This is a genomic window from Porphyromonas vaginalis, from assembly GCF_958301595.1.
Classification (GTDB): Bacteria; Bacteroidota; Bacteroidia; order Bacteroidales; family Porphyromonadaceae; genus Porphyromonas; species Porphyromonas vaginalis.
Genome location: NZ_CATQJU010000001.1, coordinates 346,030 through 807,402 on the forward strand (window position 1 = coordinate 346,030; position 461,373 = coordinate 807,402).

At 52.5% G+C, this 461,373-nt stretch carries 352 protein-coding genes, 14 tRNA genes, 3 rRNA genes and 5 pseudogenes (2 of these 374 cut by a window edge); 184 read left to right on the forward strand and 190 right to left on the reverse strand.

Annotation, left to right across the window (positions count from 1 at the left end):
• From fabD to Q2J34_RS01375, 4 genes are all read left to right on the forward strand, one after another.
• Window positions 1–420, forward strand: partial view of an ACP S-malonyltransferase gene (gene fabD, locus Q2J34_RS01360; RefSeq protein ID WP_298889042.1) — the end only. 471 nt of this gene lie to the left of the window's left edge; only the last 420 of its 891 coding nucleotides appear in the window; its start codon lies beyond the left edge, outside the window; the stop codon is at window positions 418–420.
• Window positions 421–517: 97 nt separating this feature from the next.
• The gene (cdd, locus tag Q2J34_RS01365; RefSeq protein ID WP_298889044.1) at window positions 518–997 is read left to right on the forward strand and encodes a cytidine deaminase; all 480 of its coding nucleotides are present in this window, start codon (window positions 518–520) and stop codon (window positions 995–997) included.
• Window positions 998–1,043: 46 nt separating this feature from the next.
• Window positions 1,044–1,682, forward strand: a complete 639-nt coding sequence (locus tag Q2J34_RS01370; RefSeq protein WP_298889046.1) for a cytidylate kinase-like family protein — start codon at window positions 1,044–1,046, stop codon at window positions 1,680–1,682.
• 7 nt (window positions 1,683–1,689) lie between these two features.
• Window positions 1,690–2,115, forward strand: a complete 426-nt coding sequence (locus Q2J34_RS01375) for a DUF695 domain-containing protein (RefSeq protein WP_013760930.1) — start codon at window positions 1,690–1,692, stop codon at window positions 2,113–2,115.
• 122 nt (window positions 2,116–2,237) lie between these two features.
• Here the strand turns inward: Q2J34_RS01375 and Q2J34_RS01380 are convergent, their stop codons facing one another.
• From Q2J34_RS01380 to Q2J34_RS01390, 3 genes are read right to left on the reverse strand one after another with little or no spacing between them, the layout of a single operon-like run.
• The gene (locus Q2J34_RS01380; protein ID WP_298889048.1) at window positions 2,238–2,924 is read right to left on the reverse strand and encodes an RluA family pseudouridine synthase; all 687 of its coding nucleotides are present in this window, start codon (window positions 2,922–2,924) and stop codon (window positions 2,238–2,240) included.
• Window positions 2,925–2,943: 19 nt separating this feature from the next.
• Entirely contained in the window at window positions 2,944–3,693 is a 750-nt protein-coding gene (fabG, locus tag Q2J34_RS01385) for a 3-oxoacyl-[acyl-carrier-protein] reductase (RefSeq protein ID WP_298889050.1), read from the reverse strand.
• Window positions 3,694–3,698: 5 nt separating this feature from the next.
• The gene (locus Q2J34_RS01390) at window positions 3,699–4,316 is read right to left on the reverse strand and encodes a TetR/AcrR family transcriptional regulator (protein ID WP_298889052.1); all 618 of its coding nucleotides are present in this window, start codon (window positions 4,314–4,316) and stop codon (window positions 3,699–3,701) included.
• 107 nt (window positions 4,317–4,423) lie between these two features.
• On the opposite strand from Q2J34_RS01390, the gene Q2J34_RS01395 reads away from it, so the two are divergent.
• Window positions 4,424–5,584 (forward strand): sensor histidine kinase, encoded by a 1,161-nt coding sequence (locus tag Q2J34_RS01395; RefSeq protein WP_298889054.1) that lies wholly within the window; start codon window positions 4,424–4,426, stop codon window positions 5,582–5,584.
• Window positions 5,585–6,611: 1,027 nt separating this feature from the next.
• Here the strand turns inward: Q2J34_RS01395 and Q2J34_RS01400 are convergent.
• Complete coding sequence (locus tag Q2J34_RS01400) at window positions 6,612–7,130, reverse strand: CD225/dispanin family protein (RefSeq protein ID WP_300969088.1); 519 nt, start codon at window positions 7,128–7,130, stop codon at window positions 6,612–6,614.
• A gap of 289 nt (window positions 7,131–7,419) precedes the next feature.
• On the opposite strand from Q2J34_RS01400, the gene rsmA reads away from it, so the two are divergent.
• Both rsmA and Q2J34_RS01410 read left to right on the forward strand, forming a co-directional pair.
• Complete coding sequence (gene rsmA / locus Q2J34_RS01405; protein ID WP_300969089.1) at window positions 7,420–8,235, forward strand: 16S rRNA (adenine(1518)-N(6)/adenine(1519)-N(6))-dimethyltransferase RsmA; 816 nt, start codon at window positions 7,420–7,422, stop codon at window positions 8,233–8,235.
• Between the two features lie 11 nt (window positions 8,236–8,246).
• Window positions 8,247–9,938, forward strand: a complete 1,692-nt coding sequence (locus tag Q2J34_RS01410) for an alkaline phosphatase (RefSeq protein WP_300969090.1) — start codon at window positions 8,247–8,249, stop codon at window positions 9,936–9,938.
• On the opposite strand, the gene Q2J34_RS01415 is transcribed toward Q2J34_RS01410, so the two are convergent.
• From Q2J34_RS01415 to Q2J34_RS01470, 12 genes are all read right to left on the reverse strand, one after another.
• The gene (locus Q2J34_RS01415) at window positions 9,939–10,859 is read right to left on the reverse strand and encodes a DMT family transporter (RefSeq protein WP_298889063.1); all 921 of its coding nucleotides are present in this window, start codon (window positions 10,857–10,859) and stop codon (window positions 9,939–9,941) included.
• 123 nt (window positions 10,860–10,982) lie between these two features.
• The gene (locus tag Q2J34_RS01420) at window positions 10,983–11,843 is read right to left on the reverse strand and encodes a sigma-70 family RNA polymerase sigma factor (RefSeq protein ID WP_004331078.1); all 861 of its coding nucleotides are present in this window, start codon (window positions 11,841–11,843) and stop codon (window positions 10,983–10,985) included.
• A gap of 315 nt (window positions 11,844–12,158) precedes the next feature.
• Window positions 12,159–14,513, reverse strand: coding sequence for a transglycosylase domain-containing protein (locus Q2J34_RS01425; RefSeq protein WP_300969091.1), 2,355 nt, complete (start codon window positions 14,511–14,513; stop codon window positions 12,159–12,161).
• Between the two features lie 75 nt (window positions 14,514–14,588).
• Entirely contained in the window at window positions 14,589–16,628 is a 2,040-nt protein-coding gene (locus Q2J34_RS01430) for a fructose-1,6-bisphosphatase (protein ID WP_300969092.1), read from the reverse strand.
• 219 nt (window positions 16,629–16,847) lie between these two features.
• Window positions 16,848–17,363 (reverse strand): PIN domain-containing protein, encoded by a 516-nt coding sequence (locus Q2J34_RS01435; protein WP_300969093.1) that lies wholly within the window; start codon window positions 17,361–17,363, stop codon window positions 16,848–16,850.
• Entirely contained in the window at window positions 17,360–18,427 is a 1,068-nt protein-coding gene (locus Q2J34_RS01440; protein WP_300969094.1) for a helix-turn-helix domain-containing protein, read from the reverse strand. The genes Q2J34_RS01435 and Q2J34_RS01440 overlap by 4 nt, the downstream gene beginning before the upstream one ends.
• Window positions 18,428–19,930: 1,503 nt before the next feature.
• Complete coding sequence (locus tag Q2J34_RS01445) at window positions 19,931–22,171, reverse strand: cytochrome c biogenesis protein CcsA (protein WP_300969095.1); 2,241 nt, start codon at window positions 22,169–22,171, stop codon at window positions 19,931–19,933.
• 26 nt (window positions 22,172–22,197) lie between these two features.
• Window positions 22,198–23,766 carry a di-heme oxidoredictase family protein gene (locus tag Q2J34_RS01450; RefSeq protein WP_300969096.1) on the reverse strand — a complete coding sequence of 523 codons (1,569 nt, stop codon included), beginning with the start codon at window positions 23,764–23,766 and terminating at the stop codon, window positions 22,198–22,200.
• Between the two features lie 130 nt (window positions 23,767–23,896).
• The gene (locus tag Q2J34_RS01455) at window positions 23,897–25,495 is read right to left on the reverse strand and encodes a di-heme oxidoredictase family protein (RefSeq protein ID WP_300969097.1); all 1,599 of its coding nucleotides are present in this window, start codon (window positions 25,493–25,495) and stop codon (window positions 23,897–23,899) included.
• Between the two features lie 87 nt (window positions 25,496–25,582).
• The gene (locus tag Q2J34_RS01460; protein WP_298888520.1) at window positions 25,583–26,728 is read right to left on the reverse strand and encodes an imelysin family protein; all 1,146 of its coding nucleotides are present in this window, start codon (window positions 26,726–26,728) and stop codon (window positions 25,583–25,585) included.
• A 31-nt stretch (window positions 26,729–26,759) separates the two neighbouring features.
• A complete protein-coding gene (locus Q2J34_RS01465; RefSeq protein WP_300969098.1) occupies window positions 26,760–28,058 on the reverse strand; it encodes a hypothetical protein in 1,299 nt (432 codons plus the stop codon).
• Window positions 28,059–28,691: 633 nt separating this feature from the next.
• Window positions 28,692–30,125: an IS3 family transposase gene (locus Q2J34_RS01470; RefSeq protein ID WP_300969099.1), complete on the reverse strand. Its 1,434-nt coding sequence runs from the start codon at window positions 30,123–30,125 to the stop codon at window positions 28,692–28,694.
• 448 nt (window positions 30,126–30,573) lie between these two features.
• Between Q2J34_RS01470 and Q2J34_RS01475 the strand changes: the two genes are divergently transcribed.
• Window positions 30,574–33,708 carry a hypothetical protein gene (locus tag Q2J34_RS01475; protein WP_300969100.1) on the forward strand — a complete coding sequence of 1,045 codons (3,135 nt, stop codon included), beginning with the start codon at window positions 30,574–30,576 and terminating at the stop codon, window positions 33,706–33,708.
• Between the two features lie 490 nt (window positions 33,709–34,198).
• Here the strand turns inward: Q2J34_RS01475 and Q2J34_RS01480 are convergent, their stop codons facing one another.
• From Q2J34_RS01480 to Q2J34_RS01540, 14 genes and pseudogenes are all read right to left on the reverse strand, one after another.
• Window positions 34,199–35,395 (reverse strand): acetate/propionate family kinase, encoded by a 1,197-nt coding sequence (locus tag Q2J34_RS01480; protein WP_298889103.1) that lies wholly within the window; start codon window positions 35,393–35,395, stop codon window positions 34,199–34,201.
• A gap of 34 nt (window positions 35,396–35,429) precedes the next feature.
• On the reverse strand, window positions 35,430–36,437 hold the full coding sequence (pta, locus tag Q2J34_RS01485; RefSeq protein WP_298889101.1) for a phosphate acetyltransferase: 1,008 nt from the start codon (window positions 36,435–36,437) through the stop codon (window positions 35,430–35,432).
• 558 nt (window positions 36,438–36,995) lie between these two features.
• Complete coding sequence (locus Q2J34_RS01490) at window positions 36,996–37,616, reverse strand: DUF2284 domain-containing protein (protein ID WP_300969101.1); 621 nt, start codon at window positions 37,614–37,616, stop codon at window positions 36,996–36,998.
• On the reverse strand, window positions 37,609–39,315 hold the full coding sequence (locus Q2J34_RS01495) for an AMP-binding protein (protein ID WP_300969102.1): 1,707 nt from the start codon (window positions 39,313–39,315) through the stop codon (window positions 37,609–37,611). Before Q2J34_RS01495 ends, Q2J34_RS01490 begins: the two co-directional genes overlap by 8 nt.
• A 208-nt stretch (window positions 39,316–39,523) precedes the next feature.
• A complete protein-coding gene (locus Q2J34_RS01500) occupies window positions 39,524–41,029 on the reverse strand; it encodes a leucine-rich repeat domain-containing protein (protein WP_300969103.1) in 1,506 nt (501 codons plus the stop codon).
• 36 nt (window positions 41,030–41,065) lie between these two features.
• Window positions 41,066–42,664, reverse strand: a complete 1,599-nt coding sequence (locus tag Q2J34_RS01505; RefSeq protein ID WP_300969104.1) for a hypothetical protein — start codon at window positions 42,662–42,664, stop codon at window positions 41,066–41,068.
• 26 nt (window positions 42,665–42,690) lie between these two features.
• The gene (locus Q2J34_RS01510) at window positions 42,691–43,968 is read right to left on the reverse strand and encodes an Ig-like domain-containing protein (RefSeq protein WP_300969105.1); all 1,278 of its coding nucleotides are present in this window, start codon (window positions 43,966–43,968) and stop codon (window positions 42,691–42,693) included.
• Window positions 43,969–44,328: 360 nt separating this feature from the next.
• Window positions 44,329–45,216 carry a glycosyltransferase family 2 protein gene (locus Q2J34_RS01515; RefSeq protein WP_300969106.1) on the reverse strand — a complete coding sequence of 296 codons (888 nt, stop codon included), beginning with the start codon at window positions 45,214–45,216 and terminating at the stop codon, window positions 44,329–44,331.
• Between the two features lie 322 nt (window positions 45,217–45,538).
• Window positions 45,539–46,360, reverse strand: a complete 822-nt coding sequence (panB, locus tag Q2J34_RS01520; RefSeq protein WP_296953884.1) for a 3-methyl-2-oxobutanoate hydroxymethyltransferase — start codon at window positions 46,358–46,360, stop codon at window positions 45,539–45,541.
• A gap of 37 nt (window positions 46,361–46,397) precedes the next feature.
• Window positions 46,398–47,918 carry a glutamine-hydrolyzing GMP synthase gene (gene guaA, locus Q2J34_RS01525; RefSeq protein WP_300969107.1) on the reverse strand — a complete coding sequence of 507 codons (1,521 nt, stop codon included), beginning with the start codon at window positions 47,916–47,918 and terminating at the stop codon, window positions 46,398–46,400.
• Window positions 47,919–47,961: 43 nt separating this feature from the next.
• A complete protein-coding gene (ychF, locus tag Q2J34_RS01530; protein ID WP_296928743.1) occupies window positions 47,962–49,065 on the reverse strand; it encodes a redox-regulated ATPase YchF in 1,104 nt (367 codons plus the stop codon).
• Between the two features lie 216 nt (window positions 49,066–49,281).
• A complete protein-coding gene (locus tag Q2J34_RS01535) occupies window positions 49,282–51,561 on the reverse strand; it encodes an InlB B-repeat-containing protein (protein ID WP_300969108.1) in 2,280 nt (759 codons plus the stop codon).
• 143 nt (window positions 51,562–51,704) lie between these two features.
• Window positions 51,705–51,851: pseudogene (locus Q2J34_RS09910) on the reverse strand (IS30 family transposase); the annotation flags it as partial.
• 99 nt (window positions 51,852–51,950) lie between these two features.
• Complete coding sequence (locus tag Q2J34_RS01540; protein ID WP_300969109.1) at window positions 51,951–52,451, reverse strand: hypothetical protein; 501 nt, start codon at window positions 52,449–52,451, stop codon at window positions 51,951–51,953.
• 613 nt (window positions 52,452–53,064) lie between these two features.
• Here Q2J34_RS01540 and Q2J34_RS01545 point away from each other — a divergent pair.
• From Q2J34_RS01545 to Q2J34_RS01555, 3 genes are read left to right on the forward strand one after another with little or no spacing between them, the layout of a single operon-like run.
• Window positions 53,065–55,689: a DNA gyrase/topoisomerase IV subunit A gene (locus tag Q2J34_RS01545; RefSeq protein ID WP_300969110.1), complete on the forward strand. Its 2,625-nt coding sequence runs from the start codon at window positions 53,065–53,067 to the stop codon at window positions 55,687–55,689.
• Between the two features lie 17 nt (window positions 55,690–55,706).
• Window positions 55,707–56,630: a DUF3316 domain-containing protein gene (locus Q2J34_RS01550; RefSeq protein WP_300969111.1), complete on the forward strand. Its 924-nt coding sequence runs from the start codon at window positions 55,707–55,709 to the stop codon at window positions 56,628–56,630.
• Window positions 56,627–57,682, forward strand: coding sequence for a S41 family peptidase (locus Q2J34_RS01555; protein WP_300969112.1), 1,056 nt, complete (start codon window positions 56,627–56,629; stop codon window positions 57,680–57,682). The genes Q2J34_RS01550 and Q2J34_RS01555 overlap by 4 nt, the downstream gene beginning before the upstream one ends.
• Before the next feature lie 95 nt (window positions 57,683–57,777).
• On the opposite strand, the gene Q2J34_RS01560 is transcribed toward Q2J34_RS01555, so the two are convergent.
• Window positions 57,778–57,851, reverse strand: a tRNA-Arg gene (locus Q2J34_RS01560).
• Between the two features lie 449 nt (window positions 57,852–58,300).
• On the opposite strand from Q2J34_RS01560, the gene Q2J34_RS01565 reads away from it, so the two are divergent.
• The 3 genes from Q2J34_RS01565 (at window position 58,301) to Q2J34_RS01575 (ending at window position 64,866) form a co-directional block, all read left to right on the forward strand.
• Complete coding sequence (locus Q2J34_RS01565) at window positions 58,301–60,931, forward strand: leucine-rich repeat domain-containing protein (protein WP_300969113.1); 2,631 nt, start codon at window positions 58,301–58,303, stop codon at window positions 60,929–60,931.
• 842 nt (window positions 60,932–61,773) lie between these two features.
• A complete protein-coding gene (gene rho, locus Q2J34_RS01570; protein ID WP_300969114.1) occupies window positions 61,774–63,648 on the forward strand; it encodes a transcription termination factor Rho in 1,875 nt (624 codons plus the stop codon).
• Window positions 63,649–63,843: 195 nt separating this feature from the next.
• Window positions 63,844–64,866 carry an HU domain-containing protein gene (locus Q2J34_RS01575; protein WP_300969115.1) on the forward strand — a complete coding sequence of 341 codons (1,023 nt, stop codon included), beginning with the start codon at window positions 63,844–63,846 and terminating at the stop codon, window positions 64,864–64,866.
• Between the two features lie 51 nt (window positions 64,867–64,917).
• Here Q2J34_RS01575 and cls read toward each other — a convergent pair whose 3' ends face one another.
• The 3 genes from cls to Q2J34_RS01590 are packed head-to-tail and all read right to left on the reverse strand — an operon-like array spanning window position 64,918 to window position 68,163.
• Window positions 64,918–66,324 (reverse strand): cardiolipin synthase, encoded by a 1,407-nt coding sequence (gene cls / locus Q2J34_RS01580; protein ID WP_300969116.1) that lies wholly within the window; start codon window positions 66,322–66,324, stop codon window positions 64,918–64,920.
• A 2-nt stretch (window positions 66,325–66,326) separates the two neighbouring features.
• A complete protein-coding gene (locus Q2J34_RS01585; protein ID WP_293965076.1) occupies window positions 66,327–66,773 on the reverse strand; it encodes an acyl-CoA thioesterase in 447 nt (148 codons plus the stop codon).
• 49 nt (window positions 66,774–66,822) lie between these two features.
• A complete protein-coding gene (locus tag Q2J34_RS01590) occupies window positions 66,823–68,163 on the reverse strand; it encodes a U32 family peptidase (RefSeq protein ID WP_300969117.1) in 1,341 nt (446 codons plus the stop codon).
• A 133-nt stretch (window positions 68,164–68,296) separates the two neighbouring features.
• Between Q2J34_RS01590 and Q2J34_RS01595 the strand changes: the two genes are divergently transcribed.
• Entirely contained in the window at window positions 68,297–70,786 is a 2,490-nt protein-coding gene (locus tag Q2J34_RS01595; protein WP_300969118.1) for a patatin-like phospholipase family protein, read from the forward strand.
• A 127-nt stretch (window positions 70,787–70,913) separates the two neighbouring features.
• Here Q2J34_RS01595 and rplS read toward each other — a convergent pair whose 3' ends face one another.
• Window positions 70,914–71,279 carry a 50S ribosomal protein L19 gene (gene rplS, locus Q2J34_RS01600; RefSeq protein WP_300969119.1) on the reverse strand — a complete coding sequence of 122 codons (366 nt, stop codon included), beginning with the start codon at window positions 71,277–71,279 and terminating at the stop codon, window positions 70,914–70,916.
• Between the two features lie 1,161 nt (window positions 71,280–72,440).
• On the opposite strand from rplS, the gene Q2J34_RS01605 reads away from it, so the two are divergent.
• From Q2J34_RS01605 to Q2J34_RS01695, 19 genes are all read left to right on the forward strand, one after another.
• Window positions 72,441–73,094 carry a PASTA domain-containing protein gene (locus tag Q2J34_RS01605; RefSeq protein ID WP_300969120.1) on the forward strand — a complete coding sequence of 218 codons (654 nt, stop codon included), beginning with the start codon at window positions 72,441–72,443 and terminating at the stop codon, window positions 73,092–73,094.
• Window positions 73,078–74,202, forward strand: coding sequence for an RluA family pseudouridine synthase (locus Q2J34_RS01610; RefSeq protein ID WP_300969121.1), 1,125 nt, complete (start codon window positions 73,078–73,080; stop codon window positions 74,200–74,202). Before Q2J34_RS01605 ends, Q2J34_RS01610 begins: the two co-directional genes overlap by 17 nt.
• A gap of 30 nt (window positions 74,203–74,232) precedes the next feature.
• The gene (locus tag Q2J34_RS01615; RefSeq protein WP_300969122.1) at window positions 74,233–75,222 is read left to right on the forward strand and encodes a D-alanine--D-alanine ligase family protein; all 990 of its coding nucleotides are present in this window, start codon (window positions 74,233–74,235) and stop codon (window positions 75,220–75,222) included.
• Entirely contained in the window at window positions 75,219–76,397 is a 1,179-nt protein-coding gene (locus Q2J34_RS01620; protein WP_300969123.1) for an acyltransferase, read from the forward strand. Before Q2J34_RS01615 ends, Q2J34_RS01620 begins: the two co-directional genes overlap by 4 nt.
• 140 nt (window positions 76,398–76,537) lie before the next feature.
• Window positions 76,538–77,989 carry a trigger factor gene (locus Q2J34_RS01625; protein ID WP_300969124.1) on the forward strand — a complete coding sequence of 484 codons (1,452 nt, stop codon included), beginning with the start codon at window positions 76,538–76,540 and terminating at the stop codon, window positions 77,987–77,989.
• 520 nt (window positions 77,990–78,509) lie between these two features.
• Window positions 78,510–82,331 (forward strand): DNA polymerase III subunit alpha, encoded by a 3,822-nt coding sequence (dnaE, locus tag Q2J34_RS01630; protein WP_422763793.1) that lies wholly within the window; start codon window positions 78,510–78,512, stop codon window positions 82,329–82,331.
• Window positions 82,332–82,385: 54 nt separating this feature from the next.
• Entirely contained in the window at window positions 82,386–82,703 is a 318-nt protein-coding gene (gene trxA / locus Q2J34_RS01635) for a thioredoxin (protein ID WP_293965491.1), read from the forward strand.
• 1,052 nt (window positions 82,704–83,755) lie between these two features.
• Window positions 83,756–90,442: an InlB B-repeat-containing protein gene (locus Q2J34_RS01640; RefSeq protein ID WP_300969126.1), complete on the forward strand. Its 6,687-nt coding sequence runs from the start codon at window positions 83,756–83,758 to the stop codon at window positions 90,440–90,442.
• 245 nt (window positions 90,443–90,687) lie between these two features.
• The gene (locus Q2J34_RS01645) at window positions 90,688–91,209 is read left to right on the forward strand and encodes a dihydrofolate reductase (protein WP_300969127.1); all 522 of its coding nucleotides are present in this window, start codon (window positions 90,688–90,690) and stop codon (window positions 91,207–91,209) included.
• Complete coding sequence (hisS, locus tag Q2J34_RS01650; RefSeq protein ID WP_300969128.1) at window positions 91,202–92,581, forward strand: histidine--tRNA ligase; 1,380 nt, start codon at window positions 91,202–91,204, stop codon at window positions 92,579–92,581. The genes Q2J34_RS01645 and hisS overlap by 8 nt, the downstream gene beginning before the upstream one ends.
• A gap of 247 nt (window positions 92,582–92,828) precedes the next feature.
• Window positions 92,829–93,419, forward strand: a complete 591-nt coding sequence (locus Q2J34_RS01655) for a BamJ family beta-barrel-assembly machinery protein (RefSeq protein ID WP_299368762.1) — start codon at window positions 92,829–92,831, stop codon at window positions 93,417–93,419.
• Window positions 93,420–93,432: 13 nt separating this feature from the next.
• Window positions 93,433–94,158: a BamJ family beta-barrel-assembly machinery protein gene (locus tag Q2J34_RS01660; protein ID WP_300969129.1), complete on the forward strand. Its 726-nt coding sequence runs from the start codon at window positions 93,433–93,435 to the stop codon at window positions 94,156–94,158.
• A 44-nt stretch (window positions 94,159–94,202) separates the two neighbouring features.
• On the forward strand, window positions 94,203–95,060 hold the full coding sequence (locus Q2J34_RS01665; protein ID WP_300969130.1) for a BamJ family beta-barrel-assembly machinery protein: 858 nt from the start codon (window positions 94,203–94,205) through the stop codon (window positions 95,058–95,060).
• A gap of 248 nt (window positions 95,061–95,308) precedes the next feature.
• On the forward strand, window positions 95,309–96,517 hold the full coding sequence (locus tag Q2J34_RS01670) for an aminotransferase class I/II-fold pyridoxal phosphate-dependent enzyme (RefSeq protein ID WP_300969131.1): 1,209 nt from the start codon (window positions 95,309–95,311) through the stop codon (window positions 96,515–96,517).
• Between the two features lie 5 nt (window positions 96,518–96,522).
• The gene (locus Q2J34_RS01675; RefSeq protein ID WP_300969132.1) at window positions 96,523–97,236 is read left to right on the forward strand and encodes a pimeloyl-ACP methyl esterase BioG family protein; all 714 of its coding nucleotides are present in this window, start codon (window positions 96,523–96,525) and stop codon (window positions 97,234–97,236) included.
• Between the two features lie 40 nt (window positions 97,237–97,276).
• Window positions 97,277–98,050 (forward strand): methyltransferase domain-containing protein, encoded by a 774-nt coding sequence (locus Q2J34_RS01680; protein ID WP_300969133.1) that lies wholly within the window; start codon window positions 97,277–97,279, stop codon window positions 98,048–98,050.
• Complete coding sequence (locus Q2J34_RS01685) at window positions 98,047–99,075, forward strand: TlpA disulfide reductase family protein (protein WP_300969134.1); 1,029 nt, start codon at window positions 98,047–98,049, stop codon at window positions 99,073–99,075. The genes Q2J34_RS01680 and Q2J34_RS01685 overlap by 4 nt, the downstream gene beginning before the upstream one ends.
• A 172-nt stretch (window positions 99,076–99,247) precedes the next feature.
• Window positions 99,248–99,320: transfer RNA gene (locus Q2J34_RS01690), tRNA-Thr, on the forward strand.
• A 114-nt stretch (window positions 99,321–99,434) separates the two neighbouring features.
• Window positions 99,435–100,211 carry a murein L,D-transpeptidase catalytic domain family protein gene (locus tag Q2J34_RS01695; protein WP_300969135.1) on the forward strand — a complete coding sequence of 259 codons (777 nt, stop codon included), beginning with the start codon at window positions 99,435–99,437 and terminating at the stop codon, window positions 100,209–100,211.
• On the opposite strand, the gene Q2J34_RS01700 is transcribed toward Q2J34_RS01695, so the two are convergent.
• The 5 genes from Q2J34_RS01700 to Q2J34_RS01720 are packed head-to-tail and all read right to left on the reverse strand — an operon-like array spanning window position 100,208 to window position 105,901.
• Window positions 100,208–101,836, reverse strand: a complete 1,629-nt coding sequence (locus Q2J34_RS01700; RefSeq protein WP_300969136.1) for a glycosyltransferase — start codon at window positions 101,834–101,836, stop codon at window positions 100,208–100,210. The two genes, Q2J34_RS01695 and Q2J34_RS01700, sit on opposite strands and share 4 nt — an antisense overlap.
• Window positions 101,829–102,425 (reverse strand): peptidase, encoded by a 597-nt coding sequence (locus tag Q2J34_RS01705; RefSeq protein WP_300969137.1) that lies wholly within the window; start codon window positions 102,423–102,425, stop codon window positions 101,829–101,831. The genes Q2J34_RS01700 and Q2J34_RS01705 overlap by 8 nt, the downstream gene beginning before the upstream one ends.
• On the reverse strand, window positions 102,418–103,233 hold the full coding sequence (locus tag Q2J34_RS01710; protein ID WP_298888466.1) for a purine nucleoside phosphorylase I, inosine and guanosine-specific: 816 nt from the start codon (window positions 103,231–103,233) through the stop codon (window positions 102,418–102,420). The genes Q2J34_RS01705 and Q2J34_RS01710 overlap by 8 nt, the downstream gene beginning before the upstream one ends.
• A 31-nt stretch (window positions 103,234–103,264) precedes the next feature.
• Window positions 103,265–104,536 (reverse strand): amidohydrolase, encoded by a 1,272-nt coding sequence (locus tag Q2J34_RS01715; protein ID WP_300969138.1) that lies wholly within the window; start codon window positions 104,534–104,536, stop codon window positions 103,265–103,267.
• A gap of 6 nt (window positions 104,537–104,542) precedes the next feature.
• Window positions 104,543–105,901 carry a dipeptidase gene (locus Q2J34_RS01720; protein WP_300969139.1) on the reverse strand — a complete coding sequence of 453 codons (1,359 nt, stop codon included), beginning with the start codon at window positions 105,899–105,901 and terminating at the stop codon, window positions 104,543–104,545.
• A 280-nt stretch (window positions 105,902–106,181) separates the two neighbouring features.
• On the opposite strand from Q2J34_RS01720, the gene Q2J34_RS01725 reads away from it, so the two are divergent.
• The 19 genes from Q2J34_RS01725 (at window position 106,182) to Q2J34_RS01815 (ending at window position 131,334) form a co-directional block, all read left to right on the forward strand.
• Window positions 106,182–107,090 (forward strand): NYN domain-containing protein, encoded by a 909-nt coding sequence (locus Q2J34_RS01725; protein WP_300969140.1) that lies wholly within the window; start codon window positions 106,182–106,184, stop codon window positions 107,088–107,090.
• Window positions 107,091–107,710: 620 nt separating this feature from the next.
• Window positions 107,711–108,376 carry a hypothetical protein gene (locus Q2J34_RS01730; protein WP_300969141.1) on the forward strand — a complete coding sequence of 222 codons (666 nt, stop codon included), beginning with the start codon at window positions 107,711–107,713 and terminating at the stop codon, window positions 108,374–108,376.
• Between the two features lie 274 nt (window positions 108,377–108,650).
• Window positions 108,651–110,444: a phosphoethanolamine transferase gene (locus tag Q2J34_RS01735; RefSeq protein WP_300969142.1), complete on the forward strand. Its 1,794-nt coding sequence runs from the start codon at window positions 108,651–108,653 to the stop codon at window positions 110,442–110,444.
• A 167-nt stretch (window positions 110,445–110,611) separates the two neighbouring features.
• On the forward strand, window positions 110,612–112,093 hold the full coding sequence (locus Q2J34_RS01740) for a sulfatase-like hydrolase/transferase (protein WP_300969143.1): 1,482 nt from the start codon (window positions 110,612–110,614) through the stop codon (window positions 112,091–112,093).
• The gene (hpf, locus tag Q2J34_RS01745; protein ID WP_298886338.1) at window positions 112,087–113,298 is read left to right on the forward strand and encodes a ribosome hibernation-promoting factor, HPF/YfiA family; all 1,212 of its coding nucleotides are present in this window, start codon (window positions 112,087–112,089) and stop codon (window positions 113,296–113,298) included. Before Q2J34_RS01740 ends, hpf begins: the two co-directional genes overlap by 7 nt.
• Before the next feature lie 253 nt (window positions 113,299–113,551).
• Window positions 113,552–113,634, forward strand: a tRNA-Tyr gene (locus Q2J34_RS01750).
• Between the two features lie 11 nt (window positions 113,635–113,645).
• Window positions 113,646–113,717: transfer RNA gene (locus Q2J34_RS01755), tRNA-Thr, on the forward strand.
• A gap of 99 nt (window positions 113,718–113,816) precedes the next feature.
• Complete coding sequence (gene tuf, locus Q2J34_RS01760) at window positions 113,817–115,004, forward strand: elongation factor Tu (protein WP_300969144.1); 1,188 nt, start codon at window positions 113,817–113,819, stop codon at window positions 115,002–115,004.
• A 267-nt stretch (window positions 115,005–115,271) separates the two neighbouring features.
• A tRNA-Trp gene (locus Q2J34_RS01765) sits at window positions 115,272–115,344 on the forward strand.
• A gap of 19 nt (window positions 115,345–115,363) precedes the next feature.
• Window positions 115,364–115,564 (forward strand): preprotein translocase subunit SecE, encoded by a 201-nt coding sequence (gene secE / locus Q2J34_RS01770; RefSeq protein ID WP_298886346.1) that lies wholly within the window; start codon window positions 115,364–115,366, stop codon window positions 115,562–115,564.
• A 226-nt stretch (window positions 115,565–115,790) separates the two neighbouring features.
• On the forward strand, window positions 115,791–116,333 hold the full coding sequence (nusG, locus tag Q2J34_RS01775; RefSeq protein ID WP_374041881.1) for a transcription termination/antitermination protein NusG: 543 nt from the start codon (window positions 115,791–115,793) through the stop codon (window positions 116,331–116,333).
• 188 nt (window positions 116,334–116,521) lie between these two features.
• Window positions 116,522–116,965 carry a 50S ribosomal protein L11 gene (gene rplK, locus Q2J34_RS01780; protein ID WP_293964014.1) on the forward strand — a complete coding sequence of 148 codons (444 nt, stop codon included), beginning with the start codon at window positions 116,522–116,524 and terminating at the stop codon, window positions 116,963–116,965.
• 15 nt (window positions 116,966–116,980) lie between these two features.
• Window positions 116,981–117,685 (forward strand): 50S ribosomal protein L1, encoded by a 705-nt coding sequence (gene rplA / locus Q2J34_RS01785; RefSeq protein WP_298886349.1) that lies wholly within the window; start codon window positions 116,981–116,983, stop codon window positions 117,683–117,685.
• Window positions 117,686–117,713: 28 nt separating this feature from the next.
• Window positions 117,714–118,244, forward strand: a complete 531-nt coding sequence (rplJ, locus tag Q2J34_RS01790) for a 50S ribosomal protein L10 (RefSeq protein ID WP_298886351.1) — start codon at window positions 117,714–117,716, stop codon at window positions 118,242–118,244.
• A 50-nt stretch (window positions 118,245–118,294) separates the two neighbouring features.
• Window positions 118,295–118,669: a 50S ribosomal protein L7/L12 gene (gene rplL / locus Q2J34_RS01795; RefSeq protein ID WP_293964019.1), complete on the forward strand. Its 375-nt coding sequence runs from the start codon at window positions 118,295–118,297 to the stop codon at window positions 118,667–118,669.
• A 333-nt stretch (window positions 118,670–119,002) separates the two neighbouring features.
• On the forward strand, window positions 119,003–122,845 hold the full coding sequence (gene rpoB / locus Q2J34_RS01800) for a DNA-directed RNA polymerase subunit beta (protein ID WP_298886353.1): 3,843 nt from the start codon (window positions 119,003–119,005) through the stop codon (window positions 122,843–122,845).
• Window positions 122,846–122,889: 44 nt separating this feature from the next.
• Window positions 122,890–127,239, forward strand: coding sequence for a DNA-directed RNA polymerase subunit beta' (gene rpoC, locus Q2J34_RS01805; protein ID WP_298886356.1), 4,350 nt, complete (start codon window positions 122,890–122,892; stop codon window positions 127,237–127,239).
• A gap of 334 nt (window positions 127,240–127,573) precedes the next feature.
• Window positions 127,574–129,001 carry a hypothetical protein gene (locus Q2J34_RS01810; RefSeq protein WP_298886359.1) on the forward strand — a complete coding sequence of 476 codons (1,428 nt, stop codon included), beginning with the start codon at window positions 127,574–127,576 and terminating at the stop codon, window positions 128,999–129,001.
• Window positions 129,002–129,777: 776 nt separating this feature from the next.
• Complete coding sequence (locus Q2J34_RS01815; protein WP_300969145.1) at window positions 129,778–131,334, forward strand: S41 family peptidase; 1,557 nt, start codon at window positions 129,778–129,780, stop codon at window positions 131,332–131,334.
• 37 nt (window positions 131,335–131,371) lie between these two features.
• Here Q2J34_RS01815 and Q2J34_RS01820 read toward each other — a convergent pair whose 3' ends face one another.
• The 4 genes from Q2J34_RS01820 to Q2J34_RS01835 form a co-directional block, all read right to left on the reverse strand.
• Complete coding sequence (locus Q2J34_RS01820) at window positions 131,372–132,781, reverse strand: CotH kinase family protein (RefSeq protein WP_298888275.1); 1,410 nt, start codon at window positions 132,779–132,781, stop codon at window positions 131,372–131,374.
• A 37-nt stretch (window positions 132,782–132,818) separates the two neighbouring features.
• A complete protein-coding gene (locus Q2J34_RS01825; RefSeq protein ID WP_298888277.1) occupies window positions 132,819–134,084 on the reverse strand; it encodes a glycosyltransferase family protein in 1,266 nt (421 codons plus the stop codon).
• A gap of 153 nt (window positions 134,085–134,237) precedes the next feature.
• Window positions 134,238–134,720, reverse strand: a complete 483-nt coding sequence (locus Q2J34_RS01830; RefSeq protein WP_298888279.1) for a hypothetical protein — start codon at window positions 134,718–134,720, stop codon at window positions 134,238–134,240.
• Window positions 134,707–135,453, reverse strand: coding sequence for a glycosyltransferase family 2 protein (locus Q2J34_RS01835; protein WP_298888281.1), 747 nt, complete (start codon window positions 135,451–135,453; stop codon window positions 134,707–134,709). Before Q2J34_RS01835 ends, Q2J34_RS01830 begins: the two co-directional genes overlap by 14 nt.
• Window positions 135,454–136,269: 816 nt before the next feature.
• On the opposite strand from Q2J34_RS01835, the gene Q2J34_RS01840 reads away from it, so the two are divergent.
• Window positions 136,270–137,403 (forward strand): ISAs1 family transposase, encoded by a 1,134-nt coding sequence (locus Q2J34_RS01840; RefSeq protein ID WP_300970142.1) that lies wholly within the window; start codon window positions 136,270–136,272, stop codon window positions 137,401–137,403.
• Between the two features lie 123 nt (window positions 137,404–137,526).
• Window positions 137,527–138,840 carry a PepSY-like domain-containing protein gene (locus Q2J34_RS01845; protein WP_300969146.1) on the forward strand — a complete coding sequence of 438 codons (1,314 nt, stop codon included), beginning with the start codon at window positions 137,527–137,529 and terminating at the stop codon, window positions 138,838–138,840.
• 374 nt (window positions 138,841–139,214) lie between these two features.
• On the opposite strand, the gene Q2J34_RS01850 is transcribed toward Q2J34_RS01845, so the two are convergent.
• Genes Q2J34_RS01850 through Q2J34_RS01860 form a run of 3 tightly spaced genes read right to left on the reverse strand, consistent with a single transcriptional unit; the run spans window position 139,215 to window position 142,086 of the window.
• Window positions 139,215–139,703, reverse strand: a complete 489-nt coding sequence (locus Q2J34_RS01850; RefSeq protein WP_300969147.1) for a gliding motility lipoprotein GldH — start codon at window positions 139,701–139,703, stop codon at window positions 139,215–139,217.
• Between the two features lie 27 nt (window positions 139,704–139,730).
• Window positions 139,731–141,035: a PSP1 domain-containing protein gene (locus Q2J34_RS01855; RefSeq protein ID WP_298888287.1), complete on the reverse strand. Its 1,305-nt coding sequence runs from the start codon at window positions 141,033–141,035 to the stop codon at window positions 139,731–139,733.
• A 34-nt stretch (window positions 141,036–141,069) separates the two neighbouring features.
• Complete coding sequence (locus tag Q2J34_RS01860) at window positions 141,070–142,086, reverse strand: YitT family protein (protein WP_298888289.1); 1,017 nt, start codon at window positions 142,084–142,086, stop codon at window positions 141,070–141,072.
• Window positions 142,087–142,251: 165 nt separating this feature from the next.
• On the opposite strand from Q2J34_RS01860, the gene Q2J34_RS01865 reads away from it, so the two are divergent.
• Entirely contained in the window at window positions 142,252–143,001 is a 750-nt protein-coding gene (locus tag Q2J34_RS01865) for an NADAR family protein (RefSeq protein ID WP_300969148.1), read from the forward strand.
• An 86-nt stretch (window positions 143,002–143,087) separates the two neighbouring features.
• On the opposite strand, the gene Q2J34_RS01870 is transcribed toward Q2J34_RS01865, so the two are convergent.
• Window positions 143,088–143,160, reverse strand: a tRNA-Pro gene (locus tag Q2J34_RS01870).
• A 184-nt stretch (window positions 143,161–143,344) separates the two neighbouring features.
• Between Q2J34_RS01870 and Q2J34_RS01875 the strand changes: the two genes are divergently transcribed.
• Both Q2J34_RS01875 and Q2J34_RS01880 read left to right on the forward strand, forming a co-directional pair.
• Complete coding sequence (locus Q2J34_RS01875) at window positions 143,345–143,854, forward strand: hypothetical protein (RefSeq protein ID WP_300969149.1); 510 nt, start codon at window positions 143,345–143,347, stop codon at window positions 143,852–143,854.
• 285 nt (window positions 143,855–144,139) lie between these two features.
• Window positions 144,140–145,747, forward strand: coding sequence for a leucine-rich repeat domain-containing protein (locus Q2J34_RS01880; RefSeq protein ID WP_298888295.1), 1,608 nt, complete (start codon window positions 144,140–144,142; stop codon window positions 145,745–145,747).
• A gap of 278 nt (window positions 145,748–146,025) precedes the next feature.
• Here Q2J34_RS01880 and Q2J34_RS01885 read toward each other — a convergent pair whose 3' ends face one another.
• Window positions 146,026–147,639, reverse strand: a complete 1,614-nt coding sequence (locus Q2J34_RS01885; protein WP_300969150.1) for a T9SS type A sorting domain-containing protein — start codon at window positions 147,637–147,639, stop codon at window positions 146,026–146,028.
• Window positions 147,640–147,859: 220 nt separating this feature from the next.
• On the opposite strand from Q2J34_RS01885, the gene Q2J34_RS01890 reads away from it, so the two are divergent.
• The 14 genes from Q2J34_RS01890 to imm40 all read left to right on the forward strand — a co-directional run bounded on the left by Q2J34_RS01890 (window position 147,860) and on the right by imm40 (window position 160,907).
• Window positions 147,860–148,873 carry a PCMD domain-containing protein gene (locus Q2J34_RS01890; protein WP_300969151.1) on the forward strand — a complete coding sequence of 338 codons (1,014 nt, stop codon included), beginning with the start codon at window positions 147,860–147,862 and terminating at the stop codon, window positions 148,871–148,873.
• A gap of 12 nt (window positions 148,874–148,885) precedes the next feature.
• A complete protein-coding gene (locus tag Q2J34_RS01895) occupies window positions 148,886–149,644 on the forward strand; it encodes a porin family protein (RefSeq protein WP_298888301.1) in 759 nt (252 codons plus the stop codon).
• A gap of 158 nt (window positions 149,645–149,802) precedes the next feature.
• A complete protein-coding gene (locus tag Q2J34_RS01900; protein ID WP_298888303.1) occupies window positions 149,803–150,558 on the forward strand; it encodes a polyprenol monophosphomannose synthase in 756 nt (251 codons plus the stop codon).
• Window position 150,559: 1 nt separating this feature from the next.
• Window positions 150,560–151,915: a dihydroorotase gene (locus Q2J34_RS01905; protein WP_300969152.1), complete on the forward strand. Its 1,356-nt coding sequence runs from the start codon at window positions 150,560–150,562 to the stop codon at window positions 151,913–151,915.
• A gap of 174 nt (window positions 151,916–152,089) precedes the next feature.
• Window positions 152,090–152,506 carry a methylmalonyl-CoA epimerase gene (mce, locus tag Q2J34_RS01910; protein WP_007366055.1) on the forward strand — a complete coding sequence of 139 codons (417 nt, stop codon included), beginning with the start codon at window positions 152,090–152,092 and terminating at the stop codon, window positions 152,504–152,506.
• 33 nt (window positions 152,507–152,539) lie between these two features.
• Window positions 152,540–154,093, forward strand: coding sequence for an acyl-CoA carboxylase subunit beta (locus Q2J34_RS01915; protein ID WP_299367176.1), 1,554 nt, complete (start codon window positions 152,540–152,542; stop codon window positions 154,091–154,093).
• 12 nt (window positions 154,094–154,105) lie between these two features.
• A complete protein-coding gene (locus Q2J34_RS01920; protein ID WP_300969153.1) occupies window positions 154,106–154,339 on the forward strand; it encodes a hypothetical protein in 234 nt (77 codons plus the stop codon).
• A gap of 65 nt (window positions 154,340–154,404) precedes the next feature.
• Window positions 154,405–154,842 (forward strand): acyl-CoA carboxylase biotin carboxyl carrier protein subunit, encoded by a 438-nt coding sequence (locus tag Q2J34_RS01925; RefSeq protein WP_300969154.1) that lies wholly within the window; start codon window positions 154,405–154,407, stop codon window positions 154,840–154,842.
• 200 nt (window positions 154,843–155,042) lie between these two features.
• Entirely contained in the window at window positions 155,043–156,113 is a 1,071-nt protein-coding gene (locus Q2J34_RS01930) for a hypothetical protein (RefSeq protein ID WP_300969155.1), read from the forward strand.
• 253 nt (window positions 156,114–156,366) lie between these two features.
• On the forward strand, window positions 156,367–156,846 hold the full coding sequence (locus Q2J34_RS01935; protein WP_300969156.1) for a thioredoxin family protein: 480 nt from the start codon (window positions 156,367–156,369) through the stop codon (window positions 156,844–156,846).
• Window positions 156,847–156,885: 39 nt separating this feature from the next.
• A complete protein-coding gene (gene tpx / locus Q2J34_RS01940) occupies window positions 156,886–157,410 on the forward strand; it encodes a thiol peroxidase (RefSeq protein ID WP_299367161.1) in 525 nt (174 codons plus the stop codon).
• Between the two features lie 290 nt (window positions 157,411–157,700).
• Window positions 157,701–158,690 (forward strand): AAA family ATPase, encoded by a 990-nt coding sequence (locus Q2J34_RS01945; RefSeq protein ID WP_298888322.1) that lies wholly within the window; start codon window positions 157,701–157,703, stop codon window positions 158,688–158,690.
• A gap of 128 nt (window positions 158,691–158,818) precedes the next feature.
• Window positions 158,819–159,691, forward strand: coding sequence for a DUF58 domain-containing protein (locus Q2J34_RS01950; RefSeq protein WP_300969157.1), 873 nt, complete (start codon window positions 158,819–158,821; stop codon window positions 159,689–159,691).
• An 865-nt stretch (window positions 159,692–160,556) separates the two neighbouring features.
• Entirely contained in the window at window positions 160,557–160,907 is a 351-nt protein-coding gene (imm40, locus tag Q2J34_RS01955; RefSeq protein ID WP_300969158.1) for an Imm40 family immunity protein, read from the forward strand.
• 314 nt (window positions 160,908–161,221) lie between these two features.
• Here the strand turns inward: imm40 and Q2J34_RS09940 are convergent.
• Window positions 161,222–161,497 (reverse strand): annotated as a pseudogene (locus Q2J34_RS09940) (DUF4372 domain-containing protein); the annotation flags it as partial.
• 15 nt (window positions 161,498–161,512) lie between these two features.
• Here Q2J34_RS09940 and Q2J34_RS01965 point away from each other — a divergent pair.
• The 9 genes and pseudogenes from Q2J34_RS01965 (at window position 161,513) to Q2J34_RS02005 (ending at window position 170,419) form a co-directional block, all read left to right on the forward strand.
• The gene (locus Q2J34_RS01965) at window positions 161,513–161,812 is read left to right on the forward strand and encodes a hypothetical protein (protein ID WP_300969159.1); all 300 of its coding nucleotides are present in this window, start codon (window positions 161,513–161,515) and stop codon (window positions 161,810–161,812) included.
• A gap of 62 nt (window positions 161,813–161,874) precedes the next feature.
• Entirely contained in the window at window positions 161,875–162,459 is a 585-nt protein-coding gene (locus Q2J34_RS01970; protein ID WP_300969160.1) for an SMI1/KNR4 family protein, read from the forward strand.
• 155 nt (window positions 162,460–162,614) lie between these two features.
• Window positions 162,615–162,902: pseudogene (locus Q2J34_RS09915) on the forward strand (RHS repeat domain-containing protein); the annotation flags it as partial.
• Window positions 162,903–163,531: 629 nt separating this feature from the next.
• On the forward strand, window positions 163,532–164,683 hold the full coding sequence (locus tag Q2J34_RS01980) for an IS4 family transposase (RefSeq protein ID WP_300969083.1): 1,152 nt from the start codon (window positions 163,532–163,534) through the stop codon (window positions 164,681–164,683).
• Window positions 164,684–165,036: 353 nt separating this feature from the next.
• Window positions 165,037–165,987, forward strand: coding sequence for a hypothetical protein (locus Q2J34_RS01985; protein ID WP_300969162.1), 951 nt, complete (start codon window positions 165,037–165,039; stop codon window positions 165,985–165,987).
• Window positions 165,984–166,964, forward strand: a complete 981-nt coding sequence (locus Q2J34_RS01990) for a vWA domain-containing protein (protein WP_300969163.1) — start codon at window positions 165,984–165,986, stop codon at window positions 166,962–166,964. The genes Q2J34_RS01985 and Q2J34_RS01990 overlap by 4 nt, the downstream gene beginning before the upstream one ends.
• A complete protein-coding gene (locus Q2J34_RS01995; RefSeq protein WP_297114596.1) occupies window positions 166,961–167,989 on the forward strand; it encodes a VWA domain-containing protein in 1,029 nt (342 codons plus the stop codon). The genes Q2J34_RS01990 and Q2J34_RS01995 overlap by 4 nt, the downstream gene beginning before the upstream one ends.
• On the forward strand, window positions 167,979–168,638 hold the full coding sequence (locus tag Q2J34_RS02000) for a tetratricopeptide repeat protein (RefSeq protein ID WP_298888097.1): 660 nt from the start codon (window positions 167,979–167,981) through the stop codon (window positions 168,636–168,638). The genes Q2J34_RS01995 and Q2J34_RS02000 overlap by 11 nt, the downstream gene beginning before the upstream one ends.
• Window positions 168,638–170,419 (forward strand): BatD family protein, encoded by a 1,782-nt coding sequence (locus tag Q2J34_RS02005; RefSeq protein ID WP_300969164.1) that lies wholly within the window; start codon window positions 168,638–168,640, stop codon window positions 170,417–170,419. The genes Q2J34_RS02000 and Q2J34_RS02005 overlap by 1 nt, the downstream gene beginning before the upstream one ends.
• A gap of 254 nt (window positions 170,420–170,673) precedes the next feature.
• Here Q2J34_RS02005 and Q2J34_RS02010 read toward each other — a convergent pair whose 3' ends face one another.
• Complete coding sequence (locus tag Q2J34_RS02010) at window positions 170,674–171,225, reverse strand: hypothetical protein (RefSeq protein ID WP_300969165.1); 552 nt, start codon at window positions 171,223–171,225, stop codon at window positions 170,674–170,676.
• Window positions 171,226–171,384: 159 nt separating this feature from the next.
• Between Q2J34_RS02010 and proS the strand changes: the two genes are divergently transcribed.
• Genes proS through Q2J34_RS02025 form a run of 3 tightly spaced genes read left to right on the forward strand, consistent with a single transcriptional unit; the run spans window position 171,385 to window position 174,904 of the window.
• Window positions 171,385–172,869 (forward strand): proline--tRNA ligase, encoded by a 1,485-nt coding sequence (gene proS, locus Q2J34_RS02015; protein ID WP_273474722.1) that lies wholly within the window; start codon window positions 171,385–171,387, stop codon window positions 172,867–172,869.
• Between the two features lie 17 nt (window positions 172,870–172,886).
• Window positions 172,887–173,540 (forward strand): 7-cyano-7-deazaguanine synthase QueC, encoded by a 654-nt coding sequence (gene queC / locus Q2J34_RS02020; RefSeq protein WP_300970143.1) that lies wholly within the window; start codon window positions 172,887–172,889, stop codon window positions 173,538–173,540.
• An 8-nt stretch (window positions 173,541–173,548) separates the two neighbouring features.
• Complete coding sequence (locus Q2J34_RS02025; RefSeq protein ID WP_300969166.1) at window positions 173,549–174,904, forward strand: ATP-dependent DNA helicase; 1,356 nt, start codon at window positions 173,549–173,551, stop codon at window positions 174,902–174,904.
• A 29-nt stretch (window positions 174,905–174,933) separates the two neighbouring features.
• Here Q2J34_RS02025 and Q2J34_RS02030 read toward each other — a convergent pair whose 3' ends face one another.
• Both Q2J34_RS02030 and glgP read right to left on the reverse strand, forming a co-directional pair.
• Entirely contained in the window at window positions 174,934–176,403 is a 1,470-nt protein-coding gene (locus tag Q2J34_RS02030; RefSeq protein ID WP_298887749.1) for a metallophosphoesterase family protein, read from the reverse strand.
• Window positions 176,404–176,623: 220 nt separating this feature from the next.
• Window positions 176,624–179,197: an alpha-glucan family phosphorylase gene (gene glgP, locus Q2J34_RS02035; protein ID WP_298887751.1), complete on the reverse strand. Its 2,574-nt coding sequence runs from the start codon at window positions 179,195–179,197 to the stop codon at window positions 176,624–176,626.
• Window positions 179,198–179,631: 434 nt separating this feature from the next.
• Here glgP and Q2J34_RS02040 point away from each other — a divergent pair, with 434 nt between their 5' ends.
• Window positions 179,632–180,651, forward strand: coding sequence for a hypothetical protein (locus Q2J34_RS02040; protein ID WP_298887754.1), 1,020 nt, complete (start codon window positions 179,632–179,634; stop codon window positions 180,649–180,651).
• 147 nt (window positions 180,652–180,798) lie between these two features.
• On the opposite strand, the gene Q2J34_RS02045 is transcribed toward Q2J34_RS02040, so the two are convergent.
• The 15 genes from Q2J34_RS02045 to Q2J34_RS02115 form a co-directional block, all read right to left on the reverse strand.
• Window positions 180,799–181,644 (reverse strand): 3-hydroxybutyryl-CoA dehydrogenase, encoded by an 846-nt coding sequence (locus Q2J34_RS02045; RefSeq protein ID WP_298887757.1) that lies wholly within the window; start codon window positions 181,642–181,644, stop codon window positions 180,799–180,801.
• Window positions 181,645–181,701: 57 nt separating this feature from the next.
• A complete protein-coding gene (locus Q2J34_RS02050; RefSeq protein ID WP_298887760.1) occupies window positions 181,702–182,481 on the reverse strand; it encodes an enoyl-CoA hydratase-related protein in 780 nt (259 codons plus the stop codon).
• 17 nt (window positions 182,482–182,498) lie between these two features.
• On the reverse strand, window positions 182,499–183,509 hold the full coding sequence (locus tag Q2J34_RS02055) for an electron transfer flavoprotein subunit alpha/FixB family protein (protein WP_298887763.1): 1,011 nt from the start codon (window positions 183,507–183,509) through the stop codon (window positions 182,499–182,501).
• A gap of 1 nt (window position 183,510) precedes the next feature.
• Complete coding sequence (locus tag Q2J34_RS02060) at window positions 183,511–184,296, reverse strand: electron transfer flavoprotein subunit beta/FixA family protein (protein ID WP_298887766.1); 786 nt, start codon at window positions 184,294–184,296, stop codon at window positions 183,511–183,513.
• Between the two features lie 27 nt (window positions 184,297–184,323).
• Window positions 184,324–185,463, reverse strand: coding sequence for an acyl-CoA dehydrogenase (locus Q2J34_RS02065; protein ID WP_297117568.1), 1,140 nt, complete (start codon window positions 185,461–185,463; stop codon window positions 184,324–184,326).
• A 91-nt stretch (window positions 185,464–185,554) separates the two neighbouring features.
• Window positions 185,555–186,223, reverse strand: coding sequence for a 3-oxoacid CoA-transferase subunit B (locus tag Q2J34_RS02070; RefSeq protein WP_025882796.1), 669 nt, complete (start codon window positions 186,221–186,223; stop codon window positions 185,555–185,557).
• Between the two features lie 56 nt (window positions 186,224–186,279).
• On the reverse strand, window positions 186,280–187,077 hold the full coding sequence (gene kamE / locus Q2J34_RS02075) for a lysine 5,6-aminomutase subunit beta (protein ID WP_298887776.1): 798 nt from the start codon (window positions 187,075–187,077) through the stop codon (window positions 186,280–186,282).
• Entirely contained in the window at window positions 187,074–188,645 is a 1,572-nt protein-coding gene (gene kamD, locus Q2J34_RS02080) for a lysine 5,6-aminomutase subunit alpha (protein ID WP_300969168.1), read from the reverse strand. The genes kamE and kamD overlap by 4 nt, the downstream gene beginning before the upstream one ends.
• The gene (gene kamC, locus Q2J34_RS02085) at window positions 188,632–190,035 is read right to left on the reverse strand and encodes a lysine 5,6-aminomutase reactivase ATPase KamC (RefSeq protein ID WP_300969169.1); all 1,404 of its coding nucleotides are present in this window, start codon (window positions 190,033–190,035) and stop codon (window positions 188,632–188,634) included. Before kamC ends, kamD begins: the two co-directional genes overlap by 14 nt.
• Window positions 190,032–191,048: a lysine 5,6-aminomutase reactivase subunit KamB gene (kamB, locus tag Q2J34_RS02090; protein ID WP_300969170.1), complete on the reverse strand. Its 1,017-nt coding sequence runs from the start codon at window positions 191,046–191,048 to the stop codon at window positions 190,032–190,034. The genes kamC and kamB overlap by 4 nt, the downstream gene beginning before the upstream one ends.
• Before the next feature lie 53 nt (window positions 191,049–191,101).
• On the reverse strand, window positions 191,102–192,367 hold the full coding sequence (kamA, locus tag Q2J34_RS02095; RefSeq protein ID WP_296929724.1) for a lysine 2,3-aminomutase: 1,266 nt from the start codon (window positions 192,365–192,367) through the stop codon (window positions 191,102–191,104).
• A gap of 92 nt (window positions 192,368–192,459) precedes the next feature.
• Window positions 192,460–193,503, reverse strand: coding sequence for an L-erythro-3,5-diaminohexanoate dehydrogenase (kdd, locus tag Q2J34_RS02100; RefSeq protein ID WP_300969171.1), 1,044 nt, complete (start codon window positions 193,501–193,503; stop codon window positions 192,460–192,462).
• A 64-nt stretch (window positions 193,504–193,567) separates the two neighbouring features.
• Window positions 193,568–194,395, reverse strand: coding sequence for a 3-keto-5-aminohexanoate cleavage enzyme (kce, locus tag Q2J34_RS02105; RefSeq protein WP_004330807.1), 828 nt, complete (start codon window positions 194,393–194,395; stop codon window positions 193,568–193,570).
• A gap of 31 nt (window positions 194,396–194,426) precedes the next feature.
• Window positions 194,427–194,819 carry a 3-aminobutyryl-CoA ammonia lyase gene (kal, locus tag Q2J34_RS02110; protein ID WP_004330786.1) on the reverse strand — a complete coding sequence of 131 codons (393 nt, stop codon included), beginning with the start codon at window positions 194,817–194,819 and terminating at the stop codon, window positions 194,427–194,429.
• A 110-nt stretch (window positions 194,820–194,929) separates the two neighbouring features.
• A complete protein-coding gene (locus tag Q2J34_RS02115; RefSeq protein WP_013760113.1) occupies window positions 194,930–195,574 on the reverse strand; it encodes a CoA transferase subunit A in 645 nt (214 codons plus the stop codon).
• A gap of 872 nt (window positions 195,575–196,446) precedes the next feature.
• Here Q2J34_RS02115 and Q2J34_RS02120 point away from each other — a divergent pair.
• The 21 genes from Q2J34_RS02120 (at window position 196,447) to Q2J34_RS02220 (ending at window position 224,247) form a co-directional block, all read left to right on the forward strand.
• On the forward strand, window positions 196,447–197,490 hold the full coding sequence (locus Q2J34_RS02120) for a glycosyltransferase (RefSeq protein WP_298887793.1): 1,044 nt from the start codon (window positions 196,447–196,449) through the stop codon (window positions 197,488–197,490).
• On the forward strand, window positions 197,487–198,557 hold the full coding sequence (locus Q2J34_RS02125) for an EpsG family protein (protein ID WP_300969172.1): 1,071 nt from the start codon (window positions 197,487–197,489) through the stop codon (window positions 198,555–198,557). Before Q2J34_RS02120 ends, Q2J34_RS02125 begins: the two co-directional genes overlap by 4 nt.
• Window positions 198,551–199,732 carry a glycosyltransferase family 4 protein gene (locus Q2J34_RS02130; RefSeq protein ID WP_298887797.1) on the forward strand — a complete coding sequence of 394 codons (1,182 nt, stop codon included), beginning with the start codon at window positions 198,551–198,553 and terminating at the stop codon, window positions 199,730–199,732. The genes Q2J34_RS02125 and Q2J34_RS02130 overlap by 7 nt, the downstream gene beginning before the upstream one ends.
• A gap of 75 nt (window positions 199,733–199,807) precedes the next feature.
• Window positions 199,808–200,608, forward strand: a complete 801-nt coding sequence (locus Q2J34_RS02135) for a glycosyltransferase family 2 protein (protein ID WP_298887799.1) — start codon at window positions 199,808–199,810, stop codon at window positions 200,606–200,608.
• Window positions 200,605–201,600 carry a glycosyltransferase family 2 protein gene (locus tag Q2J34_RS02140; RefSeq protein WP_298887801.1) on the forward strand — a complete coding sequence of 332 codons (996 nt, stop codon included), beginning with the start codon at window positions 200,605–200,607 and terminating at the stop codon, window positions 201,598–201,600. The genes Q2J34_RS02135 and Q2J34_RS02140 overlap by 4 nt, the downstream gene beginning before the upstream one ends.
• A 6-nt stretch (window positions 201,601–201,606) precedes the next feature.
• Window positions 201,607–202,275, forward strand: coding sequence for a sugar transferase (locus Q2J34_RS02145; protein WP_298887804.1), 669 nt, complete (start codon window positions 201,607–201,609; stop codon window positions 202,273–202,275).
• 157 nt (window positions 202,276–202,432) lie between these two features.
• Window positions 202,433–203,020 (forward strand): RNA polymerase sigma factor, encoded by a 588-nt coding sequence (locus Q2J34_RS02150; protein ID WP_298887806.1) that lies wholly within the window; start codon window positions 202,433–202,435, stop codon window positions 203,018–203,020.
• An 85-nt stretch (window positions 203,021–203,105) separates the two neighbouring features.
• Window positions 203,106–203,240, forward strand: coding sequence for a hypothetical protein (locus tag Q2J34_RS02155; protein WP_298887808.1), 135 nt, complete (start codon window positions 203,106–203,108; stop codon window positions 203,238–203,240).
• A 217-nt stretch (window positions 203,241–203,457) separates the two neighbouring features.
• Entirely contained in the window at window positions 203,458–205,452 is a 1,995-nt protein-coding gene (locus tag Q2J34_RS02160; RefSeq protein ID WP_298887810.1) for a urocanate hydratase, read from the forward strand.
• Window positions 205,453–205,549: 97 nt separating this feature from the next.
• Window positions 205,550–208,237, forward strand: coding sequence for a calcium-translocating P-type ATPase, PMCA-type (locus tag Q2J34_RS02165; RefSeq protein ID WP_298887812.1), 2,688 nt, complete (start codon window positions 205,550–205,552; stop codon window positions 208,235–208,237).
• Window positions 208,238–208,362: 125 nt separating this feature from the next.
• Window positions 208,363–211,200, forward strand: coding sequence for an excinuclease ABC subunit UvrA (gene uvrA, locus Q2J34_RS02170; RefSeq protein WP_298887814.1), 2,838 nt, complete (start codon window positions 208,363–208,365; stop codon window positions 211,198–211,200).
• A gap of 6 nt (window positions 211,201–211,206) precedes the next feature.
• Window positions 211,207–211,590 carry a MerR family transcriptional regulator gene (locus Q2J34_RS02175; protein ID WP_298887816.1) on the forward strand — a complete coding sequence of 128 codons (384 nt, stop codon included), beginning with the start codon at window positions 211,207–211,209 and terminating at the stop codon, window positions 211,588–211,590.
• Between the two features lie 136 nt (window positions 211,591–211,726).
• Window positions 211,727–214,321, forward strand: coding sequence for a DNA mismatch repair protein MutS (mutS, locus tag Q2J34_RS02180; protein ID WP_298887831.1), 2,595 nt, complete (start codon window positions 211,727–211,729; stop codon window positions 214,319–214,321).
• Between the two features lie 325 nt (window positions 214,322–214,646).
• Entirely contained in the window at window positions 214,647–216,209 is a 1,563-nt protein-coding gene (locus Q2J34_RS02185; protein ID WP_298544399.1) for a DUF4301 family protein, read from the forward strand.
• Between the two features lie 51 nt (window positions 216,210–216,260).
• On the forward strand, window positions 216,261–218,051 hold the full coding sequence (locus tag Q2J34_RS02190; RefSeq protein WP_300969174.1) for an aminopeptidase P family protein: 1,791 nt from the start codon (window positions 216,261–216,263) through the stop codon (window positions 218,049–218,051).
• A 5-nt stretch (window positions 218,052–218,056) separates the two neighbouring features.
• Entirely contained in the window at window positions 218,057–218,620 is a 564-nt protein-coding gene (locus Q2J34_RS02195) for a gamma carbonic anhydrase family protein (RefSeq protein ID WP_298887821.1), read from the forward strand.
• Between the two features lie 30 nt (window positions 218,621–218,650).
• Window positions 218,651–219,316, forward strand: coding sequence for a fructose-6-phosphate aldolase (gene fsa, locus Q2J34_RS02200; protein ID WP_298887822.1), 666 nt, complete (start codon window positions 218,651–218,653; stop codon window positions 219,314–219,316).
• Between the two features lie 419 nt (window positions 219,317–219,735).
• Window positions 219,736–220,839, forward strand: a complete 1,104-nt coding sequence (locus Q2J34_RS02205) for an IS4 family transposase (RefSeq protein ID WP_300969175.1) — start codon at window positions 219,736–219,738, stop codon at window positions 220,837–220,839.
• Window positions 220,840–220,927: 88 nt separating this feature from the next.
• Window positions 220,928–222,031, forward strand: a complete 1,104-nt coding sequence (locus Q2J34_RS02210; protein WP_300969175.1) for an IS4 family transposase — start codon at window positions 220,928–220,930, stop codon at window positions 222,029–222,031.
• An 88-nt stretch (window positions 222,032–222,119) separates the two neighbouring features.
• Complete coding sequence (locus Q2J34_RS02215; RefSeq protein WP_300969083.1) at window positions 222,120–223,271, forward strand: IS4 family transposase; 1,152 nt, start codon at window positions 222,120–222,122, stop codon at window positions 223,269–223,271.
• A gap of 343 nt (window positions 223,272–223,614) precedes the next feature.
• Complete coding sequence (locus tag Q2J34_RS02220; protein WP_298887824.1) at window positions 223,615–224,247, forward strand: MarC family protein; 633 nt, start codon at window positions 223,615–223,617, stop codon at window positions 224,245–224,247.
• A gap of 118 nt (window positions 224,248–224,365) precedes the next feature.
• On the opposite strand, the gene Q2J34_RS02225 is transcribed toward Q2J34_RS02220, so the two are convergent.
• From Q2J34_RS02225 to Q2J34_RS02250, 6 genes are all read right to left on the reverse strand, one after another.
• Window positions 224,366–226,666 carry a leucine-rich repeat domain-containing protein gene (locus tag Q2J34_RS02225; RefSeq protein ID WP_298887827.1) on the reverse strand — a complete coding sequence of 767 codons (2,301 nt, stop codon included), beginning with the start codon at window positions 226,664–226,666 and terminating at the stop codon, window positions 224,366–224,368.
• A gap of 12 nt (window positions 226,667–226,678) precedes the next feature.
• A complete protein-coding gene (locus tag Q2J34_RS02230) occupies window positions 226,679–229,195 on the reverse strand; it encodes a T9SS type A sorting domain-containing protein (protein ID WP_298887829.1) in 2,517 nt (838 codons plus the stop codon).
• 403 nt (window positions 229,196–229,598) lie between these two features.
• Window positions 229,599–234,923, reverse strand: coding sequence for a hypothetical protein (locus Q2J34_RS02235; protein ID WP_298886311.1), 5,325 nt, complete (start codon window positions 234,921–234,923; stop codon window positions 229,599–229,601).
• Window positions 234,924–234,971: 48 nt separating this feature from the next.
• The gene (locus Q2J34_RS02240) at window positions 234,972–236,294 is read right to left on the reverse strand and encodes a hypothetical protein (RefSeq protein ID WP_298886308.1); all 1,323 of its coding nucleotides are present in this window, start codon (window positions 236,292–236,294) and stop codon (window positions 234,972–234,974) included.
• Between the two features lie 28 nt (window positions 236,295–236,322).
• Window positions 236,323–237,318, reverse strand: a complete 996-nt coding sequence (locus Q2J34_RS02245; RefSeq protein WP_298886306.1) for a FimB/Mfa2 family fimbrial subunit — start codon at window positions 237,316–237,318, stop codon at window positions 236,323–236,325.
• 119 nt (window positions 237,319–237,437) lie between these two features.
• Entirely contained in the window at window positions 237,438–238,952 is a 1,515-nt protein-coding gene (locus Q2J34_RS02250) for an Mfa1 family fimbria major subunit (protein ID WP_298886303.1), read from the reverse strand.
• Between the two features lie 640 nt (window positions 238,953–239,592).
• Here Q2J34_RS02250 and megL point away from each other — a divergent pair.
• A complete protein-coding gene (gene megL / locus Q2J34_RS02255; protein ID WP_298886300.1) occupies window positions 239,593–240,795 on the forward strand; it encodes a methionine gamma-lyase in 1,203 nt (400 codons plus the stop codon).
• A gap of 854 nt (window positions 240,796–241,649) precedes the next feature.
• Here megL and Q2J34_RS02260 read toward each other — a convergent pair.
• From Q2J34_RS02260 to Q2J34_RS02325, 14 genes are all read right to left on the reverse strand, one after another.
• Window positions 241,650–242,219 carry a 5-formyltetrahydrofolate cyclo-ligase gene (locus tag Q2J34_RS02260; protein ID WP_300969176.1) on the reverse strand — a complete coding sequence of 190 codons (570 nt, stop codon included), beginning with the start codon at window positions 242,217–242,219 and terminating at the stop codon, window positions 241,650–241,652.
• Between the two features lie 14 nt (window positions 242,220–242,233).
• The gene (locus Q2J34_RS02265; RefSeq protein WP_300969177.1) at window positions 242,234–243,826 is read right to left on the reverse strand and encodes a S41 family peptidase; all 1,593 of its coding nucleotides are present in this window, start codon (window positions 243,824–243,826) and stop codon (window positions 242,234–242,236) included.
• A 37-nt stretch (window positions 243,827–243,863) separates the two neighbouring features.
• Window positions 243,864–244,349, reverse strand: a complete 486-nt coding sequence (locus tag Q2J34_RS02270; protein ID WP_298886648.1) for a deoxycytidylate deaminase — start codon at window positions 244,347–244,349, stop codon at window positions 243,864–243,866.
• Window positions 244,350–244,564: 215 nt separating this feature from the next.
• On the reverse strand, window positions 244,565–245,305 hold the full coding sequence (locus tag Q2J34_RS02275) for an SIMPL domain-containing protein (RefSeq protein ID WP_298886645.1): 741 nt from the start codon (window positions 245,303–245,305) through the stop codon (window positions 244,565–244,567).
• Between the two features lie 56 nt (window positions 245,306–245,361).
• Entirely contained in the window at window positions 245,362–246,309 is a 948-nt protein-coding gene (gene trxB / locus Q2J34_RS02280; protein ID WP_298886642.1) for a thioredoxin-disulfide reductase, read from the reverse strand.
• A 241-nt stretch (window positions 246,310–246,550) separates the two neighbouring features.
• Window positions 246,551–247,132, reverse strand: coding sequence for an electron transport complex subunit RsxA (gene rsxA, locus Q2J34_RS02285; protein WP_298886639.1), 582 nt, complete (start codon window positions 247,130–247,132; stop codon window positions 246,551–246,553).
• Window positions 247,133–247,196: 64 nt separating this feature from the next.
• Entirely contained in the window at window positions 247,197–247,787 is a 591-nt protein-coding gene (locus Q2J34_RS02290) for an RnfABCDGE type electron transport complex subunit E (protein WP_298886637.1), read from the reverse strand.
• 9 nt (window positions 247,788–247,796) lie between these two features.
• Window positions 247,797–248,945 (reverse strand): FMN-binding protein, encoded by a 1,149-nt coding sequence (locus Q2J34_RS02295; protein WP_300969178.1) that lies wholly within the window; start codon window positions 248,943–248,945, stop codon window positions 247,797–247,799.
• Window positions 248,942–249,931: an RnfABCDGE type electron transport complex subunit D gene (locus tag Q2J34_RS02300; protein ID WP_300969179.1), complete on the reverse strand. Its 990-nt coding sequence runs from the start codon at window positions 249,929–249,931 to the stop codon at window positions 248,942–248,944. The genes Q2J34_RS02295 and Q2J34_RS02300 overlap by 4 nt, the downstream gene beginning before the upstream one ends.
• Window positions 249,932–249,983: 52 nt before the next feature.
• Window positions 249,984–251,336 carry an electron transport complex subunit RsxC gene (gene rsxC, locus Q2J34_RS02305; RefSeq protein ID WP_300969180.1) on the reverse strand — a complete coding sequence of 451 codons (1,353 nt, stop codon included), beginning with the start codon at window positions 251,334–251,336 and terminating at the stop codon, window positions 249,984–249,986.
• Window positions 251,337–251,345: 9 nt separating this feature from the next.
• Window positions 251,346–252,281 carry a Fe-S cluster domain-containing protein gene (locus Q2J34_RS02310; protein WP_300969181.1) on the reverse strand — a complete coding sequence of 312 codons (936 nt, stop codon included), beginning with the start codon at window positions 252,279–252,281 and terminating at the stop codon, window positions 251,346–251,348.
• Between the two features lie 16 nt (window positions 252,282–252,297).
• Window positions 252,298–252,720, reverse strand: a complete 423-nt coding sequence (locus tag Q2J34_RS02315) for a SoxR reducing system RseC family protein (RefSeq protein WP_298886622.1) — start codon at window positions 252,718–252,720, stop codon at window positions 252,298–252,300.
• A 127-nt stretch (window positions 252,721–252,847) separates the two neighbouring features.
• Window positions 252,848–253,876, reverse strand: coding sequence for an aminotransferase class I/II-fold pyridoxal phosphate-dependent enzyme (locus tag Q2J34_RS02320; protein WP_298886619.1), 1,029 nt, complete (start codon window positions 253,874–253,876; stop codon window positions 252,848–252,850).
• Window positions 253,877–253,904: 28 nt separating this feature from the next.
• Window positions 253,905–255,221: a glycoside hydrolase family 3 protein gene (locus Q2J34_RS02325; protein ID WP_298886616.1), complete on the reverse strand. Its 1,317-nt coding sequence runs from the start codon at window positions 255,219–255,221 to the stop codon at window positions 253,905–253,907.
• Window positions 255,222–255,684: 463 nt separating this feature from the next.
• Here Q2J34_RS02325 and Q2J34_RS02330 point away from each other — a divergent pair, with 463 nt between their 5' ends.
• The 5 genes from Q2J34_RS02330 to Q2J34_RS02350 all read left to right on the forward strand — a co-directional run bounded on the left by Q2J34_RS02330 (window position 255,685) and on the right by Q2J34_RS02350 (window position 262,783).
• On the forward strand, window positions 255,685–256,656 hold the full coding sequence (locus Q2J34_RS02330) for an IS30 family transposase (protein WP_300969182.1): 972 nt from the start codon (window positions 255,685–255,687) through the stop codon (window positions 256,654–256,656).
• Between the two features lie 125 nt (window positions 256,657–256,781).
• Window positions 256,782–256,866 (forward strand) — tRNA-Ser (locus Q2J34_RS02335).
• 294 nt (window positions 256,867–257,160) lie between these two features.
• Window positions 257,161–259,524 carry a TonB-dependent receptor gene (locus Q2J34_RS02340; protein ID WP_300969183.1) on the forward strand — a complete coding sequence of 788 codons (2,364 nt, stop codon included), beginning with the start codon at window positions 257,161–257,163 and terminating at the stop codon, window positions 259,522–259,524.
• 37 nt (window positions 259,525–259,561) lie between these two features.
• Window positions 259,562–260,992 (forward strand): hypothetical protein, encoded by a 1,431-nt coding sequence (locus tag Q2J34_RS02345; RefSeq protein ID WP_300969184.1) that lies wholly within the window; start codon window positions 259,562–259,564, stop codon window positions 260,990–260,992.
• Between the two features lie 753 nt (window positions 260,993–261,745).
• Complete coding sequence (locus Q2J34_RS02350; protein WP_300969017.1) at window positions 261,746–262,783, forward strand: IS110 family transposase; 1,038 nt, start codon at window positions 261,746–261,748, stop codon at window positions 262,781–262,783.
• Window positions 262,784–263,506: 723 nt separating this feature from the next.
• On the opposite strand, the gene Q2J34_RS02355 is transcribed toward Q2J34_RS02350, so the two are convergent.
• The 10 genes from Q2J34_RS02355 to Q2J34_RS02400 form a co-directional block, all read right to left on the reverse strand.
• On the reverse strand, window positions 263,507–267,229 hold the full coding sequence (locus tag Q2J34_RS02355) for a hypothetical protein (RefSeq protein ID WP_300969185.1): 3,723 nt from the start codon (window positions 267,227–267,229) through the stop codon (window positions 263,507–263,509).
• Between the two features lie 116 nt (window positions 267,230–267,345).
• Window positions 267,346–268,248, reverse strand: a complete 903-nt coding sequence (locus Q2J34_RS02360; protein WP_298889654.1) for a FimB/Mfa2 family fimbrial subunit — start codon at window positions 268,246–268,248, stop codon at window positions 267,346–267,348.
• A 277-nt stretch (window positions 268,249–268,525) separates the two neighbouring features.
• A complete protein-coding gene (locus Q2J34_RS02365; RefSeq protein WP_300969186.1) occupies window positions 268,526–269,662 on the reverse strand; it encodes a hypothetical protein in 1,137 nt (378 codons plus the stop codon).
• Between the two features lie 203 nt (window positions 269,663–269,865).
• Entirely contained in the window at window positions 269,866–270,936 is a 1,071-nt protein-coding gene (locus tag Q2J34_RS02370; RefSeq protein WP_300969187.1) for a hypothetical protein, read from the reverse strand.
• A 179-nt stretch (window positions 270,937–271,115) separates the two neighbouring features.
• Window positions 271,116–271,262: a hypothetical protein gene (locus tag Q2J34_RS02375; protein WP_300969188.1), complete on the reverse strand. Its 147-nt coding sequence runs from the start codon at window positions 271,260–271,262 to the stop codon at window positions 271,116–271,118.
• 848 nt (window positions 271,263–272,110) lie between these two features.
• Window positions 272,111–272,221, reverse strand: a 5S ribosomal RNA gene (gene rrf, locus Q2J34_RS02380).
• Window positions 272,222–272,350: 129 nt separating this feature from the next.
• Window positions 272,351–275,229, reverse strand: a 23S ribosomal RNA gene (locus Q2J34_RS02385).
• 212 nt (window positions 275,230–275,441) lie between these two features.
• A tRNA-Ala gene (locus Q2J34_RS02390) sits at window positions 275,442–275,515 on the reverse strand.
• A gap of 41 nt (window positions 275,516–275,556) precedes the next feature.
• Window positions 275,557–275,630 (reverse strand) — tRNA-Ile (locus Q2J34_RS02395).
• Between the two features lie 362 nt (window positions 275,631–275,992).
• Window positions 275,993–277,521: ribosomal RNA gene (locus Q2J34_RS02400) — 16S ribosomal RNA — on the reverse strand.
• Together the 16S, 23S and 5S rRNA genes with 2 tRNA genes alongside form the textbook arrangement of a ribosomal RNA operon.
• Before the next feature lie 2,001 nt (window positions 277,522–279,522).
• On the opposite strand from Q2J34_RS02400, the gene Q2J34_RS02405 reads away from it, so the two are divergent.
• Window positions 279,523–279,596, forward strand: a tRNA-Met gene (locus Q2J34_RS02405).
• A gap of 320 nt (window positions 279,597–279,916) precedes the next feature.
• Here the strand turns inward: Q2J34_RS02405 and Q2J34_RS02410 are convergent.
• The 7 genes from Q2J34_RS02410 to Q2J34_RS02440 form a co-directional block, all read right to left on the reverse strand.
• Complete coding sequence (locus tag Q2J34_RS02410; protein WP_004331687.1) at window positions 279,917–280,294, reverse strand: RidA family protein; 378 nt, start codon at window positions 280,292–280,294, stop codon at window positions 279,917–279,919.
• Between the two features lie 28 nt (window positions 280,295–280,322).
• Window positions 280,323–281,066 (reverse strand): 23S rRNA (guanosine(2251)-2'-O)-methyltransferase RlmB, encoded by a 744-nt coding sequence (gene rlmB / locus Q2J34_RS02415; protein WP_298887645.1) that lies wholly within the window; start codon window positions 281,064–281,066, stop codon window positions 280,323–280,325.
• On the reverse strand, window positions 281,059–282,741 hold the full coding sequence (locus tag Q2J34_RS02420; protein ID WP_298887642.1) for a DNA repair protein RecN: 1,683 nt from the start codon (window positions 282,739–282,741) through the stop codon (window positions 281,059–281,061). The genes rlmB and Q2J34_RS02420 overlap by 8 nt, the downstream gene beginning before the upstream one ends.
• Before the next feature lie 9 nt (window positions 282,742–282,750).
• A complete protein-coding gene (porD, locus tag Q2J34_RS02425; RefSeq protein WP_298887639.1) occupies window positions 282,751–283,632 on the reverse strand; it encodes a type IX secretion system protein PorD in 882 nt (293 codons plus the stop codon).
• A 223-nt stretch (window positions 283,633–283,855) separates the two neighbouring features.
• Entirely contained in the window at window positions 283,856–285,085 is a 1,230-nt protein-coding gene (coaBC, locus tag Q2J34_RS02430; protein WP_300969189.1) for a bifunctional phosphopantothenoylcysteine decarboxylase/phosphopantothenate--cysteine ligase CoaBC, read from the reverse strand.
• A 27-nt stretch (window positions 285,086–285,112) separates the two neighbouring features.
• Window positions 285,113–285,880: a 3'-5' exonuclease gene (locus tag Q2J34_RS02435; RefSeq protein WP_298887634.1), complete on the reverse strand. Its 768-nt coding sequence runs from the start codon at window positions 285,878–285,880 to the stop codon at window positions 285,113–285,115.
• 22 nt (window positions 285,881–285,902) lie between these two features.
• Window positions 285,903–287,111 carry a DNA polymerase III subunit beta gene (locus Q2J34_RS02440; RefSeq protein WP_298887632.1) on the reverse strand — a complete coding sequence of 403 codons (1,209 nt, stop codon included), beginning with the start codon at window positions 287,109–287,111 and terminating at the stop codon, window positions 285,903–285,905.
• 240 nt (window positions 287,112–287,351) lie between these two features.
• Here Q2J34_RS02440 and Q2J34_RS02445 point away from each other — a divergent pair, with 240 nt between their 5' ends.
• Window positions 287,352–288,551: a saccharopine dehydrogenase family protein gene (locus Q2J34_RS02445; RefSeq protein WP_298887630.1), complete on the forward strand. Its 1,200-nt coding sequence runs from the start codon at window positions 287,352–287,354 to the stop codon at window positions 288,549–288,551.
• A gap of 75 nt (window positions 288,552–288,626) precedes the next feature.
• On the opposite strand, the gene Q2J34_RS02450 is transcribed toward Q2J34_RS02445, so the two are convergent.
• The 13 genes from Q2J34_RS02450 to Q2J34_RS02510 all read right to left on the reverse strand — a co-directional run bounded on the left by Q2J34_RS02450 (window position 288,627) and on the right by Q2J34_RS02510 (window position 308,146).
• A complete protein-coding gene (locus tag Q2J34_RS02450; protein ID WP_300969190.1) occupies window positions 288,627–290,669 on the reverse strand; it encodes an alpha amylase C-terminal domain-containing protein in 2,043 nt (680 codons plus the stop codon).
• 2 nt (window positions 290,670–290,671) lie between these two features.
• Window positions 290,672–293,056, reverse strand: a complete 2,385-nt coding sequence (locus Q2J34_RS02455; protein WP_300969191.1) for a cation:proton antiporter — start codon at window positions 293,054–293,056, stop codon at window positions 290,672–290,674.
• 424 nt (window positions 293,057–293,480) lie between these two features.
• Window positions 293,481–295,532, reverse strand: a complete 2,052-nt coding sequence (locus tag Q2J34_RS02460; RefSeq protein ID WP_300969192.1) for a putative porin — start codon at window positions 295,530–295,532, stop codon at window positions 293,481–293,483.
• Complete coding sequence (locus tag Q2J34_RS02465) at window positions 295,529–295,996, reverse strand: Rieske (2Fe-2S) protein (RefSeq protein ID WP_300969193.1); 468 nt, start codon at window positions 295,994–295,996, stop codon at window positions 295,529–295,531. The genes Q2J34_RS02460 and Q2J34_RS02465 overlap by 4 nt, the downstream gene beginning before the upstream one ends.
• A gap of 24 nt (window positions 295,997–296,020) precedes the next feature.
• Window positions 296,021–296,443 carry a hypothetical protein gene (locus Q2J34_RS02470; RefSeq protein WP_298887619.1) on the reverse strand — a complete coding sequence of 141 codons (423 nt, stop codon included), beginning with the start codon at window positions 296,441–296,443 and terminating at the stop codon, window positions 296,021–296,023.
• 37 nt (window positions 296,444–296,480) lie between these two features.
• Window positions 296,481–297,137 (reverse strand): orotate phosphoribosyltransferase, encoded by a 657-nt coding sequence (gene pyrE, locus Q2J34_RS02475; protein ID WP_298887617.1) that lies wholly within the window; start codon window positions 297,135–297,137, stop codon window positions 296,481–296,483.
• A gap of 202 nt (window positions 297,138–297,339) precedes the next feature.
• Entirely contained in the window at window positions 297,340–300,270 is a 2,931-nt protein-coding gene (gene secDF / locus Q2J34_RS02480; protein WP_298887615.1) for a protein translocase subunit SecDF, read from the reverse strand.
• 195 nt (window positions 300,271–300,465) lie between these two features.
• Window positions 300,466–300,538: transfer RNA gene (locus Q2J34_RS02485), tRNA-Gly, on the reverse strand.
• A 561-nt stretch (window positions 300,539–301,099) separates the two neighbouring features.
• A complete protein-coding gene (locus Q2J34_RS02490) occupies window positions 301,100–301,657 on the reverse strand; it encodes a Fe-S-containing hydro-lyase (protein WP_298888540.1) in 558 nt (185 codons plus the stop codon).
• A gap of 11 nt (window positions 301,658–301,668) precedes the next feature.
• Window positions 301,669–302,511 (reverse strand): fumarate hydratase, encoded by an 843-nt coding sequence (locus tag Q2J34_RS02495; protein ID WP_298888538.1) that lies wholly within the window; start codon window positions 302,509–302,511, stop codon window positions 301,669–301,671.
• A 38-nt stretch (window positions 302,512–302,549) separates the two neighbouring features.
• Window positions 302,550–304,889 carry a trypsin-like serine protease gene (locus tag Q2J34_RS02500; protein WP_298888536.1) on the reverse strand — a complete coding sequence of 780 codons (2,340 nt, stop codon included), beginning with the start codon at window positions 304,887–304,889 and terminating at the stop codon, window positions 302,550–302,552.
• Between the two features lie 169 nt (window positions 304,890–305,058).
• Entirely contained in the window at window positions 305,059–306,864 is a 1,806-nt protein-coding gene (gene dnaX / locus Q2J34_RS02505) for a DNA polymerase III subunit gamma/tau (protein WP_298887666.1), read from the reverse strand.
• A complete protein-coding gene (locus Q2J34_RS02510; protein ID WP_298887669.1) occupies window positions 306,857–308,146 on the reverse strand; it encodes an AI-2E family transporter in 1,290 nt (429 codons plus the stop codon). Before Q2J34_RS02510 ends, dnaX begins: the two co-directional genes overlap by 8 nt.
• A 104-nt stretch (window positions 308,147–308,250) precedes the next feature.
• Here Q2J34_RS02510 and Q2J34_RS02515 point away from each other — a divergent pair, with 104 nt between their 5' ends.
• The 4 genes from Q2J34_RS02515 (at window position 308,251) to Q2J34_RS02530 (ending at window position 313,272) form a co-directional block, all read left to right on the forward strand.
• On the forward strand, window positions 308,251–310,167 hold the full coding sequence (locus tag Q2J34_RS02515) for a DUF389 domain-containing protein (protein WP_298887671.1): 1,917 nt from the start codon (window positions 308,251–308,253) through the stop codon (window positions 310,165–310,167).
• Between the two features lie 41 nt (window positions 310,168–310,208).
• The gene (locus tag Q2J34_RS02520) at window positions 310,209–312,320 is read left to right on the forward strand and encodes a S46 family peptidase (protein ID WP_298887673.1); all 2,112 of its coding nucleotides are present in this window, start codon (window positions 310,209–310,211) and stop codon (window positions 312,318–312,320) included.
• Window positions 312,321–312,448: 128 nt separating this feature from the next.
• Window positions 312,449–313,132 carry a tRNA (guanosine(37)-N1)-methyltransferase TrmD gene (trmD, locus tag Q2J34_RS02525; protein WP_298887675.1) on the forward strand — a complete coding sequence of 228 codons (684 nt, stop codon included), beginning with the start codon at window positions 312,449–312,451 and terminating at the stop codon, window positions 313,130–313,132.
• A 62-nt stretch (window positions 313,133–313,194) separates the two neighbouring features.
• Window positions 313,195–313,272: transfer RNA gene (locus tag Q2J34_RS02530), tRNA-Pro, on the forward strand.
• Window positions 313,273–313,511: 239 nt separating this feature from the next.
• Here Q2J34_RS02530 and Q2J34_RS02535 read toward each other — a convergent pair.
• On the reverse strand, window positions 313,512–314,729 hold the full coding sequence (locus Q2J34_RS02535) for an ISL3 family transposase (RefSeq protein WP_422763822.1): 1,218 nt from the start codon (window positions 314,727–314,729) through the stop codon (window positions 313,512–313,514).
• Window positions 314,730–314,828: 99 nt separating this feature from the next.
• On the opposite strand from Q2J34_RS02535, the gene Q2J34_RS02540 reads away from it, so the two are divergent.
• The 19 genes and pseudogenes from Q2J34_RS02540 to Q2J34_RS02630 all read left to right on the forward strand — a co-directional run bounded on the left by Q2J34_RS02540 (window position 314,829) and on the right by Q2J34_RS02630 (window position 340,316).
• Window positions 314,829–315,188: an ISAs1 family transposase gene (locus Q2J34_RS02540; protein ID WP_300969194.1), complete on the forward strand. Its 360-nt coding sequence runs from the start codon at window positions 314,829–314,831 to the stop codon at window positions 315,186–315,188.
• A 111-nt stretch (window positions 315,189–315,299) separates the two neighbouring features.
• Window positions 315,300–315,388, forward strand: a tRNA-Leu gene (locus Q2J34_RS02545).
• An 84-nt stretch (window positions 315,389–315,472) separates the two neighbouring features.
• Window positions 315,473–316,294, forward strand: a complete 822-nt coding sequence (locus tag Q2J34_RS02550) for a glycogen/starch synthase (RefSeq protein WP_298889822.1) — start codon at window positions 315,473–315,475, stop codon at window positions 316,292–316,294.
• A 377-nt stretch (window positions 316,295–316,671) separates the two neighbouring features.
• Window positions 316,672–318,537: a 2-oxoacid:acceptor oxidoreductase subunit alpha gene (locus Q2J34_RS02555; RefSeq protein ID WP_300969195.1), complete on the forward strand. Its 1,866-nt coding sequence runs from the start codon at window positions 316,672–316,674 to the stop codon at window positions 318,535–318,537.
• 14 nt (window positions 318,538–318,551) lie between these two features.
• Window positions 318,552–319,595, forward strand: a complete 1,044-nt coding sequence (locus Q2J34_RS02560; protein ID WP_298889818.1) for a 2-oxoacid:ferredoxin oxidoreductase subunit beta — start codon at window positions 318,552–318,554, stop codon at window positions 319,593–319,595.
• 219 nt (window positions 319,596–319,814) lie between these two features.
• A complete protein-coding gene (leuS, locus tag Q2J34_RS02565; protein ID WP_300969196.1) occupies window positions 319,815–322,631 on the forward strand; it encodes a leucine--tRNA ligase in 2,817 nt (938 codons plus the stop codon).
• 84 nt (window positions 322,632–322,715) lie between these two features.
• Entirely contained in the window at window positions 322,716–323,693 is a 978-nt protein-coding gene (locus Q2J34_RS02570; RefSeq protein WP_300969197.1) for a YitT family protein, read from the forward strand.
• Window positions 323,694–323,711: 18 nt separating this feature from the next.
• The gene (locus Q2J34_RS02575; protein WP_300969198.1) at window positions 323,712–324,098 is read left to right on the forward strand and encodes a DUF2752 domain-containing protein; all 387 of its coding nucleotides are present in this window, start codon (window positions 323,712–323,714) and stop codon (window positions 324,096–324,098) included.
• A gap of 17 nt (window positions 324,099–324,115) precedes the next feature.
• A complete protein-coding gene (locus tag Q2J34_RS02580) occupies window positions 324,116–325,213 on the forward strand; it encodes a phosphatase PAP2 family protein (protein WP_300969199.1) in 1,098 nt (365 codons plus the stop codon).
• A 789-nt stretch (window positions 325,214–326,002) separates the two neighbouring features.
• Window positions 326,003–328,465: an outer membrane beta-barrel family protein gene (locus tag Q2J34_RS02585; protein ID WP_254654955.1), complete on the forward strand. Its 2,463-nt coding sequence runs from the start codon at window positions 326,003–326,005 to the stop codon at window positions 328,463–328,465.
• Window positions 328,431–328,616, forward strand: a pseudogene (locus Q2J34_RS02590) (RteC domain-containing protein); the annotation flags it as partial. The gene Q2J34_RS02585 and the pseudogene Q2J34_RS02590, both read left to right, overlap by 35 nt.
• Window positions 328,617–329,010: 394 nt before the next feature.
• Window positions 329,011–330,690 (forward strand): putative transporter, encoded by a 1,680-nt coding sequence (locus Q2J34_RS02595; RefSeq protein WP_300969200.1) that lies wholly within the window; start codon window positions 329,011–329,013, stop codon window positions 330,688–330,690.
• Between the two features lie 3 nt (window positions 330,691–330,693).
• The gene (gene lptB, locus Q2J34_RS02600) at window positions 330,694–331,497 is read left to right on the forward strand and encodes an LPS export ABC transporter ATP-binding protein (RefSeq protein WP_300969201.1); all 804 of its coding nucleotides are present in this window, start codon (window positions 330,694–330,696) and stop codon (window positions 331,495–331,497) included.
• A gap of 168 nt (window positions 331,498–331,665) precedes the next feature.
• Window positions 331,666–333,537 carry a methylmalonyl-CoA mutase small subunit gene (gene mutA, locus Q2J34_RS02605; protein WP_300969202.1) on the forward strand — a complete coding sequence of 624 codons (1,872 nt, stop codon included), beginning with the start codon at window positions 331,666–331,668 and terminating at the stop codon, window positions 333,535–333,537.
• A 24-nt stretch (window positions 333,538–333,561) separates the two neighbouring features.
• Complete coding sequence (gene scpA / locus Q2J34_RS02610) at window positions 333,562–335,718, forward strand: methylmalonyl-CoA mutase (RefSeq protein WP_293964298.1); 2,157 nt, start codon at window positions 333,562–333,564, stop codon at window positions 335,716–335,718.
• Window positions 335,719–336,212: 494 nt separating this feature from the next.
• Window positions 336,213–336,285, forward strand: a tRNA-Lys gene (locus Q2J34_RS02615).
• 160 nt (window positions 336,286–336,445) lie between these two features.
• Window positions 336,446–337,303 carry a deoxyribonuclease IV gene (gene nfo, locus Q2J34_RS02620; RefSeq protein ID WP_298889804.1) on the forward strand — a complete coding sequence of 286 codons (858 nt, stop codon included), beginning with the start codon at window positions 336,446–336,448 and terminating at the stop codon, window positions 337,301–337,303.
• 6 nt (window positions 337,304–337,309) lie between these two features.
• Complete coding sequence (locus Q2J34_RS02625) at window positions 337,310–337,912, forward strand: L-threonylcarbamoyladenylate synthase (protein ID WP_298889802.1); 603 nt, start codon at window positions 337,310–337,312, stop codon at window positions 337,910–337,912.
• Window positions 337,913–337,934: 22 nt separating this feature from the next.
• Window positions 337,935–340,316 (forward strand): Ig-like domain-containing domain, encoded by a 2,382-nt coding sequence (locus Q2J34_RS02630; protein ID WP_300969203.1) that lies wholly within the window; start codon window positions 337,935–337,937, stop codon window positions 340,314–340,316.
• Window positions 340,317–340,754: 438 nt separating this feature from the next.
• Here Q2J34_RS02630 and Q2J34_RS02635 read toward each other — a convergent pair whose 3' ends face one another.
• Genes Q2J34_RS02635 through Q2J34_RS02660 form a run of 6 tightly spaced genes read right to left on the reverse strand, consistent with a single transcriptional unit; the run spans window position 340,755 to window position 346,064 of the window.
• Window positions 340,755–341,741 carry a GNAT family N-acetyltransferase gene (locus Q2J34_RS02635; protein ID WP_298889076.1) on the reverse strand — a complete coding sequence of 329 codons (987 nt, stop codon included), beginning with the start codon at window positions 341,739–341,741 and terminating at the stop codon, window positions 340,755–340,757.
• Window positions 341,742–341,743: 2 nt separating this feature from the next.
• Window positions 341,744–342,685, reverse strand: coding sequence for a DUF2156 domain-containing protein (locus Q2J34_RS02640; protein WP_300969204.1), 942 nt, complete (start codon window positions 342,683–342,685; stop codon window positions 341,744–341,746).
• Window positions 342,686–342,695: 10 nt separating this feature from the next.
• Entirely contained in the window at window positions 342,696–343,115 is a 420-nt protein-coding gene (locus Q2J34_RS02645; RefSeq protein WP_300969205.1) for a SufE family protein, read from the reverse strand.
• 16 nt (window positions 343,116–343,131) lie between these two features.
• Complete coding sequence (locus tag Q2J34_RS02650; protein WP_298889677.1) at window positions 343,132–344,124, reverse strand: M28 family peptidase; 993 nt, start codon at window positions 344,122–344,124, stop codon at window positions 343,132–343,134.
• 21 nt (window positions 344,125–344,145) lie between these two features.
• Complete coding sequence (locus Q2J34_RS02655; RefSeq protein WP_298889679.1) at window positions 344,146–344,694, reverse strand: cob(I)yrinic acid a,c-diamide adenosyltransferase; 549 nt, start codon at window positions 344,692–344,694, stop codon at window positions 344,146–344,148.
• Window positions 344,694–346,064: a M48 family metalloprotease gene (locus Q2J34_RS02660; protein WP_298889681.1), complete on the reverse strand. Its 1,371-nt coding sequence runs from the start codon at window positions 346,062–346,064 to the stop codon at window positions 344,694–344,696. The genes Q2J34_RS02655 and Q2J34_RS02660 overlap by 1 nt, the downstream gene beginning before the upstream one ends.
• Window positions 346,065–346,450: 386 nt before the next feature.
• Here Q2J34_RS02660 and Q2J34_RS02665 point away from each other — a divergent pair, with 386 nt between their 5' ends.
• On the forward strand, window positions 346,451–347,197 hold the full coding sequence (locus Q2J34_RS02665; protein ID WP_298889683.1) for a hypothetical protein: 747 nt from the start codon (window positions 346,451–346,453) through the stop codon (window positions 347,195–347,197).
• A gap of 2 nt (window positions 347,198–347,199) precedes the next feature.
• On the forward strand, window positions 347,200–348,345 hold the full coding sequence (locus Q2J34_RS02670; RefSeq protein ID WP_298889685.1) for a zinc ribbon domain-containing protein: 1,146 nt from the start codon (window positions 347,200–347,202) through the stop codon (window positions 348,343–348,345).
• Window positions 348,346–348,742: 397 nt separating this feature from the next.
• Here the strand turns inward: Q2J34_RS02670 and Q2J34_RS02675 are convergent, their stop codons facing one another.
• Window positions 348,743–349,984: a WG repeat-containing protein gene (locus Q2J34_RS02675; RefSeq protein WP_298889687.1), complete on the reverse strand. Its 1,242-nt coding sequence runs from the start codon at window positions 349,982–349,984 to the stop codon at window positions 348,743–348,745.
• A 589-nt stretch (window positions 349,985–350,573) separates the two neighbouring features.
• Between Q2J34_RS02675 and Q2J34_RS02680 the strand changes: the two genes are divergently transcribed.
• Complete coding sequence (locus Q2J34_RS02680) at window positions 350,574–351,791, forward strand: ISL3 family transposase (protein ID WP_422763822.1); 1,218 nt, start codon at window positions 350,574–350,576, stop codon at window positions 351,789–351,791.
• On the opposite strand, the gene Q2J34_RS02685 is transcribed toward Q2J34_RS02680, so the two are convergent.
• Window positions 351,741–352,577 carry an ISAs1 family transposase gene (locus Q2J34_RS02685; protein ID WP_300969206.1) on the reverse strand — a complete coding sequence of 279 codons (837 nt, stop codon included), beginning with the start codon at window positions 352,575–352,577 and terminating at the stop codon, window positions 351,741–351,743. The genes Q2J34_RS02680 and Q2J34_RS02685 overlap by 51 nt on opposite strands.
• 559 nt (window positions 352,578–353,136) lie before the next feature.
• Between Q2J34_RS02685 and Q2J34_RS02690 the strand changes: the two genes are divergently transcribed.
• The 3 genes from Q2J34_RS02690 (at window position 353,137) to rbr (ending at window position 354,624) form a co-directional block, all read left to right on the forward strand.
• Window positions 353,137–353,667: a YceD family protein gene (locus tag Q2J34_RS02690; protein ID WP_298888837.1), complete on the forward strand. Its 531-nt coding sequence runs from the start codon at window positions 353,137–353,139 to the stop codon at window positions 353,665–353,667.
• 15 nt (window positions 353,668–353,682) lie between these two features.
• Complete coding sequence (rpmF, locus tag Q2J34_RS02695) at window positions 353,683–353,865, forward strand: 50S ribosomal protein L32 (protein WP_004331464.1); 183 nt, start codon at window positions 353,683–353,685, stop codon at window positions 353,863–353,865.
• Window positions 353,866–354,042: 177 nt separating this feature from the next.
• Window positions 354,043–354,624 carry a rubrerythrin gene (rbr, locus tag Q2J34_RS02700; protein ID WP_298888834.1) on the forward strand — a complete coding sequence of 194 codons (582 nt, stop codon included), beginning with the start codon at window positions 354,043–354,045 and terminating at the stop codon, window positions 354,622–354,624.
• 101 nt (window positions 354,625–354,725) lie between these two features.
• On the opposite strand, the gene Q2J34_RS02705 is transcribed toward rbr, so the two are convergent.
• The 5 genes from Q2J34_RS02705 to recA all read right to left on the reverse strand — a co-directional run bounded on the left by Q2J34_RS02705 (window position 354,726) and on the right by recA (window position 360,184).
• Window positions 354,726–355,991, reverse strand: a complete 1,266-nt coding sequence (locus Q2J34_RS02705; RefSeq protein ID WP_298888832.1) for a glycosyltransferase — start codon at window positions 355,989–355,991, stop codon at window positions 354,726–354,728.
• A gap of 13 nt (window positions 355,992–356,004) precedes the next feature.
• Window positions 356,005–357,396 carry a UDP-2,3-diacetamido-2,3-dideoxy-alpha-D-glucuronate deacetylase VimE gene (gene vimE, locus Q2J34_RS02710; RefSeq protein WP_300969207.1) on the reverse strand — a complete coding sequence of 464 codons (1,392 nt, stop codon included), beginning with the start codon at window positions 357,394–357,396 and terminating at the stop codon, window positions 356,005–356,007.
• Window positions 357,397–357,426: 30 nt separating this feature from the next.
• Complete coding sequence (locus Q2J34_RS02715) at window positions 357,427–358,449, reverse strand: GNAT family N-acetyltransferase (RefSeq protein WP_298888828.1); 1,023 nt, start codon at window positions 358,447–358,449, stop codon at window positions 357,427–357,429.
• Entirely contained in the window at window positions 358,446–358,925 is a 480-nt protein-coding gene (locus Q2J34_RS02720) for an A1S_2505 family phage non-structural protein (RefSeq protein ID WP_298888826.1), read from the reverse strand. The genes Q2J34_RS02715 and Q2J34_RS02720 overlap by 4 nt, the downstream gene beginning before the upstream one ends.
• A gap of 122 nt (window positions 358,926–359,047) precedes the next feature.
• The gene (recA, locus tag Q2J34_RS02725) at window positions 359,048–360,184 is read right to left on the reverse strand and encodes a recombinase RecA (protein WP_300969208.1); all 1,137 of its coding nucleotides are present in this window, start codon (window positions 360,182–360,184) and stop codon (window positions 359,048–359,050) included.
• Between the two features lie 753 nt (window positions 360,185–360,937).
• Here recA and Q2J34_RS02730 point away from each other — a divergent pair.
• Together Q2J34_RS02730 and Q2J34_RS02735 are read left to right on the forward strand one after the other, a co-directional pair.
• Complete coding sequence (locus Q2J34_RS02730) at window positions 360,938–361,462, forward strand: hypothetical protein (RefSeq protein WP_298888822.1); 525 nt, start codon at window positions 360,938–360,940, stop codon at window positions 361,460–361,462.
• The gene (locus tag Q2J34_RS02735; RefSeq protein WP_298888820.1) at window positions 361,462–363,537 is read left to right on the forward strand and encodes a hypothetical protein; all 2,076 of its coding nucleotides are present in this window, start codon (window positions 361,462–361,464) and stop codon (window positions 363,535–363,537) included. Before Q2J34_RS02730 ends, Q2J34_RS02735 begins: the two co-directional genes overlap by 1 nt.
• Window positions 363,538–364,040: 503 nt before the next feature.
• Here Q2J34_RS02735 and rplQ read toward each other — a convergent pair.
• From rplQ to Q2J34_RS02910, 35 genes are all read right to left on the reverse strand, one after another.
• Complete coding sequence (rplQ, locus tag Q2J34_RS02740) at window positions 364,041–364,532, reverse strand: 50S ribosomal protein L17 (RefSeq protein WP_298888818.1); 492 nt, start codon at window positions 364,530–364,532, stop codon at window positions 364,041–364,043.
• An 8-nt stretch (window positions 364,533–364,540) separates the two neighbouring features.
• Window positions 364,541–365,533, reverse strand: coding sequence for a DNA-directed RNA polymerase subunit alpha (locus tag Q2J34_RS02745; protein ID WP_298888816.1), 993 nt, complete (start codon window positions 365,531–365,533; stop codon window positions 364,541–364,543).
• Window positions 365,534–365,544: 11 nt separating this feature from the next.
• Window positions 365,545–366,150 carry a 30S ribosomal protein S4 gene (gene rpsD, locus Q2J34_RS02750; RefSeq protein WP_293965506.1) on the reverse strand — a complete coding sequence of 202 codons (606 nt, stop codon included), beginning with the start codon at window positions 366,148–366,150 and terminating at the stop codon, window positions 365,545–365,547.
• Between the two features lie 414 nt (window positions 366,151–366,564).
• Entirely contained in the window at window positions 366,565–366,951 is a 387-nt protein-coding gene (gene rpsK, locus Q2J34_RS02755; RefSeq protein WP_007365587.1) for a 30S ribosomal protein S11, read from the reverse strand.
• Window positions 366,952–366,963: 12 nt separating this feature from the next.
• Window positions 366,964–367,344 (reverse strand): 30S ribosomal protein S13, encoded by a 381-nt coding sequence (gene rpsM, locus Q2J34_RS02760; protein ID WP_293965509.1) that lies wholly within the window; start codon window positions 367,342–367,344, stop codon window positions 366,964–366,966.
• Between the two features lie 83 nt (window positions 367,345–367,427).
• The gene (ykgO, locus tag Q2J34_RS02765) at window positions 367,428–367,544 is read right to left on the reverse strand and encodes a type B 50S ribosomal protein L36 (RefSeq protein ID WP_004331524.1); all 117 of its coding nucleotides are present in this window, start codon (window positions 367,542–367,544) and stop codon (window positions 367,428–367,430) included.
• A 35-nt stretch (window positions 367,545–367,579) separates the two neighbouring features.
• Window positions 367,580–367,798 (reverse strand): translation initiation factor IF-1, encoded by a 219-nt coding sequence (gene infA / locus Q2J34_RS02770; RefSeq protein ID WP_004331513.1) that lies wholly within the window; start codon window positions 367,796–367,798, stop codon window positions 367,580–367,582.
• A 1-nt stretch (window position 367,799) separates the two neighbouring features.
• Window positions 367,800–368,591 carry a type I methionyl aminopeptidase gene (gene map / locus Q2J34_RS02775; protein ID WP_298888811.1) on the reverse strand — a complete coding sequence of 264 codons (792 nt, stop codon included), beginning with the start codon at window positions 368,589–368,591 and terminating at the stop codon, window positions 367,800–367,802.
• A gap of 43 nt (window positions 368,592–368,634) precedes the next feature.
• Window positions 368,635–369,981: a preprotein translocase subunit SecY gene (gene secY / locus Q2J34_RS02780; RefSeq protein ID WP_298888809.1), complete on the reverse strand. Its 1,347-nt coding sequence runs from the start codon at window positions 369,979–369,981 to the stop codon at window positions 368,635–368,637.
• Window positions 369,982–369,992: 11 nt separating this feature from the next.
• The gene (gene rplO, locus Q2J34_RS02785) at window positions 369,993–370,454 is read right to left on the reverse strand and encodes a 50S ribosomal protein L15 (protein WP_004331553.1); all 462 of its coding nucleotides are present in this window, start codon (window positions 370,452–370,454) and stop codon (window positions 369,993–369,995) included.
• 23 nt (window positions 370,455–370,477) lie between these two features.
• Window positions 370,478–370,654, reverse strand: a complete 177-nt coding sequence (rpmD, locus tag Q2J34_RS02790; protein WP_293964705.1) for a 50S ribosomal protein L30 — start codon at window positions 370,652–370,654, stop codon at window positions 370,478–370,480.
• 24 nt (window positions 370,655–370,678) lie between these two features.
• Window positions 370,679–371,197: a 30S ribosomal protein S5 gene (gene rpsE / locus Q2J34_RS02795; protein ID WP_004331511.1), complete on the reverse strand. Its 519-nt coding sequence runs from the start codon at window positions 371,195–371,197 to the stop codon at window positions 370,679–370,681.
• A gap of 15 nt (window positions 371,198–371,212) precedes the next feature.
• Window positions 371,213–371,557, reverse strand: coding sequence for a 50S ribosomal protein L18 (gene rplR, locus Q2J34_RS02800; protein ID WP_293964706.1), 345 nt, complete (start codon window positions 371,555–371,557; stop codon window positions 371,213–371,215).
• 30 nt (window positions 371,558–371,587) lie between these two features.
• Window positions 371,588–372,139, reverse strand: a complete 552-nt coding sequence (gene rplF, locus Q2J34_RS02805) for a 50S ribosomal protein L6 (protein WP_298888805.1) — start codon at window positions 372,137–372,139, stop codon at window positions 371,588–371,590.
• 21 nt (window positions 372,140–372,160) lie between these two features.
• A complete protein-coding gene (gene rpsH / locus Q2J34_RS02810; RefSeq protein WP_004331545.1) occupies window positions 372,161–372,556 on the reverse strand; it encodes a 30S ribosomal protein S8 in 396 nt (131 codons plus the stop codon).
• Between the two features lie 488 nt (window positions 372,557–373,044).
• Window positions 373,045–373,323 (reverse strand): 30S ribosomal protein S14, encoded by a 279-nt coding sequence (gene rpsN, locus Q2J34_RS02815; RefSeq protein ID WP_293964708.1) that lies wholly within the window; start codon window positions 373,321–373,323, stop codon window positions 373,045–373,047.
• Between the two features lie 15 nt (window positions 373,324–373,338).
• Window positions 373,339–373,893: a 50S ribosomal protein L5 gene (rplE, locus tag Q2J34_RS02820; RefSeq protein WP_293964709.1), complete on the reverse strand. Its 555-nt coding sequence runs from the start codon at window positions 373,891–373,893 to the stop codon at window positions 373,339–373,341.
• A gap of 2 nt (window positions 373,894–373,895) precedes the next feature.
• On the reverse strand, window positions 373,896–374,216 hold the full coding sequence (gene rplX, locus Q2J34_RS02825; protein WP_298888802.1) for a 50S ribosomal protein L24: 321 nt from the start codon (window positions 374,214–374,216) through the stop codon (window positions 373,896–373,898).
• An 18-nt stretch (window positions 374,217–374,234) separates the two neighbouring features.
• Complete coding sequence (gene rplN, locus Q2J34_RS02830) at window positions 374,235–374,600, reverse strand: 50S ribosomal protein L14 (protein WP_004331555.1); 366 nt, start codon at window positions 374,598–374,600, stop codon at window positions 374,235–374,237.
• A 3-nt stretch (window positions 374,601–374,603) separates the two neighbouring features.
• The gene (gene rpsQ / locus Q2J34_RS02835; RefSeq protein ID WP_298888799.1) at window positions 374,604–374,858 is read right to left on the reverse strand and encodes a 30S ribosomal protein S17; all 255 of its coding nucleotides are present in this window, start codon (window positions 374,856–374,858) and stop codon (window positions 374,604–374,606) included.
• Between the two features lie 25 nt (window positions 374,859–374,883).
• Window positions 374,884–375,078: a 50S ribosomal protein L29 gene (gene rpmC, locus Q2J34_RS02840; RefSeq protein ID WP_293964713.1), complete on the reverse strand. Its 195-nt coding sequence runs from the start codon at window positions 375,076–375,078 to the stop codon at window positions 374,884–374,886.
• A 21-nt stretch (window positions 375,079–375,099) separates the two neighbouring features.
• Entirely contained in the window at window positions 375,100–375,534 is a 435-nt protein-coding gene (gene rplP, locus Q2J34_RS02845; protein WP_004331541.1) for a 50S ribosomal protein L16, read from the reverse strand.
• Between the two features lie 15 nt (window positions 375,535–375,549).
• A complete protein-coding gene (rpsC, locus tag Q2J34_RS02850; RefSeq protein ID WP_293964715.1) occupies window positions 375,550–376,296 on the reverse strand; it encodes a 30S ribosomal protein S3 in 747 nt (248 codons plus the stop codon).
• A 5-nt stretch (window positions 376,297–376,301) separates the two neighbouring features.
• Window positions 376,302–376,715, reverse strand: coding sequence for a 50S ribosomal protein L22 (gene rplV, locus Q2J34_RS02855; RefSeq protein WP_298888797.1), 414 nt, complete (start codon window positions 376,713–376,715; stop codon window positions 376,302–376,304).
• A gap of 41 nt (window positions 376,716–376,756) precedes the next feature.
• Complete coding sequence (gene rpsS, locus Q2J34_RS02860) at window positions 376,757–377,020, reverse strand: 30S ribosomal protein S19 (RefSeq protein WP_298888796.1); 264 nt, start codon at window positions 377,018–377,020, stop codon at window positions 376,757–376,759.
• 31 nt (window positions 377,021–377,051) lie between these two features.
• Window positions 377,052–377,882, reverse strand: a complete 831-nt coding sequence (rplB, locus tag Q2J34_RS02865) for a 50S ribosomal protein L2 (RefSeq protein ID WP_298888794.1) — start codon at window positions 377,880–377,882, stop codon at window positions 377,052–377,054.
• A gap of 3 nt (window positions 377,883–377,885) precedes the next feature.
• Window positions 377,886–378,179: a 50S ribosomal protein L23 gene (gene rplW, locus Q2J34_RS02870; RefSeq protein WP_007365572.1), complete on the reverse strand. Its 294-nt coding sequence runs from the start codon at window positions 378,177–378,179 to the stop codon at window positions 377,886–377,888.
• 27 nt (window positions 378,180–378,206) lie between these two features.
• On the reverse strand, window positions 378,207–378,830 hold the full coding sequence (gene rplD / locus Q2J34_RS02875; RefSeq protein ID WP_007365605.1) for a 50S ribosomal protein L4: 624 nt from the start codon (window positions 378,828–378,830) through the stop codon (window positions 378,207–378,209).
• On the reverse strand, window positions 378,830–379,447 hold the full coding sequence (gene rplC, locus Q2J34_RS02880; RefSeq protein ID WP_007365559.1) for a 50S ribosomal protein L3: 618 nt from the start codon (window positions 379,445–379,447) through the stop codon (window positions 378,830–378,832). Before rplC ends, rplD begins: the two co-directional genes overlap by 1 nt.
• A 21-nt stretch (window positions 379,448–379,468) precedes the next feature.
• Window positions 379,469–379,774, reverse strand: coding sequence for a 30S ribosomal protein S10 (gene rpsJ, locus Q2J34_RS02885; protein WP_004331517.1), 306 nt, complete (start codon window positions 379,772–379,774; stop codon window positions 379,469–379,471).
• Window positions 379,775–379,792: 18 nt separating this feature from the next.
• Window positions 379,793–381,916, reverse strand: a complete 2,124-nt coding sequence (gene fusA, locus Q2J34_RS02890; RefSeq protein WP_300969209.1) for an elongation factor G — start codon at window positions 381,914–381,916, stop codon at window positions 379,793–379,795.
• Between the two features lie 21 nt (window positions 381,917–381,937).
• A complete protein-coding gene (gene rpsG / locus Q2J34_RS02895) occupies window positions 381,938–382,414 on the reverse strand; it encodes a 30S ribosomal protein S7 (protein WP_004331548.1) in 477 nt (158 codons plus the stop codon).
• Between the two features lie 377 nt (window positions 382,415–382,791).
• Complete coding sequence (rpsL, locus tag Q2J34_RS02900; RefSeq protein WP_004331537.1) at window positions 382,792–383,169, reverse strand: 30S ribosomal protein S12; 378 nt, start codon at window positions 383,167–383,169, stop codon at window positions 382,792–382,794.
• Window positions 383,170–383,489: 320 nt separating this feature from the next.
• Window positions 383,490–385,175, reverse strand: coding sequence for an IS1182 family transposase (locus tag Q2J34_RS02905; RefSeq protein WP_300969006.1), 1,686 nt, complete (start codon window positions 385,173–385,175; stop codon window positions 383,490–383,492).
• A gap of 435 nt (window positions 385,176–385,610) precedes the next feature.
• A complete protein-coding gene (locus Q2J34_RS02910) occupies window positions 385,611–386,429 on the reverse strand; it encodes a leucine-rich repeat domain-containing protein (RefSeq protein WP_298888787.1) in 819 nt (272 codons plus the stop codon).
• 825 nt (window positions 386,430–387,254) lie between these two features.
• On the opposite strand from Q2J34_RS02910, the gene Q2J34_RS02915 reads away from it, so the two are divergent.
• The 8 genes and pseudogenes from Q2J34_RS02915 to Q2J34_RS02945 all read left to right on the forward strand — a co-directional run bounded on the left by Q2J34_RS02915 (window position 387,255) and on the right by Q2J34_RS02945 (window position 395,397).
• Window positions 387,255–388,205, forward strand: coding sequence for a transglycosylase SLT domain-containing protein (locus Q2J34_RS02915; protein ID WP_300969210.1), 951 nt, complete (start codon window positions 387,255–387,257; stop codon window positions 388,203–388,205).
• A pseudogene (locus Q2J34_RS02920) lies at window positions 388,189–389,634 on the forward strand (ABC-F family ATP-binding cassette domain-containing protein); the annotation flags it as partial. The gene Q2J34_RS02915 and the pseudogene Q2J34_RS02920, both read left to right, overlap by 17 nt.
• 54 nt (window positions 389,635–389,688) lie before the next feature.
• A complete protein-coding gene (locus Q2J34_RS09920; protein WP_422764144.1) occupies window positions 389,689–390,090 on the forward strand; it encodes a hypothetical protein in 402 nt (133 codons plus the stop codon).
• Window positions 390,087–391,334 carry an ABC transporter permease gene (locus Q2J34_RS02925; RefSeq protein ID WP_300969212.1) on the forward strand — a complete coding sequence of 416 codons (1,248 nt, stop codon included), beginning with the start codon at window positions 390,087–390,089 and terminating at the stop codon, window positions 391,332–391,334. Before Q2J34_RS09920 ends, Q2J34_RS02925 begins: the two co-directional genes overlap by 4 nt.
• 12 nt (window positions 391,335–391,346) lie before the next feature.
• Window positions 391,347–392,267 (forward strand): urea transporter, encoded by a 921-nt coding sequence (locus tag Q2J34_RS02930; RefSeq protein ID WP_300969213.1) that lies wholly within the window; start codon window positions 391,347–391,349, stop codon window positions 392,265–392,267.
• 94 nt (window positions 392,268–392,361) lie between these two features.
• On the forward strand, window positions 392,362–393,366 hold the full coding sequence (gene gap / locus Q2J34_RS02935) for a type I glyceraldehyde-3-phosphate dehydrogenase (RefSeq protein ID WP_298888777.1): 1,005 nt from the start codon (window positions 392,362–392,364) through the stop codon (window positions 393,364–393,366).
• A 196-nt stretch (window positions 393,367–393,562) separates the two neighbouring features.
• Entirely contained in the window at window positions 393,563–394,879 is a 1,317-nt protein-coding gene (locus Q2J34_RS02940; protein WP_300969214.1) for a DEAD/DEAH box helicase, read from the forward strand.
• A gap of 8 nt (window positions 394,880–394,887) precedes the next feature.
• On the forward strand, window positions 394,888–395,397 hold the full coding sequence (locus tag Q2J34_RS02945; RefSeq protein ID WP_300969215.1) for a metallophosphoesterase family protein: 510 nt from the start codon (window positions 394,888–394,890) through the stop codon (window positions 395,395–395,397).
• 488 nt (window positions 395,398–395,885) lie between these two features.
• Here Q2J34_RS02945 and Q2J34_RS02950 read toward each other — a convergent pair whose 3' ends face one another.
• The 3 genes from Q2J34_RS02950 to Q2J34_RS02960 form a co-directional block, all read right to left on the reverse strand.
• Window positions 395,886–396,491, reverse strand: coding sequence for a response regulator transcription factor (locus Q2J34_RS02950; RefSeq protein WP_300969216.1), 606 nt, complete (start codon window positions 396,489–396,491; stop codon window positions 395,886–395,888).
• A gap of 13 nt (window positions 396,492–396,504) precedes the next feature.
• A complete protein-coding gene (locus tag Q2J34_RS02955; protein WP_300969217.1) occupies window positions 396,505–397,227 on the reverse strand; it encodes a hemerythrin domain-containing protein in 723 nt (240 codons plus the stop codon).
• Between the two features lie 241 nt (window positions 397,228–397,468).
• The gene (locus Q2J34_RS02960) at window positions 397,469–398,488 is read right to left on the reverse strand and encodes a branched-chain amino acid aminotransferase (protein WP_298888766.1); all 1,020 of its coding nucleotides are present in this window, start codon (window positions 398,486–398,488) and stop codon (window positions 397,469–397,471) included.
• Window positions 398,489–399,229: 741 nt separating this feature from the next.
• On the opposite strand from Q2J34_RS02960, the gene Q2J34_RS02965 reads away from it, so the two are divergent.
• The 10 genes from Q2J34_RS02965 to Q2J34_RS03010 all read left to right on the forward strand — a co-directional run bounded on the left by Q2J34_RS02965 (window position 399,230) and on the right by Q2J34_RS03010 (window position 409,685).
• Window positions 399,230–400,171 (forward strand): glucosaminidase domain-containing protein, encoded by a 942-nt coding sequence (locus tag Q2J34_RS02965; RefSeq protein ID WP_300970145.1) that lies wholly within the window; start codon window positions 399,230–399,232, stop codon window positions 400,169–400,171.
• A 42-nt stretch (window positions 400,172–400,213) separates the two neighbouring features.
• Window positions 400,214–401,374, forward strand: a complete 1,161-nt coding sequence (locus tag Q2J34_RS02970; RefSeq protein WP_300969218.1) for an AIR synthase related protein — start codon at window positions 400,214–400,216, stop codon at window positions 401,372–401,374.
• Between the two features lie 32 nt (window positions 401,375–401,406).
• A complete protein-coding gene (gene prfA / locus Q2J34_RS02975) occupies window positions 401,407–402,513 on the forward strand; it encodes a peptide chain release factor 1 (protein ID WP_300969219.1) in 1,107 nt (368 codons plus the stop codon).
• A gap of 109 nt (window positions 402,514–402,622) precedes the next feature.
• On the forward strand, window positions 402,623–403,456 hold the full coding sequence (gene pyrF / locus Q2J34_RS02980; protein WP_298888756.1) for an orotidine-5'-phosphate decarboxylase: 834 nt from the start codon (window positions 402,623–402,625) through the stop codon (window positions 403,454–403,456).
• Window positions 403,457–403,469: 13 nt separating this feature from the next.
• A complete protein-coding gene (gene lpxD / locus Q2J34_RS02985; protein WP_300969220.1) occupies window positions 403,470–404,498 on the forward strand; it encodes a UDP-3-O-(3-hydroxymyristoyl)glucosamine N-acyltransferase in 1,029 nt (342 codons plus the stop codon).
• Between the two features lie 31 nt (window positions 404,499–404,529).
• Entirely contained in the window at window positions 404,530–405,912 is a 1,383-nt protein-coding gene (locus Q2J34_RS02990) for a bifunctional UDP-3-O-[3-hydroxymyristoyl] N-acetylglucosamine deacetylase/3-hydroxyacyl-ACP dehydratase (RefSeq protein WP_300969221.1), read from the forward strand.
• A 17-nt stretch (window positions 405,913–405,929) separates the two neighbouring features.
• Window positions 405,930–406,721: an acyl-ACP--UDP-N-acetylglucosamine O-acyltransferase gene (gene lpxA, locus Q2J34_RS02995; protein ID WP_300969222.1), complete on the forward strand. Its 792-nt coding sequence runs from the start codon at window positions 405,930–405,932 to the stop codon at window positions 406,719–406,721.
• Between the two features lie 65 nt (window positions 406,722–406,786).
• Window positions 406,787–408,319, forward strand: a complete 1,533-nt coding sequence (locus Q2J34_RS03000) for an NAD(P)H-hydrate dehydratase (RefSeq protein WP_300969223.1) — start codon at window positions 406,787–406,789, stop codon at window positions 408,317–408,319.
• A gap of 31 nt (window positions 408,320–408,350) precedes the next feature.
• A complete protein-coding gene (locus Q2J34_RS03005) occupies window positions 408,351–409,046 on the forward strand; it encodes a DUF4230 domain-containing protein (RefSeq protein ID WP_300969224.1) in 696 nt (231 codons plus the stop codon).
• A 12-nt stretch (window positions 409,047–409,058) separates the two neighbouring features.
• Window positions 409,059–409,685 carry a DUF4230 domain-containing protein gene (locus Q2J34_RS03010; RefSeq protein WP_300969225.1) on the forward strand — a complete coding sequence of 209 codons (627 nt, stop codon included), beginning with the start codon at window positions 409,059–409,061 and terminating at the stop codon, window positions 409,683–409,685.
• Between the two features lie 377 nt (window positions 409,686–410,062).
• On the opposite strand, the gene Q2J34_RS03015 is transcribed toward Q2J34_RS03010, so the two are convergent.
• The 10 genes from Q2J34_RS03015 to Q2J34_RS03060 form a co-directional block, all read right to left on the reverse strand.
• Window positions 410,063–411,658, reverse strand: coding sequence for a T9SS type A sorting domain-containing protein (locus tag Q2J34_RS03015; RefSeq protein ID WP_298888740.1), 1,596 nt, complete (start codon window positions 411,656–411,658; stop codon window positions 410,063–410,065).
• Window positions 411,659–412,095: 437 nt separating this feature from the next.
• Entirely contained in the window at window positions 412,096–412,665 is a 570-nt protein-coding gene (locus Q2J34_RS03020; RefSeq protein ID WP_300969226.1) for a cob(I)yrinic acid a,c-diamide adenosyltransferase, read from the reverse strand.
• Between the two features lie 30 nt (window positions 412,666–412,695).
• Window positions 412,696–413,145 carry a hypothetical protein gene (locus tag Q2J34_RS03025; protein ID WP_300969227.1) on the reverse strand — a complete coding sequence of 150 codons (450 nt, stop codon included), beginning with the start codon at window positions 413,143–413,145 and terminating at the stop codon, window positions 412,696–412,698.
• A 99-nt stretch (window positions 413,146–413,244) separates the two neighbouring features.
• Window positions 413,245–413,652, reverse strand: a complete 408-nt coding sequence (locus Q2J34_RS03030; RefSeq protein ID WP_300969228.1) for an MliC family protein — start codon at window positions 413,650–413,652, stop codon at window positions 413,245–413,247.
• Window positions 413,653–413,690: 38 nt separating this feature from the next.
• Window positions 413,691–414,917, reverse strand: coding sequence for an MFS transporter (locus Q2J34_RS03035; protein WP_300969229.1), 1,227 nt, complete (start codon window positions 414,915–414,917; stop codon window positions 413,691–413,693).
• Between the two features lie 233 nt (window positions 414,918–415,150).
• Window positions 415,151–417,361, reverse strand: a complete 2,211-nt coding sequence (locus tag Q2J34_RS03040) for a polyribonucleotide nucleotidyltransferase (protein ID WP_300969230.1) — start codon at window positions 417,359–417,361, stop codon at window positions 415,151–415,153.
• 245 nt (window positions 417,362–417,606) lie between these two features.
• Window positions 417,607–419,841, reverse strand: a complete 2,235-nt coding sequence (locus Q2J34_RS03045) for a hypothetical protein (protein WP_300969231.1) — start codon at window positions 419,839–419,841, stop codon at window positions 417,607–417,609.
• Between the two features lie 96 nt (window positions 419,842–419,937).
• Window positions 419,938–422,103, reverse strand: coding sequence for a choice-of-anchor J domain-containing protein (locus Q2J34_RS03050; protein ID WP_298888725.1), 2,166 nt, complete (start codon window positions 422,101–422,103; stop codon window positions 419,938–419,940).
• Between the two features lie 114 nt (window positions 422,104–422,217).
• On the reverse strand, window positions 422,218–425,370 hold the full coding sequence (locus Q2J34_RS03055) for a hypothetical protein (RefSeq protein ID WP_300969232.1): 3,153 nt from the start codon (window positions 425,368–425,370) through the stop codon (window positions 422,218–422,220).
• Between the two features lie 107 nt (window positions 425,371–425,477).
• Window positions 425,478–427,223 carry an InlB B-repeat-containing protein gene (locus Q2J34_RS03060; RefSeq protein ID WP_300969233.1) on the reverse strand — a complete coding sequence of 582 codons (1,746 nt, stop codon included), beginning with the start codon at window positions 427,221–427,223 and terminating at the stop codon, window positions 425,478–425,480.
• A gap of 973 nt (window positions 427,224–428,196) precedes the next feature.
• Between Q2J34_RS03060 and Q2J34_RS03065 the strand changes: the two genes are divergently transcribed.
• Window positions 428,197–429,036 carry a hypothetical protein gene (locus Q2J34_RS03065; protein WP_298889206.1) on the forward strand — a complete coding sequence of 280 codons (840 nt, stop codon included), beginning with the start codon at window positions 428,197–428,199 and terminating at the stop codon, window positions 429,034–429,036.
• A gap of 103 nt (window positions 429,037–429,139) precedes the next feature.
• Here the strand turns inward: Q2J34_RS03065 and Q2J34_RS03070 are convergent, their stop codons facing one another.
• Genes Q2J34_RS03070 through Q2J34_RS03090 form a run of 5 tightly spaced genes read right to left on the reverse strand, consistent with a single transcriptional unit; the run spans window position 429,140 to window position 434,214 of the window.
• Window positions 429,140–429,919 carry a UDP-2,3-diacylglucosamine diphosphatase gene (locus Q2J34_RS03070; RefSeq protein ID WP_300969234.1) on the reverse strand — a complete coding sequence of 260 codons (780 nt, stop codon included), beginning with the start codon at window positions 429,917–429,919 and terminating at the stop codon, window positions 429,140–429,142.
• A gap of 26 nt (window positions 429,920–429,945) precedes the next feature.
• Entirely contained in the window at window positions 429,946–430,260 is a 315-nt protein-coding gene (locus Q2J34_RS03075; RefSeq protein ID WP_273474341.1) for a metal-sulfur cluster assembly factor, read from the reverse strand.
• A gap of 6 nt (window positions 430,261–430,266) precedes the next feature.
• Window positions 430,267–432,429, reverse strand: coding sequence for a S46 family peptidase (locus tag Q2J34_RS03080; protein ID WP_300969235.1), 2,163 nt, complete (start codon window positions 432,427–432,429; stop codon window positions 430,267–430,269).
• Window positions 432,430–432,467: 38 nt separating this feature from the next.
• Complete coding sequence (locus tag Q2J34_RS03085) at window positions 432,468–432,941, reverse strand: CYTH domain-containing protein (RefSeq protein ID WP_300969236.1); 474 nt, start codon at window positions 432,939–432,941, stop codon at window positions 432,468–432,470.
• Window positions 432,942–432,948: 7 nt separating this feature from the next.
• Window positions 432,949–434,214 (reverse strand): DUF2027 domain-containing protein, encoded by a 1,266-nt coding sequence (locus tag Q2J34_RS03090; RefSeq protein WP_300969237.1) that lies wholly within the window; start codon window positions 434,212–434,214, stop codon window positions 432,949–432,951.
• Between the two features lie 136 nt (window positions 434,215–434,350).
• Between Q2J34_RS03090 and gmd the strand changes: the two genes are divergently transcribed.
• The 8 genes from gmd to Q2J34_RS03130 all read left to right on the forward strand — a co-directional run bounded on the left by gmd (window position 434,351) and on the right by Q2J34_RS03130 (window position 444,107).
• Window positions 434,351–435,427, forward strand: coding sequence for a GDP-mannose 4,6-dehydratase (gmd, locus tag Q2J34_RS03095; protein ID WP_300969238.1), 1,077 nt, complete (start codon window positions 434,351–434,353; stop codon window positions 435,425–435,427).
• The gene (locus tag Q2J34_RS03100) at window positions 435,424–436,506 is read left to right on the forward strand and encodes a GDP-L-fucose synthase family protein (protein ID WP_300969239.1); all 1,083 of its coding nucleotides are present in this window, start codon (window positions 435,424–435,426) and stop codon (window positions 436,504–436,506) included. The genes gmd and Q2J34_RS03100 overlap by 4 nt, the downstream gene beginning before the upstream one ends.
• Before the next feature lie 26 nt (window positions 436,507–436,532).
• Window positions 436,533–438,077, forward strand: coding sequence for a T9SS response regulator signal transducer PorX (gene porX, locus Q2J34_RS03105; RefSeq protein WP_300969240.1), 1,545 nt, complete (start codon window positions 436,533–436,535; stop codon window positions 438,075–438,077).
• 13 nt (window positions 438,078–438,090) lie between these two features.
• Window positions 438,091–438,516, forward strand: coding sequence for a tRNA (adenosine(37)-N6)-threonylcarbamoyltransferase complex ATPase subunit type 1 TsaE (tsaE, locus tag Q2J34_RS03110; RefSeq protein ID WP_273474533.1), 426 nt, complete (start codon window positions 438,091–438,093; stop codon window positions 438,514–438,516).
• Between the two features lie 976 nt (window positions 438,517–439,492).
• Window positions 439,493–440,551: a helix-turn-helix transcriptional regulator gene (locus Q2J34_RS03115; RefSeq protein WP_300969241.1), complete on the forward strand. Its 1,059-nt coding sequence runs from the start codon at window positions 439,493–439,495 to the stop codon at window positions 440,549–440,551.
• Window positions 440,552–440,610: 59 nt separating this feature from the next.
• Window positions 440,611–441,435: a WG repeat-containing protein gene (locus Q2J34_RS03120; protein WP_300969242.1), complete on the forward strand. Its 825-nt coding sequence runs from the start codon at window positions 440,611–440,613 to the stop codon at window positions 441,433–441,435.
• Window positions 441,436–441,855: 420 nt separating this feature from the next.
• Window positions 441,856–443,274, forward strand: coding sequence for a reverse transcriptase domain-containing protein (locus Q2J34_RS03125; protein WP_300969243.1), 1,419 nt, complete (start codon window positions 441,856–441,858; stop codon window positions 443,272–443,274).
• Window positions 443,275–443,279: 5 nt separating this feature from the next.
• The gene (locus Q2J34_RS03130; protein WP_300969244.1) at window positions 443,280–444,107 is read left to right on the forward strand and encodes a hypothetical protein; all 828 of its coding nucleotides are present in this window, start codon (window positions 443,280–443,282) and stop codon (window positions 444,105–444,107) included.
• Between the two features lie 160 nt (window positions 444,108–444,267).
• On the opposite strand, the gene Q2J34_RS03135 is transcribed toward Q2J34_RS03130, so the two are convergent.
• Window positions 444,268–444,720 (reverse strand): PepSY-like domain-containing protein, encoded by a 453-nt coding sequence (locus Q2J34_RS03135; RefSeq protein ID WP_300969245.1) that lies wholly within the window; start codon window positions 444,718–444,720, stop codon window positions 444,268–444,270.
• A 159-nt stretch (window positions 444,721–444,879) separates the two neighbouring features.
• On the opposite strand from Q2J34_RS03135, the gene rbfA reads away from it, so the two are divergent.
• From rbfA to Q2J34_RS03160, 5 genes are read left to right on the forward strand one after another with little or no spacing between them, the layout of a single operon-like run.
• Window positions 444,880–445,215, forward strand: coding sequence for a 30S ribosome-binding factor RbfA (gene rbfA / locus Q2J34_RS03140; RefSeq protein WP_025883509.1), 336 nt, complete (start codon window positions 444,880–444,882; stop codon window positions 445,213–445,215).
• 39 nt (window positions 445,216–445,254) lie between these two features.
• Window positions 445,255–446,469, forward strand: a complete 1,215-nt coding sequence (locus tag Q2J34_RS03145; protein ID WP_300969246.1) for an FtsX-like permease family protein — start codon at window positions 445,255–445,257, stop codon at window positions 446,467–446,469.
• A gap of 4 nt (window positions 446,470–446,473) precedes the next feature.
• Entirely contained in the window at window positions 446,474–447,052 is a 579-nt protein-coding gene (locus Q2J34_RS03150; protein ID WP_300969247.1) for a DUF4924 family protein, read from the forward strand.
• Window positions 447,049–447,951, forward strand: coding sequence for a dTDP-4-dehydrorhamnose reductase (rfbD, locus tag Q2J34_RS03155; RefSeq protein WP_300969248.1), 903 nt, complete (start codon window positions 447,049–447,051; stop codon window positions 447,949–447,951). The genes Q2J34_RS03150 and rfbD overlap by 4 nt, the downstream gene beginning before the upstream one ends.
• Window positions 447,952–449,283: an MATE family efflux transporter gene (locus Q2J34_RS03160; protein WP_300969249.1), complete on the forward strand. Its 1,332-nt coding sequence runs from the start codon at window positions 447,952–447,954 to the stop codon at window positions 449,281–449,283.
• Here the strand turns inward: Q2J34_RS03160 and Q2J34_RS03165 are convergent.
• The 4 genes from Q2J34_RS03165 to Q2J34_RS03180 all read right to left on the reverse strand — a co-directional run bounded on the left by Q2J34_RS03165 (window position 449,276) and on the right by Q2J34_RS03180 (window position 455,791).
• Complete coding sequence (locus Q2J34_RS03165; protein ID WP_298889266.1) at window positions 449,276–450,805, reverse strand: Ig-like domain-containing protein; 1,530 nt, start codon at window positions 450,803–450,805, stop codon at window positions 449,276–449,278. The two genes, Q2J34_RS03160 and Q2J34_RS03165, sit on opposite strands and share 8 nt — an antisense overlap.
• A gap of 24 nt (window positions 450,806–450,829) precedes the next feature.
• On the reverse strand, window positions 450,830–452,371 hold the full coding sequence (locus Q2J34_RS03170) for an Ig-like domain-containing protein (protein WP_298889268.1): 1,542 nt from the start codon (window positions 452,369–452,371) through the stop codon (window positions 450,830–450,832).
• A gap of 99 nt (window positions 452,372–452,470) precedes the next feature.
• Window positions 452,471–454,048: a hypothetical protein gene (locus Q2J34_RS03175; RefSeq protein ID WP_300969250.1), complete on the reverse strand. Its 1,578-nt coding sequence runs from the start codon at window positions 454,046–454,048 to the stop codon at window positions 452,471–452,473.
• Window positions 454,049–454,573: 525 nt separating this feature from the next.
• Window positions 454,574–455,791, reverse strand: a complete 1,218-nt coding sequence (locus Q2J34_RS03180) for a porin (RefSeq protein WP_300969251.1) — start codon at window positions 455,789–455,791, stop codon at window positions 454,574–454,576.
• Window positions 455,792–456,327: 536 nt separating this feature from the next.
• On the opposite strand from Q2J34_RS03180, the gene Q2J34_RS03185 reads away from it, so the two are divergent.
• From Q2J34_RS03185 to Q2J34_RS03215, 7 genes are all read left to right on the forward strand, one after another.
• Window positions 456,328–457,056, forward strand: coding sequence for a pyridoxine 5'-phosphate synthase (locus Q2J34_RS03185; RefSeq protein ID WP_300969252.1), 729 nt, complete (start codon window positions 456,328–456,330; stop codon window positions 457,054–457,056).
• A gap of 23 nt (window positions 457,057–457,079) precedes the next feature.
• On the forward strand, window positions 457,080–457,754 hold the full coding sequence (locus tag Q2J34_RS03190; protein ID WP_300969253.1) for a MotA/TolQ/ExbB proton channel family protein: 675 nt from the start codon (window positions 457,080–457,082) through the stop codon (window positions 457,752–457,754).
• Window positions 457,755–457,786: 32 nt separating this feature from the next.
• Window positions 457,787–458,236 carry an ExbD/TolR family protein gene (locus tag Q2J34_RS03195; RefSeq protein ID WP_298889279.1) on the forward strand — a complete coding sequence of 150 codons (450 nt, stop codon included), beginning with the start codon at window positions 457,787–457,789 and terminating at the stop codon, window positions 458,234–458,236.
• Window positions 458,229–459,017: an energy transducer TonB family protein gene (locus Q2J34_RS03200; protein ID WP_300969254.1), complete on the forward strand. Its 789-nt coding sequence runs from the start codon at window positions 458,229–458,231 to the stop codon at window positions 459,015–459,017. The genes Q2J34_RS03195 and Q2J34_RS03200 overlap by 8 nt, the downstream gene beginning before the upstream one ends.
• A gap of 67 nt (window positions 459,018–459,084) precedes the next feature.
• Window positions 459,085–459,633 (forward strand): DJ-1 family glyoxalase III, encoded by a 549-nt coding sequence (locus Q2J34_RS03205; protein WP_300969255.1) that lies wholly within the window; start codon window positions 459,085–459,087, stop codon window positions 459,631–459,633.
• Window positions 459,634–459,712: 79 nt separating this feature from the next.
• Window positions 459,713–460,849, forward strand: coding sequence for an ABC transporter permease (locus tag Q2J34_RS03210; RefSeq protein ID WP_298889285.1), 1,137 nt, complete (start codon window positions 459,713–459,715; stop codon window positions 460,847–460,849).
• A 17-nt stretch (window positions 460,850–460,866) separates the two neighbouring features.
• Window positions 460,867–461,373, forward strand: partial view of an ABC transporter permease gene (locus Q2J34_RS03215; protein WP_298889286.1) — the start only. It continues 609 nt past the right edge of the window; the window shows 507 of its 1,116 coding nt (coding positions 1–507); its start codon is at window positions 460,867–460,869; its stop codon lies beyond the right edge, outside the window.

Consider the following 461,373-nt stretch of genomic DNA (forward strand, 5'->3'; position numbering starts at 1 on the left):
AACTGCTCGGGTCAGGTAGTCATCTCTGGCACTATGGAGGGTATCGCTGAGGCTTGCGAGCAGCTCAAGGCTGCGGGGGCTAAGCGTGCGCTACCGCTCAAGGTGGGCGGAGCTTTTCACTCACCTCTTATGCAGCCCGCCAAGGAGCGTCTGCAGCGTGCTATCGAGTCAACGACCTTTGCCGCACCAATCTGCCCGATCTATCAGAATGTAGACGCTCGCCCTCATACCGATGTGGAGGAGATCAAGGCCAATCTGATCGCTCAGCTTACGGCTCCCGTACGCTGGACGAAGAGTGTCGAGGCGATGGTTGCCGATGGTGCTACGCACTTCGTAGAGCTAGGACCTGGCAAAGTCTTAGCAGGTCTTATCGGTCGTATCGCAAGCGATGTGACCTGTGAGAGCTTGGCAACGATCTAATGAATCTTTGCAAGAACTAAGGAGAGGACAAGTTCGGCTAGTCATCTAGTTGAGCTTGTCCTCTAGTTTTCATTCAGACATCTAAGTAGATAGTATTATGAGCGATAAGGAGTTACTAATACCCTACACGCGGCTACCCCGCTCGGAGTGGCCAGAGGTTTACGGACGTCTCGAGGAGGCTGCCGTAGAGGCTACCCGCCGGTCGTATGCCCCGTATAGTCACTTTCACGTAGGAGCTGCGGCACTGCTAGAGGACGGCGAGATCGTGCTGGGGTGCAATCAGGAGAATGCCTCCTTCTCGCCCACGCTCTGTGCTGAGCGAACGGCGCTCTACGCCATCGGGGCGCACCACCCAGGAGCTGTCGTGGAGCGGATGATGATCGTCGCTGAGACAGAGGGCAAGCGTGTCGAGGCGATCTCCCCCTGCGGCGTGTGCCGACAGGTGATGATGGAGGCTGCCAAGCGACAGGGCAAGCCCTTTGAGATAATCCTCTGCGGACCTGACGAAGCTATCGTTATCAGCGACTGCCGGCTCCTCTTGCCCTTTGCCTTTGATGGTTCAGATATTCCCTCGTAGGGCTAAGCGCGCCCACCATTTGTAGAGACCTATTTTCCATTAGTATATGGCTTATCGCATCATTACGATCAGTAGACAGTATGGCTGCGGAGCTCGCACCATAGGGCGTCAGCTCTCGGAGCAACTCGGCTTGACCTATTACGACAAGGAGCTCATCCGCATGATCGCTGAGGAGAGTGGCTATGCTGCCGACTATGTCGAGGAGCAGAGCGAGTACGCCTCGACATCGGGACTGGACTTCATGCCGATGTCTCACGGAGCGCTCTTCTCCGTACCTATGACGGGACTCGTCGAGACACCTTCGGTGACCCGCTATCTCAACGATTTTATCCTCAAGATAGCTGAAGAGGGTCCCTGCGTCATCATCGGGCGCAGTGCCGACTACATCTTACGAGACCGGGACGACGTGCTCAACGTATTCCTCTATGCCGATGTCGAGGCACGTATCAAGACGCTCCTACAGCGAGGCGACGAAGCGACAGAAGACGAAGCGCGCAAGCGCATTGAGCAGTCCGACCGAGCACGCCGCAAGAACTACAAGCAGATGACCAATAGGGAGTGGGGCGAGTCGACCAACTACCACCTCTGCCTCAATACGGGAGCCTTCGGAGCGCCCTGCTGTACCGACATCATCGCGCACGCCTACCAGCTTCCCTGCGGTGGTGTGACCATTGGCAAAAAGTAAACCCACTATGCGACTGACGGACAATTGGTTCAACGGCTTGGCCGAGAGCGAAGCTGGCCAGACGGCTCACCTGCATGTGCGTGATGAGCTGGAAGAGTTTCGCGCTACGGGCAAGTACCGCTTTGTGATCGAGATCGCTTACCCCTTTGATGGCGAGGGCATAGAGCCATCTGATACGGACACCGCACAGATAGAGGCGGTCGACGAACTGCTACAGACCGCTATGGAGCGGGACAAGATGGCGATCCTCGCAGCTTCTATCCTAGAGCCTGGGCGCAAAGTGTGGCTCTATGTGAGCCGCACGTACGACCCCTTCTTCGATCGTCTCGAGGAGGTGCTGGCGGAGCTGCCCCTCCTGCCACTACAGTTTGAGGTAGTCCAGGACTCCGACTGGAGCTACTACCAGGAGCTACTGGACAAGCTACAGCCGTAGCCTAACAAACCACCCATATCCACAAATGCAAAAGGAGACTGTTGCAAAAGTCAACAGTCTCAAAAGGAGAGCCTCACACTAGGTGAAACTCTCCTTTTATTTTGTCTCGTCGGCTTGCTAAGTTACTTCGTATGGCTCAGCAAAGACCAAATAGCGTCGTCCTCAGGGTACGGCGCGACGACCTCTATATGCTCATGAGTGACGGGGTGCTCGAAGCTTAAGATACGCGCATGGAGCGAGATACCACCATCCTTGTTGCTCCGTGGAGCACCATACTTGAGGTCCCCCTTGATCGGGTAGCCCATGTGGCTCAGCTGCGTACGTATCTGATGATGCCGCCCCGTATGTAGCGTCACGGCCAGCAGACTGTAGCGGTCGCCCACGGCGAGACGCTCGTAGGTAAGCCAGGCGCGCTTAGCCTCAGCGTGAGGCTCCGTCACGACGTAGCTCTTGTTTTGCTTGCGATTGCGATAGAGCAGATCCTTAGCCTCGCCCGCTTTCTGGGGAAAAGCTCCACAGACCACAGCGTGGTAGACTTTGTGGATCTCTCGTCGCTGAAACATAGCGTTGAGCCGTGCCAGAGCCTTCGAAGTCTTGGCAAAAAGTACCGCTCCCGACGTCGGTCTATCGATACGATGCGTGACCCCAACGAACGCCCGCCCAGGCTTGTCGTACTTATCGATGAGATAGCGCTCGACAAGCTCCGAGAGCGGTGTATCGCCCGTGCTGTCACCCTGTACGAGCATCCCCGCTGGCTTATTGACGATGAGGAGATGATTGTCCTCGTAGAGGATCTGTAGGTCAGGCATCGGTCTGCTTACTAAGGTATTACATATTCATACCGCCGCAGCAGGAGAGCACCTGTCCTGTCATGTAGGAGGAGAGGTCGCTCGCGAGGAAGAGTGCCACATTGGCCACATCCTCAGGCTTGCCACCACGACGTAGCGGGATCTGCTTAGCCCACTCCTTGCGCACCTCCTCGCTGAGGACGGCCGTCATATCGCTCTCGATGAAGCCCGGAGCGATGCTGTTGGCACGGATACCGCGTGAGCCGAGCTCCTTAGCAACGCTCTTAGCCAGTGCGATCATACCAGCCTTAGAGGCGGAGTAGTTCACCTGACCCGCATTGCCCGATACACCGACGACGCTCGCCATGTTGATGATGCTACCCTGACGCTGCTTCATCATGACGGGAGCTGCGGCGTGGATCATATTGAAGGCGGACTTTAAGTTGACATTGATCACCGCATCCCACTGCTGCTCCGTCATACGCAGGAGCAGACCGTCACGGGTGATGCCAGCATTATTGACTAGGACATCTAGCTTGCCAAAGTCAGCGACGATCTGCTCCACGAGCTGATGCGCAGCCTCAAAGTCTGCCGCATTGCTCTCGTAGGTGCGTATCGTGACATCGCACTCCTTGGCTAGCTGAGCGTAGTAATCCTTTGCTTCGTCGGCAACCTTGAGGTCACTAATAGCTACATGGCATCCAGCCTCTGCATACTTCGTGGCAATCGCCTTGCCGATACCACGTGCTGCTCCGGTGATCAGAGCCACTTTGTCCTGAAGTAGTTTCATAGATTCTATTGAGTTATAGGTTTTGTATTTGCATGATTGGTCAGTCCCTGTCTGAGTAGTTGCTTCATCGCAGCGATGATGCGTAGGTAGTCCTCCTTACCATACTCATGGTGGTAGCGATTGATGTAAGGTGCCTCCAGACTCTTGAAGCTCTTGAGGAGTAGGTAGGCTGTCGAGTTGATATCTGGGACAAGTAGCTCTCCTCGATCGTGTCCCTCCTGCAGGATCCGCTTGAGCATATCGTACTCGCTCTGGTCATACTTGAGGCGAAGGCGCTCGATGTTGAAAGTGTCGCTAAAGAAGCTCGCATTGTGTTCACCCTGCCTCTGCACCGTCTTCTGGATCAGCTGCAGATGATTGTCCAGCAACACCATCAGCTTAGTAATCGCATCACCCGGACGAGACAGTACCTCACTCAGCGACTGGCTCATCAGACTGATCTCCCGCTCTATGACCGCCATAAGCAGCGCCTGCTTGTCCTTATAATAAGTATAGACCGTGCGCCGACTGCACCCCACAGCCTCTGCAATAGCGACCATGGTCGTCTCCTCGACTCCTTGCTGCACAAAGAGCGTGTGAGCCATTTGGACGATGCGCTGGCGCGTGTGTTGTGTAGAGGTCATAAGTGCGTGATCGATAATAAAAGCGTGAGATATTCGTTACAAAGATACAGCTTTGCGCCGAATGTACCCTTTGGGATCGAGCGCACGCCATTCTAATCCTCACCCACATGTCATCCTCCAGGAGATTACTCGGCTCCCTGCCTACCAATATACTACTTGTCGTGCTGGCGCTCGTCGTGGCACTCCTCCCGCTCATCCTCTCGGAGCCACTCGTGAGACGCATGGCCGACGAGGAGCGACTCAAGATGCAGACCTGGGCCGAGGCAACCGAGTGCATAGCTAGCCAAAGTGACGAGCAGCTCAATGCCCTAGCCCTCCAAATCTTAGAGTCAAACACCACCATACCGCTCATCCTCACAGACAGCCTCGGGAATATCCTAGGATACAAAAACATTGACTCCGTGGCGGTCGCTCGTGACTCGACCTATCTGGAGAAGCGGCTCACAGCTTTTCGCTCTGGCTACGCACCCATCGAGATTGACTTAGGTACCGCTGGGCGCCAATACCTTTACTACAGCGACAGCAGTAATCTGAGGCGGTTGCTACGCTTCCCCTATCTGCAGACAGGTATCTTCATCCTCTACATCATCATCCTCGTCCTCACCATTCGTAGCCTACTGCACTGGGAGCAGGACCGTATATGGGTCGGACTCAGCAAGGAGACCGCCCACCAGCTCGGCACGCCCATCTCCTCGCTTATGGCGTGGACCGAACTGCTCAAGAGCTACGACCTCCCCCCCGAGATCATCGAGAGCATCGGCCAAGATGTCAATCGCCTCGAGCTGATCGCCCACCGTTTCCAAAAAGTCGGCAGCCTACCCGAGCTCACCCCCATAGAGCTCAACGGACTGGTCGCCACCTCCGTGCAATACCTCTCACGACGCATCTCCAGACAGGTAGAGATCGTCTTTGAGCCAGCACCCGAGGAGCTCTACTGCCTCATCACGCCCGACCTCATGAGCTGGGTCGTGGAGAACATCGTTAAGAACGGCGTCGACGCGATGGACGGCAAGGGCACGATCACCATCACCACGGAGGCTCACGGCAAGAACGCCTACCTCGAGATCACCGACACGGGCCGTGGTATGACACGCGCCACGCAGCGGATGATCTTCAAGCCAGGCTTCACCACCAAGGAGCGTGGCTGGGGGCTCGGCTTATCGCTCGCACGTCGCATCATACGTCACTACTTCCGCGGGCGCATCTACGTCAAGCGCTCCGAGCTACAAGTCGGTACCACCTTCCGGATCACCCTCCCCCTGCAGTAGCTCCCCTAGCCCACCCCCCTCGCCTTCTTTTCGGCCAAAAGTTGAAACGAAACACGGCCAAAAGTGGAAACGCCGAAAGAGAGCTTTCCGGTTTAAGCTGATAGCGAGCGGGTTAGAGCGAGAACCTCTGGAGTGTATCAATGACGCTTCCTAGAGAAGCAACGCTGCTGTGCGGGAGGCTAAAAGTTCTCACGTGTAAAATTCCAAACAGCTAGCTGGGAAGCAAAAATTCTCCACGTAGGCGCAAAATAAAACTTCGGAAGAATGAAATGAAACTTCGGAGGAATGAAATCATAAGTCCGAAGAATTTTCCTGCGCCTCACTGGATAATCAGAGATCTCCACTGGGGTATTTTCGATTTCCTCCATAGAGTAGTTGATGAGCTTATTATATATAATGTGTCCACCCAGCTCTCCAAACTCTAGCCTCCAATCTCTAACTCCTAACCTCTAATCTCCATTTACATATCTTTACGGGGAAATTTGTCCGATCCCCTCCTTTCTCGAATATCCACTTGGATATTTTTCATTTTCCACGTGGGCGTCAAAAAATTCCTCCGAAGTTTCATTTCATTCTTCCGAAGTTTCATTTCATTCCTCCGAAGTTTCATTTGATTCCTCCGAGGAATTTTTTCTTTTCCACGTGGGCATTTCGAAATATCCACGTGGAAATCACTTTTCCCCGACACAGCACCATTTTAATATGTAGTCTGTTCTAAATTATTGTAATGAGCTGGCGTCGGATTTCGCCAGCCAGACTGACGCATTATAATCGCACTTTCAGGAGCTGCACATAACGACAAGCGAGGAATAGAGAGGTCGATAAGCTCATTGTATACAATGCGTCAGCCCTGCTTGATATGTCCTTTCAGACTTTTGTCGGACAGGAATAAAAAATATCCACGTGAGAAATTGGGACGTTTCTCACGTGGATATCTGAAAGCGGTTGTTTTGTAGTCAGAATGCCCGACGAGACCTGATTAGTTGCTCTCGGTGGCAAGCCACCTGTCGGATAGCTAAGAGGCTGTCTACAAAGCTGCCGAGACTGCCGACGTAGCAGCAATAGCTATGGCTACGAAGATAGCTATGGAAATACCTATGCACACAGCAGCTGCAATGGCAAGCCCCCTAGCCCACTGAAGCGACTTGCGACTTGCGTTCTCAGCCTCTGCGTAGTTGCCTCTATCATAGTGTGTAGAGACCTGTATCGAGTAGATAAGCGGTATGATCCCTAGCGGAAAGAAGAATAAGACGCAGAGGATGCTCCACACAAGGTTGTCGGGTGGCATTGCGGGTCGGTTTTGTGGCTGCATGGGGTTGCCATAGCCATACGGGGTGCCGTAAGCCGGAGCTCCTGCGTAAGGATTGGGACCAGGTGCTTGGTACCCAAAGAGGGGACGTAGCTCATCCAGAGTCTGAGCGGTACAAGCATCGCTCATTCCATCGACGCGTATTATAGTCTGGGGAGTAATCCTTCGTGCGGACAACTCCTCAAGCGTGTAGGGACCTAGTTCTTGTCCATTGCAGACGATGTAGTACAGCCTCATGCTTCTAGTTTATTTTATGATTTATATGAGCGAGATCGCAAAGCTTAGCGAAGCTCAGAATCTCTTTTTTGGGCTCAATCTATGTTCTTCGTACGCAAAGGTATGTAATCACTTGGACTTATACAATAGTGCTAGATGCTGCTTGTCGGGGTAGCAATAGCACGCTCGAAAGATGTGTCTCCCTCTACTCTCTAATCTCTAATCTCTAATTTCTAACCTCTAATCTCTAGTCTCCCCTCTCCCTTGACGGAAAAGTTGTACTTTTGGCACAACAACGAGCGAAAGAACTATGGATTCTGTACGAGCGAAGAAATATCTGGGGCAGCACTTTCTCACGGATCGTGGTGCAGCACAGCGCATTGCCGACTCGATCGCCGACTATCTCGGTACGCCGATACTAGAGGTGGGCCCTGGCATGGGCGTCCTGACGCAGCCACTCCTAGAGGCGGGGCACGACCTGCAGGTGATCGACATAGATCACGAGAGTATCGAATATCTGCACCAGCACTTTCCGCAATTGAGCCAGGAGGGGCGGATCATCGAGGGGGACTTTCTCAAGCTCCCCGCTGAGGAGCTGATACCTGGTCGGGCGGACACGCCTTTTGTGGTGATCGGCAACTATCCGTACAATATCTCTTCGCAGATCTTCTTTCGCATCCTAGAGCTACGCGAGCGCATCCCTGCTGTAGCGGGTATGCTACAGCACGAGGTGGCACAGCGGCTGTGTGCCTCGCCTGGAGGGCGTGACTACGGCATCCTGAGCGTCTTGCTCCAGTGCTGGTACGACTGCGACTACCTCTTTAAGGTGTCTAAGCGTGACTTCAATCCACCGCCCAAGGTAGATGGCGGCGTTATGATCGCACGACGAAATAGTCGCACCGCACTACCCTGCGATGAGGCTAACTTCAAGCGGGTGGTCAAAACCGCCTTCGGACAGCGTCGGAAGATGCTACGCAATGCCTTGATGTCGCTCTTTGGCAAGGAGTTCCCCTACGCTGATCATGAGATCTTCACGCTTCGTGCGGAGCGTCTCTCGGTAGAGGACTTCATCGGCCTCACCTTAATGTACGAAGCTCTACCAACTGACAACCTAACAACACCTTAAATACAACCTTTATGAAAAGCATCCTACGTATCTTACTGCTGCTCCTCCCCACGCTCTCACTGCTGGGGCAGCAAAAGGAGTACCCCCTACCAGAGCGACCTGCGAAGAATGTGATCCTCCTTATCTCAGACGGCACCTCGCTACCGACAGTCTCACTGGCACGCTGGTACCAGAGGGCGCTCGACCCTCAGGCGCAGCACCTATCGCTCGACCCTTACCTCTCGGGGAGTGTCATCACCTACTGCTCCAATGCGCCTATCGGGGACTCGGCTCCGACCACCTCTTGCTATATGACGGGAGTTCCTTCGATCGATGGCTTTATCGCGACCTATCCGTACAGCGAGCCACACAATGACTTGGTACCGCTCGACTCTTCGTGGGCTTATCGACCTGTCGTGACCCTTTTGGAGGCTGCCAAGCAGAAGCAAGGCAAGCGTATCGGGGTCGTCTGTACGTGCGAATTTCCCCACGCTACGCCAGCAGACTGCACGGCTCACTCGTCCTCTCGTAAGCTCTACAAGAGCATCGTGCCACAGATGGTGGACAATGGCGTGGACCTCCTCCTAGGCGGTGGTACCTCGCTGATGACGAGCGAACTAAAGGAGCGTCTGAACCGCCAGGGCATAGCACTTTACCTCGATGATCTCGCAGCTATGCGGGTGCATCGAGGGGGCGGTATGTGGGCACTCTTCGACAAGATGGATATGCCGTACGACCTGGACAGGCGTTCGCTGGGAGACACGCTGCGCTATCCTTCGCTGGCTGAGATGACAGAGACGGCGATCCGTAATCTGGAGAACCCTAACGGCTTCGTGCTGATGGTCGAGGGTAGCAAGGTAGACTGGGCGGCTCACGCCAACGATCCCGTGACGATGGCTACAGAGTTTCTAGCTTTTGACAAGGCGGTTGCCGTGGCGCTGGACTATGCACAGCGGGACGGGAATACGATCGTCCTCGTGACGGCAGATCATGGTAATAGTGGTATGAGCATCGGTCGTGTGGATCGGGGCTATGCGCGTCTGACACTCGATGAACTGATCATGCCGCTGACACGCTTTCGCTATAGCTCGGTAGAGCTGGGTCGCAAGACGAGCCAGACGGCTCTCTCACACTTGGCCGACAGTCTCTACAGCTGGAGCGGTATACGTCCTTCGGATGAGGAGCTGGCGGAGATCAATGCTGTCGAGGACTATGCCTGCTCGACACTCTCGGCTGAGCAACGCAAGGCGAAGTATGCGGAGCTGGGCTGGAGCCAGAAGTATCGTCTGAAGGAGTACTTTGTGGACTGGATGAAGCGTCACCTGCTCATTGGCTTTACAACGCATGGGCATACAGGCGAAGAGGTCTTTCTCGCTAGCTACACGCCACAGCAGTTGACACCGATCAGAGGTTGTGTGACCAACATTGATCTGCATAACTATATGCGTACGCAACTGGGGCTGGAGCAGACAATGCTGGAGCTGTCGGAGGAGTACTATGCGCCACACGATGCGCTCTTTCCTCAGGCTCAGTATGAGATAACGGGCGACCAGCCCGAGGAGAAGCGAATCACGATCCACTACAAGGGACACGCGATCGAGCTACGCGCCTACCAGCGCAGAGCATGGGTTGACGGGGTGGAGCAAGAACTCCCGACGCCTGTTGTCTACGTCTCCGAGACGAACAAGTTTTACCTCTCTCGTAGCTTGGTGCGCCAGCTTTAGCTATACCTGCTTGAGTCGACGCATCAGTAGCGGCGACACGACTAGTAGCAGGACCGCTAGCAGGACGACGCCGATGCCGACACCTTGACCTAGGGAGAGTTCCTCGCCTAGAGCTAGTGCCCCGACGATGACGGCTGTGAGTGGTTCCAGCGCGCCCATGATAGCGGTCGGCGTGGAACCTATTCGCTGTACCGCCCAGACGAGCGTGATATTAGCGCAGACGGTCGGGATGAGTGCTAGCAGGGCGGTATAGATCCATTGCGTCGTATTGTCTAGGAGGAGGTTGGCGCCAGTCGCTTTGCAAAAGAGCGCAAAGAGTATGGCCGAAAGTCCCATGACGTAGGTGGTCAGCTTGAAGCTGCTCATCGGCTCTAGGCGAGAGTGCCGAAGGATCACGATGTAGGTGGCGTAGCAAAAGCCTGAAAAAAGTACCGTAAGCAACGGCCTGAGCGGTATGGAGGTCACATCTGACTCGAAGAAGCCAGAGATGAGCGATACGCCACCTAAAGCTAAGAGGACAGCCAGCCCCTGCAGTACATTGATCCGCTGACGAAAGACGACAAACATGAGTAGCACCACAAATGTTGGGTAGCTGAAGTGTAGCACCGTAGCGACTCCGGACGGCATGTGCTGGTAGCCCTCGATGAGCAGGAAGGAGGAGAAGAAGTACAAGACAGACAAGGCAAGCAGGATCAAGAAGCTTCGCCACGATACCCGTAGCGACTCTCTACGTATCACGACGATGCTACCGACGATGAGTGCTGCAATGAGAAAGCGGTACATCAGCACGGTCCCCTCTGCCACGCCCTGCGACAGCACGGGTATGCTCAGCAGAGGTATCAGTCCAAAGGTGGCCGATGAGATGAGTCCCATCAGATAGCCCAGCCAGTCGGTCGAGGGGGTAGTTGTCTTGTCTGTCATATAATATGAGATTATTGGGTCGTATAGAAAGGAGCCTCATTGCTCTAGTTACAATCGTACGCTAGACCAATGAGGCTCTTTATATGATAGCGTGATATGCGCCTCTGCTATCGAGCGAGACGACTATCCAAGATATGCCTTTAGGTATTCGCAGCGGTCAGACTGCTTGAGACGGCGGATCGCTTTCTCCTTGATCTGACGCACACGCTCACGAGAGAGCTTGGTGCGCTCACCGATCTCCTCGAGAGTCATCTCAGGACAACCGATGCCGAAGAAGCAGCGTAGCACCTCCGCCTCACGATCTCCCAGCTGATCCAGGATACGATCTATCTCCGCAGAGAGAGACTCGTTGATCAGACTGCTATCGGTCGAGGGCGTGTCTTCATTGACCAGGACGTCTAGCATGTTATTGTCCTCACCCTCTACAAAGGGAGCGTCGAGCGACTGATGCTTGCCCTGCACCTTGAGTGCCTCACGGATCTTGTCCTCGGGGAGCTCCAGCTCAGCAGCTATCTCCTGCGGACTAGGACGACGACCATTGAGCTGCTCGAACTTGACGATCGCCTTATTCATCTTCTGCTGCAGTCCCACCTGATTGAGCGGCAGACGCACGATGCGTGACTGCTCTGCTAGTGCCTGCAGGATAGACTGACGGATCCACCATACAGCGTAGGAGATGAACTTAAATCCACGTGTCTCGTCAAACTTCTCGGCCGCCTTGATCATTCCAATGTTTCCCTCATTGATCAGGTCAGGAAGGCTCAGGCCTTGGTTCTGATATTGCTTTGCCACAGAGACGACAAACCGGAGGTTGGCCTCCACCAGCTTGTTCAATGCACGCCGATTACCACGATGTATCTCACGCGCCAGCTCCACTTCCTCTTCGGGAGATATGAGGCTCGTTCGCCCGATCTCTTGGAGGTAACGATCCAGCGACGCACTCTCACGATTGGTGATCGACTGATTGATTTTTAATTGTCTCATTGCCATGGCTATACTCGATTTAAAGGGTTAACTCTACAATACGTTCACGCACTCCAATCATCCACAGAAGAGCGCTGTACGCAAAGGGGTACAAATACTCAGTGTACTCAAACCGGTTGCAAAGGTCGTAAAAACAAATGACATGAACGACATTTGTAAGATACATTAACCTTTGAAGGTCTAAGCAATACTCTTTTGAAGCTCCTAGAGAGCGTTGGTTTAAGTCTCTAGAGGTAGCAACAGCTCCATCTCTCTGGTCTTTAGAGAGCCAAACGTCTAAAAGTTTATTTCATCACTCTAAGGTCGACTCCATAATCACTCTAAGATATCCTCCATAACGTCGTCGACAGCATCATCGACAGCGTCGCTCAGAGACTCGTGTAGGTCGACCGTTGCCTGCTCGCCACATGGAGAGAAGCCCGCAGGCACGTTAAATGGCGTACTCGCCGAGTAGCCCAGCGATGGGTCTGCGTAGACAGCCTTCATAAAGTAGCCAAAGACGGGCAGAGCAGCCGAGGCTCCCTGACCATACGCCATGGAGCGGAAGTGTATCGAGCGCTCCTCGCCACCGACCCAGCAACCGGCCACGATCTCTGGAGAGAAGCCGACGAACCAACCATCGCTGTTGCGCTGTGTCGTACCCGTCTTACCACCCAGAGGCATCGTCAGATTGTGTCGGAAGCGCAGTCGGCCACCCGTACCGCCATCAACCACGGCACGCATCATGTCGAGCATCTGCAGGGCTGCTCGTGCGGGAAGTACCTCCGTAAGATTGGCCGTAAAGGTCGCCACCACATTGCCATAACGATCCTCGATACGAGTCACAGGAATCGGATCAACGCGGATACCTTGATTGACAAAAGCACTGTATGCCGCCACCATCTCGCTGACCGTCACATCGGGCGTACCGAGAGCCACCGAGACGACAGGGTCTATGTCACCCTTGATGCCGAAGGAGTGGAGCAGTCGAACAAAGGTGTAGGGTGATGTGCGCCCCATCAGGTAGGCCGTGACCCAGTTAGAGGAGTTTTGCAGTCCCCACTTGATCGAGACCATCTCGCCCACCCGCTTAGCTCCAGTATTGCGCGGCGTCCACGCCTTGCCATTTGCATCATAGAGCGTGATCGGCTGATGCATCACCTGCTCACAGGGAGAGATACCCTGTATCATGCTGAGGGAGTAGAGAAAAGGCTTGATCGTCGACCCCACCTGTCGTCGTCCCTGCGAGACCATATCATACTTAAACGTGCGGAAGTCCACATCTCCGACATAAGCCAGGATATTACCATTGTGCGGATTCATCGCCATGAAGCCCGTATGGAGGAAGCGCTTGTAGTATAGTACCGAGTCGCGAGGAGTCATCTCCTTGTCGACCCAGCCGTTGTAGCTCCAGACGCGCATCTTGCGCTTTTGGTCAAAGGTCTTGCGTATCTCCTCAGGCGACATGCCAAGCTTCTTGAGTGAGCGCCAGCGATCCGTGTTGTGTAGCGCACGCTCGATAGCATCTTTGCGTTGCTGTGCTGTCAGGTCGCTACTGTAAGGAGCCAGCTTAGAGCCCCGCATCTCACGATCGAAGTTAGGCTGTACGAACTCGCTCATGTGCTTCTGTACCGCCTCCTCAGCGTACTGCTGCATACGGCTATCTATCGTGCCGTAGATCTTGAGTCCATCGGCATAGAGATCGTAGTGAGATCCGTCAGACTTCTTGTTCTTCTGACACCACCCATAGATCGGCTGTGTCTCCCAGAGGAGCGAGTCGATAGCGTACTGCTCTTGATTCCACTGCGAGTAGTCACTTCTCTTAGGCTTCTTGGCCGTCAGTAGGAGGCGCACGAACTCTCTATAATAAGGAGCCAAACCATCGGAGTGCGTATTGCTGGTGAAGTTGAGATGTATCGGCTCAGCCATGGCAGTCGTGTAGGTCTCCTCGGAGATGTATCCTGCTTTCTTCATCTGTAGGAGTACCGTGTTGCGACGATTCAGCGGCGCCTCGCTGTCGGCGTGCAGGACAGGGTTGTAGAGCGAGGGGTTCTTGCACATACCCACCAGCATCGCTGACTCGTTTAGGTTCAGCTCTGAGGGCTTCTTGCCAAAGTAAGTCTGCGCAGCCGATCGGATACCGATAGCGTTGTAGAGGAAGTCAAACTGATTGAGATACATCGCTATGATCTCCTCCTTGGTGTAGTTGCGCTCCAGCTTGATCGCTATAACCCACTCGATCGGTTTCTGCAGGAGGCGCTGCAACGTCGATTTAGCATGAGGCGAGTATAGTTGCTTAGCCAGCTGCTGTGTGATGGTACTACCTCCACCACTAGCGGTATGGCGCAGCACACCACGCTTGATCACGGCACGCCCCACGCCTCGGATATCGACACCCGAGTGCTTGTAAAAACGCACATCCTCCGTAGCTACTAGAGCCTGCACCAGAGGCTCCGCCAGCTCGTCATAGCTCACGTAGATGCGATTTGTCGAGCCGTGCGCGTAGGATCCTAGTTGCACACCATCGTCCGAGATGAGCACAGAGGCATACTTGTCGATAGGGTTTTGCAACTGCTCCACATCAGGCATATAGCCTATGACTCCGTGCCAGATCAATATGAATATGATTAAGACCAAAGTCCAAAAGGCTCCAAAGAGCCACCACAGCACCTTGATGATCTTTCCTTTCATACGAAAGAGTTTTTCTACTATAATATAAGAGTGAGAAGCCGACTGACGCAGCTCAGAGAGACAACCTCCGAGACATTACTTCGCATGGATCTGAGGGAGAGATTTGCGTTCCTTGATCAGGCCAGCGTTGAAAGCGTGGAGGAGTTTCTCCAGATCGTCCACCTGCTGCTGTAGGTCAGCGCCCACATCAGTGTCGGCCACCAGCATGCGGTGTGTCGTGCGCTCTGAGATGACCGTCACGCTCTTGATATCCTCCATCAGCTCTACCGCACGGCGCATCGTCGTAAAGGGCTCGTGCTGCACCAGCTGCATACCTTGCGAATTATAGATCAAAGTGTAGCCTGCGATGCCCGTACTGCTCTGATAGGCTCGGCTAAAGCCCCCATCGATGATCATCAGCTTGCCACCAGCTGCGATAGGCTTCTCGCCCTTGGCCACCTTGACCGGGACATGCCCGTTGATCACGTGACAGTCTTCGCCCTCTAGGCCAAACTCACGGAGGATCATCTCGATCGTCTCTCGATCCTGGCGATACTTAAAGTAGTAGCCCTTCGTCTCCGTATGGGTCTTCTTGTCAGCAACGAAGTAACGCTCGAAGGTGGTCATAGCAGACTTGTCAAAGAGTGGCGAGTCGGGGCCGCACCAGAGGTAGAAGATATAGTCCACGGCAGCCTCATGCTTCGGATGACTATGCCTAGAGGGATGCGCCAGGCGCACCACACGATCTATCTCATCTAGTAGCGCACGACCACGTAAGGGCTGCGAGTCGAGGACACGCACCGCCTTGAGTTGTCCCGAGGCATCTAGCGGCATCGAGGCGTGGTAGAGCAGGTTGCCGTTGCACACGAGGTACATACTACCGAGTCGATAGAAAGCGTCTATATGCGTATGAAGTCGCTCACTCGTAGCGAAGGAGCGGCGCAAGCGATCCATCACCTCCTCCTCTTGAGGCGTGAGACGATAAGGATCCTTCGGATCGATCGTGGGGAAGTTCATATCGAGCATCTCATGCACACCATAGTCTTCGTTGGGATTGGTATGCGAGAGATCGACCGTGCCAGCCTCAAAGTCTATCTTGTGGAGTAGGTCACGCTCCTGCATCTGCCACTCCGGGTGGCGAGCGATCAACTGATGCTCCAGCTTGAACTGGATAATGCTGATCGCCTTGTGCATCTGGCTAATCAGGTAAATGCCCTTCTCATCGTACGAAGCATCTGAGTCTCCCAGCTTGGGCTTAAAGTAAGTACACGGATCACCCGCATAGACCTCACTAGCTAAGCGAGATAGTGGCATCAAGTTGATCCCGTATCCATCCTCGATAGTGTCTAGATTGGCATAGCGCAGAGCGATACGTATGACGCAGGCTATGCACGCATCATTGCCCGCTGCAGCACCCATCCAGAGCATATCGTGATTGCCCCACTGTATATCTACATTGTGGTAGTCTAGGAGCGTATCCATGATGTACTGAGCACCAGGACCACGGTCGTAGATGTCGCCCACGATGTGGAGGCGATCTATGACAAGACGCTTGATCGTTGCTGAGATAGCGCAGATGAAGTCCTCCGCCTTGCCCGTAGAGATGATTGTAGAGATGATGCTAGAGATGTAAGCCGACTTGTTGGGGTTGACCCCGTCCTCGTGTAATAGCTCCTGGATAATGTAGCTATACTGGGGCGGTAGCGCCTTGCGCACCTTCGAGCGGGTGTACTTCTCCCCCACCTTACGGCACACCTTGACGAGGCGATTGAGCGTCACCTTGTACCACTCCTCGTTAATTTGGTCCGCCTCGTGGAGCTGCTCCAGCTTAGCTTGCGGATAGTATATCAGCGTAGCTAGCTCACGCATCTGTAGCTCCATCATCTGCCCAGCAAAGACCTCGCGTATCTTACGCATCACGCTGCCGGAGGCATTCTTCAGCACATGATCGAAGGCCTCATGCTCACCATGCACATCTGCGAGAAAGTGCTCCGTACCCTTCGGAAGGCTTAGGATAGCCTGTAGATTGATGATCTCTGTAGAGACCTCGGCAGAGTTGCGAAACTGGTTAGAGAGGAGCTGGAGGTACCTCAAGTCGTCCTTTGCAGCCTGTATGTCAGTCTTGTCTTGCATCATGTCTATCTATTACTAGGGATATAACACGCCTCAAAGTTACTAAATAAAAGAAGACCGCGCGCCAAGTCGTGAGGTGCTAGTCTCGCATACTGGGCTGCCCGATGTCAGGATGCACTGCCGGCACTTCCGTCCTCACAGGAGACTGTTGACTTTTGCAACAGCCCTCATAGATCGCTCCTCGTATCAGAGGTCTAGATGTTACGATGCTTTGGGGTAGTCTCAAGAGTTGCTCCATAGGGTTAGACGCTTGTCTATTTCATCTTTTGGCAAGCGGGTATTTCTGCTGAAGAGCTGTTGTAGCTTTTGGCAGGCGGTACTATGAGAGAGTATGCCTTGCTCGACTAGCTGGTCGAAAATATATAGTATGCCTCGGACGTCAATGTCCATCTCTTTAGCACTGCGCATCATCTTCTTGTCTCCAGTGAGTACGGTCGCGCTTAGCGTGATGCCTTGGTAGAGTACGGTGCAGTCTGTGAAGGAGAGCCCCTTGCGTTGTCTCTCGTCAAAGAATTGATACACCTGGGCCATAAAGCCTGGGGTGTCGAACTGCTCGACGATTAGTCCGCCTATGTCGTCGAGATAGGCTCTCTGCTGTTTGTCTCTCAGCTCGTGAAGTACAAATATATTGGTGTGTACCTGGTATCCTAACTGCAGAAAGTCTTTGTAGAGGTCTAAGTCGATTAAGTCTATAAAGATGTTTGTGTCGCTAACGACAACGAGCTGTGTCTGACTCATATATTGGCGTTTAGCAGATTGACGACTTGATCGGCTGGTATGCCTGCCTCTTGGAGATAGCTTTGAGCTTTAGCTTGGGTTATTAAGTCTAGGTCTAGCGCTTTGATGACCAGTCTTGCGAAGCGGTTACTCTGAGGCTCTACATACCTACTCCTCTCTAAGATCTCTCGTAGCTCTTCGGACTTATTCTTCTTGATAAAATACCCTCTGCAATTACTCTGAGATATGAGCTGCATCTCACTTAAACGATATACGATAGCATCAATAGAGATGCCGTAGGTACTTTGTAACTCTATAAGTTCGGAGATGGAAAATCTCTTCCTGCGACCTCCAAAAAACGCTCTGATGATGTCGTCTGGGAGTAACAGATGACTAGCAAATGCGGTGCAGAGCCTCTCGCCTTCTTTCTCAGAGATAGTCTCTAGGGAGCTTTTCAGGAGGAGGTGAGCGAATTCATGCAGTAAGGTCAGTCGCTTTCGTTCGGTACTCTCTATATTACTATTGTATGCGATGACGGGTATGACCTCATTGGCTAAGAAGCTAACCCCATCGAAGCCTTTTTTGCCAGCTACACCAATGACTTTGATGCCCATGGTCTCGAGTAGATTGGAGACATTTGATATGGGGGATAGACCTAACTGATAAAGTTGTCGAACTTGCTTTGCAACCTCTTCGATGTCTGCGGGTGATGCGATGACGTCTCTAGTTATTGCGTCTCTATCGAAGGAGGTCTTGACATCCATGATCTCCTCTAGCTCTAGGTAATTCTCTAGCTGTCTCTCGATTTTCTGCCAGATCTTTTTGTCCTCTTTGCTGGAGAAGGCTTTTATCTTTCTAAAGTTTACTGACTCAATTATAGGGGTGTCTTGGTAGACGAAGTAGTCTATGGGTAGGTCAAGAGCTTCCGATAGTGCTATGAGTGTAGCACCTGTAATCTCTTTACCTCCTCGCTCTAAGTTACTGATATGAGTATGAGACACTCCGACTTTGTCTGCAAGCTCTCTTAAGGTCATACCCCTCAAGGCTCGTCCTTTTCTGATTCGTTCTCCAGTTGACCGCTCCATACGTTTTAGTTCTTTTGTTTCCACTTGGTGTAAACGCTTTCGTTTACAAAGGTAGCAATAAACTCCGAGTCTGTAAACAAGAAGAGGGGCGAAAACTAGATTTTAGAAGTTAGAGGAAAGGGCTAATTCCTGTTTTGAGGTGCTGGTGCTAGTCTAGACTGAAGCTGTCTAGTGAAATGAGCCCCGCCCGAAAGCGCGATTATGGTACGTTACTCCTGTCTGGGCAAATTCGACCCTCACTCGTTACAATAATTTAGAACTGGCTACATATCGATACGGGACTGTGTCGGGGAAAATGGATTTCCACGTGGATATTTCGAAATGCCCACGTGGAGAATAAAAAATTCCTCGGAGGAATGAAATGAAACTTCGGAAGAATCAAATGAAACTTCGGAAGAATCAAAACGCCCCCACGTGGAAAATAAAAAATATCCACGTGGAGATTTGAGATTCCCCACGTGGATATTCGATAAAGGAGGGAATCGGACAAATTCCCCTGTAAAGATATGTTATTAGAGGTTAGAGGGCAGAGGTGACTCCCCACGAAGACTGTTGCAAAAGTCAACAGTCTCACAATCTTGCTTGCAAGATTGTCTAGACTTTGCAGAAAGGATGAAGCGCAAGGTGCTGAGGGTGAGGTCTGAAGGGAGCATACCTACGTATGTGACCGAAGCCGAATCCCGAAAGCAACACAGCGATTCGCCTTTATGCAACAGTCTCCCACGAAGTTTTTCCCTACATTTGTACGCAGGGTGCGCTTGACACTGGCATGTACGGTTATAAAGAGAGATTATGAAGGGTGGTTTAATAAGTTGGTTCGTTTGCATTTCCTCTGTATGCCTTACCATTACTATTGTATTGGGATGTTCCAGTAGGAAGTATGTAGGTATGAACGCGGCTGACTGTACGAGAGAACTCAACAGCTTCCTTTGCGAAGAGTTTAAGCGCGAATATGATGGCGATTTCGATTCTATTAAATATGACATCAGATTCTTTGTAGCTCTATACCTACAAGAAAATGGGAACGTCGATTCAATAGAGGTACTGTTGAGCAATCTCAATAGCTTCAATATCAATGAAGATAGAATAGTAAATAAGCTGCGGAAGAAAAAGTACACGTGTGTGGCTTATGTCTTTTATAGATCTGAGATAAAGCCTGAAAGGATCACTTATCCTTTCAGTCCGAAGTTGCCTACGGATCGTGATAAATAAAAATCTGCTCACCTGACGGAGGAGCGATGCTCGCATGGAGGAAAAAAATCTCCACGGAGGAATTAGTTTTTTCCTCCGTGGAGTGGATTTATCGCTTCGTAAGGGGAGACTGTTGCAAAAGTCAACAGTCTCACAATCTTGCAAGCAAGATTGTCTAGACTTTGCAGAAAGGATGAAGCGCAAGGCGCTGAGGGTGAGGTCTGAAGGGAGCATACCTCCGTATGTGACCGAAGCCGAATCCCGAAAGCAACACAGCGATTCGCCTTTATGCAACAGTCTCAATAGGGAGCATCAAGCGTAGCTGTGCATCCCGCCGAGGAAGAAGTTGACCCCGAAATAGGTGACCAGCACCGACACGAAAGCGATCAAGAGATAGACATGCAGGAACCTCTGCGAGCGGAAGCAGCGCAGCGACTCGCAGTGTAGTGGCAGGGCGTAGATGATGAGCGTGATGAGTGCCCACACCTCTTTGGGGTCCCAGCTCCAGTAGCGGCCCCACGAGACATTGGCCCAGACGGCTCCGATGAAGATACCGATAGCCAGTAGCGCGACCGCTGGATAGAGGAGTAGTCTACTGAGTGCCTCTAGGTGCGTCCCGACGGTGGAGCGTCGCGACAGGATCAGCGCCATGCAACTATTGAGCATCATAAAGGCCAAGAGACTATACGCTATCATGATGACCAGCACATGGATGCTCAGTAGCGGCGAGTGAAGCACTGGCATCAGCGGGGTGATCTGCGGATTGCTACCCCCAAAGGAGGCAACCAAGAGCGACAAACCGCCCATGAGCAGACCAAAGGGGATCAGTACCCGATGCTTGCGCCCGGCGAGGATGGTCAGTAGCAGTACGATCCAGGCTAAGGCTTGCATCGTCTCAAAGCCATTGCTCAGCGGCACATAGCCCGAGACGATCCAGCGCAGGATCACCATCAGGGTTAGGTAGAGCATACTGCCGTAGATGATGATCCAGATGCCCCACTTGACAAATGGTGGATCCACGAGTCGCCCCACGGAGAGCTGATAGGCCGTCCAGATGAAGAGCAAGATACCAACGGTGGCGAGTATCTTAGCGAGGAGTCCGATAAAAGGCGAGAGCTGGTTGTAGTAGATCTCGGAGCGAAAGCGCACAGCCGAGGGACAGCTCTCACCGCCCTCCTTGAGCTGGTACTGACGGAGCTTGACGAGGAAGTTTTGCGCCTCGTCCCATTGCTGCATGACGACCAGTTCGCTGAGGTAGTTAAAGCTCTTGCGTACGAAGGTCCACTGATCTAGCGGCATCTCTGCGGGTAGGTCGGTAGAGGCCGGATGGTACCACGCGATACTCCCATGGCTCTGTACGGGGAAGATCGCAAGCGACTCCCCTAGCCCTAAGCTCTGTATCACCTGACACTTCTCATGTGCCTCAAAGAGGGCCTTGCGTCCGGGCTGGTCGGGGTGCTGTATGTAGTTGTCCAGCAGAGCCTCCAAGCGGTAGTTACCCTGTGGATCAAAGAACTGTAAGTAGCTCACCCGCTGCCCCTCATAGCACTCGAGCAGCTTGCGTATGCTCCTATCTTTGATCCGTATCATCGGCTCATTGACCCAACTGTCATAGTAAAAGATCCAGCCCGCCAAGACTTGCTCGGCAGAATAGCCTCGGTAGCTACTGCGTCCATAGAGCTTCTCGGTAAACTCCTGTGCGTAGGTCTCTAGGGGACAGACTCGGTTGTTGTACAGGATATGCAACTCGCCCAAGCTTTTCGCCACACTAGCGGGGATCGTCTTGGGGAGTGGCGTCGCAGGAGTTTTTGCCTCTGCCGAGAGCGTACCACCAGCGAGGAGTATCAGGAGCATCGCCACGGGAGAGACGAGAGCCTGCTTGAGGAGCTGTCTCACCTTATGACGGCGCGCGTACATACCCCCTACGAGACTGATCGCTAGGAGCGCATAGCCTAGGTAAGTGATGGCAATGCCCCACGGATCGTAAGCGATGGAGAGGATCGAGGAGGTCGTCTCTGGGTCGTAGCCTGACTGATAGAAGCGATAGAATCGGTAGCGGAAGATGCGATTCATCGAGACAGCACCACGAAGGCTCTTCGATCGCTCTTTGTCCTGAATGATGAGATTGCTCTGGTAGTCTAGCGGGAATTGGGTCCCTGTGTAGTAGGTCAGATCAAAGCGCTCCAAAGCGACCTCAAAGGGGAGGGTCAGTGTCTCTCCCTGCTCACTCTGATAGCTATCCGTAGGGCTGGCACCCTCCTGGAGCTTGATCCGTCCATGTATGGCAGTCCAGCTAGTCACGCCAGCACCCAGCAAGATGACCAGCAGTGAGACGTGGATCATCCAGATCCATAAGCGTCTGTAGAGCTTAGCCCGTAAGATATAAAGTAGTCCAGCACAGGAGAGTAGCACCCACAAGATGGTAAAGAGCGGGGAGCCATACCAATGCTCCTGCACGAAGGGCGTACCGTAAAGCTTTTCAACCACAGTGGCTGCCGCAAGGACAGCCACCGTGATGAGTAGTAGTATGAAGGGGAGCTTGCGCCACACCATATTTATATAGTATCTAGTGTGTGAAGCTATACAGCATTGATAAACTTGACAACCGCCTCACGATCCTTGCGATTGAGCTTGCGAAACTTCTCTACGGTAAAGCGAGCATCACTATTCTTAGCTCCATGCCACATGATCGCCTCGATCACATTGCGTGCTCGGCAGTCGTGCAGACGATCCTGGTGACCTGAAGCCTTCTGGCTCAGACCACGTCCCCAGAGCGGAGTGGTACGGCACCAACCTGTGCGGATATCGTTTTGCATGTGGAGCTTATGCTGGATTAGGTCGGTGTAAGGCCAGATCTTTTGCTTAGGATAGCGTGGCATAGCCTTCTTGCCACCCTCGGTCAGTCCATACACATCCACGACGACATCGTCGCCCGTAGTCCAAGAGGGACGGTGGCAAGTGGCACAGCCTATCTCGGTGAAGAGCTGCTTACCACGCTGCACATCGGGTGCGTCGATATCTCTCGCAGCTGGCACCGCAAGACCACGTATCCACACCATCAGATCGTAGCAAGCCTGTGCGTCCATCTCGACGGGCAGGTCTGTAGCTGTAAAGAAGTCGTAAATATCCTTCTCCACATTGCCTGACTTCTTGCGCTCTGGGAAGTATTTGTAAAACTGTGCCTGCACCTCGGGGTCTTTGCTTGCCGTCCGTGCGTAAGCCTCAGGTATGTAGAACTTACGAAACATCGGCGTGATGATGTTGGTTACCTCCCATAGGCTCACATTGGCAGAGAGCTTGGTAAAGTCACACGCATAGTCAAAGCGCATCGGGTGCCCTGCCGCGTCTACCCCCGTGGGGGCGAAGTCGTTGCCTGCCCAAATGGCGGGATTGAGCGGGGTATGCGGAGCCTCCTTGATATACTGCTGACGTATATCCTCATCGCTGATCGCATCGAGTAGACCCGTGCCGTAGATGCCGATGGTAGACTCAAGCGTGACGACCGCCTGATCTATTGGATAGGGCTTACCATTCACCTCCAAAGGGGAGTAGAGCGCCTCTGCGGGCAGGTGTACCTCAGGATAGATGAGGTCGTAGGTCTCGCCATCGTCAAACTTATTGCCCCACTCGTCCGTGTAGGGGAGCCAGTCGATAGTCATCTTCTTTTCGTCGATCATCGGCTTGAAGGGAGGTAGTGCAGCTGTCATAGGCACTAAGCCGAGCGAAGTAGCTATATTACCCTCTTTGTCCGTAACGATGATGAGGCAGCCATTGCCCATCTGCTCACTATTGTAGCGTGTGACGCGCCTACCATGTCCATAGCCGGGGTGACAAGCCTCACACGAAGTGCGATGATATAGAGGTCCCAACCCCGTAAAGGTGAGACCAGGTACATCGCCAGCAGCGTGCGCCGTCTCAAAGCGACGCTCGCCTTGCTTGAAGTTGGCATCTAGCCCAGCCAGAGCGATAGCCTCCGTGGGCTGCTCGAAGCAGGAGGAGGTGTTGTTGAAAGTAGTGCCGAGCTTACCTCCACTGTAGTACTCCTCGCTGAGCGTCTGAGGCGTGTCGCTACCACACTCCCGCTGACAAGCTGGTAAGCTAGCAAGGATGAGTGCTAGTAGAGCTAGCTGTGTAGTTAAGTGCTTCATAAGGATAAAGTGTTTGGGTGTATGTGTCTCCCCTCCCCTGACAGCTCATATCTATCATCATAATCTATTGCTTTGGCAAATGCTGGCTCAGGAGAGGGGTAGAAGTTAGTTAGAGTTTAGACTTTAGAGATTAGATCGACTCGATGAAGGTGACGACAGCCTTGCGCTCCTCCTTGCTGAGCTTGCGAAACTTCTCAATAGCGGGCCGAGCATCACTAGTCTTAGCACCGTGCCACATGATCGCCTCGATCACGGTACGTGCACGGCAGTCGTGTAGACGATCGCTAGCTCCAGTAGCCTTCATGCTCAGGCCACGCCCCCACAGTGGAGTGGTACGACACCAACCTGTGCGAATATTGTTCTTCATCTGTAGCTGGTGCTGGATCATATCGGTGTAGGGCCAGATCTTCTGATGCGGGTAGCGTGGCAGGAGACTAGCACGAGCACCTACGAAGAAATTGTTCGGGTCACGGATCTGATCTTCGCCCGTGGTCCAGGTAGGACGGTGGCAGGTAGCGCAGCCCATCTCCTCAAAGAGCTTCTTACCCTGTTGGAACTCTTTGCTATCAGCATCTCGTGCCGACGGGACGGCTAGTCCGCGGTGCCATACCATGAAGTCGATATACTCCTCGTCGGTCATATCGGCAGGGAGCTCGCTAGAGGTTAGGTAGTCGTAGATGTCCTTCTTGACATCACCGCTCTTCCGCCACTCTGGATAGTAGGTATAAAACTTAGCCTGTACCTCGGGATCTTCGGAAGCTACCTTAGCATAGGTAGGGGTCATATAGTGGTAGCGACGATCACTACGAGTTACGTTGGTGATGTTCCAGATAGCATTAGCTCCAGGGCCATCCTGTATGCTACCACGTGTCAAGCCATAGGTGTAGCGGGGCAGGTACTTAGTGCCGTCACCCTGCTTTTTATTGACGTAGTACCTAACGAAGTCTCCGTCCTTCCAGATAGCGGGGTTGAGGTTGGCACCATGCTTTTCCTCCGTCTGATACTGAGCACGGAGGTCTTCGTCACTGATAGCGTCGAGCAGACCCGTGCCATAGATACCGATGGTGCTCTCGAGGCGGACGCGTAGATCGGAGTATGGGATATCCTTGCCCTTGGCCTGTAGAGGCACATAGAAGGCATCCTCAGGTATGGTCACCTCTGGGTAAATGAGGTCGTAGGTCTCGCCATCGTCAAACTTATTGCCCCACTCATCTGTGTAGGGGAGCCAGTCTATCTTGATCTTACGCTCATCAAGTGGTGCCTTAAAGGGTGGCGCAGCTTGCGTCTGAGGCATACCTGTGAGGGAGGATAGGTAGTTGTCGTTCTGATCCGTGAGGACGAGTAGATAGCCGTTACCTATGATGTTCGAGTTGTACTCGGTCTGTCTAGCACCATGACCGTAGCCAGGGTGGCAAGCGATACAGCTAGCACGTAGCCATAGGGGTCCTAAGCCACGCAGCGGGAAGTTTGGATCGGTAGAGGTGTCAAAGGGATTCTCGAAGAGTCGCTCTCCCCGCTTAAATCTAGCGACCAAACCAGCCTCCTCTACGGCAGGGGTAAACTGCTCGTAACAGGTGGCCGTGTTATTGAACGCGGTGCCTAGCTTTCCTCCGCTGTAATACTGCTCTTCGTATGGATTCGTTTCGCTTGGATCTGGACAATCAGAGCTACATGCACTCAGGAGAGCCAGACAGCCTATCAGGCTACATATACTTAATACCTTGTTCATAACAACTTCCTCTTAAATACTATCATACATCTGCAGGCATCCACTCTAGGGATTAAGCCTGCAGATGTTATGACGGTTGGTTATTGATTACTTCTGTACAGCCTCAATAGCTGCATCGATCTTCTCAAGGAGCGCATTGCACGCCTCGATGGCGGGCTTGGTTGCTTCCTTGGTTAGGTTATTGCGGAAGGGTGCTGGCATAGCAGCTACCGTCTTGATCGCATTATCTATAGCAGAGCGGATCTCCTTGTCTAGCTCGGGGTGATGCTGAGCCATGTAGCTAGCCATAGAGTGCTTGTGGGCAGTGCCGTCGAGAGAGCCGTAGTAAGCATTGCGGACGCTACGGAGGTTGTCTGTGAAGTCCTCAATAGAGTTCCAGCTGTACCAAGACTCCACGTCTAGGACGTTGCCAGAGTTGACAGGGTCAGTAATCTTCGTGTTACCCACCTCATCGGTTATGTCGCTCGCACCTTGTAGGATCTGTACGAAGGCATCCTTCTGGCTCTTGTAGGTCGTATTGCCCTGCTCACCAGCGGCTATCATGATCTCGCCATAGTCCATTGTGGGGAGGAGCTCAGCATCCTCGAGGGTCTTCTTCTTAGCTGCGGTGATCTTGTCTACACCAGCCCAGCTAGCCTCTAGACGAGTAGCCTGACGAGCTAGATCCTCAGCAACAGCCGCATTGTAGATGCGCTCAGGCTCTGTGATCTCAGCAACCTTGCGAGGCTTACTATCTCTAAAGATCATGTACTCCACTGCGTGGAAGCCTAGTAGACCATAACCTAGAGAAGCGAAGCCCTTGGCATCCGGACCCTCCTCCTTGAGCTCATTAAGGAGGTCTTCGTTCTGAAGGATGTTGTCTAGCTGATTCTTTTGCAGAGGCCAAGAGTCAATGTGCGGGTCGATATTGTAGTCGCCAGCCGCACCAAAGAGGATAGCCTCGCTTAGCTCCCAGTATGCACGTGCCTCAACCCACTTCTTGCAAGCCTTGTCGACCAGCTCTTGGGAGGGACTCTTCATCAACTCCTGGCAGATACCCGAGAGCTCGATAGTATTGTCTGCTAGAGACTTGTAGGTGGGGACTACGACTCCGTGGACAAACTGCTCGAGGATGGCTGTCTGCTCTGGATCGAGCTGCTTTGCCTTGGGTTCGTCGCTCTCTTGACAAGAGACCAGGATGACGCCCACAACTGAGAGAAGGAGCATCTTAAAAATGTTGGTGTACTTATTCATAGTTGACTGTATTGTGTTGAATTAAAAGAGTCTAGAAGTGAAACATGCCAAAGTAGGCGATACCGAGGCTGATCGTCGGCTCATCGTTGAACTGCTTGTGCAGCATACGATGACTATACTCAGCCTTGATGACGATCTCAGGGATCGGGTAGTAGTTCAGTCCGACGGTAAACTTCTGTCGCTCCCACTCCGGCTCGTCGGTCATACTAGGTACTACTTGAAACATGGAGTCGTAGTAGTCATACCGTCCGAAGAGGTAGAGGCGCTGCTTGAGCTGACGTAGCTTGGCCGAGGCTGAGAAGAGATCATATCCACCCTCCAGGCCAGCAGCTAGAGCCGCCTTGGCAACACTATTCTTGGGTGAGGGTGAGTCCTTGCGGGTCGTACGATTAGCCTTCGTGATCTCCATCGAGTCGCCTAGATGTCCGTAGTCCACATTGCCTCGCAAGATAAGCTGCGAATTGGCATACTGGAAGTCAAAAGCTCCGATACAGACGAGACCCTTGATATGGTCATACTTATTTGTCGCATTGAGCGTGTTGCGACCGCTCGTCCCGACGTAGCCGCTCAGGCTGAGACGCAGGTTGCGCACCGAGTAGTTGTCCACGCGCATAGCGCAGGCATAGTTTGTCGCCATCTTAAACTCGTAGGGACTCCCCGCACCGCCATGGATCCAGTCCTTATTGTTAAAGCGGTCAGCATCTAGCCCGGCGATGCCCATCACCTCGTAACGCCAGTTGGGCAGCTTACCCCACAGGCCTATACCCGTCTCATGCCATGTGCAGGGCAGGATCGTGTTCTCACCCTCGGGGCGGTAGACCGTAAAGAACTCCGTCGGCATGTGATACGCATTGGTTGCTCCGACAGGCACCACCATGTGTCCGATGCGCAGGTTGAGCGCTGGTGAAAAGCTCTTCTGTAGCCAAAACTGCTCGAGAGCCACCTCTCCACCGCGCTCTATCTCAGACTCGTACTCACCAGTCTCCTCCTCTTCGATCTCGACAGCACTCTCCGTGCCACCATGCTCAAACTCGATCTCAGAGCCTAGAGACCAACCATGACCAAAATCATAACCAACGAAGAAAACAACATGTGGCAAGTCTACCTGCCCGAAGCTACGAGCATCTTTGTAGAGTGCCGCATCGGTGTAGCGCTTGAAGTTATTACTGTAAAACATCCTCGATGCGACAGCCTCTCCATACCCACCTAAGGTGAGTCGACGAGGAGTTGGCGAGGGAGCCTGTGATAATGTGTCCACAGTCTGCGCCTCTGATAGCTGTACGGTGCAAAGTACGAGACCACAGAGGAGATACGATATGAATCGTTTCATATATTATTATAGCGTGTTTGACATCCGAGTGAATCAAACGCAGGGGGAGCCTCATCAGCCACCCTTACATTGTTTAGTGTACCTCAAGATGGGTATAGCGGAGGGTAAATCGAAGAGAATCAGGGGAACGAATCCTCTACTACGCGACATCTTGTGGAGCCTGCCGACGATCCGACAGATTTCCACCACAAAGGTACGGCAGGGGCTTACAATGACTCACGGCAAGAGATAGCATATTGTAGGTATATCGACAGCGAGTAACAATCGTTCAATACTATCTGTTAGGTAATCCACTGAAATAATCGAGCGATAACAAGGCCCGTTTTCTCTAGCTATACACTCATCCAGAGGCTCTTGCTGCCGATTTGCACTGAGATGTGGCAGCATTTAGACCTATCTCTAGGAGAAGAGGACATTTCCAACGCTGGAAAGATAAATTTCCTAGGTAGGAAAACTAGATTTCCTAGGGAGGAAAGGAAAAGTTCCTACGTTGGAACTAAAGAGTTCCTACGCTGGAACTAAAGAGTTCCTCCCTTGGAACTGTCCTCTTCCTGAAAAAAGTACACAGTTGGGAAGGTATTACTGAGATGGTACTCGGGTCATTTTTGTTAGTCCTGTGAGTGTACTCATTTGTTAGTTTTGCTCTTGCTGGGGTACACGACTTGTGGTCGTTTTTACTGCGGAGGTACACAAAGATAGGTCTTTGTGTGGAGTTAAGCGGCATGAGCTCGGAGATTTGAGGCTCGGAGCTTTTGGTGAATTGTTCTTAGATGTCTGTTTCTTAGAGGGTTGTGTGGTTATAGGGTTGGGGTAATCTGGTATGAGCATCTGCATCGGAGTCTTCTTGTTGATGGCTCGATGAGGACGCGCTGTGTTATAGAGAGCAATCGTTTGCGAGAGGATCTCTCGAACTTGATCTATGGGCTTATCCTCGAAGTTGTAGAGCCAGTCGTTCTTGATGATCCCGTTAAGTCGCTCTGCCATAGCGTTGTGGAGAGGGTTGCCTGTCTGGGTGACACTGGTTACGATGCCTAGGCTGGCCTCGTAGTCGGTCATCTGCTTGGAGACATATTGACAGCCTCGGTCGCTATGGAAGATGAGCCCTTTGAGGTCAAAGCCATGCTTCTGGTAGAAGTCAACGGTCTGTCTTAGTGCGTTGTAGGGGCCCTCTGTGGAGAGCGTGGGCTGCAGGTCAAAGCCGGTGATGATGCGGCTATAAGCGTCCATCGTCAGGGAGAGATATGCGAAGCCCCCTAAACATTTGACGTAGGTTATGTCTGAGACGGTGAGCCGGCAATGGTCTGTGGCGATGTATTTAGGGGTGGTGTTCAGGTGGTCTTGGAAGCCGTGATTGACCACGCCCTTGGTCGTCTGGGGTGGACGCTTGCGCTTGCGACTTCTCAGTAGCATGTCGTTGGCTCCTAATACTTTGTATAGCCAGTCGCGACCTACTTGGAAGGTCCCTTTGAAGTATTCGTTGGCACACTGCTGGAGGGTGTCTACGCCTGCTTTGGGGAGTTGACCGCGCACATACTGGCAATAGTGTAGGACGGAGGCTACTTTGACATCTTCGTCTTGCTCTGTGAAGGTGTGCTTGTAGTAGCCTTTGCGGCTGACTTCTAGTAGCTGACAAAGGTAGGTTATGGAGAGCTTTTGACCTCTCACTTTGGCGGATTCAAGCGTTTTCACGGCTGCAAATCGGTCTTTTTTTTTTAGATCAATATGGTAGCGATTCAAGACCTCTTCGAGTAGTGTCTTATTGACTAAGGCCTTGCTCTCAGCCTGGAAGAGGGCTGCTTTGAGGCGAGCGTTTTCGCGCTTGAGTTCTGCGTACTCTGGATCTACGTCTTTGTTCTTGTTTGTCTTGCTCATAGTGCTACTGCTGCTTTGGTTGGGTAACTCTACTCCAAAGGTACGCAACCAATTTCGAATGGTGCGTGTGGTAATGCCGTAGCGCTGGCTGGTCGTGGCGATGCTCTCGCCAGTGGCTAGGAGGTCATCAATGACTCTCCACTTGAAATCTAGGGGATATCCCTTTCGTCCTCGGTTACTTTTTTCTTCTTTCATAGTTGTTGGGGTTGGCTTCCCAACTGTGTACTATTTCAGGAGAGGACAAACTAAAAAGTTCCAAGAGGGGAACTATTTTTGGAACTCATATATAGCAGAGAATCAGTTCGGTAAAAGAACCTCAGTCGTTCCAGAGTTCGCATCGTAAGCTCCTGGGAAGAAACTGTTGCAACAGCCAACAGCCAAAGGCTAACCGCCAACGGCCAAAAGCCAACAGCCAACCACCAACTTATCACCAACAACACACTAGCACTTAGCAAGTTAAGCACACTCCGATGTCCGATGTTGATAAATCGGCAGACGAAATCTGTCCGATAGTGATAAGTCAATAGGCGAAAGATGTCCGATATTGATAAGAGATTTAGCACCGTCTGTGACTACTTTTGTGGCAAACAATGAGGGTGACGATTGCCCCCAATATACATTCACTTCAAAAACTATTACAGTAATGAAACAGAAACTACTACATCAATCACTCATCGTGACACTCGTCACGATGCTCTTACTGCTGGCAGGCTCCTCAGTCTCCGCACAGGAGAGCTACGATCTCGTGATCGCTGGTGTGCGAGTCACCTCGGCGAACTGCTCCTACCTCTCCGCCATCCCTGGCGTCACGGGCGAAGTCCGCTACAACCCCACCACCAAGACGCTCTTCCTCAAGGATGCCTCCATCGCTGTAGGAAAACCATGCGGTATATCGTCATACGATGAGCTGACTTGTGTCGTCGAGGGGAAGGTCTCCATCTCTTCTAATGGTGGGCAAGCAATGGCGTTCTATAGCAATGCCATTATAAAAGGGAATGGACAGCTCACTCTAAAGTCTTCAGAACAATCTGGTATCTATACTGGGGCTGCTCTACTTATTGAGAGTTGTACAGTCTATGCCGAAGGCCATTTTTCGGGAATCACAGGCGACGATGGCGCGTCTCTTAGAATCAGATATGCTTCCGTCACGGCAAAGGGCTCCTATGGCTCCATCGACGACCTCGAAAACTTCACCCTCGAGGGGAGTGATATCTTGAAACCCGCAGGGGCTGTCTGGGATTACAGCAAGAACGCCGTCTGCGATGCCTCGGGCAACGTCATCAAGGACGAGGTGGTTATCGCTGTATCCAGACTCGAGATAGCTGGCGTGAAGGTCACCTCGGCGAACTGCTCCGACCTCTCGGTCATCCCTGGCGTCAAGGGCAAAGTCAGCTACGACCCTACCACCAAGACGCTCACCCTCGAGGATGCCACCATCGATGTAGGAGATCCTAATGGCATAGATGCTTCTGATGAGCTGACTTGTGTCGTCAAGGGGGAGGTCTCCATCACTTCTAATAATCGGAGCGCAATGATGCTCCAGAGCAATGCCATTATAAAAGGGAATGGACAGCTCACTCTAAAGTCTCGAGAAAGTTGTGGTATCTTTATGGAAGCTCTACTTATTGAGGGTTGTACAGTCTATGCCGAAGGCGAATGGGGAATCGCAGGCGAAGGTGGCTCTGGTGGCGAGTCTCTTACAATCAGAAATGCTTCCGTCACGGCAAAGGGCACCGAGGCTTCCATCGGCAGCTTCAGAAACTTCACTCTCGAGGGTTGTTCGATCACGAAACCCGCAGGGGCTGTCTGGAATGCCGACAAGCACGCCGTCTGCGATGCTTCGGGCAACTTCATCACCGACGAGGTGGTTATCGCACCTGTAGAGGAGTACGGACTCAAGATAGCCGGCGTGTGGGTCAACTCGGCGAACTGCTCCGACCTCTCCGTCATCCCTGGCGTCACGGGCAAAGTGAGCTACGACCCTACCACCAAGACGCTCACCCTCGAGGATGCCTCCATCGATGTAGGAGAAAAACATCTAGGTATATCTCCATCAGGTGAGCTGACTTGTGTCGTCAAGGGGAAGGTCTCCATCACTTCTAATTGGAACGCAATGGTGTTCTATAAGAATGCCATTATAAAAGGGAATGGACAGCTCTCTATAAAGTCTTCAGAAAGATGTGTTATCTATACTGAGGCTGCTCTACTTATTGAGGGTTGTACAGTCTATGCCGAAGGCGTTTTCGGAATTGCAGGCAAGGATGGCTCGTCTGGCGAGTCTCTTACAATCAGAAATGCTTTCGTCACGGCAAAGGGCCGCGGCAGAGGCTCCATCTGCGACCTCGCAAACTTCACTCTCGAGGGGTGTGAGATCACGAAACCCGCAGGGGCTGTCTGGAATGCCGACGAGCACGCCGTCTGCGATGCCTCGGGCAACGTCATCACCGACGAGGTGGTCATCACACCTGTAGAGGAGTACGGACTCCAGATAGCCGGCGTGAAGGTTACCTCGGCGAACTACTCCGACCTCACCGCCATCCCTGGCGTCAAGGGCAAAGTCAGCTACGACCCCGCCACCAAGACGCTCTACCTCGAGGATGCCTCCATCGATGTAGGAGGAAAACGTCAAGGTATAAGGTCAAACGATGAGCTGACTTGTGTCGTCAAGGGGAAGGTCTCCATCACTTCTGATAATTGGAATGCAATGGAGCTCCATAAGAATGCCGTTATAAAAGGGAATGGACAGCTCACTATAAAGTCTTCAGGAGAATGTGGTATCTATACTAAGGCTGCTCTACTTATTGAGGGTTGTACAGTCTATGCCGAAGGCAAATGGGGAATCGCTGGCTACGATGGCTCGTTTGGCGAGTCTCTTACAATCAGAAATGCTTCCGTCACGGCAAAGGGTAGCACCGAAGGCTCCATCTGCGACCTCACAAACTTCACTCTTGATGGCTGTTCGATCACGAAACCCGCAGGGGCTGTCTGGAATGCCGACGAGCACGCCGTCTGCGATGCCTCGGGCAACGTCATCACCGACGAAGTGGTCATCACACCTGTACCTGTAGAGGAGTACGGCCTCAATATAGCCGGCGTGGAGGTCACCTCGGCGAACTGCTCCGACCTCACCGTCATCCCTGGCGTCAAGGGCAAAGTCAGCTACGACCCCACCACCAAGACGCTCACCCTCGAGGATGCCTCCATCGAAGGTATATGGTCAAAAGATGAGCTGACTTGTGTCGTCAAGGGGAAGGTCTCCATCACTTCTAAGAATGATTGGAGCGCAATGGAGTTCGATAAGAATGCCATTATAAAAGGGAATGGACAGCTCACTCTAAAGTCTAAAGAAAGAGCTGGGATCCATCTACCCGCTTCTCTACTTATTGAGGGTTGTACAGTCTATGCCGAGGGCAATTGGGGAATCGCTGGCGAGTCTCTTACAATCAGAAATGCTTCCGTCACGGCAAAGGGCACCGAGGGTTCCATCTGCGCCCTCGCAAACCTCAAGCTCGAGGGGTGCGAGATCACGAAACCCGCAGGGGCTGTCTGGAATGCTGAAGCGAAAGCCGTCTGCGATGCCTCGGGCAACGTCATCACCGACGAGGTGGTCATCAGCCCGAAGGGTGGCACGGCGATCGACTTCGTCACGCCAGAATTGCAACCCGCGGATGGTGCTATCTACGATATAAACGGCGTCCTACGCTCCGAGCCACTCGATGAGCTACCCACAGGTGTTTACATCGTCGGTGGCCAGAAGGTCATGCATGTACGGAGATAGCTTTTGGCTGTTGGGCATTGGCCTTTGGCCGTTAGCTGTTGGCCGTTGGCTAGGAACACGAGCAGAGCACTCCGATAGCTCCGATGGCTCTGATGGCTCCGATCATTCCGATAGCTCTAGCCAACAGCCAAACTACAGACATTGTCACGCTTTGACACAACGGACGCACAGATCGTGCGTCCCTACAGGGTGCAGTAACGGACGCTGTAGCTGTAGCTCTAGCCAACAGCCAAAGGCTAAAAGCCAACAAAAAATAGCTGTTAGTAGTTCTGAGGGGAGTGCGTAGCCAGTCGGCACGCAAGTTCCGCAACTACGCCTCCTCTCAGTTTTCCACCGCTACTAGACTTAGTCGTTGGTGAACGCGCAGACCGATGGGTCGCATCTCGATGGTCTGCGAAGTTTGGGTTATATAATAAGGTAGGGGCGAACATCTGTGGATGTCCGCCCCTACTTTTATGTTGTCGTCTTGTGACGAGCTCGTTGGCTCACTTTACTTGACGAGATCCATCGTGTCGCGTGCTATCATCAGCTCCTCGTCGGTCGGGACGCAGATGACGGTCACACGGCTAGAGGGCTTAGAGAGTACCTTCTCTTCGCCACGGCTAGAGCGATTGACTGCTGAGTCAAACTCAACGCCCATAAACTCTAGTCCAGAGACTACTGACTCACGAGTCGTCTGGTCGTTCTCGCCGACACCGCCCGTGAAGACGATGACATCGACACCACCCATAGCTGCTGCGTAGGCTCCGATGTACTTCTTGATACGGTAGCGATACATCTCGAGCGCAAGCTTAGCGCGCTCGTTGCCAGCCTCGGATGCCTGCTCTACGTCACGCATATCGGATGAGACACCGCTGATGCCGAGTACACCGCTCTTCTTATTGACCATCGTCGAGAAGTCGCTCGGGGTCATCTTCTCATGCTCCATGATAAAGGGTACGATACCTGGGTCGATGCTTCCGCAGCGAGTGCCCATCATCAGACCATCCGTAGGGGTCAAGCCCATAGAGGTGTCGAGGACCTTACCATTGCATACGGCTGCGATCGAAGCACCATTGCCGATATGGCAGGTGATGATGCGTGTCTTGTCAAAGTCCTTGCCAAGAATCTCGCAAGCACGATGGCTGATGTAGCGGTGGCTCGTGCCGTGGAAACCGTAACGACGTACCCCGTACTTCTCATAGTACTCGTAGGGTAGCGCATACATATAGGTGTATGCGGGCATCGTCTGGTGGAAGGCGGTGTCGAAGACAGCTACCTGCTGCACCTTCGGGAGGAGCTTCGTGATAGCGTCGATACCCTTCAGTGAGGGTGGGTTGTGTAGAGGAGCGAGGTCAGAGACACGCTTCACCTGCTCGATCACCTCGTCATTGATGAGGACGCTCTTATTGATCGCCTCACCACCATGTACGAGACGGTGACCCACAGCCTCGATCTGGTCGACACTGTCTAGGACAGCGTACTCAGACTTCGTCAGGATCTCGAGGATAAACTCGACAGCCACCGTGTGCTCAGGTAGCGGACGGTCTATCTGCACCTTCTTGCCGTCGGTCGTCTTAAACTTGATGAAAGAGTCGGGCAGGCCGAGCTTCTCAATACCACCTGAAGCGAGAATACGAGCCTCAGGCATATCATATAGTGAATACTTGACAGACGAGCTGCCACAGTTAAGGACTAGTACGATCATAATGTATCTTTAGTAAAGGGAAGGGGGTGATGAATTACTTCTTAGCTGCGATAGCCTGGTTGCAAGTGATCGTGATCACGTTGTAGACATCGTCTACAGAGCAGCCACGGCTAAGGTCATTGACTGGAGCAGCCATACCCTGTAGGATAGGACCGACAGCGGTAGCACGACCGAGGCGCTCGACGAGCTTGTAAGCGACATTGCCCACCTCTAGGTTCGGGAAGACGAGGACGTTTGCCTTACCAGCCACGGGGCTCTCAGGAGCCTTGAGCTCAGCGATCTTGCTCACGATGGCTGCGTCTGCCTGTAGCTCACCATCGATGAGCAGGTCAGGAGCCATCTCCTTAGCAATCTTGTAAGCCTCCGTAACCTTGTCAATCATCTCGCTCTTGGCAGAGCCCTTTGTAGAGTAGCTCAGGAGGGCAATGCGTGGCTCCATGTCGCCGATGCTACGAGCCGTGTCAGCAGAAGCGATAGCGATCTGTGCGAGCTCGTTGCTGTCAGGATTGGGCGTGACGGCGCAGTCTGCAAAGATGAAGAAGCCGTCCTCGCCATACTCCTTGAGCGGAGAGAAGATGAGGAATGCGCCACTGACCACCTTGAGTCCTGGGCGTGTCTTGATGAGCTGGAGTGCGGGGCGGAGCACGTTGCCCGTCGTGTTGTGTGCACCAGCTACCTCACCATCAGCATCGCCAGACTTGATCATTAGGCAGGCAAGGTAAAGCGGATTGACCACTAGCTCGTCAGCCTGCTCACGGGTCATGCCCTTAGCTTTGCGTAGCTCCATCAGGAGGTCACGATAAGCCTCACGGCGTGCGTGGTTTTGTGGGTCGATGATCTCAGCCTGGTCAATGTGCTTAAGTCCTAGCTCAGCAGCCTTAGCCTGGATCTCGGCGGGGTTGCCTAGGAGGATGATGTGAGCGATGCCGTCAGCGATGATGCGATCAGCAGCTTGGAGGGTGCGAGGCTCGAGACCCTCGGGGAGTACAATGCGCTGCTTGTTAGCCTTAGCGCGCTGTACGTTCTTTTGAAGTAGTTCCATAGAGGTGTATGATAAGTTTATATTGTTGTGCAGTCTTTAGCTCCGCAAAGTTACAAAATAAAGAGCAGAGCCTCTACGACTCGAACGCATTGTGCAGGGCTGACGCATTATAATCGCTCTTTCAGGAGCTACACCTTAGCAACAAGCAAGAAATAGATGAGCTCATTATATATTAATGTATCACCCCTGCCCTCTAATCTCTAACCTCTAATCCCTATTTACATATCTTTACAGGGAAATTCGTCCGATCCCCTCCTTTCTCGAATATCCACGTGGGGAATCTCAAATCTCCACGTGGATGTTTTTATTTTTCCACGTGGGCGTGATTCATTTCTTCCGAAGTTTCATTTGATTCTTCCGAAGTTTCATTTCATTCCTCCGAGGAATTTTTTCTTTTCCACGTGGGCATTTCGAAATATCCACGTGGAAATCACTTTTCCCCGACACAGCCCCATATCGATATGTAGCTAGTTATAAATTATTGTAACAAGCAGGCGTCGAATTTACCCAGACAGGAGTGACGCATTGTGTTACGATGGTGCCCCCCCCTCCTAACCTCTAATATCTAACCACTAATCTCTCAAAACTCTCCGCAGGGATCGGATCTGCCGAGAGGAGTGCCGAGACCATCGTGAGGTAGCGTGGCGGATGCCCCTCCTGGCCCCACACCATCGGGATGCCAGCCAGTCGCTCTGTGGTACCACTCAGGTCGAAGCCCCACGACTCGAGCGACGAGCGCATCTGGTCGGGATGACGGCAAGGATCGCCAGCACTGCGTGTACAGGCTTGTGGCTGGCAGAGCCGACAGCGACCAGCCGTAAAGAGCCGACTCCCCGCATGCTGTCGCTCTAGCTGATAGAGGAGCGGATCAATCCGATCCCGCACGGCACCCATCAGGCGAAAGCAGTAGTCCCCCACCTCGTCAGGCAGACACGCCGCCCACGACTGTTCGTCGGGCGTGACACGATGCACGAGGATATGCGCATAGCGGTAGCTCCCCAGAGCCTCACGTACATCAAAGGTAAAGGGCGGGCAAGACCAATTGGTCAAGTAAGTGGGACAATGCTCGCACAGAGCGAAGAAGCGATCTGGGTCGAAGTACTCCGCCATATAGTCCGCTAGAGGCAGCTGACGGAGCGTCCCCTCGATGTGATAAGTTGGCTCAGCGATGCTACCCATTGGTCTGCGACACCTCAATGCCATCCTTATATAGGTGTCTCTTGATGCTGCGCTTGGGCGACTTGATGAAGGGAGTCCTCTGCAGAACGAACTTGGTTACCATCTCGTAGGAGCCTAGCTTAGCATTGAGCTGCTTACGCTGATCTTTGATCTGCTCCCACGCCTCTTCGATAGTTATCCCCGCCTGCTTGGCTGCCAGTTCGTCGGGATAGACAAGAGCCTCGAGACGGCCATTCTTCTGATAGACTAGACTCTCCGCTACAAAGTGGAGGTTATTGAGCTTCGCCTCGATCTCTTCGGGGTAGATGTTTTGACCATTAGCCCCTAGGATCATCGTCTTGGAGCGACCAAGGATAAAAAGATTACCCCGCTTGTCCAGACGCCCTAGGTCACCCGTACGCATCCAGCCGTCGGTGGTGAAGAGGTGCTTATTGATCTCGGGAAGCTTGTTGTAGCCAAGGCAGACGTTGTCACCGCGTACCTGTATCTCGCCGACGCCTGGAGCTAGGGGCTGGTCAAAGTCTTCTGGCACCTCGATGCGTATCTCCATGTGTGGCAGGGCGCGACCCGCAGAGAGTGGCACCCAGTGGCGATGGTTGCTATAAGAGATGAGCGGAGCGCACTCGGTCATGCCGTAGCCGACAGTGAGCGGGAAGCCGATACGATGTAGGAAGGCGGCGACCTCCGTAGAGAGTGGTGCCCCACCAACGATTACCTCGCGGAAGTTACCCCCGAGCCCGTCGGTGAGCTTCTTGCGGATCACTCGGTAGACCAGCTTGCGTAGGAGCGGTATACGTAGGAGTGTCTTGATGGTGGAGCGCTCTATGACAGGCACGATAGACTGCTTGTAGATTTTCTCCAAGATGAGCGGCACGGAGATGATCAGCACAGGGCGTATCTCAGCAAAGGCTTTCATCAAGATTTTGGGCGAAGGCACCTTGCCTAGGATATGCGTGTGGACACCTATGTAAAGGGCTGCGAGCATATTGAAGGCGCAACTGTACGTGTGTGCCAGCGGGAGGAAGCAGATGATCTGCTCGCCACTATACATAAGGTCGAGCTTTTGCGCATAGAGGGCATTGCCTGCTAGATTGCCCGCAGTGATCAGTACCCCCTTGCTAAAGCCGGTCGTCCCTGAGGTATAGTTAATCACGACCAACTCATCATTGCCCACCTCAGGGTAGACGATGTCAGAGCGACGGAAACCCTTGGGATAAAAGCGCGCCACAAAGGGGGCAAAGGGAAGAAGCTGCTTGTAGTCGTATGGCATTCCCGAGCGAGCATAGCGCCACGTGATCTTCTTGAGGTCAAAGATAGTCTGCACCATCGGGAGATCCTCCTCAGGATTGAGCTTCGCCAAAATGAGGTCATCGATAAAGAGAAGCTTCGCCTCGCTATGATTGATGATCGTCTTAGCGTCCTCGGCATTGAAGTCCTGCAGTATCGGGACGATCACAGCTCCGTAAGTGATTGTAGCCATGAAGATGACGCACCAGTGGACCGAGTCGGCGCCCATCAGAGCGATGCGGTCGCCACGCTGTATGCCAGTCTCCTTATATATATAGTGTAGATGCGCTATCTGTAGTGCTAAGTCGCGATAAGATATGGTGTAGCCGGTGGCGTAGTCCGAGAGAGCTGGCTGTCGGAAGTGCTCTCTGAAGCTCGCCTCGTAGGCCTTGATGAGATTGTCTGGATACATAGATGCTATCTCCTGTTGTGTAAGCGTGTGGCGCAAAGTTACGAAATAGAACCCTAACCCTAAGTTTCACCACCGTTGACAAGTCAGTACCCGATACGTGCTAGAGTCCTAGCAAGTATCGGGTACTCTGTATTGTGTACGCCTAGGAGATGTAGCACTCGTAGGCGAGGCTCATCAGCTGGCGTACAGAGATTACTCAAGCAATGAGTTAGTCAAGTACGACCTTGTAACTCTTGCCTGCGATGCTGAGGATATAGGCTCCTGCAGGGAGTGCCTCACGAGAGATCTGTACCATCGGAGAGCGCAGAGAGTTGACCCTCGTCAGGAGCTGTCCCTGAGCGTCAAAGAGCGTTACCACCGTGCGTGGTGCCAGTTCCTCTACTCGTATAGCCGTCGGTGTACAGGTGATCTGTAGCTCGTCTGAGCTTGTGGGGGTAGCCACATGGGTAGGCGTTGAGCCCTCGTACTCGACAGCTCCGTTCATAAAGTCTAGTGGATCAGCACCATTGACATCGTAGGGCTTCCAGCCCATCTCCTTGAGCTTAGCAACCTGTAGGGTATTGCACACATTGCCATTTGGAGACTTTGTATTCACAACATAAAAAGCACCCCATAGCTCGTCACCCTCGTCTTCGGGCATTGTCTTGCACCGTGGCATCTTATCTATAACCTGCTGCATGGCCTGCTCTGAGATGTTGTTCTCAAAGATAGAGAGGTAGTGCAGTTCCTCAAGCATAGAGAGGTCTAGTGAGGTGATCTCGTTGAGGTGAAGCGTGAGCTCCTCTAGGTTCGTGTTTTTGCTCAGGTCAAGCTTAGTCAACTTGTTTTGCTCGACCTCTAGGATCTCTAGATTGGACAGAGGGGTCACGTCTATCTCCTTGAGTTCGTTGTCGTAGATACTTAGGTAGGTGAGACCTGGCGTCTTGCTGAGGTCTATCTTGGTGAGATAATTCGCTCCGATAGATAGCCACTCTAGGTCTGGCGTAGGTGTGAGATCGATCTCTGAGAGCTGTGCCTTGCATAGGTAGAGAGATGCTAGTGCTGGCGTGAGGCTCAAGTCTACAGAGGGGATCAACGTAAAGGAGAAGTCTAGCTCTTCCATATCTTCACATTTAGTCTGCTTGACGCTCCTGAGTTGCTCGTTAAACGATGTCACAAGTACCTTCAGCTTCTCGAAGCTGGATAGATCGAGCTCCTGAAGTGCAGTGTACTGTATGAGGAGAACCTCGCAGTTGTTCTTCTCCAAGGTTGGGAAAGTCACATCCGTCAGCTCTTCACACTCATAGATTCTGATATACTTCGGTGTCGTTGCCTTAGACAGGTCTATACTGATAGGAGACGTTTGTGTATATGACTTTTCAAATCGAATAGCTTCGATCTCTCCGTAGATATGTACCATCTGGGTCTTTTCGTCTAGAGTAAAGGTCTCTATCTCAGGTCCCATATAGAAGATATCTGTGTAGTCCTCTGGACGAGTAGAGTTTCGTCCTAGTCTCTCGTTGTCTTGGCAAACGCCATCACCATTGATGTCGATCCAAGCGTTACCAGCTGGAGCAAAGGCACCGATGTTGATCTCCTTGTCTTTAGTCTCTGTCAGCTCTATCGTGATGCTCTCACCAGTCGTTGGGGCATCTGTAGTCTGAGCGCGCAGCTCAGGAGCAGCCGTAAGCGTCACAAGAGCTGCTGATAGGAATAGGGTATTCAGTCGTTTCATAAGTTATAGTGTTATATGTGATAGTTAGTCGTATAGTTAGTCAGCCATAGGCAATAGTCGATAGCTGTAAGAGGCTCCCGTGAGCGGGGAGACTATCTGTATCAGTAGTATGGATCCTAGTGATGACTGCGGTATCTGATAGTGACCAGATGCAGAGACCACACCAAGAGCTATGAGTTCACCCTGAGGTGTGTAGACGGCGATCTGATGATGAGCCATATCGGGCATCTCTAGGCGTCCCTCACTACTCACACGTAGCTGGTGTGGGTGCGTGGGGAGTGGATCCTGTATAGCTGTGTGCACTCCTAGCGGATCAGTAAACTGTATATAGGAGCCACGGAAGAGATCTGGATTGCTGAGATCGGGGCCAAAGAGTGCCAGCGTCTTACCATCTTGGCTAATGCAGGGCCACCCGAGCACCATCTCACCATGATCATCTAAAGAGTAATACTTTTCCATTGGTATCCCAGTACGATGCTTGATCCAGAGAGCGAAATTCTCCTTTTCGCCACTCTTGGGATCGATGCGATAGCAGTGGTAGAAGGACTTCGCCTCCTCGATACAGAGGAGCGAGCCATCGTCAAGAGCTTCCGTCGCAGTGTAGCCCTCATACTTAGTCAGCACCTCACCACGCTGCTCTCGTAGATCCCAGTAGCCAGGCATCAAGACCTGATCTATGGCACCACTCTCCTGGTCTAGTACCAGTTGCCGAGCGGCAAAGAGGATACGCTGCGTCGAAGGAGAGTAGTAGCACCTCATCGGGTCGAGCATAGGCTTCTTGCTGTAGGCTAGCAGGGCTTTCTCCCAGATGCCGTAGGCTCTCTCCCACGCCTGATCACTATCGTAGTCTTCACGCTTAGGCTGAGGGCCTGGCTTCTTTTTATCTAGATTGAAGAAGAGAGACTCTCCTGGGAAGGTATATTCAGTCGCCACACTTTGCCCCTCTGGGATAGTCCACTGGATCAGTCGTGGGTGGTAGCTGTCAGCATTGACCTGTCGCCCTATCAGAGTCATCCCATCGGGCGAGAGAGCTAGCACAGAGGTGCCCTCGGGCTTTCCTCCGAGCGCATCTTCGGCAGGGATGGATAGCGGTGTGATAGTAAAGTCTCCCTGCGCCGTACGATTGGCAACAAAGGGACGCATATCTCTCTTCAGCGGATCTTGAGGCTTCATATTGCCCACCATACGATCCACCCGCTGTGAGACACCCGTGATCTCTATCATAGGGTAGTCGCTATCAGGAGAGCTGATGGCAACCTCCTGCCCCGTGTGAGAGATGCAGATCGTCGTCTTCCTATCCTTTTGATATACGATATCTCCCTCGTCGGAGACATACTTGACGTCTATCTCAGTGCCGGCATTGCTCTTTTGCCAGATACACTTCTTTAGCTCAGTGTCATACACATAGGCAGCCTGACTATAGTAGTAGGCAGCCCATATATAGCGACCACTGGGAGAGACCCCTCTGACATACGCCTTGGTCTCGAGCGAGCCATCGACAGTCAAGTCCTGCGGAGGGGTCTTGACACCCTTGTAGGTAGTCTGGGCTGAGAGACTCAGCGCAGAGGTCACGAGGAGTACGCCCCAGAGTAGCGAGCAGATAACCCGCTGCTGTAGTAATCTAGTTGGTTGCATATTCAGAGATTACGCTGGTGAGGAGCTTAAGACTCTTTTGGGAAGAGGTACATCTGATAGACGTAGTCATCCTGTCCTAGTCTAACGAGCGTCACGCGGCAACGGTCTCCGTGAGCGTTGTAGACGTCTATGACGTTCTCGCCTGAAACGGTATAGTTCTTGTCAAAACCATTGTTAGCCAAGTACTGCTTGAATTCTTGCGAACGCAGGTCTCGCTCACTAGAGAGGCAGAGCAGCTGAGTTATAATCAGACCAAAGCCAGAGGCATCCTTGCTAGGTGCAACATAGAAGGCGGACTCAAGGTTCGTCTTCTGAATATTTGACTCTTCTGTGCGGAAGAAGAGGTGCGTATCCTTGGGCGATTCGTTTTGTCGATAGGTGCGTAGTGCAAGCTTCTCCTCAAAGGCCTTAAACTGCTCGATATCTTTGGTTCGCAAAGCGTCTAGAGAGGGGAAGTCTTTGACGTTAGAAAGTATCCCATGCTTTGCTTGCACTAGAGGATTGGAGTTAATTCGCTTGGCAAACTCTATAAACATGACCGTGCCGAGCTTTTCATTAGGCATATCCATCATCGAGACAGTCACTTTGGGGTCACTTTTGAGCGTAGCACGCAGACCCTTCTTGACATCTCCGAGGTAGTTGCTCACCTCGGCCTCCTGTACTTCACCAAAGCCAAGCTGGTAGAGCATCGCTTGGGTGCGCTTGCAGTCAGATACAGACTCCTTGCTATAGGCGAGGATTAAGTCGGCGTCATCAGCAATGCTTATACCATAGACCACAGCAGGAATGGTGGTCAGCCCCTCTCCGTAGAAGCCCGATGGACGATAGTCAACCTCCTGCTGGGTACGTCCTAGCTTTTGCTCATACGCAATCACCTCGGCGTCCTCTATCCTCTCATCGTCATTGCGAGGAATCCCGAACTTGAGCATCGGTAGCTCTTGAGGTACTTGTATGGGAGCCTCTTTGACAGTCACGGGGACACTCTTTGTAGCCTCACCTGCCTGTACGATCACAGTCGTCTCTCCGACAGCGACTCCAGTCACAAGCCCCTGCGCATCAACGGTTGCGATCGCGGGATTCTTACTTTGATAAGTGACAGAGACCTCCTTAGGAGAGACCTTTACAGAGAGCTGCTCGCTCTTACCTACAATCAGGGAGAGACTCTCAGGCGAGACCGTAATGGTGGTCTGCTTCGGCTCTGGCTTCGGCTCTGGCTTTGGAGGTGTGGGTGTAGGAGAACTACAAGCACTGATAAGGAATGTCACGACGAGGGTGACGAGTAGAAGGGAATGGTTTGGTTTCATATAATTTGTTGTTGTGTGAATGTGTCCTTACATATCCGCTAAGTTATATCTTTTTTTCTCAACCTGCAAGCACTTGACACACATTTCTCTGCTAATTTTCAATTTTGCAGGGCTGAAAGGAGCAAAGCGATGAGGCTGTAAACAGCTTCCTCGTTGCTTCGAGATGCTTTTGTTACAGAAGAAGATGATATCCTTCTGACTATTTTCAAATTATTGCTGTCGGGTAAAAGTTTTTCAGCGGAAGAAGAGTCTTTTGCTCAAGGGGGGGAATCAAAAATAGAAAACTCAACCGCTTCAATTCTACAGTTGAGCTCCCTTGACGTGCCCTTTCAGACTTTTATCGGACAGCAATAAAAGGAATTAGTCTCGAAGGGTGCAGAGATGGAGGAGCTTGTAGAGGGCGAAGAGACGTAGCGAGGGATGGCGCGAGGTGAGTTGACGACGTAGTAAGGGCTTGAAGAGCGGAGCTAATGCGCCGAGCAGCGGTACGAGACTAGCGCGCTCTAGTCGCAGGTAGAGCTGGAGGAGACGTATCGGATAGGGTGCGAGCAGGGTACGGTGTCGGTAGAGATTCTCCACATAACGCTCGGTGGTGTCGAGGAATTGGTCGCTACTCTCCTTGAGCGCATGGATGACGGGGTTGTCGATATGCGTGATGGTGATACCCCGCTCGGCTAGTCGATAGCCGAAGTAAGCGTCTTCGTAGCCCATACCCATCTGCGTGGGGAAGCCCTCCTCCAGAAAGATGTGACGAGGGATCATAAAGCTCATACTGACGAAGGCATCTGCCGGCGCCTGCTGTCGCTCGGCGAGGCTACGTGTCTCGACCTTGTGTCCATACTTATAGCGCAAGAGCCTGTCTCTGGAGGGCCGCTCAGTAGGATAGCAAAAGCCCCCTACCACTACCCTATCGCTATGCGCTGCCTGCAGGTAGTCCACAACGAAGCGGGCAGAGGCAGGCATCGTGTCTGAGTCGATGATGAGGAGCTGGTCTCCCTGGGCTTGCTGCGCCAGGTAGTTGCGCATGCGCCCCGCTCCGAGATGTGTCGTGGGGCGGACAAGCCGTATGAGACCCTCCCGCTGGAGGGTGTCGTAGAGCTGAGCGTAGTGAGGGTCGGAGGAGTCGTCCCCGAGGATGATCTCCCCCTCTATATGCGCCTGCTGCAGCTGATGGTGCAGAACCTCTACGAGCGGACGGCAGTCGTAGTTGCGTGTGGGGATCAAGATGGAGATTTGCTTCGCTGACATAAAATAGCTAGAGGGAGATAATTTCTTTGCGCAAGCAGAAGGCGCTCCACAAAAGTACTCATTTCGGGCTGTATAGACACAAAAAGAGGCGAAGGCACTACCAGCCAGTAGGGTTGATGGTGCCTTCGTTATGTATTCGTATAGTCTGTGATGACTAGCCTAGCCCCTGCAAATCATGTAACCCGATAAGATGAATAACGACTTGCAGGGATGCCCAGCTCGTTCGTCCCCACAAAAAGCTACTCGTCTCAATGCTCTACAACGGACGCACGAGCCGTGCGTCCCTACATATCGCTACTCGTGAGATTTTGCGGAGTTGAGACTAGTAAGACTCCTCCTCGTTCGGGAAGTCTTGGCTCTTGACATCCGCTATGTAGTGCTGTACCGCCTCGGTCATGATAGAGCCAATGTCGGCGTAGCGACGCAAGAAGCGCGGGCTAAAGCCTTGCGTGATGCCGAGCATGTCGTGCATGACGAGGACTTGTCCGTCTACCCCACCTCCAGCTCCGATGCCGATGACAGGGATTGTTAGCTCAGAGGCGACCTTGGTGGCTAGCGGTGCTGGGATCTTCTCCAGTACGAGCGCAAAGCAACCCAGCTCCTCGAGGAGATGGGCATCGGCCAGCAGCTTGTCAGCCTCCGCCTGCTCCTTAGCACGAACAGCGTAAGAGCCAAACTTATTGATCGACTGAGGCGTGAGCCCGAGGTGCCCCATAATCGGGATACCAGCCGAGAGGATACGCTCTACCGACTCACGGATCTCGCTACCGCCCTCTATCTTGATCGCATCAGCATGGGTAATCTTCATCACCTTGATCGCACTCTCTAGAGCGATTTTAGAGTTGCCCTGATAAGAGCCAAAGGGAAGGTCAACGACGACCAGCGCACGCTGCACCGCTTTCATCACGCTCTTGCCATGGTATATCATCTGGTCGAGCGTGATAGGTAGCGTAGTCACATTACCCGCCATCACATTACTGGCAGAGTCGCCTACGAGGATCACATCCATACCGGCAGCATCGATGATCTGTGCTGCTGAGTAGTCGTAAGCGGTGAGCATGGAGATCTTCTCCCCACGCTCTTTCATCTCGAGTAGTCGTCGGGTGGTCACCTTGCGACTATCCGTAGCTTGATAAGTGGACATATTGATTTAGATATTAAATAGTAGACTGAGCGAAGCGTTACTCCCACTCAATCGTTGCGGGTGGCTTTGACGACACATCGTAGCAGACGCGATTGACGCCACGCACCTTGTTTATGATTTCGTTAGAGACCTCTGCGAGGAAGTCGTACGGCAGCCGAGCCCAGTCAGCACTCATCGCATCGACGCTCGTCACCGCACGCAGTGCCACCGTGTACTCATAGGTGCGCTCGTCACCCATGACGCCCACGCTCTGCACCGGCAGTAGGATAGCTCCCGCCTGCCACACCTCATCGTAGAGGTTGTACTTGCGGAGCATGTCGGTGTATATCTTGTCAGCCTTCTGGAGGATAGTCACCTTCTCAGGAGTCACCTCGCCCAGCACACGAATGCCTAGACCAGGACCTGGGAAGGGATGACGAAAGATCATGTGTCGTGGCATAGCGAGTGCCAAGCCGACACGACGCACCTCATCCTTAAAGAGATGCTTCAGCGGCTCCACCAGCTTTAGGTGCATACGCTCAGGCAGTCCGCCCACATTATGATGGCTCTTGATTACCTTGCCCGTGATGTTGATAGACTCGATGATGTCCGGGTAAATAGTTCCCTGCCCCAGCCAACGAGCCTGCGGAAGCTTCTTAGCCTCAGCCTCAAAGACCTCGATGAAGTCCCGGCCGATCACCTTACGCTTAGCCTCCGGATCACGAATGCCTGCTAGGTCTCCGAGGAACTTCGCACTCGCATCGACCTTGATACAGCCCAGCCCGAGAGCCTTGTAGTCTGCCAAGATCTGCTCCGCCTCGCCTAGTCGCATCAGCCCATGATCCACAAAGATGCAGGTGAGCTGATCACCGATAGCACGATGCAGGAGGACCGCTGCGACCGAACTGTCCACACCTCCGCTGAGCGCCATGATGACCTGCTCGTCACCTACCTGCGCCCGGATCGAGGCGATGCTGCTCTCGATGAAAGACTCGGACGACCACTCGCCCTTGATGCCACAGAGCGTGACAAAGTTGTCGAGAAGCTTCGTACCCTCCTCACTATGATGTATCTCTGGGTGAAACTGTACGCCCCACGTCTCCTCACCCTCTATCCTATAAGCGGCATACTGCACCGAGGGAGTCGAGGCGATCACCTTAAAGCCCTCAGGAAGACGTGTGATCGTATCCCCGTGCGACATCCAGACTGTGTGCTGTGGCGAGAGTCCCGCGAGTAGCGGGTCGCCCTTGTCCACCAGTTGCAGCGTAGAGGCTCCGTACTCACGAGTATTGGAGTTCTCCACAGAGCCTCCATTCTGATGCACCATCAACTGCGCTCCATAGCAGATACCCAAGATCGGTAGTCGTCCACGGATGGCTGCTATGTCTGCGGTAAAAGCCTCCTCAGCATAGACCGAGTATGGGCTTCCCGAGAGGATGATGCCACGAACGCCCGTCAGGTCTGTCGGGATCTTGTTGTAAGGGACTATCTCACAGTAAGTGTTGAGGTCTCTCAGACGACGACCTATGAGCTGTGTGGTCTGCGACCCAAAGTCTGCGATAATTATTTTGTCCGGCATAGGTTGATTTCTATTTCGGTGTTAATACTTTGTACTAGAAGTGCTATACGTTGAAGCGGAAGTGCATGATGTCGCCGTCCTGCACGACGTAGTCCTTGCCCTCGACCGCCATACGGCCAGCCTCCTTGACAGCCGTTTCGGAGCCGTAGTGCACGTAGTCCTCATACTTGATCACCTCAGCACGTATGAAGCCACGCTCGAAGTCGGTGTGTATGATGCCCGCACACTGAGGAGCCTTGCTTCCCTTGACAAAAGTCCAGGCACGGCACTCATCAGCACCAGCCGTAAAGAAGGTCTCGAGGTTGAGCAACTTGTAGGCGGCACGGATCAAGCGGTTGACGCCCGTCTCCTCTAGCCCTAGCTCCTGTAGGAAGAGCTGACGCTCCTCATACTCCTCCAGCTCTGCTATCTCGCTCTCGATATGCGCCGATACGACCAGTAGCTCCGCATCCTCGTGAGCGATAGCCTGGCGAACGGCCTCCACATAAGCGTTGCCCGTGGCGGCACTCGCCTCGTCGACATTGCAGACGTAGAGGACAGGCTTAGCCGTTAGGAGGAAAAGGTCGCGCAGCGCCTGCTCCTCGTCCTTATTTTCAGGCGTCACCGAGCGAGCGTTAAGCCCTTGCAGTAGTGCCTCCTCGATACGCTTGAGGAGTGCCACTCGGATCTTCGCCTGCTTGTCGCCACCCGTCTGAGCCTGTCGCTCGGATTTCTTGAGCTGCGTCTGCACCGTCTCCAGATCCTTGAGCTGAAGCTCCGTGTCGATGATCTCCTTGTCCCGCACCGGATCTACGGAGCCGTCGACATGCGTGATGTTGTCATCGTCGAAGCAACGCAGCAAGTGTATGATCGCATCGGTCTCGCGGATGTTGGAGAGGAACTTATTACCTAGTCCCTCGCCTTGGCTAGCACCCTTGACCAGTCCCGCTATGTCGACAATCTCCACCGTGGCAGGCACCGTCCGCTTAGGATGCTCCATCTCGACCAACTTATTGAGACGCTCATCCGGCACGGTGATAACCCCGACGTTGGGTTCGATCGTGCAGAAGGGGAAGTTGGCCGACTGCGCCTTAGCGTTCGACAAGCAGTTAAACAAAGTGGACTTACCGACGTTGGGTAGTCCTACGATACCGCACTGTAGCGACATATATTATAGGGATAAGTATACAACGTGACGAAGCCTCGCTCTCGTGTCAGCTCGGCTCTCCTGCAAAGGTACTAATTATCTTGCTGTCGGAGGGTTTAGAAGTTAGAGGTTAGAAGTTAAAGATTAGACTCTAGAAGCACTAGAGCCACTAGAAGCACTAGCCCTTCTAACCTCTAATCAAAAAGGGGCGAACCGTCGTTCGCCCCTTTTTTGATTCTAGTGCCTTACCACTACTCGGTAAGTCTCGCCCGCTACGCAGACTAGGTAAACCCCGTCCGCATAGGGTGTCAGGTCAATCTGTAGCACGCCTCGACCATCGGCACGACCCGCATAGAGCCGTTCGCCCGTCATGCTGTGCAGCGTCACCTCGCTGGCAGGTGCTACACCCTCCACAACTAGGTGGTCAGTCGCGGGGTTCGGGTAGAGCTGGGTTTGCTGCGTGATGGTCGTCTCCACGCCCGTGTGATCCACAAAGGTCGCCTTGATGGTCACATTATCCGTGACGACCACCTTCTTCGTCGTAAGGATATCCGCACTATTAGCGGTGAGAGCCGTCAGCTTGTAGCCAGTAGCGGGTATAGCTTCTATGGTCAGCTCTGTGCCGTAGGCAACTGTATTAAGGTTGCTAGCACCTGTGATAGTGACGGAGCCTCCGCGAGTTGACTCATCAGTTACAACAAAAGTAGGCTTATCTGCTCCTGTATAGTCGTACCATATATCGCGATAACGATCCCGCCTGAACTGAGTATTCCAGCCTTTAGCTTTGGCGATCTCTACATGGTCCGAGAGGCAAACGTTTCCTTCACGCTCACTCGTCTCATTAAACACTCTAAAAAGTCCCACCTCTTTACCTTGTAAGTCTGGCAAACTATTGACCAGCTTAGTCATCTTGCGCTCCTTAATCTGATTGATATCACAAATCAGTGAGTCGATGCTAGGACTGTTTGATAGATCTATTTCTCTTAGGAGGTTGTCACTGCAGTTAAGCGTTGTCAAACCTCTCTGATCTGACAGGTCTAAGCTAGTCAGCTGGTTTCTGGAGCAGTTAAGCTCTGTCAAAGAAGTACAGCCAGACAAGTCCAAGCTGCTCACATAATTTATGCTACAGTCCAGCTTGGTCAGTGAAGCACAGCCCGATACCTTCAGGCTGCTCAGCATATTGTTGTTGCACTCAAGCGTCGTCAGGGAAGTACAGCCTGAGACATCCAAGCTGGTCAATCTCTCAAGCTTCCAGTCGAACTCTTTGAGCGATCTACAGTTAGAGAGATTTATACTCGTCAGCGGATTCACATTGCAGTGAAGGATTGTCAAGGCGGTACAGCCCGACGCGTCCAAACTGGTCAGTTGACTTCTAGAGCAGTAAAGCTCTGCCAAGGCGGTACATCCCGAAAGATTTAAGCTAGTCAGCTGCCCCCAACCACAACTTAGCTTGGTCAAGGCCGTACAGCCCGATACGTCTAAGCTAGTCAAGTTGCCTTCGCGCCAAGTAAACTCCGTTAGCGATGTACAGTTGGATAGATTTAGATTTGTTAGCGGATTCCTAGTGCAGTCCAGCTTGGTCAAGGCCGTACAGCCCGAGAGATCTAGGCTGGTCAGTTGATTGCTAGAGCATTTAAGCTCTGTCAGTGCGGTACAGCCAGACACATTCAAGCGAGTTAACTTACCACTGGTCACAGACAACTTCTTTAACGATCTACAGTTAGAGAGATCTACACTTACCAGCGGATTTCTAGTGCAGTCAAGCCATGTCAAGGCCGTACAGCCTGACAAGTTCAAGGTGGTTAGCTGATTACTATTGCAGGCAAGCCCTGTCAAGGTGGTACAGCCTGACACGTTCAAGGTGGTTAGCTGATTGCTTTGGCAGGCAAGCGTTGTCAAGGAGGGACAGCTTGACACGTCCATGCTGGTCAACTGATTATAATTGCAGTTAAGCGTTGTCAAGGAGAGACAGCTTGACACATCCAAGCTGGTCAACTGATTGGTTTCGCAATTGAGCGTTGTCAAGGAAGGCGCGTTTGACAAGTCTAGGCTAGTTAGCTGATTCCACTGGCACTCAAGCTTTATCAAGGCTGTACAGCCCGAGACGTTCAAGCTGGTCAGCTCATTCTGGAAACATCCGAGCTCTGTCAAAGCAGTACAACCCGAGACATTCAAGCTAGTCAGTGGGTTTTTCTGGCAGTGAATAGTGGTCAAAGAGGTACAGTCCGACAGCTTCAAGCTGTCCAACTTATTGAAGGCGCAGTCAAGCGTAGTCACATCGCCTCTTATGACGACCGTCTGGCTAGTGAGTGTATAGAATCTCTTAAACTCGTCTATCCGAGGAGCTTCTTGAACTCCCTCGATGGTGACATTACCTTTCGCCTCGATGCCCAGTCCGATTTTCTCTCCGACAGCCTTGGATGTGGTCATGGTGATGACGCCTTCGGCGGGGAGCGTGGTGGAGGAGAGGAGCGTGGCTAGAAGAGCGAAGAGCCAGATGCGGAGTTGTTTGCTCATAGCATAGCTAGAGATTAGATGTTAGAAGTAAGGGAGAGCGGTGAGGGCTCTGCCGTGTGAGTCGTATCTTCTGCGAAGTTATACCTTTATTTCGAGTTGAGCAAGGGTTTAGAGGTTAGAGATTAGAACGTACATTCCACCCGCTAATGCAATTTCTCAAGAATGATGTTTTTGAGGACTTCATTGGGTGTCTTATAGTTTAGGTTTTTACGGGGTCTATTGTTTAGTAGGTTCTGAAAGCGTCTAAGGTCAGCGTCAGTTAAGTCTTCGAAAGTAGAGGACTTACGTATTTTCCACTCCAAATTGTATTTTGGAGTGGAAAATACGCATAACCACATTGTCCCGACGGGGGGGCAATGTGGTTGTAATCGTTAGGACTAGTATAAATCTTAGAGAACTCTTTTAAGCGTCACAATAATCTCAGACCCAGGTGTCCTATAGCAAGTCAATTCATCTGCAGTAAAGCTTTTTATGAGCCAATAGCCATGCAAAAACCGCTTTACCGAGTTTACCATATCTAAGTTTCCTGAGTATTCAGACATATCTGCCTTAAACTTGATGTAGAAATTTCCTACAGAGTAGGAAAATGGTGTTGTATACTCCCAGAAATCTCTACTGGGCGGTTCAGACCAATTGTCTTCAATCATTGGGAGTGTCGCCTCTCCTACTGAATCAGAGAAAAAGATAACCTTGCATGGATGAGTTTCTCCATACTCCGTATCTGTTATGGTTCCCTCCCAGTGTGTTCCTGCGAGCTGCGGTATCTTGCTGACAGGCTCCTTATTGTCCTTATGGCAGGAGGGGAAAGCTCCTAAGGCAACTCCTAGTAGAGCTATTGTCAAGATAGCTTTGAGTTTCTTTTTAAGCATACTATTTATTGAGTTTTTCATACTACGACAAAGGTACAAAAGCTTTTTGGACTAAACCCTGTTTTGGTGCTGGGGAAATTCGAGGCTAGATTGCAACAATAATTTAGAGTTGGGAACATATCGATACGAGGCTATGTCGGTGAAAAGTGATTTCCACGTGGATATTTCGAAATCCCCACGTGGAGAATAAAAAATTCTTCGGAGGAATCAAATGAAACTTCGGAGGAATGAAATGAAACTTCGGAAGAAATGATTCGCGCCCACGTGGGGAATAAAAAATATCCACGTGGAGATTTGAGATTTCCCACGTGGATACTCGAGAAAGAAGGGAATCGGACGAATTCCCCCGTAAAGATATGTAAATAGAGATTAGAGGGCAGAGATTAGAGATCCGATCACTCTGATAGCTCCGATGGTTCCGATAGCTAACAGCCAACAGCTAACAGCCAACAGCTAATCCATGGCGGACACATTATATAATGAGCTCATCTATTCCCTCGCTTGTTGCTCATGTGTAGCTCCTGACAGAGCGATTATAATGCGTTAGCCCTAACGGGGATTGGGTAGATTGATTGCCTTTGGCAGAAATGTTGTACCTTCGTAACGGCACCAGCCGAACGGATACCGAACTAATATGGATCAAGACAATCGCGACATAGAGCAAGAGCAGGAGATGGAGCAGACCTCTCCGACAGATATAGATGCGGCATCGACCAGTGCCGACCCGAGCGACGAGGGCTACGTGGCTCCCGAAGAGGAGGAGGGCGACGGACACCTGCACTCCCTCGGCGGGATGTACCGTCACTGGTTCCTCGACTACGCATCGTACGTAATCCTAGAGCGTGCGGTGCCTCACATCGAGGACGGACTCAAGCCGGTGCAGCGACGGGTGCTCTACACGATGCACCTGATGGAAAACGGCACCCTCCACAAGGTGGCTAAGATCGTGGGTGCTACGATGGCTTACCACCCACACGGTGACGCCTCGATCAACGATGCTTTGGTACAGCTCGGTCAGAAGGGCTATCTCATCGACACGCAGGGTAACTGGGGTAACATACTCACGGGCGACGAGGCGGCTGCTGGGCGATACATCGAGGCTAAGCTCTCTAACTTTGCCCTCGAGATACTCTTTGGCGACAAAATTACCCCCTGGATGAAGAGCTACGACGGCAAGTCACGCGAGCCAGTTTACCTGCCCGCCCGCTTCCCCCTACTGCTAGCGCAAGGTGCCGAGGGCATCGCCGTGGGTCTCTCCTGCAAGATCCTACCGCACAATCCCAAGGAACTGATCGAGGCTGCCTGCGCTTACCTGCGTGGAGAGCCTTTTACCCTCTACCCTGACTTCCCCACGGGCGGTATCATCGACGTGGATCGCTACAGCGATGGTAAGCGTGGCGGACAGGTCAAGAGCCGTGCACGCATCGAGCGTATCGAGGATCGTGTGCTGAGTGTGCGTGATCTACCCTTTGGCAAAACAACCTCGACGCTCATTGACTCGATCCTCAAGGCCAACGACAAGGGGCTGATCAAGATCAAGCGCATAGACGATATGACCGCCGAGACGGCCGACATACGCATCTACCTACCCGTAGGGGTCTCGGCCGATAAGACGATCGACGGGCTCTACGCCTTCACCGATTGTGAGGTCTCTATCTCGCCGAATGCTTGTGTCATCGAGGACGACAAACCACGCTTCCTCGGTGTGAGCGACCTGCTACGTCACTCGGTGGAGCATACACGTGGTCTGCTGCAGGAGGATCTGCGTCTACAGCTACACGACCGTCAGGAGGAGTATATGGGTGCTTCGCTAGAGCGGCTCTTCATCGAGCATCGTATCTATAAGTTACGTCCCTTTGAGGAGGCTCCTGATCAGCAGACCGCTCTGGACGTCATTCGCAAGGCTCTAGAGCCTATTGTGGGAGACTCTTTACTAAGGCCCATCACGGACGATGACTTAGCACGCCTCCTAGAGATCAAGATGGCGCGGATCCTCAAGTTTAACCTAGAGAAAAACGAGCAACTCATCCTACGTCTCACTGAGGAGATGGCGCAGATACAGCACCACCTAGACCATATCACCGACTACACGATACACTACTACCACTCTCTGCTAGAGGAGTATGGTGCTGGCTGGGAGCGACGCACACAGATCGGGCACTTCGGAACGATTGAGGCTACGAAGGTGGTTGAGGAGAACCTCAAGCTCTACATAGATCGCAAGATGGGCTTCGCCGGGACTGGCATCAAGGGCGGAGAGTATGTGTGTGACTGTAGCGAGATAGATGATATGATCGTCTTCTTCCGTGACGGCACCTATACGATTACGAAGATTGAGGAGAAGAAGTTCCTCGGCAAGGAGCGTGTCCTACATATTAATAAGTATGTGCGCGGCGACAAGCGCACGATCTACAATGCGATCTATCTGGATGGCAAGACGAAGACCTCGTTTATCAAGCGCTTTCACGTATCAGCCAGTGTGCGTGACCGTGAGTACGACTTGACGATGGGTACGCCAGGCAGCAAGGTGCTCTACTTCTCAGCCAATCCCAATGGAGAGGCGGAGAGCGTGACGATCAAACTGCTCCGCGGAGGCACCTCGCGACGCATCCTCTTCTTTGACAAAGACTTTGCAGACATTGCGATCAAGGGACGCACCGCCAAGGGCAACATCGTGACGCGCGCTCCGATCGAGCGCATATCCCTGAAGGAGCAGGGCGGCTCGACCCTCGGAGGTCGCAAGGTGTGGTTTGACCCAGATGTGAACCGCATCAACTACAACGACCAGGGAGACTACCTAGGCGAGTTTGAGTCTAGCGACCGCATCCTCGTCATTCTGCCTTCGGAGCAGGTCTACACGACCGACTTTGGCGAGAGCAACCACTTTGCCGAGTCGCCCAAGGTCATCGAGAAGTATGACCCCGACAAGGTCTGGAGCGTCATCTACACCACACCGGAGGGGGTTACCTACATCAAGCGTGTCTCTATGCCAGATAGGAAGAAGCCACAACCGATCATAGAGCCCGAGGAGCAGCTCCTGGCACTGACCGATGAGGCTGAGGCGCAGTTTACCCTGATCACGAAGCCGCAAGGACGCAAGAAGGCGGCAACGATCGAGATCGCTGTGACTGAGTACGAGCCGCTCAAGAAGATCTCCGCACGCGGCAAGCGAATCACGGCACTACCTATCGACAGCTTCGAAAAGGTTGAGTCCGTAACTGACGAGACGGAGGAGGCGGAAGAGCTAACCGACGAATAAGCTAAGCGACACGATCTATGAGACAAAGATTACGACAGATACTGCTAGCCCTTTGCGTGGGGCTATCCCTGATGGGTACGGGCCGCTCGCTCTCTGCGCAAGAGGCGGATACGACGGCCACTACTACCACGACTACTACAACTACCACGACTGCCACTACGCCCTACCGGTTGCTTTACCTATCGCACGAATTTCGCTTCGGGTGGAACAAGTTATATAATGAGTACCTCTCACCGCTCTACTACCATGGTCAGTCGCTGGGCTACCGACTCTCGTCAGAGGCGCCGCTCACGCAGTCGCACCCCGAGTGGCTTGTCATGCAGAGCACGCAGCTAGCCTATGCGCAGCTCCTCAACCCGGCACGCACGAGTGCCACCCGGCACCTTGCTTTCGACACGAAGTGGAGCTTCGTGCATCAGTGGCGTCTGCCCTTTGGGATGGTCGTGGGCGTAGGTCCTGGCGTCCTAGTCGAGGGAGCTACCTCTTACAACGGGCGCAACCAAAACAACCCAGCCGATCAGCAGCTCAATGGCGACCTGACGGCACAAGCCTTGGTAGCCTACCGACTACGCATCGGGTGGTTCGTCGCTGACCTGCGCCTGCAGATGACTTCGGCACTGGTGGGTCTAGGCTTCGCACCTTATTATAATGAGTCTTACCTGCAGGCTTACTACTACGACAAGATCATCAATCACTTTGCCCTGCACACTTTCGGCCGGCGCCACTACTACCAGATAGGCGCGTCTCTCGACATCCCTGTATGGCGCATCATGACCCTGCGCATGACCTACGACTACACCGACTCAGCCAGACGTATCCACTCCATCTATCGAGGCTTCTCGGGGCACTATCTAGGAGTGGGTCTAGCCACTTACTTCCGCCCCTTCAGAGGCTACCAAGAGGTACATAATGCCAACCACACGACTGCTATCAGCTTATGAATCTAACGAGACTACATAGCGGGCTGGTCGGCCTGCTACTCTTACCCCTACTGCTAGCCTGCACACCAGAGCCAAAGGAGCAGAGATACACCCGAGACTATCAGACGAACTTTACCGCACTCTGGACAATCCTAGACGAGGGGTACTGCTTCTTTGACGACAAGCTCCCCGCCGCTGGCGACACGACCTGGAGCGACCTCAAGGAGATCTACACGCCGCTGGTACAGCAGTGCCAGTCGGAGGATGAGTTCTTCGACCTGATGGTAGAGCTGATGCGTCACCTCAAGGATGGGCATGTAAACCTCTTCGCACCTTTTGATGTAGGGGGGTGGAACATTTATGAGGGTTCTAGACATTGCCTCGATAGTCGCATACGCAACCTTTACCTGCGACCTCACGCACGTCGTGCTGGCTCTATCTACTATACGCCTATCACCTACAATGGACACGCTGCTGACTCGATCGGCTATATGGTGATCCCCTCTTTCTCATCGGCCATCTCCTTGGCTCATCTACACGCTGTCTTTACCAGGCTGGCGCACTGTCGTGGCTTGATCATCGATATGCGTAGCAATGGTGGCGGACTGCTGAGCAATGCGGATCGTCTGGCTAGCGTCTTGATTCCCTCCGACACGGTCGTAGGCTATATGAGTACGAAGACTGGCCCTGGGCACCAAGACTTCGGTCCGCTCAAAGAGATCAAGCTCGCTCGTGCGCCCATCAGTTGGCAGCGCCCTACGGTGATCCTCGTGGATCGTGGCACTTACAGCGCAGCTAACTCGCTGGTCGCTTATGTCAAGGGGACAACCCACCACGTCCTCTTCATGGGGGATCGTACGGGTGGCGGTGGTGGCTTACCTCGCAGCAGCGAACTGCCCAACGGCTGGTGGCTACGCTACTCCTCCTCGCGTATGTACAACGCTCAGCAGCAAAGCATCGAGGGAGGCATCGAGCCGCACATCATCCAGGAGCAGACAGACGAAGCAACGGCGCAGCAACAAGATGCGCTCATCGAGCGTGCTATCACGATACTCCTCGCAGCAACGAAGTAGCCCACCGCTCACATCTGGAGACTATTGACTTTTGCAACAGTCTCATCGGACCTATACACGCAAAAAGAGCCTCCCATCTCGGGAGGCTCTTTTTGTGACCGCGGCAGGATTCAAACCTGCAACCCTTTGATCCGTAGTCAAAAGCTCTATTCAGTTGAGCTACGCGGCCGATGAAAACTAAACCCTTAAAAAACGACAAACAAGGGGGTTGAAACAATCGGAAGCTCACAAGTGTGAGGCGTTCCTCCCCGTTTGCAGATGCAAAGGTACAACATTTTTCGGAACCTGCAAGTCTTTTCCGCAAAAAACTTTCGACACAGAGAGCAGCCGCCTCCGAAAAACGGCACCAAACAACCAGAGCTACAACGGAATAACCCGTGTCACGACTTCCATTTTCCAAATATCTCAGTCCCCTCTACCGTTGCTCCTTAGAGATCCCCACTCCCCTACAACCATCGTGAGGCTCAACTAATCGTATATAGGTATTCACTCTAGAGCAAATCAGTATAGTTAGGTATTTTCGACAGGAAGAATAGCCCGTAACTTTGCATAGATAAAGGGGAGCTCACAGAGTTGCACCGCTCCCCGATCACCTACTATTCAAATAAACATTTATCTATGCAACAGAAACGACTACGTTTTAGCACATTACTCTTATGCCTCCTGCTCCCGCTCATCGGGCAGCTGCAGGCGCAGACCATAGACTTGGGAGACTTTGCCAATCCCTCGTCACACTTCGACCAGGACATCGGGCAGACGGCGCCCTTTGACTTTGATTACCTCAGCAGCGTCACCCAGCAGATCTATACCGCTGCGGAGCTACAAGGACTAGCGGGCAAGGAGATCACCAAGCTCGCCTTCCAGATCTATCTGTCTGATGGCGAGTCCTACAACACGGAGTACACCAACGACCTCCAGATCTACCTCACCAACGTATCCGACGACCACTTTGAGCCAGTAGCTGGCAAGTATCACTGGCTACCTATCAATGCCGAGCAGGATCTCTACATGAGGAAGACGATCACGCTTGACCTGATGGACTTAACGGTCAATGGTAATCGCGAGACCTCAAAGGCTGGTGTGGACTATCACACGCTAGAGCTAGAGCTAGACAAGCCTTTTGTTTACACAGGGCAGTCTATCCTCCTCTCCGTACGCTCTAAGGCCAGTAAGTCTGCTGTCGAGGGTTCAGTCAGATCCTTTATCGAGTTCTGCAGCTATCCTAAGAATGTCAAAGAGATGCCCGTCCGCACGATCAATAAAGTGACAGACGAAGCTATCAGCGAAGGCTTCGTTGGTGTACTCGGTGAGACCGCTGCTTGTGGACAGAAGGATCGTGCCGTGATGCGTATCACCTTCCGCGATGCCAGCACGCCTCAGCCTAGTTACGACCCGATACACCCTGTCGTACAGCTCACCGAGGCTGGTTCACTGGCTAAGTTGATGCAGGGGATGGATCTCCTCAAGTGCCAGTCCATCACGGTGTCTGGTCCGATGAATGCAGAGGACTGCAAGACAATCCGAGACAACATGGGCAATCTGACAGAGATCAACATCGCAGATGCGACCTTTGCCGAGGATCAGCTCCCCGAGTCGGCCTTTTGCACTATGCCACTCGTTCGCAAGGTGACACTACCCCTCACCCTCAAGGTGGTTGGCGAGAGTGCTCTAGCTCAGATGTATAAGCTGGAGGAGGTTGTCCTAGGCAGTCAGGTGACTAAGATATGCGATAGTGCCTTTGCGAAGAATAGCAGTCTCACCAAGCTCAGTCCGATGCCTGCGCTCACCTCTATTGGCAAACTTGCTTTTAAGGATTGTACCGCACTCACCACATTCCCCTGGCCTGAGACACTGACGACGCTAGACACGGAGAGCTTCTCTGGCTCTGGGCTTACCGAGGTGCGCCTGCCCAATGTTGCTATCATACCTAGCACCTGCTTCGCCAGCTGTAAGGCTCTTGCTAAAGTGTATCTCGGAGCCAAGACGACAGAGGTTATGTATGGCGCATTTGCTCAGTGTACGGCACTGACAGATATTACTGTCGAGGCGGTGCAGCCGCCTAAGGCTCACATCAAAGCCTTCAATGGACTCAAGCCTGCGAACATCAGCACCATCAATCTCTTCGTACCTAATGATGCGCAAGAGGCCTACAAGGCGGCTAATGTTTGGAAGGGATTCCACATCGCTCCCATCCCAGGCACAGAGCCACAGGTCAAGAAGTATCTCCTCACCTATCGTGTCATCGGAGAGCATGGTACCCTAACGGCCACAACGGCTACAGGCGTAGCAATACCTTCGCATACAGAGGTCGAGGAGCATACGCCCGTCACCTTTACCGCAGACCCTGACCGTGACTACGTCGTCAAGAGCTTTAAGATCAATGGTAAAGAGACTCCTATGACCGCTGGTGAGCAAAACATCAAGACGCATGTGTTCAACATCGAAGAAGTCTCTGAGGTAACCGTCGAGTTCGTCCATCGTCCCTATACGGTCACTTACTCTGTACGAGACAATGTGGGAGGTACGATCACAGCCACCTACAAGGGGCAGGCTCTCGAATCAGGAGCTACGACAGCTGCTGGGGAGTCTGAGGCAATCATCTTCACCGCACATCCCGCAGAGCACTACCACGTCAAGAAGTGGGTCGTCAACGGTCAGGAGGGACCCAAGCCTGCTGAAAATAATCAGTGGCAAGTGATCTCTGGCAAGGACTACGTCGTCGAGGTTATCTTCGAGCGCGACAAGGTATACTATATGGTCGATGTATCACAGGAGGGCAATGGTGGTCCCATCTACCTAGAGGTAGGTGGCGTACGTAGTGCACTCAATAGCAAAGTGCCTGAGAATATGGACATCCGCGTCTATGTCGAGCCCGACGAGGGCTACCGTCTAGACCACTGGATGGTCAATAGGGAGCGCATCAACCCTGTCGACGGCTCACTAGAGTACACCACCAAGGCAACTAAGGATCTACGCATCGTAGCCTACTACGCCAAGGAGGAAGAGGGCAACGCCATCGACGCTCCTACGACAGCCAATGCCAACGTAACCATCGCCCTAGAGGGTCAGACGATTACCCTAACCAGCAATACGGATAATGCTCTCGGCACCATCGCTCTCTACGACTACGATGGTCGTCTCATCGAGCAGCGCACCGTAGCCGACAAGCTCTGCACGCTCACCGCACCACAGTCTGGCATGTACCTGCTCTCTATCGGCACAACCACTGCAAAGGTCTGTGTCAAGTAAGGTGCTTATGTAGCACTCACATCAAAGCCCCCTACCCTTACTATGTAGGAGGCAACCCGTCAGGACGCACGGACGTGTCACCCACTCATGGGGTAGGCGCGATCCGTGCGTCCTTTATTGAGACTGTTGCAAAGTCAACAGTCTCACAATCTTGCTTGCAAGATTGTCTAGACTTTGCAGAAAGGATGAAGCGCAAGGCGCTGAGGGTGAGGTCTGAAGGGAACATACCTCCGTATGTAACCGAAGCCGAAAGCAACACAGCAATTCGCCTTTATGCAACAGTCTCTTTTTATTATGGCTGTCCGACTACGCTATTTCGACCCATCTACAGTTTCCTACCTATGAAACTCCAGTTTCACCCATGTAAGACTCTTACCGGACAGCAATGTTTTTATGGGAGGAGGGATTAGAGATTAGAAGACAGAGGCGGGGGATGCTCCATCTGAACACTTTTTCGTACCTTTGCCTCTAGAAGTGGATGAGTCACTAGATCGACGCACTCCTAGGCTGTACAGATATTAGAGTTGCACGATACGATACAGCTTGTATGGAGAGGCTTAGGATCTGCTACGGAGGTAGCTCTGGCTCTGCATCGACCTAGATAATAACGACCGAGCAGAGCGTCCCATATCACACAGGACTGACCCATCACTCAGCCTATTCACACATTACACACCTTACTTAGGTCGACCATCGTGCTAGCCTGCTGTCTCGCCACAGCACCTGCTAGATCGTTGATTCCGTTGCCTCTATCATCTTGCTTGTAGCTCTCCAAAGCTCAGCATGGTAGCCCTTTGCAACAAGTCGTAAGGTGCATTTATCCAGCATAACATCAGTACATCATGCAGAAGTACACCATCGTAGATCTCAATGGTATGACGGAGGATCAACTCAAAGAGATTGCCTCCCAACTAGAGATTACCAAGATGGCCTCCGAAAAGAAAGAGGTCATATACCAAATTCTAGACGCTCAGGCAGAGGCTGTAGCTACCCAGACGGTCGAGCAGCAGCAGAGCAACAAGCGCAAAGAGCGACAGAGCAACTCCCGCAATAACAAAGCCAATAAAGAGGAGAAAAAGGACGCCAAAGACGAGAGCAACAAGCCTGAGCAAAAGAACAAATCAAACTCTCGACAGAACAAGCGCACCGCTAAGACGGACAAGGCAGACGCAACCAACCAGCCCTCTGAGATAGATCGCCAAGAGGCTATCGCTATCGTCGAGGAGGCTGCCGCTACACAGTCTGAGGAGAAGGGCACTAAGCGCAACAATAACCAGCGCAATAATAAGGAGCGCAACAACCGCAATAACAAGCGTCAGGAGCCTGCCAATCAGTCTGACAAATCTGACAAGGAGGAGAAGCGTACTCAAGCTAAGCAAGACGCAGAGGAGGAGCAGCAGGAGGAGACGCCTATGGTCTTTACCCATCCCGACGCAGACTCACTACTGGGCGAGGTGCTGGGCGAGTCCCACAATGATCACAGGGGTCACAAAGAGGCTGAGGCAGACTCTGACGAGCCAGCACAAAAGGGTAAGCAGCAACACAACAAGAGCAAAGAGGTCGAGGAGGAAGAGACTTCATACGACTTCTCCAATATCCTGACCGCTAGCGGACTGCTAGAGGTGTCGCAAGAGGGATACGGCTTCCTCCGTAGCTCAGACTACAACTACTTCCCCTCACCTGACGACATCTACGTCCCTATAGACATCATCAAGAAGTGGCACCTCAAGACGGGTGATGTCGTCGAGGGTAGCATACGTCCACCGAAGGGTAGCGAAAAGTACTTCCTACTACAGAACATCCTACTCGTCAATGGTCGCCACCCCAAGGACAATCTGGATCGGGTCTCCTTTGACATGCTGACGCCTCTCTTCCCAGAGGACAAGTTTAAGCTAGAGTCGCAGGGCATTGCTGCTGTCTACGACAAGACCGCCATGCGCATCGTGGATCTGGTCACCCCCATCGGCAAGGGACAGCGTGGACTCATCGTCGCTCAGCCTAAGACCGGTAAGACGATGCTACTCAAGGACATTGCCAATGCGATCTCTGCCAATCATCCTGAGGTCTACATGATCATCCTCCTGATCGACGAGCGCCCTGAGGAGGTGACCGATATGGCGCGCAATGTCAATGCTGAGGTGGTTGCCTCGACCTTTGATGAGCCTGCCGACCACCACGTGAAGCTCGCTGAGCTGGTACTCGCCAAGGCTAAGAGTATGGTCGAGAGTGGTCACGATGTGCTCATCATGCTAGACTCGATCACACGCCTCGCACGTGCTTACAATACGGTACAGCCTACCTCGGGCAAGATCCTCTCAGGAGGTATCGAGGCGAATGCGCTGCAAAAGCCGAAGCGATTCTTCGGAGCTGCGCGCAACATCGAGCACGGCGGTAGTCTCACCATCTTAGCGACGGCTCTGACCGAGACGGGCTCTAAGATGGATGACGTCATCTTTGAGGAGTTCAAGGGTGCTGGCAATATGGAGCTACAGCTTGATCGTCGCCTGTCCAACAAGCGTATCTTCCCCGCTATCGACATCCTCGCTAGTAGCACCCGTCGTGATGACCTCCTACTAGACTCGACGACGCTACAGCGCATGTGGATCCTACGCAACCACCTATCGGACATGAATACGGTAGAGGCGATGGAGTTCCTCAAGCAGCGCATCGAGCTGACGGAGACCAACTTGGAGTTCCTCGCCTCAATGAACGACTAGGTCTCGATGAGTCACTAGCCGCCAAAGAGTTAACGACAACTATCCGCACTTCCGCTCCGCACCACATGCTCCAGTTCGTGGAGATTGCTTAACTTTGTGGTGAGGAGCGGGAGTCTTCTACCTCCCCTTCTCGAGGGTGCTACACATGTAGCCTCTCTCGACTCGTAATCATCCACTCTTAGCCTGTACATCTCAATGTATCGCATCGGAGATATCTTAGAGCAAGCTCTACTACTGCACGACTGCGTCGTACTCCCTACGATAGGAGCCTTCATCGTGGAGCAAACGCCTCCACTCTATGACAAGGATCTCAATGTCATCACGCCTGCAGGGCAGCGCATCTCATTCAACGCCTCTCTAGTAGATCGTGACGGCATCCTAGACAGTTGCTACGCACGCACCCTAGGACTATCTGTACGCAGAGCGCGCCTAGTGGTAGACTCCGACGTGACCGTGATCAGGCACCAGCTATATCAGTCTGGCTCCCTGACCATCGGCTCCAACCTCGGCACCCTCACACTGCAGGAGAGCGGCGAGCTACTCTTTACTCCCGTACAGGAGCGACAAGGGCTGAGATCGATACACTCTTACGGGCTCTATCCTCAGAGTTGCTTGCTCCCAGCCGTCGCACCAGTCGATCATGTCGCTACGGCGCCTGCCAGTGAGACGAAGAGTGATCGGAAGTATTGGACGATACGTATCAATCGGACTGCGGCCAATTGGGCTGCAGCGGGTGCTATCTGCTTCCTCTGCCTACTACCCATCAGCTCTGACAGTAATCCTGATCGTTACAGTGCGGGCTTCGTCCCCTACGGCTGGCTCGACGAGGCAAGCGTGGTGACGCCAGAGCAAAAGCAAGCCAAGCCCAGCATAGCTCTAGCTCCAAAAGCTGAAACACAGGAAGAGATCGTCTCTACGACTCCTGAGCATGCCGCATCCTCGTCTCTAGTTATCACGCACGACGAAGCTTTACAGCAAGGAAGCCACGCTGTCGTCGTTGGAGTTTTCAAGGGGCCCAAGCGTGCAGAGCAATTTATCGAAGAGGCAGCGGCAGACCAGACTCAGGCCGAAGGAATCTCCCTACAGATCATCCAGGAGTCCTCTCGCTGTCTCGTCATCGCAGGCATCAGTTCCTCTGAGGAGCGTGCAGGCGAGCTACGTCGCTCCGTCTCCGCGCTATCCGACAGCTTCGCTGGAGCGTGGATCTACGCACTTTAGTAGCGTTTTTACCGCCACTACACGAACTCTTAAACAAGCGATAAGAGCCTCTCATATCAGAGGCGTAAGCAGACGCATCACGCCATGAGTGATACGTCTCCACAACCTATTGCGTCGTGGGACTACCCTACGACACTGAGCGAGTGTTGTCTCAAAGCTATCGACAAACTGCTGTGCGACCGCCGATGAGTAGGCAATGGTGGTCAGATCGAAGTTGTACTCAAAGCTTCTAAAGTCTAGGTAGGGTGTCCCCGTCACCACACGCTCCTTATCGATCACCGCATAAGTAGCCTCACGTAGGCCGTCATAGTAGTATATCTCCACGCCAGCCCGTAGCAAGTCGGTAAAGAAGGCGTGCGAAGCCTTAGAAGCCAGCCAGCTACGACCACGGCGAGGAAGAATCACTCGTACCTGCACCCCTGAGAGCGCCGTGGAGATCAGAGCCTGCTGTATGCTAGAGGTGGGGATCAAGACTGGCGACTCGATGTAGAGCGACTGACGCGCCTGCAGGAAGGCATGCGTGAAGATCATCTCTAGCGAGGGGAATTCGTCCGTAGGGTGCGTCGGGAAGATCTGCATCTTGATCGGATCGGCCGTCGTCACGGTAGCGGAGCTCTGCTGTGGCGAGAGCAGTTGTTGTGTCGCCACGTACCAGTCTAGAGCAAAGCTGTACTCCAGTTGCCGTACCACGGCACCAGTCATACGCAGATGAGTCGTCGCCAGTGGTTGCGCCCCTTGAGGCAAATGCTGCAGCTCCGAGAGTAGCACGTTGCCCCCTGTAAAGCCTACGGCACCATCCACCACCACGAGGTTACGATGGTTGCGATAGTTCACGCGGCTCGTAAGCAGCCGAAAGCGTACGGGGAGAAAGGCAGCGACCTCTCCGCCCAACTGCTCCATCCGCTTGCGATAGCGTCGACTCAAGCTTCGTGACCCCACGTCGTCGTAGAGCCAGTAGAGAACTACCCCCTCCTGAATGCGCTCTGCGAGTAGATCTAGCAAAGCGTCCAGCCACAAGCCCTCCTCGATGCGGTACAGCTCGATGTAGACATAGTGCTGCGCCTGTGCGATAGCTTCCCGACAAGCCTCAAGCCACTCGCGACTATCGTCGTAGTGCGTCAGCTCATTAGTCGTGGTCAGGGGCGTATCGGTCAGTCGCTCGATGAGAGCGGATAGCGATGCGAGCTTACGATCGGCGACCTCCTCGACCTCCGTGCTAGGCAGCGACTTAGTCTCTACAGGAGCATCCGAGAGCGACCGTCTCACCTCCACATCGATCAGCTGCTTGCGTCTCAGCGAGTAGCCGAAGATGATGTAGAGCAGGAGTCCCACGACTGGTAGAAAGATGACGACCAGCAACCACGGAATCGAAGAGACCGCACTGCGCTCCTCCCCTAGCACGATCACTATGCCCCCAATGACAGAGAGCAGGTAAAGGAGGAAGAGGAGCTCAGCCATCGCTAGAGGATCGTTAAGTCATACGGATGACTCTCGCTGTAAGCTTCAGCACGAGCCATGATACCTTCAAAACACTCTCCACGGGTTGTCCGTCCGTTCTGCACTGCGACCGCCTCGACCACGCCCGAAGCGCACTTCACACCGTCACTACGTACGATGACCTGGTCGAAGATGAGCTTTACCCCCTCACGTCTGGCACGCAGTGCCGTGTGAAAGGTATCGCCACTCCGTAGCGAGCGATGATAGGTTATAGAGACCTTGTAAACGAAGAGGTCAAGGCCCAAATCGTGCATCTCAGCAAAGCTATCGCCCAGTGCCAGCCAAAACTCGTGGCGGGTGTGCTCCATGTAGCACTGATAGTTGCTATTGTTGACCACGCCCTGGAGGTCGCACTCATAGTCTCGCACCTTGAGCGTGAGACCATACTGATATTTGATTGGTTGTTTCATCTGATATAGTTGTTTCTTTAGTGAAAATGGTTATTCCTAGTTTTATTCCCTACCCCCTGAAGTGCTGTACCTCCGTACGCTCTCTAAAGAGGTAGAGCCGGTCATTCGCCCGCACCTTACGGGGTACAGGGATGGAGATGCGTTGCCCCTTAGTAGCACGAGAGACCGGCTCCAACTCGTAGCGCATCTCCGAGAGCGTCATATCGACCACGCCCGTCGTCGGCCCGATGATCAGGATGCGATCGTCCAGTGCCAGCTCGCCACTCTCCACCTCTATCTCGGCGACTCCTATCTTGCTAAAGTACTTAACAATGTGAGCCACGTACTCCTTCTCACGCACAGCACTAGAGCCAGCAAAAGGTGTCCACTCGCCCAGCCGCTGTCCGAGATAGTAACCATCCCAAAAGCCTCTGTTGAAAACCTCCCGTAGCCGTTCGTCCCACTGCACTATCCGAGCCTCATCGTAAGTGCCCGCACAGACAGCGTCTATAGCCTCGCGGTAGCACTGCACCACCGTAGAGACATACTCCGGGCCACGAGCGCGACCCTCTATCTTAAAGACCGTGACACCCGCCAGCATCATCTTATTGATGAAGTGGATCGTCTTCAGATCCTTAGGCGACATAATGTTTGGGTGCGTCACCTCTAGCTCGACCCCCTGACGATCATCGTAGACGCGGTAGCCACGGCGACAGATCTGTGCACAGCTACCCCGATTGGCACTCGTATCTTGATGGTGCAGACTCAGATAGCACTTGCCCGAGACCGCCATGCAGAGCGCCCCGTGGGCAAACATCTCTATCTCCACCAGCCGTCCCGACGGCCCGACGATATGCTCCTCCGCTATCTTACGTCTGATCTCTGCCACCTGATCTAGATTCAGCTCACGAGCCAAGACCACCACATCGGCAAACTGTGCGTAGAAGCGCAAAGCCTCCCAGTTGCTAATGTTGAGCTGTGTAGAGAGATGCACCTCCAGCCCCAGGCGATGCGCCTCCATCAGGGTCGCCACATCGGCAGCGATCACCGCCGTAATCTGTGCCTGCTGCGCATGGTAGAGGATCTCGCGAAGTAGCGTCAGGTCCTCATCGTAGATGATCGTATTGACCGTCAGGTAGCTCTTCACACCACTCCTCCGGCAGGTCTCCACGATACGGTAGAGGTCATCTGTCGTAAAGTTGTAGGCAGACTTAGCCCGCATGTTGAGCGCCTCAATGCCAAAGTATATGCTATTCGCTCCAGCACGTATCGCAGCACTCAAGCTCTCATACGACCCCACAGGAGCCATCACCTCATAGCGGCTAGGGTCACGCAGCTCCTCGGGGAGCGTCACCAACTCACGCTTTATGATCGAGTCGGTCGTCTCTATTCTCTCTGCACGTTCATTCATAGGGACAAAGATACAAACTTACCCTCAAGCGACCGCATCCGTCGATCCACACGCTAGTACTTCAGTTTGCCAAAAAGCGTACATTTGTACCCCACCCTATCCATTGCTTACGCTCCCAAATGACGCACGACCTATGATTTCGCGTATCTATACAAAACAATCATCGATCCTACTCACTAGCCTAATCTTATGTATCATAGCTCTCTGCACTCCTACCACGATGCAGGGGCAGCAGAGCGACCACGTCTGCGACAGTACTCAGATGCGCTGCGGCTTAGTACTCAGTGGCGGTGGAGCTAAGGGACTAGCACACATCGCGCTCCTCGAGCTGATCGACTCACTGCAGATACAGGTGGACTACCTCTCTGGCACCTCTATGGGTGCCGTCGTGGGCGGTCTCTACGCGACGGGCTACAGTGCTGCCGAGATCAAAGAGATGGTGCGTCAGGAAGACTGGGGGCGTGTCTTGAGCAATCGTCTACCTTATGACAAGGTAGATATGTGTGAGAAGGAGGACTACGGGACTTACACCCTAGAGTTTCCCATCCGTCGAGGTGTCCCTAAGATTCCCTCTTCACTTATTGAGGGGCAGTACCTGATGGAGGTGCTGATGCGCTACACCTTCCCCGTGCGGCATATCAAAGAGTATAACCAGATGCCTATACCGCTACAGCTCGTAGCTTCAGATGCTGGGAGTGGCGGAGCCTACGTGATGACCTCTGGGTCGTTACCACTCTCTATACGAGCTAGTCTAGCGATCCCCGCCGTCTTCGCACCCGCCATTGTCGATGGCAAGCTCCTAGTCGATGGCGGTCTCGATCGCAACTTTCCCGTCGAGGAGGTGCGTGCTATGGGAGCAACCTTCGTCATCGGCAGCTATACGGGAGCTAGATTGCGAAATGCGGAGGAGCTAGAGCACAGCTCTATCGGTGTCATCCAGCAGTCTTATGCACTCCTGACCAAAAAGGAGGTAGAGCGTCAGGTAAGTCAAGTAGACGTAATGCTAGACTTCTCTCAAGCACTCAGAGACTACACCTCGGCAGACTTTAGTCAGCGTGATCGGATCATAGCCCTCGCTGAGGCAGAGGCTCACAAGCTCTTGCCTCAGCTCATCGCGCTTAAGGCGCAGCAAGTCGCACAGGGCATCAACTATCAGAAGCGACAGCTCGTCACGGTCTCCATCCCGATCCAGCAGGTCAAGATCACGGATCAGTGGGGTGCGCCCCTAGAGCAAGCCGAGACGGAGTTCATTCGTAGCGTGATCGGGGAGGATCTCTCGCTCCTCGACTCCGTAGACCTCCTCCAGCAGCGCATCGACATGCTCATGGGCTACAACCGCTATGCGCAGGTATACTATACCTATGAGTCAGACTCGACTGCCACGGGGAGCAACGAGGTGAACACACTACACTTCTTTGTCAAAAAGAAGCCACAAGCGCTCCTCCGCGTCGGAGCTTACTACGACCCTTACGAGTCTGCAAACATCATCCTCAACACCTCACTCAGAGACCTACTCCTATCTAACTCACACCTCTCAGCCAAGCTCGCCATATCTCAGTACCCCAAGCTGCGGGCTAGCTACTACAAGTGGTTTGACGATAGCTACTCCTACTGGGTCAGTCCCTACATCTCCCTACGTCTGGATCGCAATGACGACCTCCATCTACGCTACCTCTCGCAGATAGAGAACCATACCGAGGCAACCTTCTATCAGGGCTCCATAGCCACTGGCTTGAAGATGGGCTATGCCCTGTCACCTCAGTCTGAGATAACACTCGGCGTCCAGTACGGATTGATGTATCTGTGGCAACCGCAGACGCCCTTTGCCCATGAGACGACAGGAGCAGCACAGGCGGCCAACCTTGAGCCAATACCCTTCAACTACTTCAACCAGCTCATGCAGGCTAACAAGCGACCTAAGCTAAGCTACCGCCACGGCACCTGGACGATGAACCTAGCTTACCAGCAAAACAGCTTGAATCGGAAGGCTTTTGCTACACGAGGTAATCACCTAGCCCTAACGGCTGAGCTGACGCTAAAGAACGCCTACGCGCTCTCCCCACTCCCTGATGATGCCACGGAGAGCCAGAAGCAGATTCACAATATGCTCAATCCCGAGGAAAGTTTATCCCCCCAACAGGGGCCTCTACTACATCTCTCGATCTATGAGCATGTAGTCGCTCCACTGGGCCGGAGGGTAGCACTACATGGTCGCATCTTCGGCGGGGTCAACTTAGACCTCGGCAAGCCTTGGCTGGAGAGCTTTCACTACGACAGTTACCTCTTCTTGAGTCAGAAGTTTCACCTCGGGGGCTTTGCCAATCTGGGTGTGGACAATCAGACAATCTTCTCAGGGCTACGATACAGAGAGTACCCTGTCAACAATCTCGCAGCACTCTATCTAGGCATCCAGTACACCCCGATCAAGTCTCTCTACATCACGCCACACGTCAGTGTCGGCATGGACATTCAGGCTCCCAATGTGCGGAACAGTGACCTCCTCTATGGAGCAGGCATAGATCTCGACTACGACTCCCTGATAGGTCCTATCAAACTCTCTTTCAGTCGGTCGAACGTCCTCCGTGCCTCACGCTTCTTCTTTAGCCTCGGCTATGCTTTCTGATAGCTGTGTACACCCTGTAAGAGCAGCTACCGACCATGGAACGATGATGAGATCACACCATGAGACATAAAAAGAGGCACCCCGATGGGATGCCTCTTTTTATTTGTTTTGGAGCTAGCGACGTCTGTTACTTAACGCTGGCAGAGAGGGTGCGACGCTCACGGATGCGAGCAGCCTTACCACGTAGGTTGCGTAGATAGTAGAGCTTAGCGCGACGTACCTTACCGTGACGCTCTACGTGGATCTCCTCGATAAAGGGGCTGTTGAACGGGAAGATACGCTCTACGCCCACACCGTCTGAGATCTTGCGTACGGTGAAGCGACGCTGGTCGCCATGACCGCTGATGCGGATGACCGTACCACGAAACTTCTGGATACGCTCCTTGTTACCCTCCTTAATACGGTAGTCCACGACGATCGTGTCACCGGGGGCAAACTTAGGTAGCTGCTTGCCACTCTTAAAGTCTTCTTCGACTAGCTTGATAAAGTCCATAATGCTGTATTACTTTTTTGATTAGCTATGAGCTAAACGCAATATACACAGGCGACTGGTGAGACCTAGATCTAGTGGCTCGGTCTCTCTTCCTGCCAGAGATTACGCAAAGCTGACGGCAAAGGTACAAAAATCTTGGGAACAAACAACTACCTCCACCGAACGAGCACAGGACTGACGCATCATAATCGCTCTGTCAGGAGCTACACATGAGCGATAGGCAAGACATAGATGAGGTCACTATATATAATGTATCCGCCATGGATTAGCTGTTGGCTGTTAGCTATTGGCTGTTAGCTATCGGAACCATCGGAACCATCGGAACCATCGGAGCTATCAGAGTGATCGGATCTCTAATCTCTAACTTCTAATCTCTGCCCTCTAACCTCTAATCCCTATTTACATATCTTTACGGGGAAATTCGTCCGATCCCCTCCTTTCTCGAATATCCACGTGGGGAATCTCAAATCTCCACGTGGATGTTTTTTATTTTCCACGTGGGGGCGTTTTGATTCCTCCGAAGTTTCATTTCATTCTTCCGAAGTTTCATTTCATTCCTCCGAAGAATTTTTTATTCTCCACGTGGGGATTTTGAAATATCCACGTGGAAATCACTTTTCCCCGACACAGCCCCGTATCGATATGTAGTCAGATCTAAATTATTGCAATGAGCCGGCGTTGGATTTTCCCAGCTAGGGCTTACGCATTATGATCGTTCTGTCAGGAGCGACACAGGAGCGACAAGCATGAAGTAGATAAGTGCATTATGTATAATGTGTCAGCCATGGATTGGCTATTGGCTGTTAGCTATTGGGACCATCGGAGCTATCAGAGTGATCGGATCTCTAACTTCTAACCTCTAATTTCTATAATGTATCAGCCATGCGAACGAACACACGTCCCACTCCATGTCTTACCCTAATGGAGACTGTTGCATAAAGGCGAATCGCTGTGTTGCTTTCGGGATTCGGCTTCGGTCACATACGGAGGTATGCTCCCTTCAGACCTCACCCTAAGCGCCTTGCGCTTCATCCTTTCTGCAAAGTCAGGACAATCTTGCTAGCAAGATTGTGAGACTGTTGACTTTGCAACAGTCCCTAATGATGCGACACTATCAAATTATCGTTACCTTTGCATAGTCTCCGCTAATAGATATACCCTATGCGACGTCCTACCATACTGATCCACATTGGTCTGATGATCCTAGCGTCAGTCATCATTGTCGTCCTGGCACTCGTCTGGATGAATCTCTTCACACGCCACGGATCATCTGTCGAGATACCTGACATATATGGCCTCCCTGCAAGCGAGGCGGTGAGCCTTCTAGACAAAGCTGATCTGCGCTACGAGGTGATCGACTCGGTCTACACCACAGAAGTACCCAAGGGGGCGGTCTACGACTTAAGCCCTAAGGCGGGGAGTCGGGTCAAAGCGGGACGTATCATCTTCCTCACGCTCAACGCTTCCTCCCCTCGCAACGCCATCATCCCCTCGCTCGTCGATGTATCCGAGCGACAAGCACGAGCGCGTCTCGTCAGCCTTGGCTTCGAAAACATCACCCCTAGTTACGTAGCGGGGTCCTTTGATAACCTAGTCATGGGCGTGCAGTTACCCTCAGGACAGGCCCTTGCTCCGGGTACCCGCGTACCGCTCGCCACGCCACTCATACTCCTGGTCTCTGTGGCTACTAGTGACAGCATACCGCATGGAGCTTTCACACCTTACGACTCGATCTCGGGAGCGGGTGGATACGTTGCCCCCTCCGACTCGACCACACACTCTCTAGAGCCTGACGAGGATGAGTCCTGGATGTAATCCCGATAGGGAGTCACTTTCCCTCGAGGAGCAGGAGCTAGAGGCTGACCTCATCGCTACCGACGAGGAGGATCAGTGGGTCGCAGGGGCACACGGCGAGGAGCTTTACGAGCATTACCGTGTACAGGTAGATCCCGGGCAGACACCGCTACGCATCGACCGCTTTCTAGTGGATCGTATGCCACACACTTCGCGCCATCGTATACAGCTTGCCGCCAAGGCGGGACTCATCTGGGTGGATGGCGAACCTGTCAAGAGCAACTACAAAGTCAAGCCCCAGGAGACCATCACGATGATGCTGGCGCATCCGAAGCAGGACTGGTCGATCACACCGGAGGATATACCGCTCGACATAGTCTATGAGGACGATCAGCTGCTCGTGGTCAACAAGCCCGCAGGCATGGTTGTACACCCTGGTCACGGCAACTACAGTGGCACACTCGTCCACGCGCTTGCTTACTACTTACGCAACGACCCGCTCTATGATCCGAACGATGCTTCCGTAGGTCTGGTGCACCGCATTGACAAAGATACCAGCGGGCTACTCCTCGTGGCGAAGCGTACGGAGGCTAAGATACGACTGGCGAGACAGTTCTTCCTCAAAACTACGGGACGACGCTACCAAGCACTCGTCTGGGGCAAGCTTGACCAACCGCAGGGGACGATCGAGGGCAATATAGCCCGTGATCCACGAGACCGGACCCGCATGACCGTCTACCCCCCAACGAGTGAGATAGGCAAGCCGGCCGTGACGCACTACACGCAGCTGGAGCGACTGGGCTTTGTGACGCTCATAGCGTGTGAACTGGAGACGGGGCGCACCCACCAAATACGTGCTCACATGAAGTCTATCGACCACCCGCTCTTTGGCGATGAGCGCTATGGCGGTGACCAGATCCTGTGGGGGCAGCGCACCAGCTCCTACCAGCAGTTTGTCAATAACTGTCTCAAGATCTGTCCCCGCCAAGCATTGCACGCTGAGACACTCGCCTTCGACCACCCCGTGACGGGTGAGCGGATGCACTTCTCGGCACCACTGCCCGACGATATGAGCCAGCTCATAGACAAGTGGAGACGCTATGTAGCACCGCTCGAACTCTCTAACTAAAAGAACCATTGCAATATCCCATCATACCTTATGGACAAACCCAATATTGCGATCATCTGTGGCGGATACTCTGGCGAGGCGGAGGTCTCGCAGCGTAGTGCCCAGACGATCCTCAAGCAGATTGATCAAACCCTCTTCACTCCCTATCTAGTCACCATCACGGCCGACGCGTGGAGCGTGACAGACGCTGAGGGGAAGGCGGGAACGATAGATCGTGCACTGGTCGCACGCTTTGGCGCAACCGAAGTGACCTTCGCACTAGCTTACATTACCATCCACGGCACCCCTGGAGAGAATGGTCTCCTACAGGGTTACCTAGACATGCTCGGCATCCCCTACACTACAGGTGGTGTGCTCTGCGAGGCTTTGACCTTTAATAAGGAGGCGTGCAACGCTTACCTAGCGCATCACGGCTTGCGCATCGCTCGCTCCCACTGCCTCCGCAATCACACCCAACAGCTCTCACCCGAAGAGCAACAGTTGATCGAGTCTCGTCTGCGCCTACCGCTTTTTGTCAAGCCCAACACCGGAGGCTCCAGCATCGCTACAACGCGCATTGACCAGTGGGAGCAGCTGCCATCAGCCGTGGCGGACGCTTACACCGCAGCACCCGACGTCCTCGTCGAGGAGTGCATCGTCGGCACCGAGGTGACCTGCGGATGCGTGATCCTACCCGACGACTCTTTTGCCCTACCTGTCACAGAGGTGGTGGCACACGACACTTTCTTCGACTATGACGCTAAGTACTACGGCAAGAGCGATGAGATAACCCCCGCACGCATCTCGCCAGAGCTGACACAGCGCGTACAGGAGACCTCGCTGACGATCGCCCACCTACTAGACTGCTACGGCTTCGTACGTATAGACTACATCATCGAGGCGGACGGCATCCCCACGCTTCTAGAGGTCAACACGACCCCGGGCATGACGGAGGCCAGCTTCATCCCGCAGCAGGTACATGCAGCTGGCCTACAGCTGAGCGACCTCATCACACGTATCATCAAGAGCAAACTATCATGACCACACACACAGCCCCACAGCCGTACGAGTACGACTCTATACGTCCCTACCTCGACGAGGAGGTGCCAGCTGTCGTTGCCCAGCTAGCCAACCAACCTGAGCTACGTCACGTTCTATCGGCACTGCTCTCTGAGGAGGAGACGACTGCGCTCCTACAGCACCTAAAGAGCATCCAGAGTGTTGATGCTTTTAAGGAACTCATCTCCTACCCCCTCGTAGTCAAGCTGGCGAAGCAGACCACTTTCTCCGTATCCCTTAGCGGAGCCAGTAGACTAGGCGGAGATCTGCCCACGACCTTTGTCACAAACCACAGAGACATCATACTCGACTCCGCATTTCTCAACCTAGTCATGCGAGAGCGCAACTATCTGATGCCACGCATCGCTATCGGCGACAACCTCTTCGGCAGGCCGTGGATCGAGGCAGTCGTCAAGCTCAACGACTCTTTTGTCGTGCGTCGCTCGCTACCGATCCGGCAGATGCTCCTAGCCGCTCAAGCGCTCTCTGCCTTTATCGACCAGAGCATACAGCAAGATCACAAGTCGGTATGGATCGCCCAGCGTGAGGGCCGTGCCAAGGACAATAGCGACCAGACACAGCCGAGCGTTCTCAAGATGATCGCTTCCTCGCAAAGCAGCGACCCGCTGACCCAGCTGATGCGGGTCAACATCGCCCCCACCACTATCAGCTACGAGTACGACCCTTGCGACATTCTCAAGGCGTGCGAGCTACTCTGGCGCAAGCATCACCCCAACGAGCAGTATGTCAAGGGGGGCGAGGAGGACTTGCTCAATATGAAGACAGGTCTACTCGGCTACAAGGGACGCGTACACTTTGCCGTTGGCACGCGTCTCAACGAGCTGATCACGCCTGAGCTAGAGGCTGAGCTACGAGCCCTACCCAAGCAGCAACTCTACCCGCGCATCGCCACGATCATCGACACGGAGCTACATAGCAACTACCGCCTATACCCGATCAACTACATCGCTTACGACCTCCTCCACCCTGACAAGGCGCACCCGAAGGAGCTCTACAGCGAAGCTGACAAGGAGAAGACGCTCCGCTACCTCGATGAGCAGATTGCTAAAGCACCGACTGACGCTTACAGCACCGACGAACTGCGCACGCAGCTCCTCCAGATGTATGCCCAGCCGCTGATCAATGGTCAGAACTAGCGGTTGGCTGGAGCTATCGGAATGGTCAGACTCTAATCTCTAGCCTCTAACCTCTGATATCTAATCTCTAACTTCTAATCTCTTTTTTCGTACCTTTGTCCTCTATAACTAAATATACACGCATATAGCATCTTAGTCCTATGAACATATCACACGAGCTTAAGGAAGATCAGGTTCTCTTGAACATCACGCTCACCAGTGACGAAATTAAAGAGAAAGTCACCGATCAGTTGAAGCAGCTGCGCAAGACAACTGAAACGCCAGGATTCCGCCCAGGCAAGACCCCAGCAGCACTCATTGAGAAGAAGTACGGTCAGGCTGTGCGCTTTAACGTTGTCAGCAGAGCCACATCCGATGAGGCCGTTAACTATCTTAAGGAGCAGGGCATTAAGACGATCGGCGGTCTGCTCATGGAGCAAGACGACAATAGCTATACGCCTGAGCAGACAGACTACCAGCTACAGATATCGACGGGACTGCTCCCTCAGTTCCCCCAGACGATCGATAGTAGCGTGACACTCCCCCACTACACCGTCCAGGTCGACGATGCCGAGATCGATCAGATGATCAACAACGCTCAGGCGAGTGCTGGCGAGCGCTCCGAGGTCGAGGACGTACAGGAGAAAGATATCCTCTACGTCTCTGTACAGGAGCTAGACGACAAGGGCAAGCACGCCTCTGAGGGCATCGCGCTTGAGGAGAGCTTCCTCATGCCACAATATGTGACCAATGAGGAGGTTCGCGCAGAGATCCTAAAGGCACACAAGGGTGACACGCTCACCATAGACCTACAGAAGGCTTATGACGGCAGCGAGGTCGAGATCGCCTCTTTCCTCCAGATCAAGCAGGAGGAGGTCAAGGATCACACGAACCCCTTTGAGATCAAGATCAACCGCATCCTACGCAACACACCACACGCTATCGATGAGAAACTCTTTAAGCTGATGCTCGGCCCAACGACCGAGGTGACTACCGAGGAGGGACTCAGAGCTGAGCTAAAGCACATGCAGGAGTCGCGCAACGCATCGATGGCTAACGATGTCTTTACCACGGTCGTCTCCAAGTATGTCGTCGAGCAGATCCAGGGGCTGCCCTTCTCTGACAAGCACCTAGCCCTCCTACTCAACGAAAAGACAGAGGAGGAGACTCAGGAGGAGTACGACAAGCGCATCAACCAGGTTATGCCTTACGTGCGCTACCAGTGCATGATCGCCGAGCTCATCAAGCAGCTAGACGTTGAGGTCTCCGAAGGACTGGTTCGTCAGATCGTCAGAGAGGGTGTCATGAGACAAGTACAAGCTGCTGGTCTCGGTCAGCTACTCTCCAACGATGAATTCATCGAGAGCCTCGTCAACAATACGATGGAGCAGCACAGTGAGCAGCTCTTTGCCGCTAAGGAGCAGGCCAAGGAGCAGGCTCTCGCAGCAAAGGTTAAGGAGCTAGTCACGCTCGACGAGCAGGAGCCTCTCTCTGTCGACGAGCTTTATAAGGTACACACCAAGCTCCAAAGGGAGATCAACGCGCTACTCAAGTTTCAGGACGAGGAGCCAGAGGACGAGGAGAGCGAAGAGTCAGCACCAGAAGAGGAGTAGTCTAGTACTACAACCATACATACCGATAGCGGGATTATCTCACGATGGTGAGGTGGTCCCGCTATCTCTTTGTCCCAAAGATTGTACTCAGAGAGATGCTGTAGAGGGAGGAATGTGCAAAGCCGTCTTCCTAGTAGATAGACTATGCAAAGGTAATATGCCTCCCCCCAGTGCTCTGCGCTCCAGTGTACTCTGTGTCTGTCTGTAGCCTGCAAGCACTTCCATAGACCACAAAGAGAAGCAACGCCACAAAACGATCAACATCTGCCCAGTCCCAAACGGCACCGCCCGTCAAACTTGGGTTGAAATAGTCCCCGTTAAAACAACGGACGCAGTAACGATTTGGCGCAACGGACGCACAGATCGTGCGTCCCGACAAGACGACACATTACGGAGGTTCGTCAGGGATCATTTGCGGCGAATAGTGTATCTTTGTAGGGAGGATTTGCGGGGGCATCGTTGCTCCCGAGAGAGCGACCCGAAGCTCGCTCGTACCTCTTTACATCTCACGCTCAGTCTCATGAATCACACTCCCGACACTCCCCATAGTCCCTCGGCTGGGACACGTATGTACGTACCGCTGCACGTTCACTCGCACTACTCTATACTAGATGGTATGGCGCCCGTCGAGAAGCTCGTCGACAAGGCGGTCGCCTGCGGTATGCCGGGCATTGCGCTCACCGATCATGGTGCTATGTATGGCATCAAGAACTTTACCAACTATGCCAACGATAAGATCAACGGCGACAAGCTCGCCCAGATCAAGTCGCTCCGCAAGCAGATCAAAGAGCTAGAAGCCGATGCGTCTAACGCAGACGAGATCGCACGCATCGAAGGGGAGATCAAGACGATCGAGCAGAGCCTCTTCAAGGCGATCATAGGCTGTGAGGTGTACGTAGCGCGCCGTTCGCTCGAGCTGAAGGACAAAGATGCCAAAGATCCCGACAACCCCACCCGCAGCATAGACCGCAGCGGCTACCACCTGATACTCCTAGCTAAGAATCTCCAGGGTTACCGCAACCTCATCAAGATGGTCTCCATAGCGTGGGAGCATGGTGAGTATTACAAGCCGCGTATCGACAAGAAGCTGCTAGCAGAGCATCACGAGGGGGTCATCGCCTCCAGTGCTTGCCTCGGCGGCGAGATCGCACAGCACATCCTGCACGGGCGTCTCGATGAGGCGCGCCAGACGGCACTGTGGTACAAGGAGACCTTCGGTGAGGACTACTACCTAGAGATCATGCTCCATCCGAATAGCGACTCGCCGAGTGGTCAGGAGACCTACCGCAAGCAGCTACAAGTAGCTCAGGAGGTGATCAAGATGGGACAAGAGCTGGGCATCAAGGTCATTGCGACGAACGACACCCACTTCCTCAACGAAGAAGATGCCGAGGCGCACGATCACCTGATCTGTATGACGACCAATACGCCCATCTCCGATCCTAATCGTATGCGCTACACCAAGCAGGAGTGGCTCAAGTCGCCCGAGGAGATGACGGCAATCTTTGCCGACTACCCAGACGTACTGGAGAACACGCTAGAGGTGTGCAACAAGGTGGAGTACTACAGCATCGACCACGCTCCGCTGATGCCTCACTTCGAGTTGCCCGAGGGCTTTGCTAGCGAAGACGACTACCTGCGCCACCTCACCTACGAGGGAGCCAAGAAGCGCTACGGAGACCCCGTCCCCCCAGAGGTGCAGGAGCGCATCGACATGGAGCTGGGCGTGATACAGAACATGGGCTTCCCCGGCTACTTCCTCGTCGTGCAGGACTTCATCGCAGCAGCCCGGCAGCTAGGCGTGCGCGTCGGTCCCGGTCGTGGGTCCGCAGCTGGCTCTGCGGTCGCTTACTGCCTTTCGATCACCCAGATTGAGCCGATCAAGTACGGCTTGCTCTTCGAGCGTTTTCTCAATCCCGACCGTATCTCCATGCCCGATATCGACATTGACTTTGACGATAAGAACCGCTGGCGTGTCCTCGAGTGGGTCACCAATAAGTATGGTCGCGATCATGTCTCCAACATCATCACGCTCACCACGATGGCGACAAAAGGGGCGATCAAAGGGGTGGCACGCGTCGAGGAGCTGCCGCTAGACCAAGCCAATAGGCTCTGCAAGCTCATCCCCGATAGAGCACCCGAGGGAGTCAAGCACCTCAACCTCGAGTGGATGGTGCAAAACAACCAAGAGTTTCGCGAGGCATCCGTTAGTCAGAACGAGCAGCTAGCCAATACGATCCGCTATGCCCGTCAGCTAGAGGGTACAGCCAGTACCACGGGCGTACATGCCTGCGGAGTCATCATCAGCGGTCCGCCCGTCAGCGATGTCGTCCCCCTCTCTACCGCCATCGACCCAGACACCAACGAGCGCAAGCTGGTAGCGCAGTACGAGGGTAAGGTGATCGAGCCCACGGGACTGATCAAGATGGACTTCCTCGGTCTGCAGACCCTCAGCATCATCAACGATGCCCTAGAAAACATCAAGATGAGCTACGGCATAGACCTAGACATCGACACGATCCCCGTCGACGATCCCAAGACCTTCGACCTATACTCACGCGGCGACACCGTCGGCACCTTCCAGTTTGAGAGCCCAGGCATGCGCAAGTACCTACAGCAGCTAGAGCCGACCGAGTTTAAGGATCTAGTCGCTATGAATGCGCTCTACCGCCCAGGGCCTATGGACAATATCCCCACCTTCATCGAGCGCAAGCATGGTCGTCAGGAGATCACCTACGACCTACCCGAGATGGAGCCTTACCTCAAGGACACTTACGGCATCACCGTCTATCAGGAGCAGGTGATGATCCTCTCTCGTGTGCTGGGCGACTTCACACGAGGCGACAGCGATAGCCTCCGTAAGGCGATGGGTAAGAAGAAGGAAAAAGAGATGGCCAAGTACCGCATCAAGTTTGTCGAAAACGGGGTCGCCAAGGGGCATCCACGTGACACCCTCGAGCGCATCTACGACGGATGGCAGAAGTTTGCCAGCTACGCCTTCAACAAGAGTCACTCCGTCTGCTACGCCTGGGTCGCCTACCAGACCGCTTACCTCAAGGCGCACTACCCCGCACAGTTTATGGCAGCACTACTGACCTGCAACCAAAACAAGTCCGACAAGCTCACCAAGTACCTCGAGGAGGTGCAGCACATGGGACTAGAGGTCAAGGGGCCAGACGTCAACGAGAGCTTCTCCGCCTTCTCGGCAAACAAAGAGGGCGTCATACGCTTTGGCCTCGGAGGTATCTCACACGTCGGGCTATCCGTCGCTGAGGCTATCATACAGGAGCGCGAGGAGCATGGCCCCTACCAAGACGTGTACGACTTCTTCCAGCGCACCGACCTGAGCAACTGCTCACGACGTGCGCTCGAGGCACTCATCCTGTCAGGTGCCTTCGACAACTTTGGCATCGAGCGAGAGGTTTACTTCGCACCCATCGCTAAGAGTAACGCGAGCAGCCTCTCCTATGGCAAGGACGAGACCTTCCTCACAGCACTCATGCAGTACGGCAAGATCCTCGAGAGCGAGCGCACGCAGGTGCAGGCCTCACTCTTTGGCGATAGCGACCCCAGTGTCAAGCTTCCCAAGCCAATGCCCCCCAAGGATGTGGAGCCATGGAGCCATCTAGAGCGACTCACCAAGGAGCAGACCTATATAGGTATGTACCTGAGCGCCCACCCGCTAGACCCTTACGCCTTCATCATCGAGAACATCTGCAACTGCCCCGCCTCCGATCTAGAGCACTTTGCCGAGCTAGGGCTCACGCAGCTCACCAGCGCCGGGCTAGTCACCAAGGTGCGTCAAGGCATTAGCAAGAAAAACCAACCTTACGCCATTATCCAGATCGAAGACACCTCTGGCACGGGCGAGATACCGCTCTTTGGGCAGGATTACGTAAATTTCGGTAACTTTGCACAGGAAGGACTAGCCATCTTAGCGAAGATGAGCGTCACGCCAAGCCGATACGATCCAAATCGCCTCTACCGCACTGTGCAGAGCATGCAGCTCCTCTCAGACATCACTGAGGATGCCTTCAGGAGCATCCAGCTGACGATCAATCTGAGTCAGGGCGCCGATGCCACCCCAACGGTTGCATACGAAGAGGGTGCCGACGGCGAAGAGGAGATACTCGACCGCCCCAACACCCTCGAGGGTGCTATCGAGCTGGGCAACGCAATCAAGGATCACCCTGGTAAGACGGAGCTAGAGATAACCTTCTGCTCCTCTATGGTACCCTACACGACCACCATGTATGCACCCAGCATAGAGCCCGGCAAGTGGCTCCTAGAGATCGTCAAGAAGTACCAGATCCAGTGTACCGTACAGACGGCTAAGGGATAGTCCCCACCTATTATATAGAAGACATTTCATACTAACTCTAAATACACAAGAACTATGGCAATGGAAATAACAGATGCAAATATAGCCGGTCTAATGGCTGAGGGCAAACCGATGATCCTAGACTTCTGGGCTACCTGGTGTGGTCCCTGTCAGATGATCGGCCCGATGATTGAAGAGCTCGCTGAGGAGTTCGACGGCAAGATCATCATCGGCAAGGTCAACGTCGACGAAAACAGCGACCTGCCCAGTCAGTACGGCATCCGCAACATCCCAACGATCCTCTTCTTCAAGGGCGGTGAGATGGTGAGCAAGCTCGTCGGCGCACAGAGCAAAGCTAAGCTACAGGAGGAGGCACAGAAGCTCCTCGACTAGTCACCGCGATAGTCGTCGGCGGACAGCGCCCGTCGTCACGGCGTAACGACCCGACGTGTAACGATTTATAGGGACGCACGAGACGTATAGCGATCTGTAGGGACGCACGGCTCGTGCGTCCGTTGTATCAAAGCGATACGAGTAACCCGTTGTATGGACGCACGGATGTATCTAGTCGGATGTGCGTCCCTACAAGACGACATCTCCCCTCTAATCTCTAACCTCTAACCTCTAACCACTAATCTCTATTTACATATCTTTACGGGGAAGTTCGTCCGATTCCCTCCTTTCTCGAATATCCACGTGGAAAACCTCAAATCTCCACGTGGATATTTTTCTTTTTCCACGTGGAGGCGAATCATTTCTTCCGAAGTTTCATTTCATTCCTCCGAAGTTTCATTTCATTCCTCCGAGGAATTTTTTATTCTCCACGTGGATATTTCAAAATCTCCACGTGGAAATCACTTTTCCCCGACAGAGCCTCGTATCGATATGTACCCAACTCTAAATTATTGTTGCGTCCCAACCTCCACTCGGAGGGCGTCCATCGTTGTACAGCAAAACGAGTAACCCGCTGTAGTGACGCACGGCCAGTGTCTAGTCGGAGAGTGTCCGTCTCCACTGCGTCTCTGTCACCCCACGGCACCCGCCCCCACTGTGTCCTGTAGGGACGCACGATCTGTGCGTCCGTTGTCGGACGAAAGTTACAGCATCGTGGCCTTGACGGGGACGGACGCACAGATCGTGCGTCCCTACAGTAGTCGTTTCGGCGAGTCCGTTGTATCAAAGGTTACAGCATCTAGTCATTATACGTCCCTGTCAAAGGTTACGATGCCCAGCTTTTACGATGCAAGCTATTCGTTTGCCTCCTTCCGATGGCTCTAGCTAACAGCCAAAGGTCAACAGCTAACAGCTAATTTCTAACCTCTTGCTCAACTCAAAATAAAGGTATAACTTCGCAGAAAATATAACTCACACGGCAGAGCCCTCTCCGCTCCCCATCACGCTAGCACTAATCACTAACTACTAATCACTAACTACTTAACCACGCTATGAGCAAGCAACTACGTATCTGGCTCTTCGTCCTCCTCGGCTCGCTCCTCATCTCCACCTCCCTCCTCGCCGAAGGCGTCATCACCATGACCACCTCCAGACCTATCGGAGAGCCAATCGGATTGGCCATCCAAGCCAATGGTGGCGTCACCATCAAGGGAGCTCAAGAGTTTAGGCAAATGAGTAGGTACGGTTACAAGTACTACAAATTCAAAAGCCAAACCATCATCATTCAAGGCGATGTGACAGAGCTGAAATGCGATAATAATAAACTGACCAGCTTGGACGTATCGGGCTGTACTTCTTTGACAAAGCTTGAGTGCTACAACAATCAACTGACCAGTTTAGACTTGTCGAAAAACACAGCCTTGATAATGCTTAATTGTTCTACTAATCAACTTACTAGCTTGGATGTGTCGGATTGTACCGCCTTGACATCTCTTGACTGCGGGAGCAATCAGCTGACCAGCTTGGATGTGTCGGATTGTACCGCCTTGACATCTCTTGACTGCGGGAGCAATCAGCTGACCAGCTTGGACGTGTCGCAAAACAGGGTTTTGAAAACCCTTTTATGTGCAGGTAAAAGTGGGAAAACAGGTATCTTGAGTCACTTAAATGTTTCTGGATGTATCGCCTTGACAACGCTTGACTGCTCCAGCAATCAACTGACCAGCTTGGACGTCTCAGACTGTACTGCCTTAACAAAACTTGAGTGCTACAACAACCCATTAACTAGCATTAATCTTTCGGGATGCCAGTCGCTGAAGGAATTCTCGTGGACTAGAGGCAAACTGACCAGCTTAGATGTATCGGGCTGTACCGCCTTGACAAGGCTTTACTGCGGGGGTAATCAACTGACCAGCTTGAATGTCTCGGACTGTCCAGCCTTGACAGAGCTGAATTGCATAGAGAATCAACTGACCAGTTTAGACGCATCAAGCTGTACCGCCTTGACTGAGCTTTCCTGCTCCAGCAACCCACTGACTAGTATCAACCTATCGAGTTGCCAGTCACTAAAGGAATTCTCGTGGACTAGAGACAAACTGACCAGTTTGAACGTCTCGGGCTGCACCGCATTGACAACGCTTTACTGCTACAACAATCAACTGACCAGCTTGGACGTATCGGGCTGTACCGCCTTGACAGAGCTTGAGTGCGGGGGAAATCAACTGACCAGCCTGAACGTCACTGGCTGTACTGCTTTGACTGATCTTCGCTGCTACAAAAATCAACTGAGCAGCTTACCTCTATCAGCTTGCATTAGCTTGACGAATCTTGGTTGTTACGACAATCAACTAACCAGCTTAGACGTATCAGATTGCAGGAGTCTGAAATCGCTGAGCTGTGCAAGAAACAAAATTAAGAGTGCTGAGATGTCTCAGCTTATCAACAGCCTGCCCAATCGAAGAGGGTATGAATATGGATCCCTCTATGTAGTTGACAAGAGTGCTCCCACAGAAGAGAACTTCTGCTATCAATATGATATGAATGTGGCTAGGTATAAAAACTGGTCATCATCATACCCTGGAGAACCCAATCGAACCTGCTCTGTAACGAAGACGCTCGAGGGAAAAGGAACTCTATCTATTACGGGAGCTACAGACTTAGGCGTAGTAGCCTATGGAACAGAGCTGACAGTCGTAGCGACACCTGATAAAAACTATGAATTGGTCGCGCTCACTGCCAATGGAGTAGATATAACGGCAACAAAGAAGTTTGTAGTCAAGGATGATGTCATCGTCAAGGCCGTTTTCAAGGGAAATGACTTTAAAGTTAGCTTAGAGCAAGATGGTGAAGGCGATCTCTCAGTCACTGGAGTTGACAATCTCGACGAAGTTCCCTATGGTACGGAGCTGACGATCATTGCAAATCCTAAAAAGGGGTACGAGCTAACATCTCTTATAGCTAATGGTATAAATATCACAGAGACGAAAAAGGTGACCGTAAGAGGGAACCTCACCATTAAGGCTACCTTTACCCAAAAGACAAGAAACTTTGTCGTTTCGCTGACGAAGGAGGGCGAAGGTACGATTACCGCTACAGGTGCAGATGATCTCAGTGCTGTGGCTTACGGCACGGAGCTGACGATCAATGCTACGCCAGCTGAGGGGTATGAGCTTACTGCGCTTACTGCCAATGGAACGGATATCCTCGCTTCCAAAAAGGTGACTATCCAAGGAGCTACCGAGGTAAAAGCGACCTTTACCCAAAAGATACGAAACTTTGTCGTTACGCTGACGAAGGAGGGTGAAGGTACGACTACCGCTACAGGTGCAGAGGATCTGAAGGCTGTGCCCTACGGTACGGAGCTGACAATTAACGCCACGCCCGCAGAGGGGTATGAGCTTACTGCGCTTACTGCCAATGGCACGGATATCCTAGCTTCCCAAAAGGTGACTATCAAAGAGGCGGTCGAGGTTAAGGCGACCTTTAGCATTAAGCACTTCGCTGTCACGCTAACGCAAGAGGGCGAGGGTAAGGTTAATGCGACTGGTGCGAAGGATCTCACGGCTGTGCCTTATGGTACTGAACTAATAATTGAAGCTACACCAGCAGAGGGGTATGAGCTAACTGCTCTTACTGCCAATGGAACGGATATCCTAGCTTCTAAAAAGGTGCCTGTCAAGGAGGCTGTCGAGGTTAAGGCGACCTTCGCGAAGAAGACGTTTGCCGTCACACTAGAGAAGGTTGGCGAGGGAGAGTTCTCTACCACAGGCACAGACAATCTCAAGAAAGTTCCTTATGGCACGGAGTTGACAATTATTGCGACTCCTGCAGAGGGCTATGAGTTGACATCCATTGTGGCTGATGGTGTAAACATTACTGCTACGAAGAAGATCGTTGTCAAGGACAACCTAACTGTCAAGGCAACTTTCACGAAGAAGAGCTTCGCCGTCTCTCTAACTAAGGAGGGCGAGGGTACGATCACTGCGACAGGTGCTAGCAACCTCAACTCAGTCGCTTACGGCACAGAGTTGACGATCGTCGCTACGCCAGCCAAGGGCTACGAGCTGACTGCGCTTACTGCCAATGGCACGGATATCCTCGCAACGAAGAAGATCGTTGTCGAGGGCAACCTAACCGTCAAGGCGACCTTTGCGAAGAAGAGCTTCGCAGTCTCTCTAACTAAGGAGGGTGAGGGTACGATTACCGCTACGGGTGCTAGCAACCTCAACTCTGTCGCTTACGGCACGGAGTTGACGATCAACGCTACACCAGCTGAGGGCTATGAACTCGTATCCATTACGGCTAATGGTACTGATATCACAGCGACGAAGAAGATCGTTGTTAAGGACAACCTGACTGTCAAGGCAACCTTTGCGAAGAAGAGCTTTGCAGTCTCTCTAACTAAGGAGGGTGAGGGTACGATCACTGCGACGGGTGCTAGCAACCTCAACTCTGTCGCTTACGGCACGGAGTTGACGATTGTCGCTACGCCAGCCGAGGGTTACGAACTAACAGCTCTCACGGCCAACGGAACGGATATCCTCGCTACGAAGAAGATCGTTGTCAAGGACAGCCTAACTGTCACGGCAACCTTCACGAAGAAGAGCTTCGCCGTCTCTCTAACTAAGGAGGGTGAAGGTACAATCACCGCAACGGGTGCAGATGGTCTCAATGCTGTGGCTTACGGCACAGAGTTGACCATCAACGCTACACCTGCTATGGGTTACGAACTTCAATCTCTCGTTGCTGGAGGTGTAGACATCACAGCTACAAAGAAGATCGTTGTTAAGGACAACCTGACCGTCAAGGCAACCTTCACGAAGAAGAGCTTTGCTGTCACCTTCGCTAAGGAGGGTGATGGTACCGTCACCGCTGCAGGTGCTACGAGTTTGGATGCTGTGGCTTACGGCACGGAGTTGACGATTGTCGCTACGCCTGCAGAGGGGTATGAACTAACTGCGCTTACTGCCAATGGCACGGATATCCTCGCTACGAAGAAGGTCGTTGTCGAGGGCAACCTGACCGTCAAGGCAACCTTCACGAAGAAGAGCTTCGCCGTCTCTCTAACTAAGGAGGGTGAGGGTATGATCTCCGCTACGGGTGCTAGCAACCTCAACTCAGTCGCTTACGGCACGGAGCTGACGATCGTTGCGACTCCAGCCGAGGGTTACGAGCTGACTGCGCTTACTGCCAATGGCACGGACATCCTCGCAACGAAGAAGATCGTTGTCAAGGATAACCTAACCGTCAAAGCAACCTTCACGAAGAAGAGCTTTGCCGTCTCTCTAACTAAGGAGGGCGAGGGTACGATCACTGCGACAGGTGCCACCAGTTTGAATGCTGTGGCTTACGGCACGGAGTTGACGATTGTCGCTACGCCAGCCAAGGGCTACGAGCTAACGGCACTCACTGCCAATGGCACGGACATCCTCGCTACGAAGAAGATCGTTGTCAAGGAGAACCTAACCGTCAAGGCGATCTTCACGAAGAAGAGTTTCGCCGTCTCTCTAACTAAGGAGGGCGAGGGTACAATCACAGCTACGGGTGCTAGCAGTTTGAATGCTGTGGCTTACGGTACGGAGTTGACCATCAACGCGACACCTGCTATGGGTTACGAACTTCAATCTCTCGTTGCTGGTGGTGTAGACATCACAGCTACAAAGAAGATCGTTGTCAAGGGCAACCTGACCGTCAAGGCAACCTTCTCTAAGAAGAGCTTCGCCGTCTCTCTAACTAAGGAGGGTGAAGGTACAATCACCGCAACGGGTGCTAGCAACCTTAACTCAGTCGCTTACGGCACAGAGTTGACGATTGTTGCTACCCCTGCCGAGGGTTACGAACTCGTATCCATTACGGCTGGTGGTACGGATATCACAGCTTCCAAGAAGGTAGTCGTGACTGGCAACCTAACCGTCAAGGCGACCTTTGCTAAGAAGAACTTCGCCGTCTCTCTAACTAAGGAGGGCGAGGGTAGAATCTCCGCTACGGGTGCTAGCAACCTCAACTCTGTCGCTTACGGCACGGAGTTGACCATCAACGCTACCCCAGCTGAGGGCTACGAGCTCGTATCCATCACGGCTAATGGTACTGACATCACAGCTACCAAGAAGGTAGTCGTCACGGATAATATGGCTGTCAAGGCAACCTTCACGAAGAAGAGCTTCGCTGTCTCTCTAACTAAGGAGGGCGAGGGTACGATCTCCGCAACGGGTGCCACCAGTTTGAATACTGTCGCTTACGGCACAGAGTTGACGATCAATGCTACCCCTGCCAAGGGTTACGAACTGACGGCTCTCACAGCCAACGGTACGGACATCCTTGCTACGAAGAAGATCGTTGTCACGGATAATATGACCGTCAAGGCGACCTTTGCTAAGAAGAACTTCGCAGTCTCTCTAACTAAGGAGGGCGAGGGTGCGATATCCGCTACGGGCGCCAGCAGTTTGAATGCTGTGGCTTACGGCACGGAGTTGACGATTGTCGCTACGCCAGCTAAGGGCTACGAACTGACGGCTCTCACTGCCAACGGCACGGATATCCTCGCTACGAAGAAGATCGTTGTCACGGATAACCTCACCGTCAAGGCAACCTTCACGAAGAAGTACTTCGCCGTCTCTCTGACTAAGGAGGGTGAGGGCACGATCTCAGCTACGGGAGCAGATAATCTCAGTGCTGTGGCTTACGGTACGGAGCTGACGATCAATGCGACACCAGCCAAGGGCTACGAACTTGTATCCATTACGGCTGGTGGTACGGATATCACAGCTAGCAAGAAGGTAGTTGTGACTGGCAACCTGACCGTCAAGGCGACCTTCGCTAAGAAGAACTTCGCCGTCTCTCTAACTAAGGAGGGTGAGGGTACGATCACCGCAACGGGTGCTAGCAACCTTAACTCAGTCGCTTACGGCACAGAGTTGACCATCAATGCGACACCTGCTATGGGTTACGAACTTCAATCTCTCGTTGCTGGTGGTGCTGATATCACAGCGACGAAGAAGGTCGTTGTCAAGGATAACCTAACTGTCAAAGCGACCTTTGCTAAGAAAGTCTTCGCCGTCTCTCTAACTAAGGAGGGTGAGGGTACGATCACCGCAACGGGTGCCAGCGACCTCAACTCAGTCGCTTACGGCACAGAGTTGACGATTGTTGCTACGCCAGCCGAGGGTTACGAACTTACTGCGCTTACTGCCAATGGCTCGGATATCCTCGCTACGAAGAAGGTCGTCGTCGAGGGCAACCTGACCGTCAAGGCAACCTTTGAGAAGAAGACGTTTGCAGTGACGCTGACTAGCAACGATCATGGAGATATCACGATCGCTGAGCCAGTAGACCTTAAGGCAGTGCCGTATGGTACGACTCTGACGGTGAAGGCTACAGGCAAGAATGCGCAGTGCGTACTGACGGAGCTGACGGCCAACGGCGAGGATATCCTGGCTACCCGGAGCTTTGTGGTCGCAGATGTGACGGAGGTCAAGGCTACGTTTGTGGATCACACAGGCGTGGAGACGACCGTCACGCAGCAGACCCAGCTTTACCCGAACCCAGCGACTGACTATGTCATCGTGGAGGGTGTAGCTCCTGCCAGCGAAGTGACGCTGCACAGCATGACTGGCGAGCGACTCTATGCGGGTCGTGCCGATGGTCGAGGCACACTGCAGATTGACCTGACACCCTATGCGGACGGGGTTTACCTAGTCTGCGTAGCGGGCGAGACTTACCGAGTGGTGGTAAGACACTAGAATCAAAAAAGGGGCGAACGATGGTTCGCCCCTTTTTGATTAGAGATTAGACTTTAGAAGTTAGAGATTAGACTTTAGATATTAGAGGCTAGAGATTAGAGGGCTAGTGGCACTAGTGGGGCTAGTGCTTCTAGTGGCACTAGATTTTCTAGAATCTAACTTCTAATCTCTAACCTCTAATTTCTAACCTCTCTCCTCTAATCTCTAATTTTCGTACCTTAGCTCCCAAATTAGTTTGTCTGAGTATGGAGATATGGATTATAGTGGCGACGGCGCGTGACCGTGCGATAGGGCGTGATGGCACTATGCCGTGGCGTCTGAGTGATGATTTGCGCCGATTTAAGGCGGCTACGACGGGACACGCGGTCATCATGGGGCGACACACTTGGGACTCCATCGGAGCTCGTCCACTGCCCAACCGCTGCAACATCGTGGTCTCTCGCACCTTGACCGAGGGCGATGCCGAGACACACTATGTCACCTCCACGCTAGAGCAGGCACTACAGCATTGCCAGCAGGCGGGCTACGAGCGCGTCTACATCATGGGGGGCGGGATGCTCTACAAGAGTGGCCTACCCTACGCTACGCACCTGAACTTGACAATGGTCGACACAGTCGTGCCGGATGCTGACACACATTTCCCAGAGATCAACCTAGCGGAGTGGTCCAAGCTCGAGGAGACGCACTATCCAACTGATGAGCGCAATGACTACCCCGTAACACAAACGCTATACAAACGAATCGCAACGGCTAAACGCTATGAGTAAACCTTCGATACCTAAGGGAACAAGAGACTTCGGTGCTGAGGAGATGCGCCGACGCAACTATATATTTGATACGATACGCTCTGTCTTCGCGCTCTACGGCTTCGAGCAGATCGAGACGCCCGCTATGGAGCAGCTGACTACGCTCACGGGCAAATATGGTGTAGAGGGAGACCGACTACTCTTTAAGATCCTCAACTCGGGCGACTATAAGGCGGGGATTGACGCAGAGACCTTTGCTGAGGAGTCTCCCGCAGCGTTGGCGGCTCGTCTTTGTGACCGTGGGCTACGCTACGATCTAACCGTACCCTTCGCTCGCTATGTGGTGATGCACCGCAACGAACTGACCTTCCCCTTCAAGCGCTACCAGATGCAACCCGTATGGCGTGCCGACAGACCGCAGAAGGGTCGCTATCGCGAGTTTTACCAGTGCGATGCCGATGTCATCGGTACCGACTCGCTGATGCCGGAGGTGGACTTTGTCTATATGATCGACGAAGTCTTCCGTCGGCTGGATCTGCGTACCACACTACTACTCAACAACCGCAAGATACTGGCGGGGATTGCTGAGGTGATCAAGGCTCCTGACAGGCTAGCGCAGTTGACCATCTGTATGGACAAGCTGGACAAGACCTCTGCGGAGGCTGTTTTGGCGGATCTCGTCGAGAGTGGCTTTGATCCCGACTTGCTAGAACCCGTTCGCAAGGTGCTGACGCTAGAGGGGAGCAATCGGGACAAGGTGACAACGCTCCGACAGCTACTCGATGACTCTGAGATAGGGCTCAAGGGGCTGGAAGAGCTCGAGTACGTCCTGGATCATGTCGACACGAGCGACCTGATGACGGAGCTAACCTTCTCGCCTTCGCTGGCACGTGGTCTGGACTACTACACAGGCGCTATCCTAGAGGTTAAGTCGCTCGATGCGCCGATGGGATCTATCTCCGGTGGTGGACGCTACGACAATCTGACGGGTATCTTTGGGCTGGATGGTGTCTCAGGCGTGGGCGTCTCCTTTGGCGCAGAGCGTATCTACGACATCATGCTTTCGCTGGGTAAGTTTGAGACCGCGATGGCTCCCGAAGAGCGCATCTTCATCGTCAACTTTGGCGAGGAGGAGCTGCAGAAACTACTTCCCACAGCGCGCCAGCTACGCCGGGCGGGACTCCCGACGGAGGTCTACCCCTCAGCGGACAAGATGAAGAAACAGCTCTCCTATGCCAACAGCAGAGGCTGTCGCTACGTCATCATCGCGGGGAGTCAAGAGCTGAGCGACGGCAAGGTCTCGATCAAGGATATGACCCTCGGCACGCAGCAGGAGTGTCCGCTCGACGAGATCGTATCTCGCCTGAGGGAGTCACTCTCCGCTAGTCATTAGAATGCTCATCTCGAGATTGTTGCAAAAGTCAACAGTCTCACAATCTTGCAAGCAAGATTGTCCTGACTTTGCAGAAAGGATGAAGCGCAAGGCACTGAGGGTGAGGTCTGAAGGGAGCATACCTCCGTATGTGACCGAAGCCAAATCCCGAAAGCAACACAGCGATTCGCCTTTATACAATAGTCTCATCTCATGGAGAATTGCTACCTTTGCAGGAGTATTTCTCAACTAAAGATAGAATATCCCCATGCCACAAGACGAAGTAAGCTACGCACTAGGCCTAAGCATCGGCCAGAACTTCAAAGCATCCGGAATCAAGGCGATCACCTCTGAAGACTTTATCGCAGGTCTCCAGGACGCTCTCGCTGAGCGTGAGCCACAGATGACCACCGAACGAGCTCGTGAGGTGATCAACCAGCTATTCACGCGCTTGCAACAGGAGGAGGCAGAGCTCAACGCTGCTGCTGGCAAGGAGTACCAAGAGATCATGCGCCACAAGAGTGGTGTCGTGACGCTCCCCAGTGGACTACAATACGAGATCATCAAGGAGGGCAAGGGTGCTAAGCCTAAGGCTACTGACAAGGTGCGCGTACACTACCACGGCACACTCATCAATGGCGTCGTCTTCGACAGCTCCGTAGAGCGTGGTGAGCCGGCTGAGTTCCCGCTCAATGCGGTCATCCCAGGCTGGACGCAGATCCTACAGCTGATGCCCGTGGGCAGTAAGTGGCGCGTCGTGATACCCTCCGAGCTAGCCTACGGTAGCCGTGGTGCTGGTGACGTGATCCGCCCCAATATGACGCTGATCTTCGAGATCGAGCTACTAGACATCGTATAGACACATTACAGCTATGACACATCGCATTTTAACTCTTGCGCTGACGCTACTTGTAGGCGTAGGCGTACTCACGGCTGCAGAGCCTCCACGTCTCATCACATCGGCTGATACAGCAGCCTATGCGCTAGGCGTCGCTAATGGTATCGGCTTTGCCCAGAATCTCTCCCAGATGCCTGGCGATCCAGTGAATAAGGAGTTACTCCTAGCGGGCTTTTCGGCTGCTCTTCTAGAGCAACCTACCGTTATGACCAATGAGGAGGCGCAAGCTTTTCTCTCTAAGTACTTCCAGCAGCTCCAAGAGCAGCAGATGCAGGAGACAAAGGAGAAGAACGAGGCCTTCCTCGAGAGCAATGGGAAGCGTCCCGAGGTCAAAACGACCCAGAGCGGACTACAATATGAGATCATCAAGGAGGGCAAGGGACCTCGTCCTACGGTCGAGGACACAGTCCGTGTGCACTACACGGGTACGCTCATCGACGGCTCTAAGTTTGACAGCTCCATAGATCGTGGCGAGCCTACCAAGTTTGGACTCTTGCAAGTAATCCCAGGCTGGACCGAGGGTCTATGCTTACTCCCTGAGGGCAGCAAGGCTAAGCTCTACATCCCCGCACGTCTTGCGTACGGTGAGCGTGGAGCAGGCGGTATGATCCCGCCTTATGCTACGCTGATCTTCGAGATCGAGCTACTAGAGGTGATCAAGGGCGAGCCTATTCCTCTAGCTACTCCAACGGACAAATAGTCCGAACGATACATCGCAAACAAATATCCTAAATACAACTTACAATGAAGAAATCAATCCTCTCACTCCTCGCAGTGGTTGCAATGGTCTGTGCCTTTGCCAGCTGTAATAAGACAGCTCAGAAGAGTGAAACCAACAATGAGCTATCTGCCATGAGCGATAGCGTAGCTATGATCCAGGGTTATATGACTGGTCAGCAGCTAGGTCAGCAGTTTATGATGATGGCTATGCAGGGCATGCCTGTAGACTCGATGGAGTTCCTCAAGGGCTTCAAGGAGGGTATCGCTGACACGACCAAGTTCTCTTACTTCGCAGGACAGATCCAGGGTGTCCAGACCGCTATAGGCCTCGCCAAAGAGGGCCTCGATGCTAAGCTCTTTACTCAGTACCTTGAGTATGCTCTCAAGGGCGATACGACCAAGATGACAATGGATCAAGAGGCTGCGTATAACTACATCCAGAACTACATCAATAAGAAGCAGGAGATCGACAACAAGGAGAAGTTCGGCAAGAACATCGATGCTGGCAAGAAGGCCATCGAGGACTTTGCTAAGCAGGACGGCGTCATCACGACAAAGTCAGGTCTCGCTTATCGCTACGCTACGAAGGGTACTGGCAAGTCTCCCGTAGATGGTGACAAGGTCAAGGTAACTTACCGTGGCACACTCATCGACGGCACCGAGTTTGACAAGAGCGAGGAGCCTATCGAGTTCGGAGTCAATCAGGTTATCCCAGGCTGGACGGAGCTTCTTAAGCTGATGAAGGTTGGCGATCAAGTAACCGCTTACATTCCTTACGACCTAGCTTACGGTGCTAACGGTAGTGGGTCTACCATCGAGCCTTACTCTACGCTCATCTTTGACGTGACTCTCTTAGAGGTAAACCCCGCAGAGAAGAAGTAATCAGCGCGACGCTCAGTCGCCACGCATGACGACTCAATAGGTTCATGCGTCTGACTAATCTGGACCTACACAGTATCTATCGTTGGCACACGTCGTGCTACTAGATCCTGTGTAGGTCTATTCATAAGAATGGAGGGAGGGAGCATACCTCCGTATGTGACCGAAGCCGAATCCCGAAAGCAACACAGCGATTCGCCTTTATGCAAAAGTCCTCTCTGACGAAACGCACGCCACACCAACTAAGGTCTATGTCTCACTTCGAGTCACATATAAAGCAGATCCTCGCCACGCTACGGGACGAGCAGGCACTCCGCACACTAACCCCTATTGAGCCTCTAGAGGATGGTCGCTACAGAGCGCCCGATGACGCGCACCCACAACCACTCATCAACCTCAACAGCAACGACTACCTAGCTCTCCACGACGCTACCTGTCACTTTGCTGGGGAGACCGACCTGACCAACAGCCTAGAGAGGCTCTCAGCGAAGGAGATAGGCTCTACCTCTTCGCGTCTGCTCTCGGGAGATCGTGCGGTGATGCACCAGCTCGAGGGACTCATCGCTGAGTCGCTACAGCACGAGGCTGCTTTGCTCTTTAACAGTGGCTACCATGCTAACGTAGGCATCCTCCCAGCACTCAAACTCCCTGGCATGGTGGTGCTAGCAGACAAGCTGATCCACGCCAGTATGATCGACGGGATACGACTCTCAGGCTTGCCCTTCGAGCGCTTTCGCCACAACGATGTGACCAATCTCCAGCGTCTCATCGAGAAGCATCACAGCTCCGAGAGCTGCCAGCACATCATCGTCTTGGCCGAGAGCATCTACAGCATGGATGGTGATCTGGCTCCGCTAGAAGAGTTCGTGGGCCTCAAGAAGCGATACCCCAAGGTAGCACTCTATATAGACGAAGCGCACGCCATCGGCGTACGTGGAGCTCATGGCTATGGGCTGTGCGAAGAGCTGGGCTTACTTCCCGAGATCGATCTCCTTGTCGGCACCTTTGGCAAGGCTCTCGGATCTATGGGCGCTTATGTGGCTTGCTCTGAGGCGGTACGCACACTACTCATCACACGCTCCCGAAGCCTCATCTACTCGACCATGCTGCCCCCGCTCATCATTCAGTGGATACTAGCCGTCTGGCAAGCGCTCCCCACCCTCACACAGCGCAGAGCGCACCTAGCTGAGCTACAGCAACTACTGACCGACGAGCTGGCCTCACTCCCTGAGCAACTGCTACCCACTCCGCACAGCCACATCATACCACTCCTCTGCGGGAGTCGTGAGCGAGCCAGAGCCGTGGCGCAAGCTCTGCACGAGGAGGGTTACTTCATCCGCCCCATCATGTCTCCGACCGTACCTGTCGGCTCCGAGCGACTGAGGATCTCACTGACCGCTGGACTGACCTCGTCAGATGTCAGTCGGCTCTGCCAAGTCATCCTAGCACACCTTGCCTAGAGCTTATGCAGTACACCTTCCAGCGAAACAGTGACCAGGCTCCCGCTCGCCAACTCATCATATACTTCTGCGGATGGGGCATGACGCCTGCCACGGTCTCACACCTGACCTTGCCTGACCAGTGCGACTTACTCGCACTGTACGACTATCGCTCCCTCGAGCTGAGCAACGATCTCGCAGACTTACCCTGGGACTCCTACCAGGCGGTCTCCATCGTAGCCTGGTCGCTAGGTGTCTGGGCTGCCGAGCAGGTTGTGCCGCACTGGTCTATACTACCCAGCGCACGGCGTCTGATAGCGGTCGCTGGCTCGCCCTACCCTATGCACGACCAGTGGGGTATACCCAGAGCGATCTTTATAGGAACGCTAGAAGGACTAACCGACGAAAACCGCCAGCGCTTCAACCGCCGTATGTGTGGCGGCAAGCGATACAAGCAGCTCTACGACATCCTCTCCGAGCGGGCCACCACAGAGCTTCGCGACGAACTGCAAGCGGTCTACGACAGTCTAGCCACTTCTGAAGAGCCCGAGACAACGCCCCACACTCGCCTAGCGTGGGATCTGGCGATCATCGGAGAGCGCGATCAGATCTTCCCTGCGAAAAACCTCTCCACGCTATGGGAGGCAGTCCATGTCCCCACCCTACTACTCCCCGACGGGTACCACTATCTCTTTGACCTATGGCACTCGTGGAGAGAGCTGTGGACAGGCATCGAGTAAACCAGTGAGTCCTACCATTCATCCACCCCACCCAGCATCTATGACCTCTCTCGCCCATCAGTTCGACCGTGCAGCAGCCCATTACAACGAGGCAGCCGAGCCACAGCGACTCGTCATCGATCGGCTCGTGCAGCTACTTGAAGAGCATCTACCTAAGGCAAAGCGTCACTTTGCTCATGCCTTTGAGATGGGTACGGGCTCTGGTCTACTGACGAAGCGTATAGATCAGCTCGTAGAGGTCGACCATTGGACCCTCGCCGACCTATCCCCAGCACTCCTAGCTCAGGTTCCTAAACTGAGAGACCCGCACCCCGAGCTACGTGTGGGAGACGCTTCCGAGCTCTCTCTAGAGGGGCTCGGTGTCGATCTCTTTGTCTCCAGTAGCGCCATACAGTGGCTCGCCGACCCATGCGCCTACTTAGCGCGCACCATCCACGAGCTCTCAGCACGGGCTACCGTAGCCGTCAGCACCTTCGGCCCAGACAACCTCCTCGAGCTACGACAGCTCACAGGGCAAGGACTACACTACCCCTCGCTAGCCAACTGGCACAGCACGCTGCAGGAGCTTGGCTACTCCTACGAGATCCATGCGGAGCAACTCGTCATCCCCTTTGCCGATCCTCTAGCCGTATTACAACATCTGCGCCATACCGGCACAGCACAGCTACCCAATGCGCCGCAACAAATACACACATCGAGGCAGCTCAGAGACTTTACGAATAAATATATTGCTAACTTTGCAGACGAGTCAGGTCGAGTCACACTCACCTTTCACCCGGTCTATGTCATCATCAACAAACAACCTATAATATGAAACGAACTCTATCCCTCTCCTCTCTGCTGGTCGTACTAGGCTCGCTCTTAGTGCTAAGCAGCTGTAATCGCGACAAGAAGACGACGCTACAGCTCCACGGGCTCGAGGGCAATCTATCTGGTCTGACAGCTTATCTCTACGACGAGGCTGACCCTAAGATGCCGATCGACAGTATTGTCATCCAGGACACAGTCGCCAGCCTGTCTCTAGACAACCTGCAGAAAGGGTACCTCTACCTCCTCTCTTGTGAGGGTACGCAGCTCAACGCTCAGTTTGTCTACGAGGGGACCTCTCTAGACTACAACCTCAGCGATGGACGAGTCAGTGGCTCTCCCGCCAACGATGCGTGCAACGCCTTCGAGCAAGACATTATGGTCATCATGCAGGCCGACTCTATCGATCGGGCTGCTGGTCAGGAGATAGTCCGTAAGTATGTTGCAGAGCAAAAAGACAACCCCCTCGTACTACGTGCTATGCAGTATGCTATGTACCTCTTTGACGACCTCTCTGAGTTTCAACAGCCTCTTGAGGAGATGGGCGAAAACGTCAAGCGACTCCCAAGCTATACCTCGCTAAAAGAGCTGATCCAAGGGATGATCAATACGAAAGCCGGCAAGCCCTTTGCAGACTTTTCGGGCATCACCACAGATGGTGAGCAGGTCAAGCTTTCAGACTACGTCGGTCAGGGGCAGTATGCGCTCGTTGACTTCTGGGCCTCTTGGTGTGGTCCTTGCCGTCACGAGATACCCACGCTCATCCAGATGCACAAGAAGTACAAGGACAAGGGTCTGCTCGTACTCGGTGTCGGTGTATGGGAGGATAGCCACGAGACCCATCTACAGGCTGTCAAGGAGCTACAGATCCCCTACCCACAGATCTACGATGAGCAAAACAATCACGCTACCTCACTGTACGGCATCATGGGTATCCCTCAGATTATGCTCATAGGGCCTGACGGAGTCATTATGCAGCGCGATCTTCGCGGAGAGCAGATCGATCAGATACTCAGCGAGATATACAAGTAGTCGACAGACTCTCACGCAAATAAGGTCCGGCAAGACTTGCATATTAAGAAAATTGTCGTACCTTTGTGATCCGGGCGAGTGCCACACGGCCAGCTCCCTGTGAATCCCCCAGGGCTTGACCGCAGCAAGGGTAGCGGGTTGTAGCGGCGCGATGTGGATTGCTCGCCCTTTTGCCTCTTTAGCTCAGTTGGTAGAGCACGTGATTTGTAATCTCGGGGTCGTTGGTTCGAGTCCGACAAGAGGCTCTCTCACAAGGCTAGTCCTAGAGACCATATCTACAATTGACGAGCAGATTGCTAAGCTTAGCAGTCTGCTCGTTTTTTCGTACCTTTGGCACGTTAATGAGCCTTTTACTAGATATGCATACGCTTCACAGCTCTTCACTTAGATGGTTGATAATCTTGATGATACTCGTGCCTAGCTACGTAGCTGGGTCTGATGTCTCGCTGTGGGACATACCGCCTACGGGACACCGTGTGACGGTCGTACCTACCTCTGCAGAGCGACAGCAGATCAATCAGCTCTACCAGCAGATGGGACTGGAGGGGAGGCTCTCGTTTGAGGCTTTTAGTCTTGGCGTGCGGGGATACAATCAGATCTCAAACAAGCATCGCTCACGGCTCACCATTGTGGACTTCTCCAAGCCCTCGACTCAGGAGCGTATGTTTGTCATCGATATGGAGCAGGGTAAGCTCCTCTACGCTACGCTCTGTGCGCATGGACGTGGTAGCGGGGAGAACTACGCTACCTCTTTTTCCAATCAACCGAACTCTCATCAGAGCTCTCTGGGCTTCTACCTAACCAATGAGACTTACAGCGGGAGCAACGGCTACTCGCTACGTCTTGACGGGCTGGAGCGTGGGTACAACGATCAGGCACGGGCTCGTGCTATCGTCGTACATGGTGCCGCTTATGTCAATGATCAGATCATCCGACAGGGACGTCTCGGGCGTAGCTACGGTTGCCCCGCAGTGCCTCGTGCACTGGCGCGTCCGATCATCGATGCGATCAAGGGGGGCAGCGTCCTATACATCTACGCCAATCGTCCTGACTACCTCGCCCAGAGCATGGTGCCACGCTCCGAGAAGGAGCCTGCCATCGCCGATCAGGATAGTCGCACGCAGCTGATCAACTAGCTCAGCGTCATCATCTGACGGTAAGCCTCTATATAATAGTTGTAATAGTGTGCCCAAAGTGCTTGGGAGGCTGTCTGCCGAGCTTGCTTGTAGCACGCCTTCGGGAGTCCTGCGGTAGCTTGCTCTAGGATCGTCGCCAGTGCCTTTGTCACAAAGGCGTCGTCATGATCACGACGCGGGATGACCTGCACGCCGTGCTGCAGGCTGTCTGTAGCAGGCTCGCCATAGAGCTCTAGGATCGCTTGCCCAAAGCCAGACAAGTCGGTCGTCACCGTCGGTACGCCATAGGCGATGCTCTCCAGCGGCGTGTAGCCCCACGGCTCATAGTACGAGGGGAAAAGGGTCAGATCGAGGGCACTCAGCAGATCATAATAAGGAAGGTCTAGGATGCCGTCATGACCATCGAGGTAGGTGGGCACGAAGATCGGATAGATGTGCTGCGCTGTCGCTCCTCTCTCGAGGAGTGCGCCGAGGCGTCCGGCGAGGGTGTCCTCCCGCAAGTTGTGTAGCCAATGCGTTAAGTAAGGATACTGTAACGGGGTGATACCGCTCTCTGGGTCGGTATCACTGAGCAGATAGGCGAGGTCGGCTCTAGGCTCGGCAACCCAAGCGGGAATGAAGAAGTAAAGGATGAGGTCAGACGAAAGCTTCGCTTGCTGCTGGAGGAGGCTCTCGAGCGAGGCAACGATGAGGTCGATTCCTTTGTTGCGATACTCGTAGCGTCCTGAGGTAGCGACGAGCGTCGTGCGCTCAGGGTCAAAGGTTTTGCCATAAAGCCGGCTGGCCGCGTCTATTAGTCGCTGGCGAGCTTTCGTCTTAAAGCGACTTGTGGCCAATGCGTGGAAGCCATTCGGCAAGACCACCGGCGTACGCTCCAAAAGCTGTGTACACTCCAGAGCGGTCACCTCGCTGACCGTCGCAAAGATGGTGGCGGTATGGGCGGCCGCCTTCTCTAGCGCATGCTTCGCCTCGACATGCAGTTCGCTTGCCATCTGGTCTCCGTGATAGCCCGTGAAGTAGCGGTAGAGATCCTTGCCATTGCTACAGATAGAGCGCCCCACGGTCGTAGCGTGGGTGATAAAGAGCGAGCGCAGGTCAGGCTGCTGCAGGTGATGATAGAGCAAGCCCATGCCGGTGATCCACTCATTATAAATAGCTATCGGCTGACTCCCAGGCGATGCGAGCTGCGGAGTCACAGCGAGCAGTGTCGCGGCAGCTGCAAGGGCAAAGAGACAGGAGTCGTCGTAGTCGCCATAACCGAGGTCCGACTGGATGCCGTAGTGCTGCCACATGAGGTAGTAGAGCTGATCACGGACTATGACGAGCGGCTTGTAGTCCACGAGGATCGTTTGCGCTTCACCCCCAGGCGTGAGCCAGTAGCCCTGCGTGATCGGTAGCTCCACGCCCAGTAGCGAGATGTGACTGGGCAGGGTGGTGCAAAAGGTCTTCGTGCGAAAGTCTACCATCTCCTCCATCGGTCGAAGACGAGGACCGACGAAAAGAACTTGCTCCGCCCCGTGGCGATGCATCATCTCGCCTGCTCGTGACGAGAGGACGGTGTAGATGCCACCCACCTTGTTGGCGACCTCCCACGACACCTCTGAGATAAAGTATGCGTCACTCATTGCTTGCAGTGCGCTCTTCTAATGTAACCAGCAGATCATACGCCACACGGCGACAATGCATCGGTAGCTTTTCGGCAGAAACATACGACTCCAAAGCCTCCGTCAGTTTCTCAGGCACAGGCTTGTCAGGCTGTCGCTTCGTATAGTTTGCGATGGTCAGGAGCGCCACGTAGAGCCTCGACTCATCTGTAGCGTTGCTTAAGACAACCTCCTCCGCCCAGCGAATGGCTAGTGGCGCGTATGATAGGAGGTTAAAGGCGAGCTGCTCCTGTAGCTCCACATTGGTTGCCTTCTCGAGGAAAGCCGCTACGTCTTGCTCCGTAAGTTCCTCACGGGGGAAGAGCATCGTGGAGAGGATCAGCAGCTCCCGCACGGAGGTGTCCCGCAGTGCCTCGGCAAGCTGTCGGGAGGGCTGGTACTGCGCAGCAAGCTCTAGGAGATAGCCACGTGTCCAGCCCCAGTTGTAGCGGTAGTCCAGTCCCGAATCCCGCATCGACTGCGCCACAGAGCCGTCCATGCATGTGCGGAGCGCAGCACGTATGGTGGCAAGCTGTGAGGCGATCGTCTCGTCGTCTATCGAGTTAGGCACGGGCTATGAGCTCTGCGATGAGGGCACCCATACGCTTGGAGGCGGCATTGGCGGCGGCGACCACCTCGTCGCCATCGTTCGTGTAGTCTCCCTCGAAGTGCCACCCCTCATTGGTGATGACGGACATGCCGAAGACGCGGATACCCGCATGGCGAGCCACAATCACCTCAGGCGTCGTGCTCATGCCGACCGCATCAGCGCCGACCGTCTGCCAATACTTATACTCTGCGGGCGTCTCGTAGGAGGGACCCGTGAGGCTTACGTAGACACCCTTTTGGAGCGCCAGCTTTTGCTCCTGGGCGATGGTCTCAGCGAGCGCAATCAGTTCACGATCGTAAGCTCGCGTCATATCGGGGAAGCGGACCCCAAAGTTCTCATCGTTAGGACCAATGAGCGGATTGGGCAACATATTGATATGATCCCTGATGATCATCAGGTCACCCACGTGGAAGTTCGGGTTGATGCCGCCCGCAGCGTTGGAGACAATGAGGATCTCGATGCCGAGGAGCTTCATCACCCGCACTGGCAGCGTGACCACCTCCATCGGGTAGCCCTCGTAGTAGTGAAAGCGTCCCTGCATCGCCACGACGGGGACACCGCCCAGCGTGCCAGAGATGAAGTTACCCTTGTGCCCGATAGCGGTCGAGTGTGCGAAGTTGGGGATTTCGCTGTATGGGATGACGGTCGGGTTAGCGATCTCGTTGGCTAGATTGCCCAGGCCGCTACCTAGTATGATGCCCACGCGGGGCTGTGCCGCTATCTTGCTCTTGATATAGTCGGCTGCTTGCTGATATTTTTGAAAGTCCATAGTCTATGTTCGTTTGATAGTGAATAGGTCTTTACCCCTTACGGTGAAGTAGGTCGTGAGCCGTGCGACGAGCCATCTCAATGATGCGCTCCATGCCGACGATCTCACGGTCACGCATGAGGATTGCTCCGTCCACGATAGTCGTCGAGACGATCGTCGAGGAGCCTGCGTAGACGAGATTAGAAGTAAGATTGTGACAAGGCACCATGCTCGGCGCCTTGAGGTCTATGAGACAAAGGTCGGCTAGGTAGCCCTCCTCGATGCGTCCGCCCTTGAGTCCCAGCATAGCGTAGCCCACCTCCGTTGCCGAGCGGTAGATGTCGGGAGCGCAGACCGCTGTCGGGTCGTAGCGCCACACCTTGCCCAGGAGCGAAGCCATACGCATAGCGATGTACATGTCTAGGTCGTTGCTCGAGGAGCAGCCGTCCGTACCAATAGCCACAGGGATGCCCCGCTCCTTCATCTCCTCGTAGCGGAAGCGCCCACCACTGGCCAGCTTCATATTGCTCGCCGGGTTGTGAACCAGTGTACAGCCGTGACGTGCTAGGATGTCTAGCTCCTCATCGTCCAGCCATAAGCTGTGCGCCATGATGCAGCGTGGCGAGAGCGCATCGATCTGCTCCAGATAGCGGACAGGCGTCGTGCCATGCTCGGCAATACAATCCTTCACCTCACGCTCTGTCTCGGAGAGGTGCAGGTGAATGGGGATCTCATGCTCCTCGGCAAACTCCTTGGCAAAGTGCAACTGCTCACCCGAAACGGTGTAGATAGCGTGTGGTCCCACACTCCATCCGATCCGCTCAGGGAGCTCTGCAAAGAGCTGCTCATAGCGATAGCAATTGTCGCGATCAAGCTGTGCCCGCTCGGCATCGCCACGATCGAAGAGCGTATAGCTCAGATTAGCTCTTATGCCTGTCTCTAGCACCGCACGAGCGGTCGCCTCAGGCGCTGTGTACATGTCGAGGAAGCAGGTCGTCCCGCTCTGGATCATCTCCACACAGCCGAGCAAAGCACCGACGTAGATATCCTCCTCCGTCATGTGTGCCTCCACTGGCCAAATGTAATCCTCCAGCCACGTCTGCAACGGCAGGTCATCGCCATACCCCCTGAAGAGCGTCATGGCACAGTGTGTGTGTCCGTTGCAGAGTCCTGGCACGACCGCCTTGTCACGGCCGTCGAGGATGATCGTATCTTCATCGATCGGGAGCAGGTCCGTACCGATCTTGTCGATACGATTGTCCACGATCAAGAGATCTTGCGTCGCCCCTCCGATGAGCGACTCCTTAATTAGTATACTACTCATGCCCGTTTAGTTAAATAGTCGGTAAAACTCAGCTACCGCCTCGACACCCTTGCGGAAGACGCCCACCGAAAAGCTCTCATTGGGCGAGTGGATCGCATCCTCCTCTAGACCAAAGCCCATCAGTACCGTCTTGAGTCCGAGAATTTCTTCAAAAGCAGCAATAATCGGAATGCTACCGCCGCTGCGTATCGCTAGCGGAGCCACCCCGTAAGCCTTCTCGACCGCCTGAGCAGCTGCTTGGTAAGCAGGGAGGTCTAGCGGACAGTAGTAGCCCGCACCGCCGTGCATCGGCGTCACCTCTACATGTACAGACTTAGGTGCTATCTGCTCGATATACTCCTTCATCAGGCGGGAGATCTCCTCATGATCCTGATTAGCAACCAGACGGCAAGAGAGCTTAGCATAAGCCTTCGAGGGGAGCACCGTCTTGGCACCTTCGCCTTGATAACCACCCCAGATACCGCACACGTCAAAGGAAGGACGACAGCTATTGCGCTCTAGCGTGATGTAGCCCTCCTCGCCTTGCGTCTCACGGATGTCCAGCGCACGGCAGTAAGCCTCCTCGGAGAAAGGTGCCTTGCGAATCATCGCGCGCTCCTCATCGGAGAGTGGTAACACCTTGTCGTAGAAGCCAGGTACCGTGATGCGTCCCTTGTCGTCTACGATCTGAGCAATGATCTTGCACAGCTCATTGATTGGATTAGCGACAGCGCCGCCAAAGTGACCCGAGTGCAGATCCCTATTAGGACCCGTCACCTCCACCTGCCAGTAAGCCAGACCACGCAGACCCGCCGTAATGCTCGGCGTCTCCTCGCTCAGCATCGTTGTGTCAGAGACGAGAATCACGTCCGCTGCCAGCAGATCCTTGTGCTCACGGCAGAAAGGCGACAAGCTCCCTGAGCCGATCTCCTCCTCACCCTCGAAGATAAACTTCACATTGACCCCGACCAAGCCAAGTGCCTTAGCGGTCTCGAAGCCTTTGAGCTGGATCATAATCTGCCCCTTGTCGTCATTGGCGCCACGAGCGTAGATGCGGCCATCGCGTATCTCAGGTTCGAACGGCTGGCTCTCCCATAGATCCAGAGGCTCCACGGGCATCACGTCATAGTGACCGTAGACGAGGATCGTCTTCGTCGCTCCTGGCTGCTTGTAGTGTCCGAAGACGATGGGGTTGCCCTCCGAAGGCATCACCTCCGCCTCCTGCACACCTAGTGAGAGCAGGTGGTCACGCAGATACTCGGCAGCACGCTGCATGTCAGCTTTGTGCTCGCTCTGTGCGCTGATCGATGGGATACGCACGAGACCGTACAGGTCCTCGTGAAAGCGGCCCTCATGCTCCGCTATATACTCTTTGATATTTGCCATAGTAACGTATTCTTGTTTTTTTGTTTGCTCCGTAAAGATACAAAAAAGCTCCCAACCCTCCCAACTAAGGGACTTTCCAGTAGTCCGCAATTAAGACAGCACGACAAGACTGGTTGCCCGCCTCTATTCTGTTTGTAACCGCGTGTCACTTGGCACTGGAATGTATGGAAATCTACCCCACTCTGCTACTTGCACAACTTCGTTAAAACGTATATCTTTGCAGAAGGCAATCACACGTTATTGATTGCATCTTACAGTACCATCTAAGCATCACTTTATTATGGAAAAGGACAACAAACTTACTCGCATTGGCGTATTCTATGACGGAAACTACTTCCTACACGTAAGCAACTTCTACACTTACTCCCACGAGCGCAAAAGCCGATTGAACATTAATGGATTACACCACTTTATCAAAGAGAAAGTAGCCAAAGAGGAAGGCATAGACGCTCGAAAGTGTCAAATAGTTGACGCGCACTACTTTCGAGGCCGATTAAGTGCTATCGAAGCAAAAGAAAAGGGGAACACGCTCTTTAATGATCGTCTGTTTGACGACATCCTTAGCGCAGAGGGTGTAACCACCCACTACCTTCCTTTGAAAAACAAACAAGGTGGCGGAAAGCAGGAAAAGGGAATTGACGTCTGGCTAGCTCTAGAGGCTTTCGAACAATCTTTTTATAAGCGATTTAGTGTGTTGGTCCTCATTGCTGGAGACGGAGATTATGTCCCTCTAATCAAGAAGCTAAACACACTAGGGACTCGTGTTATGGTCTTAAGTTGGGACTTTGAATACACGAATGAAGAAACTGGGAAAACCATGAAAACACAAACGTCTCAAGAGTTACTAGAGGAGGTGACGTACCCAGTTGCAATGCACGAGATCATTGACAATCGAGTCTCAAAGTCAGATCCACTGATCAATGGACTTTTTGTGTCCAAAAACACCGTCTACAAAGCACCTGAACTTCCGAAAAAAGAGAGACTGGTAGGTGTAATCAACAACGTCCTGCAAGGCTATGGGTTTATTGAGCACTTTCCACAAAATCTATTCTTCCACTTTTCGGATGTGTCTGGAGATGCAGACTTCAACGAGCTAAGGCAAGGAGATAGAGTCTCATTTACCATAGAGCCTGGCAACAAAGGTCGAGATGTTGCGAAGAACGTCATGCGAATTGACGCTACAAAGTAACGCCACCACCTCAACTGCACACTCCCAGTTCTTGGCAGAGAAATAAAGCAGAGAGACAGGGCTGACGCACTATAAGCGCCCCATTAGCGACAAGCAAGGCATAGATGAGGGTACTATGTATAATGTGTCAGCCATGGATTGGCTGTTGGCTGTTAGCTGTTGGCTGTTAGCTATCGGAACCATCGGAGCTATCAGAGTGATCGGATCCCTAATCTCTAACTTCTAATCTCTAACTTCTAACCTCTAGTCTCTATTTACATATCTTTACGGGGAAATTCGTCCGATTCCCTCCTTTATCGAATATCCACGTGGAAAATCTCAAATCTCCACGTGGATATTTTTCTTTTTCCACGTGGGGGCGTTTTGATTCTTCCGAAGTTTCATTTCATTCCTCCGAAGTTTCATTTGATTCCTCCGAAGAATTTTTTATTCCCCACGTGGAGATTTTGAAATATCCACGTGGAAATCACTTTTCCTCGACACAGCGCCATTTCAATATGTTGTCGAGCCTAAATTATTGTAACGAGCCAGCGTTGAATTTTCCCAGTCTGGGAACTTTTTGCCACACACTATTCTCTCTATTTTGCTACCTTTGCACATATCATCTAGGCTCTACAACTATGCAGCACTTTACCCTAAAGGCCCTACTCTTACCACTCCTGCTACTCCTAGGAGCGACCTATGCTATGGCGCAGGTGCGTGCCATCACGAGCGATGGCGATGAGGTGATGCTCTACCCCAATGGCACGTGGGAGTATATCAATAGACGACCTAACCCCTATGACTATCAGGAGCCCCCGACAGCTGTCGGAGCGGGCATATCAGGCCGGCATATCGGCATCATAGTGCGCAGGCAGCTGCTCGTCGTGCTGCGTGATGGGATGCTGGAGGATGTCATCATCTATGACTCAAAAGGTCAGCCCGCCTACTCCTACCGCGACGGGGTCTACCAGCTCCCCTATGGATGGCAGGTGAGGTACGAGCCTCTCTCCGACCGAGTGACTCAATTTGGCCCCTACACATTTAAGTATCAGATGCTCTCGGATCGACTGGAGCGGGTCGGTACCTGCGAGATAGACTACGAGATGCTTTCCGACCGCGTCAGACGGATCGGAGGCTACGACATCCGTTACGACGCCTTCTCCAGCCTTATCAAAAGGGTAGGCAATATAGAGATCCTGTATGACGCTTTCAACGAGCGCGTCACAGGCCTTCGTGGGCAAGACCCCAATCTCGAGATCTACTTCATGCGTCAGGGCAAGAGGCGTCCACTTCCTCTGCTGTAACACGACCTCGTCGATAACCCTATGCAGCCATTAACCTCAAAAGAACTTACAGCGGTGCCATTACATAACGATAGATATGGTCACGCCTGTAGCCAGGAGATGCATATTCAAGATGCGAACCTCTTAGCACAACGACCTCTATGCTCTAGAGGATGTGCTCTCCTATTTTGATCCAAAAGGCAATAAGCTATAAGGCATTGTAGCAAGAGTCCCAGGTCCACGACTTGTTGTCTTCATGCCATAGATAGCAGAGGAACAATGACATAAAGGCTATATGAAGCAATCAATACAAATGCGACTAAGCAAGATCTGGGAGCGAATGCGGGAGCAGACCTTTCTTGCGCTCTTCCTGCCACTCATGCAGTTGTTTTTGCTCTGCCTATACTTATACACATCTGGGCAGCTGGTCAGTGGATCGGTCTTGGTCAATTGGCTCGGTGGGTGTGTGCTCCTTGTAGGGAGTTGCGCACTGCTCGTCTCTCTACCTCAGCGTAAGTTGATACGCTACGGACTATCAGGTGTCGTAGTCTTACTCCTCTCACTCCTCTTCATATACGAATACTACCTAATTACGGATGTGCAAGTGCTCCTTAACGACAGCGTTGCACTACAGTACCGTCAGCTCCCTGGCGAGGGCGTGGATAGTCGCCTACTCCTCAGCTCTATCCCCACGATGAGCTGGCTTAAAGCGATCGGCTGGTTACTCATCCTAGCCCTTGCATCCTATGGTGCTATATGGCTCTATCGATATCGTAGAGAAGACCTCCGCCCCTGGCGTCTGATAGCCTGCATCTTACTACTTGCTGTACCCACATATATAGTCGTCACAGTGCGGGCTCAACGAGATGTCGATGTCAGGCTACAAGACTCTTATGGTTATTACCGCTCGGCGGATATGGTTAATAGGTATATAGCCACAACTCGTGGGGGATTAAAAACCGTGCGCCACGCCAAGGAGAAACTCGCTTACCTAAGGAGCCACCTACCAGAAGTGACAATCACCAATCAAGTCAGCTCACCTCACAATGTCGTCGTTATCATGGGCGAGTCTTTACGTCGGCTGGATATGCACTGCTACGGCTATCCACTTGAAGACACGCCCCATCTAGACTCTCTCGTGCAGGCTGGTAGTCTCGTGCTATATGATGATGTAGTCTCTTGCGCCCCTACGACGATTTTGTCTCTGCGCAAGGTTTTCTCCATAAGAGATGCGCGTAATCCTAGTCGACCTTGGGATGAGACCTCCACACTTCCTCTAGCCTTCTCACAAGCAGGTTACCGCACTTACTGGGCAACCAATCAAGAGGTAGCTGGAGAGTATATGACAGACATTACGGTTATAGCAAACACCTCAGACACATTGGCTAGCACGGATATACTGGACTCTACAGTCTCCTGGCTGTGGAGTAGAGGTGCCGAAAAGAAGAAGTATGATGAGCTGATCCTCCCTCTACTGCAAGACTACAAGACAATTGCCATGAGGGGAAAAACGAATCTATTCACCCTAGTCCACCTAATGGGTAGTCATATTGACTATAAAGATCGCTACCCCGAGCCGTTTGGAGTCTTCAAGTCAGAAGACATCCACCCTATAGAGCCTCACCTCCTATCTAAAGAGGCTGAGAAGTCAGCTCACTATATAAACTCTGTACTGTACAATGACTGGATCGTCAGCGAGATAATCCGTTACTACAGTCACACCTCCTCAATTGTCATATACATGTCCGACCATGCAGTAACTCGCTACGATGATCCCTTGGAGCCTCACAGTACTGCCCATAGTATGACACAGCACTCACTCTCCATTCCCTTTATGGTTTATATGTCAGATCAATTTATGGCAGAGAATCCAGACATTGTAAAGCTCGTCAAGGGAGCCTGTCACAGACCTTTTATGACAGATCTCTTCACCAACTCACTGCTTAGTCTAATGGGGATACAGGTGCCCTACTCCTCCCCCCAGATAGAGCTTTGGTCTGCTCAATATGACGCATCACGCCCGCGCGAGGTACATGAGTGGGGAGAGGAGGTAGCCTTCGAACCTAAATACCCTAACCAGCTACAATGAATAGACTAAACAATTACGCTCGAGGCGTAGTAAGTCGATTAGCACAGTTATCGTGGTTGCCGCTTTTCATCATAGGGATATTATGGCTTAATGGACGCATTGTAGGGTCTGTACTATATAGCTCAGGCGGATACTTGTCTCTAGATAACTGGCGAATGCTATGTAATATGCTGGGCATAGCTCTCACAGGCTGGCTACTCACGGCATTCATACCATGGCGAGTGGCTAGAAGGATCTGGATAGGAGTCCTCTTAGGGGGACTCCTGGTGATGCACCTCACTGATTGGTTTCTAGTAGAGACCTACCAGATGCCGTTCAACGATGTAATTATAGAGCCCTTGATGGCGACTAATCCAGAGGAAGCACAAGGCTTCTTAACCTCTATGCATATAGACTGGCTGTCGTTACTTACAGAGTGTGCCCTACTGGTACTCGCTCTAACCCTCTCAATCGCTCTCCCCTATGCTATTAGAGAGCTGCACAAGTTAAGTAACCAGTCGAAACGCTTCCATTGTGGAGTGCAATGGGCAGTGGGTGCTATCCTACTAATTGTGAGCATCTCTCATGTCGCAAACATGATAAGCCACTACAACCATAATGATCCAATTTATGAGATACTCACCTCAACGGAGCGGATCTGTGTGGCGCAAGGCTTGGCACAGCGACAGATAGCTCAGAGTGGTCTGAACTACCATATCGCACGACCTAAGGCAGGATCAGTCTCCTCAAGTGCTCTGCAAAAGGAGCCACACAACGTAGTAATCGTATGGGTTGATGAACTTTACGCGCAATTGATGCATTGCTATGACCCTCAAGTAGATGAGAACACACCACTCTTAGATAAGTTGATAGACACAGGAGCCATTCTTCGTTCGGATAGTACTTATGCGGCTTCTGATAATCTTGGACTATCTAAGGCTTGGACTTTTAGCCTTTGCCCTAAGGGGTCTACAGAGAGTTGGGATAGACACCCCTCGATCTATGGTATACTACGAGAAGCTGGCTATGACTCCTACTGGGTGAGCAATTATCCTCGAGTGGGTATAGGGCTAGACGTAACCCCTCAGTTAGCCCTAGACTGCGATCGCTCCTACCACACCAATCTACGGACAGGGCTAGAGACCAAGACGGCGCGCCACACCTACGATGGAGATGTACTAAAGCACTTACACCGTGCAGAGGAGCGTCCACTCGTCTCCACAATACATCTAGTGGGGAGTGCCACCAACATTTGGTATAGAGTACCAGAGGATTTTACCCCTTTTAATCGAAACACCATTGACCCGCCCACGGAGCTAGATGGCGACAGTAGAGACAACCTAGCTCAGTACTACAACTTAGTCTCCTATGAAGACTATATCTTTAAGGAGATAATTGATTACTATGCCGAGACACCATCAGTTATTCTCTTTCTTTCTACGTCTGGAGCCTTTGGCGAGTGGCATCCATATCGATCAGATCAGATCCCTAAAGGGAGCATCGGACAAGTACTTTTCTTAGCCTACGTATCGCCTCTTATGGAGCGCGAGTATCCAAGAGTTAAGTCTTATCTAGAAGAGCTGTGCTCCAGACCGTTTAACCTTGGAGACTTTGCCCCACAGCTCTGTAAGCTCCTCGGAATCACGTATCAACCACAAACATCATGCTGACCGAAGCACTTCAGCAGACGCTGGAGGCCTTTATGGAGTACCTGCGACTGGAGCGAAACGCCTCGCCGCTCACGCTCACCACCTACCGCCCCGCCATCACCTCCTATATGGAGTGTGCCCTGGAGCTGGCCAGCGATGAGTGGCAGCCTGGTGATGCCGATCGAGATCTAGTACGCAACTGGATCATGCAGCAGATGGACAACGAGCTGACCAGCACGACAGTCAACAAGAATCTGAGCGCCGTCAAGTCCTTCTACAAGTATCTCCAGCTACGAGGCCTCATCGACGACAACCCGACCCGCTATCTGCGAGGGCCCAAGCGAGAGCACACACTCCCCTCCTTCCTCACACAGGCCCAGATAGAGGATGCACTAGAGACGATCTCGACCGATCCCGAGGACTTTCTCGCGGTACGCAATCGGCTCATCATAGAGACTATCTACCAGACAGGCCTGCGCCGTGCTGAGGTGGCTAGCCTAGAGACGCAGCAAGTCGACCTCGCCTCCATGTCTCTACGCGTGGTGGGTAAGGGGCGCAAGGAGCGTATCGTACCCTTTGGAGAGGCCCTAAAAGAGCAAATGAAGGCTTATCTCACATTAAAGGAGCAAAAAGTGGGTCAGTCTCGTTATTTTTTTGTTACTTTGAAGTGCAGACCGCTCTCAGGAGCTGACGTCTATCAAGTGGTACACAAAGCACTCGATGTTGTGCCAGGCTTGCCCCGCAGAGGAGCTCACACGCTGAGACACTCCTTTGCTACTGAGATGCTCAATGCTGGAGCTCCGATCACCTCCATCAAAGAGCTACTAGGGCATAGCAACCTAGATACGACCACTCGATACACGCACACCTCCTTCGAGCAGCTCAAACAATTGTATCACGCTCACCCTAGAGCACAAAATCAAGTATCACCTATGATTAACGTACACATCCAGTCTCTACAGTTTGATGCCAGTGAGGCACTCCAAGAGTTTGCAAAAAAGAAGATCGATCGCCTTGCACGCTTTGACGACACCATTAGCAAAGCTGAGGTCACGCTGCGACTAGACAAGTCAAACGCTACCCAAGGTAAGATAGCTGCCATCCGTCTAGCAGTACCAGGCTATGACCACTACGCTGAGAAGGGAGCAGCATCCTTTGAGGAGGCTATCGATGAGGCTATCGATGCGCTCAAGCGTCAGATAGATCGCGCTAAAGCAAATAAATAGTTTTGGTAAGTAGTAGATAGTGAGTAGCGGGTCTTCGCTAGCGACTAGAGTTGATCAGAGCTTAGAGGGAGAGACTCCCTATCCACTATCTACTACGCACTATCACACTCTTGGTACGCACTTTTTGAAAAGAAAGTTGCCCGAAAGTTTGGGGGTTTCCAAAATAGTTCGTACATTTGCACTCAGTTTGTGATGCCATTCATCTCTCTCAAGCGTGAGAAGTGCCTTGGCCACACAGATCGAAACAGCAATCGGGCAGTTACCAGAGTGGCCAAATGGGGCTGACTGTAACTCAGCTGGCGCAAGCCTACGGTGGTTCGAATCCATCACTGCCCACACAACAATATGCCTATGTAGCTCAGTGGTAGAGCACTTCCTTGGTAAGGAAGAGGTCCCGGGTTCAAATCCCGGCATCGGCTCTAGATATGGCAGCACCTAGCACACAGATCCAAGTGAGACTGTGGAGGGTGGTTAGCCTTTGTAACGAACAAGATTAAGACAAACATAAGAACAAGGTTATGGCTAAAGAACATTTTCAAAGGACGAAACCACACGTCAACATCGGTACCATCGGTCACGTAGACCACGGTAAGACTACGCTAACCGCAGCAATCACCAAGGTGCTAGCTGACGCAGGCTTCACAGAGGCTCGCTCATTTGACTCTATCGACAACGCACCCGAGGAGAAGGAGCGTGGTATCACCATCAACTCTTCACACGTTGAGTACGAGACTGCAAATCGTCACTACGCACACGTAGACTGCCCGGGCCACGCCGACTATGTCAAGAACATGGTTACTGGTGCTGCTCAGATGGACGGTGCTATCATCGTAGTTGCTGCTACTGATGGTCCTATGCCTCAGACTCGTGAGCACATCCTACTAGCACGTCAGGTCAACGTACCTCGTCTAGTTGTCTTTATGAACAAGTGTGACCTTGTTGATGACGAGGAGATGCTTGAGCTCGTAGAGATGGATATGCGTGAGCTACTCAGCTTCTATGAGTTCGATGGTGACAATACACCTGTAATCCGGGGGTCTGCTCTTGGAGCTCTCAATGGAGAGCCTACGTGGGTAGCGAAGGTTATGGAGCTTATGGAGGCTGTAGATACGTGGATTCCACTGCCTGAGCGCGACATCGACAAGCCCTTCCTAATGCCTGTAGAGGACGTATTCTCTATCACAGGTCGTGGTACCGTCGCTACTGGTCGTATCGAGACTGGTGTCGTTAAGGTCAACGACGAGGTTCAGATCATCGGTCTAGGTGCTGAGGGTAAGAAGAGCGTCGTAACTGGCGTGGAAATGTTCCGCAAGATCCTTGATGAGGGTGAGGCTGGTGATAACGTAGGTCTCCTACTCCGTGGTATCGACAAGGACGAGATCAAGCGCGGTATGGTCCTCGCACACCCAGGACAGGTTAAGCCTCACGATCACTTCAAGGCTGAGGTCTATATCCTGAAGAAGGAAGAGGGTGGTCGTCACACACCATTCCACAACAAGTACCGTCCTCAGTTCTACATCCGTACGCTAGACGTAACGGGCGAGATCACACTCCCAGAGGGTGTAGAGATGGTAATGCCTGGTGATAATGTCACCATCGACGTCAAGCTCATCTCTCCAGTAGCTTGTAGCGTAGGTCTACGCTTCGCTATCCGTGAGGGTGGTCGTACGGTCGGTGCTGGTCAGATCACTGCACTCGAGGACTAATAAACCTTTGCTGACTCAGCCTTTCGTTCCTACTTAAGGCTAGTCAGCAACCTAACTTCTCCCAACTCCCTCCCCCACTAAATATAGACTCGCTCCCCGCGGAGCAATGATCATAGTGGGAGGGGGAGTTATGAGGAGTTTTTCACCCCCACAGTCATCATCTCTAGCAGACCGGATCTCTCCTGACTGACAGGAGTCACACACGGCACAAAACTCGTCTTGCGCTATCTGAGTAGACGGGTCCACTACGAGACGATACTAAATCATACGGGTTTAGCTCAGTTGGTAGAGCACAGGTCTCCAAAACCTGGTGTCGGGAGTTCGAGCCTCTCAACCCGTGCAAACTATAAGATGCTCTTATGAACTTTTTCAAGCGTATAGGTACCTACACCAAAAACTGCTACAACGAGTTGGTACACAAAGTTAGCTGGCCCAGTCGTAGCGAACTGATCAATAGCACAGTGGTCGTCATGATTGCCTCGGTGATTATTGCCATCTTTGTCGCAGGCGTAGACTTTGTCTTCCAGCAGCTCATGCAGTTTGTCTACGGCCTTGTTTAGACAGCGCATCTAGTATAGAGCATTGATATTATTAAGCCTAGAGAGATAAGCAGAGTCTAGGAGCAAACGTGTGACACAAGCACGGCAGACTCTAGGCAGGGCTTGTGAAGCCCCTTTATCCATATCTCTTAGTAAAGGCTTTACCGAGTAGTCACAAACGGATCAACCGTATTCTATATCATCGAATCTAATCTAAACTAAAGACATGAGTCAAGATTCACAACCCATGAGATTTTACGTTCTTCGTGTCCTCAGCGGACAGGAAAAGAAAGTCTGTGAGTATATAGAAGCGGCTAAGTCCAATGGAACTTTAGGCTCGTACGTACGTCGTGTACTAGTCCCCACCGAGCAGGTGGTCTCTCAGCGCAATGGCAAGAAGGTCGTCAAAGAGCGCCCCTACATGCCTGGCTATGTGCTGGTGGAGGCTGCACTCGTTGGAGATACAGAGCACACACTATGCACGATACCTAATGTAATAGGTTTCTTGAACTCTCGTATGACTGATGGTCAGCTATCTCCAGAGCCCCTGCGTACTCAAGAAGTACAGGATCTCTTGGGACAAGCCGATCGCGATGCTGAGGGTGCTGGACGCTTTGACGTTGAGTATAGCGTTGGCGAGTCTGTACGGATCATTGATGGTCCATTCTCAGACTTCTCAGCAACAATCGATGAGGTCAAGAGTGATAAGAGAAAGCTCAAGGTGATGGTGAAGATCTTCGGAAGGAAGACTCCACTGGAGCTTGATTACACACAGGTCGAGAAGGAATAGAAGATTGTTACGGATCGAGCATACCGACTCATAGTTGCTCACATAGGTGTAGTGCTAACTCTCTCGGATAGCGTCGAGCAGTGGTCTAGCTTCCAACTTAAAGACCTCTACTCGCTCCACGAGGATACTACCCTAGATGCAGTGATGACCTCCGTGTGTATCTGTTTATAATATAATCGAATAACAACATGGCAAAAGAAGTTGCAGGGCAGCTTAAGCTGCAAATCAAAGGAGGGGCCGCTAACCCCTCGCCTCCTGTAGGCCCGGCACTTGGTGCTAAGGGTATCAACATCATGGAGTTTTGTAAGCAATTTAATGCCAGGACTCAGGATCGCGCTGGTAAGGTATTGCCAGTCGTGATAACCTACTATGCTGACAAGTCCTTTGACTTCATCGTCAAGACTCCTCCTGTAGCCGTACAGCTACTAGAGGCTAGTAAGGCTAAGGGCGGCTCAGCAGAACCCAACCGAATCAAAGTTGCTAAAGTCACTTGGGATCAAGTTAAGGCTATAGCAGAAGATAAGATGTCTGACCTCAACTGCTTTGCTGTCGAGTCGGCTATGAAAATGGTCGCTGGTACAGCTCGTAGTATGGGGATTAGTGTGACGGGTACGAAACCTGAGAATCTCTAATCGCAATCAACTGAAATGAGTAAACTAACAAAAAATCAGAAGATAGTAGCGAGTAAGGTCGAAGCAGGCAAGTCCTATTCACTAGATGAGGCTTCCAAGCTTCTGAAGGAGATAACCTTCACGAAGTTTGACGCTTCAGTAGACATAGACATTCGCCTGGGTGTCGATCCTCGCAAGGCTAACCAGATGGTGCGTGGCACTGTCTCACTGCCTCATGGTATCGGTAAGGAGGTACGTGTCCTAGCACTCTGTACTCCAGACAAGGAAGCAGAGGCGCAAGCGGCTGGAGCCGACTATGTCGGTCTCGATGAGTACATCAACAAGATCAAGTCTGGATGGACTGACATCGATGTGATCATCACCATGCCTAGCGTCATGGGCAAGATTGGAGCCTTGGGTCGTGTACTAGGACCACGTGGTCTGATGCCTAACCCCAAGAGCGGTACCGTAACAAACGATCTCGGTGCTGCTATCAAGGAGGTTAAGGCTGGTAAGATCGACTTCAAGGTAGACAAGGCAGGTATCATACATACCTCTGTGGGTAAGATCTCTTTTGACCCTAAGCAAATTAGAGAAAACGCTAAGGAGTTCATCGATACGGTGGTACGCCTGAAGCCTTCCTCTGCTAAGGGAACCTATATCAAGAGCATCTACCTCTCTACAACAATGAGTGCAGGGATCAAAGTAGATCCCAAGTCAGTCGTATCCGTAGTAGAATAACGTCTCACCATCTAAGAAACACAATTCTATGAAAAAGGAAACGAAGTCAACTGTCATCGAGCAGTTACACTCTTATATAGAGAGCTACCCCAACTTCTACTTGACCAACATCGAGGCACTCAATGCTGAGAAGACGAGCGAACTACGCCGTCTCTGCAACAAGAGTGGCGTCAAGCTGGTCGTAGTCAAGAACACGCTGATGCGTCGTGCCCTCAGCGAAATCGAATCTGTCGATTACGCAGAGCTCTATGAGTCTCTCAAGGGCAACACAGCAGTCATGTTTTCAGAGGTTGCTAATGCTCCTGCTAAAGCGATCAAGGCTTTCCGCTCCGACAATAAAGAACTCGGACGTCCCGACCTAAAGGCTGCGTACGTTCAGGAGGGCTTTTACATCGGAGCTGACCAACTCGAGACTCTTGTCAATATCAAGAGTCGCGAAGAGCTCATTGCTGACATCGTGGCTATGCTGGAGGGCCCAGTTCAGGGCGTACTCGGGCAGCTTGATTCAGCAGCTGGCACTATCCATGGGGTCTTAGATACCCTAGCCGAGAGGCAATAAACATCTAAGAAATCACTTCAATCAGAAACAAATATAACATCAATACAGACATGGCAGATATAAAGGCTATTGCAGAGACTCTTGTTAATCTCACAGTAAAGGAAGTAAGCGAGCTCAAGGAGCTACTCAAGGAGGAGTATGGTATCGAGCCTGCAGCTGCAGCAGTCGCTGTAGCTGGTCCTGCAGCTGGTGCTGCAGCAGAGGCTGAGGAGAAGTCCTCTTTCGACGTTGTACTTAAGAGCTTTGGCGCTGCTAAGCTTGCAGTCGTTAAGGCTGTTAAGGAGCACGCTGGTCTTGGCCTCAAGGAGGCTAAGGAGCTAGTCGACGCTGCACCTACGAACATCAAGGAGGGTGTCGACAAGGCTACAGCTGAGGCTCTCAAGGCTGCACTTGAGGAGGCTGGTGCTGAGGTTGAACTAAAGTAAACCCGCTTGACACCTGTCTGACACAGGTCATATTGGTTAAGGATTCCCCCCTCGATACGTATGGGGGGAGTTCTTAGCCTTTTCGCATCTTTTGCTCTCTGGAGGCACCACCCACAGATGAAGCTGTCACAGTACGAAGTGACGCTCTCTACACGTTGAGGCGGTGTCTTGGACTGTCAGATAGGATTAGATACAAGTCTCTAGAGCTAGACTCTTATAGCTCGATCTCTCGAGTAGTAGCTCGCTACACGCTAGTGAGTATCTGCTCCCCCGACTCTCTTCGTGAGAGCAGCTCCTCTCCCCTACATTTACCATTTCTCTCTGAAGCATACGATGGCATCCAAACCAACTAATACTAGAAAGAGCTTCGCATCTATTGCTCATCCAATGGAGTACCCTGACTTCTTGGAGGTGCAGCTCAAATCTTTTCAGGACTTCTTTCAGCTCAATACTCCTGCCGAGAGTAGAAAGAAAGAGGGATTATTTAAAGTCTTCTCTGAGAACTTCCCCATCGAAGACACTCGCAACAACTTCAAGCTTCTATTTGAAGACTACTTCGTCGATCCTCCCAAGTATTCGATAGAGGAGTGCTTGCGTCGTGGTCTGACCTATAGCGTCCCCCTAAGAGCCAAGCTCAAGCTCACCTGCGAAGACCCCGAGCACGAAGACTTTGAGTCCACCGTACAGGACGTCTTCCTAGGTTCGATCCCCTATATGACACCTGCGGGGACCTTTGTCATCAATGGTGCAGAGAGAGTAGTCGTATCTCAGCTACACCGCTCACCAGGCGTCTTCTTTGGATCTAGTCTACACAACAACGGGACGAGACTCTACTCGGCTCGTATCATTCCATTCAAGGGTTCGTGGATCGAGTTCGCTACTGATACGAACAACGAGCTATACGCTTACATCGATCGTAAGAAGAAGCTCCCCATCACGACCCTCCTACGTGCCATCGGCTATGAGACAGACAAAGACATCCTCGACCTCTTTGGCATCGCTGAGGAGATCCCTGTCACGCTAGAGTCGCTACAGGCTAACTATGGGCGACAGCTAGCTGCCTCCGTCATACTGAAGTATTACGATGAGGAGAGCGAGGAGGAGACAGGAGAGACTGAGACCTTCGCACGATACAATACGCTCGTAGAGCAAAATGCTATCCTAGACGAAGACAACGCTCAGGTCATCCTAGAGAATGGTATCGAGACCATCCTCCTACGTCGTGACTTAGCCACATCTAATCAGGAGTCTACAGACCAAGAGGTCATGGACTACTCGATCATCTTTAACACGCTCAAGCGTGACTCAGCCAACTCTGAGCAGGCTGCCTACAACTTCATCTACAACCTCCTACGCAACTCTACTCCACCCGATGATCAGAGTGCTAAGGAGATCTTCAACAACATCTTCTTCTCAGAGAAGCGCTATGACCTAGGCGATGTAGGACGCTACAAGATCAATAGCAAGCTAGGTCTAGACATAGATCCCAATGTCAAGATCCTCACCGCTGAGGATATCGTTGCGATCATACGTCACCTGATCAAGCTAGTCAATGGTAAGGCTCCCGTCGATGACATCGACCACCTCTCCAACCGTCGTGTTAGGACCGTAGGCGAGCAACTATACAACCAGTTTAGTATAGGTCTGAGTCGTATGGCTCGTACGGTCAAGGAGCGTATGAACGTACGTGACAGCGAGGTCTTTACTCCCGTCGATCTAGTCAACTCTAAGACGATCGCATCGGTTGTCAACAGCTTCTTTGGGACCAACGCGCTCTCACAGTTTATGGATCAGCAGAATCCACTCTCTGAGATCACGCACAAGCGTCGTCTGTCAGCACTAGGACCTGGCGGTCTGACACGAGATCGTGCAGGCTTTGAGGTGCGAGACGTACACTACACTCATTATGGTCGTCTCTGTCCTATCGAGACGCCTGAGGGTCCAAACATCGGACTCATCTCCTCGCTTTGTGTCTATGCAAAGATCAACGAACTAGGCTTCATCACGACGCCTTATCGTAATGTCAAGAAGGGTACGGTAAGCTTTGAAGACTCCGAGCTTGCCTACTTTACGGCTGAAGAAGAGGAGGACAAGACCGTAGCTCAGGGTAACGCTCCCCTAGACGACGACGGACACTTCATCCGCTCTCGTGTCAAGGCGCGTTATGGGGCTGACTTCCCCGTTGTGGAGCCTGATGAGGTAGACCTGATGGACGTCTCTCCGACGCAGATCGCTTCGATTGCTGCTTCGCTCATCCCATTCCTCGAGCACGACGATGCTAACCGTGCCCTCATGGGATCGAACATGATGCGTCAGGCCGTACCGCTACTGACACCCGAGGCTCCTATCGTAGGCACAGGCATCGAGCGCAGGCTAGTCTCAGACTCTCGTACTCAGATAGAGGCTGCGGGCGACGGCGTGGTCGTTTATGTCGATGCCACCAAGATCGTGGTCGACTATGACCGCACAGAGGAGGAGGAGCTTGTCAGCTTTGAGCCCTCAGAGGTTACCTACAAGCTACCTAAGTATCGCAAGACAAATCAATCTACCACGATAGACCTAAGCCCCGTCTGCCGCAAGGGAGACCGAGTCACCAAGGGGCAGATCCTCACCGAGGGCTTCTCCACACAAGATGGCGAACTAGCACTCGGACGCAATATCTTGGCCGCTTACATGCCTTGGAAGGGGTACAACTACGAGGATGCGATCGTACTCAACGAGCGTGTCGTCTCAGAGGATCTCTTCACCTCTATACATGTCGATGAGTACTCACTCGACGTACGTGAGACGAAGCGCGGCATGGAGGAGTTTACGGCAGACATTCCCAACGTAAGTGAAGAAGCAACCAAAGACCTCGATGCTAACGGTATCGTTCGTGTCGGTGCTCGCATCGTACCAGGAGACATCTTAGTGGGTAAGATTACGCCAAAGGGCGAGTCCGACCCCACTCCTGAGGAGAAGCTACTCTTAGCCATCTTTGGCGACAAGGCTGGTGATGTCAAGGACGCTTCGCTCAAGGCTTCGCCCTCACTCAAGGGTGTCGTCATCGACACGAAGCTCTACTCACGAGCCAATCGTAAGGGAGGTATAGCAGCGACCCGTAAGATCAACCAGCGCTACGAGGAGGAGCTCTCCAAGCTACAAACGGCACTCAAGGACGAGCTGGTCTCCAAGCTGCAGATCATCCTCAAGAAGCACAAGGTCACAGCAACAGACTTCGTCGACTACATCGGTGTCGTCAAGGTCAAGGCAGGGACGCGCATCACCAAGTCTCTGCTCCTCGAGCTAGACTACAATGACCTGCGCATGTCTGACTGGACCAAAGACGAGCATACTAATGAACTTGTCAAGCAGACGATCGCTAACTATATCAAGAAGGACAAGGTCACGATTTCAGAGGTCAATAGACGCAAGCTCGATGAGACCCTCGGCGATGAGTTGCCCTCAGGCATCATCCAGACCGCTAAGATCCTGATCGCTAAGAAGCGTAAGATACAGGTCGGCGACAAGATGGCTGGACGACATGGTAACAAGGGTATCGTATCCAAGATCGTACGTCGTGAGGATATGCCTTACCTGCCAGATGGTACTCCAGTAGACATCTGCCTGAACCCGCTGGGTGTGCCTTCACGTATGAACCTAGGACAGATCTTTGAGGCCGTTCTAGCGTGGGCTGGACAGAAGCTAGGCGTCAAGTTTGCAACTCCTATCTTCGATGGAGCTACACTCGATGACCTCAATGCTTGGACCGACAAAGCTGGTCTACCACGTGGCGGTCAGATGAAGCTCTATGATGGCGGTACAGGCGAGCCCTTTGACCAGGAGGCGACCGTAGGTGTCACCTACTTCCTCAAGCTGGGTCACATGGTCGATGACAAGATGCACGCCCGCTCGATCGGTCCGTACTCACTGATCACACAGCAACCTCTCGGTGGTAAGTCCAACTTCGGAGGTCAGCGCTTCGGAGAGATGGAGGTGTGGGCACTGGAGGCCTTCGGTGCGGCACACGTCCTTCAGGAGATCCTCACCATCAAGAGTGATGACGTCGTGGGTCGCTCTAAGGCTTACGAGGCGATCGTACGTGGCGACAACATGCCCACGCCTGGTCTCCCCGAGTCTCTCAACGTGCTACTCAATGAGCTCAAGGGTCTAGCCCTCAGCGTACATATTGAGTAATCCCTCCCCTATCCTTACACACTATATATAGTCAGACTTAAGTTATGGCATACAAGACAGCCCCTAAGAGCAAGACCACCTTTTCATCCATTAGGCTCTCTCTGGCATCACCTGAGGAGATCCTAGCGGCATCACATGGAGAGGTTACGAATCCGAATACTCTTGACTATAAAACATACAAGCCAGTACGTGACGGACTCTTTTGCGAGAGAATCTTCGGTCCAGTCAAAGATTACGAGTGCAACTGTGGTAAGTTCAAGCGCATACGCTTCCGTGGTACCATCTGCGACCGTTGTGGTGTAGAAGTTACGGAGAAGAAAGTGCGTCGTGAGCGCACTGGGCATATCAAGCTTGCTGTACCCGTTGCGCACATTTGGTACTTCCGCAGTCTACCTAACAAGCTCGCCTCACTGCTCAATCTCAAGTCAAAAGACCTTGAGGCGATCATCTACTACGAGAAGTATATCGTACTGCAGAGCGGTGTCTCTGACCTAGAGGTCAATACGATCCTCACCGAGGAGGAGTATCAAGCTAAGCTAGACGAGCTTGATCAGAGCCACCCAGACAACTACGACCTGCCAGAGAGCGACCCAGACAAGTTTGTCGCAAAGATCGGTGCCGAGGCTCTCTATGAGATGCTCTCTAACCTAGATCTAGATAGCCTCTCTTACGAGCTACGCGACAAAGCTCAGACAGAGACCTCACAGCAGCGCCGTCTAGACGCACTCAAGCGACTCAACGTCGTCGAGTCCTTCCGCGCATCTAAGGATATCAACCGCCCCGAGTGGATGATCCTCAAGGTCGTACCCGTCATTCCTCCCGATCTGCGTCCACTTGTACCGCTCGATGGTGGTCGCTTTGCAACAAGTGATCTCAACGAGCTCTATCGTCGTGTCATACTGCGTAACAATCGTCTCAAGCGACTCCTAGAGCAGAGCGTCCCCGAGGTGATCATTCGCAATGAGAAGCGCATGCTCCAAGAGGCTGTCGACTCACTCCTCGACAACTCACGTAAGTCTAGCGCATTCAAGGGCGAAAACAACCGTCCCCTCAAGTCTCTCTCTGACAGCCTCAAGGGTAAGCCCGGTCGCTTCCGTCAGAACCTACTCGGTAAGCGTGTAGACTACTCGGCACGCTCCGTCATCGTCGTCGGTCCTGAGCTACAGATGCATGAGTGCGGTCTGCCTAAGGATATGGCAGCTGAGCTCTACAAGCCCTTTATCATCCGCAAGCTCATCGAGCGTGGTGTCGTCAAGACCGTCAAGAGCGCCAAGCGTATCGTAGATCGTCGTGACAACGTCATCTGGGAGATCCTTGAGAACGTCATGAAGGGGCACCCCGTACTACTCAACCGTGCTCCGACGCTACACCGTCTAGGTATACAAGCCTTCCAGCCCAAGATGATCGAGGGCAAAGCTATCCAGCTACACCCCTTGGCTTGTACCGCTTTCAACGCTGACTTCGATGGTGACCAGATGGCTGTGCACCTACCCCTAGGCAACGAAGCTATCCTCGAGGCACAGCTACTCATGCTCGCCTCACACAATATCCTCAACCCCGCCAATGGTGCACCTATCACCGTTCCCTCTCAGGATATGGTCTTGGGACTCTACTACATCACCAAGATCCGCAAGGGGGTCAAGGGTAGCGGACTCACCTTCTATGGTGTCGAGGAGGCTCGGATTGCGTACAACGAGGGCAAGCTAGACATTCACGCACCGATCAACGTACGCATTGACAACGTCCTCGAGGACGGTCAGCTCGTCAGCAAGATCATCGAGACCTCTATGGGACGTATCATGGTCAATGAAAACGTCCCCACCGAGGTCGGTTACATCAACGAGACCCTGGGTAAGGGCGCTCTCCGCTCTATCATCTCCAATGTGATCAAGGTGTGTGGCTTTGCCAAGACCGCACAGTTCCTAGACAAGATCAAGAACCTCGGATACTACATGGCATTCAAGGGTGGTCTCTCCTTCCGTCTGCAAGACGTCGTCATTCCTAAGGACAAGGAGAAGCTCGTCGCTGAGGGCAATGAGCGTGTCGAGGAGATCTTTGCACAGTACAACGAGGGCTTTATCACCAATACCGAGCGATACAACCAGATCATCGACACGTGGAGTAACGTCTCTAACAAGATCACCGCTTCACTGATGAGACAGCTAGCTCAAGACGATGAGGGCTTCAACAACATCTTCATGATGATGGACTCAGGAGCTCGTGGTTCGAAGGAGCAGATTCGTCAGCTCGCTGGCATCCGTGGTCTGATGGCTAAGCCTCAGAAGAGTGGTTCAGGTGGCGGACAGGTCATTGAGAACCCTATTCTCTCCAACTTCAAGGAGGGTCTCTCCGTGCTGGAGTACTTTATCTCCTCACACGGTGCTCGTAAGGGTCTGGCCGATACCGCACTTAAGACGGCTGATGCGGGTTATCTGACACGTCGTCTCGTGGATGTATCGCACGATGTCGTCATCTCTGAGGAGGACTGCGGCACACTGCGAGGCATCGAGATGGCTGACGTGATGAAGAATAGTACCGTCGTCGCCACCCTCGGTGAGCGCATCCTCGGTCGTACATCCGTCCATGACATCAAGCACCCCGAGACTGGCGAGTATATCGTACGTGCGGGTGAGGAGATCAACGAGGTAGCTGTAGCTGCCATCACCGCGGCTGGTATCGAGACTGTCGAGGTACGCTCGGTACTCACCTGCGAAACGAAAAACGGTGTCTGCGCCAAGTGCTACGGTCGCAACCTCGCTACCAACAAGCTCGTACAGCGCGGCGAGGTGGTCGGTGTCATCGCAGCGCAAGCTATCGGTGAGCCGGGTACGCAGCTGACGCTACGAACCTTCCACGCTGGTGGTACAGCAAGCAACCAAGAGACCGATGCTACCGTACGTGCACGATTCTCTGGAACTATCGAGTACTCAGACATCCGCTACGTAGACGTGGAGCGTGCTGGACGAGACGGCAATATGCGACCCGCACACATCGTGGTCAACCGTACCGCCGAGCTACGCATTCTAGACCCCAAGACGGGTGTCATACTGCAGCACGAGTTGGTACCCTATGCCAGCACCATTTTCTTTGCAAACGGAGCTACCGTCAGCAAGGACGATACGCTACTCAACTTTGACCCACACAATACGGCACTCGTCTCCGAGTTCTCAGGTCGTCTTGTCTTCGAGAATCTTGTTGAGAAGGTCACCTTCGAGTACGAGACCGACGAGAGTGCTTCACACAAGGAGATAGTCATCATCCGCAAGCAAGGTGTCAAGAACAACCTCATCCCGACAGCTCAGATACTAGACGAGCAGGGCAATGTACTTCGCTCGTACAACCTCCCCGTCGGTGCTCACCTAGTCAAGGAGGATGGCGATATGATCACACAGGGCGACATCATCACCAAGACACCTCGCGCTATCTCTGGTGCAGGTGATATCACGGGTGGTCTACCACGTGTTCAGGAGCTCTTTGAGGCGCGCAACCCTTCGAGTCCTGCTGTCGTAGCAGAGATCGATGGTACCATCGACTTCGCTGGCGTCAAGCGTGGCAATCAGGAGATCTCCATCACCTCTCGTCTAGGTGAGATCCGTAAGTACTTCGTACCACTTACGAAGCAGATCCTCGTACAGCCTGGCGACTATGTACGTGCAGGTATGCCCCTCTCCGAGGGTGCTATCACGCCAGCAGACATCCTCGCCATCCAGGGTCCCACGGCCGTACAGGAGTACATCGTCAACGAGGTGCAGGACGTCTATCGTCTACAAGGTGTGAAGATCAATGATAAGCACTTTGAGGTGATCGTCCGCCAGATGATGCGCAAGGTACAGGTCATCGACCCAGGAGATACCCTCCTGATGCCTCAGCAGATTGTAGACAAAAACGATGCTACCGAGGAGAACGACAAGCTATGGGGTATGAAGGTCATCACCGATGCAGGTGACTCCACCACCATGAAGCCTGGACAGATCATCTCGAGCCGTAAGCTACGTGATGAGAATAGCTCGCTCAAGCGTCGTGACCTCAAGCCCGCTGTAGCACGAGATGCGATGCCTGCCACGACCAATCAGATCCTACAGGGTATCACAAAGGCTGCGCTACAGACGCGAGGCTTCATTTCAGCGGCTTCCTTCCAGGAGACCTCCAAGGTACTCAACGATGCGGCCATCTCGGGCAAGGCTGACAAGCTCGAGGGCATCAAGGAGAATGTCATCTGTGGTCACCTCATCCCCGCAGGTACAGGTCTACCCGAGTATGACAAGCTCCTCGTCATGTCGCAGAAGGAGCATGACGAGATCGAGGCACAGAGCCGTCAGACTGGATCTGACGCCAGCTACCGCGCTAAGAAGATCGACGAGGAGAAGACCTCCGAGACCGCTCCCGCTAAGTAACAACTGCCTCACAGAGTAGCTCGTATAGTAGCTCTAAAGCAAAGATTATCTCAGGAGTACCCTATATAGTCTCCTCATAGATATAAGCAACGAAAAGGAAGGCTCGCCCCACAGGTCCACACGACCTCATGAGGCGAGCCTTCCTTTTGTTGTGCCCCTTCGCCAGCAAGAGTGCCAGCCTCCACCCGTTGCTAATTGTAAATTATTAGTATCTTTACCGCAGTATTCACCCTATCACGTACACTCATCTGTTATGCAAAACCCTAACAACTTGTCCAAATCTATGAGAACTAGCTATATAGCTATAGTTCTATTCCTCGTGTCCTCCTTATGTATGCAGGCACAACAAAATATGTCGACTGACTTCAACGGTCTAACCCTAACGATAAGACCGTTTTATTCTGACTATGTCGCAAAAATGAATGAAAACCCAGATGACACATGGTGTGCGAACCCATATCTTCACTGTCAATTTATTGAGACTATCCCAAGCTCTCTTATTACGCCAGCAGACACCTTCTTTATTGATCAGGCTCCTGTTAAGATGCTCCCTTATGTTTGGACACAAACTGTAGCAGGAGTACTCCTTTTGTCCTATATTCAAGCAGAATATGTACGAGAGTTTAATCTCGAAAAGTTCCTTGTAGCTCCGGCAATTCGATGGAAAGAGAATAAGAACTTTTCCGATCGGGCAGTCCTTAGATATTCTTATTTGCCTCCTTTTCAGATAAGAATGGACGACGAATACTATAGTCCAACGTACTTTCTAATGCCGGAAGAATTGAATTATTTCTTTTCTCGGAAAGGCGAGCCTCAGGATTCATTGCGTATCACAGTGGATGCTTCTGATGCGTTGTTTTACACGCGATCCGATAGACCACTGGTTCCCGATCCAATAGATCCCGCCTTGAAAAGAATTGATTGTACCGTATCTACAGCTCCATCTATCTTTTTCTTATATCGTCCTGCTTTTCTTCATAAAGAAAAGACTATTGAGGGGATTGATATTGACGTCCTCTTCCAGCATCTCGATAAGTTGCACATACTCACAAATGAAAGTGGAATCAAGCTGGAGCTGGAGCTCCTCCCTCTTAAGGACACAGCACCCATAGACAGTGCTATATGTCGACTCCAGCAAATTGTTCCTCCATTGGATAAGCTCACGAAGCCATTGGAGTCCTCCCCCACAAAGGTGGATTTAATTGTCTCCCATATGGTTCAGTCGTGGGATGGCTGGGGGTTTGTATATGGAAAAGCTTTCCCAGATACCGAAAACAAGGTCCTGCTGGTTGATCCTGATGATTATTACTCTCGTGTATTAACGCATGAGATGACACACCTATTTCTCCCTTCTGTGAAGCCTGATCAAGCTTCCTGGATGTCCTCCGTAGATAAATACATGCTAAACGAAGCGCTTGTGGAGTATGTCGCCTGCGTCATTCACAAGGAATATACAGGAGAAAGCTATTGGGAGGAGAAGGAACGTTATGTCTCGGAAAATGTGGATAGCACAATGTTGAATGACGTATCGCAAATAGAGGAGGTTACTTACACTGGGGAAGACAGCAATAGTAGCTATTGGCTATACTACACCTATATTCCTCACTGCATTCATCAGAAAGCATTGGTGAGTGGTGGAGATTGGGCAGTAGCAGAGCGTATTATCTCTATCTACAAACGAGGTCTAGAGTCTAATTGGGACGAAGGCACTATGCGCCCCATCTTAAATCAGTTCAAAGAGGACTTCGGCATTCGTTTTTGAGCAGTAAAATAAGCCCAAAGGCAATTCTACATACTCGCCGCTAAGAAGTATGGCTGGACGAGTAACGATTTGTAGGGACGTACGGCTCGTGCGTCCGTTGTAGTACAGGAATACGAACATTGCTATCAAAGCATTGACACTGTAACCTTTGACACAACGGACGCACTCCCGCTAGACACTGTCCGAGCGTCCCTACATCTCGCTACTCGTCTCGTTGTCGGACAATAATAAGACGAGTGCAGGTGACGAAGGAAGCGACCGCTTGCGGTCGGACGTATCATAGCCCCCAGTCGAAGGAGCAAAGCTTCGAACGACTGGGGGGCATAGGGGCGTACAAGGTGGGACGACCTCCCCTAGCGGGAGGTCGGACTGGAGGTTGTAAATTCGTCTAGTCCGACCCACAAGGGGTCGATAAATCAGGCGGCGTCTAGCGTCCGTGGGTCGTTCGGGGCTTTGCCCCTTCGATCCACGGCTATGATTCGTCGGACCTCTCACTATCATGATACTGGTGTTACAGCGTCTGATGGCTGGACTTTTCGTGTTGATGTGGTTTGTGTAGGGGCGGACCTGCGTGTCCGCCCATGGGGCATACTCCGCTTCGACGAGGACAGGCGGACACGCAGGTCCGCCCCTACAAAGGGTTACACGTCCCAGCGGGTTACTTGATTTGCGAAATCGAGTGTTAGTCTCTCCTTCTCACAAGTTATGAGTACCTTTACTTCAGTATTCACTCTATCAAGTGCATTCACCCATCAATCACACAAAGTCCTACCACTATGACGAGTAGATTTGTCCCCTATTTACTGAGATCGTTATGTCTATGTCTGTTAGCGTTCAATACTTACGCCCAAGACATTCTCACATTTGCAAACAGCCCCAGCCAAGATACTCTAACCGAGGAGAATGCCACTCAAAGGGATCTACAAGTACTTGGTAAACTTCTAAAGGAGAGTCACCCCAAAATGCTTGAGGAGGGCTTTGCGATTAGTCTGGATAGTGAACTAACTAAGTTTTATCAGCTAGCCAAGCATGTCGATACCCCTTCCGATTCGTACCTCCTTCTTCAGCAATTTACGAGTTTGATGGGTGACGGTCACACTACGCTGACTCTTGACACCGCTCTGTTTAAGACTTACTACCCAATTAGGCTAGGAATCGAAGAGTACCCTACGGTGCGTCTCATGACAGCCCCTAAGACCCTTCAGAGCTATGTCGGAAAGGAGATTAAGTCCATCTGTGACATCCCCATCCTAGATGTTGTCGATACGCTCAGACGCTATATTAGTGCGGACAATGTGCAGTACTCGCTCTCGCAAGTAAGTGCTTTAGGTTCATTCTGTATCTATTGGAGATCTCTAGGCTTGGATACTTTGAAAGTTACATTTGCTGATATGGACTCCATCTTTATCTCGCCCATATCTGTGAGTGATAGAGTGGAGTTGTATAGCAGTCCAAATGCGAAACATTACAGCACGCTTACTGCTCCACGCAAAGCTCTGTACTGGTATGACGTGATGGCAGCTCCAGGAGTTGCTTACCTCCAGATGAACGCTATGAAAGACTATCAGTCTGAGTATAGTCGCATTACTAGTTCTAAGCCAAGTGGCTATAAACTAACCCCTCAAGAGGAGGCATACCTATCCTCTCTACCTCGTTTTTCGGACTTTATTGATCAGATGTTTCAAAAGATGGACTCGCTTCATACGCACACACTGATCATAGATCTCCGCTACAATTCAGGAGGAAATAGCATGCTTGGCGATATGCTACTTCAGTATTTACCTTCGCAAAGAGAGGACGCATCACACTATACATATCAGCTACGAGTGTCTGAGTTGTGGAGGAGGAACTACCCCTCCGTGTCCGAGAGGATTCCGAAAGCGTACTCTGGGAAGATGATCGATGGAAAGACTTTTAGTGACTTGATCCTTACAGATGGTCAAAGTCAAATATCACGCGATCAGAGCCACACTCCTCGACGAACTTTTAAGGGAGACGTCTACATATTCGTTGGAGAGAAGACCTTCAGTAGTGCTGGGGTGCTCGCAACTGTAGCACAGGATGCAGGGGTGGCCCTTATCCTTGAAGATGCAAGTTCACCTTGTGCCTTTGCTCCTTGTCACTATGGAGATGTAATCGGATTCACGCTACCCAATAGTGGCTTTAAGGGTTATACTAGCAGCAAGTCTTTTGTGCGTCCAGATCAGACAAGATGTGGAGAGAAGAGACTTGTTCCCGATAGATCTATTCCTCAGACTAAGGATACGACCCAGCTTGGAGCGGATCCGCTGTGGGAATATGTCATCAAAACAACATCAGAGACAAAAGAATAGAGCCTACGATGCGCTCGCTCTCATTTCGAGCTCGCTCTTACGGGACGATCACCTTGCTATTGTCCACGATATAGACGCCTTGCGGTAGATCACGCATCGCCTCACTGTAGTCATCAGCAATGCGCACGACCTCGCCCGACATGGTGTAGACGATGTGACGACCAGCGGTCGGCACTACGGGCGCAATGGCTTTAGGAGTAGCTGGCAGGTGATTATCAAACCAGTCTACATTCCGCCGAAGAGCAGTCGTAAGCTCCTCCGCTGCGCTGTGCAGAGGCTTGAAGTCGCCCTTAGACCAGCGCTGCTTGTCCCGCTGATAAGCCTCCTCATAAGGGGCAAAGCAACTCTCCAAGTAGCGCATCCACTCATCAGAAAGCACGGGGTGCACCTCTTTCCACACCTTGCAGACGGCTGAGCTAAAGTCTTCATCCTTAAGCAACTCCCCGATCCAGTGAGGCGCAAAGGCGTAGTGTACCTTCATCCTAAAGGTGTAGTCCGTCTTCTCCCGATTCATACAGGTGAGGTCCCAGATAGGGCCTGCCACCCACTTGCTCCCCTCGCCCTGATCTTTGTGTAGGTAAAAGCTCCCGTGGAAGCCATCGGGATTGTCCATAACCTCCTGAATGATGAAAAAGCGAGCCATCGCATCGACATCGAGGCGATCCTTCCAGCGGCTAGTCGCTTTGTTCGGAGCATAGATATCATCGTTGAGTCCCTTAAACTCATCAGTCAGCCAATCCCGCTGTGCCGTCGAGAGCACCTTCGGTGAGTGGTAAGTGATGTTGATGATCCAGCGGTCATTCTCTCTAAAGCTAATTTGGTTCTGCTCCTTATAGTTGTCCACCTCTACCAGCCAGCCACCCGGGATGGTCGCTGCATCTTCGTTATTGTCTGGCTGCTCGTAGATGTTGACACGATTCTTCCCGATCCGTATCGTCTCCGTCAACAAGTAGAGACCGATATAGTCGCCATTGAGCACCACCTCAATAGGCTTTGTAGAGGGCGTCCAAGCCATCCCCATCAGCTCGCCTAGCTTCATGCCAGCCATCGTCGGTGGCCAAAACTTCAGGAGTGCCCAGTGCTTATTCTTCGGCATACCCATGAGTGACAGCTTCTCGTCCAGCTTGAGCTTATAGGGCTTCTTGTCCCCCTTCCACGAGGAGTGGCCTCTGCCACGAATGTTCATCCCTAGGGGCTCTACGGCAGTGCCTAGACTCACCTTCCCAGCGGGGTCGGTAATGTAAAACGTAGCTCGCTTGTACTCTTTCTTCGTGATGATAGGCTTGCCATCGGCCGTGGTGATATACATGATGGGGATAGTCTGTGACGGCTCCACCACAGCATCGGAGGGCAGCTCCGCATCACCCTGCCCACGACAGGGCAGTAGTGCCGTAAGCATCACGCTCAGCGTCAGCAGGATCACTGTACCAATCGAATTGCGTCTCATAGCTTGATAACTTATAGTTGACTGTGAAGAGGGTCCCCTAAGAGAACCACGACTCTACCTTGCGAAACGCTAGGTAGAAGGCATCTAGCGTGAAGGTGCAAAACAGCGCAATCGGCACAAAGCAAAAGAGGTATCTCTTCGCAGAGTAAGCAATCACGTTGTCTATCGAATCCCAAGAGTAGTTGATATGGTAGAGTAGCAGACCGTACAGTAACAAAGGCAATACGAAGGCCATAGTCACTTGCCCTAGACGCCCCCAGTGCTTACGCTTTATCATGACCGGTAGACTGGCGAGCAGCGATATCAGCAACAACAAGAAGCTCCAGCCGTAGAGCTGCGTATTGGTCAGATGCCCCCACAAGCCCTTGACGATCAGACTGGCTTTATCGCCATCACGTAGGAGCGAGGTGATGACAATACTCTCTGAGGACATGCCTGTCCACTTTTGATGCAGGAACCAGCAGCACATGGGGAGGAGTATGATCATCCCCCAACCAATGAGGTACCACCACTTCAGTCGCTTGGCACAAACTGGGTATAACAAGTAAAGCCCCATCGCCATCGGAAATACAATCCCGTCATACCGAGTCAAGATACTACCCAAGAGTAGCACGCCACTCACCCAGAGGAGTCCGTAGTCAGCAGTCGGTTTGTCGCGAGAGCAACTTTTCAGAGCATAGATCACACCAAGTGAGGCGTAGATCGCATGGATCACATTGGTTGCCGAGAGGGACGAGAAGGCTATCATCTCTGGCGTGATAAGGACGAAAAAGGTTGCGATGATGGCACCCGTACTCCCCACCACATCTCGTAGCACACCGTAAAACGAGATCAAGAAAAAAAGAAAGAACAGCCCAGGGATCAGCTTAGAAGTCTCAGCCCCCAGCATATAGACTATGCTATAAGAGAGTTGTACCAGCGGAGCGTAGGTGATGTAGCTACCCGCATTGTGGATCAGCGGATTCTCCTCAGGACTAAAGACAGAGAGACCACACATCGTGTGCTCTTGCGCAATGAGGTAGCCCAAAGAGTCAAAGCCAGCAAGGCTATCCCTATCAAAGGTGGGGAAGAACATACACTTCCTAAAGTTCATCACCTCGATGACCACCACAAGGACGAAGAAGATAAGCCACACAATGTTGATCTTGCCCAACCACCCCTTTAGCGTAGCCCGCGAAGGCAAGCTGGCGGTGAGCCTTTTGCTCTTATATAGGAGCAGTAAGCCCGCTACCAGCACGAGGAGCAGACCCACGACGACCCATACGAGCGAGAGCCTCTGACGCAGTAGATCTTGTAGCATCATAAGCCCGACGGCAAGCAACATGCCGACGGGAAACGATAGCCCGACGAGTTCGACACGACTGAGCGAACCTCTCCCTACCACACTCAAGAGAGTCACTCCAGACAAGCACAGCAATATGACGAATAGTATAATGGATAGCATAGCACAAGGAGGTTATTGGATAGAGTCGTTTGTTAGAGGCACGATCGCAACTTCGATGGATGGCGGAAGCGCACCAGCCGGGAACATCTCACGTCCCCCCTCGCCCACGATCAAGACATGCGTTGGCACCCGATGATTGATCTGATACTCTTCACAGGTCACGACTTGCCGTGGATAGAGGAAGCGCATCGCCCAGAGCTTATTCCACGGCTCTCCGGCTATTTCCTCTTGCTGAAAGTACTTAGCCGCAGGAATATAGATGATCGCATCCTCAGGGGTCTTGTCACGCACATACTTGTACACAGCGTAACCGTTGCCAAGCTTCATCTGGTAGCGATCGCTCAGCGAGGACTCTTTGTACTCGCTTGCCACCTTCCAGTTGCGTCGTAGCATAGACCAGACGAACTGATACCCCTTCTGCTCAAAAGTGTAGGAGATCAGTAGCACCGCAATACACCCTCCGAGAAGGTTACAAAGGACCTTACTTACTTTCATGAGACTTCTTCTTAAATCGATATTTAAGTAGCGTAGAGATGGCCGTAATGCCATCGCGCCAAGAGATCTTCTTCCCCTCATCCACCGACCTCGGGAAGTAAGATATAGGGATCTCCTCAATCTTTATTCCTCGCAAAGCTGCCTTTGCGGTCACTTCGGGACAGAACTCAAAGCCCTCACACTCCAGATCGAACGACACTAGCAGCTCCCTTTTGAAAAGCTTATAGCAAGTCGGTTCGTCCGTAAGACGCTGCCCGTATAGCAGGTTGGTAACCTTCGTGACGAGTTGTCCACCAAGGTAGAAAGAGGTCGGGAAGCGCCCTTTGCGATGCGCTACAGAATACAAGTAGCGACTCCCGTATAGGACGGGCAAATCAGACTCTATGGCATAGCTCAGCATCTTGAAGATGTCATTGGGGTCATACTCTAGGTCCGCATCGTGGATAATAACATATTCACCCGCACACAGAGGCAAGCCCTGTCGTATGGCATACCCCTTTCCCCGATTGACCTCATAGCGGAGTACTTGGTAGTTGCCATCGGCAAACCTGGCCTTCAGGACTTCATTAGCAATCGCTGTGGTATCATCAGCTGATCCGTCATCGACGACAATCAGCTGACAGTTTTGCTGGGACGCTCGTATGGCTTCGATACATCTCTCTAGAGATAAGCCGATAGTCCCAGCTTCATTATAAGCTGGGACTATTATAGAGAGAGAGTCTATGCTCTGCATAATTATATTAGAATAATGTATTAGTCGCTTCCTATTATGGGAGCTAAGATACAAATAATAACTCTATCCACCAATGGTTTGACTTAGGCTCGCAGGGCTGACGCATTATAATCGCTCAGGAGCGATAAGCAAGGACTACTAGATGTGCTCATTATAATCTAATGTGTCGGCATATACAATGTGTCACCACTGCCCTCTAACCTCTAACCTCCAACCTCCATTTACATATCTTTACGGGGAAATTCGTCCGATCCCCTCCTTTCTCGAATATCCACGTGGGAAATCTCAAATCTCCACGTGGATATTTTTCTTTTTCCACGTGGGGACGTTTTGATTCTTCCGAAGTTTCATTTCATTCTTCCGAAGTTTCATTTCATTCCTCCGAGGAATTTTTCATTCTCCACGTGGAGATTTCGAAATATCCACGTGAAAATCACTTTTCCCCGACACGACACCGTTTTGATATGTAGTCAATTCTAAATTATCGTAACAAGCCGACGTCAAATTTGCCCAGCTAGAGATGACGCATCATAATCGCTCTGTCAGGAGCTACACATGAGCGACAAGCGAGGAGTGGAGAGGTCCATGAGCTCATTGTATATAATGCGTTAGCGGGTGGAATGTACGCAGCCCTGTAGGAATATCAGGGCTGACGCATTATAAATGACAAGCTGATTGTGATCTTAAGAGGGAGAATGAAAGGCCTAAAAAGTGAACTCAATATAGTCGCAAAAACTCTTCATTTTTCTCTTCAAAAAGCTTGTCCATGTCGTAGGTTTTTCGTACCTTTATAACTGATAATCAATACAATGAGTAATCTCTATGAGCATATTCAATCAGCTTCTAATGGTCGAAGATCCACGCATAAATCGATGCAAAAAGTTCCCCCTAGGATACATCCTTACGACGGTATTCACAGCTACTCTCTCTGGCTGCTCCTCTTGGTACGAAATAGAAGACTATGCAGAGGAGTACAAGGTTGATCTGGAGGCTCTATATGAGCGTATATCAGGAGAGTCGAGCTCTTGGGGAGTCCCCTCTCACGACACGCTCAATCGGGCTATCAGTCTTCTTGATCCCAATCAGATAGAGCTAGTCTACAAAGCCTTCCTGGAGGAAAGCTTTGAGATAACAACGGGCAAGCACATCTGTCTAGATGGTAAGACGATGCGAGGCGTTAAGAAGCTAGACTTCGATGCCGACAGCCATTGCGTTACAGCCTTTGACCCTCAGCAGCAAGCTTCATTGGCTCAGGTATATATCTCCACTAAGTCTAATGAAATCAATGCCATCAAAGAAATTCTCAAGGCTCTAGATCTGCGAGACACCGTCATCACTATTGACGCTATCGGCACTCAAACCGATATAGCAACCGCAGTGGTCGGGAAGGGTGGTGACTACCTACTCCAAGTTAAAGATAATCAGAAACTAACGAAGGAAGAGATGCAAAGTTTCTTTTGTCCCCTCTACGATGCTCATATCGTGCATCAAGAGCAGAAAGACTTTGGTCACGGGCGAATAGAAACACGCACGATGAGTAGCATCGTAAACCCTTTATCTCTAGATCCAGACTCGACTTTAGACAAATGGAAAGGGCTGAAAAGTATCCATATGATGACAAGAGTACGGACGGACAAGAAGACAGATAAGTCCAGCACCGAAACCACCTTCTATATTTCTAGCCTGACAGACGGAGCGGAGATCTTCAAATTAATACGTGAGCATTGGGCTGTGGAAAACAAGCTACACTATATGCTGGATATGCTTTTTAGAGAGGACTACTCTACCAAGAGAGCCCGCAACGCAGCTCAGAACATGAACATTATAAACAAGATAAACCTGACTATCATTCAACGGCTTAAAGACAAGCTCAAAGGCACATCAACGCTACGCCTGAGGAAAAAGCTTGCACGAATGACTCCAGAGGAAATCTTCGAAATGGAATTATAATGCGTCAGCCCTGGTAGGAATATCGGGATTTTGCCCCATTCGATTCTTTTTTGTATCTTAGTGGAGGAGCTGAGAGGTGTTCAGCTTCTTTGTTTCATCCCCCCCCTATTAACCCGAAAACGTATGAAAAGAAACTTATTTGCAATAACCCTGCTCGTACTTAGTATGCTTCTTCTGGTCGCTTGTAATCAAGACAGCGGTCTAAAGCATAGTGAGCCAAATACGAAGAGTATCAATAGTCTCACAGCTCTCTACCCTAGTGCCACCGATGTAACCTGGCGCGTCAAGGGACAGTACGACATAGCTTCTTTCAAGCTACCAGCCTCTGCTCCCCGACAAGCGGGCACATCTCAAGGTGACAACGAGATTGACATGGAGGCGTGGTTTGTCTCACAAGACGGCTCGTGGCGCATGTCCAAGGAGAGCGAGATGGACTTTGATCAGCTACCCGAAGCAGTGCAAAAGGCCTTTAAGCAGAGCATCTATGCCGAGTGGAAGGTAGACGATGTCGTACGCCTCGAGCGCGAGGGCGCCGAGACGCTCTATGTCATCGAGGTGGAGCAAGGCAATCAGGAGATGCATCTCTTCTATAGCGTTGACGGCATTCTCGTACGTGCAGAGGCAGACCTAGACGACGACTACGAGGGTCAAATCGTAGCTTCTGTGCCAAGCTTTGTACAGGCGTTCCTCCAGAAAACCTATCCCGATGCGCGCATCATAGAGATTGATGAGAAGGATGGCATGATCGAGGTAGAGATCTTAGATGGTCGCATACAGCGTGAGATCCTCTTCCAGCAGGACGGCACGTGGGTCTCCACATGTACAGAAGACATCTTACTATCAGAGGTACCTGAGGCAGTACTCACGGCATTCAAGAACTCTGAGTATGCCAACTACACGATTGACGAGATCGAGCACTTTATCACCCCTGACAAGGAGTTTTACCGCTTTGAGCTGGAGCTCAAGGGCGCGAAGGATATCAAGATTGATATTACCCTAGCGGGAGAGATCTCCATCGCTCCAAGTAAGGATCAGGACAATCATAATGACTCAAAAAGCTATAACCTGCCAGATGCAGTGCGACAGATCATTGAGTCAAAGTATCCTGGTGCCCAAATCAAAGATGTAGACTATGAGAATGGGCTGCTAGAGGTAGAGATCATCCATGAGGGTCGTGACAAGGAGGTATACTTCACAGACAGCAGCGTCTGGAGCTACACCAGCTGGGAGCTTTCCAAGCAGGAGGTACCTGCAGCGGTGCTGGATGCGCTAACCAAGGCTTACCCCAACGACGTTATTGATGATGACATTCACTTTGTTGAGACGCCACAAGGACAGTACTACGCCTTCGAGCTAGAGCGTGGCAACGACATTGAGGTCTTCATCACTCCAGCGGGCGAGATCGTGGATAGCCCTATACCAGGCATCAAGCTCTAATCACGCATCCTGCTACACCTCTCTCTCCGAGGTAGCAGACACAGCAAAGAGAGTAAATTGGTCTGTATGTAGCAGCAGGTCATCTCTATATCAGGCTAGTCATAAGATTTGCTGATAAAACGAAGCAGTCCCGCAAGGCGTCTACAGCGATGTAGTGCTCCCTGCGGGACTGCTTTATTGAGACTGTCGCATAAAGGCGAATCGCTGTGTTGCTTTCGGGATTCGGCTTCGGTCACATACGGATGTATGCTCCCTTCAGACCTCACCCTCAGCGCCTTGCGCTTCATCCTTTCTGCAAAGTCTAGACAATCTTGCAAGCAAGATTATGAGACTGCTAACTTTTGCAACAGTCTCTTATTTGTGTTTGTGCGAAGCTACTGCTCGGCAGCGACCCAAGCGACACCGACCGTCTCGATGCCCGCTAGCGTTGCCTGCCCCGTCGCTTGCCTTAGCTCGATGGTGTAGAGCCCTGGGTGAGGAGGGGGCAGCGAGGTGTTGACCTTATATAGTCGCTGACGTAGCGCATAGCCCTCACCAGCCCATACGCCTGGCTGCTCGGCGAGGAGTAGTGTCACGGAGGTCGTAGCACGCCACCCTAGAGCGGAGCGGAGCTCGATGGTGAGCGGTAGAGCGGTGTATGCGTAGCGGCTGTTGTACCGCACGTAGAGGTAGAGCGTGTGGGGCGTCCGCGACTGCTCGACGAAGCTGTCGAAGGTGACCCGATGCTCTGCAGACCATACAGCTTGTGGTAGCTCCGCAGTCTGCATCTGCTCCTGATAAGCTACATAGTGGCAAGAGTCAAGCGTCAGGACGGCTAGCAAAACTAGCCCCCCTAGGATGCACCCTCTGCAGGCTCTGCTCATAGCTGCAACAGATCTAGTCGTGGTGGATTACTCCTCCTGAGGCTTCGTGCGTGGACGGCGACGATGACCACCCGCCTGAGGCTTGCGTCTCGGCTTGCGATCGGGCTGCGTGGCACCCTCCTCGTGCGAATCGGCTCTCTCTGGGCCCTCTTCGGCTGCGTTGGTAGGCTCCTCGCTACGATCACTCGTAGGGTTGCCATCCTTCGCTCTAGGCGCATCGGTGTTGCTGCGCGCTCTCTTTCTATTTGTCTTGCGACGCTTACGCTTCTTCGGCTGGTCAAAGCGATTGATCGCATTGTCAAAGAGTATGTCCTTAGGCTTCTTCGGAGCCTCCTGCTGGTCAGAGAGTGTCTCTGGTGTCTCGCCACGCTGGTTCATCTCTATGATCTCCTTAGCCCGCTCTACGGATATGGTCTCAGGCTCTTCGAGACTCTTAGGCGCCAGGCTATAAGTGATCTCGCCCGCTAGGAGGTCGCACTTGTTAAAGTAGTAAGTGCCGCTCTCTGTCTCTAGGGGCGTACGACTCGAGGGGAAGGCTTTCTTTGCCTCCATATAGACGTCCACCTCGTAGTTGGTACAGCACTTGAGCTTGCCACACTGACCGGTGAGCTTGAGCGAGTTTTGGGCTAAGTTCTGAAAGCGTGCCGCAGCTGTACTGACGGAGTTAAAGCGTGAGAGCCAGGTAGCGCAGCAGAGAGCTCGACCACAAGGACCGATCCCCCCGATACGCCCCGCCTCCTGTCTAGCCCCTATCTGGCGCATCTCCACACGTATGTGGAAGGCGTCCGCCAGGAGCCGTATCAGCTTGCGAAAGTCTACTCGCTGATCCGCTATGTAGTAGAATATGGCGCGCGTCCCGTCAGCCTGATACTCCACATCGCCGATCTTCATATCTAGTCCTAGCGAAGTGGCTATCTCGCGCGACTCGATCATCGTCGGGTGCTCGCGTAGCTTAGCCGCACGATAGTGATCCATATCGGCAGGACGAGCTTTGCGGTAGATGGCCTTCGCATTGTCCACATACTGCTCGTCATGGTTGGCCCGTATCTTAGTAGAGACGAGCGTCCCCGTGAGAGCTACCATGCCGACATCGTAGCCGCCGCTATCAGCCTCGACAACCACATAGTCACCTCGCTCGAGGTCGAGATGATCCACGTTGCGGTAGTAGTTCTTACGCGTATTCTTGAACTGTACCTCGACGATCTCCTGCTGCTGTACGCCATCTGGCAGATCAGCTAGCCAGTCAAAGGTCGAGAGCTTGCAACAGCGTGACCCTAGGCCTTTGCATCGAGGACAGTCTATCTTATCTAGTAGGTCTGGTTTGTATTCCATCAATTAGTTTCAAAAAAGGGGAGGAGGGAGGAAATTACTTCTTCTTTCGTCCAGTCACCCGCTCGAGCGAGTCAAAGCCCTGTCCATATACGCCATGCACCGTAGACTCGGAGATAAAGGCGTCGGGGTCTACCGAGTTGACCACTTGGTAGAGGCCTCCGCGCAGGCTCTTGCGTATGGTCACCAGCACCACGTGCATCTCTTGGTGACTATAGCCGCCCTCGCCGTGGAGTATGGTGCAGCCATGTCCTAGACGACGGGTGATAGCCTCGCTGAGCTGCTCGTACTTGGTGCTGACGATGAGTAGCTGCACAGACTGCTTGTTGGCCTCCATGATGTAGTCCAGCATCTGCCCTACGATCGTGATCTCGATAAAGGAGAAAGCGAGCTTGCCTAAAGCCGTACCCCAGCTGTACTGAGGTCCGAAGAAGTGGCTCACCACGGCACCCGTCGTGACGATGATCGCATCCATAAAGATCATGGCACGTCCCAGAGAGAGCGTGCTGTACTTATTGATGATAGCCACGATTATGTCGGTACCACCAGTACTACCATTGGCAGAGAAGACAATACCTAGTCCAGCACCACAGAGCCCAGCACCAACGATCAGAGCGACAAATGGCTCGTCGGGAGCCAAGAGCGGCCCGAAGTTGGGGAGTGTACTGGTCAGCCAGGTGGGCAGATTGTGATACACCTCTAGTCCCTGTCCCACCATGGGGGTAAAGAGTGCTTGTCCCACTGGGATCGTGGCGGTAAGCATCAGGACGGCGATAATCGTCTTCATTGAGAAGCGCCACCCCAAGATCCATATAGAGAGGAGTAGCAAGCCGACATTGATAATGTTGTAAGGCATGCTAGCTGGGATATTCGTCGCCAGCTGAATGATCGTGGTCAGTCCAGCCAGTCCTCCCGAGGTGATGTCTTGTGAGAGGATGAAGGCTGTCCAGCCAAACGTGTAGACGACTACACCGGCGAAGATGAGTAGGACATCCTTTAGAAAGCGTGCAGACTTGCGTGGATCGGGATAGCGTAAAGGTCTTTCAGTAGTCATGAGTGACATGTTTATTACTTGGCGAAGGGGGAACACGTCCCTCGTCCGCCAAAGTCAGAAGTAACACAAAGGTAGCAAAAAAGAAGACTGACACAAAAAGAAGTCGATCCTTGAGGGGAATATTTGTAGCTTTGTATTTGTAAAAGTTGTTAACGAAGACGTCTTATGCTGGATCACCCACTCACCGCCCTGACCCCTGAAGAGGTCTACGATGCCTCCACGCTCGACTGCTACGCTTTCCGCCGTGGTGGTGACGTGCGTTGTGGCTTGTCGTTGGCACTGGGCAACATGGTCGCGGGCTTTGGCTTTGACCTGCAGGGAGTGCACTTTCACAATAGCGAGTGCGCCTACATCGCTGGCATGTTTTCGCTAGGCACCCCCGAGCATACCGCCATCGTGCGTCAGCTCGTCGCATGTGATGATGGCTGGGCGGCGAAGAAAAAGATCCGCAAGGCGCACGAGCAGGAGCGACGAGAGGACTGGCTCTCATTCAATGTCCCTTGGATGCACTACCTGGTCTGGCAGAAGTGCCTGACGAGCGAAGCTTTTCGCAAGCTCCTCCTCGCCTTCCCGCCAGAGGCGATGCTCCTCGAGGACAGCACCTACGCGACCAGTGCCACCGCCACCAAGTGGGGCATGCGCAATGCTGAGCTGAGAAAGCGTCTTACAGCGATGAAGCGCGAGCTTACAGCGCAGGGAATGAACAAAGCCTCCATAAAGCGTGAGCAGGACAAGATGAGACTGGGACCTTGGTCAACCATCGGCGAGTGGCGTGGGCAAAACCTCCTCGGCAAGATACTTATGAACTGTCGAGATGCTATGCTCCATGATGCAGAGCCGCTGATCGACTATGCTCCGCTGCGAGCCGCTCAGATACATCTCCTAGGGCGGGAGCTCACCTTCCCAACCCTCTGACCCGACGAAGCCTCCTCCTCGCCGAGCTGTGACGGGAGGGCAAAGAAAAAAGGTGATGGCCGAACGACTTCGACGATCACCTTGAGTCGGGATGAGAAGACTCGAACTTCCGACCTCCACGTCCCGAACGTGGCGCGCTACCAACTGTGCTACATCCCGAGAGAGACTACCGCCCCATAGGAGACTAATCCCTACTTGTGACTGCAAAGGTACTAAATAATGCGACACCACATACTGCCCTGCTTATCGCTAATTGAAATACTTGTACTTTTGTGGTACATCCTTGCAAGATCTGTGAGGAACCCCGCAAGAAATCAGCTACTAATCACATAACATAAGTAACATGAAACAGAAAACATTGCTTATCGCACTCATCGTTAGCCTCCTGAGCGTCTGTAGTCTAGAGGCACAGAGGACGGCGGGACGTCGTGAGGTCACTGGTACGCTCAGCCTATCGGCTGTTGCCATCGAAGGAGGAATTGGTGTCTTCAATGTACTAGTGAATCCCTCTATAGGTTGGTTCGTCAAGGACAACTTCTCCGTAGGAGCTACGATCCACTACGAGGGCACTGGTGAGCTAGGGGGACTCGGACTAGGGCCACAGGTTGCGTACTACTTCCCCTCTCAGAATAATTTGAACTTCTTTTTGAATGCCTTCGGAGGTCTCCAGATGATTCACTTCTCGGGCTACAACTTCGTCGGGGGTGCTGTCGGTGTCGGTGCTGGTCTCTCTTGCGCCATTACTCCACGTGTGGCATGGCGGTCTGGCGTTGACTACAAGATGGGCATCTACTCAGGGCCCAGCTTAATTCATCGCATAGGCCTGGACATGGGCTTTTCGGTCAACTTCTAGCGTCTAGAGAACACTCTCTGACCCGATCCAGCAGACGATACCCCTAGGAGGCTCAATCGCACTATCCCGCGGTTGAGCCTCCTTTTTTATCCATATCCGCTACACAATCATGCCCGCACACCACTTCTGAGCCCGCAATGTGAGACTTGCTCGACAAATGCTTGTAGCATAGTACTAAGCAATTACGTATATTTGCCTGTGAATAGTCCGAGTTACTCCTTCATTCACTGATTCTTATCAATAGGTAAGCTACCGACGACACCAACTTAAAAACAGATATAAGTCATGAAAACAGCTACGAAAACATTGCTCTGTGCCTTACTCCTGACATGGCCACTCTTGGCTACTGCTCAGACTCCTGGCGATAAGACACAGACCACCACCCCAACGATCGTGCTCACCACGGAGACTTCTGTCGGAGACACCATTTGGCTTTCCTTCGAGACAGACAACTGGGAGGATCCAATTATCGAGGGACTCAACCCTACGGGCGAATCAACCTTCGAAGGTAATCAGTATACGGTGACCTCGCCTACGATCAAGCTGACGGGGGAGATAACCGACCTAGGATGCAAAAAGATCAAGCTCACAGCAATAGATCTATCTGGCATCTCATGTCTACAAACGCTCAACTGCTCAGACAATCAGCTCACGGAGCTAAAGATAGGAGAAAACACGAACCTATCGGGACTCTACTGCCAGCAAAATAAGCTCCAGCAGCTGGACCTATCTAAATGTAAGGCTCTATACGAGGTTTACTGTTTTGACAACCAGCTTCAGAGCCTCAAGCTCGGAGAGAGTCACCCCTCCTTTACAATGCTCAAGGCGGCCAACAATCAGCTGACAGCTATCAATCTGAGTGGGTGTCCTAATGTAAAGGTTGTAGATCTAGGAAATAACAATCTAGAACACCTAAACCTAGCCAACAACGTAGCTATCACCTGGCTACTCGTAGCCAATAACAAGCTCACGGATATAGACCTCTCTGCACAGACCAAGCTCGTACGACTAGATTGCTACAAGAACGAGCTCTCCGCGCTAGACCTTTCTAAGCTTGAGCAGCTCACCGTACTAGCAGCTGAGAGTAATCAGCTACAAGAGATTGATGTGTCACACTGTCCTAAGCTACAGGTGATGTCTGTAGAGCATAACTCGATAAAGAAGATAGATCTGTCACAAAACCCCGAATTAGGCAGTTTATGGTGCATTGAGAATCGTATCTACCCCAACGATATGCAGGCTCTCGTGACATCTTTGCCACAAAAGAAGTCTGCCAAACTGGTTGCAGTCAATACGCATAGCGACAACGAGCAAAACGTAATCCTCAAAGCTCAAGTCGCAGAGGCAATCGCCAAGGGATGGACTGTCTACGACTTCAACCCTGAGACCAAGGATCTCATCCCATACGAGGGGAGCGATACAACATTCCTCCACGTGACACTATCTGTCGGAGAGGGCGGCACAGCAAAAGTACTAGACGTGACTGACCCTGAGCGGATCCCCTTTGCTACCGAGATAAAGGTCGAGGCGACACCTAACGAAGGCTATGACCTAGAGAGTATCAAGGTTGGAGATCAGGACATAACGGAAGACAAAGTTTACCTAGTCACCAAGGATGTCGAGATCACCGTCACATTCCGCAGTGTTAATAGCATAGCTGATCCGACGAAGAGACAGGAGCTCACAATCACACCCAATCCTGCAAGAGACTTAGCGAGAGTGTATGGTCTCAAGCCCTACAGCGACATCTCTATCTATACGCAAGAGGGTAAGCGTATGGCAACCATTCAGGCAGATGCTCTGGGACACGGCGAGATAGATCTGTCTACTTATCCATCTGGTAAGTACCTTGTGATCACCGAGGAGCATAGCGGATGGCTCATCGTACGATAACACAGTTGACTAGAGACTCCCAGCACGCTCCACTTATGCTCGGATCGTAGCTCTGCGGAGGCTCTCGTACCCTCGCCTCCGTAGATTCACCTGGGGCTCTACACCATTGAGCTAAGGCAATCAACGGGGCGGCAACACTAGCGGGCATCAAGACGGTCGGCGTCACTTGGGTCGCTGCCGAGCAAGAGCTTCGCACCAACAAATAAAGCAGTCCCGCAGGGAGCACTACATCGCTGTAGTCTCCTTGCGGGACTGCTCCGTTTTATCAGATACGTCTTCTAGCGGACGAATCGTACGGTGCTAACGCCACGCTCCGTGACAACCTGACCAATGTAGAGACCCTGAGCTATGTCTGTCAGGGAGAGCCTTGAGGCAGCTACCAGCGTATAGCTGTCTAGTAGTCGACCGGCCATGTCATACAGATAGAGCGTACCCGTAGCAGGCTCTGAGAAGAGAAGCGCATCGCCCTGCCAGCGGATCGAGAGTCCGTTAGGCTGCAGCTCTACAGGAGCAACGCCTAGAGGCTGAGCGAGGAATTGCTTGTCAATACGTAGATACGCATTGCGATAGTAGTTTGTCCCCGTCATGTCCACAGCGCAAGCTGCGATAGTTTTGCCATCAGCAGAGATCGCGATGGTCCCCATATCAGTGATGCTCTTTTGCTCCGTCTCACCATCAGACGTGTAGGAGTAGGTGAAGAACTCAGACAGATCCTTACCCGTCACACTCTTGAGATACTCCAGTATCGTGAGCTTCCGACCATCAGGATAAACGACATAAGTCGTACGATCATTGGGATCCATACTACCATCGGGATAGCAGATCCAGCCACCATCCTGGGTACGTCCTAATCCGCCGAGACCATAAGCCTCCTTGATATTGATCCGCTCGATGCTACCATCAGCGACATTTAATGCTCCAGGATAAGAGACAGTCGTATAGTCCTCCCCCTCACCGATTAGCTCTTGGATAGAGATCATCCAGTATCCACTTGCTGGAGACATAATCTGCCAAGCCTGATCAGGAGCAACACCCTTGACCACCTTATCATACGCCTCTAGCCAAGCATTGTAAGCCTTGTTGAACTCAGCTTCTTGATTTTTGTATAGGACCGAGTCTTGCTCATAGTCTGCCGTTACGAAGTCGTCCCAGTCGGGCTCAGGACCAGGCAGTGGGGCATCTAGATTGTAGATGAATGAGTCGCAAGGTGTAGAGCACTGATACTGTCCCTGCTCATCCAGTTGCCAGAAGAGTGGTCTGTCAGAGCCATTGCGGGTGTTTTGTCGACCTAAGATCTTCTTGCCATCAGACGAGCAGAAGAAAGCCTGCGTATAGTTAGGTTTGTTGCCCAGATAGTCTTTGTCCAGCACGGGGAGTGTCTTGACCGTCCAGGAGCCGTCCTCAGCTCGTGTGCCATAGATCGGGAGCGTCATACTCGCCTGAGCGTAGGTCGGATCCATCACGTACCCCACGAGGAACTTAGCGTCAGGAGTCACATAGACAGGTCTTACGTCAGGCCAGTCGCTCTCAGGAGTCTTGATCTCGTGTAGCTTCTTTTGTGCCAGATTGCAGACAAAGGCTCCTACCTCATCCTGAGCAACAAATATCTCACCCTCATCAGAGACCGCGTAGATCATATACTTCTCAGCACCCGTCTCAGAGAGGAAGAGCGAGGTGGTGTCTCGCTGTGTATCATAGCAGAAGGCTGTCGAGTTAGGACTGCCACCATAGATGTAGCGCCCATTGGGGCTAGTACCGTAGATGGAGAAGTTGCACGCCTCGGCAGGTAGGGCCTTCGGCTCTTGCGTGATCTTACACCCAGCCTGCTGAGCGGTCACTGCGTAGCTCAGAGCAAGGAGTAAGAGTAATGAAGATAGTAGTTTTCTTGTCATACTATTTGAATCGTTTAAGAGTTGATGTTACCACAAAGCTACCACTTTTTTCGAGAAAAACAACGCCCCCAACGTGGATATCGTGCTAAGGGGAGTAGATCGTAAGAGGTCCTCTCTGAATTGGTCGAATCATTAGCTGGATCGTTGGTCGGACGTAACCCTCGCTATATAGCTAGAAATAGTTACCTTTGCCCTATCCTAGTGTAAAACATAGTACAGAATGAAACGAATCTCTTGGACTCTCGGCATCCTGCTCACGCTCGCCCTCCTCATTGCGGCAGGTTGTAGTGGCGAAGACCCCATCAAGGCTAAGCGTATCGCTATCGAAAACGGCACCTACAAGCCAAAGCCCAAACCTGAGCCAGAACCTAACCCTAACCCCGACCCCGATCCGAACCCTAATCCCAATCCAGATCCTAACCCCGATCCTAATCCAGACCCTAATCCCGATCCTAATCCCGATGACAAGATCGAGCTGAAGGAGGTCACCTTCACCTTTGACGAGTGGGTCAAGCCCAAGGGAACCTACCAGCTACCCGTAGAGAAGAGTCTCTCGAAGCTACTCGCGGGCGACCCCTACTGGATGTCTGCAAGCAATGTGGGTGCTGCCAAAGCACTAAAACCCACCTCTCCAGTACGTCCTCTGACATCTGGTCGCACGGGACAAGCTCTTGAGCTGGAAACCATTAGGGGAATGACTATCGTTCGCAAAGGCATCATCGCTGGAGCTCTCTACTGCGGATCACTGGATGAGGGCATTATGGCCACCCAACCTATAGAGTCTACAAAGTTTGGTCAGCCCGTCTTTGCCATACCTATCTCTATCAAGGGATACTATCAGTGGCTCCCTGGCAAAGATCTTGTCGATGGGAAGAAGAGTAACCAGGTGATCAAAGGAGAGCAGGACGAGGCTACGATCGCCTGCGTCTTTTACGATATCTCGCAAGACAATAGTTACCTCAATGGTAAGACGCTCTACACCGATTCACGCATCCTAGCAAAGGTGCAGATACACCCCCAGCCTACTAAGGAGGGTGTGTGGACTCCCTTTGAGAGCAAACTGGAGATCGTCAATGAGGCGGCCTACAAGCAGATAGATCTGCAGAAAGGCAAGTACCGTATGGCTCTTATCTTCTCGTCTAGTGCTCGTGGCGACGAATTCATCGGAGCTATCGGCAGTCGCCTGCGCATTGACGACTTTACTGTGACACTAGGCATACCCACCAAGAAGTAATCCGCTACAGATATGACTACACGGCAACTACACACAGGGATAGTTACCCTCCTGCTGGCACTCCTTACGGCACCGCTACTGAGGGCACAAGCTCCTGTGGAAGACAAGGACGACCTAGAGTTTGGCATCAAGGCTGGTCTCAATGTCGGAGCTACCACGCCCCTACCCAAGCCGAAGGCTATCGACAAGATCTACACTTGGAATCCCCACATGAACATCGCCATCAAGGGATGGCTCTCCTACCACCTCCCCGACACCAAAGGGTGGCACCTAGACACGGGACTAGAGATGGAGCGCAAGGGTATGTACGTCTGTACCCATGCCACAGATATGCGTATCAATATAGGCGATGGGCAGGAAGCTGCGTGGGGACTCTTTACGGGCAATAACAGCACCGAGTTTATCAACTACTACCTCACGCTCCCGATGCTGGTCGCCTACCATACGAGCAAAGATAAGTTTCGTATGCAGGTAGGCTTCTACCTCTCCTATCTGATGCAACAGAGCTTTAAGGTAACACTCGATGGAGACGGTACGCTCAATGGCGACCCCATCTCTCCAGATCACCTCGTCGACTACGACCTGTCAGACCACTTTAATAAGCTAGATATGGGTGTCAGGGTAGGCTTCGACTACTTCTTTCATCAGCGTCTCGGTGTGACTGCACAACTCAATATGAGCTTCGAGCCAGCGCTAGATCGGAGCTTTACGATGATGCCCTTTCCGCTCTACAATATCTACGCTTTTGCGGGCTTTGCTTACCGCATCTAAGTAGAGCTGAGAGAGGGCTCTGTGATCCCAGACAGCGCAGAGAGCTGATGCATGATACCTGAAGAGAGTTTTTTACTACCTTTGTAGTGCTGTGGCAGGGGGGCATCTAGTCGCGCTCCCTACCCTACGCATGACCACTCACAGATACCCTTCACGCTATGCACGCTAGCCTTGTCATCATACCCACCTACAACGAGCGCGAGAATGTCGCCGAGATGATTCGAGCCGTCTTGGCACTGCCCGAAGCCTTCGATCTGCTGATCCTAGATGACAATTCGCCTGACGGAACCGCTGAGATCGTGCGTACGCTACAGCAGGAGACGACCTACGCCGATCGCCTGCACCTGATTGTACGCCCCGGCAAGATGGGACTGGGCACAGCTTATCTTACAGGCTTCGAGTGGGCACTGGAGCATGGCTACGACTACATCTTTGAGATGGATTGCGACTTCAGTCACCCCCTCTCGGCGCTACCACACCTCCTACGCGCCGTCTCGGAGGAGGGCTACGATGTAGCGGTGGGCTCTCGATACGTGCGGGGTGGAGGGGTCAAGGATTGGCCTCTCGGTCGCATACTTATGAGCTATCTCGCATCAGTCTACGTGCGCATCATCACCTGGCTACCAGTACGAGATACGACGGCTGGCTTCGTCTGCTACAGGCGTGAGGTGCTAGAGACGATGAGACTAGACGAGGTGCACTTCAAGGGCTATGCCTTCCAGATCGAGATGAAGTACACGGCGCACTGTCTAGGCTTTAAGATCAAGGAGGTACCCATCACCTTTGTCAATCGTAAGCTCGGGAGCTCGAAGATGAATGGTTCGATCTTTGGCGAAGCCTTCACGGGCGTTCTCAAGCTACGCTACTGGCAGCTCTTTAAGGGCTTCCCCAAGCGTCGTAATCCAGCTAAGTAATATGAGACAGATCATACTCGGAGCGACCATTATCAATGAAGGTCGGCAGGTCGTCGGCTCCGTATGCCTTTCCGACGAGCGAATTGAGTCTATACATATAGGTGTCGACAAAGTGTCTGACCTCCCCAGCGAACTACTCCAAGGAGCAGAGATTGTGGAGGCGCACGGGCTTTGGCTACTCCCTGGCTGCATCGACGATCAGGTACACTTTAGAGAGCCAGGACTAACCCACAAGGGAGACATAGCGCACGAGAGCCGTGCTGCCGTGGCTGGCGGTGTCACCTCCTATATGGACATGCCGAATGTAAAGCCCCCGACGGTCACCCTCGAGGCACTCCTCGACAAGCGTCAGCGCGCTCAGGAGACAAGCTGGGCAAACTACGCTTTCTACTTCGGCGGGACTAATGACAACGCTCCCGAAGCGTGTGCCATTGACCCAGCCCTGATACCTGGGTACAAGCTCTTCCTAGGAGCCTCCACGGGCAATATGCTGGTGGACAGCGAGGAGGCACTCGACTACTTCTTTGCCCATGCGCCCAAGCTCATCGCTACACACTGCGAGAGCGAGGAGATCATTACACGCAATAAGGAGATCTACCGCCAGCGATACGATGGTCATCCACCCATTGAGACACATCCGCTGATACGCTCTCGTGAGGCGTGCTACGAGTCTTCACACAATGCCATAGAGCGCGCCAAGCGTCTCGGTGCTAGACTACACGTACTACATCTATCGACTGCGGAGGAGATGAATCTCTTCTCTGCAGCCCCTCTTTCGCCCGAGAAGCGCATCACCGCCGAGGTATGCGTCCACCACTTATGGTTTACCGATGAGGACTACAGTCGCCTAGGCAACCGCATCAAGTGGAATCCCGCCGTCAAGACGGCTCGCGACCGTGAGGCTCTGCGCCAAGCGCTCGTCGAGGGTCGCATCGATGTGATCGCCACCGACCATGCGCCTCACACACTAGCCGACAAGGAGGGCGATGCCCTCACGGCAGCCTCTGGCGGTCCGCTCGTACAGCACAGTCTCTTGATGATGCTGGAGCTGGCTCACGAGGGGCTTTGGTCGCCAGAACTGGTGGTTGAGAAGATGGCACACGCACCCGCACAGCTCTTTGGCGTCCGTGAGCGAGGCTACATACGCACAGGCTACTACGCAGACCTAGTCCTCATCGATCCTCATCAAGAGACTACAGTGACTAAGGAGAACCTCTACAGCAAGTGCGGCTGGTCGCCCCTGGAGGGCTACACCTTCTCGCATCGCATCGTAGCTACTTGGGTCAATGGACAGGTCGCTTACCGTGATGGACAACTGACCAGTCGTCCGCTGGTACACGCACTCACCTTCGCCTGATCTAGCTCTTTCTAGAGGGCAAATCGACATTTGGGTGTCCAACCCTTTCGCTACGTGAGCGATTATTCTTATATTTGCAGTCGGGTGATGATCTTTAGAGAGATTGTCCCCGTCTAAAGGGCGCAGTCCCTTCACCCTTTGAGTAGACACACAAATCAATAAACAATATAGCGTATGAATCTGTCACACATCGAGCATCTTGGGATAGCAGTCAAGAGCATAGAGGAGGCACTACCCTTCTTCGAGGGAGTCCTCGGACTAACCTGCTACAACATTGAGGAGGTCGCCGACCAGAAGGTGCGTACTGCATTCCTCAAGATAGGCGAAGTCAAGCTAGAGCTCCTAGAGCCTACGAGCGATGAGAGCCCTATAGCCAAGTTTATCGAGAAGCGTGGCGAGGGTATCCACCATCTAGCACTATCATCTGACGATGTAGCACCAGCTCTCGAGGAGCTCAAGGGCAAAGGCATACGCCTCATCGACGAGAAGCCTCGCAAAGGTGCCGAAGGGCTCAACATCGCCTTCGTACACCCCAAGAGTGCACACGGCATACTCTTAGAGATCTGCGACTGCAAGGATGTCGCTAAGTAATATCGTCCAATCAAACAAACGCTACATAGAATAATGAGTGTACAACAAGAGAAAATAAAGCAACTCCTTGCCAAGCGTGAGGAGGCTCGTCTCGGAGGAGGCGAGGAGCGCATTGAGAAGCAACACGCCAAGGGCAAGTACACAGCTCGTGAGCGTATAGCTATGCTCCTCGATGAGGGTTCCTTTGAGGAGATCGACATGTTCGTCCAGCACCGCTGCACGAACTTTGGTATGGAGAAGAAGAAGTTCCTCGGTGACGGTGTCGTCGTAGGTAGTGGTACCATCGACGGACGTCTCGTCTACGTCTTCGCGCAGGACTTCACCGTCATCGGTGGCGCACTCGGTGAGATGCTCGCTGCCAAGATCTGCAAGGTGATGGACCTAGCTATGACTATGGGCGCACCCTGTATCGGTCTCAACGACTCAGGTGGTGCTCGTATCCAAGAGGCTGTCAACGCTCTCTGCGGCTACGGTGAGATCTTTGAGCGCAACATCCTCGCTTCGGGCGTCATACCTCAGATCTCTGGTATCTTCGGCCCCTGCGCTGGTGGTGCGGTCTACTCGCCCGCACTGACCGACTTCAACATTATGGTGCGCAACTCCAGCTACATGTTCCTCACAGGTCCTAAGGTGGTCAAGACGGTCACCGGCGAGGATGTCACACAGGAGGAGCTGGGCGGTGCCGACGTACACGCATCTAAGAGTGGCGTGGCACACTTCGCTGTAGACAACGATGAGGCTGGCCTTCAGCTCATCCGTCAGCTGCTCTCCTTCCTACCACAAAACAACATGGAGGAGCCACCCTTCGTCGCTTGCGACGATCCCGCAGACCGCTGCGAGGAGCTACTCAACGAGATCATCCCCGACTCACCAAACCGTGCTTACGACATGTACGAGGTGATTGGAGCGATCGTAGACCACGGCGAGTTCCTCGAGGTGCATCGTGACTACGCACGCAACATCATCGTCGGCTTCGCTCGCTTCAACGGGCAGAGCGTCGGTATCGTAGCCAACCAGCCGAAGGTGATGGCTGGTAGCCTCGACTGCAACTCCTCTCGCAAGGCAGCACGCTTCGTACGCTTCTGCGACTCATTCAACATCCCCATCGTCACACTCGTCGACGTGCCAGGCTTCCTCCCAGGCACTGGTCAGGAGTACAACGCCGTCATCACACACGGTGCTAAGCTCCTCTACGCTTACGGCGAAGCTACCGTGCCTAAGATTACAGTCGTCCTACGCAAGGCGTATGGTGGTGCCTACATCGTGATGGGCTCTAAGCACCTACGCGCAGACATCAACTACGCTTGGCCCTCTGCTGAGATTGCCGTCATGGGTCCATCAGGAGCCGTTGAGGTAGTCTTTGCCAAGGAGGTCAAGGCGAGCGATGATCCCGCTAAGACAGCTCTGGAGAAGGAGCAAGAGTATCGTGATGCTTTTGCCAATCCATACAATGCTGCTTCCTACGGTTACATCGACGATGTCATCGAGCCAAGGAACACCCGCTTCCGCATCGTCCGTGCGCTACAGCAACTACGCACGAAGCGCCAGACGCTCCCCGCTAAGAAGCATGACAACGTACCGCTCTAACCCCTTCTACCGATGGCTACCAAAAAGATAGAAAAGGGTAAGAAGGCACCCGCCAAGAGAGCCAAAAAGGCCGCTACAGCACCCTCTCCCGAAGAGGTTGCTATAGCACTCGCCTTAGCGCAGGCTCTAGGCACCCCTCACGATGAGGAGTCCTACCAGCTCACGATACGACGCAAGGAGTTTGACCCCTGGTCGTTCAAGCTACAGAACATGCGTGTCACACCACAGAAGCAGTATTACATCTAATCCTAAACGGCAGTACCTTAGCAGGCTAGCACGTTAGCTTGCTAAGCACCCATATCAAACCCCTTATGAAAGAATATAAGTATAAGATCGATGGCAAAGAGTACGCCGTCAAGATTGACAAGATCGAGGGTGACCAAGCTCAGCTAGAGGTCAACGGCACCCCATACAGCGTCGAGATCATACAGGAGAAGAAGAAGGAGACCCCGAAAGTCGCCAAGCCTACTCCTGCAACAGCACCCGCTGCCACGGCAGCTCCCGCACCCGCTGCGGCTCCAGCCTCCACAGGCAATGGCAAGGCAGTCAAGGCTCCCCTACCTGGCGTTATCATATCAGTAGACGTACAGGTCGGTCAGCAAGTCAAGCGCGGTCAGCAAGTCGCTGTACTCGAAGCTATGAAGATGGAAAACGGCATCAACGCTGAGTGCGACGGCACCATCACCGAGATCAAAGTCAAGGCTGGAGACTCTATCCTAGAGGGTACAGACATCGTTATCATCGGATAAAGACTCCGTAGCACATACTACATCACTCCTAGACAGTGACTAGGAGTAGCTATACAAGGCGTAGGGGGAGAACCAATGCGATACAACGCATCGGAGAGCCTCCTCGCCTTTTTTGCATACACTAGACAGCAGTCTCGACAGATTGGCTAGACCGTCTGCAGACAGCACCTTACAAACAATCATTTAAACCCTATTCAATCATGACAAACTTACAACGACTCCTAGCAGCACTCACCGCAATCGTCTGCATAACCCTTGCTATGAGTAGCTGCAAGCCCAAGTCTGAGCCAACTAAGCCCACAACGACTACAGAAATTCTACAGATCAAAGACTTCCCCTATCTCAAGAAGGAGACCAAGATGAGCTCCTACACCTTTGAAGAGATCGAGGCTTACGAGAAGAACCTCGGACTGCGCAAGCAGACCAAGAAGACTGACACCTATGTCATCTATGAGGCTATCGACCCTAACAAGGTCAACCTCACTTACGTTAACTACAAAATTATCCCTGGGGATGAGATCAAGTCTGAATTTTTCGTACGAGCTGATCGCTTCACAAAGGATATGTGTAAGCAGCCTGAACTACGCTCTTACTTTGCGCTCAACGGCTTCACCTACGAGGATTCTGATCAAAACGCTTCGGAGAAGTTTGTCAACAAGGACCTCGCCGTACGCCTTACTCTCTCTAGCACGACATCTGGAGTCGGCCTCACCTTTACAGACGCTCCCGATCTCTATCACAAGGAGCCAACCCCTGAGAAGCCAACCTTCCAAGCACTCTACCTGCCACTGCTAGACGTCTTCGGTCAGAAGATTAGCAAGGACAGCCCCATCTTCGCTCGTGAGCGAGAGATACACCCCGACTGCGAAGTCAAGTTTAGGACTGCCGATTCAATTTATACGTATGATGCCATTGTAGTCGATATGCCCTTTGTAACGAAGCTGGATCCCGCTGACCGCAGCAAACCTCGAGCTAGGAGCTACTCCTACGAGTCAAAAAGTGGCTCAACCATAGAGAAGATCACTTACATCTTCTCTCAAGACTGGGAAAAAGCTAAAATTGCAGGCGATGATCCCCTCATCAAGGACTTTATGACGAAGCACGGATTTACTTACAAGGGTAAGGATAAGGTCGACCAGCCCCCTATGAACGCCGACCGCTATCAATACTACAACGCTAAGCTGGTTATCTACTTTGAGTACAGCCTAGTATCTAGCCCGTACCCAGGTTCAATGGGCGTCTTCACCAAGACCCCAACGATAACGCTCTAGTCCTGTAGAGACAGAGCCTTTACACACAGAGCCAGCTCCCCGACCCATGCGCGTCGGAGAGCTGGCTTGCTTTCTAATCGGGACAAGAAGAGCTACTTTTTGCGCAAGATCGGGAGAGGTGGCCCGATCTTGCGCTTTTCTTTCGTCGTTTTGGCCCGATTTGATGCTGTTGCCGACCTTTATCGTAGCATGTGCTTTTGGTGATGTCGAGACTTTTGTCTATCTTAGAGGTCGATTTTAACGAGTATAACAAATGAAACCAACACAATTCATACAGAAGTCTCTCCTGCTCATGGCTGCGCTACTCACGCTCAGTGTAGCCTGCACTGCTCAGAGCAAGAAGCAGCAAGAGAACGCCAAAGCAGAGATACTGCACATCAATGCTAACTATATGCGCGAGCATATCTACGACTTTGAGGCGCATCCCGATACCTTCGTATACAAAGGTGACAAGCCCGCCATCATCGACTTTTACACCGACTGGTGCCGTCCTTGTCGTCAGCTGGCTCCCAAGCTACAGAAGGTGGCCGACCGCTACGCCGACCAGCTCGTCGTCTACAAGGTCAATGTGGACGAGAACCCGCAGCTGGCCGCACGCTTTGGTGTCCAGAGCATCCCGATGGTACTCTTCGTACCACTCAACGATCTACCCTACAAGAGCCTCGGCGACCTCCCTATGGACCACATCGAGGGGCTCCTCGGCAAGATAGGCGTCAAAACCGATAACCAGTAAAACACTTAATACACAGTAACTATAAAACCACTACAAACTATGTCTACAGTAAAATTTCAAGATAAGATCACTGTCAAGCTCTCTGGTGAGCAACCTAAGGTAGGGACGATGGCTCCCAACTTCGAGCTAGTCCGCAAGGATCTCTCCACGGCCAAGCTCTCAGACTACCGTGGCAAGCGCGTCGTCCTCAACATTTTCCCCAGCATCGATACGGGCGTCTGCGCAGCATCCGTACGTCGCTTCAACGCTGAGGCTGCTAAGCTCGACAACACCGTCGTCCTCTGCATCTCTCAGGATCTGCCTTTCGCACAGGCTCGCTTCTGCGGTGCTGAGGGTCTGGACAATGTCGAGACGCTCTCTACCTTCCGCTGCTGCACGGTGCCCTCTTCAGAGCCTGCTTTCTGCAAGAGCTACGGACTGATGATGCAGGACGGACCTCTCGCTGGGCTACAGGCTCGCTGCGTCATCGTCATCGATGCTGACGGCAAGGTCATCTACGAGGAGCTAGTTCCCGAGATCACTCAGGAGCCTAACTACGACAAGGCTATCGCTGCGCTCAAGTAAGCGCATCCTCACACATACGGAGACGATGGCGTCACAGCCACTCGTCTCCACACATACGACAGCGGCACCACACCCCATAGACATGCTATGGTGTGTGGTGTCTCTCTTTTCGGTTTTGCCGAGATGCACTACCTGTCGTAAGACGGATAGCCCTCGTAACCTCTTTAGAACTTCACTAGAGGAAAGTCCTATTTTCTTCGCGGATAATCTTCTTTATCGAGGGTTGGGAGGCGGGGAGAGCGTTCATTCGAAGATTATCGTTACTTTTGTAGCATTAATCAGTAGAAACTATGACGCAGGTATCAGATCTAGAGAATCGTCAAGCATATATCACCCAGCAGAGCGGCTTCATACGCCAGCTGCAGGAGGGGATGCACACCACGATCATCGGGCAGGAGCATCTTGTGGAGTCGCTCTTGATCGGTTTGCTAGCCGACGGACACATCCTCCTCGAGGGGGTGCCAGGGCTTGCTAAGACGCTCGCTATCACGACGCTCGCTAAGCTCATCGATGCAGACTACAGCCGCATACAGTTTACCCCCGACCTACTCCCAGCCGACCTCATCGGTACGCTGATCTATAGTCAGCGCAGTGAGTCCTTTTCGGTCAAGAAGGGTCCTATCTTCGCACACTTTGTCCTCGCTGATGAGATCAACCGCGCTCCAGCCAAGGTGCAGAGTGCACTCCTCGAGGCGATGCAAGAGCGACAGGTGACGCTCGGTGAAGAGACTTATCCGCTACCCTCGCCTTTCCTCGTGATGGCGACGCAAAACCCTATCGAGCAGGAGGGTACCTACCGACTGCCTGAGGCGCAGGTAGACCGTTTCCTCCTCAAGGTGGTGCTGGACTACCCCTCGCATGAGGAGGAGATGAAGATCATTGAGATGAATCTGGCTAGCCAGCTACCCACGGTAAAGCCTGTGACGACTGCCCAGCAGATCTTAGCAGCTCGCGAAGCGGTGCAGCAAGTTTATCTTGACGAAAAGATACTCCGCTACATTGTGGATCTAGTGATGGCGACACGACAGACGGAGGGCGTCCCCGCTCTACAAGGGATGATCGCTTATGGGGCTTCGCCACGTGCGTCGATCTCGCTAGCAGCAGCTGCACGAGCCTACGCCTTCATCGCTCAGAGAGCCTATGTGATCCCTGAGGATGTGCGTGCCGTGTGCCACGACGTGTTGCGTCATCGTCTCGGCATGAGCTACGAGGCCGACGCTGTCGGTATGAGTGCTGACAAGGCGATCGACGAAATCATCAACGTGGTGCCGGTACCTTAATTGGCTGTTGGCTATTGGCTATTAGCTATTAGCTAAAAGTATCGGAGCTATCGGAATGATCGGACATCTAGCTTCTAATCTCTAACCTCTAAGGTCTAATCTCTAACTTCTAACCTCTAATCTCTAAAATGCAGGATCTCCTACGCAAGGTCAGACGCATCGAAATCAAAGCTCGGGGTCTCAGCCAAAACATCTTGGCTGGGCAGTACCGATCGGCCTTTAAGGGGCGAGGAATGGCTTTTAGTGAGGTGCGGGAGTACTACGTAGGAGATGATGTGCGAGACATTGACTGGAACGTGACGGCACGCTACGCACAGCCGCATGTCAAGGTCTTTGAGGAGGAGCGCGAGCTAACTATCATGCTCCTCGTAGATGTCTCTCACAGTCTAGACTTCGGCTCTACAAGTGAGACGAAGCGGGATCTGGTGGCGACAATCGCTGCAACGATCGCCTTCGCCTGCATTCACAATAACGACCGTGTCGGACTGATGCTCTACACCGATCGTGTGGAGCGCTACATCCCCGCCGGGCAGGGGCGTAAGCATGTACTACAGCTCATTAGCGAGATCCTGACTTACCGCCCTGAGCGTCACTCTACGCAGATCTCCTCTAGCCTAGAGATGCTCTCACGAGTGGTCAAGAAGCGCTGCTCAGCCTTTATCGTGAGTGACTTCATCACGGAGGCACCGACCGATGCGGAGCGCGCCCTGATCCAGCGCACGGCTCGGAGGCACGACCTGCTGGCCATACGCGTTGTGGACAGACGTGACTACGACCTCTCAGCTATGGGCCTGACGCTCATGCGTGACCTAGAGACGGGAGCAAGTCGCTACGTGGACACCTCGTCGGAGCGACTTCGTGAGCAGTACGCGACCAACTATACGACCTTTGCCGCCGAGTGGGAGCATCTGATGCGTGAGTCGGGCATCGACCACGCCATCGCCGAGACTGGCGAAGACATCATCCCCGTCCTCTCGCAGCTCTTCCGCAAGCGCATCTAACTAAACGAGAGTGGCCGAAGACTCCCTTCACTCTTGTTCATGATACAGACATCTATCATCTGCAAGGGGGCACATCTCGCACGTAGCACACGATAGGCGTTAGCTATCAGCAAGATACAATCACTAGATCTAAACAAACATCTAGCACACTGCCCGAACAAAGATCTCTCATCTCAGTGAAACTTTCGGTGCTTATTTACCTCCCAGGCTGACGCATTATAATATAATGTGTCACCTATGGATTGGCTGTTGGCTGTTAGCTATTGGCTGTTAGCTATCGGAACCATCGGAGCTATCAGAGTGATCGGATCTCTAACTTCTAACCTCTAATCTCTAATAACATATCTTTACAGGGAAATTCGTCCGATTCCCTCCTTTCTCGAATATCTACGTGGGAAATCTCAAATCTCCACGTGGATATTTTTTATTTTCCACGTGGGGGCGAATCATTTCCTCCGAAGTTTCATTTGATTCTTCCGAAGTTTCATTTCATTCCTCCGAAGAATTTTTTATTCCCCACGTGGGGATTTCGAAATATCCACGTGGAAATCAGTTTTCCCCGACATGACGCCGTTTTGATATGTAATTGGTTCTAAATTATTGTAACGCGCCAACGTTGTATTTCCCCAGCTAGGAATGACGCATCATAATCGATTTTTCAGAAGCTACACATAGCGACCAGAGAGGAATCGGTGAGTTCATTATATATAATGCGTCAGTCCTGGTGCTTCACCAACCATTTTGACCTTTACGCCGTTTTTTTCCTACATTTGTAACCGTGTTGCAGTTGACACTGGACTGTGCGCAAAGCTAATTAACAAAATAGAATTACGGCATTAAATGCCGTAATTCTTCAATAAGACTATTGAATGAAAAAAGAACCAATGTGGAGAACGGTTATTCATTGATGAGTTTGGGGATAGATGCTTATGCATTCCCTAAACAGCAGGCACTTAACATAATTTCTAGATTAAGAAAGAATCACATCCCTATTCTGGGAGGTGATGTGTACTGCTTTAATAATGGACTTTTAACGGATAGTTGTGATAGTTGGTACTGCAACTTGGAAATAGGCGAAACTCAGCAACAATTTGTGCAAAGGAGCTGTCTTGTAGCTGAAAAGTATATTGAAAGTTACCCTGAGAATGACATCGTCAAAAATCTGTTTTCAATAGTGATAGAAACAGATATTCTTGAGTATCTGGATAATGGGTAAAGATCAATAGTGTCCTAAACGTTTTTGGAGGACGATGGGTGTAAGATCGCTGTCAAGCGGGTCAATCGCCCCTTGACGTTTGCTGTAAAAACTGGCCCCTCCTATGCTATTTCGGTCTCGTCTGGAGGCGGTAAAAACTGCTCATTTATCCACTGAAAGAGGGCGATTTTGGTGAACGTGTTGAGTCTCAAAGATGCTGCTAAATTAGAGAGACACCAAGGGCATTTTGCTATTCGCTTAAGATATTGAAGTAAGAGAATCGTAATCAGAGCCGTCCAGATCTGAATCTCGACAGCGTTTTGAGAGGTTCCCAGGGAACTCCTATTGGCGTTTTGGTAACTGATGTTGGATTTGGAGGGAGCTCGTGATAGACCTAGGTGGTTGAGATTGCCTGTGGCTGATTGTAGCCCCTCTGAGATTTGACGTAGCGACACGCTACCCGAGAATTGGCTGAAGATCATAGTCACCAAGTGGCTCCACGAGTTAAAGCCCTTTGCATGCTTGTCTGTGTCATGCTTCTTGACTAATCGTTGGATGATTTCTCGAGGTATGAGTCGGATTACTTGTGCGAATAGTGTTATATTTGCCATTGAAAAGGGTGGTTTGTGACAGCTCTTACTAGCTGTGCTTTCTTTCCAATTACAAACCTACCCTTTTCTCTTTATCCTGCAAAACGTTTAGGACACTATTGGACAAAAGCGGAAAAGGCTGAATTATTGAAAACCGGTAAGGTTAAGGGATATGAAGGTCATCACATTAATAATGTGAAAGATCATCCTGAATTTGCCGGCAATCCCAATAATATTGAATTTGTCAAACGTCCTGAGCATCTTGATGCTCACGGCGGGAACTTCCGCAACGAAACACATGGAGAGTTACTAAACCGAAATCCGAATAAAGATTAACAATTCGGTGTCCTGTTCAGTGATTAAACTGAACAGGATACCGAATCAAACGTTACTCAAATATGAAAGACTATTCAGAAATAAAAGAATTAATCCTAAAATTTTCATTCTTAGGAATAGAAGAGAGTAAATCAACTGGTGCTTTGCTAATTGGCAGAGCACCGCATATTGCGGAAAGTGCGTGGCTGAATCGACTCTATTCACCAATAGACAAAAACGAAATAATAAAAATGGAAGATGGTATTAGCAAAAAGATTCCAACTTCATATGTTGATTTCTTGACCAACTTCTCAAATGGACTCAATATACTTGGGGATACCTTATGTCTATTTGGATATCGTTCTAACTATGTGAGAACTGTTGATTTCTCATGGCAACCATATAGTTTAATTAGTTTTAATAAGTATGATAAGCCTAGAAATTCAACAGGAGAAATGTTGTTTATCGGCAGTTATGATTGGGATGGTTCTCTATTATATATGACCACTGATGAGAAGGTACACTTTTGTAATCGCGATGATTCAACAAGTTTATTTATATGGGACTCTCTTTCATCTATGTTAATCAGTGAACTGAAACGGATTTATAATATTTTCGATTCTTCTGGTATTCAAATTGATGACACGCAAGCCACCACACCTATTTAATGAGCACTTGATGTTGCGATGAACAACTAACAGAAGAACAACAGTATGGGAAACGGCAATCTTTGGCGAGTTACATATTCCTACAACACAACCTCGGAGGTCTTCTTGAAAAAGTCCGTGGTGAGAAGTCATACGGATATGACTACATCACCAAGATTGGCTACGATAAGTTCGAGCAACGTACCTATCTGAAGTACTGCAACGGAGCGGAGACTTTCTACTCCTATGACCCACAGCATCGCCGACTAGAGAACCTTGTGGTCAATGCCAAGGCAGGCACCATTATGGACAATGCCTACAGCTATGATGCCGTGAGCAACGTACTAAGCGTAAAGAACAATGCGCCACTTCCACAGAGTGGCAAGGCTGGCGGACAAATGAGTCATAGTTATACTTATGACCCATTGTATCGTTTGTCAAGCGCAACGAATAGCATAGGGGGATACCCCCGTTTTTACCGCAAATGTCAAGAGGCGATTGACTCGCTTGACAGCTATCTCACACCCTTCGCCCGCCAAAAACGTTTAGGACACTATTGGTCCTTGACTATATTTCAAGAGATCTAAATGTGGATATAGATAGCATTGCAGTTTCAAGCGTTATTTACGATCTAGACTGCTTCTTCTATATCCCTGTGGCTGAAAGCCAGGAACAAAAGGAAATGCTGATAAAAAGGCAAAACTTCTCCCGAGGTGATTTTCATTCAGATATCCTTGATAGTAACTTCAGAAAGTTGTCAAGCAGTAGTAAGTACTGCCTTTTCTTCTCTTACCTTATGGATGGAGTACTTCTAGCAGAGATCTACAAGCTTCAGAGATTTACAAAGCATATTAATTACTCTTTTATTGTGGCGACGAACCTGCGTGAGTATGACTATATGTTGATCATTAGCAAGGAATACAAAGTAGTTAAATCACACAAGATTGAATATTGAGTCGAGTTGAGTACGCTTAAACAAGCCACAATAGTCCAATAGTGTCCTAAACGTTTTGCAGGATAAAGAGAAAAGGGTAGGTTTGTAATTGAGAAGAAAAACACAGCTAGTGAGAGCTGTCACAAACCACCCTTTTCAATGGCAAATATAACACTATTCGCACAAGTAATCCGACTCATACCTCGAGAAATCATCCAACGATTAGTCAAGAAGCATGGCACAGACAAGCATGCAAAAGGCTTTAACTCGTGGAGCCATTTGGTGACTATGATCTTCAGCCAATTCTCGAGTAGCGTGTCGCTACGTCAAATCTCAGAGGGGCTACAATCTGCCACGGGCAATCTCAACCACCTAGGTCTATCACGAGCTCCCTCCAAATCCAACATCAGTTACCAAAACGCCAATAGGAGTTCCCAATTCTTCCAAGATGTCTTTTATGCACTCTTCCAATATTTGGGACAGCACGGAGATCTCAAGCAGATAAAGAAACGGCTGAAGGCGAAGGTTTGTCTTCTAGACTCAACCCTAATGTCCCTATGTCTCAGTATGTATGACTGGGCTCTCTATACTCATACGAAAGGAGCCGTCAAGATGCATACAGTGCTTGATTTTGAGACACTTCTGCCTGAATTCGTCTGTATAAGCAATGGCAAGGGAGCCGACAATACGATTGCCAAAAAGCTCCCCTTTGCCCGAGGAACCATCGTTGTAGCTGATCGAATCTACAGCGATACTGAGCTTCTGAATCATTGGGACAGCACAGGTGTGATTTTCATCGTCAGAGGAAGAGACAACATCCAATTTGAGTCAATAAGGGAGAGAGATTTGCCTGATACGACATCTCAAGAGATACTGATAGATGAAGAGGTGAGACTGACAGGTGTAGAGACAGCGAGCAAGTACCCTAAGAAGATTCGTAGAATAGGCATCTACAATGTTCAAGGAGGTTACACGATTGACTTGTATACCAATGACTTTACGCATGCAGCCAGTACTGTTGCAGCGCTATATCGCTCACGTTGGAAGATTGAGATCTTCTTTAGAAACCTCAAGCAAAACCTGCATATCAAGAGTTTTCTGGGAACTTCTCAAAACGCTGTCGAGATTCAGATTTGGACGGCTCTGATTACGATTCTCTTACTTCAATATCTCAAGCGAATAGCAAAACACCCCTGGTGTCTCTCCAATTTAACAGCATCCTTGAGACTCAACACGTTCACCAAAATCGGCCTCTTTCAGTGGATAAATGAGCCGTTTTCACCGCCTCCAGACGAGACCGAAATAGCATAGGGGGGATACCCCCGTTTTTACAGCAAATGTCAAGGGGCGATTGACCCGCTTGACAGCTATCTTACACCCATCGCCCGCAAAAAACGTTTAGGACACTATTGACAATAGTCCATTTTTCAATAGTGTCCTAAACGTTTTTGGAGGACGATGGGTGTAAGATAGCTGTCAAAGAGGAGACTATTGACTTTTGCAATAGTCTCAAGAGAGGAATAGAGAGGTGGTTGAGCTTATCGTATCTAATACGTCAGCTCTGTATTTACCTCCTATTCGTGAATTATCGGTACTTTTGTGGCGTTGTACGGTCTAGAGGCACAGAGTCAGCGGGTGCCAGTCTAGATGCTTAAGGCTAATCTATGCGATATCGTCTACTATTATATATACTACTGATCTGTGGCGGCGGAGGTTTATGGAGCTTCGCGGCGGCACAGGATGTCGCCATCACGACTGAGCTGACTCCCTCGACTATTCAGATCGGCGAGTATGCACAGATCAAGATGACTATCCGCACGAATGACCTCGACAACACGCTCCTCGTGATACCCCAAGAGCGGCAGATGGGGCAGGCGGAGATGATTGCCTTTGAGGTGACCGACACGATACCGCTCCAGGGTACAGAGGTGCAGCTGAATGCGCTGATGACTATCACTTCGTTTGCCGAGGGAATGGCCGAGCTACCCGCTTTTGGTGTGACGGTGGGCGGGGAGAGCTACTTCTCCAAGCCACTTTACCTCAAGGTGACGATGCCCGAGGTGGACACGACGCAACCGCTCAAGTACAACCCAATCAAAGCACCTGTTTCGGTCTCGCTACGCTGGTGGGAGTATATTCTCCTCGTCCTCATGAACCCCATTACGTGGGTGGTGCTGGGCATCGTCATAGTGGTACTCCTCATCTTGTGGTACCGACACTACAAGCGCACACGACCCGAGCCCGAGGTGGTCGTGGTACCGCTGACCGCCTTAGAGACTTTCGACCAGAGGCTCGCCACGTTGCGTGCCCTACCCTTTGACCAGCAAGAGGAGCAGATAGCTTACTACGATGGCTTGATCACCGCCTTGCGAAGCTATCTGACCGAAGGCTTAGGCTTGGAGATAGACGAATTGACCGCTCGCGAACTAGCCCAGCTACTCCAAAAGGCTCCCTACGGAGTGCCTCAGAGTGCGCTAGCGCAGTGGGTGATCCACTCAGAGTGGGTCCGCTTTGCCGACACTTGGGCGGAGCGTGCATGGCAAGCCGAAGACGCAACCAGTATCTACGAGATGGTGCATCAACTAGCTAGCAGAAAGGAGGATAAGTCGCTATGATATGGGTTCATCCTGAGTGGCTCTGGGCGCTCCTACTCTTACCGCTGCTGGTGCTGCTCTACATGCGCTACAACAAGCGTCACCAAGCAAAGCTTTCGCTCTCAGCATATCGTCTTTTGCCTAAGGGAAGCGGATGGCGGAGCTATCTGCGGGCTTTGCCTTTTGCCCTAGAGCTACTGGCACTGGCGGCGATGATCTTAGCACTGGCTCGCCCGCAAGACTCCAACCACTGGGAGGAGCGATCGATACAAGGCATCGACCTGGTCCTCGCTATGGACCTCAGTGGCAGTATGCAGGCACTAGACTTAAAGCCTAACCGCTTTGAGGCAGCGCGTGATGTGGCGAGCGAGATGATCGCTGCACGTCCGAATGATAATATAGGTCTGGTGGTTTTCGCGGGGGAGAGCTTTACGCTCTGTCCGCTGACAGTGGACCACAGCGTGATCCAGGAGATGCTCGAGACCACCGAGATAGGACAACTGGAGGACGGCACCGCCATAGGACTAGGCCTAGCAACGGCAATCAATACGCTCCGCGGAAGCGACAACAAGAGCAAAGTGATCATCCTCCTGACCGATGGGTCAAACAATGCGGGCGACATAACCCCCTCGATGGCCGCTGAGCTGGCACAGCAGTACGGCATACGCATCTACACGGTGGCAGCGGGAACCAATGGGGTCGCAAAGTTCCCCGTGCAGACAGCCTTCGGCACCGAGTATGTGGAGGCCGATGTGCAGATTGACGAAGGCACGCTACGACACATCGCCCAGCAGACGGGTGGCAACTACTATCGTGCGACCGACGAGACGAAGCTGCACGAGATCTACAAGGAGATCGACTCCCTCGAGAAGTCTCGTCTCACCTCTCGCTCGGTGAGTGCTTACGAAGAGCGCTACATGCTCTTTGCTTTGCTCGCTATCGTGCTCCTTGGCGTTGCCTTCTTATTACGAACCACCTTGCTGCGAGCTAACCCATGATACAGTTTGCCTATCCCCTCCTGCTGTGGCTCCTGCTACTCGTACCGCTACTGCTACTCGTTATGATCGTCGGTCAGAGACGGCAACGCAAGCAGCAGCTGCGCTTTGCCACGCCTCAGATGCTACGGCAGATCATGCCCGACCGCTCTGCCAAGCGGGACTGGTGGCGCGCCTCGCTCAAGCTCATCGCCATCGCTCTGCTCATCGTGGCACTGGCTCGTCCGCAACTCTACACCCATGCGCCCGTCTCGTCACAGCAGACGATCGGTGTCGACCTAGCCTTCTGCATAGACGTCTCCAACTCGATGGCGGCACGTGACGTCAAGCCCGACCGTATCGGCTTTGCCAAGCAGATTGTGACCCATACGATGCAGGAGTTGGCGGGTTCACGAGTAGCTATGGTCGTCTTCGCTGGAGGCGCTTACATACGTCTGCCACTGACGCCCGACTTGCCGACGGCTCGCACCTTCCTCGCAGACATACAGCCTGGCATGGTCTCCAACCAAGGCACCAATCTAGGGCAAGCGCTCGAGCGCTCCGCACAAGCACTCGCAGCGCCCTCACGAGCCGGCAAAGCGGTCATCATCCTGACCGATGGCGAGGATCACGAGGGCGGACTAGAAGAGGGCATCGAGCGACTCAAGAAGCAGGGAATCAAGGCTTACGTCGTAACCATCGGACTCCCCGAGGGTGCCAACATTCCTATTGGTGAAACGCTCCTCACCGACTCGCTCGGCGTGCCGGTACTCTCGAAGCCTAACCCCGAGATCACGGCAGAGATAGCCAACGCCACGGGCGGACAGAGCTTCGTCGGTAGCAGTCCCCGTGCCATTAGCAACCAGCTGGTCAACCAGCTCCGCACTTTGCCCCAAGCCAATCTGAGTGGCGAGGGTGAGCAGATCGAGGAGCTCTATGCGCTCCCCACGCTAGCTGCGCTCCTCTTGCTCCTGCTCGCCAATGGGATCATGCGCCGCAAGAGCCGCCTGTTCAGTCGTATTCAAATCTTTGGTCATCATGATGCGTAAGCTTCTATATATTGTCTTACTCTTGCTCTCTAGCCTGACGCTCATCGGGCAGACCGTACGTCTAGACGCACGGCGGGGCAATAAGAGCTACAATCGGAGCAACTACTCGTCAGCACGCGCCGCTTATCTCTCGTCCGTGGCTCGTGACTCGACCTACGCTCCCGCCCGACTCGGTCTGGGCGATGCCCTCTACATGTCGGGCGACACGGTCGCTGCCGTGCAGATGTGGCAGCGTATAGCGAGCGACAGCAAGGCTGATCCACGCTTGCAAGCCTTAGCGTGGCACAACCTGGGCAACCGCTGTATGGACACGCAGCAGTATGACAAAGCGATCGAAGCTTACAAAGAGTCGCTCCGCAGAAACCCTACCGACGATGAGACGCGCTACAACTTAGCCCTGGCGATCAAGCTCAACAAGCAGCCCCCACAGCAAGGTGGCGGGGGCGGTGGTGGCGGCTCACAGTCCGATCCGTCGCAGACACCTCCCGACCAGCAGCCCCAAGAGCAGCCGCAAGGTAAGGAGCCGGACCTCGACAAGTCTCAGGCTGACCGTATCCTCGATGCGCTACGCCAGCAAGAGCAACACACACGCCAGCGCATCAACCAGCGCCAGCCACAGCAAAAGAATCAGAACAAGAAGAACTGGTAATGCTACGCCTACGCACTTCGATACAACGCACTCTCCTGACACTCATCTGGCTCTGTGCCATCGCCTTCGCAGGCTTAGCACAGCTCACGGTGATCGTACCCCAGCAGGTTGCCGAGGGAGAGACCTTCCAGTTAGTTTATCGTGCTGCGGGAGCGCACGAGCTAGGTGCTTTCACCGCTCCTCAGATTGCCTCTGGGCTGAAAGTGCTCTACGGACCTCAACTCAACGTACTACACAAGATGAGCGGAGGCGTCTCAAAAGAGTACACCACCATCACCTATACGCTGCAAGCGACCAAGGCGGGTAGCTATGCCATCAGTGCTGCTCAGCTACGAGTCGGGCAGAAGAGCCTCACGGCGCTATCTAGGCGCATACAAGTCGCCAAGGCGCAAGGGCTCTCGCAGCAGGCTATCGCCTCTGGCGAGTCGCTACAGGTAGCAGACCGAGACATGTATATGCGTGCCGTCGTCTCCTCGCAGTCGGTCTACACACAGCAGCCCGTCCTCGTATCGCTCTACCTCTACTCACGCTATGGCAACCTCGCAGGCGTAGACCGCAAGCCACCCGAGGTGACTGACTTCGTCACCAAGGAGATCCCGCTACAGCACACCAGCCTCACCACAGAGCGCGTCGGGGGCAGGCTCATGTACAAGGCACTCATCTGGCAGATCCTCGCCTACCCACAGCGTAGTGGCGAGCTAGTCATCCCCTCCTTTGAGTATGACTTCCAGGTATCTGTAAATCGGAAGGTGGATAACGAGGAAGACCTTTTTGCCAATAAAGCTGTCGCAACGGCTCATAAGAAGTTGCACTCGCAACCCTTGAAGTTGACCGTGCGACCACTCCCAGAGGGAGCTCCCGAGGGATTCGATCAGTTGGTCGGCTCCTTCCAGGTCAAGGGTACCCTCTCCGCACCCGACCCGACCTACGAGACGGGTCGCGCCATGACCTACCGACTAGAGATCACAGGGCGGGGCAATGTCTCCCTACTCTTAGCTCCAGAGCTAGGCTTGTCCGACAAATTTGAAGTGTATGAGCCACAGCTCATCCGTGACGACCAAGAGGTGCGCAATGGCAATACGGAGGTTCACCGCATCTACGAATACACCATCATACCGCACGCCACAGGACAGCAGACGGTGCCTGCCGTCAGCCTCCCCTACTTTGACCCCGCTACGAATAGCTACCGTACCGCCACGACAGCACCTATCCGTATAGAGGTAGCGCAAGGCTCTAACGATGTACCACAAGTGGGCAAAGCTGGAGAGGCAAGCAGCTCACAGCGATATACGCCCTACCCCTACGATGCGCCTGCTCCGACCATCGTATGGCGCCCCTGGAGTCGTGCCGGATGGGCTTACTGGCTCCTCTACGTGCTCCTGCTCATCGGTGGCGGAGTCGCTTATTGGCTCATACGTAGCGATCAGCGTCTCCGTGCCGACCATGTCGCTTATCATAAGAAGCGCTCCACGCCTCTGGCGGAGCAGCAGATCCAGGCGATACGTCAGCTCATCAAGGCGGGGCAGCAGTCGGAGGCTACGACCCGACTCTACGCTACCATAACGCACTATCTGCAAGATCACTACACGCTAGCCACCTCCAGCCTCACACGGCAGCAGCTAGCGAGTGCACTCAAGCAGCAGGGCGTAGCGGACGCAGAGGTCAACGCGTGGCTCACCCTCCTCTCAGAGATCGAGCTAGCACGCTATGCGCCACAGCAAGAGGGCGACAGCCTACCCCGCTGGGTAGACCAGCTAGAGCAACTCATCTCGCAGTCGTGATAGCTTCGCATCGAAGCTCGACAAAATACTAAGCCCCCCTCATCACAAGACGAGGGGGGCTTCTTTTATCTTTCAGCTGTTCGGCTAAACGGTTCCTCCGTTGGAACTAAAGAGTTCCCCCCTTGGAACTTTTTAGTTCCAAGAGGGGAACAATTTTTGGAACTCGTATCTACAACAGATACAGTCTGATAGGGATGGAATAAGTAGTCAGAGTGACTGACTCCCGGGGTACTAAAGGTTACAGCACATCCTTCTCAAAACTTCACTCTGAAGGTAGTATAGTACCAAAACTCCTCTGAATCTAGCTTCTGATATGGGGGTAAGAAGAGCTCTACCGATTTGAATCCTGTGTAGGAGATCAGTCGTGTCACATCATTGTAGTTATACTCAGTCGTCTCCATCTGCGCTCTAATCGTTCCTACAAGCTTATCCCCACGAGACACTAATATGTCTGCCTCAAAAGTTTCTTTCTGATGAGACCATGCCGCAGGATCTTGAACTGGTGGTTGTGGCGTGGGAGACATCATTGTACCGATACGTAGCACGATCTCATTACCCTTCTGATACTCACTTAAGTCGTGGTATTGACCTGTCTCAACTCTTCGAACCTGTACATGCAGCTCATCTGTGGGGACAACCTCAGGAGTTAGATTGACTATCCTAAAGGAGATACAGGAAGCTATAGGGGGGTTATTGGGAGTTGGTCCATCGCAAGAGCTAAGTAGCCCTAGGATAAGCAGGCTTGCAACTAGGGTAAAAACCTTAGCACTGGTCATTAGTATTTCGGATAAATGCTTAGTCGACATATTCTTCAGGTCTGAAGTGATTTGGTTTCTAGGAGCAAAGGTACACAAGCTTCTCTAAAAGGCAAGTGCCAAGATTCTCCTGCGAGGACACTGACTACTAGTCTCTAATCGCTAAAAGCATTACCTTTGCCAATAGAATAAATTAGATAGACTAGCATCATGGCTAAAAAAGAGATCAAAGAACTCACACCACGTGACGAAAACTACTCACAGTGGTACCAAGATATCGTCGTAAAGGCCGGACTGGCTGAGAACTCCTCCGTGCGTGGCTGTATGGTCATCAAGCCCTACGGCTACGGCATCTGGGAAAAGATGCAGCAAGACCTCGATCGCCGATTTAAGGAGACGGGACACAGCAACGCTTACTTCCCGCTCTTTATCCCTAAGAGCTACCTCAGCCGCGAGGCGGAGCATGTCGAGGGCTTTGCCAAGGAGTGTGCCGTCGTGACGCACTACAGACTGCGTACCAACGAGGCGGGCGATGGCGTAGAGGTAGACCCCAATGCGAAGCTCGAGGAGGAGCTGATCGTTCGTCCGACGAGTGAGACGATCATCTGGAGTACCTACAAGAACTGGATCCAGAGCTACCGCGACCTGCCTCTACTCTGTAATCAGTGGGCCAACGTGGTGCGCTGGGAGATGCGTACGCGTCTCTTCCTTCGCACGGCTGAGTTCCTCTGGCAAGAGGGTCACACGGCACATGCTACCCAAGAGGAGGCAATCGCTGAGGCGCGCAAGATGATTGGTGTCTACGAGGACTTCGCCCGTGAGATGCTGGCACTGCCGGTTATCGTTGGAGTCAAGAGTGAGACCGAGCGCTTCGCTGGAGCTATCGACACCTACACCATCGAGGCTATGATGCAGGATGGTAAAGCTTTGCAGTCTGGTACTTCGCACTTCCTAGGACAAAACTTCGCCAAGGCGTTTGACGTTACCTTCCTCGATAAGGAAGGCAATCGTGACTACGTCTGGGCTACCTCGTGGGGCGTATCCACACGTCTCGTCGGTGCACTCATCATGGCACACAGCGACGACAACGGACTGGTGCTGCCGCCACGCATTGCACCTATTCAGGTGGTCATCGTGCCGATCTACAAGAGCGAGGAGGAGCTGCAACGCATCCACGAGACAGCCGACAAGATCGTCAGCGAGCTACGTCAGCATGGCGTATCGGTTCAGATTGATGACAACGACAATAAGAAGCCCGGGTGGAAGTTTGCGGAGTATGAGATGAAGGGTGTCCCCGTACGTCTTGCTCTCGGTATGCGCGACCTGGAGCATGGCACCGTCGAGGTGGCTCGTCGTGACACACTCACCAAGGAGACCATGCCACTAGAGGGCATCTCTGCACATATTGAGCAGCTACTTGAGGATATCCAGAGCAATCTTTACAACCGCTCGCTCCAGTCCCTCAAGGATCGCACCTACATCTGCGACAGCTACGATGAGTTCAAGGAGCGCATCGAGGACGGCGGCTTCTTCCTCTGCCACTGGGACGGCACAGCCGAGACGGAGGCACGTATCAAGGAGGAGACCAAAGCAACGATCCGCTGCATACCTCGTGACATACCCTCAGAGCCTGGTCGCTGTATGGTGACTGGTCGCCCCTCTAAGTGCCGGGTCATCATCGCTCGCTCTTACTAAGACATAAGACAATGAAAATGCGCAATTCACTGATCGCACACTCAGGCGGTGTGGATAGCACGACGCTCCTCTACGAGTATCGTGAGGAGGTGGCTTGTGCTGTGGGCTTCGACTACGGCTCCAAGCACAATGCTCGTGAGCTGGCCGCCGCCAAGGCTATCTGCCGTGAGCTAGAGATACCCTACCTAATCATCCCACTCGCCTTCATCGAGGAGTACTTTCGCAGTGACCTTCTCCTCTCGGGTGGCGAGATGCAGCTCGGGGACTATTCTGAGGAGAATATAAGCTCGACGGTGGTACCCTTTCGCAATGGTATCATGCTGAGCGTCCTCGCAGGGTTGGCCGAGAGCCGAGACTTGCAGCAGGTACTCATAGCCAACCACTTTGGCGACCACGCCATCTACCCAGACTGTCGTGAGAGTTTTGTCAAGCCTATGGGCGAGGCGATCACGGCTGGCACCAGCAATGGAGTCAAGCTGGTGGCACCCTACACGAAGCTCACGAAAGCTGAGATCGTAGCTCGGGGCACTCGTCTTGGGGTGCCTTACGGCAAAACGTACAGTTGCTATCAAGGGGGCGAGCGTCACTGCGGACGCTGCGGCACCTGTCGGGAGCGGCACGAGGCTTTTGTAGCAAACGGACTGGAGGACCCGACGCTTTACGAGGAGTAGGTAGCGGTATGCTCGTTATCCCAGAAGCTTTCGATCAGAACAATGCCGAGCAGATGTCTGCCCTGCAATGTTTGGAGCAAACCTCTATGAGTCTCTTCCTGACAGGTAGTGCGGGAACGGGCAAGTCCTACTTCCTGCAGCACTACTGCGAGGTAACTCACAAGAAGTTTGTCAAGCTGGCTCCGACGGGCCTCGCTGCGCTCAACATCCATGGGCAGACGATCCACAGCTTCTTCCGGCTACCGCTAGCACCGCTGACAGATGCCAACCATACCTCCGCCATCACACGCCGCTACCGCAAGGACAAGCGGGAGCTCATCCGTCAGCTCGATCTGATCATCATCGACGAGATCTCGATGGTGCGATGCGACCTGCTAGATGCCATGGATCGTATCCTGCGCAGCGTGAGGCACAGTCGGGTGCCCTTTGGGGGTGTGCAGCTCCTCATGGTGGGCGACCCATTTCAGCTACCGCCAGTCACGACAACAGCCGATCAGGAGGAGATGCAGCGCGCCTACCCTGAGAGCGACGGCTTTTACTTCTTTGAGGCGCACGCCTACGCTACACTGGCACCTATCTCCATAGTCCTACGTCGCATGTATCGTCAGAGCGATCAGCACTTCGTCTCCGCACTTGAGGAGATCCGTCTAGGACGTGTCAGCGATGACACGGTCGCCCTGCTCAACAGCCGCGTCTCCCCGCAGTGGCAGGAGGAGCTACTCCAGAGCGACCAGCATGCGGTGCTACTCTTCTCTCACAGAGCCAATGTGGAGACGTACAACCAGTCTCGCTGCGCCCAGCTTGATGCCAAAGAGGTAACCTTCCGAGGCAAGCTCAAGGGCAAGATCCCCGCCTCTGCGCTGCCCGTCCCCGAAGAATTTTCGCTCAAGGTGGGGACCCAGGTGATGCTCGTGAGCAACCACCCCGACGGAGCGTGGGTCAACGGCACGACGGGCGTCATCACGAAGCTCGTCGGCGGGACTATCGGCGACATCACGGAGCCGTATGCCAAGGTGAAGACGCCCGATGGCGAGACTATCATCGTCACGCCACACACCTGGTCGCAGGTGGACTACGACTACGACGAGGAGAAGGGAGAGATCGTCGAGCGACAGACCGGCTCCTACACGCAGCTACCGCTCATCGTCGCTTACTCTATCACAGTACACAAAGCGCAGGGGCAAACGTGCGACCAAATCGTGGTCGACCCAAGTCGCTTCTTCGCCCCAGGACAAGGGTACGTCGCCCTCAGTCGCTGTCGTACGCTCGAGGGGCTGACACTCACACAGCCGCTCAAGCCACATAACCTACGCACCGCCCCCTCGGTACTACAGTTCTACCGAAAGATCCTTTCGCACGTCTAGCCCAAAGACTAAAGAAGCAATCCTATATTCTATGGCTTGCTCTTGGCAAGTCTTTGTCGATCCAGGCGAGCGGTGTGATCGTAAGGCAGCGATACGTTATTGTCCGACTCTGAGGTGTCGTATAGAGCCGTCTCAAAGAGCTCTATCTGCTGAGTTAGCGATGGCACCAATCCTTGGATCAACCCCTTCGTCTGATCAAAGAGATCACCCGGATATGGCTCCGTCATCCTTGCCGTACTATCTGGATTGTGATGCAGGCCCCGCTCGTCACCTTGCAGGTGATTTGCATAGATCTCCATAAATAGAGGCTTTAGCTCTGGTATAGCCTGCTCTATCACTTCTTTATAAGGAGCTATAACCGAAGCACTATCCTGACTCTCTAGATGCTCCGTGAGGAAGCGTACTAAATCGTTCATCCCAAGCTCCAGGTGCTGATAAGCGTAGTCCTGCAAAGAGATCGTACCTTCTGAAGCTCTCTGAGAGGGCATCGCTAAGGCGATCTGACGAGAGGATATACGTAGCTCTGTCGGGGTGACCTCAACCAAACGATATGGACAGGGGTATGTGACTGTGGATCCAGTCTCTATGTCATGTATGACGCTCTGGTTGTAGCTCTTGGCTGCGATGTCCTGAGCATGAAAGTGTCCCGTGAAGACATACTGCAGACCAGCCTCGGCGAGTCGCTCTGCGATGCGATCATAATCCTGTATCAGATACTCCTTAGCCAGTAGCGACTGCCCCGGGAAGTGCTCTACGATGCCATGATGCATCATCGCTATGACCTGCTTGCCCTGAGCATTGGCTTGTCGCACTTGATCCTCGATCCACTGGATGCGTTCCTCATCAAGACGGCCAGCCGTCGTGGGGTAGTTATTGGCGATATTGTCATCGTACTGACAAGCATCGATGCCGATGACGCGTAGCCCTGGGAGTGGCTCTGACACATAGCAGAGCGCCGGTCCTCTCGAGATACTTGAGGAGGCGTCATACCCGTATGGTGCCATAATCTGGACAAACTGATCGGGAGTAACATGCTCCGTAGCAGTCGTATGATCCCCTAGGTAGATCTGAGCAAGGGGATTGTTAATGTCATGATTACCAGGCACAACAAGCACCTTGATACCAGCCGCTGTGAGTCGATCTAGCCGCTGCGTGAGGTAACGATAGCTAGCCAGCTCACCATCCTTCGTGAGGTCTCCACAGATGAGGAAGAGATCAGGACGTATCTCTAGTGCCTCCTTTATTAACTGATCAAAGATCTGCACACTCTCGAGGAGCAGCTTACGATCGCTACGTAATGTCTCCTCAAAGGCAGGGCCCTCCTGAACGACTAGCTCAGGAGCCATAATGTGTGGATCGCTACAGACGAGGAGCGTGTACTGCGACTTCACACTGAGCGGGGGACGCTCAGCCCACCCCTCTAGTGGGAGGGCTAGCAAGATGATGGCGCTAATGAGTAGCGTGACAAGTCGTGTGAGGGATTGTGTTTTTTGCTTCATAGTAGATTACGATATATTGCGTTTCCTAGATTGTCTACGCGAAGGTATCGTCTGTCGATTGCCCCTTCGTTGTCTTTTTGCTACCAATAGGTTATCATAAGAATATCTGAATAAAAGCAGAGGACTCAACCGCCCCGATTCAGCGATTGAGTCCTCTCATTATTTATTTCAAAACTTGCTACCTGATCATGGCCAAAAGCTAACAGCCAAAGGCCATCACTCAGAACGAGATCCAGCGGACGTAAGCGAAGTCCATCAGATGAGGCAGCTCCGGCAGATAAGGACGCAGACGCACCGCTATCTGATATTTGCCTGGCTGAGCCGATGGCACCGTTAGCTCATAGGTGCGGATCGTCCCCAAGCGTGGCATCACCTCGTGAAAGAGATCCTTGCCCACATACTGCACTTCGCCCGTCAGATCGTCCCGAGTCGTAACAATCAGCTCGGCAACGAGATCAGCCTCCACTTGCCCCGCATCAATCGTCACCCTAAAGGTCGGATCGCTATGCTGGCCGTTGTAGTTTGGCTCTCGCATGACCCCCTCGAAGGTCGCCTCCTGCACGGTGATCGTATCCCACGTGGCAGCGACCCGTTGCTTCCAAGCCACTATATTACGAGCCTGCTGGTAGCCCTGATGCTCTAGCAGCTCGGAGCGTACTGCCAACTTATTGTAGAGGCGCTCGTAGTAGTCGTCCAGCATGCGACGCATCGTAAAGTGTGGCGCGATGTAGAGCATCGAGCGCTTGATATAGTCTACCCAGCGATCCGAGCAACCAGTCGGCATGTCGGCATAGTAAGTAGGTACGATCTCCTGCTCTATGAGCTGATAGATCGTCATGGCATCAAGCTGATCCTGCAGATGCGGATCCGTGTAGGTACGCTCTGCCGAGAGTGCCCAGCCGGCACCCTCCTTGTACCCTTCGTACCACCAGCCATCCAGCACGGAGAGATTGAGGACTCCGTTCATCTCTGCCTTTTCGCCAGAAGTACCAGAGGCCTCCATGAGGCGTGTCGGGTTGTTGAGCCATACATCGACACCTGGGATAAGCGTCTTGGCAAGCGCTATGTCGTAGTCGGGCAGGAAGATGATTTTACCGACAAACTGCGGCATACGACTCACCTCTATGATACGCTTGATAAGTGCCTGCCCACCACCATCAGCCGGGTGCGCCTTGCCCGCAAAGATAAAGCGAACGGGATGCTCTTTGTTGTCCAGGATCTTAGCCAAAGCCTCTAGATCCTCAAAGAGCAGGTGAGCACGCTTATAAGTAGCGAAGCGTCGTGAGAAGCCTATGTAAAGGGCCCGCTCCTCTAGTTCGTCGAGCGTTGCCTTAGCAAGCTGTGGCGGAAGGCCTATCTCTCCGTGAGTCTCTATGATCGTGTTCTGTATGTGCTGTATCAGTCGTCTCTTGAGTCGCTGACGTATCTGACGTATCTCCTCACTCGGCACGCTCATGATCTTAGCCCACATCTCCTCTTGAGACTGATGGTTCAGGTAGTCAGCACCGAAGTGACGGACGAAGAACTGCTGCCACTCAGGCGCTGCCCAGGTAGGCAGGTGCACCCCATTCGTTACATAGGAGACGTGGCTCTCCTCGGGGAAAAAGCCCTCCCATACAGGAGCAAACATACGCTTCGACACATCGCCATGAAGCTTGCTCACGCCATTGGCCTCCTGCGAAGTATGTAGTGCCAAGACGCTCATGGAGAACTTACCGCCGCTCCCGTGGCTATCCTTGCCTAGCTGGATAAACTCATCACGAGAGATACCCAGACGACTATAGAAGGGCGTGAAGTAACGATCTATCAAAGCATCCTCAAAGTAGTCATGCCCCGCTGGCACAGGCGTATGCACCGTATAGAGCGAAGAAGCGCGCACCACCTCCAGTGCCACGTCACAGGGCAAGCCCCTATCCTCCACTAGATTGACCAGTCGCTCCACATTCATAAAGGCCGCATGACCCTCATTCATATGGTACACATCACACGTGATGCCGAGCTGCTTGAGGAGCATCGTACCACCGATACCTAGGAGGTACTCCTGACGGAGTCGATTCTCCCAGTCACCACCATAGAGGCTGTGGGTAATGCTCTTCGCCAGACCCCCATTCTCAGGCACATCCGTGTCTAGCAGATAGAGCGACACGCGACCTACCGGCACACGCCACACCTGACAAGCCACGGGCAGCGAAGCCATCTCCAGATGTAGTGTCAGACGCTCACCACGCTCGTTGAGTACGGGCTCAAGGGGCAGATTGTGAAAGTTTTGCGGCACATAGTGCGCCACCTGATTACCACTTGGGTCAAGGCTCTGTGTGAAGTAACCGTAGCGATAAAGGAGCCCCACGGCGGTGAGCCGAACGTTGCTATCGCTCGCCTCCTTGACATAGTCACCCGCGAGGATGCCTAGGCCACCCGAGTAAATGTGTAGCGTATTGCTAATGCCGTACTCCATGCAGAAGTAAGCGACCGAGGGACGCGTCTCATCGGGACGCTCCTGCAGATAAGCCTGCAGCTCATCATACAGCGCCTGAACCTCTGCGAGGAAGTGCTGGTCCTGGCAAAGCTCCGCTATACGCTCCGCCCCCAGAAGGTGAAGCATCCAGCGAGGATTGCCATCAGTCTGCGCCCATAGCTCAGGGTCGATAGACTGAAAGAGTCGTATCGCCCGTGGTTGCCAAGACCACCATAAGTTCATCGTCAGGTCCTTGAGCGATTGTAGCTCTGCGGGGAGGTTAGATTGGCTGTATATCTCTGTCCACTGCGGTGGATTACTCTTGTATTGTGGTATCATTTGCGTCTATTCTATAGATCCGTCTACCTAAAGACACTGCGAAGGTACGACTATTTCGTGCAATGGCTGTTACGCCATGCCCTCCAGAAGGTTTCCAGCATTGGAAAACTATTTTTCCAGCGTTGGAAAGTAAAGTTTCCAGCGTTGGAAATTTTATTTTCCAAGGCTGGAAAGTTTTTTGGAAAACGTCTCACAACGAGACGTTTGCCCATCCCTGAAGAATGGTTGACTTGTCTTTTGCTAAAACTGAGGGCGGGAGCAAACACTTTGCACATTTAGTGGAAATCGTGTAACTTGCGGACGTAAGCACATAAGTCCGCACTAGTCCATTGCTTTACAATGATTTGCCTTGTGATATTGCTCCCCCTGCACTAGGTACGACCAACCAATAAATACGCTGAGAATCCACAAACTATAACCTAACCACGACAATTATGAGACGTATCACTAGAATCACAGCTACATTAGTTGTTCTCATCTCTAGCCTTTGGGGCCTATCAGCTCAAGAGACTCCGCCCACCCCAAAGACGCATCCAACCATCCCCACCATACAGGCGGGAGCCAAATGGCTGGTCTACAAGGTCACCTTCGGCATATACTGTCAGACCAGTGAAAAGCCTGAACATTGGAACTACTGGAACTCTAGTACAGATCAATACGCTCTGACGAAGCTGGAGACAATAGATGGTAAGACCTACTTTGTCTTAGGTGATGAGACAGACTACGGCTACGCCTACACCTACCTGAGAGAGGATCTACCTGGCGGGAAGATCTATGCACGACACAAGAGTGGCGTCAAAGGAGGGGAGAAAGGTGAAGTCCCTGAGTATGTGCTCTGGGACTATAACCTCAAGGTGGGAGATCAAGTGACCCTTCACGACATTGATGGGTCTACAGCGCTGTATGACCATACGAAAAGTCGCTATACGCTAGTCGTCTCAGCTATTGAGACTAGACACATGTATGATGCTGATCGCTTAGTCTATATTATGAAGGATATGACGGGTATCCCGCTGCCATCTACTGAAATTTACTGGATAGAGGGCATCGGCTACTCCTTTGGCTTTTTATTTACGGGTATTAGGACTGAAGAGAGTACTGGAGGCTATGGCTACGAGACTCGCATACCCCTATGCTATACAGCGCCCAATGGTGATGTGTACCACTTCCACCACTCAGGTATCTGTGAGGCTGTCAATGGCTTTACAGGCAATAAGACGATTGAAGCGTCTAGGACTACACCTCTGGATCTGCAAATCTCTCGAAATCAGCTAGGACTGACCATACGTGTAGCTGACGGTAAGCATCACGATCTGACCATTTATCGTGCTGATGGTACGAAGCTCGTGGAGGCGACCTCCTTTGTCGAGAGCTATGATCTAGCCTTGCCAATGGCTTCTGGGGAGAAGATTCTCGTCGCAGTTGATGACGAGACTATTCCCTACGTCTTATAAGACTATTGACTTTTGCAACAGTTTCTTTTTACAAACCAAACGAGGGAGTACCACCACTGCTGGTGATACTCCCTCGCTGGTAAAGGTGTGTGGCTCTAGTGCTTAGCTTTGGGCTTGATGCGGTAGAGCTACCACTAAGAGGACTGACTACTTAGAGTAGTCGTAGAAGCCCTTGCCACTCTTGCGTCCGAGCTGCCCAGCACGAACCATCTTGCGGAGCAAGGGATGTGGACGATACTTGGGGTCTGCATACTCGTTGTTGAGCACCTCCATGATGGCTAGGCAGACGTCTAGACCGATGAAGTCACCCAGTGCGAGCGGTCCCATGGGGTGATTAGCACCGAGCTGCATAGCGGTATCGATCTCCTCAACGGTGGCTACGCCATCGGCATACTCTCCGATAGCCTCGTTGATCATCGGGATGAGGATACGATTGACTACAAAGCCTGGAGCCTCGCTCACCCTGACGGCAGTCTTGCCAAGCTTCTCACAGAGTGTGAGTGTAGCCTCGAGGGTCTCCTCAGAGGTGCACTGACCGCTGATGACCTCGACGAGCTTCATGACAGGTACGGGGTTGAAGAAGTGCATACCGATGACCTGCTCAGGACGCTTGGTGACGCTGGCTAGCTCGGTGATGCTGAGCGAAGAGGTGTTTGTAGCAAAGATTGCTGAGGGCTTTACGAGACCATCGATCTCGCGAAGTATCTCTTTCTTGACCTCCATCTCCTCAGAGATAGCCTCGATGACTAGATCAGCCTGAGCGATGTCGGCGTAGTCGGTCGTGACGGTGATACGTCCGATGATCTGGTCAGCGTCCTCGGCGGTCATCTTGCCCTTCTCGACGAGACGGGTAAGCCCTTTGTTCATACGTTGCATAGCACGGTCTAGTGACTCGTTGCTACGTCCTTTCATCGTGACGGCGAGACCCTTCTGCGCCATCGTCTGCACGATGCCTGCACCCATGGTGCCATTGCCTAATACGACTATTTTCATAGAGTTATTGGTTTGAAATAGAGCGTGCCACAGGAGTGCGACACGCTCTAGTGAGTTTTAGAATTGTGGTTTGCGCTTCTCTAGGAAAGCGGACATACCCTCGCGCTGCTCGGGATGTGCGAAGGCGTTGCTAAAGAGATCGTTCTCAATGGCAATGCCTGTATCGATATCACTCTGCAGCCCCCTATTGATAGCTCGCTTAGAGATCGCTACGGCGTGTGGCGACTTGCTTGCTATCTCCTCTGCCAGCTCGGTCACGGTGGGCATGAGTGCGTCAGGCTCTACGACACGGTTGACCAGTCCTAGAGTGAGTGCCTCGTCGGCCTTGATGACACGTGCGGTGTAGATGAGCTCCTTGGCGGCGCCTGCCCCGATGAGACGGGGTAGACGCTGTGTGCCACTGAAGCCTGGGGGGATGCCTAGACCGACTTCGGGCTGACCAAACTTAGCCTTGTCACTGGCGATGCGTAGGTCGCACGCTAGGGATAGCTCGCAGCCACCACCGAGTGCAAAGCCGTTGACGGCTGCTATGACGGGGCAGTAGAGTAGCTCTACCTTGCGAAAGACACGAGCACCACGCTCACCGAAGGCGAGTGCCTCCGGGGGCGTTAGCTCTGCCATCTCGGCTATGTCAGCCCCCGCAACGAAGGAGCGTCCGGCTCCAGTGATGACGAGGACGCGCACGGTGCGCTCCTGAGCTATCTGATCGATGACGATCTCTAGCTCACTGAGTACCTGCGTAGAGAGTGCGTTGAGTGCTTCGGGGCGATCGATCGTTAGGGTACCGATCTGCCCATTGGCACTGACACTATAATGTATGGTCTGGAAGTCTGTCATGGCAGTGTAGGGTGTTTTTACTTCTTGTTAGCTTGAAGCGTCTTGAGACGCTCAGTGAGGACGGGCAGTACCTTGTGCAGGTCGCCTACGATACCGAGGTCGGCAACCTGGAAGATGGGAGCAAACTTGTCCTTGTTGATGGCAATGATATACTCCGACTCCTCCATACCAGCGAGGTGCTGGATGGCTCCTGAGATACCGCATGCGAAGTAGATGTCAGGACGTACGGTCTTACCAGTCTGTCCGACCTGTCTCTCATGCCCGATGATACCAGCATCGACCATAGCACGTGAGGAGGAGACCTCAGCCTTGATGACCTGTGCTAGAGCCTTGAGCTTGTCAAAGCCACCGTCGGTACCTACACCACGTCCGCCAGATACGAGTACGCTAGCCTCGGTGATGTCGACCATGTTCTTGGTCTCGTGCTTCTTGCTGACGAGGCGTACCTTAAAGCGACGCTCGTCAAAGGGTACCTTGACCTCCTCGACCTCGCCGGTGCGTGTCTTGTCGTCAGCCTTGCGACGCATGACGCCTGGGCGTACGGTAGACATCTGAGGCCTATTCTGATCGCAGACGATGGTTGCCATGAGGTTACCACCGAAGGCGGGACGGGTCATCATGAGGTTGCGGTCCTCACCGATCTCAAGTGACGTACAGTCTGCTGTGAGACCTGTGCGTAGACGCGCAGAGAGACGAGGAGCAAGGTCACGCCCGATGGTGGTAGCACCAAAGAGGACGATCTCAGGCTTGTAAACGGTGACGAGGTGATAGACAGCCTGTGCGTACTGCTCGGTGAGATAATCCTTGAGATTGGGATCATCGACGACTAGTACACGATCAGCACCTGCATGGATGAGCTGGTCTGATAGCCCCTTGACCTGATAGCCACATAGGATGGCGGTGACCTGCTCGTTGATCTGATCGGCTAGATCACGAGCCTTGCCGATGAGCTCAAAGGCTACATTCTGGATGACGCCTTCGCGTTGCTCAGCGAAGACTAGAATTCCTTTATACTGTGTCTTATCCATATCAGATGATGAATTTCTCTTTAAGTTTCTCGATAATCAAATCAGCAGCCTCCTCAGGTGTCAGCTCCTCGTAGAGAGTACCCATAGCCTTGGCACCCTTGGTAAAGGACTTCTTGACACGCGTAGGAGAGCCCTTGAGTCCTAGACGCTCCTCCTCAACGGGGAAGCTGTCAGCCGTCAGCGTGGTGATCTCCTTGTCAAAGGCGGTCATGATGTCGGGGACATTCATATAGCGAGGCTCATAAGCAGATGCTAGGAAGGTGAGCATACAGGGAGTCTCGACCTCTAGGGTCTCGTGTCCCTCCTCGACGTTGCGCATGACGGTCAGAGTCTTCTTGCCATCATAGTCTACATGCTCTACGTAGGTGATCTGAGGCAGGTCTAGCTGCTCAGCGATCTGAGGACCTACCTGTGCTGTATCTCCATCGATAGCCTGACGTCCTGCGAGGATGATATCGTAGTCAAGCGTCTTGAGTGCATGAGAGATGGTATAGCTGGTGGCGAGGGTATCGGCACCTCCGAAGCGACGATCTGAAATGAGGTAGCCCTTGTCACAACCCATAGCAAATGCCTCACGGATGATAGCGGTAGCCTGGGGAGGTCCCATAGTGATCACGCTGACCTCAGCGCCATACTGATCCTTGAGGAGCAGAGCCTGCTCGAGTGCCCCCTTATCGTCGGGGTTCATAATGCTGGGTACGCCATCACGGATCAGAGTGCCCTTGACGGGGTCGAGCTTGATCTCAGTGGTATCGGGTACCTGCTTGATACATACTATAATCTTCATATGTCTAATAAGTGTCCTAAGGGGTCATTACTTGAGTAGGTGCGCTGCGATAACCATACGCTGTACCTCGCTGGTACCCTCGTAGATCTCGGTAATCTTAGCATCACGCATCATGCGCTCTACTGGATACTCACGGGTGTAGCCGTAGCCACCGTGGAACTGTACAGCCTTTGTCGTCATATCCATAGCGGTCTCAGCGCAGAAGAGCTTAGCCTCGGCTGCCTCTAGGTTGTAAGAGAGACCATTGTCCTTGCACCACGCTGCACGACGTACGAGCAGGCTAGCGCAGTCGATACGAGCCTTGAGGTCTGCTAGCTGGAACTGTGTGTTTTGGAACTTGGCAATGCTGCGACCAAACTGCTTGCGCTCCTTGGTATACTTGACAGTCTCGTCCATAGCACCACGAGCGATACCGAGTGCCTGAGCTGCGATACCGATACGTCCGCCATCGAGGGTGTGCATGGCTACCTTGAAGCCACCGCCCACCTTGCCTAGGAGACGATCCTTGGGGATGCGGCAGTTCTCCATAATCAGCTCGCACGTAGCAGAGCCACGGATACCGAGCTTGAGCTCATGCTTACCGACAGAAAAGCCGGGGTCGTCCTTCTCAACGATAAAGGCAGAGATACCCTTGTTGCCCTTGCTCTTGTCCGTCATGGCAAAGATGATATAGACGTGAGCGTACTCAGCATTGGTGATAAAGATCTTATTACCATTGAGTATATAGCACTCCTCCTCCTCGACAGCAAAGGTCTGCTGTGCAGAAGCGTCTGTACCAGCATTGGGCTCCGTGAGACCAAAGGCACCGATCCACTCACCTGAAGCTAGCTTAGGGAGGTAGTGCTGCTTCTGCTCCTCTGTACCAAAGCTCATGATAGGATCACAGCATAGTGATGTGTGAGCAGAGACGACAACGCCTGTGGTAGCACAGACACGGCTGAGCTCCTCGACAGCCATCGTGTAGATCTGTACGGTAGAGCCTGCGCCTCCGTACTCCTTGGGAATGGGGATACCCATGATGCCCAGCTTGCTCATCTTCTGAACAGTCTCAATGGGGAAGCGCTCCTGCTCATCGATCTCTGCAGCGAGAGGCTTGACCTCTTTCTCTGCAAACTCTCTGATCATTTGCAAGAATAGCTCCTCTTGTGGGGTCTTACTAAAGTCCATAGTTTGAAATATGATTGTCTATAATAGTGTGTTGTTGCTTGATAAGGCCTGCCGCCCGAAGACGGCAGGCTCTAAGGGTAGTGTCGTAAGACTACTGACGCATGGGCTTGACATCGTCCACGTAGTGTAGCGTAGCCTCGGTGGCTGCCTCTATCTCCTCACGTGTGACGCCGTCACGGATCTCTGTGACGTAGAGTCCCTGACCCTTGCGTACCTCGATGACGCATAGCTCGGTGATGATGAGGTCTACCTGACCAGCTGCTGTGAGTGGTAGGGTACACTTCTTGAGGATCTTAGCCTTGCCCTTTGCAGTGTGGGTCATAGCAAGGATCACCTTGCGTGTACCTACGAGCAGATCCATAGCACCACCCATACCGGGGGCGAGCTTGCCAGGGATAATCCAGTTAGCTAGGTCACCAGCCTCATCGACCTGTAGTGCGCCGAGGATGCTGACATCTACGTGACCTCCACGGATGATACCGAAGGAGGTAGCACTGTCGAAGGTGGCAGCCTCTGGTACAGCGGTGATAGCACCACCACCAGCATTGATCCAAAGGGGATCCTCCTGGCCTGGAGCAGGAGCACCACCCATACCGATCATACCATTCTCAGACTGTAGCATCACATGCACATCTGGCTTGAGATAGTTGGGTACCATCGTGGGTAGACCGATGCCGAGGTTGACGACATCGCCATCCTTTAGTTCTAGGGCTACGCGCTTGGCGATAACCTCTCTGACTTGATTCTTGTCTAGTTCCATATCGTATTATACCTTGATTTATATTACTTCTTACTTTGCGGAGCCAAGTGGGTATATTACTTACCCGCAGCCTCTTTACGACGCACGATCTCCTGACAGATAAACGACGCTACATCGTCGGCAAAGGTATTAGCTCCAAAGCCAGCGTCAAAGCCTAGCTCCTTAGCCAGCTCGTGCGAAATACGTGGACCGCCACAGATGACGATCATCTTGTCGCGTAGCCCCTCGGCCTCGATGAGCTCGATGAACTCGGTCATGTTCTTGATGTGTACATCCTTTTGCGTGACCGTCTGGGAGATGAGCAGGGCATCGGCATTCATCTCGATACCCTTGGCGATGAGCTCCTCGTTGGGCACCTGACTACCGAGGTTGTAAGCGTCTATCATGTCGTAGCGCTCCAGGCCGTAGTGACCTGCGAAGCCCTTCATATTCATGATCGCATCGATACCTACCGTGTGCGCATCGGTTCCCGTGCTAGCTCCTAGTACCACCAGCTTGCGCCCGATGTGGGTGCGGATGTACTCGTCGGTCTCCTCCATGCTCCAGGTGGTCGACTCGACCTTGGGCACGTAAATATTGGAGTAGTCAACCGTATGGGTGCAACTACCATAACAATTGAAGAAGGTAAAGCCCTTGGTCAGCTCCTCTGAGAAGACAACCATCGGGTTTTGTAGTCCCATCTCCTTGAGTAGGAGCTTAGCAGCCTCTTCGGCTTCAGCTCCTTTAGGTACAGGCAGCGTGAAGCTCAGCTGTACCTTACCATCGTTCATGGTGTCGCCGTAAGGCTTTACTTGCGAAAGGTCGAGGGTACGGTCAAAGTCCTTCGACTCCATTGAATATAGTCCTCCACTCATAGCTTGCCTTGTATCTTACGGTTCTTCATTAGTTCTAGTGTCGGGTTGTAGTAGCGCTCGCTCTTTGGCTTGACGCCGTCCAACCCACGTCCTCCATCGAGAGGTCGCTTGATATCTGCAAAGATACCCTTAGAGAGCGCGGTAAAGAGTCCCTCGCCCTTGATCTCCTCGAGGAGGTCTAGCGTCTTGTCTAGCACCTCACGAGCACGACTCTGGATGATACCACCCTCCTTAAACTCAACCTCGTCACCGATGGAGCGCATATTGTTGAAGATGTAGCGCGCATTCTCGATCGAGAGGAAGCGGTCACTCATGAAAGGCGTATGGATAGCCTCTGTCGGCATACCGAGGAGCTGTAGTCCCTGATGTGTCCAGATACCTATTATGTTAAAGAGTGCATCCTGTATGTGACCACGGAAGATGTTTCCGGTCATAAACTTCGTAGGAGGCATATACTTGAGTGGAGCCTTGGGGAAGATCTCACGCGTCATCTGAGCCTGCGCCAGCTCGAAGAGGAAGCCGTTTTCGGTCATCGGATCCATCTCGAAGGCGTGTCCTAGACCCATCTGCTCCTCAGGGAGGGCTGCTCGTAGAGCAAACTGCTCATTGATAAAGTCAGACGCTAGCACTGTGTGCGCCTGCTCGATAGCGTCAGCCGTCGTGAGGTAGTTGTCCTCACCCGTATTGATGATGACGCCGGCAAAGCCATTGATCACACGACTCGTGTACTGGTCGATGATCGTACGCTGCATATTGATATCGCGGAAGAGGATACCGTAGAGGGCATCATTGAGCATGACGTCTAGTCCCTCGAAAGCACCCATGATAGCGATCTCTGGCATACAGAGACCCGAACAGTAGTTACAGAGACGTACGTACTTGCCACGCTCCTCGCCTACCTCGTCAAGCGCCTTGCGCATGATGCGGAAGTTCTCCTGTGTAGCATAGGTACCACCGAAGCCCTCGGTCGTAGCACCAAAAGGTACATAGTCGATCAAGCTCTGTCCCGTAGTACGGATCACAGCGATAATGTCAGCACCCTGTCGTGCTGCAGCCTGTGCCTGGATCACGTCCTCGTAGATATTACCCGTAGCGACGATCACATAGAGGTAAGGCTTAGGGCCCTCACCGATCGTCTTGAGGTAGTTCTCACGGCGCTCTCTATGCTCGACGATGCGCTGCATACCCTTGAGGATGTAAGGCTCTAGCACATCGGCTATCTCCTCAGGCTTGCGTGCCGGATAGTGCGTTAAGTTGATCTCGCCACGAGCTACACCCTCAGCGATCTGCTGTGGATCCATGCCCGTAGCCAGCATTGCGTTGGCAAGGTAAAAGAAAACTCCGTCTGAGAGAGCCTCCTGCTCCTTGAGATGTGTCACGACGACGTTGGGCAGAGGCACATCATGCTCGTCTACTCCGTCAATCCCGACGAAGCGACAGAGCGTGCGCTCGACCGTAACAGTCGTATAGCGGTCAACAAAGCTCTGCACCTCCTCGGCGATAGTGCCGGCGGCGCTGCGTGCTTTGTCCACTTTGGCAAAGTCTATACCTACTTTACTTGTCTTCATTCTTTGTTGCTAAGTTCTTTTCGCATAAATCTAATAGCTCCCTATCCATGCCTAGTATCTCTGCTATGCGCAGAGCCTCGTGAGGCGCATCGGTCTGGGTATCCTCTATGAGAGAGTAGTCGATACAACGATTGAGCTGGTTGATCTCGAGTGGCTTGCGTAGACGCTCCTCCACGAAGCCGCGTACTCTCCATCTGTGGCATCGCCCCAAGATGCCACTGTAATGTGTTGTGATGATAGCTCGCACAGCATATTGAGCGAAGAGCTGTACGAGGGCACTCACCAGTGCGTGTCCCTCCTCTGGATTGGTCGTGCGGGCTGGCTCGTCAATGAGTGCTAAGACCTGCTTACCCCCCTTGACCGACTCGATGATTCGGTTGAGGCGTAGCATCTCGGCACCATAGGAAGAGAGCCCCGACTTGATGTCTTGATCATCTCCGATGGAGAAGATCACCTCATCGACTGGCACCAGCTGAGCCTCTTGTGCCGTCACATAGCAGCCAAACTGCATGAGGCACTGCGCCAATCCTATCGAAGCAAGCAAGACGCTCTTACCTGCCATGTTAGCTCCTGTGATGAGCGTAGGCTGATCTGTATAGGAGATCGTCACTGGCTGGAACTTGTCCTGTCGCTCAGCTAGGTGATGAGCTACCTCTGGGTGTATCAGATCTGTCAGCGTGCTCTCGCCAGAGCGTATAGGCTTAGGACGGCAGCAGCTATGTGCCAAAGCCCACTGAGCAATGGCGTGAAGCTTGTCTATCTGTGCCAAAGCCTCTAGAGCCTCCTCTATCTGGTCAGCGTAAGGGTGTAGCGCCTCTGTGAGCCGCTTCCGTACGCGATCCTCTTCGATAGCACATTGGACCGCTAGCTCGTCTCGCTCGGTCTCTTCGGAGGTGCGCTCCATCTGCTTGCGTAGAGAGCGCAACACTGCACTATAGCTGTCGCTAATGTAGAAGCTCGGTAGTCGCTCCCCATCGATATCTAGTATATCCACGACCTCAGTGAGTGTGTGGCACTGTAAGATCTCTAGATGATACTGCTCGGCGAGGCGACGCACCTTCTCCTCGATGAGCGCGAGTCGCTTGATCTCAAAGAGGTCGATATCGCTACAGATGACCTGAGGCTGTCTGATCGTCTCGATAGAGCCCGAGACATTCATCAGTTCGCAGAGATGTATCGCCACCTCTTGCATGCCTTTTTGTTGCTCACGATCAGAGAGGTAGTCTATGTAGCGAGCCACCTCATCCAGTCGCTGCTCGATAGTCTCCACCTCGCTACTCCAGGGCGTAGCCAGCATAGCCATACGTCCTGGAGAAGAGTTGAAGTGCATCTCCTCCACGACATAGCGCAGTCCGCTTATTTGGTCTATACAACTACGTAGGTCTTTCATAGCCTTCTAACATCATATACAGGGACCTCAAGAGCCTCGGATAGACGCCCACACATGCGCTCACTGTCTAGCCGATAGCCTGACGGGGCTAGCGGGTTGAAGGTGACCGCCATGAGCTTACTACTATATAGAGTCTTTATCTCCCTGCCAGTAGCTAGATAACTCTGCACAGCTTGTCCCGATGCAAAGATACGAGTAAAGTCTTTGACCACAAGCTGTCGATGCCGCTTGATGAGCCGTAACTGACTCAGCAGCTTGTCGCTGACCACGCCTGGTACGTAGAGCATATCGCCCTCGGCTAGCCAAGTCGTGTCACGCCACATGTCGGGGGTAAGTGCCGAGGCAAAGCCTGGGTCTACGATAGCCCCCTCAGTTGTTATGAGACGAACCCCCTTGTCCACCTCTGCGAGCTGCTCCGCGAGCTTTCTGTCGGTCAGCTGGGGCAGACGTATCAGGCGCATCAACTCACGCATGCGCTTGATCAACTGCTCGGGCTGAGCCGAGTAAGCACTGCCCGTGGCAAGTACCATACCCTCAGCTACCGAGGGAGATGCTAGTGAGAGACGTGATAGCGCGCCGTCGATGAGTGTCAGATCAACGCCCTCCTGATTCATCCGGGCGACTACACGACGCAGCCCTCCCGTCGAGGGGGGACCCGCTATGAGCGTCTTGCCGATGCCCCGTGCTCGGGCATAGATAAGCCGCCCGATCGAAGAGGAGTAGATGCGATCAATGTCAAATATCTCGGCTGGTAGGAGCTTCTTGCGAAAGAAGTTTTCAGCCGTCACAAAGCGCATCCCGTTGTGCAGGGTTATCTCAGGCTTGTCCGTCTGTGTGACCTGATCACGTAGCTCTCCATCGATGCCTATCGACGTCAGCGCGAGCTGCAGCTCAGGGTGACGCTCTCGTAGCGCACCGAGTATGTAGTTAAGACTTTCCGTCTTACCCACATTCTTGGCAGTCCCTACGATAGCGAGACTCTTGAGTTGAGCTATGTTTGCGATGAATGGCATCAGTCGATAGTTTGATCTAATAGGAGAGCTACGTAATCAAAGGCGTGAGATGCTTATCCCTTGTGAGCTTCGCGCCACTTACGGCTACGCTCCTTGCGGTCTAGATGCTCAGGAGCCATAGCTAGGCGATCACCCGTGAGTAGTCCGTAGACACCCTCGTGGCGTGCCTTCTTACAGTCAGGGCACTGACAGGGCTCCTCCTTGTAGTCGCTAGGCTCTGTGTAGGTCGTGATGACGCCCTCATAGTTGCGTAGCACCACACGGTGAGGCGACTGAGAGATCACATAGTTTGGCATGACAGGCGTCTTGCCTCCACCACCTGGAGCATCTACGACGAAGGTAGGTACAGCATAGCCCGACGTATGTCCGCGTAGAGCCTCGATGATCTCGATACCCTTGGAGACAGGCGTGCGGAAGTGTGAGATACCCTGCGAGAGATCACATACATATATATAGTATGGACGTACGCGCATCTTGACCAACTCATGGACGAGGTGCTTCATGATCGAGGGGCAGTCGTTGATGCCACGTAGTAGCACCGACTGGTTCCCTAGAGGTATACCTGCATTAGCCATGCGCTCGCAAGCCTCACGGCTCTCGCGAGTCACCTCGTTGGGGTGGTTAAAGTGCGTATTGAGCCAGATTGGATGATACTTGCTCAGCATCTGTACTAGCTCAGGTGTGATACGCTGTGGGCATACGACGGGTGTACGTGATCCGATACGGATGATCTCTACATGAGGGATAGCGCGTAGACGCTGTATGATGTACTCCAGCATCTTGTCGCTGACCATGAGTGCGTCACCACCAGAGAGGAGTACGTCGCGTACCTCAGGTGTCTGCTCGATATACTCGATACACTTCTCGATGCGCTCCTTAGGCGAGGCTGCATCCTTCTGTCCTGCGAAGCGACGACGCGTGCAGTGACGACAGTACATAGAGCACATATCGGTTATCAGGAAGAGGACACGATCAGGATAGCGGTGTGTTAGTCCTGGCACGGGTGAGTCCTCATCCTCGCTCAGAGGGTCTAGCTGATCCTCAGGGCTTACATGTAGCTCATTGATCGTAGGGATCGACTGCTTACGTACAGGATCGTTAGGGTCATTGGGGTCGATCAAGCTCAGGTAGTAAGGCGTGATAGCCATACGGATCGTCTTGAGCGACTCACGTACACCCTCCTCCTCTTCGGGTGTTAGCTTGATATACTTCTTAAGCTGGTCAAGTGTCTCGATGCGGTTACGCACCTGCCAGTGCCAATCATTCCAATCAGCGTCAGAGACTTCAGGAAAGAATTCCTTTCTTCTGCTTTCGTTCATTGTGTGTGTGATTGATAGGGGATTGAATTTCGACTTGTAAAGAGTAAGAGATTAGAGCGTCTTGGATGCGCTCTAATCTCTTATCCATTCACTTAAGCGTATAGCTCAGTGAAGATCTTGCGTAGAGCCTCACACTCACGGAGCTCCTGCAGTGTGATCTCGGCGTGACCCTTGGTGTAACCGTTACCTACGATCATCGTCACATCCTTACCGACACCCTCAGCACCGAGAGCAGCCTTGGTAAAGCTCGTAGCCATAGAGAAGAAGTAGACGACACCATCATCCTTCGTGCAGAGGATGCTGGTCATCTCTGTATCGGTGATGTTGACATTATTGATTGTGACATCACACATCTTGCCGTCTGTGAGCTTCTCGATCTCCTCCATGACAGGTACAGGCTGTGTTGCATTGGCTGAGAAGACGTAGTCGCAGAAGCCGAGAGCCTTCAGACGATCCGTACTACGCTGTGAGTGGCATAGTCCGATTACCTTACCCGTGACACCAGCACGCTTCTTAGCCTCGTAGCAGCAGAGCATACCGCTCTTACCACCAGCCCCGATGATCAGCACAGTGTCGCCAGGCTTGACGAGCTTAGCCACCTGAGCAGGAGCACCAGCCACGTCTAGAGCTGAGAGTGCGAGATTCTCGGGCAGATCTTCGGGGATCTTAGCATAGATACCGCTCTCGAAGAGGATAGCCTTACCATCGATGTCGACCTGGTCGATGTCGGGACGGATATCCTTGATCTTGTCGATGCGTAGAGGAGTCAGAGAGAGAGATACGAGGGTAGCGATCTTGTCGCCCTCCTTGAGGTCTATCTTACCCTTGAGGGCATCACCTATCTTCTCGACAGTACCGAGTAGCATACCACCAGAGCCTGTGACTGGATTGCGGTGCTTACCTTGCTTCTCGACGATGCCCATCATGATCTCGGCGATCTTTGCCTTGTCGCCACCAGCCTGCTCCTCGATCTGCGTGAAGCTAGCTGAGTCGATGTTTAGCGTCTGTACATCGATGAGGATCTCGTTGTCGTAGATCTCATCCATGTTGTTGTCGATCTTGTCTGCGGGCTGTGGTAGTACGCCCTTAGGGGAGATGACACGGTGCGTGCCATACTTGTTTCCTTTCTTCTGCATATAAAAGTTGATATGATTGATTGTGTGATTGTATTAGTAAATAGGGGGAAGAATCAATATCCTTTTAGTGGCGAGGAGCCAGCGAAAGGATCTGACGAGCCTCAGCGGGGTTAGCGATCTCACGACCCAGCTCATGAGCTATGCGTGCAGCCTTAGCCACTAGCTCGCCATTGCTCTTAGCAAGGACACCCTTAGAGAGATATAGGTTGTCCTCAAAGCCGACACGTACGTGACCGCCCATGCCGATAGCAGCTGCTGCTAGAGGGAACTCGTGACGACCGATGCCGGTAGCTGTCCAGGTAGAGCCTGCGGGAATGTTCTTAACCAGCCAAGCAAGATTGTCAGCCGTAGCAGGTGTACAGCCGAAGACTCCCAGCACGAAGTTAAACTGCATAGGATCTCCAGGCACCTCACCTCTCTGAGCAAGACGCAGAATGGTGTCTAGGTGACCCATCTCAAAGCACTCGTACTCAGGCTTGATCTTATTCTCGATCATACGCTTACCGAAGGCACGCATCATGGGGATCGTGTTTTCAAAGACATCATCGCCAAAGTTGCACGTACCGCAGTCTAGCGTAGCCATCTCAGGCATCAGCTCTGTAGGCTGTAGACGCTCCTCAGCGGTCATACCTACTGCACCACCCGTCGAGGGGATGATGATCACGTCAGGGATCACCTTGTAGATAGCGTCCAGAGCCTCCTTAAAGCGAGCCTTGGACTGCGTAGGCGTACCATCGTCCTCACGGACGTGTACGTGGATGACAGCTGCTCCAGCATCGTAGGCGGACTTAGCCTCGCGTACGATCTCATCGATTGTGTAGGGGACAGCGGGATTTTGCTCTTTGGTTACCTCGGCACCGCAGATCGCTGCCGTTAGGATTAGTTTATCCATAGATAGTTACTGCTTTAGAGAGATAAATAGATTAAGACTTGCGCTGGCACTTCTTAGGCACTACACAGGTACCATGAGCACGGCATACGACGACAGGCTCCTCAAGTACATCTGCTGCAGAAGCACTGATATCGGTACGTGGAGCGATCACCTTGCGTGCCTCAAACTGCATCTGGCGTGATGAATTGCCGACCTGGGTGATCTCACCGACAGCCTCTATATAGTCTCCAGCATATACTGGAGCGAGGAACTCGACCTTGTCGTAAGCGCAGAAGAGACCCTCGTCGCCATCTTGTATGATAAGTAGCTCAGTAGCCACATCGCCAAAGAGCTGTAGCATCTTAGCACCATCTACGAGATTACCACCATAGTGCGCATCAGCACTAGACATACGTAGACGGATCATTGATTTTGGATTTGCCATTGTTTTGGGGATAATTAAAGTGATTGATTGGTCAGAGCTCCTATCTAGGAGAGTCTCCCTAGAGACCCCTGCGACAGTGCTCCGATTGTTGTATAGAGTCTCTGTGCGACTTACTCAAAGATGTAATCTACAAAGATGCCAGAGGTGTGTACCGCCTCGGGGCTGATCTGCCCTACGGGGACGATCTCATCAATCTCAGCCACGACACAGTCAGCAGCCATAGCCATCAGAGGCTGGAAGTTTTGCGTAGTACCCTTGTAGACTAGGTTACCCGTCTCGTCACCGACAGTACCCTTGATAAATGCCATATCAGCACGGAGTGGTAGCTCGAGGAGGTAGTCCTGGCCATTGATGTTGATCACTTTCTTACCATCGGCAATGATCGTGCCCAAACCCGTAGTCGTCAGGACGCCACCGAGACCACAGCCACCTACGCGGATACGCTCAGCGAGTGTACCCTGAGGGCTAAACTCGACCTCTAGCTCACCATTGTTCATCTGCTCAGCGGTCATCGGGTTTGTACCGATGTGAGAGACGATCAGGTGCTTGACCTGCTTATTGGCAATGAGACGACCACAGCCACGGTCTGGATAAGAGGTGTCGTTGACGATCATCGTGAGATCCTTGACCCCACTCTCGACCAGCACGTCGACAATACGCTCAGGAGTCCCATTAGCGAGAAATCCCCCGATCATGATAGACATACCATCGTGCAGCTTAGCTTTGAGCCCTGCCTTATCGATTGATTTTTTCATAGATCTGTGTGTTTATATATTTTGAACTTACTATCGTTGATTGTTTTTGGTCGCTCGGGGCACCACGTCTTGGCACCGCTACGACAGAGTTACTGCAGCGTGCAGCCTGCACTTGTCCTCTAGGCACAAGCATAGCGTCAGAACCGCTCGGAGCAAAGAGGATCCAAGCAATTCCCCGCCTAGCATACTCTGCGTGATACCATGAGTACCAGCCTTTATGTAGCCTCTGTCGTACAACTCTTCAAAGGTACGAAGATTTTGCGAATAATACATCTCAACTCTCCGAGCGCTCACGGCTGACGCCTTATAAACACTCTGTCAGAAGCTACACATAGCAACAAGCGAGATATAGCATAGATGAGTTCATTATATATAATGTGTCACCCCTAACCTCCGACCCCTAATCTCTAACCTCTAATCTCTATTTACACATCTTTACGGGGAAATTCGTCCGATTCCCTCCTTTCTCGAATATCCACGTGGGGAATCTCAAATCTCCACGTGGATATTTTTCTTTTTCCACGTGGGCGTGATTCATTTCTTCCGAAGTTTCATTTGATTCTTCCGAAGTTTCATTTCATTCCTCCGAAGAATTTTTTATTCCCCACGTGGGAATTTCGAAATATCCACGTGGAAATCACTTTTCCCCGACACGGCACCGCAGCGATATGTATTCGGCTCTAAATTATTGTAACAAGCCAGCATTGAATTCACCCTATTTTTTTTTGCTATTGGTTGTTGGCTGTTGGCTGTTAGCTATTGGCTAGGGGCACTAGTGGTAGTGCTCCTAGCTTCTAATCTCTAGCTTCTAACCTCTAATTTCGTATCTTTGCGGTTAAGAACATGTTGCTCATCCCTTGATTCACCTCGAGATGTCTTTACCACAAGAGCCTGCAGTAGCCCATACACCCAAGGTGTCGGTCATCGTACCTGTCTACAATGTAGAGCGGTACCTCCGTCGCTGTCTAGACAGCATCCTGGGGCAGACGATGCCTGACTGGGAGGCAATCTGCGTTGATGACGGTAGCCCTGATGGGTCGGCGAGCATCCTCGCAGAGTATGCCGAGCGTGATAGCCGCTTCCGTATCCTAACGAAGGAAAACGGCGGACTCTCCTCAGCGCGCAATGCTGGAACCGCCTGGGCGCGAGGCAAGTATGTCAACTATGTGGACTCGGACGACTTCATCCATCCGCAGACCTTCGAGCTGGCAGTGGCTCTGGCAGAGCGTGATAGGTCGGACATCGTATCGTGGGTGCCTGATATGATCTACAAGCGTCGGCTACTCCTGCGTGCTAAGCTGGGACAGCCTTATGACGATGTAGTGCCCTGGAGTATGTCTCAGCGCTACGATCTGAGTAAGGTGCATGCGGTCTGCACGACGGAGGTGATAAGGCATGCGACGAATCATCGCTGGCACGATGGTGTCACGGATCCCATCCGCTACTTCTACGCTGTACGCCATCTGATACGTCGAGAGCTAGCGGTAGAGACACCTTTTATGGAGGGGCTGAAGTTTGAGGACTTCCCCTGGTGGAGCGACCTGATGCTCCGCTCCCCACGTGTCACCATCACGCGGTTGCCACTCTACTATTACTACTATAATAAGGAGTCTATCACTAGCGCCTCGACAGAGTGCCACAAGATGACTCATTGGATCGCTGGCATCTGCCACACCTTCCCGCAGTATGCTACGACGGCATCTGAGGTTCAGCGGAGGTGCTGGGAGCAGCAATGTCTCTGGGCGGTCTTGTGCGATCGCATCTCCAAGCAACTCTATAGGGTGCAGGATGAGACAAGCCGTGCGACCCTCGTACCGCTACTGCGAGAGCTGTGGGATATGGGTGTCTTTGCGACACCCTATAACAAGCGTACGAAGTATCATCAAGGTCGCATCAAAGAGTACATAGGTCTGTGATCCCCTACATCATCTTGCTGAGCCTACTGCTCCTCTTTACGGCGCTGTACTACAGAGACCAGCGCTTCGAGGGGCTGTACCAGCTCTTCACCTTTATCCTACTGGTCGCCTTTGCAGGTCTGCGTGTCGGACTGGGGCAGGACTACGAGGTGTATGAGAACGGGTACAACTGGGTCAAGTCCGAATCCTTTGAAGCTTTTGAGCCGTTGTGGCGAGGCGTGATACTGGGGATGCACGCCGTGGGACTGAGCTTTCGCTCCTTTATGATACTTACCTCGGCCATTACGATCGCTCTATTCTTTCGGGGCATACAGCGACTCTCTATCTCCTATCCGCTGGGGATTCTCTTTTTCGTCCTTTGGGGTACTGGGTATCTAGAGACGCTCAATGGTGTGCGACAGTGTCTCGCCCTGATGATCACCTTTGCAGCTTTTCATCTCTATGTGGAGCGACGCTACTGGCGCTTCTTCCTTTGGGTGGTCCTCTCCTGTCTGGTACACAGCTCCTCGGTGATATGGTTGCTCCTCCTACCGCTGATGTCGATACGGTGGGACTGGCGCGTCTTGACAGCCCTGCTGGTAGTGACGCTTGCTGTGGGGAACCCGCTCTTTAAGGTGGTCGGGAGTGCACTGGAGCCAATACTACCAGAGCGATACGCCTTCTACATATCCACTCAGGGGTTGGACACTCATCAAGGGTGGATCAACATATTGACTCAAAACGGGATGGCGGTCCTACTACTCATCGGGTCGCTCTATCTAGATAAGGAGCGTGATCGAGTGACCTGTCTAGCGATCCTGCTCATTGCTTTCAGCAGTATGATCTACAACTGTACCCTCTCCTCAAGCGTGGCTATGCGCTTTATGTACAACCCCGGCATTATGATCTGCGTGGCACTGCCTAACGTCCTATACCGCGTAAAAGATCAGAATTATCGTATCGCCACCATAGGCGTGATGCTACTCTTTCTGATCCTGACCATGAATAGTGTGATGGATCCAGGCAGCTCCCTCCACACCTACCGCTGGATCTATGACGACTACATCTATACCCCTACACTATGGTAACCAATGAGTCTACATCGCCTAGAGCGATCGCCTTTGTGGTGAATCAGATCCGTCCGCAAGGTCCACTCTTTGTGGTGCGAGACATTGTTGCAGGACTACCTGAGGGCTACTACAAGCCTTATATCATACAGCTCTGCTCTCTAGAGCCCCAGGGCGAGGCGATGGCTGACGAACTGCAAGCGATGGGATGCGAGATCATCGAGCTGGGCTTCACACGTGGGCAGCTAGAGCTGTTTCCCCGCTCTGCAGCAAGGCTACTCGATGAGTGCCTACAGCACTACGGCATCACACTGGTGCATAGTCACACCTACCAGCCAGACATCGTCACCAGCTATCTGACACACCGCTACATACTGCTATCTACACAGCACAACATCGCTAAGCTTGACTTCACCTACGGCAAGGGGCGTCTGATCGGAGGCTATATGTGTCGTCGCTTGATGCGTGCCTTGTCTCGTCACCGTGAGGTGGTCTGCGTCTCGCACGTCTGTCGTGACTACTACCGCAAGTCACTTCCCTCCAAGGTCAGTGTCTATGTTGCTCCCAATGGGATAGACAACGAACGCTTCACGCCTCCCGTTACTCCCGCCGAAAAGGCGCAGCTACGTCATCAGCTAGCACTCCCCGAGCAAGGCTATATCATCACCTATTGCGGGGGACTCATCAAGCGCAAAGACCCAGAGCTGATACTGCGCGCTTTGCGTCGTCTGAAGAGACGTCGCCAGTTGCCGAGTGACTTACGTCTCCTAATCCTCGGCAAGGGCCCTCTAGAGAGAAGTTGCAAGCAGCTCGCGAAGCCTCTCGGTGAGCAGGTTCAGTTTGTCGGCTTTACCGATCGTGTGGCGGACTACCTAGGGGCCTCAGATGCCTTGATCACAGCTAGTCATGCTGAGGGCTTGCCACTCAATGTCATAGAGGGCGTTGCATCGGGATGCGTGGTCATTCACTCGAATTTGCCTATCTTTGGCGAGATTTTGGAGTCTGTACCACAGATGACTGCTCTACGATTTGACCTAGGAAGTGTATCTCAGTGTGCCGATTGTATACTAAAAGCACCCTCTGTTACGTTTGATAGACAAGAAGCTCTGGAGATGGGACGTCTGTATGGTCGCCAGCGCATGGCTCTACAGTACCATCGCATCTATCAGCAGCTCCTGCGAAAGTATCTTGGATAACTCATAACTAGCGTAGATAATAATTAGGTGCTAACAACTGGCTCTATAGTACTCTACAAGAGCAATGCATTCTTTGTGGAGCAGATCATTGAGGACTTCTTTCGAACGCCCTCACAGCCACGTGTTGTGACCGACAAGCGTCTCTACCTGATTGACAATTCGCCTACAGATGAGTTGCGCTTTCTAGCAGACCTGCCCGTTGGCGACGGTCGTATCTACTATGAGCATCAGCCGAGCAATCTAGGCTTTGGCAAGGCGCACAACATAGCCATACGCCTAGCCCACGATCAGGGAGCACGATACCATGTGATCATCAATCCGGATGTACGCTTTGACGAGACTGTGCTAGACACCCTGACCTCCTATATGGAGGCGCACGAGGATGTGGGACTCGTATCACCTTTTGTCTCCTACCCTGATGGTCGTCCGCAGCAACTTTGCAAGCTCTTACCCAGACCGTCGGATGTGCTCTTGCGTCGCTTCTCTTTCAGCCAGTGGGTACGCAACAAGATCAATAGGCGCTACGAGATGCATTGGCTAGACTATAGCGCACCCGTAGAGGTACCCTACCTGTCTGGTTGCTTCATGTTTACACGCATGGAGATATTGGAGCGTGTGGGGGGCTTCGATGAGCGGTTCTTTATGTATGTCGAGGATATCGATCTCTCGAGGCGCATCGGGCAGATCTCCAAGACGGTCTGTCAACCTGAAGCTAAGATCACGCATGTCCACAGCCGAGGCTCTTATCACGATGCTAAGCTCCTATGCCACCACATCTCCTCGATGATCAAGTACTTCAACAAGTGGGGCTGGTGGTGCGATGCTGAGCGCAAAGAGGTCAATGCACGCTATATTCCTAAGGAAGCGAAGCTATGAGTGTAGAACTACCCCTCTCTGTCATCATACCTATATATAATGGTGCGAAGACCATCGCCCGTTGCTTAGACTCCCTCGTCGCTATCCCTAACGCTACGACAGCCCTGGAGATCATCGTGATCAATGACGGGAGCCAGGATGAGACACTAGAGGTAGTAACCGACTACCAAGCGCAGCACCCAGAGCAGACCATCAGCGTCATCACCCAAGTCAATCAAGGACAGTCAGCCGCGCGCAATAGAGGTTTGGAGGTGGCTCAGGGAGCCTACGTATGGTTTGTCGATGCCGATGACTGGGTAGATAGTGTTGCAGCTGATTACCTTCTCTCGCTCATTGCCGAGGAGTCGTACGATATGCTCTGCTTTGGCGTACGCAATCGTAGTGAAGAGGGGGAGGTCCCCTCAGAGTGGATGGACATCTCGGTGCATGACTTCGACCAGCTCCAGTGTACCGACGGGAGAGCACTCTTGACGCAGCGCAACTTGTCGGGCAGTGTCTGTCCCTTTCTGTGGCGACGCACCATGCTGGAGGAGCATCAGGCACGCTTTATGGAGGGGTTGCTCCATGAGGATGCACTTTTCTACTGGCACTACACAGCCTTTGCCGAGCGAGTGCTACTCGTCCCTATCGTAGCTTATTACTACTACCAGAGAGCAGAGTCTACAATTCACAATCCCAACACACTTCATCTCCGAGGCATCTCTCGCCTAGAGGGCTCCTTTAGGTTGATCGAGTGCGCCAAGGAGATAAAAGATCTACACTCAGCCTACCTGACGCTAGCCTCAGACTTCTACCGAGCAGGCCTACGCATGGTCGCTCGCTATGGCAAGGTCTCCGAACTCAAAGCGTACACGCAGCGTATGGAGCAGTCAGGAGACCACAAGCTCCTCATGCGCTACGCGGGTCGTAAGGGTGCTCCGCTCATCCGTATAGCCCACCGTGCCCCCTGGCTCTTCGGCTTGATCGCTCACATACTTCCCCCTGTAGCATAGACTGGTATGTATCGTAACTATCTCAAGCGACTCCTAGATGTCATCTGCTCTTTGCTAGGACTCATCATCCTGTCGCCACTGCTTCTCGTGGTGATCGTGGTGATGTCCTTTGCCAATAAGGGGGCGGGGGTCTTCTTTTCCCAAGCACGACCTGGACGAGGTGAGCGGCTCTTTAATATGTACAAGTTCAAGTCGATGACCGATGAGCGAGACGCTGCAGGTAATCTACTCCCCGATGCAAAGCGACTGACCGCTATGGGACGGTTTATCCGCAAGACCTCCATCGACGAGCTACCACAGCTGTGGAATGTACTGCGAGGCGATATGAGTCTCGTGGGTCCTCGCCCTTTCCTGGCTACTTACCGTCAGATCCCTACGGAGCGCAGGAAGGTGGAGATCATCAGTGTCTCTATCGAGGGCAACGCGATAGAGATCACACCAGCACAGCGCGTGCGCTATGAGGTGCGCCCTGGCATCACAGGCTTATCGCAGATCAATGGTCGCAACAATCTGAGTTACCAGCATCGCTTTAAGTATGATGCGTGGTATGTACGTCACCTCTCCTTGGCACTAGACCTCAAGATCCTCTTCAAGACAGTCGGCCTAACGCTCCGGATGAAAGATGTCTCCTCAGCAACGGGTGAGACCTCTGAGATATTTACTGGAGAGGACTAAAGCACCCCACGCCTTCTTTTATTTTGACCCTAAAGCTCCTCGTGATTTGCATATCTCGGGGAGATTTGGTTACTTTGCGGTGTAATAGTAATCACAAAGTAATCACAGCCTATAGGATAGACAGCTACCTTTTATAAATACAAAGGATACTCTCTATATGACCACACTCCGTACGTGCAGCGACGATGAGCTCGTCTGCCAATATTGTGAGGGCTGTGATAGAGCTTTTGCAGAGCTCCTCCGTCGGTACGAAACTGACATACATAACTATATCTATCTGACTATCGCTGATAGCGATGTCGCTGACGATCTCTTTCAGGAGGTCTTCATCAAGGTGATGCGTACCCTAAAAGATGGTAAGTACCATGCCAAGGGCAAGTTCAAAGCTTGGCTCCTGCGCCTGACACACAATATGATGATGGATCACTTCCGCCAGGAGAAGCGGACACTCTACGTGACCAACTACGATACCAATCAGCAGATCCTCGACCTGACACCTGCGAGTGAACTCCCAGAGGACTTCTTCGATGATCAGGAGGCACTCTACCACCAAATATCGCTCTGTGTAGAGGATCTACCCGAAGCACAGCGAGAGGTACTCAAGATGAGGATCTATGAGGACATCCCCTTTAAGGAGATCGCAGAGCGCACCGAGGTAAGCATCAGCACAGCCCTCGGACGCATGCGCTATGCTCTGATCAATCTGCGCAAGATGGTACGAGAGCGCAATATTGCGCCCGTCTAAGCGTTTAGTCTGTGTAAGGGGATTTCGCAAGCTGTAGCCTATAGGGCTGACAGCATCGCCCTCCCCACCACAAGACTAGACGACTATGGATATACGACTACCCTATCTCACCCCCACAGAGCTCTCTCAGGCTCTAAAGGATGCCGCACAAGCGAGACGCTCCACGCATCATCAAGAGATGATACAGCACCTACTCGAGCTAGCCCAGAGTGGTGCGTAAAGACTTCTATCTACAGGCAGCAATCGACTGTTGCCCCACACCTTCCCCTTAAGACATACTTCAAGCGAGCTGACTAGTACTCTCAGAGAGAGGCTAGACGGCTCGCTTCTTTTATGGCGTCTGGTGACGCCCATTTCGGTTGAAAATCGTTATGTCTCCATATCAGCGAGTTTTAGTATCTTTGTGGGACACGAAATTAAGATTACAACCAGTAAATATGAAGAGAACCTGTAAGTTTACGCTTGATGCTACACTGCCCAAGTACCCCACCTTTGAGGAGGGCATCCGTCGAGCACCGGATAGGGGCTACAGCTTGACCCCTGCACAAACACGTGTGGCACTACAGAATGCGCTGCGCTATGTACCTAAAGAGCTCCACGCTGAGCTAGCACCCGAGTTCCTCAAGGAGCTCAAGGAGCGTGGTAAGATCTACGCTTATCGCTATCGCCCCGAGGGTGATCTCAAGGCGGGTCCTATCGATAGCTACAAGGGCAAGTGTATCGAGGGTAAGGCCTTCCAGGTGATGATCCACAACAACCTCTCACACGCCGTAGCGCTCTACCCTTATGAGCTGGTCACCTATGGTGAGACAGGTCAGGTGTGCCAAAACTGGCTCCAGTATCGCCTCATCATCAAGTACCTCGAGGAGCTCACGCAGGATCAGACACTTGTCATCGAGAGCGGACACCCGCTGGGACTCTTCGCTTCGCACCCCTCAGCTCCTCGTGTCATCATCACAAACTCGATGATGGTCGGTCTCTATGACAATATCAAGGACTGGGAGATAGCTGCTCAGATGGGCGTCGCCAACTATGGTCAGATGACCGCTGGTGGCTGGATGTACATCGGACCACAGGGTATCGTACACGGTACGTTCAATACGCTGCTCAACGCTGGTCGTCAGCAGCTACATATCCCGAGCGGTGGCAACCTCGCTGGCAAGCTCTTTATCTCCTCTGGTCTAGGCGGTATGAGTGGTGCACAGCCTAAGGCTGCCGACATCGCAGGTGCTACCTCTATCACGGCTGAGGTGGATATGTCTCGCATCATGACTCGCTACAATCAGGGCTGGGTCAAGCATATCGCTGAGACGATCCCTGAGGCGCTTAAGCTTGCTGAGCAGGGGATGAAGGCTGGTGAGCCTTGCTCTATCGCTTACCACGGTAATGTGGTCGACCTGCTGGAGTACTGCGTCGAGCACAATGTACATATCGACCTACTCTCCGACCAAACGAGCTGTCACGCTGTCTATGAGGGTGGTTACTGCCCTGTCTCGCTTACCTTTGAGGAGCGCACGGATCTGCTGGCACACGACAGAGAGCGTTTCTGCCAAGAGGTGGACAAGGGTCTACACCGTCACTACGAGGCTATCAAGGCTCTGGTGGCTCGTGGCTCTTACTTCTTTGACTATGGTAATGCCTTTATGAAGGCTTGCTTTGATGCTGGCATCCAGGAGATCTCTCGCAATGGCGTAGACGACAAGGATGGCTTCATCTGGCCAAGCTACGTAGAGGACATCATGGGTCCTGAGCTCTTTGACTACGGCTATGGTCCATTCCGCTGGGTATGCCTCAGCCACGACCATGAGGATCTGATCAAGACCGATCACGCCGCTATGGAGTGCATCGATCCGGATCGTCGTGAGCAGGATCGTGACAACTATATATGGATACGTGACGCTGAGAAGAATCAGCTCGTCGTCGGTACCGAGGCGCGTATCCTCTACCAGGATGCTGCGGGTCGTCTGAAGATCGCCCTCAAGTTCAACGATATGGTACGTCGTGGCGAGGTCGGCCCGATCATGATCGGTCGTGACCACCACGATGTGAGCGGTACGGATAGCCCCTTCCGTGAGACGTCCAACATACGTGACGGTAGTAACGTCATGGCCGATATGGCTGTCCAGTGCTTTGCGGGCAACTGTGCTCGTGGTATGAGCCTCGTCGCTCTGCACAACGGCGGTGGCGTCGGTATCGGCAAGGCGATCAACGGTGGCTTTGGTATGGTCCTCGATGGTAGCCGTCGTGTCGACGAGATCCTCCGTCAGGCTATGACGTGGGATGTCATGGGCGGTGTCGCTCGCCGTGCGTGGGCTCGCAATGAGAATGCGCTGTCTACCTCTCGCGAGTTCAACGAGGAGCACTCTGACCTCTACCACATCACCATCCCCTTCCTCGTGGATGACGCTCTCCTTGATGAGGTGCTGAAGTAAACCCTCATCGAGCACAACGAAAAGCCTCGCCTCTCTAAGAGCACAGCTTAGGGGGGCGAGGCTTTTTTCCGTACTTTTGCCAAGTACTCACGGACTAATGGAAGAAAGACACCACTATATAGGACTAACGGATGCGCAGGTTCTGGAGAGCCGCAAGAAGCATGGCGCAAATATCCTGACACCCCCTAAGAAAGCACCGCTATGGCGGCAGTTCTTGGAGAAATTTGCCGATCCGCTCATCATCATCTTGCTGATTGCAGGCGGACTATCTATCGGCATCTCCTGCTACGAGTACTTTAGGCTGGGAGAGGGTGCCGAGGTCTTCTTCGAGCCGGTGGGTATCTTCGTGGCGATCCTGCTCGCCACGGGGCTTGCCTTTTACTTTGAGCTACAGGCAGACAAGGAGTTCACCATCCTCAATCAGGTGCATGACGACGAGCTGGTGACCCTCATCCGCAATGGCAACGTGACGCAGGTGCCACGCCGGGAGGTGGTCGTGGGCGACATCGTACGCCTAGGCACTGGCGAGGAGGTGCCAGCCGACTGCCAGCTACTTGAGGCGACGATGCTACAAATGGACGAGTCTACCCTCACGGGAGAGCCATTCTGCAACAAAAGCGTTCATCCCGAGGAGTTTGACAAGAGTGCTACCTACCCGACCGATCAGGTGATGAAAGGGACCAAAGTGATGGAGGGGCACGGCATCTGCGAGGTCCTCGCCGTGGGCGACAAGACGGAGCAGGGCAAGGTGTTCGAAGCGGTTCAAATCGCGGATGACGTCAAGACCCCGCTGAGCGAGCAGCTCGACGGTCTGAGCAACTGGATCACTTGGGTGAGCTACGGCATCGCAGCCCTCATCGTCATAGGGCGTGTCATCGTTTACCTAGTCGCCAATGGCACCGACCTCTTCGGTTCTCTAGAGCAGGTGACACCTTTCTTTGCCTACATCTTGCAGACCTTGATGATTGCTGTGACGCTCATCGTCGTGGCAGTGCCAGAGGGCTTGCCGATGGCGGTGACGCTGAGTCTAGCCTACAGTATGCGTCGCATGCTACGGACCAACAACTTAGTGCGCAAGATGCACGCCTGCGAGACGATGGGCGCGACGACCGTCATCTGCACCGACAAGACGGGTACGCTGACGCAAAACCAGATGAGTGTCGACGAGATGAAGCTCTACGGCGACACCCCTCAGGATCTACTCCACGAGGGCATTGCGGTCAATTCAACCGCTTCGCTCGATCTCTCCGACCCCGCCAATCCACAGGTACTGGGCAATCCAACGGAAGGCGCTCTGCTCCTATGGCTTCACGGTCAGGGCGTAGACTACCGCTCTTTGCGAGAGGAGGCAGAGACGATGGCTGAGGTGCCCTTCTCCACTGAGCGCAAGTACATGGCGACACTCGTTGAGTCGCCTGCATCGCAAGGCCAGCAGGTACTCTATATTAAAGGAGCCCCCGAGATCGTCTTCGACCTATGCGCTGAGTCTGCTGTGAGCCGTGAGGAGCTGGAGCAGCAGTTGGCCGAGTATCAGCATCGTGCCATGCGTACGCTAGGCTTTGCCTACCAATTAGTTGAGGAGGGCGACTCGGTGATTGTATCTGGTCAATTGACCGCCAGCAAGCTCCGCTTCATCGGCGTAGTCGCCATTGCCGACCCCGTCCGCATGGAGGTGCCCGCTGCGGTGCAGGAGTGTGTCCATGCTGGAATCGATGTGAAGGTGGTCACGGGCGACACCTCCGGCACGGCACGCGAGATAGCTCGTCAGATCGGTCTGTGGGACGACAGCCGAGATGGAGCAAAGAGCATCATCACGGGGCCAGACTTCGCAGCGCTCTCTGACGAAGAGCTCCTAGCTCGTGTCAACGAACTGAAGATTATCTCTCGAGCGCGTCCGATGGACAAGAAGCGACTCGTCGAGGCGCTCCAAAACAATGGTCACGTGGTGGCTGTCACGGGCGATGGGACCAATGATGCGCCGGCTCTGCGTGCGGCACACGTGGGGCTCTCCATGGGCGATGGCACGAGCGTTGCCAAGGAGGCGTCTGACATTACGATCATCGACAACTCCTTTACCAGCATCGGCAAAGCCGTCATGTGGGGACGCTCACTTTATCAAAACATTCAGCGCTTCCTCCTCTTCCAGTTGACCGTCAATGTGACCGCCTGTCTACTGGTTCTCTGTGGAGCCTTTATGGGTACGGAGTCCCCGCTGACCGTCACGCAGATGCTTTGGATCAATCTGATCATGGACACCTTTGCCGCGATGGCGCTCGCCTCGCTACCACCCTCTGAGAGCGTGATGCGGGAGAAGCCACGAGACCGCAACGCTTTCATCCTCAACAGCCCGATGCTGCGTGAGATCATCGGTGTGGGGGGCTTCTTCTTTGCGATGCTACTAGTGCTGCTCTATATCTTCCAGCGCACCGATGTGACGCAGCTGACGGACCTGCTCACGATGCAGCTCGGCCCCAAGGGACATGTCTCAGCGTACGAGCAGACGCTCCTCTTTACCATCTTCGTGATGACGCACTTCTTCTACATCTTCAATGCGCGCGCCTTCGAGACGGGGCGCAGTGCGCTTCACTTCAAGGGGTGTCGCGGACTGCTCACCATCGTTGCGATCATCCTCATTGGTCAGATAGCGATGGTCGAGATGCCAGGGATACAGCAGTTCTTCAACGTGACAGGGCTCAAGCTTATCGACTGGGTCATCATCTTCGTCGGCTCCTCGCTCGTCCTCTGGGTACGTGAGCTGTGGCATCTCGTGACGAGTAGAGGTTAGAAGCTAGAGATTAGAAGTTAGAGATTAGGCCCTAGAGGCACTAGCACTCCGCACCTTCTTCTAACCTCTAGCTTCTAATCTCTAACCTCTAATTTCGTATCTTTGCTTTGATAAAAGGAGTAGCTATGAAAAGGAGTCCCCTCAATGACATCATAATCCGTGGTTGCCGCGTCAACAACCTCAAAGGTATAGACCTCGACATACCACGTGGGGAGCTGGTCGTCATCACAGGTGTGAGCGGATCGGGCAAGAGTTCGCTCGCCTTCGACACGCTCTACGCTGAGGGGCAGCGCCGCTATGTGGACAGTCTCTCGTCGTACGCACGGCAGTTTCTCATGCGTATGAAGAAGCCTGAGTGCGACCAGATCAAGAACCTCCCGCCTGCCGTCGCTATCGAGCAGCGGGTGATCAGTCGCAATCCACGCTCTACCGTAGGCACTTCGTCAGAGATCGACGACTACCTGCGTGTCTTGATGGCTCGTGTGGGCAAGCTCTACTCACCTATCAGTGGTGAGCTGGTCAAGCGTCACACCGTTGCCGATGTGGTCGAGGCGGCTCATCAGATTCCGACCGATAGCAAGCTTTACATCCTAGCAGATCTCTATCCGCCTGAGGGGCGACGTCTCATCGAGCATCTGATGCTCCTACAGGGACAGGGGTACAACCGTGTCCTCATTGACGATACCATCTATCGTATCGAGGATGTGAGCAATAAAGAGCTACGCGAGGCGAAGCAGGTGCAGTTGATCGTGGATCGTCTGACCGTCCGCACGGGTGACGATAGCTACGAGTCGCGCCTCGGGGACTCTATCGAGATAGCGCTCTACGAGGGTCGGGAGACCTGCGCCCTGCGCTGGCAAGATAGTGCGGGTGCGTGGAGTAGCGAGGGCCGACGCAACTTTAGCGCACGCTTTGAGGCGGATGGGCGGACCTTTACGGAGCCTACGCCAGACCTCTTCAACTTCAACAGCCCTGCGGGTGCCTGCACCGTTTGCGGAGGCTTTGGGTCGATCCTCGGCATTGACCCTGAGCGGGTGATCCCCGACGACAGCCTCTCGCTCTACGAGGGGTGCGTGGATTGCTGGCGCGGGGCTAAATCTTCCGAGTGGGCGAAAGCTTTCATGCACGAGGCGAAGCGCTTTGACTTCCCCATCCACACACCCTATGCTGAGCTAACGCAAGAGCAGCGTGACCTGCTTTGGCACGGACACGAAGGCGGAGGCTGGGGCAAAGGGACGCTCTACGGCATCGACGACTACTTCGCCATGCTCCAGAAGGACGTTTACAAGATCCAGAACCGTGTGCGACTGGCGCACTATCGGGGCAAAAGCGAGTGCTACGCTTGCCACGGCGGTAGACTCAAGGAGGATGCCCTGCTCTTTACCTATATGGGTAAGAACTTTCACCAGATCGGGCAAATGTCGATCCGTGAGGCATTGACCTTCTTTGCCCAAGAACTAGAGAATCCCGAGGAGGCTAAAATTGCGGAGCGTCCACTCAAGGAGATCCGCAACCGACTCCGCACACTAGACGGCGTGGGGCTCGGTTACCTGACCCTAGACAGACGCTCTAACACGCTCTCGGGCGGTGAGAGCCAGCGCATCAATCTAGCGACACGTCTAGGCAACAGCCTCGTCGGCTCGATGTACATACTAGATGAGCCGAGCATCGGACTGCACGACCGGGACACCGATCGGCTGATCGCCGTCATCAAGGAGCTACGTGACCAGGGCAACACGGTCATCGTCGTGGAGCATGACGAGCTGACGATACGTGCGGCCGACTACCTGATCGACATGGGGCTTGATGCGGGTCGTCTTGGTGGCGAGGTCATCTACCACGGCAAGCCGAGCGACATAACGTCCAAGACGCCAGGCTACACGGCGGCTTATCTGACGGGGCGCGAGGAGATACCCGTGCCAAAGCATCGTCGCCCGGTGCAGCGCAAGCTGACGATGCACCGGGTGCATAAGAACAATCTGAAGGGCTTCGACGTGGACATCCCGCTCTTTAACATGACGGTGGTCACGGGCGTGAGCGGTTCGGGCAAGAGTACCCTCATCTCCGACCTCCTTGTGGAGGAGCTGCAACGCATCATCAATGCGCGTCCTCGCGAGACGCAGAGCCGTATGCTGACGGGCGACGTTGACCTTGTGGAGCAGGTCCTTTACGTGGATCAAAACAGCGTGGGGCGTAGCACACGCTCCAATCCGGTCACCTATATAGATGCCTTTACGCCGATCCGCGAACTGTACGCTGACCAACCTTTGGCCAAGCAGATGGGCTACAAACCTTACTTCTTCTCCTTTAATAAGGAGGGCGGTCGCTGCGAAGTGTGCAAGGGCGATGGCGTCGTCGAGGTGCCGATGCAGTTTATGACGGACATCACGCTGGTCTGCGATGCGTGCGAGGGGAAACGCTTTCAGAAGAATATCCTCGAGGTAACTTACCACGGGGTCAACATTTACGACCTGCTGGAGATGACGGTGGACCAAGCAATTGAGTTCTTTACGAAGTATCCAGCCGACCAGACCACTTCGATCATTCGTCTCCTCGAGGGGTTGCAGCGTGTTGGCCTAGGCTACCTACAGCTAGGGCAAAACAGCTCGACGCTCTCGGGCGGTGAGAACCAGCGCCTCAAGCTCGCCTACTACCTCGGTCGTGACCACGAGCCGCACACGCTCTTTGTCTTCGACGAGCCGACCACGGGGCTACACTTTCACGATATATCTACGCTCCTTGCCGCTTTCCGAGACTTGATCGACCAGGGGCACTCGGTGCTGATCATCGAACACAACATGGAGGTGATCAAAAGCGCCGACTACATCATCGACCTAGGGCCCGACGGGGGCGACAAGGGAGGACAGCTCGTGGTGGCTGGCACCCCCGAAGAGGTCGCCGCCTGCCCCGACTCGATCACGGGTCACTACCTCAAGGAGAAGCTCAAACCCCGCAAAGCGTAAGTGCGTATGGACAGCAAAAAGCTCTACTACTCCCATCGAGAGGTAGCCGACATGCTTGAGGAGGCGCAGTCGACGGTGCGCTACTGGGTCAACACCTTTGCCGTGCAGGTACGTCGCAGTAGCACGGGACGGCTCAAGTACTCGCAGGATAATCTGCGCGAATTGCAAGTAATCCGTCACCTACTGCGAGAGTCCAACTTGACGATCGACGGTGCCAAGGCGACTCTCCGACACACCCCCCAAGAGGCGGAGCAACGTGCCGAGGCGATCGCCCAGCTCAAAGCGGTGCGCGACGAACTTGTCGAGTTACGCCAACTCATCGAGCAGATCGAGCGCTACACCTCCGCCAGCGAAGTGCGTGACCGCCTCCGCCAAGAGGGCCTACTCTAGTTCCTTTTCTAGCTTTCCTCCCCTACTTTAGGGGGTTGCCGAATTGAGGCGTATGCTTTTTTTTGGTACTTTTGGGGCTATAACGACCTAATAGACTATTTATCCCGTGGCTAAGAAAGAGATCGCCGAGACCCCGATGATGCGGCAGTACTTGCAGTTCAAGAAGAAGCATCCCGATGCTATCTTGCTCTTTCGTGTGGGCGACTTCTACGAGACCTTTTCCGACGATGCCATCGAGGCGTCTAAGATCCTCGGCATCACGCTCACCAAGCGTGCCAACGGAGCGGCGCAGCATGTCGAGCTGGCGGGCTTTCCCCACCATGCGCTCGACACTTACCTGCCTAAGCTGGTGCGGGCGGGCAAGCGGGTGGCTATCTGCGATCAGCTCGAAGATCCGAAGCTGACCAATAAGTTGGTCAAGCGGGGCATCACCGAGATCGTCACCCCGGGCGTGGTCACCACGGACAATGTCCTCCAGAGCAAGCAAAACAACTTCCTCGCAGCCGTTTACCCTGAAGCTAAAGGGGAGAACCGCTACGGCTTGGCACTGCTCGACCTCTCAACGGGAGAGTTTTACGCCACCGAATGCACCGATCAGGTACTCGCCAAGCTCATCTCCGGCTACAACCCCAAGGAGATCCTCATCGAGCGCAAGCATCGTGACCATCTGCAGCGACTCCTCCAGCCCGAGGGGCATCTCTCGGACTACGACGACTGGATCTTCTCCGAGAGCAACAACCGTGAGCGTCTCCTGCAGCACTTCGGCACGCTCTCGCTCAAGGGCTTCGGCATCGACACCCTCCCGCTAGCGATCACCGCGGCGGGTGCCGTGCTTCACTACCTCGACATGACGAAGCACACCGAGATCGGTCACATCACCCGCATCGTGCGGATTGACGAGCAGCGCCATGTGCGCATCGACGGCTTTACGGCGCACAGCCTGGAGCTCACCACCCCGATGAATGCGGGTGGCACCACGCTCCGCCAGATCCTCGATCAAACAGTCACCCCGATGGGTGCTCGTCTGCTGGATCAGTGGATAGCCTTCCCGCTAAAAGAGCTCCAAGCGATTCAACAGCGCCAGAGCATTGTCGCAAACCTTGTGGACAATCCGCAGCTACGCACCCAGCTCACCGACCAAATGAAGGAGATAGGCGACCTGCAGCGCCTCGTGGGGCGTGTCGCCATGGGACGTATCACCCCCCGCGAAGTGGTTCGCCTCGGACTCTCCATCGCCCTCATTGCACCCATACGCCAGCTAGCTCTAGACGAAGGCGAAGAGACCCTCACGGCACTCTGCTCGCTACTCGATCCCTGCACGCAACTGTGCCAGCAGATCACCTTCCAGCTCAACCCCGAGGCGCCGCAGCAGATCGGCAAGGGGATGACCATCGCCGAGGGCTTTTGCGAAGAGCTAGACCAGCTGCGACGCTTGCTTAAGTCGGGCAAGCAATACCTCGACGACCTCCTCGCTCGTGAGATCGAGCACACCGGCATCGCCAGTCTCAAGATCGGCTTCAACAATGTCTTCGGCTACTACCTCGAGGTGCGCAACACCTACAAGGAGCAAGTGCCCGAAGAGTGGATTCGCAAGCAAACGCTCGTCAGTGCCGAGCGCTACATTACCCAAGAACTAAAGGAATACGAAGAGAAGATCCTCGGCGCCGAAGATCGTATCCTAGCCCTAGAGCAGGAGCTCTTTGCGAAGCTCATTGGGACGCTTCAGCAGTTTGCCAACCAACTCCTACAAAATGCTCAGATCTTAGCGCAGCTCGATGTCCTAGCCTCGCTGGCTGCTGTTGCCGAGGCGTATGACTACTGTCGCCCCACGCTCAACGATGGGTACGACCTAGAGATCGTTGACGGACGCCACCCAGTCATCGAGCGCACCCTCCCAGCGGGGCAACCTTACATTCCCAACGATGTGAAGCTCTCTCCCATCGACTGCCAAATCATGATCATCACCGGTCCGAACATGAGCGGTAAGAGTGCCCTGCTCCGCCAGACGGCACTCATCGTAATTATGGCGCAGATGGGAAGCTTCGTGCCTGCCACCTCAGCCACCATCGGCATCGTCGACTCGGTCTACACCCGTGTGGGTGCTTCGGACAATATCGCCGTGGGCGAGTCCACCTTTATGGTTGAGATGCAGGAGGCCGCCAGCATTCTTAACAACTTGACCCCTCGCAGCTTGATCCTCTTTGACGAACTGGGGCGTGGCACCAGTACTTTCGACGGAGTCTCCATAGCGTGGGCTATCGTCGAATATCTGCACAGCACGACGCAGGGACGTGCCAAGACGCTCTTCGCCACGCACTACCACGAGCTCAACGAGCTTGCCGACCACCTCGAGCGGGTGCAGTGCTACAACGTCTCGGCACGTGAGATCGATGGCGAGATGCTCTTCCTCCGCAAGCTGGTCCCAGGCGGCTCAGCGCACAGCTTCGGCATCCAGGTGGCGAAGTTGGCCGGTATGCCCACCTGGATCGTGGCGCGAGCTGGCGAAGTGCTCCAGCACTTAGAGGCTTACCGCACCGAGAACGACCAAGCCCCCGACTCAGCCACCCCCAGCACCTCTCAGAGCGGAGGCATGCAAATGTCTATCTTCCAGCTAGACGACCCCGTCCTCACGGCAGTCCGCACCAAGATCAACGAGCTAGACATCGACAACCTCACGCCCCTAGACGCTCTCAAGCAGCTCGACACCCTCAAGCAAATGCTCAACAACTGACGCGTAGCAGCCCTCATACAAATAACCCTGTGTAGGAATACGCTTCTACACAGGGTTATTTGCTTGAAGCCTGTCGACAATGAGTTTTCCCTACAGCTTTCCAAAACCTTTCCAGCCTTGGAAACTTTGTTTTCCTACGTAGGAAATGAAAAGTTTCTCCGCTGGAACTAAAAAGTTCCAAGAGAGGAATTACTAGAGTCACTAGTAGCACTAGAGTCACTAGAGCCACTAGCCTTCTAACCTCTGATCTCTAACTTCTAATCTCTAACCTCTAGCTACTTTTTCGTATCTTTGAGGTGCCTATTATTCTGACACCTTACAGCGTATGTCCGACACCACAGCATTTACCCCCGAAGACCTCAGCTACCTCGCTGAGCGGGGCATCTCCGACAGCGAAGCGGAGCGACAGCTCAAGCTACTCGTCGAGGGGACGCCCTACCTTGTTATCGTTGACTCGGCCAAGATCGAGCGAGGCATCGTGCGCCTAGCTACTGACGAGATGGTTCAGTACCTCGACCTGTGGCACGACTACCTACAGAAGCCAGAGGCTGACGTCATCAAGTTCGTCCCGGCCTCGGGAGCAGCGAGTCGTATGTTTAAGGCTCTCTATGGCCTCCCCAAGGAAGAGCAGATCTCGCACGATGACCTGACACCTGACCAGCAGACGTTTGTGGATCATCTAGAGTCTTTTGCCTTCTATGAGAAGCTGAGCGAGACCTGTCTGCGCAACAATTGGCGCACCATGAGCAAGTTGGTCGAGAGCGAGCAGTACGGCACGATCATCGACAACCTCCTCGACACGCACGGCATGAGCTACGGCTCGCTACCTAAGGGGATGCTCCTCTTCCACGATTACCCCAATGGCACCAAGCGCACCCCTATCGAAGAGCACATGGTCGAGGGCGCACTCTATGCGCAAGACATCCACGGACGTGTACGACTACACTTCACCGTATCGCCAGAGCATCTAGAGGCTTTTCGCTCTCTCGTGGATAGACGCATCCAGAGCTTCGAGGATCTCTTCGGATGTCGCTACCAGGTGACCTATAGTGTCCAGGAGTCTAGCACCGACACGATCGCTCTAGATATAGAGCGCGGCACCCCCTTCCGCCGTGCTGATGGCACGTTGCTCCTCCGCCCCGGTGGGCACGGCACGCTCATAGGCAATCTCGGACGTCTAGACGCTTCAGTCGTTTTCATCAAAAACATTGACAACGTCACGCCCGACCATCTGAAGAGCAATACGGTACTCTACAAAAAGCTCCTCGGCGGTATCCTCCTCGCAGTACGTGACCGCATCTTCGGCTATCTACAACAACTCAAGCGCGCGAAGGTGAGCAAGGCTCTGACGGAAGAGATCTTGACCTTTCTCGATGAGACGCTCTGCATACAGATCCCGCACGCCGAGTTACTCAGCGAGGAGGAGCTGATCCCTAAGCTGATGAGCAAGCTCAATCGCCCGATACGAGTCTGCGGTATGGTGCGTAACGAGGGCGAGCCTGGCGGTGGCCCCTACCTAGTGCGCGAAGCCGACGGCACCACCTCGCTGCAGATCCTAGAGAGCGTACAGGTGGACAAGAACAACCCCGAGGCACTTGAGATGATGCGCGAGGGAACCCACTTCAACCCGGTCGACCTCTGCTGCTACATACGAGACTACGAAGGCAACCCCTTTGACCTGCACAAGTATGTCAATCCGCAGACCGCATTCATCAGTGAGAAGAGCGTCGAGGGGCGTCCGCTCAAAGCACTGGAGCATCCAGGACTTTGGAATGGAGCTATGCACGACTGGAACACGATCTTCGTCGAGGTGCCGAGCGATACCTTTACCCCTGTCAAGACGGTCCTAGACCTGCTCCGCCCGGAGCATCAGCCGCTAGCAGACTAGACCCAAACCTAGACCCAAACCCATAGATTCAAAGAATAAACAATCATATATATGCCAACAAACAATCCTACCAATCAGCGTATCGAGGCGCTCCGCCAAGCGATGCGCACGCATCATATAGATGCTTACATCATACCTAGTGGCGATGCTCATCTGAGCGAGTACACCCCCGAGCGGTGGAAGTCGCGCACCTGGATCAGTGGCTTCACTGGCTCTGCCGGCACAGCACTCGTGACGCTAGACAAAGCCTTCATGTGGACCGACTCACGCTACTACCTGCAGGCGACCAATGAGCTGCAAGGTAGCGAGATGACGCTACAACGTGGCGACGATCCAGACACCCCTACGATCCAGCAGTATCTTGCTGCCCACCTGAGCGAGGGAGCCGTCGTCGGGGTCGATGGTGCCTGCTACTCCATGGCCGAGTACGCACCGCTTGCCCAGTCGCTAGCAAACCATGGCATCAAGTTGGTCTCTCAGTATGACCTCATCGAAGAGGTGTGGAGCGACAGACCAGGCGTGCCAACCAATACGTTCTACCTACAGGATGTCAAGTTCTCAGGCGAGCGCACCCGTGACCGTCTGCAGCGTATCCGCGAGGCTTACCAGAGCTATGGTGCCGAGGCAGTCGCTATCACGATGGTCGATGAGCTCTGCTGGAGCTTTAACATCAGGGGCAACGACGTCTCTTACAATCCCGTGGGCATCGCTTTTGGTTTTATCGACAATAAGCAGGCTTATCTCTTTGCACTGCCCGAGAAGACGGTCCCCGAGCTACGTCAGATACTCAATGGCGAGGGTGTAGAGGTTCGCGATTACGACACCTTCTACGACTTCCTCAGCAAGCTGCCAGCTAACCTCAAGGTGATGGTCGATCCAAAGCGCACGACCGAGCGTGTCCGTGAGGAGCTGGGCGATCGTCCCGTCATCACAGGCGACTCGGTCATAACGCACCTCAAGTCGATCAAAAACGAGGCGGAGATAGCTGGCATCCACCGTGCTATGCACCGTGATGGTGTCGCCCTGACTCGCTTCTTCATCTGGCTCGAACAGGCTCTGAAAAAGGGCGAGTATGTCGACGAGTACACGGCCGGCGAGACGCTCCAGCAGTTCCGTGCGAAGCAGGAGTTTTACGTCAGCGACAGCTTTGGCGTCATTTGCGGCTACAAGGGACACGGTGCTATCGTGCACTACTCCGCTACGCCCGAGAGTGCCAACAAGCTTGAACCCGAAGGCATGCTCCTACTAGACAGCGGTGGACAGTACATCGACGGTACAACAGACATCACCCGTACGGTTGCTCTCGGGCCTGTCACCGACCAGCAGCGCACTGACTTCACGCTAGTCCTCAAGGGACACATAGCAATCGCTACGGCACGCTTCCCCAAGGGTACTCGCGGTAACCAGCTAGACATACTAGCTCGCAAGGCACTCTGGGATAGAGGTCTCTCCTACGGGCACGGCACAGGACATGGTGTCGGTGTATTTATGAATGTACACGAGGGTCCGCAAAACATCCGCACGGACAATAATCCGACGCCGATGCATCTGCACACTTTTACCAGCAATGAGCCTGGGCTCTATCGTGCGGACCAGTATGGTATCCGCATCGAGAGCTTGATCCTGACGGTCGAGAAGGAGCAGACCGAGTTCGGCACCTTCTACGGCTTTGAGACGATGACGCTCTGCTACCTAGACAATGCGCTCGTAGACAAGTCTCTCCTAACTGACAAGGAGATAGCTTGGTACAACGGCTATCAGGAGCATGTCTACCAGGAGCTCTCTCCCCTACTCACCCCTGAGGAGGCTGAGTGGCTACGCAATAAGACCCTACCCCTCTAATCGGTATGGCATACGAATATCCAGCAGGAAGCCTTATCCCCGTGCGGGGCTTTACGCCTCAGCTCGGGGAGGGCACCTTCGTCGCCGAGGGTGCACGCATCATCGGAGATGTAGTGATGGGCACAGGGTGCAGCGTATGGTTCAACGCAGTCTTACGTGGCGATGTCAATAGCATCCACATAGGCAATCACGTCAACATACAGGACGGTTGCACACTCCACACGCTCCACGGGCGCTCCGTATGCGAGATAGGCGACTACGCCTCACTAGGTCACAACGTGATCCTGCACGGTGCCAAGGTGGGTGCCTATGCGCTCATCGGCATGGGTGCCGTCGTCATGGACAACGCAGTGGTCGGTGAAGGCGCTATCGTAGCTGCTGGGGCGGTCGTCCTAGCCAATACGATCATCCCGCCCTACACGATGTACGCTGGCACGCCCGCTAAGTATATCAAGGATGTGCCTCCCGAGCAGAGCCAGTCGCTCAATAAGCGCACGGCACACGACTACGGCATGTATGCCGACTGGTTTATGAATCCTGAGAAATACTCTGAGGGTTCGCACGAATAGAATTTTATATCTCAACCTATACCCCATATTATGAAGTTTTTTATCGATACAGCCAATCTCGATGATATCCGCACAGCCGAAGCGCTCGGTGTCCTCGATGGCGTCACAACCAACCCCTCACTGATGGCTAAGGAAGGCATCGCTGGTGATGCAGCCTGCCGTGAGCACTACCTCAAGATCTGCAATATCGTAGACGGAGATGTCAGTGCCGAGGTGCTCAGCACCACCTACGAGCAGATGCTCCCCGAGGCACGCGAGCTAGCTGCCCTACACAAGAACATCGTGGTCAAGGTACCCTGTACCCAAGACGGTATCAAGACCATCTGCCAGCTCACCAAGGAGGGCATACGGACCAACTGTACGCTCATCTTTAACCTCGGTCAGGCTGTTCTAGCTGCTAAGGCGGGAGCTACCTATGTCTCGCCCTTTGTGGGTCGTCTCGACGACATCAGCTCGGACGGTGTCTCGCTCATCGCCGACATCGTAGAGACCTTCGAGACCTACGGCTTTAATACGCAGGTGCTCGCAGCTAGCATCCGCCACACGCAGCACATCATCGACTGCATGCGCGTCGGTGCTGACGTAGCCACCTGCCCGCTCAAGGCTATCCTCGGTCTGCTCAAGCACCCGCTCACCGATAGCGGTCTCGCAGCCTTCATCGCCGACCAAGAGCGCGTCGCCAAGCAAGGCAAGTAAACAGAGCCACTGCTGTAACGACTGGACGCACCGATTGGACTCAGACCATCGGTGCGTCCGTTCGTTTGTTGGCTGTTGGCTGTTGGCCAGTGCCTCTGCGTACGTTACTGCGCCTTGTTGGGACGCCCTCCGGCTCGACACTCGCTGTGTGTCCATCCCCCACGTCGTCCTGTAGGGACGCACGATCTGTGCGTCCATCCCCGAACCAGCCAAGACGATGCTGTAACTTTCGTTCTACAACGGACGCACAGATCGTGCGTCCCTACAGGAGTCGTTTCGTGGCGTCCCCCTAGGGACTCATTTGGAGGGTTGGGAGGCAATAGTGTCCTAAACGTTTTGCAGGATAAAGAGAAAAGGGTAGGTTTGTAATTGAGAAGAAAAACACAGCTAGTGAGAGCTGTCACAAACCACCCTTTTCAATGGCAAATATAACACTATTCGCACAAGTAATCCGACTCATACCTCGAGAAATCATCCAACGATTAGTCAAGAAGCATGGCACAGACAAGCATGCAAAAGGCTTTAACTCGTGGAGCCATTTGGTGACTATGATCTTCAGCCAATTCTCGAGTAGCGTGTCGCTACGTCAAATCTCAGAGGGGCTACAATCTGCCACGGGCAATCTCAACCACCTAGGTCTATCACGAGCTCCCTCCAAATCCAACATCAGTTACCAAAACGCCAATAGGAGTTCCCAATTCTTCCAAGATGTCTTTTATGCACTCTTCCAATATTTGGGACAGCACGGAGATCTCAAGCAGATAAAGAAACGGCTGAAGGCGAAGGTTTGTCTTCTAGACTCAACCCTAATGTCCCTATGTCTCAGTATGTATGACTGGGCTCTCTATACTCATACGAAAGGAGCCGTCAAGATGCATACAGTGCTTGATTTTGAGACACTTCTGCCTGAATTCGTCTGTATAAGCAATGGCAAGGGAGCCGACAATACGATTGCCAAAAAGCTCCCCTTTGCCCGAGGAACCATCGTTGTAGCTGATCGAATCTACAGCGATACTGAGCTTCTGAATCATTGGGACAGCACAGGTGTGATTTTCATCGTCAGAGGAAGAGACAACATCCAATTTGAGTCAATAAGGGAGAGAGATTTGCCTGATACGACATCTCAAGAGATACTGATAGATGAAGAGGTGAGACTGACAGGTGTAGAGACAGCGAGCAAGTACCCTAAGAAGATTCGTAGAATAGGCATCTACAATGTTCAAGGAGGTTACACGATTGACTTGTATACCAATGACTTTACGCATGCAGCCAGTACTGTTGCAGCGCTATATCGCTCACGTTGGAAGATTGAGATCTTCTTTAGAAACCTCAAGCAAAACCTGCATATCAAGAGTTTTCTGGGAACTTCTCAAAACGCTGTCGAGATTCAGATTTGGACGGCTCTGATTACGATTCTCTTACTTCAATATCTCAAGCGAATAGCAAAACACCCCTGGTGTCTCTCCAATTTAACAGCATCCTTGAGACTCAACACGTTCACCAAAATCGCAATAGTGTCCTAAACGTTTTGCAGGATAAAGAGAAAAGGGTAGGTTTGTAATTGAGAAGAAAAACACAGCTAGTGAGAGCTGTCACAAACCACCCTTTTCAATGGCAAATATAACACTATTCGCACAAGTAATCCGACTCATACCTCGAGAAATCATCCAACGATTAGTCAAGAAGCATGGCACAGACAAGCATGCAAAAGGCTTTAACTCGTGGAGCCATTTGGTGACTATGATCTTCAGCCAATTCTCGAGTAGCGTGTCGCTACGTCAAATCTCAGAGGGGCTACAATCTGCCACGGGCAATCTCAACCACCTAGGTCTATCACGAGCTCCCTCCAAATCCAACATCAGTTACCAAAACGCCAATAGGAGTTCCCAATTCTTCCAAGATGTCTTTTATGCACTCTTCCAATATTTGGGACAGCACGGAGATCTCAAGCAGATAAAGAAACGGCTGAAGGCGAAGGTTTGTCTTCTAGACTCAACCCTAATGTCCCTATGTCTCAGTATGTATGACTGGGCTCTCTATACTCATACGAAAGGAGCCGTCAAGATGCATACAGTGCTTGATTTTGAGACACTTCTGCCTGAATTCGTCTGTATAAGCAATGGCAAGGGAGCCGACAATACGATTGCCAAAAAGCTCCCCTTTGCCCGAGGAACCATCGTTGTAGCTGATCGAATCTACAGCGATACTGAGCTTCTGAATCATTGGGACAGCACAGGTGTGATTTTCATCGTCAGAGGAAGAGACAACATCCAATTTGAGTCAATAAGGGAGAGAGATTTGCCTGATACGACATCTCAAGAGATACTGATAGATGAAGAGGTGAGACTGACAGGTGTAGAGACAGCGAGCAAGTACCCTAAGAAGATTCGTAGAATAGGCATCTACAATGTTCAAGGAGGTTACACGATTGACTTGTATACCAATGACTTTACGCATGCAGCCAGTACTGTTGCAGCGCTATATCGCTCACGTTGGAAGATTGAGATCTTCTTTAGAAACCTCAAGCAAAACCTGCATATCAAGAGTTTTCTGGGAACTTCTCAAAACGCTGTCGAGATTCAGATTTGGACGGCTCTGATTACGATTCTCTTACTTCAATATCTCAAGCGAATAGCAAAACACCCCTGGTGTCTCTCCAATTTAACAGCATCCTTGAGACTCAACACGTTCACCAAAATCGCAATAGTGTCCTAAACGTTTTGCAGGATAAAGAGAAAAGGGTAGGTTTGTAATTGAGAAGAAAAACACAGCTAGTGAGAGCTGTCACAAACCACCCTTTTCAATGGCAAATATAACACTATTCGCACAAGTAATCCGACTCATACCTCGAGAAATCATCCAACGATTAGTCAAGAAGCATGGCACAGACAAGCATGCAAAAGGCTTTAACTCGTGGAGCCATTTGGTGACTATGATCTTCAGCCAATTCTCGAGTAGCGTGTCGCTACGTCAAATCTCAGAGGGGCTACAATCTGCCACGGGCAATCTCAACCACCTAGGTCTATCACGAGCTCCCTCCAAATCCAACATCAGTTACCAAAACGCCAATAGGAGTTCCCAATTCTTCCAAGATGTCTTTTATGCACTCTTCCAATATTTGGGACAGCACGGAGATCTCAAGCAGATAAAGAAACGGCTGAAGGCGAAGGTTTGTCTTCTAGACTCAACCCTAATGTCCCTATGTCTCAGTATGTATGACTGGGCTCTCTATACTCATACGAAAGGAGCCGTCAAGATGCATACAGTGCTTGATTTTGAGACACTTCTGCCTGAATTCGTCTGTATAAGCAATGGCAAGGGAGCCGACAATACGATTGCCAAAAAGCTCCCCTTTGCCCGAGGAACCATCGTTGTAGCTGATCGAATCTACAGCGATACTGAGCTTCTGAATCATTGGGACAGCACAGGTGTGATTTTCATCGTCAGAGGAAGAGACAACATCCAATTTGAGTCAATAAGGGAGAGAGATTTGCCTGATACGACATCTCAAGAGATACTGATAGATGAAGAGGTGAGACTGACAGGTGTAGAGACAGCGAGCAAGTACCCTAAGAAGATTCGTAGAATAGGCATCTACAATGTTCAAGGAGGTTACACGATTGACTTGTATACCAATGACTTTACGCATGCAGCCAGTACTGTTGCAGCGCTATATCGCTCACGTTGGAAGATTGAGATCTTCTTTAGAAACCTCAAGCAAAACCTGCATATCAAGAGTTTTCTGGGAACTTCTCAAAACGCTGTCGAGATTCAGATTTGGACGGCTCTGATTACGATTCTCTTACTTCAATATCTCAAGCGAATAGCAAAACACCCCTGGTGTCTCTCCAATTTAACAGCATCCTTGAGACTCAACACGTTCACCAAAATCGGCCTCTTTCAGTGGATAAATGAGCCGTTTTCACCGCCTCCAGACGAGACCGAAATAGCATAGGGGGGATACCCCCGTTTTTACAGCAAATGTCAAGGGGCGATTGACCCGCTTGACAGCTATCTTACACCCATCGCCCGCAAAAAACGTTTAGGACACTATTGCCAAAATCGGCCTCTTTCAGTGGATAAATGAGCCGTTTTCACCGCCTCCAGACGAGACCGAAATAGCATAGGGGGGATACCCCCGTTTTTACAGCAAATGTCAAGGGGCGATTGACCCGCTTGACAGCTATCTTACACCCATCGCCCGCAAAAAACGTTTAGGACACTATTGGTTGGGAGGCGATTTCGTACCTTTGCAGACGAAAACTTTCCCCTAGTTACCATTAGACGAAAAAACTATTATGGAAAATCTTTGGAATAGTATCCTAGACGACTTCTCGCACTTCACACTGTCGAGCTTCTTCGCCACCTTTATGATCCTCTTTGTCTCTATAGACATCATCGGAGCTATACCGATCGCACTGAGTCTCAAGGAGAAGGGTAAAGTCTTTCACCCCAGCAAGGTAGCCATCATCTCGTGCCTTATGTTCATCGCCTTCCTCTTCGTCGGTGAGCCACTACTAGGCTTCTTTGGAGTGGATGTCTCGTCCTTTGCCGTGGCGGGTTCGATCGTCCTCTTCGTGCTAGCTGTCGAGATGATCTTCGGCATACAAGTCTTTCAAGACGATGATCCCTCGGGCAATGCCGATATCGTGCCGCTCGTCTTCCCGCTCTTTGCGGGTGCTGCCTCCTTTACAGCGATCCTAACAATGAAGTCCTCTGGGACGGCGACCTCGACGCTTTTCATCGCTATCCTCCTCAACGTCGTCTGTATCTACCTCATGCTACGGACGGTGTCGCTGCTAGAGAAGTGGCTTGGCAAGGGTGGGATCTACATCCTGCGTAAGTTCTTTGGGGTCGTCCTGCTAGCCATATCGGTACGCTTCTTTATGGAGAATCTCATGATCATCCTCGAGCCATTCTTTGGCGAGTAAAGGGACCGACACACATCAAGCGTAGAGGCTCGCCCCAATCGGGACGAGCCTCTGCTTTTTAGTAAACTGCTATGAGCAGCCTACGTTCCCCTGTGCTATTGAAGCAGCTGTCCTCTTATTAAGGAATGAGACACTTGACCGACTCAACGGGTGTAGCGACGATGTAGAGTCCCTCTGTGATGCTTACTAGCGGTATGTCGCATAGCCCATCGGAGTCAGAGTGTGTCTGCAGCAGTAGCTGCCCCGTCATATCATAGAGTGCGATTGGGGTATCTGCTACAGCGGTGATGCGCAGCATGTCTAGAGCGACGCTCACCCGCAGAGCCGACTCAGTCGTAGGTGCGGGGAGAGGCTCATTTGCTATTGGGAAGCCAATAGGTGCCCCATTGTCGCCACGAGTGCCTCCTAGGTAGTCGCTCATCTCCCAGCCCTGTGCGTGAGCAAGGTAAAGAAGCTCCTTCTGGAATGCGTTGTCAGCACTCTCTCCCTGACTATTAAGCCAAAGGATCGTCGCCCGCTCCTCCTCAAGACGCTTGGGCAGGCTAGCAATGATCTTCTTACCCGCCTCGACGGTCAACTTATTGCCGTAACAAGAGAGCAGGCTCAGTAGCGGCATACCACTCAGCTGGATCTCTGTAAGCTGATTATTGTGTAGCCTGAGCGTCTCGAGGTGTGGCAGGTCAGTCAGCTGGATAGAGGCTGGCTGATAGTCGTGTAGCTCCAGGTCGTGTAGGTAGTGAGCCTTGGTTAGTTCTATACCCTTAATAGTGGCTCCGCTGATGATCAGTCTGTACACATCGCCACGTAGGATTAGCTCTGTGCCCTCTAGGGTGTAGGTGACAGGCTCCTTTGAGTTGCTGATAGGCTTGGTCGTGCCAGTAGACTCGATCAGGCCTAGCCCCCAAAGGGTGAGCTGTATGGTGCTACCCGCCTTGTCAAAGGTGAGCTTGATCACCCCCTCGCCCATATCTGGAGCATCAGAGCCACGGTAGTCAAGTCCCTTACCAAAGTCTGCAAAGTCCGCATAGTCCACCACGCGCCACTGCTTACCTAGTGCCTGATCCACAAGGGCTTTGGGGCACACATTGCCCTCTAGAGTACTGGGTGTATTAACCACCTTAAAGAGTCCTCTAGTCATCCCTGTACGATCGGGCAGCTTGTCAACGATTTGAGCCATCTGCGGCTCCTTGATCTGATTGTCGTAGATATCCAGTTGACGCAGTGGAGCGTTGGCCGGGAGTGTTATGTCTGCGATGCGATTATTGTTGCATAGTAGCTCCTCTAGATGAGTCTGTACGGAGAGATCGAGGGAGCTGATGTTGTTGTAAAAGAGGTGTAGCCGCTTAAGCTCTTTCTGCGCCGATAGATCTATCTGCGAGAGGTTGTTGTGCCCCATCTGCAGAGAGATAAGCTTAGGATTGTTGCTCAGGTCGATAGAGGATATCTGCAGGTCGCCACAGTTTAGCTCTTCAAGCAGCGGGCAGTGTGTCACATCGAGCCCCTTAAAGGGGTTCTTGCTACAGCTCAGCACGCGTAGATGCTTGCTGTGTGAGAGATCTAGACTCGTGAGCTTGGCATAAGCGCAGGAGAGCTCCTCGAGTTGTGGATACTTAGCTAGATCTAGACTCTGCAGCTTGGTGCCGTAGATATCTAGAAGGAGCAAGTTAGGATGCTCTCCCAGCGTCAGCGTCTCAAGGGCTGAGCAGTTAGATACGGAGAGACGCTCTAGGGAAGCTAGGTGCGCTACGTCTAGGGAAGTGATCTCGTTGTCACCACATGCCAGGGTGTGCAGAGCTCCGTTTTGCGTTAAGTCTAGCGAGCGAATTTTGTTTTTCGCAATGTCTAGCTGCTGTAGCTTCGTGCATTTGCTAAGATCTACTGCTGTAGGGTAGTAGTTGTCCGAGTAGTCTAGTATCTCTAGGTCAGGGCATCGATCCAGGCTTAGGCTCTTGACATAGTTGCCCTTGAGACGTAGCTCCTTGAGAGACGAGGCCGTAGGTATGTCGAGACGCTCCAGCTGGTTGTAGGTACAGTCAAGACGCTGGAGCGCCTTGGAGTAAGTGATGTTTAGCTCGGTGAGGTTGTTATTGTCACAGCGTAGCTCCGCCAGCTCTTTAGCCTGACGTACGTCCAGTGCTGAGAGCTTTTGGTGCGAGAGCGTGATCGCTGTGATGGCTCCTGAGAGCTTCACCTCAGCACTCTCGATGGTGTAGCTGTGTGCCTTGCCATCAGCGAGGATCGCTCCTGCTAGGCCTTGCGCCGTCACGGCACCATCGGCAGAGATGGCAAGAGTGATCGTTGATCCTACGGGCAGAGCCGTAGTAAATAGGATACGGGAAGCTGCATAGCTCTGTAAAGAGCATAGGGCGAGGCCCATGAGCATAGTCATGAGTCCTCGCCTTATGAAAGAGTGAAGCATAGTGTGTCCTGCTTATTGTGTTATGACCACCTTGTCAGTCTGTGTGCTGTCAGAGGAGATGGTGCGAACGATGTATAGTCCGTCAGGTAGCTCAGAGACGCCCATGTCGATGCGCTGGCAAGGAGCTGTGCGGTAGTCACGAAGTAGCTGACCCGTGGTGTCGTATACCTGAAGCGCCTCAAGGGCTGCGCCCTCAGCTGTGATCGTACCGTAAGCGTACTGTACCGTTGTGGAGCCTCTGTCTACTAGCTCCTGGAGGTGACGTGGTGAAGCCTCAAAGACATAGACAAAGTCACAGGAGTGTCTCGGATCACCATAACCATACCTCCAGTACTCAGCCTTCGTGCAGTAACCCTTGAGGTCATAGCTAAACTCGCCCGGGCCTCCGTTTTCCTCTGTGATAGGGAGCATAGGCCAGAAGACCTTGGTCGTAGCCTTGTCAGCGTACTGAAAGCGTAGCTCGTAGAAGGTCTCAGCCTTACCCTTCTCAGGATCGGTCTCACCCTGCTCGTAGCCATAGTTCACCGCTTTGATCTTTGAGAGCAGTCCCTGCTCATTCCATGCGTACTGCTCACCCTTTAGGTAGAGCCAGTTACTCTGTATAGAAGTATACTTGACCTCTGACTTATGTCCCTTATCGTTATAGCTGTAGAAGATCTTGCCCGTGGGTGTCGAGACGGTGGGATGATCTGTATCTGCTCCCGTAGCCTCGCCAAAATGCTCCTCGATGAGCTGTCCCTTGTCGTTGTAGATGTAGTCATTCATCACTTTGGCACTCTGCTCTACCCAGTAGTCTATCTGACCTTCGGGACGGTAGCCGATCTTGGTATCAGCCATATCTTTGTCAAAGAGCTTCATCTGGCGTCTTACTAGACGACCCTGCTCATCGTATGTGTAGTGAACTCGCTGACTGGACTTACCGTCCTTTGCGTAGTCGAAAGAGAGCGTCATGTCAATGTCTGATATACGACCCTGCTGATCATATCGTATATCATAGTGAGAGGAGATGCTTCCATCTTCTTTCGTCACCGTGCGAGAGGTCCAATTTTTGTTTTCGTCATAGCCGTAGGTGTAGATAGGAGCCGTAGAGACCGTAGGCTCTACCTTAGTCAGATAGTACTCGTAAGTCACATCCCCAGCCTTTGCAAAGGTAGCGGTGAGCTTGCTATCCTGAAAGAGCTGAAACTCTAGCCCCTCTACGACATCACCATTGACCTTGAGCTCCTTTAGCTCGTAGCCAGCCTCAGGGGTTGCGACCACCTTGTAGGTCATACCTTGTGGTAGGTAAGCTAGATCTTGGGTGTCCAGACCCTCTAGCGCTATCTTGCCATGCTCTGCCTCTTCGATCGTGACCTTGGCATAAGCATCAATGAGTGGCATAGGAGACTCGTAAGAGTTTTCATTCTTAGTCAAGAGTGCCCACCCCTTGCGTCTAGCTAGACTAGCAGCCTTGGGTGACCAGACGTTACCCTCCTTGTAGGTAACCTTGATCCCTGCTGCAAAAATCTTGTAGGCAGGGCTTGTCTCGTTGTACTCAGCACTATGGTCAGAGAGTTGCTCTAGAAGAGCAACTGTAGCCTCAGCGGGTAGCGCACAGAGGTGCAGGCTGAGCAACTTAAGGCCCGCACAGTTGGCTACCGAGACCTTGGTGAGCATCTTATTACGCTCTAGATAGACTTGAGTGAGTGCCGCATGATTAGAGAGATCTATCTCTTGTAGCTTGCACTCCTGCAGGTAGATATACTTGAGTTTGTCAGACTTAGGTAGCTTTACCGAGGCAAGCTCTGCACAAGCATTGGCCGTGAGATACTCTAGCGCAGTACAGTCGGAGAGATCTAGCGAGGCGAGACCGCTCTGCTTGCAGTCTAGTGTCGTGAGGCTGCTGAGTCCAGTGAGTGTCAGCGTCTTGAGCGGATTACGTGATACGTCTACACTGTTTAGCTTGGTCAGACCCGTGAGGTCTAGTGCTGCTATCTCGCCATTTTGCAACTCTATCTCCTCGAGGGCTGTACAGCCGGTGAGGGTGACGCTCGTGAGCTTCATACAGGATCCGGCCTCGAGCTTCTTCAGTCCTGTGCAGCCGCTCAGGTCTAGTGCAGGTATCGGAGTAAATCCACAGCTCAGAGACTTAAGAGAGCTAACGCCTTTAGCGCGGAGATCCGTAATGCCACTGTTTTTGAGGCTAAGCTTCTCAATCGTTTTGGAGTTGGTAATATCTACCGCTGTGAGTTCGCCGGTGTAGTTGCAGCTAATGGACTTGACAGCACCACGTATCGTAATGTCTACTCCTGTAGGCATGTATGAGGTACGATCTGAAGCGTAAGCCTCTTTGACCCCCTCGATGGTTATAGCACCCTCACCCTGTATGCTTAGTGAGAGAGGCATAGGATCGTCGTCATCGTTGGTGGGAAGCTCTGTAAGCTTCAAGGTGATGACATTTTCCCCGGCAGCTTCCTGAGCTGATAGTGGCGCATGAATAGCCATCCCGAGGAGAGCTAGTAGCGCAGCAATAAGTAGTCGGTGGTTCATTGTTTTTGAGTTTATGATGGTTGTGAATATGAGCCGTTTTGGTACAAATCGCGCTATACTCAGTACGATTTCGAACCTATTGCGAGCAAAGGTAGTAATTATTTATTTAGTACGCAATAGCAATAATTTGCTACATGTTGGATCGGTTTAGAACTATTTACTCAAACTTCCTGCGCTTCTTTAGCTGTTGGCTGTTGGCTAGACTCACTAGTTGCACTAGTGCTACTAGAGGCACTAGCCACACTAGCCCTCCGATCCACTCCGATCTCTAATCTCTAACCTCTAATCACACTCCGATCCACTCCCCTCTCTAAAAAGATAAGAGGCACCAGTACTTAGTACCAGTGCCTCTAACTACTAACCTTTAATCAACAGCCAATAGCTAATAGCTAACAGCCAACCGCTATTTCACGACGAGCGTCGCACGGCGTGCGACACCGTCCGTGCCGATTGCCTCAACGACGTAGCTACCTGACGAGAGGAGGATACGCTCGCTGTACTCCGTCAGCCCAGGTAGCGACTGCGTGTAGACCGTGATACCGTCACCCTGTACAAGCCGTAAGGATGACATCTCCTGTGCCGTACGGACAGTCAGCATACCCTCGCTGTACTGTGCCTGCAGCTCATCTGTAGGCTCAACCATCGGAGCGACCGACGTAAAGTCGCCGTCCACACGTAGCTCCAGACGACCCTCGGCATCATCGGGGAAGAGCTTGATCTGGCAACTCTTACCACCCATCAGGTCATGCTCCATACCGCTCTTGTAGTCTATCAGACGAGCCGTCACAACGTGCCCCATCACACTACCAGCGAGCGAGAGCGTCACATCGATGGGTTCGGAGACCTGTGTGGCTAGCTCGTAGTGACCCGTAGCCGCATCGTCAGCATAGAGATCCTTATGGAGACCATCCGCCGGGTCAACGATAGCTATCGAGGGATAGCGACTCTCCGTGCTTAGGAGCATTTTATCGACCGAGCCAGACTCGTAGCCATAAACGACCAGCGCACGATCCTTGCCCAAGCGACTCTGTAGCGTCAGCGACAGGTAGCGTGCAGTCTCCGCTGTAGCGTCACCGCTCGTATTACGTAGGCTGCTACTGCTCTGTGGATGTTGCTTAGCGTAGGAGTCGAGAGCAGTCGTCGGGAAGACCAACTTCGCCTCGGGACCAACATCGGATTTAAACTTGACCACAAAGGCTCCGAGCGGATTGATCTTCTTATCCTTTGCTGTAGCTTGATGACAGGTCGTAACCTTACCATCTAGGTTCAGAGGCTCATAGCCCTTTACATCAACTGAATGCAAGAGTCTTACATAAGGCTCTATGACCTCCTTATTAGCCTCTAGGAAAGGAACAACCTCTAGCGGTGCCATAAATGGATTGCCCACCATCACCTCTTGACCAGCAGCGGTAGCACTCACATCCATCGTGTAAACCTCGGTACCGTCAGCGAGCTTAGAGATACGCTGCGTCGCGGGGTCCTCAAAGATAAAGCGGTAAGCCATCTTGGTGCGCTGAGCATCCGAGTAGTAACCACGGAAGCGCTTTGCCTTGCCATCGAAGTACTGGAAGCGCGTCTGCCCCGTGCTAGCATCGTAAGTCTGATGGTAGAAAGGCTTTGCCACGTCTGGTCTGTCGAAGTATGGTAGCTCCAAGATACCACGACGCTCCACAATGGCACTCTTACCCTCTCGGCTCTTGAAGCCCTGCTCGTCTCCAGCCACAATCAGAGCAATGCTGTTATTATTGCCTGCCATCGAGATAGATTGTAGTGGCGAGGGATCGTTGAAGGCACTAGCGTCAAACTGTGCCGCTATACTCTTACCCGCACGCTCCGTTTTGAAGCCAAGCTGATAAGTGTAGGGCGAGGCGCTGAAGCTGTAGTCGCCCGCATAGATATCGTAGAGCGGAGCAGACAGCAGGTTGAGCGCGTTACGACCATAGAGCCACTCATCGGTGTTGCAATCTTCAGTGGTATAGATACGCCTGTCACTCTTATATTCTGTACCATCAGCTACGCCAAAGTTGTAGCGTACCATAGCCCGTCGGTAGTTGAGCTGCTGAATATTGAAGACAGATGCTCCCGAGTGGAAGGTGATATCGATACAGGTCGGCTCGCCGTAAAGGTCACGCGGGGTCACCTCCTTAGCGAGATCCGGCTGTGCCCGAAGCTTACTACCTACAGGTCCCAGTTCGAACTGAGACAGATTCATAATATGTACATTGGTACAGCGCGTAGGCACCGCCTTAGCTGGGTAAAACTTCCCCTCGTGGAGGAATACCCAGTTGTCGGGGTTATGCCAGTCATAGTACTTAGCGTCTGAGTGAGGTGGATCGGTAGGCGTCTCCTCCTTACCCGTACCCGGAGGCACAGTTCCATGCCCCTGCCCAGTAAGGTCCGGCATCCACCAGAGTTCGTCTGGAGAGACAGAGATCGTACCCTTACTCGTATTAATACCACACCTAGTTCCGTTGACGGTCAGCGTGTAGCTCTCGTAGTGTGCCTTACCATCGACTACACGAGGAGCGGACACCTTACGGCGGATAGTACGTCCAGAGTCGGTGTCTCCATTGTCAAAGGTCCACTGGTACGCACCATCCGGCACACCTAGATTGGTCGCTGTCAGGGTCACTATATCGCCAGGACAGTGAGCACCCTGCGGAGAGACGGTCACCGCAATACCCTCAGAGATGTCCTCGAGCTTGACGGTAAACTTCTCCGTCTGCATATTCGTCTCACCACATAGACTGGTTTTAATCTCCAGCTTGTACTCATTCTTGAGTTCACTACCCGACTCAGCTTTAAGATCCCATTTGACCATCAGGTCTTCGGGCAAGTCCTCAATATTTGAGCTTATGATGACCTTGTCCCCATCTTTGAGGACCACGGTACCAACCTTGTTCGGGATGTTGATGAGCTTAAACGCCATATAGCCCGTCTCCTTAGAGCAGCGATACCCCACATAGGTAGGACGTGCGTACGAGGGAGTCAGCTCTTCCCTTTTTATCGGCACATTAACGTCGATGGTTGAGTCATCCCAAGGCCATGCCCACCAAGCATTCCACGAAAAGCCATCCTCACCCCAATCATCTTGGTCATTGGTTGGATCATATCCAACAAGAGGCAGCTTGTAATAACCATTACCGACATTCCCTCTCTCCAGCTCTCCTCTGACAAACTGGTTGACACCAACAGAGTCTACCTTGTGAGTCCACCTATTACAATCGTAGTCTATCCACTGCCAACTAGGCAATGGATAGAAGTAGCGGAAGTTGAGCGTGACTGGGAGGTCTACATTTTTGATAGGGATATAGAACTTCGTATGGTCTAGCTGGTTGCCCTCACGATCATAGGGGTAAAAGTAGAAACGCTTTGACTTACCTCCAGGAAGACCTGAGACTAGGAAGACAACGTTGCGAGGCTTACCAGTCTTCTTGTCTATACCATAGTCTAGACGACCATCAGCAAAGGGATAGATGCGCACCTCATCGCAAGAGGCACGATCCACGACAGGGTTAATGAGCTCCGTGAGTTCAGGGTTGAAGTCCGGCTCATTCATATCCAGATTGATATAGAAGGACTCTCCCGGCTGACAAGGATGCTCAAACTTGAGACGGTAGATACCACGAGGCATCGGATGCTTCTTCAAGTAGTCATCCATCTTTGGATCGTTAGTTATGACACCTTTAAGAGCACTTGGATTAGCAGAGTTATCTTCGTAAGGGTAGACTACGCGCTCTCCATTTTTGCCTACCTTATAGATAAATCTAAATGGGTAGAACTTCTCAGGCGTGCCAGTTCCTCCAGGACCTGTGAAGGTATTGGACATCTTAATCTTCTCTCCCAGTCCAATCATACCACCACCATAAGGGTTTTTAGTATTAGTCGAGTCAGGAGTACGGTAGTAGTAGCTCTCACACGCACGGCGATAATCCTCATACCCTTCGGGAGCCTGGACGAGCGTGATCTCCATACCTGCCATAGCATTGAGAGAATTTCCGCCAAAGGTAAAGAGATAGGTATGATAACCTGGGCTTAAATAGGCTGTAAGAGTACCAAGCCTTATTCTATCCGTCATCGGCTGAGGCAGGTGGGCGTAGATGCTAGAGAAGTCGTAGAGACGATTCTCTGTAGGCTTCTTGTTCGTAGGTGCTAGGATGAGACTAGGCTTAGGCGTGATGGGCTTGCCATAGAGGTCTGTTCCCTCTACCTCGACGTAGTAACGCTTCGTCGGATCATATCCCTCAAAAGTGTAGCGCTTGTCTACTAGTGTAGAGATTGATGATCCAAAATCGTCTGATATGTGTACGGGCTTAGCTCCAGGAGCTGGTTTGCTCTCGCCATCGGCTAGCTCATAATACTTAAATCGTAGTGTACAAAAGTTCCGTCCTTGGAACCATACAATCTGACCTATCGAACAGTCAGAGGTGTCTTCCGTCTCAAGAATCTGAAAGCGTCCGCCTCCAGACTCTCCTCCACCTACATAGTCTAAGTCCACTCGGACTGGAATGGTGATATAGTCGTTACACCCCTCGTTGGGCCGCTTGATACGTATCAGCAAGGCTACTGGAAGAGCCTTTTGCTCTTCAAGCTCTTGGAGTGACATAGACTGAGGTAACTTGTAAGAGAGGACAAGCTGAATACCATCCGGAGACTCACTAACATAAACTTCAGAAGGAGATCCCTTCTGGTCACTCCAAAGTAGAGAGCTGGCATCTAGAGTTCCATTCGTGAGCTTCTCATACTCTAGCTGGGTGACAATAGCCACCTCGTAGTTCTTAACGAAGGTAGAGGGGAAGGAGTCCGCATACTCAGGGAAGTATCTCTCCGAATCTCCTTGATAGCCCCTATTCATCTCCTTAAAGAGTTCGCGTAGTCCTAACTTATCCTTATTAAAGTTCGCACTAAGCTCAACAATGTTTCCTGAGCAGCTTCTACCGCTCATCTTTTTAATGTCAAAGGGGATCTTGAAATCCGATGGCACCGTAGGCAGGTTGGTCGTAGGACCATAGACGGCGAACGACTTGGCAGTAGTCTCTCGACAGTCACTCTCTAAGGTGTATTCGTAAGTACCTTGTGGCAGCGCCCCGCTATACTCAAAATGGTAGAGGGTTGTATCTCCCTTGACCTCCCGCTTAGTGGGTTGTATCGTCCTAGCACCTGTAAAGTCATCGGGAGCCTGCTTAATATTCAAGACGGGAGGTCTCTGCGTACCACCTCGCGCTACGATATGAAAGCTACCGTATGGTCTACAAGGCAAGCGATAGGCATCAAACTTCACCTGGGTCTCCTCCAGTGCTACATACTTGTTTTCGATCTTTACATCACTGAGGAGGTTGGTCTCAACGACAGACTTGTTGACTTCTTTTTTAGGTATCAGTCTAATAAAGATACGGTAGTCATCGCGCCCTGGTAGTTGTTCTATCCGAAGAGCCCCTTTAGGAGCTGGTGCTGGCTTGTAACCGACTGTGTAACTATGACCTTCCTTATCCTTGACCTCGTACTCCACCTGCTCTATCTGAGAGAGCCTCAGCGGAGCTCCGTTAAATTGTATAAGCAGTTTGATCTCCATCGTACCCTCATTCTGACAGTAAGAGGGGGTCGTTTTTACTTCAAACTGGTAGTTCCAATCCTTATCTGCACCTTGAAATGTTTCCTGCGCAGAGAGCGTGGAGAGCGACAGAAGGAGAAGAAGGAGGGAGAGGGTGATGTATCTATATCGTTTCATAGCGTATGAGACATAGGTTGGATAAAGGGTATCTGCGTCAAGGCACGACTACTCGAAGTCTTGCTGCGTGATCTTGATCTGGTACCAGGTATTGCGGATGACGGAGTACTCGCTCACGCCCGCATTGTTTGCTGCGAGCTGACCGGTCTTTTCCGTGGTGCGGTCGTCAAATTTGTCTTTGAGTGGATGCCTGCCAACCTGATAGCCAGTGCGGTGCTTGGGGTCCCACTCATTGACCTGGAAGGTGAGCCTGAGCTGCATCGCTGCTAGTTGGGCGGGCATTAGCCCCGCATCGGCACTCTTTGGGCGAATGAACTCTGGCACGTAGATTGTCGTGTAGTAGTCAGACATGCTGAGCTCGCCGATGGCATGACCAGTGCTTCCAGTGCTAGCCATATTGCGCTGCACCTTGTTCTTGTCTCGCTCTATGTAGTAGCAGTCCTGCCCACCCTGAGGAGCCCGGTAGTAGTTGGAGCTGATAGGGTTATAGAGCGTCGTGGTCCACTGGTCCTTGTCGTAGTAACGCGAGGCGAAAAGAGCGAAGTAGCGTGGCACATTGTACAGTGCCATCTCAAAGTCCTCTATATAGTCTAGCACAAGCACCTGATCCGAGGTGGGGTCGCCCAGCACGCTGTTGGCAATCATGTCGGGCATCGTGATGTCGATACGCGCCAGCACACGCGTCAGTCGTACGGGATGTCGCTCCGTCGGTGTGGCTAGGAAGCGGTAGGGGTCCGGCTTGGTACCCTTTCCGAGCATCTGTTTGATGGCATCGATGCTGACATTGGGACAGATAGCGGTCATCGGGATGAGGTCGTCCTCACCGCTACCACCATCCGCTAAGCTGGGGAGAAACTCCGGCTGCCAGGGAATTTTCGTCAGTCCAGGAAGCGTGTAGAGCTGCTCACGCTCGGTGACGCCCTGTAGGGCTGTCGTCAGGTTGTAAGTCTTCGAAGCCTCATTAGCAACGAAATAGAAGTCAAAGCTCTGCACATTTCCAGGGATAAGGACAGGATGGCTCCAAGGCGTGCCATTGGTTACAGGCTGTGTATAGCCATCCAAGATCTGGTTGACTAGACACTTGCCCGTAGCGTGGTCGAAGACGAGGACACGCACAGACTTGACCTTATTCTCCGCATTTTTGAGCTTTTCCTGTAGCTCAGGTAGAGGCACCTCTCCCTGACGGAAGGTGGACTGCGGCGCCACGCTCATCGAGAGGTAGAAGTCTCCGCCCTCCACTTCGGGGGGACAGGCGGAGGGATCCTCATACACGCAGCTGGTCAGACCAGCCAGCAGGAGCATCGTGGAGAGCAGCCACGCGAGGATCGTGCGGGAGCCTCCTTGTATGCTATATAGATTGCATTTCGTCATGGCTTTGTAGCTCGAGAGGTTAGACACATTATATATTATGGTCTTGCTCACGGATGAGCCAGCCATTGATCCATACGTTCACCGCTAGGAAAGTCTCCTGTGTCACGGGGCGACCATCGAAGGCGAAGATGATAGCGTAGCGATCCTCGCGGTCTAGGAACTCTTGGTCGGAGAGTTTGTTGTTTGCGTGGAACTTCGTCTGTAGCAGTAGCGACAGCAGATCCACGTTGAGGAGGGTGTTGCCCGTAGCGCGCTCCGTGATGATGAGTCGCTGATCTTGCTTGGTCAGCAGGCGGAGCGTGTTGAGCTCGACAGCGATACCGCCCGTCCCCTTGAGCTGCTCAGCATAGTAAGGGGTGTAGGTGAGGACATCGTCGGTGAGTACTTCGCCAGCGCCGTTGTAGCGACCGTTGGGAGCGGTGATGCGGAAGTCGTAGTTGTCGAGCTTGATGTTGGACTTGCCACCCTCCGAGATGTCCTGCATGACGAGGCGGATCTTGTTGGTCCACTTAGCCATCGGCACGACGATAAGACGGCTGCCATCGCCTAGCACCTGAACCTCCTTGGAGACGCCGTAGAGTAGTGGTGGCAGCTCGGCAGCGATCCGCTTGTCCTCAGCTCTCGAGATTTGCACGAGTAGGTCCTGCATGGTCGAGGTGCCAGCCTGTAGCTTGCTCTGCTCATAGAGGGTACCCATACGGTGACCGCAGAGAGCCATGATGGTGTAGTTGCCCGGGGCGAGCTGTAGCTCGAAGGTCTGCTGCTCCTTGTAAGGTGCAGCCGCATCGATCATCTCCGAGACAAAGTGCCCCGCCTCGTCGAAGATGTAGAGATGCACATCCTCGGCCTCGCGATGCCAGCGATCTACGTACTGCATATTGTAGTCGTAGCGTAGCTGCACACGGAGGGGACAGGTGGACAGATCCTCGTAGATGCACTTGTCGCAAGAGACAAAGCTCAAGCCTAGTAGGAGCAGGACTCCTATATATAATAGTCTCAATCGAGATAGACTGTGTGAAACCATAGTGTCAGTGTGGGGCTTTAGCCCTCTTTTATGTGAATAGTTCCTATGAGGGGAACATTCAACCCCTCATAGGATGATGCCATTACTTTAGACTGCTGGCAAAGAGCAGTAAGGGAGGATTACAGAGCGATATCCTGTGTACGAACGATCCAAGGATTGATCGTGATGTCGAATGAGACGAAGACCTTCGTTGGGTCGTCATTTTCGTCGTCATCCTTCTCGTTGACTACATCAGGCTCACCTGGCTGAGAAATCTTTGAGATGTTGATCTTGTAGATGTTGTTACGTACGACACCGTAACGACCGTAACCCATATCCTTGCTAGACTGAGTATCATTGAAGTGACGGATCAGGTTCGTCTGATAGTAGCAAGCACCATCCTTGTAAGCCTTGATACCATTGAAAGTACCAGAAGCAGTAACATCACCCTGAGCATCAACAGTCAGACCACCCTCGAGAGCAGCCTTAAGAGCAGCCTTAAAGCCTGCAGGTGTTTTGTCAATCTCAGGTTTGGTGTTAGTATTATCCTCGATGATTCTCTTATACGCAAGCATCTTATCCTTTGTAAAGGTAAAGCCCTGATAGCTGTACCATGTCTCACCCTCGGTGAAGGTGATGCCATCATGCTCGTCAGGAGTCCAAGTACCACTGAGGACGAATGAGGTCGTACCCTGGTGCTTCTGCATAGGAGCGTCCATCGTGTTCTCGAGGCAGTACTGACCATTAGCATCATCGTAGCCAAAGGTACCCTTTAGCTCAGGCTTACCCTCTAGGTAGGTAAAGTCTGCGTTGTTGAACTCACTTGCGAGATAGTTAGGATCCTTAGCGTAGCGGTCGAAGCGTGTGCTAGCATCTGTAGCGGTCTCGTCTGGAAAGCCTGCTAGAGCAGTTTTGCCAAACTGACGGAAGATGTAGGTCTTCTTGTTTGTAACGTTGAGTCCCCACTTGATGTTGGTCAGCTTACCATTCTCAAATGTAGGCTTGCCACCTACGAATACCTTAGCGAGGATACGATCTACACTGACTGCTACAGGAGCCTTCTCAGCCTCTGCGTCGGTAGCCTTCATTTGATTCGTTGCGACTGTAACAAGACCACGATCGTTAGACATCATAATACCATTAGCCTTGAGGTCATCAACGGTTGTCTCGATAGCTGTTAGAGCGTCTGCTAGGTACTTACCCTGAGCAGTGGCAGCCTTGACAGCAGATGTTGGGTTAACGATAGCGAGCATCTGATACTCTTGGCTTACAACGCCCTCAGCCTTGGTGGTGAAGCGAGCAATCGTAGAAGCCTGAGCTGGGTTGGTAGCAAGGCCATCGCCCTCAATTGTAGTGCCATTAGAGCTAATGTTGTAGTCTAGAGCATACTTAGCCTCCTTGCTGTCTGGATCGTAGAGTACGACGCGGACATCTTTGATAGCCTGCTCAGCCTCGGTTCCTACGTAGGTGTCCTTAGCATTTGCATCATTGACACTTCCTGCCTCAGCTCTTGTGCCACCCTGTGGTAGGCTGAAGGTAAAGGAGATGAAGGCATCAGCCTTCTCCTGATCATTGGGTTGGTTCTTGTCGTTCTTGCAGCTTGCGAAGAGCAGAACTGCTGCGACAGCCAACGCTGCATACATAAACTTCTTCATAGTTGAATTGGTTTGATTAGTTATTAAAGTGAATATTCTACGGGGGCAAAGGTACGACACAAAAGCTTCTAGGGTGTTGCCATTTTCGGTATATCTTTTGACAATCTCGGTATTTAACAGTTTGGAGGGTAGACGCTAGAGATTAGAAGTTAGAGATTAGAGGTTAGAGGGATCGGAGCTATCGGAGTGATACGTCGTCCTGCGTCCGTCCCGTCATCCCCACGTCGTCCTGTTTTCGTCCTCGTCATCCCCACATCGTCCTGTAGGGACGCACGATCTGTGCGTCCGTTGTCGAACGAGAGTTACAGCATCGTCTCGCTGGTTCGGGGACAGACGCCCTCCATCCCCACGTCGTCCTGTAGGGACGCTCGATCTGTGCGTCCGTCCCCGTCAAAGCGAAACATCGTCAAGATCGTTCGACAACGGACGCTCAGATCGAGCGTCCCTACAGGATTCAGTCACGGCTAGTGTTAAGTGGGAGTGCGTTCGTTGTGTCAAAGCGAGACGTCGTCCTGTGGGGCCGCAGTAACACCAGCCACCAGCTAACGGCCAACAGCCAAGAGCGATATCATATAAGGTAGTCGTGAGTGCTATTTTTCGTACCTTCGTACCGAATCATCAAACTTTTTAGATAACGCTTATGATTGATCCAAAAGAACTACAGCAGATGGGCTTCGCTACGCGTGCCATCCATGCTGGTAGCGAGCGCAATCAGCACGGTACGCTGGCTACTCCTATCTATCAGACCTCTACTTTCGTTTTTGACTCTGCAGAGCAGGGGGGCAGACGCTTTGCCCTCGAGGAAGACGGATACATCTACACCCGTCTAGGCAATCCGACCTGCACAGCTGCTGAGCAAAAGGTCGCCTCGCTAGAGGGCGGTGAGGCGTGCGTCAGTGCCTCCTCAGGTATCGGTGCGATCACATCAGCTATCTACCCGCTGGTACAGGCTGGGGACCATATCGTCGCTGGTAAGACGCTCTACGGCTGCACCTACTCATTCCTCGAGCATGGGCTCTCACGCTTTGGCGTAGAGGTTACCTTCGTCGATGCGCGCAATCTGGATGAGATCAAGGCGGCTATGCGCCCCAATACGAAGCTCGTCTATATCGAGACGCCCGCCAATCCTAACATGTACCTGACAGATATCGAAGGCGCTGCCAAGATAGCTCATAGTCAGGAGGGCACTGTGCTGATGGTGGACAATACCTACTGCACCCCCTTCATCACGCGTCCTCTAGAGCTCGGGGCTGATGTCGTGGTACACTCAGCTACCAAGTATCTGAATGGTCACGGGGACGTGATCGCCGGATTTGTCGTTGGTCGCAAGGAGTATATCGACCAGGTACGTCTCTTTGCTGTCAAGGATATGACGGGATCAGTCCTAGGCCCGTTTGAGGCATACCTGATAGCTCGTGGTCTCAAGACACTAGAGATACGTATGGAGCGTCACTGCGCTAATGCACAGCGTGTCGCTGAGTTCCTCGAGCAGCACCCCGCTATTGCCTCGATCGCTTACCCAGGGCTCAAGAGCTTCCCACAGTATGAGCTAGCTCAAAAGCAGATGCGCCTACCAGGTGCTATGATCGCCTTCGAGCTCAAGGGTGGGCTAGAGGCTGGTCGCAAGCTGATGAATAGCCTCCACCTAGCTACGCTCTGCGTGAGCCTCGGAGATGCTGAGACGCTTATCGAGCACCCAGCTAGCATGACCCACTCGCCCTACACGCCCGAGGAGCGTGCTGCGTCTGACATAGGCGAGGGCATGGTACGTCTCTCCATCGGTCTGGAGAATGTCGAGGACATCATCGCAGACCTTAAGTGTGGTCTCGATGCACTCTTATAATATGTAGTCGCTGGTCAAAGGCTATCGCACCAAGCGTGCCTATAGCCTACTAATCAATAAAGACTCCCCCCATCGCAGTCTAAGAGCTGTGGTGGGGGGAAGCTTTTATTGGTTGTTGGCTGGTGATACTGCGCTTTGTAGGGACGCACGATCTGAGCGTCCGTCCCCGTCAAGACCACGATGCTGTAACTTTTGACACAACGGACGCACAGATCGTGCGTCCCTACAGGACGACGTGGGGATGGAGGGAGAGGGACGCACTATGACTCGATACTAGCCGTGACTGAATCCTGTAGGGACGCACGATCTGTGCGTCCGTTGTCGAACGATCTTGACGATGTTTCGCTTTGACGGGGACGGACGCACGACCGTGCGTCCCTACATGGTGACGTCTTGCTGTACAACAACGGACGCCCTCCGGCTAGATACTCTCGTGCGTCCCTACATGGCGACGTCTTGCTGTACTACAACGGACGCCCTCCGGCTAGATACTCTCGTGCGTCCCTACATGGCGACGTCTTGCTGTACTACAACGGACGCCCTCCGGCTAGATACTCTCGTGCGTCCCTACATGGCGACGTCTTGCTGTACTACAACGGACGCCCTCCGGCTAGATACTCTCGTGCGTCCCTACATGGCGACGTCTTGCTGTACTACAACGGACGCCCTCCGGCTAGATACTCTCGTGCGTCCCTACATGGCGACGTCTTGCTGTACTACAACGGACGCCCTCCGGCTAGATACTCTCGTGCGTCCCTACATGGCGACGTCTTGCTGTACTACAACGGACGCACAGATCGTGCGTCCCTACAGGACACCGTCACGGACGCAGTGGTACTAGCTAACAGCTAACATCAGTCGCGCACCTCGTAGGTTCGGCTGTCGGTGATGATGTAGTGCATCGCTACGTCCCACGGCTCGAGCGGTATCTGCTCAACGATCTGTAGCGAGGTGGTGACAGCGGCACGAAGGGCGTGGGGACAGCGTGCGAAAAAGCGATCGTAGTACCCCTTGCCGCGGCCCATACGCCCCCCGTGCAGGTCGAATGAGACTCCAGGCACTAGGATGAGCTCTATCTCGGCGGGATCTACCGCCTCCTCGACGTCGGCGGTGGGCTCCAGGATCTTGTAGTCGTCACTGGTGATGAGCGACTCGGGCTGATAGCTGTAGAAGTTGATATCGTCACCCTCTACACGAGGTATGAGGAGCCGCTTATCGCCTTGGTAGCGCTCTAGGATAGCGGTCAGGTCGACCTCGTCGGGCAAGGCGCAGTAGAGTGCTACGCAATGACTACGTACGAAGGGTAGAAAGGTCTCTATCTGCTGACAGACACGCTCTGAGACTGTCTGTCTGTACTCTTCGGTCCATTCGCTCCGCATCTTAGTGCGGATGGTGTGGCGTAAGGCTTTTTTCTCTTCTCTCACTCTGTCACAACTCATCATCGTGTGTGATAATTTTCCTTTAGGTACTGCTCTGCGCTACTGATCATCGGGTCGTCTTGAGACATCACCTGATAGAATCCCGTAGTGCCAAAGAGATGATTAGCTATCAAAGCATACATCTGTTGCTGCAAGCGCGGTGCGGCTTGGCGTAGCATCTGTGGTCGCTGGGCTATACCATGCTCCGCAGCGTATGCGGCTAGATCGTTGATTAGCGACTTCTCCTGAGCGAGCAAAGCGAGTAGCTCCTGTACGGAAGCGAGCTCACGGAGGCTCTCTCTATTTAAGTCTACGAAGTAAAAGGCAAACTCCTGCATGGCTCCAGACATGATCAGACGTGCTGCATAAGCATTGATCATCGCGGTGTCTTGCGGTACGAAGATGTCGGGCATGATGCCATAACCGCTGAAGAGGAGCCGCCCCTTGTCGCTATGATACTCCCGCTGCTTGTGCTTGGTCAGAGAGAGCGTATCGGCGTAGTCGCCCACGGGCTTGATGCCTGAGACGCTCATCAGACTCTCCTCGATGGAGGAGAGACTGCCCTGCTCGTAGGGTCGCTGTATGTTACGCCCCGAGGGGGTATAGTAACGAGCCACCGTGAGACGTACGCTAGAGTGATCTGAAAAGGTAAAAGGCTGCTGCACCAAGCCCTTGCCATAGGTCTGTCGCCCTACGATCATTGCTCGGTCGTGGTCTTGCATCGCTCCCGAAAAGATCTCAGAGGCCGAGGCACTATTCTCATTGACCAGCACCACTAGGGGCAACTTACGGAGCATGCCCTCGCCATTGGCGATCACATCTTCGCGAGGCATGGTGCGCCCCTCGGTGTAGACGATCAATTGATCCTTGCTGAGGAACTCATTGGCGACAGCGACGGCTGCATCCATATAGCCTCCCGTATTGTCTCTCAGGTCGAGGACTAGAGCTTTGGCTCCAGCCCGCTGCAACGCACCCCACTGCTGGATGAACTCGTCATAAGTGGTACGCGCCCAGGTGGTGATCTGCATCAGTCCGATGGTCGGCGTGAGCATATAGCATACATCTATGCTTCGTATCGGTACGGGGCCACGTACCACGCTCACCTTGCGTCGCATCTGGCGACGTAGTATCGACAGATGTGCTACCGACCCCTCTGGTCCTCTGAGTGCTGAGGTGATGGTGTCTTGGTTGTTGCGCTCCCCGAGGAGGCTCTTGCCGTCACAGGCTAAGATGCGGTCGCCAGGCTCTAGGCCTGCGGTCTCTGAGGGTCCGCCAGCGAACACTTGGTCCACGACGATCGTGTCGGTGATGATGTTGTAGATGATCCCAATCCCCTCAAACTGCCCCTCTAGTCTCTGCTCCTCGCGCTCTGACTCCAAAGGCGGTATGTAGGTCGAGTGCGGATCCAGCGACCCTAGCATATAGGGGAGTATGTCTGTACGTAGCTGCTCGATATCGACCGAGTCTACGTAATACTTCTCGACAAGCTGCAGCACCTGGTCAAACTTATCAGCGTGCGTGATATTGCGATAGCGAGAGATGAGCCAAAAAATAGCAGCGCCAATGAGTGCCCCCACAAGGAGACAGATTAGATATTTATACTGACGACGCATATCTACCACTTGTTCTTTATCTAGATAGGTACCTATACTAAAGGGTTGCGGGTTGGTCCGTAGACGAGACCTCGTCTAGCGGTATGTAGACTACCTCAATGCCCGCGCGCTCGAGTAGCTCGACGCCATCGGTGAGCCGGTACTGCTCGCCATACACGACACGACGTATACGACTCTGGATGATCAGCTTAGCGCACTCCAGGCAGGGAGAGGCGGTAATGTAGATAGTCGCGCCCGTGCAGTTATTGCCCGAGGCTGCCACCTTAGTGATAGCATTAGCCTCAGCGTGTAGGACGTAGGGCTTGGTGATACCTTCGTCATCTTCGCAGACATTCTCAAATCCCGCAGGTGTACCATTGTATCCGTCAGAGATGATCATCTGATTGTGTACGATGAGAGCTCCTACTTGTCGACGCTGACAGTAGGAGTTTTCGGCCCATATACGAGCCATACGCAGATAACGGCGGTCTAAGATTGTTTGCTTTGAGTCAGAAGCAGAGGAGGTAGTTGGAGTGATTGTCATCGTGTAGTGATTTACTCATAGCGTAAACCGCCACAAAGTTACTGATTATTTGGCACAAATGGTAGTGATACCAAGGCTGTGAAAGCGACTCACAAAAGAACGACCTGTCGAGACGCACCGATAGCGTCCCGACAGGTCGTCAGTAACGGATTCAGTAGTACTAGCTAACAGCCAACAGCTAACAGCCAATAGCCAGGGTCAGTCGTGTGTACCTCCTAGCGGAGGGCGTAGGTAGCGCGGACGGTGACGGAGATGGTCTTCTGGCGTGAAGAGGTGTTGAACGCTCCACCCCACGAGTAGTCTTCGCCAGCGTTCTTGCCAACGATCTGGAAGACCCCCATTGAGGCATTTTGTAGCTTGCCCACCTTACCATGGCTCCCAGAGGCGATTTCCTCAGCACGGTTGAGCGCATCCTCAGAGGCTTGGCGTAGCATCTGATGCTTGAGGTCGTTGAGGTTCGTGTAGTAGTAGTCGGGAGCTTCGCTCGTTATCTCCACACCCTGCGAGATGAGCGAGGAGATACTCTTGGAGAGCTCCTCGACGCCGTCTAGATCTCCGCTCGTCACAGTGACAGCCTGCGTGAGGGTATAGCCGTTGGGTACCTGCTGATAGTTGCCATGCGTGTCGTAGCCATTGCTGTAGTTTTGCGACACATCTAGGCTACCGAAGGAGTAACTGTCAGCCTTCAGACCAGCCTTCTGGAGGTAGTCCTGTACGACAGTGCGCTCTCGCTCTATCTCCGCATAGGCATCGCTCAGCGTAGCCCGCTGCACACGAAAGGAGGCTGTCCAGACGATCAGATCGCTCTCGAAGTCTTGCTCTGCATTGCCCGTAACCGAGACGATACGCTGCTTGCGGACCGATAGATAGGTCGATCCGGCGATCCAAATGCCTAGTACAAAGGCAACGGCCAGCGCCAAGGCTGCCCAAAAGGTCCACTGCTTGTTCATATCCATATTAATTGTGTTAGATGAATTTCAATCAGAGCGGAGCGGAGTGTGCTGTCGTAGTCTTATAGCCCCTTCTCGAGGAGATACTTCTCCACCTCGAGCGCAGCGCGACAGCCAGTGCCAGCAGAGGTAATCGCCTGACGATAGCGTGGATCAGCCACGTCACCAGCAGCAAAGACACCCTCGACACTGGTGAGCGGTCTCCCCTCTCGTGTTACGATGTAGCCCGCAGCATCTAGCTCTAGCTGACCGGCGAGGAAGTCCGTATTGGGCTTGTGTCCGATAGCGAGGAAGAAGCCATCGATCGCTATATCGCGCTTGGCCTCCTCAGGGGTACCCTTCTTATATACGAGGTGAGCACCCTCCACGCCATTGTTGCCAAAGAGCCCGATGGTGTTGTGCTCGAAGAGTACCTCAATGTTTTCCCGTGCGAAGAGTCTCTCCTGCATCACCTTAGAGGCACGTAGGTGATCCTTGCGCACGATCAGGTAGACTTGCTCCGCAATGCCTGCTAGGTAAAGTGCCTCCTCACAAGCCGTGTCGCCACCGCCTACGACGGCTACACGCTTCTTGCGATAGAAAAAGCCATCGCACGTAGCGCATGCCGAGACGCCCATGCCAGCATACTTCTTCTCATCATCTAGACCGAGGTACTTAGCCCGAGCACCCGTGGCGATGATGACTGAGTGCGCTGTCAGCTCTGTAGAGCCGTCGATCTCTACCTTAAAGGGGCGCTGCGATAGGTCTATGCGTGTGACCTCGCCAGAGCGAATGTCTGTGCCAAAGCGCTCTGCTTGCAGGCGCATCTGATCAAGGAGCTTAGGCCCCGTGATACCCTCGGGGAAGCCAGGAAAGTTTTCCACCTCAGTGGTCGTAGTGAGCTGTCCGCCAGGTTGTAGTCCCTGATAAAGTATGGGAGAGAGATTAGCTCGTGAAGCATAGATGGCAGCTGTATATCCAGCAGGTCCTGACCCGATGATCAGGCAACGTATGGTCTTGTCTTGTGACATATTAATGATAGGTTCGTTATATGGTGAAAATGTACCTGCCACAAAGGTATACAAATCTTGCCACGTAAGCGACTTTTCATTAGCATGACTTCATCCCAGAGAGCTTGTCATGGCACTTCAGACTCCAGCAAGTGATTGCGAACTTGAGATCAGAGGGGGGGGGCGCCCACGTGGGGAGTAAAAAATATCCACGTGGAGATTGCATTCTCCACATGGATACTTAGAGGTTAGAAGTTAGATATTAGAGACTGGCTAGACCTGAGAAGCCCATGAAGGCCATCGCTAGGATACCAGCGGTGATGAGGGCGATGGGAGTGCCCTTCATAGCGCGTGGCGTGCTGCCGGTCTTGGCTAGCTGCTCGCGGATACCAGCGAAGATGACCATAGCGAGGAGGAAGCCGATACCGATGGAGACAGCATACATGAGTGACTCAGCATAGGTGAACTCCTTCTGGATGACGAGGATAGCGACACCGAGTACACAGCAGTTTGTCGTGATCAGCGGGAGGAAGACGCCGAGTGCCTGATAGAGCGCAGGGGAAATCTTCTTGATGATCATCTCGATCATCTGCACGAGTGTGGCGATGACGAGGATGAAGGCGATGGTCTGTAGGAATTCGAGTCCCAGGGGAACTAATATATAGGACTGTACGAGCCAGGTAACCATCGTTGCTAGTAGCAAGACGAAGGTGACAGCAGCTCCCATGCCTGTGGCGGTAGAGACTTTCTTAGAGACACCTAAGAAGGGGCAGATACCGAGGAACTGGGAGAGGACTACGTTGTTGACAAAGACTGCAACGATGAATATGATGATAAATTTCATAGTAGTAAGTGTCTGTGTGATGAACTGTGGCTACGGAGTAGCCGTTGCATCTCGTGGGTTTGATCTATTGCTTCTTTGTGATAGCGTGATAGATGCCAATGAGTAGTCCTAGAGCGATGAAGGCTCCCGGAGGCAGCACGAAGAGCAGTGCGGAGAAGTCGTTGGGATAGGCCGTCATACCGAAGAATGAACCGCCACCGAGCATCTCACGTACGATGCCTAGGAGGGTTAGTCCGATGGTGAAGCCTAGTCCGATGCCGATACCGTCGAAGAGGGAGATGCCGACGCTACTCTTAGAGGCGGTCGACTCAGCGCGTCCGAGGACGATACAGTTGACCACGATCAGCGGAATGAAGATACCCAGACTCTGATCGAGTGCCGGTAGGTATGCCTTGATGACCATCTGCAGTACGGTCACGAAGCCTGCGATGACGACGATAAAGGCGGGGATACGTACGGCGTCGGGTATGAGTCGCTTCAGGAGGGAGATCATCACATTGGAGCAGATAAGCACGAAGGTGGTGGCTAGTCCCATGCTGAGTCCGTTGATGGCCGATGTGGTGGTCGCCAAGGTAGGACACATACCGAGGAGAAGCACGAAGGTGGGGTTCTCCGTAATGATACCATTGGTAATTGTCTTGATATACTTATTCATGGCGGTGCATTACTTAGTTGATTCGTTGGCAGAAGCCTCTACAAAGATGCGCTGCGCCCGGGCGATACCCTGGAGTATAGCGCGCGAAGAGACTGTAGATCCTGAGACAGCGTCTATAGATCCGCCATCTTGGCGTAGCTTGAGACTAGCGGGTGTGACCTTCTTGCCGATGAGAGACTGCTTCGAGGGCTTGGTGGTAGCGGGGTCTTGGTTGCCGCCATAGACATTGCTGATGGAGATGAGCTTGCCCTTGGCATTAAGATCAGCGATGGCAAAAGCTGCGAGCGCACCATTATTGTCAAAGCAGACGAGCAGTGGAAGGCAACGCCCCTCGTAGTCATCATCACTGGTAGTGACGACGAGTAGGCCTGTCGCTTCGCTCATATCATTGGTGCCGTAGCTCTGGATCAGCCAAGGAGTGCCTTCGTCGGTGGTGCCGGTCTTCGCTTTGTCCACAAGACGATAAGCGGGGAGGAGCGTATTGAAGAGACTATCGATGACCTCTCGCTCGGGGAGCGCACAGCTGCTCTCGGTGGGCTGTGCCGTGGAACCACCCTCACCGATGACGCTCTGATAGACTCGGTAAGCTCGCTCGAGGGCATCAATGAAGGCTCTACTGGAGATGGTCGCTGCGGTGATGGCGTCGACCTTACCACCGTCCTTAGAGACCTTGAGTGGCGAAGCTTGGCTCATATCCAGCCCACGTACGTCACGGATGAGGTCCGCATTAGGTGCTGGAGAGGTGAACCACTCCTGTATCTTAGCACCTAGTCCTGGGGTCTCCTCGTGCTTGAGCACCTTGAAGCCGACGATCTGGCTCTGCATGTCAAAGCCTACCATGATGTCTATATGCCCCGCAAAGCCAGCGTCGGTATAGGTCTCGATGGCGTAGCCAACGGGCTGTCCGCCCTGCATAGCGGGGTAGACGATGAGTGGACGAGGCTCGCTCTCGAGTGCGACGGTGTCTTGCTCTTCGTAAGGATTATTGTCAAAGGCAGGGACGATCTCTTTGATCGCCTCGACCTTAGCTTTCGTCTCGGCCTGTGCGATGGTATCTTTGGTCGCCACATTGACCAAAGCTAAGATACCAGCGATGATCAGACAGATGATCCCGAGTGAGAGGATCATATTGGGGAGTGTAGAGGGTAGCTTCTTCATCTTTTAGCCTCCTTTCTAGATTTGACCACATGACCGAAGTGACGTGGCTTGATGTAGGTGTTGAGTAGTGGGGTGAATGCATTCATAATGAGGATGGCAAAGGACATACCCTCAGGGTAAGAGCCCCACAAGCGGATGATGACGGTGAGTAGTCCGATCATACAGCCGTAGATGAGCTGCGCACGGTGCGAAATAGGCGAGGTGACGTAGTCGGTCGCCATAAAGACTGCGCCAAAGAGAAGACCTCCCGTCAGCAGGTGGAAGAAGGGACTAGCATACATCGCTGGGTCGTAGAGGTGCATGATGCCACTCAGTACGAAAGCCGAGACGATGATAGCCACGGGCGTGTGCCACGTGATGATGCGACGGATGAGTAGATAAGCTAATCCGATGAGGATAGCGATGGCACTCACCTCTCCCATGGAGGAGAAGTTGAAGCCGACGAGGAGCTGCAACGAGTCGGGCAACTGATCGATGGCTCCTGACTTGAGTATGCCTAGAGGTGTCGCGCCAGAGACCGCATCGGTAGCTTGCTCGGCAAGGCGGGCGGGGAGCTTCCAGGTGGTCATCTGCGCAGGATAGGAGATGAGTAGGAAGACACGTCCGACGAGTGCGGGGTTGAATATGTTATTGCCCAGTCCGCCGAAGGCCATCTTGCCAATGCCGATAGCGACGACACCACCCATGAGGACGAGCCACCAGGGGAGCGAGGCGGGGAGGTTGAAGGCTAGGATGACGCCTGTCAGGAGTGCCGAGCCGTCGAGCAGACGGCAAGGGCGATGCAGGAAGAAGCGGGTGATGACCCACTCCGTGAGCATACAGGAGGCTACCGAGATAGCGGTGATCAGTAGAGCGTCTGTCCTAAACTGGTAGAGCATGACGAGGAATGCTGGTATCAAAGCAATCAGCACCCCATACATATTCTTGCTAATGGTGTCACCGCTATGGATATGCGGTGAGGGTGATACGATGACTTGTTGTGCCATAAGCTATATATCGTAGTCGATGATGAGGATCGGTGATCTGTCTCAGTGTGTATTACTTCTTGCGGGCTCGCATGATACCCATGACGGTCTGCTTGCCGACACGTATGTAGTCGAGGAGCGGACGTCCAGCTGGGCAGGTATAGCTACAAGAGCCGCACTCGATGCAGTCGGCGATGTAGTTGTGCTCGGTGCTCTCCCAGTCTTTGTAGATGGTGTCACGCATGAGGAAGGCGGGGTTGAGTCCCATCGGGCAGACCGATACGCACTTACCGCAGCGTATGCAGTCCTGCATCTCGGGACGTGTCGACTCCTTGGCAGAGAGGATGAGTAGTCCTGACGAACCCTTGGCAACGGGTATGTCGGTGCTGACCAGTGCACGTCCCATCATAGGACCACCGCCGATGATCTTGCCTGGCTCCTCTGCATAACCTCCCGCAGCGTCGATGAGCGTCTGCATAGGCGTACCGATGCGTGCCTTAAAGTTGGAGGGGTGTGCGATAGCTCGTCCGGTGACTGTGATGATGCGCTCGATGAGAGGCTTGTGCTTCATGACCGCCTCGTAGATGGCGAAGGTGGTCCCGACGTTCTGCACGATAGCACCTGTAGAGATAGGTAGCGCACCTGAGGCAACTTGCTTGCGGATCAAGGCGTCGATGAGTTGCTTCTCGCCACCCTGCGGGTAACGCTTCTTGAGCGGTACGACGGCGATGCTGTGTCCCTCGGGGAGGAATTCCTTAGCGCGCTCCGCAGCGTCACGCATGATGCGTATAGCGTCGGGCTTATTATTCTCAATGCCTATGAGCGTGCGTGGCGCATTGGCAGCCTTCATGATGATCGCGCAGCCAACCATGATCTCCATCGCCTTGACACGCATGAGCGCATCGTCGCTCGTGAGGTAAGGCTCACACTCGACGGCGTTGATGATAACGTAGTCAGCACTCTGACCAGGAGGAGGCGAGAGCTTGACATGCGTCGGGAAGGTCGCACCACCCATACCGACGATACCCATCTCAGCGATGCGATCGATGATCTGCTTGGCATCCAGATCGGTCTCCGTGATGAGCGTGTCTGTCTGGTCAATGTAGTCCTCCCACTCGTCGCCCTCGACCTTAATAAAGATGGCGGGCTTCTTAAAGCCACTCGCATCAGTGATCTGGTCGATCTTGGTGACGGTACCAGAGACGGAGGAGTGAATGTTTGCCGAGACAAAGCCTCCCGCCTTGCCTAGGAGTGTACCTACGCGCACCTTATCGCCCTTGCTGACGGCAACGGTGGCGGGCGCACCAATATGCTGTGCTAATGTGATGACCACCTCGTCTGGAGGAGCGACAACGGTGATAGGTACCCCGGCGCTGATCTTATGGTCATGGGGATGGATACCCCCTATTCTAAATGTCTTTGCCATAGCTTCGTGTTAATCTTTCTGAGGTACAGATGCTGTTGAGGAGGTAGCAGCAGGAGCTGCAGAGGCAGCGGCTGTTGCCATGGCTGGAGCTGGCTTGTCGGCGGGCGCTGGCTTTGCTGCAGGTTCTTTGCGTGGCGGGAAGTTGACCTCATGGATAGCTCCCGTCGGGCACTCAGCCGCACACTTACGACATAGACGACACTTCTGATGGTCTATGTAAGCGAGATTGTTCTCTATCGTGATTGCCTCAAACTGGCATACCTTAAAGCACTTGCTACATCCGATACAAGCGTTGGTGCAAGCCTTACGTGCCACGCCTCCCTTGTCCTTATTGACACAGCTGACGTAGAGACGGCGTCCCTTGGGCCCCTTCTTGCGGAGCTCGATGATCATCTTCGGACAAGCCTTGACACAAGATCCACAGGCGGTACACTTATCTTCGTCCACCTCGGGAAGGCCGGTCTCGGGATTCATGTGGATCGCATCAAAGTCGCACACAGCGACGCAGTCGCCATTGCCTAGACAGCCGTAGCTACAGCCCGTCTCGCCACTGTATAGAGTCGACTCGATCTTACAGCTCTTAGCTCCTATATAAGTATTGACTCGTGGACGCGCCTCGCAGGTCCCGTTACAGCGCACGACCGCTACGAGCGGGTCGCTCTTGGCAACGGTCTGGCCGAGGATCTCTGCCACCTTGGTCATGACCGGCTCTCCGCCTACGGGGCACCAGAGCCCTTCGAGAGAGGAGGCTTCGCAGCAAGCCTTAGCAAAGCCGGCACAGCCAGGATGGCCACAGCCACCGCAGTTGGCCTGAGGAAGTACCTCAGCGACCTCTCCGATGCGCGGATCTTCTTTTACTTCAAACTTCTTGGAGGTGATAAAAAGTAGGACGGCACTGATGAGTGCTATCACTACAAGAACAAGTATGGTGGGTAGTATTGTCATAGGAGTGTGTATGAACTTACTTTTTTCGCACGGTAAAGGCAAAGGTTCGCTCAAACCGGTCACGTAAGAGCCATAGCAGGAGCATATATGCGGCGGCTACACCCAAGGCGATCAATATCTGAGCCAGCGTACCTAGCTCTAGGTAGCTTAGAATGATGGTTACAGCAATGATGAGAATCGTAGGGACGACCATCGTGAGAAGTACAGCGCGCATACCCAACGAGCTACGCATCTCCAGAGAGACCTGATCACCGACAGCCACCTCGCCAGGCAGCTGAGAGCGATCGAGCGTGATCGTCTCTAGACGGCTCTCCGAGGCGTGGCAATGCCCTGCAGCCGCACAACTACTACAAGCTGACGGACGTAGCACCGTGAGACGCACCTCCCCACCTTCTATGGCAGTTATGGTAGCATTTCGCTCTATACATTCAGACTTCATCGACTCTGTCATTCACCTTGCAACAACTTTCGCAATTACAAAGGTAGCAATAAATAATTAGTCTAAGTATGGTAGTCGGGTACAAAATGCTATCGCACATTCCTCCGAAAAGCCCTCTCAGAGCCTCTTACCTAGACTCACAAAAGGCTGTGATAGCCTCTACGAGCTTCGCATTGTCTGTCGCATCACGAGAGGTGATACGCACCATCTCACCCTTGATGCCTCGCAACTTGGTCGCATCGTAGAGCGCGATGTTGTGCTCCTCCAGCAGATACTTGACCAGCTCAGCTGCTGTGGCACAGTGTATCTGGACTAAGAAGAAGGGCGCATCGCTCGGCATCACCTCGATACCATCTATCTGGCGAAGCTTGGTCTCTAACTCGAGCGCATTGCGCTGCCACTTACGGATCGGGAGCGTAAACTGCGCTGGGTGAATCAAGATATACTTCGCCACCTCGACCGCCATCGTGCTGACCGACCATGGGTCTATCACCTTTTGGATCTCCTTGATAACCTTCTTATCGGCCGTTACATAGCCTATGCGCAGCCCGGGCAAACCATAGGTCTGTGTAAACGAACTGACGAAGATAATGTTCGGGTGGCTCTTCACATCACTCAGCGTAAGCGTAGGCTGTGTCGTAAAGGACGCATAGGACTGATCTACGATGAAGAAGACCTGAGGGTGAGCACTGATGAGCTCCAGTAGCTCAGCCCGGGAGCGAAAGCGTCCCGTCGAGCTATTCGGCGAGCAGATCCAGCAAAACTCCTCACCCTCGAGCTTTATCTCCTGCGTCTCTACATCCTCAGGAATATAGGTTAGCTGCCAGCCATAGCGCTTAGCCGCTAGCTCATAGTGCTGGTACGAGGGGACGAGGATAGCGCCGCGCTTCCCCGCAAAAGCCTCCGCAATAATGTAGAAAGCAGCCGTACGACCAGCCGTGATCACGATATTGTCTACATGTAGCTCATTGCGCTTGGAGATCATAGTCCGTAGCGTCTTGTAGTCGCTCTCGGGATAGAAGCGCATCATCTCGACCATGCGATCGTTAAGATGCTCAGCCAGCTTCGTCAGCTCGGGAGCAAACCATGAGGCGGTGTCAAACTGTAGGGGTGGGCAGACGGGATTCATCGTCTGAGAGGAATTCTTCTTTATCATACTACGCTTGTTTAGACAGCTGTGAATGTTATTTCTTTTGAGATACTTTGTTCTGCAGTTCTTTGGCAAAGGAGAGCAGTTCTGGCGTATGCAGCGCCTCGTATAGCTCCTCCTCATTATATATAGGACGCTCGACCATCTCTCCCGCATGGAGCAAGAGCTTGTAGCAGAGGATGCGCAGGCAGCGATCTCGGATCGTCTCCTCCGAGAGAATGCCCGCATGATAAGCAGAGAGTAGCTCCTCATAGCTCTGCAGAGGATCTAGAGGCCCCAGGAGCAGGTCATTGCCCGCTAGGATAGCCGCCACAGATATGGGCAAACCCTCAGCACGCTGTACGCCTCGCATCTCCAGGCCATCGGTGAAGATGAGCCCCTTAAAGCCCAACTGCTCACGTAGCAGCCCCGTCACGACAGCATGACTCAGCGAGGAGGGACAGGTCACATCAGGCTCCAGAGCTGGCACCGAGAGATGTGCTACCATGATTCCCCCGAGACCCGCCTCTATGTAGGCGCGAAAGGGGGCTAGCTCCACCCGCTCGAGCTCCTCTAGACTGCCCGATACGGTGGGGAGTGTCTTGTGCGAATCCTTATCCGTATTGCCATGCCCCGGGAAGTGCTTAGCGACCGACAGCACCCCGCCATCCTCCAGGCCTCTCGCCAAGGCTAGTCCATGCGAGATCACAATGTCGGGCGTAGCACCTAGGCTACGGGTGCCGATGACCGGATTCTTCGGATTATTATTGACATCCAGCACGGGCGCAAAGCTCACATGGATGCCCATCACACGGCACTGCTGCGCCATGTGTTGCCCGAGGGTGTACATCTCTTCGGGCGTGCAGTGATCAGCCAGTAGCTTCATACGTGGGTAGCGTATGGTCCCCTGGAGACGCATCGCCAGCCCCCACTCGGCATCAGCCGTGATTAGCAGCGGTATGCGTGAGTGCTCCTGCAGGAGACGGGTGAGCCGATACTGATCGTAGGGCTCCCCCTTGCGAAAGAGGATGCCCCCTGGACGAATCTTGTCAATAAGCTGCAGATAGCGCGCTCGCGAGGCCGAGTCATAGCGAGGCTCCCAGATGGGGATGATCAACTGCCCGATCTGCTCCTCGATCGTCATCTTCTCGATCTGTTGCGTCGCCTCCTGGAGTAGGATGTCGGTGCGTTGATTACAGATGTCTAGTAGGTGGGTCGGCAACTGCTGTGCCGTCGTGTCGGAGCCTGCGCACCCAACAAGTAGCACCAGCAATAGAGAGAGCGACGAGAGCAGACGCCCCGAAGGTCTCCATCCTCGTACCCTCGCATAGCGCGAGACAAACCAACGATCCGATCGCAAGAGATAGTTCATACGGCTACTAACCTATTGGGTATAAATAGAGCGTGCTACGCCCACACGTTCGAGAGTCCTAGTCGGGCATCAATGGATACGCCCCGTCCTAATGCACTTTCCGTGCAAAGATAGCGAAATCAGCACAAATGAATAGCTTTCCCCCCAGACCCTAGACCAGCTTAACACCCGAAGAGCGTGCAGACGTCGTGGTTCACAGCCTGGAGAACAGAGCATGTCAGCACGGCATCGCGCGATGATCCGTCTCCACGTGACTATTTGCGGACGTCCACACGTATTTTCCACTCCAAAATGCAATTTGGAGTGGAGCTCGCCCTGCTCCGGACGCCCCCTCCTCTCCTAGGAGGGCGGGAGGAGCAGGTAGCGAGCTGCCGAGACGAAAAAAGGGACGATGCGCTCACCGTCCCTTTAAGGTTAATGCAGTATATTTGCTGTGGAAACAAAAACTTAGCTATATACAAGTATGCATCTAACCCAAGCGCAAAGATACGAAATTGCTGCTCTTCTGAAGACTAACACGCCTCAAAAAAAGATCGCAGAGGTCATAGGAGTACACCCTAGCACCATCTGTAGAGAGATTAAGAGGAACTTGACACCCGCTGGCAACTATAGCCCTACTCAGGCTCAGATGTTTGCCAAAGAGCGACAAGACTGGAAGAACAAGGCAAGAGCTAAATTGACGAATGCTATGAAAGCTGATATTGTCCAGTGCATTGTAGAGCATAAATGGTCTCCAGAGCAAATTGCTGGAAGGCGAAAGCTGGAGGGCAAGCCGATGGTCGGTAAGACCTCCATTTACAAGTTCCTGCATCAAGACAAGAAAGCTGGAGGCAAGCTTTACAAACACACAAGGCATGGGCTAGCTTATCGCAAGCGACGCCTGGCCGTACCAATAAAAACAGACTGGCCTAAGCGAAAGTCCATAGAGACTCGTCCTGAGTGCATTGACCAGAAGGCACGAGTAGGAGATTTTGAGATGGATACCATTATAGGCAAAGAGCAGAAAGGAGCAATTTTAACGCTTGTAGAGCGTGTTACAGGCTTTACTATCATACGACTTCTGGAGCATGGCAAGGATGCCAAAGCTCTCGCCAGAGAGGTGAATAAAGCTCTGAGGTACTACAAGAAGATGGGACTGCTACACTCGATCACAACCGACAATGGAAGTGAGTTTGCCAAGTTTAAGACCATAGAGAGGTCTCTCAAAACGCCCGTCTACTTTGCCCACCCCTATCAATCCTGGGATAAGCCTCATATTGAGTACCTAAACAAACTGCTACGCCAGTTTATTCCTAAGGCCTCTACTTTCGAAGACTTAACTGACGCTGACCTTAGACGCTTTCAGAACCTACTAAACAATAGACCCCGTAAAAACCTAAACTATAAGACACCCAATGAAGTCATCAAAAACATCATTCTTGAGAAATTGCATTAGCGGGTGGAATGTACGCACATCGAGATTGTTTGTTTATTTGAGAAATTGTAGTACCTTTGCATCCACATCGGCCAAGATGTATGCTCGCTAGGTGAGGAGAGCCTATCCCCTCAGTCGTCAAGCAAGGAGAGGTGGCAGAGTGGTCGATCGCGGCGGTCTTGAAAACCGTTGACCTTCACGGGTCCGGGGGTTCGAATCCCTCCCTCTCCGCAACGAATAGCAGGGTGCTAGTCACGTAGTGATTGGCACCCTGTTTCTGTATTCAAGCATATCATCATAAGTGATCTCTGCCTAAAGTTGATCGAGTTATTGCTCAGCGTGATGGACGAGGGAAATGGCTACTTTTAGGTATTGCGGGGAGTGAGATATGGGGGTAGCTTTGTGAAGCACATTAAAATCGAGTTCCCCTTCACAATGAGTGTATCCATAAAGGTCGTGATATACAGCCTTATACAGCGATATGCCTATCGCAATATTATTTGTTTGCTCCTCCTTATCGGTGGGATGTTGAGTTTTACGGCAGAAGCTCAATCCCCAAAAGTAGGTACAATCCGTGGACGATTGGAGGGCGCCGGGAGTGAGGACCTTGCAGCTATTACCATTTCGCTCGACGGCACAAGTTATCACACCCTCACCGATGAGCATGGTAACTTTGAGCTACGCGACATACCTTGCGGCAAGTACCTCCTCAACATCACCTCTCTCTTCATAGAGCCCGAGCAGCACAAGATCGTATTGAATGCGCCGCTTCTTGAGCTCCGCTATCAGGTGAAATCTAGCCAGACGGAGCTGGGAACAGTGGTGGTGACGGGTACATCGGCAAAGCGACGTACCGAGTTGAGTGGCTTCTCGGTTAATGTGTTGGAGCTAGATGCGACTAGTAAGTTTAGCCTTTCCACCTCCGAAGTGCTCGACCGGCTCCCCGGCACTCGCATCCGCAGTAGTGGTGGTCTAGGGGCTCGCACCAATGTCAATATCAATGGTATGTCGGGCGAATCGATCCGCACATTCATCAATGGTGTCCCTCAGAGTAGCTATGGAGGTAGCTTCTCCCTGCGTAGTATCCCCTCCTCGATGATTGAGCGCGTAGAGGTCTATAAAGGGGTGGTGCCTGCCTATCTCTCTGACGATGCTCTGGGTGGGGCCATCAATATCATCCTTAAGAATCGCAAGAGCAATCAGCTCGTTGTCTCCTACTCTGGGGGGTCGTTCAATACCCACCTTGCCAATCTCTATGGTAGCTATTACCTAGGGAATGGCTTTATGCTCTCCGCTTCGCTTTACTACAATTATAGCAAGAATAACTACTGGGTGTGGGGCGATGACATCGTCTATGAGCATGGCAATGGACAAGTGACCAAGGTCGATAAGGCACGTCGTTTTCACGATGCTTATCGCGACTATGGTACCCGCTTGGCCTTAAGTCTGAATGACCGCAGCTGGGTGGATCAGCTCTCCCTCAACGTGATCGCCTCGGGCGGCTACAAAGAGATACAGCACGGTGCTCGCATGAATAGAGTCTATGGTAATCGCCATAGGAATAGCCGCATGGTGGCCGTAGAGACCAGTTACCGTAAGGATGATATCTTCACCGATGGTCTCTCCCTCGACCTCCAGCTAGGCTATACCAATAATCATAGAGTGGTGGTAGATACCGTCCCCTATCGTTACGATTGGAGTGGTCATCCCATTGTTGATGACAATAACCAGCCTATTAAGACCGACTTTGGCGCAGAGGTGCGCAACCCCATCACAGGGGGGCCCTCGCTGCAGACTGATATTAGCAATACCTTTACCACTCGCACGAGTCTGGTCTATACCTTCCTAAAGCACCACACCCTCACAGCTAGGTGGCAAGGCACCTACTTCTTACGTGATAGTCACGACCCGCTAGTGCCTAAGTACATCACCCCGCCCGACCAGAATAAGAGATCCTTGAAGTCTATCGCCTCCCTCTCCCTTGAGGATAGTTGGCTAGAGGGACGTCTGAAAAACTCTCTCTTTTATAAGCAGTATTACCAGCAGGTACACGCCATCATGGAGCTGATTAACCCCACGACTGGTAAGCTGGAGAATACCCACGTGGAGAGTGCCACATCCTTTCACGGAGTGGGCGGTACCCTCTCCTACAAGGTGCTAGATGGTCTTTATCTACACGCTTCGGCCGAGCGGGCCATACGACTCCCCAGCGAGCTAGAGCTATTTGGCAATGTCGCCTCCAACGTCTCTCAGAGGCCCAATCTAAAGCCCGAGCGAAGCAATAACTTCAACCTCGGCACCAACTTTGGCACCTACCATTTAGGACCTCTAGGCATCAGCGGATCGGGTACGCTATTCGTGCGTGACACACGTGATATGATTCGAGAGAAGGTGATGATCGGGGCTCTGGCCGATTATTCGCAATTCGAAAATGTGGACAATATCCTGAGCCGTGGCATTGACACCGAGTGCTCGCTCTCACTATGGGATAAGCTCTTCCTCACCGGGAGCTACTCCTATACTAAGGCGACCTACAATAATCGCAACGAGTCGATCTACGGGCTGCCCCTACGGCACGAGCCTCCACACAAGGCCAATCTCAATCTCCGCTACCTGATACCCAATCTCGGAGCCGAAGGCAATACCCTCACTCTCGGTACCAATCTATTCTACGTAAGCAAGTTCCCCGTAGATCTTGTGATCTACAGCACCCCTTATGTGCCGCATCAGTCACCAGTGAGCCTATCCGTCAGCTATACACTGCTCAAGGGGGCACTCACCGTCAGCTTTGACGCAAAGAACATCTTCAATCAGCAGATATTCGACAACTATGCATTGCAAAAGCCCGGTCGTGCCTTCTTTGGCAAGCTGGTCTATACACTGCAATAAGAGACAACACTTTATTCACTTTATAGAAAACAATAGTATGAAACGAACTATCAAAAACCTCTTTACCGTAGTGGCCTCTGCGCTCCTCGTCACGCTCTTCTCCAGTTGCGATGATGAGCAACAGCAGCGTCTCGACCCTGTAGGTCCAGGTAATGGAACAAACATCGTCGGAGCCGACATCACCACTGCAGGCACGTACGAGAGCAAGGACAACCTTGACTTCTACATTGGGTATACCGTAGGCTACAACACTCGCACCAACAACTTCTACCTCCACCAGTTTGACAAGCTCGATGATCCCAATGTGACCATCGTAGGTGGTAAGGATGCCTTCCCATTGGTCTCCGATGCGAGAGCACCACACGCTTATAGGAGTAGCGATGGCTTCCTCTACAGCCTCACCTATCGTGTAGGCGATATCACCAATGTGATCTACAACAAGGCTACTAAGAAGTTTGAGCTGCGCACCACCGTACGCTCACAGAATGTGATCGGTAATAGCAATATGCGCTTTGCCCTGCTGCCAGGTACCCACTACTCTTCCGTTCACGAGATCAGCCCCGTTCGCTTCGATGCTGCCGGCCAGCAACTCGGCAAGGATGCTACAGGCACTGCCGCATCTATTGGTGGCGCCTACAACATCGTGATCCTCGATAACACCTTGATGAAGCTAGGCAACAACAATAAAGGCAACGTCAGCCTACCCGAGTTGGATAAGCAAGGCTACTTCATCTCTCGCATCCACACCCCTGTAATTACTGGAGGTAAGATCTACTACGGTGCACAGATCAGTAAGATTGAGTCGCTCGACAAGGTGCCAGGAAAGAAAACGGTTAAGTCGACCGGCAAGACCGCAACCTTGATATTTGACTACCCAAGCTTTAAGAACCCAAAGACCATATTCTATAAAGAGGAGGTAGGCTCCACCACTGGCTATCGCTCTCGCAATATGTTCCTCGCTGAGGATGGCAAAACCATCTACCAGCTAACAGGTTTTGAGGGTGGCAAGGTCTATATGCTCAAGATCCAGGATGGTGAGTACCAAGACTGGTCCATCGATATCGCAGGCAAGTGCGGACACAGTAAGGCCAGAAGCATTGGCTGGTTCTACGCTGGCAATGGGATCGCCTTTGTACCTTACGAAAAGGGAGATGCAAAGCCTATTACCAACTACACCGACCCACACGGTAATGAGATACCTCAATACCCTTGGGGCATTGCTCGAGTAGATATCAATACAGGAGAGGTGCTGAACCTAGAGGTGCCAAGCCATACCTATTTCTTCCAGTACCAAGAGGCTGCCATCCGCGATGGTAAGATTTACTTCGCTATCACACCAGTCGGTAACAACTTTAGCAGCTACGATGGCAACGTCTATATTTGGGATGTCAAGAACACCCAGGCGAAGCCACAGCTCGGGGCCAAGCTAGTCAGTGGATCCGAAAACGTATTCACGGCTATCTTCTAACCTATTCAATTAGGTCTTGATTCGAAAGGGGATCTCTCTCGCGGGGTCCCCTTTCTTTGTTTGTACAAAAGACGAGATGACAGTCCCCACCTCCCTTATACGACCCCAAGGGACCTACATTACCCAATATAGCCGTCCGATAATATTGCTGTCTGATCATATTGCTGTCCGATCATATTGCTGTCCGATAAAAGTTTTTCAGCGGAAAGAAGAGTCTTTTATTTCATCGAACAGCAATACTTCCGAAACGAGAAAATAGCCGTGACCGTGTCCTGTAGGGACGCACGATCTGTGCGTCCGTTGTCGTTAAGTTTTACGGCGTTCAGGTTACGACGTCCCGGTCGTTCTACAACGGACGCACAGATCGTGCGTCCCTACAGGACGACGTGGGGAGACGACGTGGGGGGACGACATGGGGATGACAGGACGACGTGGGACAACATTTCGCTTTGACACAACGGACGCCCTCCGGCTAGACACTCTCGTGCGTCCCTACTTTAAGTTTGCAGAGTGAAAAGAAATCGACCCGAGAATAGGTCAGTTGAACGGGTTGTTTTTACCTTTGTTGTAGTAAGGTAAGGACAGCAACCAGAGGGTAATCTATCGTCCCTACGAGGCCTTGAGCCTAAGCTCTGTTAGAGACCCTCTGGAGTTCAGCTACTCGAGACTTATTAGAAAGAGAGGACCAGAGCCTAATTAAAGTAATAGCCTAATGTAGCCTAGCTGCCTTATCAAATATTCAAGTACAAAGTTATGAAATACTTTTTCATCGGCATCGATGTATCCAAAGAGAAACTAGACGCCACAATGATTCACTACGAATCTGAATCAGACAGCGAGCAGCAGCTCGCCTACACTACAGTAGAAAACAACCCTAAGGGGTTCCGGAGCCTCGTCTCTTGGAGTAAGAAGAACGCTGGTCGAAGAGTCAAGACCGACACCATGCTCTTCTGCTGTGAGACTACAGGAGGATACGATCGCGCACTCTGCGACTGGCTCTACGGCAACGGCCTAAACATCTGGCGCGAAAGTGCTCTGCAGATCAAGCGCAGCATGGGTCTGCGCAAAGGCAAGGACGACAAAGCCGACTCAGAGATGATCGCTTACTACGCCCTACGCTTCCGCTCCCAAGCCACTCTCTATAAACCTCTGGACGGGAACATGCGTAGCCTACGTGACCTCTTTCTCTATAGGCAGTCTCTAGTTGCCGAGAGACAGGCTAAGATGGTTAGTTCCAAGGAAAAACAGCACATCTCTAGCAAGTCTAAAGTCGACAACTTCATCTACCGAGATGCTCAGAAGGGCATCGACATCCTGACCAAAAGCATCAAAAAGTGCGAGTGCCGAATGCTTGAAATCATCAAGGAAGACGAGGAGATGTACCGCAACTACCTGCACCTCATTTCCTGCAAAGGAGTGGGCCTCATCACCTCTGTCATGCTGATCATCTACACCGACAACTTCAAGAGCTGGAATGCCAAGAAGATGGCTAGCTACTGCGGTATAGCACCCTTCTACGAGAGCTCTGGGAGCTCAGTCTTTCACAAAGCCAACACAAGTGGCTACAGTAACCGACGGCTAAAAGGAATCTTGACCCAAGCAGCCCGAAGTGCCATAACGTATAACCCAACATTAAGACAATACTACCTACGCATGAAAGCCCAAGGCAAGCCCTACGGGGTCATCCTCAACAATGTCAACAATAAGCTCGTACACATTCTCTTCTCGTTGGTTCTGCACGACTGCGACTTCGAGCTGGACCACGAAGCGAAGAGAGCTCTTCGAGCCTAGTCCAAGGAAGGAAAGTCTCCGCTCGGGGAGCGCCCCCGCGGCAAGGGGTGGGAGCCCCCACCCCGACGAGCGGTTCACCCGAAGAGAAGCGAGTCCTCCGAGTCAAGTTCAGAAAGGAAAGTCTCCGCTCCGGGAGCGCCCCGCGGCAAGGGGTGGGAGCCCCCACCCCGACGAGCGGTCCCCCGAAGAGAAGTAGACCGAGCTTGCGAAACGAGAAAAAACTTCGCTTTTTACTTGCACATGAACTTAGAAAGCAGGACACAGTAACAACACCCAACCAGCCAACAGCTAACGGCTAATACCTTTACATTTCTTTACGGGGGGATTCGTCCGATTCCCGCCTTTTGCGGATTTCCACGTGGGGATTTCGAAATCGCCACGTGGATGTTTTTTATTCCCCACGTGGGGGCGAATCATTTCTTCCGAAGTTTCATTTCATTCTTCCGAAGTTTCATTTCATTCCTCCGAAGAATTTTTTATTCCCCACGTGGGGATTTCGAAATCGCCACGTGGGGATCACTTTTTCCCGACACAGCGCCGTATCGATCTGTGTTCGGCTCTAAATTATTGTAACGAGCGAGGGGGCGCTACCTGCGAATGTGCAGGTGGCGCCCCCTCGGGGTGGTTTGTCGGCACAGTGGTCCGCGTTAGCGGGGCGGTGTGCCGTCGTGTCGGTCACGGCGTGCCTGCGGTTAGCGGGCGGTGCCGTGACGGACGGTGCGATTAGCGGGCTGCATCATAGAAGCCCTCCTCTGTGTAAATCTGGAAGTCCGTCTCATTCTCATTCAAAATCGAACGGACAGGTAAACCAGCAGATTGAGCATTCATAATGCTAGCGGCAGTGCTACTCCTATGAACCCATTTAGATTGACTGGCATTCCATTCCAGTATGATTGATCCATTATTGAAGATGGCTTTATTGCCAACATTACCAATATCTGTAGTAGCTGTATGTAGCATAGCCCATCCATCGGGGACATACTGAATTGGGTCTATTCCTTTGGGAGCAAATCCACCCTTAATAACGCAGTTGTTCGTTAGGAACATCGGATCTATATTGTAGATCTTATTCATCTCAAGACGACCAATAGAGGGTACTTTCCAACCATACGGAGATGGATCAAACGGGGTCTTGACCGTCGCTGCTTGTATGTTATTTCTAGCGCGATCATCGTGACGTGTATAAACGCCCTGTCCTTGCCACAAGGTAGTTCCACACATATAGTTTTCATTAGCCCCCAGCATCTCTAGGATATAACCATCATTAGCGTCTCTTGTCGCTATGAGATATGGATAGCGGATGAGTTGCTTCATCGTATAGCGCGCATATGCCCCTCCATAGGTAGCTTTCAACGCAGCCATTGCATACCTACTTTTATCACTAGCATCATTCTTGTTACCCAAGAAGATTGGGTACTTTCTAGAGAATTTATCTGGTTGAACAACAGGATAGGTGTCAATATAGAAAGGATCCTTGCGACCAAACTGATAGAATAGTCCCGTATAGTTCAAGCTTACACCACCTGCAAAGTACCCATGTCCATAAAACATCGCACCTAGATTGCGATTTAAGAAAGGCATCGCAGATCTTCCAGATACGGGCTTCCAAGGATACTCATCAACGACCCAAATGTGCCAGCTCCAAAGGAACTTGTCTTTATCTTCTGGACGATGCACGCCTACGACAGCATTACCAACATCATATTTTGATTTAGCCGTCAAGCCAACGAGTAAGTATCTCTCACCATCTACAGTAACGGGCTTAAGTATCTTAATGCCACTCTTGATGTCAGCAGGATTATGCGTACTACTAGATGTGATAGTACTCCAGATTACATTGGCTTCGACTGGCTCTGTAGCTGCGAGTCTAGGTAGTGCAGACTTACCATCAGCGACATAAGCTTTATATTGAGCGTTGGAAATAGATGTCTTACCAGCAGTACTTATGTGATCCTCAACAATCTTCTCAGCCTCTTCTTCCCACTGCGAATACCACTCTGCAGCAGTATTGATACGAGAGAGCGGGATCAAGATAGGGACCTTCTGTGTAGACTTCATAATGTAGCAGTTCGCCTCGGGCTGTATGATACCTGCAGTCAATCGGATTGTAAACTCTCGAGGCTTGAACGACTTGTCAGTAGACGTCGGGCTTATACGTAGCAGGACTGTTGCTGCATAGAGCATATTATCGTCTCCTTGAGGTAAGCCACTCTCTCGATTGATCCAATCGTAAGGTTGGAAATCTATTCTATCTCCAGTTAGGTGTCCTGCAAGAGCCTCATATATTTTGAGGTTCTCTTTCCACTTATGCACGACCAATTCTTTGCTAACGGATTTCGTGCTAGAAGGAGTAATCGTGACCACCTCAAGTTTATAAGGAGCATTTGCCTTGATATAGAACTTACCTGGTTCGTTAATCAGTACATAGCCCGCTTGACGAAGTGTCATATTGTCAGTTAATTGCTTATCCCTATATGGGACAGCATCATACTTAAGGAAAGACACATTGAGGTCTGCGTGAGCCGTAGCGCCCTGCTTATCAACTCTAAAGCGTGAAGCCTCTGTGATACCCATAACTCCATCGGGAGCTGAGTCCTTAGGCATCTCTACTGTAAAGGTTGCCCAGCCCTCTTCTGACTTATCCTCAATTAGAGTCCAATAAAAATGCTCCTCACCAGAGACTAAGTGCTGTCGCTCTAGAGTTGCTCCCTTAGTGTATACCACCTTGACTATTTTCGTCTCACCATTCTTGAGTTCTATGTGTGAGGTCGGCTCGAAGTATGTTTTGTTTGTTTTAGGGTCCTTCAATTGCTCGTAGAGCTTGATGTCGAGTTCGATCTTGTTGCTCTGGGTGATCTGCAGAGGCCACCAAATGCGGCCGGCCTTGACGAAGAGCTGCTGCTGATTTTTATCATTCATCTGCTCTGGACCGGGGATAGAACGATCGGCGCCACTCTTGTTTTCGAGGACGTTGACCGTGCTGGTCATATCTTTGTCGATCTCCTTCTGACTACCCGTAGCGGTGAAGTATGCCCACTTGTCAGTGCCCTCTAGATCTGTGGCAGCCTTAGGCCACTCGTTGCCGTCCTTGTCGACGATCTGGTAGCCCCCTTCCCAGTTGGTGCGGATGGTGTAGCTCTCACTAGTAGCATCCTTGCCAAAGTGGAACTTATCCTTGGAGACGATGAGGTAGTACTGTCCGTCGTACATGATTTCGTCGATCTCACCCTCGTCCCAAACGAGTACGTCCCAATTGATGTTGACCGGCTCAGTGGTAAGCGCCTCCTCGGGCGTGTCTGTACCAGGACCTTTTACATCGGTGATGTTGAAGCGGTAGCGGTAGTTACGCAAGATGTCTAGCTGCTTGGTGATGATGTCGTTAGGAGACTTGGTCTCACGCTTGATAAAGTCGACACGATAGTAGGTCTGCTTGCTGGCACCCTTGTAGAAACCACCGACGACAAGGCAGATGCGCTCGCCCTTGCCCTTGTTCTGACCATTATCGAGATGGTTGCTGATCTCGGGGATGTAGATGTTGCGGACGTAACCCTTTTCATCTTCTACAGTCTGAGCGGTGAACTCAAGAGGCTTAGCATCTTTAGCAGCCTGGACACCCTCGGGTGTATGGGGAAGGGCATTGCGACGCTTACCGTCAAAGTTGAAGGCGGTCGCCTGCGTACCAGCTACGTACATAGAGGTGGCGTAGCGGTAGACACGTACCGACTTGATCTTGAAGGTTTCGCTACCTGCAGCGGTCTGGCTAGAGGGGTCGGCCTCAAAGTTGACGCCCACATCGACACGTGCTAAGGCACGAACGAGGTGGATGACACCTTCGTTGTTTCTGTTCTGACCAGCATTGCCATAAGCGAGCTTGGCACAGCTGTTGAAGCGTGTACCCTTATTGACGGGCTGTGCATCGCTCTCACCCCACATAGGGATGTGGTATTTGTCGCCAGAGGTAGGCCACTTCTCGGTGAAGTTCCTCGTCATCTGAGCATGCTCAAGAATGGTCTTCTTGGCAGTGCCCACGGTGAGAATGGACTCGGGAACGTCGTAATTGGCGATACAGACGATGCGCATGGGCTTGTCAGAAGCCGTGAGCTTGCAGACAACGTGTGTGACACCGTCTTGATCGGGTGTGAAGTTGGTCGTGGTCATCTTAGCCACATAAGCGAAAGTCTCGTCCTCCTCGGCAAGTGTCTGCCCTGAGGCGTCTTGCGTATTGAAGACTAAAACTTTTACTGATTTGACTTGGCTCTCCTGCTCGTCGGAGAGCTGGCGCAGAGAAGTCTCTAGTGCTGGCACTTTGAGAGCGAACTCGATGTCGACCTCATCGCCCTCAGCGACGCAGTCGCTCACGTTGCGGTCGGCGACGCACCCTGCGGTGAGCAGAGCGAGCAGCAAGCCGCTGATGAGATGAATGGTGTATTTAGTCAGACGTGTCATATAGTTATTGTGGTTTTTTCTTGCTTTTGGGGAGATCGGAGCTATCGGAGCTATCAGAGCTATCAGAGCCATCGGACTTCTAATCTCTGGCCTCTAACTTCTAATCTCTAATTTCTCTACTTATATTTGTCAGGCTTGATGTTGATGCTGCCCCATACGAAGGGGTTGATCGTTATATCTAGTGTGCCTGTGAAGGTAATCAGTAAGGGGAGGTTGGCCTCGTGGAGCTTGTCGAAGGTGAGATTGTGGCTCTTGAGGTAGTCGGTGAGCGCTATGCGCTTAATCTCCTTGCCAGACTTGCTGTCGATGAGTCGCAGCACGGGCGCCTGGGCATCGGTGAAGCGGAAGAGGTCGAAGCGTGCGCGATACATGTCGTCACGCTCGGAGTGCCCCAGGGTAGGGACGAAGGTCTTGTGAGCATCGGGCAATGGTATGCCGGCGGGATGCTCGACGAAGGTGTAGTGCGTACCGCCCGATAGGATCTCTATCTGTGGCGCACCCGCACCGGGGTGGAATGTGTCATAACCCTTGACGACGACATCGAGCCCGATATGAGCTGATGAGAAGGGTACGGTGTACTCGCCCTGCGGATCGTTGCACAGGTCTAGCATTGCCTCGGCACGGTATAGTGAGTCGGTGCCTCGGTAGATGCCTTTGTCGTCGGGCTGTGCTGTGATGTCAGCCTTGGCGAGCTGGTCTGTGTTAGCTATCTGTGAGCGGTCTGTGACGTTGCCCCAGACAACTACACGATAGGGTTCGAGTGTCAAGACGGGTAGCTGTATCCCCTCTGCTAAGTCTCGACGTGTGAGTTGCTTGGTATAGCATATCGCTCCAGCCTGATCGTATAGGTAGAGGTAGCCATCCTGGATGTAGTTAGGTAGGACGTTGTCGCTGCCGTCTGCATTGTAGACGAAGCGCAGTCGTGGCTCGGGACACCTGCTCAGATCCTCATAAACGCATGAGGAGAGGAGTGTCATGAGTAGCACTGTGAGGGGTAATAGTAGTACTTTCTTTGCCATTGCTGTGATGGAGCGGATTGGTTATTAGAAGTTAGAGGTTAGAGGTTAGAGGCTAGGGGTCTCTAGTGGGTCTCGTCTCTTGTGAGTCTCTAGTGCTTCTAGTGGGACTAGTGAATCTAGTGTGGTTAGTAGATAGTGGCTAGTAGCTAGTGTGTGGGATAGTCAGTGACTGTGTTGGGGAAAGGTTAGTGTCGCTAGCGTGGCTCCGCCCGCCGTGGAGCGAGAGCCACGCCGCGAAACTATATTGTAGACGTACGTGTCAGTACGTCAGGCGTGATTACTTCTTGTAACCGTTGCCGTCTACGTCAGGCTTGATGTTGACAGCCGTCCAAGTGTAAGGCTTAACCTTGACAACGAGCTGCTTCTTCTGGTTGGGCTCTGGATCTGGAGTGTCAGGGTTGTTAGGATCGGGCGTACCATCATCACCAGTCTTGAAGTCCTTGCTGAGCTCATCAAGGTTCAGCTTGTAGACCATACCAGCCTCGAAGCCACCGTCGAGGTCTTTCGTCTGCTCCTTCATAAAGCGAACGATTGTGACGTAGCGCTGAGTCATGTCCTTGAGCTCAGGCTTAGCGTCTAGAGCAGCTTGGGTATACTTAATATTGAGCTTGAGGATAACGTGATCAAAGAATTCGCCCTCAGCCTTCTCAGCAGCCTTCTTGGGGAAGAGCTGGTAGCCAGCGACCTTGTCACCAGCTACGAAGTCGTTTAGCTCAGCATTCTTGATCTCATCGTTCATTGCATCCTGGAGAGCAGGGTCAGCTGCAAAGCCGTCCTTACCATTGGTTACGCACATATGGCGAGTACCAGCGATGGTAGAGAGGTAGTTGTTGACATAGACATGCTCTACTGTGATAGACTCGAAAGCATTTTTGCCTTCATTGTTATCCTTAGGAGTGATCTTACCGAAGACCTCTAGACGAGCAACAGCAGGCTTAGGCTCGAGGGTAACTGTGTAGACAGTCTTGTCGCCAACAGTTGATACCTCTACTTGTGTAGCCTCAGCTGCTAGAGGAATAACCTTGCTATAGTCAGACTCTTGAATGCCCTCAGTCTTGATAATCTTGCCCTGAAGCGTCGTGATGTCTGTGGTAGCCTCGATCTTACCATTAGCAGTAAGAGCAACCGTGTTGACTACATGGGTCACATCCTGCTTGTAGCCTTCGTCGGTCTTTGCCTGGGCAAGCTTAGTAGCATCTAGCGTGATTTCCTCACCATTGTCTAGTGTTAGGACGACGTCTGTCATGCACTCAGTCTTATCACCAGTAGCGATAGAACCTTCGAGAGTGCGTAGCTGAGAGTCGTTGATGCGGATACGGAGGATTGCATCCTCATTCTTTGGCTCGTCCTTCTTGTTGCAGGAGAACAGAGCTAGTGCCATCATGGCGATGGCGGCCATCTTCATGTACTTCATAAAGTTTGTTTGTTGATTAAAAGTGAATATACTATTTGGTTATTGTCTGGTTTGGAGAGAGTAACGATTTGTGGGGATGTATGGGATCTGAATCTGTAGGGGCGGACCTATGTGTCCGCCCGCTCTCGTCAGAGCGTTGTATATCATACGGGCGGACACGTAGGTCCGCCCCTACATTTCGTTCTTCGTTTGGGTCTTTGTGTTTAGTCTAGCTCGGTGTCTATGTTGATATGTGTCCAGCCGGAGACATCGACAAGTACCGCTGCGGTGGTTTCCTCGGGCAGCTCGTCGGTACGCTCACGGCGTGGGGTGATTTCAGTGATATCGTCCGTTTTCTCAATGCCCGGGTTGGTATTCATCGAGAAAAGCGGAGAGAGGTAGTTAAGGTTGATGCGGTATATCTTGCCGGGGTCAAAGGAGACGAGCGACTTCTCGTTAGCTCCCTCGCCTACGAGGAACTTACGTATGGTGATGAAGCGTCTGAGCTTCTGCACGGGCTTTGTCTCTACACGAGAGCAAGCATAGACGTAGTCGCTTTTGTCCTTATTATATACAAATGCGTCGAAGTAACCGACACGGGTGTGTAGTGTGTACTCGACCTCTACGATGATGTGGTCTAGAGCCTCGGGATCAGTGTCCTCGCCGGGGTAGATCTGATAAGCGTCTACCTTGCCGGTGGTCATCGTCTTAGCGTAATCGTTGGTTTCATTTAGCGCACCAAAGAGGGTGTGCATCTCTGTGCGATGCCCTGTCCAGACTTTGCCTGTTGTATCGTACTTGTCAGAGGCAAGGAAGTTGCGGCTGGCAGCTCCGACTGTCTCCTTATAATTATTAAGGTATATGCCTCGTATGGTGAAGTCCTCGATATAACGTATCGGGAGTTCGCAAGGGCTGGCTACGTAAGAGTAATTGGTAGCACCCTTAGCGTAAGGAATCATCTTATTATTGACAATCCAGTCAGCGATTGTTTTTTGCGACTCTGTAGGTATGGTTATATCGCCCGAGACCTCTAGTCGTGCCACGTTGGGCTTAGGCTCAAGATCTACAGTGAGCTTGTTGGGATCTGATGGGAGGGGCTTTACTGGAGCCTTGGAAGCTACGTAGGGTACGCTACGCAGGAATGAGTTGGTTGCATCGTCAGCCCCACCTAGGGTCTGCAAGTCATATATAGATAATGCATTGAGGTTGTCGGGCTTCAAGACACCGCTACGTCCGGCAACGGCAGAGACTTGGGCAACGGACTGGCGCACCTTCATCTTGTAGCCATCGCCCATAGCCTCAGCTATATCCGCATCGCTCTTAAGCTCGACACGATAAGGCTCGGTGGGGTTGTCCTGAGCATCGTAGAAGAAGAGGGTGATAGACTTGTAAGTGCCTACAGTGTAGGAGTCGTTTGCTGCGCCCTGCTCTATAGTGCGGAAAGGGTGTGTAGGTGAGAGTTTGATGAGGAGTGTCAGCTCCTCATCACTCCCCTGAGGGGAGCGATGAGGAGTGTCAGCTCCTCATCACTCCCCTGAGGGGAGCGGTTACAGCTAGTGATTGCTACGATGGTTAGTAGCATGCTAGCGAGTAAGACTATGTTATGAATGCGTGATCGCATAGTTTTATATGGGTCTTATGTATACGTTCAAGGGCAAAGGTACAACACTTTTTTGAAATAGGACTTTACAAAATCAGTATTTCGCTTTACATATTCGGTATTTCTGAAATTGGCTCTTAGCTTTTGGCCGTTAGCTGTTGGCTCTTGGCTGGTGTTACTGCACCCTGTAGGGACGCTCGGGAATGTCGAGTCAGAGGGACGGACGTTGTGTGAAAGGTTACAGCATCGTAGTATTAACGGGGACGGACGCCCTCCGGCTAGATACTCTCGAGCGTCCCTACAGGATTCAGTCACGGCCAGTGTCGAGTCGGAGGGCGTCCCTCGCCCACGTCGTCCTGTAGGGACGCACGATCTGTGCGTCCGTCCCCGTCAAAGCGAAACATCGTCAAGATCGTTCGACAACGGACGCACAGATCGTGCGTCCCTACAGGATTCAGTCACGGCTAGTATCAAATCGGAGGGACGGACGTTGTGTGAAAGGTTACAGCATCGTAGTATTAACGGGGACGGACGCCCTCCGGCTAGACACTCTCGTGCGTCTCTACACAGGATTCAGTCACGGCTAGTATCAAATCGGAGGGACGGACGTTGTGTGAAAGGTTACAGCATCGTGATTTAACGACAACGGACGCACAGATCGTGCGTCCCTACAGAATTCAGTCACGGCTAGTATCGAGTCATAGTGCGTCCCTCGCCCTCCATCCCCACGTCGTCCTGTTTTCGTCCTCATCATCCCCACCTCGTCCTGTAGGGCGCAGTAACACTAGCCCAGAGCTAACAGCCAAAAGCTAACAGCAAAAAAAGAGTCCCCAGACAGGTATCGTACCTATCTGAGGACTCTGCAATGGGAAAGGCGGTTACCTACTCTCCCGATTTTACTCAGTACCATCGGCGCTATTGGGCTTAACTACTCTGTTCGGAATGGGAAGAGGTGGATCCCCAACGCTATAACCACCTTAATGGGGCGACATACGTAGACTTATATAGTTACTCTAGATAGCGATTGAGTCAACATAGCTGCAAACTCACGAATACGCTGCTTCGTTTTTAGGCATACACTCTAAGTAAGTCGTATAACTCAACTCTCTTAGCGAATCGTTCGGGTAATTAGTACTACTCGGCTTTGACATTACTGTCTTTACACCTGTAGCCTATCAAGGTCATCGTCTTTGACCACCCTCAATGAGATCTTATCTTAGGGTCGGCTTCGTGCTTAGATGCTTTCAGCACTTATCCTAGCCCGACTTAGCTACTCGGCATTACACCTGGCGGCATAACCGATAGACCAGCGGTCGGTCCAACACGGTCCTCTCGTACTAGTGTCAGAGCCCTGCAAATCTCTACGCCCACAACAGATAGAGACCGAACTGTCTCACGACGTTCTGAACCCAGCTCGCGTGCCACTTTAATGGGCGAACAGCCCAACCCTTGGAACCTTCTCCAGCCCCAGGATGTGACGAGCCGACATCGAGGTGCCAAACCGCTCCGTCGATATGAGCTCTTGGGAGCGATCAGCCTGTTATCCCCGGAGTACCTTTTATCCTTTGAGCGATGGCCCTTCCATACGGAACCACCGGATCACTATGCTCTAGTTTCCTACCTGTGCGACTTGTTTGTCTCCCAGTCAAGCACCCTTGTGCCATTACACTCTACGACCGGTTACCAATCGGCCTGAGGGTACCTTTAGAAGCCTCCGTTACGCTTTTGGAGGCGACCACCCCAGTCAAACTACCCACCATACAGTGTCCTTGCCAATAAGCAAGTTAGTACCCAAACATCAAAAGGGCCGTATTTCAACAGCGACTCCTGAAGCACTGGCGTGCCCCACTCTCAGTCTCCGGCCTATCCTACACATCTGATACCCAAGTACAATGTAAAGCTATAGTAAAGGTTCACGGGGTCTTTTCGTCCCGTTGCGGGTAATCGGCATCTTCACCGATACTACAATTTCACCGAGATCGCGGTTGAGACAGTGCCCACATCGTTACACCATTCGTGCAGGTCGGAACTTACCCGACAAGGAATTTCGCTACCTTAGGACCGTTATAGTTACGGCCGCCGTTTACTGGGGCTTCAATTCAATGCTTCTCTTGCGATGACATCTCCTCTTAACCTTCCAGCACCGGGCAGGTGTCAGGCTGTATACGTGATATTTCTATTTTGCACAGCCATATGTTTTTGTTAAACAGTCGCATGGGCCTATGCTCTGCGGCCAGTGTCGCCACTGGCGTCCTTTCTCCCGAAGTTACAGGACCATTTTGCCTAGTTCCTTAACCGCGAATCTCTCGAGCGCCTTAGTATACTCAACCCAACCACCTGTGTCGGTTTGTGGTACGGGTAATATATCAATTGTTTAGCGGGTTTTCTTGGGAGCTGGCTTACCTACATTATCACTTTGTGCATGCACGCAGTGTACTCTCAGGTTCGACTCGGTCTGCGGATTTGCCTACAAACCAACTATCTACACCCTTTAACCAACTATTCCGTCAGTCGGCAGTAGTGTCACTTCTCCGTCTCCACATCACTCAATATATTAGTACTGGAATATTAACCAGTTCTTCCATCGGAATCGCCATTAGGCTTATCCTTAGGCCCCGACTAACCCTGATCCGATTAACGTTGATCAGGAAACCTTAGTCTTTCGGCGAGGGGGTTTCTCGCCCCCTTTATCGTTACTTATACCTACATTTGCTTTTCCTATCGATCCAACACAGGTCGCCCCTGTATCTTCTGCTCAATAGGAATGCTCCCCTACCGATGTATTCACATCCCACAGCTTCGGTACACTACTTATGCCCGATTATTATCCACGCCAAAATCCTCGACTAGTGAGCTGTTACGCACTCTTTAAATGAATGGCTGCTTCCAAGCCAACATCCTAGCTGTCTTCGCATCTTGACTTCGTTTGTCCAACTTAGTAGTGATTTCGGGACCTTAGCCGATGGTCCGGATTGTTCTCCTTTAGGACATGGACCTTAGCACCCATGCCCTCACTCCTTGGCTATGACTTGTACGCATTCGGAGTTTGTCTGGACTTGATAGCCGGTGAAAGCCTCGCATCCAATCAGTCGCTCTACCTCATACAAGAAACACCAAAGGCTGCACCTAAATGCATTTCGGGGAGTACGAGCTATCTCCAAGTTTGATTAGCCTTTCACCCCTACCCTCAGTTCATCCGAAAGCTTTTCAACGCTTACCGGTTGGGTCCTCCAGATAGTGTTACCTATCCTTCAACCTGACCAAGGGTAGATCACTTGGTTTCGCGTCTACCTCTACCGACTAATCGCCCTATTCAGACTCGCTTTCGCTCCGGTTCCGTACTTACATGTACTTAACCTCGCCGGCAACGGTAACTCGTAGGTTCATTATGCAAAAGGCACGCAGTCACCCCACGAAGGGGCTCCTACCGCTTGTAAGCAGATGGTTTCAGGGTCTATTGCACTCCTCTTATCGAGGTTCTTTTCACCTTTCCCTCACGGTACTTGTTCACTATCGGTCTCTTGGAAGTATTTAGCCTTACGGGATGGGCCCCGCAGATTCACACAGGATTTCTCGTGTCCCGCGCTACTCAGGTGGTAACTCTGTCCATAAACTCGTTTCAAATACGGGACTGTCACCCTCTATGGTCGACATTTCCATGTCGTTCTTCTACAAGTGTATAGTACATTAGTGTTACTCCTACAACCCCGTAGATGCCGAAACATCTGCGGTTTGGGCTACTCCCCGTTCGCTCGCCACTACTAAGGGAATCACTTTTGTTTTCTTTTCCTGAGGGTACTGAGATGTTTCAGTTCCCCCCGTTGACCTCTCTTGCGAGATACTAGACCTCCAGTCTAGTGGGTTGCCCCATTCGGAAATCTGCGGATCAATTCGTATGTGCCAATCCCCGCAGCTTATCGCAGCTTATCACGTCCTTCTTCGCCTCCAAGAGCCTAGGCATCCGCCATCTGCCCTTATAACTTTTCGCCTTGAGCCTTGCATCAACTTACGTCGATACAATCTCAGTTGAGTTATACTACTTAGCGCACGATCTAAAATCGTTACTCGCTTTGTATTCGTTTGTTCGTACTTATTGCTAAGTACGCTCGTTACTCGTTTCTATTCTATTGTTTCTATTGCTACGTATGTCAAAGATCACTTGATGCCTCGCTTCGCTTGCGCTCCGTCTTAGCATCCGTGTGGAGAATATCGGATTCGAACCGATGACCCCCTGCTTGCAAAGCAGGTGCTCTAGCCAGCTGAGCTAATCCCCCGTCCATCTTACTTATAAGATATACAAGATATCGTCCCTTTGTAGTCCCAGGCAGAGTTGAACTGCCGACCTCTACATTATCAGTGTAGCGCTCTAACCAACTGAGCTATAGGACTCTCTAGTCTGTCATACCTCAGCATGACCTAGGGCGTATATCCTATTCATGGGTTTATCGCTCTACACGTGGACGACGTCTCGAGACCGCTCTCTATTCCTGCCTGCTTATCCAGCTGACAGCCTCTGAGCGTTGCCTCAGGGTCGCTCTCGCTTCATCGATGCTCCATGTTATATGGATTTCATAACTAATACTGTCTTTATTGTGTGTTACCTACTTGACGATCTCCTATCCATGCCTCACTGCGTCTGATAGACTTGTAAGAAAAATAGCACCAATCTTAGAGATAGGTCTTGATGAGATCTCGATACTAAGGAATCGCTTCCTCTTATATCTCAACCTCTCAGTGCCTCGTGTCTCCAGAAAGGAGGTGTTCCAGCCGCACCTTCCGGTACGGCTACCTTGTTACGACTTAGCCCCAGTCACCAGTTTTACCCTCAAGCGCTCCTGTGACGGTCACGCTCTTCAGGTACCCCCGACTCCCATGGCTTGACGGGCGGTGTGTGCAAGGTCCGGGAACGTATTCACCGCGCCATGGCTGATGCGCGATTACTAGCGAATCCAGCTTCACAGAGTCGAGTTGCAGACTCCGATCCGAACTGGGATAGGGTTTATAGATTAGCTCTCTGTCGCCAGATGGCTGCTCGCTGTCCCTACCATTGTAACACGTGTGTCGCCCCGGATGTAAGGGCCGTGCTGATTTGACGTCATCCGCTCCTTCCTCACGTCTTACGACGGCTGTCTCGATAGAGTCCTCGACTTAACTCGTTAGTAACTATCGACGCGGGTTGCGCTCGTTATGGCACTTAAGCCGACACCTCACGGCACGAGCTGACGACAACCATGCAGCACCTACATAGAAGCCCCGAAGGGAAGAGACCTCTCAGCCTCATGCATCTACATTTCAATCCCGGGTAAGGTTCCTCGCGTATCATCGAATTAAACCACATGTTCCTCCGCTTGTGCGGACCCCCGCCAATCTCTTTGAGTTTCACCGTTGCCGGCGTACTCCCCAGGTGGAATACTTATCGCTTTCGCTTAGACCCATACTGTATATCGCATAGATCTAGTATTCATCGTTTACTGCGTGGACTACCAGGGTATCTAATCCTGTTTGATACCCACGCTTTCGTGCTTCAGTGTCAGTTGTAATGTAGTACGCTGCCTGCGCAATCGGAGTTCTGTGTGATATCTATGCATTTCACCGCTACACCACACGTTCCACGTACCTCCAGTACACTCTAGCTAGAGAGTTTCAAAGGCAAGACCATAGTTGAGCTACAGCTTTTCACCCCTGACTTCCCTTGCAACCTACGCACCCTTTAAACCCAATAATTCCGGATAACGCTCGCATCCTCCGTATTACCGCGGCTGCTGGCACGGAGTTAGCCGATGCTTATTCGTATGGTAACTGCAAACGTCTACACGTAGACGACTTTAATCCCATACAAAAGAAGTTTACAACCCTTGCGGGCAGTCTTCCTTCACGCGACTTGGCTGGTTCAGGCTCTCGCCCATTGACCAATATTCCTCACTGCTGCCTCCCGTAGGAGTTTGACCCGTATCTCAGTGTCAATGTGGGGGGTCAACCTCTCAGTCCCCCTATCCATCGTTGCCTTGGTAAGCCGTTACCTTACCAACTAGCTAATGGAACGCAGGCCTATCTCTTAGCGATTAATCTTTCCTCCTCTTCTCATGTGATCTAAGGAGAGTATGGTGTATTAGTCCGACTTTCATCGGGTTATTCACCACTAAGAGGTAAGTTGCATACGTGTTACTCACCCATTCGCCGGTCGCCGACGACGTATTGCTACATCTCGCTGCCCCTCGACTTGCATGTGTTAAGCCTATCGCTAGCGTTCATCCTGAGCCAGAGTCAAACTCTCCATTGTTAGTATTTTGTTTGTTTGTTCTCTGTGTTATAACACAAGACCCGCAGTAGCTTGCGCCACCTATTCAAGCCTTGTCTCTAAGATGATTATTGTGCTATTATGCTTATTGTCCTCGCAGTGTAGACCTAGATTTTTGATTGTCTTAGGTATTGCTCGATCTAGATGTAATCTAGACCACTACACTTTGATTGCTTAGTTATGAAATATATCAAAGATCGCTTCTATAATTCCCGTAAGCGTAGCCCCTCGTTAGAAGCTCCAGCTCTAGACCTCTTCAGCTTGTGAAGAGCGAACTGCTTTTTCTTGCGGATTGTGAGTGCAAAGGTACGACAAGTTTTTGAAACCACCAAATATTTGGAGAAGTTTTTTTTGCCGATCGATTTCTGTTTGCTGGAAGCTCGTGTTAAGCAAGCTTCTGAGTTAGCTCTACTAGCGCCTCGATCAGCTGTCGTCGTCACCAACCTCCAATCATGTATCGGACACTTCCGACCACCCTTTCTTTGGAGTTGCGGATGCAAAGTTACGACAACTTTTTGAATCCACCAAATTTTCGGAGAAGTTTTTTTTTTCGAGAGCCTCATTCCTGTGTCTGGCACCTATTATATATAGGAGTACCTAGATCGCATTCGCGAGGGTACCTACTATTATATATAGCACCCTATCCGTTAGGATCTGAAACCTCGACAAAGAAGCTGACAAGCAGCACTCTAATCGTCAAAACTTGCTCACTACTCAAGGCTCTCCAGACACCTCCGAAGACCCGTTCTTTTGAGTTGCGAGTGCAAAGGTACTACAACTTTCCGAATCCGCCAAATTTTCGGAGAAGTTTTTTTTTCCCGAGAGCCTCATCCCTGTGTCTGACACCTATTATATATAGGAGTACCTAGGTCGAATTTGCGAGGGCACCTATTACATATAGGAGTACCTAGGTCGCATCTGCGAGGACACCTATTGTGAGACTGTTGACTTTTGCAACAGTCTCTAATGTGTCAGCCCTCTAATCTCTAACTTCTAATCTCTCCCCCTCCGAACTCTCCGATTCCTCCGATGCTCTCCGATCCCTAATTTCTAATCTCTAACTTCTAACCTCTAATCTCTAATAACACATCTTTACAGGGAAATTCGTCCGATTCCCTCCTTTCTTGAATATCCATGTGGAAAATCTCAAATCTCCACGTGGATATTTTTTATTTTCCACGTGGGCGTCATTCATTTCCTCCGAAGTTTCATTTGATTCCTCCGAGGAGTTTTTTATTTCCTACCTGGGAAATAAAAATTCTCCACGTGGAGATTTTGAAATATCCACGTGGAAATCACTTTTCACCGACACAGTGCCGTTTCGATATGTAGTCGGATCTAAATTATTGTAGCAAGCTGGCGTTGGGTCGGAGCGATCGGAGCTATCAGAGCGATCAGAGGTATCGGAGAACTAGTGCCTCTAGTGTCACTAGTTTCTCTAGCTAACCGCCAACAGCCAACGGACACAACGGACGCACTCCGACTAGATACTAGCTGTGACCGAGTCCTGGACGGACGGACGCACGAGAGTATCTAGTGGGAGGGCGTCCGTTGTCGAACGATCTTGACTCGACACTAGCCGTGACGACACCCTGTAGGAACGCACGAGAGTGTCTAGTGGGAGGGCGTCCGTCCCCGTTAATACCACGACGCTGTAACCTTTGACACAACGGACGCACAGATCGTGCATCCCTACTGGACGATATTTCGCTTTGACGGGGACGGACGCACAGATCGTGCGTCCCTACTGGACGATATTTCGCTTTGACGGGGACGGACGCACAGATCGTGCGTCCCTACTGGACGATATTTCGCTTTGACGGGGACGGACGCACAGATCGTGCGTCCCTACAGGACTCAGTAACACCAGCCAATCGCTAACCGTTAAGAGCTAAGAGCCAACAGCTAATTTCACGAAGCGTTGGTTGGTTCGAAAATATTGTGTACCTTTGCATCGTCTAAGGGGGAAGCCCCTCTGTGGATGGCGAGGTAGCTCAGCTGGTTAGAGCGTCGGATTCATAATCCGGAGGTCGAGGGATCGTGACCCTCTCTCGCTACAAACGAATCGAGTAGGTCGGGAAACGAAAGTTTTCTGACCTACTTTCGGTATGACGGGCATGTCATACCAAAGAAGAACAGCACCTTGACTGCGGTCAGGGTGCTGTTCTTCTGTTATTAACTGAGGTGTAGCAGGCGATGCTACCTCAGACTGTTGCATAAAGGCGAATCGCTGTGTTGCTTTCGGGATTCGGCTTCGGTCACATACGGAGGTATGCTCCCTTCAGACCTCACCCTCAGCGCCTTGCTCTTCATCCTTTCTGCAAAGTCTGGACAATTGCTTGCAAGATTTTGAACCTGTTGACTTTTGCAACAGACTCTACTTGTGTGCGATCACTTCGATCTCGACGAGTCCGCCCTTGGGGAGGGTCTTGACAGCAACGGCAGAGCGTGCTGGGAAAGCACCTGAGAAGTGCTTCTCGTAGACTGCATTCATCGCAGCAAAGTCGCCCATATCAGCGAGGAAGCAGGTGGTCTTGACAACCTGATCGAAGGTAAAGCCAGCCTCGTCGAGGATAGCCTTCAGATTGCGAAAGACTTGCTCCGTCTGTGCTGAGACATCTTCTGATACGAAAGCACCAGACTTGGGATCCAGGCCAAGCTGACCCGAGGTGATGAGCATGTCGCCGAAGGCTATTGCCTGGCTGTAAGGTCCGATAGCTGCAGGAGCGTTTGGAGTGGAAATTACTTTTTTCATAGTATACTTCTGATTGTATTGTGAACTTTTATAGGTTTGCGTTGTGCTGGCGAACGACCTCGTAGAGCATGATGCCGGTAGCGACCGATACGTTGAGCGAGGAGATCTGTCCCAGCTGTGGTATGGAGACGCGGTCGGTGAGTTGCTTGAGGACGCCCGTGGAGATCCCTTTTTGCTCCGACCCCATGACGATGCCCAGGGGTGGCGTCATCGGGAGGGAGGTGTAGTTTGTCGTGGCGTCTACATCGGCGCCGACGAGCTGTAGCCCGCTATCCCGTAGGAAGCGGCAAGCGGTCACGAGGTCACGCTCACGGCAGACGGGTATGCGCATGAGTGCTCCAGCGGAAGCGTTGACCGCATCGGCCGTAACGGAGACGCTGTCTCGCTCGGGGATGACAATAGCGTGAACCCCAGAGCATTCGCAAGTACGCGCAATAGCACCAAAGTTGCGCACGTCGGTGACCCCGTCGAGCAGTACGACAAAAGGCATCTGCCCCTCGTCATAAAGCATCGGTATGAGCAACTCTAGACGGGTGTAGGTGATGGGCGAGATGAGTGCTACGACCCCCTGGTGGGCACCTCGTGTGAAGCGGTTGAGACGCTCGGCGGGAACCTCCATGACAGGTATGCCCTGAGCGCGTGCGGTGCGTTTGATCTCTAGGAGTTCGCCCGTGGCGGCTCCTTTTTTCATATAGATCTTGTCTATGTCGCTATGAGAGGCTAGGCTCTCTGAGAGAGCGTGTATGCCGTAGATGAGTTTTTGCTTAATCATGTGCTGTAAGTAATGTGTGTGCGGCAGCGATAGCCTCTGGGGTTATCTGGTCGCCACTCTGGAGGCGCGCTATCTCGTTGATACGCTCTTCGGGTGTGAGGAGGCGAAGGTGCGAGTGGGTCTCGCCGTTGGTCTCCTCTTTATATATAAGTATATGCTGGGTGGCCGCCGAAGCGATCTGCGGTAGGTGGGTGATGACGAAGATCTGCTGGTGCTCGCCCATCGTGTGGAGCATGTCGCCTATGCGGGAGGCAGCGATGCCCGAGGTGCCGGTGTCGATCTCGTCAAAGACGATAGCAGGCGAACTGGCCAGCTCAGCGTGGCTCGAGGCGGCTTGACTGCGCAAAGCCTTAAGTGCTAGCATCAGTCGGGCTATCTCACCGCCCGAAGCGATGTCGGTGACTGGGCGGAGTGGCTGATCGCTGTTGGCTGAAAGCAGGAAGTCGACCTGATCCATGCCTCGCTCGGTCGGCTTGTCGAGGAGCTGGAGTGCTATGTCAAAGCGAGCGTGCGGCATCTCCAGCTGGTAGAGCGTCTTGGTGACGCTCCGTGCGATCTGTGTAGCGACCTTGGCGCGCGCCTCGTGGAGTTGCTTGCCTAGGGTGAGCACCTCTGTCCGCTGCTGGAGCACTTCGGTGCGTAGTGCGGCTAGCTCCTGCTCGTACTGAGCGGTGTGAGCGAGCTTGGCACCAAGCTCTTGGCTGTACTCGACGAGCTCTTCGGGGGATAGGAGGTTGTGCTTTTTGAGCAAAGCATTGACTCCGCCTAGGATCGTGTTGATCTCCTCTAAGCGCGCAGGATTGTAGGCGACCTCGCCCTGCAGACGGTTCAAGTCGCTCTCGATGTCGTCTAGCTCGATGACGAGGCTCCGCATGCGCTCTGTGTAATTGGTCAGCTCGGGAAGGTAAGCAGCGGTCTGCTCCATCTGCTCCTGCGCCGTGGTGAGCTGATCAACGATGCTATGCGGTCTGTTGAGTAGTGCGAGGATGCTCTGCAAGCCCTCCTGTATCTCCTGTGTGTGGGTGAGTCGCTCCGCCTCGTCGGCAAGGTCAGTGAGCGAGTACTGCTCGAGCTTGAGCGCAGCGATCTCCTCGTAAGCTCGGCTGTTCAGCTCATACTCCGCCTCGGCTTGCTGCGCCTCTGTGCGCAGCTTCTTGAGTCGTATGGCGTTGTCGTGGTACTGCTGATAGGCGCTGTGGTAGGCCTCGACAAGCTGCGCCTCGGCACCTAGCTGCGAGTCGATGAGTGCGATCTGATAAGCGCCCTCACGGAGCAAGAGGTTGCGATGCTGCGAGTGAACGTCCAGCAGGAGTGCGCCCAGTTCCTCCAGCTGAACGAGGGTGATGGGCGTATCATTGACAAAGATGCGACTACGTCCCGTCTGTCGTATCTCACGACGTACGAGACAGCTCTCTTCGGTCTCTAGCTCCTGCGCTTGCATCCATTCGATAACCTGAGGGCTGAGCTGCGTGAACTCCCCCTCGATAACCGCCTTCTGGCAGCCCTGACGAATGGTCGATATGTCGGCACGCCCTCCTGCCAGCAGTTGTAGGGCTGAGACAAAGATACTCTTGCCCGCTCCCGTTTCACCTGTGACTGCTATGAGTCCCGTGGGGAAGGTGCAGCTAAGCTCCTCAATGAGAATGTAGTCCCGTATGTATAGGCTGTGCAGCATGGAGTGTAGTTACTTCTTCAAGGCTGAGAGCTTGCTATCTTCCGTTGGGAAGATCTTGGAGAGGGTCTTGTAAGCAGCCATGCGGCTATCCTGTGGAGCACCTTCGACCAGAAGGGGTAGCTCGTCAAGCTTCGTCTGTGCGAAGATCTGTAGGAGTGGAGACAAACTGTTGGCCTGCCAGGTCTCCTCGAGTAGGGAGAGCTGCTCTAATATATTGGTGTAGCCACGACGTAAGTTGCTCGTGAGGAGGTCTAGTCCCTGGCGATGGTACTGGTACCAGTAGTTGCGCCACGGCTGGTGCGCTGGATCGTTGTAAGCTTGGCTGATGGCGTAGCGGTTGTTGTCGCTGGCGTAAGCTTTCCAGCCTGACCAGTCCATCATCTGCTGAGCCGTCGCCACCAGCTGCTGCATCTGTCGCGCAGCGTAGTCGCCCCCGAGAGGTGCGAAGGAGTCAAAGTCCAAGGCTAAGATGAGATAAGCGTAGAAAGCGACCGTCGCCACGAGATTGTTGTCAATCTGTGTGGGCGCATAGACGAGCGGCTGGTAGGGAGCGTACTGGAAGTTTAGCTCACGGTCTAGATGCACCAGCAGTGGGGTCGTATAGGAGGCTCCGTAGACGGGGCGCTGTGCGGATATGCTTAGCTCGGCCGTATAGAGACCATCGTCAGATACGCTCACGAGGTTCAGTCCCCAGGCGCACTCGATCCGCTCCATTGGCGAGAAGGTGGCATTCGTCCATCGCGTCTGGTTGATCATCTCGGTCAACTGCTGGGTCAAGTCGGACACGATCGCCTGATCGGCAGAGGAGCCGAGACGATCCACGTTGACCGTGACACGCGCATTCAGCTCCTGCGCTAGGCTCTGCGCAGGGAGCCAGAGGAGTAGTGCCACTAAGAGACTGTTGCATAAAAGCGAATAGCGGCGTTGCTTTCGGGGTTCGGCTTCGGTTACATACGGAGGTATGCTCCCTTCAGACCTCACCCTCAGCGCCTTGCGCTTCATCCTTTCTGCAAAGTCAGGACAATCTTGCAAGCAAGATTGTGAGCCTGTTGACCTTTGCAACAGTCTCACTAAGGCTAGGAGAAAACGCTTCATTTGATCGAGCTTCATAAGACTAAACGAGCTGTGTGCGATGCTTGAGCACGAAGTCTACGATCTGCTCCGCCACGACCGCCTTGCTCTCTAGTGGCAGGTCGCACCGAGTGCCCGCTTTGTCTAGGATTAGCACCTTATTCGTCGGAACTCCAAAGCCCGCACCCGCATCGCTCGTCGAGTTCAGCACGATCGCATCGAGATGTTTGTTGTGCAGCTTGCTCTCGGCTGCGGCTGTATCCACAGAGGTCTCCAGAGCAAAGCCCACTAAGTACTGTCCTGCACGGCGCTGCGCTCCAAGAGTCGCTGCTATGTCGGGATTTTGCGTCAGCGTGAGCTGCATCTGCTCCCCGCCACGACGCTCCTTCTTGATCTTTCCAGACACGCGCTCCTCGGGTCGGTAGTCAGCCACTGCCGCTGCAAAGATCGCTATCGAGCTACGCCCGAAGGTCTCCTGAGCTGCTGCCAGCATCTCTTCGGCAGTCATCACGGGGTGTACGACAATCTGCGGGTTGGTGGGACGGAGATGCGTTGGCCCTAAGACCAAATGTACCTCGGCCCCCTGACGTGCCAAAGCTTCCGCCAGTGAGATACCCATCAGTCCCGACGAATGGTTGCCTATGAAGCGCACATCGTCGATCGGTTCGTAGGTAGGTCCAGCTGTGATGGTGACGCACTCCCCTGCTAAGGGTAGCTTCTCCGCTTTAGCGGTGAGCATTGCGACCGCCTGCTCTAAGATTTCCTCCGGCTCCTGCATACGTCCCCGCCCAGTCAGTCCACTAGCGAGAAAGCCCTCGGCGGGCAACGCTTGTGCGACACCGTCCTGCGCCAGTATCTCCAGATTGCGGGCGGTCGTCGGGTGAGACCACATGTCTAGATCCATCGCAGGGGCGATCAGCACGGGAGCGCGCATCGCTAGGTAAGTGGTCACGAGGATATTGTCGGCAATGCCGTGCGCCATCTTACCGATCGTGCTAGCCGTGGCGGGAGCTATGATCATCAGGTCAGCCCAAGTGCCCAGCGTCACGTGACTATGCCACGAACCATCCCGACGATCGAAGAAGTCTGAGACCACCGCATGCTGCGAGAGCGTGGCGAGCGTCAGCGGCGTGATGAACTCCTTAGCGGCAGGCGTCATAACCACCTGCACCTCGGCTCCCTCCTTGATCAGCAGGCGTACGAGCGAGGCACTCTTGTAGGCGGCTATCCCGCCGGTGATCCCTACGACTATATGCTTATTCTGTAAGCGCATGGCTATCTCTCGTGTGGCGTGACGGCTCTAAGGCTTCATCTGCTCCTTGATCAGGAGGAACTGACGCTTTGTGTCTCGTGAGAAGTCCGCTTGTAGTAGCCAGCTGAGGTAGCCGGGTTCTTCGCGTAGAACCTCCTCGACAGAGCGTCCCTTGTGCTTGCCAAAGTTAAAGACCGGCACATCGTTATCGTCTCGCACAATGCGCCCAGCGAGGTCTACATTGCGATGATAAGTGGTCAGGTCGGAGAGTTCCTTGACACTGCTTGGCAGTGCGTCGCCATACTTCTCCAGCTGTGCCAGTAGCACATCGAGCGTAGCGATCGTGTCTGCCTCAGCACCATGCGCTCCGATATGCTCACGATGACAATAGAAGCGCACAGCGCCCTCGAGCGTCCGCGGCTCCATCTTGTGAAAGATCGTCTGCACGTCTATATGTTGCCTAGAGAGCAGGTCCACCTCCACCCCAGCACGGAGGAACTCCTCCCCGAGCATCGGCAGGTCAAAGCGCTGCGAGTTGTAACCCGCCAGGTCGCATCCATCGATCAGCTCCGCTAAGCTCTTAGCACAAGCTCTAAAGGGCGGACAGTCACGCACATCTTCGTCCGTAATGCCATGTATTGCTGTGCTTTCGGCTGGGATAGGCATCTCCGGATTGAAGCGTCGTGTCCGCACGATCCGCTCTCCATCGGGCATCAGCTTGAGAATGGTTAACTCGACGATACGGTCATTCGTAATATCTAGTCCCGTAGCCTCTATATCAAAGAAGACTAGCGGACGATCCAGCTGTAACTTCATAGTCTATGCAAATTCGGGGTCCTTAGATACGTACGGGAGCTGTGATACCTCGCAGGTCCGTTTGGTCAGCCACCTTGGTCGGTGTGATCATGATCGGCTGCGTGGCATTGGTAATGTGTAGCTGCAAGCTCTCAGCATTGAACGCCTTGAGGAACTTAATGAAGGTGTTCGTCTTGAAGGTGATCTGCATCCCCTCCATCTGCTCGGGATAGTCCACGGGGATACGCTCCTCGACATCGACACCAGGCGTATTCGCACCCTGTGCGTAGAAGCCTCCCTTCATCACCATCGCATGCTCCTCAAAGGTGATACAGAGCAGGCTCGAGTCGGCACCTAGCCCGACGATATTGCTCAGATAGTTGACACGAGTTGTGGCACGCTGCAAAACTTGTCCGTCGATCTCGATCATATAGGTCATCGCATCGGGGAGTAGCCCATTGTAGTTGGGGAAGTCCAGCACACTCACCTGCGAAACCACATTGTAAGTGCCGAAGCGCACCTCCGCCTGCTTATTATTGAATATGACGAGTACCTCCTCATTGGCAAAGTTCGGTAGGATAGACTGTAGGAAGCTAGAGACCTTGATCGGGAGCGTGAAGCTCGGATCCCTCAGCGAAGCTTGTGCTACCTCGCCCTCCTTCTCGACGATCCGTGCATCGTAGTCTATGTAGCGTACGAGCTGCACATTGTCCGTCGCGCAGAGCTCTAGACGGTCCGTGAGCATGACGAAGTGCACGCCATGTAGCTGCTCACGCGATGTGTCGGGATAGGCAGCCGGTAGAACCGCCGAGATACCAGCCAGGAGGCTAGAGCTATTCATACTCATCATCGCAGCCCCCTCGGTATCCTCGGGAGACTCTCTAGAGACGTAGAGATCCGCGTCGCCGATGGGTATGTCTAGGTATCCCGTCGAGTGGATCAGGTGGATAAAGCGTGCGCCCTCTTCGGTCGTCTGCATCTCCATGGTCAGTGGCTGTACAGGGAGTGACTTGATATAGTCCAGTAGTGGTGTGGGAGCTATGAGAAAGTGCATCTCGCCATCACACTCCAGCGGAGCGATCACACCAGTCGAGCGCATCATCGTATCGCCTCCCGTCACGGAGATCCGCTCAGGAGTCACCTCAAAGAGATAGTTGGCCAGTGCAGGCATAGAGACATTGCTTGCAGGGACAAGGCGCCCTACATTTTGCAAGAGCGTGGAGAGCTCGTTGCTATTGACGGTAAACTTCATATATGATTCCTATCTACTGATTATACCACAAAGATAATAAAAAGATATCAGCCGTCGGCTAGAGCCACTAGTGCTACTAGAAAAAGCTCTAACCTCTAGCTTCTAACCTCTAATCTCTAACTTCTTTTTCGTATCTTTGGCAGAGCAAAGTAGCGACGACGCTTGAGCAGCCGCAAAGGATGGTCGGCATAGCTACCATAAACCTCATGAATCTCTAACGCTTTTAACTATACAACCTCTATGACAAGAGTGATCATCATCGGAGCTGGTGGCGTAGGCACCGTAGTAGCTCACAAAGTGGCTCAGAATGCTGAGACCTTTACTGACATTATGCTGGCGAGCCGCACTAAGTCTAAGTGTGACGCTATCGCAGCACAGATACAAAACGTCAAGATCCAGACCGCACAGGTGGATGCGGACGATGTGGAGCAGCTCGTGAAGCTCTTCGAAAGCTTCCGTCCAGACATCTGCATCAACGTAGCACTCCCCTACCAAGATCTCACCATCATGGAGGCGTGTCTCAAGGCAGGCGTCAACTACCTTGACACGGCAAACTATGAGCCCCTTGACGAGGCTAAGTATCAGTACAGCTGGCAGTGGGCCTACCACGACCGCTTTAAGGAGGCTGGGCTGACTGCCGTCCTAGGGTGTGGCTTTGACCCAGGTGTGACCAGTATCTTCACCGCTTACGCTGCCAAGCATCACTTTGACGAGATACACTACCTCGACATCGTGGACTGCAACGGTGGTGACCACCACAAGGCGTTTGCGACCAACTTCAACCCAGAGATCAATATCCGTGAGATCACCCAAAAGGGTAAGTACTACCACGAGGGCGAGTGGATCGAGACGGAGCCTCAGGAGATACATCGTCCGCTGCACTACCCAGGCATCGGCGTACGCGAGTCTTACCTACTCTACCACGAGGAGCTGGAGTCCCTCGTCAAGCACTTCCCCACGATACGTCGGGCGCGCTTCTGGATGACCTTCGGTGAGGAGTATCTCAAGTACCTCGAGGTGATCCAAAACATTGGTATGGCGAGCATCGAGCCGATCAACTACAATGGCCAGGAGATCGTGCCGATCCAATTCCTCAAGGCTGTCCTACCCAATCCTAAGGAGCTGGGCGAGAACTATACGGGCGAGACCTCTATCGGCTGCCGTATTCGTGGCGTCAAGGACGGCAAGGAGCGTACCTATTATATATGGAACAACTGCTCTCACCAAGCAGCCTACCGTGAGACCGGCACGCAGGGTGTCAGCTACACGACGGGTGTCCCCGCTACGACGGGCGCACTGATGCTCGCCAAGGGTCTGTGGGGTGGCGCTGGCGTCTTCAACGTCGAGCAGTTTGACCCAAATCCCTTCCTCGAGGAGGTGGCTCGTCAGGGACTGCCCTGGCATGAGTCCTTCGACATCGACATCGAGTTCGAGAAGTAAGACTTACACATAAGCTAGACAAAGGCGCATAGCTCTCGTGAACTATGCGCCTTTGCTGTTTTTACGAAAGGGCTGTTACGGCTTGCGACAGTAGACTTGCGCTGAGCGGGAGGGCAGATAGAGTCGTAGCTCGGTGCCACCCTCGGCGGTGGTGCGGGTGTGGTGCGTGACGCTGGCATCGATACGTCCGAAGCCTCCGCAGGCGACCGCATCGCTGTCGAGGAGAAGCTCGTACTGCCCCGCTGGCACGCCCTCGATGAGATAGTCGACGTAGCTCTCCGTGGGGCTAAAGTTGAAGGCAAAGAGGTAGCCGTCACCTCGCATGAAGACGATAACCTGTCGCTCCGTGTGGCTGTGATAGCAGTAGTCCGAGAGTTCTGCAAAGCGGGGCGTCAAGCCACAGAGCGAGAGCATCCCTTTGTCAAAGTGCGCTAGCTGCTTGTAGCGCAGTAAGTCATTAGCCTGTAGTGACCACTGACGACGAGCGTACTGGTAGGAGTAGCCATTGCCCTCACGAGGGAAGTCGATCCACTCGGGGTGTCCAAACTCATTGCCCATGAAGGTGAGATAACCACCGCACATCGTGGCGAAGGTCATCAGACGGATCATATTGCAGAGCGCTATGCCACGCATCACCCGATCGTTGTAGTCGTTCTGCTGCATGTGCCAGTACATGTCGCTATCGATGAGTCGGAAGATGATAGTCTTGTCTCCGACGAGTGCCTGGTCATGACTCTCAGCGTAGGAGATCGTTCGCTCCGTAGGACGATGATTGCGCAGTTCGTACCACATATTCTCCGGATTCCAGGCTTCGTCGGGCTGCTCTTTGATCAGCTTGATCCAGTAGTCCGGCACATTCATCGCCAGGCGGTAGTCAAAGCCGTAGCCGCCTGTGGCTTGACTTTCGCACAGTCCTGGCAGTCCGCTCACCTCCTCGGCGATGGTCGTCGCCGAGGGCTTGACAGCGTGGATTAGTTCGTTGGCGAGCGTCAGATAGGTCAGCGCATCTCGGTCTACGTTGCCATTGTAGTAGTCCGCATAAGTGAGGAAAGGTCGCCCCAAGCCGTGGTCCTCGTAAAGCATCGAGGTGACCCCATCGAAGCGGAAGCCATCGAAGCCGTACTCCGTGAGCCAGTAGTGGCAATTGGAGAGGAGGTAGTGTACCACCTCACCACGGCCGTAGTCGAAGCAGAGCGAGTCCCACTGCGGGTGCTCGCCACGGCTCCCCTCGTGAAAGAAGAGCGTCCGCGTGCCGTCGTAGCGCGCCAAGCCCTCAGCCTCGTTGCGCACGGCATGCGAGTGGACCAAGTCCATAATGACGTAGAGCCCTAAGGCGTGCGCCTCATTAACCAGGCGCTTGAGGTCGTCGGGCGTGCCGAAGCGACTGGACGGAGCGAAGAAGTTGGAGACGTGATAGCCGTACGAGCCATAGAACGGGTGCTCCTGCACCGCCATGATCTGGAGCGTGTTGTAGCCCGCCGAGACGATGTAGGGGAGTCGCTCCGTGCGAAACTGCTCGTAGCTCGCAACGCCCATCTCCTCGCCACTCATCCCTATGTGGCACTCATAGATGAGCAAGGTATCGGGACGCTGAGGTGCTGGCGCCTGCATCAGGTAAGGCTCTTCGGGAGCCCAAACACGAGCGCAGAAGCTATAGTCACGCGGGTCCTGCACCACATAATGTGCGTAAGCCGGGATCCGCTCTAGCTCCTCATCATCGGTGCAGATAAGGAGCTTGTAGTAGTCTAGATGGTGTAGTGCTGTGGCGGGTAGCTCGAGGAGCCATTCACCTAGTCGCTCCTCATTGGCAACAAATCGATAGTTCGGATCTTTACGCCACTGGTTAGCGTCGCAAAGCAGGTAGACCGCCTGAGCCGCTGGCGCAAATTCACGCAGTGTCCACCCCGATTCGGTGCGGTGCAGCCCAAAGTAAAGGTGTCCGCACGCCCAGCTAGAAAGGCTCTGCGAGCCGACAAAGAGCTGCCGACGCACTGCGATATAGCTTTGCCACGCCTCTATCGTCTCATAGTAAGGTGCGAGCCACGGGTCTTGCTGCGCCCAGAGTGGCGTGGTCTGCTTTTGCTTTGCTTGGCGAGGAGTACCTCTCTGACGTTTCATAGTTAAGAGACTTTACCCAGATAAGAGACGGCTCCCGTAGTAGGGCGATGTATCGTCGGCAACTCGATGGTCGCCTCGTCAATGTCTAGAATGAGGTAAGAGGGCAACTGCTGGAGTAGCTCTTGCTGTGCTGGCATGAGGGCTGCCCACGCATCGTAAGCGATGAAGGCGAAGTCGTAAGTGGTCAGATCAACTTGCTCAGCAAAAGTCTCCCCGCTCCACGACACACGATCCGAGAGCTCTGTCGCAGGCTTAGCAAGGTGTGACGAGAGTGGCATCAGCGTGATCGGACTATCGGCACGCTCCGTCACCTGCTCGGCAACGAGTAGTAGCTCTTTGTCTTCAGGCCGCTGCATCAACACGAGCGGATGTGCTATCGGGGTCTGACCATTGTCCACATAGATACCCACCGAGCAAGGTGCCTCATGAGCAAAAGTGGCAATAATCTCCTCAAAGGAGTGCGAGTTCTGCTCTTTCTTAGCTTGACGACGGCGACCAGTCATAACTTTCCACCTGCGGGTGAGCTTATCGCTATATGCGACTAGGTCGCGGTCTTTCTTGTCTTGCGAAAGGTTGACACTTGCCCCGAGGAGCAGCAGGTTGCTCTGGATATGATTGGCGTGCGAGAGAACCGCCTCGGGCACCGATTCGGCGATCTCATACTTACGCTCCACGGAGAGGTCTAGCTGCTTGGCCATCTCCATCGGCGCGGCAAAGCTACTGGCGTAGTAGTGATCCGCATCGATGGTGCTAATGTCTGTATCCGTGGTGACGTGCATCAGCGTACAGGCCACCTGTGGAGAGGTGCCACCACAGAGCCTATGGAAGAACTCTAAGAGCGTCACGCCCGTCTCAGCACGACCGAACGAGATGAGCACCTGACCTGTCGCGTGCTCTAGGCTTTGCGGTGTTTTCTTTTTCTTAAGGAGCCAGTCGATTAGTTGCAGCGTTGGAGCGGTCATGATGGTAGTCACGAGCGTCATCATCACGAGGATGGTAAAGAGAACGGTCGAGAGGACTCCTAGGTCCAGTCCGATGCGCAGTACGACCAGCTCCATCAGCCCTCGGGTGTTCATATAAGCCCCTAGGTAAAGGCTTTCGCGGCGCTGTATGCCACAGCTTCGTGCCGCTAGGTAGGTGCCGCCCATTTTGCCAATAACCGCTACAAGCGTACAGATCAGGAAGAGGCCCCACAGCTGAGGCGTATTGACCAAGCCCAGCTCTGTGCGCAAACCTGAGCTCACGAAGAAGAGCGGCAGGAGGAGCAAAAGTGCTAGGTCCTCGACTTTTTCCTTGACAATCACTCGGAAGTCTAGGTTCTCAGGCATGACAAGCCCCAGCATGAAGGCGCCAAAGAGCGCATGCATACTCATGATCTCGGTGAAGTAGGCACTCGCCATGAGGAGGATGAAGATGAGCCCCATGAGCGACTTGGAGAGTACCTCACGATGTCTCACACGCCGCCCGAGGAGTCCGAAGAGTGGTCGCAAGATGCCAAAGATGACCGCCAGATAGAGCGCGAGGAAGAGCATATTGTAGAGGGCACTCGTGAAGCTCCCCCCCTGGCTGACCGCCATGATGGCCGCCAGCATGAGCCACGCCACGATGTCTCCCATGGCTGCGGTCGAGAGTGCCAAGCGGCCTAGGTGACTATGCGAGAGCGAGCGCTCCTGGATGATACGCGCCAAGACGGGGAAGGCGGTGATGCTGAGCGAGATGCCCACAAAGAGAGCGAGCGACAAGAAGCTACTCCCCTCGCTCAGTAGCTCAGGGCGACTGTACAGCCCATAAGTGAGGAGGATGCCTAGGATAAAGGGAAAGATAATCCCCGACTGACTGATGATGAAAGCTTGCTGCGCCTGACCCTTGAGGTCTTTCATACGCAGCTCCATACCTATGGTAAACATGAAGAGGATCAGTCCGAACTGACTGAGCAACTCTAGATTGCCCAGGCTGTGCACAGGGAAGAGCGTTTCCATCGCTTCTGGCCAAACGGCTCCCAGCAAGCTCGGGCCGAGCAATATACCAGCTAGGATTTCTCCGATGACCGTCGGCTGATGCAATCGTGCGAAGATCCACCCGACGACACGTACCACGAGCAGGATGACGACCAACTGGATCAGCAACATCCCTATGTCTGAGGCTGCATGAGCACGGACTGAACTCACAAACGACTGCCACGGCGAAGCCTCACCCGCAGGCGAAAGGGTGGGCAATTCGGGAGCTTCGCTCAGGGACTCGGTCATAGCTACAGGAGGCGTGACGAGAGCCTCCGAAGGGCCAGTCATAGCCTGGTCAGTAGCAGCGACCCACCACAAGAGTGCCACAAAGATGAGCATTAGCCCGCCGTAGAGCCACCACGCTAGCTGTCGTTGATGTGTATTCATCGAGGATACGCCTATTTCGTTATGCAGTAAATGTAGCGACGAGACCACACCTGCAGTCTCCGCCTTACGGGACAAAGATACGAAATCACAGCTGTCCGATGAATGGTTCCTACCTTGGAACCGAAAAGTTCCAACGCTGGAACTAAAAAGTTCCTCCGCTGGAACTAAAGAGTTCCTCCCTTGGAACTTTTTAGTTCCAAAAGAGGAACGGGTTTTGGAACTCGTATATACCACAAATAAAGCACGATAGAAAGCGAGTCGCTGCATCAATGCGAGACAAGTAACCCGCCGTAGGGACGCACGGTTGTGCGTCCGTTGTATCAAAGGTTACAGCATCGTGGTTTTAACAAGGACGGACGCACGACCGAGCGTCCCTACAAAGGGCTACACGTCTTGCCGTTCGACAACGGACGCACCCAGCGTACTACTTGTTTAGGTCGAGCGAGATGCCGAGGCGGATGATGGGCGGATTGATTGGATAGTGCGCTGCGGAGAAACGCTCCGAGGGTGAGATAAAGAGGTCACCGAGGTTGTAGTACTCGACAAAGAAGCGCGCACGCTTGAGCTGGAAGCTGACAAAGGCGTTCAAGTGGGGGAAGTTGCCATACTTCGTCTCCGTCTGATTGACAAACTGCATGACTGCAGGCTCATAGTAAGGCGCGTAGTATCGTGTATGCCAGCGACAGTCTACGCCGAGCATGATGCGTAAGACACGAGCATATAGGAAGTCTGTGTAGACGGTTCCGTAGAGGCTGAGCGTAGGCAGAGGCACGACCTCCTGACGTGTGGAGAGCTGGTAGAGGGCTTGCAGTCTCCAGGCGAGCCAACCCCACTTGTAGTCGTGCTGCAGGCGTGCCGAGAGGATCTGTATCGGGTCAGCACACTGCTCGACGAGCCCTTGCGAAGTCCAGTAGAGCTGGTTCTGCAGGGTGGCGGTCTCGACGCTTAGCGAGGTGCCCAGCTTGTCGAGTGTGAGTCGCCCTCCGAAGGCTAGCCGACGCTCATAGCCGAAGTCTCTGTCCCAGCGGTGGAAGGTGCCGTGAAAGTGCCGTATGAAGTAATCCGGACGACGATTCTCGAAGTTGCCCCAGGCACGCAGTCCTACGGGGAAGCTCCAGAGACGGAACGAAGTACTGATACCGCCTTGCGCCAAGATGGATCCGATGTTTTCGCCTAGGAGGGTACTCTCGAGCTGCGCATCGAAGTTGAGCAAGTGTCCCGAGGTACGCGCTATGCGTCCCCCCACGACCACGTCCATGGTGCTGTGTCCGGGTCGCTCCCGATAGATCGAGTCGGGGGTGTAGTAGTATTTGTTTTCCAGCCGCACATAAGCCTCTAGACCAAACTTGACCCATGGTCTGAAGCCCTCACGGAGCGAGAGGACGAAGCTATTGTCCAGCTGCCACCGTCGGGTGCTATCCTCAGGCAATACGTAGAGCGAGTCGAGCGCACCCGAGGGACCTTTGTGCATATAGGAGTAGTGGTTGGGGTACTGCTCCCAGGTAGCTTGGTTTCGATTCACATACTGGTGGATGCCTTGCCTGAAGCTCAAGAGATGCCCTACACTAGCTATCGGCACGAAGCGCACCGTATCGGCTTCGGTGCGACGCTCGCCAAAGATGGTCAGCGAGTCACTGGCACTGCGAGGACGATAGGAGCCGAAGTTGTAGCGATGCGAGAGGAAGAAGTGAGCATCGTCGATACCATTCCAGACACGCTCTGCCTGACGAACGGGTATCTCGTGGCTCTCCAGATTGCGCCGGCCAGAGTTGCTCCGTGTAGGGTCATTGACATAGGCATCCTCCATGATACCGCCATTCTCCGTGATCCGTGCGAAGTTGCCCCCGCCCGAGAGGTACGCCTCGTAGCGGTCTAGTGTCAGCGTCGCAAATAGCCGATAGTCACAGCTCTTGGTGCGGTTGCCTATGTAGTAGCCTGGCGAGTAGGTGTAGTTGAAGTCGGCTCCCATCGCTAGCCGCTTGCTGAGGTTGAAGGCGATCGTCCCGTCAAACTGCTCTTCGCGTCTCTGGGCATCTCCATTGCGCTGATAAAGGAGCTTGGAGAAGGGGGTCTTCGTGCGATAGAAAAGCCTATTAGACTCGTCCCATACGAAGCCCGAGAGCGTCTGGTCGTATAGGAAGCGATGCTGCGGGCGCAGTCGGTTGAAGTAGTCCATATCGACCCACGGAGAGCGCAAGTTTCCTAAGTAAGCCATCACGATGGAGCGGCTCTCCGCTTTCACCTGATCGTGAAAGAGCGTACTCAGCGTATCGGGACGTGCCGCATAGAGCGCGCCCGTGTAGGGATTGATCAGATAGCTGTGGAGCGTCTCGCCACGATAGATGAGCTCGTGGGGATCTTTGTCAAAGCCGGGTAGCGGTATGTCGTAATCGTAGCGCGACTGCGCCCTAACGGCTGTCGCTAGGAGGCTCCACAAGACGAGGAGGCAGAGAAGGTGTCGGACTAGCTTGCTCATAGCTCAGGTGCAGTGATCAGTATACCCCCATCGATGGGTAAGACACGGTAAGGCAGGAGGGGGCTTTGGGCAGGCCCTTGGATGGGCGTTCCCCCGCCATAGACAATGCTAAAGCGACTGTGACACTTCGGACAGACCGCCTCGAGCTTCTCATTGACCATCAAAGCGTTCGTGGGATCCAGCTCTTTAGGGCAGGCAAGGTCGTAAGCGTAGTAGTAATCGGCCGTGCCACTCCCTGCGAAGCCGTGAATGACTAGGATGCCTCCGAAGCCGATGGCTGAGGTTGCTGTGCTGGGTCTCGTGATGCGCATATACCCCCCAGTGGCTGTGAGTGCTCGTCCATTAGTGGCGAAGTATAACTCATAGTGCACTGGACGCAGGGGCGTGGCGTACTGCACCTCGCCTTGACACCCCAGTAGGAGGAGCGTCATGAGCGATAAAAGCATTATGCGGATACCCTGCATCCTTGTTTTGATTCTAGCTTTAGACTATGCGTCGTAGCGCAGCTGTCCCAGCATGTTGGCAATGTACTGCACAGCCTCCTCTAGGTGAGGTTTTACCATGCCAGCGACAAAGGGGTTGAGCTTAGCATCTAGTGAGACAACTAAGGTGCTACCTCCCGTCTCCTGAGACGTGAGTCGTATGGAGACATTGGCGGGCATCATATCGTGCTCGATTTGGTAGCGAACCTCCTCGGTGGGGATACGCTCCGAGACAACGAGTGCGAGATCTGCCGGGAACTTCATCACCTGCGCCTGTATTTCGCAGCGGTCGCTAGTGAGTGAAGAGACCTTGACCTGCTTTTCCTCCAGCAACTGATGTAGCTCCTCGAGATTGGACAGGTCGCTGATCTTACGATAGATCGCCTCACAACTATACGTAGAGGCGACGGGCTGACTTTGTATCGTCATAGGAATGGGTTGTGTAAGCTTAAAGGTGTCGTCAATGCTATCGTCCCCACTGGCTCGGGTTTTCGCGCCACTGAGCAAGCATTTCTAAGTCATGCTCAGAGACGTAACCAGCAGAGACAGCTTGGCGAATCACTTCGTTGTAATCAGTCAGGGTGCGCATCTCCACACCTGCCTTGGCGAAAAGCGCCTCGGCCTCAGCGAAGCCATGCGTATAGACCGCCATGAGTCCCTCGACCTGTGCGCCTGCTGCTTGTAGTGCCTCGACAGCCTTCATACTGCTACCGCCTGTAGAGATCAGATCCTCGATGACTACGACACGAGCTCCCTCGGGCAGATAACCCTCAATGAGGTTTTGCTTGCCATGATCCTTAGCCGAGGAGCGTACATAGACGAAGGGCAACCCCAGCTCGTCTGCCACCAAGGCTCCCCACGAGATAGCTCCCGTGGCAACGCCTGCTACCACCTCAGCATTGGGGTAGCGATCGCTCACCTGGATGGCAAAGGCTTGCTTGATGTAGCTGCGATGCGCAGGATAAGAGAGCGTCTTGCGGTTGTCACAATAGATAGGACTAAGCCACCCAGAGGCCCACGTAAAGGGTGCGTCTGGACGAAGCTCGACAGCCTGGATAGCGAGCAAACGATGAGCTACCGACTGCGCGATAGTGCACTGCTGATCTGAAACTTTTGATGTCATAAGAGGATAAGTATCTTAGATATGGCACAAAGGTACGAATTTAGAGGTTAGAGATTAGAAGTTAGAGGGTAGAAGTTAGAGATTAGAGGGAGTCGTCTCTGCACCACCGTCTCAAAAGCAGTCGGAGCCTATCCACGATCGTGTGGGTAGGCTCCGACTTTGTTTTTACCTTGCTCTACCTTGAGAGCGAGCAGAGGTGTGCTTACTTCTTAGCTGCTGCGAGCTTCTTCTGATGCTGCTTATTGCGTACTAGGTAAGCAATAGGCGATGCGACGAAGAGCGTACAGAAGATACCATAGACGATACCGATGAGTAGCGCAAAGGTAAAGCTACGCATAGAGGCTCCACCGAGGATAAAGATGATGAAGACCACTAGGAAGGTTGAGAAAGAAGTCTGCACCGTACGAGCTAGCGTACTATTGAGAGCTTCGTTCATCACCAGCTTCTCCTCGCGGTTCGGATAGTTGTGTAGCGTCTCACGGACACGGTCGAAGACGACGACCACGTCGTTGATCGAGTATCCGATGATCGCTAGTAGTGCTGCGATGAAGTTTTGATCCAGCTCCATCGTGAAGGGCATGATCTGCCAGAGCAGTATGTAGCTCGCCACGATGAGGAGCGTGGTAGTAGCCACAGAAGCAAAGGCACCTAGCGAGAAGGCCCAGTTGCGGAAGCGGAGCAAGATGTACAGTCCCATGAAGATCAGGGAGAGGACCACCGCTATGATAGCCTGACGAGAGATGTCCTTAGACATACTCGGGCTGACGCGCTGTGAGCTGACGACATAGTTGTCGACAAACTGCTGCTGGGTGGTACCCTGTGGAAGGAACTTCTGGACTCCCTCGAAGACCTTACCGATGACGAGTAGCTCCTCGTCTTCGCTCTCCTGAGTCATGCCGATACCATAGTTGGTTGAGATACGAACCTGGTTGCCCTCCGTACCGATGGAGGTGACGAGGACATGCTCCTCTAGGGGTTTCATGAGTGATTCACGCACCTCAGCCGAAGAGACTGGCTGCTCAAAGGCAACGATGTAGTTACGACCACCTGAGAACTCGATACCTCTATTGAGACCCCATACAAACGAACCAATGAGACCGAGCACTAGGATAGAGCCAAAGATGATGAAGCCCTTGTTGCGGTTCTCCAGGATCTTGTAGCTTGGGTTGTTGAGCAGGTTGCGCGTAAGGAAGGTCGTATAAGTGACCTTGTCCATACGTCCCTTCTTATCGAGTGCCTCGACAACGATACGCGTCAGGAAGACCGCCGTGATAAAGGAAGCGATGACACCGATGATGAGCGTCGTAGCGAAGCCACGGATAGGACCTGTACCAAAGGCATAGAGTACACCACCCGTGATGACGGTCGTAAGGTTGGAGTCAAAGATTGCTGAGAAGGCATTGCCATAACCATCCTGTATAGCACGTGTCATAGACTTGCCAGCACGTAGCTCCTCCTTGATGCGCTCGAAGATCAGGATGTTGGCATCCACCGCCATACCGAGCGTCAGCACAAGTCCCGCAATACCGGACAGCGTCAAGACACTGTGGAAAGAGGCCAGGACACCGAGCGTGAAGAAGCTGTTGAGGATCAGAGCGCCATCGGCGATGAGACCTGGGATGAGACCATAAGCGAGGCACATATAGATCATCAGTAGGATGATCGCAATGATAAAGGAGATGATACCAGCCTTGATAGACTCGCTACCGAGGGTCGGACCAACGACACTCTCCTGCTCAATCTCGACAGAAGCCTCCATACGTCCAGAGTTAAGGACGTTAGCAAGGTCGGTCGTTTCGTCGACGGTAAAGTGGCCTGAGATCTCAGAGCGTCCACCCGTAATCTCCGAATTGACATTAGGAGCTGAGTAGACGACGCCATCGAGGACTATAGCTATGCTTCGGCCGATGTTGTCACCCGTCAGGCGAGCCCACTTACGGGCACCCTCATCATTCATCGTCATGGTGACGACGGGGCGGTTCTGACCAAGGTCGTTGCGCACCTCACTACGTGCCGAGGTGACCACCTCACCACCTAGATCGGGGAGTGCATTGCGGTTACCACGGATAGCGTATAGCTCGTAGATATCCGTCTCCTTGCCTGTCTGGGGGTCCTTGATAGGTGAGTTGCCCCAGAGCAGCATCAGATCTTCACGGATCACCTTCTGCTTCTGTGCCTCCTCGAGCATCTCATCGATTTTGTCTAGATCAGCACGACGCGCGTAGCCCACGATGGTACCACGATTGGTCACGTTGAGCTTGCTAAAGAGGACATTCTCTACACCTCCAGTAGCTGGCTTCTGTACGGCTGTCGAGTCGGCCACCGTGGCTGTCGAGTCAGCTGCATTAACGGTCGTATCGGCAGGCGTCAGGTCATTGCCATTTGCCATAGCGGTGAGACGGTTGTTAGCGTCGACGAGATCGCTAGCGATCTCATCATAGGTGTAAGTACGCCAGAACTGCAGATTAGCACTGCGCTGTAGTAGCTCACGGACACGCTGAGGCTCTGTAACGCCAGGTAGCTCGACAAGGATACGCCCCTGGCCCTCTATGCGCTGTACGTTTGGAGCGACCACACCAAAGCGGTCGATACGCGTCTTGAGGACGTTGATGGCAGCGTCGATAGCACTGCTGTACTTCTCCTGAAGCACCTTGATAACCTCCTGGTCGCTAGACTTAGGGGAGATAACATCACGGAGGGGGCCATTGCTAAAGATGACAGCGAGCGAGCCTGAGGGCTCGAGCTCCTTGTAAGCCTTTACGAAAGTCTCAACGAAGTCATTACCACCCTCCTTAGCAGCTCTATCGATAGCCTCGATAAAAGCAGGAGACTGGTTATGCCCCGAGAGGTTGCGTAGGAGGTCACGTCCATTGACCTTGAGGACGACGTTCATACCGCCCTTGAGGTCTAGTCCGAGCCCTATCTGCTGGTTGCGGGCTTTCTTGAGCGTGTAGCCAAACCACACCTTCTCGTTGGCCATTGAGTCGAGATACGCTTTGCCATCCTCGCCAGCTGCGGTCATCGCCAGCGCCTTCTGATCGTAGTGCCTTACCACAGGGGTAAAGGAGATGTAGAAAGCGCAGATGATCGTCAGTAGAGAGGCGAAGAGGATCACAAATCCTTTGTTCTGCATGAGTATATTTGATATATCGTTATTATTTCACGTAGTCTAGATTGCCACAAAGTTACGCTAAAATATACTACTGACAAACAGATACCCTTCTGATTGTCCAAAAAACTATTCGGCGCCACACTGCGAAAGCACCTAAACGTGGCTATGGGATAACAAAAATAGGACGGCACCTAAGCACCGTCCCATTTACTACAGAGCGGAAAACGAGGCTCGAACTCGCGACCCTCAGCTTGGGAAGCTGATGCTCTACCAACTGAGCTATTTCCGCATAGCACCTCCTCGGGCGACTATCCTGCGACTATGCTACCACAGTCACTAGCCCCCTCGGATTGTGGAAGCAAAGGTACAATAAATTTTGGAATGGAAAAGTACGTGTGGTCTTATGGTCAGGAAAAACGCAACGCTGGGTCGTTACAATAATTTAGAGCTGACTACATATCGATACGAGGGCGTGTCGGAGAAAAGTGATTTCCACGTGGATATTTCGAAATCCCCACGTGGAGAATAAAAAATTCTTCGGAGGAATGAAATGAAACTTCGGAGGAAATGATTCGCCTCCACGTGGGGAATAAAAAATATCCACGTGGAGATTTGAGATTTCCCACGTGGATATTCGAGAAAGGAGGGAATCGGATAAATTTCCCCGTAAAGATATGTTATTAGAGATTAGAGGTTAGAAGTGAGAGATTAGAAGTGAGAGAGCAGGGGTGGCAGAGCGATTATAATGCGTCAGCCCTGCCGAACCTGGCGCCTAAACGTGCTGAGCCTGCCGAATAAAGGACAAAAGCGCCACTTACTCGACAGGCTCATACTAAGAAAGCCTTGCTGATTATCGGCGGGCGTACTGCGAGCGGCCGAGCGAGTAGACGTCGCCTCCGAGGCTGTCGACGGCTACGATGACGGGGAGCTCCTCGACACGTAGTTTGCGGATCGCTTCGGGACCTAGGTCGTCGAAGGCGATTACCTCGGCCTCCTTGACGCACTTGCCCATCAGAGCAGCAGCTCCTCCGATGGCGGCAAAGTAAACGCCCTTGTACTGCTTGATCGCGTCAACGACCTCTGGGCTACGCAAGCCCTTGCCGATCATCACGCGTAGCCCGTGGGCTATGAGCGTTGGCGAATAAGCGTCCATACGTCCTCCTGTAGTGGGGCCTACGGAGCCGATGGGTTGTCCAGGCTTAGCCGGGCAAGGACCCGCATAGTAAACGACTTGCCCTGTGAAGTCAAAAGGCATCTCCTCTCCTCGCTCTAGCATCTCGACAAGACGCAGATGCGCTGCGTCACGTGCTGTGTATATAGTCCCCGAGATGTAGCACATATCTCCCGCTCTGAGCGGAGTAATCATCTCTGTCGTAAAGGGGGCTCTGAGTATCTTCTTCTCTTCCATGTCTCTATATATTATAGTGTACCCTCTGCGTGACGTGTCGCGTGGCAACTGATATTGACCGCTACGGGCAACCCGGCGATGTGTGTCGCACCCGTATTGATGGCGACAGCTAAGGCGGTGGTGTCTCCACCGAAGCCAGCTGGGCCGATGCCCATCTTATTGATCTCTTGGAGTAGCTCCTCCTCGATCTCAGCGACGGCGGGATCGGGATGACGATCACCGATAGGACGTAGCAGAGCACGCTTAGCTAGCTCAGCAGAGCGCTCCATCGTACCACCGATGCCGATACCGACGATGATCGGCGGACAGGGGTTGCCCCCAGCGTGGGAGATGGTGTCGAGGACAAACTGCTTGATGCCGGCTACTCCTTGGCTGGGGGTAAGCATGGAGAGCGCGCTCTTGTTTTCACTGCCGAAGCCCTTGGGAGCGACGGTGATGTGCATTTGGTCTCCTGGCACGATGCAGTAGTGGATGACGGCGGGCGTATTGTCGCCCGTATTGTGTCGATGTATCGGGTCGCTCACGACGGACTTGCGCAGGTAGCCGTGGGCATAGCCTCTGCGGACGCCCTCGTTGATGGCGTCTTCGATCAGATCACCCTCGACGTGCAGATCTTGTCCCATATCGACGAAAATGACGGTCATACCCGTATCCTGACACATGGGGGCACGCTCGCTGCGCGCTATGTGAACGTTTTCGATGATCGTATTCAGTACGTTTCGTGCTAGAGGCGAGCGGTCTTGCTCTGCGCCCTGCTGCATGGCAGCCTCTATGTCGGGCGAAAGGTTGACACAAGCCTCTATGCAAAGCTTCTCCACCAAGTCTGTGATGGCTGTAGAGGATATTGTACGCATATATGTTAAGTGTGTAAGTAAACTGTCTAGTTAAGTGGTTACGGGCGAATGAGCTTGCAATTATACCGCTCTCCAGCTCCGGTTAGATGTACGATGTAAACGCCAGACTGCAGTGCGTAGTCGGCAAGAGATAGCGATGAGCGAACGTCCGTCAGTGGCAGCGACAAGATGCGCTGCCCAGCAGCACTATATAGCTCTACCTCAGCCGGAGTACCTCCCGCGAGCCACGCCTCTGGTAGCAGGAGGTAGAGACGCTCCCCCGCCAGCATCACACGAGGTTCGTTCACAGACTCTATAGCGGCTGTTCCGCCCGCCTTGAGACTGCCCAGGACGATCGGGTCTATCCAGTAGTGCCCTAGGTAAGGCGCTCCGCCTATCTGTGCCGGCTCCCAGCTGAAGCCGACGAGGTGCCACGCATAGGGAGTGTCGTGTAGCTGCGCTTTGCTCATAAGCAAAGGTGCTGACAGAGCCTTGCTCTCGTTCCCCTCTAGTGCTATGTAGTAAGTGCCGGCAGAGAGTGTCAGTGGAGTGTCTTCCTTAGCAGGGAAGAAGGCTTGGAAAGCATCCGAGAGCGTTCGTTGCTGCGGACTTTGTCCTGCATCATTTACTAATAGATACGAAGGCCTTGGCAACGTCTGCTCGTAGAGCTTCTTGCCAGGCTTGCCCTCCTCGTCGCCATATATAGCCAGGGTCACAGGTGTCCACTCCTGCATAGCGCCTAGAACCAGCACAGAGCCTAGATACTGCACGGAGGTGTCGATGTCGTAGCGCACAGCGACTCCCCCGATCGTGGCGTCGTCCCTGCGTATCAGCACGTTGTCACGCATCAGACTATAGAGCTGATGTGAGAGACGCACAGGCGGCTTTGCGGCAAAAGGATCTAGTCCCTCTAGTATAGTTTGGTCACTCGTTGGGGCTAAGTGTGGCTTCAGACACTTATCGTCGGAGTAGCCCGTGAAGACTTCGCTCAGAGCGTAATAGTAGTCATTGTTCGGAGCACTACAGACAGAGCTTCCCCCAGAGAGAGCACCGATGAGGTGATGATTCTTGTCAAAGAGTCCCGACCCCGAGGAGCCACGCTCTGTCGTCCCGACATCCCACTTCCTAATGTAGAGGTGCGAATTGACCCATCGGACTGGCACGGAGGCCATATCGTAGCTCTCCAGAGTAGGCTTTTCGTCCGCTCTATTGTAGCGACGTACGGAGGCTAACGGATGATGGATGCCGATGACAGGCACAGGGAAGTCGCGCTCTGCATTCCACCCAGCGAAGTAAGGACGATAGCTGGGCGGTATAGCACATTGTCCCTGTGGCACATCTGGCTTCACACCTGTGATACGGAGCAGGCACATGTCGTGCTCCTCATTGAGGGCAACCAGCTCGGCGCCGGCTAGCGTTTGCTCCTCGATGCCATTAATGAGAGGGTCGCCCGTGGGGCTAAAGTAGTTGAAGTAAAAGACCGACTGCTCTGCACTCTGACGTACATAGTCGAGGTCTCTGCTCTGATAGCTATTGTTGAGACAGTGGGCTGCGGTCAGGACGAGTGCCTCTCCATCCTGGTGGCTGTTATTGATTAGGGTGCCTGACGAGAAGAACCGCCCTCGCACCACGAGCAAGACTGCGCTACGAGCGATGCGCTCCACCTCAGGGTGTCGCACCGTAGCCTCAGCGCACTCCAGCCCCTTCACGATAAAGAAAGGAGAGCCTCCCCCCCTATGATCACCGTTTGGAGGCGGTAGCTCCTCACCGATGGTAGAGAGCAGAGCGGTCGTAACGGTCGACAAGCGCCACGGGAGAGCTCTGCGCTCGCCATTAGCGGGATAGTAGTAGACTATGAGTCGCTCACCATAGAGCGGAGCGGTCGTAAGGCTATGAGACGAGACATTGTTTGCCTCGGTAAAAGCACCTCGCACCTCGCCTTCCTCATTTGCAATGATAAGTATATCACCACGGTTCAGCTGGTAGTCGCCAAAGTAAAGCGTATTCCAGCCTGCCTCCTCAAGCTGCAATACGCCCTGCCAAGCTCGCTCGCCCGAAGCAGTCGTGATCCAGTCTCCCCACAACTGACTCTCAGGCAGCTGACGGTACTCTATTGCTGGTAGCTCTAGGAGTCGTAGGCCCGAGGAAGCGGTCTCTTCACTTTGACGTAGCGAGCTAGCAGGCTCCGTACGAGAGGTCGCCTCTAGCTGATAAGCCCCTGAAGCACTGCGTAGTGTGGCCTGACGCTTCCCTAGATCCGTCACTATCGTAGCAGGGAGAGGTGTCGCAAGCTGAGCCACAGCTGGCTGAGTCAGCAGGAGCGCAACGAGAGAGAGGCATACGCAACTGACGTAAGACAGCATGCTCGTGCAGGGACGAGCCGTATTGAGTCTATTCATAGAGATAGTCCTAAAGATATCGTCTCAAAGGTACAAATAAACTCGAAGAGCAGAAAAAACGCCAGCTAATTCCTGTTTTTAGGGATGGCGGGAGAGATCTAAACCAGGCACATTCGATTCTGGCGGGATCGGTGGACGAAAGAGTCTCTCGCCATGAGCTATCTTGTCGTCACTTGACACGCAGGTCGAGCGTCTTCGTCAGGTAGGCCACCTCTTTGTAGTTTTCCATATAGTAAGCCGCACGCTCCTGCGCTGTCGAGGCGTGCTGTGTCTGCTCCACAGCTGAGACCTCTGTCGTTAGCGTGAGATTGTCGTTGTGTAGCTTAGCCTTGAGGTAGCGCAGCAAGGAGCGCTCGACTCGCTCGAACGACTCTAGCTGTATGTTGCTCACCAAGGAGACCTTGAGCCCATGAGGTGCCTGCAACTCTGGTGTCACCGTGTGGAGTAGCTGTGAGAGGTAGGCATCGTCTATCAGCTCCTCATCGGCAAATGCGAACCACCACTTGAGTAGTTCATCGGGCGTGACTGGCTCATCACGCTGTCCTGTCTCCGAGGCATCTGAGTCTTCGTCCGCTTCGGCTACAGAAGCTTGTTGTGCCGTGAGCGTCTCCTCTGCCTGACGCTTAAGAGCTGATATGCGTAGGGAGGAGCCTGTCGGAGTGTATTGCTTTGGCTGACTAGTTGCTAGCTGAGGAGTCTTTTTTTTTTCGCCAGGAGTAGGCGCAGTTTGATAAGTAGCTGGTGGCGTCTGCACGCTACTCTCTTGCGGGGCTGGAGACGCTGGGGCGGGCTGCGGGGCGGGTTCAGAAGCTGCTGAGGCTGGCTGGCTAGGAGCTGTCGCTACTGTCGCCGGAGCAACCGCAGCATTCTTAAACGCACCACACATCTCCGAGATTCCCATGAGCGTCAGCTCGACTAGGAGTCGCTTAGCTTGCGATGAGCGGTAGTTGCGCTCACAGGCGACAAGCTTAGAGATAGACTTGTAGAGAAAGAGCGGGTGGATCTGCTGAGCTAGCGCCATAAACCGCTCTGCATGGACGCCCGTATAGGGGAAGAGCTGCACCGTCTCTGGGGTTCGAGCCACCAGTAGATTGCGCATAAAGTCGGCTAGTCCGATGATCAGCTGACGCATGGCTACCCCTTTGCCGAGGAGCTCGTCGAGGAGTAAGAGCGCACGCTTGTAGTCACCACTATATAGGTAGGTAGTGAAGTAAAAGTAGTACTCGTCGTCTAGTATATTGAGCGTCTGCAGCGTCTGCTCGTAGGAGATGACCCCGTCTTGCGCTGTACTAGCCAAGCGGTCAAAGAGCGAGAGCGCATCGCGCATACCCCCATCAGCGATCCGCGCTATCGTGTCGAAAGAGCGTGGGTCGTACTGGAGACCCTCGGCATCTGCCACACGGCGCAACTGCTCAGCGATCTGCTCAGGCGGTATCGGCTTGAAGTCGTACACCTGACAGCGTGAGAGGATGGTTGGGAGGACTTTGTCCTTTTCAGTTGTAGCCAGGATAAAGACCACATAGCCTGGTGGCTCCTCAAGCGTTTTGAGAAAAGCATTGAAGGCTCCCGACGAAAGCATGTGCACCTCGTCGATGATGTAGACCTTGTACTTGCCTTGCTGTGGACGTATGTAGACATCTTCGTTGAGACGGCGTATGTCGTCCACCGAGTTGTTGGAGGCAGCATCCAGCTCGTATATATTGAAGGCGCGCTGGTTCAGCGCCGCCTGACAGTTAGGGCATACGCCACACGCCTCCCCCTGCGGGGTGAGCTGCTCGCAGTTGATCGTACGAGCTAGGATACGTGCTGCGGAGGTCTTGCCCACACCACGGGGACCACAGAAAAGGTAAGCGTGCGCTATCTTGCCCTGCTTGATGGCACTCTTGAGCGTGAGGCATATAGCCTCCTGCCCGAGCATCTCATCGAAAGTCTGCGGGCGATACTTGCGTGCTGATACTATGAAGTTGTCACTCATCTGCCTTAGGGTTATCATCGTCCGTGTGCGCCTCCTCGTACCGCTCCTGCTCTGACTTGGTCAGTGCTGAGAGACCGTTGTTTTGTACAATTTTAGAGAGACGCTCGAGAGACTTTGCTTCCTGAAGATCTGTAGAGGCGGTCGGCTTAGCCTTCGATCCAGGTACGAAGTCGTGACGATAGAGATTGATAAAGAGTACAATCAGGGAGAGGATCAGCGGTCCAAAGATGACGCCCCAGAATCCGAAGAGTGAGAGACCGATGAAGACTCCGAAGATCGTGATCAGCGGGTGAATGTTTGCCATCTGCTTCTGTAGGAGTAGGCGCGCTACATTGTCCACGCCTCCGATGACAATAAAGCCGTAGAGAGCTAGTAGGATCGCGTTGAGCCAGTCACCGTTGATCCCCATGATGACTGCTATCGGCACCCATACGATCATCGTGCCAAGTACTGGGATGATGGTCGTAAAGGTCGTTAGTACAGCAAAGAGCAGTGCATTGTCCACCCCAAAGATCAGGTAGCCTATGTAAGCAAAGACTCCCTGCACAATAGCCAAGAGCGGGATGCCGATAGCGTTGCTCTTGACGATGCTTATGGTTTCGTTAGAGACTGTCTTCTTATTGCGCTCTGTAAAGGGTAGTAGCTCCTCCACCGCTGCTTCAAAGTGGTCATAACCTCGTAGCATGAAGTAGAGGAGGAAGAGGATGATAAAAGCGTTGAGGAAGAATGAAGACATCCCCTGTAGTAGGACCTTTACGAGCGTGGTCGAGAAGCTCGTCAGCTTCTGTAAGTTTTCATTACTCCACAGCTCTATGCCAAAGCGATCCTCTACATCTTTGATCACCTCCTGCGCTTGCGTCGTCAACACATTCAGCGACTCTGGGTCAAAGGTGGAGAAGAGGTCGATCAGCATCAAGACGATCCCCATCAGTGGAATGAGGAAGAAAAAGATCGCCTCTACCGTCAGCAGCGAAGCAGCCCAACTGCGACCCCAGCGCTTACGCTCGACGAGCCACTTCATCTGACCTCTCAGGAGGACGTAGATGGTTAAGGCACCCAGCACGCCACTCATATAGGGGAGCGCATGCTTGCCGATGATCAGCATCAGGATGAAAATCAGCGTGATCAGCGAGGTGCGAGGAGTCCAAAAGGAGACTCGATATACAGGCTCTCCATGCTTCGCACGACTCTGTGTCAGATCTTCGGGAGAGGTCTGATCACAAGACTGGGTCGCAGATGATGCCTTGGGGGAGTCGTTAGGGTCTTTGCTATTTGTTGTCATAGAGCTAAGAGTGAGTTTTGAGAGATATCCTATATAGAGCTATCAACTTTCACCCAAAGGTACGAAAAAAGAGATTAGAAGCTAGAGGCCGAGAGGTGTCTGCTATGGAAGAAAATGAGTACCTTAGCAGTCCCGTATGTATACTTGGTCGCAATCATCGTATGCCTTCCTCTGAAAACTCCTCTCCTACGATCGACGTCATGAAGCGTCTGGTCGCTCAGCAAAAGTCTTCTCGCCATCAGCATCACGAGCCGATGGCTGACGAGCTGTCTAGCTGCCCGATGACTCCTATGTATGATAAGGTAGTACACGATACGACTACCAGTCATCGTTCACACGACAAGGCTGCGACTGACCAACCCATCGCTAATAAGAAGGGAACCCTCGTCTCTAAGACGACCCCAACGTCTCAACCAACAGCTACGCGCCAACAGCCAACAGCCAGCACCAAACAACCAACAGCTAACAGCCAACAGCCAACGGCCAGCACCAAACAACCAACAGCCAACAGCCAACAGCCAACGGCCAAACAGCCAACAGCTAACAGCCAACAGACAACCGACAAACAGCCAACAGCTAACAGCCAACAGCCAACAGCCAAACAGACAACAGCTAAACAGACAACAGCTAACAGCCAACAGACAACCGACAAACAGCTAGAGGAAAAAATCTGGTGGATGAGTGCCTGGCGGTGGTTGCGTCGACTCCTAGACTTCCGCGAGGATAAGGCGGGCGATGTGGCAACCATCGAGTCGCTCAAGGGGGATGTGGAGTTTCGTGGTACCAAGCTCTGGATCCTCATTTGCGCTATCCTCGTAGCCTCGATAGGTCTGAATGTCAATTCGACGGCGGTCATCATCGGTGCAATGCTTATCTCCCCGCTGATGGGCCCAATCATCGGCTTCGGACTGGGCTTCGGCATTGCCGACCTAGATCTCGTACGTAAGTCGCTGCGCAACCTCGCCCTGACGACGCTCTTCAGTATCCTGACAGCTACGATCTACTTCCTCTTAACTCCGCTTGATCAGCCCGGCAGTGAGCTGCTGGGACGTACGGAGCCGTCGCTGTATGATGTATTGATTGCATTCTTTGGCGGTGCTGCGGGACTGATAGCAGGTAGTAGCAAGAGCAAGGGGCAGGTACTCCCCGGCGTGGCTATCGCTACGGCACTTATGCCACCGCTCTGTACAGCGGGCTTTGGGCTGGCTACGGGCAATTGGGCATTCTTCTTCGGTGCTATCTACCTTTACATCATCAACTCGGTCTTTATCGCCTTCGCCACCTTCGTGATGGTACGCATCATGCGCTTCCCGATGAAGGCAGTCGCCTCGGGCGATATGCGCAAGCGTAGCTATCGCTGGATCACGGTGATCGCCGTCTGCACACTGATACCGAGTATCTACTTAAGTATCCGTCTGGTGCGAGACTCCTATCAGGAGCAGCGTGCCAAGCAGTTTGTCGCAGACCACTTTGCTCCCCCAGCTCATCAAGTGATCCGTCAGTCTTTCATACGAGCGGATGGGGACAAGCGTGCCTACATAGACGTAGTCCTGATCGGCAAGCCTCTCTCGGCTCAGACGATAGACAGCATAGCTACCCTACTGCCTAGCTATGGGCTGTCTAACTTCGACCTACAGGTGCACCAGGGGATCGACAACGAGGCTCCTACGGACTACGAGCAGCTGGGCGGCGTCCTGCTGCGTGACCTCTACGAGCGGTCTGAGCGCACCGCCTCTGAGCAGCGTGCCGAGATCGACTCGCTGCGTCGTACGCTCCTGCGCTACGACTACTACAAGTCTCTAACGCACGACGTGAGCGATGAGGCGAAAGCGGTATTTACCGATATTAGCAAGGTGCGGCTCATGCCCTCGATGGAGTTTATCCAAGGACAAGACTCCGTCCTCCATATCCTCGTGACGACCCCATCGCATCGCATCTCCCCGGCCGAGCGTAACAAGCTCGAGCAGTGGCTACAGAGACGTACCAAAACGGATGCGCTCGAGCTGATCCTGACGAACTAACTAAGCAGAATAGAATACTAACTTTAATAGATAAGCGTCTTATGAATAAACTACAGACCTTGCTCCTAACCCTCTGTGCACTCCTCGTGTGCAGTGCTACAGCACGTGCCGACAAGGGCATGTGGGTACTCAGTGAGCTCAACGAGCAAAACGAAGCTCGCATGCGTGAGCTGGGCTTTAACCTATCCCTAGACCAGCTCTACAATCTAGACCAGCCATCGATAGCACGTGGCGTGGTCATCTTCGGCGGTGGTTGTACTGGTATCACCGTCTCCGACCAGGGACTACTCTTCACGAACCACCACTGCGGTTACGATGCCATCCAGAGCCAGAGTACCGTAGAGCATGACTACCTACGTGACGGCTTCGCCTCACAGTCTTTCCGTGAGGAGCTACCGATCCCAGGGCTCTCTGTCAAGTACCTGCGTGCGCAGATCGACGTGACGGCTCGCATCGAGCAGGCTGTCGCTGGCATCACCGATGAGGCTCAGCGTCAGGAGACAATCGACAAGGTCTCTGAGGAGATCGTCAAGGAGTACACGAAGTCTCCCTTTGACGCTGTCGAAGTAACCCCCTTCTACGCTGGTAACAAGTACTATGTCGTCATCTACGACGAGTTTAAGGACGTACGTCTTGTGATGACCCCACCGAGCAGCGTCGGTAAGTTTGGCGGTGACACGGACAACTGGATGTGGCCTCGTCACACGGGCGACTTTAGCGTCTTCCGCGTTTACGCTGATGCTAACAACCAGCCCGCTGAGTACGCTGCTAGCAACAAGCCTTACCGTCCTGTCTACTATACAAAAGTCTCTCTCCAGGGCTACCAGGAGCAGGACTACGCGATGACCATTGGCTTCCCAGGCTCTACCGATCGTTACCTCACCTCCTACGGTGTCATCGATCGCATCGAGAATGAGAACGCACCCCGCATCGAGGCACGTGGCGTCAAGCAGGAGATCTGGAAGCGCGCTATGGACGCTGACCAAGCTACCCGCATCAAGTACGCTAGTAAGTATGCACAGAGTGCGAACTACTGGAAGAACTCTATCGGTATGAACCGTGGTCTCGAGAAGCTCCACGTCGTAGACCGCAAGCGCGCCGAGGAGGAGGCATTCACTCAGTGGGTCGCTCAGACAGGCAAGCCTTACGGCAATATCCTACCCGACCTGAAGCGTGCTTACGAGGAGGCTGCTCCTTACAATCGTCAGCTCAACTATATAATCGAGACGATGCTGAGCGGTAGCGAGATCGTATGGCTCGGCTATCAAGCTATGGTAGCTGCAGGCTCTGGCGACAAGAAGGAGCTGAAAGACCTCTACAAGGATTACCTCCCCAACCTAGATCGTGAGGTACTCCCGGCTATGCTCGCCCTACTACGTACGAAGCTACCTGCTGACAATCTGCCCTTCATCTATCAGATCATCGACGAGCGCTTTGGCGGTGACTACAAGGCTTATGCTGAGGAGCTTTTTGCCAATAGCGTCGTACCTTATGAGGATAAGATGATGGCCGTACTGGCTATGGATCCGAACAAAGTCAAGGAGACTCTAGCCAACGACCCTGTACAGGAGCTCGTCCAGAGCGTACTGATGTACTACTCGACCTTGATCAATCAGTATATGGAGTACAACCACGCTATTGAGAAGGGTAAGCGTGAGCTCTTTGCAGCTATGAGCGAGTTCCAGCCTAACGCACTTCGTCCATCAGACGCTAACTTCACGATGCGTATGAGCTATGGTCGCATCCTCGGCTACGAGCCAGGTGATGGTGCGTGGTACTACCACTTCACGACGGAGCGTGGTGTCTTCCAGAAGCAGAACCCCAACAGCAGCGAGTTTGCCGTACAGCCTGAGATCCTCAAGCTGCTGAGCGATCCTGCCAACTTCGCACCTTACGGTGTGGGTAATCACCTCTTCACCTGCTTCCTCTCGGACAACGATATCACGGGTGGTAACTCAGGTAGCCCTGTCTTCGACAAGAATGGTAACCTGATCGGTCTAGCCTTCGATGGTAACTGGGAGGCTATGAGTGGCGACATCGAGTTTGAGCCTGACCTACAGCGCACTATCTCGGTAGATATCCGCTACGTCCTCTTCATGATCGACAAGTGGGCTAAGTGCCCCCGTCTGATCCAGGAGCTGACCTTCGCATAAGCGAGGAGAGGTTGTGATCGGAGTAATCGGAGGGATCAGAGTGATCGGAACAATCCGATCGTTACTCGTCACCTCCGGTTACTCCGATTTCATTTCGATTACTCTGACTATTTCGACCACACGCCTATATGCGCATAGACATTATCACCGTACTGCCTGAGATGATCGAGCCGTTTGTCTCGACCTCTATCGTGGGGCGAGCACAGCGTGAGGGCTTTGCCGAGGTACATATACATCAGCTCCGCGACTATGCGACCAATCGCTGGGGACGCATCGACGACTACCCCTACGGTGGCGCTGCCGGTATGCTCATGTCGATCGAGCCAATCGACCGCGTCATCACCGAGCTGCGTAGCCAGCGTGACTACGACGAGGTTATCTTCACGGCACCCGATGCGCCAGTACTCACGCAGGCGGTCGCCAATGAGCTGAGTCTCATGGAGAACATCATCATCCTCTGCGGTCACTACAAGGGGATCGACCATCGTATCCGTGAGCATCTCATCACGCGTGAGATCTCCATCGGGGACTATGTCTTGACAGGTGGTGAGCTAGCGGCAGCGATCATTGCCGATGCGACCATTCGGCTCATACCAGGCGTCCTAGGCGATGCGGATAGTGCGCTGAGCGACTCCTTTCAGGATGGCCTGCTCACACCGCCTATGTACACCCGCCCCGCTGAGTACAAGGGGTGGCGCGTACCTGAGATCCTCCTCAGCGGCCACGAAGCACGCATAGCGCAGTGGGAGCATGAGCAGGCGGTCGCCCGTACGCAAGCTCTCCGCCCCGACCTCTTAGGAGAGGAGAGCTAAGTTTTAGGGCCGAGGTCGCTTGTTTAGTCCAAAAATAAGTTGTATCTTTGCACAACGAAATACGGGATGTAGCTCAGTCCGGTTAGAGTGCGCGTCTGGGGGGCGTGAGGTCGCTGGTTCGAATCCAGTCATCCCGACCAAGGTCATCAAGACCTACTGCGAGAGCAGCTCATATAACATGGGCTGCTCTTGTTGCATTTAGGCGGTACGGGACGACGCATTATGAGACTGTTGACTTTTGCAACAGTCTCCTCTAATCTCTATCCTCTAGCCTCTAATCTCTATTTACATATCTTTACGGAGAAATTCGTCCGATTTCCTCCTTTCTCGAATATCCACGTGGAAAATCTCAAATCTCCACGTGGATATTTTTTATGGTTCATCCGAGATTCTGTGTGATGACCTGATCGTGGAGAGCAAAAAGTCTTAGTTGAAAGTAGTCCATATCTCTGTATCCGTAGGCAATCCTTTTGAGGACTTTGATCTTGTTATTGATTCCTTCGACCACCCCATTGGAAATGGGGTGATCATACCAATTTAGAATGCCCCATTGATAGAGCCGGATAGTTTTAGCTATTTGTTTGACATGCCTAACACCCGAATCGTCTGCTTGTTCGAGCCACTTCTTCAAAAACGACTCAGCCTTTTCTTTTGAGGTCTGCTGCCAGAATAGTCTAAGATCTTCTTTGAGGTAGTATGCTATAGCTAGAGGCTTGTTCATAGCCAGCACATTCTCTAACCTTGTGCGATGAAGCGCATCCATTACGTCTGCTCCATTTGCTAGAAGTAAATACCTAACTCCTTTGATAACCTTACGCTTATTGAGATCTGTCTCCTCTCTATATAGGTCTTTGCGAAGAGCATCGATCTTCTGATTCATCAACTTCATAATATGAAAGTGGTCTAAGACTATCTGAGCTTTCGGTTGATACGCCATCACTGCGCTTATATAGGCTGGGGAAAGATCGCAGCTGACTGCTTCAAGCGTTATCTTTCTACGTTTGAGCATTTCCCAAAAAGGGGTTAGGGCTTCTTTGTCTTTACCTGGATGACTATAAACAATCCGTCCCGTGTCGTGGTCTACGACAATGGTTTCGTAAATGTGTCCTTTTCTAACAGCAAATTCATCTATGCCGATGCGTTTGAGTCCTTTTAATTTGGGGCTTTTGTATCGCTTGTTTAGGTAGTCTTTATGGATGCTTTTGATTAGATCCCAGCCGACACCTAGATGGTTCGCAACAGCCTTAATCGTTCCCATTCTAAGTAAGTCAATGACATGCTGCGCAAATCTATAAGTATAGGACTTGCCTTTCAATACTCCAGGAATCTTTTGCCAGCCATCCCAATGGCAAGAGGTGCATTTATAGCGTTGGTTCGTCAGCTTGAGATAGCAACGGCGGGAGCCAATAGGTAAGGTTTGTATCTGTCGCATTCTTGTTCCATTTTTGAGCAAGGTGTAGGAGTGGCAATGGGGGCAATAACAAAGCGGACGTGTGGAGCGTACGTGTATGATTGTTTTGTTACCTTTGTACTCGCAACGAGTATTGACAACGTCTCGTACTCCAAAGCTGTGATATAGGAAGCTGGTTTCTATCATAAGTACTAACGAATAGTATTGGTTAACTTTTTCAAAGGTACTAAAGATAGAGCCAGCTTCTTTCTTAGCCCACGATCAGGTCATAACACAAAATCTCGGATGATCCTGAAAAGTATCCATATGATGACAAGAGTACGGACGGACAAGAAGACAGATAAGTCCAGCACCGAAACCACCTTCTATATTTCTAGCCTGACAGACGGAGCGGAGATCTTCAAATTAATACGTGAGCATTGGGCTGTGGAAAACAAGCTACACTATATGCTGGATATGCTTTTTAGAGAGGACTACTCTACCAAGAGAGCCCGCAACGCAGCTCAGAACATGAACATTATAAACAAGATAAACCTGACTATCATTCAACGGCTTAAAGACAAGCTCAAAGGCACATCAACGCTACGCCTGAGGAAAAAGCTTGCACGAATGACTCCAGAGGAAATCTTCGAAATGGAATTATAATGCGTCAGCCCTGGCAGATCTCTAACCTCTAGTGAGGTCTAATCTCTTTTTTCAGTACCTTTGTCGCGCGGTGGGCGTGCAGGCTCATCGCATGCAGCATGTCGTGCTGTGGCCCAGATGGTGGAATCGGTAGACACGAGGGACTTAAACTCCCTTGGCCAATTGCGGTCGTGCGGGTTCAAGTCCCGCTCTGGGTACCAGCCTCTCGGCGAGTCTCGTTTATGTGGGGAACGGCCCGTCTCGCTAGTTTTTAGTATCTTTGTGGAGAACGAAAAGAATTCATCATGGCTGCCAAAGACAAAAAAGTACTCTATATATCTCAAGAGATATTCCCCTATCTGCCTGAGAGTGACCTCGCACATGTCGCTCGTTACCTCCCTGAGCATATACAAAATGCTGGGCATGACGTGCGCATCTTTATGCCACGCTACGGACTGGTCAATGAGCGTCGTAATCAGCTCCACGAGGTGATCAGGCTATCGGGTATCAATGTCATCGTCGATGACTATGACCACCCGCTCGTCATCAAGGTTGCCTCCATACCCTCTACACGTATACAGGTTTACTTCATCGATAATCCTGATCTCTTCGGGCGTAAGAGTCTCTTTGGTCCAGCTTCGGAGGGTGCTCCTAGTGACAATGCGGATAGGAGTATCTTCTTCATTCGCGGGGTCTTTGAGGCGATTAAAAATCTTCGCTGGATACCTGATCTGATACATTGTCTGGGGTGGTTCTCAGCCTTGGCACCAGTCTACCTGAAGACAGCCTACAAGGACGATCCATACTTCGAGCGTGCCAAGGTGATCTTTTCGGTCGATGGCAATGAGGAGGAGGGGCTGATCGGTGACGATCTGATTAAGAAGCTCGAGTTTGACAAGATCACGGGCGATATGCTGGCGCCACTACAGGGGGAGGTGACGCCCGATGCGCTGCGACGTATGGCGATCCACTACTCTGATGGGGTGATCCTCGGGCAGGAAAAGGTCTCTCCTGAGCTGATCAAGTACCTACACTCCGAGCCTGACCACAAGGTGCTGGAGTACCCAGGTCCAGCGGCTGATCATGCGGAGGCTTATGTGGACTTTTACCGCAGCCTGACGGAGTAGGTGCTTACGTCTGCCCTATAGAGCAAAGCCCCTAGTGACGGTTGTCGTTGCTGGGGGCTTTGTTGCGTATACTCGTTTCGTGAGCGAGGAAGTGAGTGTCGGTACTTTCGTACCTAAAAAAGGCTAGTATCAGCGAAATAAGTCGTACCTTTGTGCTGTCCATGTGACGGTGCCGATCAAATTACAGTGGAGGTGCTGTGGCAGTTGCTAGTATTCCCCTATTTCTAGCGTTTGCTCATCAGCCCCCCTCGACTGTAGGAGATAGGGCATAGTCTTATGGTGTGCAAAAGTTTTTATGTAGGGGTCTATTGCTAGGAAGGTCTCGCTCAATCACCCTCTCAAGGAGTTGAGCCCTACGCCTTTTATTCATCCTAATTATGACAGACAAACCGAACAAAAGAATTATCGAAGAGGTAGTCGTACGCTTCTCAGGCGACTCGGGCGATGGTATGCAGCTCACGGGTTCCATCTTCTCTGATATGTCAGCGATGTATGGTAACTCGGTCTCGACGTTCCCCGACTATCCCGCTGAGATCCGTGCTCCTCAAGGTACACTGGGAGGCGTATCGGGCTTTCAGGTACGTATCGGACATGATCAGGTCCATACGCCTGGAGACTATGCGGACGTACTGGTGGCGATGAATGCCGCTGCCCTCAAGGTCAATGTAAAGAATCTGCGTCACGACTCGATCATCATCATCGATAGTGACTCCTGTGGAGAGAAGGATCTCAAGAAAGCTCTCTACCAGACAGATGATCCTATCAAAGAGCTAGGACTCAACCCAGATAGAGTACTCGCTTGCCCCATTAGCACGATGGTCCAGGAGGTGCTCAAGGATATAGATATGGACGCTAGAGGCAGACTAAGATGCAAGAACATGTTTGCCCTAGGTATCGTCTCTTGGCTATTCGACAGACCCCTCGAGCAGGCGGAGCACTTCATCAGCAAGAAGTTTGCTAAGAAGGAAGTCATCCGTCAGGCCAACATAGCAGCCCTCCACGGGGGATACTCTTATGCGGCTAATACCCATGCTTCGGTAGGCACTCCCTTTGTCATTGAGGGCGCACCACAGGAGGCTGGCGTATACCTAGATGTGACGGGCAATAAGGCTACCGCTTTCGGACTCATAGCTGGTGCTGAGCGTGCTGGACTCAAGCTCTTCCTGGGCTCTTATCCTATTACTCCCGCCACAGACATCCTACACTTCCTCGCTAAGTACAAGTCTCTCGATGTGATCACGATGCAGGCTGAGGATGAGATAGCTGGTATCTGTACAGCCATCGGAGCCTCTTACGCTGGTCGCCTAGGTGTCACCTCTACCTCAGGACCTGGTGTGGCGCTCAAGAGTGAGGCACTCAACCTCGCCGTCATCGCTGAGCTACCACTCGTACTCGTAGACGTACAGCGTGGTGGTCCCTCGACAGGTATGCCTACGAAGTCAGAGCAGACCGACCTCCTACAGGCTATGTATGGGCGCAATGGTGAGTCCCCAATGGTAGTGATCGCTCCTACCTCTCCCTCTAAGTGCTTTGACGCTGCTTACTATGCAGTCAAGATAGCCATAGAGCACATGACGCCCGTCGTCCTCCTCTCAGATGCTTATCTGGGTAATGGCTCGGTGGCATGGCGTATACCTGACTACGAGAAGTATCCCGAGATCAAGCCTCACTACGTAGATCAGTACAAGGGTGAGGACCCGTGGATGCCTTATATGCGCGACCCAGAGACGCTCGTACGCTACTGGTCTATACCAGGAGCTGGCTCACTGCCTTATCGTACAGGTGGTCTGGAAAAAGATAATAAGACTGGTGCTATCAGCACGGATGGTCCTAACCATAAGCTGATGGTTCTGCAGCGTCACAACAAGATACAGCACATTGCAGAGGTGATCCCACCGCTCACCGTAGAGGGTGATGTGGATGATGCTGAGTTGCTCATCGTCGGCTGGGGTAGTACCTATGGACACCTGAGTGATGCCTGCCAGGCTCTTCGCAAGAAGGGGCACAAGGTAGCACACACGCAGTTTACCTTTATCAATCCTATGCCTAAGAACACCGAGGAGATCCTACGCCGCTACCCACGTGTCGTCGTCGCTGAGCAGAACCTCGGTCAGATGGCCATGCTACTACGCAACAAGGTCTCTGATGCCAATATTTATCAGTACAATCAAGTGCAGGGACAACCCCTCAAGGTGGGCAACCTCGTCACTGCCTTCGAAGAGATACTCGCTGAGCAACTGTAAAAACCACAACTGCTATGATTGAAACAAATAGTAATCTAGAGAAGGGCACACTACGCTTTGCCCCCAAGGATTTCAAAAACGCATCACCCGTCAAGTGGTGCCCAGGTTGTGGCGACCACGGTGTCCTAGCTGCTGTCCATAAGGCGATGGCTGAGCTAGACATAGCTCCCGATGAGACGGTCGTCGTCTCAGGTATCGGCTGCTCCTCGCGACTACCTTATTATATGAGTACTTTCGGCTTCCACACCGTACATGGTCGTGGTGCTGCCGTTGCTACGGGCGTCAAGGTGGCTCGTCCAGACCTCACCGTATGGCTGATGTCTGGCGATGGCGATAGCCTCGCTATCGGTGGTAACCACTTCATCCATGCCGTACGACGCAATGTGGATATCAATGAAGTCCTCTTCAACAACCGCATCTACGGACTGACCAAGGGACAGTACTCGCCTACATCGCCTCGTGGACTCGTCACCAAGAGTTCGCCTTACGGCACTGTCGAGGATCCCTTCGAGCCAGCCGAGCTGGTCATGGGTGCTCGTGGCAACTTCTTCGCACGCTCACTCGACGTCGATCAGCCTACGCTCACCGCTTGCCTACTGGCAGGTGCTAAGCACAAGGGCTTTGCAGTCACAGAGGTACTGGTGAACTGTATGATCTTCAACAACGGTGCACACGCTGCTATCAGCGACCGAGCCGTACGTGCTGACAAGACGATCGTCCTGCAGCATGGCGAGAAGATGCTCTTCGGTGAGGACAAGCAGCGCGGTCTCGTGCTAGACGGCTTCAAGCTGCGTGCTGTGACGATCGGCGAGGATGGCTACACGCTCGACGATGTGCTGACACACGATGCGCACGAGCCTAATCCCTTCCTACACATGATGCTTGCCGCTATGAACGGTGCTGACGGGCTCCCCGTCGCTATGGGTGTCATACGTGATGTCGAGGGCCCGACCTACGACTGGGCTGTCCAAGATCAGATCGATCAGCAAAAGGCAAAGAACAAGGTACGCACACTCCGTGAGCTACTCATGACGGAGGATACTTGGGAGATCAAGTAAAGCAATCGTCTAAGCCTACTTCATCACCTGCGTAAGGTGACAAAATAGCGAGGGAGACTCAGCAGTGAGTCTCCCTCACTGTCTCTCTGGCCGTTGGCTCTTGGCTGTTGGCTAGGGTCACTAATGCTCCTAGTGGCACTAGCTCTCTAATCTCTAACTTCTAATCTCTACCCTCTAATCTCTAATTTCGTACCTTTGCGCTATAATCGAGAGAACTGTATGGATTACAATCACCACGACATAGAGCAGTCGGCTCAGCGCATCTGGCAGGATGCTGATATTTATCGGGTAGAGATAGACCGAGACAAGCCTTCGTACTACGTACTCGACATGTTTCCCTATCCCTCGGGAGCGGGACTACATGTGGGGCACCCGCTAGGCTACATTGCTTCTGACATTTACGCTCGCTATAAGCGTCTGCAGGGGTACAACGTGCTGCATCCGATGGGGTACGATGCCTTCGGCCTGCCAGCTGAGCAGTACGCTATCCAGACGAATCGCCACCCTGAGGAGACGACGCGGGTCAACATCGCTCGCTACCGTGAGCAGCTGGACAATATTGGCTTTGGCTTTGACTGGAGCCGTCAGGTGGTCACTTGCGATCCTGAGTATTACAAGTGGACGCAGTGGGCTTTCATACAGCTTTTCCACCATTACTACGACACGGCCACCGATCGTGCCGAGTCTATCGACAAGTTGGTCAAGCATCTCGAGGCGCATGGCACAGAGGGCTGTACCGCTTACAGCAGTACGCCACTGGAGCTAACGGCTGAGGAGTGGCAAGCAGCGAGCGAAGCGGAGCGGTCGGAGTGGCTGATGCACTACCGCTTGGCTTTCCTTGGGGAGAGTGTGGTCAACTGGTGTCCTGAGCTCGGTACCGTCCTCGCTAATGACGAGGTGAGCGACGGCGTGAGCGAGCGTGGTGGCTACCCAGTAGTGCAGCGCAAGATGAAGCAGTGGAGCCTCCGTGTCTCTGCTTATGCGGAGCGTCTGCTGGCGGGTCTGGATCAGCTCGACTGGAGCGATGCGCTCAAGGAGATGCAGCGCAACTGGATCGGTAAGTCGGTCGGAGCGTCGGTTACCTTTAAGGCTAGCACCGCTCGTGGTGAGCTGCCTATCGAGATCTTTACGACCCGTCCCGACACACTCTACGGAGTCACCTTCATGGTGCTAGCTCCCGAGAGTAGCCTGGTAGCAGACTTAACTACAGGAGAGCAACGTGAGGCTGTCGAGGCATACCTAGATCGTACGAAGCGCCGCACGGAGCGTGAGCGCCAGGCAGATCACTCGGTGACGGGTGTCTTCACGGGCTCCTACGCACAGCACCCGCTCACGGGTGAGCAGATCCCGATCTGGGTCAGCGACTATGTGCTAGCGGGCTATGGCACGGGCGCTATCATGGCGGTGCCAGCGCACGACTCGAGAGACTTTGCTTTCGCACGGCACTTTGACTTGCCGATACGTCAGGTTGTTTTGCCAAAGGGTGGCGAAGCGTCCGACCCGTCCACTTGGAGCGAAAGCCTCGACAGCAAAGAGGGCGAACTAATCAACTCGCCGCTCCTCAATGGCAAACCAGTCTCCGAGGCGATCGACTATATGTGTCACTACCTCGATGAACACGGTCTGGGCAAGAAGTGGATCAATTACCGTCTGCGTGATGCCATCTTCAGTCGTCAGCGCTACTGGGGCGAGCCGATACCTATATATTATAAGGAGGGCGTGCCGCACACGCTACCACTCGACAAGCTTCCACTGACCCTTCCCGAGGTGGACAAGTATCTCCCCACGGAGAGTGGTGAGCCTCCTCTCGGGCGTGCTAAGCATTGGTGTACTGAGGAGGGCTATCCCTACGAGCTCTGCACGATGCCAGGCTTCGCTGGGAGTAGTGCTTACTACCTACGCTATATGGATCCGCACAATAAGTCTGCATTGGTCTCGTCCGAAGCTAATAGCTACTGGCGCCAAGTGGATCTCTACATTGGCGGTACTGAGCATGCTACGGGTCACTTGATTTATAGCCGCTTCTGGAATAAGTTCCTCTATGACCTCGGGGTCGTCTGCGAGGATGAACCGTTTAAGCGCTTGGTCAACCAAGGAATGATCCAGGGACGCTCTAACTACGTCTACCGCATCAAGGGGACAAATCAGTTTGTAACCTACTCGCAGCGTGAGCAGTACGATGTGACGCAGATGCACGTGGACATACACTTAGTGCAGAACGACGTACTCGATCAGGAGGCGTTCCGTCAGTGGCGTGACGATCTCCACGACGCCACCTTCATCACTGAGGCGGACGGCAGTTATCTCTGTGGCTCTGCTGTGGAGAAGATGAGTAAGTCGATGTTTAACGTGATCAACCCTGACGAAATCATCGATCAGTATGGTGCCGATACGCTCAGGATGTACGAGATGTTTCTCGGACCTCTGGAGCAGAGCAAACCGTGGGATACAAATGGTATCGATGGGGTGTACCGCTTCCTCAAGCGTGTCTGGTCGCTCTACCACGACGGGGAGGGGCAGCTCGCTGTCTCAGCCGAGGCTCAGGCAAGCCGCGAGGAGCTCCGCACCATCCATAAGCTGATTCAGAAGATCACGCAAGACATCGAGCGACTCTCCTTCAACACCTCCGTTTCAGCCTTTATGATTGCTGTGGGCGAGCTACAGAAGGCGCAGACCACCTCGCTAGAGGTGCTACGCCCCTTGGTGATCCTCCTCTCGCCCTTTGCCCCCCATATCGCGGAGATGCTGTGGCAGGAGATGCGCGCTACATGCAGTAGCGAGACGCTCTCAGCCGAAAGCATCGTTACGGCCGCCTGGCCCCAGTGTGACGAGTCGCTCATCGCTGAGGACTCGGTACGCTATCCTGTCAGCTTCAATGGTAAGGTGCGCTTTAACCTTGAGCTCCCCGCCAGTCTCTCCAAGGAGCAGATCGAGGAGCAGGTGCTGGCGCATGCCGATACGATCAAGTGGATCGACGGCAAGCCCCTCAAGAAGGTGATCGTCGTGCCGGGGCGCATTGTCAACATTGTGTTGTAATGATAAAGTCTTCGGGTCCTGTCGTACTTGCGCGGGGCCAAGGGAAGACTATTCCATCTATCTCTAGAAAACAAATCATATAGTATGACTCAAGCTTTAGCAGTTCCCAATAGTAATCGAGCGAAAGCGTGGTACTTCGTCCACGACTTCTTTTTTATCGTACTCGGTGTCTGTCTCTATGTACTCGGCTGGGCGGGCTTCGTCCTCTCGCAGGAGATCGCTACGGGCGGACTAGCGGGTGTTACGACCATCATACAGATCGCTACAAATATCCCCGCCTTTATCCCTTATAACATCATCAACGTCGGGCTACTGATTGTTTCGATCATCTTCTTAGGATGGCGTTACTCCGTCAAGACCCTCATCGGGGTCATCCTGATGGGTATAGCCATTCCTATCGGTCAAGCTCTTTTTGGAGATCCTAATACAGAGGTGTACCACAATCTGAGCCACTGGCTCACAGACAACATACCTAATGTAGGGCCTCTGCTCAGAGAAGAGCGCTTTATGGCGGTTATCATCGGTGGTATCCTGTGCGGTAGTGGCCTCTTTCTGGTCTTCCACGTGAATGGCAGTACGGGTGGTACGGATGTCATTGTATCCCTCTTTAACAAGTACACAACGCTCTCACTGGGGCGCGCTATGATCCTGATCGATGCGACGATCGTGACCACCTCTTACTTTGTCAATGTATATATATCGGGCAAAGATCCACAGCTCGGTGCCGAGCTACTCACCTTCTCAATCGTGGAGGTAGTCTTCTGCGCTATGACGCTCGACTACTGGACCAATAGCAATAAGCACTCGATACAGCTCTTTATCTTCAGCAAGAAGTACAAAGAGATCAACGAGGCTATCACCCAGCGCCTGCACCGTGGCTGTACACTCGTGCATGCTGACGGAGGCTACTCGCAGGAGGAGATGCGTATCCTCATGGTAGTCACCCGCAAGGCTCAACTACAGAGCATCAATCGTATTATCAAGGAGATCGACCCCGATGCGTTCGTCTCGGAGGGGACTGTGCATGGGGTCTACGGACGAGGCTTTGACAATCTGAAGTAAAGTCAACGCCGAGGCGATATGCCCGCAACGAACGGACACAATAAAGCACTGCTCGCTCTATTAGGCTGTATGCTGGTAGGGGGAGTGGTGCTTTACTTATATACCCCCGAGAGCCTGCAGATACCGCGCTGCCCCTTCCTGCAGCTCACGGGGTGGCAATGCCCAGGCTGTGGCTCCATGCGAGGCATTCACGCATTGCTCCATGGCGACTTAGGACGGGTGCTACAGCTCAACGTCCTGCTCATCCCAGCTCTGATCTACTTTGTCCTCCTCGTGATGTTGGAGCTGACCCGTCCTCATAGTTTGCGAGCTGAGAGACTCTACCGCCGCTTCTCAGGCCGTACCGCCAGTTGGATCATCTTTGCGATCATCGTCGCATGGGGTATAGGTCGTAATCTGATCTAAGACAACTTTAGAGCTCTATGCGACGTCTTACGCTTCTTACCCTCGTCCTCTTACTCCTCCTACGCCCTTGTAACTGGACAGTGGCGCAGAGTAACTCATCAGATACACTAGCCCTTTCGCTAGATACGCTAGCTCCTTCGCCCGATCCCCTCAGCGTGCTACTCCCTGGAGCTCTCTTTGCGGCATATCCACTACATCATAGTGATGTAGCTATCCGTACGACTCGTCACTCACTCCTAGGTACTCGCTGGCGTAATCACTACGACGACCACATGCAGTTTGCCTCCTATGGACTACAACTGGCTATGCGCTGTGGTGGCGCCACGGGACGCTCTCGCACATGGGGTGAGATGCTGACAGCCGATGCTATAGGTGCCCTAGGAACCGCCACCATCGTCCTATCAGTCAAAAGTGGGGTACAGCGCATGCGTCCCGATGGATCTACGGCTAATAGCTTTCCCTCGGGACACACCGCGACAGCCTTCCTCGGAGCCGAGCTTTTTAACCTAGAGTATGGTGCCGACTACCCGCTGCTGTCTCATCTGCAGTACCTCTTTGCCACTTCTGTCGCATTCGGACGCATGGCCAATAACCGTCACTGGTACTCTGATGTCCTCTGGGGCGGACTCATAGGAGTTTCGATGGCACATGTGGGCTACCTCATGAGCGATCTCATCTTCGGGCGCTACACGCCAGCTGTAGGTCGAGAGATCCCAGACGACTACTTCTACCTATCACTCCTGTGCAGTCGCCACTTGTCGGGCGGTGCTGGCTGTGTCGGCGCGCAGCTTGGCTGGCAGACCGCTTCTCTCAACTATGCTGCAGAGCTCTCACTACGACCTGACAAGGAGCACCCCACACTCCATGGCGATCTCCTTGTGGGTGTGCCCCTCTACCAGTGGCGATACTTAGAGCTACGACACAGCTATGGCCTCGGTATCGGCTACGACAAGGCTGCGGGAGAGCAGAGCTATGCTCATCTGCAGGCAGGTCTCGAGGCCTATCCTCGACTACGCTATCTTGACAAGCTGGGACTCTTCCTCCGGCTCCACTGCGAGCCTTATCGTCAGAGCTACTTGACGCTAGGAGTCTCGCTACGTCATCGCTACTTGTGACCTGGAGGGGGAAGGTAACTCCTCCTCGCTGGCCCTTACGTGCAGCTCATGACAGAGCTATTATGATGCGTCAGCCCTGTCTGGACAAAATTAGACGCTGGCTCGTTGCAATAATTTAGAACTGATTACATATTGAGACGGCGCAATGTCGGGGAAAAGCGATCCCCACGTGGATATTTCGAAATCCCCACGTGGAGAATAAAAAATTCCTCGGAGGAATGAAATGAAACTTCGGAGGAATGAAATGAAACTTCGGAAGAAATGATTCGCCTCCACGTGGAAAAAGAAAAATATCCACGTGGAGATTTGAGATTCCCCACGTGGATATTCGAGAAAGGAGGGAATCGGACGAATTTCCCCGTAAAGATATGTAAATAGAGATTAGAGGTTAGAGATTAGAAGTTAGAGATTAGAAGCTAGAGATTAGAGATCCGATCACTCTGATAGCTCCGATGGTTCCGATAGCTAACAGCCAATAGCTAACAGCCAACAGCCAATCCATGGGTGGCACATTTATATATAGTGAACTCATCTATGCCTTGCTTGTCGCTATGTGTAGCTCATGACAGAGCGATTATGATGCGTCAGCCCCGAAGTGAAAGCGAAAAAAACTAGGCTATAAAACTCCCTATGAAGTTTTTTCCTACATTTGTAACCGTGTTGCACTTGACACTAGAATGTGCGGAAAAATAAATGCATATGAATAATTTGGTTTTTATTTTTTTTTTGCTGACTACAATGGTGATTACACATAGTATGACCACCTTTGCACAACAGAAATCTATAGAAATGCAACAAGTATCTGGCTCCGTATTGATGGCGACCAATCGCAGCCCAGTACCCTTTGCCAACGTCCACGCCATCACTCAGCGAGGTGAGCAGCTCGACACGCTCAGCCAGGTGAGCGACCACATTGGCCGCTTCATCTTCACCTTAGAGGAGGGGCGCGAGTACCGCTTCGTAGCCACCTTTATCGGGATGGAGTGCCAAGAGGTAACGATACTTCCCGAAGAGTACGGCACCGATCGGCCCGTAGTGATCCTGATGCAGGAGAGCACTACTGAGCTGGACGAAGTGCGGGTCGTAGCCGCCCGTCCACTCTTCAAGGTGGATATAGACCGCATAGCCTATAGTGTCAAGGACGACCCCTCGGCTCAGAGCTCTACCCTCCTCGATATGCTGCGCAAGGTGCCACTCGTGACCGTTGATGGGCAAGACAATATACAGGTCAAGGGTTCCTCATCCTTCAAAATCTATATGAACGGCAAGCCATCCAAGATGATGGATCAAGACCCCTCCACCGTGCTACGCTCCATCCCCGCCTCTCTGGTGCAGAACATCGAGGTGATCACCGACCCCGGCGTGAAGTACGATGCTGAGGGAGTAGGTGCCATCCTGAACATTGTGACCGAGAGCAAGGAAGAGATGGAGGGACTGGCAGGCTCTGTGACTGTAGGCACCCACTACACCAACAAGAAGGTAGGCGGCAATGGTAGCCTATCCTTGACTGGCAAGAAGGGGAAGTTTGGCTTCAGCGGCTCGTACAACTTCAACTACATGCCCCACACCACGCAGACCGTCCTAACCACCCGCACCTCCGACGTTGCGCTCAGCCATTCCGATGCCAGTACTGGCAACAACGCCAAGGTACACATGGGCAACCTATCCGCCTCGTACGACATTTCGCCCCGCGACCTCCTCTCGGCGAACCTCTCCCTGATGCGGGTCAACAGCCTATCCCTCTCCAAAGTTACCAGCCACGACTACGCTCCGCAGGACCTTACTATGGCTGCCCCCATCAGCACTACCACGTACGACTCCTCCACCAAGTCGCTCTACAGCACCATCGAGACCTCGGTGGACTACCAGCACTCCACCGATCTGCAGGGCGAGCTGCTCACCCTCTCCTACCGCTATGCTGGCAACCCCACAGAGGCTGATGAGCTAATGAGCATAAACTATCTCATACCCACTGAGCGACTACTCCAGCAACAAACTATCAACCGAGGCAACCTCCACGAACATACTGGACAAATCGACTACGTACGCCCCTTCGGGCAGATGCACACCCTCGAGACTGGTGTGAAGTACATCGCCCGCCTTGGCAATACAGATCCCACCTACCTATTTCGTGTAGGAAGTGAAGGCGAATGGAACTCAGGAGGAGCCTTCGACCAGAAGATTGCCTCAGCTGGAGCGATGCGATACCGTCAGCAGATCATCGGAGCCTATGCCTCTTATGCTCTTCATGTTGGAGTCTTTGGCTTCAAGACGGGCGTGCGTGGGGAGTATGGACTAAACAATATCTATTACCCAAACAATCCATCGGACAACTTCAAGAACCAGTTCCTCGACTGGGTGCCAGAGGTCAATCTCTCGTACAACTTCTCACCAACGCAACAGATCGGCTTCGCATATCGCTTTAATGTAGCACGTCCCAATATCATGCAACTTAATCCGACACGCAATCAAGGAAGTCCCTATGAGATCCAGTACGGGAATCCCAACTTGGAGAATGAGCATCGCCACTCGGGCACACTTTCCTTCAGCACCTTTAGCAATCGATTCATGCTACAAGCATCGCTCATCGGTCAACTATGCAACAATGCTATAGGCGTCTACAACTTCGCAGACCCCTCGAATCCTAAACTGATCCACTTCACTTGGGGCAATATCGGGCGCAACTGGAGCACCATCCTCACACTCTACAGTTCCTACATGCCTACCCTCTGGCTACGCATCATGGGAGGAGGGATGTATGGCTATCACTCCTTCGAGTCCTTTGGCAAGATCAACAGCACTGCGAACATCTATGCATGGAAGAATGGAGGCTGGGGCGGCCAGTTGTGGTTTCAGGCTATGTTCACACTCCCCAAGAGTTGGTCTGCCACCCTCTCAGGAGGCTACGTACAGCAAGGTGTAGCACTCAATATGGACAACTACAACCTCTGGTGGAACAACGTCAACATCAGCAAGAAATTCCTCAAGGATCTCCTCACCGTAGGTGCCTACGTGCAGAACCCCTTCACGCCTGTAATGAGACTAAACATACATGGGCATGGACCAGGCAATAACGTGACAACTATAGTCTCTCGCAGTAACTTCAGCGTCGGCATCAACCTAACCTACAACTTCGGTCAGATGAAACAGAACGTTTCGAAGGCTCGCCACACAATCGTCAATGACGACCTCAGTACAGGAAGCAACAACACGAATGGTCAAGGTGGCGGAATTACGGAAAGTGTTAAGTAAAGCTCAAAAGGAAGTAAAGACTTGCTACGACGTATATATGAAGCTTCGGAAGGATGACAACCGCACCCATTTCCTCGATGAACTCCGAGAGAAACTCAATAAGAGTATAGTGGAGAGTGACCTGAAAGGTGGCAAGTTCAAAAAGCGGTAAATCAAAAGGGAGATATTCCGGTATTTCGGAATACCACCCTTCATTCTTTCTTTGATAAGTACTTCCAACTTCTTGGCTAGATCATCGGATGTTGAAAGCAGTTCCTTATTACCCTAAACACTGCCCACAAACAGAAAAAAGGAGCAGTAAAACTTCAATGATAACAAAGAAGAGTTTAAGTTAAATCAAAGAAATTGTGCCTGTTAGCAATTCAATTATAGATAACTGCGTACTTATGTTGCTGACCTGGAATGTGCGAAGTTAGTCGTATGCGCTGTTAATCTGATTCTGTGTATCTTTGCGCAACTATTGGGACGTTTCGTCTAGACGATGTGCGCTCCCGTCTGCTAGGCTCCCCAAGTAGGGGGCTGACCTACTATTTCTAAATACATGTATGGATAGTCTGCGAGCTTTTCTCAACGAACTCTTCGTAATACCATCGGTGCCTCAATCGATTATTGTGATCTCACTAGTCTCTCTGGTGGGATTGCTCTTGGCTCGTATTCGTATAGCCCGTATTTCACTGGGGGTGACTTTTGTTTTCTTCGTCGGTATCCTGCTCTCTTACTGGGGTATCACGCTAGAGGCGAGGACGCTAGACTTTGCGATGAACTTTGGGCTGATCCTCTTTATCTACGCCCTCGGTCTTCAGGTGGGACCAGCTTTCTTCCCCTCACTCAAGAAGGGTGGCATACGGGACAACATCGACTCGCTCCTCATTGTGCTGGTCGACTTGGCATTCGTCGTGGGACTCTTTTTCGTCTCGGAGCTACCCATCAGTCAGTGGGTAGGCATCCTGTCGGGTGCTACGACCAATACACCTGCGCTAGCTGCGGCTCAGAGTAGCTTGCCAAGCGTCGGGACTGAGGGGCAAAGCATGCTGGCTGAGATGGCGCTGGCGTGTGCAATCACCTATCCCTTTGGTGTGGTGGGTGTCATACTAGCCCTCTATGTACTCGCCCCCTTAGCCAAGAAACGTGCCAAGGGGCAGTCTGATGATGAGGAGCATGCTGCTTTCTTTAGCGAGTACGAAGTGAAGAATATGGGGGTGGTCGGCAAGACTATCTCGGAGGTTTCACGGGTTGCTGAGACGCCTTTTGTGATCAGTCGTATATGGCGTGACGGTAAGGCGCTGTCTCCCGACTCCTCGACACAACTACTAGAGGGTGATCGCCTGCTGATCGTTTCGGACGAGCGGGAGGTGCCTCGGCTGGAGCTATTCTTTGGTAAGAAGGTGGAGAAGGATTGGAACCGCTCCGACATTGACTGGGATAGTGTGGATCAGAGTCTCGTATCGAGGCGACTCGTACTCACACGCAAGGAGTACAACGGCGTGCGCCTTAGTGCTTTGCACCTGCGCAATGACTACGGGGTCAATGTGACACGTATCGATCGTGCGGGCATCGAGCTGCTCACATCGCCCGATCTGCACCTGCAACTAGGAGACCGCATGACCGTGGTGGGGACCAAAGAGGCTACCGATGCTGTTGCAGCAAAGATTGGCAACGAGATCAAGGACTTGGATGCTCCCAACTTGTTGGGGCTTTTCATCGGCCTTTTCATCAGCGTTTTCGTTGGTATGATACCTTTCTATATCCCTGGTGTGAGCTTGCCTATACGACTGGGGCTGGCTGGTGGCGGTATCATCATCGGTATCCTCATGGGAGCCTTCGGGCCTCGTATGCATGTGACCACTTACATCACCAATAGTGCCAGTCTGCTGGTGCGACAGCTGGGACTGATCCTTTATCTGGGCTGTCTGGGACTCTCGTCGGGTGCTGGCTTCTTTGACATCCTCTTTAGCACACGTGGCTTGGTATGGCTCGGCTATGGTGCCTTGCTGACGGTGCTCCCGATCCTGCTGGTCGGCTGGTATATGCTACGTCGCAAGCGGGGTGACTACGCCATCATGTGTGGTGTGGTGTGTGGTAGCATGGCGAACCCGATGGCTCTGGAGGTGGTCGGCGACAGGCTGAAGGGCAGCAGACATACGGTCGCTTACGCCACGGTTTATCCGCTCGGCATGTTCGTCCGTATCATCACCGCACAGCTACTCATCTTACTCTTTGTATAGCTTATGACAGACACTATAGATACCGCTGAGGCACTCTCGCCTGATCGCCACAAAGGTGAGACGGGGCTCTTGCGTACGGAGCATCTAGTGAAGCGCTACCGTAGTCGTACGGTGGTCAACGATGTCTCTATCGAGCTACGCCAAGGGGAGATCGTCGGACTGCTAGGCCCTAATGGTGCGGGCAAGACGACCACTTTCTATATGACGGTGGGACTAGTCGTACCTAATGGGGGTAAGATATTTCTCAATGAACAGGATATTACGAAGCTCCCGGTCTATCAGCGCGCCCGTCTCGGGATCGGCTATCTAGCGCAGGAGGCGTCGGTCTTTAGAAAGCTTTCGGTAGAGGACAATATCAAGGCGGTGCTAGAGATGACACCACTCACACCGGAGCAGCAGCACGAGAGACTGGAGACACTGCTCGATGAGTTTGGACTTCACAAGGTTCGCACCAATCAGGGTAATAGACTCTCGGGAGGTGAGCGTAGACGTGTCGAGATAGCTCGCTGCCTTGCTATCGACCCTAAGTTTATCATGCTCGACGAGCCCTTTGCAGGTGTCGACCCGATTGCTGTGCAGGACATACAGTCTATCGTAGCTAAGCTCAAGCAGCGCAACATCGGCATCCTGATCACCGATCACAATGTCAATGAGACGCTCAGCATCACTGATCGTGCCTATCTGCTCTTTGAAGGCAAGGTACTCTTTCAGGGTACGGCCGAGCAGCTCGCTGATAACGCTCTCGTGCGTGAGAAGTACCTCGGACGCGACTTCGTCTTGCGTCGCAAGAGCTTCGCTGATCTATAGCCTTTGGCCCTATTGTTGTGATGACAATAGGCACTGGTGACGCTCTATTGAATAGAAATAGTTATCTTTGCGGGTAGCAACACGGTCGACTAGCTTCTATCGGATAGGAGAGAGTCCTCATTGTTACACCTTTGCGTAATCAATTCACACAACACACACATATACGATATGGCAAATAAAAGAGAACGGCTCTTTGGGGATTTTCCCCCCGTAAGCAAAGAGCAGTGGCTGGAGAAAGTCACAGTCGATCTCAAGGGTGCCTCCTTTGACAAGCGGCTCGTATGGCGTACGCCTGAAGGCTTTAACCTACAGCCTATGTACAGACGCGAAGACATTGCTCAATATGCCTCACGTCTAGCACTACCTGGTGAATACCCCTACGTGCGATCGACGAAGCTAAACAATGAGTGGCTCGTACGCCAAGACATTAAGGTTAAGGATCCCGCCGAGGCGAATGCTAAGGCTCTAGATATACTCAATAAGGGAGTCACCTCCCTAGGGTTCAACATCTCTAAGACGATCCTCTCTGCCGAGACCCTAGAGACACTCCTGAAGGGAATAGACCTGACGGCCGTCGAGATCAATCTCTCAACCTGTATCTCCCGTACGGTCGAGCTGGCAGAACTCTTCGTTGCCTACGTGCAGAAGCATCAGATCGACGGTGCAGCCGTAAGAGGTGCTATCGAGTATAACCCCTTCAAGCGAGAGCTGGTGAAGGGCGTCGTCGACAACAAGCGCTACGACACGCTAGAGCAGCTCTACAACATTGCCAAGCCTATCCCACAGATGCGCCTTTACATCGTAGAGGCCTCGATGCTGAGCAACGCTGGCGCAGGTATCGTCAAGGAGCTCGCCTATGCACTCGCGTGGGGCGCTGAGGTGCTCGACCAAATGGTGGCTCGTGGTCACAAGGTCGAGGAGATCGCTCCGAGGATCAAGTTCCACTTCGGCATCAGCTCGAGTTACTTCATGGAGATGGCCAAGTTCCGTGCGGCACGCTGGCTATGGGCCGAGATTATCGGGGCGCATGGTGACCAGTACAAGGGCGATGTGGCTAAGATCTGCCAGCATGCTACCACTTCGCAGTGGAATATGACCATCTATGACGCTTATGTCAACCTGCTCCGCTCGCAGACGGAGACCATGTCGGCCGCACTGGGCGGTGTCGACTCGATCACGGTCCTGCCCTTCAACATTGCTTACGAGGAGAGTACCGACTTCTCCGAGCGTATCGCACGCAATCAGCAGCTCCTTCTGAGCGAGGAGAGCCACTTCGACAAGGTTGTCGACCCGGCTGCTGGTTCTTACTACATAGAGACGCTGACCAATGTGATCGCCGAGCAAGCTTGGCAGCTCTTTGGCGAGATCAGTGCTAGCGAGGGCGGGTTCGAGAGCTTTGTCACCACAGGCGCACTACAGCATGACCTCCAGGAGGCCAATACAGAGCGTCACGCAGCGGTCGCAAAGCGCAAGGAGACCCTACTAGGTACCAACGAATTCCCGAACTTCACAGAGACTGCTCACGAGAAGCTCGCGACGCCCGCTGTCATCACGACGGGGTGCGGTTGCTCTGCTGGAGAAAAGCAGGAGGGTCTACAGCCTCTCAACTTTGATCGTGGTGCTAATCAGTTTGAGGAGCTCCGCTTGACGACGGAGCGTGGCAAGCAGCCTGTCGTCTTCATGCTGACGATCGGTAATCTAGCCATGAGACTCGCTCGCTCACAGTTCTCGGGCAACTTCTTCGGCTGTGCCGGTTACAAGCTCATCGACAACCTCGGCTTTGAGACAGTCCAAGAGGGTATCGACGCAGCTGTCGCTGCTAAGGCAGACATCGTGGTGCTCTGCTCTAGTGACGATGAGTATGAGACTTACGCTCCTGAGGCATTCCGTCTACTCGACGGTAGAGCGCAGTTTGTCGTAGCGGGCAATCCCGCCTGTACGGAGCAACTGCAGGCTCTCGGCATCGAGCACTTTATCCATGTCCGTAGTAACGTGTTGGAGACTCTACAGCACTTCAACGAGCTCTTTGGACTAGCGTAGTAACCCTCTAAGAAACACACACAAATGACAAAGCCATTATATAAAGAGATTGACCTGAGTCACTCTCAGTTTGGACGCACCGATGCCGCTAAGTGGGGCAAGGAGCATGCTCTAGAGGCGAACTGGACTACGCCAGAGCAGATCAAAGTCAAGCCAGTCTACACGGCTGACGATATAGAGGAGCTAGAGCACCTCGACTACGTGTCGGGTCTGCCCCCCTTCCTTCGTGGCCCGTATAGCTTGATGTACCCGTTCCGTCCGTGGACCATACGTCAGTACGCTGGCTTCTCAACGGCTGAGGAGAGTAACGCCTTCTACCGTCGTAACCTAGCAAGTGGTCAGAAGGGACTATCAGTCGCTTTCGACCTCCCGACACACCGTGGTTACGATGCTGACCACCCACGTGTCGTGGGCGATGTGGGTAAGGCGGGCGTCTCTATCTGCTCGCTGGAGGATATGAAGGTGCTTTTCGATGGTATCCCGCTAGCCAAGATGTCTGTCTCCATGACGATGAATGGAGCCGTCTTGCCTGTCCTCGCTTTCTACATCAATGCTGGACTAGAGCAGGGTGCTAAGCTCGAGGAGATGGCTGGTACCATTCAGAACGATATCCTCAAGGAGTTCATGGTGCGCAACACTTATATCTATCCGCCTGAATTCTCGATGAAGATCATCGCCGACATCTTTGAGTACACCTCGCAGAAGATGCCTAAGTTCAACTCTATCTCCATCTCCGGCTACCACATGCAGGAGGCTGGTGCTACGGCCGACATCGAGATCGCCTTCACCATCGCCGACGGTATCGAGTACCTCCGCGCTGGTATCAACGCAGGCATCCCTGTGGACAAGTTTGCGCCACGTCTCTCCTTCTTCTGGGGTATCGGCGTCAACCACTTTATGGAGATCGCTAAGATGCGTGCCGCACGTATGCTCTGGGCTAAGGTGGTCAAGAGCTTTGGTGCTGAGAATCCTAAGTCGCTCATGCTCCGCACGCACTGCCAGACCTCTGGATGGTCGCTCACCGAGCAGGATCCCTACAACAACGTGGGGCGTACCTGTATCGAAGCTATGGCAGCAGCCCTCGGTCACACGCAGTCGCTACACACCAATGCACTCGATGAGGCGATCGCCTTGCCGACCGACTTCTCAGCTCGTATAGCTCGTAATACGCAGATCTACATCCAGAAGGAGACGCAGGTCTGCCGCTCTATCGATCCATGGGGTGGCTCCTATTATATAGAGACCCTCACGGACGAGATCGCTCACAGAGCTTGGGAGCATATCCAAGAGGTCGAGAAGATCGGTGGTATGGCCAAGGCTATCGAGACTGGTCTCCCCAAGATGCGTATCGAGGAGGCAGCCGCACGTACGCAGGCTCGTATCGACTCCAACCAGCAGGTGATCATCGGTATCAATAAGTACCGCCTAGAGCACGAGGATCCGATAGAGATCCTAGAGATCGACAACACCTCCGTACGTCAGAGCCAGGTAGCTCGTCTAGAGGACCTACGCGCTCATCGTGACGAGCAGGCTGTACAGGCTGCTCTCAAGGAGATCACCGAGTGTGTACGCACCAAGCAGGGCAACCTCCTCGAGCTGGCTGTCAAGGCAGCAGGTCTACGTGCCTCGCTAGGCGAAATATCCGATGCTTGTGAGGCAGTCGTCGGACGATACAGTGCAGTAATTAGAACGATCAGTGGCGTGTATTCAAAAGAGTCAGGACATGACAAGCAGCTGGAGTATGCCAAGCAGCTTGCCGAGGAATTTGCACAGCGTGAGGGGCGTCAGCCTCGTATCATGATAGCTAAGATGGGACAAGACGGTCACGACCGTGGTGCTAAGGTCGTAGCCACTGGCTATGCCGACTGCGGCTTTGACGTCGATATGGGTCCTCTCTTCCAGACTCCTGAGGAGAGTGCTCGTCAGGCTGTCGAGAACGACGTCAACATCCTTGGCGTCAGCTCACTGGCAGCAGGACACAAGACGCTCATCCCGCAGGTCATCGAGGAGCTACGCAAGCTCGGACGTCCTGATATCATCGTCACCGCTGGCGGTGTTATCCCAGCTCAGGACTACGACTTCCTCTACAAGGCAGGCGTGGCAGCTATCTTCGGCCCAGGCACACCTGTCGCCTACTCAGCTGCTAAGTGCCTCGAGATACTCCTCGGCAAGGAAGCGTAACGCGACGGATTATATCAATCCTGATTACTAACGATAGCCACGTGGGAAATGTCACATCCCCACGTGGCTATCGTTCATTCTCCACGTAGGGGAGAAATAAAACTTCGGAAGAATGAAATGAAACTTCGGAGAAGTTTTTCCTTTCCCACGTGGAAACTCCAAAACCTCCACGTGGAGATCGAGCTTCTCGTACGTGCGACGAGTACTGTCGGGACACACGAAAGTGACTAGTCGTTGAGGCATTGAGTTTATTTGAGACTGTTGCAAAAATCAACAGGCTCTATTTGTAGGGAGGCTCGCAGTATCCAAACCATAACAGTCTATATTTATGGAGGATAGGTCCTCGGACTCAAGTGCGAGAGAAGAAGACTTGGAAGAAATTTCAGCTCGAAGCAAAAAAAAGTGGGGCAAACGCTTGCAGTGTTCAGAAAAAGTTGTACCTTTGCATCACGGTTCAGGAAGGAAGTCGCTGGTGACTCGCCTGAATGAGGATTGACTTCGTAGCTCAGTTGGTAGAGCAACTGACTCTTAATCAGTGGGTCGAGGGTTCGAGCCCCTCCGAGGTCACAAGTGATACATCACTCTTATGAATAGCTCCTTGCAGTGCGCAGGGAGCTATTTTCATTTTGGGGATTTACGAAGTCGAGGCTAATCGGAGGAGAGGATAGCTCGCTGCTTTTTCTGTATCTTTGCGAGAGTTAGGGTTATACGACTAACTGTTTTCATCATGAGCTATACCAAACATCCTAATAAATATATCGGAGCGCATGTGAGCGCAGCTGGTGGCGTGGAGGAGGCTCCTCTGCGTGCTGGCGAACTGGGCGCGCGTGCCTTCGCATTCTTTCTCAAGAACCAGCGGCAGTGGAATGCTAAGCCCTACACCAAGGAGCAGATCGATGCTTTTATCGCCAACTGTGACCAGGTGGGCATACAGCGCGAGCATATCCTACCTCATGCGAGCTACCTATATAATATAGGTAATGCGGATGCTGCCAAGCGTCAGCGCAGTCGCCATGCGATGATCGATGAGATGCATCGCTGCGAGCAGTTGGGGCTGAGCTTGCTCAACTTCCACCCAGGGAGTCACCTCAAGGAGATCTCTGAGGAGCAGTGTATGGAGTACATAGCCGCTGAGATGAATGCTGTGCTGGCCGAGTCGGAGGGAGTTAAGCTGGTCTTGGAGAATGTGGCAGGTCAAGGGACCAACGTGGGCTACACCTTCGAGCAGCTCGCCTACATCATCTCGCTCGTTGAGGATACTAGCCGTGTGGGTGTCTGCATCGACACAGCGCACACGCTGGCGGCAGGCTATGAGATACGCACGGCCGATGGCTACACGGCTATGTGGCAAGCCTTCGACGATATCATCGGCTACGACAAGCTCTGCTCCATTCATCTGAATGATAGCAAGAAGGATTTGGGCACTCGTGTGGATCGTCATGAGTCTATTGGCAAGGGCTTTATGGGTACAGAGCTTTTCAAAATGCTGATGGACGACCCACATCTAGACAACATCCCGATCGTCCTAGAGACGCCCGTGCCTGAGCTCTGGGCGGAGGAGATCGCTTACCTCTATGCGCTCTAATACACTATGCTAACGAAGATCTATGCGGACACCCCCGACTACGCTGTGGTGCGTGAGGTGGTCCAATGCCTGGAGAGTGGCGGAGTGATTATCTACCCTACAGGTGTAGGCTATGCGCTTGGTTGCTCGGCGCTGAAGAAGCGTGCCGTGGAGCAGGTGTGCCAGATCAAAGGGGTAGACAGCAAGCGTCACACCTTGGCGATCATGTGCCAAGACCTAGGCGAGGTGGCTCAGTATGCTAAGCTGGGAGACGATACTTTTGCTCTGATGAAGTCGGGCGAGTACGAGCCTGCTACCTATATACTGCCTCCGACGACGACGCTCCCGACGCCTTTTCGCCAACGCAAGGAGGTGGGCGTGCAGCTCTGCAAGCATCCCGTGACACGCATCATACTGGAGGAGCTGGAGGAGCCGCTCCTGACGGGCTCGCTGCCAGACCTGCCAGAGGGATACGACACGAACTACCTGACCGACCCTGAGCTCATCGAGGAGTACTATGGGCATTTGGTGGACCTGATCATCGATGGAGGTGTGGCTCCTGGTGGTCATGGGGCGATCATCGACTGCACGGGCGATACACCACAACTGCTCCGAGAGGGAACTATCTAAAGCTATATAGCCACCACCATATATGTCTCATCCGCACCAGCAGCTCTCCACGCTTTTAGTTACCTTCCTGCTCCTTATCCTAGGAGCTGTGGGATGTGCCAAGCAATCTTCGCCAGAGGGAGGACCCTACGATATGACCCCGCCTCGTGTAGTGCGTTGCACGCCTGAGGAGGGTAGTACGCATGTTACGTCGCATCGTGTGCGCATCACTTTCGATGAGTACATACAACTTGAGCGAGGCGAGGATAAGGTGATCTATTCACCACCACAGCGCATTCCGCCGAAGGCTTTGGTCAATCAGAAGCAGCTGGTCATCACGTACCAAGATAGCCTCATCGCGAACACGACCTACACGATCAACTTCAATCGTGCTATCAAGGACTACAACGAGGGTAACTACATCGAGCAGTATGTCTACGCCTTTAGTACTGGCGATTATCTAGATACGATGCAGGTGGCGGGTCAAGTACTCGATGCCTACACGCTACAGCCGGTGCCGCGTATCCTAGCGGGTGTCTACGCGACGCCACTCCCTGTGGATACGCTAGACCGTCCGATGACCCGCATGACTTATACGGACGATCAGGGGCGCTTTACCCTAGAGAACGTACGAGACGGAGCTTACTACGCCATCGCGCTCATCGATATGGATCGTAGCTATAGCTACAACGCTCCGAACGAGAGCTTTGCGATCACGCCCGACAGCTTCCGCACCGAGGTGGTACACCGCTCGGCTCTCATGCCCGCCAAGGAAACAAAGGAGACAAAGGTGGACTCGCTTCGAAATACGGCCGACTCGTTGCAAAGTGTAGCCGACTCGCTGGGAGCGTCTGCAGATAGTTTGCTCTCTAAGGGGAACGAGCCTACAGCATCGGCAGACAGTACTGCGGCGGCGACAGACAGCGTCTCGCCTTACGTCTACCTGCCTAACGATCTGGTGCTCCTCTTGACACGTCCGAAGACGAATCTTATCCGTCTCGAGCGACTTACGAGACGTGACTCGATGTCGCTCATGGCGACTTTTACAGAGCCTATTGATACGCTGCCACAGCTTACGATCCTCTCGCCAGACTACCTGACGACCGCCACGAGCTACTATCCTGACCTCTCGACAGATCGTAAGAGTCTCGTCTACTGGCTCTCGCCTCACGACTCACTGGCAAGAGACTCCGTGGTGGTGGCATTTGCCTATCCTACGACTGACTCGATAGGTAGTCCGATCAATAAGCTCGACACGATGACGCTACAAGCACCTAGAGTGCAGGTTGCTAAGGCTAAAGCTAAGCCAAAGAAACAACCGAAGATAGCCACACCTCAGACGGCTAGCGACAGCCTCACTCAGGCGAGTGACTCCACCGCTCTAGCGGATCCAAAGAATGATCCGAGAGCTGTCACGCTCCTTTCGCTCGATGATATCAACAAAGAGACGTCCCGTGACTCCCTCTGGATTAGCTACGATGTGCCGATCCTGGGCATTGACACGACCTTGGTACAGCTCGCTAAGTTGGTCGATTCGGTACCACAGCCTATCTCCTGTCAGTTAAGACCTGACAGCATACGACGCTGTCGATGGCTGGTAGACTTTGCCAAAGAGCCTGGGACTACTTACCGACTCACCGTAGATACCGCTGCCATAACGGGACTCTATGGTGGTGTCAGTGCTCCGGCACAGAAGGATCTCAAGATCGCCTCTGCGGCCGAAGTGGGTTCTCTCGCAGTCACGCTCACAGGCTACCCCACGGAGAGTCCGCTCTACGTCTACCTACTCAGTAGTAAAGAGGAGGTGCTGGCGACTGCTCAGCCCGATAGTGCGGGCTTAGTCACCTTTACGGAGCTAGCTCCTGGAGCTTACTTCCTCAAGCTCTATGTGGACCTTAATGGCAATGGCGCTTGGGATGGTGGCGTCTACCCAGTGACTCCTCCTGAGCCTGTGCGCTATCTGCCTCAGACGGTGAATGTACAGGCGCGCTTTGCCACGGAGCAGAAGTGGGCATACGATGGTACGCCCCTAGCAGAGCAGCGCCCGAAAGAGCTGGAGGGAGATAAGCAAGCTGAGGGAGAAGGCAGTCGTGCTAACACAGGCACAGAAAAGCGCGATCTCAACGTCGAGTATGCGCAGCGTATGCGAGAGCGCTACGGCAAGCGCTGGAATCCGACAGATCGTGAGCGTAAGATCATGGGACTCCCCTCACGTGCCGAGGAGCGAGAGGCGCGAGCGCGTGGCGAAAATGTAGAGATAGGCGCTCCTCCTAAGGAACAGGAGAAGGGGCAAGACAACAAGCAGGGCAAGACTCAGACGCAGCCCTTCGGCACTGGAAGTGGCTCGCCTCTTCGTAACAATCCGACCACAACACGGCAGTCTGCCGGCAACCTACAAGGTCGCTCCCAGACGATCACTCGCTAAATACTGCTGTCCGGTAAAAGCTTTTTGAGGGGGGAATCGAGTAGATCTTCCTGCAGAAATGAGCTAACCTCTAACCTCTAATCTCTATTTACATATCTTTACGGGGGAATTCGTCCGATTCCCTTCTTTCTCGAATATCCACGTGGGGAATCTCAAATCTCCACGTGGATATTTTTTCTTTTCCACGTGGGGGCGAATCATTTCCTCCGAAGTTTCATTTGATTCCTCCGAAGTTTCATTTCATTCTTCCGAGGAATTTTTTATTCCCCACGTGGAGATTTTGAAATATCCACGTGGAAATCACTTTTCCCCGACACGGCGCCGTTTCGATGTGTAGTTGGATCTAAATTATTGTAGCAAGCCGCCATTGATGTGCCCTTTCAAACTTTTATCGGACAGCAATACTCACTAAAGGCTTTTATCTAGGAAATAGGGGGATCACTCCATCATCGCGTAGACCAACGTATGCTGGAGGGTGGGCAGTGCTGCGAGCAGCTGATCGGGTGTGAGCGGGTTGATGAGACGATCGTTAGGACGCGGTGCGAAGAGTAGCTGGCGACGCTGGCGCAAGACGCAGTAGCGACCGCTATTCGTCGGGATTTGCTCATCGAGCAGGTCGAAGACGATGCGTTGCTCATCGTGATAAAGCGCAGCGGGGAGGAGCGGATCCTCTTCTAGCACGCCCAGCTCAATAGCCCACGTTAGCAGCTCAGCGATGCGCAGTGGACGCAACATACCAAAGGGCGCGGACAGGTCAAAGGCTCCGTCGGCTGGCTCCTCTGCTGGAGGGATGGCTAGGACGCTTTGCGTCTCTCCCTCGGCATCTCTATAATAATAGTAGGTTCTTTCTCCAATCGTGCCTATGCTTCCGTCCTCAAGTGCTAAGCTCTCTCGGAGCGTGCGCCACTGAAGGTAACTATGCGTGACGGTAGGGTGTTGCTCGGCGAGTGCTGCCTGCCAACTTCGGTAGTGCTGCCAAGCTTCAATAGATGGGAGGTCTGAGGGTTTCGCCTCTGGCGTGGGGGTGCATCGCTTGCCATAGAGCGTGGCGTAGCCCATCTTGCGGTAAAACTGGTAGAGCCACTCCTCGGCCGGTATGAGGAAGGCGCAGAGACAACCCTCTCGCCACATCTGCTGGTGACTTGCTTGCATGAGGTGCTGTACGAGTCCTTTGCCCCGCTGGTCACTCGCGGTGGCTGCGCCTGAGATGTAACCAGCGCGCCAGCACTGGTCACGGTAGCGCATCAGGTAGGGGAGGTACTGCACATGACTGAGTGCTTGGCTCTGGTCTAGAGCGGTGAGCAGATGGGTGCGACGTGGGTCAAAGGTAGTACGACTATAGAGCGCGATAAAGTCCTCGCTATCCCCAAAGGTGGTGCGCCAGATCTCCTCGTAGAGTCGTTGCGTCTCTGCCTTTAGTCTCATGGTTAGGACTCCAGCTCACCAGCCCACTCTGGGCGACGCCACACGCAGGTGTGCTTCACGAGGCGTACTTCAGGACGATAAGACTCTTTTGCCTTACGCAAGCCGGGCAGCCCGAGGTCTTCCTCCCGATTGACATAAGTGTACTGCTCAGGGATGCTGCGAGCGAACTCACGATTGATGATCGTATAGGCGCCGTCGATGTCGGTGCGCGCCTTCTCGATATGCACGTCAAAGGTGTCCTCCGTGATGGGCGATCCCAGTGTAAAGGCAACGATCTCGCCGCCGATCTCGATCATACCGCCACGCATCTCCAGCGCCTCGTAGTTGTCGAGGAATCGCTGTATGACCTTTCGCTCCACATGCAGACTAGGGTCAGGCTCGCCCGTCGCTTCGGCATGCGCCAGCCACTCATCGGCAAAGTGTGCGACACGCTCCAGATCGTCTGTGGTGATGGGCAGGTAGCGGTAGTCGGGGTAGGTAGCTTCGAAGCGGTTGATGTGATTGCGCTTCGACTGAAGCTTCTTGCCATTGAGCCGTGCGAGCTTGTCTCTGAGATAGACGTAGTCGATGTAGTCATCGTCTTGGATATGGACAAATTCATCGGGAAAGAGCTTCTCCAGTCGCTCCTTGCAACTCGAAGTCACGCCCATGAAGACGAGTGGATAAGCTTCCCGCTCGGAGATCTCCATGAGCTCCTTGATGGTCATCGTCCACGAGTTGTCGTCACGACAGAAGGGGCAGAGGTATACGGGGTGGTCTCGGCGTGGGGAGCGAAAGCGGATCACCAGCGTCTGTGTGCCACCGATAGCCCACGAAGTCTCGTACTGCACCGCCCAGCCATAAAGGTTGGCAAAGGAGATATCGCAGATAGGCTCTGCAGCATAATATATATAAGGAAAGACTGTGGAGCGGTCGGCTACATCAATCTGTCTAAAAGGGGTCATAATCTATCTCTTAGAGGCTCAGAAACTCCTGAGCACGTCGTCTGATCGTCTCATACATCGACTGAAGCCCGTTGCTCCGTGTCGGTGAGAGGTGTGACTGGAGTCCCAGTCGGTCAATGAAGTAGAGAGGTGTCTCTACGATAGCCTGCGCAGGCTGATCATTGTAGCAGTAGAGGAGCATAGCGGCAATGCCCTTGGTGATGAGCGCATCGCTATCTGCCTTGAGGTGTAGCGTGCCGTCTTCCTGTGGAGCAATGATGATCCACACCCGGCTCTGACAGCCGTCGATGAGATTTTCGCTCGTATGCTCCGCATCATCGACAGGCTCCAACTGGTCGCCCAGATCGATGATCATTTGGTAGCGATCCATCCAGTCGTCTACCAGTTCAAACTGTGAGATGAGCTCCTCTTGTCGTTCGTCTATAGTCATAAGTTGATAAGTCTAATCAGTGAGCATCTAGATCTTTGAGCACCGCCATGACGGTATGCCCGACAGCTCCCAGCGTCTCTGCCGAGATGTTGCTCATGTTATCTTGTAGTGTGTGCCAATAGGGGGCAAAGCCCTCGTCGCTCCGTGGATCGTAATTGACAATATCAATGCAGGGGATGCCGAGATTGCGAATCACGGGCACATGGTCGTCGGTCAAGCCCCCACCGTCAGCTTGGTAAAAGTAGGATCCGTAGCCTAGTTCGACCGCTTTGCTCCACACTTTCGTAAGTAGCTGCGGTGCGTAGCTCTTGGAGAAGTACTCCCAGTAGAAGGTCGCATCACGTCCGCCTACCATATCTAGCAGGATGCCGCCCATCGCTTGGTAGTCAGCCACGTGCGGATTCTTGCTCCAGTAGGTAGAGCCTAGACACCAGCTCTCCTCGTCTGAGTAAGCACCGTAGTCCTCTCCATCGAAGAGCACGATGTCCACGCCGATCGTCTGAGGCGGCGCGACACTGCCTAGTAGCCGAGCCACCTCAAGTAGGACGCCTACGCCACTAGCTCCATCGTCTGCGCCAAGGATTGGCTGCGTATGGTTGGCAGCATTAGGATCTTTGTCGGCCCAGGGACGTGTATCCCAGTGCGCCATGAGGAGGATGCGTTGCGAGGCAGAGGGGTTGTACGAAGCGATCAGATTGGTCAGCGGAAGCTTCGTCCCATCATGTGCTGTCGCCTCAAAGCTTTGCTCCACAACCGTGGCACCGTACTGTGTCAGCTGCTCTTTCATCCACGCAAGACAAGCGGTATGTCCCGGAGATCCTGGGACTCGAGTCCCGAAGGCGACCTGCTTGGCCACAAAGTTGTACGCACTATCCGCCTCAAATGGCGTAGCCACGCGGGGCGTCTCCTGCTCCTCCTGATTCGTTTGCTGGCTCTGCTGGTCCTTATTGCAAGAAAGCAGCAATAGGCCGAAAAGTAGCGGTAAGATATATTGTGTGATACGTATCATAAGAATTAAAAGCTAAGTGGGTCAATGCTCGATCCCAGTGCGAGATAAGACTCCGTCCTGGTAATAGTGCTTGACCTCTGCAAAGTTAGTGACAAGCTGACAATGTGGGAGCAACTCCTCGCAGTATTGTCGTCCCGTGAGGACCAGTTCGCACACTTCGGGGCGCTGCTTGATGGCATCGATGAGATCTTCTACTTTGAGTAACCCCAAGCCGACAGCCATAGAGACCTCGTCCCAAATGACTAGATCGTACAGTCCCGAGCACATCTGCTCGACAGCTCGTGCCAGCCCTTGCTCGGCAGCCTGCACGTCCTGAGGACTAGCCGCGTGATCTATCAGGCAGCCCGTGCCGCCATACATCGATCCATACAGCTCGATGGTGCACTCCTCACGCTTCGTATGCTGCTCCAGAAAGAGCACATCACCGTAGCGCATCGTCTTGATGAACTGCCCAATGTAGACCCGCCCACCATGACCGAGCGTGCGCATGGTCAGTCCCATGGCTGCGGTACTCTTACCTTTGCCCGTACCGTAATAGTAGTGGACGAAGCCTCGCTCCCACATGCTCATTAGCGATTGACAGGCTCATAGTGAAAGCCTCCTCCGTCCTGCTGCTTAGCAGACGAAGAGCTTCCACTGTCTCTCAGCTGGCTAGCCGCTTGACTGCTACTCTTTTTGTGGAGCGACTTGAGCTGTACCTTAGGTCCTTGCGACATAACACCAGGACCGCTATAGTATTGACGTGCCTCGGGGAGGAACTCCTGGATGGCTCGTATGCGGTTCTGATCACTCGGGTGAGTGCTGAGGAACTCAGGTGTCTTCTGTCCCTGCTGTGCCATCTTCTGCCAGAGCGTCACGGCTGCTGCAGGATCGTAGCCCGCCATAGCCATGAAGACCATGCCGATCTTGTCCGCCTCATACTCCTGCTTGCGACCATAAGGAAGCGAGACCAAGAGCTGCGAACCGATCGGATAAACCTGCTGCAGGATGCCCCCGAGCGCTGCACTCTTCGAGCCGACCATCCCTGTCAAGACCTGTCCGCCTAGCTGCGTAAGCATCTCACGGCTAATGCGCTCATTGGCATGCTTAGCCACAGCGTGAGAGACCTCGTGCGCTATGACTGCTGCTAGCTCGTCATCGGTAGGACGCGTCGCTTGAAGCAATCCACTGTAGACGACGATCTTACCACCAGGCATACAGAAGGCATTGACCTGACGATCACGGACGAAGTTAAACTCCCACTGTGTCGCTTGCGCTATCTGGTCGTATCCGTTGTTGCGTAGATAGTTGTCGGTAGCCTGTGCTATGCGCTTCGCCACACGGAGCGTCTGCTGTCCTTGGGGCGAGTTGTTGTCCACGTTCGCCTTGCGAATAAACTGATTATATTGTTGTGCGCTGGCCGCCGATATCTCAGCGTCCGACACAAGATTGAGCTGCTGTCGTCCGGTGATCGGCACGACGCCACACCCGGCTAGTAAGAGCGTCAGGGTGAGTGCTGTAAACCATCTTGCTATCTGTGTCATCTTCGTAATATGTTGATTGAGTCTATGAGACGTAGTCTCTACTACTGCAAAGATACTCTTTTCGCGGTAGCTGTGCCATAGACCCAGGGAATCAAGAATCATCTCTAAGGAGTAAAAGGTGACGCTGTATTGCTTGTCGTCTGTGGCAGTTGTTAAGTACTCCTTAATAACTGAATCGCGCACCAACTCTCTATCTTTCAGTATGTTTGATATATGCATACTGATGTTAGGGATAGAGGTGTCAAAAAGCTCTGCGAGCTGGCTTTGATTCATCCAGACGCTACCATCTCGGGCATAGAGCGTGACCTTAGCTCGCCCGTCCTCGCTGTTGTATATGATGATGCGTTGCTCATCTCGAGGAGCATCTGGAGAGTCTTCCTCGGGAGCTGAGGGGTGAGGTTCGTTAGTCGTAGTCATATCGTGACGTGGATTAGTAAGTGAGATGGCTTGAATAGCTTCAAGCAGTATAGCAAAAGCGTACTCAAAGGTAATCAAAACAGTCAAGCAGAGCAACTATACAAGACGAATGTATGACAGCACTCCCCCCTGACTAAAGCTTATCGTGGGGATTTCGAACACTCCACGTGGATATCAGTTTTTGACCTTTACGCCTCGTTTTTCTTCTTCGCTAAGCTTAGCTGGAGTCTAGCTGTTGACAAACTATTGCATTTTCAGATTTAAGTGTTTATCTTTGTCCTCAAACGAAACGTATTGTGACGCAAGAGGATCGTTCTCTAGTCGCCGAAGAGAAGAAATTGCGGCTCGTTCGTACAGACTGACTATCACTTAAACACCAATAAACTATGAAACTAATCAAGCAGTATGTGGATCGTCTCTTGCAGTACATCGACAGTGGACGATTCTTCCGGAGTCCTATCAAGGTGTTTTACATCTTAATCGGGGTCTCTACCTTCCTCCCGGTGTTCCTACCTATCGTACTCCTGTTCATCCCTCCGGTTAATGACTTTATCGACTCTCTGGGGGGATGGGCCACTATCGTGAGTTACCTTGGGGTACTTGTCCTTATCGTCTACTTCTTGGCTCTGGGCTTCTTCGGCTTTTTCTATTGGCGTAATAGGCAGCGTGATCTCTATGCCACAGTTAGGGTCGGAGACAAGATCAAGGCCATCCCCGTATGTGCTCACATCGTCAGATGCCTGGGGGAGTGGAATGGTATATACCTCTTTGTCTCAACTATGGGAGCCTATCTTATCCTCTATGTCCTTGCACTCATTTCCGGTGGAGGAGACTTTGTAGGTTTCTTGATCATTCTCTTCGGAGGTCTACTCGCAATCCCTCTATTGTGCTTGATCCTCTTCCTGATCAGCTATCCGATCATACTGTCTGCTCACGCTATCTCAGAGCGACTACTGATCAGAGCCCTCGTGGCCAACAATGTATCAGACCTTGGCGACATACACCGCGCAGCAGTGATGCCAGAGGCTGAGGAGTCACTGGCTAGTGGCACCCAAAAACAAGAAGAGCCGATTGTATCTTCTGTTGTCACAGGGTCAGCTACAGAGAGTACCTCCACCACTAACGAGGAGTAGATATGACTAGGCTAAACTTAGTAAATGTGAGGAGGTGTCCTACTTGTGGACACCTCGTCCCTAATAGCTATAAGACCTGCCCTTACTGTAGCAATGCTGAGGTCAAGCTACCGACGGCTTCCAGCTCACAGCCTCAGCCCACTCCTTCCGAGGCTCCTCGTCAGAAGAAGCCTATGTCTCCACAGGCTAAGAAGAGACTACGGAATGGTCTTATCATCGGGGGCTCAGTCGTTGCAGCTCTAGTTATAGGTCTTTTCGTGTGGAACACTGTGTCTGAGGCGAGAATCCTCAAGAAGAGTATCTTGGAGCCACTGACACAGCAGCAACTAGAGGCAAAGCGGGAGAGCTGCCCACAGCTCCTTCAGTACAGGAGCCTCTTCAATGAGATACGCGATAAGGTCGTCGGCACGCCAGAGGAGGATACCTATCGCTCCATCACCTACGAGCAGATGATCGACTACCTAGACTACATCAATAGCCAAGAGGAGAAGCAAAAGCTCCAAGGTGAAGCCCGAACTGAATACGTGGACTATAGTAAGGAGTACGAGACAAAGTTTGGGACACTCTCGCAGGAGTGGACTGAGTTTTACAAAAAGCATGACCCGAGTGCTTACATCCAGCTCACCTTCCATACGACGTATCAAAGAGATGACGACTCTTACTATACCATGTATCATCCAGCTTTTTGGGTGGATATAGCCTATCCCAATGGTGCGATAGAGGATTGTGAGGTCTACTTCGGACTATGGAGTGAGGAGAATGAACAGTGGAACTATGGATCCACAGGCACTTGGCAGCTAGAGAGACTGAAGAATTGCACACGGTCTAATTCTACTTATTGGACTTACGTCTCTAGTGATGAGCCTGACATCTATGATCGATACACGATCAAGTATGAGGTGAAAAACGTGACGCTACGAGACGGTTCGTTCATATCATCGACCGATGTACAGAACATCCCCTCCGAGATGTTGCGATACTTAGAGGATTCTACACAGGAGAATAAGGATGCGGCCATCAAAGCTCTTGTTGACTCCGAGTACGAGACTGAAGAGGAGTATGTCGCCTCATACCTCGACAAGTCCTATGAGAAGAAAGACGAGCTGTGCTACAAGCTCCTAGCAATCGTCAATGAGGATGACCAGTAAACCTTGATCTCATGATGCTGTCCCAGTGACAGTATCTCAATGGAGACTGTTGCAAAAGTCAACAGTCTCACAATCTTGCAAGCAAGATTGTCCAGACTTTGCAGAAAGGATGAAGCGCAAGGCGCTGAGTGTGAGGTCTGAAGGGAGCATACATCCGTATGTGACCGAAGCCGAATCCCGAAAGCAACACAGCGATTCGCCTTTATGCAACAGTCTCCAATGGGTAGTAGACGACACTTCGCCTGCTCCTTGAGACGAAAACCGCAGCCCCCTTACCACCACGTATGGTGAGGGGGCTGCTTGCGTATTTGGAGAAGCCCTCAGTCTCTAGGCCTACTATACGTTACCAGTCTTCATCCACCCATAGTACTGCTTCGTCTACCATTGCTACTACGGCTTATTCGTCTGCTGCTACTGCTACATCATCTCCTAGTGCGTTTGTTACGGCTTTTGATGTTTCTGCCACTGCTCTTGCTGCTTCCGCTTCGGCTTCCTCAGCAGCTTCTGTAGCTTTGTAGAGCTCGATAGCTCTTAGCCTGGACTTTTTGCATCGCCCTTTAAGTCCCTTGGGAAAGGTGTCGTGACCCTTTAGGTCCACATAGCCGTGATACTCCTTACTGCCTTCTCCAGGGATGAAGATGGCCTGCCTTTGTAGAAAACTAAGCTCGCCATACTCTACCAAGACTACAGGGATCACACCATTAGAGAGGTCTATTTCTTTTGGCCAGAGATAGATGCTAGCTTGATCATACTCTGCTGGGATGATTATCTTGCCGTTGGCATCTTTCACGCCCCAGAGGTATAGCTCAGCCGTCTCTGTGCCATACATCTTACCCGTGTAGAGCGTGTGCGTGAAGGTCTGAGCTTGGCCAGCGATGGTGCGCTTTGTGATCCGCTCCATCTCGCTGTCACTCACATCTTTGACCTTCTTCCCTTCGGCGTTATAGACTTTGTATCCTGACTCACCCTTAGGAATGTAGAGCTTACCATCAATGAACTTCTCGATATAAGCTGGATTGGCAAAAGGTCCCATACCGATACTAGTATAGGGGACATAGGGACCATCGCCATAAGCACCCTGAAAGACCTTGCGTCCCTCCTTGTCTAGGACGAAAAAGTGATCATTATACTCGTTTATGACAACCACCAGCCCCTCAGAAAACTCGCCTGGTATCTCTATCTCCGGACGATGTCGGATCACTTCACACCCTGTGGTGTCGATGAAGCCATAGCCTGAGTCATAAGAAATCCGCACAGAGGCTAGCCCCTCATGAAAGGGATTGGCCCAATCATACTGACACGGTATCACCTCCCGACCCGTCTTGTCGATGTAGCCCCACTTGCCATTCTTACAGACAGCTGCATACCCCTCGCTAAAGAGGCTTAGATCGTCATACTTCTGGATGGCTTCAATAAACTCAGGAGTTAGCTGGACAAAGTTTTCGTTTATCTCGCCCTCCACACCAGTCGTGTCGCTTTGCTCGATGCCTGCTAGGTCCAAATCGCTTGAGGGTGACTCCTTAGCACAACCTTTAGACAGAGTACGGATGAGGACGCAACACAACCCCACGACAACGACAGCTGCCGCGATGATGATCGTCCACATCTTTCGCTTGGGATTGTTCGTACTTTGACCCATAGGGTTGCCACACTGTGGGCAGGTCGCCGAGCCAGCTGGGACTGAGGCTCCGCACTTGGTACAGTTCTTAAAAGCCATGATGCGATAATGTTTTTGCGTCAGACATTGCTACATAACAGGCAAGACACCCAGCACTAAGTCTCCTATCCAGATCGCTCATCGCCAGGAGTCATACCCTCAGTGCAAAGGTAATCTTTTATCGCAAAGGCGTAATCAAACTCAAAGGTAATCAAAACAGTCAAGCAGAGCAACTATACAAGGCTCAGCTTTGGTTGGGAAAACCCAACGCTGGCTCATTGCAATAATTTAGATCCGGCTACATATCGAAATGGGGCTGTGTCGGTGAAAAGTGATTTCCACGTGGATATTTCAAAATCTCCACGTGGAGAATTTTTATTTCCCAGGTAGGAAATAAAAAATTCCTCGGAGGAATCAAATGAAACTTCGGAAGAAATGAATCACGCCCACGTGGAAAATAAAAAAGGATCATCCGAGATTTTGTGTTATGACCTGATCGTGGGCTAAGAAAGAAGCTGGCTCTATCTTTAGTACCTTTGAAAAAGTTAACCAATACTATTCGTTAGTACTTATGATAGAAACCAGCTTCCTATATCACAGCTTTGGAGTACGAGACGTTGTCAATACTCGTTGCGAGTACAAAGGTAACAAAACAATCATACACGTACGCTCCACACGTCCGCTTTGTTATTGCCCCCATTGCCACTCCTACACCTTGCTCAAAAATGGAACAAGAATGCGACAGATACAAACCTTACCTATTGGCTCCCGCCGTTGCTATCTCAAGCTGACGAACCAACGCTATAAATGCACCTCTTGCCATTGGGATGGCTGGCAAAAGATTCCTGGAGTATTGAAAGGCAAGTCCTATACTTATAGATTTGCGCAGCATGTCATTGACTTACTTAGAATGGGAACGATTAAGGCTGTTGCGAACCATCTAGGTGTCGGCTGGGATCTAATCAAAAGCATCCATAAAGACTACCTAAACAAGCGATACAAAAGCCCCAAATTAAAAGGACTCAAACGCATCGGCATAGATGAATTTGCTGTTAGAAAAGGACACATTTACGAAACCATTGTCGTAGACCACGACACGGGACGGATTGTTTATAGTCATCCAGGTAAAGACAAAGAAGCCCTAACCCCTTTTTGGGAAATGCTCAAACGTAGAAAGATAACGCTTGAAGCAGTCAGCTGCGATCTTTCCCCAGCCTATATAAGCGCAGTGATGGCGTATCAACCGAAAGCTCAGATAGTCTTAGACCACTTTCATATTATGAAGTTGATGAATCAGAAGATCGATGCTCTTCGCAAAGACCTATATAGAGAGGAGACAGATCTCAATAAGCGTAAGGTTATCAAAGGAGTTAGGTATTTACTTCTAGCAAATGGAGCAGACGTAATGGATGCGCTTCATCGCACAAGGTTAGAGAATGTGCTGGCTATGAACAAGCCTCTAGCTATAGCATACTACCTCAAAGAAGATCTTAGACTATTCTGGCAGCAGACCTCAAAAGAAAAGGCTGAGTCGTTTTTGAAGAAGTGGCTCGAACAAGCAGACGATTCGGGTGTTAGGCATGTCAAACAAATAGCTAAAACTATCCGGCTCTATCAATGGGGCATTCTAAATTGGTATGATCACCCCATTTCCAATGGGGTGGTCGAAGGAATCAATAACAAGATCAAAGTCCTCAAAAGGATTGCCTACGGATACAGAGATATGGACTACTTTCAACTAAGACTTTTTGCTCTCCACGATCAGGTCATCACACAGAATCTCGGATGAACCACTTTTCAGCCCTTTCCATTTGTCTAAAGTCGAGTCTGGATCTAGAGATAAAGGGTTTACGATGCTACTCATCGTGCGTGTTTCTATTCGCCCGTGACCAAAGTCTTTCTGCTCTTGATGCACGATATGAGCATCGTAGAGGGGACAAAAGAAACTTTGCATCTCTTCCTTCGTTAGTTTCTGATTATCTTTAACTTGGAGTAGGTAGTCACCACCCTTCCCGACCACTGCGGTTGCTATATCGGTTTGAGTGCCGATAGCGTCAATAGTGATGACGGTGTCTCGCAGATCTAGAGCCTTGAGAATTTCTTTGATGGCATTGATTTCATTAGACTTAGTGGAGATATATACCTGAGCCAATGAAGCTTGCTGCTGAGGGTCAAAGGCTGTAACGCAATGGCTGTCGGCATCGAAGTCTAGCTTCTTAACGCCTCGCATCGTCTTACCATCTAGACAGATGTGCTTGCCCGTTGTTATCTCAAAGCTTTCCTCCAGGAAGGCTTTGTAGACTAGCTCTATCTGATTGGGATCAAGAAGACTGATAGCCCGATTGAGCGTGTCGTGAGAGGGGACTCCCCAAGAGCTCGACTCTCCTGATATACGCTCATATAGAGCCTCCAGATCAACCTTGTACTCCTCTGCATAGTCTTCTATTTCGTACCAAGAGGAGCAGCCAGAGAGAGTAGCTGTGAATACCGTCGTAAGGATGTATCCTAGGGGGAACTTTTTGCATCGATTTATGCGTGGATCTTCGACCATTAGAAGCTGATTGAATATGCTCATAGAGATTACTCATTGTATTGATTATCAGTTATAAAGGTACGAAAAACCTACGACATGGACAAGCTTTTTGAAGAGAAAAATGAAGAGTTTTTGCGACTATATTGAGTTCACTTTTTAGGCCTTTCATTCTCCCTCTTAAGATCACAATCAGCTTGTCATTTATAATGCGTCAGCCCTGAGAGATCTGCTCCTAGAAGCACTAGTGCCATGTATATTCAACTAAGAAATACTAATCTCGGCTAATACAGGCCTGACACATTATATATATTATGGCTATCCGATGAAAGCTTTTTTTGAGGAGGCATCGAGTAGATCGTTCTGCAGAAAGGTGCTAACTATCAGTACCACTTGGGTGAACCAAAAGTTTCATAGGTAAGAAACTGTAGATTGATCGAAATCGAGTAGTCGGACAGCAATAATATATAATGAGTCAACCCTGATAGCCAACCGCCAGTCGCTTGCCGTCTACCGATTTTTCTGTACCTTTGCGCTCATACCCCTAGAGTACACCTTATGGTGTCACTCTGGAAGCATTTTTTTAGAGAAGTTGTAGTACGCTATGTCTCACGGAGGTCACTATACGATATATTTCAAGGGATTGCCACAAGGCGTCTCGACCGAAGACTTTGTTGTGGACTCAGCTTTTCTACAGTCACGCCCTACGTTTGACCTCAGCGGAGGTCCCGTAGCATGCGCCATCCGCGTGGATCGGGTCGGAGAGACCTTCGACCTTCAGCTGACGCTCACAGGATCTGTTCAGACACATTGTGATCGTTGCTTAGCTCCCCTAGAGATGAGCATCGAGATGTCTCAACATATTGTTGTCAAGCTTGGCGACCAGTACGAGGAGGTAAGCGATGAGGAGATCATCGTGCCGCGTCACAGCCCCTCACTCGACTGTGCTGACTTGATCTACGACCTCATCGTGCTCTCACTCCCCATCAGCCGAGTGCATCCTGATGGAGCTTGTGCCGAGGATATGCAGGCCATCCTAGATGATCTCGACCCCGAGGCAGAGCGAGAGACGGATAGTCGCTGGGATCAGCTCAGTGCGCTGCGTGACTCACTACATCAAGAGAAGGATAAATAATAAAATAGATAAACAATGGCACATCCCAAAAGACGGCAGTCCAAAATGCGCACTGCCAAGCGTAGAACGCACGACAAAGCAGCAACTCCCACACTAGCTAAGTGCAGCAACTGTGGAGCATGGCACGTATATCACACCATCTGTCCTGAGTGTGGTTATTACCGTGGACAACTAGCTATCGAGCAGGAAGAGGCATAAGCGCCCCACTCCGCTAAGCAACAAGACGCAAGCCCCTAGACGATCTCCTAATCGCTCTAGGGGCTTTGCTTATATGATGCGGGCTGTGTGGTTTCTCAGGGCATATTTGCAGAACTCATAATAAATAGGTATCTTTGTGGTGGTAATGAATCCATTCAACCTTTAGAATACCTATATATGAGTACTAAGTCAATCAAAGGTACACGTACCGAACAGAATCTCCTGAAGTCATTCGCTGGAGAGTCACAAGCTAGAAATCGCTATACATACTTCGCCGGAGTAGCTCGCAAGGAGGGTTATCGTCAGATCGAGGCTGTCTTCCTAGAGACTGCTGATCAGGAGAAGGAGCACGCTAAGCGCTTCTTCAAGTTCCTCGAGGGTGGTGAGCTTGAGATCACCGCTGCTTTCCCCGCTGGAGTCATCGGCACCACCGCTGAGAACCTCAAGGCCGCCGCTGCTGGTGAGCACTGCGAGGCTGAGGAGATGTATCCTGAGTTCGCCGACATCGCTGAGGAGGAGGGCTTCAAGACCATTGCAGCCGTCTATCGCAACGTAGCTAAGGCTGAGCATGAGCATGAGATGCGCTACCTCAAGCTCCTAGAGCGTGTCGAGGCTGGCAAGTACTTCGAGCGTGACGAGGAGATCTACTGGCAGTGCCGCAACTGTGGCTTCGTCGTTAAGGCTAAGAAAGCTCCAGCTAAGTGCCCCGCCTGCGATCATCCACAGGAGTTCTTCGAGCCAATGGCTGAAAACTACTAATAAGCATTGCATAGGCTATACGCCTATACAGATCAAGCCCAGCAGACTCTTCGTTTGCTGGGCTTGATGCATTTATGCCTGACTGGACAAAGGGAAAGCACTCAGACGAGTGTGCCGAAGAGTTGCGCAAAAGCCTCCGCCATTGCTGCTCGCGTATACTGCTTATAGTGCTCTGTAAAGGTATCTATCGGCAACACCTCGCCACGCTCCAGACGCTCTAAATGGTGGGCAACAAACTCTACCACCTGCGCCACTTCAGTAGCCGCAAGTGCTCCTCCATGTGCTCTGAGGTTCTGAGCCACAACGCTTTCGTCACTCTCCACCATCAGGATAGGTCGACGCATTGCCATCGCCTCAAAGAGCTTGGTCGTAACCATCCCGTGAGGGCCCTCAGGCTGTTCGCGACGACCCAAGAGGAGGAGCATGTCTGCCTGAGCCAGCAGCGTCGGTACCTCAGCATAAGGCACCATAGCGTGAAAGTGCTGACAAGTTCGTACCTCATCGCTATAACGCTCTAGGAGACTCTCTAGAAGTTGCTGCGAAGCATTGTCACAGTACCAATGCACCTCGACAGCACCACGACTAACCCACCTACTCAGCGCCTCAGCTTGCAGTGCCTCTAGGAGTAGCGTCGGGTCACGCATCTCGAGAGAAAGGAGCCGACCTGTATAAACAATGCGCAAAGGCAACTGAGGAGCTTCCTCAGGCTGTGCGACAAAAAGTCTCTCGTCATAACCATTAGGGATACAGACGACCTGCTTTTCTGGGTGTAGCTGCTGCAACTGATCTCGGTGCCACTCAGAGACAGTAGTGATAACTGTGGCTGCCTTGAGCGCCTTTGTACGAGCTTTGATAAATTGTCTTCGCAGCCAACTATAAGCCTCTCTGCGCAGAGGCACCCACCGTGGTAGCGGTGCTGGTAGAAAGCCCTCTGGCGTATACTCCTCGACGATGTCTCGACAGTCCATCACGGCGGGTAGCCTCGTCTGCCGTGCCAAGCGAGCGACCGCCGGTAGTGGGAATGTACGATAACTCATCCCCACGATCAGCGCATATTGTGTCAAGTCGTAGTGCTGTCGCAAGTGACGTACGAAGCGCTGGCTCTTCACCTGCCATAGCGCATCTGCAAGTGCGTAGAGTGCTCTGCCCCGTCTAGGAGCTAGTGGCACCCGCTCCAGGCGATGTGCCGGCAAGCTACTTTTTTGCTCCACAGAGCCGTGAGAGCCGAGGTGCTCTCCTCGTATCTCCTCGCTCACTACATCAACCTGCCAGTCATCCCCGGGGAGCCGCTGCAAGAGTGCCGTGATACGGGGCGCAAACTGCGGGGGCAGCAGGTCAGTCAGTAGCAAGATACGATGAGGACTCATAGGCGAGCAAAGACTATAACCCAACGATATCAGACGCTGGCGAGAGCTTGATAATCTGTCGCAGTAGGGTGCGGTACAGACGTGTGTGGTAAATGTGCGGATCGTCTAGCAGCAAGTTCTCATTGTGAAAGAGTAGCGTCACCTCTCCATGATACTTGTACGTCTGATCGACCATGGCCACAGCCACACGCTCAGCCTCTGCGTAGTCTAGGTGCATATACTTCTCATCGTGCAGCGTGTAGTCCATCACCGTGAGCGGATGCAGGATCAGGTCTGTGACCTCTAGACTTTGCGGATTGATAAAGCGCACAGGCCGTGAGGTACCTAGCCTAAAGCCCGCCACATCGGCATAAGCCATCGAGTAGTCGTGGTAGAGACCCGCACCAAGGAGTGCATTGTAATCCTCTGGCTCACGCACCGCTAGGTAGTGATGGCGCGAGTAGATGACCGACTCACCTAGCTCCGTCTCTAGCTCTATCTTAGCAGCCTCCACCGCCTCAGGATGCTCAGAGCAGTAGAGGTTTAGGTGCAGTCCAAACTCCACCTTGCGCCTTCGAGCCAACCGCATGATCGCTGCTATCTTGCGATTGCGCAGCGTATAGTTAGGCTTGTCCAGTGGATGCGGGCTGGGAGTCTTGATAAAGAAGATCGTTCGCACAGGAGCTGCGCACTTACGCTGGGTCTCCACATTCCAATCGAGGAAGCGTCCATAGCTAAAGAAGAGATCCTCGCTAGCTCGTGAGAAAGTATTGCGATAAGCAGCCCGCAGGGGGAGGCGCTCCTTGAGTAGCAAGCGCAGGAAGCCCCGCACACCCGAGCTATAGTAGGGCTGATCAAGGTCATGTGTCAGAGAGACCGAGCTAAAGCCCTGTACCATCGGCTGCACCGCCAGGCCTATCTCGCTCATCAGGCGTCGTAGCTCCGCAGCATACTCATCTACCAGCGGACGCTCCAAGAAGCCCGCACGGTATGGCAGCGACTCACGCCCAGGGAAGCGTCCATGCTCATCCCGCCGCTGACGATAGTACATCTCCTCGTAGCGTGATAGCAAGAAGAAGCTACTAGCCACCAAGTCAGCATAGATCACCAGACGCCTACCATACGGGGTGTCGATATACTCCTCACGAGGCTCTCCAAAGAGCAGAGGCATGCCGTGCCACTCCGCCAGAGGCAGCTCAGGCATCGACTCTGCACGGCCATACTGCTCGTAGTCAAAAAAGCCCGACGGCACAATCACCACACGATGATACGGCTCCGCCTCCTCCGGACGGCAGTAAGCGACATAGTCTGGTGAGTGCTGCATCTGCGCATGACGCGCGATGCGGATCTTGCCCGAGATGTCGAGCGGAGTCGCATCTCCAAGTAGAAACGATAAGATATATTCTGTCGCCTCGTAGTGTCGCATATAGATCGATAGCTTACAAGTTAAACGAGCTCAATAGAGATGCTGTAGATAGTACCGACGCAGTTGCAGACGCATAGCGAGTGTCTGTCGCCCCGCCTGCAAGCGTAGGTAAGGGTGTGGCACAGCCCCAAAGCTGCGAAAGAAAAAGGCGATGCCTGGCTGCATCGATCCCTCAAAGTCGAAGGTGTGACACCCCGCCTCTCGGCTCCATGTGATCAGTTTATCCAGCAGTAGCGCCATCGCATCCTCTCCCTCAGGCGTTCTCGCCTGTCCACCCGCAATATAGTAGGCAGTGCCAGCATGATGTGCCACAAAGGCTCCCGCCACGGGCTCACCCGTCTGCGAGGAGAGTAGCAATAAGAGAGCACCCTGCCGACGCGCCATAGCAGCCGCCACAAGTCGTCTCAGCGAGGAGGCACAGAGACGATCGCCTCCGCTACGCTGCAGACTCTCACGGCAAAGGTCCACCAGCATCTCCGCGCAGGTTGACACACTCGTCTCCTCAGCCCAAATCTCTCGCAGATCCAAAGCAGTAGCACGGCGCACCTTCCGGCGGATCAAACTATTGTACAATGCTTGAGGCTCACTTTGCGTCAAGTCAAGAAGGTGGGTATAAGCAATCGAGCTACGCCATGCTCCCGCAGGCGTCTCGCATGGTAGCCAGTCCCAGTAGTCTAGCGGCAGGTGCGCCTCTATATAGCGTAGTGATGAGGGCAGAGCTTCGCTCAGAGCTTGCATAGCTGCTAGATGAGCAATGTATCGATCCCGATCGAAAGGCTTCTCCCCCACCGCCCCCAGACGATCACTCAGAGGACCAGCACACTGACAGCAGGGAGGCACAATCAGGTGACGACGTGTGGGCATAAAGAGAGGCCATATAAGCGTCGGAGCACCCTCCTTACGCCCCGTCGTAGTGAGTACATCCATCTCTCCCATCCCCGATGCTGCTAGGAGCCACCACGGCTGCAGGTAGAGCGGTAGCGAGGGGATCTCAGCACACCATCGAGTGTACTGCTCACCCGAGAGAGAGAGACGATCTACGGAGAGACTCACGACTTACTAAATCGCTTCGGGATCACGAGATTAGCTGGCATAGCTCGTAGCTCATAAGCCTCCTCCGAGAGTTCACGCACAGCCTCCCACAGCAAGGCACTCACCTCCTCTGCAGACCACCCAGCGATGCCACACCCCACCTCCGTAAGGTAAAACGTGAGCATAGGATGATCTAGGGCAAAGAGTATCAACCTCTGGAGGCTCGCACGCAGAGCCTCGGGAGCCACTCGACGCATATCCTTACCCAGAGTCGGCAAGGCATAAGCTTGCCCCGTCAAGCCCTCGGCGACTCCCATCTCTGCAGTAAAGATGAGGCGCGCAGTACGTGCAGCACCTCCCATGTGATGTCCTAGCAGATTACTGCCGAAGACAAATATCTCGTCCTCTTGGAGCACAGAGATACACTCAGGTGTATACTCGTCATCCGTACGATCAGAGAGTCGCTGCCAACCATTAGGAAGATGTGGAGCTGTCATGGTAACTATGCTTTGTCAATTTACCAGGCCGTAATAGACCCAGCTCTATCTGATAGCGTAGATCAGAGAGACGCGCAGGGTGCAAGAGTCTGCACTCACACACCCCACGCCCCTCTGACTATTTATATATCAAAGTCCTCATCGACCAGCTGATCTGTCGTGTCTAGATCTTCGCCCTCCGCACCCTCAGAGGCATCTGGAGAAAGGTGTAGCTTACCTTCATGAGCTAGCTGATCCATCACCTGCTGAGCCACCTCGTCTGCCAGCTCGGGATTGTCATCGAGCAGCTCCTTGACCGCATCACGACCCTGACCTATGTTATTGCCCTGATAGGAGAACCACGAGCCACTCTTCTTGAGGATGCCCATATCAGTAGCCGCATCAATAATCTCGCCTACACGGTTGATGCCCTGACCGAAGAGTATGTCAAACTCAGCACGACGGAAGGGAGGAGCCACCTTGTTCTTGACCACGCGCACATTCGTCACCTTACCGACCACATCGTCACCCTTCTTGATCTGCTTATAGGCGCGTATGTCTAGACGCACAGAGGAGTAAAACTTGAGCGCATTACCACCTGTCGTCACTTCGCTAGGACCCGTAGGACTATAGCCACTGCTGATCTTCATACGTAGCTGATTGATGAAGATACAGCAAGTCTTAGAGCGACTCACGGCAGCCGTGATCTTGCGCATAGCACGAGACATGAGACGTGCATGCAGACCCACCTGCGTATCTCCCATCTCACCCTCTATCTCTGCCTTAGGCGTCAAAGCAGCAACCGAGTCCACAACAAGAATATCCACCGCCGACGAGCGAATCAGCTGCTCCGCGATGTCTAGAGCCTGCTCACCATCATCAGGCTGAGAGATCCACAGACGGCTAATGTCCACTCCCAGAGCCTGTGCATAAGTCGGATCAAAAGCGTGCTCCGCATCAATGATCGCAGCGATACCGCCCAGCTTCTGCGCCTCGGCAATAGCGTGGATAGCCAGCGTCGTCTTACCCGAAGACTCCGGTCCAAAGATCTCTATGATACGTCCACGAGGGTACCCCCCGACACCGAGAGCTATGTCGAGCGTCAAGCTCCCCGAGGGGATCACACTCACATCCTCCACAGCATCATCTGCCATATTCATGATAGAGCCCTTGCCAAACTGCTTCTGTATGCGTCCCATCGTAGTCTCCAGCGCCTTCATTTTCGCTTCGACGTCTGTAATAGGAGGAGTGACAACGATCCTCTCATTTTTCTTTGCCATATATATACCTAGTCTTTAGTTGAATATCGGAGGTCTGCGAGCATCCGCTCTAAAGAGTATCGATAACCTCCCATACAAAGGTAATGAAAAAAGGAACAGCTCACCCATCGACACAGGGCTGACGCATTATAATCGCTCTGTCAGGAGCTACACATAGCGACAAGCAAGGCATAGATGAGGTCACTATATATAAATGTGCCACCCATGGATTGGCTGTTAGCTGTTAGCTATTGGCTGTTAGCTATCGGAACCATCGGAGCTATCAGAGTGATTGGATCTCTAATCTCTAGCTTCTAATCTCTAACTTCTAAGCTCTAACCTCTAATCTCTATCTACATATCTTTACGGGGAAATTCGTCCGATTCCCTCTTTTCTCGAACATCCACGTGGGGAATCTCAAATCTCCACATGGATATTTTTCTTTTTCCACATGGGCGCGAATCATTTCTTCCGAAGTTTCATTTCATTCTTCCGAAGTTTCATTTCATTCCTCCGAGGAATTTTTTATTCTCCACGTGGGGATTTCGAAATATCCACGTGGGAATCACTTTTCCCCGACACAGAACCGTATCCATACGTAATCGACTCTAAATTATTGCAACGCGCCGACATTGAGTTTCTCCCAAAACTGGGCGTTCGGTGATAGGTCGCCGAAAAACGCTACCTTTGCCAACTCTGAGGGAGAGTGACAATCGTGATCACGCACTGATTTGCTCTCCAAGCAAAAACAATCAATTCAATTTACAAACAGCTATGAAAAGAGTTACAAAAGGACTCGTACTTGCCCCTCTACTCTGGCTCTTGTTACTACCTCAAGTGGTGACCGCTCAAGCACTCCCCACGACACTAGTAGTCAAGACGACTGAGAATAAGGAGCTGTGCTACGACTTGACCAAAATCAGCAAGATCACCTTTGAGACTGGTGCTATCAAAGTAGAGCGCAGCGATGCCAGCCAGCACTTTACACCCGAGATGCTGAAGATCAACGACATCGACAAGCTCTTTTTTGCTCAAGACCGCAAGGACAACACGACCCACATCGCATCGCCTCTGCTAGCTCCGGCCGCTACTCTGAGCTACTACAAGGTGGGGCAGGAGCTCCACCTCGAGGGCTTTACAGCCAGCGATGAGACACTTTACATCTACACCGCTGATGGGCAGCTAGTCTCACAGCAGGCCATCACCTCTACTACGTGCATCCTAGATGCTACCCAATGGCCTAGCGGGCTATACATCGCTACCACAAACGTACACAACACCCTCAAGATAACTCTCTAATGAAAAAGCAAATACTACACATTATCCTAGTAGGGCTCCTGGCCCTACTTCCTTCGCTCGTCTTGGCTCAGAGCAACGAGCGCATGCTCATCTACTCTAAGAGTGGCGAGATACTGCCCTACCGTGTAGAGCATATCGATAGTATCAAGTTCCTCTCAGACGAGGTAGACCTCACGCTCAACCCCACCGTCACACCACACGCAGATGGTACGACTGGTAAAATGAAGCTCAAGGTAGGCGACGTAGGGGGTGACGTTCGAAGCATCAAGGTGATCCTGCCTGAGAGCTTTATGATCGCTCAGATGAACGACATGCAGTGTCTCAGTCTCTTCACCCCAGAGATGGCTGCTCGTATGGGCGTGCAGATCTTTAACGTTGAGGGGGGCAAAGAGTACGACCTCTCTGGCATGCAGCAAGGGTATGACTACACGGCACTCTTCCTCCCATATGACGAGCTTGGTTGTCCAGGCAACGTCAAGCGCGTTGAGTTCAAAGTACCCAAGGGCAAGCTCGCTGGCGACCCACAGATCAAGGTCGACTTCACAGACATCACGCCTACTGGCTACACTGCTACGCTAAAGCCCAATGCAGATGTCGCTGGTTACTTCTTCCTCAATGACCTAACAGATGCGACTGCGCGAGATCAAATGATTCAAATGATGCACATCCCAGACCTCAAGCACTACATTGTACTGTATGGTACAGACTTTGAGACCCACAAAGCCCACGAGGGTGAGAAAACAAGTAACATGACTGAGTTTATCGCAGGCACTAGCTACTCTGTCTTTGTAGTCCTAATAGATAAGGACGGTCAGTACTCCGATGTCCAAGAGTTTAAGGTTACGACAGCTAAGAAGGGTACCTCCCAGACTGCTAAGGTAAACGTCAAGATCAAGGAGGTCTCCGAGTCTGCAGTGATAATTGTCAACACGCCCGATGAAAACACCTCTTCGTATCGAGAGGTCGTTGTCGAGAAAGCTAAGTACAACGAGACTGAGATACTTGAGTACCTAAAGGAGAGCCCTGAGAGTATGGCTCTGCCATACCACACAGAGGCGTATATCTCTGCTTGGAATGACCTCAAACCAAGCACCGCCTACTATGCGCTAGCCATAGCAAAGAACGGCAACAACGAGTGGGGACCACTCACCAAGGTTGAGTTCACTACGCTCTCAGAGGTCACAACTAACGAGTTACCCACTCTCAACTTCGATCCTCAAACAGATACTCAAGGAGCTATCACTAGTCAAGACGTACTGGATCATGAGCAGGCTCTAGGTCGTACCCCTACAGAGCTAGCTCTACAGGGCAAGAGATTTAGAGGCTTTGCCAACACGGCTCTAAAGACTGTCCCTGGTGTCATCTACGACCTGGAGAGTGGTCAGCATCTTATGATTGTAGCTTTTAGCAAAGAGACACTCGCTGATTGTCCTAAAACAAAAGCGATGCTTTCCGAACTTGGCTTTAACTCCTTTACTCAAGGATCACATGATGGTACTGCAACCCTCACAGCTACTAAAAGTGATGACTCTAAGGTCTCTGTCTTACTTCTAGACGAGCCCAACACGGAGCTTAACACAACACTACAAGTAAGACTACTCTACAAAAACGTGTCGTCAGATAACGATATCGAAAAGGATCATGGAGTCATCACTGACGCCCAAGACTTCCCCTCTTATACCCAGCTAGAGACAAAGGATCACGATAAGATCAAGGCTTTTGAGCAAACATTAGGTCTTCGGGAGTTCAATGCTCTCTACTCTAGTGACACCAAGCTACAGTTCAATACTAAGGCAGAGGACCTCAAGAAGTCTAACTTTCATTACGTCCGCTACACATTTGGTAAGTACACTGGTCTTTACATTATGTGCCGTCTCAATTGTCTCAGCAACGATACAGAGCTACAATCTGCAGAACTAAAACAGTGGCTGGCTAATAATGGCTTTACAGAGAATTATCAATATGATGACCGATTTCATGCCATTTCTGCTATGAATGCGCAAGGGATTAAGTGCGAAGTCTTCTTTGATACAGATCTCAAGCAATACCTCCTACAAATCACTAAACCCAACTAAGTATATATCTTAAGGCTATCAGGTATAGCTGCATCTGACGATCCTCAGTAAAAGAGTTATACCAATCTGATCAAAGGATCAGTCCCCTAAAAAAACAAAGAGATGGCTCAACTGCTACTACGCAGCAGTTGAGCCATCTCTTTTCATATCTCAAACTCCTATACAGTCAGCTCTAAACCAACGAGGGTCTCAACTCCGCAAATCTCTCGAGTAACCTCTATATAAGACTGATCAAGCACTCTTTTCATCGGATCGCTTAGTTTGGAGATCTAGAGAGAATAAGGGGATGTATGGCTACTTGAATAAGATTTACGTGTAGCACGTAGAGATATGACGAGAGGGAGCGTCGAGCATAAGCTCGGCACTCCCTCTCCTATTTGTTACTCTAAGCAAAGACGAGTGGAAAGGATCTCTATCAACCTTCACTCGCTGACACAAGTCTCCATCGTGTAAAATGGTGGACTGTGTAGCTCTGTCTCGTAAATGCTCCTAGTGGGTTACTACTACTCTTGTGCAGTCTCCTCTGTAGCTGGAGCCTGCTGGTCAGCAGCCTTAGCGGCACCGCTACCACGACGTGAACGACGTGTACGCTTCTTGCCCTCACTCTTAGGAGCAGAGGCACTCTTGGCGATGTTGTCGTTGAAGTCTACAAGCTCGATAAAGCACATAGAGGCATTGTCGCCAAGACGTAGTCCCGTGCGTAGGATGCGTGTATAACCTCCAGGGCGATCGCCGACCTTGTCGACGACGGTGCCATAGAGCTCCTTGACGGCCTCCTTGTCACGCAGGTAGCTGAAGGCTAGACGACGAGATGCGGTGGTGTCGTTTTTTGCCGCAGTGATGATAGGCTCAACAAACTTGCGCAGTTCCTTAGCCTTGGCCACTGTAGTATTGATCCGCTTGTGCATGATGAGCGAGCTAGCCATATTGGCAAGCATAGCCTCACGATGTGCCTTGGAGCGGCCTAGATGGTTGAATTTCTTATTGTGTCTCATAAGAGGGATTAATCATTATCTAATCTATAGGGTGTGAGATCCATATCAAAGTCTAGATCCTGATCTGCTAAGAATTGCTCGATCTCGATGAGCGACTTCTTGCCGAAGTTTTTGATCTTCAAGAGCTCCTCGCGATCCCTACTCAGCAGGTCGGCAATCGTGGAGATGCCCGCAGCCTTGAGACAGTTGAGCGCACGAACAGAGAGATCTGTGGTCGCTAGGTCTGTCATCAATTGCGAACGAACCTTCATCAACTGATTGTCTAAGAGCTGATCAGGCTCCTCCTCTGGGAGCTCGACTTCAAACTCCTTGTCCGTAAAGAGTGCGAAGTGCGAGATCAAGATCGTCGCAGCCTCACGCAGTGCTTCACGCGGGTGGATCGTGCCATCGGTCTCAATCTCCAGGACAAGCTTCTCGTAGTCGGTGCGCTGATCTACACGATAGGCCTCGGTGGTCTGATTGACCTTGCGGATCGGGGTGTAGATACCATCGATGGGGAGCGTATTGACGGGATCGTCCTCGCGGCGGTTCTCCTCGGAGACGACATAGCCACGCCCCTTGTTGATGCGTATCTCTATGGTGAAGTCAGCGTCCTCAGCTAGATTGCAGATGACCAAGTCAGGGTTTTGTACCTTGTAGCTTGTCAAGACCTGATTGAGGTCACCAGCCTGAAAGGTGCTACGACCTGTGACGTGGAGCGTGATGGTCTCTTCCTGAGGATCCTCGACAGCTGCCTTGAATCTGATCTGCTTGAGGTTGAGTATGATATGGGTTACATCTTCCAATACCCCTGGAATAGTAGCAAATTCATGCTCTACACCTTCGATACGGATAGAAGCTATTGCATACCCCTCTAGTGATGAGAGGAGGATGCGCCGCAAGGCGTTGCCAATGGTCATAGCATAGCCTGGCTCTAGAGGCTTAAATTCAAACTTGGCGTAGTGATCCGAAGCGTCCAGCATGAGGACGCTATCAGGTTGTTGAAATGCTAATATTGCCATAGAGTAGAGGGTTACTTAGAATACAATTCGACGATGAGCTGCTCCTTGATGGGCTCGGGGATCTCCTCACGTGTAGGTACGTTGAGGAACTTACCACTGTAGGTGCGTGCATCCCACTCTAGCCATGGATACTTGCTATGATTGTACCCAGCGAGAGAGTCTGCGATGACCTCCATAGACTTGTCACGCTCACGTACACCGACGATCTGTCCGGGCTTGAGCGTGTAGGAGGGGATGTTGACCACCTCACCATCTACGACGATGTGACGGTGAGAGACGAGCTGACGTGCAGCAGCACGCGTGGGAGCAATGCCTAGACGGAAGACTACGTTGTCTAGACGAGACTCGAGGAGTTGTAGCAGTACCTCACCTGTGATGCCTGAGGTGCGCTGTGCCTTCTCAAAGAGATTGCGGAACTGACGCTCTAGGACCCCATAGGTGTACTTGGCCATCTGCTTCTCGCGGAGCTGGAGTGCATACTCGCTCTGCTTACGACGACGGTTGTTGCCGTGCTGACCTGGAGGGTAGTTTTTCTTGCTCAGGACTTTGTCTGCACCAAAGATGGGCTCACCAAACTTTCGTGCGATCTTGGACTTAGGACCAATATATCTTGCCATTGTTCTATTTCATTTTAATGCTACTCCATACATCTGCTCTACAGAACGCTCGGGGGCGCAGGGCCTCTCTCTGCTGTGTCGGGGTCGATGCTGGGATCATATCTCAAGTAGTAAGTCTAGAAGTGACGGCGCATATAGAGCAGCCGCGATGCGATTAGAATAAGAGGGAAAGTAAATGAGCAACCGCATCAATCTCACACTACGTCTGTCGACTTACAGAGTCACTATCTTGAGTCTATGTCTAAGCTAAGACCTATCTGTGGAGCTTGCTATGTGCGACCGGCACCAAGGACTGACTAGGCAGCCTATTCTGTAGATTAAGTAGGGGTTAAGTCTTATTGCAGACTCTCCTAGCTAACACTACAAGGTCGGTGTGATCGCTCTATAGGTAGCTGTGATTCTATCTTGTAGCAACTAGACCTTACGTCTCTTAGGAGGACGACAGCCGTTGTGTGGTAGTGGTGTGACGTCGATGATCTCAGTCACCTCGATACCAGCACCATGGATGGTGCGGATAGCGGACTCACGACCATTGCCTGGGCCCTTGACATAAGCCTTGACCTTGCGTAGCCCTAGATCAAATGCTGTCTTAGCGCAGTCTTGAGCTGCGAGCTGAGCGGCATAGGGAGTGTTCTTCTTAGAGCTACGGAATCCCATCTTACCAGCTGATGACCAGCTGATGACCTGACCCTCACTATTGGTGAGGGTGATGATGATGTTATTGAAAGAAGAGTGTATGTGCGCCTGCCCCTGGGCATCGACCTTGACTGCTCTCTTTTTTGTTACGGTTTTCTTTGCCATAAGGTGGTTCTATTACTTAGTTGCCTTCTTCTTACCAGCGACTGTCTTGCGCTTACCCTTACGTGTGCGGGCATTGTTCTTAGTACTCTGTCCACGTAGGGGGAGTCCTATACGATGCCTGATGCCTCGGTAGCAGCCGATGTCCATGAGACGCTTGATGTTGAGCTGTGTCTCGCTACGCAGATCACCCTCGACTTTGTAGCCATTGGATATCTGCTCACGGATAGCTGCAGCCTGATCATCTGTCCAATCCTGGACCTTGATGTTGCGATCGACACCTGCAGCATCCAAGATGCGAGCAGCACTGCTACGACCTATACCATATATATAGGTCAAGGCTATCTCACCTCTCTTGTTTTGCGGCAGATCGACGCCGACGATTCTTATTGCCATACTCTATATACTGTGTGATGTTTGTTGCGTGATAAGCTGACTCTCCGTCATCCTAGATGATATGTGGAGGATCATCCCTAAGCTCATCCTTGACGCTGCTTGAACTTAGGATTCTTCTTATTGATGATGTACAGACGGCCTTTGCGTCTGACGATCTTACAGTCTTCTGATCGCTTTTTGATTGATGCTCTGACTTTCATAGTATGCTCTTATTCTGATTGTCGCTATGACTTGGTTACTTGTATCTATAGGAGATACGACCACGTGTGAGGTCGTACGGAGACATCTCTACCTTGACTTTGTCTCCTGGCAGTATACGGATGAAGTGCATACGCATCTTGCCCGATATGTGTGCCGTGATGATATGCCCATTCTGGAGCTGGACCTTGAACATAGCATTGCTCAATGCCTCGAGGACGACTCCATCCTGTTCAATAGCAGTTTGTTTGGCCATATTAAAACTCTCGTGTGCCTAAGACTTCTTTGATATACTCGTATGTAGATAGGATCTGCGGAGCTTGCCCATCTGGCATGATAGCTATGCAGTGCTCAAAGTGCGCTGCGGGCTTGCCGTCGTGCGTACGGACGGTCCACCCATCGGACTCGAAGACGACCTTGCGCCGTCCCATCGTCACCATAGGCTCGATGCAGATACACATACCTGCTCGTAGCTTGGGACCAAATCCTGGATGACCATAGTTGGGGACGTTGGGATCTTCGTGCATCTCATGCCCGATACCATGTCCCACTAGCTCGCGGACGATGCCATAGCCCTGTGCCTCACAATGACGCTGGACTGCCGCTCCGATATGCCCGACATAATGACCTTCGACAGCCTGCTTGATACCTAGATAGAGGGAGTCGCGAGTGACCGTCAGCAGACGCTCTACCTCGGGATCGATCTCCCCTACGGCAAAGGTATAAGCACTGTCTCCAGTAAAGCCGTTGATATGCGTACCGCAATCTACGGAGATGATGTCTCCCTCTCGTAGTATCTCTCGATCTGAAGGGATGCCATGCACCACGTGATCATTGATCGAAGTACAGATACTAGCTGGGAAGCCGCCATAACCTAAGAACGCAGGAGTAGCTCCGTGATCACATATAAAGGTATAAGCGATCGTGTCTAGCTGCTTGGTGGTAACTCCTGGAGCGATGTGCTTTGCCACCTCTCCCAAGGTCTCGCCAACGAGTCTGTTGGCCACACGCATAAGCTCTATCTCCTCTGGTGTCTTTAGGTAAATCATCTATTCGAATATAATCAATTGAAACAACACTACCTGTGGAGTATCAATATGCTGACACAGAGCCCGTACGTCCCTTGATACGTCCACTCTTGAGTAGACCATCGTAGTGACGCATCAAGAGGTGACTCTCGACTTGCTGTAGCGTATCTAGGACAACACCTACGAGGATGAGCAGTGATGTACCTCCAAAGAACTGTGCAAACGCCGAGCTAATACCCAGTATCTGAGCAAAGGCTGGCATGATAGCAACTAGTGCGAGGAAGAGTGCTCCAGGCAGTGTGATACGATCCATGATACCATCGAGATAGTCTCGTGTACTACGCCCGGGCTTGACGCCTGGGATAAATCCATTGTTACGCTTGAGGTCATCAGACATCTGCGTGGGGTTGATCGTGATCGCCGTATAGAAATAGGTGAAAAGGATGATCAACGTAGCGAAGATGAAGTTGTACCAGAAGCTTGTATTGTCAGACAATACCTGGATAAAGCGTGAGGGCGTACCATCACCTCCTGTGAAGTAGCTAGCCAGTGAGATAGGTATAAACATGATCGCCTGAGCGAAGATGATAGGCATCACGTTGGCTGCATTCACCTTGAGAGGGATATACTGACGTGCACCTCCATACTGCTTATTACCCACTACACGCTTGGCATACTGCACGGGCACCTTGCGTGTACCCTGTACGAGTAGGATAGCTCCTGCAGTGACGAACAGTAGGAATACGATCTCAGCAAGAAATGCCACAAGTCCTCCCGATGAGCTGATGAGACGGTAGTTAAACTCAGCTATCAGCGCATGAGGCAGACGAGCTATAATACCGATAAGGATGATGAATGAGATACCATTGCCGACACCCTTGTCTGTAATACGCTCACCCAGCCAAAGGACAAACATACTGCCCGCAGCTAGTATGACGGTAGCAAATACACGATACATGAAGCCCGAAGGTAGCGACGCTCCAGCAGCGCGCAGCTGCATGTCTAGATTCAACAGATAGGCAGGAGCCTGAATCAAGAGGATCAGCACCGTCAGGTAGCGTGTCCACTGATTGATCTTGCGTCGTCCGCTCTCACCCTCTCGTTGCATCTTCTGCATAGAGGGGATGATGATCGCTGCCAGCTGCATCACGATACTTGCCGAGATGTAAGGCATGATACCTAGAGCAAATATCGAAGCATTGGAGAAGGCACCTCCCGAAAACATGTTGAGCAGTGCCATCAGACCTTCACTGGTCTGGCTGGCTAGACTGGTCAGTGTATCGGGGTTGACTCCAGGCAATACGATGAAGCTACCTAGTCGGTATATGACCACATACAGGATGGTGATGAGAATCCGCTTACGCAGATCCTCAATCTTCCATATATTCTTAATTGTATCTACTAACCGCATATCAGCTTATCTTATTGTATCGATCCTCCCTGAGCCTCGATGAGCTCCTTGGCACGTGCTGAGTAAGCGTCGGCCTCGACCTGTATGGGTCGTGTCAGCTCACCCTGTGCTAGGATCTTTACTAAATCATTACGTGAGGCTAGACCAGCAGCGACTAGTATATCCTTGGTGATGACGGCTGTCTCTGCTTGATTAGGGAAGAATGTAGTATCCTGTGCCAAGTGCTCGAGAGCTGCTAGGTTCACAGGACGATAGTCTACCCTATTGATGTTGTTGAAGCCAAACTTAGGTAGGCGACGCTGTATAGGCATCTGACCACCCTCAAATCCGACCTTATGCTTGTATCCAGAGCGAGACTTGGCTCCCTTGTGTCCACGTGTAGACGTACCACCACGGCCAGAGCCCTGACCACGACCAATACGACGACGAGACTTGACAGAGCCCTCGGCTGGCTTAAGTGTAGATAAGTCCATTGCTATTATCTGTCTATATTTTATTACTCTACGACCTGAACCAAGTGGTGTACTTTGGCCACCATACCCCTGATCTGAGGGGTATCCTCATGCTCTACAATCTGGTGCATCTTGCGAAGACCTAGACCGTCGAGGGTGCGCTTCTGAGACTTGTTGCACCGTATGCGACTACGGACTTGCTCGATTCTGATTTTTGCCATAATACTCTTTACTTGTCTAGGTGATTATCCTTTAAACACGCGCTCTACAGAGATACCTCTGCTCTGAGCAACCATCAAGGGGCTACGTAGCTCAGCAAGTGCTGCGATGGTGGCCTTGACGAGGTTGTGAGGGTTAGTCGACCCCTGACTCTTTGCAAGGACGTCTGTAACACCTACACTGTCTAGTACCGCACGCATAGCACCTCCAGCGATTACTCCCGAACCGGCAGAAGCTGGACGCAGCAAGATTCGAGCTCCACCGAAGCGACCGATCTGCTCATGAGGTATGGTGCCGTTGTGAATGGGTACGCGTATAAGATTCTTCTTAGCAGCCTCTACGCCCTTGGCGATGGCTGCAGGCACTTCGCTGGCACGACCCATACCATACCCTACGACGCCGTCCTCGTTACCGACGACAACAATCGCAGCAAAGGTAAAGGTGCGACCACCTTTCGTGACCTTAGTTACTCGATTGATAGCTACTAGGCGATCCTTAAGATCTAGATCATTGGTAGCTGTGACTCTATTTGTTGCTATTGCCATGATGTGCTCTATGATTTAGAATTTAAGACCTCCTGTACGAGCTGCATCTGCTAGCTCCTTGACACGACCATGATAGAGATATCCATTACGATCGAAAACTACTGTATCAATGCCAGCAGCCAGAGCTACACGAGCTATCTCCTGTCCTACCTGAGCGGCTACCTCCTTCTTAGTACCAGAGGTCTCCATCTTGAGTGAGGAGGCACTCGCTAGGGTGCGTCCTTCTATATCGTCGATGACCTGTGCGTAGATCTGCTTATTGCTTCTGAACACAGACAGACGTGGTCTCTGAGATGTACCACTTATCTTGCCACGCACACGTGTCTTGATGTGCTTTCTTCTTTGTGCTTTCTTGTTCATATGACTCTTTACTTAGATAGTGGATACGACTTACTTACCAGCTGTCTTACCAGACTTGCGACGTACCTCCTCACCGAGGAAGCGAACACCCTTACCCTTGTAAGGCTCTGGCTTGCGGAATGAACGAATCTTAGCACAGACCTGTCCTAGTAGCTGCTTGTCGCAAGACTTTAGGATGATCTTAGGGGTCTGATTACGCACCATCTGCGTCTCGATCTTGATCTCGTCTGGCAGTACCAGATAGATGGCGTGTGTGAAGCCTAGTGATAGCTCTAGGATCTGCCCCTGATTGGTAGCACGGTAACCGACGCCTATTAGTTCGAGCGTCTGGGTGAACTCTTCGTGTACACCCGTCACCATGTTATGGATTAGCTGACGGTAGAGACCGTGTAGTGAGCGCTCCTGACGCTCATCTGAGTGACGTGTGAGTGTGATCTCGCCATCCTCGACTGAGACCTCGATACGAGGATCTATATATTGCTTGAGCTCACCCTTGGGGCCCTTTACTGTTACGTAGTGATCCTCCTGAGAGACGGTCACGCCCTGTGGTATAGCTATGGGTAGTTTACCTATTCTAGACATATTGCTTTGCTATAAGGAGGATTAATATACATAACATAGTACCTCACCACCGATCTTGAGCTCACGAGCCTCTTTGTCTGTCATGACGCCGTGAGATGTAGATAGGATGGCGATACCTAGTCCATTGAGTACGCGAGGCATATCTTTGTAGCCTACATACTTACGTAAGCCTGGGCGTGAGACACGCTTGAGGCACTTGATTGCATTGACCTTGTTAGAGAGGTCATACTTGAGGGCGACCTTGATGGTTCCTTTGCATCCCTCCTCCTCAAACATATAGTTGAGGATGTAGCCCTTGTCAAAGAGGATCTTGGTGATGTCCTTCTTGATGTTGCTAGCTGGGATTTCTACCACACGGTGACCCGCTTTGATTGCATTGCGCAATCGGGTGAGATAATCTGCTATTGGATCTGTCATTGTGTATTAAGATTAAATTGATCTGGAGGGTTCCTAACTGGCTTATAGCTCCTCTCCGAGGTATCGTCTACTCATCTATCTTAAGACCTCCACTTCTTGCATGAAGGAGGTGATCATCATATAGTTATAGAGTCACGAGTACCGAGGTTGAGAGCTGTAAGAGACAGGCTACCCCAGACAATATTTAATTGATTCGCTGTCAGTCATCGCCCCATGCTCTCACTCCAAAGAGTGCGAGCATCTCATACATTTTCCCTGTTTAGAGGAGATATATGAGAGGACAATTCTAGGCAAAGATACAAATAGTCTAGATACTATGAAAACTTTCGGAGCCTGTCAAGAGCATATCGCACCTGCCAGACAGGCGGTGTATGATGCTCTAACTCGCTCTCAGCGTAGTATATCTAAGCCCTAGAACTCTCTATAGATGACTTGCATCTCTCTATGAGAGTTTCTGTCCTCGTAGATGGGTGTCGACGAGAGATTTTTTACCAGCTGGCTTTCTTCACCCCTGGGATAAGACCAGCAGAAGCCATCTCGCGGAACTGGATACGGCTGATGCCAAATTGTCTCATATAACCCTTGGGACGTCCCGTGATCTTGCAGCGGTTGTGCAGACGCACAGACGAAGAGTTGCGAGGTAGTGTCTGTAGCTTCTGCAGAGACTCATAGTCTCCAGCAGCTTTGAGCTCAGCACGACGCTTCGCATACTTCTGAACGAGCTTCTGGCGCTTGACCTCACGGGCCTTCATTGATTCTTTTGCCATAAACCTATATGTATCTTACTTATTAGTAGTACGGAAGGGAAGTCCAAATCGCTTGAGTAGCTCGAAGCCCTCCTCATCGGTAGGAGCCGAGGTTACAAAAGTGATGTTCATTCCTAGTATCTTCGTGATACTATCGAGGTTGATCTCAGGGAAGATGATCTGCTCCGAGATGCCTAGCGTATAGTTACCACGACCATCCAGCTTAGAGTTGATACCCTTGAAGTCACGGATACGTGGGAGTGCGACACGTACGAGACGCTCGAGGAACTCGTACATACGGTCACCACGCAGTGTCACCATGACACCGATAGGCATCTGCTTACGCAGCTTGAAGTTGGATATATCTTTGCGAGAGTATGTTGCTACTGCCTTCTGTCCGGTGATCTGTGTGAGTTCATCGATTGCGACGTCGATGATCTTCTTGTCACCCGTAGCCATGCCCAGGCCTTGATTGATGACGATCTTCTCTAGGCGAGGCACCTGCATGCTACTCTTGTAGGCAAAGTGCTTCATCAGATCGGGAGCGATCTGCTCGTTGTATAGCTTCTTAAGATTTACTGTCAGTGCCATAGTTACTTAATTACTTCTCCTGACTTCTTAGCGAAGCGTACTAGCTTACCGTTGTCATCACGGCGACGTCCTATACGCGTTCCTTTGCCAGACTGAGGATCTAGCACATTCAGGTTAGATATATGTATTGGAGCCTCCATGCTGAGAATAGCTCCCTGGGGGTTCTGTGCATTGGGCTTGGTATGCTTAGATACCATGTTAAGCCCCTCGACGATCGCACGCTGCTTCTTGACAAGTACCTTGAGGACACGTCCTGTCTTGCCCTTGTCTTCACCAGCGTTTACCATGACGATGTCGCCTTTCTTGATATGAAACTTGCTCATCTCTATTCTCTCTATAAGTTAAAGGACCTCAGGAGCTAGAGACACGACCTTCATATTGACGGCACGTAGCTCACGAGCTACTGGTCCGAAGATACGTGTACCACGTAGCTCTCCATTGGGGGTGAGTAGTACGCAGGCGTTGTCATCAAAACGGATATAGGAGCCGTCTGTACGACGTATCTCCTTTTTGGTTCTTACGATGAGAGCCTTAGCGACAGTTCCCTTCTTCATATCGCTAGAGGGGATGACACTCTTGACAGTCACCACGATGACATCTCCGACCGAAGCATAGCGGCGGCGGGTGCCACCGAGTACACGGATACAGAGTACCTCGCGAGCACCACTATTGTCTGCTACATTGAGTCTTGATTCTTGCTGTATCATAGTTTACTTCGCTCTTTCTATAATCTCGGTGAGTCTCCAGCGCTTGGTGCGGCTCAGAGGGCGTGTCTCCATGATACGGACACGATCACCGACGTTCGTTTCATTCTTCTCGTCATGTGCATAGTACTTCTTAGTCTTGCTGACGAACTTACCATATATAGGGTGCTTCTCTTTGAAGCGCGAGGCTACGGTGATGGTCTTCTCCATCTTATTGCTGGTGACGATCCCGATGCGCTCTTTTCTGTGTTTTCTTTCCATGTGAATATCAGTCTATTCTGCAGGGTTAGTTATTTGTCTCTCGCTCAGCGAGGACAGTTTTGAGACGAGCGATCGTGCGACGCTGCTCTCTAAAAGCTGCAGGGTTCTCAGCTGGAGAGACATAGTGGTCTATCCTCTTCTGCTGGTAGGAAGCCTGCTCAGCCTCTATGCGCTCACGGATCTCCTCCGTTGTGAGCTCTTTGATTTCGCTTATCTGCATAGCTGTATAAGGTCTAGCGGATTAAACATTAGGATTAGCAGCGTCGAAGTCTCGACGTACGACGAACTTTGTCGTGACTGGTAGCTTCTGAGCGGCCAGACGTAGAGCCTCCTTTGCGACTTCGTAAGGTACGCCCTCTACTTCAAAGAGCATACGACCAGGAGTCACTGGAGCGACGAATCCCTCGGGATTACCTTTACCTTTACCCATTCGCACCTCAGCAGGCTTTGCTGTGATTGGCTTGTCGGGGAAGATGCGGCACCAGACCTGTCCTTGACGCTGCATGTAGCGCGTTACTGCGATACGAGCGGCCTCTATCTGACGGCCTGTGATCCACTTACTCTCTAGGCTCTTGATACCAAAAGAACCAAATGCGAGCTGGTTGCCACGCTGTGCATTGCCCTTCATGCGGCCCTTTTGTTGCCTTCTAAATTTAGTCTTCTTAGGTTGTAACATAGCTGTGGTCTTTGATTAGCGATTAGATCTATTGCGTCCTCCACGACGGAATCCACGACGCTCGCCACGAGAGTCACCACCTCGGCGCCCTGCCTGACGGCGTGGCTGTGAGAGATCAGGAGCTAGATCGCGGCGCTCATATACCTCGCCGTTCATGATCCAGACCTTGACACCTATCATACCCACCTTGGTGAGAGCTCCAGTCTGAGCATAGTCGATGTCTGCACGTAGTGTATGTAGCGGAGTGCGTCCCTCCTTGTATAGCTCTGCACGAGCCATCTCAGCATTGTTGAGACGACCAGAGAGCTGTATCTTGATACCCTCAGCACCAGCGCGCATAGCGTTTGCGATAGCCATCTTGACGGTACGTCGGTATGACATACGCCCCTCTAGCTTGCGTGCTATATCGTTGGCTACGATGACGGCATCGACCTCTGGCTTGCGCACCTCGTAGATATTGATCTGTATGTTGTCAGCCTTAGTGACCTTTTTGAGCTCAGCCTTGAGGTTCTCCACGTTTTGACCACCCTTACCGACGATCATGCCTGGACGAGCGGTGCATATTGTTATGGTTATGACCTTGAGGGCGCGCTCTATGATGATCCGGCTTACGAGAGCACCAGATAGTCTTGTGTTCAGGTACTTTCTGATACGGTCATCCTCTACTAGGGTATCGCCATAGTTGCGACCACCATACCAGTTAGAGTCCCAACCACGTATGTAGCCGAGTCTGTTTGCTATTGGATTAATTTTCTGTCCCATGTCAGTTACTTAGCTACGTTATTAACTATTTGGTCGACCCACACGGTGATGTGATTCGAACGCTTACGGATTCTGTAGCCACGGCCTTGTGGGGCTGGGCGTAGACGCTTGAGCGTGACGCCCTCGTCTACATAAACCTTGGAGACGTAGAGCTCACCCTCATCAGCCTTACGACCGTTGAGCTGCTCCCAGTTAGAGACAGCGCTACGTATGAGTTGCTCAACACGCTGAGCAGCTACACGGCGAGAGCTAAATCTCAGGGTAGCCATCGCGCGCTCTACCTCCATGCCTCTTATATTGTCGACGACTAGACGCATCTTGCGGGGAGATGTGGGCACGTTGCGTAGTCTAGCTACAGCGGCCTGTGTCACAGTCTCCTGAGCCGTCGTCTCTATTGTATCTTGATTATTGGCACTCATGTGTGATAATTACTTTGATTCGATTTATTACAGGGTGCTAACTAGCGGTTGCCAGAGTGACCACGGAAGGTACGCGTAGGAGCGAACTCTCCGAGCTTGTGACCTACCATATTCTCTGTAACAAATACAGGTATAAAACTCTTGCCATTGTGTACGGCGATCGTATGTCCCACGAAGTCTGGAGAAATCATTGAGGCGCGAGACCAAGTCTTGATGACTGATTTCTTGCCACTTTCATTCATAGCCAAAACTTTCTTTTCGAGCTTGACGCTGATAAATGGCCCTTTCTTAAGTGAACGACTCATGTGTTTAGTTCTTGCTTAAATGATACAATGATTACTTCTTACGCTTGGCTCTCTCGATGATGTACTTAGAGGAGTGCTTCTTAGGAGCTCTCGTCTTAAGACCCTTAGAGTATAGACCCGTACGTGAGCGTGGGTGTCCTCCAGAGGCACGACCTTCACCACCACCCATTGGGTGATCGACAGGGTTCATAGCCACACCGCGTACTCGTGGTCTGCGACCTAGCCAGCGTGTACGGCCAGCCTTGCCTGATCTCTCGAGTGCGTGATCAGAGTTACCGACACTACCTATCGTAGCTTTGCATGCAGCGAGGATACGGCGAGTCTCTCCACTAGGCATACGTAGTACGACATAATTATCTTCACGAGCTACCAGCTGTGCGAAGGCACCAGCACTACGTACCAGCTTACCACCCTGACCAGGGCGTAGCTCCACGTTGTGCACGATCATACCGACAGGTACCTTAGCTAGTGGTAGTGCGTTACCTACCTCAGGTGTTGCGTTTTCACCTGACATCACTTGCTGGCCTACAGTCAGTCCGTTAGGAGCGATGATATAGCTCTTAGCTCCATCGGCATAGTATAGGAGTGCGATGCGAGATGATCTGTTTGGATCATACTCGATACTCTTGACTGTAGCGGGGATGCCATCCTTAGTTCTCTTGAAGTCGATGAGACGATACTTACGCTTGTGACCACCACCTACGTTGCGTATGGTCATCTTACCAGTATTGTTACGACCACCCGATTTACGAGCTCCAACTACAAGAGACTTCTCTGGTGCACTGGCAGTGATGGCGTCAAATGCACCAATAGTTTTGTGTCTTTGCCCCGGCGTTGCGGGCTTTAGTTTACGGATTCCCATTGCTTATATATTGCTAAAGAAATCGATTGTATCCTCACCCTGGAGCGTTATGAAAGCCTTCTTGAAGGCTGGCTTACGACCCGTGATGACACCCGACTTGGTATAGCGACTAGAGCGCTTACCATCGTAGCGACAGGTGTTGACACTATCGACCTTGACGTTGTACATCTTCTCGACAGCATTACGTATCTCAATCTTGTTTGCAGTGGGTGCTACTAAAAAGGCGTAGCGCTGCTGATTGCTCTCAGTGATTGCTGTCATCTTCTCTGAGATTATTGGTTTGATTATGATTCCCATATCAATGCTCTACTAGTGTGTTTCGACTTAAAACATCTCATTGACCTGTGCTAGAGCATCCTCTGTGAAGACTATCTTGCGACAATCCAGCACACAATAAGTATTGAGATCTTGAGCACGTATGATGCTAACACCTGGGATGTTGCGAGCACTGAGTGCTACCGTATCCTCTATCTGTGAGACCACGTAGAGAGTCTTCTGACCATCTACGTTGAGTGCCTTTGCCATGCTCACAAAAGACTTGGTCTTGGGAGCCTCAAAAGAGAGCTGATCCAGTACCATGATCTGATTGTCCTGAGCCTTGTAGGTGAGGGCACTGCGACGTGCTAGCTGGCGGAGCTTCTTGTTGAGCTTGAAGCTGTAGCTACGTGGGCGAGGTCCGAAGACGCGCGCACCACCACGTAGGATGTTAGAGTTGATATCACCACGACGTGCGCCACCCGTACCCTTCTGGCGGAATAGCTTGCGTGTAGATCCACTCATCTCACTACGCTCCTTGGTTTTGTGCGTACCCTGACGCTGATTAGCGCGGTACTGCTTGACGGTTAGATAGATAGCGTGATCATTGGGCTCTATGCCAAAGACGGAGCTCTCCAAGGCTATCTTACGTCCCGTATCTTCACCTTGTATATTGTAGATTGATAGTTCCATTACTTCTCTATTGCTATGATTGAACCCTTAGCTCCAGGCACGCTACCCTTGAGTACGAGGATATTATGCTCGGGCATTACTTTGATCACCTCGAGGTTTTGTACCGTGACGCGCTTATTGCCCATCTGTCCAGCCATGCGTGTACCCTTAAAGACCTTTGCAGGGTAAGAGCAGGCACCGACAGCACCGGGTGCACGTAGACGGTCATCCTGACCGTGTGTCGACTGACCGACACCGCCGAATCCGTGACGCTTGACTACACCTTGGAATCCCTTACCCTTGCTCGTCCCGTGCACATCCACATAGTGGGTGTCGTTGAAGAGCTCTACGGTGATCTCATCACCGAGCTTGTAATCTGATCCAAAGCCCATGAACTCGGCCAAGTGGCGCTTGTTAGTTACTCCAGCTGCCTTGAAGTGTCCCTGCAGTGGGCGTGTCGTATGCTTGTCTTTAGCATCCTGAAAGCCCAGCTGGATCGCTTCATACCCATCGCGGTCAGCAGTCTTTACTTGAGTCACTACACAAGGACCTACTTCGATGACAGTGCATGGCACATTAACGCCCTCGGCACTGAATACGGAAGTCATTCCGATTTTCTTTCCTAATAATCCTGGCATTTCTGTAGTTGATTACTCTGGTTAATACTTAATTTCGATGTCTACGCCACTGGGCATCTCCAGCTTCATCAGCGCATCAATCGTAGGTGCTGAGGCATTGTAGATGTCGATCAGACGCTTGTGAGCATTTAGCTCAAACTGCTCACGGCTCTTCTTATTGACGAAGGTGGAGCGGTTCACCGTAAAAATACGCTTATGCGTGGGCAGTGGTATAGGACCACTGACCAGCGCATTAGTATTCTGTACGGCCGTGACGATCTTCTCGGCAGACTTGTCTACGAGCATGTGGTCGTAAGACCTCAGCTTGATTCTGATCTTTTGGCTCATTACTATATTGTGAGATTATTACTTTATCAAATCAACGCGACCATTGAGTTCCTCAAGGATCTTCTTAGCTATTGACGAGGAGACCTCTGCATAGTGTGAGAAGCTCATCGTACTAGAGGCACGACCACTCGTGATCGTACGTAGGGCGGTCACATAGCCAAACATCTCGCTTAGAGGCACCTTAGCCTTGATAACCTGAGCGCCAGAGCGGTTGACCTCTGAGCCCTCGACCTGACCACGACGCTTGTTTAGGTCGCCGATCACGTCACCCATGTTCTCCTCAGGCGTTACCACCTCAAGCTGCATGATAGGCTCCATAAGCACGGGGCTAGCCTTCTCTGAAGCCTCCTTAAAGGCCATCATAGCGGCTACCTCAAAGGAGAGCTGATCTGAGTCTACGGGGTGGAAAGATCCATCCACGAGTGTCACCTTGAGACTATCTAGAGGATAGCCGGCGAGGACACCACTCTTCATAGCCTTCTCAAAGCCCTTTTGGACAGAGGGGATAAACTCCTTCGGGATATTACCACCCTTGACCTCATCGACAAACTGTAGAGCTCCATCGAAGTCCTCATCGGCTGGACCAAACTTGATGATGATATCAGCAAACTTACCACGACCACCAGACTGCTTCTTGTATACCTCGCGTAGGTCCACAGTCTGAGTGACAGCCTCCTTGTAAGCCACCTGAGGCTGACCTTGGTTACACTCAACCTTGAACTCGCGCTTCAGACGGTCTATAATGATGTCTAGGTGCAGCTCACCCATACCGCTGATGACGGTCTGACCCGTCTCCTCATTGGTCTTAACGACAAATGTTGGATCCTCCTCAGCGAGCTTAGCAAGACCGACACCAAGACGATCCATATCCTTCTGCGTCTTAGGCTCGACAGCGATACCGATCACAGGATCGGGGAAGTCGATAGACTCCAGTACGAGCGGTGCATTCTCATCGCAGAGCGTGTCACCCGTACGGATATCCTTAAAGCCTACACCAGCACCGATATCACCCGTACCGATAGTCTCCATCGGGTTCTGGTGATTAGAGTGCATCTGGAAGAGGCGTGAGATACGCTCCTTCTTACCAGAGCGAGAGTTAAAGACGTAGCTACCAGCGTCAATGTGACCACTATATACGCGGAAGAAGCAGAGACGACCTACGAAGGGGTCGGTAGCGATCTTAAAGGCTAGTGCACTCATAGGAGCGTCGGGATCGACCTCACGCACCTCCTCCTTGTCAGAGTCTAGTGCATGACCTACCACCTCTGGCGTATCCATAGGACTGGGTAGATAAGCACAGACAGCATCTAGGAGCGTCTGTACGCCCTTATTCTTAAACGAAGAGCCACAGAGCATCGGGAAGATCTCCATCGCTAGTGTAGCCTTGCGGATAGCTGTACGGATCTCATCCTCTGTAATCGTAGAGGGATCATCAAAGTACTTCTCCATGAGAGTCTCGTCAGTCTCTGCGAGCGTCTCTAGGAGCTTATCTCTCCACTCCTCAGCATCGGCGCGAAGATTGTCAGGGATCTCATCGATCTCGTACTCAGCACCCATAGTCTCATCGTGCCAGAAGATAGCCTTCATGGTTATCAAGTCGACAACCCCCTTGAAGGAGTCCTCCTCCCCTACTGGGATTTGGATAGGGCAGGCCTTAGCTCCGAGCATGTCAACCATCTGACGCTGCACCTCGTAGAAGTTTGCGCCCGAACGGTCCATCTTATTAATGTATGCGATGCGTGGCACCTTGTACTTATCAGCCTGACGCCATACAGTCTCACTCTGAGGCTGTACACCGCCCACGGCGCAGAACGTAGCCACGGCACCATCAAGGACACGGAGTGAACGCTCTACCTCAACGGTAAAGTCCACGTGTCCCGGAGTGTCGATCAGATTGATCTTATACTTCTTATCGTCATAGGTCCAGAAGGTCGTAGTAGCAGCCGAGGTGATCGTGATACCACGCTCCTGCTCCTGCGCCATCCAGTCCATCGTAGCGGCACCATCGTGTACCTCTCCGATCTTGTGTGTTAGTCCGGTGTAGAAAAGTATACGCTCAGAGGTCGTCGTCTTACCAGCATCGATGTGTGCCATGATGCCGATATTACGAGTTTGCTCGAGCTTAGAATGAATTGCAGACATAGATTTTATGGTTAGTGTAGGTTAGAAGCGGAAGTGTGCGAAGGCACGGTTAGCCTCAGCCATACGATGTACGTCCTCCTTACGCTTGAACGCACCACCCTGACTATTGTAGGCATCCATGATCTCTGCTGCGAGCTTGTCAGCCATAGTCTTACCACCACGCTTACGGGCGAAGATGATTAGATTCTTCATGGAGATAGACTCCCTACGCTCTGGACGTATCTCTGTCGGCACTTGGAAGGTTGCTCCTCCGATACGACGAGACTTAACCTCTACGTGGGGGGTTACATTATCGAGAGCTGCCTTCCAGATCTCTAGGGCGCTCTTCTCCTCTTGCGACATCTTATCCTTGACTATATCAAGGGCTCTGTAGAAGATGCTATATGCAAGACTCTTCTTGCCATCATACATGAGGTGGTTCACAAACTTTGTGACCTGACGATCTCCAAATACGGGATCGGGCAGTACCTGCCTCTTCTTAGGCTTAGCCTTTCTCATTGTTTCGTGATATTATACTATTGTCTCGTCGTCTTATTTGGGTTGCCATCATAATGATCTGTTGTCTTCAACGCTCCCTCTGGAGCATTTACTCAACCTATCCTTGATCTCCAAGGATTAGCTCATCCAAATAGAACCACGGGGACAAATGTGGTTACTAGATTTAGATTGCACTCCTACGCTAGACATGTACGACTCTCTAGAGAGCTCAGACACCCTGCTACAAGGAGTGTAGTTAGATTTTTCTGTGGGGAGAGGTACTCGCTGATGTACCTATTATATTATAGTATACTCACCCGCTAGAGGGGAGTAACAGGCCGAGGGGGATAGTAGGCCATCCAGCACCTCGCCACGGCATCTCAATCTAGGCGACTAGTTTACTTCGCCTTAGGACGCTTAGCTCCGTACTTAGAGCGACGCTGGCGACGGCCATCGACACCAGCTGTATCGAGTGCGCCACGCACTATATGGTAGCGTACACCAGGCAGGTCCTTGACACGACCGCCACGCACCAATACGATACTATGCTCCTGAAGGTTGTGACCCTCACCGGGGATGTAGGCATTCACCTCCTTGCCGTTGGTCAGACGCACACGAGCCACCTTACGCATAGCCGAGTTAGGCTTCTTAGGGGTGGTTGTGTAAACGCGGACACAGACGCCACGACGCTGTGGGCATGAACCCAAGGCTGGAGACTTACCTTTTTCCTCAAAGGTCTCTCGTCCCTTTCTTACTAACTGTTGGATAGTAGGCATTAACTTCTCGTTTACTTAATTCTTGATTTACAAATATGATTCTCGTGCTACCCTGCTATAAGACACTGCAGCTACGACCAAGTCGCACATCACAGCTACCCACAGTAGGTATAGCGGGGACAAAGGTACAAAAACTTTTTGACCTGACAAGCGGGAGTAGAGATTAGAGGGGAAGAGATCGGAGCTATCGGAGGTGTCGGAGCTATCAGAGCAATCGGACGGGTAACCATTATCGTGACGCTCGGGACGTGTAACGGCTGTAGGGGGCTGTGTCAATAGTCCATTTGTCGTTTGAGAGAGGGGGGAGGCTGGGAATTTTGTTAAGCAGCGATGCTGAAGACGTTTTTCGACAAGTAGGGCTTGAAGTGTGTAAAAGTGATCGTCTCGGAGCGCTCAACGCCCTCTTTGCCTCTCGAAGTGGCGTCTTGAGAGGGTAAAGGGTCATTTTCTTGCGTTTTCTTGAGTTGGGCAGCCACTTTTTTGAGATTGAAGGCTATGGCGAAAAAGGCAAAGTCCATCAGAACTTTGTCTTGACCGAAGTGACGGAAGCGCCGATAGTGCATGTTGTTTTTCATCTGTCCAAAGACTGACTCGGGTTCCACAGATCGTCGCTTTCGATGCTTGATGCCTTTATCTGAGGTGAGCAGTGTACGAGCTTTTTGCTTGTAGCTGTTAAGGCGATGGTTCACGCTGATCTTGCGCCTATCTTCTTTTCCTTTGTAGCATTGACTTCGTAATGGGCAACCTCTACAGTTTTTTGCTTCGTAGATAGAGCTCTCTGAAGTATAGCCCGTGCTGGTCTTTGTGGTCGTAGTCTCACGGAACTCTAGATGCTGTCCCATCGGGCAGACGTAATAGTTTTCCTGAGCGTTGTAGTATAAATGCTCTGGGAGAAAGGGGTTGTTTTTGTAGCGTGGACGCTGCTCTTGATGAAAGTAATTGTACTTGACGTAAGCATCCATTTCAGACTCGTCCATAAAGCGGTAGTTCTCCTCTGAACCATAGCCTGCATCAGCTACAACCGTGGTCGGCAGATGATCGTAACGCTCTTGAAAGCTTTCTACAAATGGTATGAGAGTACAGGTGTCCGAGGGGTTGGGAAAGAGAGCATAGTCTGTGATAATTTGGTTTTCTGTAGCAATCTGTAGGTTGTACCCAGGCTTAGCGAGACCTTTACCTTTGGCGTCTTCTTTCATACGCATAAAAGTCGCATCGGGGTCAGTCTTAGACATAGAGTTGCGCTTGCCTAGTTGGTCGAGACGTTGGTCGTACTCAGCTAGCTTGTCTCGGTGCTCCTCTAAGGTTTTAATCTGCTTTTTGCGCTTTCTATGTTCGGCTTTCGCCTCTTTGGTTTCAGGAGCGGGTTCCTTGTCAAGAGCTTCCTTGAGCTCCTCCACGATAGAGGTCAGCTCAGTCGGAGTAAACTCTACGACCTCTGGCTTGGCTTGCTGATCCTGGATGATGACATCATCGACTTGTTGCAGTAGGACACGCAACTTCTCCATCAGGTTTGACCGATAGCGCTCTACGTTCTTTCGCCAAACGAAGGTGTATTTGTTTGCCTTAGACTCGATCTTTGTCCCATCGATATACTCAACATCTAAAGAGATCAGACCTCTCTCTGCTAGTAGGAGTACCAGTTGTGTAAAGATCTCATTGATCTCTCGCTTGACACGATTGCGAAAGCGATTGATCGTGACGAAGTCAGGCTTCTCACCACCAGCGAGCCAGATGAAATGCGTATCTCTGAGGAGGCGCTTTTCCATCTCACGGCAGGAGTATACATTGTTCATATAGGCGTAGATGATCACCTTGAGCATCATCTTAGGGTGATAGGGGCTGCGACCCATCGTGTAGTAAAGTTTTTTGAATGGCTCTAAATCCAAACCATCCACAATAGCACTGATGAAACGCACAGGATCATCCTCGGCAATGTCCTTGTCGACTCTTTCTGGGAAAAGGACTATCTGATTCTGTATATAGGGTCGGAAGTGTCGTTTTTCCATTAGTTAGGAACCTCTCGTTTATTCTGCTAAGTTACTAAAAACTAACTAGATAAGCAAGTGTTTAGCTCTAAAATAAACACCGAAAGATGCAAGATCCTCTGTCTTTTACTTTCTGCTGGGGGAGAGACTTTTGACACAGCCCCGTCCCCGTTAAAACCCCGACGCTGTTTCGCTTTGACACAACGGACGCCCTCCCGCTAGACACTCCCGTGCGTCCCTACACATCGTTACTCGTCTCGCTCTAGCCTTCAATCGCTAACCTCTAAATCCCTCCGATCACTCTGATAAGAAAGGACCTCGCTAGAGGTCCGACGCATCGTAGCCGTCGGTCGGAGGGGCTACGGCCCCGAACGACCGATGGATAGGCGAATGTGGTAGGAGGTCGACCCCTTGCGGGTCGGACTAGACGTAGCTCACCAAGCCAGAAGGCTCTTACTATAGAACTTCCCAGTTTTTCTTCCTTGCAGTAGTTACGTCAGCAGCGCTACACCTGTTTTTATCCCTTTTCTCAAAGGAGCGATCTATCACAAAAAAAACACCCCTACTTTTTTTCCTTCGATTGGGAAGACTATTCACCAACTTGGTCATAGCCTTGCCATTGATACTGTTACTGAAGCAATAAAGATCAACCAACCTAGCACACCCAGATATGTTCAAGTCAGTCAGCTTATTGTAGTTGCAGTAAAGCGTTTCCAAGGCGGTGTTCTTTGACACGTCCAAGCTCGTCAGTTGATTGCTGGCGCACCCAAGCTCTGTCAAGGCGGTGCTCTTTGACACGTCCAAGCTCGTCAGTTGATTGAAGGAGCAGTCAAGCGTTGTCAAGGCGGTGCTCCTTGACACGTCTAAACTCGTCAGTTGATTGTTGGAGCAGGAAAGCATTTTCAAGGCAGTACAACCCGACACGTCCAAGCTCGTTAGTTGATTGAAAACGCACACAAGTTCTGTCAAAGCGATACAGCCCGAGACGTCCAAGTTGGTCAGTTGATTCCAAGAGCAGTCAAGCTCTGTTACGTCGCCACGGATGGTGATCGTTTGGCTAGTAATCCTGTGGGACTTGCGATCGAGATTGTCCGTTTTCCCAGCCTCTTGAGCCCCCTCAATGGTGACGTTGCCATTGGCTTTGATGCCCAAATAGATTTCCTCACCGACCCTCTGAGAGGTGGTCATGGTGATGACTCCTTGGGCGAGGAGGGAGGTGAAAGTGAGGAGCGTGCCGAGGAGAACGAAGAGCCAGATGCGTAGATGTTTGCTCATAGTGTAGCTAGAGATCAGAGGCTAGAGATTAGAAGTGGGGGAAGCTGTGAAGGCTCGGCCGTGTGAGTGATGTTTTCTGCGAAGTTATACCTTTATTGCGAGTTGAGCAAGAGGAAGGGACGAGTAGCTGGTGTAGGGACGAACGGTGAGTGTTTAGCGGGAGGGTGTCCCTACATTTCGCTACACGTCAAATGGGCTACACGTCTCTCCTCGGGAGGAAATCGGGAAGCGTCAGGGAGGTTGAGTTCACTATATATAATAAGGTGTCACCCCTGCCCTCTAATTTCTAACTTCTCCCCTCTAATCTCTAACTTCTAACCTCTAGTCTCTATTTACATATCTTTACGGGGAAATTCGTCCGATTCCCTCCTTTCTCGAATATCCACGTGGAAAATCTCAAATCTCCACGTGGGCGTCAAAAAATTCCTCCGAAGTTTCATTTGATTCCTCCGAAGTTTCATTTCATTCTTCCGAAGTTTTATTTCGCGCTCACGTGGAGGATTTTCTTTTTCCACCTGGATATTTCAAAATCTCCACGTGGAAATCACTTTTCCCCGACACGGTGTCGTTTCGATATGTAGTCGGTTCTAAATTATTGTAGCGAGCTAGCGTCGAATTTTCCAAGCTAGGGGTGACGCATCATAATCGCTCTATCAGGAACTACACGTAACGACAAATGAAGAATAAAGAGGTCGATGAGTTCATTGTATATAATGCGTCAGTCCTAACCTCTAACCTCTAATCTCTCACCTCTAATCTCTAATTTCGTACCTTAGCGACATGAAATGCTCTCGAAGAGATGAGATACGTCGTGATCCGACTCGTATGAGGAGGCTCCTACGCACCATAACGCTGTCGCTATGGGGGGCGGTCCTCGTGGGTGTCGTCTACTACTTTGCCGTGGTCTATCGAGCACCTCAGACTAAGACGGATCGTGTAGAGACCCGCTCTCAGACGGAATGGCACGATGTGCCGATTGCGGAGGTGGGGGCTGGAGAGGCCTACGAAGAGCTGGAGCAGTACAGCACACTCTATGCGCTGGAGTACCTGCTGGACGATGACTCGATATGGCCCAATGTGGAAGCAAACAGGCTGCAGCTCTTCGATCTTTACGAAGGGGAGGAAGACGACGAAGAAGAGGACGTAATAGTGGTGTCGACAAAATCTACCTCGACGTCTAAGGCTTTGGCAGACAAGTCACAAGCACAGTCTCCCAGGCGTCAGGGTATGATCTCTGAGTGGGACTACCTCTTTCAGCGGTATGGTGAGCGGTATGGTTGGGACTGGTGTGTCTTAGCGGCGATAGCTTATCAGGAGTCCAAGTTTCGTGCAGAGATCGTCGGCATGGGAGGAGCCACGGGGCTGATGGGTATCATGCCCGCTACGGGGCGTCGCTATGGATACAGTCGTGCTAAGCTCAAGCATGCCGAGAGCTCCGTCCGCATAGCCTGCATGGCGCTGCAAGACTTCGGTCGCGCCTTTGCCCATATCACTGATCCGGAGCAACGGATGAAGTTTACCCTCGCCTCTTACAATTCGGGCAGTGCGCATGTCCTCGATGCGCGTCGTCTGGCGGAGGACGCAGGCTTAGACCCTGATCGCTGGGACGGCTCTGTGGAGCTCTATATGGTTCGCCTGAACGAGCCGAAGTACTACAACCATCCACTCGTGCAGCATGGTCGTGCTAATGGCGATCACACGGTGCGCTATGTGACAGAGGTTTTCACCCGAGCGCAATCTTATAAATCGAAAGTTCAATATGCTACAGCTGAATAATGTCTCTCTAAGTTTCGGCAATAGAGTCCTCTTTGCGGACATCTCGCTCTCGCTCCTAGAGGGTGACAAGGTAGGGCTCGTTGGGGTCAATGGGACGGGCAAGTCCTCGCTACTACGTATCATCATGGGCGAGCTAGAGCCAGACAGCGGGACGATCACGCGACGCAATGGGCTACGCATCGGCTACCTCTCTCAGCAACATCGCTTTGCAGAGGGGGTGCGGGTGATTGATGCGGTCTTTTCGCCCCATGACCCCACGGCGCATCTCGTGGGTGCCTGGCAGAGTGCCGTGGAGCGAGGCGATGCGGAGGCTCAGGAGCGACTTCTACCCGATATGGATCGTCTCTCCGCGTGGCAATATGAACAGGAGGCGACAGCCATACTGCACGCCCTACGTATCACTGATGTGGAGCGTCCTATGGAGCTGCTCTCTGGCGGTGAGGTCAAGCGGGTAGCACTTGCCGGAGTCTTGCTCCAGCAGCCTGATCTCTTGATCCTCGATGAGCCGACGAACCACCTAGACCTAGAGGTGATCGAGTGGCTCGAGGGTTACCTTTCGCGCTCACGGCTCACGCTCCTACTGGTGACTCACGACCGCTACTTCCTCGATCACATCTGTACCCGTATCGTGGAGATGGATCAGCAGCAGCTTTATAACTATGAGGGCAACTATGAGACCTTCCTCACCAAACGTCAGGAGCGTCTAGAGCAAATGGCGCAGACGAGTGACCGCCTGGCTAATATCTATCGTCAGGAGCTGGTCTGGATGCGCGCTACCCCGCAAGCGCGAGGTGGTAAGCAGCGCGCCCGCAAGGAGCACTTTGCAGAGCTCTCGTCTGAACTCTCTCAGGCGCGGCAGATACTGCGTGAGCAGACGACCATCGAGCCTCTTCATTCGTCCGTTCGCCTAGGCAAGCAGGTGATTGAGCTGGAGGGTGTCTCCAAGAGCTTTGAGGAGTCGAAGCCACTCATCCGAGACTTTGACTACACCTTCTCACGCAGAGATCGTGTCGGCATCGTCGGGCCCAATGGTTGTGGCAAGACGACTCTGCTTAAGATGATCATCGGCGAGCTAGAGCCTGACAGCGGGTCAGTGCTTATCGGCGAGACGGTGCAGGTCGGTTACTTCGGGCAGAAGTTACCGAGCTACGCCCCAGACAAGCGGGTGATCGACATAATCTCCGACATAGCCAGTCACATTACAGATCCTGTGACAGGTCAGTCGGTCTCAGCTACGCAATTACTGCAGAGGTTTCTCTTCACCAGTGATCGTATCTACACGCCTGTATCGCTGCTCAGTGGCGGTGAGCTCAGACGACTCTATCTCTGTACGGTGCTGATGGCTAGCCCTAATCTGCTCATACTCGATGAGCCGACGAATGATCTAGACATAACAACGCTGGGCGTGCTGGAGAGCTATCTTAGCTCCTTCGAGGGTGTCCTTATTATTGTGACGCACGACCGCTACTTCCTGGACAAGCTCGTGGAGCACCTTTTCGTTTTCGAGCGGGGAGGGCATATTCGCGACTTCCCGGGCAACTTTACCCAGTATCGTCTGCAGCAAGAGGTCGAAGCGCAGCAAGCTGCTGGGCAGGCTACGCCACAGGAGACCAAAAGTGCTGCACCCGCAGCCAGTCAGGCGACTCGGCAAGGCAATCGAAAGAAGCGACGCAGCTATCGTGAGGAGCAAGAGTTTCAGCAGCTGGAGCAGCAGATCCCGCAGCTCGAGAGACGCATTGCGGAACTGGAGCAGCGGATGTCTTCGGGGAGCCTTAGCAACGAAGAGCTGCTCAAAGCGGGTGAGGATATCGCACAGGCGCAGCAAGAGATGGAGCAGGCGTCTGAGCGTTGGTTTGAACTAGCCGCTATCGAAGAGGAAGCATGAGACTAAGACTACCCATCTGGCTGGCTCGCCAGCTATACAGTCGCGATAATCGTCATCACAGCAAGGTATACGCCTTGGTGCGCTTTGCGATCCCAGCCATAGCACTGAGCCTAGCGGTCATGCTCCTAGGCATTGCGATCATGGACGGCTTTCAGTACAGCGTCCGTGATACGGTGCGGCTCGTGACAGGCGATGTGATCCTCTGCGAGTATGGCAAGCAGCCGATAGACCTAGACAATGTGATCACCCTCACGCCCCAGATGACACAGCGGATGAACGAGATGCCTGAGATAGCCGCCGTGCGCCCCGTCCGTACAGCTGTCGGCATGATCAAGACCGACAGTACCTATCAGGGGGTGGCTGTCACGGGGGTAGACGACTTCACATTCCTCGAGCCACTCTGCGCTATGGGCGACTTGTCCGACACGACACTTGCTGAGGGGGCTAATCCGATCGTCCTGCCTAAAGCCTCTGCGCAGAAGCTCGGACTAACGATCGGTGACAAGGTCGTGCTCTACTTCCTAGGTGACAAGGTCTCTGTGCGCTCCTTTACGCTGATAGCGATACTGGAACTGACCAATACGGCGCAGCCACTTGCCTATGTGACCAACGACCTGCTAGGACGTGTAGGGGACTGGCAACAAGATCAGTACACACGCATTGAGATCCTCGCAAAGAACACGGACCGCTCGCTCCTAGATATGGAGACCTCGCTCTCAGACAAGTTAATTCAGTCGCTCTCGGAGCCAGGCGTCACACATGAGACCTTAGGAATCTACACTGGCTCTCAGATCAATGGTGGGGTCTACCAGTGGATCGACTCGCTACGTCCGAATGTGCAGATATTACTGGTGCTGATGGCTCTGGTGGCAGCCTTTACAATGATCAACGCGCTCCTGATCATTATCCTAGACCTGACGCAGACCATCGGCTTGCTCAAGGCACTCGGCATGACCTACCGATCGCTCACGACGATGAGCTTGGCGATTGCTCTGCGCATCATCGCCTGGGGGATGCTCTGGGGCAACCTCCTGGCGGGCGTCATCATCTGGAGCCAGTACCAGTGGCAATGGCTCACGCTCGACCCAAATGTCTACTACATCTCGCACGTTGCGATGCGCATCCGCCCTGTGGCGTGGATCGTGGTCAACGTGGCAACGCTCTTGCTCTGTCTCCTGCTCTTACTCCTCCCAGCACGCATCATCCAGCGGATCTCACCGACGACGGCACTTCGCTTCGAATAACTACGACTGACTATGACGAAAAGCTCTACCGCTCCTCACCGAGGAGGTTGCATACAGACGATCTTTCAGGAGATAAAGGTTCTCTTACTGGGGTTCAGTCAAGTGTTTCTCTTGCAAAGTGCTTTGTCAGGCACCTTGATCTTGGTAGGACTCTTCTGCAACTCTTGGCAGCTCGCACTCTTAGCTCTCCTGGGCTGTTTGGTCTCTAGGGCGGTCGCTTCGCTCTGGCGAGACACGAAGTCGGAGATAGCCGATGGCCTCTACGGCTTCAACGGCACCTTGGTGGGTATCGCCATAGGAGTCTACTGGGAGATCAGTTGGCTCTCGATCCTTCTGCTGGTGGTCGGAGCTGCTCTCTCCACATGGTTGGCGCGAGCCTTCCGCCGGCATGCTCAGCTACCCGGGCTGACAGCACCTTTTATCATCGCTGTGTGGGTGCTACTCCTCGTGAGCATGCTAGCTCCGCAAGGGGTAGGACTCCTCGACTCTGTGGCGCAGCTAGAGGAGGGGCAGTCACAGTGGCGGATGCTCGGGGTAGCACTTGGGGATAGTGTCGGGCAGGTGATGTTTCAGGCGAATGTCTTGACCGGCATCCTCTTCTTCCTGGCTATCGTCTGGGAGTCACGTCGCAAAGCTCTCTACACCTTGCTGGGAGTCCTCATTCCGATGCTTGCGATCCCCTTTGTACCGGAGACTGTATGGCGCGAAGGCTTGCTAGGCTACAACGCCGTGCTCTGTGCCATCTATTGGGCCAGTACGAGCGAGCGACACTTGCTCTACGCAGTCGTCTCCGTAGTGCTCTCTGTACTCCTAGAGCTACTCGCTCTCTATGCAGGTTTGATCCCGCTGACGGCTCCTTTTGTGCTGTCTGTATGGGGCGTGGTACAAGCTCAGCGATGGCGAAAGGTTGCACCGCAATCATTTAATGCTTAACTTTGTACGAGTAATAGGAGTGTTCCCTCCTAGGGGAGCTTTCCGCCTTTGTGCAAACGCTTTGCATACACATTAAAAATACAATATAACTCTCATGACAAAAGTAGGTATCAATGGTTTTGGTCGTATCGGTCGACTAGTCTTCCGCGCTTCGATGAAGCGTGATGATCTCGAGGTAGTAGCAATCAACGACCTCATCGATGTCGAGTATATGGCATATATGCTCAAGTATGACTCTGTACATGGACGCTTCGACGGCACAGTCGACGTACAGGATGGCATGCTCGTAGTCAACGGTCGCAAGATCCGTGTGACAGCCGAGAAGGAGCCACGCCTGATCAACTGGGGCGCTGCTGGCGTAGAGTATGTCGTAGAGAGTACAGGACGCTTCCTCACCAAGGAGCTCTCACAGGGACACATCGAGGCTGGTGCTAAGTATGTCGTCATGTCGGCTCCCTCTAAGGATGATACACCTATGTTCGTCACAGGTGTCAACCTTGAGAAGTATGTCCCTGGTACACAGTTCGTCTCTAACGCTTCTTGCACGACCAACTGTCTCGCTCCGCTTGTAAAGGTGCTCAACGACAACTTCGGCGTAGAGCAGGGGCTCATGACTACCGTACACGCTGCTACGGCTACGCAGAAGACGGTCGATGGTCCCTCACTCAAGGACTGGCGTGGCGGTCGCTCGGCTATCGGCAACATCATCCCCTCCTCGACAGGTGCTGCTAAGGCTGTCGGCAAGGTGATCCCCGAGCTCAATGGTAAGCTCACGGGTATGTCCTTCCGCGTACCTACGATGGACGTATCTGTCGTAGACCTGACAGTACAGCTCAAGCGTGGTGCTAGCTACGACGAGATCTGTGCTGCTATGAAGAAGGCCTCTGAGACCAATCTCAAGGGGATCATGGAGTACTGTGACGAGCAGGTTGTAAGCCAGGACTTCGTGAGCGATCCACACACCTCTATTTTTGACGCTAAGGCTGGTATCGCTCTGACTGATACCTTTGTCAAGGTCGTCGCTTGGTATGACAATGAGTGGGGCTACTCTAACAAGATACTCTGCCTCATCGCTCACATGGCTGAGGTCAATAAGTAATCACGCTAAGACTGGCGAAGAGTTTTCACTCTAAAACAATCGGACGCAAGGCGCAGATGGTAGGAAGAGCATCGAGTGCATCCCCTACCCCTGTGACTTGCGTCTCGCTTTTTACCCCTAAAGTGTATCACGAGCCGTGCAAGAGAGGCTTTTGTGGCAGTGATACCTTCCGTTACTCACATAAGATGATAAGCTGATGGACTTTTACGAACTAGATCTAGAGGATGAGGTCCTCGACGGACTGGATGCGATGAACTTTGTGGAGACCTCTCCTATCCAATCGGAGACGATCCCCCCACTCCTAGAGGGGCGAGACGTCATCGGCTGTGCGCAGACTGGATCGGGCAAGACGGCAGCTTATCTGCTTCCCTTTCTCAATAAGGTAGCACGTCAAGAGCTACCCAAAGAGCATCTCGGAGCCGTCGTCATGGCGCCCACACGAGAGCTCGCCAAGCAGATCGATCAGGAGGTCGAAGGCTTTGGCTATTACGTCTCAGTCTCTACCCTCGCCATCTACGGCGGCACCGACGGCATCGCCTGGGAGCAGCAAAGACGGGGCATGGCACTCGGAGCAGACATCGTCATCGCTACCCCAGGGCGACTCCTCTCGATGCTACGTCTCGGAGCGTGCGACCTATCGCATGTACAGTACTTCGTACTAGACGAGGCTGATCGTATGCTCGACATGGGCTTTTACGAAGACATTATGGAGATCTACAAGGCACTGCCCGAGGATTGCCAGCATGTGATGTTTTCCGCTACAATGCCCAAGGAGATCCTCAAGCTCTCAGAGAGCATCCTCGTAGATCCCGTCCTCGTTGAGCTAGCTGTGGCAAAGCCTCCTAAGTCGATCATGCAGACCGCATACATCTGCTATGATGCGCAGAAGCTCCCGATCATCCGATCTCTCTTTGCCAATCCCGAGTCGGAGCTCTCACGCACCATCATCTTTGCGGGGACCAAGGCGACTGTCCACGCACTCGCTCAGACACTCACTAGAGATGGACTGCCCGTTGCAGAGATGCACTCGGACCTGTCGCAAGAGCGTCGCGAGGAGGTCTTGAGAGACTTCCGCATGGGACGCACCAAAGTACTCGTCGCCACCGACATCGTAGCGCGTGGTATCGACATAGACGACATTGGGGTCGTGATCAACTATGAGGTGCCTCGCGACTTTGAGGACTACGTACACCGCATCGGCCGTACAGCACGTGGTGCCGACGGCAAGGGCTTGGCGATCACGCTCGTCTCGCCCAGTGATCAGCAAGACTTCGCACGTCTGGAGCAGTTCCTCGAGCAGGAGATCTACCGCATTCCTCTCGACCCTTCACTAGGCGAGGCGCCTACCTATGCCCCCAACGAGCGCAGTAATAGTCGTGGCTCCTCTAGAGGCAAAGGCAACGGACGTGGCAGATCGCAAGGTAAAGGTCACGGACGAGGTAAGTCCCAGGGCAAAGGTCGCTCCTCACAGCGTAAAGGTCACTCCGGAGGTCACAAGGATAGCAAGCAATAACAGCCTCTATGAAAGCGCATCAGCGTATCGGCATCCTAAGCGATACGCACGGATACATCGATGATCAGATCTGCAAGGCACTAGCCGCGTGTGATCTGATCTTTCATGCAGGAGACATCGGCGCTCCGCAGGTGCTAGAGCGGTTGCAAACCATTGCCCCCACGCTAGCAGTGTATGGCAATATCGATGACGCTACGCTACATACACAGCTTCCAGAGGTGATTCATACAGAGGTGGCTGGTGTGGAGCTGGTCATGACGCATATCGGTGGCTATCCAGGACACTATGAGCGTGTCTTGGCGCCTTATCTTACGCCGTGGCATGAGCATCCCATGATTACCATCTCGGGGCATAGTCATATCCTCAAGGTGCTGCCCGACAAGTCCCGTCCAGGACTACTCCACATCAACCCCGGGGCTGTAGGGCGCAGTGGCTGGCACCAGAGTCGCACCCTCATACGCCTGCAGATCACCTCAGGGCGACCACACGACCTAGAGGTGGTCGAGTGGCCCCGCTAATTTGAGACTGTTGCAAAAGTCAACAGTCTCTCAATCTTGCTTGCAAGATTGTCTAGACTTTGCAGAAAGGATGAAGCGCAAGGCGCTGAGGGTGAGGTCTGAAGGGAGCATACCTCCGTATGTGACCGAAGCCGAATCCCGAAAGGAACACAGCGATTCGCCTTTATGCAACAGTCTCAATTTGACTCTGGGGGATTTATAGCAGATACATTACAAAATAGAATCTCCTCGTGGGATTTCTAAATCCCTCCGGAGGGACGAAATGATCCCCACGTGGGGACGAAATAAGACTTCGGAAGAATCAAATGAAACTTCGGAGGAATCATTTCTCGCCTACGTGGAGAATAGAAAATAGCCACGTGAGAATTCGTAACTTCTCACGTGGCTATCGTATTATCGTGTCGCTTGGCTAAAGCGCATCATCCATAGACCTTCGCGCTTTCAGCACCACAAAGCATTATGTGATGTCTATAGTGAAGCCTAGGGGTTTAGATTCCCTTAGCCTCATCCATAGAGATCAGATTGTTCATCAGGGCGTAGATCGTCAGACCGCTAGGCGAGTGGATGTCAAGCTTGGCGGCTATGTTGCGCCGGTGCGTTACGACCGTGTGCGGTGAGAGGTGCAGGGCGTCCGCTATCTCCTTATTGGTCAGCCCTCGTGCCACCCAAGTGACTACCTCACACTCTCGCTGAGAGAGAGGCGTTTGCTTTGCCTCTTCGCTCTCCAGAGTGTCCGTATCAGGTTGCTCCGCTTCTTGTATCTGCTGTATCAAGCTCTGCGGCTCGACCGTTGGTAGACAGACGAAGCTGTAGCCTTTGTATAGATCCTCTGGGAGTAGATTGTGATTGATCGCAACGATTGTCGGCTCCTTACCCGCGGGGAGTAGATCAGGGTTGTACTGTACGCCCGTCAGGAGCGGATTGGCGATGATGATGTCAGGCGCAATAAAGGTAATGTGCTGCTTCAGGGCATCTAGGTCGAGCAGATCCACGCATAGCTGTACGGAAGAGTCGGGAAAGCCTCTACGTAGAGCTAGCTGCAAGCCATAGGCGAGGAGCTTGTGAGGCTCAATGATTAGTATCGTGTGTTGCATCCGTTTAGATTGTTTATGCGTGTCCGTTGCGAGCTTGGAGTGTCTCCTCAATCCGCTTGATGAGCGGTACGAAGAGGCAGTCCTCAATATGATTGTGCCACATCAGGTCACTCTCGGTGGTAAAAAGCTCGTGCAGGACATTCGTCAGCGCATAGTCTCCCATCGACTGGTAGTACTTGATTAGGATATTCTTGAGATCGGTGATCTTCATCTCTATATGGTCGTGCCTGCTCTCAAATTCATCGATCGAGTACTTCTTATCGCGTTCACCCTTTAGCAGACGATGCACGTAGGGAAAGAGCACCTCGTCCTCGTATCCCATGTGCTTGTGCACCTCCTCGACATAAGCATCATAGAAGCGGTGTATCAGGGCAGCGACCTCTGGCGAGCCCTCCTCGACTGCGGAAAAAAGGTCTCCTCGCAGATCTGGAAGCTTGTAGTCCAGGAAGTAGTGATGTGATCGCTGCAGATAAACTATGAGCGACTCAGCCGAGATCTCTTGTAGTAGCTCCTCTGGGATCGTATCGGACTGCGTCGTCAGCATGTTGACGACAGCGAGGAGCGTATTCGTATCGACACCATTAGCCCGACACACCTCATCAACACTCTTGTCGCCGAAGCCTAGAGGGATGCCAAAGCGGGTGATCACCATGAGCAGGTCATAGTGCGTCAAGATCAACTTACTCAGAGAGGTCTGAGCGTCGAAAGGGTGGTTGAGGAGAGTAGGAGGATTCATAAACTAATTAGTTTTTGGTAGGTGTGTTACTGTAACTAGATACCATCAGCAAAGATACGAATGATCTGCCGACCACTCAATACCTATCAGTAGGTAGAGATTAGAAGTTAGAGGTTAGAGATTAGAGGTAAGAGATCAGAGGTCTGATCATTCCGATAGCTCAGCCAACGGCTAACAAAGGCGCACCAAGCAGTGATGCTCGATGCGCCTTTTTGTGGTTGATTAGAGGCGAGTAGCCTTTTTAGTCTAGTATGGTGACCCAGCCGTGTGTATCAGGCTCGTCGCCGTACTGGATGCCACGTAGCTTATTGTAAAGCTTCTGGCAGATAGGACCGGGCTTGCCATCCTTAGAGATCTCGTAAGTCTTGTGCTCATCGAGGTCATCGACACGTAGTATCGGGCTGATGACAGCAGCCGTACCACAAGCACCAGCCTCCTCAAAGGTTGCTAGCTCCTCCTCAGGTACATGACGACGCTCAACCTTCAGACCGAGATCCTCAGCGAGCTGCATCAAGCTCTTGTTCGTGATAGAGGGCAGGATAGAGGTAGACTCAGGCGTGATGTAAGTGTTGTCTCTAATTCCGAAGAAGTTAGCTGGACCGCACTCATCGATATACTTCTTCTCCTTAGCATCGAGGAAGAGGCAAGCGCTGTAGCCCTTCTCGTGAGCCAAGACAGTAGGTACCATACCGGCAGCATAGTTACCACCGACCTTGATCGTACCAGTACCCAGAGGTGCCGCACGGTCATAACCACGCATGATAGCCATAGGCGTAGGCTTGAAGCCCTCCTTGAAGTAAGGACCTACGGGAGATACGAAGACGATAAAGAGATACTCAGGAGCTGGCTTGACACCTACCTGAGCGCCGAGACCAAGTAGGAGTGGGCGGATGTAGAGTGAAGCACCGCTCTCGTAGGGAGGTACGTAGTCCTTGTTGAGCTCGACAGCCTTCTTGACAGCCTTGATAAAGAGCTCTTCGGGTACGGGAGCCATAACGACACCCTCAGCTGAGCGGATCATACGCTTAGCATTCTCTTCGACACGGAAGAGGCGGATCTTACCATCCTTACCACGATAAGCCTTGAGACCCTCAAAAGCCTCCTGACCGTAGTGCAGACAGGTTGCGCCCATGTGTAGCGTGACCGTCTCCTCTGAAGAGACCTCTAGCTCACCCCACTTGCCATCACGATAGTAACAGCGTACGTTGTAATCGGTCTTGAGGTAACCAAACCCCAATGATGACCAGTCCAAATTCTTCATACTATATATAGGTAATAAAGTTGTTAGTAAAGCCGTAGTAACGATCGGTCTACAAAGATACCTATTTTATTTGGTATTAGACGACATAGTACCAGAGATCCAGTGCTGACGCATCATAATCGCACTGTCAAGAGCTACCTATGAGGACAAGCGAGGGTTGGATGAGTTCACTACATATAATATAATGTGTCACCCATGGATTGGCTGTTAGCTGTTAGCTATCGGAACCATCGGAGCTATCAGAGTGATCGGATCTCTAATCTCTAACTTCTAAACTCTAACCTCTATCTCCATTTACATATCTTTACGGGGAAATTCGTCCGATTCTCTCCTTTCTCGAATATCCACGTGGGGAATCTCAAATCTCCACGTAGATGTTTTTTATTTTCCACGTGGGCGTGATTCATTTCTTCCGAAGTTTCATTTCATTCTTCCGAAGTTTCATCTCATTCCTCCGAAGAATTTTTTATTCTCCACGTGGGAATTTCGAAACATCCACGTGGAAATCACTTTTCCCCGACACAGCGCCGTTTCGATGTGTTGCCGGTTCTAAATTATTGTAACGAACCAGCGTTGAGTTTGCCCAGCCAGTGCTGATGCATTTGATAGTTGAATCTACGCTAACCTGTGACTACCGATCTATTTAGTACCTTTGTAGTTCAAGTGGCTCTTACTGCTTTACCTGCTCCGCAGGGCGAGGAGTCTCTGGTGCCTAGCTATACATCTCTAGAATTAAGTCTTATGAAGCTCCTTACCGATTCGTCACGGTCTCTGCTCTCGATAGCTTGTCTGCTCTTGCTCTGTGCCACAGCGTGGGGGCAGGCTCCGATGAATTCTAATTACCAGACCTACATACGTACCTATGCCGATGAGTGCATCCGCCAGATGAAGCGTCACAAGATCCCCGCGAGCATCACGATGGCGCAGGGACTGATCGAGACGGGAGCTGGATCTAGTCGCCTAGCGCGTGAGGGCAATAACCACTTCGGTATCAAGTGCCACCGCGCTTGGCAGGGACAGCGTATCTATGCTGATGATGATCTCAAGGGAGAGTGCTTTCGCAAGTACCGCTCTGTGGGCGACTCCTACGAGGATCACTCCAACTTCCTCAAGCAACCTCGATACCAAGTACTATACACCTACCCTATCACGGACTATCAGGCTTGGGCTAGGGGGCTACAGCAGTGTGGCTATGCGACGAACAAGGGCTACGCTAATATGCTCATCAAGGTGATTGAGCAGTACGAGCTCTACGAGCTGGATCGTGGACGCTATCCGCGCTGGATGTCGGGTCGCCCCGCACCGACCTATACGCCCTCTGACGATGATCCTAAGACGAAGCTCACGCATGAGGGATTCTTTAGCTACGGACTCCTATATGTACTTGCCAACGAGGGTGACTCGCTTGAGTCGATCGCTCGTGAGATGGGCATAAGTCTCAAGCGCTTAGCCGACTACAACGATATGCCGGTAGACTTCCCCATTCAGGCTGGCGATGTGATCTATCTGGAGCGCAAGAACAGGCGCGCCACGCCAGACTATCCCGATCATGTGGTGCAGGTGGGTGAGTCGATGCACGACATATCACAGCGCTACGGCATACGCCTCGCTCGTCTCTATCGTATGAACCACCTAGACTACGACTATGTACCCGAGGAGGGCGACGTACTCCGACTCCGCTAATCTCTAACTTCTAAGGTCTAATCTCTAATCTCTAAGGTCTCTATGAACCGATATATGCGTCGTGGCGTTTCTGCCGCAAAAGAAGATGTACACAAGGCTATTGCTCACATAGACAAGGGACTCTACCCGCAAGCCTTTTGCAAGATACTACCTGACATACTGGGTGGTGATCCTGACTATTGCAACATCATGCATGCCGATGGGGCTGGCACGAAGTCTTCGCTGGCTTATATCTACTGGCGAGAGACGGGCGATCTCTCCGTGTGGCGAGGCATAGCTCAGGATGCAATCGTGATGAACCTTGACGACCTCCTCTGCGTGGGTGCCACCTCGGGCATGCTCCTCTCCTCGACCATCGGGCGCAACAAGCAGCTCATCCCTGGCGAAGTGATCGGAGCTGTCATCAATGGCACCGAAGAGATCTTAGCACAGATGCGTGAACTAGGGGTGGAGATCTACCTCACAGGGGGCGAAACGGCTGACGTGGGCGACCTGGTCCGTACGATCATCGTAGACAGCACCGTGACCTGCCGTATGCGTCGGAGCGACATCATAGACAATGCGCACATCGCTGACGGAGACGTGATCGTCGGCTTTGCCTCCTATGGACAGGCAACCTACGAGGAGCGTTACAATGGCGGTATGGGGAGCAACGGGCTTACCTCTGCACGGCACGATATACTCTCTCACGCACTTGCTGAGAAGTTTCCCGAGAGCTACGACCCCGCTGTGCCTGATGACTTAGTGTACAGTGGTAGCCGTGAGCTACTCGCTGAGGTACCAGGCACAGGGCTGACAGTCGGCGAACTGATCCTCTCCCCCACACGTACCTACGCACCACTTGTGGCGAAGCTACTCAAAGAGATGCGCCCCGCCATACATGGACTGATCCACTGTACAGGAGGCGCACAGACGAAGGTGATGAACTTCGTCACCAACAAACATATTATTAAGGACCATCTCCTTCCGGTTCCTCCGCTCTTCCAGATGATTGCCGAGGAGAGTGGAGCTGACGCTGCGGAGCTGTACCAAGTCTTCAACATGGGGCACCGCCTGGAGGCTTACCTGCCCGCCGAGCAGGCTGAAGAGGCTATCGCCGTGGCGCGACACTTCAACATCGATGCACAGATCATCGGTCGTGTCGAGGCGGCCGACCAGAACCGCCTGACACTCGTTACGCCCTTTGGCACAGTGGAGCGATAGTCCTAGACCCTTACATCACTTAGCAGACCTATATGAACGATTTACTCAACCGCATAGAAGCTCTGGGGGCACGCCACGAGGAGCTAGAGACATTGATCACCGACCCTAGCGTCATTGCTGACGGCAGACGCTTTGCCACCCTTAGCAAAGAATACACCCACCTAGGGGAGATACTCAAGGCTGGCGGGCAGTACAAGCAGCTCCTGACACAACAAGAGGAGGCCGAGAGTACGCTCCAAGACGCTGACAGCGATGAGGAGCTAAAAGCGATGGCGCGCGAACTGCTCGCTGAGGCTAAGGAGGAGATCCCTAAGATGGAGGAGGAGATCAAGCTGCTCCTCCTACCGAACGATCCAGAGGATGACAAGAACGCTATCGTCGAGCTACGCGCTGGCACGGGCGGTGACGAGGCGGCACTCTTTGCGGGTGACCTCTTCCGTATGTACTCGCGCTACTGCGAGACGAAGGGGTGGAATGTCACCGTGAGCAGCTACACCGAGGGCGGCACGGGTGGCTACAAGGAGATCGTACTCAATGTTACAGGTACGGGCGTGTACGGTACGCTCAAGTATGAGAGTGGTGTGCATCGTGTGCAGCGTGTCCCCCAGACGGAGACGCAGGGACGTATCCACACCTCGGCAGCGACCGTGGCGGTACTGCCTGAGGCTGACAAGTTTGAGGTCAACATCAACGAGGGTGAGATCAAGTGGGACACCTTCCGCTCTAGTGGTGCTGGTGGACAGAATGTCAACAAGGTGGAGTCTGGCGTTCGTCTCCACTATCCGTGGCGCAACCCCAATACGGGTGTCGTGGAGGATATAACGATCGAGTGTACCGAGACGCGTGACCAGCCGAAGAATAAGGAGCGTGCGCTGTCACGGCTTCGCACTTTCATCTATGACAAGGAGCATCAGAAGTATATCGACGAGATAGCTTCACGTCGTAAGACGATGGTCTCGACGGGTGACCGCTCGGCTAAGATCCGCACCTACAACTTCCCGCAGGGTCGTGTCACCGACCACCGCATCGGTCTGACGGTACACAACCTGCCTGGCGTGCTCGGTGGCGACTTGCAGCCGATCATCGACGCACTCATCGTCGCTGAGAATACGGAGCGCCTCAAAGAGGCCGCCCTCTGATTCCGACTAACGCTTGGGAGCTTAGCTTTGACACTCCTATATGATACTTTTTCACTACCTTAGTAGACCGTATACGATTACTCACTTCAAATAAACAGAAGACTATCTCATGAATCGCGAGCAAATCATAGCACAAATACGAGCTAAGCGTAGCTACCTCTGCGTGGGGCTCGATCCAGATATACAGAAGTTGCCTCCGCACTTGCTGAAGGGGGATAATCCTATTCTGGACTTCAACAAGGCGATCATCGATGCCACAGCACAGTACGCTATCGCATTCAAGCTGAACTTGGCTTTTTATGAAACCCTTGGGGCTTTCGGTATGCAGGTCTTTGGCGATACGGTGGACTACATACGTCAGAACTATCCCGAGCAGCTGATCATCGCTGATGCTAAGCGTGGCGACATAGGCAATACGAGCAAGATGTATGCGCGTGCCTTCTACGAGAACTTTAAGGTCGATGCGCTCACCGTGGCTCCCTACATGGGTAGCGACAGTGTGCTGCCTTTCCTAGAGTATAGCGACAAGTGGGTGATCCTACTCGCCTTGACGAGCAACCAGGGGGCGCAGGACTTTCAGATGCTCCATACGGGCGAGGAGACTTGTCTCTTTGAGCAGGTACTCAAGACGGCTCTGAGCTGGGAGGGTGCAGACCATATTATGTTTGTCGTGGGTGCTACGCAGAGCAATCTGATGCAGCGTGTGCGGGCGGTAGCTCCAAATGCCTTCCTCCTCGTTCCTGGTGTAGGTGCTCAGGGGGGTAGCCTAGAGGCGGTCGCAGAGCATGCGATGACGAGCGACTGCGGACTGATCGTCAATAGTTCGCGAGGCATCATCTATGCGGGCAATGACGAGCGCTTTGCCTCTGCCTCTGCGCAGGCAGCCTCTGACCTAGCGCGCCAGATGGAGCAGACGCTCATTGACAAGGGTATCATAGACTAATATAATAAGGTAGATGTATACAGTTGCAGACATTGCCAAGCTAATCGGTGGTACGATAGAAGGCGACGGCACAGCTCAGCTACAAGGCTTCGCAGGCATTGAGCAGGCGAAGGCGGGTGACTTGAGCTTTCTCGCTAATATGAAGTACGAGCCCTATCTCTACACGACACATGCCTCGGCGGTGCTCGTCGACGAGAAGTTCGCTCCGACACAGCCTTGCTCTACGACGTTGATCCGTGTGGCAAACCCTTACGAGACGCTCTCACAGCTGATGCGGCTCTACGTCTCTCAGCAGGAGCCTCACTGGACGGGCGTCCACCCGACGGCTATCGTAGACCCTTCGGTAGAGATCCCCAAGGAGTGCATCATCGGCCCGTACGTCTGCATCGAAGCGGATGTTAAGCTGGGAGAGCAGGTCATCATCTCGGCGCACTGCGTCATCGGGACCAACTGCTCTATTGGTGACCACACGACACTACATCCACGGGTCACACTCTACTCAGATAGCATCATCGGCCATCACTGCCGCATTCATTCGGGCACAGTGATTGGCGCCGACGGCTTCGGCTTTGCCCCTACGGATCATGGCTATGACAAGATCCCGCAGATAGGGCATGTGGAGATAGGAGACAACGTGGAGATAGGTGCAAATAGTTGCATCGATCGCGCTACGATGGGCGTGACGCGCATCGCTTCGGGGGTTAAGATCGACAACCTCGTACAGATTGCGCACAACTGCACCGTCGATGAGCACACAGTCATCGCCGCCCAGGCGGGACTAGCAGGCTCGGCACACATCAAGGAGTGGTGCCAGCTGGGCGGTCAGGTGGGCATAGCTGGTCACCTCACCGTGGGCGACCACTCGCAGCTCGGTGGGCAGACGGGCGTACTGGGCAATCTCCAGTCGCACAGCGTCGTAATGGGTGCTCCCGCCATGCCTGTGGGCAAGGCACTACGTGCCTTCGCAATGCTGCCTAAACTCCCTGAGCTGATGCGCCGTGTAGACAAGCTCGAAGAGCAAGCCTCCGCGGAAACTAAATAGACACATTTGTAAAAGCAGACACACTCACGTTATGAATCAGTACACACTCGCTACGACACTCACCTTCCAAGGTGTAGGACTTCACACAGGAGCCAAACGCACCTTGACCCTTTCCCCTGCGGAGCCCCATAGTGGTTACCAGATCTGTCGCTCCGACCTCGAGGGGCACCCCGTGATCCCCGCTTATGCGGACTATGTCACGACGACGCAGCGTGCTACTCGTATAGAGCGTGGCACTGTGCAGGTCTCTACGCTCGAGCATTGCCTCAGTGCACTCTATGCGCTCGGTGTGGACAACTGTCTCATCACGGTCGATGGTGACGAAGCGCCTATACTAGACGGCTCTGCACAGCCTTATGTGCAGGCGATTCAAGAGGCGGGACTCAAGGAGCAGTCTGCTACTCGTGAGGTCTTTGTGGTACGTAAGCCTATCGAGGTGAAAGATGAGGAGACAGGAGCCTCCATTCTCCTTCTCCCATCAGATCAGCTTGGCGTCGAGGCGCACATAAGCTTTGCCTCCCCACTACTGAGCAACCAATACGCTTCGCTGCGTGACCTCAGTCGCTATGGCGAGGAGGTCGCCGAGGCACGCTCCTTCGTTTTCGTACGAGAGATACTGCCTCTCCTCAGTCAGGGCTTGATCAAGGGTGGAGACCTAGCCAATGCGATGGTGATCAACGATGAGCCACTCTCAGAGAGCGATGCCAAGGCACTGGCAGAGGCTCTGCATCGTCCTATAGCAGAAGTGAATCAGCTAGGCGTGATCAACCCCAAGGAGGGCATCCCGAACGAGCCCGCACGTCACAAGATCATCGACATACTAGGCGACCTAGCCCTGGCTGGCATCTTCGTGCAGGGGCATATCATAGCAACCAAGCCTGGCCATAAGATCAATAACAAGCTAGCACGGGCGATCCGCAAGGAGATCAAAGGGATGGAGACACAGCCGCCCGTCTATGATCCCAATGCGACACCTGTACTCGATCTGAACCAGATCAAAGGTCTCCTACCACACCGCTATCCTTTCCTCCTTGTGGACAAGGTGATCCACCTAGACAAGGACCATATCGTGGGGGTTAAGAATGTGAGCTTCAACGAGACCTTCTTCCTCGGTCACTTCCCCACAGAGCCAGTTATGCCAGGCGTACTCATCGTTGAGGCGATGGCGCAGACCGCTGGGTTACTCGTACTCAGCGGTATCGAAGACCCTGAGCGCTACTCAACCTACTTCCTGACGATCAACAATGTAAAGTTCAGAAACAAGGTCGTGCCAGGCGACACCCTCCTCTTTAAGGTGATGCTCACCAGTGAGGTGCGTCGTGGCTTAGCCAGCGTCAGAGGACTGACCTTCGTGGGCAACCAGCTCGTTTGTGAGGCCGACTTCATGGCTCAGATAGTAAAGAATAAGGAGTAAACAATCATATCCACTATATGGCTCAAACGCTTATATCTCCTCTTGCTCAGGTGCATCCTGAGGCACAGATAGGAGCTGAGGTGACGGTCGGACCTTTTGTCACCATCGAGGCCAACACGGTCATCGGCGACCGCACAATCCTAGACCAAGGCTGCATAATTCGCAGCGGAGCGCGCATCGGTAGCGACTGTCACATACATCCCTACGCCGTCATCGCAGGTATACCACAAGACCTTAAGTTCAAAGGTGAAGAGACGACCGCTGTCATCGGCGATCATACCACCATCCGAGAGTTCGCCACGGTCAATCGTGGTACCGCCTCGCGTGGCACCACTGTCGTCGGGAGTAACTGCCTCATCATGGCTTACTCACACGTAGCGCATGACTGCATCCTCAAGGATCACATCATCCTAGGCAATGCGACACAGCTCGCTGGAGAGGTCGAGATAGACGACTACGCCATCCTCAGCGGTGCCGTACTGGTACATCAGTTCGTACGCATCTCGCAGCACGTGATGATACAGGGAGGCTCTAAGGTGACCAAGGACATACCACCCTACTGTCTCGTGGGGCGCGATCCGATCGTTTACTGTGGTATCAACATCGTAGGACTACGTCGCCGGGGCTTCACCAACGACCAGATCTTCCTCATCAACGACGTCTACCGCACACTTTATCAGGGTGGACTCAACAACAGCGAGGCACTCGTAGAGATACAGAGTCGCTATCCGCAGTGCTACGAGCGCGACCTCATCTACAACTTCATCAGCGACAGCAAGCGCGGTATAGTCCGCGGATCGATGGATTAGCTCTAGACAAAAGATCCAAGACCGTAGCCAAGTCGCCATCAACCAACTAAAGAACAGCTGAAACAATGAAAAAGATACTCGTCGGACGCCAATGGGGTACCACGGATAGTTATATCCTCGAGCGTGATCATCTCTCCATCCACGACCTCGTGGAGCGTGTCGCTCAGCGCTTTGTCGCAGAGCTGAGGAGTATCTCAGGGCTGCCACAAGGCATCATCTACGTCTTCGCAGGCCCTGGCAATAACGGAGCGGACGGACTAGCCATCGCGCGACGCCTCCTGCAGGAGGGACACCGAGTGCACTGCTACCTCTTTTGCAAACAAGAGGACGAGCTCTCGGAGGCTTGTGCTTGGCAGCAGACGAAGCTAATGGAGTTTCACCCAGACGCCCTGACCATTGTTGCTGATGAGTTTCAGCCTCCACTCTTGACCGCTCAGACGCTCGTCATCGATGCGCTCTTTGGCACAGGTCTCTCGCGTCCTCTCGAGGGTGGCTTTGCGGTGCTGGTAGAGCAACTTATCAACGCTTCGCCAGCCACAGTCATCGCCGTAGATGTCCCCTCAGGGCTCTACGACAAGGACAATAGCGAGAACAACCTCCAGGCGATCATCAAGGCGGACTACACCCTCACCTGCGAAAGCCCCAAGATAGCTCTACTCCTATCAGACAATGAGTGCTACACGGGCACGCTACGCATCCTCTCGCTCAGTCTCAACATGGATGACGACCCCGCCATCCAAGCCGACTACTATCTCTACACCCCGCAGGATGCCCATAGAGCCTTGAAGCCTCTCTCGCACTTTGCACACAAAGGCACGCAGGGACACGCCCTCCTCATCGCAGGCTCCGAAGCGATGGCAGGCGCAGCTATGCTGGCTAGTATGGGCGCCATGCGCTCGGGACTAGGCAAGCTCACGATGCATCTACCTAGCTCACTGGCGCAGCTAGCGAACACACTCCTCCCCGAGGCAATCGTGGAGAGGGACAAGGAGGAGACCATCGTTGGTAACCTGCCTAAGGATCTGCACAACTACCAGGCTATAGCCATGGGGCCAGGCATTGGCACAGCCCCGCTCACACTGCATCTCTTGGAGCATCTACTGCAAAACATACAGCCCGAGACTCCCCTACTACTCGATGCCGATGCGCTGAACCTCCTAGCACTCCACCCCGAGCTGCTGAGCGTCTTGCCCAAGGAAACCATACTCACACCACATCCTGGCGAACTAGACCGCATCACAGGGAGTTCTCTCGATGATCATCACCGCCTGACCAAAGCGCAGGAGCTAGCCATGGAGCAAGAGATCATCGTCGTACTCAAGGGGGCTAATACCGCTACCTGCCTCCCCACTGGCGAGGTTATCTTCAACAGCTCAGGCTCACCAGCCCTTGCCACCGCCGGCAGTGGAGACGTACTCACTGGCATCATCCTCTCGCTCCTAGCGCAGGGCTACACACCCGCTGAGGCAGCTCCGCTAGGCGTTTACATCCATGGGCTGACGGCCAATCATTATGGCGAGCGACACTCGCCACGCGGTATGATAGCTCGCGACATAGCAGAGATGCTCCCCGCTGTCCTCAAGATTGTCGAGCAGTAATCTTGCACCTATTATATAGTACTGCAAAGTTATGAAGCATCTTCGGCACCAAAGCCTCTTATTACTCACAGCACTCCTCTGCCTGCTCGTGAGCCTGCCCAATTGCTCCAAGCGCAAGACAGCCGAAGAGCTACTACAAGAGGCGATCGTACAGCAGTACCAGAGCGTTGGCAAGCTACTACTTACAGAGACCACCCTCCAGAAGGCGGTCACCTTGCAGGATCCCAAGATATCTTTTTACGATATCAGTAGCTTCAAGGACTTCGCCACATGGCTGAGCAATCAAACGAAGGTAGGCAACCGTGTAGGCATCTACTCCTTTGATGCCACACTGGTGAGCTATACCGACTTGACAGGCTTCTCAGCAGACGACGTCAGCTACGACAAAGAGCAACAGCAGCTCACCGTCTACATATCTCCCATACAGGTGGAGCTACGAGGGCGAGACTTCACGCTACGGACCGAGTATGAGTATGTAGCCCCCCTCCGAAACGCTATCACCCCGCAAGACCGTGCGCGTGTCAAGGATCGAGCCTACCAAGTACTCCAGCAGGAGATCACCTCCAACGATCAGCTCATAGCTCAGATACGACAACGCTCTATCGAGAAGCTACGCCGATGGCTCACACAGCTCCTCCTCTCCTACGAGCTACCGCCTACGGTCGTCATCGTAGAGCGAGGCTCAGCACTCATACAGCCTAACACACAGACCACCTCACCACAGTAGCTCCTCAGTCTTATGGGCAAATGGCTTAAGCGTATACTTTACATACTCCTAGCGATACTGCTTCTAGTCGGTATCGTACTCCTATGGCGTAGCTGCTCCAAGAGTCAGAGCGAGGACTACAACGATGTAGTCACGCACGCTATGACCGTTCGCTCGATCGAGGAGATCCTCAAGCTCTCCACAGGCGAGTGCTACCAAGAGATCCCCATGGTCGATACCATCGATGGTGTGGTACTAGCCTACGTCATACAGGCGCGTACCTACATAGACTTCGATATAGACAAGCTCCCCACGCATTTGCAGGGCGACACGCTCTACGTACAGCTCCCCCCCGAAGAGGTCACCCCGCACGAGATAGGCTACACAGTGATCGATGTACATCCGCTCCGCCAAGGCTTTACCACGAAGACACTCACCGCAGAGCAAGAGAATAGAGCCAAGCGGCGCATCCCGCAGCGACTCATCAACGAAGTATACCGCGCAGGCTACATCCGCAACGCACGGCAGCAGGCCCGCGAAGAGCTAGCACGCTTTCTCTCCATCGCTCACCCTACGGTCATCGTCGTAGACCGCTATCCCGATGGGGTGCGAGGCGCCTTCTTTGCCGATACCGTCTACATAGACCACCGCACACTATAAGAGGGGGGCTAACTCTCATTTTGAGACTGTTGCATAAAGGCGAATCACTGTGTTGCTTTCGGGATTCGGCTTTATGCAACAGTCTCATTTGTAGATTTCCTCGGGAGAGATCCGAGTCTCCGTGAATGTCTGAGTAGATAGAATCTAGCCGTAGGGATACGTAGAGGTGCTCGGTCCACACTCCCCCGTTATCGTCCTATACAGCTCCAAGCAAACTGATCGTAATACGTCAGCCCTGGCACACCTAGGATGACGTGTCCCCGTTTTGTCGTCTTCGGGTACATATCGCTTGCCACGTGTACCCTGCTTGTAGTTTTTGGGGACACGTACGGTGAGTCGCAGTGATCACACTGTGACTCACCACTACGTGGCAGATTCTATCGTACGATACCTGGTAGTACCTTGCTGGCACCACTCGGAGTGATGATGCGTGCTATGTACTTACCATCTGGTAGAGACACGGGTAGAGAGATCTGCCTCTCCTGTGTCGTAGTACTCCAGACTACTTCTCCCGACACATCGTATAGATAGATAGTCAGGGGCATGTCCAGCGCACCCTTAGAGATGATGAGATTGCGCCCATCTATATAAGCTTCGATTGCATTAGTCTCATAGGCTAGAGGAGCCTCATTGGCTGTATAAGCACTGCCTAGTAAGCGAATTATCGTATTGAAGAACTCGATCTCCAGGTCGCTATTACCATTCATCGTATAGAAGACGATCGTCTTACCATCACCACTGATGCGCGGAATGCCGATACATACAGAGTTCATCATCGGATCGACTTGGTTAGCATAGAAGTCCGATAGATCTCTGCCCGAATGCTCTTTAATCCACTGCAGGAGCGGTATGCTCTTATTGCTCTTCGGATCTACTGCATGAGCTCTCCAGAAGAGCATCCCAGGATTGGAGAGGCAGACGACACTCCCATCATACAATACATCAAAGGCGCAAAGCGCAAAGTCACTCTCTGGCTTTAAGATCTGATAGCTATCTGTCGTCACATCCCAGACGAAAGGCCTTAGCTGGGGCATACTACCGCCCTCACTACTATTCTCATATAGTGCCGTGCAGAACTTCATCTGAGGACGAGAGAAGTGGGTCACCTGCATGACCGTAGCTGTGTACTGCCCCGTACGCTCATCGCACTTCTTCAACCACTCTTCGAAGGCTTTATTGTAGCGATCCTCTTGCTCAGTGCGCTCAGGCGTGCCAGGCTCTGCGGTCACATACTCATCGTAGATAGGTGGCATACCAGGCTTGGGTTTGTCCGAATTGATAAAGAGCTTCTCCATAGGCAAAGTATAAGTGTAGCTACCATCAGCCTGTCGAGTCCACTTGATGTACTGCATCTCAAAGCCCGAGCGACCATTCTGGCGACCCACTAGTATCTGCGCATCTGGAGAGATAGCCTCCACTTTGTTGTACTGAGGCTTACAACCCATCAGATCCTCTTCTGGCTCTGGTAGAGCGGTAAAGAGATAGGTGCCATCTGCCTGACGCTCACCTATGACTGGCTGATGGCTGCGCGCATCTAGAGATTGACTATTTCCGATGATCCACTTACCATCTTCCGTAGCATCTGATGGCATGAGACCATGGTCGGAGTTGGGTGCTTTAAGGGCGATCTCCTTACCTTGCGGTGTACGTATATAGGCTTCGCAAGCCTTCTGTGGTGAGTAGACCAAGATGACAGACCCATCGGAGAGAACCTTGATTATCTGTACGCCCTCCCGGCTTTCGGCCTCGAGAACCTCCACTTTGTCACTCTCCGTATCATATACGAAGCTGACATAGACAGGGTTACCCCAGCCTCCGTATATGTAGCGACCATTGTCACTGACGCCTTTGACTGCGTAGTGATTGACTTCATCAGGAAGGACTTCAGGCCCTGACGTGATCGTAATTCCCTGTCCAAACACTCCTAGTGACAAGGTACACAGGATAAGAATCAGTAGTTGAATTTTTCGCATAGCTTAACGTGTTTAAGATATTTGATTGGTATAAAGATTCTTACGTAGAGAGGCGACCATTCTAGATGCTCCCGATCATTTCGCTTTCATTACAGCTGATAGCAACAAAGTGACATGACTTGATGCAAATGTAGAATAATATTTCGTTATATGCAATAGCTTGATGCTCGCTGATGAGAATTACTACAGTGAGATGCTAGGAAGGTCCGGTCCGAACCTTATATATTCGGATCTTTTATGCTCCGATCCGCTTTTGCCTTAGAAAAAGCGGATAGCCACGTGGCTATCAACTTTTTCTGACAACTAGGAGTAACGATCTGTCGGGGGGCTACATGTCTCAAGAGATTTGCGTAGTCGGGATGTCTACTAAAGGAGTGGTGAGTGAGCGGCCCCGACAAAAAAAGAGCCTGTTGGTTGCTGCAACAGGCTCAGGTGAGTTACAGGGTGCTGTACCCTCGATTCCAGGTGACCTCCGATCCGTACGTTCGTACCGCCTCTGTGCGGGCGAGGACGAAGAAGTAGTCGCTCAGACGATTGACAAAGCGAACGATCAGGTCATCTACACGGCTCTCCTCACGAAGGCGGTAGATGTTGCGCTCGGCACGACGGCATACGGTGCGACAGACGTGACAAAGTGCTGCGGAGCGTCCACCAGAGGGGAGGACGAACTCCTTGAGACGTGGGAGCGTAGCGTCCAGCTCGTCGATCTTGTGCTCCAGCTTCTCAATGTCCGTCGGATCGATCCGCATAGCTGCGAGGTACTCCTCCTGATCGGGCGGTGTAGCTAGGCTACCTGCCACGTTAAAGAGGATATGCTGTAGACGCAGTAGGAAGTCGTGCGTCTCATCTGTGAGGTCCTCAGCGAGAAGGACGCCGATATGGCTGTTGAGCTCATCGATAGTTCCGTAGCACTCGAGGCGTATGTGTCCCTTGGAGATACGAGTACCGCCTACGAGTCCTGTGGTGCCGTCATCACCACGGCGAGTATATACGGGGCTTTTCTTCATAGTTGTAGCTTATTTGAGTAGGTAATAGGGTTAATGTCTGATACGTGTCCAGAAGTCTTGGCGGGGCAACTTATGATCTAGGAAGAGTAGTTGTCCGCCTGCATAGTCGACCATCATGCCAGCCTCTCTCTGGCGAAAGGCTTTTGGCACCTTCCGCCCTATATGCCAAAGGATCGAGCCACTCCCCCACGGCATCTCCGCTAGTGTAGCGCCTTGCCATAAGATGAGTGCGCGATCGTAGGCTAGTGCCTTGTCATACTGCGTGACGAGCTGCGTGAGGGGCCACTGGTAGAGCAGCTGCAGAGCTAGTTGCTTCTGCTGGTTGTCTAGTTGGTCGGCACCCTCGGGTAGCTCCTCTAGATGCTCTGGGTAGTAGGCTACGCCGCGCTGATCTAGCACTAAGGTGATAAGCCGAAAGGCTGTCGGCGAGTGGACGCTATGTCCTAGCGAAGTCCACCAGCGCTTGAGAGGATTCGCCATAGCATAGGTCAAGCGGTGATACTAATATATAGAGTCATGCGAAGACGAGCTAATGAGGTCACTAGCTTGCCTTCGCATGATATTTAGTCTTAGCTGCAATTACTCAGCTACGGGAGCCTCAGCAGCGGGAGCCTCTACGACTAGAGCACCCTCGCAAATCTGCTTGTCGCCCTTGCCGAAGTAGAAGGCATCGCCCTTCGTCCAGAAGTAGACACCCTCCTCGCTTTCCCACTTAGCGCCATCAGCACTGACAGCGTTCTTCAGCTCGTAGACGACATTGCCCTCGATATCCTTGAGCGTTGCTGTCTCACGATTCTCGCCAGTGACAGTCAGCTCAAAGTGCTGCTTGCCGTCAGCCGTAGCGTAGTTGAAGACCTCGGGCTCAGCAACTACAGGAGCCTCTGCGACAATAGCGGTAGAGTCTACAGTAGTAGTTGCGTCCTTCTTCTCCGTGTTACAAGCTACTAGTGCTAGACCAGCAGCTACGATTAGCATAAACTTTTTCATATTCGTATGATTGATTAAAGTGAATAGAATCCGATTGATTACGCCTGCTGCTCCTTAAAGCGGGAGCCAGCCAAAGCGTAGTAAAGCATGTACAGCTCGCCTGCTACGACGAGTAGCCATGTGTAGTGATACCCTCCGAGGAGGTCCGCTAGCAAGCTCTGTACGAATGGTAAGAGTGCCCCTCCGATGAGTCCCATCAGCAGTACGCCAGAGGCTCTCGTGGCTAGGCTCCCTAGCTCCTTGAGTGCTAGCGAATATATGGCACCCCACATGACCGAGTGACATAGTCCTACGGCTATGAGCCAGTAAGGTTGATTGGTCACGACAGCGATCAGGATGAGGATAGCGGAGAGTAGCGTGGTACTCCATAGTAGCTTGCGGTCAGAGACACGGTTTAGGAAGCTACCTACGAAGCGACCTACTAGCATAGCTCCCCAGTAGAGAGTAGCGTAGAGAGCCACAGTACTATAGCTCAGTGAGAGGTCGTTTTGCCCATATAGGATGATGTTAGCACCGATGCAGACCTCGACACCCACATAGCAGAAGAGTGCTATACAGCCGAGTCGCACACGGCGTATGCGCCACACAGTCTTGAAGCTTACCTCAGCATCCTCGCCACTCGTCGTCCCCTCGATGTGTGGCACGTGGAGTCGCTTGACAATGTAGGATAGTATCAGCACGACACCCATTAGGATGATCATAGGCAGGATCACCTCTTGGATCTGCAGAGCCTCTAGATCGTCCACCCCACCGAAGATAACCATCGAGACGAAGAGTGGTGCCAGCATAGTCATCGTCGAGTTGCCCACGCCACCGATGTTTTGCCGCTGTACAGCGGAGGTGCCAGGGACCGTGCAGGCGATGAGATAAGGATTGACCGACGACTGCATGAAGGTGATACCCGCTCCACATACGAAGGAGCCGAGGAGGAATATCAGATAGCTCACAGGCAGCTGCACCGTCTCAGAGAGCGTGATCCATAGCGAGGTGTGCATGAAGAGCAGTGCCGAGAGGATGAAGAGTAGGATACCTCCCGCCAGCATGACCAAGCCCCTGACGATGGTCATCTTGTAGCCATGTCGCTCCACAAAGCGTGCTGAGGTAGGTCCTAGCACTAGGTATGAGAGGAAAAAGGCGAAGATGAGTAGCGTCGCAAAGCTATTGGTCCAGCCACCTGCGGAGTGCAGATAGGCACTTTTGATAGGAAGTTGAAACTGCTGGTTGATACTCGTGATGAAGCCGATGACGGTCATCATGATCACCATAGTTATAAAGGGCCCGAGATAGTTTGACTTGGTACCTGTCGATGGGGTTGGCATACAAACTTGCTTGTCTAATCCGCTGCAAAGTTATAGAAAAAGAAATCACCAACCACAACTTTCGCTCACAACATGCTGGTAGCAGGGGTCGCGAAAGAGTATTTGTGGTTGATGACTTCCTGTATTTAGCTTAGTAGAGCTACTGTGTATGGTGACGCAGTCGCTCTAGCTCTTATCGTCTATTCGTCACGATGCTCACGACGTGGACGGCGCTCACGACGCTCGCCATCATCACGACGCTCACGGCGTGGACGACGCTCAGGCTCTACATAGCCCTCGGGCTTAGGTAGGAGTGCCTTGTGTGATAGACTGAACTTACCCGTCTTGGGGTCGATCTCAATGAGCTTGACATCGATCGTGTCGCCCTCCTTGAGACCTGTCTCCTCAATCGTTGCAAAGCGCTTCCAGTCTATCTCGCTGATGTGGAGTAGTCCATCCTTGCCAGGCATAAACTGTACGAAGCAACCGTACGGCATCACTGAGGAGACGGTGCCCTTGTAGACCTCGCCTACCTCTGGGGTAGCGACGATACCACGTACCATAGCCATAGCCGCATCGAGAGACTCCTTGTTAGAGCTACTGATCTCGACGATACCATAGTTGTCCACCTCTTCGATGTTGACCGTGGCGCCACTCTTCTCCTGGATACCCTGGATGATCTTACCGCCTGGGCCAATGACAGCCCCGATGAACTCCTTGCCGATGCGGAGCGTCTCAATGCGTGGTGCATGAGGCTTCATATCAGGACGAGCCTCGGGCTGTGCTTCCTCGATCTTATTTAGGATGTGGAGGCGACCAGCCTTTGCCTGTGCCAAAGCCTTTGCCAAGATTTCATAGCTCAAGCCATCCACCTTGATATCCATCTGCGTAGCGGTGATACCGTCACGCGTACCCGTCACCTTAAAGTCCATATCGCCGAGGTGATCCTCGTCGCCTAGGATGTCGGAGAGGATAGCGTAGTTGGTACCCTTGTTCTCGCTGATGAGACCCATAGCGATACCCGAGACTGGCTTCTTCATTTGGACACCCGCATCACGCAGAGCGAGCGTACCAGCACAAACCGTTGCCATAGAGGAAGAACCGTTGGACTCAAGGATGTCGCTCATCACGCGGATCACATAAGGATAGTCCGCAGGGATCATGCGCTTGAGCGCACGGTGTGCTAGGTTACCGTGACCTATCTCACGACGGCTGATGCCGCGCGAAGCTTTTGCCTCGCCTGTAGAGAAGGGTGGAAAGTTGTAGTGCAGGAGGAAGCGCTCCTTGCCGTAGTTGAGTACATCGTCGACTAGCTTCTCATCACTCTTAGTACCGAGCGTCACTGTGGATAGCGACTGCGTCTCACCACGTGTGAAGATAGCCGATCCGTGAGGACCTGGTAGGCAGTCCGTTTCGATCCAGATAGGACGTATCTCGTCGGTGCGACGACCATCGAGACGCTTGCCCTCGTCAAGGATCATACGACGCATAGCCGCCTTCTCCATATCGTGGTAGTAGCGGTCTATGATCATGCCCTTCTGCTCGAGCTCCTCTTCGGTAAACTGTGCCTTGAACTCCTCGACGATCGCCTCAAAGGCATCGCCACGAGCATGCTTGTCGGTACCAGCGGTAGCGACCTTGTAGATCTTGTCGTAGAGCTCACGCTGCATACGCTCACGTAGCTCCTCGTCTTGCTCCTCAGCTGGGTACTCACGCTTGGTCATCTTGCCGACAGCCTCCGAGAGCTCTAGCTGAGCCTGGCACTGTACCTTGATAGCCTCGTGAGCCACCTTGATAGCCTCGAGCATCTCCTCCTCCTGGACCTCTTCCATCTCGCCCTCGACCATCATAATGTTGTCGAGTGTTGCTGCGACCATCAGGTCAATGTCGGCACGCTCTAGCTGCTCGAAAGTAGGATTGATGACAAACTCACCATCGATGCGTGCCACACGTACCTCACTGATAGGACCTCCGAAGGGGATATCAGAGACTGCTAGAGCAGCTGAAGCTGCTAGTCCAGCGAGTGCATCTGGCATATCGACACCGTCAGAGGAGAAGAGGATAATGTTTACATAGACCTCTGCATGGTAGTCATCGGGGAAGAGTGGACGCAGTGCGCGGTCCACTAGTCGGCAAGTTAATATCTCATAGTCTGAGGCGCGCCCCTCACGGCGTGTGAAGCCTCCGGGGAAGCGACCTATGGCTGAAAACTTCTCTTTGTACTCTACCTGCAGTGGCATAAAGTCCACATCGGGCTTAGCCTCCTTGGCAGCTGTTACAGCTGCGAGTAGTACGGTAGAGCCCATGGTGACGGTGACAGCACCGTCGGCTTGCTTGGCAAGCTTGCCCGTCTCGATGGTGATCGTGCGACCATCGGGTAGGGTGATTGTCTTGTTGACCGGATTGATCATAAAAAAATCGTCTGATTACTTAGTTCTATTGTCTTATACCTCGATAAAATCGTCCAAAGTTACAAAAACTAAAGCAGATTGCAACAACTCTGTTTCGACTAATTCTTATTATGGCTGTTCGATAAAAGATTTTCGGCGGAAGAAATGTCTTTTATTCCATCGGACAGCAATAATAAAAACAGCCACGTGGAAATCTACCAATCCCCACGTGGCTATTGCTTTTTACAGCGTGTGTGCGCTTGCGACTAGCGAACTTTGTAGAGCTGGCTACCGATGCGTACGATGTAGGACTGCTCCGTAGGGAGTGTAAGGTCGAACTCTCTATCTGCCTGCTCTGAGCTATAGAGTACTCGTCCTGTCACGTCATACACCTGTACAGAGTCGCCGTTAGGATTGACGATGGTTAGCACGCCTTCGATCATCTTGGCACTAGGCTCCGTCAGGACCAGCTGACTCACAGCTGTAGCCTTACGGATCTCGTCCATCTTAGAGAATGGGCTCATGATCAGGCCCTTATCATTAGCCTTAACGGCTCTGACGCGGTGGTAGAGAGCATCCTGCTGCAGATGAGTGGGTACAGAAACAGTGATTGAAGTACCATCATGGAGAGGCTCGCCAAAGTATGGAGCCAGATAAGACTCTCCCTTGTTGAAGTACTGCGTTACCTTGAAGTTGTCCACAAAGAGATACTCTGGGCCCTTGACGGCAAAGAGCGCAATGATGGAGCGCTTGCTACCATTCCTGAGCTGTACAGAGTAGTCTTGCCACTGATTGATAATTGGTTTCTGCTCCTCCTCAGCAACGTAAACGAGATCAGCTTGCTCATATCGCTCAGTCTCCTCGTTGTAGTTGAAAAGTGCGAGCGCAGCCTGTGGGAACTGATTGCTGGTCAAGTCGTAGGCACCATATAGGCTTACGGATACATCGACCACACCATCTCCGTGCGAGAGGTCTAGCTCGGGAGCTTGCATAGAGGCACTAGCGCCATGGTTGATGAACTGCCACCCGTCGAAGCCCACATAGTCCGTACAGGGGGCATACGAGTACATCTCCCAGCCAGGCATGTTGAGATCTGTAGGATATGCCTTAGCATAGCTACCTGTGGGAGGATTGTCGACGCTCCACCCGGTTTCGTTGCCCTCTAGATCCTTGACGCCCGTAAAGTCCTCATCGATCAGTGTAACCTCTGAGCCTGTGTATACTCGTCTGTCATGGTAAGCCATATAGAAGTATCGACCTGCTGATGGTACTTCTGACCACGAGGCGACATAGTGATCTGCAGTCAGATCTGAGACCGTCTGTAGCTCTGGAGCTGAGAGTCCACTGACCTCTTGGTCTACTGAGTGGTAAGACTCTTTATCCCCCTTGACAGCTCGTACATTGTAGTAGTAAGTATACTGAGGATCCACTCCAGTGACCTTGTAGCTATTGGTGGTCACCTTTTGCCCCGTGAGATAGTCCTTGCGTATCATAGGACGCTGTCCCATCTGATTGGGAGGTACCGTCTCATCGACAGCCATATAGTAGACATCTACGAGATAACTATCAGCACCCTCGACAGCTGCCCAATTAGCGACAAAGCTATCAGCCGTAAAGTCTGTACAGCCCGTCACCTTAGGAATGGGTAGGAAGGGCTTCATTTTGTACACCTCGACATCGTCTAGGAGCATGTCAAAGTGGTAACCACCCGCATCAGCTATCTCACGGCTCAGAGGCATCACCTGAAAGCCCATGTTGATGATGGTACTATGGCCAGCACCTGCGAAGGCCATCTCATAGGTCTGCCACTCTGTCGATAGGTCCGTAATCTCTGGAGTCAGACGACGCAGTACGCTCCACTCACCCTTGTAGACTGGGTTATCACCATCTCGATACCAAGAGGTCTCAGAAGACTCGACAAAGAGCTTTACCTCACAGAGCTTAGGATCGATAGGCTGTGTCACCTTGGCTCTAAAGCGTAGGACGATGATGTTGTCACTCGTTAGGTCATCCTCATGTAGCGTGACATCCATCAGATCTAGCGGAGGCGTATTGAGCTTGGCGGCCTCCTTGCTACCTAGATGTATCGCGCCACCAGCTGCGTGTGTGGAGCCTTTGCCCTGACACTCCTCGAAGGTTAGACCATCAAATGTACCACCCCAGCCTCGCCAGTGCGTATACTGAGGATCGATGTTTTGCCAGACACGATACTTGTACGTTCCATCAGGAGCGCAGATCGTACCGACCGTGTCGGGTGCCTGTTCACTACCGGCGGTCATTAGAGAGAAGTCCTCCTTGAGGAAGAGGGTCAGATCGCCTTTTGCCTCTGCGGGAGAGATAAAGGTAGAGCGAAGCCCAGAGCCTCCTGAGACCACGGTAATCTCGGCACCAGCATTCCGTGGGTTGACTAGAGGCTTGCGGGTCTGTAGCTCTTGAGCCGACAGGCCCATCGCTCCGCACAAAGCCATAAAAGCTAGTAAGAGGGTAATCGTTCGTTTCATAGAAAAAGGATTTAGTGATATGTGATGTAAAAGAAAAGATCGACCCCAAAGGAGCTATTACGTAAGCTCATTGAGGCCGATCTTTATTGTATAAGACTAGTAGAGTACTACCTTACGTCTCTCTGTGTAGCCCGTAGCATCAGATACGACCAGGATGTAGACACCAGACTGGCCACGATAGACGAGCTGATCCTGTGCCTGTGCTAGCTGCTGACCTGAGATGCTGTACAGCGTCAAGAGGCTCTCGGCACGCGTAGCTGAGAGCGTCTGCTCAGATACCTCGATGAGACAGTTGGCTGCACCCTCCACCGTAGTGATGGCGTTAGCCTGAGCCATCTTCATCTGACCGATGAAGAGGTTAAACTTATCTACAGAGCTATCTCTGAAGGCGAGTCTGATCTTCTTACCATTGTACTTAGAGAGGTCTACCTTGTGCGCTGTAAAGGTGTTGTAAACACGCTCCTCTTCACGCTCTCCTTCTTTTTCCTTTACTGTGATAGTCTCTTTAAGCACTTGGGTTCCCTCCTCCTTCTCTACCGTATAGATAGGCTGGGTCTTAAGGATCTCGCTAGGCATAGGCTCATCGGCTCCCTCTACGACATAAAGCTCGTAGGTCGAAGGGGTACCTCCATCTTCCGAAGCTCCTACCCAGTGGAACCAGGGGACATCTCTTGTGACCGTAAAGGCAGGTGTGATGAGCCAGTGATCAGCAGGCTTGTTGGAATAATCTTTCTCATACATACCATTCTCCTTGAGGTTTCGACGGAATGCCGAGGTCGACATAAAGAAGCGGTATGACTTGCCTCCCTGTATCGGCAGGACACGACCTACCCAGCCCTTGTCTAGGTTAGCTCCTAGTGACTTAGCTTGGATATTAGGCGTCAGACGACTCATATCGTAGATGATGAAGTCTCCAGAGCGATTGGGATTGAAGAATGAACCCGCACGCTGCTTGACCTTCGTGTAGGGGATGTCCTTACGATACTGGTTGGGCTTGTCGATCTCTGCATCGTAGGTATCATTGATCCACTTGAGGATAGGCATTGTGCCATTGATCTTATGCTTATCAGCCTCAAAGTCTGACGCACCATCCTCGTTGAGCGTTGTGATGAAGTCGGGAGATAGAATCTCTGCGTGACTCTTTGCCTCTCCAAGAGAAAAGGCAAGCTCGGCGTTTGCACTGTTCTCTCCTTTCTTCATTACGTAGCGATCCTTGTTGTAGAAAGTCTTAGACACAGAGAGCGGGAAGCGCTTTGCGTAAAAGGCACATATAGGACCATAGGTGTCGGTGAAAGTGACCATCGTCTGACCATAGCTATAAGAGTTTGAGATGAGCTGGTGAGGGACGGGACCTATGAGGTCATTTGACAGGTTGTATCCAGTAGCTCCAATCAGACCTCCTGCGTTTGGATCCATAGCAGAGACATCTCCAGCATTCATACAGCTCCGGATCTCAGGATACTTAAATATGAAGTCAGCCGTAGACTGTGGCATAACGCCTATGATACCACCAGCGAAGCCACCCTTAGCCCAGATGTCTCCAAAGTTGGCACAGCCCTCGATGGTCGTGTTTGCTGACGATGCGATGATACCACCTGCAGACTTGTGTATTCCTTGACCATACACCTCGATATTGGCATAGTTGACACACTCGATGATCTTCATTCCCTCACCGAGTGAAGTACCAGCAATACCTCCGGCATTAGCCCAAGATATGATACGTACATCGGGACCGATCTTGCAGCGGGTGATCGTACAGTTGTTCTTAATCTTACCTGCGATAGCACCAACGGCTGAAAAGCCATAGATGCGCCCCGAAGCGATGACTACATTCTTGATCGTCGCTCCATCGCCTAGTACACCAAAGAGGCCGACACCCATGTAAACCTCCTCACCCTCGATAAGCTGACGCTCATCATAGAGATTGAGGTTGTAGATCTTGTGCATATCGCCGTCATACGTCCCCTGGAAGCACATTTCATTGGGGCGGTCGAAGTCATCAAGGATCGGTCCGCCGATAGGCAGTATAGCTTTGTCAGACGTGAAGGTAATGTCTGCTGTCTGCTTGAAGTAGCGACCGGCGAAAGAGTTGTACTTGTCGTTGACCTCAGTAGCTAATGTACGTAGGTCTGCCTCCGTAGCGATCTTATACGGATCCTCTTTAGAGCCATCTCCTCCCGAAAAGAAGTCTTGACCAAAGAGCGAAACCGTTGCACTCAGCAGTAGTAGTGAGACTATTGATAGTTTATTCAAATAGTGCATTGTCTGTATCTGTTATATATAGTATAAGCTTTGATGGGTAATTAGAAAAGCTAGAATGCTCTCCATAAGTCAGCATACACAGCCGTGACTTAGGAGAGCATTCTAGATTACGATTTACTTGGCAACAACCTTAGTAAACATCTCGGAGCCGTCCTGTAGCTCGAGACGTACGACATAAGCTCCAGCCGTGAGTCCCGTAGCGGGTACAAGACGACCTGTCATGTCGTACACCTGAAGCTCTGTGACAGGGACGTTGACACGTACAGCACCCTCCTCGATAGTCACCTGGACATCTTGAGAGGCGATCTCCTCGACACTATCAAAGTTCGTAAAGGAGACTCGACGCTGTGCTGCGTTGAGCACCTCATTCTTGAGGAGTCGCTGATCATTATCCACCACATTGTCATTGGTGGGGAGCTGCTCGTAGTAGTGTAGGAAGGCAATGACATTGACCTCCTTCATTACATCCTCGACACTCTTGTTGTCACCCTCTAGGAGGAACTGGTTCTCAGGGAGCGTACCACTCTTAGCATCAGTAGTCTTGACAGGGATGTCCTTAACGACATTAAAGTTGCCCTTTTCATCAAAGGTCACCTCAGAGCCCTTAAAGCCACCCTCATCGACATACCGCAGCACGTTGGTCTGCATAAAGCCCGCAGGCATACTGCCAGCTTGATTACGAGGCTTGATACGATCCTGAGTCATCATGATGGTCAGGTAGACTGGACGAGAGCGATCCAAGCGTGCAGAGGCACGACCCCGTACGAGGACGTTCAGCGTATTGCTCTCCTTCTTGAACCAAGGCTTGACCTCTACAAAGACTGCTGCGGGATTTGCCTCAGCTGCCTCAGCCACCTTATTAAGCTCGTTTTGATTGGTTATAATGCTATAGACAGAACCGTTCTGACCCTTAGCATCGCCCAGTGCGGGGAGAGGCTTACGGTTGAACATGATCGTCGGAGAGCTCGGCTTAATTAGCGAGATGTCTCCAGCTGCGCTCTTGACACCATAGAATGGAGCTAGCTCCTTACTATAGGGTAGCATTATAAAGTCTGGCTGGAAGAAAGCGTGATGCGATACGATGGCAAGGCGCTCCTTGATCTTAGCATTGCTAGGGTTATCGATCAGACTCTCCATTGTAGAGACACCAGCTGGACAGTACTGGCACTTTTCGGAGGTAAAGATCTCTACAAGCGTCGTACGCTCGAAGGCCTCGTCACGCTTGAGGATCTCTAGCCCAGCTGTCAGAGTCATCGGTGTCTTGAGAGCTACCCCGTTAATCTCTAGGAGCTTGACGGCAAGCTGTGCCTTGCCAGAGATGCCCTCGTGGTCGATAGACTGTAGTGCGACTACCTTGCTGATTGAAGCTGCTAGTGGCTTATCAAGAGCGACAGTCTGCGTCTGCTTCTTACCAGCGAGATCTGTTTCCACCTTGATATTAGTGATAGCCTTGATACCAGAGTTAAAGAGCTCTACCGTAGGCTTGAGCTCCTCATCGCTATAGATGAAGGCAGGGACCTGAAGATTGCTGATCTCACCGCGGTTCTGTACCGTAGGATCTGCACTCTTAGGCTTTATGACAAGTTGCATCAAGAGAGGACCATCAGCCTTACTCACTTTAGTATTAAACTGAGCCTCTTCGATGGTATAGGTACTCCAGTTAGAGGCTATCCAAGCAGAGTTAGGATCTACACCTGGTGTCTGATAGCTTCTGACGAGGATACCACCCACGCCAGCAGCGTCATAAGCATAAGCTCCTGCGAAGAACTCGCTCTCAGCTTTGATCTCATACGGCTTGTCAAAGAAGAGCGTATTCCACCCGTTTTTAAACTTATCGACCGTAGTAACTTGGATAGGCTTCCAGGGAGTGATAAGCTTTATGTTGTTGATGTCAGTGCGATCCCATGTAGGTACAGACTCTGCGAGGAAGATACAAGGGAGCTTCGGAGTGTAGAAGCCAGGCTCATTGTTTACTTGATCCTTCTGCAGAGAGGCAGCAGAGGCAAATCGTAAACCGACGACCTGAGCACCGACAAGATCCTTGAGCTTCTCTTTAGTCAGCTTGATAGCACCACCATGGTAGCCAGCCCATGTGACCCCTGAAGGCTCTACTGCCTCGTAGTTAGGAGCCTCATAGTTGCAGTAACCTACATAAAGATAGTCGTTGGGATCCTCAAAGTTGTCAAAGTAAGCAGGCTCAGAGTACATAGACTTGCTGAGGTTACGCTTGTCGCCATAGCCAGGACGGTTATTAGTGGAGAGCATACGATAGGCGATACGCTCACGATCGGCCTTTGCAGCTGCTAGATCTAGGCAGCGACTATCCATACCCTCGAAGGTATACGAGTACTGAACTCGATACATCTCGGGGCCCGATAGACCTGCTGGGTTGTCACGATTAGACTTAGCCGCGCCGAAGGGAATGATAAAGTAAGAGGTACTTCTATAAGCTCTATCGCCTTTCTTAAGACGCTGCTTGACGACCAAGTTTTTGGAAAACTCGACCTCCGCATACTCATTGATCTCGATGACGATACGATGGCACCAAGTACCTGCCTCAAAGTCGAAGCTATACTTATGCTCCTTACCATCATTGTCTAGTGTAAACTCTTGAACGCCTGGTACACCCGTTATGTAGCTGATCTCCTCACCATAGCCGAAGATCTTCATCTTGACACTGCTACCGCTGGCTTGTAGTGCCTTGACGGTAAACTCGACGGTGTACTTGCCATCAGCGTTGGTTAGATCCATCACGGGAGATGTGAGTCGTGCGCTACCACCGATAGCATCATCAGGCAGGCCTGAGCTCTCTAGGTCCTTAGCGTTGATAGAGAATCCGTTAGGTGTCCAGTAGAGCAGTGCACCGAACCAGTCCGTCTGTGAGAGCTGCTTGTCTAGATAAGCCTGAGTGTAAGATATCGACTCGCTTTGGCCAGATGGGTTAGGCTTAATAGTAGCCTTGGCTATGTCGTAGTAGCCATCACTCTTAGCTTCGATCTCTCTAGTGGTAATCAGTCGGAAGAAGACATCATTCCAGGCCGTGCCATCATCGTTAAGTTGCTGAGGCTCTACATTGCTCCAAGTTGCAGTGAATCCATTTGCTGTCACACCTGTTGGAGACTCTAGTGCGGGAGCACCTAGTCTAAACTTCCATCCCTCAGGGACGTTTTGTGCAGCTAGGGAAAGCGTTGAGATAAGTCCACAGCAGAGGAGTAAGCATAGGGTATGCCACACTCTACCGAGACTGCTGAAAGTTAGTTTGTTCATTAATCTAATTACGTATTTGATGTTTAGTACGTTGGTTTGCGTGCATAGTCCACCACGACGGGTTGTCGTGGTGGACTTTGATTTTAGTTCAGTCTGTACTAGACTGACTACTTATTGATGACTTTGTACGACTGGCCAGCTACGACGAGGTAGTAGACACCTTGAGGTAGGTCACCGATAGCTAGCGTGCTCGTCTCCATCTGGCGTGATAGGATGAGCTCGCCTGCCGTATTGTATAGGTCTACCTGAGTAGGCGTGACGAGACCTGCGATGACGAGCATACCCTCTTGCATAGAGACTGCATAGCTCGTGTGAGCAGGAGCCGCTACAGAGGTGTGATCTAGGAGTACTGCTTGTATATCTAGATCCTTATCGATGGTCAGCGTGATGGTTGACTTCTTAGCACCCTCTGTGTAGTCCTTGCCACCGATGGTCCACTTCTCCAGCTGCCACATAGATCCCTCGGGGATTGCTAGCTGGCAGGTGATCTGGGTACCCTCTACAACCTTAGAGCCAGAGGTGATAGCCTCCTTGGTCTTAGCGTTAGTGACGGTTAGCTTAGCCTGCTCCTTAGGTGACACTGAGTAGGTAAGCGTGTAGGAGGCGGGTGCTGGAGTTGCTGGGCCACAGATCACCTTGATCTTGGTCGCACCCTCGATGGTAATGACGGTCTCCTTGATGCCGGCTCCTGCTAGGTCCTCTCGTAGCTCACCATTGATGTACCACTCTTTGACCTCATTCTTTCCAGGGTTCACCCATAGGGTCAGCTTTGTACCATCGAGTACACGTTCGCCACTCTTTATGGCAGTCCACTTATCAGAGCCTTCAGCCTTGTACTTGGCCACGAAGAGACCACCCTCTATCTCCCAGCTGACAGGATACTGTGCCGGTGCACCCTTCTTAAAGGTAACCTTGACATCCATCTTGCCTTGGACCGTGGTCTCAAACTCAGTCTTGCCAGCATAGAAAGCCTCTGCAGGCTGATCGTTGACATACCACATGTCCACATCATAACCCTTGTCAGGCTTAGCGGTGAACTTCACCTTCACTCCCGCAGAGATAGACTCTCCAGAGGTGAAGGTCGTAATGCCAGAAGGTAGGTATACCTCGGCTTTTTCGATCGATCCATGCTCGTCAGCAGTATAGTTGACTACATAGCCAGACTTACCTTCCTTGAAAGTGACATATACCGTAGCAGGCTCTGACACTGTCAGTACGTAGAGGTTAGGATCCTCAGCTGAGGATGCTACCTCTTTCCTATTGAGATACCACTTGTCGACCATACGGTTAGGATCTGGTGTCGCACGGATAGAGACCTCTGTACCCTCTTGGATATCCTGTTCGCCGTCAAAGGTCCTATTATAGCCTTCTTCGTCTACGTACTTACCCTCGATACTGCCTCCTTGACCCTTCCCGAGGGAGATCTTATACTTACGGGCACCCATCTTTACGATAGCTTGCACAGTAATATCCTTGTTGATCGTTATAATCTGTCGCCAGGGGAAGGTTTCATCTAGAGGCACGGGGTTTCCATCGATGATCCAGCTCTCCATCTCGTAGCCACCCTCAAGAAAAACAAAGAACATCACGTCGGTACCAGCTGGTACTTTGTCTCCACTCTTGACTTGGGTTTCTACATAGGTTGTTTGGTCGGTCCAGGAAACTTTCATCTTGACTTTGGGGTCAGATAAGGAGTAGTTCACCGTGTACATCGTCTGCTCTCTTAGCTCTCCCGTCTTATCGAGCGCAGAGCTGGGGGCCGCCCCCCCCATGAAGTTAGCCACAGCTGCATGTGCGGTACCAGTGAGCACCATCACGAGCAGCGTCAGCATAAGTGGTAATATTCGTTTCATATACAATCTTGTTTTGATTATTGATTATAGACTTAGGAATTTAGTGGAGTCCCCACCTCTCGAACCACTCTACAAAAGTATAACTCGAGAGCTACTCCTGTAAGATGTTGTTTGGTCACTCAGAGATATTTGTGACGAACAAGTGTCTCTAACAAGACTGAGCAACATGTCGGTTGGCAAAGATAGTGATTATTTTCAACAAACGAAAGAGACCTAAAAACATCCCCACAGGGGAATCAGTAAGTAGTCAACCTTTCTTTTGAAGAGCTGGTGCGGGTTTCAGCACCATCAGCGAGTAAATAGACTCTCTTAAGACTCGATGCAATTTTGTGTCAGGGTAAGCCGATAGACTATCGCGCAGCAGAATCGTCTCATTGACCTGCAGAGTCTGGCTGGGAAAATTCAACGCCGACTAGTTACAATAATTTAGAACAGATCACATATCGAAACGGCGCCGTGTCGGGGAAAAGTGATTTCCACGTGGATATTTCGAAATCTCCACGTGGAGAATAAAAAATTCTTCGGAGGAATGAAATAAAACTTCGGAGGAATCAAATGAAACTTCGGAAGAAATGAATCGCGCCCACGTGGAAAAAGAAAAATATCCACGTGGAGATTTAAGATTTCCCACGTGGATATCCGAGAAAGGAGGGAATCGGACGAATTTCCCCGTAAAGATATGTAAATAGAGATGAGAGGTTAGAAGTTAGAGATTAGAAGCTAGAGATTAGAGATCCGATCACTCTGATAGCTAACAGCTAACAGCCAATCCATGGGTGACACACCATTATAGTGAACTTATCTACTCCTCGCTTGTCGCTATGTGTAGCTCCTGCAAGTGCGATTATGATGCGTTAGCCCTGCAGAGTCTGGAGCGTGTGTAGCATTGTCCACTTTTTTTGAGTAGATTTGCGGTGAGATGAGGTGAGCTACCTGTCTCAGCAAGAGCGAAATCACTTAATCCATCCATAATATGATCCAGATAAAGCAGTCTATCATCTTAGTACCCCTACTAACACTAGTGCTGGGAGCTTTCGCAGCGTGTGACAAAGAGCCACAACCAGTCGATCCTGTCGACCCTCCCTTCTTCAAGGTTGCCACGCCTCTCGACTATATCTCTGAAGAGAATCTTGTCCTCGAGGGTGACCCTGCGAAGAGTTTCTTCACCTACTCAGAGGCACTCACGGCAGTGCCACAAGGCACGCACCTGGGCTCACGATATGAGTGGGCTGGGATCATCCCGCTTGTAACTGATCTGGAGGATCCTACGCTTATCTTCGTGGTCGCTAACGAGCACCTAGCCGTCGAGGAGGCTATTCAGATAGGTAACACAAAAGCTACCTATAGCTCTGACTACAAGAATATGGGCAATGGTATCTCCTATGCGCTCCGCCTAGCTCCTGCTAAGGCTGCTGCCGAGGAAGGCTTCCCCCCAGCTCAAGACAAAAAGTTCCTAGCCGCCTACCGCTACCAAGTCTCAGAAGGGAAGGATGGAGGTTTCCTGACAGTCACCGTGCGTCCGCTCGGAGAGAGCTTTGACGGGACTATTGAAGAGATCGCTCAGGAGAGCTTTTGGGCTCAGGATAAGCAAAATGATGTGGAGCGTCAGTTCCCCTTTGCGGGCCAACTCAATGGAGACATCCTAGACGATGAAGGCATCGGTGGCTGGTACTGGACTAGCACGCCTGATGGTGACAAATCAGCATACTACGTGTGGATCGGCGGGGGTGCTGCGGGCATCTTTGACGACGGTAAGTTGGTTGTCGAGGACTATCGTCAGATGGGGCACTCCGTGCGTCCCTTTCATATCTAGTCAGTTAGCTGACTCCTGAGTAAATACAAACATCGGCTCACCTCGTCCTTCGAGATGAGCCGATGTTTTGTTTACTGAGACTGTTGACTCTTGCGACAGTCTCTTACTGCGCGTCGTAGAGCGATAAGGTGAGCGACTCACCGTCCCAGCGAGCATAAGAGTTGTAGTGGATCCAGTCGCCGAGGATGATGCAGCGACGATCATCGGGGAGCGAGAGGTTGAGCAGCAGGTGACGATGACCATATATATAGTAGTCTATCTCGGGATGCTGCTGGATCAGCTCTTTGGTGTACTGCACGAGCCACTCGTCGCGCTCCACATTCATCTGCGGATTGTAGCCAGGTCGTGACGGATCGTCGGCAGCTCGCATCTGTCGCAGGCGGTTGCGGTAAGCCCACCGCTGTGCGAAGCCGACCGTCCAGCGAGGGTGGATCGCAGCATAGAGACGCCGTGCTAGTCGGCTCTCGAAGATGCCAAAGAGCCACCGCTCCTTCTTGTAGCGTAGGGCATACTCCCGATGTCCGTGCGACAGGCGGAAGGTGCGTCCTTTGAGCTGGCAGACGACCGTGTCACGATGCACGATGACGCCTAGCTCCTGGGTAAAGTAATCGGTGAGCCAGAGGTCGTGATTGCCCATGATGTAGTGCACCTCGACACCCCGCTCCACGAGGTCTGCCAGAGCAGCGAGGAAGCGTACCGCCCCCCTCGGCACGACATACTTGTAGTCAAACCAGTAGTCGAGCATATCGCCCAGCAGGTAGACCGCCTCGGAATCGTCCGCTATGGAGCGTAGCCAGGCGACTAGTCGTAGTTCAGCACGCCTAGGATCGTCGTGATAGGGCGACCCTAGGTGTGCATCTGAGAGAAAGTATATAGCTCCCATAGGTAGGGTATCAGCAACGCTTTGCCCTAGAGGAAGCCCAGCTCCAGCTGAGCCTCTTCGGACATCATCGAGCTATCCCACGGTGGGTCGAAGGTGAGCTCGATGTCACACCGCTTGACGCCTTTGATGCTCTCGACCTTGATCTGTACATCCTGCAGGATGAAGTCTGCGGCCGGGCAATTGGGCGCCGTGAGTGTCATCGTGATCACCACCTTAGCACCCTCCTCCTGTATATCCACATTGTAGATGAGACCTAGGTCGTAGATATTGACAGGGATCTCAGGGTCGTAGACGGTGCGGAGCATCTTGACGATCTGCTCCTCTAGTTGTAGTGTCTCCATAGGCAGTTACTTAACAAGGTTCATCTCGTCGATCAGACGCTGGCAGTGACCATACTTGTCGACCAGCATGAGGAGGTAGCGTATATCTAGGATAATGCTCCTCTGGTAGTCTGGTAGGTACTCGATGTCGCCACCGACACCCTCCCAGTTGCGGTCGAAGTTGAGCCCGATGAGGCGCCCCTTGCTGTCGAAGACAGGGCTACCCGAGTTACCGCCCGTCGTGTGGGTCGTAGCGCAGAAGTTGACCGGCATCTCGCCATTCGGTAGCGCATAGACGCCGTAGTCCTTTTGCTTGTAGATCTCTTTGATCTGGTCAGGCAGGGCAAACTCCCAGCTGTTGGGGTCTTCCTTTTCCATCACACCTGTGAGGGTCGTCTGATGCCCGTAGTAGACGTTGTCGCGAGGCGTGTAGCCACGCACATTGCCGTAGGTAAAGCGGAGCGTCAGGTTGGCATCGGGCCACACCTTGCGCGCGCCCTGCATATCCATCGCGCCACGCACGTAGTCTCTGTGAGCCAGCTTGATCGGATCATCGTAAGCAGCCTGCTGCTCACGCATCTGGACAAAGAGATTGATCGTAGAGACCGTAAACTGCATCATCGGATCGCTTAGGAGCTGCTCACGTGAGGGAGTCTTGAGGAAAGCGTCGAAGCGTGCAGGATCAGCAAAGATCGAGCTGTCGAAGAGATGAGCTACATAAGCCTGTACGGAGCCATACTGAGCCACGCCCTCGCGAAGAGCTTCTGGCCAGTGCGCCTCATCGATACGCTCCGTGTAGCGCTGCAGGAGTACTGTCGCAACCTCCTTGTCGACCGTTGGGTCGTAGTCCTTATTATAGAAGGCCACGTAGCCACTACGCAGCTCGCTGATGATCTCCTCGCGCACCTTCGGGTCGCTCCACTGCTGGAGCTTCTGACCATCTACGAGCGGGATCTGTAGGAACTCGATCGGCGTCAGGATACCCTCCATGAGGTACCACTGCACACGACGCGCCTCCCGACGGGCAGCGACACAGTCAGCGATTGTCTGGATAGCTTTGGTCACTTCAGGACGATTGTTTGCCTTAGCCCAGCTAGCCAGCGCGTCCTGTTGCGCACGCTTAGTCGCTTGTAGGTTGCGAGTACGGATTGCCCAGTTGGCACCTTGAGCGCGCTTATAGCCGTTTTGCGAGTAAGCATACTTAGCAGCGTACTGTATGTTGACCTTTTCGTCAGCAAGCATACGTCGCAGCATCACTTCCTGACGCAGACCACGCATCTCGATACGTATGTTATTGTCTATCTCAGACCACTCGTCCACCTGCGCCTCTGTGAAGAAGTGATTGGTCGTGCCAGGGAAGCCCATAATCAGCGCAAAGTCGTCACGCTGCACGCCTGAAGTAGAGACTGCGGCAAAGCGCTCTGGCTTGTACGGCACATTGTCAGCGCTGTAGTCGGCGGGGTTATTGTTCTTGTCCACATAGACGCGGAAGATAGAGAAGTCTCCCGTGTGGCGAGGCCACATCCAGTTGTCCGTGTCGGAGCCATACTTACCGATAGCACTGGGCGGAGCCGCTACAAGCCGTACGTCGGTAAAGACCTTCTTGGTAAAGAGGTAGTAACGGTTGCCCCCGTAGAAGGGCTTCAGCTCGTAACGAATGCCAGGTTGCTTCATTGCCTCCTCGCCAACGATCGCGGGAATCATCTTGGTGAGCGTCGCAATGGAGAAAGCCGCCATCGGGTCCTCCTTGTAGGGAGACTTCTGGAGCAGCTTATTCACCTGGTCGGTCACGTTGGTGATCTTATCGATAGAGATCACCTCCAGTCCAGGACAGGGTAGCTCCTCACGCATGGACTGCGTCCAAATGCCGTCACGCAGGTAGTTGTGCTCTACGGCAGAGTGGCTCTGTATCTGATCGTAGCCACAGTGGTGGTTGGTCAAAACGAGTCCTTGGTCCGAGACGAAGACGCCTGAGCAGCCTCCGTCAAACATTACGACCGCACGCTGCAAGCAGGGGCCGTCAGGATTGTATATCTCCTCCACAGGGATCTGTAGCCCCTTAGCTCGGAGTTCGTCAGCTTGGTCAGCCATCTGCTCCAGTAGCCACATACCTCCGTCGGCCAGTGCCACGGCCGAGAGGGTGAGACTGGTAAGCAGGAGTAGAAGTACTCTTCTTAGGTGAGTTGTCATAGGTAGTTATCTTTATATAGTGTATTACGTTGATTCTCTTAGGTGGTGGGTGGTGGCGTCAGCTCTTGCGCTAGCATAGCGTTGTAGTAGCGCGGGTCGCCCGTCACTTCGCGCCCCAGCCATGGGGGGAGCGCAGGACGATCTGCGGGGTTCGTCAACTCTACCTCTGCCATGACCAAGCCTTCTAGCCGCCCGCCGAAGCGGTCTACCTCCCACACGAAACCCTCATAAGGCACGTAGTAGCGCACCTTCTCGAGGCTACTGCTAGCGCACTGGCGCAGCATCTCCTCAGCATCAGCGACAGGAATCGCGTACTCCCACTCGGAGCGGATGAGTCCGTCGGGGGTGGAGCCTCCCTTGAAGGTGAGTCGCGCCTCCTCATCGATGATGCGCACCCGCACCGTCACCCGCCCATCTGCTGTCAGATAGCCCTGACGGATATGGTGGTGGTGAGACGCCTCTCGGAGGTAGTCATCACGACTGACGAGGTACTTGCGCTCGATCTCTAGCATTGGGTCGTTACTTTGCTGAAATGGTGACTTCGATAGCGCCCATCGGGAAGCCGTCGAACGTAACGTCACGATACTGCACCATCGGGTAGTCCTGCTCGATGCGGTTGATGATCAGCTGATGCAGGACGCCCTGACCAGCTCCATGGATGAAGATCACCTTGCTGCCACGACGATCTAGACGCTTGTCTAGCTCACGGCGAAAGTTCTTCAACTGAAAGAGTAGCACCTCGTGCGGAGTCATCCCCGTAGCATTCGGGAGGATACGCTCTGCCTCTAGTCCCACCTTCTCGATGGTTTGCTCGGGAGCTGCAGGCGCAGCCTGTGGAGCCGCTGGAGTCTCAGGACGCTTGGCCTCAGGCTGAGGCTTAGCCACACTCTTCTTGGTAGGCTTTTGCGGTGCCTTCTGCGGAGCCTTTTGTGTAGCCGTCGCCTGCTCCGCACGCTCGATAGCACGCTGTGGCAAAGCTCCTCGACGATTCGTTGCTGGCATGGACGCTGGCGCAGGCTCCTCGGCGAGAGCTTGCTGGGTGCCATCGTACGCCTCTAGGACGGGGATCACAAGCGCATCCTCGTCAAAGAAGGGATTCTCACGAAAGGCGTGACGCTTCACCAGTTTGACCACATCCATACGCACCTGACGCTCTACGGGTGGCATGGAGCGATAGGTGCGCTCGGGCTTGTAAGCGACAAACTGGAAGTGTGAGACAGCGTGGTCGTTGATCTCTGACGCATCAAACTCCTCAACGAGCACCCGCATATCCGGCTCTAGGACGCCCGCTGAGCGGAGCTTGTAGCCTCCCGCTGAGGTTGTCGTGCTATAAGTGAAGAGGAGATGGTAGTTGCTCTCGTTGATCAGATAGGTCTCATAGGGCGACTGTCCGAAGTGCTCGTACGATACGGGCAGATAGGCGACATGCACCTGTAACTGCTCGCCTCCTGAGCGGTCAAACCAAGGTCCCTTGGAGAGGGGTGCCACAAAGCTCAAGTCTTGTTCGGCCTCCGCCGCCGGCTCTGGTGTAGCTGGAGTCGCTATGGGTGCACTGCTTTTAGGTTGCTGCACTGTCGGCTCTTGTCGCTTCACTACGGGGGGCTTGTATGCTGGTACGAAGGTGTCGCGGCTGTCTACCACGACACATTCATGTAGCGGTGTGGGTAGCTCGAAGCCGTCGGGGCCCTCGACCCACGCCACACCACGCTCGATGCGCTTGACGACACCACCGCCCGACGCATTGAGGTAGCGGATGGTGTCTCCTACTTTTATATTCTGTGCCATTGCTTATTTCTGTTTTCTATGCGAAGATACCAAAAATAGCCCAATCTGCTCACCTCTTCGTCTCACGACAAATCCATTTCCTATGGAGGAAATTCAAATTTCGTACCTTTGGGATTGAATCGATAATGCGACATCTATGTCTAGACCTATAGCTCTTATCACCGGCATCACGGGGCAAGACGGATCTTACCTCGCTGAGCTGCTTCTATCTAAGGGATACGAGGTGCACGGCACGCTACGCCGCGCCTCTTACTTCAACACGGCGCGCATCGAGCACCTATACCTCGACGACTGGGTGCGTGACCAGAGTCAGAGACGCAAGATAGAGCTGCACTGGGCCGACATGACGGACAGTTCGTCGCTCATACGCATCATCCAAGAGGTGCGCCCTACGGAGATTTACAACCTAGCGGCTCAGAGCCATGTCAAGGTCTCCTTTGACGTGCCAGAGTACACCGGCGATGTGACTGCCATCGGCACCCTCAGACTACTCGAGGCGGTGCGCATCTTAGGCATGAGCCAGTCAGTACGCATCTACCAAGCCTCCACGAGTGAGCTATATGGTCACGTGGCAGAGACTCCGCAAAATGAACTGACGCCCTTCCGCCCCTGCTCGCCCTATGCCTGCGCTAAGCTCTATGCCTACTGGATCATTCGCAACTATCGGGAGAGTTACGGCATGTTTGCGGTCAACGGGATCCTCTTTAACCATGAGAGTGAGCGACGGGGCGAGAACTTTGTCACCCGCAAGATCACAATGGCCGCAGCACGCATCAAGCTGGGACTGCAGGACAAGCTTTACCTAGGCAATCTCAATGCGCTCCGCGACTGGGGCTACGCGCCTGACTACGTCTACTGTATGTGGCTGATGCTGCAAAACGAAAAGCCCGAGGACTTTGTCATCGCCACGGGCGAGCAGCACTCGGTGCGGGAGTTTGCCACACTCGCCTTCCGCTATGTCGGCATCGACCTCGAGTGGCGAGGTGAAGGGCTTCACGAAGAGGGGGTAGATCGTGCCACGGGGCGCGTGCTGGTCGCTGTGGACGAGAGCTTCTTCCGTCCCGCTGAGGTGGAGACGCTCCTGGGCGACCCAACGAAGGCACGAGAGCGCCTCGGGTGGAACCCACGGATGACACCTTTCGAGGAACTGGTCAAGCGTATGGTCGAGAGTGATCTAGAGCTATTTGCCAAAGAAGAGCGTAAGAAGCTATGAAACAATTGACACCTGAGAGCCGCATCTATGTGGCTGGACATCGCGGCTTGGTAGGATCGGCGATACTCCGCCAACTGCAAGCACGAGGCTACCAGCACTTGATCACACGCACGCATCAAGAGCTAGACTTACTGGACGCAGTGGCGGTAGAGCGCTTCATGCGTGAGGAGCGACCCGACTACATCTTCCTCGCAGCAGCGCATGTGGGCGGGATCATGGCCAATCAGACCTACCGTGCCGACTTTATCATGAACAATCTGGGGATTCAGCAAAACGTCCTCACCTCTGCGCTGCGCAATGGTGTCGAGGGATTGCTTTTCCTCGGCAGTAGCTGCATCTATCCTCGGCTTGCGCCTCAACCAATGCGTGAGGATGCGCTACTCACCTCACCTCTGGAGTACACCAATGAGCCGTACGCTATCGCCAAGATCGCAGGAATGAAGATGTGCGAGAGTATGAACCTCCAGTACGGCACGAACTATCTCTCGGTCATGCCGACCAATCTATATGGTTACGAAGACAACTTTGACCTAGTCAATAGCCATGTCCTGCCCGCTATGATCCGCAAGCTACACCTGGCGGGCGTATTGCTCCGTGGCGACCTAGCAGCACTACGGCGGGACGTGGCGCAGCGTCCGCTCGAGGGCTTGACAGAGCAGAGTAGTCTGGAGGAGTTCACGGCAGAGCTAGCACGATACGGCATCACGCCTACCAGTTTGCAGCTATGGGGCACGGGGTCGGCACTGCGTGAGTTCATGTGGAGCGACGACCTGGCGGAGGCTTGCATCACCATTGCTGAGCGGGTGTCGTTTGAGGAGCTATACCCCGCCGGCGAGCGAGAGATCCGCAATACGCACATCAACATCGGCTCGGGCGAAGAGGTATCCATCCGCACGCTGGCCACGCTCGTCGCTGAGGCGACGCACTACGAGGGGCGCATCGAGTGGGACAGCACAAAGCCCGACGGCACCCCCCGCAAGCTCCTCGACCTGACGCGTCTCACCTCCCTCGGCTACACCGCCACGACGCCTCTCGCCGTCGGCATCCCCCAGCTCTACGACTGGTACTGCCAGCAGTAATCACTCCAACAATAAGCTACGCATCTATGTCCGCAATACAGATACTCTGGGTCGATGACGAGATAGATCTCCTGAGACCGCACATCATATTCCTCGAGCAGCACGGCTATCAGGTCACCCCCTGCGTGAGTGGTGCCGACGCCCTCGACTTGCTGCAAGAGCAGTCGTACGACTTAGTCTTCCTCGATGAGCAGATGCCTGGCTTGTCGGGACTAGAGACGCTCGCACGCATCGCTCCGCTCTACCCCTACCTCCCCGTCGTCATGGTCACCAAGAGCGAGGAGGAGCACCTGATGAATGAGGCCATCAGCCGTCAGATAGCCGACTATCTCATCAAGCCGGTCAATCCCCACCAACTTCTCCTCTCGCTCAAGAAAGTACTGCACCGAGAGCAGATCGTCACTGAGGCTACACAGCAAAACTACATACAAGCCTTCCGTGAGCTATCCCTACGGATCAATAGTGCTGGCACCATCGACGAGTGGATGGCTATCTATAAGGAGATCTCCAAGTGGGTCATGCAGGTAGACAACTACCTCCCCGATATGGCGGAGACGCTTCAGTCGCAGCGTGACGAGGCGAATAGACTCTTCGCTAAGTTCATTATTAAGGAGTACGAGGGGTGGATACAAAATCCTAAGCGCGCTCCGCTCATGAGCCACACGCTGATGCGAGACAAAGTCTTCCCGATGCTAGATCGTGGCGAGCATGTCTTCCTAATCCTCATCGACAACTTCCGCTGGGACCAGTGGCTCGCTGTGCAGGAGATGCTGAGCGGACTCTTCACCTTCGACGATGGCATGTACACCGCTATCCTACCGACAGCCACACAATATGCGCGGAATGCGATCTTCTCAGGGCTCATGCCTCTAGAGATTACGAAAACCTTTCCCGAGCTATGGGTCGATGAGGAGAGCGAAGAGGGCAAAAATCTCAACGAAGAGCCCATGATCGCAAGCCTCCTCAAGCGTTACCGCAAGCCCTACAGCTTCGCCTACCGCAAGGTCTACGAGACCTCCTTCGGCGAGCGAGTCCTCGCTCAGCTCAACGAGCTGGAGGACAATCAGCTCAACGTCATCGTCCTCAACTTCGTCGATATGCTATCGCATGCTCGCACCGAGAGCAAGATGATCCGCGAGCTTGCCAGCAGCGAGGCCGCTTACCGCTCCCTGACGCAGAGTTGGTTCCGCCACTCGACCACCTATCGGCTCTTCGAGCAAGTCGCTCAGATGGGCGCCAAGATCATCCTGACCACCGACCATGGCTCCGTCCGCGTCCGCAAGCCAGTCAAGATCATCGGCAATCGCAACACTTCGACCAATCTGCGCTATAAGCTAGGCCAAAGCCTCACCTTCGACGCCAAGGAGGCCTACGCACCCAGCAAACCAAAGGATATAGGTCTTCCTGTCAACCATTTGACAGACAGTTACGTCTTCTGCTACGAGCAGAACTTCTTCGCCTATCCCAACAACTATAACTACTACGTCAATTACTACCGTGACACGCTCCAGCACGGAGGTATCTCTATGGAGGAGATGCTCGTGCCCTGTATCACGCTCACGCCTCGTTAATACCATTAGCTATATGCGTCTCACACTACAATCTCTCGCCGACCTCCCACGCATCGCCCAGGAGGTACACACACGTCTTGCCGACTACCCCGTCATCGCCCTCCAGGGAGATCTAGGCGCGGGCAAGACAACGCTCGTTCACGAGCTGTGCCGTCTCGATGGCGCCAGCGAAGAGGAGGTGGTCAATAGCCCCACCTTTGCCATTGTCAACGTCTATACGACTCAGTCCGACGAAACTATCTATCATATAGACTGCTACCGTCTGGAGAACCTCGCAGATGCCGACCAAATAGGCCTAGCCGAGTATATCCGCTCAGGCGCTCGCTGCTATATCGAGTGGCCCGACGTCATCGCCCCCCTGCTCCCCGAGGACACCGCTGTCATCCACATCGAGGCGCAGCCCGACGGCTCCCGCCTCCTGACCCTCCTCACTGAGTAGGCTCACACAGTCATCGCGCTTCGCCTACTAGCGCGAGGAGAGCTAAGATCGCAAGACTACCGTCTCTCCTATTATATGTCGTAGAGTAAAAATCTTCTGGACTAAACAAGGTCCTATCAGAAACAACGTGTACCCGTTTTGTCGTTTTCGGGTAGATGTGTGGGGGAGGTGTGGCAAAAGTATTATCTATTATAATGTGTCACCCCTCTAATCTCTAACTTCTACCCTCCAATCTCTATTTACATATCTTTACGGAGAAATTCGTCCGATTCCCTCCTTTCTCGGATATCCACGTGGGAAATCTCAAATCTCCACGTGGATATTTTTCTTTTTCCACGTGGGCGCGATTCATTTCTTCCGAAGTTTCATTTGATTCCTCCGAAGTTTCATTTGATTCCTCCGAAGAATTTTTTATTCTCCACGTGGAGATTTTGAAATATCCACGTGGAAATCACTTTTCCCCGACACAGCGCCGTTTCGATATGTAGCCAGCTCTAAATAATTGTAACGATCCGACGTTGAAATTCTCCAGCCAACAGCAGGGCGACGTGGGGACGCACCCGGACGACTTCCTGTAGGGACGCACGGGAGTGTCTAGTCGGAGGGCGTCCGTTGTAGAACGAAAGTTACAGCATAGTCTCGCTGGTTCGGGGACGGACGCCCTCCGGCTGGACACTGCCGTGCGTCTCTACAGCGGGTTACACGACCACTAGCTAACAGCCAACAGCTACACATGAGCGACAAGCGGGGAGTGGAGAGATCGATGAACTCATTGTCTATAATGCGTCAACTCTTCTCTCAAAAAGCTTTAACTGGACAGCAAAAACGAAATTATCAGTAGCTTTGCTACATCTACTCGGTAGATAATATGCGACATGCTGAGTAGTCCACAGAAACGCGAAGATAGGCTTCGTAACACGCTCCTACCTTTGCTCAGCAAAAGAACATAAATAGTATGCCCGTCAATAAGAATGCTATGACTAGATACCAGATACTCGATGAGCTACTGAGCAATCGGTATCATGACTATTCGCTCGATGATCTAACCGAAGAGGTCAATAGGCGACTAGCCGAGATTGACCCTGACACCAATGGTGTGGTAAGAAGGACTATCGAGGGGGACATACGCTATCTGGAGTATGACAGTCCCTTTATGGTCGAGATCGACAGGTATAGCGTATCGGCCTACAACATAGACAAGCAGAAGAGTGTCACCAAGCGCTGCCTGCGCTATGCCGATCCGTCGTTTTCCATATTCAAGCAGGAACTCTCTGATGATGAGAAGTATCTGCTGCGTGAGGCACTCTCTCTGATGGGTCAGTTTGACGGGCTGCCTAATCTGGATCATCTTGAGTCTCTTCGTCTAGGATTGAGTGTGGAGAGTAGCGTAGATAGGCGCATTGTGTCACTTGCTAAGAGTCCGCTCTCTAGCTCTAGCCTATTTGGGCAACTTTTTACCGCTATCTCTCAGCAGCAGGTGGTCGAGCTACACTATCACACCTTTGCGCAGCCTCAAGAGCAGCTCACCACGACCATCCACCCTTATTTATTGAAGGAGTACAATCGTCGATGGTTTCTAGTGGCAGCCGCAGAGGAAGATGGTAAGCTACTCACCTTTGCTCTAGATCGCATCGACCGTTGCCACCCTCTGCCATCTCACCTGTATGTGCCTTGTAGTGGGGAGGTCTGGCATCACTTTGATGAAATCATCGGTGTGACGCTATACGACGATAGTCCGCTACATGAGATCATCTTTTGGGTGAGTAATGTCTCGAGAGACTATGTGCTTACGAAGCCAATCCACGCCTCACAGGAGCAACTCACAGAGGAGGAGAGCGTGTCTCTACGAGCAGCCTACCCCACCCTTGAGGCGGGGAGCTACTTTCGCATCTACTGTAAGGAAAACTACGAGTTGATCCGCGAGTTAACCAGCTTCGGGGCAGAGCTTGTAGTCTTATCTCCTGAAGAGATCCAGAGCAAAGCCTCAAGATATGTAGAGACACTGAGTGAAGTGTATCAGAATTTGCGAAGATAGAGTTCGTAGTCACGTCCTACCTTTGCAATGTCAACGTAAAGGAAGTAATCAAAACAACTATGGAAAAATACTCTTTACAGCCCCAATACGATGCTATCATCGTCCCTGCACAGCAATATGATCTCTCTACTGATGATCGGCAGCTGATCCCCTTCATACGATACGATGTCTTAGAATGTAAGAAAATAGGCTTCGTAAATAGGAAGGGAGAGGTCGTCGTCAAGCCACAGTATGATATGTACAGTCCAGGGTACAAAGACGACTTAGGCTATATCAAGGTGGCAAAGGATATTATCCACCAGGGTCGCCTCACGACACTCTACGGCTTAATAGACAGTACAGGAGAGATAGTCTTACCACTCGAGTACCGCACGCTTCTGCCACCCATTGATAGTCAGGATCTCTACATGGTGCAAGACATCAATTATCATTATGGTGTAGTAAGAAGCTCGGGTGAGATGGTGGTTCCTTTTGGAGAGTACAATTGGATCGATGGCTTCGATCGTGGACTAGCACGAGTCATAGGGCATGATGCCGCAGGTAGGAAGAAGTGGGGCGTCATCGATGAGACTGGAGAGCTAGTAGTGCCGATGGAGTATGACTCGATTAGGAACTTTTACGGCAAGAATACTCAGAGCATCCCCCTTGTTAGTGGCAAGATGGTGAGAGAGCTCGCTTTTGCCGATATAGTTAAGGAAGATAATATAACCAGTAAAACAGAAGATAATATGATGAACGAAGAAGACATGTGGTATCTAGACGACTACGGTCGTGAGTATGGTGAGTACTCAGGGAGCTATGCTCAGGATGTAGCAGGCTATAGCGATGATGTGATCAACGATGCCTTCGAGGGCGACCCAGAGATCTACTGGAATATTGATTAGCCCCCACCCCCGCTAACGGGTGCTTTTGCGACTACGTAGATAGAGTTCGCAACGATGTAGTACCTTTGTCCTCAAGAGGCGTATCGAGATAGTCGATACACTTGGATGTACGGACGAAGACGAGGTCTTTGACAGTCGGATGAGATAGATACAGATTTGATTCTGTCATGCGTATTCGCATGATGTCCCACTAGCTCCATGAGCCTGTGGGATAACAATGGCTGGTAGTTAAAGTCAATGTTTTTACATTGAAGTCAATCATGATCATGATTATGGTGATTGGTGATTGATGATTATGAGATCTAAAGATCTCCTTTATACAAGGAAATAGAGTCTGTCTCTCCCGACTGCAATGCCTCCCCTCTAGACAATCCCCACAAAAAGATGGATCGAAACAGCATAGCTACACAAGCAAGACTTATGGAGACCAAAGCGGATCTCCTCAGGCTACTCAACCAGATGAAGTGGGATGAGATGGAGAGAGAGGGTATGGCCGATAGGTATCACCCGTTTACTACTACCAACATCAACTACTACTGCAACCCCAACCATACGGAGCTGCGATACAGGACCTTTAAGATCCCTAAGCGCTCTGGCGGCTCACGGGTGATCACAGCTCCGAGGAATAAAACCTTCAAGCTGCTCCTGCGGTACGTCAACGAGATATTTAAGGCACTCTACACGCCCTCACCTCACGCTATGGGCTTTACCGAGGGGCGCTCTGTAGTAACCAATGCAGACCTACATAGAGGGCAGATATATGTCTTCAACATAGACCTGCAAGACTTCTTCCCGAGCATCCACCAGGCACGCGTCTGGAAGCGCATACAGCTAGACCCTCTAGGTCTCAAGCGTCCCATAGCCAACATACTGGCAGGGCTATGTGCTATGCGCGTAGATCTAGCGGATGGCGACGTGCAGTATGTACTACCTCAGGGTGCTCCCACATCGCCTATCCTCAGCAATATGATCTGCGACACACTCGATAGGAGACTAGCTGGACTCGCTCGGCGCTTCGGACTCCACTACTCACGCTACGCCGATGATATTACGTTTAGCTCTATGCACCACGTATATCAGCCAGACGGCGCCTTCAGGAGAGAGCTAGAGCGCATCATCACGGGGCAGGGATTTGTCATCAATCAGTCGAAGACACGACTACAGAAGAGAGGTGCCCGCCAAGAGGTCACGGGGATCATCGTCAGTGACAAGCTCAATGTCTCACAGCACTATGTACGAGACCTGCGCAACCTGCTATACATTTGGGAGCGGTATGGCTATGATACGGCTTGCAGTAGGTTTTATCCCAAGTATCAGGCAGACAAAGGGCATCTCAAGAAGGGAATGCCTCAGATGCCCAACATTATCGAGGGCAAGCTCCTGTACCTCAAGATGGTCAAGGGTGAGAGCGACTCCGTCTACCTACGGCTCAAAGCACAGTTTGACCGCCTCACAGGACAGCTCCGTGACACACGCAATATGACGCACAGCATCGCTTACTTAGAGACGACACCTCTCCTAGAGTTTGAGCAAAAGAACCATACGCTCGTGGAGATCCTCCACTCCACACCTCAGGAGCAGACAGACTCCGCCGCCACCTCCTCTCACCGATATGCGACCTTTACCCTAGGCGGACATAAGGTGCTGGCCTCTGTCAATAAAGTGCTGACACCCCATGAGGAGCAGCACAAAGAGGCTCTCGCCATCTCACACTGTCTCTCACCTGAGGGGCAGCACTTCTGGCTCATACATCGCCAGGACAAGGTGACCCACCATCCCGCTCCACCCGTCGACCTAGATCAGCTGACCCAAGACCTAGCAGACCTACTCAGCGAATAGTACTTATGAATGACAAGCAGCAAAAAATCATCGCACAGATCGTCCGCCTATGCGCTCAGGACAAAGCCTTCGACAAGGAGCTTCGCAAGCATCTATCGATAGCTCCCGTCGCAGAGCTATCTACCGCTAGCGGGGAGCAGCTGGAGGAGATATACGAGTACTGTATCGCTAAGGTAGTCCAGCGCCAGGCACAAGAGTTTTATGCAGATATGCCGAGCGAGCTACAAAACGACTGTCTCGTAGAGGACTTCTGCCGTATGGAGGCCTTCAGACGCAAGGGGTGCTTTGGAGACTTTGCACTAGCACTATACCAGCAGCTAGAGCATATCACAAATTGTCTCTTTGCCGACACCTCCCTGCAGAGTCTCATCCCCGCCATGTGGCACTGCTCAGCCTATGTCAATAGCCGAGGACTAAAGGATGACCAGCTCTCCGTTGCAAATCGTACCGACTCAACCTACACAATCGCACGGCTACTCTTCTCTGATAAGGCCAGCACTAAGTGCAAGACACCACTGAGCCAGCAAACCGCCAACGACAAGATGCGCATTGTCGTCTACTTCGTAGGCTACAAAGCTATGATGAAGAACTCAGACTATAGTGTCTACCTAGAGCAGACCAAGCTCCTCAAGGAGATCTACCTCTGTCGCAATATGAATCACCGAGGCAGTATACAGACACCCTATGCTCAGGACACTCTAGAGCACATCCTCGCGCACCAGTCGGTCTACTACCTCAAGTTCCTAGGCGCCCTGACACAGTTCGTAGAGCAGATCAAAGAGGGATGGCCAACCATACCTTCCACACTCAGCTACGCCCAGACGCTCCCTTAATAAGTCAAACTTATATCGGATTAGAGGTTAGGGATTAGATCGTTCCGATGGCTCTGATTCACTCCGATAGCTCTAGCAAACAGCCAACAGCAAGCACAAGGCGGACTAGACACGTGGTCTAGCCCGCCTTGTGCGTTATTGCTATGTTGTGTCTAGCGGATTACTTGTGATAGACGCGTACCTCGGTGATCACCCCCTGAGGTGTGATGTAGACGTACTCATCACGATCACCTCGCCACTCTATCTCAAAGCGATAGTAAGAGCCCTGAGGCATCTCGATGAAGTCGATATCGTCAATACGTGCATTGGGATACTTCTGTTGGAGTGCCTTCATGACGACTCCAGGGACGTTTCTCTGAGCCACCTCCCAGCTCGTGGAGACCCACTCACAGGACTTGGTGAAGAGTACCTCCTTTTTCTTTTTATCGTGCCGTATCTCCACCTCGACCATGCCATCGTCGTAGTCCACCTCTAGGATGCGGGCGTTGGCATAGCGATCATTCAGGGTCTTCATACATTGCTCACTGAGGTGCCAGTCCTTCGTTTGGCCACAAGAGGCAAAGAGAGCTACACTGCAAGTCATCAGGAGCGCTATAAATAGAATTTTTTTCATAGGTTCGTTATAGGGTTATTAGATTAGTAGTACTGAAGGGGGTACGAAAGATCTCCTCCCTCTCTCAACCACAAAGATAAGGCTAATTTCTCAATCACCACCGCCCCTCTTGGTATCTCACTAATTGCTATCTTTGTATGCATAACGACTGATGACACTATGGATACAAGAAGACAACAGAAGATAGCACGACTGATACAGAAGGAGATGGGAGAGATATTTCGCCCACTGACGCAGCAACTGCGGGGAGTGCTCGTGAGCGTCACCCTAGTGCGTGTCACCTCCGACCTGAGCAGAGCTCATATTTACCTGAGTATCTTCCCCTCAGAGCGTGCTGACGAACTTCTTAAGTACATACAGGACAACGCTGGTAGCTACCGCTACGAGCTGGGACAGCGCACAGGCAAGCAGCTACGAGTCATCCCCGAGATGGAGTACCATATAGATGACTCGCTAGACTATCTGGAGCGTATCGACAAGCTACTAGAGCAATAGCTTACGCTCTCTAGCTCACTTTTTCGCTAGCTCCACACGATGCGTCTGCCCTTCTTTATCGCTTGGCGATACCTCTTTGCCCACAAGAAGCTGGGTGCTATCAATATAGTCACCCGCGTGAGCGTGCTGGCCATCGCCGTGGTGTCGATGACGATGATCTGCGTGCTATCTATCTACAATGGGTACCAGCAGATGATCCTCGACAAGGTGGTCGGACTGGATCCACAGCTACTGATCACGAAGGGGGACGAAGCACCCCTGGACCAAGGCGTGGTGACCCAAGAGATTAGTTCGATAAAAGGGATCGAATCGATCGCTCCGCTGGTATGGGGCGAGGGTCTGGTAAGTCGTACGGAGGGCGAGAGCTTCTCCGCGGCGCATCTATATGGTGTAGATAGTGCCTATCTGCGCATCTCTAATATGGAGCGATACCTGTACAGTGGCGACATAGCGATACATCCTGGGCAATACAATCTTGGGGCCTCGATAGCCATCAACCTCAACGCGATAGCGCACGACACGGATCCGCTCATTATCACGCTCCCCAAGCGCAAGGGATACATCAACCCGATCATGCCGATGACTTCGCTGAGACGCTCGCAGGGTGTGCCCGTGTCGGTGCTTTTTACCGACAATGTGGTCTACGACAACTCGATCTTCATCCCGCTCTCTGAGCTACGTTCGCTGCTGATGCTTGACGAAAACCAAGCGCACGGTCTAGCTCTAAAGCTGGATGAGGGCGCAGACGAGGGGGCTATCCAGAAAGCAATAGCGACGAAGCTGGGTGAGGAGTACCTCGTCCGCAACCGCGCTGAGCAGCAGCCGCATTTGATGCGTCTCGTGGCTATCGAAAAGTGGATCACGTCGCTCATCTTTGCCTTTATTCTCTTACTAGCTGCCTACAATGTGATGGCTAGTATCTCTATGCTCCTCATATCGAAGCAGGAGGATATAGCGATCCTACACGCACTCGGCGAGACGCCACGAGAGATCAGACGCACCTTCCAGCTGGAGGGACTGATGGTGACACTCATCGGCGCCGTCGGTGGTATAGCTGTCGGCATCGTCCTCTGCTTGCTCCAGATGCACTTTGGGTGGCTCACGATCGATCTGGCTTTGGAGTCGCAACCTTATCCAGTAGCTATACGACTGACGGATCTACTCGTGGTGCTTGTACTGGTCTTTGCCGTTGGGTACCTAGCGGCTGTTTACCCCGTACGCAAGTTGATCGCTCACCGCAACGCTTCACTTTAATACTATGACGAATCAAGCTAATACTCCTGGGCTACTGCCTGACGTACCTGAGTACACGGCTCAGATCATACATCTATGGATCGCTGAGGAGAGTATACGTATCCTCACGCGACAGCAACAACCACTGGAGCTACTCCAGCAACATCTGATGCAGTCCGATCCTCTCAGACAAAGTCTGATGAAAGAGCTACTCAGCGAGGAGTCTGTCGCGCAGATCCTCAGCGGTCAGCACGCTCCCGTCACGAAGCAGCTACTTGCGGAATGCGAGGCGATACACAAGAAGGTGAGCCAAGATGAGCGCAACATCGTCTACCAAGGGTGCTACATACTAGTCCTACCGACGATCGTCGCCTTTAGAGCAAAAGATCCACACGCCAAGGAGATGGGCGAGATAGAGATCCTCTGCACGATCCTCTACAACGCCACCATGCAGGGACTCATAGGGAGCAGCGCGGCAGGAGCTGAGCACTCCCCTACTGACACGCGTGTCTACCAGCAGATCAGCGCGCTCTTTGCCCTCCTTGATCAGGAGTACCATCGCAAGCATCACCAGGAGGAGCCACAAGAGAAGCCACAATCATGAGCAGAGGTCGTATCATCTTACTCGGTGCCTCGGGACAGCTAGGACGCAGTATCACACGAGAGCTGGCAGAGCGGAGCAATCCCTACGAACTGGTCAGCTACACGCATGAGCAGCTCGACTACACCGACACAGAGTGCGTATCCCGCGCGATCAAGCTCTGGGAAGAGCAGTCCGTCGCTTACGACTGGACGATGGTGGTCAACTGCGCTGCCTTCACACAGGTAGACCTAGCCGAAGATCCGGTACACTATCGTGACCTCTTAGCACTCAATGCGCTACTGCCGGCACAGCTGGCGGAGAGCCGTCTGCCGATCATACAGATTAGCACAGACTATGTCTTCGACGGGAAGCAGGGTACGCCCTATAACGAGGAGGATAGTACCAATCCGCAGAGTCTCTATGGTCGCACCAAGCGTCAAGGAGAGCTAGCACTCCTGATGCACCCGACGCATCCCACTGAGCAGCACCTAGTCATTCGCACGCAGTGGCTCTGGGCTCCGTGGGGACACAACTTCGTTCGCACCATGCTACGGCTGGCTCGTGAGGGAAAGCCGCTGCGCGTCGTCAACGATCAGATAGGTTCGCCCACGTCGGCCCCTTCGCTGGCACGAGCTATCTGTGAGATCGTCGCTTGCTACGATACCGAGCGTACCTTTCGCATGCCCCTACTCCACTATGCCGACCGAGGTATCTGCTCGTGGTACGACTTGGCCCATGAGGCGATTGCCACGCATCTGCCTGAGTACGACTTGTCGCAACTGACTCCGATCCCTACGGCTGAGTACCCCACGGCTGCCGAGCGTCCTGCTTACAGCGTGCTGGCGACCGATAGGATAACGGCTTGCTACGGCATCACGCCCCCTCAGTGGCAAGATGAACTACAGATAGCTATAGAGTAAATGTGCGCTAAGGTAGAGGATCAAAGGCTAAATCGTCACATTCTGCAGCTCACGATCCCCAACATCATATCCAATATCACCGTCCCGCTGCTCTCGCTCATCGATGTAGGGCTGGCGGGGCACATGGCTCACCCCGAAGCTATCGGCTCAGTCACCGTAGCGGCTACCATCACCAACACGATCTACTGGCTCTTTGGCTTCATACGGCTAGGCACGACGGGACTCGTAGCTCAGGCTTATGGCCGGCAAGACAGCTCTGACATCAATCGTCAGCTGGCTCGCGGCATCACGATGGCACTCCTCTGCACGATCATCGTACTGATCATCTCCCCCTTTGCCACGCTCCTGAGCGGTGTCGTGACAGGTGGCGCTGCTGAGCGTCTAGGCGCAGAGGCAGAGCAATATATCCAGATCATCTTCTCGGCAGCCCCTGCTGTCATGATGATCTATGCGCTGAATGGATGGTTCATCGGTATGCAAAACACCCGCATCCCCATGATTGCCTCGATGAGCGCACTGGTGGTCAACTTCCTCGTCTCCTATACGCTCGTCGTCCACTATCAGATGGGTGTCGAGGGACTCGCTATCGGCACCTGCGTAGCGCAGTATAGCCAGGCACTCTTACTACTCACCACCCTACTCATTAGGTATCGCTATCTCGTGCGTCATCTGAGGCTCAGCCACTTCACCGATACGAAGGGTTACGGACGCTACCTTATCCTCGGACGCGATCTGATGCTCCGCTCCTTGCTACTCAGTAGTATCACGCTCTTCTTCACATACGCCGGTGTCCGTGAGGGTGCGATCGCTGTGGGAGCGAATGCGCTGCTGATGCAGTTCTTCAGTATCTTCAGTTACTTTATGGATGGCTTTGCCTATGCCGGTGAATCGCTCTCGGGACGCTTCTACGGCGCGGGGCGTATAGACCTACTCAACGCAGTGATAAGTCGTCTTTTTGCCATAGGCATCGTCCTGTCACTCCTCGCTGCGCTCCTCTTTGCGCTCTATCCCGATGGCTTACTACGCTTCTTGAGTAGTCACGATGAAATCATCGCTTACGCCAGGCAGTACCATCTCTGGGCAGCACTGATCCCGCTAGTAGGCTTCGGTGCTTTCCTCTGGGATGGTATCTACGCAGGCACGACCCGCTCGTCAGGTCTCAAGTGGTCTATGATCGGATCGAGTATTGTCTTCTTTGCGCTCTACTATCTGCTCTATAACTCACTCGGCATGACCGCCTTGTGGATCGCTTTCGACAGCTATCTACTGGTACGTACAGCGATCCTCACGGCGATCTGGTATAGGCGTCCGATGAGGGCTACTACTACCTGACTCTCTTATTATGATGTCTCCGATTCTGTAGCCATAGCAATCGAGACGAAGCTTTCTTTTTGTCTTCTTTAAGACGGATCTGTATCTGACAAAACGTGCCATCCTCGTAACTCTTTATGGAGGCCCCCAAGAAGTCTCCATGAGCATTATAGGCGTTGACGACACCATCTGTATAGGTGTAATTTAGACCAAATCCATTAGCCTTTAGATAGGACTTAAATGCTTCAGACTTCAAGTCTTCTTCGCCCGATATACATAGTAACTGCATATTGATGAAGGGAACACCATTGGGAGACTCACAGATGTAGTTGACCCACCGAATATTAGTCTTGGAAACTTTGTCCTCAAGCGTCTCGAAGTCTAGCGAAGTATCGGACGAATATTCTGGAGCATAGTGGCGCAGCCCTAGAGCCGTCTCGAAAGCTTTTATACCGGTTACATCTTTCTTGCGAAAGGCCTCTACAGATGGGAAGTCTACCGCATCAGGTATGATCTCATGCTCAGCATCCATCGGAGCCTCTGGAGCTGCTAAGGCGAACTCTATGTACATAGTCGCTTGTAGCTCTGGATAGGCGTCATCCATTAGGAAGACAGTCAGCTGAGGATTGCTCTCGTGAGTGCCTCGGAGTACGGGGAAGGTCTTGCCCCCAAACGTAAGCTCTTCTTTATTCAGTTTCTTGAAGCCTAGCTGACTTAACATCTTGCGCGTATTACTGCAGTCTTGGAGCGTCTCCTTGCTATATGCTGCTATGACATCTCCGAGAGGGTCTTCTGAAGTCATACCATAGATGACCGCTGTGATAGTCTTTAGTTCAGTATTTACAAACCCAGGCATAGGTATCTCATGATCCCAATTTATATCCTGAGGAGTACGCCCTAGATTCTTTTCATAGCCTAGTATCTCTTTGTCTACAATGACCCAGTTCTCTTTGACTGGATCAAACTTTAGTAGAGGCAGTTCTTGAGGAATATCCTCAGCGACTACGGAGACTGGCACCCGAACGACTGTATCTGCAGCTTGTATACTGATCTGACAGCTCCCTACATCTATACCAGACACCACACCCAGCTCATCTACCTTAGCTACTGATGGGTTATCACTAGTAAAGGTCACAGGGGTATCTTGAGGAGATACCCTATAGACGATCTGACGCGTCTCACCCTTCTTAAGTGTTAGCTCTGTCGTCTCTACGATTAGTGCGGTCTCTGAGTCATTGCGGACGGTAACCGTTGAGGTAGCCACCTGATCGCCTAGCTGTGCGGTGATGATCGCCTCGCCCGTAGACAAAGCTGTGACGACACCCTGACTGGACACTGATGCTACTTGCGGGTTTTGGCTCTTGAAGACGATTCTAGGATCAAGGCCTTCAGGGGTACAAGTAGCTGTCAGCTGATACTTCTCTCCGACCTTGAGCTGTATTGCTTCGGGTGAGAGAGAGATAGTCAGATATACTCCGACTGGCTTCTCGCATGCTGTAAGGGTTAGCAAGAGAGAGAGGATGATAAGGAGTTGCTTTTTCATAGTTATATATCTTTCGGGTGATGATTATCGGCGAGCTGGGAGTCTTTTTGAGAGAGGTCTCATTGATGCAGAGATACCAGCAGGTATATCCTTTTGTAGGATGATCTGTAGCTTGGCAAAGGGCTTGTTGTCGTAAATCTCTATGAAGGCTTGACACAAGTCACCACTAGCATTGTAAGCACGGACTGCTCCAGTCTCTGTAATGGTATAGTTCTGGTTGAAGCCATTATTACTAAACCACTGCTTCATGGCAGCAGACTCTATATCTTTCTGATTTCGGATGCAGAAGAGCTGGGTATTGATGTATGGATATCCGCTAGGAGCATTGTTGACATAGTAGACCCACTCGAAGTTTGTCTGAGCGATTTTGTCAGGCTTATGCTCGAAGTCTAGATTTCCCTTTTTAGACTGTGACTTATCAAAGTTTCTATATCCTATCTTCTCCTCAGCACCCTTGATGAGCTCCTCATCATGAGAGTTAAACTCACTGACAGCGGGGAAGTCACGGCTCTCAGGAACTATCGGATGCTTAGGGTCTAATCTCTTGGAGTAGTTATCTTTTGCAAACTCGATATACATCGTTGCATTGAGGTCTGGACGCTCTTCGTCTAGCAAGAGTACTGAGAGTGTCGGGTCTTGGTCATTGATAGATCGTAATGCAGGATTGGGATACCCATTGATCGTATGAGTTGTGAACTCGGTAAAGCCTAGGAGAGCTAACATCTCTTTTGTCACAGGGCAATAAGTCGTCGACTCCTTACCATAAGCATATATCAACTGACCACCATCAATGGCGTCAATGGCATAGACCGCAGTGGTTATCACGTTAAGCTCTTTATTGACAAAGGCTCTCAGCGTATGCTCATCGTCATACTGTATAGATTTCATCTTACGTCCTAGCGCAGCTTCATACGCCAAAACCTCAGCATCTGTCACCTTACCTGAGGCATCTTGCTCCACTTGAAACTTCATCAGAGGCAGTTCTTGCTCCCTAGCAATACCCTCTTCATGTACAGAAACAGAGACATAAGCTGTCGTATCAGCGCTCTTCACCGCTATGCGACAACTACCTTTAGAGCGACCCGTCACTAGCCCCTTATCATTTACAGTAGCGATGTCAGCTTCATCACTAGAGAAAGTGACGAGTGCATCCTCCGGAGTTATAGTGTATTCAATCTGTGCTGAATGCCCTACGAATAACTCCAGCTGGTCTGTCTTCAAGCTTAGAGAGGTGTGTGCTGGTGTAGACCCAGCCTGTACGACAACTCGTGAAGAGGCTGTCTTGTCTCCCACCTGAGCAGTAACGATAGCCTCACCAACGGAGACACCGACTACGCGTCCATCAGCATCGACGGATACGGCTGGATTATTGCTTTGATAGGAAACAACGTAGTCCTTTCGCTCTGGGGTGCATGTGAGGGTCAGCTGTTGGCTTTCTCCCACTTGTAGAGTTAGTAGTTCAGGAGTCAGAGTTATCGTTGTGGGGTTCGGAGTAGACATAGGCTCCGAGCAAGAGTAGACCATCGCAAGGAGTAGTGCTACGAGCAAGGTATAAGTATGTTTCATCTGAGTAGAGAGCAATTAGTGTTATACTATATGGGTATCTTTCTTTGAGCTAGACGAAGCCTAGGTAATGCGTTACCTAGGCTTCATTCTTTATGGGGGTTACAAGATGATCTTCTGGATCTCTTGGGTACCATCAGAGTAAGTAGTCTTGCGTATATAGACACCCTTGTCTGGAGTGCTTACTCTGCGTCCCGATAGGTCATAGTACTCCACGAGAGTGGTCGTCCTTGACGTAGTACTAGGCTCACTGATGCTATTGGGATTCTCGCCATTGATATAATATTCCGTTATGCCAGAGCCGAGACGTATATCCCCGTCTATGTAGAGAGCCTCCATTCCGACCTTTTCTTTTGCCTCTTGGTAAAAGTAGATAGTGCGATCATTCTCATCATACTTATAGAACTCGTACTGATCGTGGAATGAGTATGGCACATCTGTCATATCTGTCTCGAGATTTTTATATTCCTCAGCTTTAAAAGTCTTGAGCTGCCCATCTATATATAGATTATAGTATAGGTGAGATGGGTCGAGGTAGTTAAAGTCTGCAGAGTAGTAGCTTAGACTAAACTGCAAGCCACCAGGACCACCGTATGGACTCGGGTCGTATGGTTGGTAAGCGGTAAGTTTGGGAGGCATCGGTGCTGCTGGTCTCTTGTCCCACAGGTTGATGAGAGCATAGCGATAAGAGTCGAAGATATTGGTACTGCGATCATCGTCTATACTCTTATGTATCATGAGCATCCCCTTAGTACTTAAGGAGTTCTTTTCCTCATCGTATGTAAAGACTAGAGGATCCGAGCTAAAGCAAGGCTTGTCAAACTCGTTGCCCATCTCGTCTACGCCTTTGCCCAAGACTGCTGAGGATGCGTATACATAGCAGGCAGTCTTAGTATCTATACCTACATAAGATGTGGGCGGGAAGGTTACTGTACTCCCCTCTCTTACACCTTTGATCCATAGTCCCTTTACATTTGCAGATAGATCTCCTAGGTACACATCGTTGCCATCGAAGGCATACTTCACAGGATATAGCTGCGACTTACCCTCCATATCCATATAAAGCATGAGTCCATCCCACACTTTGGCTCCAGCAGATGGTGCGATCGTATTATTAGCTTTGCGTACAGCCTTATAAGATCCCTCGGCATAGCTTGTCCAGGCTCCATTAGCCTTGCACATACCGATCATCTCACCCTCGGGGATTATCATGATGAGTGAATCGTTACGCCACACATATCGTAGCACTTGATTATCCTCTCCCTCATTAGGGCGGAATGTGTCCTTGCCATCTTGAGAAACAGGGTGTATACGGTAGAGATATCCGTAACTCTTACCACCATTGAAGATGTCATCCTCAGAGTAAATCGCTTGAGGTAGTTGAAAGGAGATCGTATCGCCATCAGAGCGCGAACCCTTTATCCATGTTTTCGTGTAGAGTGTATTGAGTGGATTCTCTAGATACACCGCCCCATCATTGCCGAATATCATTCGCTGCCAGTCGCCAGAGCTGGAGTCTGCTATGGCATAGTAGTAGACAGACTCAAACCCAGTCGTCGTCCGGTAGAGATCTATCGTATCTCCCGCTGGTGGCTGGGTGATGATCGTTGGTTCGTCCTGTGCTAGGACTAAAGATCCCATACATAGGGATAGCAGCATTACAAAGAGTACTTTCTTCATAATAGTCTTATTTTAATTTTGAGTTGATATCCGTAGCAATGTGAGGGCAAATATATCTAAATGTTTTGTTAAACGCAATACATAAGCTAATTACTATCAGCGTCCGCTGAGGGTGTCAACAAGCTGTTCATAACCCCCATTTTTCTGTTGAAAAAGCTGTTCATAACTCGTCAATAACTCAAGGCTAACTTATTTGCTTATCTCGGGAAGTTGTATAGCTACGAAAAGATTTCAATTATGCAAATAAGTTACCGCTGAGTTATCAACCAGTTTTGATCAAGTTATGAACAGGTACAGATAGAGAGCGAGACGACCGTAACTGCTCACGATCGTCTCGCCTTTTTATATCCTCTAAGTAGCTACCAGAGCCGACTAGAGAGGATAGGATAGTAGTGTCATTAGCTCCTGCACAGGGGGAGTTATGAACAGATTTGACGCACCATTATCATCATCAAGAGTAGATATAGAGATAAGCTATACAGATATCATATATAGATGATGATATATGAGCTGTCGGGAGCGTGACTAGAATTTGTACTGAGCTCCCACGGTCACCATGTGCAGCGGCTTGGCAGCAACGAATGCTTGCTGCTCGATCTGCTGACGGAGGAAGCAGTCGTACTGGAGTGACAGGCGTAGGTGATCCTGCTGGAAGAAATAGTTGACCCCAGTCGAGAGCTGATGTGAGCGTCCTTCAGTACGAGCCGACAGTTGACCTAGCTTGAGATCCTGCACAGCCTTCGGGTCGAAGTGTCTATTACGATCATAGTATGCGTACCGACCGAAGAGCTCTAGGTCAATAGGCTTGATACGCTCCACAATCTGTGCCATACCCGCGATGAAGTGACGCTGCACGAAGAGGTCATTGCCAGGTGTAGGATTAGCCTTGGGACCCACTGCTAGATTAGCGTTTTGCCATCCAGGCTGTAAGCCCATGATGCCCTCAGCGGTGAGCATCAGCTGCCCGCCTTGATGCTTGATGGTACTTGTGAGGAAGGCACCCCCGTAGGTACGTAGCATGCGATCTTTCTTAAGGGTAGCCGTTCCCTTGTCAAAGGCGTAGTATCCTCCAGGCGTAGGCATAGTGCCAGCGTATCCCGAGAGTCCGAAGCTGACAGCGTGGTTGTTGTCCTGCTCGGTCAGAGCTAGGCGTAGAGCTAGGTTAGGGAGATTTTTGTTCATTCCCTTGTCCACATTGCCTGATAGGATAGAGAGAGTGGACTCAAGCTGCCACCGCTTGCTCTGACCTAGTGTGCCGTTGTATCCCATCTCTAGTCCCATATCAATATCTCCAGGGAATAGATCGAATATATAGAGTGATCGCTCAAGGGCTGCTCGCTTGCTAGAGCTATAAGGTAGCTCATATCCAAAGCTTGGCGTCATGAGACCTCCCTTGACGAAAGCGCCCTCAGCCCAGTGAGGCTTGTACTCGGCATAGACGTTGAAGATAGAGATCTTTTGGTCGTTAGCATTTACATCTACTCTGGCAGCCAGGTCTCCGTAACTAGCTATAGCCGCAATTCGTCCACGACGTATTCCCATCCTCGTGGTGGGCTGGTCGTAAGGAGCCGTGGTGTTACCGACCCTGATGTAGTCGCTCTCGGAGCCATACTGCGCGAGAGCCTGGATGAAGCCGGTGAAAGTAACGCGTACCCGCTCCTGCGCATGCATCGAAGTGCCACCTAGGAGTAGAGTCAGAGCAAAGAGTAGAGCGAAGAGTCGCTGCTGCATTGTAGAAGTCATGAGTCTAGAGGTTAGAAGTTAGAAGTTAGAAGTTAGAACTTTGTGCAAAGGTAGGGATATTCGGATGGACTGACCGCTACTTAACGAAAGATTAATCGCTTGTTGGCGTTCATGGCTGATTCAAATGAGTCAGCCTTGCCCTCTAATTTCTAACCTCTAACCTCTAATCCCCATTTACATATCTTTACGGGGAATTTCGTCCGATCTCCTCCTTTATCGAATCTCCACGTGGAAAATCTCAAATCTCCACGTGGATGTTTTTTATTTTCCACGTGGGCGCGATTCAATTCCTCCGAAGTTTCATTTCATTCCTCCGAAGTTTCATTTGATTCCTCCGAAGAATTTTTTATTCTCCACGTGGAGATTTCGAAATATCCACGTGGAAATCACTTTTCACCGACATAACCTCGTATCGATATGTAGTCTGGTCTAAATTATTGTAATATGTCAACCCTGGCTGGTGCTGGGTCTAAAACGACCATTTCGTCAGAAAGCTATATATTTGTAGCATTGAAAATGTAGATTGACATTTATAGATGACGAGACTAAGCGTTAACATCAACAAGATAGCGACCCTCCGCAACGCTCGTGGCGGAGACACGCCTAATGTGGTACTGGCAGCACGTCGCTGCCAAGAGTATGGTGCCGAGGGGATCACGGTACACCCGAGACCTGACGAGCGGCACATCACTTATCAAGATGTGAGAGACCTCAGGGAGGTGGTCACCACGGAGTTTAACATCGAGGGTTATCCCTCTGACTCTTTCCTCGACCTCGTCTGCTCGGTACGTCCTGAGCAGGTGACGCTCGTGCCTGACAAGCCTGATGCACTCACCTCCGATAGTGGCTGGGCGGTGGCTGATTGTCGTGACCTGCTCAGGCCGATCATCGAGCGTCTGAAGCAGGCGGGCATACGTGTCTCGCTCTTCGTTGGTACCGACCCACGACATATAGAGGCTGCCGCAGAGATCGGTGCCGATCGTGTGGAGCTCTACACGGAGCCTTATGCGTCGCAGATGGCGCAGAGTGGCGATCCGAAGGTGATCGTTGCTCCCTTTGCAGAGGCTGCCCAGGTGGCTCACCGCGTCGGTCTAGGAGTCAATGCGGGTCATGATCTGAGTCGTGACAACCTCGCATACTTCGTCCAGCATGTGACGCCACTAGATGAGGTCTCCATAGGACATGCACTCATCAGTGATGCCCTTTACCTAGGTCTCGAGGAGACGATCGCACAGTATCTCAAACAAGCTCACTCTAACTCATAAACATATCCTTGCAAGAATAACTTATGTATCCTATACTTCAGATTGCCAATACAGTAGCTGAGCAGACAGCTACCGAACCCGCTACGATGTCTCTATGGGAGCTGGCGTGCGCTGGCGGATGGATTATGATCGTCCTTCTGCTTCTCTCGCTCGTTGCTATCTACGTTTTTGTAGCTAAGTATATCGAGCTGCGCAAGGTCAATCGTCCTGACGACTCCTTTATCGCACGCATCAAAGACTACCTCCAGATGGGACGCAAAGATAGTGCGATAGCCCTCTGCAAAGAAAAGAACACTCCCGAGGCGCACATGATCGAAAAGGGACTCAAGCGTCTCGGCCAGCCTGCCTCTGAGGTGCTCCCCGCTATCGAAAACGTAGGCTCTTACGAGGTGGGACGTCTCGAGCGTGGACTACCCCTGCTAGCAACTATCGCTGCAGGTGCTCCGATGATTGGTTTCCTAGGTACAGTGACTGGTATGGTGCAGGCGTTCTTTGACCTAGCTAATGCGCCTGGCGGTATCGATGTATCGCTCCTCTCGAGCGGTATCTACCAAGCACTGGTCACGACCGTGGGCGGTCTGATCGTCGGTATTGTGACGCTCTTCCTCTACAACTACTTGGTCGGACAGATCAACCGCATCGTCAATCGTCTAGAGGCTAATACGCTAGACTTTATGGATGTGATCAACGAACTGTAAGCAATCGTGCTACACCCCTTAATGCTAAGCTCATGAGTATCAAGAGACGCAGTAAGCATATATCTGTATTTAGCATGGCATCGATGACCGATGTCATCTTCCTGCTGCTGATCTTCTTTATGGTGGTCAGCACGCTGGTGGTACCGAATGCGATCAAGGTCAATCTACCCTCCTCGCAGTCGACCGCCACAACGCAAGAGCCTGTAGCACGCATCACCATAGATGCCGAGGGCTACTACTACATATCCACAGAGAGTGCACCTGAAGTGACGATGCTACCTGTCGAGGAGCTAGAGGCTAGACTCTACGAGATAGGAGCTGCACACGACGACGAGGAGGATCCTTACGTAGTCCTCTACGCCGACAGATCGGTGTCGTATGGTGAGATTGTCAAGGTACTCAACGCCTCGGCTACCGCTGGACTACGTATGATCTTGGCGACAGAAGCTTTACAAGATAACGAGACGGAGAGAGATGTCTAAGGTTCGCTCGGATAGATGGATCGCTGGAGGTGTAGCCTTGCTGCTACATCTACTCGTTGTGGGCTTGCTCTTTTGGCTCAGTATGGATGCCTCTGAGCAAAAGCACACGAGAGATAAGGAGATATGGATCTCCGTAGGTGTAGACCCAGACTTTGGCGACAAGATCGAGCATCAAGGAGACTTGGTGGCTGCCGCATCTACCTCTGCTCGTCCTGCCTCTGCTGCCTCTGAGAGTGCACAGCCTGCGCCTCCGCAACAGCCAGCACCTAAGTCTCCTGAGGCTACCCCTACCCCACGTCCTACGCCTACGCCTGCACGAGCTACGCCAACGAAAGAGAAGCCCCAAGCCGTGCAAAAGCCTACTGGTCCCTCTGAGCGTGATGTGGATAGCAAGGTGGCTGGACTCTTCGATCGTAAGAAGCCGACAGGCGCTGAGTCTGGTACGGGCAAGAGCGACGCAGGTAGCGGTGTCGCTGACAAGGGGAGGGCTGGTTCCTCCGCTGGATGGTCGCTCGACGGGCGCTCTATCGTGGGTAATGGCGGACGACCTGTCATGCCGACACGAGTCCCCGACATACGTGGTACAGTCGTCGTCGAGATCACGGTGAATGCTGCTGGACAAGTGATTGACGCTAAGGTCCGCTTGCGTGGTACCAACGTGGTAGACAGTGCACTCCGAGAGGCGGCTGTCAAGGCAGCTCGCAAGACTCGCTTTAACGCTTTGGGTGGTGTGCCTGATCAAAAGGGCACGATCACCTATCACTTTGATGTCAAGGGTTAGCTGCTGAGCAACCTTGACAAGAAACTCTTAATTACCTAACAACTTCACAACAAACAGCATGAGTAACATGAACAACATACTAGTCTTCCTCGCCGAGGGCTTCGAAGAGGTCGAGACACTCGCCATCGTTGACGTACTCAGACGTGGCAATCAACCCGTTACCACAGTATCCATCACAGGCTCTCTCGCTGTAAGAGGCTCGCATGATGTGACTATCCAAGCAGATATGCTCCTCGAGGAGCTACAGAGCGGTGCGCTCCCCAAGGCTATCGCCCTACCTGGCGGGCTGACCAAGCTCAATGAGTGTGAGCCACTCCTCGAGCTGATACGTCGTCAGCACGAGGCGGGCGGTACGATCGCTGCTATCTGTGCCTCTCCACGAGTACTAGGCGCAGCTGGTATCGGTGACGGCAAGATGCGTGCGACCTGCTATCCAGGCATTGAGGAGCAGGTACCAGGCTTCGTCTTGACAGGTGCCGATGTAGAGGTGTGCGGACATATCGTCACGGGACGTGGTCCGGCGCTGGCACTGCCCTTTGCCTTCAGACTACTCGAGGAGGTAGCGGGTCGTAAGACCGCCGAGCAGGTCGCCGAGGGCTTCCTCTACAAACTGTAGTTATCTAGTCTCCTAGTGACACTAGAGGCACTAGGAGCACTAGGGACTCTAGCCAATGGCCAATAGCTAACAGCCAATCATGCGCGTCTTCTTCAAGTTCGTCCGCAAGGAGTTCATCCACATCTTCAGGGATCCGCTTACGCTGATGCTCTTGATAGGCATGCCCATCGTCTTGGTGCTAGCCTTCGGCTTTGCGCTCACCTCTGAGGTAAAGCAGATCGATGTGGTCGTGGCGACACCGACGCGCACCCCTTTTGTCGAGAGACTCTTCACACATCTTGACCAGAGCGATGCAGTAGGCTCCGTGAGCCTGATCACACCATACGAAGATATGGACGAGGCACTACGCACAGGCGCAGCACACGTCATCATCGTCTTACCGAACGACATAGACAAAGAGCTGCTCGCAGGCACTGAGCCTACCGTGCAGCTCCGTCTTGATGCGAGCGATCCTAATACCTCAGCACTCATCAGTGCGCAGATACAGGGGCTTATCTACACGACTGTGCAGGAGTACTTAGAACAGTTTGGCGCGCTCATGGCGATGCGTATGGCGACCATGAGACCTTACCAGATAGAGACCTTCACGACGCTACTCTACAACCCCGAGATGCGGGCACCCTACTACTTCGTGCCAGGCGTCATGAGCTTGGTCTTGATGATTATCTGCGCCCTGATGACCTCTGTCTCGATCGTTCGGGAGAAGGAGTTTGGCTCTATGGAGGTCCTACTCACCTCGCCCGTCAATCCGATCACCATCCTGCTCTCTAAGACCGTCCCCTACTTCACGCTGAGCATCTTTAACGTGGTCACCATCTTACTCTTGTCACGCTTCGTGCTGGGAGTGCCGCTACTAGGGTCGGTGAGTGCCATCTTCTTCGTGTCGCTCCTCTTCATCCTCGTGTCGCTCCTCCTCGGCATGCTCATCAGCACCATAACGGACAATCAGACCGCCGCCATGCTCATCAGTGGCGCGGGACTACTGCTCCCCGTAGCGATGCTCTCGGGCATGTTTTTTCCGATCGAGAGTATGCCGATAGTGCTACAATACTTCGCCCGTGCGATCCCCGCCACATGGTACTCCATAGCGGTCAAAAAGTTGATGATACAGGGTCTCGGCTGGTCCTCGATCCTCTGGGAGTCGCTCATCATGACGGGTATGAGCGTCGTACTAGTCATCCTAGCGCTGCTCAACTTTAAGAAGAAACTAGAGTAAACCCTCCCTGATATCCTATGCTACTAGCTCTCATACGCAAAGAGATATACAACCTGCTCCGCAATAGGTTGCTACTCGGGATGGTCGTCATGTACCCTATCGTCGTCTTGATGCTCCTCCCCTTTGCTACGACTACGGATATCAAGAATCTGCAGACCGTCGTCATCGATCACGATCATACGTCGCTCTCACAGAGACTACAGCAGCAGTTCTTTAGCTCGGGCTACTTTGTCAACGCTTGGCAGGGCCAGCTCCCCCCTACCCTTCAGGAAGGTATGGAGCTCATAGAGGAAGGTCAGGCCGATCTCATCATAACGATCCCGCCACGCTTTGAGGAGCAGCTCATGCGTTATCAGAAGGCTCAGATCGAAGCACGGATCAATGCCTTTAACGCTACAAAAGGTGCCGTCGCCGGGGGTTACACACAGCAGATCGTACAGCAGTTTGTCACTCAGCTCAACGAGTCCACAGGAATAGAGGAGCTAGCCACCATACCGATCCGCATCGTTGAGGTCAACCGCTAC

Coding starts and splice junctions, on each gene's coding strand:
- cdd (WP_298889044.1), top strand. CDS start 518: ATGAGCGATAAGGAGTTACTAATACCCTACACGCGGCTACCCCGCTCG.
- Q2J34_RS01370 (WP_298889046.1), top strand. CDS start 1,044: ATGGCTTATCGCATCATTACGATCAGTAGACAGTATGGCTGCGGAGCT.
- Q2J34_RS01375 (WP_013760930.1), top strand. CDS start 1,690: ATGCGACTGACGGACAATTGGTTCAACGGCTTGGCCGAGAGCGAAGCT.
- Q2J34_RS01380 (WP_298889048.1), bottom strand. CDS start 2,924: ATGCCTGACCTACAGATCCTCTACGAGGACAATCATCTCCTCATCGTC.
- fabG (WP_298889050.1), bottom strand. CDS start 3,693: ATGAAACTACTTCAGGACAAAGTGGCTCTGATCACCGGAGCAGCACGT.
- Q2J34_RS01390 (WP_298889052.1), bottom strand. CDS start 4,316: ATGACCTCTACACAACACACGCGCCAGCGCATCGTCCAAATGGCTCAC.
- Q2J34_RS01395 (WP_298889054.1), top strand. CDS start 4,424: ATGTCATCCTCCAGGAGATTACTCGGCTCCCTGCCTACCAATATACTA.
- Q2J34_RS01400 (WP_300969088.1), bottom strand. CDS start 7,130: ATGAGGCTGTACTACATCGTCTGCAATGGACAAGAACTAGGTCCCTAC.
- rsmA (WP_300969089.1), top strand. CDS start 7,420: ATGGATTCTGTACGAGCGAAGAAATATCTGGGGCAGCACTTTCTCACG.
- Q2J34_RS01410 (WP_300969090.1), top strand. CDS start 8,247: ATGAAAAGCATCCTACGTATCTTACTGCTGCTCCTCCCCACGCTCTCA.
- Q2J34_RS01415 (WP_298889063.1), bottom strand. CDS start 10,859: ATGACAGACAAGACAACTACCCCCTCGACCGACTGGCTGGGCTATCTG.
- Q2J34_RS01420 (WP_004331078.1), bottom strand. CDS start 11,843: ATGAGACAATTAAAAATCAATCAGTCGATCACCAATCGTGAGAGTGCG.
- Q2J34_RS01425 (WP_300969091.1), bottom strand. CDS start 14,513: ATGAAAGGAAAGATCATCAAGGTGCTGTGGTGGCTCTTTGGAGCCTTT.
- Q2J34_RS01430 (WP_300969092.1), bottom strand. CDS start 16,628: ATGATGCAAGACAAGACTGACATACAGGCTGCAAAGGACGACTTGAGG.
- Q2J34_RS01435 (WP_300969093.1), bottom strand. CDS start 17,363: ATGAGTCAGACACAGCTCGTTGTCGTTAGCGACACAAACATCTTTATA.
- Q2J34_RS01440 (WP_300969094.1), bottom strand. CDS start 18,427: ATGGAGCGGTCAACTGGAGAACGAATCAGAAAAGGACGAGCCTTGAGG.
- Q2J34_RS01445 (WP_300969095.1), bottom strand. CDS start 22,171: ATGGTGTGGCGCAAGCTCCCCTTCATACTACTACTCATCACGGTGGCT.
- Q2J34_RS01450 (WP_300969096.1), bottom strand. CDS start 23,766: ATGAAGCACTTAACTACACAGCTAGCTCTACTAGCACTCATCCTTGCT.
- Q2J34_RS01455 (WP_300969097.1), bottom strand. CDS start 25,495: ATGAACAAGGTATTAAGTATATGTAGCCTGATAGGCTGTCTGGCTCTC.
- Q2J34_RS01460 (WP_298888520.1), bottom strand. CDS start 26,728: ATGAATAAGTACACCAACATTTTTAAGATGCTCCTTCTCTCAGTTGTG.
- Q2J34_RS01465 (WP_300969098.1), bottom strand. CDS start 28,058: ATGAAACGATTCATATCGTATCTCCTCTGTGGTCTCGTACTTTGCACC.
- Q2J34_RS01470 (WP_300969099.1), bottom strand. CDS start 30,125: ATGAAAGAAGAAAAAAGTAACCGAGGACGAAAGGGATATCCCCTAGAT.
- Q2J34_RS01475 (WP_300969100.1), top strand. CDS start 30,574: ATGAAACAGAAACTACTACATCAATCACTCATCGTGACACTCGTCACG.
- Q2J34_RS01480 (WP_298889103.1), bottom strand. CDS start 35,395: ATGATCGTACTAGTCCTTAACTGTGGCAGCTCGTCTGTCAAGTATTCA.
- pta (WP_298889101.1), bottom strand. CDS start 36,437: ATGGAACTACTTCAAAAGAACGTACAGCGCGCTAAGGCTAACAAGCAG.
- Q2J34_RS01490 (WP_300969101.1), bottom strand. CDS start 37,616: ATGGGTAGCATCGCTGAGCCAACTTATCACATCGAGGGGACGCTCCGT.
- Q2J34_RS01495 (WP_300969102.1), bottom strand. CDS start 39,315: ATGTATCCAGACAATCTCATCAAGGCCTACGAGGCGAGCTTCAGAGAG.
- Q2J34_RS01500 (WP_300969103.1), bottom strand. CDS start 41,029: ATGAAACGACTGAATACCCTATTCCTATCAGCAGCTCTTGTGACGCTT.
- Q2J34_RS01505 (WP_300969104.1), bottom strand. CDS start 42,664: ATGCAACCAACTAGATTACTACAGCAGCGGGTTATCTGCTCGCTACTC.
- Q2J34_RS01510 (WP_300969105.1), bottom strand. CDS start 43,968: ATGAAACCAAACCATTCCCTTCTACTCGTCACCCTCGTCGTGACATTC.
- Q2J34_RS01515 (WP_300969106.1), bottom strand. CDS start 45,216: ATGTCAGCGAAGCAAATCTCCATCTTGATCCCCACACGCAACTACGAC.
- panB (WP_296953884.1), bottom strand. CDS start 46,360: ATGTCCACTTATCAAGCTACGGATAGTCGCAAGGTGACCACCCGACGA.
- guaA (WP_300969107.1), bottom strand. CDS start 47,918: ATGCCGGACAAAATAATTATCGCAGACTTTGGGTCGCAGACCACACAG.
- ychF (WP_296928743.1), bottom strand. CDS start 49,065: ATGTCGCTACAGTGCGGTATCGTAGGACTACCCAACGTCGGTAAGTCC.
- Q2J34_RS01535 (WP_300969108.1), bottom strand. CDS start 51,561: ATGAGCAAACAACTCCGCATCTGGCTCTTCGCTCTTCTAGCCACGCTC.
- Q2J34_RS01540 (WP_300969109.1), bottom strand. CDS start 52,451: ATGAAAAACTCAATAAATAGTATGCTTAAAAAGAAACTCAAAGCTATC.
- Q2J34_RS01545 (WP_300969110.1), top strand. CDS start 53,065: ATGGATCAAGACAATCGCGACATAGAGCAAGAGCAGGAGATGGAGCAG.
- Q2J34_RS01550 (WP_300969111.1), top strand. CDS start 55,707: ATGAGACAAAGATTACGACAGATACTGCTAGCCCTTTGCGTGGGGCTA.
- Q2J34_RS01555 (WP_300969112.1), top strand. CDS start 56,627: ATGAATCTAACGAGACTACATAGCGGGCTGGTCGGCCTGCTACTCTTA.
- Q2J34_RS01565 (WP_300969113.1), top strand. CDS start 58,301: ATGCAACAGAAACGACTACGTTTTAGCACATTACTCTTATGCCTCCTG.
- rho (WP_300969114.1), top strand. CDS start 61,774: ATGCAGAAGTACACCATCGTAGATCTCAATGGTATGACGGAGGATCAA.
- Q2J34_RS01575 (WP_300969115.1), top strand. CDS start 63,844: ATGTATCGCATCGGAGATATCTTAGAGCAAGCTCTACTACTGCACGAC.
- cls (WP_300969116.1), bottom strand. CDS start 66,324: ATGGCTGAGCTCCTCTTCCTCCTTTACCTGCTCTCTGTCATTGGGGGC.
- Q2J34_RS01585 (WP_293965076.1), bottom strand. CDS start 66,773: ATGAAACAACCAATCAAATATCAGTATGGTCTCACGCTCAAGGTGCGA.
- Q2J34_RS01590 (WP_300969117.1), bottom strand. CDS start 68,163: ATGAATGAACGTGCAGAGAGAATAGAGACGACCGACTCGATCATAAAG.
- Q2J34_RS01595 (WP_300969118.1), top strand. CDS start 68,297: ATGATTTCGCGTATCTATACAAAACAATCATCGATCCTACTCACTAGC.
- rplS (WP_300969119.1), bottom strand. CDS start 71,279: ATGGACTTTATCAAGCTAGTCGAAGAAGACTTTAAGAGTGGCAAGCAG.
- Q2J34_RS01605 (WP_300969120.1), top strand. CDS start 72,441: ATGCGACGTCCTACCATACTGATCCACATTGGTCTGATGATCCTAGCG.
- Q2J34_RS01610 (WP_300969121.1), top strand. CDS start 73,078: ATGAGTCCTGGATGTAATCCCGATAGGGAGTCACTTTCCCTCGAGGAG.
- Q2J34_RS01615 (WP_300969122.1), top strand. CDS start 74,233: ATGGACAAACCCAATATTGCGATCATCTGTGGCGGATACTCTGGCGAG.
- Q2J34_RS01620 (WP_300969123.1), top strand. CDS start 75,219: ATGACCACACACACAGCCCCACAGCCGTACGAGTACGACTCTATACGT.
- Q2J34_RS01625 (WP_300969124.1), top strand. CDS start 76,538: ATGAACATATCACACGAGCTTAAGGAAGATCAGGTTCTCTTGAACATC.
- dnaE (WP_422763793.1), top strand. CDS start 78,510: ATGAATCACACTCCCGACACTCCCCATAGTCCCTCGGCTGGGACACGT.
- trxA (WP_293965491.1), top strand. CDS start 82,386: ATGGCAATGGAAATAACAGATGCAAATATAGCCGGTCTAATGGCTGAG.
- Q2J34_RS01640 (WP_300969126.1), top strand. CDS start 83,756: ATGAGCAAGCAACTACGTATCTGGCTCTTCGTCCTCCTCGGCTCGCTC.
- Q2J34_RS01645 (WP_300969127.1), top strand. CDS start 90,688: ATGGAGATATGGATTATAGTGGCGACGGCGCGTGACCGTGCGATAGGG.
- hisS (WP_300969128.1), top strand. CDS start 91,202: ATGAGTAAACCTTCGATACCTAAGGGAACAAGAGACTTCGGTGCTGAG.
- Q2J34_RS01655 (WP_299368762.1), top strand. CDS start 92,829: ATGCCACAAGACGAAGTAAGCTACGCACTAGGCCTAAGCATCGGCCAG.
- Q2J34_RS01660 (WP_300969129.1), top strand. CDS start 93,433: ATGACACATCGCATTTTAACTCTTGCGCTGACGCTACTTGTAGGCGTA.
- Q2J34_RS01665 (WP_300969130.1), top strand. CDS start 94,203: ATGAAGAAATCAATCCTCTCACTCCTCGCAGTGGTTGCAATGGTCTGT.
- Q2J34_RS01670 (WP_300969131.1), top strand. CDS start 95,309: ATGTCTCACTTCGAGTCACATATAAAGCAGATCCTCGCCACGCTACGG.
- Q2J34_RS01675 (WP_300969132.1), top strand. CDS start 96,523: ATGCAGTACACCTTCCAGCGAAACAGTGACCAGGCTCCCGCTCGCCAA.
- Q2J34_RS01680 (WP_300969133.1), top strand. CDS start 97,277: ATGACCTCTCTCGCCCATCAGTTCGACCGTGCAGCAGCCCATTACAAC.
- Q2J34_RS01685 (WP_300969134.1), top strand. CDS start 98,047: ATGAAACGAACTCTATCCCTCTCCTCTCTGCTGGTCGTACTAGGCTCG.
- Q2J34_RS01695 (WP_300969135.1), top strand. CDS start 99,435: ATGCATACGCTTCACAGCTCTTCACTTAGATGGTTGATAATCTTGATG.
- Q2J34_RS01700 (WP_300969136.1), bottom strand. CDS start 101,836: ATGAGTGACGCATACTTTATCTCAGAGGTGTCGTGGGAGGTCGCCAAC.
- Q2J34_RS01710 (WP_298888466.1), bottom strand. CDS start 103,233: ATGGACTTTCAAAAATATCAGCAAGCAGCCGACTATATCAAGAGCAAG.
- Q2J34_RS01715 (WP_300969138.1), bottom strand. CDS start 104,536: ATGAGTAGTATACTAATTAAGGAGTCGCTCATCGGAGGGGCGACGCAA.
- Q2J34_RS01720 (WP_300969139.1), bottom strand. CDS start 105,901: ATGGCAAATATCAAAGAGTATATAGCGGAGCATGAGGGCCGCTTTCAC.
- Q2J34_RS01725 (WP_300969140.1), top strand. CDS start 106,182: ATGGAAAAGGACAACAAACTTACTCGCATTGGCGTATTCTATGACGGA.
- Q2J34_RS01730 (WP_300969141.1), top strand. CDS start 107,711: ATGCAGCACTTTACCCTAAAGGCCCTACTCTTACCACTCCTGCTACTC.
- Q2J34_RS01735 (WP_300969142.1), top strand. CDS start 108,651: ATGAAGCAATCAATACAAATGCGACTAAGCAAGATCTGGGAGCGAATG.
- Q2J34_RS01740 (WP_300969143.1), top strand. CDS start 110,612: ATGCTGGGCATAGCTCTCACAGGCTGGCTACTCACGGCATTCATACCA.
- hpf (WP_298886338.1), top strand. CDS start 112,087: ATGCTGACCGAAGCACTTCAGCAGACGCTGGAGGCCTTTATGGAGTAC.
- tuf (WP_300969144.1), top strand. CDS start 113,817: ATGGCTAAAGAACATTTTCAAAGGACGAAACCACACGTCAACATCGGT.
- secE (WP_298886346.1), top strand. CDS start 115,364: ATGAACTTTTTCAAGCGTATAGGTACCTACACCAAAAACTGCTACAAC.
- nusG (WP_374041881.1), top strand. CDS start 115,791: ATGAGATTTTACGTTCTTCGTGTCCTCAGCGGACAGGAAAAGAAAGTC.
- rplK (WP_293964014.1), top strand. CDS start 116,522: ATGGCAAAAGAAGTTGCAGGGCAGCTTAAGCTGCAAATCAAAGGAGGG.
- rplA (WP_298886349.1), top strand. CDS start 116,981: ATGAGTAAACTAACAAAAAATCAGAAGATAGTAGCGAGTAAGGTCGAA.
- rplJ (WP_298886351.1), top strand. CDS start 117,714: ATGAAAAAGGAAACGAAGTCAACTGTCATCGAGCAGTTACACTCTTAT.
- rplL (WP_293964019.1), top strand. CDS start 118,295: ATGGCAGATATAAAGGCTATTGCAGAGACTCTTGTTAATCTCACAGTA.
- rpoB (WP_298886353.1), top strand. CDS start 119,003: ATGGCATCCAAACCAACTAATACTAGAAAGAGCTTCGCATCTATTGCT.
- rpoC (WP_298886356.1), top strand. CDS start 122,890: ATGGCATACAAGACAGCCCCTAAGAGCAAGACCACCTTTTCATCCATT.
- Q2J34_RS01810 (WP_298886359.1), top strand. CDS start 127,574: ATGCAGGCACAACAAAATATGTCGACTGACTTCAACGGTCTAACCCTA.
- Q2J34_RS01815 (WP_300969145.1), top strand. CDS start 129,778: ATGACGAGTAGATTTGTCCCCTATTTACTGAGATCGTTATGTCTATGT.
- Q2J34_RS01820 (WP_298888275.1), bottom strand. CDS start 132,781: ATGAGACGCAATTCGATTGGTACAGTGATCCTGCTGACGCTGAGCGTG.
- Q2J34_RS01825 (WP_298888277.1), bottom strand. CDS start 134,084: ATGATGCTACAAGATCTACTGCGTCAGAGGCTCTCGCTCGTATGGGTC.
- Q2J34_RS01830 (WP_298888279.1), bottom strand. CDS start 134,720: ATGAAAGTAAGTAAGGTCCTTTGTAACCTTCTCGGAGGGTGTATTGCG.
- Q2J34_RS01835 (WP_298888281.1), bottom strand. CDS start 135,453: ATGCAGAGCATAGACTCTCTCTCTATAATAGTCCCAGCTTATAATGAA.
- Q2J34_RS01845 (WP_300969146.1), top strand. CDS start 137,527: ATGAAAAGAAACTTATTTGCAATAACCCTGCTCGTACTTAGTATGCTT.
- Q2J34_RS01850 (WP_300969147.1), bottom strand. CDS start 139,703: ATGAGCAGAGCCTGCAGAGGGTGCATCCTAGGGGGGCTAGTTTTGCTA.
- Q2J34_RS01855 (WP_298888287.1), bottom strand. CDS start 141,035: ATGGAATACAAACCAGACCTACTAGATAAGATAGACTGTCCTCGATGC.
- Q2J34_RS01860 (WP_298888289.1), bottom strand. CDS start 142,086: ATGACTACTGAAAGACCTTTACGCTATCCCGATCCACGCAAGTCTGCA.
- Q2J34_RS01865 (WP_300969148.1), top strand. CDS start 142,252: ATGCTGGATCACCCACTCACCGCCCTGACCCCTGAAGAGGTCTACGAT.
- Q2J34_RS01875 (WP_300969149.1), top strand. CDS start 143,345: ATGAAACAGAAAACATTGCTTATCGCACTCATCGTTAGCCTCCTGAGC.
- Q2J34_RS01880 (WP_298888295.1), top strand. CDS start 144,140: ATGAAAACAGCTACGAAAACATTGCTCTGTGCCTTACTCCTGACATGG.
- Q2J34_RS01885 (WP_300969150.1), bottom strand. CDS start 147,639: ATGACAAGAAAACTACTATCTTCATTACTCTTACTCCTTGCTCTGAGC.
- Q2J34_RS01890 (WP_300969151.1), top strand. CDS start 147,860: ATGAAACGAATCTCTTGGACTCTCGGCATCCTGCTCACGCTCGCCCTC.
- Q2J34_RS01895 (WP_298888301.1), top strand. CDS start 148,886: ATGACTACACGGCAACTACACACAGGGATAGTTACCCTCCTGCTGGCA.
- Q2J34_RS01900 (WP_298888303.1), top strand. CDS start 149,803: ATGCACGCTAGCCTTGTCATCATACCCACCTACAACGAGCGCGAGAAT.
- Q2J34_RS01905 (WP_300969152.1), top strand. CDS start 150,560: ATGAGACAGATCATACTCGGAGCGACCATTATCAATGAAGGTCGGCAG.
- mce (WP_007366055.1), top strand. CDS start 152,090: ATGAATCTGTCACACATCGAGCATCTTGGGATAGCAGTCAAGAGCATA.
- Q2J34_RS01915 (WP_299367176.1), top strand. CDS start 152,540: ATGAGTGTACAACAAGAGAAAATAAAGCAACTCCTTGCCAAGCGTGAG.
- Q2J34_RS01920 (WP_300969153.1), top strand. CDS start 154,106: ATGGCTACCAAAAAGATAGAAAAGGGTAAGAAGGCACCCGCCAAGAGA.
- Q2J34_RS01925 (WP_300969154.1), top strand. CDS start 154,405: ATGAAAGAATATAAGTATAAGATCGATGGCAAAGAGTACGCCGTCAAG.
- Q2J34_RS01930 (WP_300969155.1), top strand. CDS start 155,043: ATGACAAACTTACAACGACTCCTAGCAGCACTCACCGCAATCGTCTGC.
- Q2J34_RS01935 (WP_300969156.1), top strand. CDS start 156,367: ATGAAACCAACACAATTCATACAGAAGTCTCTCCTGCTCATGGCTGCG.
- tpx (WP_299367161.1), top strand. CDS start 156,886: ATGTCTACAGTAAAATTTCAAGATAAGATCACTGTCAAGCTCTCTGGT.
- Q2J34_RS01945 (WP_298888322.1), top strand. CDS start 157,701: ATGACGCAGGTATCAGATCTAGAGAATCGTCAAGCATATATCACCCAG.
- Q2J34_RS01950 (WP_300969157.1), top strand. CDS start 158,819: ATGCAGGATCTCCTACGCAAGGTCAGACGCATCGAAATCAAAGCTCGG.
- Q2J34_RS01970 (WP_300969160.1), top strand. CDS start 161,875: ATGAAAGACTATTCAGAAATAAAAGAATTAATCCTAAAATTTTCATTC.
- Q2J34_RS01980 (WP_300969083.1), top strand. CDS start 163,532: ATGGCAAATATAACACTATTCGCACAAGTAATCCGACTCATACCTCGA.
- Q2J34_RS01985 (WP_300969162.1), top strand. CDS start 165,037: ATGCGATATCGTCTACTATTATATATACTACTGATCTGTGGCGGCGGA.
- Q2J34_RS01990 (WP_300969163.1), top strand. CDS start 165,984: ATGATATGGGTTCATCCTGAGTGGCTCTGGGCGCTCCTACTCTTACCG.
- Q2J34_RS01995 (WP_297114596.1), top strand. CDS start 166,961: ATGATACAGTTTGCCTATCCCCTCCTGCTGTGGCTCCTGCTACTCGTA.
- Q2J34_RS02000 (WP_298888097.1), top strand. CDS start 167,979: ATGATGCGTAAGCTTCTATATATTGTCTTACTCTTGCTCTCTAGCCTG.
- Q2J34_RS02005 (WP_300969164.1), top strand. CDS start 168,638: ATGCTACGCCTACGCACTTCGATACAACGCACTCTCCTGACACTCATC.
- Q2J34_RS02010 (WP_300969165.1), bottom strand. CDS start 171,225: ATGTCGACTAAGCATTTATCCGAAATACTAATGACCAGTGCTAAGGTT.
- proS (WP_273474722.1), top strand. CDS start 171,385: ATGGCTAAAAAAGAGATCAAAGAACTCACACCACGTGACGAAAACTAC.
- queC (WP_300970143.1), top strand. CDS start 172,887: ATGCGCAATTCACTGATCGCACACTCAGGCGGTGTGGATAGCACGACG.
- Q2J34_RS02025 (WP_300969166.1), top strand. CDS start 173,549: ATGCTCGTTATCCCAGAAGCTTTCGATCAGAACAATGCCGAGCAGATG.
- Q2J34_RS02030 (WP_298887749.1), bottom strand. CDS start 176,403: ATGAAGCAAAAAACACAATCCCTCACACGACTTGTCACGCTACTCATT.
- glgP (WP_298887751.1), bottom strand. CDS start 179,197: ATGATACCACAATACAAGAGTAATCCACCGCAGTGGACAGAGATATAC.
- Q2J34_RS02040 (WP_298887754.1), top strand. CDS start 179,632: ATGAGACGTATCACTAGAATCACAGCTACATTAGTTGTTCTCATCTCT.
- Q2J34_RS02045 (WP_298887757.1), bottom strand. CDS start 181,644: ATGAAAATAGTCGTATTAGGCAATGGCACCATGGGTGCAGGCATCGTG.
- Q2J34_RS02050 (WP_298887760.1), bottom strand. CDS start 182,481: ATGACAGACTTCCAGACCATACATTATAGTGTCAGTGCCAATGGGCAG.
- Q2J34_RS02055 (WP_298887763.1), bottom strand. CDS start 183,509: ATGGATAAGACACAGTATAAAGGAATTCTAGTCTTCGCTGAGCAACGC.
- Q2J34_RS02060 (WP_298887766.1), bottom strand. CDS start 184,296: ATGAAGATTATAGTATGTATCAAGCAGGTACCCGATACCACTGAGATC.
- Q2J34_RS02065 (WP_297117568.1), bottom strand. CDS start 185,463: ATGGACTTTAGTAAGACCCCACAAGAGGAGCTATTCTTGCAAATGATC.
- Q2J34_RS02070 (WP_025882796.1), bottom strand. CDS start 186,223: ATGGAACTAGACAAGAATCAAGTCAGAGAGGTTATCGCCAAGCGCGTA.
- kamE (WP_298887776.1), bottom strand. CDS start 187,077: ATGAGTGGAGGACTATATTCAATGGAGTCGAAGGACTTTGACCGTACC.
- kamD (WP_300969168.1), bottom strand. CDS start 188,645: ATGAAGACAAGTAAAGTAGGTATAGACTTTGCCAAAGTGGACAAAGCA.
- kamC (WP_300969169.1), bottom strand. CDS start 190,035: ATGAAAGACCTACGTAGTTGTATAGACCAAATAAGCGGACTGCGCTAT.
- kamB (WP_300969170.1), bottom strand. CDS start 191,048: ATGCCATTCATCGCAAACATAGCTCAACTCAAGAGTCTCGCTATCGTA.
- kamA (WP_296929724.1), bottom strand. CDS start 192,367: ATGAACGAAAGCAGAAGAAAGGAATTCTTTCCTGAAGTCTCTGACGCT.
- kdd (WP_300969171.1), bottom strand. CDS start 193,503: ATGCAGAAGAAAGGAAACAAGTATGGCACGCACCGTGTCATCTCCCCT.
- kce (WP_004330807.1), bottom strand. CDS start 194,395: ATGGATAAACTAATCCTAACGGCAGCGATCTGCGGTGCCGAGGTAACC.
- kal (WP_004330786.1), bottom strand. CDS start 194,819: ATGGCAAATCCAAAATCAATGATCCGTCTACGTATGTCTAGTGCTGAT.
- Q2J34_RS02115 (WP_013760113.1), bottom strand. CDS start 195,574: ATGAAAAAATCAATCGATAAGGCAGGGCTCAAAGCTAAGCTGCACGAT.
- Q2J34_RS02120 (WP_298887793.1), top strand. CDS start 196,447: ATGTCTTTACCACAAGAGCCTGCAGTAGCCCATACACCCAAGGTGTCG.
- Q2J34_RS02130 (WP_298887797.1), top strand. CDS start 198,551: ATGGTAACCAATGAGTCTACATCGCCTAGAGCGATCGCCTTTGTGGTG.
- Q2J34_RS02140 (WP_298887801.1), top strand. CDS start 200,605: ATGAGTGTAGAACTACCCCTCTCTGTCATCATACCTATATATAATGGT.
- Q2J34_RS02145 (WP_298887804.1), top strand. CDS start 201,607: ATGTATCGTAACTATCTCAAGCGACTCCTAGATGTCATCTGCTCTTTG.
- Q2J34_RS02150 (WP_298887806.1), top strand. CDS start 202,433: ATGACCACACTCCGTACGTGCAGCGACGATGAGCTCGTCTGCCAATAT.
- Q2J34_RS02155 (WP_298887808.1), top strand. CDS start 203,106: ATGGATATACGACTACCCTATCTCACCCCCACAGAGCTCTCTCAGGCT.
- Q2J34_RS02160 (WP_298887810.1), top strand. CDS start 203,458: ATGAAGAGAACCTGTAAGTTTACGCTTGATGCTACACTGCCCAAGTAC.
- Q2J34_RS02165 (WP_298887812.1), top strand. CDS start 205,550: ATGGAAGAAAGACACCACTATATAGGACTAACGGATGCGCAGGTTCTG.
- uvrA (WP_298887814.1), top strand. CDS start 208,363: ATGAAAAGGAGTCCCCTCAATGACATCATAATCCGTGGTTGCCGCGTC.
- Q2J34_RS02175 (WP_298887816.1), top strand. CDS start 211,207: ATGGACAGCAAAAAGCTCTACTACTCCCATCGAGAGGTAGCCGACATG.
- mutS (WP_298887831.1), top strand. CDS start 211,727: ATGATGCGGCAGTACTTGCAGTTCAAGAAGAAGCATCCCGATGCTATC.
- Q2J34_RS02185 (WP_298544399.1), top strand. CDS start 214,647: ATGTCCGACACCACAGCATTTACCCCCGAAGACCTCAGCTACCTCGCT.
- Q2J34_RS02190 (WP_300969174.1), top strand. CDS start 216,261: ATGCCAACAAACAATCCTACCAATCAGCGTATCGAGGCGCTCCGCCAA.
- Q2J34_RS02195 (WP_298887821.1), top strand. CDS start 218,057: ATGGCATACGAATATCCAGCAGGAAGCCTTATCCCCGTGCGGGGCTTT.
- fsa (WP_298887822.1), top strand. CDS start 218,651: ATGAAGTTTTTTATCGATACAGCCAATCTCGATGATATCCGCACAGCC.
- Q2J34_RS02205 (WP_300969175.1), top strand. CDS start 219,736: ATGGCAAATATAACACTATTCGCACAAGTAATCCGACTCATACCTCGA.
- Q2J34_RS02210 (WP_300969175.1), top strand. CDS start 220,928: ATGGCAAATATAACACTATTCGCACAAGTAATCCGACTCATACCTCGA.
- Q2J34_RS02215 (WP_300969083.1), top strand. CDS start 222,120: ATGGCAAATATAACACTATTCGCACAAGTAATCCGACTCATACCTCGA.
- Q2J34_RS02220 (WP_298887824.1), top strand. CDS start 223,615: ATGGAAAATCTTTGGAATAGTATCCTAGACGACTTCTCGCACTTCACA.
- Q2J34_RS02225 (WP_298887827.1), bottom strand. CDS start 226,666: ATGCTTCACTCTTTCATAAGGCGAGGACTCATGACTATGCTCATGGGC.
- Q2J34_RS02230 (WP_298887829.1), bottom strand. CDS start 229,195: ATGAACCACCGACTACTTATTGCTGCGCTACTAGCTCTCCTCGGGATG.
- Q2J34_RS02235 (WP_298886311.1), bottom strand. CDS start 234,923: ATGAAACGATATAGATACATCACCCTCTCCCTCCTTCTTCTCCTTCTG.
- Q2J34_RS02240 (WP_298886308.1), bottom strand. CDS start 236,294: ATGACGAAATGCAATCTATATAGCATACAAGGAGGCTCCCGCACGATC.
- Q2J34_RS02245 (WP_298886306.1), bottom strand. CDS start 237,318: ATGGTTTCACACAGTCTATCTCGATTGAGACTATTATATATAGGAGTC.
- Q2J34_RS02250 (WP_298886303.1), bottom strand. CDS start 238,952: ATGAAGAAGTTTATGTATGCAGCGTTGGCTGTCGCAGCAGTTCTGCTC.
- megL (WP_298886300.1), top strand. CDS start 239,593: ATGATTGATCCAAAAGAACTACAGCAGATGGGCTTCGCTACGCGTGCC.
- Q2J34_RS02265 (WP_300969177.1), bottom strand. CDS start 243,826: ATGCGTCGTCAGTATAAATATCTAATCTGTCTCCTTGTGGGGGCACTC.
- Q2J34_RS02270 (WP_298886648.1), bottom strand. CDS start 244,349: ATGACAATCACTCCAACTACCTCCTCTGCTTCTGACTCAAAGCAAACA.
- Q2J34_RS02275 (WP_298886645.1), bottom strand. CDS start 245,305: ATGGATATGAACAAGCAGTGGACCTTTTGGGCAGCCTTGGCGCTGGCC.
- trxB (WP_298886642.1), bottom strand. CDS start 246,309: ATGTCACAAGACAAGACCATACGTTGCCTGATCATCGGGTCAGGACCT.
- rsxA (WP_298886639.1), bottom strand. CDS start 247,132: ATGAAATTTATCATCATATTCATCGTTGCAGTCTTTGTCAACAACGTA.
- Q2J34_RS02290 (WP_298886637.1), bottom strand. CDS start 247,787: ATGAATAAGTATATCAAGACAATTACCAATGGTATCATTACGGAGAAC.
- Q2J34_RS02295 (WP_300969178.1), bottom strand. CDS start 248,945: ATGAAGAAGCTACCCTCTACACTCCCCAATATGATCCTCTCACTCGGG.
- Q2J34_RS02300 (WP_300969179.1), bottom strand. CDS start 249,931: ATGGCACAACAAGTCATCGTATCACCCTCACCGCATATCCATAGCGGT.
- rsxC (WP_300969180.1), bottom strand. CDS start 251,336: ATGGCAAAGACATTTAGAATAGGGGGTATCCATCCCCATGACCATAAG.
- Q2J34_RS02310 (WP_300969181.1), bottom strand. CDS start 252,281: ATGACAATACTACCCACCATACTTGTTCTTGTAGTGATAGCACTCATC.
- Q2J34_RS02315 (WP_298886622.1), bottom strand. CDS start 252,720: ATGAAGTCTGAATGTATAGAGCGAAATGCTACCATAACTGCCATAGAA.
- Q2J34_RS02320 (WP_298886619.1), bottom strand. CDS start 253,876: ATGATAAAGAAGAATTCCTCTCAGACGATGAATCCCGTCTGCCCACCC.
- Q2J34_RS02325 (WP_298886616.1), bottom strand. CDS start 255,221: ATGAACTATCTCTTGCGATCGGATCGTTGGTTTGTCTCGCGCTATGCG.
- Q2J34_RS02330 (WP_300969182.1), top strand. CDS start 255,685: ATGCATCTAACCCAAGCGCAAAGATACGAAATTGCTGCTCTTCTGAAG.
- Q2J34_RS02340 (WP_300969183.1), top strand. CDS start 257,161: ATGTTGAGTTTTACGGCAGAAGCTCAATCCCCAAAAGTAGGTACAATC.
- Q2J34_RS02345 (WP_300969184.1), top strand. CDS start 259,562: ATGAAACGAACTATCAAAAACCTCTTTACCGTAGTGGCCTCTGCGCTC.
- Q2J34_RS02350 (WP_300969017.1), top strand. CDS start 261,746: ATGAAATACTTTTTCATCGGCATCGATGTATCCAAAGAGAAACTAGAC.
- Q2J34_RS02355 (WP_300969185.1), bottom strand. CDS start 267,229: ATGACACGTCTGACTAAATACACCATTCATCTCATCAGCGGCTTGCTG.
- Q2J34_RS02360 (WP_298889654.1), bottom strand. CDS start 268,248: ATGGCAAAGAAAGTACTACTATTACCCCTCACAGTGCTACTCATGACA.
- Q2J34_RS02365 (WP_300969186.1), bottom strand. CDS start 269,662: ATGAAGTACATGAAGATGGCCGCCATCGCCATGATGGCACTAGCTCTG.
- Q2J34_RS02370 (WP_300969187.1), bottom strand. CDS start 270,936: ATGGGCGATGGCTACAAGATGAAGGTGCGCCAGTCCGTTGCCCAAGTC.
- Q2J34_RS02375 (WP_300969188.1), bottom strand. CDS start 271,262: ATGCGATCACGCATTCATAACATAGTCTTACTCGCTAGCATGCTACTA.
- Q2J34_RS02410 (WP_004331687.1), bottom strand. CDS start 280,294: ATGAAAAAAGTAATTTCCACTCCAAACGCTCCTGCAGCTATCGGACCT.
- rlmB (WP_298887645.1), bottom strand. CDS start 281,066: ATGATTAAGCAAAAACTCATCTACGGCATACACGCTCTCTCAGAGAGC.
- Q2J34_RS02420 (WP_298887642.1), bottom strand. CDS start 282,741: ATGCTGCACAGCCTATACATACGGGACTACATTCTCATTGAGGAGCTT.
- coaBC (WP_300969189.1), bottom strand. CDS start 285,085: ATGCGCTTACAGAATAAGCATATAGTCGTAGGGATCACCGGCGGGATA.
- Q2J34_RS02435 (WP_298887634.1), bottom strand. CDS start 285,880: ATGAAGTTACAGCTGGATCGTCCGCTAGTCTTCTTTGATATAGAGGCT.
- Q2J34_RS02440 (WP_298887632.1), bottom strand. CDS start 287,111: ATGAAGTTTACCGTCAATAGCAACGAGCTCTCCACGCTCTTGCAAAAT.
- Q2J34_RS02445 (WP_298887630.1), top strand. CDS start 287,352: ATGACAAGAGTGATCATCATCGGAGCTGGTGGCGTAGGCACCGTAGTA.
- Q2J34_RS02450 (WP_300969190.1), bottom strand. CDS start 290,669: ATGAAACGTCAGAGAGGTACTCCTCGCCAAGCAAAGCAAAAGCAGACC.
- Q2J34_RS02455 (WP_300969191.1), bottom strand. CDS start 293,056: ATGAATACACATCAACGACAGCTAGCGTGGTGGCTCTACGGCGGGCTA.
- Q2J34_RS02460 (WP_300969192.1), bottom strand. CDS start 295,532: ATGAGCAAGCTAGTCCGACACCTTCTCTGCCTCCTCGTCTTGTGGAGC.
- Q2J34_RS02465 (WP_300969193.1), bottom strand. CDS start 295,996: ATGCAGGGTATCCGCATAATGCTTTTATCGCTCATGACGCTCCTCCTA.
- Q2J34_RS02470 (WP_298887619.1), bottom strand. CDS start 296,443: ATGACGATACAAAGTCAGCCCGTCGCCTCTACGTATAGTTGTGAGGCG.
- pyrE (WP_298887617.1), bottom strand. CDS start 297,137: ATGACATCAAAAGTTTCAGATCAGCAGTGCACTATCGCGCAGTCGGTA.
- secDF (WP_298887615.1), bottom strand. CDS start 300,270: ATGCAGAACAAAGGATTTGTGATCCTCTTCGCCTCTCTACTGACGATC.
- Q2J34_RS02490 (WP_298888540.1), bottom strand. CDS start 301,657: ATGGAAGAGAAGAAGATACTCAGAGCCCCCTTTACGACAGAGATGATT.
- Q2J34_RS02495 (WP_298888538.1), bottom strand. CDS start 302,511: ATGCGTACAATATCCTCTACAGCCATCACAGACTTGGTGGAGAAGCTT.
- Q2J34_RS02500 (WP_298888536.1), bottom strand. CDS start 304,889: ATGAATAGACTCAATACGGCTCGTCCCTGCACGAGCATGCTGTCTTAC.
- dnaX (WP_298887666.1), bottom strand. CDS start 306,864: ATGAGTGACAACTTCATAGTATCAGCACGCAAGTATCGCCCGCAGACT.
- Q2J34_RS02510 (WP_298887669.1), bottom strand. CDS start 308,146: ATGACAACAAATAGCAAAGACCCTAACGACTCCCCCAAGGCATCATCT.
- Q2J34_RS02515 (WP_298887671.1), top strand. CDS start 308,251: ATGGAAGAAAATGAGTACCTTAGCAGTCCCGTATGTATACTTGGTCGC.
- Q2J34_RS02520 (WP_298887673.1), top strand. CDS start 310,209: ATGAATAAACTACAGACCTTGCTCCTAACCCTCTGTGCACTCCTCGTG.
- trmD (WP_298887675.1), top strand. CDS start 312,449: ATGCGCATAGACATTATCACCGTACTGCCTGAGATGATCGAGCCGTTT.
- Q2J34_RS02535 (WP_422763822.1), bottom strand. CDS start 314,729: ATGATAGAAACCAGCTTCCTATATCACAGCTTTGGAGTACGAGACGTT.
- Q2J34_RS02540 (WP_300969194.1), top strand. CDS start 314,829: ATGATCCTGAAAAGTATCCATATGATGACAAGAGTACGGACGGACAAG.
- Q2J34_RS02550 (WP_298889822.1), top strand. CDS start 315,473: ATGGCTGCCAAAGACAAAAAAGTACTCTATATATCTCAAGAGATATTC.
- Q2J34_RS02555 (WP_300969195.1), top strand. CDS start 316,672: ATGACAGACAAACCGAACAAAAGAATTATCGAAGAGGTAGTCGTACGC.
- Q2J34_RS02560 (WP_298889818.1), top strand. CDS start 318,552: ATGATTGAAACAAATAGTAATCTAGAGAAGGGCACACTACGCTTTGCC.
- leuS (WP_300969196.1), top strand. CDS start 319,815: ATGGATTACAATCACCACGACATAGAGCAGTCGGCTCAGCGCATCTGG.
- Q2J34_RS02570 (WP_300969197.1), top strand. CDS start 322,716: ATGACTCAAGCTTTAGCAGTTCCCAATAGTAATCGAGCGAAAGCGTGG.
- Q2J34_RS02575 (WP_300969198.1), top strand. CDS start 323,712: ATGCCCGCAACGAACGGACACAATAAAGCACTGCTCGCTCTATTAGGC.
- Q2J34_RS02580 (WP_300969199.1), top strand. CDS start 324,116: ATGCGACGTCTTACGCTTCTTACCCTCGTCCTCTTACTCCTCCTACGC.
- Q2J34_RS02585 (WP_254654955.1), top strand. CDS start 326,003: ATGCAACAAGTATCTGGCTCCGTATTGATGGCGACCAATCGCAGCCCA.
- Q2J34_RS02595 (WP_300969200.1), top strand. CDS start 329,011: ATGGATAGTCTGCGAGCTTTTCTCAACGAACTCTTCGTAATACCATCG.
- lptB (WP_300969201.1), top strand. CDS start 330,694: ATGACAGACACTATAGATACCGCTGAGGCACTCTCGCCTGATCGCCAC.
- mutA (WP_300969202.1), top strand. CDS start 331,666: ATGGCAAATAAAAGAGAACGGCTCTTTGGGGATTTTCCCCCCGTAAGC.
- scpA (WP_293964298.1), top strand. CDS start 333,562: ATGACAAAGCCATTATATAAAGAGATTGACCTGAGTCACTCTCAGTTT.
- nfo (WP_298889804.1), top strand. CDS start 336,446: ATGAGCTATACCAAACATCCTAATAAATATATCGGAGCGCATGTGAGC.
- Q2J34_RS02625 (WP_298889802.1), top strand. CDS start 337,310: ATGCTAACGAAGATCTATGCGGACACCCCCGACTACGCTGTGGTGCGT.
- Q2J34_RS02630 (WP_300969203.1), top strand. CDS start 337,935: ATGTCTCATCCGCACCAGCAGCTCTCCACGCTTTTAGTTACCTTCCTG.
- Q2J34_RS02635 (WP_298889076.1), bottom strand. CDS start 341,741: ATGAGACTAAAGGCAGAGACGCAACGACTCTACGAGGAGATCTGGCGC.
- Q2J34_RS02640 (WP_300969204.1), bottom strand. CDS start 342,685: ATGACCCCTTTTAGACAGATTGATGTAGCCGACCGCTCCACAGTCTTT.
- Q2J34_RS02645 (WP_300969205.1), bottom strand. CDS start 343,115: ATGACTATAGACGAACGACAAGAGGAGCTCATCTCACAGTTTGAACTG.
- Q2J34_RS02650 (WP_298889677.1), bottom strand. CDS start 344,124: ATGATACGTATCACACAATATATCTTACCGCTACTTTTCGGCCTATTG.
- Q2J34_RS02655 (WP_298889679.1), bottom strand. CDS start 344,694: ATGAGCATGTGGGAGCGAGGCTTCGTCCACTACTATTACGGTACGGGC.
- Q2J34_RS02660 (WP_298889681.1), bottom strand. CDS start 346,064: ATGACTACGACTAACGAACCTCACCCCTCAGCTCCCGAGGAAGACTCT.
- Q2J34_RS02665 (WP_298889683.1), top strand. CDS start 346,451: ATGAAACTAATCAAGCAGTATGTGGATCGTCTCTTGCAGTACATCGAC.
- Q2J34_RS02670 (WP_298889685.1), top strand. CDS start 347,200: ATGACTAGGCTAAACTTAGTAAATGTGAGGAGGTGTCCTACTTGTGGA.
- Q2J34_RS02675 (WP_298889687.1), bottom strand. CDS start 349,984: ATGGGTCAAAGTACGAACAATCCCAAGCGAAAGATGTGGACGATCATC.
- Q2J34_RS02680 (WP_422763822.1), top strand. CDS start 350,574: ATGATAGAAACCAGCTTCCTATATCACAGCTTTGGAGTACGAGACGTT.
- Q2J34_RS02685 (WP_300969206.1), bottom strand. CDS start 352,577: ATGAGCATATTCAATCAGCTTCTAATGGTCGAAGATCCACGCATAAAT.
- Q2J34_RS02690 (WP_298888837.1), top strand. CDS start 353,137: ATGTCTCACGGAGGTCACTATACGATATATTTCAAGGGATTGCCACAA.
- rpmF (WP_004331464.1), top strand. CDS start 353,683: ATGGCACATCCCAAAAGACGGCAGTCCAAAATGCGCACTGCCAAGCGT.
- rbr (WP_298888834.1), top strand. CDS start 354,043: ATGAGTACTAAGTCAATCAAAGGTACACGTACCGAACAGAATCTCCTG.
- Q2J34_RS02705 (WP_298888832.1), bottom strand. CDS start 355,991: ATGAGTCCTCATCGTATCTTGCTACTGACTGACCTGCTGCCCCCGCAG.
- vimE (WP_300969207.1), bottom strand. CDS start 357,396: ATGCGACACTACGAGGCGACAGAATATATCTTATCGTTTCTACTTGGA.
- Q2J34_RS02720 (WP_298888826.1), bottom strand. CDS start 358,925: ATGACAGCTCCACATCTTCCTAATGGTTGGCAGCGACTCTCTGATCGT.
- recA (WP_300969208.1), bottom strand. CDS start 360,184: ATGGCAAAGAAAAATGAGAGGATCGTTGTCACTCCTCCTATTACAGAC.
- Q2J34_RS02730 (WP_298888822.1), top strand. CDS start 360,938: ATGAAAAGAGTTACAAAAGGACTCGTACTTGCCCCTCTACTCTGGCTC.
- Q2J34_RS02735 (WP_298888820.1), top strand. CDS start 361,462: ATGAAAAAGCAAATACTACACATTATCCTAGTAGGGCTCCTGGCCCTA.
- rplQ (WP_298888818.1), bottom strand. CDS start 364,532: ATGAGACACAATAAGAAATTCAACCATCTAGGCCGCTCCAAGGCACAT.
- Q2J34_RS02745 (WP_298888816.1), bottom strand. CDS start 365,533: ATGGCAATATTAGCATTTCAACAACCTGATAGCGTCCTCATGCTGGAC.
- rpsD (WP_293965506.1), bottom strand. CDS start 366,150: ATGGCAAGATATATTGGTCCTAAGTCCAAGATCGCACGAAAGTTTGGT.
- rpsK (WP_007365587.1), bottom strand. CDS start 366,951: ATGGCAAAGAAAACCGTAACAAAAAAGAGAGCAGTCAAGGTCGATGCC.
- rpsM (WP_293965509.1), bottom strand. CDS start 367,344: ATGGCAATAAGAATCGTCGGCGTCGATCTGCCGCAAAACAAGAGAGGT.
- ykgO (WP_004331524.1), bottom strand. CDS start 367,544: ATGAAAGTCAGAGCATCAATCAAAAAGCGATCAGAAGACTGTAAGATC.
- infA (WP_004331513.1), bottom strand. CDS start 367,798: ATGGCCAAACAAACTGCTATTGAACAGGATGGAGTCGTCCTCGAGGCA.
- map (WP_298888811.1), bottom strand. CDS start 368,591: ATGATTTACCTAAAGACACCAGAGGAGATAGAGCTTATGCGTGTGGCC.
- secY (WP_298888809.1), bottom strand. CDS start 369,981: ATGCGGTTAGTAGATACAATTAAGAATATATGGAAGATTGAGGATCTG.
- rplO (WP_004331553.1), bottom strand. CDS start 370,454: ATGGACTTATCTACACTTAAGCCAGCCGAGGGCTCTGTCAAGTCTCGT.
- rpmD (WP_293964705.1), bottom strand. CDS start 370,654: ATGGCAAAAATCAGAATCGAGCAAGTCCGTAGTCGCATACGGTGCAAC.
- rpsE (WP_004331511.1), bottom strand. CDS start 371,197: ATGGCAATAGCAACAAATAGAGTCACAGCTACCAATGATCTAGATCTT.
- rplR (WP_293964706.1), bottom strand. CDS start 371,557: ATGAACAAGAAAGCACAAAGAAGAAAGCACATCAAGACACGTGTGCGT.
- rplF (WP_298888805.1), bottom strand. CDS start 372,139: ATGTCTAGAATAGGTAAACTACCCATAGCTATACCACAGGGCGTGACC.
- rpsH (WP_004331545.1), bottom strand. CDS start 372,556: ATGACAGATCCAATAGCAGATTATCTCACCCGATTGCGCAATGCAATC.
- rpsN (WP_293964708.1), bottom strand. CDS start 373,323: ATGGCAAAAGAATCAATGAAGGCCCGTGAGGTCAAGCGCCAGAAGCTC.
- rplE (WP_293964709.1), bottom strand. CDS start 373,893: ATGGCACTGACAGTAAATCTTAAGAAGCTATACAACGAGCAGATCGCT.
- rplX (WP_298888802.1), bottom strand. CDS start 374,216: ATGAGCAAGTTTCATATCAAGAAAGGCGACATCGTCATGGTAAACGCT.
- rplN (WP_004331555.1), bottom strand. CDS start 374,600: ATGATACAGCAAGAATCAAGACTCAATGTAGCAGACAATAGTGGTGCT.
- rpsQ (WP_298888799.1), bottom strand. CDS start 374,858: ATGGAAAGAAAACACAGAAAAGAGCGCATCGGGATCGTCACCAGCAAT.
- rpmC (WP_293964713.1), bottom strand. CDS start 375,078: ATGCAGATAAGCGAAATCAAAGAGCTCACAACGGAGGAGATCCGTGAG.
- rplP (WP_004331541.1), bottom strand. CDS start 375,534: ATGTTACAACCTAAGAAGACTAAATTTAGAAGGCAACAAAAGGGCCGC.
- rpsC (WP_293964715.1), bottom strand. CDS start 376,296: ATGGGACAGAAAATTAATCCAATAGCAAACAGACTCGGCTACATACGT.
- rplV (WP_298888797.1), bottom strand. CDS start 376,715: ATGAGTGCCAATAATCAAGATACAATAGAGACGACGGCTCAGGAGACT.
- rpsS (WP_298888796.1), bottom strand. CDS start 377,020: ATGAGTCGTTCACTTAAGAAAGGGCCATTTATCAGCGTCAAGCTCGAA.
- rplB (WP_298888794.1), bottom strand. CDS start 377,882: ATGGGAATCCGTAAACTAAAGCCCGCAACGCCGGGGCAAAGACACAAA.
- rplW (WP_007365572.1), bottom strand. CDS start 378,179: ATGGGAATCATAATCAAACCAATAATCTCAGAGAAGATGACAGCAATC.
- rplD (WP_007365605.1), bottom strand. CDS start 378,830: ATGGAACTATCAATCTACAATATACAAGGTGAAGATACGGGACGTAAG.
- rplC (WP_007365559.1), bottom strand. CDS start 379,447: ATGCCAGGATTATTAGGAAAGAAAATCGGAATGACTTCCGTATTCAGT.
- rpsJ (WP_004331517.1), bottom strand. CDS start 379,774: ATGAGCCAAAAGATCAGAATCAAGCTGAGGTCTTACGACCACATGCTC.
- fusA (WP_300969209.1), bottom strand. CDS start 381,916: ATGTCTGCAATTCATTCTAAGCTCGAGCAAACTCGTAATATCGGCATC.
- rpsG (WP_004331548.1), bottom strand. CDS start 382,414: ATGAGAAAGGCTAAGCCTAAGAAGAGGCAGGTACTGCCCGATCCCGTA.
- rpsL (WP_004331537.1), bottom strand. CDS start 383,169: ATGCCTACTATCCAACAGTTAGTAAGAAAGGGACGAGAGACCTTTGAG.
- Q2J34_RS02905 (WP_300969006.1), bottom strand. CDS start 385,175: ATGGAAAAACGACACTTCCGACCCTATATACAGAATCAGATAGTCCTT.
- Q2J34_RS02910 (WP_298888787.1), bottom strand. CDS start 386,429: ATGAGCAAACATCTACGCATCTGGCTCTTCGTTCTCCTCGGCACGCTC.
- Q2J34_RS02915 (WP_300969210.1), top strand. CDS start 387,255: ATGAGGAGGCTCCTACGCACCATAACGCTGTCGCTATGGGGGGCGGTC.
- Q2J34_RS02925 (WP_300969212.1), top strand. CDS start 390,087: ATGAGACTAAGACTACCCATCTGGCTGGCTCGCCAGCTATACAGTCGC.
- Q2J34_RS02930 (WP_300969213.1), top strand. CDS start 391,347: ATGACGAAAAGCTCTACCGCTCCTCACCGAGGAGGTTGCATACAGACG.
- gap (WP_298888777.1), top strand. CDS start 392,362: ATGACAAAAGTAGGTATCAATGGTTTTGGTCGTATCGGTCGACTAGTC.
- Q2J34_RS02940 (WP_300969214.1), top strand. CDS start 393,563: ATGGACTTTTACGAACTAGATCTAGAGGATGAGGTCCTCGACGGACTG.
- Q2J34_RS02945 (WP_300969215.1), top strand. CDS start 394,888: ATGAAAGCGCATCAGCGTATCGGCATCCTAAGCGATACGCACGGATAC.
- Q2J34_RS02950 (WP_300969216.1), bottom strand. CDS start 396,491: ATGCAACACACGATACTAATCATTGAGCCTCACAAGCTCCTCGCCTAT.
- Q2J34_RS02955 (WP_300969217.1), bottom strand. CDS start 397,227: ATGAATCCTCCTACTCTCCTCAACCACCCTTTCGACGCTCAGACCTCT.
- Q2J34_RS02960 (WP_298888766.1), bottom strand. CDS start 398,488: ATGAAGAATTTGGACTGGTCATCATTGGGGTTTGGTTACCTCAAGACC.
- Q2J34_RS02965 (WP_300970145.1), top strand. CDS start 399,230: ATGAAGCTCCTTACCGATTCGTCACGGTCTCTGCTCTCGATAGCTTGT.
- Q2J34_RS02970 (WP_300969218.1), top strand. CDS start 400,214: ATGAACCGATATATGCGTCGTGGCGTTTCTGCCGCAAAAGAAGATGTA.
- prfA (WP_300969219.1), top strand. CDS start 401,407: ATGAACGATTTACTCAACCGCATAGAAGCTCTGGGGGCACGCCACGAG.
- pyrF (WP_298888756.1), top strand. CDS start 402,623: ATGAATCGCGAGCAAATCATAGCACAAATACGAGCTAAGCGTAGCTAC.
- lpxD (WP_300969220.1), top strand. CDS start 403,470: ATGTATACAGTTGCAGACATTGCCAAGCTAATCGGTGGTACGATAGAA.
- Q2J34_RS02990 (WP_300969221.1), top strand. CDS start 404,530: ATGAATCAGTACACACTCGCTACGACACTCACCTTCCAAGGTGTAGGA.
- lpxA (WP_300969222.1), top strand. CDS start 405,930: ATGGCTCAAACGCTTATATCTCCTCTTGCTCAGGTGCATCCTGAGGCA.
- Q2J34_RS03000 (WP_300969223.1), top strand. CDS start 406,787: ATGAAAAAGATACTCGTCGGACGCCAATGGGGTACCACGGATAGTTAT.
- Q2J34_RS03005 (WP_300969224.1), top strand. CDS start 408,351: ATGAAGCATCTTCGGCACCAAAGCCTCTTATTACTCACAGCACTCCTC.
- Q2J34_RS03010 (WP_300969225.1), top strand. CDS start 409,059: ATGGGCAAATGGCTTAAGCGTATACTTTACATACTCCTAGCGATACTG.
- Q2J34_RS03015 (WP_298888740.1), bottom strand. CDS start 411,658: ATGCGAAAAATTCAACTACTGATTCTTATCCTGTGTACCTTGTCACTA.
- Q2J34_RS03020 (WP_300969226.1), bottom strand. CDS start 412,665: ATGAAGAAAAGCCCCGTATATACTCGCCGTGGTGATGACGGCACCACA.
- Q2J34_RS03025 (WP_300969227.1), bottom strand. CDS start 413,145: ATGGCGAATCCTCTCAAGCGCTGGTGGACTTCGCTAGGACATAGCGTC.
- Q2J34_RS03030 (WP_300969228.1), bottom strand. CDS start 413,652: ATGAAAAAGTTTATGCTAATCGTAGCTGCTGGTCTAGCACTAGTAGCT.
- Q2J34_RS03035 (WP_300969229.1), bottom strand. CDS start 414,917: ATGGTGATCATGATGACCGTCATCGGCTTCATCACGAGTATCAACCAG.
- Q2J34_RS03040 (WP_300969230.1), bottom strand. CDS start 417,361: ATGATCAATCCGGTCAACAAGACAATCACCCTACCCGATGGTCGCACG.
- Q2J34_RS03045 (WP_300969231.1), bottom strand. CDS start 419,841: ATGAAACGAACGATTACCCTCTTACTAGCTTTTATGGCTTTGTGCGGA.
- Q2J34_RS03050 (WP_298888725.1), bottom strand. CDS start 422,103: ATGCACTATTTGAATAAACTATCAATAGTCTCACTACTACTGCTGAGT.
- Q2J34_RS03055 (WP_300969232.1), bottom strand. CDS start 425,370: ATGAACAAACTAACTTTCAGCAGTCTCGGTAGAGTGTGGCATACCCTA.
- Q2J34_RS03060 (WP_300969233.1), bottom strand. CDS start 427,223: ATGAAACGAATATTACCACTTATGCTGACGCTGCTCGTGATGGTGCTC.
- Q2J34_RS03065 (WP_298889206.1), top strand. CDS start 428,197: ATGATCCAGATAAAGCAGTCTATCATCTTAGTACCCCTACTAACACTA.
- Q2J34_RS03070 (WP_300969234.1), bottom strand. CDS start 429,919: ATGGGAGCTATATACTTTCTCTCAGATGCACACCTAGGGTCGCCCTAT.
- Q2J34_RS03075 (WP_273474341.1), bottom strand. CDS start 430,260: ATGGAGACACTACAACTAGAGGAGCAGATCGTCAAGATGCTCCGCACC.
- Q2J34_RS03080 (WP_300969235.1), bottom strand. CDS start 432,429: ATGACAACTCACCTAAGAAGAGTACTTCTACTCCTGCTTACCAGTCTC.
- Q2J34_RS03085 (WP_300969236.1), bottom strand. CDS start 432,941: ATGCTAGAGATCGAGCGCAAGTACCTCGTCAGTCGTGATGACTACCTC.
- Q2J34_RS03090 (WP_300969237.1), bottom strand. CDS start 434,214: ATGGCACAGAATATAAAAGTAGGAGACACCATCCGCTACCTCAATGCG.
- gmd (WP_300969238.1), top strand. CDS start 434,351: ATGTCTAGACCTATAGCTCTTATCACCGGCATCACGGGGCAAGACGGA.
- Q2J34_RS03100 (WP_300969239.1), top strand. CDS start 435,424: ATGAAACAATTGACACCTGAGAGCCGCATCTATGTGGCTGGACATCGC.
- porX (WP_300969240.1), top strand. CDS start 436,533: ATGTCCGCAATACAGATACTCTGGGTCGATGACGAGATAGATCTCCTG.
- tsaE (WP_273474533.1), top strand. CDS start 438,091: ATGCGTCTCACACTACAATCTCTCGCCGACCTCCCACGCATCGCCCAG.
- Q2J34_RS03115 (WP_300969241.1), top strand. CDS start 439,493: ATGACTAGATACCAGATACTCGATGAGCTACTGAGCAATCGGTATCAT.
- Q2J34_RS03120 (WP_300969242.1), top strand. CDS start 440,611: ATGGAAAAATACTCTTTACAGCCCCAATACGATGCTATCATCGTCCCT.
- Q2J34_RS03125 (WP_300969243.1), top strand. CDS start 441,856: ATGGAGACCAAAGCGGATCTCCTCAGGCTACTCAACCAGATGAAGTGG.
- Q2J34_RS03130 (WP_300969244.1), top strand. CDS start 443,280: ATGAATGACAAGCAGCAAAAAATCATCGCACAGATCGTCCGCCTATGC.
- Q2J34_RS03135 (WP_300969245.1), bottom strand. CDS start 444,720: ATGAAAAAAATTCTATTTATAGCGCTCCTGATGACTTGCAGTGTAGCT.
- rbfA (WP_025883509.1), top strand. CDS start 444,880: ATGGATACAAGAAGACAACAGAAGATAGCACGACTGATACAGAAGGAG.
- Q2J34_RS03145 (WP_300969246.1), top strand. CDS start 445,255: ATGCGTCTGCCCTTCTTTATCGCTTGGCGATACCTCTTTGCCCACAAG.
- Q2J34_RS03150 (WP_300969247.1), top strand. CDS start 446,474: ATGACGAATCAAGCTAATACTCCTGGGCTACTGCCTGACGTACCTGAG.
- rfbD (WP_300969248.1), top strand. CDS start 447,049: ATGAGCAGAGGTCGTATCATCTTACTCGGTGCCTCGGGACAGCTAGGA.
- Q2J34_RS03160 (WP_300969249.1), top strand. CDS start 447,952: ATGTGCGCTAAGGTAGAGGATCAAAGGCTAAATCGTCACATTCTGCAG.
- Q2J34_RS03165 (WP_298889266.1), bottom strand. CDS start 450,805: ATGAAAAAGCAACTCCTTATCATCCTCTCTCTCTTGCTAACCCTTACA.
- Q2J34_RS03170 (WP_298889268.1), bottom strand. CDS start 452,371: ATGAAACATACTTATACCTTGCTCGTAGCACTACTCCTTGCGATGGTC.
- Q2J34_RS03175 (WP_300969250.1), bottom strand. CDS start 454,048: ATGAAGAAAGTACTCTTTGTAATGCTGCTATCCCTATGTATGGGATCT.
- Q2J34_RS03180 (WP_300969251.1), bottom strand. CDS start 455,791: ATGACTTCTACAATGCAGCAGCGACTCTTCGCTCTACTCTTTGCTCTG.
- Q2J34_RS03185 (WP_300969252.1), top strand. CDS start 456,328: ATGACGAGACTAAGCGTTAACATCAACAAGATAGCGACCCTCCGCAAC.
- Q2J34_RS03190 (WP_300969253.1), top strand. CDS start 457,080: ATGTATCCTATACTTCAGATTGCCAATACAGTAGCTGAGCAGACAGCT.
- Q2J34_RS03195 (WP_298889279.1), top strand. CDS start 457,787: ATGAGTATCAAGAGACGCAGTAAGCATATATCTGTATTTAGCATGGCA.
- Q2J34_RS03200 (WP_300969254.1), top strand. CDS start 458,229: ATGTCTAAGGTTCGCTCGGATAGATGGATCGCTGGAGGTGTAGCCTTG.
- Q2J34_RS03205 (WP_300969255.1), top strand. CDS start 459,085: ATGAACAACATACTAGTCTTCCTCGCCGAGGGCTTCGAAGAGGTCGAG.
- Q2J34_RS03210 (WP_298889285.1), top strand. CDS start 459,713: ATGCGCGTCTTCTTCAAGTTCGTCCGCAAGGAGTTCATCCACATCTTC.